The organism is Brevundimonas poindexterae (assembly GCF_020524625.1).
GTDB classification, from domain to species: Bacteria; Pseudomonadota; Alphaproteobacteria; order Caulobacterales; family Caulobacteraceae; genus Brevundimonas; species Brevundimonas poindexterae_A.
On record NZ_JAIVLL010000002.1, the window covers coordinates 56524 to 497593 of the forward strand.

Consider the following 441070-nt stretch of genomic DNA (forward strand, 5'->3'; position numbering starts at 1 on the left):
GCGACCGGCTGGCGGCGGATGTCGAGGAAATGGATGCCCTGATCGCCCAGGCCATGGCCTATGTGCGCGGCGAAACCCGTCAGACCCCGCCCGAGCCGGTAGACCTGACGGCGCTGGTCGAAGACTGCGTGCGGGGCTTTGCCGAGACCGGACATGACGCGACCCTGACACCCGGCCCGGATGTCCGGGTCATGGGCCAGCCGACCGGCTTGCGCCGCGCCCTGACCAATCTGATCGCCAATGCCGTCCATTACGGCGGGCTGGCCGAGGTGACGGTGGAGCAACTGCCTGACCGGGTCGCGATCCACGTTCGCGACACCGGCCCCGGCATTGCGCCGGAGCGCATGGAAGAGGTGTTCCAGCCCTTCGTCCGGCTGGAGGGATCGCGCAATCGCACCACGGGCGGGGTCGGACTGGGCTTGGCCGTGGCGCGCCAGATCGCCCGAGCGCATGGCGGCGATGTGACCCTGTCCAACCGGGCCGGGGGCGGGCTGGCGGCGACCCTCTCCCTGCCCCGCAGCGGCTGAGCGATACAATCCATCACGCCTTGTTACGCGTCGGGGGTTGATCCGGACCGCGCCCGGTTCCATTGAAGCGCCAACCACAACATCGCTTCAGGAGCCCCGCCCATGACCGTCCGCGTCGCCATCAATGGTTTCGGCCGTATCGGCCGTCTCGTCCTGCGCTCGATCGTCGAGCATGGCCGTCGCGACATCGAGGTGGTGGCGATCAACGACCTGGGCCCGGTGGCTACCAACGCCCACCTGCTGCGCTATGACTCGGTCCATGGCCGTTTCCCCGGCACGGTCGAGTCGGGCGACGACTGGATCGACGTGGGTCTGGGCCGGATCAAGGTTACGGCCGAGCGCGACCCCGCCAACCTGCCGCACAAGGATCTGGGCGTCGACATCGCCTTTGAGTGCACCGGCATCTTCGCCTCGAAGGACAAGGCCTCCGCCCACCTGACCGCCGGCGCCAAGCGCGTGCTGGTCTCGGCCCCCGCCGACAATGCCGACAAGACCATCGTCTATGGCGTCAACCACGACACCCTGACCGCCGACGACGTCGTGGTCTCGAACGCCAGCTGCACGACCAACTGCCTGGCCCCCATCGCCAAGGTGCTGCACGACCTGGTCGGCATCGAGCGCGGCTACATGACCACCATCCACGCCTACACGGGCGACCAGCCGACGCTGGATACGATGCACAAGGACCTTTACCGCGCCCGCGCCGCCGGCCTTTCCATGATCCCGACCTCGACCGGCGCCGCCAAGGCCGTCGGCCTGGTCCTGCCGGAGCTGAAGGGCAAGCTGGACGGCTCGTCGATCCGCGTGCCGACCCCGAACGTCTCGGTCGTCGACCTCAAGATCGTCCCCGGTCGCGACACCTCGGTCGATGAGGTCAATGCCGCGCTGAAGGCCGCCGCCGACGGCCCGATGAAGGGCGTTCTCGCCACCACCACCGACCCGGTCGTGTCCATGGACCTGAACCACATCGCCGCCTCTTCGACCGCCGCCCTGCCCCAGACCCAGGTCATCGAGGGCAAGCTGGTGCGCGTGCTCAGCTGGTACGATAACGAGTGGGGCTTCGCGACCCGCATGAGCGACACCGCGCTGGCGATGAGCAAGCTGATCTGATGGAGTGGGGGGCGGGCATTCTCCTGCGGCTGTCCGCCCAGCACGCTCTACTCGGTGCCGTTACACCCAATCTGAGATCTTTCTCGGTTGCGAAAGATGGGGAACTGATCATTTGTCAGGCCGTCTTTGAGAAAGCGCCAGCCGCCGAGGAAGTCGATCTGATCCAGATCGCCGGCACTTTGATTATCGCTGATTTCGGGGACGAGCAGCTCGAAGAGAAGTTGATCGTGAATGCTGATCGGACGATGCCAGAGGCGCTCACCTATCTGATTTATCAGCGGCATGAGCCGCCGGAGACCCCATGACCTTCCGCACCCTCGACGACGCCACTGACCTCGCCGGCAAAACGGCCCTCGTGCGCGTGGACTTCAACGTGCCGATGGAGGGGGGCAAGGTCACCGACGACACGCGGCTGCGCGCCGCCTTGCCGACCATCCAGCGTTTGTGCGATGCAGGAGCGAAGGTCGCGCTGTTGGCCCACTTCGACCGGCCCAAGGGCCAGCGGGTGCCGGAGATGAGCCTTCAGCCCGTCGTCGATGATCTGGAGCGCCTGCTGGGCGCGCCGGTGCGCTTCGCCGATGACTGCGTGGGCCAAGAGGCAAAGGCCGTCGTTGCAGACGTGGGCCCGGGCGGGGTGATCCTGCTGGAGAACGTCCGCTTCCACGCGGGCGAGGAGAAGAACGATCCCGCCTTTGCCGCTCAACTGGCCGCGCTGGGTGACCTTTACGTCAACGACGCCTTTTCCGCCGCGCACCGGGCGCATGCCTCGACCGAGGGGCTGGCGCGCCTGCTGCCCGCCTATGCCGGCGAGGCGATGAAGCGCGAGCTTGAAGCGCTGGATGCGGCGCTGGGCAATCCGGTCAAGCCGGTGCTGGGCATCGTCGGAGGGGCCAAAGTCTCGACCAAGCTGGATCTGCTGAAGAATCTGGTCGGCAAGCTGGACCGGCTGGCCATCGGCGGCGGCATGGCCAACACCTTCCTCTATGCCCAGGGCATCGACATCGGTGGCTCGCTGGCCGAGCGCGACATGGCCGAAACCGCCCGTGAGATCATGGCCGAGGCCGAGGCCAAGGGCTGCGAGCTGCTGCTGCCGCAGGACGTCGTGGTGGCCACCGATGTGAAGCCGGAAGTCGAAACCCGCACGGTTCTGGCCCGTGAAGAGATCGGTGAGGACGAGAAGATCCTGGATGCCGGGCCGCTGACGGTCGAGCGCCTGGTCAAGGCCATGGCCCTGTCGCGCACCCTGATCTGGAATGGCCCGCTGGGCGTGTTCGAGGTGCCGCCCTTCGACGCCGCAACCGTCAAGGCCGCGCAGGCGGCGGGCCAGCTGGCGACCAGCGGCGCGATCACGGCGGTGGCCGGTGGCGGTGACACCGTCTCGGCGCTCAACCATGCTGGCGTGGTCGATCAGATGACCTTCGTCTCCACCGCCGGCGGCGCCTTCCTCGAGTGGATGGAAGGCAAGCCCCTGCCCGGCGTCGAGGCCCTGCGAGGCTGACGAAACCCGACGCAGGCCCGCAATTCCTTGTTCCGGGACCGGCCTTGACGCTACCTTGACCATAAGGGTCAGGGAGTAGGGGCATGAGCGACGAGACGACCGACAACACCGACGTCTTCATCACCGGGCCAGCTGTTCAGGTTCGGCCGGTGGCGAAGGGCCAGGGATGCTTGGCCGCTGCCGGACTGGCGGCCGGGGCCATGGTCGCCTTCTTCCTGCTGATGTTCATCGTGCTGGGCGCCATGGACCTGGTGGTCAGCGAGGACGATCGGCAGTCGATCCGCGGCGTCTTCCTGCTGGTCGCAGGGGTGGCGCTGGTCGTCTGGGCCTCCGGATGGGTGTTTCGCTGGAACACGCGGCGGGGACTGCGCCAACAGGTTGAGGCGCGCCTGCCCGGCTTCACGGGACGCACCATCCCCGTCGGCCAGCTGCTGAATGGACCAGCCGCCGCCGGCAAGCTGGAGGGCAAGTATCTGATGGCGGTGGGGCAGGACCGGTTCCTGCTGATGCGGCACTTCCACAACACCGAGCATCTCGATGCCTTCCGGGCGCTCGTCATCGGCCAGTTCATCAATGCCTACAAGCCCGACGGGCTGGCCCGCGTCATGGATTTCGCCATCCCCTATGGCAACATCCGCTCGGTATCGGTCGATGCCCTGACGCCGGAGCAACTCCGCAAGGGTGCGTTTGGGCGGGCGGTTGTCCATGGCCTCGCGTCGTGGGCGCTGGACGCCGCTTTCGGCACCCGATCGACCCAGGACATCAAGGCCGCCTTCATCCGGATCGAGATGATCGACGGCCAGTCGTTGGTCTTCGCTGTCCCCAGCCGTGTCAGCGAAGGTCTGGTTTCGGCACTGGCCGCCTCTGCGGAGAGCGCCAGCCACGGCACCGGACATGAGGTCAGCCTCGGCGATGCCACCTACGACGGGATCGAGACCCTGCTGACGCGGAGCGGTCTGGTCGATGCGCCCAGCGACGGCTGGGACGACTTCTTCGCCAACCTCAGGCCCGACGGCCAGCGGGCCCGCGGCTTCGCGGGCCTCGCCGCCTGGCGGATTCAGCAGGAGATGGACCGGGCCGCAGGTCGAACGCGTCCGGTGCCGCCCGAGGCAATCCCTGCTTCGCCCGGGCCATCGATCGCCTCCCGGCAGCGAAACCGGACGGCCCTGGCACTGTGGGCGCTCGGCCTTCTGGGGCTCGCCACCCTGTTCATCGCCCTCAGCGAGGCCCTTCGCGACGGAGGTAATGGCGATCTCGAACCGGGTCTGATCGCGATCTTCGCCGGCATCGCGCTGGTGGCGGGGATTAATCTCTGGGCGGCCCGCAGCGGCTGGCTGATGGCCGGCATCAAGAGTGTGCTCAGTCTGGTACTCGCCGCCTTCGTCGCCTTCGCCCTGGGAAGCGAACTGCTGCTGACGCGCGGCCCCCTGGCGCCGATGACCCAATCGATGGCATCGGCGACCGCCAGCCTGTTCGGGCGCGACCACCGCCCCGGCGCCACACCGCAACAGCCTGTCCGACCCGAAGCACCGACTGAGGAAGAGGTCTCTGCCGCGCGGGCAGCCCAGGAGGCGCGCCTGCAGCAGGAGGCCGCCGCAGCCGAACAGGCCAGACAGGAGGCTGAGGCGCGGGAGCGGGCCGAGCGTATCGCGGCCGCCGAAGCCATCATCCGCCGCGTCTACGACGATGAGCTGAGCCTGTTCGGATCGCGGACCGAGCGGTCGGCCTGGCTGACGCCCGACCTGTCCCGCCGCATTGATCAGGTCAACGAGGCGGCCAGCGACTACGGCGGCGCGGGCGCAGTCGTCGGGTTCGATCCCCTGATCGACGGTCAGGACTTCAACCTCGCCAACTTCGACTATGCCTCGCGCGAGACGGATTACGGCGTGGAGGTACGGGTCCGCTTCACCAATTTCGAGACCCCCGTCGATCTCACCTTCGAACTGGTGGAGACGGATGCGGGCTGGCGTGTCCGCCAGATCCGCTCGCGGGGCGAAAGCCAATGGACGGCCACGGGACTTCTGGATCAGGCCGAAGCCGATGCGAGGGATTTCGAATGACGCACCCCACAAGGCCCCTGATTGCCGGCGCCCTCTGCTTCGCCCTCGTGGGCTGTGCCCCTGTCGCCGATTTCTGGCCTCAGCGGTCCGTGGCCGGCGCGCCGGTGTCGCCTCACGGTGCGCCCGAAGACTTCATCCGCAGCCTGTTTGACGCTCCGGACTGGGAGGGGACTGGGGGCTCACGCGAAGCCCGTCTGGCCTGGATGACTCCAGAGCTGGCCGAGGCCTCTTTGCGGCTGGACGCCGTGACCGACAACATCGGCGTCGGCATGGAGCCGTCAGTGGGCAGCCCCTACATCTATGTGACTGACGCCCGCTACAGTACGCGCGCCACGCCCTGGGGAGCCGAGGTTCAGGTCCGTTTCCTCAACACCAATGAGCCACGCGAGACCCGCTTCGAGATGGTCAGGACCGATGCGGGCTGGCGGGTCGCCGACATCGTGGGCCGCGACCCGGAGACCGGCCGCACCTGGCGCTACACGGACCAGATGGCCGAAGTCTTCGCCGCCGTGGCCCGGGGCGAGGGGCCCCGGGATCCGTCCTGACGCCGCGCCTGATTCCTTTGTAACACGGCGTGACTTCGAGCCCGTCCGGCGCTAAAGCGGGGCAAAAGATAAAAGGCTCAGGAGACTACCCCATGGCGCGCATCACGCTGCGACAACTGCTCGATCACGCGGCAGAGGAAGGCTACGGCCTGCCGGCCTACAACATCAACAATATGGAACAGGGTCTGGCGATCATGGAGGCGGCCGAGGCGGTGAACGCCCCCGTCATCATCCAGGCCAGCCGCGGCGCGCGCAGCTATGCCAATGACATCATCCTGGCCAAGCTGATCGACGGCCTGGCCGAGCTTTATCCGCACATCCCGGTCTGCATGCACCAGGACCACGGCAATGGGCCGGCCACCTGCGCCACCGCCATCCAGTACGGTTTTACCTCGGTCATGATGGACGGCTCGCTGGAAGAGGACGCCAAGACCCCCGCCAGCTACGAGTACAATGTCGATGTCACCCGCCGCGTCACCGAAATGGCCCACAGCTGCGGCGTGTCGGTCGAGGGGGAGCTGGGCGTGCTGGGCAGCCTGGAGACGGGCATGGGCGAGGCCGAGGACGGCCACGGCTTCGAGGGCAAGCTGGATCACTCCGCCCTGCTGACTGATCCCGATCAGGCGGTGGACTTCGTCCGCGAGACCAAGGTCGACGCCCTCGCCATCGCCATGGGCACCAGCCACGGCGCCTACAAGTTCACCCGCCAGCCGGATGGCGAGGTGCTGGCCATGAACGTCATTGAGGAAATCCACCGCCGTCTGCCGGACACCCATCTGGTCATGCACGGCTCGTCCTCCGTGCCGCAGGATCTGCAGGACATCATCAACCAGTACGGCGGCAAGATGCCCCAGACTTGGGGCGTGCCGGTCGAGGAAATCCAGCGCGGCATCAAGCACGGCGTGCGCAAGATCAACATCGACACCGACAACCGGATGGCCATCACCGGCGCCATCCGCAAGGTGCTGGCCGAAAAGCCGGGCGAGTTCGACCCGCGCGCCTATCTGAAGCCCGCCAAGGAAGCCATGCGCAAGCTGTGCATCGAGCGCTACCAGCAGTTCGGCTGTGAGGGGCAGGCCTCAAAGATCAAGCCGCTGTCGACCGCCCAGATGGCCAAACGCTACGCCTCGGGCGAGTTGGACCCGCACTTCGGCAAGGCCTCGTCAAAGGCGGCCTGATCTTAGATCAGAAGCCGTAGCGTCCGATCAGATAGTAGCGGACGTCCCGGGCCTCGCGTTCGGCGTAGTCCAGATAGTCCTGGGCGTCCCGCCACTCGCGAAGCGTCTGTTGACGCTCACGGCGCAATTCCTGCACGCGATTGCGCGCCTGTTCGCGGGCCTCGTCGGTCAGGTTGGTGTCGCGCGCCTGTCCCTGGAAGTAGTCGATCTTCTCGTCCAGTTCGGTGGCGCGCGCCCCCAGACTGTCGACCCGGCTACGCGCCTCGGTAACGGCCTGTTCCGCACGGTATAGCGTCTCGCCGTCGCTCCAGGCGGACAGGAAGGCGCCCTCGGCCGCCCCCCGGCAGACCCCGGCATAGCTGTTGCCGCGAGCCGCTTCCGAAAAGGCCCGTTCCGGCACGCAATACTGGCGGAGGCCATCCTCACGCGCCGAGAAATAGGCCGCGGAATTGGGCACGACCCCGTATTTGGCGCAGGCCTTGGCGTGATCTTCCAGTCGGCTCTCGGAGTAGCCTGCATAGCCGTCGGTGTAGCCTTGCTGGCCCCAGTCGCCTGCCAGGCACTGGTCCTCGCTCATGGTCGCGCAGCCGCTGAGTGCCGCCAGCGCCGCCAGCCCGACAGCGCCGATGATGAGATATTTCATGGAGCCCTCTCCCTTGCAGACGGGAAGATGCCCAAGGTCCCCTCGTCGCGCAAATTCCGTCGGAGCGGGTTCTGCTCCCGTGCTAGGCTTCGTCACTCATGAACCACCCGTCCACCGATTCCGACGATGAGGATGATGGCGCCTCCATCATCGAACTCCAGCTCGAGGCCACGCCGGAACGTCTGGACAAGGCCCTCAGCCAAGCGCTGCCCGAGGTCTCGCGCGCCCGCATCCAGGCGCTCCTGTCTGGCGGGTCAATCAGTCGCGACGATCAGCGTCTGAACGCCGGCGCCCGCTCCACCGAGGCCGGTCTTTACCGGATCGTGCTCCCGGCCCCGGTCGCGGCCGAGCCCGAGCCCGAACCTCTTCCCCTGACGATCCTGTTCGAGGACGCCGATCTGGTCGTGGTGGACAAGCCTGCGGGCATGGCGACCCACCCCGCTCCGGGCAGCGAGACCGGCACCCTGGTCAACGCCCTTCTCCATCACTGCGGGGCCAGCCTGTCCGGCATCGGCGGGGTCGCACGCCCCGGGATCGTTCACCGGCTCGACAAGGGGACCTCCGGCGTCATGGTCGCGGCCAAGTCCGACCGTGCGCACCAGGGCCTGTCGGCCCACTTTGCCACCCACGATATCCAGCGCACCTATATCGCCCTGACCCGCGGCACGCTGACGCCGGAGCGGGGCCGGATCGAAAGTCGCTTGGGTCGCTCGACCCATGACCGGAAGAAGATGGCGGTCCTGAAGACCGGCGGGCGCGAGGCCGTGACGGACTACGTCGTCGAGCGCACCTTTGGTCACCCTGCAAAGGTGGGAGGCGCGCCGCTCGCCGCCCGCATTGCCTGCACGCTCCACACCGGTCGCACCCACCAGATCCGGGTGCATATGGCCTCCAAGGGCGCCCCGCTTCTGGGAGATCCGGTCTACGGGTCCGGCCCGCCCGCACAGTCCGTCCGCGACGCGATCTCCGCCTCGGGCCTCGACCGTCAGGCCCTTCATGCAGCGGTGCTCGGCTTTGTTCACCCTGTGTCCGGTGAGGCCCTGCGGTTCGAAACCGAGCCGCCCGCCGACATGCGAGACCTGCAGGACCGGCTGGAGGCCCTGTGAGAAGCTTCGCGGGTCTGGCGTTGTTGGTCGGCCTTTCGGCCTGCGGGTCAGAAGTGGAGGAGAGGGCGCGCCCCGCGGAGCCCACCGCCGCCGGTCTGGTCTCCCTCTCCTGCGATGGCTCACAAGGTCTCAGGCCCCTGTTTGCCCGCTACTGCAGCCAGGGCCGCAACTATATGACACCCGAAGCCCGCGATGCCCTGGTCGACGCGGCGTCCCGCCTGCAGGCGCGTTATCCCGAGGCAATCGTCCGCTTCATGGACGGGTCCGGCCCGGACGGGATTGTCCCCTTCCCACCCCATCTCAGCCATGGCGACGGTCGGCAGGTCGATCTGGCGCTCTATTACACCGACACGGAGGGGCATCCCCTCGCCGACGTGCCCGACACCCGTAACTGGGGCGGCTACTGGCCGGCGGAGCCGCCCCTCCCTGGCGAACGCGTGGCGTGTCCGGAAGGCCGTTCCGGACGCGCCGAAAAGCCGGATCCCCCGGCGGACCGTCCCTGGCGGCTGGACAACGGGCGAACCAAGGCGCTGGTCGAAATTCTGATCGCCGACGACCGGGTGCGACGCGTCTTCATCGAGCCCCACCTGGAGGAACGCTTTGGCCTGTGGGGTCATTCAAAGGTTCGCTTCGCGGGCTGCCAGGCCGCCCGCCACGACGACCACATCCACGTCGACTTCTTCTGAGGCCCCATGACCGACCCGATCCGCCACGATGCTGAGAACCAGCGCTATGAACTCGACCTCGAGGGCGAAACCGCCTTCATCGGCTACAGCCGGGACGGCGATCGACTGACGCTGAACACCACCCAGGTCCCACCTCCGCTGGAGGGACGCGGTATCGCCGCGCGCCTGACCGCCCATGTGCTCGACGAAGCCCGCCGCGAGGGTCTGAAGGTGGTCCCGCTGTGCAGCTATTCGGCGGCCTACATCCGCCGCCACCCGGATCAGGCTGACCTGCTCGCCTGACCCGGAATCGAGACGCTCGCGAGAGAGTATTGAAAAGCAACGGACGTGCTGGTATATCTCCTCGCGGTTGATCGTGGCTTCGGTGTCACGCCCGGATGCGCCTGTGACAAAGCGCCTCTAGGCAAGGACGCAACGGATACCCACGTCGACTGTTGAGGGGTGAGGCGTCGGTGCACATTCGCGTGGCCGTCTCCGCAGGACCCGCTCGTTTCTGAGGTCGGAGGGACCATATGACTGCCAAGCCAAGCCTCGCGATCATGTCGCCGGAACAGGGACTGTCGCGCTATCTCTCGGAAATCCGCAAATTCCCCATGCTCAGCAAGGACGAAGAGTTCATGCTGGCCAAACGTTGGGGTGAGCATCAGGACACCGAGGCCGCCCACAAGCTCGTGACCTCCCACCTGCGCCTCGTGGCCAAGATCGCCATGGGCTATCGCGGCTACGGCCTGCCGATCGGAGAAGTGATCTCCGAAGGTAACGTCGGCCTCATGCAGGCCGTCAAGAAATTCGACCCGGACAAGGGCTTCCGCCTGGCCACCTACGCCATGTGGTGGATTCGCGCCTCGATCCAGGAATACATCCTGCGCAGCTGGTCGCTCGTGAAGATGGGCACGACCGCCGCGCAGAAGAAGCTGTTCTTCAACCTTCGCAAGGCCAAGAGCCAGATCTCGGCCTTCGAGGACGGCGATCTGCATCCCGAGCATCTGTCCGCCATCGCCACCAAGCTCGGCGTGTCGGAGCAGGAGGTGACGGACATGAACCGCCGCCTGTCGGGCGACGCCTCGCTCAATGCCCCGCTTCGCGCCGATGGCGAAAGCGAGTGGCAGGACTGGCTGGCCGACGACACGGCCATCAGCCAGGAGACGCAGCTCGCCGAAAGCGAGGAGCGCGACATCCGCGTGGGCCTCCTTCAGGAAGCCATGGAAGAGCTGACGGATCGCGAGAAGCATATCCTGACGGAACGCCGCCTCAAGGACGATCCGGTCACTTTGGAAGAGCTGGCCGGCCAGTACGGCGTCTCCCGCGAGCGCGTCCGCCAGATCGAGGTCCGCGCTTTTGAGAAGCTGCAGAAAGCCATGCAGGCCGCCGCAACCGAGCGCAATCTCGTCGACGCCTGACCCCTGACGGGTCAGCTGGCCTTTCTGGTGATTTCCCCGGGCTTCGGCAGCGCCAGAAGCTGACCGATCGGTGCGGCCAGCACCGCCTTGGTCATTCCGCCCTGCGCCAGCGTCACTTCCAGTGCGCCCACGGCCACGACCAGTCGGGAATCCGAGACCCTGAGCGCCAGCGCCTTCAGGGTCTCGGCCTGCTGGCGAATGGCGCGAACCGCTTGCGGCGGGTCGTTGTCGAACTGGTCCAGGGCCGCCGCCAGAATCTTCATGGCCTGGTCTCGTACCGCCACAGCCTCGGCCGCGGCGCTCTTGACCGTGTCGCTCTTACGCTTGGTCGGCCCGGAATACTCGCCTGAGTTGAAGCGTCGACGATCCGGCCCGACATAGCTCACGCCCTCGACCCAGTCGCGCGGCTTCAGCGCCACGTTCTCGACCCGCTTGATCAGGTCGGCACTGGTGAAGGGCTTGCGCAGAAACTCATGCACCCCCGAATCCCGCGCGCCCTTGATGGTCGAGGCCGTCGCTTCCGCCGTCACCATGATCACCGGCACACGGCGACAGGCGAGGTGCGAACGCCGAAGCGCCTTGGTAAATCCCTCGCCGTCCAGTTGCGGGCCAGACCGCTCGATGAAGATCAGCCCGGGATCCAGGGCACCAGCCATCTGCAGGCCGCGCGTATCGCTCGCCTCGACCGCCACCTCGCGGGCGCCTAGGCCCTTCATCAGATCGGTGATCAGGCGCGCAGCATGGGCATTGGGGTCAAGGATCAGCACCCGGCCCACAGTGGGCTCCAGACGTGCCAGAAAGCGCCGGTCGGTAATCAACACGCAAAGCCCCCATGGAGTGAACCGCCCACTCCTAACAACCACGCGTTAAAACCGGATTGAAACCGGTTCAGCCGTGAAAGGGGTCCTGCATCAGGATAGTGTCGTCCCGCTCGGGGCTGGTCGACAGGAGGGCCACCGGCGCCCCGATCAGCTCCTCGATCCGCCGCACATATTTGATGGCCGCCGCCGGCAGGTCCTTCCAGGAGCGCGCGCCCTGGGTGCTTTCCGACCAGCCCTCCACCTCTTCATAGATCGGCTCCACCTCGGCCTGGGCCTTGAGACCGGCCGGCAGATAGTCGAGCGTCTCACCCTGCACGCGGTAGCCCACGCAGATCTTCAGGGTTTCAAACCCGTCCAGCACGTCCAGCTTGGTCAGGGCGATGCCATAGATGCCGTTGATGGCGATCGACTGCCGCACCAGCACGGCGTCGAACCAGCCGCAGCGCCGCGCGCGCCCGGTCACCGTGCCGAACTCGCGGCCCCGTTCGGCGATGCGCCGCCCGTCGTCGTCGAACAGTTCGGTCGGGAAGGGCCCCTCGCCCACCCGGGTCGTATAGGCCTTCACAATACCCAGCACATAGCCGACCGAGCGCGGCCCCAGACCCGAGCCCGCCGCCGCCTGTCCCGCCACCGTGTTCGAGCTGGTGACGTAGGGATAGGTGCCGTGGTCAACGTCGAGCAACGAGCCCTGCGCGCCCTCGAACAGGATGCGCTTGCCGTCGCGGTGCGCCTGATCCAGCAGACGCCAGACCGGCTGACCAGCATACTTCAGGACCTCCGGCGCAATGGCCATCAGCTCGGCCTTGAGCGCGGGCACATCGACCTCCGGCAGGTCCAGCCCCTTCCGCAGGGCATTGTGGTGCGCCAGCAGGCGTTCGATCTTGGCATCCAGCGCGTCCGGGTCGGTCAGGTCGCCGACGCGGATCGCCCGGCGCCCGACCTTGTCCTCATACGCCGGGCCGATGCCGCGCCCCGTCGTGCCGATTTTGGTGGTGCCCGCCTGCGCCTCGCGCGCCTGATCCAGGTCCCGGTGCAGCGGCAGGATCAGACAGGCCGTCTCGGCAATGGTCAGCAGGTCGGAGGTGATCTCGACGCCCTGTCCCTCGATCCGGGCGATCTCGTCGCGCAGCGCCCAGGGGTCAATGACCACACCGTTGCCGATCACGGACGGCTTGCCCTGCACCACGCCCGACGGCAGCAGGCTCAGCTTGTACGTGACATCGCCCACGACCAGGGTGTGACCGGCATTGTGCCCCCCCTGGAACCGGACGACCCAGTCGGCCCGGTTCGACAGCCAGTCGACGATCTTGCCTTTGCCTTCGTCGCCCCACTGGGCTCCGACCACGGTCACATTCGCCAAGGGTCACTCTCCGCTTTCGACGCGGGCCGAGCCTATAGCCGGGGAATCGTCCGATGTCGCCTGAAGTCGGCGGATTATTCCGCCATCGCGACCGCAAACGCCCAGTCGAGCCAGGGCGTCAGCGCCCGGACATCCTCGACATCCACCGTACAGCCGCACCAGACGCGCAGACCCGCCGGCGCATTGCGGTGCCCCTCGATGTCAAAGGCCGCGCCTTCGTCCTCAAGCAGGGCCTTCATCCGTGTGACCAGTTCGCGCCGGGCCTCATCATCCATCGCCGCCACACGCGGATGGACGATCTTCAGGCACACCGAGGTCGTCGAACGGGTGGCCGGGTCCTCGGCCAGCCAGTCCACCCAGTCGGTCCGCGCGACCCATTCGTCCAGCGCGGCGGCATTCGCCTCGGTCCGGGTGATCAGGGCACCCAGCCCGCCTTCGGCCTTCGCCCAGACAAGCGCGTCGATCCAGTCCTCCAGCGTCATGACCGAGAAGGTGTTGATCATCGACCCGGTGGCCAGGGCCCGGTCGAAGCCGGTGTCATTCCTCAGCCGCAGCACCTTGGGCACCGGCCGCGGCGGCACGAACTGGTCCAGGCGCTCGATCGCGCGCGGAGACAGGGCCGCCATGCCCAGCCCGGCCTCGCCGCCCAGCGCCTTCTGGAAGCTGAAGGTCACCACATCCAGCCGGTCCCACGGCAGGGCCATGGCAAAGGCCGCCGACGTGGCGTCACAGATCACCAGCCCTTCCCGGTCGGTCGCAAGCCAGTCTCCACCCGGCGCCCGGACACCCGAGGTCGTGCCATTCCACGGAAAGACCAGATCGGCAGCGGGATCGACCCGGGTCACATCGGGGAAGCGACCCCAGGGCGCATCCAGAATCTCGGGCTGCAGGTTCAGGTGATCGCGCGCATCGGTGGCCCAGACCTTGCCGAAATTCTCGAAGGCCATGACCTGCACAGGGCGGGCACCCAGCAAATTCCAGAGCGCGGCTTCCACCGCCCCGGTGTCCGATCCGGGCACATAGACCAGTGCCCAGTCCTCCGGCACCTCCAGAACCTCCCGGCTCAGCGCCAGACCTTCGGCAAACCGGGTCACCACCTCGGGCGCGCGGATTCCTCGACCCAGCAAATCCGTGGGCAAGCCGTCGGCCGACCAGCCGGGCCGCTTGGCGGTTGGCCCCGACGAGAACCACGGCCGTGCAGGCTTCACATCAGGCTTGATCGGTCGGGTCACAGGGCCCGCTTCCGCAGAGCCTCGGCCGCTTTCGTCAGCTCGGGGACATCCTCGCCGGGCAGCTGGATCATCAGCCGGGCCTTCAGGTCCCCCCGGCGACCCCCGGCATAGGCGCCCTTGCCCTTCAGCCGCATGACCTGACCTGAGTTCGACCCCTTGGGCACGGTCAGGTTCACCACTCCGTCAGGCGTTCGCACGGCCACCTTGCCGCCCAGCACCGCATCGGCCAGCGGCACGGCCAGATCCATGGTCAGATCGGCCCCCTCGCGGTGGTACAGGCTGTGCGGCGCGATCTTCAGCTCGATCAGCGCATCCCCGGCCGGACCGCCCCGGGGCGAGGGCACGCCCTGACCCTTCAGCCGGATCACCTGGCCGTCGTCCGCCCCCTTGGGAATGGTCACGTCCAGCGTGCGCCCGTCCGAAAACTGGATGCGCCGCGTCGAGCCCTGGATTGAGTCCTCAAGACTGATTTCCAGACTGGCCCGGACGTCCTGGCCTCGCGTGGGCCCACGCCCGGCCCCGCCGCGTGGCCGGGCACCCCCGCCGCCGAACATGCCGCCCAGGATGTCCTCGAGGTCGATGTCGTCGAAGGTGGTCCTTGCCCCGCCGCCGCCGAAGCCCCCCTGACCGAAGCCGCCCTGCCCACGCGCCCCGCCGCTGAAGCCGCGATACTGCTCACGACCGTCCGCATCGATCTCCCCCCGGTCGAACTTGGCGCGCTTGTCCGCATCGCCCAGCAGGTCAAAGGCCGCCGTGATCCGCTTGAACCGATCCTCGGCCGCCTTATCGCCCGGGTTCTTGTCGGGGTGATAGTCCTTGGCCAGCTTGCGAAAGGCCTTCTTGATCTCGTCGGCGCTCGCGCCTCGTGACACACCCAGTTCCTGATAGGGATCGCCTGCCACGCCTGATCATCGCTCCTGATAGCTCAAGGCCATCAGTTAGGGCATGCCACCGCCTTCGCAAAGGGGCGCGTGCGCTTCCGGCCCCCATCCGCCCCGCCCCCGCGCCTGGGCCACGGCAAACCGCCCTTCGCTGCAGCCCTCCGGAAAATCGACTGCGCGATCCCCGGCCTCATAGATCCACCCTGCCGAGGTCACCTCGACCACGCGGCGCTCGGTCTCGCCATCCAGAATGCGGATGCGGAACCGGGTCGGGTCCACAGCCGCCGGCTCTCCCTCCCAGCTGTCGCCTCCCGAACGGACCCTCGGGATCCAGCTCAACCGCAGGTCGTCTTCCAGTGCCTCGACCTTCAGGTGCACCGGGGACCACGGACGTTCGGCGCGCCCCGTCTGCACATGGGTCAGCTGACTGACGAACGGCCCGGAGGGGGTTGCTCCTCCAGTCCCCGCCCGCCACAGCAGGGGCAGTCCCCATTCGTCTTCCCTCGCGCCGACGACTGCCAGACTGTCGTCCAGAAAGACCACCGCCGCCCCTGCGCCGGCACCGCTTGCGGCTTCCGGCTCGCCGCCGCCCTGACCCCTCAGCAGGCCCGACAGTCGCCAGACATCGTCCCCCAACATTTCGGCATGCCGATACTGCACGATCTCCCACCCGCTCTCCGTCTCCACGGCCAGCGCATTGGCCCCGCCCAGCACCGACAGCGCGTCCCGGCTCTCTGGCGTCCGGCCCTCCACCCTCAGGGTCAGCGCATGGCCTTCATCCCACCGGCCGCAAGGCCCCGGGGCAAGCGGTTCGGTCAAGGTCCCGACACCGGCCGGTGCTCCGACGACCGCCCGTTGCGTCTGGCTCAGGGCATCCGGACCGGCCGTGACGACATGCGGCGACCAGGGCTCGACCGCCACTGCAGCGACCATGCCTCCGCTGTCGCCGCGGCCCACAAGCGGCGGAAGCTCCAGCACCCGGAACCACGGCGCTCCGGCCGGTCCACCGGCATCGGGCGCGATCCAGACGTCCTCCACGTCCTCGAACTCCGGCGTCACCACCGGCGTCAGGACCGCGCGCGCCTCCTCATCCAGGGTCAGGCGTTCGACGCGCCACAGAGACACCTCGTCGCCGATCTGCACCGTATCGCCCGGCTCCAGCATCAGCGCCTGCAGGGGCCCCAGCTTGAGCGTCCGCCGCTCCGGCACCTCCAGCCCCGCGGCGACCCGGGCCGCGCATCGGCGCGCCTGTCGCTCGTCGCAGACAGCCGGCAGATCGATATCCAGCCCCGCAACGGCGTCGCCTCCGGTGTCGCGGCTCAGCGTGACCGACCCCGTCTGGTAATCCCGGGTCGCGCTCAGATAGCGCACCCGCACCCGATCCGGCGTCTCGTCGACAGTCCGGTCGCGCAGGTCCGCCCCACCCTCCTCGGGCAAGGCCAGGTCGGACGGCGCCAGATGCACCACAGGCCCGTCTCCCTCCGCCCTCAACGTCACGCGTCCGTCGGCCTCGGTGATGCCGAGCCCCAGCCCGGCCACCAGCGGCGTCAGCGCCTCGCGCACGCTCATGGGCCAGTCGATCACATAGCCGTCGATCCGGTCCGCAACCGATCCGATCTCCATCTCGTCGAGTAGCCCGGCCCGCCCGAGAAGGTCGCCCAGCAGACCCTCCGTATCGCCCAGCAGCCGCCCGTTCAGCCAGTGTCCTGCCCGCCACGCCCCGGCGTCGGCCCACAGGTCCCGACGCCCCGGAAAGGCCGGCCACGGCCGCGCGTCCCAGCACCAGGCGTCCGCCGCCTCCACCATCGGCCCGCCATAGACGGTCGAGACAGGATTCCTCTCGCCCGCAAAATGGCCCAGCACCGCCTCCAGCACCCGGCGCTGCATCCGGTCGTCCCGCCCGCCGGTCGAGCCGGGCGGCAGCGCATTCTCGGCGCTCTTCGGGTCCTGAAACAGATTGGGTGCATTCCCACCCCGGTCCACAGCGGCACAGCCGAACTCGGTCAGCCGGATCGGCTTCATGCCCGGCTGCCAGGCCGTCGGGGTCGCCGACCTTACTCCCCCGGGCCGGTCGTGGTGCGCATGGCTCCACCAGCCCGCCAGATCCTTGGCCCGGAACACCCAGTCCTCGCCGTGGGCCAGATCGGCAATCGGAGTCCGCAGCTGCGCCGCACGATCGGCCTCGCTGGTATAGTACCAGTCGAAATGCTCGCCCCCCGCCATCTGCATCGCCAGATAGGCAGGGTCGTCCGGCCCGGGATAGGTCGCTGCATCCAGACCGCCGTCACCCGCGCGCCAGTCGCCCAGCGGCGGGTACCAGTCGATGCCCACATAATCGAGCGCGGGGTGCGCCCACAGCGGGTCCAGGTGAAACACCACATCGCCCGAGCCGTCATCCGGTCGATGCCCTGAATACTCTGACCAGTCGGCGGCATAGGACAGCTTCACCGCCGGTCCCACCACGGCCCGGCACTCTTCCAGCAGGTCGCAGAAGGCCGCCACAGCCGGATAGCCCCCGCCAGCATCGCGCGCCGTCGTCAGGCCCCGCATCTCCGACCCGATCAACAGCCCATCGGCGCCGGTCTCGGCCACAAGCGCCGCATAGTGCAGCGCCATCCGCCTCAGCCCCCAGCCGTCGGCGGTTCCGAACATCTGCGCCACCTCGGCGCCCGTCGTCCCCGCACTCTCCACCGTTACCCGCCCCCGCCAGGGATAGGCCGCCTGCTCTCCGCCCCCATGGGGGTCCGGCAAGCCGTTCTCCGGCGGAATATCCATGAAGACGAAGGGATAGAGCGTGACCTCCAGCCCCCTCGCCTTCAGCTCGGCCACTGCCTGCCGGACGCTGTCGTCCGAGGGTGTGCCGCCATAGGCCGGGGTCCCGTCCACCTCGCTCACCAGATGCGCGCTCGCCCGGTCCAGTCCGGCCACCGACCAGACCAGCGGCTCGGTCGGCTTGTCGGTCCGTTCCACGCCCGGCCGGATTGTGCACTGCCCTGCCCTGAGGTCCGTCCCGAACCATCCAACCACCAGGCTCACCCGCTTCAGGTTCGGACAGGCCGCCTGCAGCTGGTCCAGCGACACGATCAGATCCGGCCGCCCCTCGACCGTGCTGACGTTCTCCGCCTCGGTCCGGGTCAGGCCCGCCCGCCGCAGCACCGGCTCGGTCGTCAGCACGAACTCTCCCGCCCCGGGGATCAGGCACACGCCCTCCAGCCGGTCCTCCAGTGTCGGTGCACCGCCTTGCGGCCGCCGGAATACCTCAAAGGACAGGTGCGGCACGCGATTGCCGAATGGCGCCAGAGGCATATCCTCGAACACCACATAGGCCGTCCCGCGACAGGCCGGTGCCGCGCCCGCCCCTTCCACTGCCTCGATCAGCGGGTCCGGCATCTGGTCTTCGGTGCCGCGATGGATGCGAAGCGTCGCGCCCGCCCGGTCCAGTGGCTGGCCGTCAGCCCATATCCGCCCGATGCCGTCGATCGGCCCTTCACAGACGGCCACGGCAAAGCTGAGCGAATAGCTGTAGGACTCGACCCTAGGTCCGCCCTTGCCGGCGCTTTCTTCGTGCCTTTGCTCCAGAAACCGCGCCGCCCAGATGACCTGCCCCGTCACCCTCGCCCGCCCCAGCGCCAGCGCCATGGGCGCGCCCTCGGCCGTTGACTGCAGCCGCAGGGCCTCCAGCCTCGGCCCCTTCTGGCGGACCGGCCCCAGACTGGCCACCAGTCGCTGGTCCAGCATGCTGCCCAGCGCCCGGCCGATCGCCTGCCCTACGCCGCCGCCCAGCGCCTGTCCCAGTCCGCCCAGTACCGCCTGCGCCATCGTCTCTCCTCGATTTCAGTCTGCCCGGACCGGCCAGGTGAAGGCAGCCGCCCGCCGCCTCAGCCACCAGTCGCCCATCCAGCTCTCGATCACCGACCGCCCCCAATAGGCGTGGATCAGCCGCGGCCCGGGCTCGCCGGTCGCGCTCAGGATTCCGCAGTGCTTGATCGGAACATCGGCCCGCATGCGGAACAGCAGCACATCGCCCGGCTGCGCCGCCGCGACCTCAATCTCGACCAGCCACCGCCGCGCCGCATCCCGCAGCGTCTCGGCCCCGCCTGCCTCGGCCCAGTCGGGGGAATAGGGTGGCAGCGTCTCGGGCTCCGGCCCGATCACCTCCCGCCACACGCCCCGCACCAGACCCAGACAGTCCGCGCCCTGTCCCTTCAGACTCGCCTGATGCCGATAAGGTGTGCGCAGCCAGCTGCGCGCGGCCACCAGTGCAGCCGTCCTCATCGACGGCTGCGGCCGTCATGCCGCCCTCCGTCCGCGGGCCGCGCCGCGATGAAGTCGTCGCCCGGAATGTCCGGAAAGCCGCGAAAATTGATCCCGTTCGCGAACGTCCCGGTGCAGGTCTCCCACCGCTTGTCGCACCGGACGCCCGGGTGCTCGGCCGTATCCACACCGCACCGGCTGTCCCCCAGTCGCGCGTCGCACAGCCGCCCATAGGTCCGGCCGATCCGGCGATCGAGGGCGGCCAGCGGCCCCTCCAGTTCAACCGTCAGCCGCCCGCCATCCCGGCGCAGGCCCCGGATGCTCCCGACCCACAGCCGCACCTTCAGCTCCGGCTCTGACCAGTCGACCCGCCACAGTTCCACCCTCGCGCGGTCGAACAGTCCGGCGTCGATGGCGGCGCCCGTCAGGCCCTCCCCCTCCCCGGCCCGAGACCCGCCCAGGGTCAGGCTGCCGGGTTCAAACCCCGCCTCGCCCTCGCGCACGCCCGCCTCGAACCCGTCGACTGGCGAACAGACCGTGCCGTCCACTTCCAGCGCCCGGTCGTGGTCGGTCAATCCCAGATGCACCCCGTCCGCCCGCGTAACTCGCCAGGCATGACACAGCGTCGCCGCGCCGGACTCGATCCGGGCGGCCATCTCCTCGGGAATCTGTCGCATGGCTCAGACCCGGATCTCGATCAGCGGCATGGCCACCATCCGCCCGCTGCCGAAGGTCTCCAGCGTGATCTCCAGCCGGTCGGCGTCGAACCGGACCGGCGTGTCGAACTGAAAACCAGCGGTGATCGGGGCCCCCTCCGCGGGCGCCACGTCAAAGGTGACCTCGCCGGTCGTCAGGTCGACGTCCCAGCCGCCGGCAACCTCCACACCGTCGACCGCCACCCGCACCGTCCCCTCCACCGGCTTGGCAATCGTCCGGACCTGCCCGCCATAGGTCTTGGCCAGCCGAAATCGCGTCTCCACCCCGTCCCCGGTCCCGATCTGCTGATCGCCCGGCCCAGGCTCCGCTCCGGGCGCGCAGGATTTGAAGTCGGCAAAGTCCCGAAAGCGGAAGCCGTACAGTCGCCCCTGTCGCGCTTCGAAAAAGGCCGTCAGCGCCGCCATGTCGTCCAGCGACCTCAGCCCCGCGCCGATCAGATAGCGCCGCCGCCCACTGGCCCACGGTGTCGACCGCCGTTCGTGACCGGACGCCAGCGTCACCACCTCGGTCCGACGCTCCACGCCCCCGGTCGAGCCGAACGCAAGGCGTGCTGGCAGGCTCACCTCATGAAAACTCATCGTGTGTCCCCTCAGTACCGGCGCGTGCCCAGCGCCACGGCGCGGGCGAGGGCCTGGGCGATCTGGGTCTCGGACCGCAACAGTCCCGGCGCCCCGCCTTCCAGCGTCAGATTGACGACCAGCCCGCCGCCCTGGACCGCATCCACAGTCCCGCTCTGGACCGGCCGGAACACCTCGGGCCCGTGTTCGCCGACCAGATAGGCGCCGCCGGGCACCACCGGCCCGCCGCTCGCCCGCGCCCCCGCGAATCCGCTCACCGCCTGCGCCAGCGCCTCGCCCAGGCCGCCCCCGCCCATCAGGGTCCCGACCGCCGCATTGGCCGCCGACAGGACCGCGCGGGCCAGCTCGCTCAGGGTGACTTCGCCGTCCGCCGCCGCCCGGGTGAGGGATGCCGCCAGACTTTCGCCCGCCCGGTCAAACGCCTGCTCGATCGAGCGGGCCGCCCGCTCGGCCGGCGCCTTCAGGCCCTCCAGCGCCGCTGCGGCCTCGGCCGCTTCCAGCGGCACGGTCTCCAGCCCCGACGGGCCAAAGCTGTCCGTCATTGTCTCGCCCCCTCATCCGGCCAGGCCCGGCACAACTGTTCGAATTCCGCCCGTCCGAGCGGCGAGGTCTGCCCCGGCGCCCGTGTCAGCGCCCGCCATTCCGCCACCGACAGACGCCAGAACGCGGCTGGCGTCAGGCCCAGCCGGACTGCGGCTTCCAGCCGCGCCGCCCAGTCCGGCGTCATTCCCCGACTGCCTCAAAGGCCCGGGCCACGGCCTCCGCTGCCGCCTGGGGCGAGACGGAGGCCTGCTCCAGCCGCGCCGCCAACTCGGCTTCACCGCCGCCGTTCAGAAGCGCGGCCAGCACCGCCATCAGATCCCGCGCTGTCGGTCGCCTCAGACGTTCGGCCAGGGCCTCGATGCCCGACACCTCCAGCGCCGTCTCGATCTCGGCCAGCGCTCCCAGCGTCAGGCACAGCCGTCGCGGCGCTCCGTCCAGTTCGACCAGCACCTCGCCGCGCGCGCCATTGGCGGTCCGCATCACAGCGCCTCAAAGGTCAGCTCGCCCGCACTGGCCAGGCTCAGCGCAAAGCTCGCCTCGCCGTCATGCTCCCCCGCATATTCCAGCGCCGACACGACGAACCGGCCCTGCAGACGGCCAAAGTCCGGAACGATCACCTGCCAGCGGTCCGTGCTCTGGGCGAAGAAGGCCTCGCGGATGCGGGCGTCCGCCGCCGAGTCGCGAAACACGCCCTGACCGGAAATAGCGGCGGTCCGCACCCCTGCCCCGGCCAACAGTTCGCGCCAGCGCCCGGCGCTGTCCGCATCCGTCACATCGACGGCCCGCGCATTCAGCGACACCGTCCGCGCCCTCAGCCCCGCCACCGTCAGAAAGGTGTCCGGGTCCGTCTCGATCTTCAGCAACAGGTCCTTGCCGCTCTGGGCTGCCATGAAATTCTCCTTGATTGGGTTGGGATCAGACCGCCTGGGTCACGGCCCTCAGGCGGATCAGCGCCCAGGTCACCGTCCCGTCATCGGCGGCCAGGACGTCGCTTTGCGGCACTTCAAGCGCCAGACTGCGGACGCCATCGGCTTCGATACTCGCGCCGGCCAGGCACAGGCGTACCGCCGCCGCCACGGCCCGCGCCTCTTCCGTGCCGGCAAAGCGCGACACGACGATCAGGCTCAGCTGGTGCTCCATCGCGCCACCGCCGCCGGCCAGCGGGCGCACCGTGCCCCGTCCCAGCCGGATGTGCGGACAGGCGGCCTCGGGCGGCGCAGCATCCCAGACCCGCCCCCCGATCAGGACCGCCAGCGTGGCATCGGCCTTCAGGCGCGCGATCAAACCCTTCTGCAGGGCCAGGTCATCGCTCACGACAGCCGCTCCAGATCCAGTTCGAAATCGGTGCGAACCGTCGCCACCGCGACGATGCGCCAGTTGGCCCCCTCGAAGGCCAGCACCCGCCCCGCCGTCAGACGCGGATCGGGCGCGCTGATGGCCCGCCGCCCCTCAATGCGCCTCTGCCCGTCGGGGCCGGACCTCTGGCGGGCCCGCGCCGGGCCTCGGGCCAGCCACACGGTCCCCAGTGGGTCATAGGACCGGGCCTGGCCGCCATACGGGGTCTCAGACAGGGTGACGGCGAACAGTTCCGCCAACACCCGCCGCGTCGCCGCCGTCACAGCCGCACCGCGCGATAGGGGGCGATCCACGCCTCGACTGCGGCCGACGACACCTCTCCCGGCCCGCGCTCGTACGCGATCAGGGTCAGCATCATTACCGCCAGCCTCAGCGGCGCCGGGCTGGCGGCATCCAGTGCCTTGCCCACCTTCCCTTCCACCCGCGCCTGCGCGGCCTCAATCAGGGTCTGGATCAGACCATCCTCGCCATCATGCCCGACGCGCAGAAAGGCCTTCGCCTCGGCCAGGGTCACCGGTGCGGTCATTGATTTCTCGCTTCGCTTGAAAGTGGCGAGTGTCGAGCCGCGAGTGGCGAGTTCGCCTGCTCACTCCCGACAGCTCGCGTCGCACTCGTTCGGCCAGCGACGAGCGGCTCTCGCCACTCGTCACTCGCCACACGTCACTCCGCGTCTACGACGCGGCGAACTTCATCACCTTGATGGCGTCGAAATTCTGCACCCCGCCGCCCACGCGCTTGGTCGTGTAGAACAGCACATAGGGCTTGGCCGAATAGGGGTCGCGCAGCACCCGCACCCCCGCCCGGTCGACGATCAGATAGCCGCGCTGAAAGTCGCCGAACGCAATCGCCGCGGCGTCCGCGCCAATGTCCGGCATGGTCTCGATCTCGGTCACCGGATAGCCCAGCAGGCTGGCGGTATCCCCCGGCCGCTGGGCCGGCTGCCAGATATAGTTGCCGTCCCCGTCCTTGAATTTGCGCACGGTCGAGACCGTCCGCCGGTTCATGACGAAGCGCGCATTCGGCCGGTACAGCGCCTTGGGCGCATAGACCAGATCGATCAGCCGGTCGGTCGGGTTCGAGGCGGGAAAGGCCCCGGCCGCGCCACTGGCGACGTAGCCGATCTCGCCCCACTCCTGATCGCCGTCGTCGACCAGATCATAGTCGAGGAAACCGCGCGGTTTGTTCACCCCGTCGCCGTTGACGAAGGCCTCGGTCTCCTGGGCGGAAAAGGCATCTTCCACCTCGGCCGCCAGCCATTCGTCCAGATCGATCAGCGCGTCATCCAGCAGGCTCTGGGTCGCAGCCGGACAGGCGTAGAGATCCGCCGACGGGAACTCCAGCAGCGCAAGCGTCGCCGGATCGGTCTCGGGCCGCGCGGCCGTCTCGGCCACCCAGCCGGCCTCAACGCCCGCAGTCGACACGGGCTTGCGGAACACGCCCGAGCCCACCGTTCGCACCGTCGCGATCTCCCGCATCGGCGAGCCGGCCATCAGGCGTCGTTCAATCGCCCGCTCCGTCTCCGGCGGCACCACATAGCCGCCCGAGCTCGGCCCCGACGACAGCCCGGCCTTCAGCTCCAGCCCCAGGGTCGAACCACCCGTCATATAGGCCGCAAACGCCGACTTCCTCTCCTCCGCGACCGTGGATCCTCCCCCGTTCACGGGGGAGGGGGACCGCGAAGCGGTGGAGGGGGCGGCCTCAAGCACCGGTCGCCTCGCATCGCTCAGCGCCCGGTCCAAACGCGCCTGCGCCGAGCCCACCGCCGCGTCGATGCGCGCTACCTTCTCCTCCAGAAGGGTATCGGCCGACGCCTTCTTCTCCAGCTCGGCCAGCCGCGCATCATTGGCGCCCTTGAAGGCTTCGAACGCGGCCATGACTTCATGCATGGCGGCGCGCGTCTCGGGCATGCCCGAGACGGTCTTGGTCTCTCTCATGGTGTCTCCAGTTTCAGAAAACCGCTCGTCGCGGTTAGGGTAGGCGGATGGACGAGCGCCCTCCCGCCACAGTGTCATCCCGGCATGTTGCCAGGCTGGTCGCCTGTCTGTCGGTCGCCTGCCTCTTGGCCGGCGTGCTGACGCCCGCGCCGGTTGCGGCCCAGGTCGCCCCCGACTTCGACATGGTCGAGGAGTTTCAGGACTTCTGTCTCGAGCCGGACGGCAACCTTGAATGGGCCGAGGAGTATGCGGTCGACTACGGCTACGTCCCCGCCCAGGAGCGGGCCGAGGCCTTCAGACCCCTCGGCAACGACAGCCATGCCAGCTACAACTTTGTCTGGGCCCGCGAGGTGGACGGCCATGACGTCCAGCTTCTTGTCCGCCCTGCCGCCTTCATTGGTGCAGGCCCGGTCACAGCCTTCTTCAACATGTGTTCGATCGCGGCTCGCGGTGAAAGCCGGTCGGCGATTCAACGACGCATGGCCCGCCTGCTCGGCATGGACTCCTTCCGTCAGAAGGACACCTCGGTGTTCGCCTGGATACCCGAGGGTGAGGACCGCCGACCAATCCGCCGCAATGCGTTTGAGAATGCCGGATCCGTGGCGCACTTCGAGCGCGGCATGCGGATGGTCACTCTCGCCCAGAACGACGACCAGATAATTCTGACCTACTTCGCCCCCGGCCGGGACTGCCGTGTCCTCACGGTCTACAGCCCCGACGAACCCAACATCTACTGCGACCGGGTCGAAGACCGTCGAACATTCCGCCGGCGACAGTAGGGCATCTCCTGTCTTCCCATCCGCCGCCCGGTGCGGCAGTCTCGCCCCTCCTGAGGGAGGGAAATCTCATGCGTGCATCCACACTCGCCGCCGCGCTCTTGCTCGCGCTGGCTTCACCTGTCGTCGTTCACGCCCAGGAGGCCACCCCCGCGGTCGCCCCGGCCCCCGCCGCCGATCCCGCCGACGTGGCCTCGCCCGAGGCCATCATCGACGCCGTCTATGAGGTCATCTCCGGCGACGCCGGCGTGGCCCGCGACTGGGACCGTTTCCGCTCCCTCTTCCACCCGACAGCGCGGCTGGTGCCGTCCGGATTCAATCCCGCCGGCGACATGGTCGTGCGCGTCTGGACACCCGAGGAATACATCACCATCGCCGGCCCCCAACTGGAACGCGGCGGTTTCCACGAGCGCGAGATCGCCAGCCGCACCGAGCGGTTCGGCTCCATGGCGCACGTCTTCTCGACCTACGACAGCCGGCGCTCGGCCGACGACGCCGAGCCCTTCGCGCGCGGCATCAACAGTTTCCAGCTGGTGTACGATGGCACGCGCTGGTGGATCCTCAGCATCTACTGGACCGGCGAGACCGAGGCTTCGCCGATCCCCGCAGAGTATCTGCCGTAGCGCTGCTCCTTGGCAGGGGGATCAGCTGTCACGCATTAATCATCGCAAATGTAAGGTGTCGCCAGCTTCCCGTTTTCAACTAGGGCGTGGCACCCAGGTGTGTACCGGCGCGGCTCGCAGCGCCCCTCAGCTTCCGTGCCAATCCGGCCCACCAAGGGCTCCGTCGGGGCTTCCGCGAGGCATCGACCGGTACAATCCGACGCACTGCTGCAGACGTTTCCTGCATCAGCATAGTCGATCTGACAGATAGGAAAGCCGAACGCGGACACACTCTCGTAGCCCCCTGAAGCGCGACACGCGGTCCGCTCAGCGGGGTTTAGGCCACGCTCTCTAGGGTCTGCGCAGCTGGCTGCAGAGAATGCTAAGGCGACAAATGCAACTACGATCAAATGCCTCATGAAGAGACCATTGGCATCAGACCATGACGGGCGCAAACCTCCCACCATTCCGGCGTCCCCCTTGTTTCGTCCTACTCGGGCTCGACCCGAGTATCGGTCCGGGCAGACGGCCAGCCGACCGCAGTGGCACCGATCCCCGGATCAAGTCCGGGGATGACGGCTTTTGCCCTGACGCTCGCGTGCGGCCCGGTCGAACAGGGCCGCCGCGACCAGCCAGCCGGCCATGAAGATCAGGGTCACGCCCAAGGGCAGGTCCTGCTCCGTTGCACGGGCATAGACCGCCAGTCCGCCCTGTCCCGCCGCGAGCGCCAGCATCAGCAGGCTCATACCCCGCGCCCGGAACTGGGCGGCCAGGGTTCCCACGGCGGCCATGACCACCAGCGGCCACACCCAGACATTGGCCGGATTGTCCTCGGCCCCGATCAGGCCGACCGCCAGATTGCCGACAACCAGCACAAAAGTCGTGCCGATCGCGACCGCCGCGCCCATCCGGAACATCAGGCTCTCCGACGCGCGCAGCACCAGTTCCCCGACCCCGCACGCGACGGCCAGCAACACGCCCATCAGGGCAAAATCATACAGGCTCCACTGCACCTCACCGGTGAACTGCATCGCCGCCGCCGGCGCCAGCAACAGGGCCGCGGCCCCGCCCCACATCACCGTCCGCAACAGGTTCGTCTGTCCGTTCACCAGCTTCACCGTCTCTCCACTCATGTCCGTCTCTCCCAGGGCTGAAGTTGAGCCGTCACCGTGCCCCCCTCGTCCCTGAGCGTCCTGAGCGAACCCTGAGCAGACTCTGAAATCAACGCCACACCCGGCCAAACTGGAAACCGGCGGAACCTGCCACTAGTCTCCTGACCGGGCAGCCATTCGTCGGGGGGAGACAATGAACAGCTCGGCACACCTTCTTGTCCTGATGTCGATCATCCTGGGGCTCGGCATCCGCGACCTGCTGGTCGGCGGACGTGCCGCCGCCATTGATCGACCGCGCGAGGATCTGGCCCTCCTGCCGTTTCTCGCCGGTCTCCTCGTCCTGCTCGCGACGGTCCAGTTCTGGTGGTACCTCTTCATCGTCGCCAACCGCGATGTCTGGGGCGCCAACTTCTTCCTCTTCGCGACCGTGCTCCTGCGCCCGGCCCTTCTGTTCCTCAGCGCTGCCTCGGTATTTCCACCTGCGGGCCAGCCCGGCAATCTGGCGGATCACTATTTTCGCAATCGCGGCTTCATCTATCTGCCGCTGGCCGCATTCGAGCTGCACAATCTCGTGGAGTCAGCCACCAACCTCGGCACGCTCCGCCACGCGGCTCACATCTTCCACGTTCTCTTCACCCTCGCCTGCGTGATTCTGGCCTTCTCGTCCAGCCGCAAGTGGCACCGCGTCCTGCTCAGCCTGCTGCTGATTTCGGCCCTCCTCTTCATCGGAGTCTTCAGCCTTCGCCTGACGTGAACCGCGCGCCCGGCAGCATCGGAAAGGTCACCAGCGACACCTCCCACAGATCGACTTCGGCCAGCACCCGCAGCCGCCCGTCGCGTCGCGCTCTCACCGCGCGAAAGCCGATCGACAGGCCGTCGAGACAGCCAGCCCGGACCAGCGCCGCCGCCATCCGGCCTTCGGGCGTCAGACCCAGAATCCGGCCTTCGACCTTCAGCCCACGGTCGTCCTCTTCGATCCGGGTCCACACCCCGACCGGCGTCCGTTCGCCGTGCTGGTACAGCATCCGCACCCCGCCTGGCCCGCGCCGCGCGACGCTGGCGGCAAACGCTCCGGGCACGACGACATCCCCCGCCAGATCCGCGACACCCCACAGCGAGGCATAGCCGGTGATAAAGAGTGACGAGTGACGAGTAGCGAGTGGCGAGGGCAGTGTCGGCTCGTCATCCACCGCCCGGGCGTCAGAAGCCATCGGCCTGCTCCTCGCCGGACGCGCTCGTCACACGCCACTCGCCACTCGTCACTAAAACCCTCTCAATCCGCTCCACCGCCCGCCGCGTCGCCAGGCTCTGCTCCTCCAACCGGGCCAGCCGTTCGGCCACCAGACGCTGCTCGCCGACCTGCATCTCCAGCGTCTCGATCCGGGCCGCCGCCCCGCCCGCCCAGATCAGACCGCCGACGGTCTGCAGGATCAGCATGCTCCCCAGTGCCAGCGCCGCGCGTTTCAGCTCACTGTTCACAGGCCCACTCCCGCCATCTGCCGACGTTCGTCCTCGGTCAGGAAGCTCGCCGCATTCAGCCGCGCCCACAGCGCATCGCGCTCGGGCGACAGCGCCGGCACAGCCTCCAGGTCCGGTTCGATCCGGCATCCAGGCAGGCGCGGCGACAGCCAGGCGGTCAGGGCCCCGGCGGCCTTGCGCACCAGCGGCACCACCGTCTGCCGCCAGAAGGCGACATTGGCCTCGCGATAGTTGGCATAGGTCGCATCCCCCGGAATCCCCAGCAGCTGCGGCGGAATCCCGAACGCCAGGGCGATCTCGCGTGCCGCCGCATGCTTGCCGGCGATGAAGTCCATCTCGGCGGGCGTCAGGCTCATGGGCTTCCAGTCCAGCCCGCCTTCCAGCAACAGCGGCCGACCGGCATTGGCCGGCCCCGCATGCGCCTCGCCCAGCTCCGCCTTCAGCCGCTCGAACTGTTCGGTGGTCAGCCGCTCACCGTCCCGGCTGGCATACACCAGCGCCCCGCTCGGCCGCGCGGCATTGTCCAGCAGCGCCTTGTTCCAGGCCCCCGACGCATTGTGCACATCGATGGCAAAGGCCGCGGCCTCCAGCGGCGAAAAGCCGTAGTGGTCGTCCGTCGGATGAAACAGCTTCAGATGCATCACCGGCATCCAGCCGTCGGCCTCGCGTCCGATCCGGACCGACCGCCCGCCCAGCCCATAGTCATAGGCCTCGGGCCAGCCATGCCGTCCCGGTACCACCTTCACCCGGTCAGGCCGCAGCGACCACAGCTCCTCCGGCAGACCCGCGTCGCCGCCGCCGGCCCCCTCGACATAGGCATTGCCCGCCGCCTGCAGGGCCCCGTACAGCCCTTCCAGAAACTCCGGCCCCGACTGCTCGGGATTCGGCCGGGCCAGCAGCTGCGCCAGACCGTGGTCGCGGCACTTCACCTCGCCGTCGAACACCGCCAGCGGCACTGACGCCGCCGCCTCGGCGATCATGCGGATGGCGCGATAGGCCACCGGATTCTTGCCGAACCCCTCGCGCGCCAGGGCGGCATAGTCGCGCGGCGTCCAGCGCGGACGCCCGCCTCCGGTCAGGGCGATCAGCGGCCCCGTCCGGCTCTCCTTGGTTTCGGGCACGACTGTCGTACCCCGGCGCAGGCGCCAGCGGGACCAGACCATCTCCGTCTCCTTGATCGTGAAAATCAGGCGCTCAGCGCCACAAGCGCGGCATCGACGCGCGCGACCGGCCGGACCTCCAGCCGCTGCAAACAGCCCCCCAGCTGGCCGGTCCCGCCCGCGCCCGCCCCCAGCGTCAGCCGGGACAGCCCTTCCGGAGCCGTGCCCGAGGTATCCGCTGTCGACAGCACCCCGTTCCGCGCCAGTCGAAAATCGTTCAAGCGCGAGCGCAGGGCCACGCCCTGCCCCACACCGCTCGCCGCTGCTCCGGCCACGGTCAGCCGCGCCTGCTCGACACCGCTGCTCAGAACACGGCCCCCGATCAGTCCATCCGGATTGCCGATCTCAAGCGCACCCGTCCCGGTTCCATCGTCCAGACAGGCCGCCCGACGGCCATTCGCCAGCACGCCGCTCCCCCCGCCGTTCAGGGTGAAGTCCGCCACCAGGGTCGCCTCGGCCATCGGCACCATATCCGTCAGCCGCGCCACGTCCGCACTCCGCCCGGCGACTGCGCCGGTCGTGACGATTGGACTGGTGGCCAAGGCCCCGACCTCAAGCTGAAAGCCACAGAATTTCAGGCTCCGTGTGCTCTGACCGCCATAGCGGATCACACCCCCGTGGGCGGCGGGCGAGGCGCCGGTCACTGTCGTCCCCCACACCCGCCAGACGTGGCCAGACAGGGCCTCCATACCGAACACGCCGCTCACAATGCCGCCGCCCAGGACCAGACAGAAGTCACCCGTGGCGCTGCTCGCGCTCACCACCGGCGGCGACCCGTCGGGCGTCTCCACCCACATCTGGATCGTGCAGGTCGTCGCGGCCGGCACACTGGCGCCTTGATAGGCATAGGCCGCCCCGCCGCTGTTGCTCAGCGCCAGCCAGCTCAGCCCGGCGAGGGGCGGCACTGACGGCTCGGTCGCCAACGAGACATTGGTATTGCTCGCCAACTGCCCCACCGTGGGACCGAACCGGGCGAACAGATTGGTCGAGGCCGGCTCGCACCACAGGCCCATATCGGTCCGACGCGGCGTGTGCGCCGGGAAGCTGGCATAGGTCCCGTCAACCCGTCGCCCCCACGCCGTGCCCGCCCGGCTGTAGCTCCAGCCCGGCAGGGCCGTCAGTCCTTCCAGCGGCGTCCCGTCCCACACATGCTGGTCGGTTCGCAGATCCAGCACAAAGCCGGGCTCCGGCCCCACGCTCGCGCCCGGCGCCTGCCGCAGGGCCAGGCCCGCCGGCGTCAGATCGACCCCCAGCCTCATTCCGACAGCGCCACAATGTCGTCGGCGGTCGTCCCGCTCTGCAGGACCCGGCGCACCTGCACGGCGACGTAGCCGACCGGGTGGTTCTTCAGCATCACGGCCAACGTCCCGCCCGCCGGGATCACCGTCAGGTCGCCCGCCGTCCCGACATAGAGCGCCTTGGCCCAAGGGGTCAGATCGGCGCCGTCGTCGGGCGTCACGGTCGCGGCCATCCGGGCCGGGGCCGCGGCCGTGGGCGCATGGGTGCGATAGGCGTCGGGGCTCGACGTCATGGCGGTCTCCTTCAGGGTCGATGAGGGGCTACAGCGCGCGCAGTCGCGGCTCGGCCCGGGTTTCCAGCATCAGATGGGTGATCGCCCACACCAGGGCGTCGGCGCGGTCCGGACTGGCGCCCGCCTCCCCGCTGCCGAGAGCCATCATGTCTTCTTCCAGCGCAGGGAGGGGCGCGCAGTGCACCACCCGCCCCTGTTCATAGAGGGCCGCGACCGGCTCGGCCCGCGCCCGCTTCGAGCGCGTCGCATGCACCGACAGGACCGGACATCGGCATCCGCCCTGTACCAGCAGGGTCCGCACCATATCCCCGCCCTGATTGACCTCGGCGATCACGGCCGCGGCCTGCTCGCGCCGCACCACCTCGGCCACGATCCGGGCCCAGGCGGCGGGCGACCGACCCCGAACCGTCTCGTCGGCCAGCACATAGGCCCGGCGATCCCGCCGCCCGGCCACCACGATTCCACAGGCATCGCCATGGGCGGTCGCCGGCGGGTCCACCGCCACTACCACCCGGTCCAGCGTCACAGGACGACTGCCCCTCGCTCGCGCCAGATCCTCGGCCCGGAACAGCGCCCCGTCGGTCTCGATGATCCGGCCGTCCAGCTCCTGTGCCTCCAGCCGGGTTCCCGCATAGAGCGCCTTCAGATGGTCCAGAAACCCCGGCGCCAGATTGCCCGCATTCACGGCCGTGCCGGCCCGGCTGACCTCCAGACCCGGCTCGGCCAGCAGCCGCCTCAAGGCAGGCATGGGACGGGGCGTTGTCGTCACCACCAGTTGCGGGGCCTCGCCCAGCCGCAGCGCAAATCTCAATGTGTTCAGCGTCCGCTCCGGCGTCCGCCAGGCGCAGAATTCGTCCACCCAGGCCGCATGAAACTGTGGCCCCCTCAGCGCGTCGGGGTCTTCGGCCGAATAGGCATAGGCCACCGATCCGTTCTTCCACTTCAGCCGCCGTCGACTGGCCTCCCACACGGGCCTCTGGTCAGCGGGTCCGAGGTTCCGTAGCCCCGAAGCCCCTTCGATCATCACCTCGCGCACGTCGTGAAGCGCCGGCCCCACGAGGGCCAGAACCCGCTTTTCACCCAGCGCCACCCGGTTCAGCCACCACGCGCCGGCATAGGTCTTCCCCGATCCCCGCCCGCCCAGCAGCACCCAGGTTCGCCAGTCCACCGGCGGTCCGACCTGGTGATCGTGAAGCCGCGGCAGGCTCGCAATCGCCCGCTTCAGTTCCTTCCGGGTCAAGTCCTCGGGCCGCACGGAGTCGTCCCACGGCAGCCCGATGGTGCTCCATGCGGGATCGCAGCTCGGCCCGCAGGGCGTCCATTGCGGCGGGGTCGTCGGTGTCACCGGTCTCGTCATCCCCCTCCCCGCCCGGGCTCGCCCCGTCCCGCGCCACCGCCGTCGTCAGACTGCCGACCAGTTTTGCCGCCCGCGCCACGCTGGCAATCGCCCGCGCATGGCGGTCCAGCCCGGCCACATCCTCATGTGACAGGGGCACCTGCGGCAGCAGGTCTGCGATCCGCTCGATTTCCGAGTTGAGTATGGCGGTCAGGGCCGGGGCCCCGTCGTTTCCGCCGTCGTCGCTTTTTCCGGCCATGGATGAACCCTAGCCGACCAGCGTCCTCAGCCGCGCAAGTCGTCGCGACAAATATTCAAGCGGCTGTCTTCGCACCACTTTAGGGCGCCAGTCCGCATAGCTGCCGCTCTCAGCCCACCCGCGATACGGCCTCATCGGTCTGTGCGGCATCCATCAGGGCGCCGATGGTCTCCATCAGCTCGGCCACATGGATCGGCTTGCCGACATGGGCATCCATCCCCGCAGCCTGGCACACGGCCACCTGCTCCGGCTGCACATTGGCCGTCAGGGCGATGATCGGAACCTGCCCGGCAGGCCCGCTCATCGCGCGGATTTCGCGGGTCGCCGTCAGTCCGTCCATGACCGGCATATGGACGTCCATCAGCACGAGATCATAGGCACCGCTCCGGACCGCCTCGACCGCTTCGGCGCCGTTCTCGACCACATCCAGTGACAGGCCGAGGCCCCCCATGATGGCCGACACCAGCTCGCGGTTGGCCGGCGCGTCGTCGGCCATCAGGATGCGCAGGGCCCCGTCAACCTCCATCACCGCCGCCCGGTCGCCCGCTTGCACGCCTTCGTCCACGGCCTTCAGCGGCACCTCGAACCAGAAGGTCGAGCCCTCGCCCGGTCGGCTGTCGACACCGATCTCGCCGCCCATCATCTCGATCAGTCGGCGGGAGATCGCCAGACCCAGCCCGGTCCCCCCGAACGTGCGGGTGGTCGAGGCGTCGGCCTGGACAAAGCGTCGGAACAGCTTGGCGGCCTTTTCCGGACTGATCCCGATTCCGGTGTCCGAGACCGCCACCCTTAGCCACCCGTCATCATAACGCGCCGAAACCCGGACCTCGCCTTGCGAGGTGAACTTGACGGCATTGGACAGGAAGTTCAGCGCCACCTGTCTCAGGCGGCCTTCATCGCCGACCACACCCGGTGGCAGGCTGTCATCCAGCTCGTGGACCAGCCTCAGCCCCTTGGCCTCACACTGGCTTTCGACAATTCCTGCGGCGGCCTCGACCAGCCCCCTCGGATCGAACGGCGTCGGGTCCAGCCCCACCGCATCCGCCTCCAGCTTGGAATAGTCCAGAATATCGTTGATCACGCCCAGCAGGGCATCCGACGACGTGGCGATCCGGTCGACGTAGCGGCGCTCATCCGCCCCCAGCGCCTCAGACTTTTGCAGCAGGCCGGCAAAGCCGATGACGCTCGTCAGCGGGGTCCGCAGTTCGTGGCTCATATTGGCCAGGAATTCCGTCTTGGTGCGTGCCGCGGCCTCGGCCCGGTCGCGCTCGGCCTTCAGGTCGTCCTCAAGCGCCTTGGTCGCTGTGGCGTCGCGGATATTGTCCTGGATCTCGACGGGTCGGCCGTCCTCGTCCCACAGGATGCTGGGGTGGGCATCCATCCACTTGTAGCTACCGTCCTTGGCAATCGCGCGGTAGCGAAGCTGCGGCGACACGCCTCCCGGCCCCGCAGCGATGAATTCGGCATAGGCCGCCGCAATCCGCGCATGGTCTTCCGGGTGCATCACGTCCCAGGTCCGGCGCCCGACAAGGTCCTCGGGCGTCCAGCCCATGAGGCGCTCGATCGCCGGCGACAGATAGCTGAGCGTGCCGTCCATTCCGAAGACGGCGATCACATCATGGGTCCGCTCGGCCAGGGTCCGGAAGGCGCGCTCGCTCTCGGCCACGGCACGGTGACTGCGCTCCTGTTCCGTGACGTCCTGAAACACGCCGAACAGGGCTGCGACGGAGCCATCGGCATTCCTCAGGGTATCCGCATGGCTCATGACCCAGCGGATCTCGCCGTCCGCGCGACGCAGGCGAAGTCGCAACCTGAAGCCCTCGCCCGTCTCAAGGGCGTGCGCGACCGCCGCCTTCAGTACCGGCTGGTCGTCGGGGTGGTAAAAGGCCACCGCGTCACCATAGGTGGGATCAAAGGTCTCCCGGCTCACGCCATAGATGCGATAGACCTCGTCGGACCAGGTGACCTCCCGGGTCTCGCCGTCGAGGCGCCACTGCCCCACCCCCGCCATCTCCTCGGCCAGCCGCAGCAGATCCAGTCGCTCGGTCATGCGCCGCGACTCTTCGGCCCGCTCGAGGAAGTCGACCGCCAGGGCACCGGCCTGCGCCAGCCCGTCCATCTGGCTCTCGTCGAATTCGGGATGAGGGCGAACATCCATCACGCCGACCGCCCCGATGGCTTCCCCCGCCGCATTGCTGATGGTCGCTCCGGCAAAGAAGCGTAGATAAGGCTCCCCCACCACCATGGGGTGATGTTTCAAGGTCGGGTGTTCGCGCGCGTCGGGCACGATCAGGCTCGCCCCCGGCCCCTGCGCGACGAGGATGTCCGTCGCCGTCAGATCGCGCTGCATCTCTGCCGGACCCAGCGCGTCGGCCGGGCGCAGCCCGACGTTCGACCGGAACACGGTCTGGTGGCCGTCGATCACGGCAATCATCGCATGCGGCATGTCGTACAGCCGACAGACCATGGCGGTCAGCCGGTCGAGCGGAGAGTCCAGCTCGCGCGAGCCGGACATGATCGAGGCGCTCTTGCGGCGTTTTTCTCCCATCCGACAAGTGTCGGACAAAAAGCCGAAATTTTGGTTAGCGGCGACCGCCGGTATCCGGACCGCGTTCCGCCATCCACTCCGGCGCCTCATACGCCAGGGCGTCCTCCGGCTCGTCGAGGGTCAGTTCCGATACCGTCTGCCCGCGGATCGAAACCCCGGCCGTATGAACCGTTTCCGGATCGCCCGAGACCAGCGGATGCCAGTCCGCCAGACTCCGCCCCTCGGCCAGCCGCCGGTAGGCACAGGACAGCGGCATCCACTTCAGCTGCGCCACATTGCCCGGCGTCAGCTTGATACAGTCCGGCACATGCTGCTCCCGCTCCGCATAGTTGGAACAGGCGCAGGTCCCGGAATCGAACAGCTTGCAGTGCACCCTGGTCGGCACGACCTCGCCCGTGTCCTCGTCCTCGAACCGCACCAGACAGCACAGCCCGCACCCGTCACACAGCGCCTCCCATTCCTCGGGCGACATCTGTTCCAGGGTCTTCGTTTCCCAGAAGGGCTTCATCAGATCCTCCCCCGTGCAACGGGGGAGGGGGACCACGGAGTGGTGGAGGGGGCGAAAGCGTGCACTAACTGATCCATGAGAGCCCCGGTTCTTACCCAGAAACGTGCACGACGTCTCCGTCGGAAAATGTCGCTGCCGGAAGTTCTCCTCTGGCAGAGCCTACGGGGACGCGGCTTTCGTCGCCAGCACCCGGTCGTTCCCTTCATTCTCGACTACTTCTGCTCCAGCGCCCGCCTCGCCATCGAGGTCGATGGCCTCCAGCACGAGGCCCGAGCGGATCAGGATGCCAGGCGCGACGCACATCTTCTGGGTTTGGGCATCCAGACGCTTCGCATTCCCGCATCTGAAGTCCTGCGTGACCCTGACGGGGCGGCGGAGCGCATTCTGGGACATCTCAACACAGACTAGGGTGGAAACTCTCGACCGAACCCCTTAAGTCAGCCCTCGTTTCCGCCCCCTCCACCACGCCTTGCGTGGTCCCCCTCCCCCGCTGCGCAGGGGAGGATTCAGGTATAACCATGGCCGCGCGCCCTCCTCTTGTCGCCCTCAAGGACGTCCGTCTCCAGGACGGCCCCCGTCCCCTGTTCGAGGGGGTCGACATCGCCATCGAGCCGCGCACCCGCGCCTGCCTCGTCGGCCGCAACGGTGCCGGCAAATCGACCCTGATGAAGATCATCATGGGCCAGGTCGAACCCGACTCGGGCGAGCGGGCGGTCCAGTCCGGCATCCGCTTCGCCAATGTGCCCCAGGAACCCGTCATCACGGGCGACACCCTGCTCGACTATGCCACGTCTGGCGAAGCCGAGCCGTGGACGGCCGAGGCCTGGCTGGACACCTTCGGGCTCGATCCGGCCAAGCCGGCGGTCAATCTGTCGGGGGGCGAGATCCGCCGCGCCGCCCTGGCCAAGGCCTTCGCCGAAGAGCCCGACCTCATGCTCCTCGACGAGCCGACCAACCACCTCGACATCCTCGCCATCGAAAAGCTGGAAGAAGAGCTGATCTCGGCCCGCTGCGCCGTACTGGTCGTCAGCCACGACCGCGCCTTCCTCAACCGCGTCACCCAGACCTGCCACTGGCTGGAGGGCCGCCGCGTCCGCAGCCTCAACAAGAGTTTCAACGCCTTCGACGAATGGGCCACCAAGGTCACCGAGGGAGAGGCCGAGTCGCTGCGCCGCCTGTCGAAGACGATCGAGCGCGAGACCGAGACCTTCTACCGCTCTATCACCGCCCGTCGTACCCGCAACGAGGGCCGGGCCCGGTCGCTGGCGGCTCTGCGGGCCGAGCGCGCCGAACGGCTGAAGGATGTGCCGCGCGACCTGCAGCTCGGCGTCGACTCCGGCGCCCTGTCGGGCAAGCTGGTCGCCGACCTCAAGGGCGTCTCCAAGACCTTCGGCGACCGTACTGTCATCAAGCCCTTCACCACCCGCATCGTCCGCGGCGACCGGCTCGCCATCGTCGGCCCCAACGGCGCGGGCAAGACCACCCTGGTCAAGATCCTGCTCGGTGAGCTCGCTCCCGACCAGGGCACGGTCAAGCTCGGCGCCAACCTCGAGCCGGTCTATCTCGACCAGTCCCGCGAGGGGCTGCGCTCTGACACGACCCTGTGGGACGCGCTCACCCCCGGCGGCGGCGACTCCATCCTCGTGCGCGGCGTGTCCAAACACGTCGCCGCCTATGCCAAGGACTTCCTGTTCCAGGAGGGCCAGCTGCGCCAGCCGATCTCCACCCTGTCGGGCGGCGAGCGTAACCGGCTGCTTCTGGCCCGGGCGCTGGCCAAGCCGGCCAACATGCTGGTGCTCGACGAACCGACCAACGACCTCGACATGGACACGCTCGACAAGCTGGAAGAGCTGCTCGAGTCCTATGACGGCACCTTGATCCTCGTCAGCCACGACCGCGATTTCGTCGACCGCCTCGCCACCTCGACCATCGCTATGAACGGCCGCGGCGACATCGTCGAGACGCCCGGTGGCTGGACCGACTTCATCCGCCAGAACCCCGGCTTCCTGCAGGCCGGCGTCAACCCGCGCCCCCAGGACGCCGAGGCCGCCCGGCGCGCGGCCGCAAACCCCGCCCCCGCCAGCGGGACGGCCCCTGCGGCGCCGAAGAAGCCTGCCAAACTTTCGTTCAAGGACGCGCATCGGCTCAAGGAGATCGAGGGCCTGATGGAAACCCTGCCCGCCGACATCGCCCGCCACGACGCCACATTGGCCGATCCCGACCTCTACGCCCGCGATCCCAAGGCCTTCGACCGTGCCATGACCAACGCCGCCCGCGCCCGGGCCCAGCTTGAGGCAATCGAGGCCGAATGGCTGGAACTGGAAGAAAAGAAGGCCGCGCTCGAAGGCTGATCTGGATTCTGTGGACGGATCAAATCGCTGAATTTTCGTAGCTTCGGGACACTGTCCCCAGACTGTCCCCGACTTATGCACCGGACGGGGCGGAAATCCCCACAGGGCGGGCATTTCGGGCGCTTGCCGAATAGCGGATTTCGTCGGAACGTCAACGGGCCGAGGGACACGGCAGCGCGGAAAACCGGGGAGACCCGGGGCTCAAGGCGAACCGGTCCGGCTCTCGGATCCCGCGTAACGGGCGATCTCCGGATCGTAACGGACGCGGGACCGGATCAAGGCTTCGAGGCAGGGTTTCGGCCCGCACCCCGGGGAACCGGATCGGGATCGGAAGACGGCGCAGGCCAGACCTGCGGGACGCTACCGGACCAGAGCCGCAGGATACAGCCGACCGTCACCGGGGTTCGCTCCGCTGACGCCCAGGCCAGGGTCCCGACCTCAATGGCCAAGTCCAACCCGGACTTGGCGAGGGCACGAAGCGCAACGGTTCGACCGGGCGGTTCGTGCCCTCGCTCAATTCCGGCCCAGGCTTTCCGGCCCTTCCCCCGTGCTGCTTGCGATGACAGACTGCCGTTCGACCAGAACGGGAGACCTTCATGCGCCTGACCCTCGCGCTCGCCGCCGCCCTCGCCATCCCGGCCCTGATGCCGGACGCGGCTCAGGCCCAGGAACGCCCCCCGGCCTACACCAATGCCGAGGCCTGCCTCCGGGACCGCGCCGCCGACGCCGTGGCCGCCGGCAGCGGAGCCGCCGACGCTGCGAATTTCCTGCTCAACTATCTCTGTGCCGAACAGGTCAGCTATGCGACGGCCTATGAGAACAATTCCCTGATCATGACGGCCTTCGACGGCATGTCCTCCCTGATCGCTTCAGAGGAAGAAGAACAGTTCGCCCACGCTGATGAAACATATGTGGCCGTCGACCTTTCGGGTGCGCCCGTACAGGAAGAGGCGGGTCATATCGACGAGTTTTCCATCAACCCGTTCGAGAATATGTACGTCGACCCGGTGACCGGAGAGATGAAGACGTCGGACCCTGACATGGCGATGTCAACCATGATGCCTGTAATGAGCCAGTTCATGGGCAGCCAGATGGGTGGATTGAATGGCCAGCCCCCGCTGTTCCTCCGCGTCTTTGCCGGCGAACTCGTTCTCCAGCAGCGGCGCTGACCCGTCCCTTTCCTTCGCGGGATTCCCCCCCTAAACCATGGCCATGCGCCGCCCGCCCGTCCGCCCTGTCCTGCTGAACCGTCGTGCCGTGCTGGCCGGCGGCGTGGCGATCGGAACGGCGGCCGGTCTCGCGGCCTGTGGCAACTCCGAACCCCCGGTGGACGAGAATGGCCGCGTGCGCCTGCGCCTCGTGGTCGACGGTCCCGCCACGGTGGATCTGGGCGGCTTCTACCAGGCGCTTGCGACCGGCCTCTATGAGGCCCGGGATCTCAACGTCCAGCTGGTCCGCCCCGGCTTCGGGCAGGACGTGCCCCGCGCGCTCGCGACCGGCCGGGCCGAGCTGGGCCTTGTCGACGACGGCTTCATCCCGCTTCGCCTTGTCGAGGAGGGCGCGCCCGTAAAGGCCGTCGCCGCCTTCTTCCAGACCTCGCCGCGGGCCCTGATCTCCCACGCCCCGGTCGACAGTGCGGGTCCCCCTCCTCCCCCTTCAGCGGTTCAGGTGGCCAATGCCGACCGCGACACCCTCTGGCCCTGGATGCAGGCCCGTCTCGGGTATTCCGACGACGAGCTTGCCGACCATGACCTCGACGCCTTCCTCGCCGATCCCCGGGCCGTCATGCTCGGCCACGTCGCCCGCGAACCCGTCCACATCGCCGCAGCTGAAGGGCCCGCGACCACCGTCCGCTTGCTGGCCGAGGACGGCTTTGCCTCGTACGGCGACCTGCTGCTCGCTCCCACGGCGTTCGCCCGCGACAATGAGGCGGCGCTCCGGGCGTTCATCGCGGCCTCGATTGAAGGATGGAAGGACTACGTCAACGGCGATCCGGAACCGGCCCACGCCCTGATCCGCAAGGCTCTTCGCGGTCGGGGAGACGAGACTCTCGGCGCCGCACACGACGCGCTTCGCGCGGCTGCCATCGTCACCGGGGGCGATCCCTCTGCCGGCATCGGCACCATGTCCGAAGCGCGCTGGCAGGCCTTCTTCGACGGCGCCGTCGAGGCCGGTCTGGCACAGCCCGAGCTGGCGTGGCGCGACGCCTGGACCCCGCTCTATATACCGGCCTGATCAGCTTCAGGTTTCGGTCGGCTGTTAGCGGGCGATTAAACCTGGGCCGCCTAGGGTTGTCGCATGCCAGACCTGCCGGAGTGCGGAATGCCACGCGACCCAGCCATTTTCCCGACGGCGCATGCCTGTCACGGGCTCGGCGCGACCGCGGCCCTGCTGCTCGGTGTGCTGGTCGGACCGGCCATGGTTCAGGCCCAGGATGCCCCGGCGCTCCGATATCTCGACTGGAACGGTCGCCCGGCGCCGGTCGCCATGGCCCGCGCCGAAACGCCGGCCGCGCGGGGCGATATCCCGGCCCTGCGCCCGGTCTCGCCCGTCATTCCCCATGCGGGGACCCAGTCCTACGCCTCGGTGCCCGAGCTGCGACCGGCCACGCCCAGCCTGCCCCTGCGCACCATTCGCGCCGACGGTCGCCCCGGCCTGACCCCGGCCGACGCCTTCTTCGCAGCCCCGCAGAGCGTGCCGGTGTCGGCACCGCGTCCCCCTGCGCCACAGCCTGTGCGCACCCCGGTTGTTGAGGCTCGCCCGGTCGCCTCGTCCGCGCCGCCAGTGCGACAGGCTCCGCCCCCCGCACCGGTCGAGCGCCCGGCTCCGCAGCCGGTGCCGCAGACTGTGCCGACGCCCGCCCCCACCCCTGCCCCGACGCGTCCGGCAGAATGGGCGGATGACCCCATGGCCCCCCGTGCGGATGCGCCCATCTGGTCGGTCGGCCAGTCCCGACAGGCCCCGGCTGCCGCCGCCGCGCCCGCCCCGGCCCCGGCCGCGTCGCCACCGGTCGCCCCGGGGACCCAGCCGCAGCCCACCTACCCGACCGAGCGCACGCCGCAGGCTGCCTCCCAGGGGGCCCGCTACTACTCCGTCCACCGCCAGAATGGCCGTCAGCCCGACCGGACGCCCATGCCGGAGCAGGTCTATCTCGACGCCCTGCCGATCGAGATGGAGGAAACGCCCGTCTCGCCGTCCATGGCCCGCCCGCCCGAGCCGCCCCAGCTGGTCCGCAATCCGGACGGCACGGTGCGCCGCACCACGGGGGAATCGGCCCGCAGCGCCGGGGCACGCCAATGACGGCCATGGAGTCCGAGGGCGCCGTCCAGTCGCGCCTGCCCGATCTGATCGCCATGGCGCGCGAGCCGTCCAGCGAGAAGCGCCGCGCCCTGCTGCGTGAGCTGACCGACGTCTTCTTTGGTACCGACACCCACAGCTCGACCGAGACGGATCTGTACGGCACCGTCCTCGCCGAACTTTCGGCCGAAATGGAAACCGCCGTCCGGGCGGAGCTGGCCCAGCGCTTCGCCGCGACTGCCGCGGCCCCTCGCGCCCTGATCCGCCGCCTCGCCAACGACGAGGCCGAGGTGGCGACGCCGGTCCTGACCAGTTCCCCGGTCCTGACCGACGGCGACCTGATCGAGGTCGCCCGCACCCGGGGCCAGGATCACCTGCGCGCCGTCTCTGCCCGCAAGGATGTGTCCGAGGCCGTGTCGGATGCCATCGTCGACCACGGCGATGACGAGACGCTCGAGCGCCTGCTGTCGAACGAAGGGGCCCAGCTGTCCCGTGCCGCCAGCGAAAAGGCTGTGGAGCGCGCCCGCGCCAATCCGGCGCTGCATGCCGCCACAGTCGAGCGCAAGGCCCTGCCGCCGGACCTGCTGAACGAGATGTATTTCATCGTCGAGGCGCGCCTCCGGCACACCATCCTCGAGCGCAACGCCCGGCTCGACCCGGCTGTCCTCGAAAGCGCGCTGGAGGCCGGGCGGACCCGCCTCGCCACCCAGGACGGGGCCCTGCCGGCCGACTATGCCGAGAGCCTCGCCTATGTCGAGGAACTCCACGCGGCCAATCAGCTGACGCCCCAGATGCTGGCGCGCTTCCTGCGCTCGGGCGGCCGGACCTGCTTCCTGATCGCCCTGGCCCAGCTGGCCGAGATTGATTTCCACACCGCCCGCCAGATCATCGAGCGGTGCGACCTCGATGCCCTGGCCGTGGTCTGCCGCTCCGCCGGTCTGGATCGAGCCCTGTTCCTGACCTACGCCGTGGTCCTGTTGAACAACGACGGCTCGGCCATGGCCAAGGCCCACAGCTACGGACGGATGTACGAGGAGCTGGCGCCCGACGCCGCCCGCCGCACCCTCCGCTTCTGGCGCATGCGCCGAGAGGCCCGCGCCGCCTGACCCCACACAGCAAAAGGCCCGCCGGATCGCTCCGGCGGGCCGATTTGTCTCTTGAGGCTCTGCCTTACTTCTTGGCGCGGGCAGTACGGGCCGGCTTACGGCCGCCCTGGCCCAGTCCCATCTGCTTGGCCAGTTCCGAACGGGCCTTGGCATAGTTGGGTGCGACCATCGGGTAGTCCTTGGGCAGGCCCCACTTCGACCGGTATTCCTCCGGGCTCATGTCGTATTTGGTGCGCAGGTGACGCTTCAGCGACTTGAACTTGCGACCGTCTTCCAGACAGATCAGATAGTCCGGCGTGATCGACTTGCGGATCGGCACGGCCGGATCCTTGACTTCCGGCTCCGGCTCGGGACCGTCACCCGACAGCTGCGACAGGGTCGAATGGATCGACCCGATCAGGGCAGGAACGGCTTCCGGCGGCAGAATGTTGTTGCTGACATAGGCGGAAATGATGTCCGCCGTCATTTCAAGCAGCTCGGCTTTTTCTTCCATCGATCATCCAGACGTTTACAGAGCGAGGCGATACAACCTTGCAGGAATCGCCCCTGATGGCGCGCTGATAGAACAATCGGCGTGATCGCGCAATTGTCAGGACCGCTTTTCTGAATTGAAGCGACGCTATTAAGCTCAATCAAGACGCGTGGCGCGAAACTAGCGCCCGAAATCTTGGGCCAGCGCCATCATCGCCGTGCGTTCCGGCATGGAGTATTCATCGACCTCGTCGGTCTCTCCGTCCCGGATGGCTTTCAGCAGGGCGGGCGTCATGGCCGAGGTCAGCGACCAGTTCCAGTACCGCAGTACCGTTTGCGCCCGGTCGACCGCCAGCATTTCAAAGGTCGTCTGCACCCGCTCCCAGGTCGGATCCACGCGCCCGTCCGGCAAGGTCTCGGGCCGTTTCATCGAACGCCACAGCGCCGTCAGATACTGCCGGTCCAGCCCCGTCGCCTTGCACAGGATAGCCACCGGTTCGCCGCCGGGATCACCCAGGATCTTGGCGCCGGTCAGCGGTTTCACCCCGGAGAGGTAAGCGATCTCGGCCGCCGACTCGCGGCCCATGCCCGCGCGCTCGATCTGCACGATGGCGTCTTCCAGGCTGTCGTACGGGCTCTTGTCGATGGCACCGCGGTTGCGCTGCCGCCGCTCGATGAACTGCAGCGCCTTGCGCGACACCGGGTCCTGCCAGCCTTCCGCGGCGGCGAGGGCGAAGATGTCCTCGGACACCTCCTGCATCACCTCCCGCGACACGGCAAAGCGCTGCAGGATGGTGCGCCGGTCCTGCGCATTGCACCACCAGAACATCACATAGGCGCCCGATGGTCTCAGCTCCGGCCGCCGCAACAGGTGTTCGCACAGCTTCGGCTGGTTGCGGCTCAGCGCCACCGCCATCTCGATCGCCGTCTGGGACAGGCGCGCGGTCGTGTTGCGCAGCAGCGCCTCGACCACATCGGCATGCGCACCCTCAATCAGCACCTCGGACACCACCTCCGAGACCCCGCGCCGGGCGGCGATCAGGATGTGGTGGTCATGGCTGGTATCGCGGGCACACGACAACAGGTCCGCGTCCGTCAGACCCGCGCAATTCTCGATCAGCACCCCGGCCACGGCCGGCTCATCCCGGAGCAGCAACCGCATCAGGCCGTTCGGCAGCTCCGACAGCGGCGCCAGCCGATGGGCCATCTTCATCCGGTCGGACGGGGTCGCCAGACGCGCCATCTCGACCAGCAGATCGCCGGTCACAGCCCGCTCGAATGCATTGATCCGGCTGGTCGGCAGGGACACCACATCCGCCAGCCGCTTCAGCAGGGCATGGCGCGCCTTCCAGGTCGAGTCCGACCCGGCCTCGGGCGCACCATCCTGCGGGCTGGTAAGGGGCTGGGTCATGTCGATCCAATCCTCGCCGGGTTCGGTTAACCGCCGGTCAAGACGCCCCGCGTCATGGCTCTTGCACCCTTCGGCCCGCTGGGCTTTGAAGAGGCGGGGGGCACGTCATGAACGACCGGGGACTGCATGAGCTGAGCGAGGACGCCACTGGCTTCGGCCGCGCGGAATGGCGAACCCTGCGCGACAGCCTGATCCGCCCGCGCGCCCTGCTTGAAACCTATATGGTCGAGGGCCCCGATGGCGGCGGCCACTATGCCCGGCCGCTCCGGCTGTATCTGACCCTGTGCGGCCTGCTGATGCTGGTGCTGTTCCTGAAGGGAGGAACCGGCATCTATCTCGAGGCCTTCCCGGCAGAGGCGATCGAGCCGGTGATCGAGGCCTCGGGCAAGTCTCGCGAGGGCTTCATTGCCGACGCCGACAACTGGATGAGCCTGACCATGGTGCCCATCCTCCTGACCGTCTACGCCCTGGTCTGCGCGCCGCTGCTTCGCTGGTGGGACCCTGACGACCTCGGCTGGCGCCGGGCCTTTCGGGCCACATTCGCCTTTCTGAACGCCCTCACCATCCTGAGCCTGCCGCTCAGCCCGTTCGCCTTTGATCCGGCTTTCAGCGGCTACTGGCTGCTGTTCCTGCTGGTCGCCAGCGTCATCACCTTCCTGCGGATGGGGGGCGGACGCTGGTACCAGTCCTGGGGTCCGGGCGTGGCCAAGGGGGTAGCCCTGACCCTCGCCATCCAGATTTTCGCCTCCCTCGGCATCCTGCCCATCATCGGCATCGGCCTTCTGGCCGGGCTCTACGCGCCCTAGAACCCCGGCCAAGGCTCAGACCTGGTCGCGGACCAGAGTCAGAACGCGGCCCAGCAGGTTTCTGCCCTTCCAGGCTCCGGGATCGTGATTCCCGGGGTCGTCGAGCGCCAGGCCGTTTCCCCAGTTCCAGTCGCGCGGATTGGCCTCGACCAGCATGGCCGGAGCCGTGGCCTTCAACTGGCGGCCGGCTCCTTCGTTCTGGCTGAACTTGGCCAGATTGCCCTGATGCACGATGCGCACCCTGTGAACGCGCCAGACGTCGTCGTCGAAGCCCGAGACGGTCTGACCCAGTCGCTTCTGCACGGCCGGGTCGTCCGTGGCCATAATGGCAGATGCAACCCCGTGGTCCGCAAACAGTCGCGCCTTCTGCACCATCATCCACTGCTCGGCATTGACGAAGGTCTCGTCCCCGAGAGTGAAGCGCGTGGGATGCCACTGGCTGAACACCCCCTTGATGAAGGGATGGAACTGACTGAACGCCTCAGGGTCGGGCAGATCCTCTTCCCTCATAGGACGCCCTACAGCCCCTCGAACAACGCCGTGGACAGATAGCGTTCGGCAAAGCTCGGGATGATGACGACGATCGTCTTGCCGGCATTCTCGTCGCGGGCAGCCTGGCGGAAGGCGGCTGTCAGGGCGGCGCCCGAGCTGATGCCGACGGTCAGTCCCTCGGTGCGGGCCGCGCGCCGGGCCATGTCGAAGGCCTCGTCATTGCTGACCTGTTCCACGGAATCGATCACGTCCCGGTCGACGATGGAGGGCACAAAGCCGGCGCCGATACCCTGGATCTTGTGCGGCCCGGGTTCGCCTCCGGACAGGACCGGCGAGTCGTTGGGCTCAACCGCCACCATCTGCACCGACGGCTTCTTCGCCTTCAGCACCTGGCCCACGCCCGTGATCGTGCCTCCGGTCCCGACCCCGGCGATCACCATGTCCACGGCCCCGTCGGTGTCCGCCCAGATCTCCTCGGCGGTCGAGACCCGGTGGATGGCGGGATTGGCGGGATTGTCGAACTGGGCCGGCGAGACCGCGCCGGGGGTGCGCTCCAGCAGATCCTGGGCCATGGCGATGGCGCCCTTCATCCCCTTGTCCGCCGGCGTCAGCACCAGTTCCGCGCCCAGCAGCGCCAGCATCTTGCGGCGCTCCATCGACATGCTCTCGGGCATTACCAGGATCAGGCGATAGCCCTTGGCCGCCGCCACGAAGGCCAGGGCGATGCCGGTATTGCCGCTGGTCGGCTCGATCAGCACCGCACCGGGCTTGAGCTTGCCGGCCTGTTCCAGCGCCTCGATCATCGCCAGTCCGATGCGGTCCTTCACCGAGCTCAGCGGATTGAAGAACTCCAGCTTGGCCAGCACCCGGGCTTTCGGGGACAGCTCGGCCGACAGCCGCGGCAGTTCGACCAGCGGCGTGTCCCCGATGGTCTCGAGGATCGAGCCATAGACCTTGCCGCGACCGGCGCGGGCGTGGCGGGACATGTCGGGCGAAGCGGGGATGGAACCGGTCATGGGGGAGGTCTCCGGACTCGAAAAAGGCCTCTTCAGATCGGCACGATCCGCCGTCATGCAAGGGCTACGGGCGATCTGTAAGCCGACCTCAGGGCGAGATACAGGAAAGGGCAGCACCGACCCACAGCCCACTCCTGCTGCGGGCCGGAAATTAGTCAATCGTTAACCACGTTGGCCGATGGCTGGAGGCCAGCTTCCGGGGCCCGCCTTGCAATCTCTCGTCGCCGCAGTCCAGGCCGTCGATCCCCTTGTCGTTACCGGCAAGGTTGCTGGGGTGAGCGGCCTGCTGATCGAGTCGCGCGGCGGACTGACGCGACTGGCGGTCGGCGCCCGGGCCGAGATCGAGCGCCATGGCCTGCCCCCCCTGCCCGCCGAGGTCGTCGGCTTTCGCGAGGCCAAGGCCCTGCTGATGCCCTTCGGCCCGGTCGAGGGCGTGGCCCCCGGCGCCGACATCCGGATCGTGGAGACCGCCGGCGTGGTCCGCCCCACCGCCGCCTGGCTGGGCCGCATCGTCAATGCCTTCGGCCAGCCGATCGACGGCAAGGGCCCGCTGGAACAGGGGTCGCGCTCCTATGCACTCAGGGCCGGACCACCCCCGGCCCACACCCGGGGCCGCGTCGGTCATCGCCTCGACACCGGGGTGCGCGCGCTGGACGTCTTCGCCACCACCTGCCGCGGCCAGCGGATGGGCATCTTCGCGGGCTCCGGCGTCGGCAAGTCGGTGCTGCTGTCCATGCTGGCCCGCCGCGCCGAGTGCGATGCCGTGGTGGTCGGCCTGATCGGTGAGCGGGGCCGCGAGGTCCGCGAGTTCATTGAGGAGACCCTGGGGCCCGAGGGTCTGGCCCGCGCCATCGTGGTCGTGGCGACCTCGGACGAGCCCGCCCTCACCCGGCGCCAGGCCGCCTATATGACCCTGGCCTGCGCGGAATATCTGCGCGATCAGGGCAAGCAGGTCCTGTGCCTGATGGACTCGGTCACCCGGTTCGCCATGGCCCAGCGCGAGATCGGCCTCGCCGCCGGTGAACCCCCGACCACCAAGGGCTACACCCCCACGGTCTTCTCCGAACTGCCCAAGCTGCTGGAGCGGGCCGGCCCCGGGCCCGTCCATGCCGACGGGCGGCCCACGGGCGCCATCACCGCCCTGTTCACTGTGCTGGTGGACGGCGGCGATCACGACGAGCCCATCGCCGACGCGGTGCGCGGGATCCTGGACGGCCACATCGTCATGGACCGCAAGATCGCCGAGCGTGGCCGTTTCCCCGCCATCGATGTGCTGAAATCCGTCAGCCGGACCCTGCCGGGGTGCCAGACGCCGCCCGAGCAGGAACTGAACCGCCGGGCCCGCCAGTGCCTGAGCGCCTATGCCAATATGGAAGAGCTGATCAAGATCGGGGCCTATCGCGCCGGCGCCGATCCGATCACCGACCGGGCCATCGCCCTCAATCCGGCGCTGGAAGCCTTCCTGTCCCAGAAACCTGAGGAGGTCTGCGATCTTGCGACCGCCTTTAGTCATCTGGAAAGCATTCTGAACCAAGGTCTGGCAGAGCGAGTGGAGTGACGTCATGACCACCTGGGCCCGGTCCCTGATCCGCATCTCGACCTATGAGGTCGAAACCCTTCAGAAGCGCCTGGCCGAGATCGGTTCTCGCCGCGCCTCCGCTGAAATGCGACTGGCCGTTCTGGATGCCGAGGTCGAGCTCGAGCGCGAGCGGGCCCGCAGCGATACCGATGCCAACATGCTGCTGCAGGCCTATCTGGACGGCTGGAAGCACCGCAAATCCACCGCCCAGGCCGACCTGGGCCAGCTCGAGGCCGAGGAAGAAGGCGCCCGCGACGCCCTGACCGGCGCCTTCGAGGAACTCAAGAAATTCGAGCACGTGGCCGAGATCTCCCGGCTGGAGCGCCTGGCTGCCGCCGAGCGCCGCGAAGCCGCCGCCTTCGACGCCCTCGGCCTCAGGCGCCGTGCCTGATTTCCGGCTGACCCGCAGGCATCTGCTGGCATCCCCGCTGGCCCTCGCCGCCTGTGGCAGCGCCCCCTCCACCCCACCGCTCGGCCCCGTCAGTCCCCTGAAGGATCTGGCGCCCTGCCCCGTCGGCGTCTGCGGCATGTCGGGACAGTTCGACGACGCCGGCTGGCGCGACGTGGTGCTGACCCATTTCTCCCAGTTCACGCCCGAGTGGGAAATGAAGATGGAGGCGATCCTCAGGCCGGATCGCAGCCTCGACTTCACCCTCGCCGACCGGTGCGCGGACTTCGCCACCGATAGCGGCCTGCGCCTGCACGGCCATGCCCTGATCTGGTACTCGCAAGGGGCCGAGGCTTTCGCCGGCCTCGACCGCAAGACCCTTGCCGCCGACTACGACCGCTACATCCGCGAGGTCGTCACCCGCTATCGCGGCCGGACCGTGGGCTGGGACGTGGTCAATGAGGCGGTGGCCGAGGACGGCGACGGCCTGCGAAGCCACCACTGGTCCGAGGGGCTGGGGGACATCGACCACATCCGCCGGGCCTTCGACGTCGCACACGAGGCGGATCCCGACGCGGTCCTGTTCCTCAACGACTACAATCTGGAAAACCTGCCCCGGAAGGGCGCGACCTTCCTTGGACTGGTCGATAAGCTGTTGAAGGCTGGCACGCCGCTGGGCGGCATCGGCAGCCAGTCCCATCTGGATATCGACATCCCTGACGGACAGATCACGGCCTTCCTGCGCGAGGCGGGAGCCTTCGGCCTGCCCGTCCATGTGTCGGAACTGGATGCCTCGCTCCGCTCCGACAGCCGCATCGACCTCCGCAGCGCGGGCGAACGCCAGGCCCGCCAGATCGCCCGGGTCACCGAACTGGCCGAGGCCTTCATGGCCCTGCCGCCGGGCCAGCGCTATGCCTTCACCGTCTGGGGCGCGCGCGATACCGACAGCTGGCTCCGCCGCGACGAACGCGACGACGGGCGCGACAGTCCGCTGCTGTTCGATGCCTCCGGCACCGCGACCCCGCTCTATGACGCGGTCGCCGGGGCCCTGGCCTCAGGCTGAGGCGGCGTCGCCGGCCAGCAGTTCGAACGTGCCTTCCAGGCCGCTTTCGGCATTCGGCCCGATCCAGACCGTGAACCGGCCCGGTTCGACCGTCCATGACAGCTCACGCCCGATGAACATAAGGTCGCGCCGCGTCAGGGTGAAGCGCACCCGTGCGCTCTGCCCCGGCTCCAGCCGCACGCGCTGGAAGCCCTTCAGCTGCCGGATCGGCCGGGTCACACTGGCCGCCCGGTCGTGGATGTACAGCTGCGCCAGCTCCTCGGCTGCCCGGTCGCCCCGGTTGGTAATCGTGGCCGACACCTCCAGCTCGCCGTCCCACGCCAGGGTGCCGTCGCCGACGTCCAGTCCTTCATAGACCGGATCGCCATAGGTCAGGCCGTGGCCGAACGGCCATTCGGCGACGTTCAGCGTCTCGCGGTAGCGCGCCTTGAACTCCTCGCCGTGCTCCAGCGACAACGGCGGCCGCCCGGTGACCTTGCGGTCATAGTGGAAGGGCGACTGGCCGGTATGGCGCGGAAAGCTGATCGGCAGGCGGCCGCTGGGCGCGTGCGCGCCGAACAGCACATCGGCCAGGGCATGGCCGGTTTCAACGCCCAGGAACCAGCCGACGACCAGAGCCTGTGCCTGCTTCGCGGTCTCGTCCAGCACCAGGGCCCGGCCGCACTTCAGCACCAGAACCACGGGCTTGCCGACCGCCATCACCGCCGCGATCAGATCACGCTGGGGCTCGGGAATGCAGATGTCGATGCGCGACTGGGCCTCGCCCGACATGCGCTCACCCTCGCCGACCACCATGACGACGACATCGGCGCCCCGGGCTGCTTCGACCGCCGCCTCGATCCCGCCCTCCAGCGGGGCTTCGGCCTCGGAGCCCCGCACGACCGTCAGGTTCGCAGGGTCGTCCATGGCGGCGCGGAAGCCTTCGTCGACCGGCACCGCATAAGCCGGGTCCCCGAACAGCACCCACGGCCCGTTCAGATGGTCGCGGCCCTCGGCGAAGGGACCGATCAGGGCGATCTTGCGGTCGCGCCGGAGCGGCAGCACCCCGCCCTCATTCTTCAGCATCACGATCGACTTGCGACCGGCCTCGCGCGCCAGGTCCCGATAGCGGGGCTGGTCATTGGCCTCGACCCGCTCGGGCGACAGCCGTCCGTAGGGATCGTCGAACAGGCCCAGCTGCGCCTTGAGTGTCAGCACCCGGCGCACCGCCACATCGACGTCGGCCTCGGCGATCACGCCCGAGCGCACCAAGTCCGGCAGATGCTCGGCATAGAGGTTGCTGCTCATGCTCATGTCGACGCCGCCCTGGAAGGCCAGCCGCGCCGCGTCGCGCTCGTCCTCGGCCAGGCCGTGGGCGATCAGCTCGAAGTCACCGGTGTAGTCCGAGACGACAAAGCCCTCGAAGCCCCACTCGCTCCGCAGCACATCCTTCATCAGCCAGGCATTGGCGTGGGCCGGAACCCCGGCCACATCATTGAAGGCCGCCATGGTCGAAAGGGCGCCGGCCTCGAAGGCCGCCTGGAACGGCGGGAAGTGGATTTCGCGGAGCGTGCGCTCGGAAACATCAACGCTGTTGTAGTCGAGGCCGCCTGTTCCGGCGCCATAGCCCGCCAGATGCTTGGGCGTGGCCAGCATGGCGCCGGCATCCGCCAGACCCCTGTCCCCCTGGAATCCCTCTACCCGGGCGACCGCGAGGGTGCAGCCCAGCAGCACATCCTCGCCACCACCCTCGACGCCCCGGCCCCAGCGGGCGTCGCGCGAGATGTCGACCATTGGCGCGAAATTCCAGGCGATCCCGGTGGCGGTCGCCTCTTCCGCAGCGGCCCGGGCCGTCCGACGGGCGAGATCGGCGTCAAAGGCGGCGGCTTCGGCCAGCGGCACGGGGAAGATGGTGCGGAAGCCATGGATGACGTCGGCGGCGAGCAGCAGGGGGATCCCCAGACGGGACTCCTCGACCGCCACGGTCTGCATGCGGCGGTGCCAGTCGGCCGAGTCGCCATTGAACACCGCGCCGAGACGGCCCTCGCGCACAGCCTGGGCCTGTTCCTCGATCGACCCGGGCACGGCGGCGGGGTTGGCGGCATTGGCCGGAGCCGGTGCCAGCGCCGCCGGCATGATGGTCAGCTGCCCGGCCTTTTCCTCCAGCGTCATGGCCGAGATCAGGCTCTCGATCCGCTCCGCATGGGGCGCCGCCTTGCCTGCCGTTCCGGGCCGGGTCGCTTCCGACGACAGGCGGGCTTCGGACGTGCGGGAGGCGGGAAATGACATCAGGCAGGCACTCGCGTGTAATCGGTTACACCGTCATAGCCGAGACCGTTCCGCACGGGAACCTCAACCACGACCCGCTCTGGGGAAAAGGCACAACCCGCCTGTCGCGTGCCGGCCTTGCGTCCATCTACTTTGTATATTAAAGTGCTTGGCGAGTTACCCAACCGGAGATTTCCATGCGCCTGCCCCTCTTGTCCTCCCTCGCGGTCGCGGCCGCCTGCCTGGCCCTGCCGGCCACCGCCCTTGCCCAGTCCGCCGATGTGCGCGTCACCCTGACCGGTGTCGAGGCCCGCGGCGGTCATATGCTGGCGACCCTGTCCAGCCAGCAGACCTTCATGGTCGCCCACGGCGAGTACACCGCCAAAACCGAAGTGAACGAGGCCGGAGAGGTCTATCTGGTCTTCACCGACGTCGCGCCGGGGACCTACGCCCTGATGGTCATGCATGACGCCAACGACAATGAGCAGTTCGATATGAGCCCGTCCGGCATGCCGGCCGAAGGTTTCGCCTTCTCCAGCGGCGGCACCCCCATCATGGGGATTCCCAGCTTCGACGCCCTGAAGTTCACGGTGGGGTCGGAGGACATCCTGATGACCGAGGCCATGACCTACTTCTGATCGGCCCGGCCCGGAATGACAAAGGCCCGCCCCGGGAAACCGGAGCGGGCCTTTTTGCTGTCTTGTCAGGCGAGGATCAGGCCGCGGCGCTGACCGAGCCCGAGCCTTCCTGCGGATCGCGCAGCACATAGCCACGGCCCCAGACGGTTTCGATGTAGTGCTTGCCGCCCGCAGCCGTCGCCAGCTTCTTGCGCAGCTTGCAGATGAAGACGTCGATGATCTTCAGCTCGGGTTCGTCCATGCCGCCGTACAGGTGGTTCAGGAACATTTCCTTGGTCAGGGTCGTGCCCTTGCGGAGCGAGAGCAGCTCCAGCATCTGGTATTCCTTGCCGGTCAGGTGCACGCGGTGCCCGTCGACCTCGACCGTCTTGGCGTCCAGGTTCACGGCGATCTCGCCGGTGTGGATGATGGCCTGGGCGTGACCCTTGGAGCGACGCACCACGGCGTGCACCCGGGCGACCAGTTCGTCCTTGTGGAAGGGCTTGGTCATATAGTCGTCGGCGCCGCCGCCGAACGTCTTGACCTTGGTTTCGATCTCGCTGGTGCCCGACAGGATCATGACCGGGGTGTTGACCTTGCCCACGCGCAGCTGACGCAGAACCTCGATGCCGTTCATGTCGGGCAGGTTGAGGTCCAGAAGGATCAGGTCGTAGTCATAGATCTTGCCCAGATCGATGCCTTCCTCACCGAGATCGGTGGTGTAGACATTGAAGCCTTCGGACTTGAGCATCAGCTCGATGCTCTGGGCCGTGGCGTGATCGTCTTCAATCAACAGGACGCGCATGATTGCCCTCCGCGGCAAAGCTTGACTGTGGTCCTGTCGCAGCACGCACAGGTAACCTTGTTCCGACGTTAACGGTCCAAAACCTTAAGAACAGTTAACGTCACCCCCCAAAGCCTGATCCGGAAAAGTGTGAAGCGGTTTTCCGGTCGGATCAGGCTTCAGGAGAAACCCGGCCCTTGATTCACGGTGTCGGAGACCGCTTGCGCGCTCCCCTCGACCGATCAAGGGCTAGAGGCGAATCGTAGGCTGATTTGCGAATCGGCGTCGAGAGTCCGCGAGTCAAGCGCGTGAAATTTTTGCGGGAGCCCCCGCCTGGTCCGCCTGGCCGGGCCGACATGCCCGCGAAATCGCGGGCCGGCACCGTCGGTCGCAGCGGCCCCTGCGACCCAATCTGACGTATGTTAGGTATTATTTCCTATCTCGACCGGGCGCGGCCTCATCCTTCCGGTCTGAACCCCTGAGAGAAAGGAAAGGGCCATGAGCCAGACCTACCGCGTTCCCGTGACCGAAGCCGACCGTATCCGTGCAGGGCTGGCCCTTCATCTGATTGCGGCCTGCACCGGCGTCAGTGCCGAGCAGATGCGCGGACCGGACCGCCTCAACCCCCGCGCCTGCCGCGCCCGATGGCTGGCGCTATACCTCGCCTATGTCGCCTATGGCTGGCCGCTGGAGCGGGTCGGTCACGCCTTCGGCGTCAACCGGGCCACGGTATCCAGCGCCTGCCGCTGGGCGGAGGACGCCCGCGACCGCCCCGCCCTCGACACTCTGCTCGACCGGCTGGAGGCCTTCGCCCAAGGCCTGCTGGGCGACGCCCCCGTGGCCCTGCCCCGATGAGCGGTACGGTCGACAGCGCCCGTCTGGCGCGGGCCCGGCGCCTCCTGGCCGACAAGGCGGCGTGGATCGAGCAGCAGCCCACTGGCTCCTACGCCATGCGTCTCGTCCCCGACCGGCGATCGCGCGTGGTGATGCGGCTCACCGAGGCCGAGTTCGTGGCGCTGACCCACAGCCCCGGATTGGCGGTTCGTACCGGGGGCGGCTGGCAGGTCCGGCGCGCCGTGCGACCCGACACGTCGGGCACACCCGGCGGTGCACCGGGCCGGATCGAGGCGCTGGAGCCCCGGCTGCTGCCCGACGGCACCCGGCTTCCCGTGCGGGTCAATCAGGGCGACAGCGCCATCGCCTGGCTGGCCCGGCGCCGCGATGCGGCCGGCCGGCCCTGGCTGAGCCCTCAGGAGGTGGCCGCAGGTCTCCGCCTGACCCGCGATGCGGAACTGGCCCTCAAGGGACCCTCGCTGACCCAGCGCTGGGATGCCCTGCCCCGGTCGGGCGGTGGTACGGCCGCCCGGGTCGAGCCGGGTCACGCCGCCCTGGCCGCCGGTCGCCGCGTCGCCGCAGCGCTCGAAGCGGCCGGCCCGCGCCTGTCGCCCATGCTGGACGCCGTCTGTATCCGGGGATCGGCGCTTCAGGCCGCCGAGGGCCAGCTGGGTCTCCGGCGCAGACAGGGCAAGACGGTGCTGAAGCAGGCGCTGCAGGCCCTGGTCGATCACTATGCCGGGTGACCGGCAGGGTGTCGTTCCAGACTATTCAGACGGTTCAGACCATTCAGACTGTAGTTTTTCACCGTCTGAATTCGCCGAACCGCCAAGACACGGGTTCAACCGGCGGGCGCCAGCGCCGCCTCGCGGATCCGGCCGACCATCTGGTTCAGGCCATTAGCGCGCTGGCGGGTCAGGGCCTGCGGCAGGCCCAGCGCGTCGAGCGCCGCGCGCGCGTCAAAGTCGAGGATCTCGGCCCGCGTCCGCCCGGAATAGAGGCTGAGCAGCAGGGCAATATTGCCCTTGGAGATGGCGCTGTCGGAATCGGCCCGAAACCACAGGCGCTCGCCCCCGTCCTCGACCGCCAGCCAGACGCGCGCCGCGCAGCCCGGCACCAGATTGGCCTCCAGCCGATCCGCATCGGGCAGCGGATCCAGCCCCTGCCCCAGTTCGATCACATAGGCGAGGCGCTGCTCCCAGTCGCCGAGCAGGTCAAAGGAGTCCTTGAGATCGGCGAGGACTTCGTCGAGTGATTCGGTGGGAACGGGCGGCGACATGGCTCTGGAATAGGTCTGTCCACCCCTCATCGCAATCAGGGGCTGTCCGTTAATCGTTAACGGATCGTTGTTCCCCAGAATTCGACGCCCGTCCCCGGTCCGGCAATCCCCTGAGACGGGAGCGTCCTCGCAGCGACTCGCGCCGCCCGGTAGGCTGGAGGTGCCGGACCCCGGCCTGTTCTGTTCACCCTGTCGGACCTCCCTTGCAACCCATCCCCGCCCCGACCCGGACCGATCGCCGCCCGCGCGATCTGCCCGCCCTGACCGCCTCGCACGCGGCCTGGGCGGTAGGTACGGCGCTGGCCGCGCTGGCGCTCCGGGCGATCGAGCCGGGCCCGGGGCTGAGCGGCCCGGCCTTTTTCGGCATGCTGGCCATGGCGGTTCCCGGACTGGCCGGCCTGACCCTGCTGTGGCGCGATGGGGCGCGGGCGCGTCTGGCCACCCTCGGCATCTGGAGTCTGGCCTCGGCCATTACCGCCCTGTTGTCGGGGGGCGTGGGCGGCAGCCTGTCCGGCTATCTGCTGATGCCGGTCGCGGCCGGCCTGTTGCTGGGCGCGGGACACCGCGGCGGCCTGCGTCTGGCCTTGCTGGGCACGGCCGCCTCGGGGCTGACGGCCCTGATCGGCATGGCCGCCGCCCTGATGGGGGACGCCGGCGTCGCCCTGCCCTTCACCGCTGCCTTCACGGCGCTGTCGGCCGCAGGCGCCATGGCGGTCGCCCTGAAGCTGGCATGGGAACGGCGCGAGGAGGCTCTGGTCGAGGCGCAGGCCGCGGTTGACCGGGTCGAGGCCGTCCTGTCGTCCCAGCCGGGCCTGACGCTGATCCTCGACCCCAACGCCCGCATCCTCGCGGCCTATGGAGTGCCGCCGATCTCCCTGCCCGTCGCGCCCCTGCTGGCGGACGGGCTGATCGCCGCCATCCACGCGCCCGATCGCCAGAGCCTGACCACCGCCCTTCAGTCGGCCGCCAACGGGGGCGAGGTTCAAGTCCGGCTGACACCCCGCACCGCGCTGGACCGCCGGGTCGCCCTGCTGGTTCGCCGGATGGACAGCCCCGACGGCGAGCCACGCCTGATCGCCCAGGCCTTTGACGCGACCGAGGCCCATGTGCGCGAGGTCGCCCTCGACACCGCCCGGGCCGAGGCCGAGGCGACCAGCCGGTCCAAGTCGCGCTTCCTTGCCACCATGAGCCATGAGCTGCGCACGCCGCTGAACGCCGTGCTCGGGTTCGCCGACATCATGCGCCAGAAGCTGTTCGGGCCCCTGCCGGATCGCTACGCCGACTATGCCGAGTCGATCCATTCGGCGGGCGGGCACCTGCTGGACCTGATCAATGACGTCCTCGACGTCTCCAAGATCGAGGCCGAGCGCTATCAGCTCAGCCTTGAGCGGTTCGACGCGCGCGAAGTGCTGTCGGACGCCATGGCCCTGGTGCGACCTCAGGCGGACGAGGGTGCCGTGCACCTGTCGGCCGTGCTGCCTGCCGTGCCCCTGCCGGTCGATGCGGACCGCCGCGCGCTCAAGCAGATCGCGCTGAACCTGCTGTCGAATGCGGTGAAGTTCACGCCGGCCGAAGGCTCGGTGACCGTGACCGTCGAGGGCGTAGGCCCCTATCTGGAGCTGATCGTGGCCGACACCGGCACCGGTATCGCACCCGAGGACCTGAAGCGTCTGGGCCGCCCGTTCGAGCAGGCCGGCGGCGGCGAGCAGCGCGCGCAAGGTACGGGTCTGGGCCTGTCGCTGGCGCGGGCGCTCAGCGAACTGCATGGCGGGCGTCTGTCGATCGAGAGCACCCTTGGCGAGGGCACGGCCGTCACCGTGCGCCTGCCGGTCCACCGGATCGGGGCGACCGAGGCCGAGCATGCGGGGGCCGAGATCATCGCCTTTGCGCCCGCGGCGTCGCAGACGCTGGACAGCTAGAGCGGCCCCATCTCCAGGAAGGCGCGCCCGGCGGCGATGTCGCCGACCTCGAACGGAACGCGGGCGACGCTGCCGTCACGGAACAGGAATTCGACCCAGAAGCTCTCGCGCGGGTCCAGGGCTTCCAGCTCAAGACCCAGCCGCGCCGGGAACAGCCAGGCTTCTCCCGCCTTGCGGTCGGGTGCCAGCAGCATGCGGGACGCCGGCGCCTGCGACATGGCCATAACCGCCCGGCGGGAGGGCGTGGGCGGCAAGGCGCCAGCCTGACCCAGCCAGGGGCGCGCCAGCACGCCGGTGTCGCGCATCACGACCCGCGCGGCATAGGGGCGCGACCGTCCGACAAAGGACACCACCGCCTTCATCGGCATGCCGGTACCGGTCTGGCCGAAGGTGACGGGCGAGGCCCCGATCCGCGAAGCCTGGCTCAGCGCCCAGGTCTCCTGCGAATAGGCGCGCCGGTCGGCCAGCCAGGGCTGTTCCAGCCCCGGGAAGGTCAGGGCCGGCATGCGCCGCCAGCCGTCAAAGGCCATTTCAACCCGGTCGGCCACCATGGTCAGTTCGGGGTCGTCGCAGGCAACGTTTGCGGCGCGGGCCTCGGCGCGACGGGCTGTGGCCGTGACCTGGGAGGGATCCTCTCCGGCGCGCAGCGCGGCACTTCGGGCCTGACGCGTCGATACGGTCAGGGCCGCGCCCAGCTCATCGCTGAACAGACCGCACCGCTCGTGGGCTGCGAGCACGAAGCTGCGCTCGTAATAGGGCACGGTCCCCCCGGCCAGGGCGGGCCCGGCGGCGGTCAGCAGGGCACCGGCCACAGCCAGGGCTGTGCTCAGGCGACCAGTCTTTCCTTCCCTCGACATGATGCACAGCCTAAGGACCAGACCTTCCCGCCGCGTTTCAAAGCAGGGTTATCGAATTGCTTCTCGCCACCGATGTCTGGGTCGGAGCCCTGATCCGCCGGGCCCAGCTGGGTGGCGCCTTCGCCACCGTTGCGCGCAAGGGCGACGAGCGCGCGGGGGCGGTGCTGGTCAAGGTCTATGAAAGCGCCACCCGCACGGCCCGCCTCTATTCCGAGGCCACCGGCCCGGAGGGCGATCGCCTGTGGATGCAGCCGCTCGACACCCAGGTCGAGAGCGAAATCGACGCCTATATCGAACGACAGGCGCGCTTCGACAGCGACCTCTGGGTGGTCGAGATCGAGGATCGCGACGGCCGCCACTTCCTGACCGAAAAGGTCGCCTGACCGCGTTCGTCTGGTCGTAAATGCTTAACCGCGTTCGGGAACGGAACCTCAAACGCTGGTCGCTAGGGTGCACTCAACGGGGCGATCATGACCCTGGTGATGGTGGGTGTGCCTATGCTGTTTCTTCTGAACGACGTGGTTTTCGATCTGGACGAGGCCTGCCCGGTCACGCCCGCCGATGCGCGCCGTTTCGAGAAGCTGGGCTTTGACTATCTGCTGGAACTGGGCTGCGAACTGTTCGCCGAAGACCCGCTTCTGCATCGCAACGATCCGTCGCGGGCGCGCCGTCTGGCCTGGCTGATCCATGACCGGGGTCCGGACATCAACGCCGCCCTGTTCGCCGCCCCCGAGGCCGGCTGCGACCCGGCGCTGGTCGAGCCGCAGTTCTGCGCCCTGCCCGGCGAGGTTCTGGCCCAGCTCAAGGCCAAATGCGGCAAGGGCCGTGCCGACACCGTGGCCGTCGACCGCGCTGTCTGGGGCCGAATGGCGGCCTGACGGCCTACACCTGCGCTTGCCTGACCCGGTCCCTGCCCGCTAGCGTGGCATGATCCGTTCGGGGGAGCGCCGCTTCATGACCTTTTTCAATCGCCTGGGCCTGGCCCTGTTCGCCGCCCTGCTGCTGGCCGTCAGCGCCGGAGCGGCACCGGCGCGGGCCGACTGGCTCAAGGCCGAGAGCCCGAACTTCATCATCTATTCGGACGGGGGCGAGCGCCCCTTGCGCGAATACGCCATGAAGCTCGAGGTCTATGATCGCTTCCTGCGCATGCGGTTCGGGGTGCCGCTGGACCGACCCGTGGCCCGCAAACTGCCCATCTATCTGGTGCGCCGTCAGCGTGACCTTGAGCAGGTGCGTCCCGGCCTGGGGAATACGATCGCCGGCTTCTACTACCCGGGCGAGGAAGACATCTTTGCCGTGGCGGTGCGGGGCGACGGGGAATTCACCCTGCTGCACGAATACGCGCACCACTTCTTCTTCCAGCATTTCTCGACCTACTACCCCGGCTGGCTGGTCGAAGGTCTGGCCGAATACGTCATGACCGCCCGCATCTGGCCCGACCGCATACAGGTCGGCGCCCATAGCGAAAACCGCGCTTCGTGGCTGATGAACGGCTCCTGGCTGCCACTGGAGGAGTTGCTGACCAATCGCTTCGGCGAGATTGAACACGGTCCGCATCGGCTGACCTACTATCCGGTGGCCTGGCTGCTGACCCACTGGTTCATGAGCTCGCCCGACCGGGTCGTTCAGCTGGAGGCCTACCTCGGCATGATCCGCCAGGGCGTGGACCCCGTCACCGCCATGCAGCAGGCCACCGGCCTCTCGCTGGGCCAGCTTCGCGACACGCTGCGTAGCCATATGTATGGCCGGATCGAGCTGAACACCTACGACATCGACATGCCCGATCTTGAGATCGAGATCACCCGCCTGCCGGCCTCGGCCGACGATCTTCTGCTGCTGGGCCAGCGGCTGAAGATGCCAATGTCGGAGGAGAACCGCGAGGTCGCCCTGCAGGAGGCCCGGCGTCTGGACGGCCGCTATCCCGACGATCCGCTGGCCCTGCTGGTGCTGGGCCATGCGGAACTGCACATCGGCGACCGGGCTGCAGGCGAGGCCGCCTTCACCCGCCTGCTGGAAAGGGACCCCGAGAACGTCGAGGCCCTGCAATTCATGGCCATGGCCCGTTTCGCGGACGCCGAGGACACGCCCGACGACCGCCCCATGCTGATGAACCTTGCGCGCGGCTATCTGGCGACTGCCTACCGAGTCGATCCGGACAACTATCTGACCCTGTTGCTGATTGCCCGGTCGCGGAGCGGGGCGCCGGGCTATCCAAACGCCAATGACCTTGCGACCTGGGAGATGGCCTTCATCGCCGCGCCCCAGCTGTCCGACATTCGACTGGGTGCCGGTCACGCCTTCCTCGCCGCCGGGGACAAGGCAACCGCCATTGCCCTGCTCGAGCCCCTCGCCAATGCCCCGCACGGGGGCGACGGCGCCGAGGCCGCGCAAAAGCTGATCGACGAGGCCAATGGCGTGGTTCGCGCAGAGGAAGAGGAAGGCGATCCGGAGGCCGAGGCCGCGGCAGAATGATCCCGGCGTGACTTCACGGGCGGGACACGCTAACCCCCCGCGCCATGTCGCAAGCCTCCCTCGCCCAGGAAGCGTCCCGCCGCCGGACCTTCGCCATCATCGCCCACCCCGATGCGGGCAAGACCACCCTGACCGAGCATATCCTGCTGGCGGGTGGGGCCATTCGTGCGGCCGGCGCCGTGCGGGCGCGCGGCGAAAACCGCCGGACCCGCTCGGACTGGATGAAGATCGAGAAGGAGCGCGGCATCTCGGTGTCGGCCTCGGTCATGACGTTCGAGCACGACGGCAAGCGGTTCAACCTGCTGGACACGCCGGGCCACGAGGACTTCTCGGAAGACACCTACCGCACCCTGACCGCCGCCGACTGTGCCATCATGGTGCTGGACGCCGCCAAGGGCATCGAGCCGCAGACGCTGAAGCTGTTCGAGGTCTGCCGCCTGCGCGACATTCCGATCATCACCTTCATCAACAAGCTGGACCGTGAGGCCCAGGACCCCATGGCCCTGCTGGACGAGATCGCCAGCCGGTTGCAGCTGGACCCCGCGCCCATCTGGTGGCCGGCCGAGAGCGGCAACCGCTTGCGCGGCATGGTCGAGGTCGCGACCGGCACCTTCCAGCCCTATGCGAGGAAGCCCGCCGGGTCGGCCGATGAGCCGGACCACCCCGAGGCCCTGCCGCTGGATCAGGCCGACCGCTATTTCGAGGGCGTCGAGCACGCCGACCTGAACGACGCGCTGGAACTGGTGCGTGAGGGTTATCCGACCTTTGACGTGAACGCCTTCCTCGAGGGCCATATGACCCCCGTGCTGTGGGGCTCGGCGCTGCGCCACTTCGGTATCGAGGCCCTGCTCAAGGCCATTGGCGACTGGGCGCCGTCGCCCAAGCCGCTCAAGGCCGAAAAGGCCGCCCCGCCCGAGACCCGCAACGCCCCGGCGCCGGAGGACATCACCGTCCTCCCCGGTGACGACCAGGTGACCGGCTTCGTGTTCAAGGTCCAGGCCAATATGGACCCGAACCACCGCGACCGGATCGCCATGTTCCGCATGGCCTCGGGCAGCTTCAAGCGCGGCATGAAGCTGAAGGTGCAGAACACCGGCAAGTCGCTGTCGGTCAATGCGCCCATCATGTTCTTCGCCTCCGACCGGGAACTGGCCGAGGAGGCCCACGCCGGCGACGTCATGGGCATTCCGAACCACGGCGTCCTGCGGGTCGGCGACAGCCTGTCAGAGAGCGGCATGGTCCGCTTCCAGGGCCTGCCCAACTTCGCCCCGGAAATCCTGCAGCGCGTGCGGGTCAAGGATCCGCTCAAGGCCAAGCACCTCAAGAAGGCGCTGGAGGGGCTGGCCGAGGAAGGCGTGACCCAGCTGTTTCGGCCTGAACTTGGCGCGGACTTCATCGTCGGCGCCGTCGGCCAACTGCAGTTCGAGGTGATGGCCGACCGTCTGGGCGAGGAATACGGCCTCGACGTGATTTTCGAGCCCAGCCCTTACGCCGAGGCCCGCTGGATCGCCCCGGCCGAGGGCGGGACAAAGGCCGACATCGAGGACTTCATGGGCAAGTACCGCCCCCAGATGGCCAGCGATATCGACGCCGACCCGGTCTTTCTGGCCAAGTCCAGCTGGGAAACCGGCTATGTCGGCGAGCGCTTCCCCAAGGTCCGCTTCCTGAAGACCAAGGAACGGGGCTAGGGCTCCTGCTGGCTTCCCGCCTCGAACCATCGGAAGGCCTGATCCACGCCGAAGGTCCGGGGCCCGGTCAGGTTGAGACCCGTCGGGATGTCGGCCACGCGGACCTGTCCCTCCGGTGATACCAGGACCGGCATCAATACGCTGCCCACGGCATATGCCGGCTCCGGCTCCAGGTACATGGCGCGGTACTCCGGCTGCAGGGTATCAAGCCAACCCGGATAGGTCTGGTCGAACCAGCCGGAATCCATGGAGCCGGTCACCGGGAAGCGGGTCCGGTAGATCAGGATGGTCGCACCGACCGGGCAAGCCTCGCCCTTGAGTTCGTAGAAATCGGGCAGATCGTTGAAGGCGAAAGTCGTCGAACCGGGAGGGCCATACTGGTAGTAGGGCCCGGCGTCCCCTGCCGCTTCGACAGCGGCATTATAGGCCTCACCTGCGGCGTTCCGGGCGTCATTCGCCTCCACCTCTTCAGGGGGGACCTCCGGGTCCACAGCGAGGTCTGATGCAGAAGTGGCATCGTGTCCAACACCGGAGTCACCCTCGTAACTGAACTGTCCCTCGAAGATGAACCCGGGGTCCCCCCGCAGCACAGTGACCTGTGCCCCTTGCGAAAATCCTCGCACGTCGGGAGCGGTACATTCGTCAATCCGGGCCATGATCAGGCCTTGAAGAGTGGCAAGGAAGTCCTCCACCGGCAGCGTCCGGCGGATATCGAAGGCGGGGTCTTCCCGTCGGGCTCGCAGACGCGCAAGAAGTTCATCGTCTGCAAAGGCCGGTTCCATGGCCATTACGCCGCCTTTGGCATCGCGAAAAACGATATAGGGCAACGCCGGGTGAAACGTGGGCTGGCCGCCGCAGCTGTCGGTACCATCGTGGATATAGAAGGACGCCGGATTGTCCCAGAAGCCCATGCCTCGGTGGCCGCCGGAGGCCACTCCCTGAAGGTAAAACCGGATCCGGATTTCATCCGATAGCGAAAGCAGGGAGACATCGCTGAACCGCTGCCAGCGTTCAGGGTAGTGGTAGTCGTTGACCTCTGAGTACCCGGCGGGATGGCGCATGATCAGGGGAAATGTGCGCTCGGATCGCCCTTTCAGATGCTCCTCCACAAGGGCAGTGAATTCGGTCTGGTTCTCCCGGTCCGGACCGACGCAGCCCTCAATGGCGCCCCAGGCCACCTCGGCCTGGTCAAACCCCAGGACTGCGTAGTCGGGCTCTCTCGCGCAGTCGGGCCGGCCCGACACGTCAACCCGAACCCAGTCGATCGTGGCCGCCGTGTCGACAAGGTCCACAATGGAGGGTCGGAGCATCTCCTCATAGACATTCCAGTCGGCCAAGGTGCAGGCCGCCGCCGGACTTGCAAAGGCACTGAGGGCAGCGCCGGTAGCCAAAATCCAGGACTTCATCGAGAGAGACTCCTGCGCATCGACAGGACAGCATCCTGCCCGCCTATGCACGTGTGCGAAAGCCACCTCTCCAGTCGCAGAGGCGAGAGAGCTGCACCCGCAGCGCATCCTCTTGCATCAAGGGGCGTCACGAACCCCTAGCGCGGGCGGATGTGGAGGGCGTCGGTGAAGAGTTGGCAGCCTGCGGCGACCGCGGTTGCCGCGAGGGCCATCAGCCAGAAAAACAGCGGGTCGCGAAGCGCATCGTCGCAGCCAAGGGCAACCCCCCGGTGATTTTCCGGCAGGGCGAACGCAAGGATCGCCAGGACCAGGAAGACGACAAAGGTGTAGGCCGGGCGCCTGCCGATCCCCACCCTGGTGGGGACTCCAGCGGCGCCCGCGCGCCATATCCTGATGAGGTAGTAGATGGCGCCTCCCGTCACGGAGAGGGCCGCCACGCTCCTCGAAATCATCATACCGGCCTGCTGGCCGTCCGGTACGCAGCTGGCCATAGATCCCGGATACAGCGCAGCCATGCCGGGCCAGACCCAGGACGGGGCCGCGGCCAGCTGCGCGATGATTGACACCGCGAACACGGCTCCCACGACGCAGAGGAACCCGGTCCACTGACCATCCGGACGATAGGTCTGGCGAAGCGCGCGCCCCCTGTTGAAGACCTCTCTGTCGAACATTTCTGGGCCGCCGCCGGGTGACAAAGCTGGGAGCCCGACACTCGCAGTCATCCGTTCACGGGATGCGTGTTTTCTGGGTTAATCGAGCGTTCCGGTGAACGAGCGGGGCTGACGTCGTCAGCCTTCGTCATCTGGTCACCGCCGCCGTCCTCGGTTTAGGATCGCTTCGAACAACGGAGGGATCATCATGCGTTTCGTCATCGCGGTCGTGCTGGCCACCCTGGGCCTGGGACTGGCCTTGCCCGCAGAGGCCCAGAGCCGGCGCGGCACTGAACAGGTCTATTACGCCCTGACGGCCGCGGACGTGCAGACCCTGCTGGACGGCCAGGACTATGAGCAGGTCAAGCAGACCGAGCCGGGCGTCTTCACCATCACGGTCAGCGACGGATTCCTGATGACCGTCGAACAGCGGGTCTGCGAGACGGAGTCCATGCCAGACGGCTGCCTCGGCCTCGCGATGACCGCCAGCTGGAGCTACTCGCCCGAGCAACGCCCGACGCTGGAGACGCTCGCCAACACCTTCAACCGGGAATACAGCATCGCCAAGGTGGTGCTGTACGACAACGGCATCGCCATCGAGCGCTACGTCATCACGGACGGCGGCGTGACCCGCGCCCACATCGAACGCGAGCTATCCGAGTTCCTGGCGATCAGCGACGTTCTGATTGATCGGATGATCGAAGAACTCGGCCTCTGATTTCCTGTCCGGACGCAGCGAACCGCCGCCGCGGCCCCGCGTTTGCTTTGACAGGGTCTACGGCGGGCACTGCGTCCCGCGTCGGGACGATTTGGAGCGTGGCCCATGTTCGAGTTCGGGCGGGATCTCAGGCGGTTGTTCGACGGTCATCAGGCCGATCAGGATCTCGGCTGGCTGGAACTGATCGACGTCGAGGTGCTCCGCGGCGAGGCGCGGCGCCAGACCATCGACGCCGGCCGCACCACCTGTTCGCGTCCCCACCAGGCCTGGCTGCTGGCCGCCGCCCTCTGGCGCGAGCACGCGCGGCGGTCGGGCGCCCCCGACAGCCTGCAGCAGGCGCGGCTGACGGCGCTGGATGCGCGTAAGGCGGCCCGCAACAATGGCGAGCGCGCCGAGGCCGTGATGGCGTTGGCCGAGACCATGGTGCTGAGCTTCGATCTCTATGGCGGGCCTGAGTCCCTGACGCGGGCCCGTTCGCTGATCCAGGACCTGAAGGGCCAGACGGCGCAGGGCGCCTCCTCGGCCCGGCTGGCCGGCATCCATGCCCAGGTCATGGCGCGACTGGCCCGAACCGATCAGGGCGACGGCCTGCAGGCCATGGCCTTCCTCGATCAGGCGGTCCACGAACTGTCACGCCGATCCGGTCCGCTGCTCGACGCCGTCAAGCTGGACCGGGCCTCCCTCACCCTCATGACCGGCATCGAGCAGCGCGACGCGCGTCTGCTGGATCAGGCCGGCCGCGAACTCCGCGATCTTGTCGAGGCCTGTCCGTCCGAGCGGCGCCCCCTGACGCGGGCCCGGGCCCTGGCGATGTGCGGGGCCGGCCTGTCGGCCCTCGCCACCCTTGCAGACAGTGCCGAGGCGCTGGAGCAGGGTCGCGCCCTGTTCGATGCCGCCTGTGACCAGTTCACCGCCGACCACAGCCCGATGGACTGGGCCACCGTCACCCTCGCGCGCTCGATGTCGGTCCCCGGCGCCGCCTGTCTGACGCCCGAGGCCAATCAGGGGCTGGTGCTGGACCAGCTGGTCGCCACCCGCACCCAGCTGGGTCTGGCGTTGGCGGACGAGCGGCTGGACGGCGAAGTGCGTGAGGCCGAGGCGAACGGCGACCTGCTGGCGCTCGACCGGCTGGCGGCGCGGCTGCGCTCGCGACTGGCCATGGACCGCCCGCGTCCGACGGCCTGGGCCGTGGACCAGATCGGCCTTGCGCGGATCGCCCTGGCGCGGGCCCGCCTGCTGGACCGGTCACCCGGTCCGGTACGTCTGGTGCTGGTTGAGGCTTCCGCCGCCGCTCGCGACGAAGGCGCCCTGCTGATCGCGGATCGGGCCGAGCACCTGCTGGGTCACGTGCCCGACGCGGTCTAGCCGCCCATGGCCACGAACGGCCCGTTCATGAAGCCCGGCTTGCCATAGGCGAGGGTCTGGCTATCCGGCCCCAGCACCCTACCGCCTGCGGCCTCCAGAACCGCCTGACCGGCGGCCGTGTCCCATTCCGACGTCGGGCCCGTGCGCGGATAGACGTCGAAACGGCCCTCGGCGATCAGACAGAATTTCAGCGAGGAATCCATGCCGGTCCAGGCCGCGCATCCGTGCCGGGCCGACAGGGCCTCGGCCTCCTCGTCCTTGAGGCTGTGGCTCAAAAGCGCCTGGGCTGCGTCGGGCCGGTTGCGCACCTGAATGGTCTGCCACGCCTCGCCGAAGCGGCGACGGCGGGCTCCCGAGGCATCGCCGACCCAGGTCAGGCCCGTGGCAGGGGCGGACACGACACCCGCCACCACCCGACCGGCCTCGACCAGGGCGATGTTGACGCTGAAGCTCTCGCCGCCCCGGACGAACCCCTTGGTCCCGTCGAGGGGATCGATCAGCCAGAAGCAGTCTGCCGCCGCCTCGGGCCGACCCCCGGCCTCGCAGGCCTCCTCGGCCACCGCCGGCACGCCGGGGTACAGGTCGGCTAGCCGGGCCAGGATCAGGGCCTCGGCCTCACGGTCGGCCAGGGTGACGGGGCTGTCGTCCGCCTTGGTCATCACCTCGGCATCGGCGCGCCAGTAGGGCAGGATCACAGCCGAGGCCGCCTCGGCCAGGTCAGAGAGGGTGGCGATCAGGCGCCCGCTGTCGAAATCAGCCTTGAGGGAATCGTGCATGGGGCGGGTGATAGACGATCCGGGCGGTTTCCCGAACCGGCAAATCAGGTCAGCCTGTCGCGCGACCTGATCCGGAGTTTGCGCAGCCCATGACGACCCCCGCCTTCGCCACCCCGTCCGCGGATCCCTCCGGGGCGGTCACCGACCGGGACGAGACCGAACTGGCCACCCAGATCGTCGCCAAGCTGTGCCACGACTTCATCAGCCCGGCGGGGGCCATGAGCTCGGCGCTGGACCTGATGACCGATCCCGACTCGGCCGACATGCACGCCGATGCGCTGGACCTGATGCAACAGAGCGCGGCCAAGCTGGTGGCGCTGGTCCGCTACGCCCGCGTGGCCTATGGCGCGGCCACGTCGAACCAGAATTTCTCCGCCGCTGAACTGCAGTCCACGGTCACGGACCTGCTGTCCGGCGGTCGGGCGACCATCGACTGGCAGGTGCCAGACGGTGACTATGCCAAGCCGCACGCCCGCATCCTCGTCAATCTGGCCTATGTTGCGGTCGGCGCCCTGCCGACGGGCGGCACGGCCACGATCTCCGCCCGGCAGGAGGGGGGAGCCCTGATCCTGTCCACGGTCTCGGAAGGGTCGCGCGCCCGCCTGAAACCCGAAGCCATCGAAGGCCTGTCCGGGGCCGAACTGAGCGACGGCCTGCCCGGTCAGTGGATTCAGCCGCACTGGCTGTGGCGTTCGGTTCGGGGCCAGGGCGGTACCCTGAAGGTCACGACCGACGAGGGACGCGTCGAGCTGGTGGTCACCCTGCCGCTGGCAACATCTGGTTAAGAGGTCTTAAGCCCCCTCGCCAACGCCTCGTTAACCGCCGATTTGCGATCATAAGGCCCCCATCCGCCCCGAATCCGAACGGAATCCGATCTTGAGCTCCAGACTGTGTCTGATCGTCGATGACAGCCGCATCATCCGCAAGGTGTCGCGTCGCATCGTCGAGGCTCTGGGCTTCGACGTCGACGAGGCGGCCGACGGGGCCGAGGCCCTGACCTTTTGCACGGGCGCCATGCCCGACGTCATCCTGCTGGACTGGAACATGCCGGTCATGGACGGGCTGACCTTCCTGCGGCGCCTGCGCGCCATGCCGGACGGCGGCAGTCCCAAGGTGCTGTTCTGCACCATCGAGACGGCTGTGGACAGGATCACCGAGGCGCTGGCCGCGGGCGCGGATGACTATGTGATGAAGCCGTTCGACGGCGAGATCCTGCACGCCAAGTTTGCCGAGGTGGGGGCTGTCTGACATGCGCCACCTCCCCCGTCCCCCGGCTCCGACATGAGCCCCGAGGACTTCGACAGACTCCAGACCCTGGTCGCCACGCGCACCGGCAACCGGCTTCGGCGGGACCGGATGAATCTGGCCGAGCACCGGCTGGGCCCTGTGGCGCGCCGGGCCGGGTTCGACAGCGTCGACACCATGCTGGCCACCCTGTGGAGCAAGCCGGTCGCGGGCCTGGCGTGGGATGTGATCGAAAGCCAGCTGAACGGCGAGACCTGGTTCCGGCGCGACCGCGAAGCCTTCCTGACCATGAGCCAGGAACTGTTGCCCGCCCTCTCGCAGGCCCGCCGTGGCCAGACGCTTCGCATCTGGTCGGCGGGCTGTTCGACCGGACAGGAAGCCTGGTCGCTGGCCATGTGCGCGCTCGACCTGAACCTCGACGTCGAGGTGGTCGGCAGCGACCTGAACCGCATCGCCCTGCAGAAGGCCCACAAGGGCGCCTACACCGGCTTCGAGATCCAGCGCGGGCTGGCCGCCGGCACCATGGTGCGCTGGTTCCGGCCGGAGGGCGAGTTGTGGACCGCCGACGACACCCTGAAGCAGGTCGTCCGCTTCGAGCGGCTCAATCTGCTCGATACGCCCTCGGCCGACGATGAAGCGCCCCGCTTCGACGTCATCTTCTGTCGTCATGTATTGATCGGCATGGAGCCGGCGGCCCGGGCCCTGGTGCTGCAGGGACTGGAGCGGCGGCTGGTCGACGACGGCTGCCTTTTCCTGGCGCCCAGCGAAAATCTGAACGGCGAGAGCCTGGCGTTCCGGCCGGTCAGCGGCCGCCGGGGCCTTCATGTGAAATCCCCGACCTTCCTGCAGGACGCGGCCTGATCCGGCTTACACCCGCCCGGAGGCTGCGTTAGGGTCGACCGACAGGCTTCGCTTGGGGGACGACAATGACGGCATGGCATCCGAAATCCCGGGCCTCGGTTCAGCGGGGTCGCCCGGCGCTGGGCCTGCTGATGCTGGCCTGCCTGCTGGTCGGACTGGGGCTGGCAGCCCTGCTGACCCGGACGCCGGCCCCCCGACCCGCAACGGCGGAGGCGACGGCCTTTTCCGCCGGGCGCGCCTTTGCCGATGTCGAGCAACTGGCCCGGTCGCCCCGTCCGCTGGGGACGCCCGCCCACGCCGAGGCGCGGGCGTATCTGCTGACCCGTATGCAGGCGCTGGGCCTCGACCCGGTGGTCATGGAGGGGCCGCTGTCGCCCGGCTCGATCCGGCGTATGGAGCGCTGGGAGCTGTCGCCCGCCGAGGCCGGTTATCAGGCGCGCAATCTGGTCGGTGTCCTGCCTGGCCGCGATCCGGCGGCCGCGCCCATCGTGCTGATGGCCCACTATGACAGTGTGCCGGGATCGCCCGGGGCCGCCGACGATGCCACGGGTGTCGCGGCCGTTCTCGAAGCCGTTCGCGCGATCAAGGCCCGGGGCCAGACCGAACGGCCGCTGATCGTCCTGATCACCGATGCCGAGGAGCTGGGCCTCGACGGCGCCCGCATCTTCTTTGGCGACTATCCCGATCGGGCCCGTATCGGCTTTGTCGTCAACCTTGAGGCGCGGGGCGGGGGTGGGCGCGCCATGATGTTCGAGACCGGCCCCGGCAATGCCGGCAGTGTGGGCCTGCTGGCCGAGGCCGCGCCCGACATCGACGGAGGGGTGACCAGCAATTCGCTGGCGGTGGCGGTCTATCGGCTGATGTCGAACGACACCGACTTTTCGGTGCCGCGTGACCGGGGGCTGGCGGGCCTGAACTTTGCCTTCATCGGTCGGGCGGACCAGTACCACAGCGCCACCTCGACGCCCGAAGCGCTCGACCGCGGCAGCCTGCAGCACATCGGCTCGCAGGCGCTGGAGGTGACCGACCGGCTGCTGAGGGCCGACACCCTGCCCGCCCCCGGCCCCGACCGGGTCTATGCGGACCTGTTCGGGCGGACGATGATCGTCATGGCCGCGCCCTGGGGATGGCTGTTCGTGGTGCTGGCCCATGTGTTTCTGGGCATCGCCATCTTCCGCAGCCGGACCGCGCTGGCGAGCCTGTTGCGCGGGGTGGCCGATGCCCTCGCCTTTCTGGCAGGGGCCTTCGTGCTGGCCCAGGCGGTGCGCCTGCTGGCCGGCCCGATGACCGGGCGGGTGCAGTCGGCGGACGTCTACTACACCCTGCTGGAGCGGCTGCCGTGGATGGAGGTCGCGACGGGTCTGGCGCTGGTGGGGGCCGCGCTGATCACGCTGGCCGGTACGGTCGGGCGGGGGCGTCTGGCGTGGATGGCCGTCGTCGGCCTGATGGGCCTGTTGATCCAGTTGATGTCCGGGTGGCAGCCCGTGAGCGCTGCGATGACGGTCGTGGCCATCGTGGCCGCCATTCCGGTGGCGCCGCCGGCGACCAGTGTCTGGCCGCGCTGGCTGGGCCTGATCACCCTGGTCATGCTGATGGGGACGCTGGCGCAGTTCGTGCTGCCCGAGGCGGCCTTCCTGCTGCTGTGGCCGAGCACCATCGCGGTCGGTGTCGCGGCCCTGGTCGCGGTCATCGACCCGGATCTAAGCCGGGCGCGCATCGCCCTGCTGCCCGCGCTGGCGACCGTGATTGTCGGGCCGTGGCTGCTGGCCATGGCCCACCCGGTGTTCCTCGGCATCGGCATGGACCTGCCAGGCATTCTGGCACTGATCGCCCTCCTCTGGCTCAGCCTTGCGGCGCCGCTGGCGCTGATGACCCCGAACAGTCCGGGCGCCGGCCCGTGGCGCGGGCTGACGGTCGCAGGAGCGGTCCTGATCGTCGCGGCCCTTGCCGTGTCGGGCGCCGGCACAGTGTTCGTGCCGGGCGTCTGAGGTCAGCCGCCGTCGGTCCAGACGGTCTTGTAGAGGTCAAAGCGCCGGTCACGCAGGTTGCGGACCGTGCCCTGCGCCTTGGCCCAGGCCAGGTCGGACAGGTCGAGGTCGGCGACCGTAATGGTCTCGACATTCTCTGACGCCTCGGCGGCGATGCCGTCGCGCGCGAAGGGGAAGTCGCAGGGCGTGAGGATGCAGGACTGGGCGTACTGGACGTCCATGTTCTCGACGTTCGGTAGATTGCCGACATTGCCGGACAGGGCGACGTAGCACTGGTTCTCGATGGCGCGCGCCGCCGAGCAGTAGCGCACCCGCAGATAGCCCTGACGGTTGTCGGTGCAGAAGGGCACGAACAGCATGCGCGCGCCCTCGTCGACCAGCCGCCGGGCCAGTTCGGGAAATTCGGAGTCGTAGCAGATCAGCACCCCGATCGGCCCGCAGTCGGTGTCGATGGCGTGCACCATGTCGCCACCCTTGATGTTCCACCAGTGACGCTCATTCGGGGTCGGGTGGATCTTTTCCTGGGCGTGGACCGAGCCGTCGCGCAGGAAGACATAGGCGACGTTCTGGATGTCGCCGTCGTCGGTCTGGGTCGGGTGCGAACCACCGATGATGTTGATGTTGTATTCGACCGCCATCTTGCGGAGCGCCTCGACGAAGCGCGGCGTGTAGCGGGTCAGGGCCTCGATCGATTCCGCCGGCGTCAGCTTCTTCTTCTCCAGCGACAGCAGCTGGAGGGTGAACAGCTCGGGGAAGACGACGAAGTCGGTGCGATAGTCCGAGGTCACATCGACGAAGTATTCGACGTTCGAGATGAACTCGTCGAAGCTGGAGACCTTGCGGGCCTGCAGCTGGACGGTCGCGATGCGGACGTTCTCCTTGACCGCAAAGGCCGAGCCCTTGCCGCGCTCCTCGACGTAATAGGGGTTGCGCCAGACCATGTGCGCCGCGTGGCCCATGGAGGCGGTGTCCGACGCCAGATAGCCTTTCAGCACGCCGATCGGCTCAAAGCCCGAGCGCAGGTGGAAGCCGATCACCGGATCGTTGGCCTTCCGCGCCGAGACGGCGTCCAGATAGGCTTCTGGCTCGGCATAGGTGGCCTTCTTCCGTGACAGGCCGGGCATGCGCCCGCCGAACACAATGCCCTTCAGATTCTTGGCCTCGCAGAAGTCGCGGCGCGCATCGTACAGGCGCTGGCCGATGCGCAGGCGGCGCCGGTCGGGATCGACGCAGACCTCCATGCCGTAGAACCATTCGCCATGCGGATCGTGACGCGAGGCATAGCCCCCGCCGGTGATCTGCGACCAGGTGTGCTGGCCCATGGCGGTCTTCTCGTCGATGCGGAAGCCGGCGGCATAGCCGACGATGTCGCCCTCGTACTCGACCACGAACTGGCCATCGGGGAAGACGGAGATCTGGCCCCGCAGCATGCCGGTCGTATAGGGCGGCATGGATTTGTAGACCTTGGAAACAAGGGCGGCGATGGCCTCCACGTCAGAGGCACGGGCGTTACGGATATTGAGGACGGCGGGCTTGTTGGTCTTTGTCATGCCCCTTCCAACGCAAAGCTTGGCCATGGGATCACCCGCGCGGCGACTTTTTTCTCGCGGGTGCAGCATCGGGCCGCTGTCCAACCGGCAAGGCCAAATTACCGGAACGACGCCGACGGGGTGGCGTTGCGGTGCTGTTCAGACCTTTTGAAAGGGGCTTTCCATGCTCAAGTGGGCCATCATCTTCGCCGTCGCCGCACTGATCCTCGCCGTTCTGGGATTTGGCGGTCTTGCCGGCGCTTTCGTCGACATCGCCGTCATCCTGTTCTGGCTGGCCGTGATCGTCACCGTCGCCTTCGCCATCCTCGGCATGACGATTTACAAGAAGGCCAAATAGGCACGCCCTGCCGCCTCTCGCCGAAGACGGCGAGAGGTGGAGGGCAGGCGGAGCGCCGGGCCTTCGCCCGGATGAGTTAGCGTTTTTACCGTTTCGACGAAGACCGACGCTCCGCGCGGTGGTTTTCCGGAAGCTTGCGTCGGGTGGCGGTGTTATCGCCTTACCGCAGCGCCCCCGGCGGGCGGGCTGAACCTGCATTCAGTCCCGGAACGGCCGAGTATCCCCCTCGACCCTTGCCCCGATCCCGCACCCGGAGGCGGAGATAGGGGGTGCTCAGGCCCTGAAGCCTGATCCCGCTCCATCGCTCCCGCCGCTCACAAGGTCGCAGGCCTTACGAGCCCTCCGTGCGACGGGACCCGGGGAGGTTTGCACAGGCCCGGGCTGAGGCGGGGAAGTCGGGGTGAGAAACGGTGGGGGCTTTGAACGGGCGGGGGAATTCCGGGGCTCCTGTGATGGCTGAGGGCATCGGGTCAGCGATCCTTCTCCCCTCGGGGGAGAAGGTGGGCCGCGAGAGCGGCCCGGATGAGGGGGCGGTTGAGAGCAAACGCCCACGCTTTCGGTACCGTGTCAGGCATCCCCTTCATCCGTCAGGCTCCGCCTGACACCTTCTCCCCCGGTGGGGAGAAGGACAAGGGGGCGGCTGCCCGAGCCATTTAACTCCCTACGTCAATCCCGGTCGCACCTGCCAAAAAGAACATATTGGCAACCGGAACAAAACATGCACATATGCCGGTCACCGGGAGCGGGCCGGGGGCGGACATCTGCCCCTGTGGCGGGTCTCTCCCGAAGTCGGATGGGAATCATGGCAAGGGAGTCGAAGGCAATGGCACAGGCGGCATTGAAATTGGTGGGTAAGGACGACGGCGACAAGGCGCGGGCTCTGGAAGCCGCGCTGGCCCAGATTGACCGGGCCTTCGGCAAGGGCTCGGTGATGAAGCTGGGCAAGGGTGGCGTGGTGACTGAGATCGAGTCGATCTCGACCGGTTCGCTGGGCCTCGACATGGCGCTGGGCATCGGCGGCCTGCCGAAGGGCCGCGTGATCGAGGTGTTCGGGCCGGAAAGCTCGGGCAAGACCACCCTGGCCCTGCATACGGTCGCGGAAATCCAGAAAGCCGGCGGCGTCGCCGCCTTCGTCGATGCGGAACATGCGCTGGACCCGGTCTATGCCCAGAAGCTGGGTGTGAACCTGGACGATCTGCTGGTCAGCCAGCCGGACGCCGGCGAACAGGCCCTGGAGATCACCGACACCCTGGTGCGCTCGGGCGCGGTGGACATTGTGGTGGTCGACTCGGTCGCCGCCCTGACGCCCCGGGCCGAGATCGAGGGCGAGATGGGCGACAGCCTGCCGGGCCTTCAGGCGCGCCTGATGAGCCAGGCGCTGCGCAAGCTGACGGCCTCGATCAACAAGTCGAAATGCATCGTGCTGTTCATCAACCAGATCCGTCACAAGATCGGGGTGATGTATGGCTCGCCCGAGACGACCACGGGCGGCAATGCGCTGAAATTCTACGCCTCCGTACGGCTGGACATCCGCCGGACCGGCGCCATCAAGAACCGCGACGAAGTGGTCGGCAACACCACCCGGGTGAAGGTGGTCAAGAACAAGGTGGCCCCGCCGTTCCGCGAGGTGATCTTCGACATCATGTATGGCGAGGGCATCTCGAAGCTGGGCGAGATCATCGATCTGGGCGTCAAGGCCGGGGTGATCGAGAAGGCCGGCAGCTGGTTCTCCTATGACAGCCAGCGCATCGGTCAGGGCCGCGAGAATGTGCGCGAGTTCCTGAAGGCCAACCCCGATGTGGCCGACGCCATCGAAAAGGCCGTGCGGCAGTCGACCCAGAAGATCGAGGAAAAACTGCTGGGCACGCCCGAACCCGACGAGGGGCAGGACCTGGAGGGCTGATCGCCCTCCCCGCCCCAGGCCTCGCTACAGACTTCCCCGGTCGGGTCCCTCGCGACCCGCCACCGACCCCGCGACCCCGTCCGGGGAAAAGAGGCCGCTCGACCCCCCGGTCGGGCGGCTTCGTCGCGTGTTGTGAACAGGGATCGAAGGCCGCAATATCCGGCCATGTGTCCCAGGTCCCGCTACGATGCCCTGATGAACGAACTCCGCGTTGGCCTCGGCTGGTGCGGAGGGACGGTGAACGGCGAACCGCGCCACCTTAAGGACTACATCCCTGATCACGGCCCGGTCACCGCCGAGCAATTCGTCGACTGGCTGCTGGAGGCCGAGGGCTTGAACGACGCCTCAGTCTATCCTGAGCGATACAGGAAATGGCATCGCGAACTGACGGAGGTTTTCATCCGCCACATGGGAGCCTCAACCGTCGACGCCACCGAACTCAGGTCCGGGACGGGGGCGCCCTGAACCACTGCTGCAACCTTGGGCGGACCTTGAGGAAGCGCGCATACAGGGCCTCAAGCAGGGCCAGAACGTTCCGGTTCCGGGCCATCAGGCCAAGGGGCCTGAGGAGCGGGATGGCGCGCCACATGGCAGCAAAGGCCGCGGCGCCGGACAGGATCTGACCATCCTCACGCACATGAAAGCGGGACAGCAGCTCGGCCGGATCGAGCGGACAGGCCTCGGCCGCGCCCGGTTCAGCGACATCGATAAAGGTCAGGGCCCCGCGCCGGTCCAGACGGCGCATCAGGCCGATCTCGCGCCGACACAGGGGACAGGCCCCGTCATACCAGACCACCACCTCGTTCATGGCCTGACCCTAGCCCTCTCCCGGCCGGGCGTCGCCCGCCGCAATGTCGCGCCCGCACCGCCGATCACGGGCAGGTGATGCAATCGGGCGCGATCCCCTATATGACGGCTGCCTCCCCTTTTTCGCCCTGATCGAGCCAGCCGCCTGATGTCCAGCCTCAAAGAGATCCGTTCGACCTTCCTCGACTATTTCGCCGCCGATGGTCACACCAAGGTGCAGTCCGCACCGCTGGTCCCGCAGAACGATCCGACACTGCTGTTCGTCAACGCCGGCATGGTGCCGTTCAAGAACGTCTTCACCGGTCAGGAGAAGCGCCCTTACAGTCGCGCGGCCAGCGCCCAGAAATGCGTGCGCGCCGGGGGCAAGCACAACGACCTGGACAATGTCGGCTATACGGCGCGCCACCACACCTTCTTCGAGATGATGGGGAATTTCTCGTTCGGCGACTACTTCAAGGAGCACGCCATCGAGGCGGCGTGGAAGCTGGTCACGAGCGACTTCGGCATTCCGAAGGACCGGCTGATGGCCACCGTCTATGTCGACGACGATGAGGCCTTCGACCTGTGGAAGAAGATCGCCGGCCTGCCGGAAAGCCGCATCGCGCGCATCGCCGGTTCGGACAATTTCTGGTCGATGGGCGACACCGGTCCGTGCGGACCGTGCACCGAAATCTTCTATGACCACGGCGACCACATCTGGGGTGGACCTCCGGGCACGCCGGAAGAGGACGGCGACCGCTGGGTCGAGATCTGGAACCTGGTGTTCATGCAGTTCGAGCAGCAGGAAGACGGCACCCGCCTGAACCTGCCCAAGCCGTCGATCGACACCGGCATGGGTCTGGAGCGGGTCGCGGCCGTGCTGCAGGGCGTGCACTCCAACTATGAAACCGACCTGTTCCGCACCCTGATCGCGGCGTCCGAGCAGGCGACGGGCGTGGCCGCCGAGGGCGACCGCGCGCCCAGCCACCGGGTGATCGCCGACCACCTGCGCAGCTCGTCCTTCCTGATCGCCGATGGCGTGACGCCGTCGAACGAGGGCCGCGGCTATGTGCTCCGCCGCATCATGCGCCGCGCCATGCGCCACGCCCACCTGCTGGGCGCGGCCGATCCGCTGATGCACCGTCTGGTGCCGATGCTGGTGGCCGAGATGGGCGAGGCCTATCCCGAGCTGGTCCGCGCCCAGGCCTTCATTGAGGACACGCTGAAGCAGGAGGAGATCCGCTTCCGCACCACGCTGGGCCGCGGCATGACCCTGTTCGAGGAGGCCACGCGCGACCTGGCCGAGGGCGGCACCCTGCCGGGCGGCACGGCCTTTACCCTCTATGACACCTATGGCTTCCCGCTGGACCTGACCCAGGACGAGGCGCGCCGCCGCGGCTTTGCCGTCGACACCGAGGGCTTTGAGGCCGCCATGGCCGAGCAGCGCGACCGCTCGCGTGAACACTGGAAGGGCTCGGGCCAGACCGCCTCGGCGGCCGAATGGCTGGCCGTGCGCGACCGGCTGGGGCCGACCGACTTCACCGGCTACGACAGCGTGGACGGTACCGGCGAGGTGCTGGCGCTCGTGGTCGACGGCGAGGCTGCCGAGGCAGCGCATGAGGGCGTCGAGGCCGAACTGGTGCTGGACCGCACCCCCTTCTACGGCGAAGGCGGCGGACAGGCGGGCGACCGCGGGACCCTGAGCTGGGACGGCGGCCGGGCCGAGGTGCTGGACGTGCAAAAGCCCGCGGCCGACCTGCATGTGCACCGGGTGCGCATCCTGTCGGGCACGCTGAAGAGCGGCGACCGGGTCGAGGCCTCGGTGACGGCGCCCGCGCGCCAGACGACCCGGGCTAACCACTCGGCCGCGCACCTGCTGCACGCGGCGCTCAAGAATGTGCTGGGCCCGCACGTGGCCCAGAAGGGCCAGATGGTGGACGCCGAGCGCATGCGCTTCGACTTCAGCCACAACGCCCCGGTGACCGAGGAGGAACTGGCCCGGATCGAGGATGAGGTGAACGCCGTCATCCGCCAGAACCTGCCGGCCGAGACCAAGCTGATGGCGCCCGAGGCGGCGATCGAGGCCGGGGCCGTGGCCCTGTTCGGCGAGAAATACGGCGAGGAGGTCCGCGTGCTGACGCTGGGCCGCAGCCTGACCGGCGACACGCCCTACTCCGTCGAACTGTGCGGCGGCACCCACGTCGCGCGCACCGGCGACATCGCCCTGTTCAAGATCGTGTCGGAGAGCGGCATCGCCGCCGGCGTGCGCCGCATCGAGGCCCTGACCGGCGAGCCCGCCCGCCAGTATCTGGAGGCCCAGGCCCGGGTCGCGCGCGGTCTGGCCCGCGACTTCAAGATCCAGCCGGCGGATGTGCCGGCTCGCGTCGAGAGCCTGCAAGGCTCGGTCAAGGCGCTGGAGAAACAGGTCGCCGAGCTGAAGAAGCAGCTGGCCCTGGGCGGCGGTTCCGGCGGCAATGCGGCGCCGGAGGAGGTCAACGGCATCAAGCTGATCGCGCGCATCCTGGACGGCGTGGACGGCAAGGGCCTGCGCGGCGTGGCCGAGGATTTCCGCAAACAGGTCGGCTCGGGCGTCGTCGCCCTGATCGGCACGACCGACGGCAAGGCGGCCGTGACCGTGGCCGTGACCAGCGACAGCACCGACCGGGTGAATGCCGCCGATCTGGCGCGTGAAGCTGTTCTGGCCATGGATGGCAAGGGCGCCGGCGGAAAGCCGGATTTCGCACAGGGCGGCGCGCCCGACGCCAGCAAGGCCGAGGCCGGGCTTCAGGCTATCCGCGACACACTCGAGAAACTCTGATCGGCCAGAACTTGATCTGACCTGTCAGTCCGTTACGTTTGTCCCTGTGTACGGGGGCGAACATACAGACGCCCCCTTTGATGATCTGGGGGACTAGTCAGATGACGGACAAGAAGAGCTTGCTGCAGAACAAGGGACTGCTGGCCGGGGTTGCGGTCGTGGCCCTGCTGGGCGTGGGCGCAGCGGCCTGGTCGATGGGGGCGTTCGGCGGTAAGGGCGGGGGTGGCATGGCCACGGAGATCGACCTGGGCCTGATGCCGGTGGCCTATGGCGAGAACTGCGGCTTCGTGGACGAGGACGGCAAGATCGTCATCAATCCCCAGTTCGACGGCGCGGGCTTCTTCACCAAGGACGGCGTCGCCCCGGTCAGCAACGGCGGCAAATGGGGCCTGATCGACCGCAAGGGCAGCTATGTGGTCAATCCGCAGTTCGACTCGATCCTGATGCTGGACGGCGGCGACACCCTGCTGGTCGAGGTCGGCGGTCAATGGGGCACGGCGGACCGCAAGGGCGCCTACATCATCAATCCGCAGTTCGACGAGATGGGCCCGTTCGACGAGAAGGGCCGCGCCCTGGTCCAGTCGGGCGACCAGTACGGCTTCATCGATCGCAAGGGTGCCTACATCATCAATCCCCAGTTCGACTCGGTGGCCATGTCAGGCGACGATGACATGACCGAGATCGTCTATTTCACCAAGGGGATGGCGGCGGCCTCGACCGACCGGAAGTGGGGCTTCATCGACGAAAGCGGCAAATGGGTGATCAATCCCCAGTACACCGCCGTCGGCCAGTTCGGGGAAAACGGTCTGGCGCCGGTTCTGGTGACCACGGTCGAGACCACCGAGAACACCCGCGCCGCCGAGGCCTGGGAGCAGCGCCAGCAGAGCGCCGAACAGCGCGCCGCCGCCTGGGGCTACAGCTATGAGCGGCCCGAGCGCCCGGACTTCAGTCAGGAAACCGAGACCCATCGCTGGGGGTACATCAACACCTCGGGCGAAATGGTCATCCAGCCCCAGTGGGAGCAGGCGGGCGGGTTCGGCCCCGGCGGTCTGGCCCCCGTGCTGGTCGGCGAGGACTGGGGCTTCATCGATTCCGAGGGCAATCTGAAGATCAATCCGCAGTTCGACATGGTCGGCGAGTTCGCCGACGGTCCGGGCGGCGTGGTGGCCACGGTCGCCGTGCAGGGGGACCGCAACAGCTATCGCTGGGGCGTGATCGACGCGTCGGGCACCTACAAGATCAATCCGCAGTTCCGGGCGATTTCCAACTTTGACCGCAACGGCCGGGCGGTGGTCTCGTCCGGCGAGAAGTTCGGCATGATCGATGCCTCGGGCACCTATGTGATCAACCCGATGTACGACGATCTGCGCCCCATCACCGGCAGCCGCGACTATTTCTTCGTGCGCGGCACCGGCGGCGCGGTCGAGATGGGCCGCGTGTCGCGCGACGGCAAGGAACTGGCCTCGGTCAACGGCCAGCAGTGCGACAGCCCCTACTGACGGGGCTCGGTGTCCGCCGTCCCGGAAATGCCCGATCGCGGCATTTCCGGGTGAGGGCCAAGGATACTTTATCGACGGGCTGTCCGGGCGTCCTGCGGAACCGGGAAGCGGACGGCGCCGATGTCCGCTTTCGGTCGGGAGCGGACTGTCGCCCGAGGGGTGGGACGCTGACCTGAGCGCCTGATACGGTTGGTCGTCTGAGGTTTCAGTTTTAGGGATGGGCGATGAGGGCTCTCGCGATAGTCGTCGGGTCACTATGGGTGTCGGCATGCCAACCCGCTCCAGTCTCGCGTTCGGGCGAGTTGAGTCCGCCGCCGGCCGAAATCTCCGGCCCTTGCCTCGGCACCTCTGAACCGAGATGCGTCGTCTATTCATCGGGGCGTGTCATCGATCACACCATCGATTGGGACAGGGGCCTCTTCTACCAGTTGCAGGGAACAGGCCTTCCGCGCTCGGGCGCGGACGAATATTGCAAGGGCGGCTACTGTGCTGTTGCCCTGATCAAGCGTGACGAGAACGGCCAGCTGCACCTGGTCGCCCACGAGGAAAGTACGGACGCGCAGTGGTACGAGGTTCCAGAGATTGTGGCCAGCGGTCTGGTTGTCTTCCAGAGCAACAGTCTCGGGACGGGCCTCTACAATGACGATGTCGTCCTACGCGCAGACGAGACCGGAAAGATGCGTCGAATCGACGTGAACTCATGGAAGCAGGAGGCTAGGCAGCTCGCGCCCGATGCCAATTCGTACTTCGACTGGAGGACCGACTATGGCGCACTCGTCGGGAGCAACGGGCTGGCTTCGAAGGATCCGGACGACAGCGCCCGCACGTCCGTCGGCCTCATCAAGGTTTTTCTCCGTCTCGATGGAGATACGCTCAGGATCGCCTCCCCCATGGTTCGATTCCCGGACCCGAGCGTCCCCTGAGGGTCGAAAGCCAACCGTCGCCTGAGGGTGGAAAGCGGACATTGACACCGGGAGCGGGCCCAGGTTGTCTGACCCAATGTTGCTGCCCTTCATCTTCCTTGTATGCGGCTTGGTGGTGGCGATTGCGCCGCGCTTCCTTGTCGCCCCAGCCGAGGCGGCTCGTCTCCGGAGGCTGGAGGAGATCGAACAGGGGGGGCCGGAGGACTACTTTGAGGAGCGGCGCGAGTTGACCGCCTACACCTTCTCCCGACGGTCCGTGATGGTCTGGCGAATTCTGGGCGCAGTCACTGCTGTTGGGTCAGCCGCACTGTTGCTACGCTCCGGCCTCACGGGATAGCGGCGCAAATACGCCACTGCGAAGGTCCGCAATGGGTCGGGAGGGCCACCGTCGCCTGGGGGTTGGAAGCGGACGCTGCTTCTCCTAGCCTCCGAGATTGGGAGAGGTCGAATGTTCGTTGTCGAGGATGATCTGCACGCCGAACAAGTCGGGCAGTTCGGCACCCGAGAGGAGGCGATGGCCGAGGTTCGGCGGCTCGCCAACATACCCTGGGACAAGCCTCCGAACGTGTCCCCCTGCACTGATTGGAAGACGTGCGGACGAAGCTACGAAATCATCGAATACGACACATCTCGCAAGCCTTGGCGTGAGCTTGGACGAGAAGCGACACTGGATGTTTCTGCGGCGGGCGTTCGCTGGCTGAAGGAGATGGACTAGGTCCCCAACAGGTCGATAGCGGCCGTCGTGTCGGCACCTCGGCGCAGACCTTCAATGAACAGTGGGAAGCGGCTTGGTCGGTATTTGCGGGTGCGACTTCAGGTCAGTTCCCCGCCAGACCTCCACGACCAATCGAAACACATGCCGCAGTCCCTCGATCCGGCCGCGGAGCCCTCCGTAGCCATGAACGAGCGCCCGAGCCAACGCGTGTCTTGCCTTCTGGTGACCCCATGTCGCGCCCTCTCTCCAGAGCGTCACCGCGTGCTGCCGATCCAGCGGAACACCCTCTCCGAACCAGTAGAGGTTCGCGAGGCCGTTGTAGGCCGGGGCAAAGCCGATTGACGCGGCCTGCTCGTAAGCAGCAAAGGCGTCCGTGAAGCGGCCCATGCGATAATAGGTTACGCCCAGTCCGAAGAAGGCTGCGGCGTAACCGGCTTCCGCCGCAACCCGGTACCAGGCTTCGGCACCAGGCAGGTCTTCGTGGTCGTACCAGCCCTCCAACATGCAGCCCGCCACGCAAATCGTACTGAGCATCGAACCGGCGTAGGCCAGCGTCTCGAGCTGATCGAGGCCCTGTTCCCATTCCGGTCCATCGAGCAGGGCGCGGGCGCGTTCAAACTCCGGGCGAAACGGATCGTCCAGGGCTTGCTCGCCATAGATTTCGACAGCGTCGATCATCTGGCCTTCAGATCATGATCGCATTGGACTTCCAAGTCCCGAACCGGCGGTGGCCGCCATGGGTCGAACGCCGACATCGGCCCTGCACCGGAAAGCCGGCCCTAGGCGTCCGGCAGGTCGATCTCGACGAGGCGCCAGCCAAACAGGCCCTGGCGATCCATATTGAGGATCAGCGGCTGGTCCGGGCGGTCGGTGGTGGTCAGGCGCACCTCGACGCGGTTGGCGCCGCGATAGGTCCAGGACTTGCGCACATCGTCCTCGGTCTTGCCGGGACTGGCCTCAGGCCGGTTGAGGACGTCTTCGGGCTCGGGGGCCTCGGCGGTGCGGACCATGGTGGCGACGCCCTGGGGCGTGACGACGGCGTCGATGGCGCCCGAGACAATGGCCGGGCCCAGCAGCATGCCAAGCCCCGCCCAGGCGGGATCCACGCCCGAGTCGCCGGCCCGCATCTCGGCCATCATGCGGGCGTTCAGCTCGTCCTTGAGGCTCTGGCGTACGGCCGGAAAGTCCACCAGCCGCTCGAGGGCTTGCTCGTCCCCCTGTTCGGCGGCACGGGTCAGCGCCTGCATGGCGAAGACGGGCGACAGGGCCCAGGCCCCGGCGAAGGCGACGAGCGCCAGTCCGGCCAGGCCGGTCACAAGTTTACGCATGGTCCCCTCAAACTCCCACTGGTCCGGTCCCCACCGGCACCCTCGCCCTAACGCTCCCCTGCGGTCAGGGTTGCCGTGAGTCGCCGCCCGGGGCCACGGGTCAGCCGCCCTTGCGTCCGCTCTGGCCGACCATGGGAACGGTCTGTTCCGGCAGGCTGACGTGCACCAGCTGCCAGCTGAAGAAGCCGGTCCGGACAAAGGTGAAGACGGTTTCGCCGCCGCTTTCGCCGGTCACGGCCATCCGGGCGCGGTCCATGCCCCAGTAGACCGGGCGCGGCAGCGGCCCGCCGGAGGGTGCATCGGCCTCGACCGTGCCGGTATCCTCCGAGCGGCGCGCGGCCTCGCGGCCCTCGCCCCGCGTCAGGGCGCCCAGCGCCGCCGGCGTCAGATAGGCGTCGGCGCGCGGCCCCTCGGCCGCCGGCCCGCGCTGGAACTGGCGCTGAACGGCGCCGATCGGATCCTCGAGGATGGAGGGCGGCGGCGGGGTGGTCTCGACCCGTCCGGTCAGCTGCGGGCCCAGCGCCTTGCGCATGGCGCCATAGTCGACCAGCCGGTCGAGCTCGGCCACATCGCCGCTGTCAGCCGCGCCGCGCAGGGCGAAGAAGGCCACGCCCGGGGCTGCAAAGAAGCTGATGACCAGCAGCACCACCGCCGCCAGGATCAGATTGCCGATGATTTTCACGTGCCTCTCCTTGGCTGTGTCGATCCCAGAATGCACGAACCCGGCCGGGCCACAAACAAAAGCCCCGCCGACGCGAGTCGGACGGGGCTGATGGGAAGAGGCCTTCGTCATCCCCAGACTTGATCTGGGGATCGGTGCAGGGCGCAGCGGTCAGCCGCCTGCCCGCTCCGATCCTCGGGTCGAGCCCGAGGATGACGGGGTCTGGCTTCAGGCGGCCATGGCCTTGTCGAGGTTCTCGGCGACCTTGTCGAGGAAGCCCTCGGTGGTCAGCCAGGACTGCTGGTCGCCGACCAGCAGGGCCAGGTCCTTGGTCATGAAGCCCGACTCGACGGTATCGACGACGACCTTCTCGAGGGTGTCGGCGAAGCGGTCCAGCTCGGCGTTGTTGTCCAGCTTGGCGCGGTGCTTGAAGCCGCGGGTCCAGGCGAAGATCGAGGCGATGGAGTTGGTCGAGGTGGCCTCGCCCTTCTGGTGCTGGCGATAGTGGCGGGTGACGGTGCCGTGGGCGGCCTCGGTCTCCATGACCTTGCCGTCCGGCGTCATCAGGACCGAGGTCATCAGGCCCAGCGAGCCGAAGCCCTGGGCGACGATGTCGGACTGGACGTCGCCGTCGTAGTTCTTGCACGCCCAGACGAAGCCGCCCGACCACTTGATGGCCGCGGCCACCATGTCGTCGATCAGGCGGTGCTCATAGGTCAGGCCGCGCTTCTTGAACTCTTCGGCGTATTCGGCGTCGAACACCTCCTGGAAGATGTCCTTGAAGCGGCCGTCATAGGCCTTGAGGATGGTGTTCTTGGTCGACAGATAGACGGGGTAGTTGCGCGCCAGGCCATAGCCGAACGAGGCATGGGCGAAGTCGCGGATCGAGGCATCGAGGTTGTACATGCCCATGGCGACGCCCGAGCCCGGCGACTTGAACACCTCGTGCTCGATCACCTTGCCGTCGTCGCCGACGAACTTGATCGACAGGGTGCCGGCGCCCGGCATCAGGAAGTCGGTCGCCTTGTACTGGTCGCCGAAGGCGTGACGGCCGACGACGATCGGCTGGGTCCAGCCGGGCACCAGACGCGGCACGTTCGAGCAGATGATCGGCTCGCGGAAGACCACGCCGCCCAGGATGTTGCGGATGGTGCCGTTCGGCGACTTCCACATCTTCTTCAGGCCGAATTCCTCGACCCGGGCCTCGTCCGGCGTGATGGTGGCGCACTTCACGCCGACGCCGTGCTTCTGGATGGCGTGGGCCGCGTCGATCGTCACCTGGTCGTCGGTGGCGTCGCGGTGTTCCATGCCCAGATCGTAATAGTCGAGCTCGAGGTCGAGGTAGGGGAAGACCAGCTTGTCCTTGATCATCTGCCAGATGATCCGGGTCATCTCGTCGCCGTCGATGTCCACGATGGGGTTGTCGACCTTGATCTTGGCCATGTGCGCTCTCTGTCTTTGCGGGAAGGAAATTTGTGGGGGCGGTATAGCGAGCCCCGCGCCCGCGCGAAACCCCGCCCTTGTGCCCGCGTTGTCGCTGCCTCACGGTGAAACCGCCGGATTGAAGGAGACCCCCATGCGCCGAACACTGCTTGCGAGCCTGGGGGTCAGCCTGATCGCCCTGCTGGGGGCCTGTCAGGGCGAGCCGGAGGGACAGACCGCCACCGGAGCCGAAGCCCCGGCGGACGGCGCGGCGACGCCCTCGCCTGCCCCCGCCGCGGCGACAGCCCGTCCGGAGACGAAGACGTTTCGCGACTGGACCGTGACCTGCGGCAACAATGGAGACTGCACCGCCTTTGGCGCCGGGGCCGATGCGAACGGCTGGCTGCGCATCTTCATGCCGGCGGGGCCGGACGGACAGCCGGTGATCGACATGGGGATATGGATGTCGGACGGCAGTGTGGTGCCGACCCTGACCATCGACAGCCAGCGCTTCGCTGCACGCCTGCAGGACGGTGTGGCCCGCCTTCGCGCCGACCGGACGCGCGCCGCCATCGACGCCCTGGCCATGGGGCGCTCGGCGAGCCTCAGCACGGCGGACGGGTCGCTCGACGTGTCGGTGTCGGGTGTGTCCGCCGCCCTGCTCTGGATCGACGAGCGGCAGGGACGGCTGGATACGGTCACGGCCCTGATCCGCAAGGGCGATGCCCCGGCATCCCGCGTGCCCGCCGCGCCGGCCCTGCCAGTCGTGACGCCTGCCCCCGCCGTCGCCCAGACCGGCATGAAAGAGGGCACGGCCCTGCCCGATGCGGTCGAGGCGATGGGCAAGGTGCGGGAATGCCGGGGCGAGACGGACTTCAGCCCCGACTTCCAGTCGTCCACCCAGCAGTACCGGCTGGATGCCGACACCGTGCTGTGGGGGGTGCCCTGCTTCATGGGGGCCTATAACACCGGCTATCTCTATGTGCTGACGGACAGTGCCGGAGCGTCGCCCCGCATCGTCAGCCTGCCGACCACGGGCGAGGCGATGGAGACGCCGATCAACCCCGACTACGACCCGGCCACGCGACGGCTGTCGGCCTTTGGCAAGGGGCGCGGCATCGGCGATTGCGGCACGGTGCACGAGTGGGTCTGGACCGCGCGCGGCTTTGTGCTGGCGCGGGAAAGCGAGATGGAGCGCTGCTTCGGCGTGACCCCCGACCTGTGGCCCCTGACCTGGGACAGCCGCACGACCGGATAGCGCCGGTATCAGATTCCGTCACAGCCCTTGTGTCCGGTGGCGGACTAAACTCGGGTCATGGGAGGCTTGACCATGACACCGACACCGATGCGTTTTGTGCGATCCAGGGCCGCCGCGGCGGTGGCCGCCTGTGGCCTGCTGGCGTCCGCCTGTGCGAGCGACGATCCCCTGTCCGATCCGCTGTTCTGGCAGGGGGTGTCGATCGGCGCCGATCTGGTGGCGCTGGCGCTGATCCTCGACTCGGACTGCTATACCCGCATCGATGCATGGGGGTATCCGTACCAGGTCTGCCAAGACGACCGGGATTACCGGGATCGCCCTCACCGGCCCCATCGCCCGCATCGTCCGCACCCGCCCCGACAGTGAACGGGAAACGACCATGGTTGCCAGACGCCTGATGATCCTGCTGGCCGCAAGCGCAGCCCTCGGCACCTCGGCCTGTTCGGACCCGGACATCATGGAGGGCATCCTGATGGGGCTCGAGGACGTCAACGCCCAGCTCGAGTGGGAAAACCGGAACTGCTACTACGCCAAACCGCCGGGCAATCCCTATGGCATCGAGCAGCGCTACTGCCCCGGCGACCTGAACTACTATCCGCCGGTCTATGTAGCCCCGGATTATGACCGCGATCATGACCGGCAGGATCGCCGAGACCGCCGCCGTCACCGGGACCACGACCGCGACCGGGACCGGGACCACGATCGGGACCGTGATCGCGATCGCGATCGCGACGATTGAGGCCGGTCAGGCCTTCCGGGCGGCCACCCAGTCGGTGATGACCTCGTCCAGCACGGTCAGGGGCACGCCGCCGACGGCGAGGCCTGTATCGTGGAAGCCCTTGATATCGAACCGGTCGCCCAGAGTGGCCTTGGCGTTTTCGCGCAGGCGCACCCATTCGGTGTGGCCGATCTTGTAGGATGAGGCCTGGCCCGGCCAGACGGCGTAGCGTTCGACCTCGGTGGTCACGGCGCTTTCCTGATCGCCCAGGGTATCGACCATGTAGCGGATCGCCTGTTCGCGGCTCCAGCGCTTGTGGTGGAGGCCGGAGTCGACCACCAGCCGGGTCGCGCGGAACATCAGCGACTGCAGATAGCCGATCTGGCCCCAGGGATCGTCGGCATAGACGCCCATCTCGTCGGCCAGCTGCTCGGCATACAGGCCCCAGCCCTCGGAATAGGCCGAGAAGCCGAGGATCTTGAGCAGCATCGGCGCGTCGTCGTTTTCCTGCTGCAGGGCGATCTGGTGGTGATGGCCCGGCGACGCCTCGTGATAGGTCAGGGTCGGCAGGGTCCACTTCGGCCATTCGGCCGTGTCGCGCAGGTTGATGTAGTAGGCGCCGGGGCGAGAGCCATCCAGCGCCGGCCCCTGATAGTAGCCACCGGGCGCGCCCGCCTCGGTGAAGACCGGCACGCGGCGAACCTCGACCGGGCTCTTGGGAATGCGGCCGAAATAGTCGGGCAGCCGCGCCTGCATGTCCTGCATCTGCAGGTTCAGGTCGGCCAGCAGCTGTTCCTTGCCCGCATCGGTGTTGGGATAGATGAAGCGCTGGTCCTGGCTCATGGCGGCAATGCGCTGGCCGACCGTGCCCTCGGTCATGCCCTCGGCACGCAGCAGGGCGTCGGCCCGGGCGGTGAGCTCGGCCACCTGCTCAAGGCCCATCTGGTGGACCTCCTCGCCGGTCATGGTGGTGGTGGTCGAATTGCGCAGGCCATAGCTGTACCAGGCCTCGCCGTCGGGCAGGCGCCACACGCCCGCATCGTGCACGGCTTCGGCCCGACGTGCCTTGAAGGCGTCGGCCTGGCGCAACAGGGCGGGATAGATCTCTCCGGCGACGATCCGTTCCGCGCGGGCAGCCCAGTCGCCGGCAATGCCCTTCTCGGACGTGCGGCGCTCGACCGAAGTGGTCATGATCGACTCAGCCGCCGGCGTGTCGTGCAGATTGGCCAGCTGCAGCAGGGTCTTGTCGATGACAAAGTCCGGCGGGACGGCCCCGGCGGCAAAGTCGGCCAGCATGCGCTCGGTTTCCTGGTCCAGCGCCGTCGGGAAGGCCGCAAGGCGCGCCAGATAGGCCTCGGCATCCTCGGCCGTCTCGATCTGGTGCTGGCTGTCGAGAAAGTCGGGGATGTTCTGATAGGCGCCGCCCAGTTGGTAGACGGTGTAGGGCGAATTGCCGGTCCCGTAGGCGAACTCCTGGGCGATCTTCTGGGTGTCCCCGAAGAACTTCACGGTGTCGTAGTTGACCGCGTCGCGGCCCGAGAGCGCGCTGCGATCGATGGCGTTCAGCTCATCCATGAAGCCGTTGAACTTGATCTCGTCGGCGTCGATCTTCGCCTGCGAGCGGTCATCGAGCTGGCTCTTGGCGGCGGCCATGGCGCCCTTGTCGAGGCCCAGCGCGGTCAGGAACTCCGGAGAGGTCATGACCAGATCCTGGAAGACCCGATCCATCCAGCCGTTCAGCTCGGCGACGGGATCGGCGCCCGGCAGGGCGCGGGCCAGGGCCTGACCCGAGGCGGCGAGGCCGGCGCCGGCAGCGGCGGCGGTCATGAGAAGGCGGCGACGGTCGATCATGGCGGGCTCCCTTTGGTCAGGCCGGGGCGCATAAGGGCACCGCACCCGCGATCCGGCAAGGGGGCGGCGCTATTCCGCGTGCAGGTGCTGTTTGACGCGCTCGGCCAGGGTCTTGATGTCGAGCGGCTTGGGCAGGAAGGAGACGCCCGCCTCGTCCTGCAACAGGTCGGAGAAGTCGCTTTCGGCATAGCCGGAGATGAACATGACCGGGATGTCGCCCAGATAGGGGCGGGCCTTCTTGAGCAGGTTCGGCCCGTCCAGACCCGGCATGATGACGTCCGAGATCATCATGTCGATCTGGCCGGCATTCTGCTCGGCCAGCACCAGGGCCTCCTCGCCGTCGCCGGCCTCGATCACCTCATAGCCGCGCTGGCGCAGCAGGCGGGCGGCGATGCCGCGCACGGCGGCCTCGTCCTCGACGAACAGGATGCGACCGGCTCCGGACAGGTCGCGCGGCGCCTTGACCTTGACTTCGACCGGGGCGACGGCCTCCAGCTCGGCCGGAGCCGCGGCCGGCAGGAAGATGCGGAAGGCCGCGCCCGCGCCGTCGAGGTTGGTGACATTGATGTGGCCGCCCGCCTGTTCGACGATGCCGTAGACGGTCGCCAGGCCCATGCCCGTGCCCTCATTGACCGCCTTGGTCGTGAAGAAGGGCTCGAAGATCTTGTCGAGGATTTCGGGCGGGACGCCGGGGCCGGTGTCGGAGACCTCGATCAGGGCCACGTCGCTGTCCGGGGCCTCGTGCCAGCCCATGCTGCGGGCCGCGTCGGCGGTCAGGCGGCGGGTGGTGATGGTAACCACGCCCGCGCCCGGCTCGACCACGCCGCGCATGGCGTCGCGCGCATTGACGGCCAGGTTCATGACGGCGGTTTCCAGCTGGCTCTTGTCGGCCAGCACCACCGGCAGGTCGCGGCCGTGGTCGGTTTCCAGCCGCACATCCTCGCGCAGCAGGCGCCTGAGCAGGACCGCGAACTCTCCGACCAGCTCGCCCAGGTCGAGGCGCTCGCGCCGGACGGTCGACTTGCGCGAGAAGGCCAGCAGCTTGCGCACCAGATCGGCGGCCCGGATGGCCGTCTGGCGGATCTCGTTCAGTCCGTCATACGAGGGATCGCCCACGGGGTGACGTTCCAGCAGACCCGACAGCTGCAGCTGGATGGCGGTCAGCAGGTTGTTGAAGTCGTGCGCGACCCCGCCCGCGAGCTGACCCACGGCCTGCATCTTCTGGGCCTGCGACAGCTGCAGCTCCATCGACTTCTGAGCCGAGGCGTCGAACAGCCAGACGCGCCGGGCGTCATCCTCGGGCGCGACATAGAGGTGCAGGATGCGGTCGGGGTGGGCGCGGGCCACCAGTTCGATCGGCCCTGCCGAGCCGGCGGCCAGACGCGTACGGGCCTCGGCCACGCCCGCGGGATCGAACAGGTGCCCGAAGGCGGCGTCGCGCGCCGACGCCGGTCCCGTGAGAAGGGCGAGCGCCGCATTGGGCTGCTCGACCCGACCGGCGAACAGGTCGTCGTGGCGGATGATGGCCGAGCCGAACGGCGCACCGGCCGCCATGGCGTGACCCTCACGCAGGGTGCCGGTGGTGCGGGGGCGGGCAGCTTCGGTGGTTTCCTGGACAGGGGATGGCGCCAGCAGGGTCTCGGGCGCCGAGCGGACCAGAAAACGGCCCGGCCCGGCGTAACCGATCAGGGCCTCGACGTCGCGACTGCCCAGCGGGATCAGGGCGCGGCCCTGTTCGCCCGAGCGGGCCTGGGCGAAGGCGGTATAGAGGGCCTGGGCCGCCTTGCCGCCCCGACGCGGCAGGCTGGAGGTGGCGCCATCGGCCTCGCTCCAGGCGGCGTTGTAGGCCAGCACACGTCCGTCCGACCATACGAGGGCGGCGGGCTCGGCCAGGGCGTCCAGCATTTCGACGGCCGTGTCGCCGGTCGGCTTGCGCGCTTCACTGCGGGTGAAGACCATCAGCCCGATCAGGGCTACGCCTCCCGCCGCCAGGATCAGGATCAGGCCGGGCGCGCTCAGCGGATTGGTACGAAAGGCCGGATAGGCCATGGCCCCGACCACCAGCGCGCAGCCGATCGCCATCAGCACAAGGGTCAGATCGATGGGCGCGCGTTGGGCCTGCGGCCGGGCCGGGGTGGTCATCCCGCTCTCTCCTGCGAGGCGAATCGCCTGTCCCCTTATGCCATATCCACCGCGTACGGACGTCACCCGCCTAGCGCCGCCGCTTCTGGAAGACGAAGCCGATGACCTGGGCGGCGGCTTCGAAATGCTCGCGCGGGATGGTCTCGTCGACATCGACCGAGGCGTAGAGGGCGCGGGCGAGCGGCACATTCTCGACGATCGGCACATCGTGCTCGCGTGCGACCTCCCGGATCTTCATGGCCAGGGTGTCGACGCCCTTGGCCACACAGACGGGGGCGGCGTCGCCCTGGTCCGGCTCGTAGCGCAGGGCCACGGAATAGTGGGTCGGGTTGGTGACGATGACCGTGGCCTTGGGCACATTCTGCATCATGCGCTGACGGCTGCGCTGGGCCCGGATCTGTTTCAGGCGCGCCTTGACGTGCGGGTCCCCCTCGGTCTGCTTGTAGTCTTCCTTCAGTTCCTCGCGGCTCATCCGCATGCGTTTGGCAAAGCGCATCTTCTGCCAGAGGAAGTCGGCGCCCGCCGTCACCGCGAGAAACAGCAGGGTCGCCACCATCAGCCACAGGGCCAGGTCGCGGGCGAAGGGCAGGATGCTGGCCGGCGACATGGCGGCCATGTTTTCCAGCTCGCGCAGGTGCGGCTTCAGCACCATCCAGCAGATGCCGATGACGGCCAGCAGCTTGATGAACGTCTTGACGAAATTCATCAGGCCGTCGGGGCCGAAGATGCGCTTCATCCCCTCGATCGGGCTGAGCTTGCTCCACTTCGGCTTCAGCTTCTCGGCGCTGAACACCAGTCCCGACTGGGCCAGATTGCCGCCGACGCCACCCAGGATGACCGCCATCATCAGGGCACCAAGGAAGGGGGCGGCGGCCCACAGGGCGCGGCTGCCGATCTCGACCCCGGCCCCGGCATCCAGCCCGCCCATCAGGGTGTGGGGCGAGGCGATAAAGGGCACCAGACTTTCGGCCAGCTGTCCGGCGAAATGTCCGCCCGCCATCAGCAGGACGGTAGCAGCGCCCAGCAGGGAGAGGGCCGAGGCGACGTCAGGCGATTTGGCGACGTCCCCCTTTTTTCGCGCGTCCTCTAACTTTCGCGGGGTGGCTTCTTCTGTTTTGGACTCGGGATCCTGATCTTCAGCCACCGGCCCCTCCGGCGAAGATCTGGGCGAGGCTGCGATAGCGGTCGATGAAGACGGTACCGACCACGCCGAGCGACAGGGTGAAGATGGACAGCCCCAGCAGGATGCTGAGCGGGGCTGTGGCGAAGAAGACCTGGAACTGAGGCATCACCCGCCCGACCAGACCCGAGGCCAGGTTGAAGATGATGGCGAAGACAATGACGGGGGCCGCCAGCTGGACGCCCAGCATGAAGCTGTCGCCCAGGGTGCGGACCGCAAGCGTCGTGAAGTCGGCGGTCATCAGGGGACGGACCGGCGCGATCAGCTCATAGGACCCCGCCAGCCCGGCGAGGAACAGGTGGTGGGTGTTGGTGGCGAACAGCAGGGTCACCCCGACCAGCGTCAGGAAGGCGGCGATGGTCGAGCCGGGCTGGGCCTGCAGCGGATTGGCGCTCTGGGAAAAGCTCAGCGTGGTCTGGAGCGAGACCACCTCGCCCGCCGTGGCCAGGGCCGTCATGAAGGCGCGCAGGATGGCCCCGATCATCAGCCCCGTGGCGACCTCGCGGATGACCCAGCCGGCCATGCCGCCGACGCTTTCGGGCAGGGCCGGCAGGACCGGCGCCACCACCGGCCAGACGACCAGGGTGATGACCAGCGCCAGCGACAGGCGGATGCGCGGCGGCACATAGGTCTCGCCTATGCCCGGCAGCAGCATGAGCACGGCGCCGAGGCGCGCGAAGACAAGGGCCGCGCCCCAGACCTGATCGGCGGTGGCGTAGCCGTCCACCCGGCTACATGCCTGCGATGCGGGCGGCGATCGTCTGCATGAAGCTGCCCAGCAGCGCCCCCATCATCGGCAGGAACAGCAGCAGGGCCACGAAGATGGCAAGGATCTTGGGCGCATAGACCAGGGTCTGTTCCTGGATCTGGGTCAGGGCCTGGAACAGACCGATGCCAACACCGACCAGCAGGGCGACGATCAGCGCCGGCGCACACAGCTGGATGGTCAGCCACAGGGCGTCACGCCCCACGTCCATGACCTCGGCACCATTCATGATTCAGACTCTCCGTACCGGTACGCGCACCCGGCAGAAAGTGCCGGGAGCGTGGTTAACACCGCCCTAACGAAGACGCCGCTCCGGCTGGCCCCGCCCTTGCGTGAACGGGGACAAAGGAGCCACGACCATGCTGGAACGCTGGATTTCGACCCGAAACGAGACAACTCCGATCGCGCGCGGCGGGTGGCTGGACGCAATCCGTTTCATCGTGGCCTTCCTGATCATCCTGCATCACTTCCAGGGGGCCGGGCCGATCGCGCTGGCCGAGAGCCTGCACCCGGCGTTCGAGCACACCGGTTTCCTGCTGACCAACCTGTTCCTGATCGACAGCGGCTATGTGCTGATGCGGCTGTATTCGCGCAGCGTCGCCTCGGGCGATGTCAGCCCGGCCGACTTCCTGACGCGGCGGGTACTGCGGGTCGTGCCCGCGCACCTGATGATGGGGCTGGCGCTGGTCGCGCTGGTGGTCGGCAGCGGTCTGGTCGGACTGGCGCCGCGCAATCCGGAATGGTTCCTGTGGAGCCAGCTGCCCGCCCAGCTGGGACTGGTGCAGGCGTTCGGCATTCCCGGCGGTCTGGGCTGGAACGCGCCCACCTGGTCGATCTCGGCCCTGATCGGCTGCTATCTGGCGTTTCCGTGGATCGTGCGGGGCTGCGCGCGACTGGGGCCCTGGACCTGGCTGGTGCTGGGCATTTCCGCCTATCTGGTCGCCAACCAGTTGGCGCACGCCCTGCTGGGCTATCCGGTGTATCAGATGCCGATGAAGTTCGGCTTCTTCCGGGCCCTGCCGCTGTTCTTCCTCGGCATGGCGCTGGCGGCCTTTGCGCACCGGGTCTGGATCAATCCGAAGTTGGCGGGCTGGGTCGGCATCCTGGCCACCGTCGGTCTGGTGACCCTGCAGTTCTACGGCAAGAACGCCCTGCCCAGTCTGGTGATGATCTCGCTGATCATCCTCGCGGCCGGCGCTATGCCGGTGCGGCGGCCGTCGCGGCTGGTCGAGCGGGCCGCGCTGGTGTCGTTCTCGATGTTCATAAGCAATGAGGTGGTGCGCATCGCCTGGTTCGGCGTGGCCAATGTCGCCATTGCGCGCCTGAACCTGTCAGAGCCGGTGCAGTGGGTGATCTGGGCCGTGGGGGTGGCGCTGGCGGTCGCCTTCGCCTTTGCCTTCCATCACATGGTCGACGGCCCGCTGCAGGACTGGCTGAAGGCGCGTACCCGCGGACGGCGCAAGGCGGCGCCCGCCCCCGTCAGATCGGCATACGCATGATTTCCTGATAGGCTTGGATCATCTGGTCGCGCACCGCCATGGCGGTTTCCAGAGAGGCCTCGGCCGAGCTGATCGCGGTGACCACATCGATCAGGCTGCCCTGCCCCTGGACCGCCTGGGTCATCTGGGTCTCGGCGGCGCGGGTCTGGGTCGTCGCGCTGGCGATCACGTTCTGGACCAGATCGGAAAAGCCGGGCGCGTCGGTCGGACCGGCCGCCCCGCCGGGATTGACCGAACCGGCGCCCTGGATGGCCTGATAGGCGCGTGCGGCGGCAAGCGGGTTCATCGCGGCCTATCCCCTATTTCTTCAGGATCTCGAGCAGGCGGCTCTCCATGGCGCGCGCCGTCTCGATGATGTTGAGGTTGGCCTCATAGGCGCGCTGGGCCTCGCGCATGTCCATGGCCTCGACCAGGGTGTTGACGTTCGGTCGCAGCACATAGCCCTCGGCATTGGCCGCCGGATGGGAGGGGTCGTACTCCATCTTGAAGTCGCTCTGGTCCGGCCGCACCTCGGCCAGTACCACGCCGGTCGCACCATCGACCGTGCGCGACTGGAAGACCGGCACCTGACGACGATAGGGCTGCCCGCCCGCGACGGGCGAGGTCGAGTCGGCGTTGGCGATGTTCTCGGCGATCACCCGCATGCGCGACTGCTGGGCCTTCATGGCGCCGGCGGCGACGGCCATGGCGGGGTTTCTGGGGGGAACGGGATCGGGCATGGCTCAATCGTCCTTCAGCACGGGATCAGCGGCCCGGCGGCCGCGCGGCCATCCGCAGCATCGTCATGGACTTCTGGTAGAAGCCGATGGCCGCCTCATAGGCCATGCGGCTCTCGGTCATCTTCAGCATCTGCTCCTCGACCACCACGGCATTGCCGTCGAGCGTGGTCTCCGAGTCGGGCGCCTCGACCGCGGCATAGCGGGCGGCCGGCGACGGCGGAGCAATGTGTCCGGCCTGGGTGCGCGCCACGGTCAGCGGGCCGGCGCTCATGGCGGCCGAGAAATCCCTGGGCAGGGCCAGGTCGCGCGCCACATAGCCCGGCGTGTCCGAGTTGGCGACGTTCTGGGCGATGACGCGCTGGCGCTCGTCCAGCCAGGTCAGTCGCCCCTTGATCTGGTTCAGCAGGGGCAGGTCGGCCACACCCATGTCGGCCTCCTTGAAGGTCAGGGCCCGCGAGACTGCGGGCTGGGCATAAACTGCCGCCTGCATGGTTAATCACGGGTTATCTAAACGCGACGTTAACCCTCACGGTTAACCTTTGGCGCCGACCCGCGAGTGCGGGCGTGTCAATTCGAGCCGCCATGTCCTTCCTTGATCTTGCCCGGGCGATCTTCGGCCTGGCCTTCACCCTGGGGCTGATCGGCCTGGCTGCCTGGGCCGGGCGCCGCTATGCGCCGCAGCTGTTGGCCCGCTTCGGGGCCGAGCGGGGCGAACGCCGTCTGAAGGTGGTCGAGACCCTGGTGCTGGACCCCGCCCGGCGGCTGGTGCTGGTCCGCGTGGACCAGGAAGAGCGGCTGATCCTGCTGGGCGAAGGGCGCGAACTGATCGAGCCGCGCCAGAGCAGCCCCTATTCCCCGGGACCGCAGGCGTGAGCCGCGCCCCCGCCCGCCCGGCCCTGTTCGCCCTGCCGACCCGGCAGGAGCTGAAGCGCGCGGCCCTGCTGTCGCTGCTGGCGACCCTGGCCTCGCTGGTCTGGCCGATCGCGGCGCTGGCCCAGGAAGTGGCCTCTGGCAGTGCCATCAACATCGATCTGGGCACCGGCGCGGGGCTGACCGAACGGGTCGTGCAACTGGTCGGTCTGATGACCGTGCTGTCGCTGGCGCCGTCGATCGTCATCATGACGACCAGCTTCGTGCGGATCGTCGTGGTGCTGTCGCTGCTACGCACGGCGCTGGGCATGCAGCAGTCGCCGCCCAATGCCGTGCTGGTCTCCCTGGCCCTGTTTCTGAGCGCCATCGTCATGGCTCCGACCTGGCAGGCAGCCTATGATTCGGGCATCCGACCCTTGCTGGATCAGGAAATGGAGCTGCCGCAGGCCTTCGATGCGGCCTCCGAGCCCGTAAAAATTTTCATGCTCTCCCAGGTCGATGAAGGGGACCTCGCGCTGTTCACCCGCCTGTCGGACATCGAACGCCCGGAGACCGCCGCCGACATCCCGCTCCGGGTGGTCACCCCCGCCTTTATGATCAGTGAGCTGAAGCGGGCCTTCGAAATCGGATTTCTCCTTTTCGTTCCGTTCCTTGTGATCGATCTGGTGGTCGCCAGCGTGCTCATGTCCATGGGTATGATGATGCTGCCACCCGTGGTGATTTCGCTGCCGTTCAAGCTGATCTTTTTCGTGCTGGTGGACGGCTGGCGGCTGGTCGCGGGCAGTCTGGTGGAGAGCTTCCAGAGGGCCTCCGGCGCGGGCTGACGGGCTTTCATCCACAGGCGATGAAGGCCCCCCTGACTTGCAAAGTCTCCGGAAACGCGCGTTGATCGGCCCGTCATCGCCCGCAGCGGGCGAAAAAGATGGAAACGACCCGAATGACCACTCAAGCTGAACTGATCGCCGCCGTCGCAAAGGATGCCGGTGTTTCCCAGGCCGATGCCGGCCGTGTCCTGTCCGCCATCGTGGACAACATTCACAAGAGCCTGAAGGGTGGCGGCGACGTCCGCATCTCGAACCTGGGCGTGTTCGACACCGCGGCCCGCGCCGCGCGTGAAGGCCGTAACCCGGCCACCGGCGCCACCATCAAGATCCCGGCTTCCAAGGCGGTGCGCTTCCGCGTGTCCAAGCCGCTCAAGGATGCGGTGAACGGCTAAGTCCGACCTTCGGACCTGTTAACCGGCGGCGGCGGGGGCAACCTCGCCGCCGTCTTCGTTTCTGAAACGACCCTTCATGCGCTCGACCCAGCCGGTGAAGGTGTCGGTGCGGGCGGCCAGAGCGGCGATCTCACGCACGGTGGCAGCGTCCTCGATGCCGTTCAGCCCAGCCAGCGCGACGCGCAGGGCGTCCGGCGAGCGGGCCTTTTCGATGAAGGGCGACCAGTTGGCCGACAGGCGCGAGAGGGCAGCATCGTCCTCGGCCAGCGAATAGGCAACGGCCGCGCGCAGCAGGCGGTTTTCCTCGTCGCGGGTCAGCGGGGTGTCCGTGTCGGCATGGCGGGTGCCCAGACCCTGCTCATAGAGGGCACCGGCCTCGCCCCATTTTTCCTGTTTCCAGTAGATCTCGGCCCGGGTGGCATTGGCCTCGGCGCTGGTGTCCTTGCCCAGCACCTCCAGCGCGTGATCGAACCGGCCGAGCCCCAGCAGGGCGCGCGCCTCCAGCACCCGGCGCTCGGAGGCGAGTTGCGTGGGCAACAGGGTCGTGCGGGTGGCCCACAGGGTCTGGAGCGCGGCCTCGGGCTGGCGATCCATCAGATAGACGGCGGCCAGGTCGGCGGCGACCGAAGCCTGGGCCACACCCTCCAGCCGGTTCTCGACCTGGTGCTTCAGCAGTTCGGCGGCCTGATCCAGCAGGTCGACGTCGATCAGGCGGCGGGCCAGACGCCGCACCATCTCGTCGCCGTCGGCCCCGATCGGGGTCAGTTCGCGGAAGTCATAGAACAGGCCCAGCGCCTGGATCGGCGGCATGCCATCGGCGCCGCCCTCAAGGAACAGGGCCCGGAAGACCTTGGCCAGATCGGCCTGCAGGGCCGCGGCACCGGGCAGGCGCGACAGGCGTGACCCGGCGCTGCGCAGCGCGGTCAGCGCCTCGCGGTACATGCCCTGCGACATATAGAGTTCGCTGAGGGTGCGGATGACTTCCAGCTCGGTGGCATCGCCGCGCCAGCGCCAGCGCAGGCCTTCCAGCTGTTTGGCGGCCTCGACGGGCGAGAGGGTCTTGCGAGCCAGTTCGATGCGGACCGCCTTGAGACGGGCGGGCACGGCGACCTTGTCCAGCGGGGCGCGGCCGACGGCCTTGTAGACCGCGAGCGCCCGGTCGGTCTGACCTTGCAGCTGGAACAGATGGGCCTGGACCAGCCGCACCGACAGCTGCTCGCTGGCGGGCAGGTCCTGGCTGAGGGCATAGGCAACGAGGGCGCGGGCGGCCTCGATGTCGCCGGTCTGGAGCGCCGCCTCGGCGTGGGCGGCGGCAAACCGGGCCCGCCAGACCGGGGGGAAGTCGTCGATGACGCGTGAGGCCTTGGCGAAGGACTCGCGGGCGCCGGTCCAGTCGCCCTGCTGCACCGCCAGGTAGCCGCGCCAGGCATGGGCCGATGGGTCGTTGGCAAGGGCCGCCCCGGCCAGATCCACGGCAGCATCATCGGTGCGGTCGATGGAAACCCGGGCGGCGGCCCGCAGGCCCCGGACCTCGGCCTCGCCCAGCATGCCGGGGGACGCGTCGACAATGGCGTTCAGGACGCCGATCGCCTCATAGTGCAGGCCCGAGCCGACCAGGAAGCGGGCCAGCGCCAGCCGCGCCTCGACCGGGGCGCGGGGGTTGTCGCCGGCGGCCTGGGCCTCCTCGGCGGCGGCCTGTTGCAGGCGCCGGTGGGTGCCGATGAAGCCGTCCTCGCCCGTCTGGGCCCATTCGTCGAGGATCAGGGCCGGGAAGTCGGCCTTCTTCGGGGTGTCCTCGGCGAGGGTCGCGGTCTCGAGCGCGGCCGAGGGGGGCGACAGGGTCAGGCCGCCCGGGCGGCTGATGCGCACGCGGTCGCCCGACGCCTCGATCGTCAGATCGTCGGTCGGAGTCTCGATGCCCAGCCCCTGGGCCGAGGGCAGCACGGTAAGGTCGACCGTCTGGCGCCGCCCGCCATAGCCCTTGCCCGGGGCCAGGGCGGTGACGGCGGCAAAGCGATCCCCGACCAGCGGGTCGGTCAGCCAGATGGCCTGGGTGGCGCCCGCCATGGTCAGGACGAGAGCGGGGCGTCCCTCCTCGTCGCGATCCACACGCACACCGCCGGCCGGCACGGCGCGGGTGCCAAGGGTGACAGTCCAGACGCTGCCCTGCCCCGAGGCCCCGACCTGCAGATTGCGCGGCGCGTCGATACGGATGGAGGTGTAGTCCGGGCCGCGTGCCCAGCGGGCCTCGCCCGCAGGCCCCAGATCCTTGGCGCCCGGCATGTCCAGACTGGCGGCCTGGTCGAAGACGATCCAGACGGCCTCGCCCCGACGGAAGACGGCGGCGCCGACGGGCCGGTCCCAGGTGAAGGTCAGGGTCACGGAATCGGCCGAGGGCGCGGCCCGCACGCCGACCGTGGCCGTGCCCTGCTGAGTGCTGGGCGGCGGGGTCTGGCCGGGTCGGTAAAGATTGACCCAGACGGCGCCGTCGGCCTGGCCTTGGGTGGCGGTCGCCCCCTCGGCCAGCGTCAGGACCAGTTCGGTACCGTTCTGGACAGCGCGGGTCTCGACCGAGCTGAGGCCTGCGGGCGGATCCACCTTGAGGCGGGAAATGTCCGGCGCCGCCGTGGTGCCGACCCGCACCACGACCGTGCGGCCGTCGATGCTGACGCGCGAGCGGGCCCCGACCACGCCGGCGAATTCGATACGGGTATAGGCCTCGGTGGTGCCGATCCGGATGGCCAGCGGCTCGGTGACCGCTGAGGCGGGCGCTTCCTGGGCCACCCCCATCAACGGGGCAAGCGCAACCGATCCCGCGGCGGCAAGCGCCACGGTCGACCGCAGGACGCCCTTGGTGGCCTTGGTTCCGGACATGGTACGCCACACTCGCAACAAGGCGTTGCTTCACGGTTAACGGTTCCTGACCCGGACCCCGCCCCGACGTGCGACACCGCGCCGGGGTTGCCGCCCCCGCTGAGGCGGCGCAAGTAGCCCGCAGAGAGGACCCGCCATGACCCCGACCGAAGCCACCGCAGAAGAACCCGAACGGGCCGATATGTGGAAGGTGGTGCTGCGCTGCCGCTGCCCCCGCTGCGGGGACGGCCCGCTGCTGAAGGGGTATCTGGCTGTGCGGGAGTCCTGCCCCGCCTGCGGACTGGACTTTGGCTTTGCCGATCCGGCGGACGGCCCGGCCTTCTTCGTCATGTCGATCGTCGGCGTGCTGGGCATGATTGCCCTGATGGCGCTGGAGTTGGGCGTGCACCCGCCCATCTGGGTGCACCTGCTGGTCACCCTGCCGCTGATCCTGGTGTTGAGCCTGGGCAGTCTGAGGCCGTTCAAGGCCTGGCTGGTCGCCGAACAATATGCCCGCAAGGCCGCCCCGCCCGAGTTTTCGAGTATCGGCGGGCATGGCGAAGGGTCGCGCTGGCGCGAGCGTCGCCGCTAGATCTGCGATCGGGGGATCGCGATGGAGGCCTGACCCGGAATCGAACCGGGGTGCACGGATTTGCAGTCCGCTGCGTAACCACTCCGCCATCAGGCCATGATGCGGACAGGCCGCACCACAAGATCGCGAGGCGCGTTCGCTATCAGATCGGATTGTCCCCCGCAACGCACACTCCTATAAGCGGCCCAAGTTTTCTTCAGGCTTCTCTTCGGGATCGACGCAGGCATGGACTTCCAGACGGCACGCAAGGCGATGGTGGACAGTCAGGTCCGCGTGAATGACGTCACGGACCGCAGTCTTCAGGCGGCCCTGATGACGGTGCCGCGCGAGACGCTGTGCGCCCCGGACCGGGCCTTTGCCGCCTATGCCGACGCCGAGGTTCCGGTCACCGCCACCCGCCGGCTGATGCTGCCGCGCGACCTGTCGAAACTGCTGATGGCCGCCGCGCCCAGGCCGCTGGAACGGGCGCTGGTCATGGCCGGTGGCTATGCCGCCGCCGTGCTGGCGGAAATGGGCCTCGACGTGACCCTGCAGGACTCGGACGCGGAAGCTCTGGCCCTGTCGAAGGCCACGCTGGAGACGGCGGGCGTGACGCTGGTCGAGGCCGCGCTGGACCGTCCGCAGGGCGAGGGCTGGGACCTGATCGTGTCGGAAGCCGCCGTGCCGGTCCGCCCCGACGCCTGGCTGGACGCGCTGAAGGTCGGCGGCCGCGCCGTTCTGGTGGAGCGCACTGGACCGGTCGGCAAGGCCATGCTGCACCTCCGCACGGAGGACGGCTGGTCGCGGCGTCAGCTGTTCGACGCCACCCCGCCGGTTCTGGAGGAACTGCGGCCCGAACCGGCCTTCAGCCTCTGACATCCCGCGCGGCGACGGAATGCGCCGGGTGCCGCGTGAAAAAAACTTAACTGGCGTCGGGCACAACGATCTCGCACTACGCTCGTCACCGAGAATGACACGATGCGGCCCAACCGCGTCAGGCAGGATATGAAGATGCTCAATCGCACCCGTGCGCTGATTTCGCTTGCGGCCCTGGCCCTGGGTTCGGGTCTGGCCATGCCGGCCTTCGCCCAGGACACCCTGCCCGACGCCCTTCGCATGGCCTATCGCACCAACCCAACCCTGCTGGGCCAGCGGGCCAACCAGCGCGCGCTGGACGAATCGATCGTCCAGGCCCGGGCCGGCCTGCGCCCCTCGGTCGATATCAGCGCCTCGGCCGGTTACACCCAGAGCCGGACCGCCGGTGGGCCGCAGGAAGTCGACACCAATAACGACGGCATCCCGGACACCACGATCAATATCCCGTCAAACACCAACGACAGCACCTCGGGCAGCGCCAGCGTGGGCCTGTCGCAGACGCTCTATTCGGGCGGCCGCATCTCGCTGGGCATTTCCGCGACCGAGGCCAACATCCTGGCCGGCCGCGAGGACCTGCGCTCGGTCGAGCAACAGGTGCTGGCCACCGTCATCCAGGTCTATGCCGATGTGCTGCGCGACGAGGAGATCGTCCGTATCCGTCAGGAGAACCTGACCGTCCTGCAGCGTCAGCTGGACGAGGCCTCGGCCCGTTTCGAGGTCGGCGAGATCACCCGCACCGACGTTGCCCAGGCCGAAGCGCGCCTGGCCCAGTCCGAGGCCGATCTGGCCAATTCCCAGGCCCAGCTGTCGGTCAGCCGCGCCTCCTATGCCGCCATCGTGGGCGAGCAGCCGGGCCGTCTGGCGCCCCTGCCGCCCCTGCCGGGCGTGCCCAACGACTTTGACGCCGCGCTCGACATCGCGCTCGACGAAAACCCCAACATCCGCGCGGCCGAATATGCCCTGGCCGCCGCCGAGGCCAATGTGGCGCTGGCACGGGCCGAATATATGCCGTCGGTGCGGGTCAATGCCTCCTACGGCGGGTCGACCAATGAGCTGTCCAGCTTCGACCTGGCCGATCGCACGACCTTCCAGGCCGGCGCCACCCTGTCGGTGCCGCTGTTCACCGGTGGCCTGAACCGCTCGCGGGTGGCCCAGGCGCTGGAGCGCGCCAATGCCGCCCAGATCAGCATCGAGGGCCAGCGCCGCAGCGTGCTGCAGTCGATCAGCTCGGCCTATGCGCAGCTGATCTCGGCCCGTTCGACGCTGCGCGCCGGTGAGGAAGCCGTCCGCGCCGCCACCGTCGCCGCCGAGGGCGTGCGTCAGGAGGCCCAGGTCGGCCTGCGGACCACGCTGGACGTGCTGAACGGCGAACTGGAGCTGCGCTCGGCCCAGGTCGCGCTGGTGACCGCCCGTCGCAACGAATATGTCGCCATGACCCAGCTGCTGCTGGCCATGGGCCGTCTGGATGTGAGCCTGCTGCTGCCCGGCGAGGACGTCTATGATCCGTCGGACAACTATGAGCGCGTGCGCAATCGCGGCGGCCTGCCGTGGGATGGCGTGATCGAGGCCATCGATCGCTTCGCCGCCCCGGGCATTCGCCCCGCAAACGACGCCGAGGATGCGCCCATCGACGCCCGTCTGAAGGGTGACACCATCCAGACGTCGCCGCGAAACTAGGTCCGGAATTTAACCCAACAGGCGAAAAAGGTCCGTTGATTCCGCGCCGCGTTGATGCGACGACAGGACACACGGGGACTGTTGCGGTCCCGTCCGCTGCCGCGCCTGCGCGACACAGCGACCATGCCAGGGGTTAAGACACATGACTGATCCGACCGCCCAGGAACCGACGATGGAGGAGATCCTGGCGTCGATCCGCCGGATCATCTCGGAAGACGACGCGCCGGCCGAGACCGCGGCCGCTGCGCCTGAACCGGCGCCCGAACCGACCCCGGCGCCTGAACCCGCGCCCCAACCTGCCCCGGTGGCCGAGGCCGCTCCGGAACCTGAGCCCGAGCCGGCGCCCGGGCCTTCCGACGACGACGACGACGTGCTGGAGCTGACCCAGCGCTATGAGCCGCCGGCCGAGAGCCCGGCCCAGGACACGCCCCCTGCGGAAGAGACGCTGGGCGATCTGGACATCGGCTCGGCCGACCCCTTCCCCGTCGACGAGGCCGCGCCCGAGCCGGCCCCGCAACCCGCGCCCGCCGCCCAGGCCCCGCAACCTGCGGCCCCGGATGACGACGCGCTGGTCAGCGACGCGACGGCCGCCTCGGCCGCCGGTGCCTTTGCCGGTCTGGCCGCCGCCCTGCGTCCGGCGCCCGCCGCGGCGTCCAGGGGGGCGAGCAGCGCCGGCAGCAGCGCGACCATCGACGAACTGGTCCGCAGCCTGCTGAGCCCCATGCTGCGCGAAATGCTCAAGGAGTGGCTGGACGCCAACCTGCAGGGCATCGTCGAGGCCGAGGTACGCAAGGAAGTCGACCGCGTATCGCGGCTGAACGGTGCGCCCCGCTAGCCTCTGACCCTGACTTCGTCCTAAAGACTGAAGGGGGCGGCTCCGGCGGGGCCGCCCCCTTTCGTTTGCCTCCTGCCCCGCACGACATGTCCACACCGGTGATTGTCGAGACCAGATAACCCTTGGCCCTCAAGTAGCGAGGCTCCGCGAGCCGAGCGATAGGGCAAAAGAAGACCGTCATGCTTGAGAAGAATTTCGAACCGCAAAGCGCCGAGCCCCGCCTGTACCAGGCGTGGGAGGAGAGCGGCCTGTTCGCCCCGAAGACAGGGGGCGCGGCCGAGGCCTATTCCATCGTCATTCCGCCGCCGAACGTGACGGGCAGCCTGCACATCGGCCATGCGCTGAACAACACCCTGCAGGATATCCTGGCCCGCTATCACCGGATGAAGGGCAAGGCGGTGCTGTGGCTGCCGGGCACGGACCACGCGGGCATCGCGACGCAGATGGTGGTCGAGCGCAAACTGGCCGCCGAGGGCAATCAGGGGCGGCGCGACATGGGCCGCGAGGCCTTCATCGACAAGGTCTGGGAATGGAAGGCCGAGTCGGGCGGCACCATCGTGCGCCAGCTGCGCCGGCTGGGCGCCTCGTGCGACTGGTCCCGCGAGCGCTTCACCCTGGACGAAGGGCTGAACGCCGCCGTCCGCAAGGTGTTCGTCCAGCTGTATCGCGACGGCCTGATCTATCGCGACAAGCGGCTGGTGAACTGGGACCCGCATTTCCAGACCGCCATCTCGGACCTCGAGGTCGAGCAGAAGGAGGTCGACGGCGCCTATTGGCATTTCGCCTATCCGCTCGCGGACGGCGTGACCTATGAGCACCCGGTCGCCTTCGACGACGACGGCAAGGCGACGGAGTGGGAGACGCGCGACCATATCGTCGTCGCCACCACCCGGCCCGAGACCATGCTGGGCGACACCGGCGTGGCCGTGCACCCGGACGATGACCGCTATGCCGGGCTGGTGGGCAAGGCCGTGATCCTGCCGATCACGGATCGCCGCGTGCCGATCGTCGCCGATGACTATGCCGATCCGACCAAGGGCTCGGGCGCGGTCAAGATCACGCCGGCGCATGACTTCAACGACTTCCAGGTCGGCAAGCGGGCGGGCCTCGCCACGCTCAACATCATGGACTCGCTGGCCCGGATCACGGCGGCGGACTGTCCCGATGTGCCCGCCGACTATGAAGGCATGGACCGCTTCGCGGCGCGGAAGGCCATCGTCGCCCGCGCGGAGGAAGAGGGCTGGCTGAAGGCCATCGAGAAGACGAAGCATATGGTCCCGCACGGCGACCGCTCGGGCGTGGTCATCGAACCGTGGCTGACGGACCAGTGGTACGTTGATGCGAAGACGTTGGCCCAGCCGGCCATTGCGGCGGTCGAGACGGGCAAGACCACCTTCGAACCCGCCAGCTATTCCAAGATCTATTTCGAGTGGCTGCGGAACATCGAGCCCTGGTGCATTTCGCGTCAGCTGTGGTGGGGACACCGGATTCCCGCCTGGTACGACGCCGACGGTACCATCATCGTCGCCGAGACCGAGGAGGAGGCCCTCGCCCAGGCGGGCGGCAAGACCCTGACGCAGGACGAGGACGTCCTCGACACCTGGTTCAGCTCGGCCCTGTGGCCCTTCTCGACCATGGGCTGGCCTGAGAAGACCGAGGATCTGGCGCGCTTCTATCCAACCAGCGACCTCGTGACCGCCGCCGACATCATCTTCTTCTGGGTGGCCCGGATGATGATGATGGGGCTGCACTTCATGGACGAGGTGCCCTTCCACCGCGTGATCATCAACGGTCTGGTCCGTGACGAGAAGGGCCAGAAGATGAGCAAGTCCAAGGGCAACGTCATCGACCCGCTGGAGATCATCGACGATCTGGGCGCCGACCCGCTGCGCTTCACCATGGCCATCCTGTCGGGCACGCGTGACATCAAGCTGAGCCGTCAGCGGATCGAGGGCTATCGCAACTTCGGCACCAAGCTGTGGAATGCGGCGCGCTTCAGCCAGATGAACGGCTGCGCCCGCGTGGAAGGCTTTGACCCGGCGTCGGCCGAGGCCACCATCAACCGCTGGATCCGCGGCGAACTGGTCAAGGCCGAGCGCGAGGTGGCGTCGGCCATTGAGGGCGGCCGCTTCGACGATGCGGCGGGCGCGCTCTACCGCTTTGTCTGGAACGTGTTCTGCGACTGGTATCTGGAACTGGCCAAGCCGGTGTTCCAGGGAGCGGATGCAGCGGCACGCGACGAGACGCGGGCCATGACCGCCTGGGTGCTGGACCAGACTATCAAGCTGATGCATCCGGTCATGCCCTTCATCACCGAAGAGCTGTGGGCCCAGACCGCCGACAATGGCGCCGCGCGCAGCGAGCCCCTGCTGATCGGCGCGGCCTGGCCCGATCTGGCCGACAGCCTGATCGATGCGGAGGCTGCGGCCGAGGTCAGCTGGCTGATCGAGACGGTCGAGGCGATCCGCTCGCTGAAGGGCGAGATGAATGTCGCCACCGCCCGCCCGCCGCTCAGCTTCATCGCGCCGGATGCCGCGACAGCCGCCCGGGTCGAGCGCTATCGCGATATCCTGATGACGCTGGCGCGCGTGTCCGAGGTTTCGGTCGCCGAGGCCGCGCCCGAGGGGGCCGTGACCTTCGTCGCCGGGGGGGCCACCGCGGCCCTGACGCTGGCCGGTCTGGTCGACATCGCCGCCGAGCGCGCCCGCCTGACCAAGGAAATCGCCGCCTTTGACAGCGACATCGGCCACTTCGGCAAGAAGCTGAACAACCCGAACTTTGTCTCGCGCGCCGCGCCGGAGGTGGTTCAGGAGCAGCGCGACAAGCTGGCCGAGGCCGAAGCCGGCAAGGCGCGGCTGAACGAGGCGCTCGAGCGTCTGAGCCGTCTGGGGTGAGGCTGGACCAGACCCTGGTCGCACGGGGCCTGTTCGACAGCCGGGCCCGCGCCCGCGCCGCCATCGAGGCGGGGGGTGTGACGGTCGACGGCCGGGTGGCGACCAAGGCCTCCCTGGCCGTGGCCGACGACGCCGTGATCACCGCCGAGGCGGCGCATCCCTTTGTCGGGCGCGGGGCGCTGAAGCTGGATCATGCCCTGACCCTGTGGCCGGTCGCGGTCGAGGGGCGGACGGTTCTGGATGTCGGCGCCTCAACCGGGGGATTCACCGAAGTCTGCCTGCTGCGGGGCGCGGCCCGGGTGCTGGCGGTCGATGTCGGTCAGGGGCAGTTGCACCCCCGGCTGGCCGCCGACCCGCGCGTGGTCAATCTGGAGCAGACCGATGCCCGGGCCCTGACTGCTGAACAGGTCAACCCCGCGCCGGAGCTGGTGGTCTGTGATGCCAGCTTCATCAGCCTGCTGAAGGTGCTGCCCGTGCCCCTGTCGCTGGCGGCGCCGGGCGCCGATCTGGTGGCGCTGGTCAAACCGCAGTTCGAGGCGGTAGACCGCAAGTCGGTCGGGCGCGGCGGCGTGGTGCGCGATCCCGACGTTCGCGAGGCGGCGCTGGCGCGCGTCACCGCAGGCCTTGAGGCGCTGGGCTGGACCCTTCAGGCGACCGCCGAAAGTCCCGTCACCGGCGGCGACGGCAATGTCGAATATCTGCTGTGGGCGAAAGGGCCCGCCTGAATAGGCCTGGGCTGAATTGAGGAGACGCCGCCGGTGGATTGCTCCTCCGGCGGCGTCCCTCCACGTCGTCGACAGACAGGGGGGCTGAAATTAGTCGACGACGCGATACTGTCCCCAGGCGTCGCGGCAGGCGCGGACGTAGCGCACCTCCTGACGGCCATCGGGAAGACGGATGACACTCTCGCTCAGGCGGCAGTCCTCGCCCCGGGCACGGGTGTCGTAGCGACGATCGTCATAGCCGCGATCGTCGTAGCGGCGGTCTGAGTAGCCGCGATCCTCATAGCCATAGCGGTTGTCCGCATAGCCATAGTTCCGGTCATAGGCGCGGCTGTCATAGCTGCGACTGTCGTAGGCCCGGTTGTCGTAGCCATAGCCGTTGCCATAGCCGTCCGACGGATACGCGCGGCGCGGATCGCGGGCGGGGGCGCAGTCGACGCTTCCGCCTCCCACACCGGCGCCGATCATGGCGCCGACGACACCGCCCAGAACACTGCCTTCGGTGCGGCGGCCCCGGGCCCCCATCTGGGAGCCGGCGACGGCGCCGATCACGGCCCCGAAGGTGGCCCCGGCGGCCTGGCGCTGCTGGCGATCGGACTCACAGTACGCTTGCTGCGAATAGGGCTGGTCGTAACCGTACGACCGGTCATAGCCGTAGCTCTGGGCCAGGGTCGGCGTGGCGGCCAGCAGGCCCCCGGCGGCCATGGCCGAGGCCAGAATGCCGGCGCGGAAAGATGTCTTGCGCATGGTCGGCTCCTTGAAGTTCCCGGAGCCGTCTGGCCCCTGTCACCCTCCTTGTAGGGGAGCGCGACTGAACGGCATTTGAGCGGGCTGTTCATCTTCGTTCAGGTTTGGGCGCGTTGCCCTCACGCCCGAAAGCTGCTTGGAGGCGGCATGCGCGAACGGCTGACGATTTCCCATGTGGGCGCCCAGGGCGACGGGGTGGCCCCCGGCCCGGTGTTTGTGCCCCTGACCCTCGCCGGCGAGGTCGTCGAGGCCGAGGTGCGCGACGGGCGCGCGGGCGACGTCACGGTGATCACGCCCTCGCCCGAGCGGCAGGAGGCCCCCTGCCCCCATTTCGGTACCTGTGGCGGCTGCGCCCTGCAGCACTGGCAGACCGAACCCTATCTGGCGTGGAAGGGCGAACAGGTACGACTGGCGCTGGGTCGGCAGGGTCTGGAGACTGAGCTCCGCCCCACAGTCGGCATTCCCCCGGCCACGCGTCGTCGGCTGGCGCTGCATGCCCGGCGGATGGGCGACGGCGCGGTCGTGCTGGGGTTCAAGGCGAGGAAATCCTGGTCGCTGGTGCCTATAGAGACCTGCGTGGTGTCCGACCCGCGTCTGGTCGAGGCCCTGCCCCGGCTGCGGCGGATCGCGTCGGCGGTGCTGGACCACCCCAAGTCGGCCCCCACCCTGCATGTCACCCTGACCGAGACCGGTCTGGACGTCGACATCACCGGCGTCGAGCGCCGCTCGGGCGGACTGTCGGGTGACCGGCGGATGGAGGCCATCCGCGCCGCCGAGGCCGCCGATCTGGCACGGCTGAGCCTTGCGGGCGAGGTGCTCGCCATGCGCCGCGCGCCCCGGGTGCGTTTCGGCGGCGCCGAGGTGACCCTGCCGCCCGGCGGCTTCCTGCAGGCCGTGCCCGAGGCCGAGTCCGCCATGGTCGAGCGGGTCTTGGACGGGGTGAAGGGGGCAAAACGCATCGCCGACCTGTTCTGCGGCGCCGGCACCTTCACCTTTCCGCTGGCGTCGGTCGCCCCGGTGCTGGCCGCCGATGCGGCTGAAGGCGGCATTGTCGCACTGAAAGCCGGGCGCGCGGGGCTGAAGGGCCTCTCGCCCATCGAGGCCGTGGCCCGCGACCTGTTCCGCCGCCCGCTGACGCCGCATGACCTGAAGGGCATCGACACTGTGGTGTTCGACCCGCCCCGCGCAGGCGCCCAGGCCCAGGTCGAGCAGATCGCGGCCTCAAAGGCGACAACCGTGGTCGGCGTGTCCTGCAATCCGGTGACCTTTGCGCGCGACGCCCGGGTGCTGGTTGACGCGGGCTTCCGGCTCGAAGAAGTCACGCCCGTGGACCAGTTCCTGTGGTCCGCCCACGTCGAACTGGTCGGCACCTTCCGGCGATAGGCCTCAGGCCACGTCGAACAGGTCCATCTGGGGCCGGAATTCGGGCGGGACCCTGAACCGGCCGAGGTCCAGCAGGGGATAGGGCTGGTCGAGGCCATAGCGCTTGGCCGCCGCGCGATAGCGGGTGGCGATCAGCTGGGCGACGGGGCCGGTGCCCTTCATCCGCTGGGACCAGTCGGCGTCATAGTCCTTGCCGCCGCGCATCTGGCGGACCAGCGACATGACGCGTTTTGCTCGGTCCGGCCGGGCATCCTCCAGCCATTCGCGGAACAGGTCCTTGATCTCCAGCGGCAGGCGCAGGGTGACATACATGGCGCGGGTCGCACCGGCCTTCGCCGCCGCCTTCAGCACATCCTCAAGCTCATGGTCGTTGAGGCCCGGGATGACGGGGGCAAAGCCGACGCCAACAGGCACGCCGGCATCGGCCAGGCGTTTGATCGCCTCCAGCCGCTTTTCGGGGGTCGAGGCGCGCGGCTCCATCGCCCGGGCGAGCGACCGGTCGAGGGTGGTAATTGAGACGAAGACCTGGGCCAGGTTCTCGCGCCCCATGGGGCCGAGGATGTCGATGTCGCGCGTAACCCGAAACGACTTGGTGATCAGGCTGAAGGGCTGGTTGAAGCGCTGCATGACCTGCAAAAGGCTACGGGTCGTCTGGCGCTCGTCCTCGACGGGCTGATAGGGGTCAGTGTTGCCGCCCACATGGATGCGCTTGCAGACATATTTCGGATGGGCCAGCTCCTGCTCCAGCAGGCGGGCGGCGTCCGGCTTGACGAAGATCCGGCTCTCGAAATCCAGCCCCGGCGACATCCCCATCCAGGCGTGCGACGGTCGGGCATAGCAATAGATGCAGCCGTGCTCGCAGCCCTTGTAGGGATTGATCGAGCGGTCAAAGCCAACGTCCGGGCTGGTGTTCTTCGAGATGATGGTTCTGGGCCGCTCGACCAGCTGTTCGGTTCGCAGCGGAGCGACCTCTGCGTCATCATCGGTCCAGCCGTCGTCCATAGCCTCGGTCGTATTGGCCTCATACCGACCGGTGGCATTGGAACGCGCGCCCCTGCCCCTGGGCGCCTTGCGGGCTGTCGCTTCGACCATGGCTGAAGCCTAGCCGAAGAACGAGAACAAAACAAGAACTGGCGACCCCGGCAGGACTCCAACCTGCGACCTCGGCTTTAGGAAAGCCTTGCTCTATGCAGCTGAGCTACGGGGCCGTCGGGCGAGGACCTAGCGGGTCGCGCGAAACAGGGGAAGCGCCCGGACGGTGTCGGCACTGAAAAACCTGCGGGACGGGCGGCTGACCCGCTTTCCGATTGTGGTTAATCGGCATTAAGATACAATATGTTGCGGTGAACAAACCCCGAATCGCGGGGTGTCAGTGATTCGGTCCTGATTCGTTTCGCGCTTGTTCCACCGGCCCTGTCCCGCGCGTTAATCGCCCGCCTTGGCGGCCCTGCCGCGATTATCCGGTTGAGTCCGGTCGCGACCCGCCCCACCTTTATCCGGTCATGAGTGATCGCCCCACAGGTCAGTCGGCGGCCCGGGTCGTGGCGGTGCTGGGCCCGACCAATACCGGCAAGACCCATCTGGCGGTCGAGCGGATGCTGGGCCATGCCTCGGGCATGATCGGACTACCGCTGCGGCTGCTGGCGCGCGAGGTCTATGAGCGGATCGCGAAACAGAGGGGCGCGGCCTCGGTCGCCCTGATCACGGGCGAGGAGAAGATCGTCCCCGAGCGGCCGCGCTATTTCGTCTCGACCGTCGAGGCCATGCCCATGGACCGGGCGGTGGACTTTGTCGCGGTGGACGAGATCCAGCTGGTGGCCGACCCCGAGCGGGGGCATCTGTTCACCCACCGGCTGCTGCATGCCCGGGGCCGGTTCGAAACCATGTTCCTGGGCGCCGGAACCATGGCGCCCCTGATCCGGCGGCTGGTGGACGATGTCGAGATCCGCGAGCGGGAGCGTCTGTCAGAGCTGAGCTATGCCGGGCCGTCCAAGCTGACGCGCCTGCCCAAACGATCAGCCGTCGTCGCCTTCTCGGCCGAGCAGGTCTATGCGATCGCCGAACTGTTGCGGCGCCAGAGGGGCGGGGCGGCGGTGGTCATGGGCGCGCTCAGCCCCCGCACGCGCAACGCCCAGGTCGCCCTGTTCCAGTCGGGCGAGGTCGACTTTCTGGTGGCGACGGATGCCATCGGCATGGGGCTGAACATGGATGTCGACCATGTGGCCTTTGCCGGGCTGAAGAAGTTCGACGGGCGGCGGACTAGGCACCTGCACGCCCACGAGATCGGCCAGATCGCCGGGCGGGCCGGGCGCCATATGCGGAACGGCACCTTTGGCGTGACGGCCCAGGCCCAGGACCTCGACCCTGACCTGGTCGAGCAGGTGGTCGAGCACCGGTTCGACCCGGTGCGGGCGGCGGAATGGCGGAATGCCCGGCTGGACTTCGACAGCCTGCCCGGCCTGATCCGCTCGCTGGAGACCCGGCCTGACCATCCGGGGCTGGTCCTGTCGGCGCCGGCGCTGGACGAGGTGCTGCTGAGGCGGGTGGCGCGCGAGGAGGATGTGCAGCGCATCGCCCGGTCGCGCGGCAGTCTGATGCGGCTGTGGGACTGCTGCCAGATGCCCGACTTCCAGAAGACCACGCCGGAGCAGCATTTCCAGCTGGTCATGCATCTGTTCGAGGCCCTGACCGGGCCGGGTGGGCGGGTGACCGAAGACTGGTTCGCGGGGCGCTTTGCTGGCCTTGATCGCGATGACGGCCAGATCGACCGGATTTCCGCGCGCCTCGCCGGGGTGCGGACGCTCAGCTACATCGCCAACCGGCCGGGCTGGCTGGAGGCCTCGGCTCACTGGCGCGAGCGCACCCGGGCGCTGGAAGACCGGCTGTCGGATGTGCTGCACGAGCGGCTGACCGCGCGCTTCGTCGACCGGCGCACCACGGTCCTGATGCAGGCGCTGAAGGACTATGGGCAGGCCGACACCCAGGTTTCTGACGACGGGCAGGTGGCCGTCGAGGGCCAGACCGTCGGGCGGCTGACCGGCATCACCTTTGAGGCCGAGGCCGGAGCCAGCGCGCTGGAGACGCGGGCGCTGGGCCGGGCGGCGCGGCAGGCCGTGGCACCGGAGATCGAGCGACGCCTGGGCCAGCTGGCGGCCGAACCGGACGAGGCCTTTGGCCTGCTCCCTGACGGGGCCGTGCTGTGGCGCGGCGCCTGGACAGGGCAGATTGATCCCGGTGGGGACTGGTTCGCCCCGCGGGTGCGGCTGTTGGGTGAACTGGGTTCAGCACCGGCACGTGAACGGGCGCAGCGGCGGCTGGAGGCCTGGTTGGCGGGTGAGACAGGCCGGGCGCTGAAACCCCTGAAACGGCTGAAGACGGCGGTCGAGAGTGGCGCCCTGAAGGGACTGCCGCGCGGGCTGGCCTTCCGTCTGCTGGAGGCCGGCGGCGTCATCGACAGGGCCGAGGTGGAACGCGATCTGGCCGCGCTCAGTCAGGCTGAACGCCGCACGCTGCGGACCTTCGGCGTGCGCATGGGTGCCCATTCCGTCTGGCTGCCGGCCCTATTGAAGGCCCGCCCCCGCGCGGTCGCGCAGGCGTTCACCGGCGGCTGGGCGTTCCGGGGGCGCAGCCAGGGCCTGACGCTGTTGCCGTCTCCTCCTCCGCCGCCGCGCAGGTTATCGGCCTTCGGTCTGCGCGCGGTGGGTCGCTACGTAGCCCCGGTCGAATTGCTGGAGACGATGGCCGAACGGCGGGCGGCGGGAAAGGGCACGCTGTCCGAGGAAGACCTGCAGGCCCTTGGAATGACCATCGGCGAGGCCAATGGCCTGACTGCAGCCCTGAAGACGACCCGCAAGCGTCAGCCCGACCGACCGGGAAAGACACCGAAGCCGGTGAAGGACTCCCCGTTCGCGGTCCTGCGGACGCTGGCCGCGCCGCTGGACCCGGCCGCCCGCACCAAACGCCGCCGCCCGCGCAAGGCGCGCAAGGCCTAGTCCCTTTGCGGTGAGACAGCGATCGGAGGGGGACCGGGCTCGGGGGACGGCGGTAGCGGGGCGCCGCCGGGGCAAAGTTCCTGATAGAGGCTCTCATGGCCGCCCTCGCCCTGATAGATCGGCTCGGCCTTGCGCCGGTCTTCGGGTGCCTCGACGCTTTGCACGACGACGCCCGTCGCGTCATAGGCGCGGGCGGCGGTCAGCGTCAGGGTCTGGCCATGACAGTCCAGAAGGGCATCGGCCTCCATGGCGGCGACCTCCCCCTCTTCAGGCAGGGTGATGCGATAGGTCAGTTGCACTGTGTCACCCGCGCGCTGGACGGACCCGTCGTCGAGCGCAAAATCATAGGTCCCGTCTGAATAAAGGACCCGCCAGTCCCGTGCGTCCTGCGCCATGGCGGCACCCGACCCCAGGACGATGAGGGCCGCCGTGCAAATGGCCAGACGCATGATAATCTCCCTTGCGATACACCCCAGTTGAGACATCGCGTGCCTCCTTTGTCCATGCCCGGCCCCGCTCCGTCAGCTCCCGACAGCCGGAGCCCCTGCGCTTGAGCGGCACGGAAGAGGCCTGCCGTCTCGACGTCTGGCTGTGGCGGGCCCGGTTCGCCCCGACCCGGTCGGAGGCGGCGGCCCGGATCGAGGCAGGTCGGGTGCGCCTGACCCGGGCGGGCGCCCAGACCCGCATGTCCAAGCCGGGCTTTCGCGTGCGACAGGGCGATGTGCTGTTGCTGATGCGGGGGGCGGATCTGGTCGAGGTCCGGATCGTGGCCTTCGGCAAAAGACGAGGCCCGCCGGCAGAGGCCGCGGGCCTTTACGAGGCGGTATGAGCCGGACGGGGTGCGCGCCCCGACCCCGGCGGTGGTTGACTTGTGGCCCGCTTGGGGCCATCTGCCGCGTCCGGCCCCGCCCGATATCCGACCCCGGTTTCATCCATGACCTACATCGTCACCGACGCCTGCGTCCGCTGCAAATTCATGGACTGCGTCGAGGTGTGCCCGGTCGACTGCTTCTATGAAGGCGAGAACTTCCTGGTCATCGCGCCGGACGAATGCATCGACTGCGGCGTGTGCGAGCCCGAGTGCCCGGTCGACGCCATCAAGCCGGACACCGAAGACGAGCCGGACGGCAAGTGGCTGCAGGTCAATGCCGAATACGCAAAGGTCTGGCCGAACATTACGGTGAAGGGCGCGCCGCCCGCCGACGCTGAAGAGTTCGAGCGAGAGACCGGAAAGTTCGAAAAATACTTCTCGGAAAAGCCCGGCAAGGGCTCCTGAGCGGCCTTTTGCGCACGACGCAGCCGGGGTTCGGCCCCATTGCGGTCACAATATGCCCCGCGCCCATGGTCATGCTTGGGGATATTTTGAAATTACCGCTTTTTGTGATAGATTGATCTCATTCGGTCGGATGGCCCGCGAGGGTTCTCGCACCATCCGGATTGACGACAGAACCCCGACATAAACCGGGGCGGCCAGAGGTTTGGTGATCCATTTCCGCATCTGAGATCGAGAGCGCGCCGGCGCCTGCCCTGCCGGTCCGATCCGTCGTCTTCGATGCCGAGGTGAATTGCGACGTCTGCGTCCGTGAAAGGAAATGACATGACGAGCAAGAGTGGTCTTGAATTCAAGGTTGGCGACGCGGTCGTCTATCCGGCTCACGGTGTCGGCAAGGTGGCCGCTGTCGAGACCCAGGAAGTCGCCGGCATGACGCTGGAAGTCTATGTCGTGACCTTCGACCACGAGAAAATGACCCTGCGCGTTCCGACCAACAAGGCCAAGACCGCCGGCCTGCGCTCGCTGGCCGCCGAGGATGTGGTGACCCGCGCCCTGACCACGCTGAAGGGCCGCGCCCGCATCAAGCGCACCATGTGGTCGCGCCGCGCCCAGGAGTATGAGGCCAAGATCAACTCGGGCGACCTGATCTCGATCGCCGAAGTGGTGCGCGACCTGCACCGCGCCGACACCCAGCCGGAACAGTCCTATTCGGAGCGCCAGCTGTACGAATCGGCCCTCGACCGCATGGCCCGCGAAGTCGCCGCCGCCAACCGCATCGACAAGGACGCCGCGGTTGAGCTGCTGGCCAAGTCGCTGAGCGCCAAGAAGGCCCCGCCGGCCCCGGCCGCCGAAGCGGCCTGAGCCCGCTGGCAGGCTGACCAGACAAGAGGCCCCGGAGCGATCCGGGGCCTTTTTTCGTGCGCGCCTCAGCCGGTCTCGAGCGATTCCAGCCAGGCGATCAGGTCGCGGATCTCGTCCGGCGACAGTTCGACGGCGGGCATGGCCGGGTGGCTGGTGACCAGCCCCTCCGCCAGCGATTCCTGCAGGAAGGCCACGGGATAACGCTTGTGCAGGGTGCGGAAGGGCGGCGCCTCGGCCATCGGGCTGGCCCCGGTGAGGCCCACCGCATGGCAGGCCGCGCAGCGCTCGCGGGCCAGGACCTCTCCCCGCAGGGCCGCAGCCGGGTCTGCGCGGGGGGCCTCCGGTTCAGTGTCGGGGGCGGTCGAGCAGCCGAACAGCAGCAGGGACGCGGCCAGGCCGGCGGTGAGGGTCATGCGCATGTCGGACATCCTTCGAGGCGTTTGACATAGGACCACACCAGCGTCGCCCTGCCCTTGACGTGGATCAAGGTCGGATGCGGGACGTTCGGCAAGATAACCCTCAATCGCGAATACGACCTGCCCCGCCGGGGCGGGCATCCTGCAGGAGAATGCCATGACCTCGACCCTGACCCACATCCGCCTCGAACTGGCGCGCGAGCCGGGCGCCCCGGCGGGCAATCCGCAGGACGGCTGGGACATTGTGGCAGTGCTGGATTCGGAGGGACGGCTGGACGGCGAGGGCTGTCGCGCCCAGGCCGACCGCCTGCATGTACGCCGCTTCGAGGACGATCAGACCGTCGCCACCGGCACCCTGCGTCACGGGGCCGGTGGCCGGTGGATCCTGGATCTGGCACCCGAGGACGAGCCCGACGCCACGGGCTTCCGCTTCGGCGAGGAGCGGTTCGTGGCCGGGGAGTACGTCAGCCTGATCGATGCTGACGGCGAGACCCACCCCTATGTGGTGGCGAAGGCCTCGCCGCTCTGATCAGAAGTATTCGGCGCCCGCCGGGCAGGTGCCGCTGATGCGGCGCGCCGTGATGCTGGCGGGAATATAGGGAGTGCCGCGCGCAAGCTGGGCGCCCCCGCTGAAGCGGAAGCTCTCGGAATCATACGGTCCGTTCAGGCGCACGCGGACCGTGCGGTCCTTGTGATCTCGGCAGGTGCCCTCGAAGCGCGCCTGGCCGTTGCCGACTTCCTTGACCGGATAGGTGCAGGACCAGCGGCGCGTCGACAGTCCGCCGAAGAAGCGGTTGATCTCGCTCTGCCGCACGCATTTGGTCTCGGTTTCGCCGACACCCAGCACGCGGGTGCTGTACTCCCAATAGCCCGGCAGCGGGGTGCCGGACGCCTGAGGCGAGGTCGCGGACGACGGCACCGTCATCAGCATGCCCAGCGCCAGCGCTCCACCCGCGACGGGGAGTGCGCGGGTGAGGAAACGGGTGCGGCCTTGTCTGTTCGTCATGTCAGCCCTCTCTGAAAGCTCAGGGATCGATATATGCCCTGATTATGTGGCGGCAATTGAACCGGGGCTGAACGGTCTGTAATTGTATCGTCAGTCTTGGCCGGAAGACAGTCCGACGGGCCGGTCGGATCGGCCTCTGCCTGGCCTTGACGCGCGGCCCCCTCCTCCTCTATACGACCGCCTCTCGCGCGGGACAGGGTTTCGCGTGCACCCGTTTTTCGTGCCTGACGTCGTTGATGTCGGGTACCCATGAGGATCAGTCCATGTCGCGTCGTTGCGAACTTACCGGGATCGGCCCGATGGTCGGCAATTCGGTCAGCCACTCGAACATCAAGACCAAGCGTCGCTTCCTGCCGTCGCTGAAGACCGTCAAGGTTGCCTCGGAGGCCCTGGGCCAGACCTTCAGCCTGCGTATCTCGAACGCCGCCCTGCGCACCCTGGACTACAAGGGTGGCCTGGACGCCTTCATCGTGAAGGCCCGCGACGAAAAGCTGTCGACCGCCGCCCAGCGCATCAAGCGTCAGGTGAAGGCCAAGCTGGCGGAACAGCAAGCGTCCTGATCCCGACGGATCAACCCGATTTCGGAAAGGCCGGTGGAAACACCGGCCTTTTCTTTTGTGGTTCGCCCTCTAAGGTTCCGGCCTTCCTGTGACAGGCCTGCCGGAGACGTCCCTTGAGCAAAACCTTCCGTCCGCTTCTGGTCTCGATGGCCGCCTTTGGTCTGAGCCTCGCGGCCAGTGCCCCGGCTCTGGCGCAGGAGGGGGCCGAGCAGCGGACCTCGACCGAGTTCACCATGGACACCGGCGGGCCGCGCACGCCCGAGCAGCTGGCCATGCAGTTCGACGTGGCCGATCTGGCGATCAAGGTCATGCCGGACGAAAAGGCGATCGATGCGGTCGCCACCCTGACCTTTACCGCCACCGCCCCGCTGGACCGGCTGGTGGTCGAGCTGGACACGGTGTTCGACGTCTCGGAAGTGGCCGTTGACGGGCGGGTGCTGTCGTCCCGCGACTGGGTCAATCCCGAAGGCCGCATGACCATCAGCCTGCCGCGCCGCCTGCGCGCGGGCCAGAGCGTGGACCTGCGCATCGCCTATTCCGGCAAGCCGCACGTGGCGCGCAATGCCCCCTGGGACGGAGGCTTCGTCTGGTCGACCGCACCGGGCGGAGAGCCGTGGATCGCCACCGCCATCCAGGGCGACGGCTGTGACCTGTTCTGGCCCTGTATCGACCATCCGATGGCCGAGCCGGGCCGCGTGGACCTGCACATCACCATTCCGTCAAACCTGTCGGCGCCGGCCAACGGGCGCTTCCTCGGCAAGGAAGACCACGGCGACGGCTGGACCACCTGGAACTGGACCGCACGCCAGCCCAACAACTATGCCATTTCGCTGACCGTCGGCCCCTATGTCGAGCTGTCGGGCACCTATGAGAGCCGCTTCGGCAACACGGTGCCGATGCATTTCTGGCACCTGAACAGCACTGATCCGGCCAAGGCCGCAGCGCTGTTTGCCGAGTTCCCGCAGCAGCTGGACTTCTTCGAGGCCACCGTCGGCCCCTTCCCCTTCGGCGACGAGAAGATGGGCGTGGTCGAGACCCCGCACCTGGGCATGGAGCACCAGACCATCAACGCCTATGGCAACAATTACCGCAAGGACCACAACGGCTATGACTGGCTGTTGCAGCATGAGCTGGCGCACGAATGGTTCGGCAACCAGCTGACCAACGTCAACTGGGACGACATGTGGCTGCACGAGGGGCTGGGCACCTATATGCAGCCGCTCTATACCCGCTGGCTGAACGGCGAGCAGTACTATCAGGCCGCCCTGCTGGAACAGCGGCTGGGTCTGGCCAACCGCTTCCCGATTGTCTCGGGCCGACCGCTGACCGAAGAACAGGTCTATGAGGGCGACCAGGGCCCGGGCAATGACATCTATTACAAGGGCTCGCTGATCATGCATTCGCTGCGGATGCTGATCGGGGACGAGGCCTTCTTCGAATCCGTGACCCGGCTGGTCTATGGCCGCCCCGATCCGCGCCCGGGCAATTTCGAGCCGCGCTATGCCTCGACGCCTGACTTCCTCGCCATCGTCAATGAGGTGACAGGTCAGGACCTGGGCTGGTTCTTCAACGGCTATCTCTATCAGGCAGCCCTGCCCGATCTGGTCACGCGCCAGCAGGGCGACCGGCTGATCATGGAATGGGTGGTGGGCGACGGCAGCGTCTTCCCCATGCCGATCGAGGTCTCGGTCGATGGCCGCGTCCAGACCGTGCCGATGACGGGCGGCCGGGGCGAGATCCGGGGTGTCGGACCGCACAGCCATGTGCTGATCGACCCGCAGAACAAGGTGCTGCGCCGCCTCGACAACATCGATACCTTCCAGGCATGGCGGGCGGGGCAGCGGCGGCGCTAGGCCGCGGCCTCAGGCCCGCTCGACCCGCACGGACTGGGACAGCATCTCGCACCCCCCGCTGGTGGACAGAAAGGCGATGTCGACGGCATCACGCCCGCTGGCGATCCGCACCAGTCCCTCGACCGGGGCCAGACCCGTGGGATCGACCAGCCACCAGCCGCCCGACAGATAGACCTCGAACACGGCGTGGAAGTCGGGCGGGTCGAGGTCCAGCGCATAGGCGCTTACGGCGCGCGCCGGTATGCCCGAGGCCCGGCACAGCGACAGGCCCAGATGGGTAAAGTCGCGGCACACCCCCGCGCGGTCGACAAAGGTGTCCGCCGCCGTGGTCTGGGGCGTCGAGACGCCATGGACATAGGCGATATGGCTGCGCAGCCAGTCGAGGATGGCCAGCACCCGCGCGCCGCCCCGCAGATCGGACCACCGCCCCTCCACGAACCGCTCGAAACCGTCTGACGGGCAATAGCGACTGGGCCACAGATAGGTCAGGGTCTCGCCCGGAAGGTCGGTCCAGTCATGCTGGTGCGCCGTTTCCGGCAGCGGGGACAGGGCGCCGTTGTCGACCACGGCCTCATAGGTCAGGCGGACATCGCCCTTCAGGCGGGCCCGCAGGGTACGGGCGCCATAGTCGCGGGTGGTATGGGCCACCCACTCGACCGCGGGCGTGGTCTCGAGCCGCTCCTGCAGCAGCACCTGCCCCGGCCAGCGCGCGGCCTCGATCAGATAGATGGCATCGGTCGGCGCGGGAAAGCGATAGGTCAGCTCGGCGTGGACGCGCAGCTTCATGGGATATCCGCGGGGAGGATCCGGCCCGGCCGGTTATTTCCTGCACTAGGCCATCCCGGGTCGGGCCGCCAGCCTGCCTCAGGGTTCCAGTTCGATGTCCCAGTAGAGGTAGTCGAGCCAGCTGTTGTGCAGATAGTCGGGCGGGAAGCGGCGGCCGGCGTCCTGCAGCTGCCAGGCGTTCGGCCGGTGCGGGGCGTGCAACATGGGCATGCCCGCCTGGGCCGGGGTGCGGCCACCTTTGCGGAGGTTACAGGGCGGGCAGGCCGCGACGATATTGTCCCAGGTCGTACGCCCGCCGTGCGAGCGCGGCACGACGTGGTCGAACGTCAGCTCTCCGCCTGTGCCGCAGTACTGGCAGGTGAAGCCGTCGCGCAGAAAGACGTTGAAGCGGGTGAAGGCGGGCGAGCGGTCCTGATCGATGTAGGTCTTGAGCGAGACCACGCTGGGCAGCTGGATCTCCATCGAGGGGCTGCGGACCACCTTGTCATAGACCGAGACGACATCGACCCGGTCCTGCCAGACGGCCTTGATCACGTCCTGCCAGGGCCAGATCGACAGGGGATAGTAGGAGAGCGGCCGGAAGTCCGCATTGAGCACCAGGGCGGGCCAGCCCGAAGGCGTACGCGGCGCCGTCATGCGACCGGGGTGAACCTCGGCCAGGGCGGCACCGGAAAGAGCGGCCCCCGACAATGAGGAAAGTGAGCGGGACATCATCCCCCTCCGTTCCGCACGGCATATGGACAAGCGACCGGACTGAAGACGACTTCCTCCCCGCTGATGGGGAAACCTTATCGTCGATTCGAAGCCACCGCCATGACGAAGACGTGTCGGTTGCGTGAAGTCGCAGGCCGGTGCTCAGGGTGTGCGGACACGGGCGGGGAAGGACGGCAGGCTCCAGCCCCAGGCGAGCGCGCCCGCGCGCAGGGCAAAGCCCAGCGGCATGGCCAGCACGGCGGCCGTGACATTGCCGAGCCCCAGCAGCTTGAACACGACATAGGCGACCGCCGCCAGAATGGCCGCTGTCACTGTGATCTCACGCCGGAGCAGGATCGAAGGCTGGCCGGCCAACAGGTCCCGGACGATACCCCCGAAACAGGCGGTAACCGTCCCCATGACGATGCAGATCAGGGGGCTGGCCCCCAGAGCCTCGGCCTTGGCCGCGCCCATGACGCCATAGGCCGCCAGACCGATGGCATCCAGCCACAGCAGGGCGCGGAAGCGCCACTCGGGCCGGCCGATGACCCAGACCGCCAGCGCCGCGAGCAGGCAGACGGCGATATATTTCCAGTCGACGACCCAGAAGACCGGCACGTCCAGCATCACATCACGCAGGGTGCCGCCGCCGACCCCGGTGATGGCCGCAAAGAAGCCCAGGGTGACCAGATCATGCTTCTCGCGCGCGGCGGCCAGCGCACCTGTCGCGGCAAAAACGGCCACGCCCGCATAGTCCACCAGATAGAGGTTGGGCAGGATCGGCTGGCTGAGGGTGGCAAGGATCGGCGCCTCGATCATGCGGCGGCCTCCAGCGAAATCTCACCGCGTTTCACAGCCCCGTACCAGCTCCACAGCAGGTGGGCGGCGACCGAGCGGTGCGGGCGCCAGGCCTCGGCCCGGGCATAGGCCTGTTTCTGGGTCGGGCGGTCGTCCAGCCGGTCGGCCCAGCGCATGGCCTCCTGCAGGGCGACATCGCCGCCCGGAAAGACGTCGGTCCGGCCCTCGCAGAACATCAGGAAGGTCTCGGCGGTCCACAGGCCCACGCCCTTGATGGCAGTCAGGGCGGCGATGGCCTCGGCATCGTCCAGACGCTCAAGGTGGTCAAAGTCGATGTGACCCTCGACATGGGCGCGGGCGATCTCGTGCCCGTAGCGGGCCTTCTGGCCCGACAGGCCAAGGGTCCGCAGGTCCTCGACCGGCCGGGCAAGGACGGCCTCGGGGGTGACCTCTCCCAGGCCTTCGACCACGCGGCGCCAGATGGAGGCGGCTGCGGCCACCGACACCTGCTGTTCGACGATCATGCGAAACAGGCCCTCGAAGCCCCCGGTCCGCAGCCGCCATTCGAACGGCGGGACCGCGTCCACGATCCGGACAAGCGCGGGATCGGCGGCCGTCAGGGCCTGCCGGGCAGTCAGGATGTGATCGGCGGTGGGGGCGGTCGGCATGGCGGGCCTTGATGACAGGGTCGGGACCGCCCACTAGGGTCGGCCCATGCGCAGTCTGGCTGAACTTTGCCATACGATCACCCCCCAATCCGGAGCCGGGGGCCGGAAACCGCTGATCGCACGCCCATGACGCTGGTGACGCGTTTCGCCCCGTCGCCGACCGGGCGTCTGCACAAGGGCCATGCCTTCTCGGCGCTTACGGCCTGGACCGCCGCGCGGGAGGCTGGCGGGCGGTTCCTGCTGCGCATTGAGGATACGGACTTCACCCGCTGCCGGCCCGAATATGAGGCCGGGGTGCTCGAGGACCTGGCCTGGCTGGGGCTGGACTGGGAGACCCCGGTGCGGCGCCAGTCCGACCACCGCGCGGCGTACGACGACGCCCTGGAGCAGTTGCGCGCGAAAGGCCTGCTGTATCGCTGCTTCCGGACACGCAAGGAACGGCTGGCGCTCGCCGGAGTGGCGCCGCATGCCGACGATCCGGCGGACCCGGCGGCCTTTACCGGGGGCCCGCATGCGCCGGAGGAAGAGGCCCGGCGGCTGGCGGCCGGGGAGCCCTTTGCCTGGCGGTTGTCCCTCGAGCAGGCCCGCCGGAAGCTGGGCGACCTGTCGCGGCTGAGCTGGATCGAGGAAGGCGTCGATCCCGGCCTCCATCACGCCCGGCCCGAGGCGCTGGGCGATATGGTCATGGGCCGCAAGGATATCGGCGCGGGCTATGTCATCGCCTCGGTGATCGACGATGCCGCCCAGGGCATCACCCATGTGATCCGGGGCGAGGATCTGGTCCCCATGACCTCGATCCAGAGAGTGCTGCAGGCGCTGCTGGACCTGCCCACCCCCATTTATCGTCATCATCCGCTCCTACTGGACGATCAGGGGAAGCGGTTTGCCAAACGCGACGGGGCCGTCACACTGGCGCAAATCCGGGCGGACGGCACATCGCCGCGCGCCCTGAGGGAGCAGTTGGGCTTCCGCGAACCGACAGGGAGCGAACCATGATGCTGAACCGACGTCTGGCTCTGGCCGGAATGGGCACTGTTCCTGCCCTCGGGCTCGTCGTGCCGGCACGGGCCCGGGATGCGGCCTCGGTCGTCGAGGCGGCGCTCGACTCGGCCTTTGCCGCGACCCAGGCCGTGGGTCTGGGCGCCGCCCTGGTCTCGCGCGAGGGTGTGGTAGCCCGGGGCGTGCGGGGCGTGCGCCGCCGGGGCCAGACCGATCCGGTCACGGTCGACGACCGCTGGCATCTGGGCTCCAACACCAAGGCCATGACCGCGACCCTGTTCGCGCGGCTGGTCGAACAGGGCCGCGCGAGCTGGGACCTGAAGGTCGTCGACGCCCTGCCCGGCGATCACGATCCGGCCTGGGCCGGTGTGCGGGTTGTCGATCTCATGCAGCATCGCGCGGGGTTGAAGGACGACGATGTGCTGGGGCAGGCCTGGTTCATGACGGCCCGGGGCGATCCCGCGAGCCTGCCCGAGCAGCGGCTGGCCGTGGCGCGAAAGGCACTGGCCTCGGCGCCCGGCGGCACCCCCGGTCAGTTCCAGTACGGCAATGCCAACTACATGGTCGCGGCCGCAGCCATGGAGGCGATCACCGGTCAGGACTGGCAGGCGCTGATGATGGCGCAGGTGTTCGAACCGCTGGGCATCACCTCGGCGGGGTTCGGGGCACCGCGTGAGCCCGCGCCCTGGGGCCACCGGGAAATGGGCGGAACGAGCGTCTCGCTGCCACCCTCGCATCCCGGCTCGGACAATCCGGCGGCGCTGGGTCCGGCGGGGACGGTGCATATGACGATGGAGGACTACGGCCGTTTCCTCGCCGTCTTCCTGAGCGACGGGGGCGATTTGCTGGCGTCGGACTCGATCACGCGGCTGACGACGCCCGTCACCACACCCCCGCCGGCCTATGCCTGTGGCTGGATCGTGCTGAACCAGCCGTGGGCCGGTGCGGACGGGACGACACCGGGGCCGGTACTGGCGCACGACGGCTCCAACACAATGTGGTACGCCTCGGCCGCCGTCGCCCCGGCGCGGGACCTGGCGCTGATCGCCGTCAGCAATGACGGCACCGCCGGCGCGCAGGCCTGCCCGGCCCTGCTGCGCGCGCTTATTGCCGGACTCGCGGTCGCCGAAGACGGCGGGGTCGTCTAGTAGACCCTGATGAAGCGCGATCTGGCCGACTTCTGGAATCTGTTGTGGGAGGCGGCGCTGGGTCTGTGCGCGGCCTTTGCCATGCTGAACCTGTTTGCCCCGCCGCAGGACCTTCCGTGGAAACCGCTCGATCTGGACCGGCCGATCGGTCAGGCGACGGCGGCCAAGGTCGACGATTTCGAAATCTCGCGCCTCGCCTCGCAGGAGGAGGTACGCGGCGTGACCGAGGCCTGCATGCAGGTGCTGCGTGAGGCTGGCGTTCAGGTCGAGCGCGCGCCGGACCGCGACGACGGCGGCTTCTGCGTGGTGCGGGGCGCCGTGCGGATCACCGGGGGCGATGTGACGCCGCTCCGGCCCGGCGGACTGGTGATGCAGTGCCCGCTGGCGGTCCGCTATGTCATCTGGGACCGGCAGGTCCTGCGCCCGGCGGCCCGCGAGACCTTCGGCAGCGAGGTCGCCAGCGTCGAGAACTACGGCTCCTATTCCTGTCGCCGGATCTACGGGAAAGACGACCCCAAGGCCCGCCCCAGCGAGCACGCCCGGGCCAATGCGCTGGACGTTTCGGGCGTCCGGCTGGAGGACGGGCGGGTGGTCAGCGTCGCCTCGGACTGGGAGGGGCGCGGACGCTCGGGCGCCGAAGGCCGGGGTTTCCTGAAGCGTGTCCGCGACGGCGCCTGCCGGGTTTTCTCGACCGTTCTGACGCCGGATTACAATGAGGCGCACGCCGATCACCTGCATCTGGACGGGGCGCCACGCGGGCTGTGTGCCTGATCCGGCTCCCCTCGGGCGCGAATCAATTCCGGTTGACCAAAAGCCCCCGACGCGAGACAACCCCTACGCAGCCCGGATTTGCGCGGTGTCCAAAGCCGCGGGTCGCTCCTTCGCCTGAACGAGCTTTATCCAGACGGGTTGACGGACACCCATCAGGGTGTTCGCCTGGAAAGCGCGTTTACGGAGACGCATTATGGCGACCGGTACGGTCAAATGGTTCAACCCCACCAAGGGGTACGGTTTCATCCAGCCGGATGGCGGTGGGTCGGACGTGTTCGTCCACATCACGGCCGTTCAGCAAGCCGGCCTGGCCGGTCTGGATGACAACGCCAAGGTCGAATACGAGCTGGAAACCCAGCGCGGCAAGACCTCGGCCGTGGGCCTCAAGCTCCTCTAGGAGCGACTGAGGTTTCAGACCTTTGCGGGCGCGGACTCTTCGGGGTCCGCGCCCGTTTCAATTCCGCAGCGCCCCGCCCGAGCCCGGCGGTGTCATGACAGGGCCGGCCGGCGGGGTCAGGCGACTGGCGCGCTGGGCCAGCACCACCCCGGCCAGCACCAGCAGGCCGCCGATCGCCTGGACCGGGGTCAGGGCCTCGGCAAAGATCCACCAGCCCAGCAGGGCCGCGACCACCGGCTGGATCAGGATGGTGACGGCTGTCACCGAGGTCGGCAGCCGCCCCAGCGCCCAGGCCACGCCGCCCTGCCCCACCACATGCATCAGGCCCAGCCCCGCACAGGCCCACCAGCCCGACGGCCCTGCGGGCAGGATGTCCTCGCCCAGCAGCCAAGCCACCAGCCACAGCAACGGCACCCCGGCGAGGGTAGCCCAGAAGGTCACACGCAGCGCGCCGGCCGTGCGCCGCGCGGCCTTCACCGCGAGGAAATAGCCCGCGTACCAGACCGCCACCGACAGCGAAAACAGGTCGCCCAGCAGCGGGTCGGTGCCCTGACCGCCATCGGCCCCTGCGGCCATGGCAAAGGCCCCGGCCAGGGCGAGCGCCAGCGCCACCACAAACCCCCGGCCCGGCCGCTCGCGCCACATCACCCAGGCGAACAGGGTCACGACCACGGGCGTCAGGTTGCAGAGCACCGTCGCATTGGCGACCGAGGTCATGACGATGCCGTAGTGCCAGAAGGCCAGATCCAGGACGAAGAACAGCCCGGCCAGCAGCATCCAGCGCGACGGGGCTCCGGGGCCCCGTTCCTCACCCCCTCGGGTGGCGGTCAGCAGCGTCAGCAAGGGCAGGGCGAACACGAACCGCCAGAAGCCGGCGGCCGCCGGCCCCGTCTCGGTCAGGCGCACGAGGATCGGGGCGAGACCCAGCACCATGGCCGCCAGCACCAGCACGGCTAGCGGAAAGGCTCCATGGCGGGTGGCCGAGCGGAAAGGGGCGAAAAGCCGGGTCATGATCGCCTCTATCTCTTCTCCCCGAGGCCGGGAAGGCGCTATCAGGGGGCATGACCGCTCCCCTTCCCGACGCTGGCCAGAACTGGGTCGATCGCCATGCGCCCGAGGGGCTGAAGCCGTGGCTGAAGCTGGGGCGGTTCGACCGGCCCGTCGGCATCTGGCTGCTGCTGCTGCCCGGCTGGCAAGGGATCATGCTGGCGGTCGCGTCGCTGGAGCCGGACGCGCCGCCGCTGGTGCTGGTCTGGCTGGTGATCGCCTTTGCCATCGGCGCCTGTCTGATGCGGGCAGCGGGCTGTGCCTTCAATGACATCGTCGACCGGGACATCGATGCGAAGGTGGCCCGCACGGCGGCCCGGCCGGTCGCCTCGGGACAGATATCGGTCAAAGGCGCATGGGCCTTTGTCATCGGCTGCTGCCTGATCAGCCTCTTGATCCTGCTGACGCTGAACCTGACCGCGGTGATGCTGGGTGTGGCGTCGCTGGCGCTGGTCGCGGCCTATCCCTTCATGAAGCGCATCACCTGGTGGCCCCAGGCGTGGCTGGGCCTGACCTTCAACTGGGGGGCGCTGATGGGGTTTGCGGCAGCACTGTCGGGCTCGTTCCTGCTCGCATGGTACCGTGAGGCGACCACGCTGGAGATCTGCGGCACCAACTGGACCATCCACCCGTGCACGATCGCTTACAGTGCCAGGCTGATCGATCTGTGGCCGACGGCCCTGCTGCTCTACTTCGGCGGGGTGTTCTGGACGCTGGGCTATGACACCATTTACGCCCTTCAGGACATCGAGGACGATGCGCTGGCGGGGGTGAAGTCCTCGGCCCGGCGGCTGGGTGGCAAGGTGCGCGACGGCGTGGCCTTCTTCTATCTGATCGCGGCGATCCTTGCGGCGGGTGCGGCCCTCGTCGGGGGTCTGTCGCCGCTGTTCTGGATCGGCTGGCTGGCCTATGGGACGCATCTGGTCTGGCAGGTGCGAAAGGTCCGCGCCGACGATCCGCAGGGCGCGCTTCGCCTGTTCAAATCCAACCGCGACGCCGGTGTGCTGTTGTTGATCGCGCTTGGCCTTGGGGCGGTCCCGATCGGGGTCTAGAGTGGCGCGAACACAGGAGTTTTCCATGCGTCCCTCCCCGACCCACAGACTGCGCCTGCCGATGATGGCGCTGGGACTGGCCCTGCCGCTGGCGCTCGCCGCCTGCAATCGCGACCGGGAAGAGCCCGCCCCCGCCGAGGCCCCCGCCGAAGCCCCGGCGCCGGGCATGGAAACGCCGGCGGCCTCGCCGTCCAACCTGACCTTTGCCGACAAGACGCCGCACGCCACCGTGTCGCTGACCCTGCCCGAGGGCATCAAGGCCGAGCCCGACCTGCACGCCCGCATCTATGCCGAGGAGGTCCGCAACCTTCGCCAGTTCGAGGAGGGCGCCTTTGGCGCCCGCACCGAGGCCGAGGGCGACGAGGGCATGCCGCCGTTCGAGAAGACCGTGACCCTTTCGATGGCGGGCCAGACCGAGCGGCTGTTCAGCCTGAAGCGCGTCGACTTTGACTATTCCGGTGGGGCCCACCCCAACACCCTGTCGACCGGCCTGCTCTGGGACCGCTCGGCCAAGCGGCTGATCGGCGCCGCCGAGCTGTTCCGCAAGGACGCCGATCTGACCGCGCTGGACCAGGCCCTGTGCACCGCCATCAATGCCGCCCGACGCCAGCGGGTGCCCGACGCCCGCACCGTGACGCTGACGGCGCGCGACGGCTGGGCCTGCCCCCGGGCGCGCAACACCGCCTTCGTGCTGGCCCCGGGCGATCAACCGGGCAAGGCCGGGGGGCTGATCTTCCTGATCGGCCCGTATCAGGTCGGCCCCTATGTTGAAGGCGCCTACGAGATCGCCATCCCGCAGAACGCCTTCAGAAGCCAGATTTCCCCGACCTATGCGTCGGAGTTCGCCGGCCAGCTGCGGCGGACGGGGGACGTCACGCCGCGCTGACCCTGTCGCCTAGTCCGCGAGGAAGCGGTCGACGATTTCGCTGAACCGCTCGGGCTGGTCCGCCATGATGAAGTGGCGGCTGTCATCGACCCGGATCAGGGTGACGCCCGGCAGGGTGGCGTACTCGCGCTGCCACATCGCATCGGCCATGGCGGGCGGGGCGCCGCCGTTCGCATCCGCGGCATAGACAGCCCAGACCGGCGTGGTCATGTCGGCCAGTCCCGGACGCAGGTCGGTCAGCATGACCTCCTTGATGGCGGTGGCCAGAGCCTGACGGTCCGAGTCCATGCTCCAGACGACCATGGCGGCCTGGGTGACGGGGTCGTTGGCATAGCCGGCCGCGCCTTGCTGCTGGCCCGCGCGGAAGCTGGCGTCATCGGCCGAAAGGGTCGCGGCGGCGGCCTGTTCGGCGAAGGGGCGCGCCGTATCGACCGTCACCTGCGGTCCGAACAGGGCCGAGAAGAAGGGCAGGCTGTCGACACTCATCACCTTGCCGACGAGGGCGGGGTGCTGCTGGGCCAGCATCAGGGCGCTCATGCCGCCCATGGAGTGGCCGATGACCGCGGGCGATTGCAGGCCCGTCTCAGTGATATAGCGGGCCAGTTCGTCGATCACCGGCTGGACGAAGGGGCCGTCGCCATGGACCCAGGGCTCACCCGCAAACCCGGCCAGCTGGACCATATGCACCCGGTGGGTGGCGGACAGGCGCTCGGCCTCGGCCCGCCAGACCTCGCGCGAGGAGGCGTATCCGGGGATGAAGATGACGTCGGGCCCGGTGCCCAGCACCTCGACCGACAGCCGGTCGGAGGTGAAGGCGGGCGCGCTCTGGGCAAAAGCCATACGCGGCACGATCAGGCTGACGATGCCGCCGGCCAGCAGCAGGGCCGAGGCGAGGAACAGGGCGCGCAGAACCGAGCGCCCCAGGAAGGGACGAAGATGCAACATGGGAAATGTCCTTGGATTGGGCCTGAGGGATCAGGCGTGCGGGTTTTCGAAGATGTCTTCCACCGGGCGGTCGAACACCACGGCGATGCGATAGGCGAGGTCGAGCGAGGGGTCGTGTTTCTCGGTCTCGAGGGCGTTCACGGCCTGGCGCGAGACCCCCAGTTCCTGGCCCAGTTGTTCCTGGGTCCAGCCGCGCTCGACGCGCAGCAGTTTGAGGCGGTTCTTCATCAGCGGCTGCTCCGGATGAACACCGGCATGAAGCCCATCAAACCCCAGAAGACGACATAGACCCACCAGCCCTGGATGTGCGGAGCCTCGGCGAACTTCTCGGCGAACCCCCAGAAGACGCTCAGGGCGAAGGTCATGCCGGCGGCGAGAATGAACCGCTTGGCCGTGACGCCGGCGACGAACTCGTCGCTGTCGCGGATGAAGGCCAGGGTCGCCCAGATCTGTCCGGCGACCGGCGCGGCGACGGCCGCCGCAAGGACCCAGCCGCTGACGCCGCCGATGGTGTCCAGCGCGCCCCCGACGGCCAGCACCAGGGCGACGACATAGCCGAGCATGAAGAATACGGTTCGAAAGGTGTAAGCCTTGGCTGCGGATGTCATGTCATGTCCTCCTGACTGAATGTAAGGATGACCTTACACTGTCTTCATGTCATGTCAACCTGACTTTTCGTCAGGATCGCCTGACTAGCAGCCGCCCTTTTGTCCGTTGCCGAAAAGGACGGTAGAGTGGGCCATGCCTGCCGCTCCCCGCATTGCTCCCGGCCAGTTGTTCGCGCCCGAAGAGTGGGCGCCGTTCCAGTCGCGCAGTGCGGTGGCCGGGCCGCTGCTGGTGCTGCATTGCTGGGGGGTGATCGCGCTGGCGGTGGCGCTGGGGATCTGGATCCCCTGGCTGATCCCGCTCAGCATCATGATCGTCGGCACGCGCCAGCTGGGGCTGGCGATCCTGATGCATGAGGCGGCGCACGGGGCGCTGTCGCGCAATCTGAAGCTCAACGACTTTCTCGGCCACTGGCTGTGCGCTGTGCCGATTGGCGCGTCGCTCAACAACTATCGCCCCTATCATCTGTCGCACCACCGCTTTGCCCAGCAGGCCGAGGACCCGGACCTGGTCCTGTCGGCCCCCTTCCCCGTCAGCCCCGCCTCGCTGCGGCGGAAGCTGATCCGAGACCTGACCGGCCAGACCTTTTTCAAGCAGAGGGTGCTGTTGCCGCTGGCGGCCATGAAGGGGTCGCGCGCTCAGGCAGCGAGGCTCCGCGAGCCGAGCGATAGCGCGCCCAGAAGGCCAACTGACGATCATGCCTATGAGGCGCTGGTGACCGGCCGGTCGATCTTGCCGTTCCTGCTGGTCAATGCGGGCATGCTGGCGGCGTTCAGCCTGGCCGGGGTCTGGTGGGCGTATTTCGCCCTGTGGCTGCTTCCGATGGCGACCTGGTTTCCGATGGTCACCCGCATCCGCAACATCGCCGAGCATGCCTGTGTCGAGGGCTCGGCCGAGGATGCCTTCCGCGCCGCGCGCACCACCCGCGCCAACTGGCTGGAGCGGGCCTTCATCGCCCCCTACTGGGTCAATTTCCATGCCGAGCATCACCTGTTCATGCATGTGCCCTGCTGGAAGCTGCCTACCCTGCACCGCGCCCTCCACACCCGGCCCGAGGGCGAGCGGATGGAGGTCGCCGGCGGCTATGCCGAGGTGCTGAAGCGGGCGACGACCAGGCCGAAGGCGGAGACCGCAGCGGCCGGCTAGGGGAGATCCGCCCTTGCTCCCGTGGCTGTGTTTTCTGTTGCGCCATCCGGTGGGGCGGGCGAGAAACGCGACGGGTTTGCAAATGAGCGGAGGCGGGAACTGTGGGTGCTTTTGGACTGCTTGCCCTTGCTCTGGCGATACAGGATCCCGGGGAGCGCGCGACCTCATTCGCCTTTGCGCATACGGAGCATGGTGCGATGGCGTGGAATATCGGGGCAATGGAACGCCTCGAAGGGCGCAATGCCGTAAACCTCCCGCGATTCCACTACTTCGCCGAACTGGATGCCGCCGCCGGGCGCCCCTACCCCTTCGTGATCGAGAGCGTCGACATCGACTGCGACAGCCGGCGCTACACCTCGAACTTCCGGCTGTTCCTCGAGCCCGGACAGGAGGCTGGGCAAAGGGAGAGTCTCTACCTCGCCGAAAACGACCCTGAGGAAAAGAGCGCCCCGATCAGGGTGGGGACGGCAGAGTATTCGGTCTTTCAGGCGGCGTGCCTCAACGAGGATGTCGAGGGCTATTTCATTGCCCGCATGACCACGACCGAAGCCCTGGTCGAGCTGGTGCGGTTTAGCGAAGACCACCCGGTCAGCGGCGACGTCCTCCCGGGGGAAGAGGTGCCTTCATCTCCTGCTGAAGACACCCGCCAGCCCTAGTGGAAGCGGCCCGGAAAACTGGGCGCCGACGCCCGCGTTTGACCGACGGCCCTCTCGCTGTACCGTGCCGGGACTGAGGTCAGGGGGGCGATCACTATGGAGAAGCTGGGGTCCCGGCTGCTCGCCAGTCGCAAGAGACGGTATCCGAAGTCGTGGGTCGGCTGGCTCGTCACCGGCCTTCTCGGGATCCCGGTCGCTGTGCTGTTTCTGGGTGCCCTGGCCACTCTCACGGCAGACGCATCCTACCTCGGCTATCTCGCGTCCAAGGCCACGGTATTTAATACCTGGGGCGCTCTGAACATCGTCTCGGCTGTCCTGACGCTGATCGCCATCGTCGGAACGGTGCTGTCGGTATGGCGCCTGAGGATGGTCACGGCGCTTCTCTTTGCGGCTCTCTCCCTGCCCGCCTCTGTCGTTATCGAGGGCAGCCGTTGTGACACGACTGCGGCGTGCCGGATGCTGGGCTGGGCCGCCCTGCCTCGAACCGCCTTCGACTGGCACGTCCGTATCCGGCCTGTCACGGATCCAAACGAGGCCAGTGCCATCGCGTCCAACGCGCTTTCAGACGCGAACGTGGACGACGCCCCGTTCCTGGAGAAGCGGTTTGGTGATCACTGGATTGTCTCCACGATTGATGACGACGGCTGGCCGGGCGCGCACGCTGTCACGATCAACACGCGGACGGCCGAAACGGCGCTGATCCCCTGCCCACAGGACAGGATCCGATGCGGTATGGAGAGACCAACCGTCTCGGACGGCAAGCGAGTCTATCGAAACACCCGACTTGGGCTGAGTGCGGTTTTTCCTGAGTCCCGCCCGGTCTGCACCATAAGAGACGATGACGACGAGTCGCTCGGCTTCCATGCCATGGCGCGCGGGCCGGACATACCGTGCGACACGATCGATCAATCCCGCGAATTGGGCATCGAAGTCGTGCGCTGGCGCCGGGAGGGATGCATGAGTCTGACTGCGCCTTCTGTACCGTGGCGTCCGCTGTCACCCGAAACGTCAAAGCTGTTCCGAGGCCGAGGGCTCACGTTGGGGGGCCTTCCGGCATCGGTGTGCGAAGTCCGCGAGGGAGATCACATCTCGATCGTCGCCTATGCTTCCACCGGATCAGGCTCCGATGCCGGAGAGGACTATGCGGGATACGTGATCACCACGACCGAGCACCTGAGCGATGACATTCGAACGTTCGAGACCTTCCTCCAGACCGTGCGCCTCGGGGCCGCGGCTCGCGAGCAGGTCGACTGACGGTCAGCACCGGGCGGGCAGCGGACCGTCCCCCTCACCCCGCCCGCCGGTAGTGGACGGCGATCGCGCCATTGGTCAGCGGGATTGTCGAGACCCGCTCCAGCCGTCGGGTGGCGCCCAGCCCTGCCTGGTAGAGGGTCGGGCCGTGGCCGGCGATGCGGGGGTGGACAAGGAAGCGGTAGTCGTCGATCAGGTCCAGCCGGTCCAGCGCGACCGCCAGCTGGCCGCTGCCCAGCAGCACACCGTCGGGGGTGGCGTCCTTCAGCTCCTGCACCGCCGAGCGCAGGTCGCCGGTCAGGGCGTGGCTGTGCGTCCAGGGAAAGTCGGTGCGCGTGGTCGAGACCACGTATTTCGGCTTGGCTTCAAGCTTGGTCGCCCATTCGCGAATGGCCGGGGGCGCATCGACCTCGCCGCGCGCCACCGCGGGCCAGTAGCCCTCCATCATCTCATAGGTGACGCGACCCCACAGCATGGCGCCAGCATCGTCCATCAGGCGGGTGAAGAAGGCGTGGGTCTCGTCATCGGCGATCCCCTCCTGATGGTCGACGCACCCGTCGAGGGTCAGGTTCAGGCTGAAGGTCAGGGTTCCCATGGCGGGGAGCCTAACTCCAACCTTTGGCCGGCGCATCCATCGATTGACGGTCATGAAATGGCACCCTTTCCATGTCATGATGCCCCCATGACCCGCACCCTGATCCTGTCCGGTCTTGCCGCTGGCCTGGCCCTGGCCGGCGCCACGGCGGCTGAGGCGCAGAGTCTTCCGCCGCCTTATATCGCGCCGCCGCCGCGCGTGGGGACCCTGCCTCCGCCCGGGGGGTATGCGGTCGAGCAGCACCGCTATGAGATCGACCGGCTGCGCACCGGGGCCGACCTGCGTCAGGCCGAGGCCGAGCGGGGCCGGGCGCAAGCCGCGCGCGCGGTCGCCGATCTGGAACGCCAGCGCCAGACACCTGTGCTGGTGCCGCCGCCGGCCATTCCTCCCGGCACGCCGGCGCAGGCCCGCGCCCGCCGCGAGGAGGTCGAGGCCCGTACCGGCGAGATCGACCGCTGGCTGGACCGGGACGACTGATCGCCTGATCCGCGCATCCCTTTCGCTTCCCCGGCGTTCGCCGTTAAGCTTCAAACGGGACGAACAGGGAGGGCATCATGCGCTGGAGAGGTGGACAACGCGGCGGCGGTGGAATCGAGGACCGGCGCGGCATGGGCGTGGGCGGAATCGCCGGGGGTGGCCTGGGCGTCACCGTGCTGGCGCTGCTCGGCTATTTCATCTTTGGCATCTCCCCCGAGACCACCACCCAGGTGGCGACCCAGCTGGGCGCTGCCGGCAGTCAGGCCGAGGGCGAGCGCGGCACCCCCGAGGACGATGCCGGCCTGTTCGTCGATGTCATCGGCGGCAATGTGAATGCCGTCTGGTCGGACCTGCTGATGGGCTACCGGGCGCCGACGGTGGTGCTCTACGAAACGGGCACGGGGACGGGCTGCGGCTTTGGCCAGTCGGCCATGGGGCCCTTCTATTGCCCGACGGACCAGACCGTCTATCTGGACCTCGGCTTCTGGCAGCAGATGCAGACCCAGTTGGGCGCATCGGGTGCGGACTTCGCCAAGGCCTATGTGATCGCGCACGAATTCGGGCACCACGTCCAGACCCTGACCGGCGCCTCGGACGATGTGCGACAGGCTCAGGCTCGCGCCACCAGCCAGGCCGAGGCCAACCGGTTCTCGGTGGCGCTGGAACTGCAGGCCGACTGCTATGCCGGGGTCTGGGCGGCCAATGCGGCGCGCGTCTCGGGCGGCGAGGTGGCGCTGACGACCGGCGATCTGGAAGAGGGGCTGAAGACCGCCTCCGCCATCGGGGACGACACCCTGCAACAGCGCAGCGGCGGTCGTGTCTCGCCTGACGGCTTCACCCACGGCACCTCGGCCCAGCGGGTCGAGTGGCTGCGGCGCGGCTATCAGTCGGGTGACCCGGCGTCCTGCGACACCTTCCGCGGCTACTGAACGATGGTGAGGTCCAGCTGGGCGGTGCGGTAAAGGGCGCCGCCGCCCACATCGACCAGCAGGCCCTGATCGCGAAACGCCTGCATGCCCAGCAAGGCCGTCGGCAGCCCCGGCAGGCCCACGGCGCCATAGATGGGCACCGGCACATTGGTGAAGGTCTGGCCGGCGGCGGCCAGATGGTCGACCTGCACCACATCGGCGCGCACCGATCCGCCCAGCACCAGACTGTCGCCGGCCGTGACGGTGCGTCCGTCGCGCAGGCCGGCATCCTCGGCCGCCCTCCCGCTGAGGCTGAGGATGGAGGTGGCGCCGGTGTCGACCACGGCCTCGAGCGGATGCCCCTCGACCTGCACCGGCGCGACCAGACTGGTCCCCCGCCTCCGGACCGGCAGCCGCGTCCACTGTCCCGCCGGCGCGACCTGCCCTGCCGCGTGCAGCCGCAGACGACGGTCGTTCAGATCCAGTTCCAGCTGCATCAGCTTCAGCACGTCCTGACCCAGGATCAGGGGGGCCGACAGGCCCCGCTCGTCAGCCAGCGGGCCGAGGTCGAGGATGGCGCAGCGCAGGCCGGTGAGGCTGAGCCCCTCCATCGCCACGTCCAGCCGGACCCCCTGCCCCATCTGGGGCTGTCCCCCGACGCCATAGGCGACCAGCGGAATGTCGAACAGCGGGCGCGGCCCAAGGTCAGCGGCAATCGCCTCGTGGAAGGTCTTGTCGATCACGGAATACTGGGCGCCGCTGTCGACCAGGGCGGTCACCTCGCGCCCGGCCAGCCGGAGGCTGACGGTGGGGCTCAGCACGCGCGAGACATAGGGCATCCAGGGGGTGCGACCGTCTGCGGCAAAGGCGACGCCCGGCGCGCGCCACAGCACATGATCCTTCAGCCACCAGCCACCGCCGACGGCCCCGGCGATCACGCCCGTTCGGATGAGGAAGCTGCGGCGGTCCATGGCGTCCTGTTTGGCCCGAAGCCGGGACGATGACCAGAGGGCGTCAGCCGCCCGAGGCTGCGCCCTGGGGTCGCGGCCGGTTCTGCATGGCGCCGGTCATGGGAATGAAGAAGACGCCCACGTCGCGGCGCGACCGCACCCGGCCATCCTCGTCCTTGGTATAGACGTACAGCACCTGGCCCCTGCGGAAGGGCTGGCCGATCGGGATGATCAGCTTGCCGCCGGGCTTCAGCTGGCGGAACAGCTCGGGCGGGGCGTACTGGGCCACACAGGTCAGCATGATGGTGTCGAACCCGCCCTCGACCTCGGGCCAGCCGAAGTAGCCGTCGCCGACCCGGGAATGGACGTTGTCATAGCCCAGCGGCCTGAAGATCTTGCTGACCGCCCGGCCCACCGGCTCGATGATCTCGATGGTGTAGGAATCGCGCACGATCCGCGACAGCAGCGAAGACTGGAAGCCCGAGCCGGTCCCGATTTCGAGCGTGACGTCGGTCGGCTTCGGCTCGGCCAGCTGGGTCATATAGGCCTGACCCAGATAGTCACTGAGCACCGAGCCGTGGCCGATGGCCCAGGGCTTGGGATTGTCCTCATAGGCCTGGTACGCCGTCGAGGCTCGGGCGGCATAGGCATAGTGATAGAAGTCGCGCGGCACGCTCTCGAAAGCCTGCACCACGCGCGGGTCGGCGGCGCCGAACTTGCCGTCCAGATAGGTCTTGATGCGCTGGATGGCGGCGGGCTTGCGCGCCTGGATCTGGTCGAACTGGGCCTCGGTCAGGGCGCTGGGCCGTTCGGACGCCGCCATGGCGGTGACAAAGGCCTGATAGGTCCAGGGCTGCGACGGCATGCGCACCGTCTCGGATACGGCGCTGTCGGCCGCTTCCGGAGCTGCCGCCGGTGTGGCCGGACCGGCGGGGGCGCTGCCTCCGCCGGCGGTGCGGGTGGGGTTCAGCCGGGCCTGCAGGCGGTCGCGGGTCGCCTCGTCACAGGCCGCCAGGCTGCCGGCCCCGGCCAGGGCGGCGCCTCCGGCGAGCAGACGTCTACGGTCGATGGTCATGACAGGTCTCCATTCTACGCGGGGGACGCGGCAGGAAAGGGATCGGGCTCACCCTCGGGCGGGGCGGTCTCCGGCGCGGGCTGAGGGTCGTCAAGCAGCACGGGATGCCGCGTCCGGCCGGCGACGCGCCCCACAGGCAGGGCCAGAAAGGCCAGGACGTACAGGCCGGCTCCAACCATCAGCAGGGAGGAGAAGCCGACCTCGCGCGACATCAGATTGGCCAACGGCGTGGCCACCACGGAAAAGGCCCCGTTCAGTCCCCAGGCCCAGGGCAGCATCCGGCCCTCACCCACTTGAATCAGGCCCAGCGGGAACGGCAGGCCCAGCGCCAGCGAGACCGGCGCGGCGGTCGCCAGCACGATCAGACCCCGCACCCAGACGGGCTGGTCGAGGGTGGTCATCAGGATATCTTCAGCCCCGGTCAGCATCAGGCCGATCCAGCCCAGCACTACAATCAGAGAGATGAAGGCGGCGACCTTGGGCATGGCCCCCATCCGCCCGGCGATCAGACTGCCGAGACCGGAGAAGACCAGCATTGACGTCAGGACCAGGGCGAAGGCCGAGGAATAGTCGTTGAGATAGAAGGCGGCCTTGTCGATCAGGAAGATCTCGATCAGCAGGAAGCCGAGGCCGAGGCTGGGGAAGTAGAAGACCGGCCACAGGCGGCGCGGCTCGGGCGGTCCGGTGCGGCGCCGGCGGAACAGCAGCGGGGCGGCCAGCACCAGCAGGGCGATCACCGCCGCCTGGCCCAGCACCACCAGATTGACCAGGGCGCCGATCTCGGCCTGCGGCAGGACCTCCAGCCGGTGGATCAGGGTGGCGGGGCGGTCCAGCCGCAGCGAGGCGTAGTAGGCCGGGCGATCCAGTGTCTGGGGCCGGATGTTGAAGGCGCGGCTAGAGGGGCTGTCGCGTCCTTGCAGGATAGCCTCGGCCTCGCGGGCGATGGCGTCATCTGTGCCCTGCGAGACCACTGTGCCGCTCTCGAACGAGACCACGGGCAGGTCGTTGAACAGGCCGGCACGCGCGGCGTCGACATCAAGGCCGGGCCGCCACGACACATCGAAGGAGCGGGCCGAGGCAAAGGCCTCAAGCGCTGCGACGTCCGCCTCGCTCCACGGCGTCGGCGAGATGAGGATGCGGGCGTTCCAGGCCGACCGATAGACCATGACATGAGCCTCGGCATGCTCGATCCCGGAGCGCAGCAGGGCCTCGCGCGCCGTGCTCATCACGCGGAAGGCATAGACCGGGAAGTCGCGGATCGAGACCGGCACAGAGATCATGCCGTCGGGCTTCACCGCCGCAAGATAGGCCTGCATGGCCTCGACCGTCAGGGCCGTGGCATTGGCCGGGGCCGCGTCGATGAAGTCGGATGAGACGTCGATCACGTCAAAGCCCTGGTCCGGACCGCCCGCGCTGTGCGCCCAGGCGACCGCCAGCGGTCCGCCCTCTGAAAGCTGGATGTCATCGCCGAGCGCCAGACCGCGCGCGGGGCCGAGACCGTGGATCAGGGCCTGACGCAGGACCGGCTCGCTCTCCACCACTTGCTGGCGGCTGGCGCCGAGCGCCCGCGCCTCGGCCAGACGGAAGCCGCCGGACGCCCCGAGGATCAGCACTTCTGCCCCCGGTCGCAGGCGGTAGGGCGCCGCCGAAAGGGCGCTGTCGGCATAGGTGCCGGTCAGCCCGCCCGCCTTGGGCAAGGCCGCGACCCGGCTGCCGTCGCGATAGAGGCCATAGGTGGCGGGCGGCCCGTCGACCCCCATCATCGAGGCATTGTTCGAGACGTCGGCGTCGACCCGCTCGGTGAAGTTGTCGAGCATCAGATAGTGGCCGCGCGGGCGTCGTACCTCGGCCACCACCTCGGCGCCCTGGGTGTTCATCGGGGCATAGACGGCCTTGAATTCGGAATAGGCGGGCGGCGTGCCCAGCAGCAGGATGGCCTCGCCCAGCACCAGCGCGCCCCCGGCGATCGCTCCACCGAGGGCACTGTGGCGGCCCGGCTGGAACAGTGGCGCCAGTGCCAGCGGCACCAGCAGCAACGGCGCCAGCAGGAAGGGGTGGACGAGGAACATCAGGCCCAGCGCCACGGCCGACCCCAGACCGGCGCCGATCAGGTCATAGGCATAGACCCGCCCGATCTCCCGCGGGTTCAGGATGAAGATCAGGGCGATATAGAGCCCGGCCAGAAAGAAGAACGGCAGCAGCGCCCCGTAGTAGCCGGCGATATTGGTCAGCTGGTCGGCCCAGGTGGCGGGGTTCTGCAGCTGAAGCGGGTTGAAGGGGTTGCGCGCGATCCGCTCGTAGCCGAGCGCGGCGGCCAGAACCATGGCACCGGGCAGGATGGCGCGCAGCCACGTCCCGTGCCGCTCGACCGTATCGCGGAACAGGGCGACCACGACGCCGGACAGGGCAAAGCCCGCCATGACGATCGAGATGATCCAGTAGCCGTACTCGGACCACTTCGCGACGGCGAAGTAGCGGGTCAGGGCGTTCTCGATGCCCACCACCCCCAGCGCCACAAGGAACAGGGGGATGAGCGCCGCGCGCGCGCCGGCCCGCGCCCCGGTCACGTCGCCATGCCCCGGATCAGGCCCTGATCCGGGAGGTCCGTTGCGTGCACGGAAGATTTCAAGGTTAACAGCCCCTTAACCCGCATGGGACCATCTGGCGCGACGCGGACTGGGAGTCGACCCCCTTCCCCGCTGGGGCGAGCCCGCGGCCCGATCTTGGCCCGATTTTCCCGTCAGCGCGGCCCGAAAGGCACGATCTTGTTGGCCGCGTCGTGGCCGATGTCCGCCGCGCCCAGGTACGGAATGCCGGATCGCCGGCACCAGTAGCGGACGATTTCCTCGGGTGTCAGGCCGAACTCGGGCTCATTCGGCGTGACGTCGCTGACCCGGCCGAGGCGGAAGCCCGCGATGCGGCGGATCGAGGCCTGACCGGTCAGGTGGAACATCATCCGGTCGATCCGGTAGAGGGCCTCGGACACCTCCTCGATCATGACAACATGACCGGTCAGGTCGGGCTCGATGGCCGTGCCGACCAGTTGATCCAGAATGGTCAGGTTGAAGGCGACGGTGGGCCGTCCGTCGAGGCTGGGTTCCAGCCCCGAGGTCGCGCCCTTGATCATCCAGTCCAGCGCGCGGTCTACGGCCGCAGCCCCCTCACGCCGGCCGATATCGGCGACCATCGGCCCGTGGGCGACCTCGGCGAACCCCTCCTTGTACAGGGTCGCCAGCAGGCTTCCGGCATCGGAATAGCCCAGATAGCGCTTCTCGCGCGCCGCGGGCTTCAGGCCATCGCGCACGGCCTCGGCCACCCGGCACGAGCCATAGCCGCCGCGCGCGAACCACAGGGCATCGAAGCGCGGATCATTGGCGATCTCGAGAAAGGCGCGGGCGCGCAGGGCGTCGTCCCCGGCGAAATGGCCATGGTTGGCGAAGCAGGCCGGATGGAAGACCACCTTGACGTCCCCGCCCGGAAAGCGCGCCTCGACATGGGCCTCCAGCCGCTCGGCCGTCGCCTTGCTGAAGCGCGACGAGGCCGCCACCACGCCGATCCGCGTCACCGATCCCATACTGTGTATCCCCTGTTCGGCAGGCGGTCGGACAAATCGCGCTCCCGGCTCTGGCGTGCGGTGCGCCCCGTGCTAGTCAGGGCCTTCCTCGGACACTCCCCGGTTTCGCCTCCATGAATCAAGACGCCAATCCAGCCGGCTCCTATTTCTTCTGCGGCATCGGCGGGTCGGGCATGCTGCCGCTGGCGCTGATCCTGGCTGCACGCGGGGCCCGGGTATCGGGATCGGACCGGTCGCGCGATCAGGGCCGCAGCCCCGAAAAGTTTGCCTGGCTGGAGGGTCAGGGCATCGCCCTTTATCCGCAGGACGGATCCGGCGTCACCGATCCGGCGACCACGGTGGTGGCCTCGGGCGCAATCGAGGACACGGTCCCGGACATTGCGGCTGCGCGCAGCGCGGGGGCAACCGTGGTCACTCGCCCAGGAATGCTATCCGACCTGTTCAACAGCGCTGCGCGGCGCGTGGGCATCGCCGGGACCAGCGGCAAGTCGACCATCACCGGCATGGTCGCCTGGATTCTCGATCAGGCGGGGCTCGACCCCACGGTCATGAACGGCGCGGTCATGGGCAATTTCGTGCGCGAGGACACGCCCTTTGCCGCGGCCCGTATCGGCGACCCCGACCTGTTCGTCTCGGAAGTCGATGAATCGGACGGCTCGATCCAGCTCTACCGGCCCACGGTCGCCGTGGTCTCGAACATCTCGCTGGACCACAAGTCGATGGAGGAGCTGCGCGCCCTGTTCGGCGGGTTTGCCGGTCATGCGGACGTCGCTGTCCTGAACCTCGACAATGACGAGACACGGACGCTGGCGGACAGCCTGCCCGCCGACCGGCGGCTGACCTTTTCGCTGGGCGATCCGGCGGCCGATCTGTGCGCCACCGGGGTCGAGGCGACGGCCACCGGCATGCGGTTCCGGCTGGACGGGGCCGAGGTCGTCCTGCAGGTGCCCGGCGCGCACAATGTCGCCAACGCGCTGGCGGCGCTGGGCGTAGCTGAGGCGCTGAAGGTGGACCGGGTCGTGGCCATTGCGGCGCTGGGCAGCTTCCGCGGAATCCGCCGACGGCTGGAGGTCGTCGGGCAGGCGGGGGGCGTGACGGTCATCGACGACTTTGCCCACAACCCCGACAAGATCACTGCGACGCTTCAGACCCTGCATGCCTTTCCCGGGCGACTGCTGATCCTGTTTCAGCCGCATGGCTTTGGCCCGCTGAAACTGATGCGGCGCGAGTTCATTGAGACCTTTGCCCGGCTGATGGCCGCAGAGGATCACCTGATCATGCCCGAACCGGTCTATTACGGCGGCACTACCGACCGCAGCGTCTCAAGCCCGCAGATCGTTGAGGGCGTGGTCGCCGCGGGGCGTCAGGCCGAGGCCCATGCCACGCGGGCCGAGTGCAGCGACCGGTTGGTCGAACTGGCGCAGCCCGGCGACCGTATTCTGGTGATGGGCGCCCGCGACGACACCCTGACAACCTTTGCCCGCGAGCTTCTGACGCGCCTTTCCGCATGATGCAGGACCCGCCCGTCGTCCTCGACGAGGTTGTGGTGACAGCCCCCCGCCTGCCCGCCGCCGAGGGTGAGGCCGCCTTTTCGGTGATCCGTCTGGACGGCGCCACGCTCGACCGCGCGACGCGGCTCGACGAAGCCCTCGGCCAGGTTCCCGCCGTCGGCCTGTTCCGGCGCACGTCCGGCCTGACCGCCAATCCGACCACCCAGGGTCTGTCGCTGCGGGCCATGGCCCCGACGGGGGCGGGGCGGGCGCTGGTGACCCTGGACGGCGTGCCGCTCAACGATCCGTTCGGGGGCTGGGTCATCTGGGCGCAGGTGCCGCCCGAGGGCCTGTCGGGGGTCGATGTGGTGCGCGCCGGCGGGACCGGCCCCTATGGCGCGGGCGCCCTGACCGGCTCGGTGCTGCTGCGGGAACGCGATACGGGTGGGGCCTGGACAGCTGCGATCGGTGAGCGCGGATCGGCCCGGCTGGCGGGCTCGGGCACCGGCGACCTCGGCCCCCTGCGCTGGGTGGTGACCGCCGGCCTCGAACAGACGGACGGCCATGTCCCGGTGCGCCCGCCCGATGCCGGAGCAGCGGACCGACCCCTCGACCTCGAGGCCGGGTCGGCCTCCCTGCGGCTGGACCTGCCGATGGGCGGTGCCCTGCTGTCGGCGCGGGGGGCTGTCTTTCAGGAAATGCGCGGGTCGGGCGTGGAAGGGTCGGATGCCGAGGCCTCGGGCACGGCCCTGTCCCTGACCGCCACGCGCCAGCCGGACGCCGGTCAGCCGGGCTGGCGGGTGCAGGTCTGGCGACGGACCAGTGACCTGCAGAACCGCTTTGTCGCGACCGCGCCCGACCGATCCTCGACCAGTCCGGCCAATCATCAGTTCCACACCCCGGCGACGGCCTGGGGGCTGAACGCGGCCTGGCGCATGAAGCGGGACGGCCTCGAGACCGAGCTGGGTGTCGACGCCCGCCGCGCCGAGGGCGAGACCAACGAGCGCTACCGCTTCATGGGTGGGACATTCACCCGCTCCCGACAGGCGGGCGGGGAGACATCGGTGGCCGGAGTCTATGCCGAGGCGAGCGCCACGCGCGGACCTTGGCTGATGGCCGGAGGACTTCGCCTCGACCACTGGAGCGCCCATGACGGCCTGCGGGTGGAGCGGGACCTGCAGTCCGACGCCCTCATGCTGGACGACCGACCTGCGGATCAGTCGGGCGAGGTGGTGTCGGCCCGGCTGGGCGTGCGCCGCGCCCTGTCGCCGGAATGGTCGGTGCGCGCGGCCGCCTACAGTGCGTTCCGACCCGCGACGCTGAACGAACTGCACCGCCCGTTCCGGGTCGGCAATGACATCACCGAGGCCAATGCCGCACTGGTGCCCGAGCAACTGACCGGCATCGAGGTCGGCCTGGCCCGCGAGACGAAACGGCTGGACCTGAGAGCGACGCTCTTCGCCAACCGGATCGAGGACGCCATCGTCAATGTCACCATCGGCCAGGGCCCCGGTGTCTTTCCCCGTGCGGGCTTTGTTCCGGCCGGGGGCGTGCTGCGCGAACGTCAGAACGCCGGGACTATCGAGGCGGTCGGGCTGGAGCTTGAGGTCGAGGCACGACCGCGCGAGGGGCTGACGCTGCGGACGGCCCTTTCGGCGACCGACGCCCGGGTGGATGGCGGGTTGCAGGCACCGCAACTGACCGGCCTGCGCCCGGCCCAGGCCCCGATCTGGAGCGCCACCGCCAGCGTGGACTGGACCCCCGCGCCGGACTGGACCGTCAGCGCCGACGCCCGGTGGGAAAGTCGCCGGTTCGATGACGATCTGAACAGCCGGGTCCTCGATCCGGCCCTCACTGTTTCGATGCGGGCGGAACGCCGGCTGTCGCCCGATCTGGCGGCCTGGGTCGAGGCCGTGAACCTTTTCGACGCGGACGTCGAGACGGCAGAAACAGGAACCGGCGTGGTGTCGTTCGGCCCGCCCCGCACGCTGTGGATCGGACTATCCCGTCGCTGGTAACTCGTGGTTACTTGCAAACGGTTCGCATTTTTGGCACAGGCGCAGGGTGTCCTCCTCACCCACCCCCTCTCCCCGGCCGCAAGCTGCCCGTCTGAGCTCGGCGCGGGCCTTCTGGCTCAAGCAGCTGCACCAGTGGCACTGGATCTCGGCGTCGGTCAGTCTGATCGGCCTGATCCTGTTCGCGGTGACCGGATTCACCCTCAATCACGCAGCCCAGATCCCCGCCGAGCCGGTGGTGGTCGAACGCACGGCCACCCTGCCCGCCCCGCTGCTGGCGCGCCTGGCCGAGATGCCGGGGGAGACCACCGACCCCGTGCCCGACGCGGTGGCCCGGTGGGCCGAGGAAGCGCTGGATCTGTCCATTGCCGGTCGTCCGACCGAAACGACGGATGCCGAAATCTACGTCGCCCTGCCCCGCCCGGGCGGGGACGGCTGGATGACGCTGGACCGCCAGACCGGTGAGGCCTTTGCCGAGGTTACCTCCCGCGGGCCGATCGCCTATCTGAACGACCTGCACAAGGGCCGCGACGCGGGACCGGCCTGGGCCCTCTTTATCGATGTGTTTGCGGTGGCCTGTCTGGTGTTCGCGCTGACGGGTCTGGCGCTGCTGGTCCTGCATGCCCGTAACCGCCGCATGACCTGGCCCCTGGTCTCCCTGGGGCTGCTGATCCCGCTGATCCTCGCCCTGATCTTTATTCACTGACTGTATCCGAGTGCCGATGAAACCGCTGACGCTTGCCGCCACCCTGCCGCTGACCGCCCTCGCGCTGACTGGCGCCGCCCCGCTACCGTCGGGCGATCTGACGGTCAGCATCACCCTGCCGCGCATCAACAGCGCCTCGTATCACCGGCCCTATGTGGCCGTTTGGATCGAGCGTCCCGACCAGACCGCCGTGCGCACCCTGTCGATCTGGTACGACACCGGCCTGCCCGCCGGTGAAGGCAAGGACTGGCTGAAGGACATCCGCACCTGGTGGCGCAAGGACGGGCGGGGCCTGACCCTGCCGGCTGACGGTGTCTCGGGGCCGACGCGCGCGCCCGGCACCCAGACGGTGACCATTCCGGCCTCTCGTCTGCGGGACCTGCCCGCGGGCAACTATGTGCTGGCGGTCGAGGCCGCCCGCGAACTGGGCGGGCGCGAGCTGGTGCGCGTGCCGTTCCGCCTGGGTGCCGCGAACACCGCCTCGGGCACCGGTGAGACTGAACTGGGTGCCGTACGCGTCAGCGTCGCCCGCTAGGATCGTCAGAAGGACACTGCCATGAGCCGCTATCGCTTCTCTCCCCTGCTGGCCGCTGCCGCCGGTGTGATCGCCCTGATGGCGGCCCCCCTGGTCGCCGAGGCCCACCGCGCCTGGATGGCGCCCAGCTCGACCGTGCTGTCGGGCAGTGACGCCTGGGTCGGCGTGGATGCCGGCATGTCGAACGGCGTCTTCATTGCCGATCACGCCGCCATGCGGCTGGACGGCCTGACCATCCTCGGCCCGGACGGTCAGCTGCTGGAGCCCGAGAACATGATGCGCGGGCGCTATCGCTCGACCTTCGACGTGCATCTGACCAAGCAGGGCACCTACCGGATCGCCAATGTCATGGGCGGCGTGGTGGCCAGCTATACGCTGAACGGCGAGCGCCAGCGCTGGCGCGGCACCCCGGCCGAGTATCCGCAGGGCCTGCCCGAAGGCGCCACCGAGGTCGAGGCCAGCCTGTCGGCCATGAGGGTCGAGACCTTCGTCACCCTGGGCGACCTGTCCGACGACGTCTTCACCCCGACCGGCCACGGGCTGGAGATGGTGCCCCTGACCCATCCGAATGATCTGGTTCTGGACGAGCCGGGGCGCTTCCGTCTGCTGGTCGACGGCGAACCGGCCGCCGGTCTCGAGGTCACGATCGCCCGCGGTGGCACCCGCTACCGGACCTCGCCTGAGGAAATCACCGTGACCACCGACGCGGATGGCATCTATTCGGTCGAATGGCCCCAGGCGGGCATGTACTGGATGCATGCCGCCGTGCAGGTGCCCGGCGCGGATGGCAAACTGCCCCTGTCGGCCCAGTACAACGGCGTCGTCGAAGTCCTGCCCTAGGCGATAAAGGACACCATGTCGGATCCGGCCAAGCCCCTTTCCAGCCGTTCAGCCCCGCCGGTCCTCGACCTGACGGGCGGGCAGGACGAGCTGCGGCCGGCGACCGGCAACCGGGTCCTGATCCCGGAGCTGCGCGGCGCGCCCGAGCGTCCGCCGGGCGAGCAGATCGCCACACTCGGCGGCGAGACCATGGGCACCGTCTGGACGGCACGCATCGTGGTCGGGGACGAGGCTGCAGCCGCCCGCTGGCAGGGGCTGATCGAGGAAGAGCTGGAGCGCATCATCGCCCTGTTCAGCCCCTGGGATCGCCGGAGCGAGATTTCGCGCTTTAACGCGGCCCCGGCGGGGACTTGGGCGCTTTCCGACGCCTTCTGGACCGTGCTGACCCGGGCCATGGATCTGGCCGATGAGACCAATGGCGCGGTCGATCCGACCCTCGGCACCCTGGTCGACCTGTGGGGCTTCGGCCCCCCCGGTCCGCGCTCGCCCCTGCTGCCGGTTCCGTCGGACGATGAGGTCGAGGCCGCGCGGGCGCTCAGCGGCTGGATGCAGCTACGTCTGCACACCGAGGCCCACGCGGCGGTCCAGCCCGGTGGGCTGAAGCTCGACCTGTCGGGGATTGCCAAGGGTCACGCCGTGGACCGCATCTCGCAGCGGCTGGCGCGCGAGGGGGCGACCTCTCACCTGTTCGAAATCGGCGGGGAGCTGAAGGGCATTGGCGTCAAGCCGGACGGCCGCCCCTGGTGGGTCGAGCTGGAGACCCCCGAGGGGCTGGACGCCCCGCGCACCATCGCCGCCCTCTACGGCCTGGCCGTCGCCACCTCGGGCGAGGCGCGGCGCCAGTTCGTTCATGGCAACACCGTCTATTCGCACACGATCGACGGACGCTCCGGGCGGCCTGTCGCCAATGGCGTGGTGTCGGCCTCTGTTTTCCACGAGTCTGCCATGGTCGCCGACGCGCTCGCCTCGGCCCTGACCGTCATGGGTCCCGGGGACGGTATGGCGCATGCCGAAATGTCCGGTATCGCCGCCCTGATGGTGCACCGGACGGAAGCCGGGCTGGTCGAACACCTCAGTCCTACCTGCCGCGCCATGCTGGACGTCGGGCGCTGATCATGACGACGGGTGCGGACTTTCTGGCCGCCTCCGCCGTCGTGGCCTGGGCGGGTCTGACGGCCTGGTCCCTGCGGCCGCGTCGACGCCGCGGGGTGAATGCCGATGCGGACACCCTGGTGGTCCATGCCAGCCAGACGGGCAGCGCGGAGGCCCTGGCCATCGAGACCGAGCTGGCACTGGCTGGGGCGGGCCAGGGGGTCGAACGTCTGGGCCTGTCGGACCTGACCCCCGAACGGCTGGCCGCCGCGCGGCGGCTGTTCCTCGTGGCGGCCACGACCGGCGAAGGGGATGCGCCCGACGAGGCCACCGGCTTCCTGCGGCGGCTGATGTCCAGCCCACCCGATCTGTCCCATCTCGAGGTCGCCGTGCTGGCCCTCGGCGACAGTACCTACAGCCACTACTGTGACTTCGGGCGTCGGATGGACCAGTGGCTGGTTTCCGCCGGAGCGACGCCGCTGTTCGACCGTGTCGAGGTCGACCGGCTGGATCCCGGCGCGCTGGACCACTGGCGCCATCAGGTGACGGCCCTGACCGGTGCCGTCTTCGCCCCCGACGGCCGGAGCGGCGCCCACCAACCCTGGACGCTGATCAGCCGCACCCTGGTCAATCCCGGCAGCGTGGGTCGCCCCGTCTACCATTTGCGGCTCAGGCCGGTCGGGGATCTGCCGCTCTGGCGGGCGGGCGACATCGCCGAGATCGAACTGCCGGCGTCGGCCACCGGCGGCCTGCGCCAGTTGCGCGACTATTCGATCGCCAGTGTTCCGGCCGACGGCCATATCGACCTCCTGATCCGCAGCACGCTCAGGCCGGACGGCACGCCCGGACTGGCCTCGGCCTGGTTGCTGGAGGCCTGTCGGGTCGGGGACACTGTGCCGGTCCGCGTGCGGATTAACCGGGGTTTCCACGGCCCCGATCCGTCCATCCCCCTCATCCTGATCGGGAACGGAACGGGCATCGCCGGTCTGGCCGGTCACCTGTCGGAGCGCTCGCGTGCCGAAAAGCGGGGGCCCGCCTGGCTGATCGTCGGCGAGCGGAACGAGGCGCATGACGCCCTGCTGCGCAATCGCATCCTTGGCTGGCGAACGGGAGGTGCGCTCACCCGGGTGGACCGGGCCTTCTCGCGCGATCCCGGCGGCGCCCGCTACGTCCAGGACATTGTGAGGACGGAAGCCGAGGCCATGCGCGACTGGATCGATCGCGGGGCGACCATCATGGTCTGCGGCAGTCTGAAGGGGATGGCCCCCGGTGTGGATGCCGCCCTGCGGGATATTCTGGGCGAGGAGCGCATGCTGGATCTGCGCGAGACCGGGCGCTACCGCCGCGACGTCTATTAGTCGCCTTTCGCGACCGCCTTCATCGACACAGTCGGGTCGGCCAGCTTGTCCGGATCCACCGGCGTCGCCTTGCCGATCAGCAGACGCCCGCCCATGAACTCGGCCGGGGCATTGATCGCCTCGACGCACAGAAGCCGCTCCCCCGCCAGATGGAAGACGGCCAGCCCGGCGCCATCGGCCACGGTGCGGACGACCTTGCGATCCGCCCCGTCGGCCAGACCCGCCATCTGCAGCTTCAGATCGTACTGATCCGACCAGAACCACGGCACTTCGGGCACGGGCGGGTTGCGACCCGTGATCGCCGCCGCGGCCTGTTTGGCCTGCTCCAGCGCATTGGGCACGCTTTCCAGACGCACCACGCGGCCGTCGTGGACCGGCACCGGGCGCCGGGTCATGTCGCCGAGCGCATAGATGTCGGGGTCCGAGGTGCGGGCGGCCTCATCCACCACCACCCCGCCGTCGCAGGTCAGGCCGGCCGCCGCGCCCAGCCCCTCGCAGGCCACGCCACCGACGCCGACAATGACCAGATCGGCCGGCAGGCTCTGGCCGTCGTCCAGGGTCACGCCGCCGACCGCGCCGTCCTCGCCCGGCTGGAAGGCCGTCACCGTGCGCCCGGTCAGCAGGGTCACGCCGTGCCGCGTATGGGCCGCGTGCATGAAGTCGGCCAGCACATCCGACGCCACCCGGGCCAGCAGGCGGGCCTCGCGCTCGACGACCACGACCTCGGCGCCCAGCGCCCGGGCCGAGGCCGCGACCTCCAACCCCACATAGCCGCCGCCGACGACCACAAGCCTCGTCCCCGGCCGGATCGCCGCCCTGAGCTTTCGCCCGTCCGCGAGGGTCCGCAGCTCCAGCACATTCGCCAGTTCCGCCCCCGGCACCGCCAGCTTCCGCGCGGTGGACCCGGTCGCGAGGATCAGGGTGTCATAGGAAACGGTCCCGCCGTCCGCGAGCACCACCGTCTTGCCGGCCCGGTCGATGGCCGTGACCGTCTGGCCCAGCCGCAGCTCGATGTTCTGTTCGACATAGAAGTCGGCGGGCCGCAGCAGCAGGTCCTCCTCCTCGCCCTCACCCTTCAGCAGGGCCTTGGACAGGGGCGGACGCTGATAGGGGGCGACCGGCTCCTCGCCGATCAGCACCACCTCGCCCTCGAACCCGTACTGCCTGAGAAGGGCGGCGGCACTGCCTCCGGCGTGACCCGCGCCCACGATGACGATCCTGCTCATGCCCCGCACATAGGCTGCGATCGCCGGTCGCACCATAGGCAGGGCGATACCGCTTGACCGTTCCACTGTTACAGCATAGTGGAACGCGCCATGACCGATGCCCTTCCCCCCAATGCCGCCGCCGCGGCCCGCAGCCGGCTGGACCTGTACGACGCCCTGTTGAGCCTGAAGTCACGCGAGGAGGTCGATGCCTTCCTCGCCGACCTGTGCACGCCCGCAGAGGTGCGCGCCTTCGCCGAGCGCTGGCAGGTGGCGCGCCTGCTGGACGCGGGCGGCAAGTCCTATCGCGAGATCGCCGCCGAGGCCCAGGCCAGCCCGACCACGGTCGTGCGGGTGGCCCGCTTCCTCAAGGAAATGCCGCACCAGGGCTACCGCCTGGTGCTTGACCGACAGTCCGGAGTATCCGCGTGAGCAAGGTTCAGGGGCGACTTCGCATCGCCGTACAGAAATCCGGTCGTCTGGCCGAGCGCAGCCTCGACCTGATCCGCAATGCGGGCCTCCGTGTCATCAAGGGCAACAATGACCTGCTCTACAAGGTCGAGAATGCGCCGGTCGACCTGCTGCGCGTGCGCGACGACGACATCCCGACCTTTGTCGCCGACGGCGTCTGCGACCTCGGCATCGTGGGCGAGAATGTGCTGGAAGAGGCCCGCAACGGCGGTCCGCTGGCCGAGGTGGTCATGCCGCTGGGCTTTGGCCGCTGCACGCTGAAGATCGCGGCGCCCGAGAGCCTGCCCTATGTCGGTCCCGTGTCCCTGAACGGCCTCAGGCTGGCGACCAGCTATCCGCGCATTCTCGGCCGCTGGCTGACGGCGCACGGGATCGACGCCGGGGTGGTCACCATGCGCGGCGCGGTCGAGGTCGCCCCGCGCCTGAAGCTGGCCTCGGCCATCTGTGACCTGGTGTCGACCGGCGCCACGCTGGAGGCCAATGGTCTGGTGCCGCTCGACACGGTGTTCGAGAGCCAGGCGGTCCTGATCCGTTCGCCCCAGCCGGTCGAGGACACGCTGGAGCCGCTGCTCGAAAACCTGATCACGCGCATCGGCGGGGTGGTGGCCTCGCAGGACGCCAAATACGTCATGCTGAACGCCCCGCGCGCCGCGCTGGACCGGATCACCGCCCTGCTCCCGGGTTCGGAGTCGCCAACCGTCATGCCGTTGTCGGGCCGCGATGATGCGGTCGCCGTCCACGCCGTCTGTCAGGAGGCCGTCTTCTGGGAGACGCTGGAGCGGCTCAAGGCCGAGGGCGCTTCGTCCATTCTGGTCCTGCCCATCGAGAAGATGATGTGATGCGTCAGATCGACTGGACGACCCTCTCCGTCGAGGAGCAACGCGATGCGCTTGCCCGCCCGGCGCAACGCACCGAAATGCGTGTCAGCGATACGGTGCGCGCAATCTTTGAGGATGTGCAGGCGCGCGGCGCGGCGGCCGTCACCGACTGGAGCCTGAAGCTGGACGGGGCCGCCCCCCGGCGCATCGCCCTCACGCCCGATGTCGTGCGCGAGGCCCGCGCGTCCCTGCCGCCGGCCGACACCCGCGCGCTGCGCATCGCCGCCGAGAACGTCCGCATCTTCCATCAGGCCACCCGGCCCGAGGACACCGGCTGGGTCGAGACCACGCCGGGGGTGCGATCCAGGCTGGTGTGGCGGCCCATCGCCTCGGCGGGCCTCTATGTCCCGGGCGGCAGCGCGCCGCTGTTTTCCTCCCTGCTGATGCAGGCCATTCCGGCGGGCGTCGCCGGTGTCGCGCGCCGGGTGGCCGTGACGCCTCCTGCCAAGGACGGCGGAGTCCACCCGGCCATGATTGTGGCGGCGGATGAGGCCGGGCTGGACGCCCTGTGGCTGATCGGCGGGGCCCAGGCCATCGCCGCCCTGACCTTTGGCGCGACCTTTGACGATGGCGAGATCACGCCCGTCGACAAGCTGTTCGGACCGGGCAACGCCTGGGTCGCCGAGGCCAAGAAGCAGGCGAACGCCCTGCCCGGCGGACCTGCGGTCGACATGCCCGCCGGACCGTCCGAGCTGATGGTCATCGCCGATTCCAGTGCTGATCCGGAGATCGCCGCCGCCGACCTGCTCAGCCAGGCCGAGCACGATGCCGACGCCCAGGTGCTGCTGGTGTCGAACAGCCGGGGCGCCATCGGCGCCATTCTGGAGGCGGTCGAGGACCAGTTGCAGACCCTGCCGCGCGCGGACATCGCCCGTCGCTCGCTGGCCGAGGGCCGCGCCATTCGCGTCGCCGATCTGGAGCAGGCTCGCGCCGTCGCCAACCTGTACGGCCCCGAACACCTGGCGCTGCAGACGCTGGATGCGGAAAAGCTGGTCGACCGTATCACCGCCGCAGGCGCCATCTTCGTCGGCACTTATGCGGCCGAGACGCTCGGCGACTATGCCGCCGGGCCCAGCCACGTCCTGCCGACCGACGGCGGGGCGCGGACGCTGGGCGGCATCACCACCGCCAGCTTCATGACGTCCATGTCGGTGCAGTCGGTGTCCGAAGCGGGCGCCGCCGCGCTTGCCCCGATCGCCGCGCGCCTCGCCCGGCTGGAGGGTCTGGAGGCCCACGCCCGCGCGGCGGATCTGAGGACCGGCGCATGAAGAACCTGCCCGCCCCCTTCGCCCCGCTGGTCAGCGGCGGCGACGGACTGGACCGCTATCCCGTCCGTCCCGGCGCCCTCGCCGCGCGCATGGCCGCGCTTTACGGCGTCGCCCCCGATCAGGTCCTGCCCGTCCGGGGCGTGACCCACGGGCTGGAGCTGGCCTTCCGGCTGGCTGCCCGCGCCGGACAATCCGTCGAAGCCCCGCAGGCCGAGCCCTTCCGGACCCTGGCCGACCTCTATGCGCGCCCGGGTTCCGGGGCCCGTCCCGGCGTGGTGATCGTGCGCGCCCTCGGCTCGCCCGAGGCCGTGGCCGAGATGGCGGCCCGTGTGGCCCCGGCTCTGCTGGTGGTCGACGAGGGCCTGGCCGAGTTCGCCGAGACCCCCTCCGCCGCCACCGTCATCGCCGATCAGGCCAATCTGGTCGTGCTGCGAAGCCTGTCGCTCGCCTATGGACTGGCGGGCGCCCGCGTCGGCGCCGCACTGGGACAGGCCGCGACACTGCAACGGCTGGCCTCCGTGCTCGAACCCTATGCCCTGCCCGAAATGTGCGTGCGACTGGCGCTGCAGGCGATTGACCCGTCGCGCCTGATCGAGACCCGCGAGCGCATCGCGGCCACGGTCCGGGAGCGGGCGCGGCTGACGAAGGCGCTCGGCCGCGACATGCCGGTCGAGCCCGGTGTAGGCCCCGTACTGATGGTGCGCCCGGCCGATCCCGCCGACGTGCGGGCGGCGCTCGCCCGGTTCGGTATTCCGGCGGAGACGGCCGGCGAGCGGCTGCGCCTGCCGGTGTCGGCGCGCGCGGACATCAACGACCGCCTGCTGGCTGCCCTGGATCTGGCCCCGGCGCAGGCCCGGCCGAACCGGACCGGACAGGCCGTGCGCGATACAAAGGAGACCCGCATCGTGTGCGCCGTCGATCTGGACGCGACCGGCCCGGTCTCGATCACCACCGGCGTCGGCTTCTTCGATCACATGCTGGAACAGGTGGCGGCCCACGGCGGCTTTTCGCTGCGTCTCGCCTGTGAGGGCGACCTGCACACCGACCCGCATCACACGATCGAGGACTCGGCCATCGCCCTGGGGCAGGCCCTGAAACAGGCGCTGGGCGAACGGCGCGGCATCGCCCGGTACGGCTTCGTCCTGCCGATGGACGAGGCCAATGCGACGGTCTCGATCGACCTGTCGGGCCGCCCCTATCCGGTGTTCGAGGGGACGTTCGCGACCCCCTTCATCGGCGACTACCGCACCGATCTGACGGCCCATGTGTTCCGCTCACTGGCCGAGCATCTGGGGGCCGCCATCCATGTCTCGGTGACCGGCGACGACGACCACCACAAGACCGAGGCCGTCTACAAGGCTTTCGGGCGGGCGCTCCGTCAGGCGATCCGCATCGAGGGCGACGCCGTCCCCTCGACCAAGGGTGTGCTGTGACCGAGGTTGCGCTTCTGGATTACGGCGCGGGCAATCTGGCCTCGGTGCAGTTCGCCTTCGAACGGCTGGGGGCACGGGTGCGCCGCGTGTCGGACGCCGCCGGCATCAACGAGGCCGAGCGACTGGTGCTGCCCGGTGTGGGGGCGGCCGCCTGGGCCATGCGCCGGCTGGATGCGCGGGGCCTCAGCGATCCGATCCGCGCCTTTCCCCGCCCGCTGATCGGCCTGTGCCTCGGCCAGCAGCTGCTGTTCGAAAGCAGCGCCGAGGGGGACGTGCCCCTGCTGGGCCTGATCCCCGGACAGGTGATCCCGCTCACGCCCGGGCCGGGTCTGACGGTGCCGCACATGGGCTGGTCGGCCCTGTCCGATCTGGCCGACGATCCGCTGACCGAGGGTGTCGAGGACGGGGCCTACGTCTATTTCGTGCACGGCTTTGCCTGTCCCGACGGTCCGGCGACGCTCGCCCGCGCCCGCCACGGCACCCCCTTCCCGGCCATGGTGCGGCAGGGCAACCGCTGGGGCTGCCAGTTCCACCCCGAGCGGTCGTCGACGACCGGCGCCCGCATCCTCTCGAACTTTCTGGCGATCGACGCATGATCCTCTATCCCGCCATCGACCTGAAGGACGGCGTCTGCGTGCGGCTGATGCACGGCCGCTTTGACCAGGTGACCCGCTATGACGCCGATCCGGTCGCGCGCCTGAATGCCTTTGCCGAGGCCGGGGCCGACTGGGTGCACATCGTCGATCTGGACGGGGCCGAGGCCGGTCGCGCGGTCCAGCACGAGACCCTGTCGCGACTGGCCGGGACCGGACGCGCCCGCATCCAGTCCGGCGGCGGGGTGCGCACACGCGAGGATGTCGTGCGCCTGCGGGATGCGGGCGTGGCCCGGGTGGTGGTCGGCTCGCTGGCCGTCACCGCACCCGACACCGTGCGCGGCTGGCTGGAGGATCTGGGGCCCGAGGCCCTGACGCTGGCGCTGGACGTGCGCGTCACCGACACGGGGATTGTGCCCGCACTCAAGGGCTGGACCGAGGCCGCGCCGCTCGACCTGTGGGCCGTGCTTGACCTCTATCCCGAAGGAGTCTTCCGCCACCTGCTGGTCACCGACATCGGTCGAGACGGCGCCCTGACCGGGCCCAATATCGACCTGCTGGCCGAGATCGTCCGGCGCCGTCCGGACCTGAAGGTGCAGGCCTCGGGCGGGGTGGCCGCAACCGCCGACCTGACGGCCGCGCGCGACGCCGGCTGCGACGGGGCCATCATCGGCCGCGCCCTCTATGAGGGCCGTTTCACTGTCGAACAGGCGCTTGAGGCCGTGCGATGACCGCGCGGCGCATCATCCCCTGCCTCGACGTCAAGGACGGCCGGGTGGTCAAGGGCGTGCGCTTCGAGGGCCATGTCGACATGGGCGATGCGGTCGAACTCGCCCTGCGCTATCGCGATCAGGGGGCCGATGAGCTGGTCTTCTACGACATCACCGCCAGCCCGGAGGGCCGCACCCTCGACTATGGCTGGATCGCCGACATCGCGCGCGATCTGGACATCCCCTTCTGTGTGGCCGGAGGCATCGCCGACGCCGATCAGGCCGCCCGCTGTCTCGACCACGGCGCCGACAAGGTCTCGGTCAACTCGCGGGCGCTGGCGCGGCCCGGACTGATCACCCAGATGGCCGAGCGGCTGGGGCGCCAGTGTGTGGTGGTCGGCGTCGACAGCCGCATCATCGACGGCGAGTGGCAGGTGCACCAGTTCACGGGCGATCCGTCGGCCACGAAGCGCACGGGCCGCCGCACCCTCGACTGGATCCTCGAGGCCGAGGCGCTGGGCGCGGGCGAGATCGTGCTGAACGTCATGGACCAGGACGGCGTCCGGAAGGGCTATGACATCGCCCAGCTGAAGGCCGCGCGCGAGCGACTGACCATTCCGCTGGTCGCCTCGGGCGGGGCCGGGGCGACCGACCACTTCCGCGAGGTGTTTGAACAGGCCGATGTCTCGGGCGCGCTGGCGGCCAGCGTGTTCCACACGGGGGCCATCGCCATCCCGGACCTCAAACGCTATCTCGCCGACGCCGGACAGGAGATCAGGCTGTGACCCTCACCCCCGACATGCTTGATTTCGACAAGGGCGGCGGCCTGATTCCGGTGGTGGTGCAGGACGCCGCGACGCTTCAGGTGCTCACACTCGCCTATATGGACCCAGCCGCCCTGGAGGAGACGCAGGCGAGCGGCGAGGCGACCTTCTTCTCGCGGTCGCGCGGCGGGCGGTGGCGCAAGGGCGAGACCTCGGGCGACCGGCTGCATGTCGTCTCGATCACCCCCGACTGCGACGGCGACGCCCTGGTGCTGAAGGTCCGGCCGGTCGGCAATGCCTGTCACCTGAACCGCATCAGTTGCTTCGGCGAGGAGGACGCCCCGGGGCTGGGCCGCCTCGGCCGGCTGGAAGCCACCATCGACCAGCGCGCGTCCGCCGATCCCGAGACCAGCTGGACCGCCCGCCTGATGGCCGAGGGTCCCAAACGCGCCGCGCAAAAGGTCGGCGAAGAGGGCGTGGAAGTGGCGCTGGCCGGGGCCGTAGGCGACACCGAAGAGCTTGCGAATGAGGCGGCGGACCTCATCTATCACCTGTTCGTTCTGCTCAAGACGCGTCACATGGTGTTTCAGGACGTGCTCGACGTGTTGGCCCGGCGGGCCGAAGCGGCCAAGAACCCTGTCTGACGGCGCGCCCCTTTCGGCCGGTGCGCCCGGACGAAGAGACGGAGAGGCGAATGTCGGCCCTGATACTGTTCGGCGGAGGTGGAGACCTGGCGCTCCGCATGCTGCTGCCGTCCCTGTACTTCCTGGACCACGACGGCCTGCTCGACCCGGACCTGAAGATCATCGCCGCCGCCCGGTCGGACGAGACCCGCGACGCCTACATCGAGCGCGTGCGGGCCTCGGTCGAGCCCCGCGCCAAGTCTGACGACGTCTGGTCCGACGACACCTGGACCCGGCTGGCCGCCCGGCTGGATTATGTGGCACTGGACGCCACCAGCGCAGATGAGCTGAAGGCGCTGAAGGCGAAAACCGGGGACGGCTCTGTAACCGCTTTCATGGCTGTTTCGCCCTCGCTCTACGGTCGGATCGTGCCGGCCATGCACGCCGCAGGGCTGGCCGGTCCGGACACCCGGATCGTGCTGGAAAAGCCCGTCGGCCGCGATCTGGAGAGCTTCCGCGAGATCGACGACGCTGTCTCGGCCGTGTTCGACGAGCGGCAGGTGTTCCGCATCGACCACTATCTGGGCAAGGAGACGGTCCAGAACCTGATCGCCCTGCGCTTCGGCAACACCATCTTTGAGCCGCTGTGGAACAATCTGACCATCGACCATGTGCAGATCACCGTGGCCGAGACCGTCGCTGTGGGGGACCGCTGGCCCTACTATGACGAGTACGGCGCCTTGCGCGACATGCTGCAGAATCACATGCTGCAGCTGCTGTGTCTCGTGGCCATGGAGCCGCCGTCCAACATCGACGCGGACTCGGTGCGCAACGAGAAGGTCAAGGTGCTGCGCTCGCTTCGGCCGATCACGGTCGAGGAGGCCGGTCGCGTCACCACCCGGGGGCAGTACACGGATTACGTCAGCGAGCGGGGTGCCCCGACCGACACCGAGACCTTTGTCGCCATCCGCGCCGACATCGACAACTGGCGCTGGGCGGGCGTGCCCTTCTTCATGCGCACCGGCAAATGCATGGCCGAGAAGCGCACCGAGATCGTCATCCAGTTCAAGCCGGTGCCCCATTCGATCTTCGGTCGTGACGGATCCAGCTATCGCGGCGCGATCCAGCCGAACCGGATGATCATTGAACTCCAGCCGGACGAGGACATTTCCCTCGAGGTGATGAACAAGCAGCCCGGCCTCGATCAACGCATGCAGCTTCAGCCCATCACCATGAGCCTGTCGTGGGGGCACAACGACCGCAAGGCCAGTCCGCCGCGCCGTCGCATCGCCTATGAGCGGCTGCTGCTGGACGCCATGGCCGGGGACTCCACCCTGTTCGTGCGGCGGGACGAAGCGGAAGAGGCCTGGAAATGGGTCGACGAGGTCTCCGATGCCTGGGACGGCGCGGCAATGAAGGTCGAGCCCTACGAAGGCGGCAGCTGGGGCCCCGAGGCCGCCGACCTGCTGCTGTCCCGCACGGGCCGTCGCTGGAGCAGTCATGAGCGTTGAGATCGAAACCTTTGCCTCGCCCGCGAAATGGGCCACGGCCTGCGCCGAGCGGATGACCGGCGCGCTGGCCAATGCCCTGACCGAGCGCCCGCGCGCGATCTTCGCCGGATCGGGCGGCTCCACCCCCGGACCGGTCTATGCCGCGATGCGCGAGGCCGATCTGGACTGGAGCCGCGTCACCGTGACCCTGGTCGATGAGCGCCATGTGCCCGAGAGTTCGCCCGAGTCGAACGCAACCCTGCTCAAGACCAGCCTGCCGGTCGGCCCCGGCAAAGCGGACTTCATCCCGCTGCACAGCGCCGCCCTGACGGTCGATCGTGCCGCCGCCGTCGCCACCCGGGCGCTCAACGCCGCTACCGACCGGCTGGATGCGGCCCTCTTGGGCATGGGCGAGGACGGGCACATCCTGTCGATGTTCCCCGAGAGCCCGACGCTGAAAACCCTCCTGACCCCGACCCTGTCGCCTGCCGTCCTCGGCGTGCCGGCGGGACGCGACGGCATGGCCCCCAGTCGCGAACGGCTGTCGATGAACCTGCCGTGGCTGATGCGCTGCGACACGGTCGTCATGGCCCTGACCGGATCGGCCAAGCGCCGCGTGTTCGAGGACCAGGTCATGGGTGACCCCGCCATCGTCCCTGTCGCGGCCCTCGCCGCCCACATTCCCCACCTGCAAATCCTATGGACGGAGGAGTCCGCATGACCGACCTCCACCCCACCCTGCGTGCGGTCACCGATCGCATCATTGCCCGCAGCCGTGACACCCGCGCCGACTATCTGCGCCGCATGGACGACGCCGCGACCAACCGGCCCGGCCGCGCCAAGCTGAGCTGCGCCAACTGGGCCCACGCCTTTGCCGGAGCGCCGGTCAAGGACAAGCTGAATGCCATGTCGGGCAGCCAGCCGAACCTGGGCATCGTCACCGCCTACAACGACATGCTGTCGGCCCATCAGCCGTTCGAGCGCTTCCCCGACATCGTCCGTCAGGCCGTGCGCGAGGTGAATGCCACCGCCCAGGTCGCGGGCGGCACCCCCGCCATGTGCGACGGCGTGACCCAGGGCCGGCCGGGCATGGAGCTGTCGCTGTTCAGCCGCGACGTGATCGCCATGTCGACCGCTGTGGCCCTGACGCACGATGCCTTTGACGCCGCCCTCTGCCTCGGCGTGTGCGACAAGATCGTGCCGGGCCTGTTCATGGGCTCGCTGGCCTTTGGCCACCTGCCGGTCGTCTTCGCGCCCGCCGGCCCCATGCCCAGCGGCATTCCCAATGCGGAAAAGGCCCGGGTGCGCGCCCTTTACGCCCAGAACAAGGTGGATCGCCCCACCCTGCTGGAAAGCGAGGTCGCCAGCTATCACTCGCCGGGCACCTGCACCTTCTACGGCACGGCCAACTCCAACCAGATGATGATGGAGGTGATCGGCCTGCACCTGCCCTCGACCGCCTTCGTCCACCCGGACACCGGCCTCAGGGACGCCCTGACCGCGGCGGCGGCGAAGCGGGCCGTCGAACTGGCCCGCTCGGGCGAGGGCCGCATGAGCCGGGTGGTCGACGAGAAGTCGATCATCAACGCCATCATCGCCCTGCTGGCCACCGGCGGCTCGACCAACCACGCCATCCACCTCGTCGCCATGGCCCGGTCGGCGGGCGTGCTTATCGACTGGACCGATCTGGACGAGCTGAGCAGCTGCACGCCGCTGCTGGCGCGCGTCTATCCGAACGGATCGGCCGATGTGAACGCCTTCCAGGCCGCCGGCGGCGTCGCCTTCGTGGTGCGCGAACTGGCCGAGAGCGGGCATCTGCACACCGATGTCACCACCGTCATGGGCGAGGGCCTCAAGGCCTATTATCAGGAGCCGGTTCTGGACGAGGACGGCCAGCTGGTCTGGCGCGACGGCGTCAGCGAGAGCCTCGACCCCGACATCCTCCGCCCTGTCTCCGATCCCTTCCAGAAGGACGGCGGACTGCGACTCGTGCAGGGCGCGCTGGGCCGGGCCGTCATCAAGGTCTCGGCCGTCAAGCCCGAGCACCGGGTGGTCGAGGCCCCCGCCGCCGTGTTCGACAGCCAGGAGGCGGCGCTGGAGGCCTTCAAACAGGGCCAGCTGGATCGCGACGTCGTGGTGGTCCTGCGCTTCCAGGGCCCCAAGGCGAACGGCATGCCCGAACTGCACAGCCTGTCGCCCGCGTTGAGCGTGATCCAGGACCGGGGCTTCAAGGTCGCCTTCGTCACCGACGGTCGCATGTCCGGCGCGTCGGGCAAGACACCGGCCGCCATCCACCTGAGCCCCGAAGCCCTGGCCGGTGGGCCGATCGCCCGCGTGCGGGACGGCGACATCATCCGCCTCGACCCTGACAAGGGTGAACTGACCGTCGTGGGCTGTCCGGACTTTGGCGAGCGCCCCTGCGCTCCGCGGACCGAGGCCAGCCTGCAGACCGCGTCCTGGGGCTACGGTCGTGAACTGTTCGGCGCCTTCCGCCATGTGGTCGGATCCGCCGAGGAAGGCGCATCCGTGGTGTTCGCCCAGCCGCCCGCCGGACCGCCCGGCACCGACACCCCTCCCGACCCCAATGTGGTCGACCGCACGGTGGACGCCTGAATGCCGGCCTCGGAAGATCATCTGCATCTCGTCGGCGACGTCGGCGGCACCAATGCGCGCTTTGCCCTGACCCGCATGGTCGACGGTCGCCCCCGGGTCGAGCATCACGAGAGCTTTCCCGCCGAAACCCACCCCACCTTTCTGGACGGCGTACGCGCGTTTCTGGACGGCTGCGACGCGCGACCGAACGGCGGGGTGATCGCCGTCGCGGGGCCGGTGACCGACGGCTTCATCGACCTGACCAACTCCCCCTGGCGTGTGTCCGAGGCGGAACTGGCCAGCCTGGGTGTCGGCCCGATCCGGCTGATCAATGACTTCGAGGCCCTCGCCTGGGCGGCCCCCCTGATCGAGGGGCCGGAGCTGGCGCATCTGGGTGGCCCCGGGACGGGTGACCCGCAGCAGACCCTGGCGGTGCTCGGCCCGGGCACCGGCTTCGGAGTCTCGGCCCTGGCACGGGATCGCTGGGGCTCTTCCGTCGCGATGGCCTCCGAGGGCGGTCACGTCGACTTCGCGCCCTCCGACGCGCTGGAGGACGAGGTGCTGCGTCTGCTCCGCCGGCGGTACAGCCGCGTCTCGATCGAGCGGCTGATCTGCGGACCGGGCCTGGTCAATCTGCACCGGGCGCTGGCCGAGATCGACGACCGCCCCACCTCCATCGACGATCCGGCCGAGATCACCCGGTCGGCGCTAGAAGATCCGCGCGGACCGTGCGGCGCCACCCTGGCCCGTTTCTGCGCCATCCTGGGCTCGGTCGCCGGGGACATCGCCCTGACCACCGGGGCACGCGGCGGGGTCTATGTTGCCGGCGGGATCGCGCCGCGCATCCTCGACTTCCTCGAGGCCAGTCCCTTCCGCGAACGATTCGAGCAGAAGGGCCGGTTCACCCCCTATATGAAGGCCATCCCGACATGGGTGATCCTGCACAAACAGGCCGCCCTTCTGGGGGCCGCTCATGTGGCCTGCCGGGCCGACGGATAAAATTCTCATCACGGCGGCGTGAACCGATTGCCACATTGTGACGTTTGGGTGGTCTCAACTGAGGAAGGAAAACTCCCATGCGTAAGATGATTTTGGCCTCGCTGTCCGCCGTTGCCCTGCTGGGCGTTGCTGCTTGCGGCGAAAGCGCCGAGGACGCCGCTGCCGAGCGTCAAGCCGACGCCCTGGAAGAACAGGCTGCGGCCGCTCCGACCGAAGAGCAGGAAACCGCTCTGAACGCCGAAGCCGACCGTATCGAGCAGGAAGCCGGCAATGCTGACGGTGGCATGACCACCGAGAACACGCCGAACACCTCGCCGAGCATGGCTCAGCAGGACGGCAACTAAGCCTCCGGATCGGCGGGGGAGTCATGCCCCCCGCCTCATCCTTCGGAGAAGGCCCCGCCATCCCCCCCGGCGGGGCCTTTTCCATGAGCGAAGGGTCAGGCGTGAAGGGTCAGGATGATTTCGGCGGCCAGGGGATGAAGGCACTGGTCCGGCGCACATAGTCGGCATAGCCGGGCCGTGAGCTGTGGATGCTCTTTTCGGTGATGCCTATCCCGGACCATTTGGTCAGGGTGAAGGTCAGGAAGATCGGCCCCAGTATGGCGGCCAGCCCCGGCCCTGTCTCGGCCGCGATCAGATACAGACCCCACCAGACGCAGGCGTCGCCGAAGTAGTTCGGATGCCGGGTGTAGCGCCACAGGCCGGTGTCCAGCACCTGTCCCGTGGTCGACGGATCCCGGCGGAAGGCCGCCAGCTGCGCATCCCCGATCGTCTCGAACGCCAGCCCAACGACGAACAGGGCCACCCCGGCCCAGCCAAGCCAGCCGACGGCAGGCGTGTCGGCCACCTGCCCCAGCTGCACCGGAAGCGACGTCAGCCAGGCCAGCACCGCCTGCGGCAGGAAGACGAACAGCAGGGCGACCAGCGGCCAACTCTTGCCGGTCTTCATCTGGCGGCCGATCAGATCGGTATAGCGCCGGTCCTCGCCATGGGCGCGCCAGCGCAGGAACAGGTGAACCCCCAGACGGAGCGCCCAGGCGGCGCACAGTCCGACCAGCAGGGCCGAACGCAGCGCATCGCCCTCTGTCCGGGGCCAGGTGACCAGCGCCAGGAACAGCATGGCCATCGGCCAGACCGCGTCGATGAAGCTGACATCGCGGATGCGGACCGCCACCCCCCACAGCAGGGTCATGGCCGCGACCACCATCAACAGGTTTCCGGCCAGCAGCCAGGCTGTGTCGGACAGGCTCATGAGGTGTGCTCCGTACTGCGGTGACGGCTTCTATACGCCTCGATCACCGCATCGGATGCCCTCACCCCTCGCGCTGGCCGCCGAATGTCCGTTCCAGAACTCGCTCCAGCCGCGTCTTCACACCATCGATCAGGCTGAAGGCCGCCGGAATGAAGATCAGCGACAGACCGGTCGAGGTGATCAGACCCCCGATTACCGCGATCGCCATCGGGCTGCGGAACTCGGTGCCTTCGCCGAACGCCAGCGCGATCGGCAACATACCCAGCCCCATGGCGAGGGTGGTCATGATGATCGGTCGCGCCCGCTTGTGGGCCGCGTCGATAATGGCCTCGCGCCGGTTCAGCCCGTTCTTCATGGCAATGATGGCGTAGTCGACCAGCAGGATGGAGTTCTTGGCCGCAATGCCGGTCAGCATGATGATGCCGATCAGGGCGGGCATCGACAGGGACTTGCCGGTGATCAGCAGCAGGAAGAAGGCGCCGCCGAACGATACGGGCAGGGCCGCCAGAATGGTGATCGGGTGGAAGAAGCTGCGGAACAGCAGCACCAGCACGACATACATCAACAGGATGCCGGTCACGATGGCGAACATGAAGCCGATGCCGGTTTCCTGAAGATTCTCCAGCTCGCCCGACACCGCCTGGGTTACGCCCGCGGGCAGGTTCTTCATGGCCGGCAGTTCGTTCACCCGCGTCGAGGCCTGTCCCAGGGTGATCCCGTTCAGCTCGGCCGTCAGGGTGGCCACGCGCTTGCGGTCCAGACGGTCGATCTGGTTGGGCCCCGCCCCGAACGAGATGTCGGCTACCGACGTCAGGGGCACCGAGGCGCCGGACGCGGTCGGCACCCGCAGATTCTCCAGAATGCCCAGATCGCTCCGGGCCTCCTCGCGCAGCATGACGCGGATGGGGATCTGGCGGTCGCCCAGATTGAATTTGGGCAGCAGCTGGTCGGCATCGCCCAGGGTCGCGACGCGCGCGACCGAGCTGATGTCCGACGAGGCCACGCCCTGCAGGGCGGCGACATCGCCCTTGGGCGTGATCAGGATCTCAGGACGCACCAGCGCCGCCGAGGAAATGACGTTGGTCAGGCCGTCGATTTCGCGCATCTGGCGTTCGACCGCCGACGCGGCTTCTTCCAGTGTCTCGCCATCGTCGCCGACCAGCTGGATCGAGACCTGGCTGCCCTGACCGTCGGCACCGAACTGGACGCGCGCGCCGGGAATGGAGCGCAGCACCGGCCCCATCTCCTGCTCGAAGGCCTGCTGGCGCAGCGAGCGCTCGCTGCGCTTGACCAGATTGACGGTGATGTTGGCCTTGCGGACCTCACCGGCCGAGCCGCCGCCGCCGGGGCCGAAGCTGACCGAGGCCGAACCGACCGAGGAATAGACGGACTTCACCTCGGGCCGTTCCAGCAGGGCGTCATTGACGCGCTGCGCCACAGCATCGGTCTCGGCCAGGGTCGAGCCCGGCGGCAGCTGGATGGTGATGCTGGAGCGCGAGACATCCTCGGCCGGGATGAATTCGAACGGCAGCCGGGTTGCGAGAAAAATTGAGGCAATAAGGAACAGCAGGCCGCCGCCCATCACCCACAGTCGGTGGTCGCCGAAGCGGCGCAGGACGCGGTGGGTGAAGCGTCCCTTCGGATCCTCGCCCTTCTTGCGGAAGTCATTCAGCACCCAGTCGACCATGACCAGATACTGCCTCATCCAGGCCGGGTCACCGTGCTCCTTGCCCTGGTCGCGCTTGAGCATATAGGCGCCCATCAGCGGCGTGAGCGTTCGCGCCACCACCAGAGAGAAGAAGACGCTGACGCAGGCGGCGATGGCGAAACTCTTGAAGAACTGGCCCACCACGCCGGGCATGAAGCCGGTCGGGGCAAACACCGCCAGCAGGGTTGCCGTGGTCGCGATCACCGCCAGACCGATCTCGTCAGCGGCCTCGATGGCCGCCGGATAGGGCGCCTTGCCGTCCCGTATGTGCCGGACGATGTTCTCGATCTCCACGATCGCGTCATCGACCAGAATGCCGATGGTCAGCGACAGGGCCAGCAGGGTCACCACGTTCAGCGACTGACCGGTCAGGTCCATGATCCAGAAGGTCGGAATCAGCGACATGGGCATGGCCACCGCCGCGATCAGCGTCGCCCGCCAGTCGCGCAGGAAGACAAACACCACCAGCACCGCCAGGCCCGCGCCCAGCAGCAGCGCCTCGACCGAGGCGTGGAAGTTGTTGATCACGTCCGAGGTGGTGTTGGTCACCTCCTCGATGGTGACATTGTCGAGTTCCTCATCGAGCGCCGCGATCGCCTTCTGGGTTGTGCGATAGACGTCCAGCTCCGACGAGCCCTTGGACCGGCTGAGGCTGAAGCCCACCACCTCGGCGCCGTTGTAGCGCGCGCGACCGCGGGGTTCGGACCATTCGTCCACCACCTCGCCCAGATCGCCCAGCCGCACCGAGCGGTTGCCGACCGGGATCAGGGTTTCGCGCAGGGCCTCGACCGACTGGGCCGAGCCCACGGTACGGATCGCCTGTTCCTCGCCGCCGATCTCGCCGCGTCCGCCGGGCAGATTGATGTTGGACCCGCGAAGCTGGTTCGACACCGCCGCCGCCGTCACGCCTTGGGCCGCCAGCTTGGCCGGGTCCAGCTTGATGCGGATCTCGCGGCTGACGCCGCCGTCCCGACTGACCTGGCTGACGCCCTCGATCGACAGCAGTCGCTTGGCCACGGTGTTGTCGACGAACCAGCTCAGCTCTTCAGGGTTCATGCCCGGCGCGCGCACCACATAGGTCGCGATCGGAATCTGGGTGAACTCGATCCTCTGGACGATCGGCTCCTGCACATCCGCCGGCAGGTTTTGGCGGATACCGGCGATGGCGTTGCGCACATCATTGGTCGCCTTTTCCAGATCGACGCCCAGCTGGAAGGTGATGGCCGTGGTCGAGACCGAGTCATTGACCGTCGAGGTGATGTCGTCCACCTCGCCCAGTCCGGCCACCGCGTCCTCGACCAGACGCGTGACCTGGGTTTCCAGCTCGGTCGGCGCCGCGCCCGACTGGACCACGGTGACCGCCACGACCGGCAGGTCGACGTTCGGGAAATTGTTCACCGGCAGCTTGAAGTAGCTCAGCACCCCGGCAATCGTCAGGATGATGAACAGCAGCACGACCGGAATCGGGTTCCGGATCGACGCCGCCGAGATGTTGTTGAAGTTCATCGACCGGGCCTCAGCGTGCCGCCGGGGCGTCAGCCGCCGCCGCCCGGGCCGGGGCCGTTGCGGGAGCCACCGTCACCTGGTCTCCGTCGGCGAGGAAGCCCGCGCCCTTGACCACAATCCGCTGGCCGGCCTCGAGGCCACTTTCGATGACGACATTGTCGCCCTCGCGCGCGCCGGTCCGCACCTGCACAAAGCGCACGGTGGAATTATTGCCCAGCACGTACACACCCGCCTGACCCTCGCGATAGATCACGGCCTCCGACGGCACCACGAGCGCCGGCAGCTGACCGAGGGCGATCTCGGCCCGGGCGAACATGCCGCTCTTCAGCGAGGTCCCGCTGTTCAGCGCGATCCGGGCCACGCCCAGACGGGTCTGGGGGTCGACCTCGGGCGTCACGATGCGCACGCGACCGCCGGTCGGGCCGCTCGCCTGATCCGCCGTCACGACAGCCGTCATGCCAGGGCGCACCAGCGCCAGATCGGCCTCCGGCACCTGGGCATCCAGCTCAAGCCGCCCGTCCCGAACCAGCCGGAACAGCTCGGTACCCGGCTGGACGATCTGGCCACGCGTCACATTGCGGCTGATGACGCGGCCGGCGACCGGCGCGCGGATATTGGTCTGGTCCAGACGGGTCGCGGTTTCCGAACGCGCCGCCCGGGCGGCCGCCAGCTGGGCCGCGGCCGTACGCTGGTTGGCCTGGGCCGTGTCCAGCGCCGCCTGGCTCAGATAGCCGCGCTCGCGCAGTTCGCGGGCGCGCTCCAGCGCGGCATCCTGCTGCGCGACCAGCGCCTCGGCCGAGGCGACAGAGGCATCCTGTTGCGCCAGCTGGGCGCGCAGGACGTCGTCGTTCAGCTTGACCAGCACCTGGCCTTGGCGGACATAGCTGCCCTCGTCGACATAGACGGCCGTGGCGACCAGCCCGCCGGTCTCGGCGCCGACCGGCACCTCTTCCCAGGCCGAGACCGTGCCCGACACCGAGAGCGTCCGCGGCAGATCGACCTGATTGACCGTGGTCACAGTGACGGTCTGACCGGCCACGGGCGTGGCGCCGTCCTTGCCCTTCTCGTCCTCGCCATGGCCCCCGCAGGCCGCCAGCGTCGCCAGTCCCAGCATGGCAAGGGCGGCAACCACCGGCTTCAGCATTGATCTCACGTCCATATCCCCTGTGCGTGGCTCCCTGACCCTATGGCGACGATGCGTGACAGACGCATGGCACAAGGCCGCAAGCCGGAGGGCGGCTATACCCTGTTCCCGGCTCGTTCTCAAACGCAACCTTGACCTTTACGAGGATGTAATCCTGCCCGGCGCCGGGCGCGTGCGGCCCCGGCGTGTTGGCGTCCGCATGCCCTCGTGCTAACCGCGCCGCAGCATGAGCACCCAGCCCCCGACTCCGCCGATCGACCGCATCCGCAACTTCTCCGTCGTTGCGCACATTGATCATGGAAAATCAACGCTTTCCGACCGGTTGATCCAGTTCACCGGGGGGCTGACCGCGCGCGAAATGCGGGAACAGGTGCTTGATAATATGGAGATCGAGCAGGAGCGCGGGATCACCATCAAGGCCCAGACCGTGCGCCTGCACTACAAGGCGAAGGACGGGCTGGATTACGTCCTGAACCTGATGGACACGCCCGGCCACGTCGACTTCGCCTATGAGGTCTCCCGCTCGCTGGCCGCCTGTGAAGGTTCGATCCTGGTGGTCGATGCGTCGCAGGGGGTCGAGGCCCAGACCCTCGCGAACGTCTATCAGGCCATCGATAACGACCACGAGATCGTCCCGGTCCTGAACAAGATCGACCTGCCGGCGGCCGAGCCCGAGCGGGTCCGCGAACAGATCGAGGATGTGATCGGCATCGACGCCTCGGACGCCGTCCTCTGTTCGGCCAAGTCCGGCATCGGCATCGAGGACGTGCTGGAGGCCATCGTCACCCGCCTGCCGGCCCCCAAGGGCGACCCCGACGCCCCGCTCAAGGCCATGCTGGTCGACGCCTGGTACGACCCCTACCTCGGCGTGATCCTGCTGGTCCGGGTCTTCGACGGACACCTGCGCGCCGGCCAGCGCGTCAAATTCATGCAGAACGGCTCGACCCATCTGGTCGACCGCGTCGGCGTCTTCCTGCCCAAGAACACCCCGGTCGAGAGCCTCGGCCCGGGCGAGGTCGGCTTCATCACCGCCCAGATCAAGGAAGTCGCCCACGCCGCCGTCGGCGACACCATCACGGACGAAAAGCGCCCCACCGACACCCCGCTCAAGGGCTTCAAGGAAGTCCAGTCGGTGGTCTTTTGCGGTCTGTTCCCGGTCGATGCGGCCGACTTCGAGGACCTGCGCGCCGCCATCGCCCGCCTGCGCCTGAACGACGCCAGCTTCACCTATGAGATGGAATCCAGTGCCGCCCTCGGCTTCGGCTTCCGCTGCGGCTTCCTCGGCCTTTTGCACCTCGAGATCATCCAGGAGCGCCTCAGCCGCGAGTTCAACCTCGACCTGATCGCGACCGCCCCGTCGGTGGTCTACAAGATCGGCCTGCGCGACGGCACCGAGATCGACCTGCACAACCCGGCCGACCTGCCCGACGTCATGCAGATCGAGACCATCTCGGAGCCGTGGATCAAGGCCACCATCCTGACCCCCGACGAGTACCTCGGTGGCGTCATCAAACTCTGCCAGGACCGCCGCGGCCAGCAGGTCGAGCTGTCCTATGTCGGCGCCCGCGCCCTGGTGGTCTATGAGCTGCCGCTGAACGAGGTCGTCTTCGACTTCTACGACCGGCTGAAGTCGATCTCGAAAGGCTATGCCAGCTTCGATTACGAGCTGACCGACTACAAGGTCGGCGATCTGGTCAAGATGAACATCCTGGTCAATGCCGAGCCGGTCGACGCCCTGTCGATGCTGGTGCACCGCGCCCGCGCCGAGACCCGCGGCCGCGGCATGGTGGAAAAGATGAAGGAGCTGATCCCGCCCCATCTGTTCCAGATCCCGATCCAGGCCGCCATCGGCGGCAAGATCATCGCCCGCGAAACCGTCCGCGCGCTCCGCAAGGACGTGACCTCGAAATGCTACGGCGGCGACGCCACCCGCAAGAAGAAGCTGCTGGAGAAGCAAAAGGCCGGCAAGAAGCGCATGCGCCAGTTCGGCAAGGTCGAAATCCCGCAGGAAGCCTTCATCGCCGCGCTCAAGATGGACGAGGATTGAGGAAGCGTGGGATAGCCCGCGCTACAATCAAAATACGTAGGAAGCGGCGGCGTCATCGTGCCCTTGTGGAGGGGGCCGATGCTTCTGGCAGAAGCGCCGCTTCCTACGCCTGATCGCGCTGCTATGGACCACAGCGCAAGTCGTCAGACCGTCCCGCGACGGTGCTTCGGTTGAGCCACCGCCCTCCGTCGCTTCTGGATTTCCTGCTTCATGTCGGTGAACTCGGGCTCCAAGGCACGGAGCCTCTTCACCAGACCGGACAGGTCGTACTCGTTGCTGGTTTTTCCCCGTCCAGGCCTGGTTCGCCCGATACGCGTCACCAAGCCTGCATCTTCCAGTTCGGCGATCTGGCGTTGAACCTGGCGCTCGCTCATACCCATCCGCTCGGCTAGCAATTGCTTCTTTGGCCAAGGCCGGTGGGCCGCGTCCCACCAAATGTCGGCTAGATGCATGATAATGTTGAACTGAACCGGATTGATGCCGAGCCGCGCCTGCGCCTGCATGAGAAGCGATGGTACGATGCAAAAACCCAGATCCATAACGGGCTTGCCATACTTCTTCTCGGATGCCTTACGCGTGTCTGCCTTAGGCTTTAGGGCTATTATCTCCGCCGGCTCGTCAGTCGTGATTTTGTCGGTCATGTCGTCACCTCGTGCACCGGATATGAGCCGGAGCCCCCGGTGTTTCAAGGAGTGACGACTAGACGCTCATGACTGGTCGCGTCAGGACACTCCTGACCAGTCGCACCAGTCGCCTGTGTCCACTGAATAAGGACAGCCCGTTAAGCTGCACCTCGGCATAACGGCATACCGACATAGCACTATTGACCGACCAGACGCTGACGTCTCGTCGGTTCAGAATTTCTGCAGGGAGGCGTGCGTTTAGCAGCGATAGTCAGTGCCGGCGCTCCCTCATGCTAAATCCCCACAAACCCCCGCCGGCTATTCCAGTCCATCTTTCCGCCGAGGCGCTCCACCACTGCCAGCGCCTCCGTCCGCTCCAGCGCGAGGGACGCGATGGCCTGGCGTGAGACTTTCACGGTCAGAACCGGCTTCGGCTCTATGTGACCGGTGGCGGGATCCAGCAGATCGGTTTCCATCACCACCTCGACCATCGGGATCGGGACCACCTGAAGCAGTTCGATGGCGACACGGAGGGCCGAGGCGCAGATGTTGGCGCGGTGCAGGTCGTGAATCTTTGCCGGGGACAGCGGCTTGACCGAGGCCTTGCCTGACTGGAGCAGGGTGACCGACTGCGTCGGCATATCGTCGAGGTCGAGGCCATCGACGCGGGCGGTCATCTCGCCGTCCGTACTGAAATAGAGATCAAGCGCCTCGACGCAGAACGGTAGCTTGCCCAATCCGCTCTGCTCGTTCACGACTGTGGCGACGGCATCCCGATCAAGGGCTACCAGTTTCCGAGCAAATTCCTGCTCGTCATCGGCAGCTTTCGCCTTCCAGCACGCAGCGCGATGCGAGGCATCGTCTTGAAGGGCGGCGTCCGCCACCGCCTGCTCCAGCGCCCTCACCTTGCCCGTGGCGAGCCCCAGAGTGCGCTCGAACCAGTTGGGCCGATAGTCGGCGAGCGCCCGTCGCGCCGCATCTTCATGGGCGGAGCTGCGCTCGGGCGAGGGCAGGGACGGGCGCTTCGCGATGGCGGCCCAATCAATGGGACGGAAAGCAACACGGTGGGCGCCGACCAGTTGTTCGATCAGCTGCTGATACTCGTCCGCCGCGTCCGCCGCCTGTTCCAGCAAGGCGACCTTTTGGGCGGACCGCTCGTAGGCGATGCGGCGCGCCTGCGACCGCTTCGCCTCGCGGTCGATCGCCCGCATGGCCCGCCCCGCGCCCCGAAAGACCTGTCGTGTCGTCACCATCTGCAATGCCCCCGGCGATGAAGTGACAACCTAGCGGTGAGCCCGGGACCGGCCAAGGGGCACATGGGTCGCCGTCTCAGGTGCCGCGCTGAAGATGGACGAGGATTGAGGGGGTCCGACCGGCTTCCGCTTACAGCGACTCGGCATACCAGCGGCGGTATTCCGGCAGGAACGGGCAGGTCGGGTCCACCCGCGACAGGACTTCGGGCATGGCTGCCAGCGCCCTGGCGTTGGGGGCATTGAGGAAGACAACAAGGCCCGAACGCGCGTTGCAGGCGCCATAGACCAGGGCGAGTTCCGACCAGTCCGCCCCCCCATGGCCGAGGACTACCTCGCTGCCATAGTCGAGCACGTTGAAGCCCAGCCCGTAACCCTGCCGGACAGGGCAGGTCAGCTCGGGGTTGGCCGCACAGTCGAGGACGGCCTGATCGCCCTTGTCGATCTGGACCCGGTTCCGGTCCGCCGTCACCGCCGGGCCATAGCCGGTGCTGTCCATTACGCCGCGCAGGAACCGCGCATAGTCCCGGACCGTGGTCACCATGTCGTCGGCCGCCGCCCAGCTGCCCTGCGGGCTGCATCCGCCCTCGTTCTCCACGCGGCACCACGGCTCATAGACCTGTCCCGCCGAGTCCCGGGACCGCGCGATGGTCTCCATGCGCGTGCGATCCACGACAATGGCCGTATCGTCCATCCCGAGCGGGGCGAGCGTCGTCTCGCGCACCAGATCGGGAAAGGGTCGGCCCAGCTTCGCCGCCGCGTAGCGGGCGACATACTGCATGCCCTCGCCGGAGTAGGTGTAGGTCTGGCCGGGGTCGGCCACGAACGCCAGTCGGCCGCCCGGCAGGAAGAAGCGCCAGTTGGGGAGGCCGGTCGAATGGTTGAGCGCCATGCGGGGCGTCAGCAGGGCGTGGCGGGGGTCATCGGCGATTTGGGGGTCCGTCCACCACGGGGCCATGGGCTCATTGAGGTCAAGGCGCCCCTGCCCCACCAGTCTGAGCACCGTTTCGGCCGTGACGGTCTTGGTGACCGAGGCGACATTGAACCGGGTCTGCGGCCCGGCGGCGACGCCCGGCTGTTGCTCGCCGAAATAGTGCTCCCCGACCAGATCGCCGTTGCGGATGACCCCGATCCCGGCCGTGACGATGGCGTGGCGCGACAGGACGGCGTCGATCCCCCCTCGGACATCTTCAGAAAGCGGCCCGCCCCCCGCAAGGCGCCCGCCCACGCAGCCCCCCAGTGACAGGAGGGGCGCGGCGGTCAGGGTCTGCAGCAGGCGGCGGCGGTCCGTTGTCATCAGAGGCTCCCGGCAGGGTTGGACCGACGCTAGGCGCCATGCCCGGCCCCGCCCAGTTAATCTCCTGTCATGCAGCCGTCCGCACGTCGGGATCGCTGTTTTTTAACGGGTTCGCGTGAAGGTAGAGGCTGTATTAGTCGGGATTGCCCCATGGCCTGTCATGCCTGCCGCAATGGTGCCGCGTTCGAGGTGCCCATCACCATGGCGTTCCAGCCCATCGTCGATGTGGCCACCCGCACGGTCTTTGCCCAGGAGGCGCTGGTGCGCGGCGCGGACGGCGCGGGCGCCGAGGCGGTGCTGGCGCAGGTGTCCGACACCAACCGCTATGGGTTTGACCAGCTGTGCCGCACCACGGCCATCGAACAGGCCGCAGCCCTCGACCTGACCGCCGACGGGGCCAGCCTGTCGATCAACTTCCTGCCCAATGCCGTCTATGAGCCGAGGGCCTGTATCCGCCTGACGCTGGACGCCGCGATGCGGACCGGCCTGCCGACCCGCAGCATCATCTTCGAGTTCACCGAGAGCGAGGCGATCGACACCGATCACCTGCTGAACATCCTGCGGTCCTATAGGGCCATGGGGTTCCGCACCGCCATCGACGACTTTGGCGCCGGCTATGCCGGGCTGGGCCTGCTGACCCGGTTCCAGCCCGACATCGTCAAGCTGGACATGAATCTGGTGCGCGGCATCGACACCGACCCGGTCCGGCGGATCATCGTGCGCAACACCCTCGCCACCCTGACCGAGCTGGGCATCCAGCCGGTGTGCGAGGGCATCGAGACCCCCGGGGAATACGTCGCGCTGCGCGACCTGGGCGTCACCCTGATGCAGGGCTATCTGTTCGCCCGCCCCACCGTCGGCCGCCTCGCCGAGGTCGTCTGGCCGGAAGAGGCGGCTATACAGGTGGACGGGATGCGCGCGGCGGGGTGAGGGGTTGGGCGCGGCGTCGCCTGCTTCAAGGCTACTCGAGCGGTGACCGCTCGGCGCAACGAGCGTGCTCCGACAGTGCCTGCTTCCTTGTTTTCAAGATGCAAGGGCACAGAGGTGCTCACCTCTGGTTGGTTGCAGACGATGCCAAGCGCCAGCAGACTCTCCGAATGGGCCCGCATGAAGAAGTTGCTCCCGAACTGGAAGCGTGGGTGGCAGACGTCGATCGCATCATGAAGCGCGACTGGTGCATCGGTACGGCTGATGCTGGCTCGAGCGAGGAAGAGTTGGCGCGGCACTGGCGTGACCTCGAACCGCCGGAGGCCTTCGTGGCGTGGTTCGCGGAGAAGTATGACTTGATCCGCTTCGACTGGCCTCACTATTCCAATCGATACTCGTAGGCCGTGGGATGCAATCGGTCGTCATCGACCTTCCATGGGCAGATCGCCCGAAGTTTCCCACCCGTAGCTGAACGGCCATCAGCGCTCAGTTCGATGCTATGCACAATCAGCAGCGCATTCTTTGGGTGGCATGCCTTGTGAAGGGCCACCTCATTGCGGGTGACGAGAACACTTCCCGCTGAGCCCGTCGTGCCCTTCACTTCGATCACCCATTGCTCGCCATCGCGCGAGGCACGGAAATCACAACTATCGGTGGAAGACACATCCTGATAGGCGAACATCTGCTCGGCAAGCCACGTTTCGGCGATCTTCATTGCCTGATGTTCAACTGCGATCCTGCCTGCGTGATCTAAGCCCCATCCTTGACCGCGACCAGCAAACTTAAAGGGGGCAGCGAGACCCTCAGAGACCTGCAAAACCTCGGTTACGGCGGGGCTGGACGCACCGGGCGTAAGGCCTGCATCCTGCGCCGCATAGAGCCGCGCCAACATCGCTGCAAACGCAACGATGTCGTCCAGTAGTACGTCGTCCTTGGGAATAGCAAAGCGAGGGTAGAACCTTGATAACAAGGTGGTCCGCTCATAGGCGGCAGCGAGCCTTTGGCTGCCCAGCTCCACGCCTCGTCGAACTTCCATGTCAGACGCGAAGTCGGCACCTACGACTGCAGAGGCCCACTCCATCAGGTGTTCGGCTTCTGCCCTACTCCGCGATTTGAAGTTGCCATCCTTCGGGATTGTCGAACCGTGGCTCAAACACAGAGACACACCGTCCCCATCTGGGTGGAACAGAAAGACGAGATACCAGCCGACGGTGGCGCTGGGGGACATATGCTTAGAGAAGATGCGTGTCCACGGCACGATGGCCTTTCGGCCAGCGCCGTCACTGCCTTGAACCGCGAGATCGGTCCCGTATTGGCCTAGGGCATTCCCGATGTTTGATGCGACGCGCGTGATTTCGCTGCAGAGTCGGTCTCGCACGAGCTTGCCCCTGAGACGCATCTCCAGCGTATCCGCCGAACTGTAGTGCCTCTGGAGATCCAGAATTTCCTGCAGCGTTTCCTGCAACCTCGCCCCTCCCGTCTCCGGCACACGAGATCGGTACAAATCGCATCGAACCACGAGGCAATTGCCTATCCACGATAGGCATTGACGTCAGGTGTACCAACGAAAGTTAGCGCCCAGCGAAGCGAGTTGCGAGACTTGGATGGCGCTGGTTCCACCTCGGACCGTGGTCCGGTGCACGATTCATCGCTCTGCAAGCGCCGAGGATAATATTTAATTGAGCACGTCGATTCGGCTCTGCAGGGCTCTTTCACGCCCAATTTTGGCGCCAAGTCCGACGACCGTCTGAGCGCCGTTAGACTAGGGACATGAAACGTTGTCCTGAGGCGCCCTCGACCCACTACCGCTTGTCCGAAGAGACTTGGGCAATGGTCATTGAGGACTATAAAAATGGTGCGACAGCCAAGGATGTCGCCGCCAAGTGGAAGACCTCTCCTGGAAGCGTCTACCGCCACGCCGCGCTCGCTTGCGGCGGAAAGAGGGCTGTAGGAGACGCTCGCTCTCGCGCCCACGCACGAATGGTTGAGGAAGAAGTTAGCGCTTCGAATGGCCTGCACCCGGTTGGATCACGGGCACTAAAGAACTTGTTCTCGCCGACTAAGGTCGATGACCCCGAAGGTGGCAGCCCAGCCGCGCTGGCGCGAATGGCGACGGTGGCCTCGGGGCGGGCGATGCGCGGGCGGCTGTGGGCCGAGGCGCGGGCGCTGGCGGCGCTGGCCGAGACCTATCAGCGGCTGGCGGCGCGCGAGGGCGAGGGCGGTATCGGCGGACCCGGCCGGGCTGGAGCCGGTCTGACGCCCGGGACGGCACCCCTGTCGCTGATTGCCGGGATTCTGGAGATGGATGGAGCGGCCCTGAATGATCGGTTTGCCGTGGACCCGGATGCGGGCGAGGCCCAGCCGGACTATGCGCTGAAGCGGGCCTTTTGGCAGAGGCGGGCGGGCCAGAACCGGTGGCTGGAAGCGGTGCATTTCCGGCGGCAGGCGCTGGAGCGGCGGGTGGAGGCGCTGGAGGCGGCGCTGGTGGCCGCGGACCTGCCCCTGCCGGAGGAACATGCGGCGCGGCGGGCGGCGCGGCTGGCGCCGGACTAGGGGGCTGGCCCCCTGCCCTCTCGCCATTCGCGGGCGGGCGCGCTAGGTCACGGGCCGTGTTGTACCTGCCGGGACCGATCCATGACTGACTCTGCCACGCCTGTGCCCCAACCGGCCTTTTCCCCGCTGAACGACCTCGAGACGCTGCTGATGGCGGCCGGATCGGGCGGGGCCGAGGCGCGGGCGGCGTTCGAGGCGGCGGTGCCGGGGGCAACCCTGTGGGCCGTGCTGGCCGAGGGAGAGGCGGGCGGCGGCGAGACCCTGCGCCTGCGGACCGTGACGCCGCGGGGCGGCCGGCCGGCGACGGCGATCTTTACGGCCCGGGAGCGGGCGCTGGCGACCTTTGGCGAGGGGGCGACGGTCGAGGGCTTTGACGGGCGGGCGCTGATCGAGACCATCCGGGTCAATCCGGCGGTGCTGAACCCGGGGCATCCGTACGGTGTGGCCTGGCCGCCCGCGGCGCTGTCGGCCCTGATCGGGGCGGAGCTACCCGACGAGGACGCGCGCTGGCCGACCCATCTGGCCCTGCCGAAGGACACGCCCGAGGGGCTGGTCGAGGGACTGACCCGGGCGTTCGCCGCCGAGCCCGAGATCAAGGCGGCGTGGCTGGCGCTGGCGCGCTGGAAGGACAGCGACCAGACGGGCTTTTATCTGGATGTGCGGATGCCGGCCGGCTCGGCCCAGCTGCCGGGGGTGATGGAGCGGGCGCTGGCGGAGGTGACGCTGGATGCCCGTCTGGACGTGGGCGTGCGCACCCCCGAGGCGCCGGCCGGGATCGGCCTGGAGATCGTGGCCCCGCGGGATTGAGCGCCGGCCTCGCGGATTTTCGTCAGATGCCCGTTGACCGGACAAAAAGCCTGCCTTAAGGGTCCGCGCCTTCCCGGACGATATGTCAGTGACGTGTCGGCCCGAGAGCCCAGGTGGCGGAATTGGTAGACGCGCTGGCTTCAGGTGCCAGTGATCGAAAGGTCGTGGAGGTTCGAGTCCTCTCCTGGGCACCAGTTCTTCGAAACGGCGCTGCATCCTGACGATGCGGCGCCGTTCGTTTATGGTCCATTCGCAAGTAACCGAGCGGGACGCATGACAGTACATCTGCACAGGGGCGATCTGCCCGATGGTCTGGACCTCGGCGCCGTGGTGGCGGTCGATTCCGAGACGATGGGCCTGCGCTATCGCCGCGATCCGCTGTGCGTGGTGCAGCTGTCGGCCGGCGACGGCGACGCCCATCTGGTCCAGCTGGACCGGGAAACCTATGACTGTCCGAACCTGAAGCGGCTGCTGGCCGATCCGCAGGTGCTCAAGATCTTCCACTTCGGCCGGTTCGACATCGCCATGTTCCAGCTGTGGCTGGGGGTCGAGACGCGGCCGGTCTATTGCACCAAGATCGCCTCCAAGCTGGCGCGCACCTATACCGACCGGCACGGTCTGAAGGATGTGGTGCGCGAACTGGCAGGCGTGGACCTGTCGAAGGCGCAGCAGAGCTCGGACTGGGGCGCGGAGACGCTCAGCCAGGCGCAACAGGACTATGCAGCCTCGGACGTCCTGTACCTGCATCAGGTGCGCGAGCGGCTGGACGCCATGCTGGCGCGCGAGGGCCGGACGGCGCTGGCCGCGCAACTGTTTGACTTCCTGCCCGTGCGGGCCCGGCTGGATCTGGACGGCTGGGAAGACACCGACATCTTCGCCCACAGCTGATGACCGACGCGCCCCCGCCCGTGGATCCGACGTCGCCGACGGCCGAGAAGGCCCGGCACTGGCGCGCGCATTCGCGGCGGGTAATGCTGTTCCGGCGGGTACTGCCGATCGTGATCCTGTTGCTGGCCGGGGGCACGGTCGCCTGGATCGTGCTGCGGTCGGCCATTTCGGATGCCGAACGCCGGGCCGAGCAGCGCAGCGACGTGGCGCTGGATAATGCCCTTTACTACGGACAGGACGATCAGGGCCGCTCGTTCGTGATTGGCGCCAAGGGCGTGGTGCGGGTGCCCGAGACCGGCCATCTGCGTCTGGTCGGGCCGGTGCTGCGCCTCAATCTGGGCGGGGCCAAGGTCACGGAAATGACGGCAGACGGCGGCACCTATGACGAGGCCTCGCGCCGGGTGATCATCGGCCCCAATGTGCGGATCTCCGACGGCGGATCGGGCTTTGTCCTGACGACGCCCGAGGCCGTGGTCGATACGCGCACCGGCGTCGTGACCGGCGACAAGGGGGTGCAGGGCACCGGGCCGCTTGGCACCCTGACCGCTTCGTCCTATGTCATCCGCGACCAGGGCGAGAGCGTCGAGTTTCACGGCACTGGCGAAAACAAGGTGCGGGGCACCATCAATCCCGCAGCGTCCCGGAGATAAGGTCGACCATGGCCCGTTCCAGCAAGCTTCCCCTGACCGCAGCGGTCGCCCTCGCGCTCAGCCTTGCCCTGCCCGGCACCGGCGTGACCCAGGACCCGACCTCGGCGCCGGTCATGTATGGCGGCAACACCTTCAGCTACACGCCGAACGGCTTCTCGCTGGTGGGGGACGCCGAGATCATGCAGGGCGACAACCGTCTGCGCGCCGGCCGGATCGAAGCCTTTACCAACGCCAGCTCCAACCTGACCCGCGTCGAGGCGACCGGCGAGGTGTTCTTCGTCACGCCGACCCAGACCCTGCGCGGCGACCGGGCGGTCTATAATCTGGCCGAAGGCGAGATCGTCCTGACGGGCGATGTCATCGTCACCCAGGGCCGCAACGTCATGACCGGCAGCCGGCTGGTCTATAACGTCCGCACCGAGAGCGCCCGGATGGAGGGCGCCCCCACCCCGGCCGGCAATCGCGTGCAGGGGGTCTTCTATCCCAACGGCACCCCGGCCCAGGGCAACTGATCCCCGGTGGCGCGCAAGGAGCTGTCCGCGCTCAATCTGGATGAACGGCCCAAAGCGGCCGCCAAGCCGGCTGCGCCCGAGGCGGCCGCGCCGGACCGGGGGCTGAAGGCCCGCAATCTGGCCCGGTCGTTCGGCAAGCGTCAGGTGGTGCGCGACGTGTCCCTGACCGTGCAGCGCGGCGAGGTCGCGGGCCTGCTGGGGCCGAACGGCGCCGGCAAGACCACCTGTTTCTACATGATCACCGGCCTGATCCCGGCCGATTCCGGCACCATCACCATCGACGGCGAGGACATCACCGGCCAGCCCATGTACCAGCGCGCGCGCATGGGTCTGGGCTATCTGGCGCAGGAGGCCTCGATCTTTCGCGGCATGACGGTCGAGGAGAACGTCCGCGCCGTGGTCGAACTGCACAAGACCGGCAAGACCGCTATCCGCGAGGAAACCGACCGCCTGCTGGAAGAGCTGAGCGTCAGCCATCTGAAGGATGCGCCCGCAGCGGCCCTGTCGGGCGGAGAGCGGCGCCGGGTCGAGATCGCCCGGGCGCTGGCGGGCGACCCCGCCTTCATGCTGCTGGACGAGCCCTTCGCCGGCATCGACCCGCTGGCCATCGCCGACATCCGCCAGGTGATCCGCTATCTGGCCGAGCGCGGCATCGGCGTGCTGATCACCGACCACAATGTCCGCGAGACGCTGGATATCATCGACCGCGCCGCGATCATCTCGGCGGGCGAGGTGCTGTTCGAGGGCACCGCCGCCGAAATCGTCGCCAACCCCGACGTCCGCCGGGTGTATCTGGGCGATATGTATGGCTAGGGTGTGGGTCTGGCTGATCCTGTCTTTCGGCGCATCGATGGTGTCCGGATGCGGTGTGGCCCCCGGCCCTGCTCAGCAGACTCTCCCGGCGAGCGCTGCGGCGGCGGCCGGCAGTGGCCTCAATTGGGAAAGTTGCGGCGGCCCCCCTTATCCCTATTTGTCCGGAGATCCCCCCTCGGCGGAACTCGCGGCATGCGTAGCGGCGTCAGGACCACAGGCGAAGGAAACGCTCGTCGTTGAGATCGGCGGTGATACCCCATCCCCGCTTCAGGCTCCGGAGGAGATCGGGGACAATTCCCCACTCATTACTTCCGCACCGGTGAGCCTGGAATGGCGCACCGAAAAGCGCTCATTCCTGTTCGACAATGTCGGGGGCATGGGCCAGACGATTTTGATCATCCACTTCGACAGTGAAACACGATCGGTGGAGTCGGCCAGTTTCGCTTGGCAGAACCGTCCCCTGACTCTCCGGGAGGCCCTTGAGAAGGCTCGCCGCCTGGAAAACTGGCTGATGATGTCGGGGTTTGAATTAGACAGGTCGTCGAGCCACAGGCGTTTCGCCCTTGTAGACGACTATCAGTCGACACCGTCGGGGGCGTCGGATTGGTCTGCAGCGGAGGCGCGGCTGAGCGAGGATGAACAGGTCTCGGAAATGATCCTGTACCGCATGGAGTCGGCTGGCGCCGATATTCAGGTCTCGATCCAGAATTCCCGCCGCAAAGCTCGGGATTTCGGTAGCCGTACAGCCTCAACCCTGCCGGAGGGGTACCCGCGTTCCATTTATGATGGAAACGGCGGCTATGAATGGCAGATCCATATCTGGATTTCAGGCCCGCGATAGCCGCGATGCCCTCGGTTAGGAGACGGCAGGCCGCTTCAACCCCCGTTAACCGCTTCGCGTCAGTCTGTGCCAGCAAGTTTCGGGCCAGTGTCCCGTGACGGTGTTCGGCGGAGACGGGTTCGGTGCTGGGACAGAGACTGGAGGTCAGGCAGGGTCAGGGGCTGGTCATCACGCCCCAGCTGCAGCAGGCCATCAAGCTGTTGCAACTGTCGAACCAGGAGCTGGAGGCCTTTGTCGAGGCCGAGCTGGAACGCAATCCCCTGCTGAAGCGCGACGAAGAGGGCGACGGCCCCGGCGACTCTGCGGGCGACGGCCCGGCGGAGGCGGCGTCCGACCCCCATGCCGAACTGAGCTTTGACGACGCGCGCCCTGACGCGGCCGAGGAGGCCATGGATACACGCGCCGACGATGTCTATGACGCCAGCCCCGGCGAACGGGCGACCGACGGCGGCGATGCCGCAGGCGAGGCCCAGCCGGGCCTTTCGGACTGGTCCCGGACCGGCAAGGGTGGATCGGCCCCCGAGGGTGAGGGGCTGGAGGCGATGGACAGCCGCGAGGCGACCCTGTGGGAGCACCTTCAGGCCCAGCTGTCGGCGACGGCGCTGAACGCGGCCGATCGCGCCATCGGCCTGGCCCTGATCGATATGGTCGATGACCATGGCTATCTGCGCGGCGAGCTGGCCGAGGTGGCCGAGCGACTGGGCTGCGACGTGCCGCGGGTCGAGGCTGTGCTGGCCATTTGTCACGGCTTCGAGCCGACCGGCATCATGGCGCGCTCGGTGCCCGAATGCCTGAAGCTGCAGCTGATCGAGCGCAACCGCTTCGATCCGGCCATGGCGGCCCTGCTGGACAATCTGGAACTGCTGGCGCGGCACAATCTGTCGGCCCTGCGCAGCGCCTGTGGCGTGGATGCCGAGGACCTGTCGGAGATGATCGCCGAGCTGAAGGCCCTGACGCCCCGCCCGGGCGCCGGCTTTGGCGGCGAACCGGCCCAGACCGTCATTCCCGACGTTATGGTGCGCCCCGATCCGGCCGGCGGATGGCGGGTCGAGCTGAACTCCGACACCCTGCCCCGGCTGCTGGTCGACAAGCGCTATCACGGGGTGGTGTCGGCGGGCGCCCGCTCGGACACCGAAAAGACCTTCGTCGCGGACTGTGCGGCCCAGGCCAACTGGCTGGTCAAATCGCTGGACCAGCGGGCCCGGACGATCCTCAAGGTCTCGTCGGAGATCGTGCGCCAGCAGGACGCCTTCTTTGCCTTCGGCGTCGAATTCCTGCGGCCGCTGAACCTCAAGACCGTGGCCGATGCGATCGGCATGCATGAGTCGACCGTCAGCCGCGTGACCTCGAACAAATACATGGCCACCCCGCGCGGTGTGTTCGAGCTGAAATTCTTCTTCACCTCGGCGATCCAGTCGGTCGACGGCCAGTCCAGCCACTCGGCCGAAGCCGTCCGTCACCGGATCAAGACGATGATCGATCACGAGGTGCGGGACGGCGACATTTTGTCCGACGACCGGATCGTCGAATTGCTTAACCAGGCGGGCATCGACATCGCCCGGCGCACGGTGGCGAAATACCGGGAAGCCCTGCGAATTCCGTCATCTGTCGAGCGGAAGCGGCGGCTGAAGGCGGGTTAACCCTGCCCGTCTCGAAGACCACAAAAATGTGAAGTCCGTTGACACCGAACGGCTTCGGTCGCGTTCTGTGTCTTATGCAAGTCCAAGTCAGCGGTAAGCACGTGGATGTCGGCGAAGCGTTAGGCTCGCGCATCTCTCAGGAACTCAATGAGGGGGTCGGCAAATACTTTGAACGCGGCGGGCAGGATGCCGAGGTTACGGTGTCCAAGGACGGCCCCGGCTTCAAGGTCGACTGCTGGGTCCGGCTGGCCTCGGGGCAGAGCCTCGTCACCACCGGCCACGGCATGGATGCCCACGGCGCCTTCTCGGATTCGCTCGACAAGCTGGAAAAGCGGGTCCGTCGCTACAAGCGTCGCCTGAAGGATCACCACTCCGGGCCCAAGGGCCTGTCCCCCGAGAAGCAGGAAATGGCCGCCGCCGAAGTGGCGCGTATGACCGTCTTCCGGAACCTCGACGATGCCGATGACGACATCTTTGCCGATGTCGGCAAGCCGGAGGGCGACGCGCCTGCCGGTCTGGTGATCGCCGAGACCGAGTCGGAACTTCGCACCCTGACCGTCGGTCAGGCCGTGCTGGAGCTGGATATGACCGGCTATCCCGTGGTGGTGTTCAAGAACGCCGCCCACGGCGGTGTGGCGGTGGTCTATCGCCGCCCCGATGGCAACATCGGCTGGGTCGATCCGGCCCGGACTTCACGGAATGGACACGGTTCGGTAAACGGATCGACGGTATAAGGCCCTTAAGAGGCCGCAAGTCGGGTGCAGAGGGCAGAGACCCTCTCACCCTCAGTTGCGTAGTTCGGGGACAAGAATGGAAATCGGAGATCTGGTCCGCCGGGACGGCATAGTCCTGCGCGGAAGCGTCTCGTCCAAACGCCAGGCCCTGCACGCGGTGGCAGAGGCGGCGGCCCATGTGCTGGGCCACGACGATTCATCGGTCCTGATGGACGCGCTGATGGAGCGCGAGGCGCTGGGCTCGACCGGGCTGGGCTCGGGCGTGGCCGTGCCGCATGCGCGCCTGCACGATATCGACCAGCTGTTTGCCGTTCTGGTGCGTCTGGAGACCCCGGTCGCCTTCGACGCGGTCGATGACCGGCCCGTGGACCTGCTGCTGGGCCTGTTCGCGCCGTCGAGCGATGGAGCCGGGCACCTGCGCGCGCTGGCGGCGGCCTCGCGCGCCCTGCGCTCGCCCGAACTGCGCCAGCGCCTGCGTCAGGCCGACAGCGTCGACACCATCCAGGCGCTTCTGGTGCGACAGATCGAGTCGACCGCCGCCTGAGGCCTCCAGGCCCCTTCTAGTGAACCGAGACGGGCTCGAGCTCGTGGGCGACGGCGGCCGCAAAGGCGCTCTCGCGGTCGGCCAGCACGGCCAAACGTTCGCCGTCCGCGCTGTGCACCGCATAGAGGGTGCTGCGCGGATCGATCTGGATGGTCTGGTCGGCGTCGGACGCGGCCACCTCTGCCATCACCTCGGCCGCCGCGACCTCGCGCACATAGACGAGATCCGGCGCGCCCAGATCGGCAAAGGCCTGTTCCGTCATGTCGGTCGAAATGATCACGGGTCGTTTGGCTCCTGAACAGCAGGGATTACCGGGTCAACGTCTGACCCGGGCGGGTGGCTCCGGACGATCCGGAGATTGAAGACTATCAGCGGGTCGTGATGGGAATGCGGCGGGTCTCGGCGACCTGTTCCGGGCGGCGCAGATCGACGTGGAGCAAGCCGTGCTCCAGTGAGGCCTCATCGACCTCAAGCCCGTCGGCGAGCACGAAGGTCCTGAGGAAGCCCCGGGCGGCGATGCCCCGGTGAAGGAAGGCGTTGTCGGCGCTCTGGCCCGCGCCTTCGCGCTTGCCCGAGATGGTCAGCTGACGGCCTTCCAGGGTGATGGTCAGATCGTCGGGCGAAAAACCGGCCACGGCCAGGGTGATGCGCACGGAGGACTCGCCGCGCTGCTCCACATTATAAGGCGGATAGGCCTCGGAGGCCGCGCGCGCGGCCCGGTCGATCAGGCTGCGCGTATGGTCGAAGCCCAGCAAGAAGGGGCTGTCGAACAGAACGGTACGCGTGGTCATGTGGCCCTCCTGGAAGCGACCGGAACAGGGGCCCCCGACATCGGCAGGCCCGCAGGCTCCTATCTGGGAGGGCGGCGCATCGCTTTCAAGACCGCAGGCCGGCGGACACGTGCGGCGATCAGATCACCCAGGTGCGCGGATTGTCGATCGGCTGGCGGGACTTGAGCTTCCAGCTGCCCCAGGCCCCGCGCACCAGCACCCAGGCGACCAGCAGGAACAGCACGAACACGCCGGCATTGACCACGATCAGGATCACGCCCAGCACCGCCACCACCGCCGCCGTCCACAGGGTGCGCACCTGGAAGATGTGGTGGCTGGCCGCCAGCGCCTGGGTCGGCACATCGCGCACCATCACTGCCAGAAGACCGATCACGGCCGAGACGCCGAAGGTCGGGATGGCGAACAGGATCAGGGCATAGACGGTGTAGAGGCCCATCATCCCCTCGGGCTCCACCTCGGCCTCGACCGGCTCGCGGCGCGGCGGCGGGGCGCTGTGGGTCGGGGCCGCCAGCGGCGCGACCAGCGGGGCGTTCATCGGATCGTCGACGGGGTCCGGCTCGGGCTCGGCCTCGGCCTCGGGCTCGGACGCCATGGCAGGCTCAGGCTCGACCTCGGGCTCGGCCTGCGGGGTGCGCGGATGGGCCGCCAGCGATTCGGGCGAGCAGAATCCGACCTCGGCATCCGGGTCGGCCTCGGGCCGGGGGGCGGGCTTGTCCTTGAACAGGTCGGGATCGCCGGTTTCGGCCATCGGGCTCCTCATGGTTCGCGGCGACAATGCCGGGGCGCGGCCCCCGGCGCAACCACTGTCAGCCGCGCGACAGCCGTATCTCGCAGCCCGCCTCGGCCGCATCGGCCAGACAGCCCGGCTTGCCCACGCGCACGCTGAGCGCCCGGACCAGCGGATCGTCCATCAGGCGCATACCCAGACGCTGGGCGAAGGTCTCGACCAGGCCGACATGGCCCTCGGCCGCCAGTTCGCGCGCCAGCCGGGCCACGACCTCATAATTGAGCGTATCGGCCAGTGCCTCGACCGGGCCGGGCGCCAGCTCCAGCGCCACATCCAGCACCAGGGTCTGCAGGCGACCCTGTTCATGGGCGTGCACACCGATGCCCGCCTCGACCCTCAGATCGCGCACGAAGACGGTCAGACCGTCGTGGCGCAGGCCCTCAGCCATGGATCAGTCCTCTTCGATATCGGGGGTGCGCCAGGCCAGATGCTGGCCCGAGTCGACGGCAATCATCTGGCCGGTCACGCCGGGCGCCCGCGCCAGCCACAGCACAGCGTCGGCGATCTCCTCGGGGCGGTTGGCGCGTTGCAGCGGCGTGCCCTCGACCTCGGCCCGGAAGTCGGCCTCGCTCTGGTGCACCGAGGCAAGCGTCGGGCCGGGGCCCACGCCATTGACCCGCACCGTCGGGGCCAGCGCCTGGGCCAGCGTGCGCGTCGCCCACCACAGGCCGGCCCGCGACAGGGCATAGGAAAAGAACCGCGGGTCGGGCTTCTTCACCCGCTGGTCCAGCAGGTTGACGATCCAGCCACCGCCATCCGGTGCCTGACCCGCCAGCGCCTCGGCCAGCACGACGGGGGCGCGCAGATTGGTTTCGAGATGCAGGTCCCACAGGTCGCGCGACAACTCGCCCACGCGATCGTCCTGAAAGGCCGAGGCATTGTTGACCAGACCGGTCAGGGGGCCCAGCGCGGCGCTCGCCTCGGGTACCAGCCGGCGGACCTGATCTTCCTTCGACAGGTCGGCGACGACGACGGTGGCGCGGCGGCCTTTGGCACGCACTTCGTCCGCCAGCGCCTCGGCCGCGTCCTTCGATGTCCGGCAATGGATGGCGACGTCGTGGCCGGCGGCGGCCAGCGCCAGTACGATGGCGCGACCGATCCGCTTGGCCCCGCCGGTGACCAGGACCGCCCCGTGCATGTCAGACAGACCCGTGCGGGTCTCAGTCAACCCGGCCGAACTCGAAGACGTTGAGCGCGCCCAGAACGATGATGAAGCCGAAGATGATCGCCAGAGCGGTCATGGGAAATCTCCTGTCGGAAAGCTGGCTCCGGCCTTAAAGCGCGCCCGGCCTCTGTTCAAGGGGCGCGGGGCGGGCCATCAAGCCGCATGACCTCCTCCCCGCCCCGCAACTGGCGCGAACGCATCGAACCCTTCACCCGCCCGGCCTTCCAGACGCTGGCCCGGATGACGCGCGGCATGACGCTGGGGGTGCGCGGTCTGGCGGTCGATGGCGAGGGGCGCATCCTGCTGCTGCGGCACACCTATCTGCCCGACTGGTGGCTGCCCGGCGGCGGGGTCGACCGTGGCGAGAGCCTGCATGAGGCCCTCGCCCGCGAGATGCGCGAGGAGACCGGACTGGTCCTGACCGGTCCGGCCACCCTGGTGTCGATCCACTCGAACGAGGCCCATTTCCGGGGCGATCACGTCGCCGTCTATCTGATCCGCGACTTCACCACCGGCCCCGCCAGCCAGCATGGCGAGATCGCCGAGACCGGCTGGTTCGCCCCCGACGCCCTGCCCGCCAACCTCAGCCGCGGCACGCGCGCGCGCCTGACGGAGTATCTGGACGGGGTGCCGGCCGATCTGCGGTGGTGAGGACAGCGTTCCCATTCGCCCCCGCCGGTGCTAGCCAGCGCGGATGAATCCTGCACTGCTTGCCATGCTGGCCGTCGTTCTGGCGGGAGGGGCCACCGCCCTTCAGGCGCCGACCAATGCGCGGCTGGCCGAGGCCGTGGCCTCGCCGGTCAATGCGGCCTTCATCTCGTTTGCCGTCGGCACCATGGCGCTGGGCCTGGTGGCCATGGTCCTGCAGACCCGCCCGGACATGGTGGCGACCCGGGCCCTGCCCTGGTGGGTGTGGATCGGCGGGCTTTACGGCTCGGTGTTCGTGGTCGCGGCCGCCTGGGCCGTGCCCCGGCTGGGCGTGGCGGTGACCATCACCCTGATGGTCGCGGGCCAGCTGATCATCAGCCTGGTGCTGGACCATTTCGGCGCGCTCGGCGTGCCGAAGCAGCCGATGAACCTGATGCGGGTGGCCGGTATCCTGATGGTGATCGGCGGCGTGGTTCTGGTCCGCAGGGGCTAAGCAAGAACGGGGGCTAGCCCTATATTGGGGCGGATGACCGCCCTGCCCCCTGATTCCTCGACGGAAAAGCCGCCACTGATCGGCGCGGACCTGATCCGCGACGAGGCCCGGCGCGCGCCCGACAAGCCGGGCGTCTATCGCATGTATGGCGAGGACGGATCGTGCCTGTACGTCGGCAAGGCCAAGTCGCTGAAGAAGCGGGTCCTGCAATATGCGCAAGGGCGGGTGCACAGCCAGCGCACGGCCCTGATGGTCAACCAGACCCGGTCGATGGAGCTGGTACTGACGGCGTCGGAGACCGAGGCCCTGCTGCTGGAGGCGACCTACATCAAGTCGCTGAAGCCGCGCTACAATGTGCTGCTGCGCGACGACAAGAGCTTCTCCCAGCTGATGATCCGGCGGGATCACCCGGCGCCCCAGATCCGCAAGCACCGGGGCGGGCGCACCATCAAGGGCGACTATTACGGCCCCTTCGCCTCGACCTGGGCGGTCAACCGGACCCTGACGACCCTGCAGAAGGCTTTCCTGCTGCGGTCGTGTTCGGACAGCGTCTATGAGGGGCGCACCCGGCCCTGCATGCTGCACCAGATCAAGCGCTGCTCGGCGCCGTGCACCGGCCTGATCTCGCTGGAGGACTACAACCGGCTGGTGGGCGAGGCGGCGGCCTTTCTGAACGGCAAGTCGGACGCTGTGGTCGGGCGGCTGTCGCGCGACATGCAGGCGGCGTCCGAGGCCATGGACTATGAGCGCGCGGCGCGGCTGCGCGACCGCATACGGGCGCTCTCGGCCATCTCGATGGAATATTCGCGGCTGGCCGGCGGCGTGTCCGAGGCCGATGTGTTTGCCCTGCACACCGATGCCGGCCAGGCCTGTGTGCAGGTGTTCTTCTATCGCGCGGGCCAGAACTGGGGCGGGCGGGCCTATTTCCCGCGCATCGACGCCAGCGACAGCGATACCGAGATCCTGTCGGCCTTCCTTGCCCAATTCTATGAGGACAAGCCGGTCCCGCGCCTGATCCTGACCAATCAGCGCCCGCTGGAGCTGGAGCTGCTGCAGGAGGCCTTCAGCCTCAAGGTCGGGCACAAGGTCGAGATCGCCATCCCGAAGCGCGGCGACAAGCTGACCCTGGTCGAGCACGCGACCACCAATGCGCGCGAGGCGCTGGGTCGGCGGCTGGCCGAGACCTCGGCCCAGGGCAAGATTCTGGACGAGGTCACCGAGGCCTTTGGCCTGGAGGCTCGGCCCGAGCGCATCGAGGTCTATGACAATGCCCACATCTCGGGCTCGAACGCGGTCGGCGGCATGATCGTCGCCGGCCCCGAGGGCTACCGGAAGAACCAGTACCGCAAGTTCAACATCCGCAGCGAGGAGCTCAGTCCGGGCGATGACTACGGCATGATGCGCGAGGTGCTGGGCCGGCGCTTTGCCCGTCTGGTCAAGGACGAGGAGGCCGGTCAGGCGCCCGAGCGGCCCGACCTGATCCTGATCGACGGCGGGGCGGGCCAGCTGGCCGAGGCCGTGCGCGTGATGGAAGAACTGGAAATCGACGATGTGGCCGTCGTCGGCGTGGCCAAGGGTCCCGACCGCGATGCCGGGCGCGAGCGCTTCTTCATGCCCGGCAAGCCGCCCTTCATGCTGCCGCAGAAGTCACCCGCCCTCTACTATCTGCAAAGGCTGCGCGACGAGGCCCACCGCTTTGCCAACGGGGCCCATGCGACGCGACGCTCGATGGACATCAAGAAGAACCCGCTGGACCAGATCGAGGGCATCGGGCCGGGTCGGAAAAAGGCCCTGCTGCACGCCTTCGGCTCGGCCAAGGGCGTCTCGCGCGCCGCCGTGGTCGATCTGGTCAAGGTCGACGGCATCAGCCAGGCCACCGCCGAACGCATCCACGCCTTCTTCCAGAAAAGCTGAGCTGCGGCTTTCTGTTGGCGGCTCCAGCGGCTGACGCTAGAAGCGTCCCATGACCGATCTTTCGACCGATCCGCTGATCCAGGGCTATCGCCGCTTTCGCGCCCACCAGTGGCCCGAGGCCCGGCAGGCCTATGAACGGCTGGCCTCCGTGGGCCAGACCCCGCACACCCTGTTCCTGGCCTGTTCGGACAGCCGGGCCGACCCGGCCCTGATCTTCGACGCGGCCCCGGGCGATCTGTTCGTAGTCCGCAACGTCGCCAATCTGGTGCCGCCCTACCAGCCCGACGGCGGCCTGCACGGCGTGTCCTCGGCGCTGGAGTTCGGGGTCAAGGCGCTCAATGTGTCGCGCATCGTGGTCATGGGTCACGCCCTGTGCGGCGGGGTCCAGGCCATGCGCTCGGAAAGCGGCGCCGCCGGTCTGGACTTCGTCGAGGCCTGGGTCGACCAGGGCCGGCCCACCGTGAAGCGCGCCCTTGAGGGCTGTGGCCATGACCACAATGAGGTGCAGGTCAGCGAGGAGGCGATCGTCAAGCTGTCGCTGGACAATCTGCGCACCTTCCCGTGGATCGCCGAGCGCGAGGCGGCGGGTGAGCTGACGCTGACGGGGCTGCACTTCGGGATCGCCGACGGCGCCCTGCGCGTTCTGGGTCCGGACGGGGAATTCCACCCCGTCTAGACCGCTCGCCAGCGCCCGCGAAGCATGGCACACCCGGTCAAGGACCGGAGACGACCATGCCTGAGACCGCCCCTCATCACGCCAATCCCATCCCCAACATCCTGACGGGCATCCGCCTGGCGGCCGGGGTGGTGATGTTCCTGATCCTGGCCGGGGCGACCGGCGGCATCCCGGTGCTGTCGTCCTACCTCAGCCCCGAGGACCAGTTCGGCCTGTATCGCGCGGCCTTCTTCATCTTCGTGGTGGCGGCCTCGACCGACTGGGTCGACGGCTATCTGGCGCGGCGCTGGCACGCGACCACCCGCTGGGGCGCCATTCTCGATCCGATCGCGGACAAGGTGCTGGTGACCGGCGCCATTCTCGGTGTGCTCACCTCGGGCTCGGTGCCGCAGATCGCCATTCCCTGCGGCCTGATCCTGTTCCGCGAGTTCGCCGTGTCGGCCCTGCGCGAGACCGTGGCCGGCAAGGTCAAGCTGCCGGTTACCCTGCTGGCCAAGTGGAAGACCACCCTGCAACTGGTGGCGCTGGGCGCCCAGCTGTTCGCGCGCAACTGGGACGGCTTCGGCCTGGAGTTCGAATATTATCCGTACTTCCAGATGTTCGCCGACATCCTGATCTGGGCCGCCGCCGTGATCACCCTGTGGACCGGCTGGCAGTATTTCTCCAAGGCCCGGCAGAAGATGGCGCACCTGTGAAGTTCAGGCAGTAGGACACCCCTACTGCCTACTGCCTACTGCCTACTGCCTACTGCCTATTCCCTACCGCCTTATTCGACGCCCAGCTCTGCCAGCAGGCCGTCCATGCCATAGACGTCCCGCAGTGCCACGGTGATGGCACCGGTGGTGACGATCACGCTGCGGTTGACCTTGGGGTCATAGCCATAGGCGTTGCGCTGGGTCAGGACGGTCGAGTCAAAATTCGCCCCGATGATCTCACCCCGCGCATTGATGGCGGGCGACCCCGACGAGCCGCCGATGGTGTCGGTCGAGACCGACATGTTCAGCACAGCATTCGGGTCGATCCGCTCGCGCGCGGCCAGCAGCTTGGGCGCCACATCGAACGGCGGGGCGCCGGTCGCCCGGTCCCACAGTCCGCCGAAGGTGGTGAAGGGCTCGACCGTCGTACCCTGATACGTCCAGCCCTCGATCCGGCCCCAGGTCAGGCGCAGGGTGCCGGTCGCGTCCGGATAGACGCTGTCGCCATAGGCAGCAAAGCGGGCGGCGGCCAGATCCTCGGACGCCTGGGCGGTCGGGGCCTCGACGGTGTCCTCCCATTCGGCGCGGACGGCGCGGGTGACGCCCTGGATCGACAGCACATAGCGGATCAGCGGATCGTCCGAGGCCATGATGGCCGGCAGACCGCCCTCCCACAGGGCCTTGCGCACCGCCGGATCAGCCAGGGTGGTGCCAGAGATCAGACGCTCGGAGAGCCCCTCGGGCGACTCGCGGCCCAGCAGCTCGCGCACGCGCGGATCATCGACCGTCAGCCACTCGCGCGTCTTGGACAGCCACCATTCCATCCGCACCTGTTCAAGGTCGGCATAGACAGGCCGGTCGGCCAGCAGGCGGGATTCCAGACCGGCCAGACGCCCGTCGCCATATTCGGGCAGGCGTTCGGCCGACGGTTTCTCGCGTTCCTGCGCCGCGCGCACCAGCGCCTCGGCCCAGGCATAGAGGGTCGAACCACCGCCCGAGCGGGCGACCACGAGGGTGTAGGCCGGATAGAGGCGCCGCACGTCCTCCTGTACCGCCGACAGGGTCGCCCAGGGGTCTGCACCCCCGGCCGCCGTATGGGCCGCCAGCCAGTCGGTCGAGCGTGCGCGGAAGTCGGCTTCCTGCTCGGCCTTGGAGGCCATGAAGTCGGCGTCGATCAGCGCCTTCATCCGGCCGATGCCGCGCTTGTAGCTGTTCTCGAGGCCCACCAGCGGGTCCATGACGATGAAGGCGTTCTCGTCGCTCTCGGCCCCGAAGCGGATCATCCGCCCGCGCAGCTCGGACATGATCAGCTGGTCCAGAGGCAGCATGACGTCGCGCACGGTCAGCAGTTGGTCCATGGTCAGCAGGCGCTGGGTCGAGCCCGGGCTGCCCGAGACGAACACCGGCTCGCCGGCCGTCGGGCGGTTCGGGTTCCAGGTGAAGTGGGTGGGCGTCTCAACCGGCTTGCCGTCCTCGTACAGGCGGATGAAGGCCGCATCGATGGCAAAACGCGGGAAGTTGAAGTTGTCGAGGTCGCCGCCGAAGGTCGCGGCGCGATCCTCGGGCGCGAAGGCCAGCCGCACATCGGTGTAGCGGCGATAGCTGTACAGCTTGAACTGGCCGCCCCGGTACAGCGACACCACCTGGCAGCGGCGCTCGGGCTGGTCGGCGCAATATTCGGCCTCGATGGCAGCGGCCTCGGCGTCGCGGGCCCGGTTGAAGGCCTGACCGGTCAGGCCGCGCCCGGCCGCATGCATGCGCTCGGTGACATCCGTGATGTCCATCAGGATTTCGGCCGAGGCGCCAGGGCAGCGCAGCTCGTCCTCGCGCGTGGCGGGGGTGAAGCCGGTCTCGGCATAGTTGATGGCCGGCGTCGACAGCTGGGCGACGCAGCTGGCCACGCAGTGGTTATTGGTCAGGACCAGCCCCTCGCCCGACACCACGCCGGCCGAGCATCCGCCGAACTTGACCGAACTGCGCTGCACGCGGTCCAGCCAGGCCTGGTCGATGGCCGTGCCGAGGGCGGCATTCACCCGGGCGATGGGGAAGTTGTCGAAGGTCCACATCCCCTCGCCCGCCTGGGCGGACGAGGGAAGGGCGGCGAGAGCCAGGACAGCCGCGGACGCGGCGAGCGCAAGGTGACGCATGAGAGGTCCTCCGGTCCGGATCAGCTGACGCCCAGCTCGCGCAGCAGCGCAGGCTGGTTGTAGACGACCCGCAGGGCCTCGGTGATGGCGGCGGTCGAGACCGTCACCGTCCGGTTCAGGTTTCCGTCATAGCCGAACGACCCGCCCAGCGAGTGGATGTTGCCGTCGAAGGCGGCGCCGATCACCTCGCCCCGGGCGTTGATCACGGGCGAGCCCGAGTTGCCGCCGATGATGTCGTTGGTCGAGACGAAGTCATAGACGGTGTTCGGGTCGATCCGGTCGCGGGCCGCGAGGAAGCGCGGGGCCGCATTGAACGGCTCGGAGCCGGTCGCCCGGTCGAACAGTCCGCCCATATAGGTGAACGGCGGGATGTCCACGCCGCGATAGCTCCAGCCCTTCACCTGGCCGTAGCTGAGGCGGAGCGAGAAGGTCGCGTCGGGATACTGGTTTGTGCCATAGACGGCGAAGCGGGCCTGGGCGATGCGCTCGGCCGCCTGGGCGGTCGGCACGGTCACCTGCTCCTCCCAGGCCGCGGCCGCTGCCTGGGCCATGTCGTTGTTGGCGATGATCAGGGCCAGCAGCGGATCGGCAGCGGCCATTTCCTCGGGCGTCATCATCACGGCCTGACGACGGAACTCCGGATCGGTCAGGCGGGTGTTGGCAATCAGCCGCTCGGCCAGCGCCTCGGGGCTTTCCTTGCCCAGCAGCGCCTTCACGGCCGGGCTGTCGACCGTCAGATACTCGCGCGTCTTGGACAGCCAGAAGGTCAGCTGGATCTGCTCGATGCCTTCATAGATCGGCATTTCGGCCCCGACCCGGTCGGCAAAGCCGGCCAGCTGGGCCTCGGTGATGGTGCTGCCGGGGGCGGTGCGTGAGATACCGGCCCGGGCGATGGCGCGACCGATCGCATAAAGGGTCGAGCCCCCGCCGGCGCGGGCTTCCAGCTGATAGTAGGGCAGGAACAGGTCGCGGGCCGCGACATTCACGGCCTCCAGCTCGGCCCAGGGGTCACCGATGCGCTGGGCCAGCGCCGGGTCGGCGGCCACGGCGGCGCGCAGCTCGGCTTCTTCCTCGCGCTTGGTGGCCATGAAGGCCGGGTCCAGCAGGGCCTGCTGCTGGCCGAACCAGACCTTGAAGCTGTTTTCCAGGCCGAAGATGGTGTCGACCGAGACGCGCTTGGCCTCCTCGTCGGTCATCGAATAGTTCAGCAGACGGCCGCGCAGTTCCGACCCCTGGATCAGTTGCAGCGGCAGCTGCTGATCGCGCAGGCGCTCCAGCTGGGCGACGGTGAGCAGGCGCTGGGTCGAGCCGGGGTTGCCCGAGACGAAGGTCACCTCGCCTTCCTTGGGCGCGTTCGGATTCCAGGTCAGGTGGTTGGGCGTGACGGCCGGCTTGCCGTCCTCGTAGGCGCGCAGGAATCCGGCATCCAGCGCATAGCGGGGGAAGTTGAAGTTGTCCGGGTCGCCGCCGAAGAAGGCCGCCTGGAACTCGGGCGCGAATACCAGACGCACATCGTCATAGCGGCGGAATTTGTAGAGGGCGTACTGGCCCCCGCGATAGAAGCTGATGACCTGGCAGTTCAGCTTCTCGTCCCCGGCGCAGGCCTCGCGCTGGATGGCCTGGATCTCGGCGGTGCGCGCCTGGCTGAAGGCCTGACCGGTCAGGCCGACACCCGCGCCCAGCACGCGGTCGGTCACATCGATGATCTCGATCAGCACATCGGCGGTCTGGCCGGGGCAGGTCTTTTCTTCCTCGCGGTTGGCCGTGGTCCAGCCCTTCTGGACATAGTCGTTCTCGGCGGTCGACAGCTCCTGCACGCACGAGACCACGCAGTGGTGGTTGGTCAGGATCAGCCCCTCGTCCGACACGAACGAGGCCGAGCAGCCCTGCAGGCGCACAGACGCCAGACGCACCCGGTCCAGCCAAGCCTGGTCGATATTGGTGCCGTATTGGGCGTTGACCTTGTCGATCGGGAAGTTGTCGAACGTCCACATCCCCTCTTCGGCCTGCACGGGCGTACCGGGCGCAAACGTCAGGGCGGCGCCCAGTCCAAGGGCGGCAAGCGAGGCGGTCACCGTGGCGGCGAGGCGAAGCGAACGGAGTTTCATGGGATATCTTCCTGGATCGAGTGCGGCCCGGCAGGCCGTTCTGGCGGCAGAGTTAAACCCCCGGAGGGCCTGTCGTCCATGCCATTCGCAGGTCCGTGATCGCCGCACCGCGTTATCGACCCTTACCCCGATTTAACTTGGCCCCGCGACGGATGGCCTTCAGAACCGGCTCAACGTCAGGGGTTTGGCACCACATATGTCGCTTGCACTTTCCACACTGCTTTTTGAATGGCGCCGCTATATGGCCGCCGTGATGGCGCTCGCGCTGTCGGGCCTGCTGGTGCTGGCCATGACCGGGGTGTTCATCGGTATCGGCAAGGGCTTCACGGCCCAGATCGAGCGCTCGAACGCTGACATCATGGTCCTGCGCCCGGGCGCCACCAGCCTGATCAGCGGACCGTCGGGCGTGCCGCGCCGCTTCATCCCGCTGGTCTACAACCACGCCGAAGTGGTCGAGGTTCAGCCGCTGGACGGCGCCGGCGGCAGCTTCCAGTCGGTCAAGGACGTGGACCCCACGGCCAGCCAGGCCGACCGGGCCCGTCAGGGCGCGCCGCGCCAGCAGTTCGTCTCGGCCCGCATCATCGATACCGCACCCGGCTCGGTGACCATTCCGACCGACTATTCGCAGGCGCTCGTGGATGCCCTGCGCCAGCCCTATACCGTCGCGGTCGACGAGACGGCGCTCAAGACTCTCGGGGTCAAGCTGGGCGACAAGGCCCTCTATAACGGCCAGACCGTGACCGTGATCGCCGTGACGCGCGGCTACCCCAATATGATGCAGCCGACCATCATCATGAGCCGCGACACCCTGCGCATGCTGGGTCAGGCCGACACCGGCCCGCGCGTCGGCCCGCTGATGGTCAAGATCAAGGACCCCTCGCGCGCCGCCATCGTCGCCGCCCAGTTGAACGCCGCCGGCAACGGCCAGTGGCAGGCCTGGACGCGTCAGGAACTGGCCGATGCCAATGCCGGCGCCATGTTCGAGGAAGGTATTCTGGTCATCATCATCGGCGGCTGTGTGGTGCTGGGCACCATCATCGGCGTGGCCATCACCTGGCAGACCCTGCGCGGCGCCATCATGGCCAACATCAAGGAGTTCGCCTCGCTGCGCGCCCTCGGCGTCGGCATGGGATCGCTGCGCCGTATCGTCATGGAGTTGAGCTTCTGGGTCGGCCTGGTCGGTGTGGGGGCGGCCATCTTCCTCACCTGGCTGGTCCAGATGCTGGCCATGGCCAATGCCGTCATCATCGCCCTGCCCCCCAGCCTGCTGATCGTGGTGGGTGGCGGACTGGTCGTCATCGCCATGCTGTCGGGCCTGCTCTCGATGGGCGTCCTCAAGAACAGCCAACCCGCGGACCTGCTGCGATGAACGCCACCAAGACACACGGCAAGCACGGCGACTTCGCGATCGAGGCCAAGGGCCTGGTCAAGCGGTTCAAGTCCGGCAAGTCCTTCATCGAAGTGCTCAAGAACGTCGATTTCGACGCCCGCCACGGCGACCTGACCATGGTCATGGGGCCGTCGGGTTCGGGCAAGTCGACCCTGATCGCCGCCCTGTCGGGCCTGCTGCGCCCCGAAGAGGGCCGGGTGGACGCGCTGGACGTCGACAATCTGTGGAAAATGTCCTCGGGCAAGATCGACAAGTTCCGGCTGGATCACTGCGGCTTCATCTTCCAGGGCTTCAACCTGTTCCCGGCCCTGTCGGCCCTGCAGCAGGTCGAGATCGTGCTGAAGTTCCAGGGCCTGTCCAAGTCGCAGGCGCGGAAACAGGCGCGGATCAGCCTGGAGGAAGTGGGCCTGGGTCACCGTCTGAACCAGCGTCCCGCCATCCTGTCGGGCGGTGAGAAGCAGCGCGTCGCCATCGCCCGCGCTCTCGCCAAGAATCCCAAGATCCTGTTCGCCGACGAACCGACCTCGGCCCTCGACGGCGAGAACGGACAGCTGGTCATCCAGCTGCTGCGTCGCGCCGCCACCCAGCACGGGGCCGCCGTGATCTGCGTGACCCACGACCCGCGCCTCGAGGCCTGGGCCGACCGGGTCATCAAGATCGAGGACGGCATCATCATCTCCGATGAGCGCCGGATTCCGGACCCCAACGCCGCCCTGGCCCACCACTAACCTTCTCTCAGAGACCGAAAGACCGTCATGCCCGCCTTCCTCAAGAATAAATGGCTCTGGATCGGCCTTGTCGTCATCGTCGTGGTCATCGTCGGCTTCATGATGATGCAGGGCGCCAACAAGGCCAAAAAGGCCGAGCTCGAACAGGCCGCCGCCAGTGCGCCTGAAAGCCCCTATGCCGCCGTCGCCAACGGCAAGGCCGACGTCGAGGGCGGCATCATCCAGGTCGCGGCCCGTCGCGGCGGCGTGGTCAAGGCCGTCTATGTCGAGGAGGGCGATCGCGTCACCGCCGGCCAGATCCTGGCCCGTCAGGAAGACGACGAACCGCGCTTGGCCGTTCAACGCGCCCAGGCCGAGGTCGCCCAGGCCCGCAGCCAGCTGGCGACCCTCCAGGTCGATGTGAATGCCGCCCGCCGCGAATATGCGCGCATGCAGCAGCTGGCCGACAGCAACTATATCGCCGCGCAGCGTCTGGATCAGGCGCGCGATGAGGTCGCCGCCGCCGAGGCCCGACTGGCCAGCCAGCAGGCCACGGTGCGCACCGTGCAGGCCCGTCTGGCCGAGGCCGAGTACAATCTCGAACTGACCGTCATCCGCGCCCCGATGAGCGGCCGGATCGTGCGTCGCTATGCCAACCCGGGCGCCGGTGCCTCGACCCTGAACGTCTCGACCATGTTCGACCTCGAGCCCGACGCCCCGCGCATCATCCGCGCCGAGATCGTCGAGGCCGACATCCCCAATATCTCGATCGGTCAGGCCGTCGAGATCAGCCCCGAGGGCGACCCGTCCAAGGTCTATGTCGGTCGGGTGCTGCGGCGCGCCGCCGTCTTCGGTGCCCGCAAGCTGGCCTCGGACGACCCCTCGCAGCGGTCGGACGAGCGGGTGGTCGAGGTGGTCGTCGCCTATGACGAGGCCCCGCTGCTGATCGGTCAGCGCGTGCTGGTCAAATTCATGAAGCCGGGTGAGACCGCCGGCGCCCCGCGTGACACCCAGGTCGGCGTCGGCCCCAACCGCGCCATGCAGCAGCCGACCAAGGCGGGCTGATCCCCTATGCCCCGGTGAAGGTGCCGGGGCGCTTTTCCAGTGCGGCGGCCACGCCCTCGGCGTGGTCGTCCGTCATATGGGCCAGGGCCTGCATGGCGGCCGTCATCTCGAGGATCTGGTCGAAGGTCAGGTCCCGTCCCTGACGGAGCAGGCTCTTGGTCATGCGCAGGGCCTGCGGCGGTTGGGCGGCGATCTCTCCAGCCAGCGCCATCGCCGCCTCCATCAGGGTGTCGGCGGGCACCACGCGGTTCACCAGCCCCCATTCCAGCGCCGTCGCCGCATCGATCGAGCGCGCCGTGAACAGCAACTCGGCGGCCCGCGCATAGCCGACGTTGCGCGGCAGCAGCCAGGCCCCGCCGTCGCCCGGCAGGATCCCCAGCTTCAGGAAGGGCGCGCCAAAGCTGGCCGCCTCGGACGCGATGCGGATGTCGCCCAGACCGGCGATGTCGCCGCCCAGCCCCATGGCGGGGCCGTTGACGGCGGTCACCAGCGGGACCTCCAGATTGTAGAGGCTGCGCACGATGCGGTGGACCACCCGGCGATAGCGTTCGCGGATAGCGGTGCCCGGCCCCTCGAACAGGTCGCGCCGGTCGCGCATGGCCTTGAGGTCCCCGCCGGCCGAAAAGGCGCGTCCGGCCCCCGTCAGCACCACGACCCGCACGGCCGGGTCGGCATTGACCGCCTCGCACGCCTCGGCAAAGGCCTCGCCGTCGCCCAGATCCGGCAGGGCGTTCAGCCGCTCGGGCCGGTTCAGCGTCCAGACCTCGATCGCGCCCTCGCGTCGCCGCTCGATCAGTCCCGTCATGATCCGTTCCCTGCGCCGGAATTGAAAAACCCCGGCCCTTTTCGGGTCCGGGGTCTTCAGATGCAAGCCGGCGGAGGCCGCCGGGCGCGGGCCTGATGGATCAGGCGCGCTTCTTGATCGGATAGGGCACGAAGTTCGACGGGTGGCTGACCACACGGTCGCCCGCGCCGTTCGTGTTGCGCGTGTTCACCAGAAGCCCGCCCCACAGGGCAAAGGACATCATGGCGTGCTGGAGGTTTTTCTCTTTCCTGTTCATGGTGGCGTCTCCTTTCGCTGAACGATGAAAAGAGACACGTCGTGCTCGCAGGGGTTTTCACCCTCTCAGTCGTTTCGCGTCGTAAACATGAAACGACAGTTTTATGACGAACGCAAGTTTTTTCGTCTGCTAGCGGAGTATATTTTCGGCATATGTCACATTCAGCTCCGCCGCCTGATGGCCCGCCCCGGCCGATCCGCACGCCCTGCATCCAGGTCTGTACGGTCGATGGCGCCTCGGGCCTGTGCCTCGGCTGCCTGCGGACCTTGCAGGAGATCGCCACATGGAGCCGGATGGACGAGGCTGCGCGCGAGGCGATCCTGAAGGACCTGCCCGGTCGCGTGTCGCAGCTGGACCCCGCCTTTCGCGACATCGTCCCGCGCTAACCTTTCGTCAGCCATGACGATTCACCGCATCCCAAGTTCCATGCCCTAGACCGGTCTCCTGACAGCCGCAGAAGCGGCGAGTAACGACGGGTGTCCGAGTGAGTATCGACATGTCCGGCAGCGTGTCCGGAAGCGCCGTTCTGGCAGCAGCGGTGGGAACCTCCCTTCTGGCGGCCTGGGGCTTCGGGGCCTTCAGCGACCGTTCGGCCCAGGCGGCCCAGCCGGTGCCGGTGGTCCGCTCCACCGAAGCTGCAACCCCCATTCCCCGAGGATCCGACGGCCACTACTGGGCGCGCGCCCAGGTCGGTGGCCAGCCGGTCGCCCTGCTGGTCGATACCGGCGCGGCCGCCATCGTCCTGCGCTCGGCCGATGCACGGGTGCTGGGCCTGAACCCCGAGAGCCTCGACTACAGTATGGCGATCCGCACCGCCTCGGGCATGGCCCAGGCGGCCGAGATCACCCTGTCCAGCGTGACGGTGGCGGGTGTGGAGATGCGCGATGTCGCCGCCCTGGTCGTTCAGGGGGACCTGCCCCACTCCCTGCTGGGCATGAGCTTCCTCGGTCGCCTGTCCGGGTTTGAGGCCACGCCCGAGGGTCTGGTCCTCAAGCCCTAAAGGGCCTTGATGAGCACCGACAGGGCCGTCGCCATCAGATAGAGGGCGAACAGCCGCCGCAGCAGTCGCCGGTCCAGCCGGTGCGCCAGCCGCGCCCCATACGGCGCGACCAACGCCGTCAGTCCGCCGATCAGCAGGGCTGCGGGCACATTCACATAGCCGAGCGACAGGGGCGGCCGCCCCTCCGCCGACCAGCCGAACACGACGAAGCCGACGGTCGCCGCCGCTCCGATCGCCATGCCGAAGCCCGAGGCGGTCGCCACCGCCTGATGGATGGGCCGACCGCACAGGGTCAGCATCAGGCCCCCGAAACTGCCCCCGCCAATCCCCATCAGGGCCGACAGTCCGCCGATGGCGCTGCCCCAGATGCGCCGCGGCCAGCCCGTCGGCACCTCGGCCGCCAGCCGGAAGCGCTCTGGCAGCAGGCCCAGCTGGGCCGCGATCAGGGCGAGGAAGACGGCATAGATCCACGCCAGCCCCTGCATGGACACCAGACCGGCCAGAAAGGCGCCGACCAGCGCGCCCCCTCCGACCCAGGGCGTCCAGGTCTTCAGCACCTCCTCATCGACGGCTCCATGGCTCCGGTGCGCGGTCAGCGACCGCCATGAGGTCAGCACGATGCTGAGAAGGGAACTGCCGATGGCCACATGCAGGTTGGCCTCGCCGCCCAGACCCAGCAGGGCGAAGGCCCAGAACAGCACCGGCACGATGACCGTGCCGCCACCGACCCCGAACAGGCCTGCGATCAGGCCGGCGAACACCCCCGCTGCGGCCAGCCCGGCGATCAGGCTGACAATCTCGAGGGGGGTCAGGTCCACTAGGCGGCGGACTCCAGCCGGGCGGCCGCACGGGCCTCGGCCTCATGAACCGCTTCCAGCGCCCGGTCCAGAACTTCAAGCCCGGCGCCCGGCGCAAGGCTGTCAACGGTCAGGATGCGACGCCAGGTGCGCGCGCCCGGCCGCCCGTGCATCAGGCCCAGCATGTGTCGCGCCATGGCCGGCAGATGCACGCCCTCTTCCAGACGCGCGGCCATATAGGGGCGATAGGCTTCAAGGGCCGCCTCGGCCGAGGTGTCGCCGTCCGCGCCAAAGATCAGCGGGTCGACGCGGCCCAGCCCGGCCGGCTCGTGATAGGCCGTCCGGCCCAGCATGACCCCGTCCAGCGCCACGCCGTCCTCAGGCACCAGCAGGTCCCTGGCCGCCTCGACCGAGGGGACGCCGCCGTTCAGAACGACGGTCAACTCGGGCCGCTCGCGCTTCAGCCGCCGCACCAGCGCATAGTCCAGCGGCGGGATGTCCCGGTTCTCCTTGGGCGACAGTCCCTTCAGCCACGCCATGCGCGCATGCACCACGAAATGGCTGACCCCGGCGGCCACGCAGGCGTCGACAAGGGCGAACAGCGCCTGTTCCGGAACCTGGTCGTCCACGCCGATCCGGCATTTGACCGTAACGGGAAGCGGCACGGCTTCGGCCATGGCCGCCATACAGTCGGCCACCAGTTGCGGTTCGCGCATCAGGCAGGCGCCAAAGCGTCCCGACTGAACCCGGTCGGACGGACAACCGACATTGAGGTTGATCTCGTCATAGCCGAACGGCAGCGCGGCCTGTGCCGCCGCAGCCAGGGCCGACGGGTCGGATCCGCCCAGTTGCAGGGCCACCGGCCCGACCTCCGGATCGTGGGCCAGCAGGCGCGACCGGTCGCCGTGGATCACCGCATCGGCGGTCACCATCTCGGTATAGAGCATGGCCCGGCGGGTCAGGGACCGGTGAAACGCCCGGCAGTGCCGGTCCGTCCAGTCCATCATCGGGGCCACGCTCAGCCTGTGGGCGGGGTAGGTCATGGCGGGGGCGAATACACGAAAAGCGCGGCCTGCGGAATCGCAGGGGCCTGCCTTGTTGTCGCCCTGTCACCGCCGCCGGCTCGCCTCCTGTTCGGCAAGACGCCGGGGCGCTGGGCCCCGCAACACGGGAGCCGCGCGCGGTTTTGGTCCCCTCCCCGCCTTAGTTGCATCGCCCGCCCGATGCCGCTACCTTGTCCTGTGAGACCACTAGCCTTTGTTTTTCAAGGGCTTTGGTGAACCGGTTTTCGAAACCGGATCCGGGTTTCGCTCGTTAAGACAGTATGTCCAACCTCCCCGGAAGGAGCCTTTTTATGCGTATGTCCATTTTTGCAGCCGTATCCGCCGTCGCCCTCATGGCTGGCGCGGCCCACGCCGCCCCTGTCGTCGACACCCCTGCCATCGTCGCCCAGGACCCCGCCTTCACGGACGCGGAACTGAAGCAGTTCGGCATGGCGATGGATCAGCTGACCGCCATCACCCAGCAGGTGCAGGGTACGCCCACAGACGAGCAACAGGCCCAGATGGCCGCCGCCGTTCAGAACTCCGGCCTGACCATCGAACGCTTTAACGAGATTTCCAATGCCGTGAGCGCGGATCCCGTGCTTCAGGCCCGCGTCGCGGTCGCCATGGCACCGGCCTCGCCGGCCGGGTCGATCGGTGCAGAGGTGTCCGATGAAGAACTGGCCGGATTCTCCGCGGCCATGGTTGAGCTGCGCGAGATCAGCGCGGGCATCGAGGGCGGTACGCCGACCCCCGAGCAGCAAACGGCCATGGCCGAGGCTGTCGCCAACTCGGGCCTGACCATCGAGCGCTTCAACGCCATCTCGAACGCCGTGCCCTCGGACGACGCGCTTCGCGCCCGCGTCCGTCTGGCAGACGCTCGCCGCGAGGCGGAAACCTCGGGCGCCCAATAAGCCCGACGATCCTGACGGATTGAAAGCGGCGGTCCCTTACGGGGCCGCCGTTTTTTCATCCGCGGCCAGCTCTTCCTCGTTGAGCAACCGTCCCTCGCGCCGAGGAGTGACATAGGGCGCGGGCTGGGGCGTCGGCATATTGCCCCGCATCAGGGACCGCCCGGCCTGCAGGCCGTCCGCCAGCTGCAGGGTCAGGCGCGCATCATCCCGCCGTCGCACGTCCAGAATGGTCTCGCGAGCCTCCGCGTCCGATACGCCGAGGTCCTTCAGCACCTGCTCACCGAACGCCAGGGCGGATTCGAAGGTCTCGCGGATCTGATAGTCGACCCCCGCCTGGATCAGGCGCATCGAATGGCCCCGGTCATAGGCCCGCACAAACAGCTTCGTCAGCGGGAATTCGGACCGGATCAGCTCGACGATCCGGTCGGCCTGTTCCGGCTTGTCGATACAGACCAGCACCGCCTCGGCCTTGTCGACGCCCGAGGCCCGCAGCACGTCCAGCCGGGTGCCGTCGCCGTAATAGACCTTGAAGCCGAACTGGCCCGCCGCCTGGATCATCTCGACGTCGTTCTCGATGATCGACACATCGACGTCGCGCGCCAGCAGCGGCTGCGACACCACCTGGGCAAAGCGGCCAAAGCCAATGATCAGCACCCGCTCGCGCAGGTTCTCGGCGCGCTCCACTCCGTCGGCCGCATCCGGGTCCAGTGTCTCGGCGGGCATGAACCGGCCCAGCAGCATGGTTGTCACCGGCGTCAGCACCATCGACAGGATGACGATCGCCGTCAGCGCCGCGCCGATCCGCACATCGAACAGTCCGACCGATCCTGCGGCGGCATAGAGGACGAAGGCGAACTCGCCCCCTTGCGCGAACAGCACCGCCCGCTCGACCGACTCGCGCTCACGCGCCCGGAACAGCCGCGCCACGCCATAGATGGCCACCGCCTTGACCGCCATGAAGGCGATCACCCCGCCGACCACCAGCTGCCAGTCGGCGATCACCACCCCGATATCCAGCGCCATGCCGACGCTCAGGAAGAACAGGCCCAGCAGGATGGCGCGGAACGGTTCGACGTCGGCCTCCAGCTGGTGGCGGAAGGTGGACTCGGACAGCAGCACGCCCGCGAGGAACGCGCCCATGGCCATCGACAGCCCGCCCAGATTCATCACCCAGGCCGCGCCGACCACGACCAGCAGGGCAGCTGCCGTCATCACCTCGCGCCCGCCCCACCGCGCCAGCAGGCGGAACACCGGGTTCATGACGAACCGCCCGGCCACCAGCACCGCCGTGATCGCCCCGACCGCCAGTCCGATGGTCTGCCACAGGGGCGGCCCCTCGACCGTCGAGGTACCGGTCACCGAGGCCAGCACCGCAACCACCGCCAGCAGCGGCACAATGGCCAGATCTTCCAGCAGCAGGATCGACACCGCCCTTTGGCCGGACGGCGCGGCCAGCTCACCCCGCTCTTCCAGCATCTGCATGATCACGGCGGTCGAGCTCAGCACAAAGCCCATGGCGCCGACGAAGGCGACCGCGGGGGCCAATCCCAGCGCCAGACCGGTCAGGGTCAGCAACAGGCCGCAGGCCGCGACCTGGGCCGCGCCCAGTCCGAAGATCTCCTTCCGCAGCGACCACAATCGTGAAGGTCGCATCTCGAGGCCGATGATGAACAGGAAGATCACCACCCCGAATTCGGCGACGTGCAGGATGGTTTCGGGCTCTGAAAACAGGCCGAGGCCAAAAGGGCCGATCGCCAGACCGGCGGCCAGATAGCCCAGCACCGAGCCCAGCCCCAGCTTGCGAAACACCGGCACGGCGATGACGCCCGCCGCCAGCAGGGCCGCCGCGTGGCCCAGATCCAATCCACTCGCTGCGTCTGCCATGCCCGCCCCCTGACTGATCCTAACTCCCTAGCAGAGCGAGCGGCGTCGTCACAATCTGGCCCCATAACCCACGGCTGAATGGCCCCCACAATCCGGGAGGGAGTCGTCATGAAGCCGAACCGTATCGCCGCCGTGGTCGTCAGCGGATCGCTGATCCTGTCGCTGTCGGGGCCGCCCGCCGTGGCCGTCCCCGCACAGGATCGCGTGGTGGATGGCGAGCCGACTGCCGCAGCTTGTGCGCCGTTCGGTTTCGGCCCGCCGTCAAGGCCGGACCGGGGCTATGTCACCTCGGCGCCGCCCCCTCCCCCGCCGCCTCCGGTGCCTCGACCACCTGTCGTCGGTGAAGCGGCTGCTGCCGACGAGATCGTCGTCAGCGGGTCGCGTATACGGGGCAACACGGCCAACGCCCCGACGCCCTTGGTCCAGGTCGAGCGTCAGAACTACTCCGGCTCCTCCATGGTGACCCCGGGCCCGGCGGTCACCCCGCCGTCCACCGAGCGCTACCCCGACGCCACGCCCAATCCGGTCAAGCGCGTTGCGGATGAACCCGTTTCGACCTTCTCGATTGACGTGGACACGGCCTCCTATTCCAATGTCCGACGCTTTCTCCGCGACGGTCAGCGGCCACCGCGCGACGCCGTCCGGGTCGAGGAGATGGTCAACTATTTCGACTATGACCTCACCGGTCCGACCTCGCCGGAAGAGCCCTTTGCCGTCACCACCGCCGTGATCGACTCGCCCTGGAGCCCGGGGCGCAAGCTGATGCATGTGGCGCTCAAGGGCTATGAGCTGCCCGCCGGCCAGCGTCTGCCGCTCAACCTGACCTTCATGGTCGATGTGTCGGGCTCGATGCAGAATCCCGACAAGCTGGGACTGGCCCAGCGTTCCATGAACCTGATCATCGACCGGTTGCGGCCGCAGGATTCCCTTGCCGTCACCACCTATGCCTCGGGGGCGCGCATCCTGGTCGGGCCGACGCCCGGGACCGAGAAACTGAAGCTGCGCTGCGCGGTCGCCTCGCTGTCCGCAGGCGGATCGACCGCCGGGGCCGCGGGCATGGTCAATGCCTATGAGCAGGCCGAGGCCGCCTTTGGCGAGGGCAAGGTCAACCGCATCCTGATGTTCACGGACGGCGACTTCAACGTCGGCGTGACCGAGGACAAGCGGCTTGAGGACTATGTCGCCGAGAAGCGTGAAACCGGCATCTATCTGTCGGTCTACGGCTTCGGGCGCGGCAACTATCAGGACGCCCGCATGCAGGCCATCGCCCAGGCCGGCAATGGTACCGCCGCCTATGTCGATGATCTGGACGAGGCCCGCCGCCTGTTCGGCCCGGCATTTGACCGGGGCGCCTTCCCCATCGCCGACGACGTCAAGATCCAGGTCGAGTTCAATCCGGCCCGGGTCAGCGAATACCGGCTGATCGGCTATGAGACGCGCCTGCTGTCCGAGGCGGATTTCTCCAACGACCGGATCGATGCAGGCGAGGTGGGATCGGGGACCACGGTCGTCGCCCTCTATGAGATTACCCCCGTGGGCGGCCCCAGCCAGCTGCCGGATCGCCGCTACGAGCAGACAACCGCCCCGACCGGGGACCCGTCCGGCGAATGGGCCTTTGTCCAGGTCCGGTTCAAGCCGCCGGGCGCCGACACCTCGCAACTGATGCAGCACCCCGTCACCGGTCAGCACGCCCGTCCCGGCACCGAGGTGCGCTGGGCCGTGGCCGTCGCCGGTGCCGCCCAGTTGCTGCGCGGCGATCCGTGGCTGGCCGACGAATACGGCTGGGATGACGTCATCGCCCTGGCCCAGGGCGCGCGCGGCGACGATCCCTGGGGTCAGCGCGCCGAATTCGTCAATCTGGCCCGCTCCGCATCCGAACTGGGACCGATCCGCCAGCCCTGACCACAGGGTCGCATCGTCGAAAGCATGGGGCATTTCATGGGGAGACGCGCATGAGGCGGCTGGGAGTTCTCCTGCTGCTCGGCCTGCTGACGCCAGGCTGTGCGGCGATCAGCGACTGGCGCGATCACCGTCGGGCCTCGACCGCGTCCTGCGTATGGAGCGCCGACGGATCGCAGGTATCGATCACCGGGCCGACCGATGCGCGCATGCTGAACTGCCTGCTCAGGCGCGAGACCGCGCCCGACACGCTTCAGATCAACAGTCTGGGCGGCAATGTGGAATATGCCCTGGCGATCGCCGAGCGACTGGCGCCAGCCGCGCCGCGCGTGGTCGTTGACGGCAACTGCAGTTCGTCCTGTGCCAACTATTTCCTGCCGATCGCCCGCCAGATCGTTCTGCTCCCCGACGCGCTCATCCTGCTGCACGGATCGGCGGACCCGGCCCTGCTGGCCCGCTTCGAGCGGGATGGAACGCGCTCCGAGGGCTTTCGCCGGCTCGCCGACCGACAGGCCCGTTTTGTCGCTGCCGAGGGAATCGCCCCGGGATGGCTGCTGTATCGGACCGGCGAAGAGGGCGATCCTGCGTGGGGGGCATATGTCAGTGGCTCGCCCGATGGCGACGGGACGACGGGGCGTTACCTTCTGGTCGGCGAGGAGTTCCTGCGAACTTGCCTGCCGACCATCCCGGTAGACGGCTTCGCCGACTCGGTGGCCGGCAAGGTCGCGCGCGATCCCGCGCTGAAGGCCCGACTGGCGCGGCAGGGCGTGATGCCCACCGGGACCATGCAGTGCATCGAGGGACCCCTGCCATGAGCGGGAGCCGAAAGGCTCTGGATCGCGTTGTTCGGTTAACCTGGAGCCGAGCCTTGGAGGAACCGCATGCCTGACATGATTTCTGCCCTTCCAGCGACCGGCATCCTCGAGACCTGGGTGTTGCCGGTGCTGCTGGCGGTGGGCCTTGCGGCCGCCTCGGGCCTGCGCATCTTCGTGCCCCTGTTCATGGCGGCGCTGGCGGCGCGGTTCCAGCTGTTCGGCATTGAGCTGAACGACGGCATGATCTGGATGACCTCCAACACCGCCATCGCCGCGCTGGGCCTCGCCACAGTCATCGAGGTGGTGTCCGACAAGGTGCCGGTACTCGACAATGCCTTGCATGCCGTGGGCCTGATCGCGCGGCCGGTGGCCGGGGCCATTGTAGCGGGGTCCATGTTCGCCGGTCTGGACCCCACGGCCGCCGCCATCGCCGGGATCATAGTCGGTGCGCCCACGGCCCTGGCCTTCGGTGCGGCGCAGGGGGGCACGCGCGCGGCCTCGACCCTGTCGACCGCCGGCGCGGCCAATCCCGTGCTCAGCGTCGTCGACGACATCCTCAGCGTCGGCACCGTACTGGTCGCCTTCCTGATGCCGATCCTGATCCCGGTCGTGGTGCTGATCGGCTTCCTGATCGTGCGGGCCCTGTACCGCAGCTGGCGCAAGGGCCGTCAGCCGACCACCATGCCGACGCTCTCGGCTACACGTCGAACCTGACGCCCTGGGCCAGCGGCAGGGCGGTCGAGAAATTCACCGTCTGGGTCTGGCGCCGCATATAGGCCTTCCACGCATCCGAGCCGCTCTCGCGACCGCCGCCGGTGTCCTTCTCTCCGCCAAACGCCCCGCCGATCTCGGCGCCCGACGGGCCAATGTTCACATTGGCGATCCCGCAGTCCGAGCCCCAGGCCGACAGGAAGGTCTCGGCCTGACGGACACTGTCGGTGAAGATGCAGCTGGACAGGCCCTGCGGCACCGCATTCTGCATCGCGATGGCCTGATCCAGCTCCCGCCAGGTCATGACATAGAGGATCGGCGCGAAGGTCTCGTGCCGAACGATGGCGCTCTGCTCCGGCATCCGCACGATGGCGGGCCGCACATAGGCGCCGTCCCGCTCCAGCCGCTGACCGCCGGTGACGACCTCGCCGCCCTCGGCCACCGCCTGGTCCAGCGCCGCCGCCATCGCATCGGCCGAGGCCTCGTCGATCAGCGGGCCGATCAGGGTGCCGTCGTCGCGCGGATCACCGACCGGCAGGGTCTCATAGGCCGCCTTCAGCCGCGCGATCAGCCCCTCGGCCAGATCTTCATGGACCAGCAGGCGCCGCAGGCTGGTGCACCGCTGGCCACAGGTGCCGACGGCGGAAAAGGCGATGGCCCGCACCGCCAGATCCAGATCGGCGCCCGGCGCCACGATCATGGCGTTGTTGCCGCCCAGCTCCAGCAGCGACCGCCCCAAGCGCCCGGCCACATCGACCGCCACGGCCTTGCCCATCCGGGTCGAGCCAGTGGCCGACACCAGCGGAATACGTGGGTCGCGGGCCAGCGCCTGTCCAACCTCCGCCCCGCCGACCAACACTTGGTTCAGCCCGTCGGGCGCATCCGCGCCAAAGCGGGCCACCGCGCGCTCGAACACCGCCTGCACCGCCAGCGCCACCAGCGAGGTCTTGTCCGAGGGCTTCCAGATCACCGGATCGCCGCACACCAGCGCGAGCGCCGCATTCCATGCCCAGACCGCCACCGGAAAGTTGAAGGCCGTGATCACCGCGACCGGCCCCAGCGGCTGCCAGGTCTCGCGCATGTGGTGGCCGGGGCGTTCGCTCGGCAGGGTCAGGCCGTACAGCTGGCGCGACAGGCCGACGGCAAAGTCGCAGACGTCGATCATCTCCTGAACCTCGCCCAGACCCTCCGAAGTGATCTTGCCCGCTTCCAGGGTCACCAGCCGGGCCAGATCGTCCTTCGCGACGCGCAACTCCTCACCCAGCAGCCGCACCAGCTCGCCCCGGCGCGGCGCTGGCACCCGCCGCCACGCGTCAAAGGCCGAGGCCGCGCGCGCGATCGCCGCCTCGACCTCGCCGGTCGTCGCCCCGGCCAGTCGGCCCGCCGACGTGCCGTCGATCGGCGAGCGCGTGGCCATGCCCCCGTCCTGCCAGACCGGGCTCACGCCCAGCCGCTTCAGGGTGTCGCCAAGGTCGTGTGCCGCCGTCGTCATGCTGAACCTCTCATCGCAGTGGCGGACCGCTTAGCCCGTTTTCCCGTCATCTTCACCCTTGCTTCACCGCGTTTCCCAACCCGTCGCTAACAGGCGCTACCTACAGTGGAGCCACCGAAGGAGGGTTCAATGGCGCGTGCACAGTTCCAGAAGGGACAAAGGGTCTGGGTCGAATGCGTGGGCGTCTGGGCCCGCATCGAACAGGTTCAGCCCGTCTGGGCCAAGGGCTTCGATGAGCCGGTGCGCGTCACCTATGACGTCGGCCTCGGTCGCGAATTCATGGCCCAGGAACTGGCCCCGGCCGTCTCTGACCCTGCGGCCAGTGATACCGCCTCCAGCTGGCGGATGCTGCGCGCCCGCAACAAGTGGCAGACGGCCGAGGACTGCCCCCACCACCCCTTCCCCGGCACCTATCCCGTCGTGGTCACCGATCCTCAGGACTGGGGCGGCTGGCGCGTGCCGGGCGCCGAATATGACCGCGATCCCGAACGGATCGAATATCAGGCCCGTCTGATTGCCACCGCGCCGCGCCTGTTCGCCCTTGCCATGGCCATGATCGAGTCCGTCTCCGACCTGCCCGAGGATGCCCCGCCCGAAATGCGACGGCTGGCGGAACGGGCGCGCGACCTGACCCGCGAGGTGACCGAAGTTCCGGGTAGCGCGCCCACCACCGAACAGGTCACCACGCCCATTTCCGGTCGGGCTCGCCCCCTGCCGGACGCCCCAACCGAGTCCCGCGCGCCACACGCGGCCTGACACCGGTATTCCGAGCCTCGACACCGGAACGCGACGCAGCTTAGATTCCGCTCTCGACGACAGTTCGGGCCGGGAGAAGACGCTTTGCGCGCCAGCGAGCGACGCATAAACCCCACGGGGCGCCGCAAGAGCGACCGGGGTCGCGCCTCACCCGCGTGGGTGCGGGTGGTGATCCTGGCCGTCGCGCTGGGCGTCGCCAGCTATGTCCTGCTGTTCGGGCGGGAAATGGCCCAGCCCGTCCGTGAATCCGACCAGCTTCGCGATCAGGCCATGGTGGCCGAGGCGGGACGTCTGGCCACCGACACCCTGCTGCGCATCCGCACGGGCGAACTGGCCCTCGCCGGCCCTTCGCGGGAGCTGCCCGCCGACCTGCCGGTCGCCTTCCTCGACGCCTCGGGGCAGATCGAGGTCGCGCGCGGGGCCCCCATCGCCGCCTTCCGCCCCCTGCCGGACCTCGCGGGCCCGCCGGTCGCGGACAGCGAGGGGAGTGCCCTGCTGATCCGTCGCACCACCGCCGACGGCCGTCAGGCGGTCGCGCGCATCGCCCTGCCCCCGGCGGCGGTAGCGCCCGAAAACGGCATCCTGGGTCTTCGCATCGGCCAGAAGGTGATCGGGGCAGCCTCGGCATCCACGGAACAGACCGCAACCTGGATGGGGCTGGACGGCCCGGCGCCCGAGACGGACGGAGCCCTGCATGGCGTCCTGCCTGAGGACGGCCCCAGCTTCCGCCGCGTGGCCGTACCCGTCGGCGATACCGGCATCATGGTGATCGGCGCCCGCCCGGACGCGGTGGGCGCCACCGCCCTGCTGGATGACGCCTGGGTGCTGATGGCGCCCCTGCTGGTCGGCGTCCTGGTGCTGTTGGCGGTGCTGCTGCAGCAGGCCCGCTCGGCCCGCGCCGGACGCGAATGGGCCGAGACCGAGCGCCGCTTCCGCAGCGCCGTCGAGGGCGCGCGCTGTGGCGTCTGGGAATGGGATCTCGAGCGCCAGGAAGTCATCCTTTCGGACTATATGGCCGTGTTGATGGGGGTCGAGGGCGCGGGGATCATTCCGGCCGAGACCTTCATGGAACGCGTCCACCCCGAGTTCCGCGAGGCTCTCCATCACGCCCTGCGCCAGGCCGAAACCTTCGGCACCTTCGAGGCCAGCTTCCCGGTGCCTGATGCGAACGGCCGCCCGCGCTGGATCGACGCCCGTGGCCAGTCGCGGGGCGGGCGCGCCGAGACCGGCTTTACCGCCATCCTCGGCGTCGCGCTCGACATCACCGAGGAGCGTCGCGCCAAGGCCCAGGCCCAGGCCGCCGAAGGTCGCCTGCGCGACGGCATCGAGAGCGTCTCGGACGCCTTCGTCCTGTTCGACCGCAACGACCGGCTGACCCTCTGGAACCAGGCCTTCATCGACACCTTCGATTTTGAGCCGGGGCTGGTGCGCAAGGGCGCGAAGAAGGACGACCTCAACCGGATCGCGGCCCTCGCCATCCGCGCCGAGCATCCCGCCGCCGGGGGACGCAGCGGCGCCCGCGAGGTCGAACTGAACGACGGCCGCTGGCTGCAGCTGGTCGAGCGCTACACCACCGACAGCGGCACCGTCGTCACCGCCGCCGACATCACGGCGATCAAGCGTCAGGAAGCCGAGCGCCAGCGCGCCGCCGACTCTCTCCGCGCCATGGTCGAGAAGCTGGAGTCCAGCCAGGAGAAGCTCAGCCAGCTGGCCCGCAAATATGAGGTCGCCATGACGCGGGCCGAAGCCGCCAACCAGGCCAAGTCCGAGTTCCTCGCCAATATGAGCCACGAGCTGCGCACGCCGCTCAACGCCATCAACGGCTTCTCGGAAATCATGACGGCCGAGATGTTCGGCCCGCTCGGTGACCCGCGCTACAAGGGCTATGCCGCCGACATCCTCAAGTCGGGCCAGCATCTGCTCAGCCTGATCAACGACATTCTCGACATGGCCAAGATCGAGTCGGGCAAGATGACCCTCTATTACGAGGCCGTCTCGGTTCACGACATCTGCGAGGATGCCGCCCGGCTGATGCGCGGCAAGGTGGACGAGGCCGGCCTGCGCCTCAAGGTCGATGCGCCCGACACCCTGCCGGAGCTCCAGGCCGATCACCGGGGCCTGAAACAGGTCATGCTGAACCTGATCTCCAATGCGGTGAAGTTCACGCCTGAGGGCGGCGAGATCACGATCCGGGCCCAGCCGGCCGAAGAGGGGATGATCCAGATCGCCGTCACCGACACCGGCATCGGCATTGCCGCCGAGGACGTCGCGCGTCTGGCCCGGCCGTTCGAACAGGTCGAGGGCCAGCATTCCAAGACCACCCAGGGCACCGGGCTGGGCCTGGCCCTGACCAAGTCGCTGATCGAGCTGCACGGCGGCCAGATGTGGATCGAAAGCGAACCCGGCGAGGGCACCACCGTCGCCTTCACCCTGCCACTGGTGCCGCCCGCCGAAGCCGGTCAGGGCGGGCAGGAAGACGACCGTCAGGCCGCCTGAGCCCTAGTCCTCCGGAGGACGGTCGTCGCGGTCGCTCCGCCGCCCGTCCCGGCCTCCCCGGCCGCGCGGCCCGTGACGCGACAGCAGGGGCGCCACCGCCGCCCGTTCCTCGACCGTCAGCGTGTCCAGCAGGGCCGTGGTGTCGTCCTCGATCCGGGAGCGCCCGCGCATTTCCGCCTCGCGCGAGCTGGCCAGCAGGGCGCGCACCGCAGCTCCGTCATAGGGGGTTTCCAGCGCGCGGCTCAGCGCTGCCTTGCGGGCCGTGCGCGCCTCCTCGAAGTCGGGCCGGGCCGCGAGCGCCGACTCGCGCAGCGTCGTCTTCACCCGGTCGCGCGTCTCGGGCGAGAGCGCGCCAATGGCCGTCCATGTGCTGCCCCCGCCGCCCCGGCCGGGCCGGCGCTGCTCCTCGACCCGGCTCTCGATCCGGTTCAGCGACACCGCCATGGTGGCGACCGCCGCCAGGGCAAAGACATTGATCACGGCCAGGACAATCAGGCCGATCTTCATAGCGCGGGCGGTCATCCCAGCACCTCCGTGTCATCCAGACCGTTCAGGGTCGCCTGATACAGCACCGCATCCGCCTGCACATCGGCGGTCAAATGGTCCGTCAGGGTGACGCCGAACACCACACCGGCACAGGCGGCCGCCATCAGGCCCGCACCCGACGCCAGCCGGAACCGGTCCATCCGCCAGACCGGCAGGCGGAAGCGCGGGCTGCCGCGCACGGGGGCCCGCGCGGCCTCCGCCGCCTTCAGCGCCCGGGCAAAGGCCGCCGCGTCCGGCAGGGGGGCCACATGGCCGGCCAGGGCCAGATCCAGCGCCCGCGCCCCGTCCAGCACCGCCTGCCCCTCGGGTGTGCGGGCATGCTCCAGGGCGGCCTCGCGCTCGGCCTCGGGCCAGCGGGCGGGATCGACGCCATAGGCGTCCACAATGCTGTGAAAGCGTTCGGCCTTCATCGTCTCTCTCCTTCAGCCGCCGGACCCAGGTCGGCCAGCGCCGCTCTCAGCGCCCGCCGCCCGCGCGACAGCAAACTCTCCAGCGCCTCGACGCTGACCCCCATCAACCCGGCGGCCTCGATATTGCCGAGCTCCTGATAGTGACACAGCACGATCGCCTCGCGCTGGCGCTCGGGCAGGGCCATCAGCGCCGCCTCGACACGCCGGCCCACATCCTGCGCCATCAGCCCGCGATCGGGCCCGGGGCTGTCGTCCACCTGCTCGGGCACGGCGTCCGTGGCAATCTCGCGCCGCCGCCGCAGCCGGTCGTAGCAGAGGTTCAGCGCCACCCGGTGCAGCCAGGTGTCGAACTTCGCCTTGCCCGGCGTCCAGCGCGGCGCCTGTTTCCAGGCCCTCAGCAGGGTCTCCTGCGCCACGTCCTCGGCCTCGACCGGGTCGCCCAGCAGGCGACCGGCCAGCGCCATCATGCGCGGCAGCTTGGCGGAGACCAGGGCCTGGATGGCATCCGGGTCGCCCCGGGCCACCCGGGCCACCAGTTCCTGATCGGGGTCGGCGATCGCGGCCAATCGGTCGTCCTGTCTCGCAAAAGACTGAGGGCCGTCGATCGCGGATCGCCTCGCCCGTCATCCACCCTACTCCGATGCGGTCGCCGCTTGCGAGCGCCGTTGCTGACGGCGTTCCTGACGCTGCTCGCGCATCGCCTGGCGGGCGCCCTGACGTTCCTCGGCGGTGACATAGCCGTCGCCGTTCGCGTCCATGCGGGCAAAGCCTTCGGCCATGCGCGCCTCGGCCTCGGCGATCACCACCGGACCACGCTCGCCCCGCATGCCGTCGCCGCCCATACGGGGACCGCGATGACCGCCCCGCATGGCCCGGCGCGGGCCGCGATCGCCGCGTTCGGCCCGGCGTTCCTCGCGTCGGTCGGCCCGCGATTCACGGGCCGCGTCGAACTCGCTGCGCGAGACGGCGCCGTCGCCGTTGGCGTCCATTCGGGCAAAGTGCTGATCGGCGCGCTCATCCTTGCGGACCTCGCGGACGGCCTGCATTTCCTCGCGGGTGACCGTGCCATCGCCATTGGCGTCGGCGGCGCGCAGGCGGTCGAGGCGACCGGCCGTGAACTCGGCGCGGCTGATGCGACCATCGCCGTCGGCGTCGGCACGGGCCATGCCGCGATCCTGGCGGACCGGGTCCTGGGCGGGCGCCTGCTGGGCCACGACAATACCGGCCGAGGCGGCCAGTGCGACGGCGGCGACGCCGCCGATCCAGATGGAAGTCTTCATGGGTCTTGCTCCTTGATCGTCAGATCGGACGTCCCCTTGTCCACCCGGTCTAACGGAGCTGCCCTCAGGATTCCGTCGCGACCGGCGGAAGCACCGCTTGGAACCGCGCGCGGGCCTCGCTGCGAAGGGCCTCCAGATGCGCCTTCAGCCCGGCCATATCGGCCTGGCCGACCGCCCGGGCCACCCGCGCCTGAAGCCCTTCGGGCTCGTCCTCCGGTCGCGGCATCTCGTTGAAGGCACAGGCGAAGATCTGCGCCAGCCCCTGCTGGGTCTTCCACGCCGTGGCCAGCTCCGGATCGTCCGCCAGCCCCTCAAGCGTCGAGACGGTCAGCGGGCCACCGTCCGGCGCGCCGGTCAGCTGCCGGTACTGGGCGACGAACTCGGCATCGATCAACCCTCCCGCGACCCGCTTCAGATCCCAGAAGCCGCCGGGGGGCCGGTCGCGCATCATCCGGTCGCGCATGGTCCGCACGTCGCGGGCCAGGGTCTCCGCCGTCCGGCCGTGGGCGCGGATCACCGCCTCGATGGCCGCCCCCACCCGCTCGCCAAAGGCCGGATCGCTGGCCCAGACCACACGCGCCCGCGTGAGCACCATGAACTCCCAGGTGTCGGCCTCGTCCCCGTAATAGGTGTCCAGCCGCGCCAGCTTGACCGACAGCGGCCCCTTGGCGCCCCAGGGCCTCAGCCGCATGTCGACCTCATAGAGGCCACCCTGGCTGGTGTGGGCCGACAGGGCCGCGATCAGCCGCTGGGTGAAGCGCCCGTACCAGGTTTCGGGTGGCAGGCCGCGCCCCTCGGACAGGGCCTCGGCCGGCGCCTCGTGCACCGTCATCAGGTCGAGGTCGGAGGCGGCCGTCATCTCGCGCGAGCCGGCCTTGCCCAGCGCCACCACGGCCACCGCCCCGTCGATCCGGCCCGACTGGCGCGTCACCTCGTCCAGCGCCGCCTGCGCCAGCGCCTGGATCGAGGCATCGGCCAGCACCGTATAGGCCCGCCCCGCCGCCTCGACATCCGCCCGCCCGGTCAGGGTCTGCAGGCCGATGCGGAACCGCTGGTCGCGGTGCAGGCGCCGCACCGCATCCATGGCCGCCTCGAAATCCCCGGCCGCCGCGGCCTCGGCCCGCATCTGGTCGGCGACCCCCGTGTCGGCGTCCAGCGGGGTCTGGAAGCGCGCGTCCAGCATACTGTCCAGCGCCGCCGGATCGCGGCCCAGCGCCCGCGCCAGCCGGGGGGCCCAGGCCATCACCCGCACCACCAGTTCAAACAGCGCCGGCTGGTTCAGGAACAGCGCCTGGATCTGCACCCCGGCCGACAGGCCCGAGAAGAAGACGGCGAACCGGCGAAAGGCCTGATCGGGCGCGCCGGTCGCTGCCAGGGCCTCCAGCAGGCGCGGGGCCAGCCGGGTGAACAACTCGCGCCCGCGCGCGCTGCGGGTGGCGGGGATGCGTCCGTGGTGCCAGCTGCGTATGGTATCAGAGACCGGAGCGGGCTCCTCAAAGCCCATCCGCTCCAGCGTCGCCAGGGTCTCGGGGTCGTTCTCGACGCCCGTGAAGACCAGACTGCCATAGTCCGACGACAGCGCTTCCTCGCCCTCAAACAGCTCGCCATACAGGATGTTGACCCGGGTCAGCAGGGCCTCGACCCCGGCATCGAAGGCGGCCAGATCGGCCTCGCCCGCCAGCGCCGCGACCGCCCGGCGGCGGTCATCCTCGACCGGCAGGGCATGGGTCTGCTCGTCGGCCAGCATCTGCACCCGGTGCTCCAGCCCGCGCAGGCGCACATAGGCCTCGTCCAGCGCCGCCCGGGTCGCTTCCGGCACATGCCCGGCCCGGGTCAGGGCCGCCAGCGCCGCCCGGGTGGCGGGCAGCCGCAGGGCCGGATCGCGTCCGCCCAGGATCAGCTGCTGGGTCTGGGCATAGAATTCGATCTCGCGGATGCCGCCCCGGCCCAGTTTCAGATTGGCGCCGGCGGCCTCCAGCCCCTCGCCCGTCTTGTGAACATGGATCTGCCGCTTGATCGACTGCACATCGAGGATCGCCTGATAGTCGAGGCTGCGGCGCCAGACGAACGGCACCAGCGCCTGCAGGAAATCACGGCCCGCCGCGCGGTCGCCCAGTACCACCCGCGCCTTGATGAAGGCTGCGCGCTCCCAGTTCTGGCCGACGCCCTCATAGTAATCCAGCGCCATGGGCACGGCCACGACCGGCGGGGTCGAGGACGGGTCGGGCCTGAGCCGCAGGTCGACGCGAAACACATAGCCGTCGCCGGTCCGCTCGGTCAGCAGGGCGGCAAAGGCCTGGGCCGCGCGGTCCACGGTGCGCTGCATCTCCACACCCTCGGCCAGGGCGCCCGCCAGCTTGGCCGGGTCGTAGAAGAGCGAAATGTCGATATCGCTGGAATAGTTCAGCTCCAGCGCGCCATGCTTGCCCATGGCCAGACCGAACAGGCCTGGCAGCGGGTTGTCGGGATCGGCCGGCGCGACCAGCTTGCCCCGTTCGCGCAGGTCGTGGGCCACGGCCCGGAGCGCCGCCTCGGCCGTCGCATCGGCGAACCGCGACAGGGCCGCCGTCACCGCCTCCAGATCCCAGACCCCGCCCAGATCGGCCAGCGCCGTCAGCAGGTGAAGGTCGGCCTTCAACTGCCGCAGCGGGCGCTTCATCGCCTCGGCCCCGCCGTCCAGCGCCCGCGTCTGCATCAGGATGTCGGCCAGGGTGTCTTCGGGCCGGGCGGCCAGCATCCGCTCCAGCGCTTCGGGCCGTCGCCGCGCCAGCAAGGCCAGATAGGGGCTGGCGGCAAACACGGGTTCCAGCGCCGGCCAGCTGGCGTCAAGCAACGTCGCGGGCATCGTCTCGGCCAGTTGCGACTTCAGCGTCTCCAGGCCCGGCGCGGCCAGCGTCGGGCCGCAGGGCGTCATGCATTGGCCGAGGGCGTCCGGTGCCGTCACGGCGCCGCGGCCAGAACCAGCGCCACCCTCAGGCCGGGGCCGGAGCCATTGAACACGCCCGGGCCTTCATCCAGCTGGATGCGCCCGCCGTGCGCTTCCATGACCGCCCCGACCAGCGCCAGCCCCAGTCCCGATCCCGGCTCGGTCCGGCTGTTGTCCAGACGCACGAAGCGCTCGATCACCCGGCCCCGGTCCGCCTCGGGCACGCCCGGCCCGGTGTCGGTCACGGAAAACTCGATCTCGCCCGACGACCGCCGGCGCGCCCGCAGTTTCACCGCCCCGCCCTCGGGCGTGTATTTGATGGCATTGTCGATGATGTTGGCCAGCGCCTGGGTCAGGAAGGGCCGGTTGCCGACGATGTTCAGCCCGCGCTCGATCTCGGCCGAGAACTCCAGCCCCTTGTCCTCACCCGCCGGCTCGTACAGCTCGGCCAGGTCGGCGGCCAGGTCGGCCGCATCGAACAGCTTGGCGTCGGGGATGTTGCCCGATCCGGCCGCGGCCTGCAGGCGGGCGATGGCCAGCACGGTGTTGAACGTCTTGAGCAGGTCGTCGGCCTCGGACAGGGCCAGCTCCAGCGCCTCGGTGCCGCTGACCTTGCCGGCCTCGGCGTCGATCAGCGCCACTTCCAGCTTGGCCCGCATGCGGGTCAGCGGCGAGCGCAGGTCGTGGGCGATGGCGTCACCCGCATGCCGGATCGAGGCCATGGAGGCTTCCAGCCGGTCCAGCATGCCGTTCATCCCTTGGCCCAGTTCGTCCAGTTCGTCGCCCGATCCGCGCACCGGCACCCGCGCCTTCAGATCGCCGCCCTGCACCGCCAGCACGACCCGGTTCAGCCGGCCCATGGCCCGCTCCAGATTGCGGCTGACCAGCAGCCCGCCGATCAGGCCCAGCATCACGACGATGCCCATCGCCCCCCACAGGGCCTGGGTCAGCCGCCCCAGATAGGCTTCGGTATCGCCCAGCGACTGGCCGACGAACAGCTGCTCGCCGCCGCGCAGGGTCATCTGCACACCGCGTGACTGCGGCCGCACCACCCGCCCGTCGGGCAAAGTGTCGGTCATGGGAAAGGTGTGCCAGACAGTGCCGCCCTCATAGTCCTGGATGGGCGAGACATTGAGGCTGCCGGTCACCCGGTTCCCCTCGGCGTCGATCAGCAGATACAGGAAGTTGTCGCGGCTCAGCGTCCGGTCGATGACCGCCATGTTCAGGGCGTCAAAGCCCCGCGCATCATAGATGCCGGTCAGGGTGGTGACCTCGGCGCGCACCGCCTCCTCGGCCCTCAGTCGCGCCTCATTGGCCGAGGCGACATAGACCCACGCCAGCACCGCCGCCGCCGCCGTCGCGAACAGGGCCAGAAACAGCAGCGTCAACCGGAAGGGCGTCCGCCGGAAGAGGGAGGGGAGACGCATCCTAGGCTCCTCCCCCGTTCTTCACGGGGGAGGGGGACCACGAAGTGGTGGAGGGGGCGGCCATGGCGTCGGCGTCTGGGGTCACCCCCTCCACCGCCGTGCCGGCGGTCCCCCTCCCCCGCCTTGCGGGGGAGGAGCTCACGTCACGCCTCCAGCCGGTATCCCGCGCCGCGCACGGTCTGCAGCATGGCCTTGTCAAAGCCCTTGTCGATCTTGGAGCGCAGGCGGCTGATGTGCACGTCGATGACGTTCGTCTGGGGGTCGAAATGATACTCCCAGACCTTCTCCAGCAGCATGGTGCGGGTCACCGACTGGCCGGCGTGGCGCATCATGAACTCCAGCAGCTGGAACTCGCGCGGCTGCAGGTCGATCTCCTGGCCAGCGCGGTGCACCTCGCGGCTGATCAGGTTCATCTCCAGATCACCGACCTTGAGCACGGTCGCCACCGAGCCGGTCTCGCGACGGCGCGACAGGGCCTCGACCCGCGCGATCAGTTCGGCAAAGGCATAGGGTTTGACCAGATAGTCGTCGGCCCCGGCCTGCAGGCCCGTCACCCGGTCCTCGACCTCGCCCAGCGCCGACAGGAACAGCACAGGGGTCTGGTCGCCGTTCTTGCGCACCGTCTCGACCATGCCCACGCCGTCGAGGCGCGGCATCATCCGGTCGACCACATAGACGTCATAGCCGCCCTTCTGGGCCTCCAGCAGGCCAAAGGCACCGTCCACGGCGTGGACCACCTCATGGCCGGCCTCGGTCAGGCCCCGGACCATGGCCGTCGCCGCTTCGGCGTCGTCCTCGACCACCAGAATGCGCATCGCCCTCTCCCTTCCTTCCCGCCCCTGCGGGATTCGTCCTCGATGATAGCCGATCCCGGCCGGTTTCCTTACTGCGTTGTGGCCGGAGCCCGCGGTCGCGCCGCCGACGCCCGCGCCGGGACGTCCATCAGCAGCGCCCCGTTTCCGCCCGCCGACCAGACCAGCAGGAAGATTTCGTCCCGCCTGGCCTCGCGCGCCCGGGCCAGTTCCGCCTCGACGTCAGCCAGGGCGCGGGCCGGCTTCAGACCGCTCTGCATGACGACCATGCCGGGCACCAGCAAGCTGTCCCCGATCCGGCCGTTCGCCACGATCACCAGTCCGTCGACGCCGGCCGGGATATCGTACTTGCGCCGCAGGTCCGGGGACATGGGGGCCAGCGTCAGGGCCCCGATCCGCACGCCCTCGCTGGGGGCACCCGCCGGGCGCTGCGGAGCCGGCGCATTCAGTTCCTCAAGCGACGGACGCTTGGCCGCCTTCACCCGGGCAACCAGACGCCGCTCGCCGCGCAGGACCACGACCTCCAGCATATCATTGACCGCCGCGGCGCCGACCCGACGGGTCAGATCGGTCGCGTCGACCACGGGCAGCTCGTCCATCTCGATGACGATGTCGCCGGGGCGCAGGCCTCCGCGCGCCGCAGGACCGCCGGGGGTCACCTCGATGACCATGGCGCCCTGCATGCCCGCGTCCAGGCCCAGGGCCTCGCGATAGGGTTCCAGATCGGCGATCTGGACGCCCAGATAGCCGCGCTCGATCTGCTCGCCGCGCATGAGCCGGTCGGTGATGGCCTTGGCGGTCTCGGCGGGAATGGCAAAGCCGATGCCGATCGACCCGCCGGTCGGCGAGAAGATGGCCGTGTTCACGCCGATCACCCGCCCGTAGATGTCAAAGGTCGGCCCGCCGGAATTGCCCCGGTTGATGGCCGCGTCGATCTGGATGTAGTCGATATAGTTGCTGGAGGCATCGCGCAGGTCGCGCGACTTGGCCGAGACGATGCCCGCCGTGGCCGTCCCGCCCAGTCCGAACGGATTGCCGACCGCGATCACCCAGTCGCCGACGCGCGGCTCGGCCGATTCCTCGAAGCTGACATAGGGATAGTTGCCGCCCTCGACCTTGATCACGGCCAGGTCGGTGCTCTCGTCGCGCCCCACCAGACGCGCGGGCAGGACCCGGTTGTTGGCCAGCCGGACGGTGATCTCCTCGGCATTGGCGATCACATGGTTGTTGGTGACGATGTAGCCGTCGGGCGAGATGAAGAAGCCCGAGCCCGCGCCCATGGCGGTCTCGCCCTCCTCGTCGCCCCCCTCGCCCTCGGGCACCTGGAAGTCGAACGGCAGGCCGGGAATCTGCATCCCGTTGGTGGCGGGCCGGGCGATGCGCGTCTTCACATCGATCTGCACCACTGCGGGCGCCACCTGGTTGAAGATGTCGGCGAAGCTGACCGGGGCGCCGGGCGGCGGACCGAAGGCGGCACCGGGCGCACCGGCGGACGGCGTGATCGGTCCGTTGACCGACAGCAGGCTGCCTTCCATGCCGGGCCAGCGAATCAGCCCGCCCGCCGTGGCGATGACCGCCACCAGCAGGCCGGCAGCCGCACCGATGATGAACTCCTTGCGCTTCAACGTCCGCTTCCTGTTCGATCTTGCGCCGCGCCCGAAGGGGACCGGCATGTCCTTGACGATATAGGGCCTTGGGCCGGATCACCAATCGCTGCGACGCAACAGGGACAGGTGGTGTCGGCTATCCTTGGGTTTTCGGCGGCGAAGTTGCGTCATCTTCGGGGCCGGACGTTGCAGCCTTGAGAAGGTCCTGCACCGCAAGACGTTCAGACTCCGTCAATTCCGCCGGCCCCTCGGCCACCGGCCTGCGGCGCCCGATCCAGACCAGCACTACCCCGCCGCCCAGCACCAGAACCAGCGGCAGCCCCCACAGCAGCAGGGTCCCGGCCCGCAGCGGCGGCGTGAACAGCACATAGTCGCCGTATCGCGCCACCAGCCCCTCGCGGATCTCGGCATCGCTCTCGCCCGCAGCAATCCGGTCGCGCACCCAGCGGCGCATGTCCGAGGCCACGCCCGCGGGCGAGTCGGCGATCGACTCGTGCTGGCAGACCACGCACCGGATCTCGTTGAACAGGGCCTGGGCGCGGGCCTCCTGCTCCGGGCGGGCCAGCGGCTGGTCCGGCGTCGGCGGGGGCTCCTGCGCGAGCGCCCCCCCGGACAGGCCGACCATCATCAGCAGCGTCAGGATCAGGCGCCTCATGCCACCCCCCGGCGCCGCGCCACATCCGCGGTCCGCAGGCGGCGATCCATCAGTGACAGTAGCCCGCCCAGCGCCATCAGCGCCGGTCCGAGGAAGATCAGCCGCGCCCACGGATTCCAGTGCATGCGCACCGTCCACGCCCGGCCCCCGCTCTCACCGGCCCGCCGTTCGCCCAGCACCAGATAGACATCGTCCAGACCGTGGAAGCTCAGCCCCACCTCGGTCGTGGTCTGCCCGCCCGCGGGGAAGAAGCGTCGCTCGGCCCGCACCATTTCCGGGCGTCCGCCACCCAGCGGCTCGACATCCAGCGTGGCGCGCTCGGCCAGATAGTTCGGCCCCTCGACGATCTCGACCGCCCGCAGCGTGGCCTGATACGGACCGGCCGCCACCATCTGGCCGATCTCGAGTGGACGGGCCGCCTCGACCTTCAGCCCGGTCTCAACCACCGCGCCCAGCACAAACAGCCCCAGCCCCGCATGGGCCGCCGTCATGCCCCAGGCCGCCAGCGGCAGGGCCTGCACCCTCCGGCCCAGCTCGCCCGCCGTTCGCTTGCCGAACAGGCGCACACGCTCGGCCAGCTCGGCCAGCGCCCCCAGCACCAGCCACGCCCCCAGCGCCAGACCGGCCCCGGTCAGCGCCTGACGGGGCTGGAACAGGGCCCAGATCACGACCGCGAACACCAGCGACAGACCCGCTGCCCAGGCCAGCCTCTGCAGCGCCCCGACCGCGTCCCCCCGCTTCCACGCCAAGAGCGGCCCCATGGGCAGGATCAGCAGGGCTACGGCCATCAGCGGGGTGAAGGTCACGGCGAAATAGGGAGGGCCGACCGAGATGGTCGCCCCGCCCGCCGCCTCGAGGATCAGCGGATAGAGCGTCCCGACCAGCACGGTCGCGGCGGCCACCGACAGGAACAGATTGTTGAGCACCAGCGCGCCCTCGCGGCTGATCGGGGCAAACAGGGCCTTGCCCGTCAGCTGCCCGGCCCGGAGCGCGAACAGGGCAAAGGCCGCCCCCGCCGTCAGGCCAAGGATGCCCAGCAGCATCAGCCCCCGCTCGGGGTCGACGGCAAAGGCATGCACGCTGGTCAACACGCCCGAGCGCACCAGGAAAGCCCCCAGCATCGACAGGGTGAAGGCCACCAGCGCCAGAAAGACTGTCCAGCCGATCAGCGCCCCGCGCCGCTCGGTCACGACCGCGCTGTGCAACAGGGCCGCGGCGGCCAGCCAGGGCATGAAGCTGGCGTTCTCGACAGGGTCCCAGAACCACCAGCCGCCCCAGCCCAGTTCGTAATAGGCCCAGAAACTGCCCAGCGTGATGCCGGCGGTCAGCAGGGCCCAGCTGGCCAGCGCCCACGGCCGGATCCAGCGTCCCCAGGCGGGCCAGAACCCCGCCCCCGGCCGCCCCTCGATCAGGGCCGCAACCGCCAGCGAGAAACACACCGACAGGCCGACATAGCCGCCGTAGAGCAGCGGCGGGTGGAAGGCGAGCGCCGGGTCCTGCAACAGCGGGTTCAGCGACGCCCCCTCGACCGGCACCGGATCCATGCGACCGAACGGGCTGGAGGTGAACAGCACAAAGGCCAGGAACAGGGCGCCCAGCCCGCCCTGCACGGCCACGGCCACGGCCTTGAGCCCGAACGGCAGCCCCCCGGCCCCCGTGCGGGCCCGCGCCAGCATCGCGCCGAAGCCCGTCAGCACCAGACACCACAGCAGCAGCGAGCCCTCGTGGCTGCCCCAAGCGCCGGCCACCTTGTAGAGCATCGGCTTGTCCGTGTGGCTGTTGGAGGCCACGTTCGACACCGAGAAGTCCGAGACCACAAAGGCCCAGATCAGCACCAGAAAGGCCAGCACCACGGCCAGACAGGCGGCCAGCGCGGCGCCCTCTCCGGCCCCCGCCAGAACGGGGCTGGCGCGCATCCGTCCGGCAACCGACAGACCGGCCTGCAGCACGCTGAGCGCCAGGGCGAGGCACAGGGCAAAGGCCCCCAGTTCGACGATCACGGCTGGGCCTCGCCGCTCTCGGGGCGCCACTCGCCGCGTTCCTTCAGCCGTTCGGCGACCTCGCGCGGCATATAGGTCTCGTCATGCTTGGCCAGCACCTGCCGGGCGACAAAGGTCCGGTCCGCGCGGAACTCACCCTCGACCACCACGCCCTGCTCTTCCTTGAACAGGTCGGGCAGGTCGCCCTGATAGACGACGGGCGTCGAGGCGGCATTGTCGGTCACGCGAAAGCGCACCCGGCCGCCGTCCTCGCGGACCACACTGCCGGCCTCGACCAGTCCGCCCAGACGCATGGCCCGGCCGGGGGGCGCAGCCTCGACCGTGGCCTCGGACGGCGAGACGAAAAAGGTCACCGTGTCCTGCATGGCCCACAGGCTCAGACCCACGGCCAGCGCCAGCACGGGCGCCACGGCCATCAGCACCCACATGCGGCGGCGCGCCTTCGGCGATTTCGGCATCCAGCCCATCAGCCAGCCCCTCCGGCCCGGGCCGGCAGTCGCGACTCCAGATCGACGCGGCGCGGATCGGCGGGCGACAGGGCCGCGATCAGCGGGCCCCACATCTCATGCACCCGGGCGGCGTCCCCGCGCTCAAGCGCCAGCTCGCCGAGGAAATAGCGGGCGCCCAGCTGGTTCGGGTCCAGCTCCAGTGCCCGGGTAAAGGCCATCTCCGCGTCCTCGCCGACCTCGCCGTCCTGGGTCCGCACCAGCGCCTCGCCCAGCCGGGCCCAGGTCTGGGCATCCTCGGGCTTGAGGGCCGCGGCCCGACGCAGGGCCTGGGCCGCGCCAATCGAATCCCCGGCCTCGAACCGGGCCGCGCCCAGCAGGGCCTGGGCCTCGAAACTGTCGGGGCGGGCCTCGGCCTCGCGCCCCATCACGGCGGCCAGACGCGGGGCGTCCAGCATGCCGGGCGTCTCCGCCCACTCGGCCACCCGCCGGGCATAGGGTTGATCGGGCACGCCGGGATTGCCTTGCCACACATAGAGGCCCAGCGCCCCCAGCACGCCCGCGGCCACCCCGCCCAGCACCCAGCCGGCATGGCGGGCCTGGGCCCGGTCATCCAGCGGCTCCGCCTGTCCGACGGCCACGGGGTCCAGATGCCGGCGCGCCACCTCGGCCCGCGCGGTCTCCAGCGCCTCCCCGGCCAGCACCCCCCGTCCCGCCATCCGGTCCAGTTCGGCCAGATCACGGGCCAGGGCGCGGCCTCGCACTGCATCCGTCGCGACGGGCAGGCCCTGCCGGCCACCGCTTCGCGCAGCGCTCAGGATCAGCAGCCCCGCCAGCGCGCAGGCCAGTCCCGTCAGGGTCCAGAAGATCAGCATGCCCGGCGTTTAGCCGATCAGGCGGCCTCGGGCGAGGCCCTGTGCGGCGGCATGGCGTGAATCGTCGCAGTGGCGCGGCGTCGCACCGTCCGGGCCGCCTCGGTCGCCTGAAGATGCGTCAGGAAGCGGGCCACGATTTCCATCAGGGCCAGGGCGCGGTCCACATCCTCGACCTCGTCCCCGTGGATCATGTCAAAGGCCTCATCGGCATGGCGGCCCAGCATCTCGATCAGGGCATCGGCCTGTCGCTTGCGATCGGACTCACAGCCGAACACCGCCGCCGCCGAGTGGACCGACCCCAGCATCCGCACCAGAACCTCGGCGGTCGCCAGCGCCTCCGAGGTCGGATCGACGGTCAGGTCCGGCACCTTGCGGGTCATCCGCCCGGCCAGGGTCGCGCGCGTCATCGGCAGGGCCGCCTCCACCGCCCGGCCGGTGCCCCGGATGGTGTCGCTCAGCCGTCTGGCCACCTTGGTGCGCGCCTCGCGCACACTCTGGCCCCAGGCGCTTCCGGGCTGCATCTCAAGCGTGACGTCCAGCTCATTGAGCGTGGCCGCGCACCAGCTGATATCCTCCAGCCGTGCGCCCGCCTCGGCACCCGCGTCGGGTCCGGGCCGGAAGGCCGCTATCCGGTCCGCGCGCACGCTGATCCCGTCGATCAGGCGTTGAATGAAGACGGCCATTTCCGTGCCGCTCAGGAAATCATCCCGACCCGCCGAGCCGTTGGTCTGGGTCACCAGTCGCAGCACCAGCGCCGCATCCCGCAGATGGGCGAACAGTATATCGATCAGGCGCGGCGCCCCGTCCTCGTGGATCTCGGCGGCATCGCGCACGGCCAGGCGCAGTTCTGCCAGACTGTCGCCGTCGGGACGCCCCAGCCAGGTCTCCAGATGATTGAGCGCCTTGCGCGCCAGATGCGCCAGATCCAGACAGCGGGCCAGCAGTGCCAGCCCCTCCTCGCGCTGGTCGGCGGCCAACCCCTCCGGCCAGACGGCCGCGGGGCGATCCCGGACGGCGGCAGCCGCGGCCAGGCACAGCCGATCGGCCACCACTGTGGCATCGGGCGCATAGCGATCCAGCCGTCCCAGAAGGTCCAGTTCGCTCTCGCGCGCCACCGCCCAGAGGCGCGGCAGGACGGAGGCCGGGAAGGTCAGGGCCTCGATACCATCCGGACGCGGACGAAACATCGGAATGAGCGGCTGCAGCGCCAGATCCCGGCGCTTCTGTTCCTGCCCGGCCTCGACCAGCATCCGCCCCAGCTCGCGCGCCTTTTCGCCCGGCCAGCTGCCGACAGCACGGCGCAGGCCGTCCAGAAGGGGCGGCGGGCACAGGGTGATCAGATGCGCCAGGGCGGCACGATGGGCGACCGACAGACCGGCCATGGGCACTCCACGCGAACAGCACGTCGCCGCACACTGGCCGGGCCAGGGTTAATAATCCGTCCACCCTGTTTCAGAGTTACAGGCGGCGTCAGCCTTCGGCGGCGGGCAGGTCCAGCACAGCCTTCAACCCGCCCATCTCGCTGCGCGACAGGGCCACCCGGCCGTTGTAGGCCCTGGTCAGATCATCGACGATCGACAGGCCCAGACCCGATCCGGGCGCATCCTCGTCCATGCGGGTGCCGCGCTTGAGGGCCGCTTCCCACTGGTCCTCGGCCAGACCCGGCCCGTCGTCCTCGACCACCACCACCATCTGGCCGAGACCCGTCCCTCCGGCGCTGACCCGCACCCGGCGCTTCGCCCATTTGCAGGCGTTCTCGATCAGATTGCCGAGAATCTCCTGCAAATCCTGACGCTCGCCCCGGAACATCAGGTCGTCGGGCGCGCGCCAGTCGATCTCGACGTCCTTCGAGGCGAACACCCGCTCCAGCATCACGGCCATCTCATCCAGCACCTCGGCCACCGGGGTACGCTCGCCCAGCCCCTGCGCCCGGGCGGCGGCGCGCGCGCGGCGCAGGTGGTGATCGACCTGGTCCTTCATGACCCGGCTCTGGCGAGTGACCACTTCGGCCAGGGGGTCGGACCTGCCCTCGGCCTCGGCCAGCATGACCGACAGGGGCGTCTTCAGCGCATGCGCCAGATTGCCGACGTGGGTCCGCTGGCGCTCCACCACCTCGGTATTGTGGTCCAGCAGGCGGTTGACCTGCTCGGCCAGCGGCTGGATTTCCAGCGGATAGGTGCGCTCGATCCGGCCCGAGCGGCCCTTCCGCACATCGGCGATTTCATTTCTCAGCAGGAACAGCGGGCGCAGGCCGATTTGCACCTGCATGAACACCGCCGCGACCAGCCCCAACCCCAGGATCAGCAGGGCGATCCAGGTGAAGGTGGCAAAGGCCCGCGTGTCCGCGTCGATGTCCGACCGGTCCATGCCTGCCATGAACACCAGCGGCCGCTCGCGCCCCGGCAGCACCTTGACGCTGGCCGCGATCCTGAGCGGCCGGTCGACCGGGCCGATGGCCGTATAGCTGAGGGTGCGCCCGCGCTCGAGGCGGGCCGGCATGTCGCGCGGGATCAGCAGGTCCTCGCCCGCCAGCGACGGCGAGCGTTCCAGGATACGCATCCCCCCCTGCCCGTCGAATTCAGCCACCACCCAGTATTTGCCCGACAGGGGGCGAAGCGTGCGCGAATCCTGAATTTCGGCGACCGACACCTGGCCGCCGACCACGGTCGTGGCCAGCACCACCTCGTCGATGGTTTCCGCCAGGGCATAGCCCATGCGGCGCAGCGCCGATTCCTGATACTGGCTGGTCAGCATCCAGCCCGTCAGCACCAGCGCCACCGCCATCCAGGCCGAGGCCAGCCAGATCAGACGCCGGGTCAGCGAGCGACCGGGGCGTCCAAACGCCCGTCCGGCCCAGACCTGCCAGTTCACGCGGCCTCGGACTCGCCCGGCAGGGCCGTCAGCCGATAGCCCAGCCCGCGCACCGTCTCGATCCGGTCGGCGCCGATCTTCTTGCGCAGCCGTCCGACGAACACCTCGATGGTGTTGGAGTCGCGGTCAAAGTCCTGGTCGTACAGGTGCTCGACCAGTTCGGTGCGGCTGATCACCCGGCCCTGATGCATCATCAGATAGTGCAGCAGCCGGTATTCCAGACTGGTCAGGCGCAGCGGCTCGCCGTTCACATTGGCCCGCGCCGCGCGCGGATCCAGCCGCAGCCCGCCGCACGACAGGGTCGCCGACGCAATGCCCGCCGACCGGCGCAGCAGCGCCCGCAGACGCGCCAGCAGCTCTTCGGTGTGGAAGGGCTTGGTCAGATAGTCATCGGCGCCTGCATCGAACCCGGCCACCTTGTCGGACCAGGCCCCGCGCGCCGTCAGGATCAGCACCGGCGTGGTCTTGCCCTCGCGGCGCCAGCGCTCCAGCACCGACACGCCGTCGACCTTGGGCAGGCCCAGGTCCAGCACGATCACATCATAGGGCTCGGTGTCGCCGAGGAAGTGCGCCTCCTCGCCGTCGGGCGCGTGGTCGACCGCATAGCCGGCATCGCCCAGCGCGGCCTTCAGCTGGCGCGACAGGTCGGCGTCATCCTCGACAAGCAGTACACGCATGGAATTCCTCTTATCTTTCGGCGTCGACGCCGATGTCGATCACGCGGCCGTCGCGCTGTTCAAAGCGGAACACGTGCTGGCCGCCGCGCATGCCCATATAGCCGACATAGCGCGCGCCGCCCGCCCGCGACTGGGCAATCCGCTGGGCCTCGGCCTCGCTGACCCGGCGCGAGCGCTGCTCACGGGGATCACCCCGGCTGTCGCGGCGCGGATCCTGGCGGCCTCGCGGGTCCTGGTCCTGCCAGATCCAGTCGGGATCTGCCGCAGCGGTGCCGGCAGGCACATCCCCGACCGGCGCCGCCATGGCGGAACCGGCCAGCATCATCACCCCCAGCACAAGGCCGGTGGCGGCACAGGTCATCAGACGGTGGGTCAGGGTGCGGGTCATGGAAGGCGTTTTGGGCCCGGGGCTCTGAACGGAGGCTGAACGGTCAGTCTAGACTTATTTCACCGTCGCGACAGCCGCCTCTCGTGAAAGTCGCCCCTTATCCCCTCGCGCGCGAGGGGCGGACGGTCATGGAGGGGAATTCATCCGCATGAACCGAACCTGAAACGGCCTGTTCAGATTGGGCTCAGCCGCGACCTGCTTTTCTGCAGTCAACGTCGCCTCACCCCGGACGACGCGTGTTGAAAGGATACGACCATGATCAAGAAGATTCTCATCCCCGCCCTGGCCCTCGCCGCCACCTCGGTCGCCCTGCCGGCCGCCGCCCAGAGCTTCAGCGTCACCGTCGGCACGCGCGCTCCGGCCTATGCCCCCGGTTACGGCTACGACCGCCACGACCGGTATGACCGCTACGAGCGTGACTGGGTGTCGATCAACCAGCGCCAGCGCCAGCTGGACCGCCGCATCGACCAGGGCATCCGCAACGGCCAGCTGACCCGCCGTGAGGCCCAGGGCCTGCGCCGCGACTTCAACCAGCTGGCCCGCCTCGAGGCGAACTATCGCCGCAACGGCCTCAGCCGCTGGGAACGCCAGGACCTCGATCGTCGTTTCGATGCCCTGGAAGCCCGCATCCGCTACGAGCGTCGCGATCGCGATCGCAACCGCGGCCGCTGGTAAGACATAAGGCGGCGCCCGCAAGGACCCGCCTCCGCAGGCCCCACCCCTCCCCTCGCACGGGGCCTGCCCCCGGGGCGCGATCCGCAAGGATCGCGCCCCTTCTTTTTGGGTAACCGGGTGCGGGATCCGAGAAGGTGGTGCGCCGGTTAGACTAATGCGACGCGCCAACCTCTTCATAGCAGAACGGCGGCCCCAGTCGCTCGATGTCCAGGGTGCGCTCGACCGTCACCTTCGACCTCCACAAACCCAGGTGGCCGGTGCCCAGCGGGTGCCGTGTCCGGCGCCCGGCGAAGCGGACGCGGAAGGCCTGTACCGGCTGACACTCAAGGCCCTCGGCCGCCAACCCCGCCTGCATGTCGCGGAGGGCGCCCGGCGGCACGGAGGGGTACTCCAGCCAGTCTGTCGTCTCGTAGTCGGGACGAACCGTCGGCACTGCGGTGGCGCCCACGACGAAGCTTGAGCCTTCGAACTCGTAAAGCCAGACGCCCGAGAACTCCCGCTGGCCTTCCGGGAGGCCGATGCCGGAACACCCCGACAGCGTGATCATCACCGCGACCCCAACGATCCGGCGGACGAACGTGCGTGAGCTCACCATGATTGCACCTCCTCGACGATCCGGCGCACCGCTCAGCGCATCAGCGTCCGCGCCAGCCAGAATAGCAGGATGGCGGTCACGAGACCCAGCGACCAGAACTTGTAGACACGACCTGACAGCTCCACGTCTTCGGGCATCCTTGCACGATCATCTTCCCTCACCGCCCAGGAGGGCGCCGCCAGCGGGTCCATCGCCAGGTCCCCCTCGAGCACCGTCAGCGAAGACACCGCATATTGCTGGACCCAGGGCGCGTCCTTCGGCTGTCCCGGCGGGATCGCGTCGCCGAACAAGGCGACGTAGCAGTCATAGCCCTCGATCTCGTGATCCCACCAGCAGTGGACCACCACCCCGTCGTCGTAGGCTGGTTCCCCTTCAGAACCCGCATCCGCTTCATAGGTCAGCCGCACCCGCGTGCCGGGTTTCAGGTACCGATCCCCTGGTGCTCGCTCGCTCATTCCAGCCCCTGCCTCAGACCCGTCGATCACCCGCCCTGACGAATCCACAGTGCCAGCAGCCCCATGCAGAACAGTCCGGCAAGACAGGCCAGATTTTTCAGCCATGATCCATTCTTGCGAAGATTGAAGGCGTACAGGCCTGCCCACACCATGATGGACTGGAATCCGACAACGAACGCGCCGAGCCAGAACGGTGGCTCCTCAAGGTCCGAACCCATCAAAACCCAGATGGAAACAAGGACTGCGGCAATGAGAAAGCCGGGCCACGTCGGTCGTTTCCGATAAGGTCGTTGCCCATAGGTCAGTTGTTTCTCCGCCATTTTACCCCTCCCGCAAACAGCGCCTGAACTTTATCCGAGCCCGGCCGCAAATCTACTGCCCTCCTAAACCCTCAACCGGCTCTCCACCGTCGTCACCGCCTGTCCCGTCAGGATCACCCGGTCGCCGCGCATCTCGGTGGTGATGGCGCCGCCGCGGGTGGGGAAGGCCTGGAAGAAGTCGACGCGGGCGCGGCCCAGCCGGTCGGTCCAGAGGGGGGCCAGGATGCAGTGGGCCGAGCCGGTGGCGGGGTCTTCGGGCACGCCACAGCCGGGGGCAAAGAACCGGTCGACCACGTCGTACGGGTCGCCGTCATCGGCGGGGGCGCACACGATCACCTCGCCGGGTTCTCCGGCCGGGGTGTCCAGCGCGTTGAGCGCCGCGATGTCGGGCGTCAGGCTCCGGACGGTGTCCGCATCCTTCAGCATCACCACCAGATAGCGGGCGGCCCAGACCTCGACCGGCTCGGCGCCCAGCGCCTCGGCGAGGCCCGCGACCGGCCCCGCGCGGCGCGGCGCGTCGGCGGGAAAGTCCATTTCGTAGGCGTCCTTGCCCAGCCCCCGCTTCACGATCAGCGGGCCGGATCGGGTGTCGAACGTCACCGCCTCGACGTCCAGCCCCAGTTCACCCAGCAGCACATGGGCGCTGGCGAGGGTGGCGTGGCCGCACAGATCGACCTCGCGCCCCGGGGTGAACCAGCGCAGGCCGAACCGGTCAGGCCGGTCCGTGCGCGTCAGGAAGGCCGTCTCCGACAGATTGTTCTCGCGCGCCAGCGCCTGCATCCAGGCCTCGTCGCGCCACTCCAGCTGGGGTTCGACCACACAGGCGCCGTTGCCCATGAAGGGGCGCGCGGCAAAGGCATCCACCGTCCACTGTCTCATCACCCCTGCTCCACCTTCAGTTCCGGCCAGCGGGCCACAAGCTTGTCGACCACCCGGTCCCAGTCCGCGGCCAGCGGCCGGGTCGGATTGGGGCGCAGCACCATGGCGAACATGTCGTCGAGGCCAAAGGGCGCCTCGACCGTCAGCCGGTCGTCGGGCTCCAGCCGCACACCGACGGCAAAGGCCGGGGCCACGAACCGCGACAGCGCCTCGGCGGTCGCGCTGACCGGCGGCCAGGGCTGGCCGAACTTGGCCGGAAACCATTCCGAGACGCGGCGCTGATTGCGCACCTCGACGCGGCTTCTCAGCGGCTCGTCAAAGCGCGCCGCGACCCGGCGGATCACCGCATCCTCGGCGTCCCAGCTGTAGTCCGGGTCGAAATAGCCGACGTCGAAATCCTTGATCCCGTGACCGGCCGGCCGCCCCGTCAGGTGGTTCCAGACGCTCTGATAGACCGCTCCGGAAAAGATCAGCCAGTCGTTCAACCCTTCCGCCCGCACCCCCTCCAGCACCGTCATCAGATCGGGATCGGCCCGGACGATGGCCTCAAGGCGGGTGGCCGGATCGCTCATCGGCCGCGCACCGGCCAGCCGTGGTCCAGCGGCCCGTGCCCCTGCCCCAGCCCCGGCGCCCGGCGGATCGCCTCGGCCACATAGGCCCAGGCGTTGGCGACCGCCGCCTCCATCGTCTGCCCCTGCGCCAGCCCCGCCGCGCAGGCGCTGGCCAGGGTACAGCCCGTGCCGTGGGTGTGGCGCGTCTCGACCCGCTCGCCTTCCAGCACCGTCTCGCCGTCCCGGGTCAGCAGCAGGTCCAGGACCCGCTCGCCCGGCACATGGCCGCCCTTCATCAGCACGGCGCCCGCGCCCATCGCCAGCAGGGCCTCGCCCGCCCGGCGCTGGCCGTCGAGATCGGTGACCGCGATCCCGGTCAGGGCCTCGGCTTCGGGCGCATTGGGGGTCAGGAGCTCCGCGCGCGGCACCATCCGGGTGCGCACCGCGTCGATCGCCGCATCGGCCAGCAGGGACGCCCCGCCCTTGGCCACCATCACCGGGTCAACCACGGCGGGCACGCCCGCCCCGTCCAGAATGTCGGCCACCGCCTCGACCACTTCGACACTGCCCAGCATGCCGGTCTTGATGACGTCGGTGCCGATGTCGTCCAGCACCGCCCGGGCCTGATCGCGGATCAGGCCGACCGGCAGCGGGTGGACGCCATGAACGCCCAGGGTGTTCTGCACCGTGATGGCCGTCACCGCCGTCGCGGCAAAGCCGCCCAGCATCGTCACCGCCTTGATGTCGGCCTGGATGCCCGCGCCCCCGCCCGAGTCCGACCCGGCAACTATAAGCACCCTACCGCTCGCGACGCGGTCGCTCGCTGCTTGAGGGGAGGTCATACCGTGGCTCCCGAGAACAGCTTCAGCCCGACAATGCCCGCCACGATCAGGACGATGCACACCAGCCGGATCGCGGTGGCCGGCTCGCCATAGGCCAGGATACCGATGCTGGCCGCCCCGACCGCCCCGATCCCGGTCCAGACCGCATAGGCCGTGCCGATCGGCAGCTTCTGCGTCGCCAGCCACAGGAAGGCGAAACTGGCCAGCATGGCGATCCCGACCAGCAGGCTGATGCCCGGCCGCTGCGGTCCCACATATTTGAAGCCAGAGGCCCAGCCCACTTCCAGCAGGCCCGCGATCGTCAGCGCCAGCCACGGGTTCATCTGGGTCAGCAGTCTGAGCGTCTCGGTCATGGCTCGTGAATGGCGACGACCGGGCCCGGGGGCAAGTCCTACCTTCCCACGAACAGCGTCTTGAGCGCACCCAGCAGAGCGAACACCTCACCCAGGATGGCCGCCGCGACGATCAGCATCAGGATGGTGTCGACGCCGTCATGCGTGCGGACCAGCGTCTCGGTCCGTTCGACGAAGGCCCCGACACTGTCCACCCGGATCAGCGACGAGAACGGCGAATACAGCCAGATCCAGCCCAGCAGGGTCAGGGAGGCGCCGCGGAACACCACATCGCCGAACGCTGTCAGCCGCGCGGGCGAGCCGGTCAGCGCCCGCAGCACATGGAAAAGCCCCTGCGCCGCCGCGAACACCAGCACCGGCCAGTACAGCAGCGTCACCGTCTCGGCGAATAGCAGGCCATAGTCGATCTCGCCGCGCACCAGCTCCCCGCCCAGGTCCTCGGGTCGGAAGCCCAGACCCAGCAGGCCCGACCACCACAGCAGGAAGATGCCCCAGCCCGTGGCGCTGCCCAGCGCACCCGCCGTCGGCGACATCTTCGGCAGGGATGCGTCCAGCGCCTTGTCGGTTTCGGCCAGCGTCCCGCCGCCGCTCTTCTCGTGGAGGGCGTCCCACCACCGGCGGCTGAACACCCCCACCTCGAACAGGCCCAGGTCCTTCGCCCGCCAGTCGGTCAGGAAGGCCGGCTTCTTCGCCTGCCGCTCGATGATGAAGCCGGCCAGCGTCGCCAGCCCCACCACCGTCAGTCCGCTCTCGAACAGGCCGGCAAACGCCTGGCCGATGGCCTGCCCTACCTCGACCTGGCCGAACAGAATGCGCGCCACCGCGCCCACCGCCGTGATCAGCACCAGCACCGTCAGCGCCGTCTTCACCCCGAACATCCACCAGGGATAGAGCTCGGGCCCCACCACATGCTGCGGCCCGGCGCCATAGCGGGCGGCCACCGTCAGTGGGTGGCCCACCTCGCGCAGCAGCGCCTCGACCTCGGCCTCGGTCAGCGGCCGGCCCAGTTCGGCCTCGCGCTCCTCGACCCGGCTCATCAAGAGGTCGCGCAGCTCCGCCAGAATGTCCTCGCGGCCGGCGGCGGGCAGCTGCGCCCCCACGGCCTTCAGATAGCGTTCGATCAGGTCCATCGTCCCCTCCGTGATCACAGAATTCGGTCCAGCGAGGCCGACAGCCTGCGCCATTCGGCCTCAAGCCGGCCCAGCATGGCCTCGCCCGCGGGCGACAGCCGGTAAAAGCGTTTCTTGCGGCGCTCTTCCTCGCGCCATTCGCTGGTCAGCAGCCCCTGGCTCTCCAGCCGGCGCAGCAGCGGATAGAGGGTCGATTCCTCCATCTCCAGCCCGTCCTCGCCCAGCGCCACGCGCAGGGAATAGCCGTATTGCTCGGTCTTCAGCCGCGCCAGCACCGCCAGCACCAGCGAGCCCCGCCTGAGCTCCAGCCGCATCGCCTCATAAAGATCGGTCTCGCCCAAGCGCCCGCTCCGCTCGCGTCACATAGTGTGTGACACACAGTGTATGCGACATACTGTATGAGCGAGTCAAGCGGTCGGCGTCATTGCGATGTGGGGCTCAGTTCCCCTCGCGCACCCAGACGCTGCAGCGGGCGATCCAGTGCTGCAGGTCGGCGATCAGCGCGGCGTAATCTTCCGTGGCCAGCTCATGCACGACCTCGCCGTCGAGAAAGGCCAGCGGCTGGTCGGCGATCCGCCGCCCGCGCTCCGTCCTCGGCCAGGGGGCATAGGTGACCCTGAGATGAAAGCCGCCGGTCACCTCGATCTCGAACCGCGTGGCGGCATTCGTGGCGCTGAACAGCACCGAATCCGGATCGCACAGTCCGGGGTCAAGCTGGTCGGACAGGGCGTTCAGCGCGATGCGCCAGCCCGCCGGCACGCGCAGGGCCGGCAGTTCCAGAAAGGCCTTCGAGCCCGGATAGGCGTCCTCGAACCGGACGGTCATGATCGGTCCTGCTGTCGCGTGGAAGAGCTGCGATCCTTGCCGAAACCCGCGCCCCGACACAATCAGAAGCCAAGCCTGACTTGTCGCGCCCCGGCGGTCGCGCTCATCTTCCGCCATGCGCCTCTTCACCGGTCTGTCCGCCTTTCCGATCACGCCGATGACCCCGTCGGGGCAGGTCATTGCCGACAACCTCGCGACCCTCGTGCGCCGGATCGAGGCGGGCGGCGCCGACAGCATCGGCCTGCTCGGAAGCACCGGCACCTATATGTTCCTCGACCGCGCGCAGCGCCGGCGCGCTGTCGCCACGGCCCTCGCCACGGTCACCTCGACCCCGGTGATCGTCGGTGTGGGCGCCCTGCGCACGGACACGGCCTGTGACCTCGCGCGCGACGCCGCGGCCGAGGGCGCCTCCGGCCTGCTCCTCGCCCCGGTGAGCTATACGCCCCTGACCGAGGCCGAGGTCTATGACCATTTCCAGGCCGTCTCGTCGGCGACCGACCTGCCGCTCTGCATCTACAGCAACCCCGGCACGACCCGGTTCACCTTCAGCCCCGCGCTCGTGGGCCGGCTGGCAGCCCTGCCGACTGTGGCGGCCATCAAGCTGCCGCTGCCCGCCGGTCCGCTGGCCCCGGACCTTGCGGCCTTCCGGGCTGCGGCGCCCGGCCTGTCGATCGGCTACAGCGGCGACTGGGGATGCAAGGACGCCCTGCTGGCCGGGTGCGACGCATGGTTCAGCGTCGCGGGTGGCCTGTGGCCCGAGGCGGTCGTCCGTCTCGCAAGAACCGCCATGGCCGGCGACCGCGCCGAAGCGGACCGACAGGACGCGGCCTTCGCCCCGCTCTGGGACCTGTTCCAGACCCACGGCGGTCTCAGGATCGTCTATGCGGCCGCCGCCCTCATGGGCCTGACCACAGCCGACCCGCCCCGGCCCCTGCTGCCTGTCGATGAGACGGTGCGCGCCCAGGTCAAGGCAGCGCTTCCCTGAGGCGCAGCCCCCCGCCGAGGGGCCTCAGTCCTTCAGATAGAACAGCGCCTCGACCGTCACCCCCAGCGCCCGCGCCAGGTCCAGCGCCAGCAGGGTCGAGGGGATGAAGACCCCGTTCTCGACGGTGTTGATGGTCTTCCTCGACACGCCCGCCCGCTCGGCCAGCTCGGCCTGGGTCAGGCCGGCGGCGGTGCGGATGGCCTTCAGGTGCGACCCCAGCCGCGGGTCACCCATCCCCGCGCTCCGGCAGGCCCGCCTCGCGATCCAGCCAGGCAAAGCGCAGCCCGGCCGCCGCCCCGCCCAGCGTCAGCGCCGTGATGATCGCCAGCGGGCTCCACTCCGGCCGCCACAGGCTGACTCCGGCGGCCACCGTGCCGCTCGCCATCAGCACCACGAACGCCGCCCCCAGCGCCCGCGCCCGCAGGGCCCCGGTCAGCTCGTCATCCAGATATTTGCGCTGGGTGCGTGACTGGAAGTCCCAGCCCAGCACCACCATGCTGACCACCCAGGAATACAGCACCGGCATGCCCAGCTGCAAATAGTCGACCACGCCGTCGTCACCCGCCTCGATCCCGCCCCAGGCCTGATACGACACCGCCAGAAAGAACAGGCTGGCCACCGGAAACGCCCACAGGATCCCGTTGCGTCGCGCCTGCAGCCGGTCGCGCCGCACCTGCACCGGCTCGGTCTGCCACCGGCGGTTCCAGGGCCGGAGCCCCCACGCCTTGAACGCCCCCACGATCGCCAGACCGACGCCACAGCCGATCACCCCGGCCACGGCCCCGCCGACGCTGACCCCGGCCCGGACATAGGCCGCCCCCACCGCCGCCATCGCCACCCCGATGACCAGCGCGCTCAGCGCCGCCATCAGCTTCCACCGGCGCGCCCGGCCTTCCTGCGCGCGTTCCTGGTCGGTCATCGTCATCATGGGGCAATCTCCTCAGGCTCAATGTCACCCGTGGGTTACATATCACCTCAAGGTTACACGCCGTCAAGCCCCCTTGGGCGGCAAGGCCCGGGTCGTTGACGCGTCGGGCAGCGCGAGAGAGGGTAGCGCATGGCAGACACCCGCAAACGCAAGCCCGTCATGGATGCGATCTTCGGAGCCCCTCTCACGGGAGATGAGCTTGCCCGGCATATGGCTGCGCGCCCTCCCAAATGGGTCTACTACGCGAAACAGACCACCCGACTTGTCATTGTTGTCGTCCTGATCGCGGCAGCGCTTGATCGGGAAGATCAACTGCCCCTGATCGGGCCCTGGCTTGGGCAGTCCGGGTGGGGTGTGTACCTGATTTGGGGGGGAGGCCTGGCCATTCTCGGACTGTCCGAATGGTATTTCGAGAGGCGCGCCCGCGCGCTCCGTCGAGCGGAACCCTAGGCGGTCCGGACCAGGCGGCGTCGGCGCGCCCTCAAGCAGCGAGGCTCCGCGAGCCGAGCGTCAGGGCGAAAATCCCTTCAACCCCTCTCTGCTCCGGGCCGGGCATCGACGTCCAGGAACCGGTGCCGGTGCCGGGGCTCCACGACGATACAGGACGGTCGCCGGCCGAACCACCGGTACCGGTGCCGCGCGACCAGATCATAGACCTCGTCGCGGATGGGCCTTGGCACGACTGTCAGACCCGCCAGCCAGCACCACGGCTGCCGGAGCATCCCTGCGAGGGCGAGCCCCGCGTCGGATCGTGTCAGCGCCCGCCCGTCCCGGATGACCAGAAAGGTATCGTTGAGGTCCGCCTGCGTGAATCCGTGGCGCTCTGCCAGCGCCAGCCCCGTCGCCGACCACGCGCCCACAAAGTGCAGGTCCGGCCCGCGCTCATGCGCCAGAACAAACCGCACCATCCCGCTGCAGAGCACGCAGTCGGTGTCGAACACGACGATCGGGTGGGGGTCGGTTCCGGAGGGCATCCGCATCCTGTACAGCCATTCGCCGCCCGTCGGGCATGACGACACCCCCCATGTCAGGATGGGTGGTTAGAGGACATCGCCTGTGCCAGCTTGGTGAACCGGCTCGGAGCCGGGGGGCATTACGGCGATGCGATGGATAATTTTGTGGAATACGAGCGGCTTAAAGAATCGGGACGATCTCCACTAGAGGCGTGCCAAGAAGCTCTGCTGGCAAGTGAACACTTCTTCTTTGCGATCCGGATGCTTCGTAGGGTCTATGGCCTAGAATTGGCTGAAGCGAGAGACGTCGCACAAACCGCGGAAGCGTCTAAAGCAGGGAAATGCGGCTAAGTCCGCAACGGCTCGAAAGCGGCCACCACCGGCACTCATCTGCAAAACGCCCGGCCCCCCGGTTCCAGATGCAGATGGTCCTGGTGCGGGGCGTCATAGTCGGGGCTCAGCACCGTGCCGAACACCTGACAGCCCTCGTCGCGGATGCGCTTCAGGAACCGCGCCTCCGGTCCGTCGCCGTACCAGTCCTGCTTGACCATCACCCGCGTGCCGTCGCGCAGCACCACCCCCGCGACATCGATGGCCGCCGCGCGCGAATGGGCGCTGGGCCGCGCGCCCGGCCGGTTCGAGACCGAGCGACACGAATAGGTCCCGTAGTGGACGATATCGACCACGTCCTGGCCGAAGATCTCGCGCGCCGCCGGCTCGACCACCTGCCGCCGCCACACCGACAGGGCCAGCGCCGTCTGGCAGGTCATCACCGGCCCCCCGGGCGACAGGCGCGCCACCGTGCCCCGGTCGATGTCCAGCGTGCCCGCCCCCGCCAGGCCACAGGTCTCGGAATCCACCCGGTCGGGCACGGGGGTAAAGGTCACCCGCGCCGCCTCCAGCTCGGCGCGACAGACCGCCAGGTCCGCCCCCGCCGCATCCACCCGCTCGCGCATGCCGCGATCCGGCCGCTGATCGATCAGCCCGGACGCCAGCGCCACACTGACCGGCGCATTCACCGGCGGCTGGCTGACCGGCCCGCGATCCCCCCACCCCGGCGGCGGCGGATTGGCCCGCCCGCACGACACCAGCACCAGCAGGCCCCCAAGAAAGCTCAAGCCAAGGATCAGTCGGGAGTGTTTCATGGCGCAGGAGGGTAGCGGGATTCGGGAGCTAGCGCCCCGCCGCCGCCCGTTCCTGATTCAGCGCGAACAGCCGCTCCAGAACCTCATCGTCCGACAGGTCGGCGGGCCAGCCATAGGCAGCGGCGACCGCCTCATCCAGCCGCTTGTGGGCCATTTCCAGCCAGGCCGGACGCTGGTTGTAGAGGTTGGTCAGGGTACGGGTCTTCAGCACCTTGGCCGCCTCGTCGCTGACCGGCAGGATGCGGTCGGGATAGCCGGGCACGACCTCGGGCTCGATCCGCACCAGATCGGCCGGATTCAGCCACGCCTCGCGCAGGTCGTTCAGTTCCTTGGCCGCTTCCGCGATGGCAACCGCGCGCGGATCGTCGGCGTAGTCGGCAGCCGGGATGTTGGGCGTTAGCCTCTCGGGGAAGGGGAAGGTCGCGAACACGCTAGTGTGAGTATAGCGCGGGCGGTCTTGGAGATCAGACCCCTTCCGCAAAGCCCAAAGCGCATGGGGGCGACTATGGAGAATTCCGAACGTCACGTCGTCTTCTCTAGGAATGACGATCAGGTTCTTGTCGGGAAGCACCGGCGGCCTAAGCCAAACGAATAGGCGGTGCACCGCCGTCTCCGGCGTGGCGATGTACCTATAGAGATCCCTGATGCGCGCTCGCATTTCGGGACGCGGCCAATGCGGTTCCCACCAACGGGGGCCGGCGCGTTCGCCTAAGTCGTGACGGAGCTCGCGAACGTGCTTTCCGTCCTCGTCGGGAGTGGATTCGATATACTGGAATGGCTTCTCGAACTGCGCCGCAGTTCCTTCAGCGAGGCCCAACGGGAGATCGATGAACCAGACATCCCGAGGCCGCCCTGTAACGTCGTCGCCATTCCAATATGGCCGCAAAATCTCAGCATTCGCTTGGCCGTTCGGATTCGTCGGTGCGGCCATCCAGGAGCGGGCCAGCCCTCCATTAATGTCGAATGGTCCGCTCTTTTGAATGCCAAGGAACGCAGCGTCCCGGTTCTCCGAAAGTGGCAGTGTTTGCGTCAAGTCCAAACCCGAAGTCAGGTCCGAGTTGATGCTGGCGACCACCGTTCCGTCAAGGTAGGTTGCGGACTGTGAGCGACCAAAGCAGACAAGGGAAACGTCTACGGCGGCACCCTCAATCGTCCACTTTTCTTCGCTCCACGCATCGAAGATTCGCGTCGTTGAGACAATATTCCGCATCACGGGAAGGTTGGTGTTCTTCCGGATCGAGTTTGTCGCCACATATCCTGCCGCTTGAACACGCCCGTCCTCAATCATCTCACGGGCCTTTTCGAACCAGTAACAGACTAGGTCGGTGAACCCTGGCAGCTGGTCGTAAACGGCACGAATGGCCTCTGTCGTGTCCGCGCCGAGCTTTCGCTTCATGAGTTTCGCGCCGACATACGGCGGGTTCCCGATGATCGCATCCGCCGCCGGCCACGCCGCCTCCGTCCCGTCCGGGTTCAGCAGCGCATCCCGGTTCTCGATCTGCTCCAGCTTCGTCAGGATCGGTTCGGCATAGGCCGAATAGCCGTTCTTGCGCATCCACTGCAGGTCGCCGATCCACAGCGTCACCCGGGCCAGTTCGGCGGCATAGGCCTCGATCTCGATGCCGCGCACACAGTCCAGCCCCACACGCGGCGCCGGGGGCGGGACGCCCGCCGCCCGCTCGGCGTCGATGATGGCCCGAAGCTCCAGGTCCTTCAGGGCGTGCAGCGCCACATAGAGAAAGTTGCCCGAGCCGCAGGCCGGGTCCAGCACCCGATAGGCAGCCAGCCGCGACAGGAAAGCTTCCAGCCGATCCTTCGCCGCGCCAAAGGCCGCACTCCGGCGGCGGGCGATGGCGCTCAGCTTCTTGCGCCGCCCCGCCTCCCCGGCCTTCGCCGCCTGCGGGTCGACCTTCATGGCCTCGCCTGCTGCATCCATGATGGCGCGGCGTTCTGCATCGGCGGCCTTCATGGCCTGGCCGTGCGCCTTGATCTCGGCCAGAGCCGTTTCCCACTCTGCCGTCAGCGGACGGACAATCACCGGATCGACGATCTTCAGAATCTTCTCACGATCGGTGTAGTGCGCGCCCAGCGCCGCGCGCTGGCGTGTGGCCTTCAGCGCCTCCTCGAACAGAGTGCCGAACACCGCCGGGTCGATCTCGGACCAGTCGTGCTCATCGGACGTGTCGCCGATCAACTTCAGATCGCCCGCTTCCAGCGGCAGGGCGGGCGCTTCGTCGAACAGGCCCCCGTTGAACCAGTGGATGGTGTCGACCCCGAAAAAGCCCCCCGTGCGCATTGTGGAAAACAGCTGTTCCAGCTGAACGCGCGCCTGCTCGGGTCGTCGCTCCGTGTTGCGGATCAGCCGGGTGAACAGCTTGGCGGGCAACAGTTTGGCGTCTTCCGCAAACATGCAGAAGACCAAGCGATTCAGGAAGTGGGCCACGTCACGTGGCGGATGTCCCCGGTCTTGCAACCGCCGCCCCAACTCGCCGAACCTCTGCGCGACCTTGGCCGTCAGCTCTTGCGGGCTGACCGAGGGTTTCAGTCGCTCCGACCCTTCGAACACCTGTCGCAGCAGATCCAGTTTTGCCGGCTCGCGCAGGTCCTCCAGCGACAGTTCGATCACCCGGCTGACGGTGTTGGTCCAGTTCGTGTGGATCACGATCCGGGCCATGTCCGACACGACCAGATAGGGCGGACTCTCCAGATTGGAGGCGTAGATGGTCAGCTGGCGATAGGCGGCGTTCAGGTCCTTGTGCGGGCCCTTGTACTCCCAGCCGAAACAGCCGCGACGCCACACGTCGGCCCAGCCGTCGCCTCCACCCGCCTTGGTCGCGCCCCGCTCGAAACAATAGCGCTCGCCATGCGGATCGTCCTCGGCGGGAGTCGGCTGCCTCAGCAGCCGGCACAGGTCGATGAAATGCTCCTGCGACCCCTGACGCTCGCGAAGCGTCGCGTCACTCCACTTGTCGATGAATTCCGCTGGCGTCACGCCGTCCCCGATTCTCTTGGTCCGCACACTCGCCCGCTGCGTCGGCGAAGCCAAGAGGCGACGGGGGTTGATCGTGGGCGAATCGCGGTAATGTTCCGCCTCTGTTCACGGAGGACCCTCATGGCCAAGAATACCGGTTCAGGTTATCGCCGCGGTGCCGTCACAGGCCGCACCCAGTTTCAACAACCCAATGGCGACTGGCAGAAGCGCAACGAAGTCGGCGGACAGTTCATGGAGCGCAAGTCCAGTCCCGGCCCCTTCAAGGGCGTCGCCAAGGAACCGGATGGGCGCGACGGCAAGGACTGACAACTTCGCGTCCGAAACGGCCCGGCTGGCCGCCGCCGCCTGACCTCGCCCTCCTGACCCCCTAGCCGCGGGCCGGTCGGCGCACTACCTTTCCGTTCATGGCCCGTTCTCCCCGATCGTCGCGTTCCGTCACCGGTGTGTCCGAGGCGTCCGTCGCCTTTGCAGGCGCCTCTGCCGCCCCCGGAAACCTGCCCATGTTCGCGCCGGTCACCGGGCCGCGCCTGACGCCCGAGGAGGCGCCGGGCGCCCCGGCCGACTGGGTGCCGCACAGGCCCTCGCGCCCGACGGACAAGGTCTCGCGGCCCTTCCGGCTGGAGACCAAATACACCCCCGCCGGCGACCAGCCCGCCGCCATCGCCGAACTGGTGGTCCAGGCGGCCGAGGGCGAGCGCGATCAGGTGCTGCTGGGCGTGACCGGCTCGGGCAAGACCTTCACCATGGCCAAGGTCATCGAGCAGACCCAGCGCCCGGCCCTGATCCTGGCCCCGAACAAGACCCTCGCCGCCCAGCTGTACAGCGAGTTCAAGGCCTTCTTCCCCGACAACGCCGTCGAGTATTTCGTCTCGTACTACGACTACTATCAACCGGAAGCTTATGTCCCGAGAACAGACACTTACATTGAAAAAGACTCGTCCATAAACGAGCAGATCGACCGGATGCGGCACGCGGCGACGCGCGCCATCCTGGAGCGGGACGATGTGATCGTGGTGGCCTCGGTGTCGTGCATCTACGGCATCGGCTCGGTCGAGACCTATACGGCCATGACCTTCACCCTGAACGTCGGCGACCAGATCGACGAGGCCAAGCTGCGCGCCGACCTGATCGCCCTGCAGTACAAGCGCAACGACCTGACGTTCGAGCGCGGCATGTTCAGGAAGCGCGGCGACACCATCGAGATCTTCCCCGTCCACCTCGAGGACCGCGCCTGGCGCCTCAGCCTGTTCGGCGACGAGATCGAGGCCATCCACGAGTTCGACCCCCTGACCGGCAAGAAGACCGCCGACCTCGACACCATCACCGTCTATGCCGCCAGCCACTACGTCACCCCGCGCCCGACGCTGAAACAGGCCATCGACGGCATCAAGGCCGAGCTGAAGGAGACGCTCGACTGGATGAACGAGAACGGCAAGCTGCTGGAGGCCCAGCGGCTGGAGCAGCGTACCCGCTTCGACCTCGAGATGATGGAGGCCACCGGCGCCTGTGCCGGCATCGAGAACTACAGCCGCTGGCTGACCGGCCGCGCGCCCGGCGAGCCCCCGCCCACCTTCTTCGAATACATCCCCGACAACGCCCTGCTGTTCGTCGACGAAAGCCACGTCACCATCGGCCAGATCAACGGCATGTTCCGCGGCGACTACAAGCGGAAGTCCACCCTGGCCGAATACGGCTTCCGCCTGCCCTCCTGCATCGACAACCGCCCGCTGAAGTTCGAGGAGTGGGACGCCATGCGCCCCCAGACGGTCCATGTCTCGGCCACCCCCGGCCCGTGGGAGATGGCCCAGACCGGCGGCGTCTTCACCGAACAGGTCATCCGCCCCACCGGCCTGATCGACCCGCCGGTCGAGATCCGCCCTGTCAGCGACCCCACCCGCAACCAGGTCGATGACGTCATCGATGAGGTGAAGGCCACCGCCCGCGCCGGCTACCGCTCGCTGGTCACCGTCCTCACCAAGAAGATGGCCGAGGACCTGACGGAGTACATGCACGAGCAGGGCGTCCGCGTCCGCTATATGCACTCCGACGTCGACACCCTTGAGCGGATCGAGATCCTGCGCGACCTCCGCCTCGGCAGCTTCGACGTGCTGATCGGCATCAACCTGCTGCGTGAGGGGCTCGACATCCCCGAATGCGGCCTGGTCGCCATCCTCGACGCCGACAAGGAGGGCTTCCTGCGCTCCGAGACCTCGCTGATCCAGACCATCGGCCGCGCGGCCCGCAACGTCGACGGCCGCGTCATCCTCTATGCCGACAAGACCACCGGCTCGATGGAGCGCGCCATCGCCGAGACCAACCGCCGCCGCGAGAAACAGGTCGCCTACAACACCGAACACGGCATCACGCCCGAGTCCGTCCGCCGCGACATCAAGGAGATCCTCGCCAGCCCCTATGAGAGCCGCGCGATGGACCGCCTGACCGCCCCCGGCCTCAAGGAAGAGGCCAAACCCTTCACCGGCTCCAACTTCCAGGCCGCCCTCAAGGACATGGAGTCAAAGATGCGCGAGGCCGCCGCCAACCTCGAGTTCGAGGAGGCCGCCCGCCTTCGGGATGAAATCAAACGCATGAAACTCCTCGATCTGGAGTTCGCGCAGGACATGATTTCATCCTGAGGCGACGCGCAGCGGCGCCCCTGCGCGACGACCCGGAGCGAAGCGGAGGGCGGTGGAGCGCGCAGCGCGGAACCAGATCAAGAAGATGAAGGCCCTCGACCTGGAATTCGCCAACGAAATGCTGACCGGCGCCGGCGAAGAGGTCGACAAGTCCGCCCCGAAGCGCTGGCGCGCCGAAGCGGCGGCCGAGAAGGCGGAGGCGTTCCGGAAGGGGCGGTAGGGGGGCTCGGATTCCGCTAGACTAATAGAAAGTGGGAGGTCCGATCATATCTGCAGCTGTCAAAACGAATTCTTTTTCCTGCAGCTTGGCTGCAGATTTGATATCCATAGATAGCCCTACGAGTTTGTAGCAGTATTCGTTGCAAACGATTAGTGCGTCTCGTCCGCTCTTGCTGTATTCTACGTAGCTTTTAAGCGATGCTTTTATACCTTCTTCATCGCGGTACGCGATGAGTTTTTTGGGTGGGCTCCGAACCGAGCCGTCCGCCGCCAGCAAGGGAAGGTGAATGGTCGGAAGGAGCTTCCCCCCCGGTCCTTTCAGGCCTTTCAGTTCTGCAAAATGGTGTTCTTGGCTTTGAGATACAGGCGCCACATGCACGACATGGTTTCTGAGATCGCTCAGCTCCCGAAGCCACCCTTCTGTGGTGCTTTTCAAAACTGCCACGACAAGTGGATGATCTACTGTTTTTGCGTGTTTTCTAAGCCCCGCAATGCTGGTAATATCGGGAGTCTCGCGCTTCAGTAATACCCGCCAAATTGTCTCTGCCAATACGTCTCGAAATGCTGAGGCATCAGAGAGAAATGCATGGACGGCTGCGTCGATATAGGTGGTCCACCCGTTGTCGAAGTGGTTTCCGATTTCTGTTGGAGAAGGCCTCGAAACCGCAGAATGCAGACTTTGATTGTACGCCTCGCTAAGCTGCCTAAGTCGTATTGGGAGCAACTTTAGATAGGTTCTGATCTTCCCAGCCAGCAGTGTCAGAACGTAATCTGAACTCCCATTCGCGGCGTGCTTAACATTGCTCCATGATCGCTCGGCATGCAGGTCGTAGAATCCAAAGCCGGATCGGTATGCACGCCAGTCGGGTGGCTCTACCTCCGCGAAAGCGTGGTTTTGGATAAAGTCGACACCCAGCACCTCAAAGCCAAAATTTTGAAGCGCACCGTAAAGATTCGCATACGGGGGCGTCTTGAAATGCCCAAGCCGGTGGTCTGGGCCTACTTCAATCCAGACCTTTTCATCGTTTAAGTCGACTGCTCTGAGGCCTCCGCTTAGGTGTATTATCCTTAGAGCAGGAACCCTTTTTGTTGGGGGGCTATCGGGGGTAGTCAATGGCCGCTCACATCATTCCGCCGCCACTGCCGAGTTGTACGCATACGTCTTCCATGTCGGCGCATAGGTCTCGTCCGCCTGATTGCCCCAGACGGCCCAGCCGGGCCGTTCGCCGCGCGCGAACAGTTCAAGGTATGGGCCGGGGCTGCACCGTTCGACCAGATCGTACTGCTCGTCCGGTTTGCGGCTGTGTTCGCGCTTGCGGGTCTGGATCATATTGACCTGGCTGCGACCGGGGGCCTCGGTGCGGGCGTTCTTGCCGCGCGTTCCGAACAGGATCAGCTCGGTCACATTGCGAAAATAGAAGCCCACACCGCGGCCGTCTGAGCCGCCGTCCTTGCGGATTTTGTGCCAGACCAGATTGGATTTGTACTGGAACCCCCAGGCCTCCATGACCCTCAACCCTTCGGGCAGGAGGGCGTTGGGCACCCACATGTAAAGGTGGGCCGTATCCTGCGAGACCTCAGCCACCGGCAGGGCGCAGATATCGTCCAGCGTCATAGTCGGATAACGGTTCAGCCGCTTGTGCTCAGGCGCGACCTTGCCGGTGCGGTTCTGAAACTGCCAAGGCGGGTCGGCGAGGATGGTGCGGAACCGACGATCTCCTGCGAACCGCCGCAGATCGCATGCGGCATCCGAAAGCTGTGAATCATAAGCCATAGGCGACCCCGCATTGCGAAGGAATCAGTCCTGCGCGTTACCCACGGTAACGTTGATGTAGGCCGAGAGCCTACAGGGTTCTTACTTTGTTCCGGAAAAAATGTCTACGCACTGGATACGCGATTGATACGGAACTGAGCCGGTCAGTCTGCGACGCAGCGCGGAGTGATACCGAATACCAGCACCGGGCAGGCGCCATTTCGCCCTGCGTTCAGGCGGTACAACAGCTTGCCCATCCATGTGGTGCTGGCGCCGTACTTGCCGGCTGTAGGGCGCGGCTTGCCATCCTTGGTTTCTACTTTTCCGCTCTTGGTCAGGGCTGGGCCCAAGCCCCGAATGAAGTCGGTCATCTCAGTGCCCCGAGTCACCAGAACGCCTACGTCGATCACACCGGTCTGGGCAAAGGCACTGAAGGCGTACAGGTCGCGGTCGAAGGTCTGATCCTTGCTATTCCACTCGAGATCGAACGCAACCTTGCCCTTCACGTAATCGACCTTGTGGCCATCCAGGTATTTTTCTCGCTTGATGATTTCCGGATCTGTCTTCTCGAACCGGGGCTTGGCCAATGGTCTTCCCGATTTGCCAACAGTCACAAACCTCTTGGAAATTTTCTGGACGTGAAGATCGCCACGAATGATTGTCTCGCGCCAGTCCTTGGGCCGAAGGGCCGCTGACAACAGCTTTGGGATTTCGGACTCATTGCCGCCAGCCGTGCGGATCATTGTTTCGGTGATCTCGAAAGCCCTGAGTGCGTCGCAAAGCTCCGCAAACTCCCCCGGGTGGCTCTCGGCGAGGATGGTCGCCGCGCTGCGGTAGCTATAGACCTCGTACTTCTGCAGTAGGTCTGGCGGGATCTTGGCGTCCACCAGCCGCTGAGGGTCAGCGGCTTCGCTCGGCTTCATTGCGACTTCGTCGCGGGAAACCTCGTCCTCGAAATCGTCTTCTTCGGCCATCGTAGGAAGGTGCGCCGGATTCCATCCAAAGTTCAAGCAAGGGCAGTTGCACGCCCACCCAACACCCCCAACCATCCGCACCGCCCCCCATTTCCCCCGCCCTTTCAACACCCCTCCCGCTTCTCGCACCGTTTTGCTCGCCCGGGTCGGGGGGTGTGGCAGGCTGCTCGGGTCCCGTCGCGGGGGAGGGCGCTCGGCCGGCGTTCGATGCGGCGGCGGGAGCGGATGGAGCGGGGCTTGTTTGCTTGGCCTATCGCTCGCGCCGCGGGCGCTCGCTGCTTGAGGCCGTTTGGTCGCGGGCTACGGGTAAACCTCGCGGATGCGAGCCGGGTCAGAGCCAGCAAGGCCGACACCACCCCGCCTCCGGGTGCGGGTGACGTCGAAGGGTCGGGGGGGATACCCGGCCGGTCCAGGGAAGGCGCCGCCGGCGCCTCCTGCCCGCCGGGGGCGCTGCGGTAAGGCCCGAACACGGCCACCCGACGCAAGCTCCCGGAAAACCGTCTGCGCGGGGCGTCAGTCTTCGTCGAAACGGTATTCCATAGAAACTCCGGGCGAAGGCCCGGCGTCCCGCCGCCCTCCCCACCGCTGCCGGAAACGGCAGGGGCGTAGAGGCATGTCCGTTCCCGAACTCCTCCCCCCTCGGGGGAGGGGGACCGTCCGCAGCCCGCAGGGCGAAGGAGGGTGAAGGGGGCAGCGCCGCCGTCTGCCACTCGGGCGCCGATGCCCCGCGTCGGCCCCCTCCACCGCTTCGCGGTTCCCCTCCCCCGAGGGGGGAGGAATGACCGCCCTGCCCTCCTTCCCGAAAAGGATCCCCGCCCATGCCGCATCCCCGACCGGCCCGTCCGGCCCCTGACCCGGAAGACGACGGCTCCCCGGAGGAGCTGGAAGCCCTGCGCGCCGAGCTGCGCGACCGGATGGCGCATCATCAGGCCGCGGTCGCGCGCCTGCTGGCCCACCGCGCCGCCGGCACAGATCCCTGGCGTTCCCCTCCCCCACCCGCCGCTTGACCTGAGGCCGCAACGGTTGCACCCCGGTCGCCCGATCTGACGGAGGCGACCCCATGCGCGCGACCATCCTTCCTTGTGCCCTTTCGGCCCTGCTGCTGGCGGTGCCCGGCGGGGCGCTGGCCCAGGACATGCTGATCCGGGGCGGGCCGGTTTACACGGGCGTCGAGGCAGCGCCCTCGGCCGAGGTGGTGCTGGTGCGGGACGGGCGGATCGCCTTTGTCGGGGCGGCGGCGGACCTGCCCGATCACGCCGGGGTGCCGGTCGTGGACCTGAAGGGCGCGGCCCTCTTTCCCGGCTTTACCGACGGCCATGCGCATCTGGACGGCATCGGCGCGCGCGAGATGACGCTGAACCTCGAGGGCGCGGCCTCGGTGGCCGAGGCCATGGCGCGGCTGGAGGCCTGGGCGGTAGCGCACCCCGAGGGGCCGATCATCGGCCGGGGCTGGATCGAGACCCACTGGCCCGAGGGGCGGTTCCTGACGGCGGCCGATCTGGATGCGGCGGCGCCGGGCCGGTTCGTGATGCTGAGGCGCGCCGACGGCCATGCGGCCGTGGTTTCGACCCCGGTGCTGGACCTGTCGGGCATCGATGCCGGGACGGTGGCCCCGGAGGGCGGCGAGATCCTGAAGGGGCCGGACGGGCAGCCGACCGGCCTGCTGGTCGATGCGGCCATGGGCCTGCTGCGCGCGCCCGAGGGCTATCGGGACTCGCCCGCTGCCCCGCGCGAGGTCTATCGCGCCGGCTTTGCCGTCTATGCCCGCTATGGCTGGACCGGCCTCCATTTCATGAGCGCGCCCTGGGGGGATGTGCCGCTGCTGGAGGAGATGGCCGAGGCGGGCGAGGCGCCGATCCGCGTCTACAACAGCGTGACGCCCGACGGGGCGGCCGCCCTGTTCGCCTCGGGCCCGCGCTCGGTCGCCGACGGGCGGGTCATCACGCGGGCGGTCAAGATGTACGCCGACGGGGCGCTGGGCTCGCGCGGGGCGGCGCTGTTCGCCCCCTACTCCGACCGGCCCGACACCACGGGCCTGATGCAGATGACGCGCGAGGAGGCCGTGCCGGTCTATGAGGCGGCGCTGCGCTCGGGCATCCAGGTCGCGACCCACGCCATCGGCGATCGCGGCAATGCCTCGGTGGCCGAATGGTACGCCGAGGCGCTGGAGGCCGTGCCGGCGTCGGAGCGTCCGAACGGCGCGGATGTGCGCTGGCGGATCGAGCATGCGCAGATCCTGCGGCCCTCGGATTACCGCTGGTTCGTGGACCTGCCGACCATCGCCTCCATGCAGCCCAGCCACGCGATCGGCGATCTGCATTTCGCCCCGGCCCGGCTGGGCGATGCGCGCCTCGACGGCGCCTATGCCTGGCACAGCCTCGTGGACCTCGGCGTGATCGTGGTCGGCGGCTCGGACGCCCCCGTCGAGCGCGGCGATCCGGCCATCGAATTTTATGCCGCCGTGGCGCGCCGCGACCTGTCGGGCTTTCAGGGCCCCGACTGGCGGCCGGACGAGGCCGTGGACCGGATGACGGCCCTGCACATGTTCACCCTGTGGCCGGCCTATGCGTCCTTCCGCGAGGACGAGCTGGGCACCATCGAGGTCGGCAAGCGCGCCGACTTCACCGCCTTTGACATCGACCTGATGACCGCGCCCGAGGCCGAGCTGCCGAACGCGAAGGCCGTGCTGACCATCGTCGACGGCGAGGTCGTCTACCGCGCGGAAGACGACACCAGCAGGCCCTGAGCCTGCAGGGTCGCATCGGCGTTTTCGGTGACGCTGATGGCGACCGCCTCGATACCGTGCTGGTCTTCCAGGGCGGCCAGCCAGCTGAACAGGGCCGCCGTCGGCGCCTGTTGGGCGCTGAACGCCAGACCGCCGTCCTCGCCGGGGGACAGTTCGACGGTCAGGCCCTCGGCCTCGGCCAGCGGACCGGCCACCTCGGCCAGCCGGGCCGGGTCCGAGGTGGCACCGGGCTGGAGGCGAGCCTCCGCCGCCGCGATCAGCCGGGTGGCCTCGGCGGCGTCGGCGCGTCGCTCCGCTGCCGCCTCGCGCCAGCCGTACAGCGGCTGGATGAGGCCATAGAAGACCAGAATACCCCCGGCGATCAGCGCCAGCCCGATCAGCATCCAGCGCTCGCGCGGCGTCCGCCCCGCCAGCCAGTCCGTCACCGCCCTCATGCCTTCGCTCCCACCAAGATGTCGCTGGCGATGCGGTTGCCCTCCTCCAGCGTGGCTTCCTCGACCATGGACAGGCCGCGCGCCTCGATCGCCTCGCGGATGGCCTGCAGGTCCTGGAACGCCGCATAGCTGACCGTGGCCCGGACCCCGGCGACGGGATCGGCGGTCAGGCTGTCCAGCTCGGCCCCGGGCACGCCCTCCAGCGCCTGGAACAGGACCGAGGCGGCCACCGCCACCCCGCCCGGGGGCGGCGTCAGGGCCAGACGCCGCTGTGCCTCGTCCAGCGGATCGGCATCGGCGGCCATGTCGGGGAACAGGGCGCGGGCCCGCTCCGCCGCCGCGGCGTTCAGGCGGCTGGCGGCCATGTCGTCGCGGATGGCGGCCGCTGCGGCCAGCACCAGCGGCGAGAGCAACAGGGCCAGCGCCAGACCGGCGGCCAGCCGCCAGGCCTTCCACCCCTCGCCGGACACCGGACGGGACTGGCCGCCGCCGAGGTCGACCGGCGGGGCAAGAGCCGTCGCGATCAGTCGGGCCTCGACCGCGGCCTCGCTGTCGATCGGCTCGACGGTGCGACCGGCGGCGATCACCGGCACCAGATCGGGCTGGACGGAAACGGCCAGCCCCTGCCCCCGCACGGCGACCGCCGGACCGAAGACGAGACTGCGCAGACGGTCAGCCTCCTCCGGTGCGTCCGGCACCAGACAGTCGGGCACGAGCGTCGCGCCCTCGACACCGAGCGTCGCCAGACGGCCGGTCCACTCGCCAAGACGGGCGTCGTCGACCGCCGCCACCAGACGCGGCGAGCCTACGGCGTCAGGCCCGAGCGCGACCCGCATCGAGGCGGGATCGACCGCCAGATCCTCGCGCAGGGCCCAGAGCGCCGCAGCCCTCTGCTGGACCGCGCGTCCGGCGGGCAGGGTCAGCCAGCGCACCAGCACCTCGGTGCCCGGGACGATGGCCACCGTGCGCACGCGGGCGCCCGACAGGACCGGGCCGTCCACGGACAGGTGCCCGCGCTCCAGCACCCGCCCGTCGTCGTCGAGCATCAGGAAGGGGGCGGCAGCCCCCGGGTCGGCAGGCAGCAGCACAAGGCGGGTTCGGCTCATCGGTCGGCAGTCCAGCGATGGGCGACCGTTTCGACACGGCCGTCGGGAAGGGTTCGGAACAGGGCGGTGCGCGTGACCCGCGCCCCTGCGAATTCGACGTCGCTGCGGAAGGCAAAATAGCGCGTCGTCAGGGTCAGCTGGTCATAGACCTCGGAGGTCGGGGTCGCCTCGGCCAGGGCGGGCTGGCTCCAGAAGGCGCCGATGTCGCGCCAGCCGCCGCGTGGGCGGGCGGCGATGGCGGCGCGGGCCCGGGCGGGGTTCAGTCGGCCTTCGCTCAACATCACCAGCAGGGGCGCGTCATCGACCGAAAGCGTGTTCGGATTGATCGGCGACAGGTCGGGGGTCGGCAGGGCGCAGACGAAGGGCCGGAGCCGGCCATAGACCTCGGCATCCACGCCCCGGATCAGACGCAGCTCGCCGGCTTCGAGCAACAGGGTACCGGGGGTCCTCAGCGGCTGTTCGCGCCCGGCGTAGGCGGCGGTCTCGGCCCCGCGCGGCAAGGGGGTCTGGTCGCTGTCGATCCAGTCGGTCAGGGCATCGGCCACGGCCCGCATCCGACCTTCATCGACGCCGAGCGCCCGGCCCAGCGCCACCAGCTGTTCGGCCCCGCGCGGACGGGCGATGTACGCCCCCTCGATCCCGGAGACGACGCTGTTCAGATTGAAGCAGGCCTGGCCGTCGCGGACCACGGCGGTGATCTGACCGGCCTCGACCGGGAAGGCGAAGGGCGTCCCGTTCCAGGCGGGCTCAACGGGGGTGACCGGCCCGGCCTGGCGCAGAAGGCGCTGGATCCGGGTGCGGGCCAGCGCCTCGGCCCCGAGGGCGTACCACTGGGCCTGACCGACCGAGGACAGGTTGGAGGCGCGCCGCGTGCCAAACCGCACATCGTCCAGCAGGGCCACGGCGATGGCGGCCATGACGGTCACCATCAGCAGCACGGTCAGCAGGGCCATGCCCTTGCGGTCTCGCCGGTCGCGCCTCATCGGCCGCTTCCGATCAGCAGCCACTGGTCGAGCGCGCCATAATCCTCGAGCGTCAGCTCCAGATGCACGGCGTCGGGCATGGGCAGACGCAGGCGCGGCTCGAACACCGGCACCTCGGCGCCATAGACGACAAAGCGCGCCTCGGCCCGGCTGACCCCCGTGGCCAGAACCTGGACCACACCCGGTCCGGGCGCGTCCGGATGCGGGCGAACCCGGCGCTCCAGCCGGTCGCCGACCAGATGGTATTCGATGCCGATCAGGCCCGAGCCGTCCTCGTCCAGACCGACACCGGCGCCCGTGCGGGTCAGGGCCAGGACGAGGGTGGGGTCAGCCCCCGGCACCGCCCGGGTACGCAGGGGGGTACCGCCATCGCCGCCGGGCAGCGGACGGGCCACGGCCTGACTGACATCGGCCTTCAGCAGGGCGCGCATCCGCTGGACCGCGGCCAGCCGGTCGGAGGCCGCCTTGACCGTAAAGCGGCTGTCGATCGACACGCCCATCACGGCGGTGCCCGCCGCCGCGATCAGGGCGAAGATGGTCAGGGCGATCAGCACCTCGGTGAGGGTGAAGCCCGCGCGGGTCCGTCTGCGCATCACGACACCGCCCGGAACAGGACGGCCTCGGCCGCGGTCCAGACCCCGTCATCAGAGACGCGCACCTCGATCCGCGTCAGCGACGGATCGCCCGTGCCGCTGACGATGCGGCGCCACATCCAGCGGCGTCCGCCCAGCTCGGTTTCGCCGGCCGTTTCGCCGGGGGCCGGAGGGTCGACCGCCACCAGCGCCTGAACCGCCAGATTGTCGGCGACAATGCCGGCGAGGGTGCGGGTCTCCAGCTCGGCCGCCGTGCGGGTGTTCTCGGTCGTCATGCGCAGCAGGGCGAGCGCCGCCAGGCTGAAGACCGCCAGCGCCACCATCATCTCGATCAGGGTGAAGCCCCCGCGTCCGGCCCGGCGTCGCATCATTCGACCCGCACCTCCCCGGCGAGGTCGATATGGACGGTGGCGCGCGCGCCGTCCCGGCTGAGCGTCAGGGTGGCCGGCTCAGCCAGTCCCACAGGATCGAAAAGCACGGTCGTGTCCGGCGCGGCGCGCGTGCCGTCTTCCCACGCGACGCGGTCGAACGGGCCGACGGTCAGCGGCGTCCAGCCGCCCTCGGCCCGGACCCGAAAGCCATAGCCGGCCGGGCCGATGTCAACGGCCACCGGGCGATTGGTCAGCAGGGATTCCTCGCGGGCCCGCACCAGATGGGCAGCCAGTCGCTCCGCCTCGACCGGCAGGCGCGGCACCGGATCGGGCGCGGCCAGCACCACGGCACTGGCGGCCAGGCCTAGGATGGCCACCGTCACCATCATCTCGACCAGGGTGAAGCCCATCCTCCCCCGTCCTCTACGGGGGAGGGGGACCGCCCGAAGGGGGGTGGTGGGGGCGACCGTCAGGCGTCGGTGTCCGGGTTTTGCCCCCTCCACCACTCCGTGGTCCCCCTCCCCCGCTTCGCAGGGGAGGATCTCAGCCCTGCCAGTTGCCGATGTCGGCGTCATTGCCCTCGCCTCCCGGCTTGCCGTCGGCGCCGTATGAGAAGACGTCGAAGGTCTGACCGTGCTCGCTCTCGCGGCGGTATTGATAGGCATTGCCCCACGGGTCTTCCGGCAGGCGGCGGATGTAGCCGCCGGGCCGATAGCGGTCGGCGCGGGTCGAACCGGACGGCACGGTCGTCAGGGCCGACAGCCCCTCGCCCGTCGTCGGGAAGGCCAGCATGTCCAGCCGGTACTGCTCCAGCGCATTCTCGAGCGTGGCGAGGTCAGCGCGCGCCTTGCCGATCATCGCCTTGTCCTGGCTGGGCAGCACATTGATGATCACCACCGTGGCCAGCAGGCCGATGATGACGATGGTCACCATCATCTCGACGAGGGTGAAGCCGCTCCTCCCCCGACGCGCAGCTTCGGGGGAGGGGGACGGCGGAGCGGTGGAGGGGGCGGAACCCGGGCGCCGGCGTGCGAAGGTCGCCCCCTCCACCCCCCTTCGGGCGGTCCCCCTCCCCCGTGAAGGACGGGGGAGGATCGTGTTCATACGGAGGGTCTTCATGGCGGGCCTCATACGGCGGCGAGGGTGTTGATCTGGAGGATGGGCAGCAGGATCGACAGGACGATCAGGGCCACCACACCGCCCATGACGATGATGATGCCGGGCTCCAGCAAGCTGAGCATGACGGCGGTGAAGGTGGCGAATTCGCGGTCCATATAGTCGGCGGCGCGGTCCAGCAGGGGCTCCAGCCGGCCCGAGCCCTCGCCCGAGGCGGTCATGTGAACCAGCAGCGGCGGAAACACATCGGCGCGGCGCATGGCCCCGGACAGGGAGCCCCCCTCGCGCACCACCTCGGCCATGGTGCGGGTGGCGGCGGCCAGACGGGTGTTCGAGACCGTGCGGGCCGTGAGGTTCAGTCCCTCCAGCACCGGCAGGCCCGAGGCGATCATGGTCGACAGGGTGCGGGCCATGCGCGCGGCGTGCAGATCGCGGATCAGCCGTCCGATGACCGGCAGGCGCAGCAGGGCGGTGTCGGCCTTCAGCCTGAGCGCCGGGCGCCGCAGGGCAAGGCCGGCCAGCGCCCCCGCGCAGACCAGCCCGAGGGCCGCCACCCAGCCCCAGTCGCGCATGGCGTGGGAGATGCCGATGATGATCCGCGTCAGCAGGGGCAGCTGCTGGTTCATGCTGGTGAACTGGTCGACGACCTTCGGCACGACAAAGGTCATCAGGGCGGTGATGACGGCCAGCGCCACGACCGCCAGGGCGGCGGGATAGACCAGGGCGGTGATGACCTTGCCGCGCACTTCCTGCTCGCGCTCCAGCCCGTCGGCCAGCCGCTCGAGGATCGGCTGGAGCGCGCCCGAGGACTCGCCCGCCGCGATCATGGCGCGGTAGAGTGGCGGAAAGGCCCGGCCCTGTTCGCCCATCGCTTCGGACAGGCGGCGGCCCTCAACCACCCCCTTGTGCACGGCCTCGAGACAGCGTCGGACCTTCGGTTTTTCGGCCTGGAGCGCAAGGGTGCGAACCGCCTCCTCGACCGGCACGACCGCGATCAGGGTGGCGAGCTGGCGGGTGGCGAGCGCCAGCGCCCGGGCATCCAGCCGGGTGCCGCGCGCCGGGCCGGTGGTCCCGGTACGCGAAACGCCACGGCCAAGCTGGACCTCGAGCGGCATAAGCTGCTTTCGGCCCAGCTGATCGCGGGCCAGGGCGAGGTCGCGGGCCTCGACACTGCCGGTCACCGTGCGCCCGGCGCCGTCCACGGCCACATAGTCGAAGCGGGGCATCAGGCCACGGCCTCGATCGGCGGCAGGTCCTCGGACCGGGTGCGGGTGACGCGCAGCGCCTCCTCGACCGAGGTCGTGCCGTCCAGCACCAGCGCCCGCGCCTGACCGGCCAGCGTCCGCCCGTCCCCGAGCGCCTCGGCATTGATGGCGGCCTCGTCGGCGCCGGTGGTGATCAGCCGACGCAGGGTGTCGGTGACGCGGATCGTCTCGTAGAGGCCCACCCGTCCGACATAGCCGGTCTGGCCGCAGGCGTCGCAACCCGTCGGCCGCCAGACCGTCTGGCCTGGCGCAATGCCGACCAGCCGCGCGGTCGCCGCATCGGCGACCTCGGGCGTATGGCAATGGGGGCAGAGACGCCGCACCAGCCTCTGGGCCATGATCAGGCGCAGGGTCGAGGCCAGCAGGAAGGGCTCTACCCCCATGTCGCGCAGGCGTGTGACGGCCCCGGCGGCGTCATTGGTGTGCACGGTCGACAGGACCAGGTGACCGGTCAGGGCGGCCTGCACCGCGATCGAGGCGGTCTCGACGTCGCGGATCTCGCCAACCATGACCACGTCGGGGTCCTGACGCAGGATGGCGCGCAGCCCGGCGGCGAAGGTCATGCCGACCTTGGCATTCACCTGGGTCTGGCCGACGCCCTCGACCGCATATTCGACCGGGTCCTCGACCGTCAGGATGTTGCGCGTGCCGGTGTTGAGCAGCGACAGGCCCGCATAGAGGGTCGTGGTCTTGCCAGAGCCGGTCGGGCCGGTGACCAGAAGGATGCCGTTCGGTTCGGCCAGGGCCGCCTCATAGGCGCCGAGCGTGGCCTCATCCATACCGAGGTCGCGCAGGCCGAGGCCCGCCTGATCCTTGTCGAGGATCCGCAGCACGACCCGTTCGCCCGCCCGCGACGGCAGGGTCGAGACGCGCACGTCAAGCGTCTTGCCGCCCAGCGCCAGCGGAATACGGCCGTCCTGCGGGATGCGCTTTTCAGCGATGTCGAGGCGCGCCATGACCTTGATCCGCGACACCACGACGGGCGTCAGGCGGGGGTTGAGGGTCACGGCTTCCTTCAGCACCCCGTCGACGCGCATGCGCACGATCAGCGCCTGCTCATAGGGCTCGAGGTGGATGTCCGAGGCGCCGGCGCGCACGGCCTCGGCGATCAGGCCGTTGATCAGCCGGATGACCGGGGCGTCGTCGGTGGTGTCCAGCAGGTCGGCGGCGGCCGGCATCTCGTCGACCAGACTGTCGAGGCCGCCGGGCAGGGCCAGGTCGTCACCGGCGTCCGGGCCCGCCAGCGGATCGCCCGCATAGGCCTCGGACAGCAGACGATCAAAGGCGCTGCGGCTGACCGGCTCGACCTTCAGCGGCCGGCCCAGCACGCGCCGGGCCTCGACCAGCGCCAGGGGATCGGCCCCCTCGCGCAGGGCCACCTCGGCCACATCGCCGAGCGCGATCACCGCCACACCGTGGCGCTTGGCAAAGGCATAGCTGAGGGAAGGAACGGCCGGCGCGGTCATGGGATCAGGGCTGCACCGGCGGCAGGGTCTCGCCGGCCACCGGGGCGACCGGGGCGGCCTCAAGGTACTGCGGGGGCACGGGCGGCTGGGTGCGGATGTAGTCGCGCAGCAGTTCGTCGAGGCTGGGCTCCTGATCCGGGGCCACGCGCAGCTGTTCCTGACGCATATAACCCCAGCGGTCGGCGGTCAGGCGCTGGGCGTCGGCCGGGCTGCGGATGATGGTCGGGCGGATGAAGATCATCAGATTGGTGCGGCCACGCTGGCGGCTCTCCGAGCGGAACAGGCCACCGATCAGCGGCACGTCGGACAGCACGGGGACGCGGTCGACCGACAGCCGGTCGTTCTGGTCCAGCAGGCCCCCGGCCACGGCGATGTCACCGTCGTCGACCACGAGGGTGGTCTCCAGCTCGCGCTTGTCGAGGATCAGGTCGTTGGCGTTGCTGCTGAGGATGCCGTTGATGCTCGACACCTCCTGGCGGATGAACAGGGTCACCGAGCCGCCGGCGTTGATCTGGGGCCGGACGATCAGCTTGACGCCGATGTCCTGACGCTGGGTCGTGCGGAAGGGATTGTCATTGCCGTTCAGCAGGGTCTCGCCGGTGGTGATCGGCACTTCCTGACCGACGAGGATGGTGGCCTCCTCATTGTCGAGGGTCATCAGCGAGGGGGTCTGCAGCAGGTTCGAGCCCGAGTCGGTCTTGGCCGCATTGATGATGAAGCCGAACAGGGCATCGCCGATCCGCCCGCCGCCGCCGCCGATGAAGCCGTTGGCGCCCAGCAGGCCATTGACCGCCGCGGTCGCCAGCTGGTCGCGCAGGGGATCGTCTGCATCCAGATCGCGACCGGCCAGCGCCCCGCCGACCGACAGCAGCGGCGCGGCCCGGTCGGTGTAGTTGGTCGCCAGGATCGGATTGCCGTCCTCGCCCGCCAGCAGCCACTGGACGCCCAGTTCGCGCACGGCATTGTCCGACAACTCGACGACAATGGCCTCGATCAGGACCTGCTGGCGGCGGCGGTCCAGCTGGGCGATCACATCGCCCAGCATGCGCTGGGTCTCGGGCGGGGCCGAGATCACCAGGGCGTTGGCACCGGGATAGCGGGCGATGGTGGCGCGCTGGCCGGGCGCGGGCGGGGCCGCTGCACTGTCGGCTCCCTCGCCCCCCGCCGAAGCCGCCTCGGTCGAGACCGCCTGTCCGACGATCTGTTGCAGCACGGGCAGCAGTTGTTCGGCGTCGATGTGTTCGAGGAAGACCACGCGGACGTCGTCTGAGGTCAGGGCCCGCTGGTCGAGGTCGAAGATCAGCGACTGGACCCGGGTCAGGGCCGCGGGCTCGCCGCGCAGGACGATGGAGTTGGAACTCTCGACCGCCGTCACCTTGACCAGTCCCTGCCCCGCCTGACCCCCGACCGGGGCCAGCACCTCGTCCAGCACGGCGGCAATCTCGCGCGCCGAGGAGTTTTCGAGCGTGACGACGACGATGTCGGTGCGGTCCACGTCGATGCGCGCGATCAGGGCGCGCACGCGCGCCAGATTGTCGACGAAGTCCGCCACCACCACCGTATTGCTGTTGGGGTTGGCCAGCACCTGGCCCTGCGGCCCGACCAGCGGGCGAATGGTCTCGGCCGCCGAGGCCGCGTCGATGTGGTGCAGCTGGAAGACTTCGGTCGAGAAGCGCTCGGTCCCCACGGTCGCCGGCCCTTGCGCCGCACCCTGGGCTGGGGCGATGCGATAGGCGCCCGATCCGGTCGGGATGACCACCAGACCATTGGCGCGCAGGGTCGAGAGGAACACCTCATAGGTCTCGGCCGGCGTCAGGGGCCGGTCGCTGGTGACCGTCACCGTGCCGGTCACCGCCGGATCGACGATGAAGGTCCGGCCGGTCGAGCGGGCGATGTCCTGGATGAAGGCGCGGATGTCGGCACCCTGCACATTCAGGATCTGGCGCTCCTGGGCCCTGGCGGCGGTAAAGGGCAGCCCCGCCTGCACGACCAGGGCCGCAAGCATCAGGGCGGCCAGGCGGCCGAAAAGTCGGGAAGACGACCGGATCACGGGCGGGTCCTTACGGTGGTGGTCTGGGGGGTGCCGTCCCGCTCGAAGCGGATGACGGCTTCCGGCGCCTGGGCCAGATCGGTGCGCAGGCGATTGAGGGCAGAGGGGCCGTCCAGGGCGATGCCGTTGACCGACAGGATGACGTCGCCGGCCCGCAGTCCGGCGGCGGCCAGCTGGGGACTGTCGCCCCGGGCCGTGACGGTCAGGCCGTTGACCGACAGGCCCTGCATGCGGGGGCGCAGGCCGGCCTCGGCCATCAGACGCTCTGGGTCGACAACTGCGGCCGCGGTCGCCGCCGGAGCGGTCGGCGCCGGGCGCGGCGGAGCCACAACCTGCGGCGTGGTCGGCGGTGGGGGCACGGACGCCGCCCCGACCGGCAATTCGCCAAAGTCGATGCGGCTGACCGAGGTGCCGCGCGCGACCGTCACATGGTCTTCGGCCACGGCGCGCAGGATCAGACCCGGCTGGATCTCCTCGCCGACCCCGACCGACAGCTGGGTGCCGTCGGGCAGACCGAGGATGGCCGAGCCGCCCCCGCCGGCACCGGCCCGCACGCCGAACAGGCGCAGTTGCTCGCTGCCCGCCTGGGTGATGCCCGCCAGACTGCTGGGCTCGCCCGTGTGGAAGAAGGCATCGAAGCGCGACAGGACCCCGGCGTCTGCGACCGGCGCCTCACCGGGTAAAGCGGTTGGAGCCGGCGCCACCAGCAGGGCACCCAGCCGCACCAGCTGGATGAGGATCAGGAGGGCGAGCGCGATCTCGGCCCAGCGACGTGGCGCGGGCAGACGCAGGCCCGTCCCGGCCGCCGTCTCACGACGGGCGGGCCAGGCGATCGGCCAGACCTGGGAGATGGATACGCTGCGGATCACCGACACTTGCCCCGCCGACCCGAACCGGGCCCCTGAAATCTTCAGGAGACGGACAAGTGACGTCCGCTCCGATTGCGGACGGTCTTACCCCGGACCCGATCACCCGAGCCCGCGCGGCTTGATGACATTGCGGCGTCTGAATCGCGAAGATTGCTCCGAACGCGGAGCCAGTTTCGCGGCGGCGTCACCGTCGCGCTGATCGCGGCACAGCAGACGCTGGAGCGGGTGAAGGGAATCGAACCCTCGTCGTCAGCTTGGGAAGCTGCTGCTCTACCATTGAGCTACACCCGCGTGACCGTGCGGTCGGGGCGAGCATAGTGTGGCGGCGGGCGGCGCGCTAGACTGTCGGGATGATCCGTATCGGCGAGGACGAGCTTGAATTCCGGTTCTTTCGGGCCGGGGGCCCGGGGGGCCAGAACGTCAACAAGGTGGCGACGGCGGTCGAGCTGCGCTTTGACGCCCGGGGCTCGCCCAGCCTGCCGGAGGGCGTGCGCGCGCGGCTGCTGAAGGCGGCGGGGCGGCGGCTGACCCTGGAGGGGATTCTGGTGCTGACGGCGACGCGCTTTCGCACGCAGGAGCGCAATCGTCAGGACGCCATCGACCGGCTGCATGCCCTGATCGATTCGGTGACGGCACCGCCGCGGCCGCGGATTGCGACCCGGCCCACGCGGGCGTCAAAGGAACGGCGGCTCAAGGCCAAGACGCGCCGGTCGCAGATCAAGAGCGCCCGGGGCCGCCCGGACGCGGACTAGTTGGCGGTCGGGGCGGCTTCAGCGGCGGCTTCGGCCGGGGCCTCGCGGAACAGCAGCACGGCGATGTGGTCGTCGGCATCGAAGCCGATCACCCATTGGGTCACCAGTTCCGAGAAGCGCACCTCGAACATGTCGGCCCCGTTCTGGCGCCCGACATAGGTGATGTCCTCGAGGTCGCCGAAGCTCTGGATGGCGCCGGTCAGATCGGCCTCGACCGGGCGCAGGCGACCGGCCACATCCTCGCTGAAGGCGGTGAAGTCGAGCGCGCCGTCCTGGGCGTCCTCGATGACGGCCATCAGGGTCTCGCGGCCACGGGCGACGTCGGGGGCCTCGTCCGTCGGAGCGGCCTGGACCGGCGCGGGGGCCGCCGCGCGGGGCGAATTGTCAAAGGCGTTCGGCAGGCTGGCCGCAGCCGCGTCCTGGGCGAAGGCGGTGCCGGACGTCAGGCCGAGGACGAGGCCGCAGGCCAGTGCGGCACCCGCGACGGTGAACGGCTTTCCAGTGATACGCATGCCTTGCCTCCGGCTGTGGCGGTACGGAACTGCCCTACATTTGCGCTGTCAAAGCGACAGAACAAGGGCAGCCGTTGCGGCACCCAGCGCCACAATTGACAGAACCGTGGGCCACCAGGAGGGGCGCGGCACCACGACCACCGGGGCGACCGGGGCGCCGTCGGTCTCGCGGTGCAGGCGCTGGGACAGGGCGCGGAGGCCGGTGACGACCTCCTCGAGCGCATCGCGCACCTGGGCCTGCGGCCCCAGCTCGCGGCGGATCCAGCGCTCGACCACCGGGCGGGCGGCCGCCCACAGGTCGTGGTCGGGGTTCAGGCGGCGGGCCACGCCCTCGACCGAGACCATGGTCTTTTGCAGCAGGATCAGCTCGGGCCGCAGCCGCATGTCGAACAGGGCGGTGATCTCGAACAGCTGGCCCAGCAGACGGCCCATGGAGACCTGACTGGCCTGTTTGCCGATCACGGGCTCGCCCACGGCGCGCAGGGCCTGGGCGAAGGCCTCGACCGAATGGCTGGGCGGCACATAGCCGGCCTCGAAATGGACGCGGGCGATGCGGTCATAGTCGCGGCTGAGGAAGCCCCAGAGGATTTCGGCGAGGTAGCGGCGCTCTTCCTTGCCCAGCCGGCCGACAATGCCGAAGTCGACCGCCACCAGCCGCGCGGGCGGGTAGGCGAACAGGTTTCCCTCGTGCAGGTCGGCGTGGAAGGTGCCGTGGTCCAGCGCCTGGATCAGGAAGGCGCGCACCACATTGTCGGCCAGGGCGTCGGTATCCAGCCCCGGCTGTTCGCGACAGGCGGGATCGGTCATGGGCAGGCCCTCGGCCCATTCCAGTGTCAGCACCCGCTTGCCGACCCCGTCCCAGACGACGCCGGGCGCGGTCATCAGGGCGCCGTCCCCGGCCTCGCCCTTCTGCATGACCTCGCCCATTTCCGAGGCGGCGGCGGCCTCGAGCCGCATGTCCAGCTCCAGCTCCATCGAGCGGGCGATGGTCTCGACAAAGGCGCGGGGCTCCAGACGGCGGGCCGGGGCGACGAAACGCTCGGCCCATCCGGCCGCGAGGCGCAGGGCGTCCAGCCCCTCGGCCACGCGCCCCTCGACGCCGGGGCGCAACACCTTGACCGCCACCTTGCGGCCGTCCTGCAGATGGGCGGCGTGGGCCTGGGCCAGGGAGGCGGCGGCGATCGCGGGCTGCAGGTCGACGAACAGACTCTCGACCGGGCGGCCGAGGGCGCGCTCGATCTCGATGCGGGCCTGCTCCAGCGGGAAGGGCGGAAGGCGATCCTTGAGACGGCCGAGATCGAGCGCGAATTGGGTGCCGAAGATGTCGGCCCGGGTCGCCAGCACCTGACCCAGTTTGATGGCGGCCGGACCCAGCTTTTCAAGCGCGCGCCCGACCCGCTCGCCGGGGCGGCCGGTCCGGGCCTCGCGCCCCGAGAACAGGTGCAGCAGGGCCGCCACGGGGCGCAGCCAGGCGGGCAGCAGCGGAGTGATCTCGCGCGGCAACAGGGCGTCGTGGCGGATCAGGATCCAGCCCCAGCCGATCAGGCGCAGGGCCGCGGCCACCGGGTGGCGCACCGGCAGGGTCCGGGGCGGAGGCGGAGGCTGTCGGAACAGACGGGCCAGGGTCAGATCGCCCAGGCGTGGTGCAGCGCGGCAATGCCGCCGGACAGATTGGTCACGCTGACATTCGAGAAGCCGGCCTGCTCGATCATGGCCTTGAAGGTCTGCTGGTCGGGGAAGCGGCGGATGCTCTCGACCAGATACTGGTAGCTGTCGCGATCGCCGGCGACCCAGCCGCCGATGCGGGGGATCATCCGGAACGACCAGGCGTCATACGCCTTGGCCAGCGCCTCGCTGGTGGGATGGGAGAATTCGAGGCAGAGGAAACGACCGCCGGGCTTGAGCACGCGCCGGGCCTCGGCGAGGGCTTCCTCGATCCGGGCCACATTGCGGATGCCGAAGCCGATCGAATAGGCGTCGACCGAGGCATCGGGCAGCGGCAGGGACAGGGCGTCGCCCACCATCCAGGTCACCTCGGGCGAGGCCTCGCGGGCGCCGGCCTCGCGCGCCCGGCCAGCGGCGATCATCTCGGCATTGTAGTCGAGCACCAGCACGGTGGCCGGTTCGCCCCCGCTGCGGGCAGCAGCCTTGCGGGCCAGTTTCGCATAGCGCAGGGCCAGATCGCCCGTGCCGCCGGCGACGTCCAGTATGACCTCGCCCGGACGGGGGTTGAGACGGGCGGCCGCGGCGTCCTTCCACAGGCGGTGCACGCCGCCGCTCATCAGGTCGTTCATCCGGTCATAGGACGGGGCGACGCTGTCGAACACGCCGCGCACCCGGCGCACCTTCTCGTCGCGCGGCATGTCGCGGTAGCCGAAGGGCGAGAGGGACGGATCGGGGGAGGAAGCGCTCATGGCGGGCGGTTTAGCCTGTCGGTGCGGCGGCGTCACCGGTCCGTGTGGTCGCGGGCGTCAGGCACATACTCCGGATCAGGCGGCCACGCGTCGCGGCTGGCCCAGATCGGCCATCACCCCGCGCACCAGACCGTAACAGCCGCAGGCCGCCCCCTCGAGCGCGTCGCGGTCCAGAACCTCGACCCAGCCGCGGCCCCGCCGGATCAGGCCGCGGCCCTCCAGCTCGGCGCCAACCTCGCTGACGGTCGCCCGACGCACGCCGAGCATGCCGGCCACATCGGCCTGGGTCAGCTCGAGCCGGGCGCTGTCGGTGCGATCCTGGGTCGCCAGCAGCCAGCGGGCGAGGCGCTGGTCCAGCCGGTGCTGGGCGTTGCAGGCGGCGGACTGCTGGACCTGGGCCATCAGCCCCTCGGTGAAGCGGGACAGGGCGGCGCGCATGGGCGCGCTCTCGGCCAGCAGTTCGGCAAAGGTATCGGCGTCGCAGCAGGCGGCCACGCCCTCGATCTGGCAGATGGCGCGGGTCGCGGCGCGCCCGTTCAGCGGACCGCAGGTGACGCCGACCAGACCCTCGCGACCGATGGCGGCGGTCTCCACGGCATGGCCCTCGTCCAGCACGGTCATCAGGGAGACCACCCCGTGCAGGGGGAACCAGATGCAGTCCACGGCCTCGCCGATGTCGTACAGCATCAGGCCCGTGTCGAACGGGCGCTCGGTCAGATGCGGAGCCAGCCGCTTGCGATCCACGGGACGAAGCGTCGCCAGCCACAGATTGTCGGTGAACGCATCCATGCGAAACCTCCCTCGAACTGAGCAAGCAACGACAAGCTTGACCATTCGGTTCCCGCCTTTCGGAAGCGACGAAGGGCGGTCTATAGAGGGCGGAACAACAAGGGAGTGACGCCATGGGCGAGACGATCGGGGCCGAAAAGGCCGTCCAGACCCTCACGGACTGGTCGGTCGATGCGGGCGAGGGCGACGCCATCCAGCGGACCTTCCGCTTTGCTGACTTCAACGCCGCCTTCGGCTTCATGACCCGCGTGGCCCTGATGGCGGACAAGCGCGACCACCACCCGGAATGGTTCAATGTGTACGACTGCGTCGAGGTGAGGCTGACCACCCACGATGCCGGGGGCGTGACCGACAAGGATGTCGAGCTGGCCCGCTTCATGGACACCGTCGCCGCCGCCATGGGAGCCCGCGCATGACCGATCGCGTCAAGGACAAGACCATCCTGATCACCGGGGCCGCCGGCGGACTGGGCCAGGCCATGGCCCTGCGCCTGCTGGAGGAAGGCGCCAGCGTTGCCCTGACGGATCTGGACCTCGGTACGGTCGAGGCCCTGCGGGACCGGCTGGCGGCAGATCACCCGGGGCGGGTGTTTGCCTTCGCCCAGGACGTCACCCGCGAGGACGACTGGGTGCGGGTGGTGGCCGATGCGGTCGCGGCCATGGGCGGCCTGTCGGTGCTGATCAACAATGCCGGGATCGGCGGCGAGCTGCGCTATGCCGAGGCCGACAGCCTTGAGAACTGGCGCAAGGTCCAGGCCGTCAACATCGAGAGCATCATGCTGGGCTGCAAGCACGCCATGCCGCACCTCAGGGCCTCCGCGCCGGCGTCGATCATCAACCTGTCGTCGGTGGCGGGACTGGCCGCCGCCCCGGGGATGGGGGCCTATAACGCCACCAAGGCCGCCGTCTGGATGTACACCAAGACCATCGCGCTGGAGGCCGCCAAGCAGGACTGGAACGTGCGCTGCAACTCGGTGCACCCGGTCTTCATCAAGACGCCGATCCTCGATCCCTTCATCGCCATGGCCGGCGGCGACGAGGCCAAGGCCCACGAGCGGCTGACGCGCGGCATTCCGATGAAGCGCATCGGCGAGCCCGACGATGTGGCCTGGTGCGTGGTCTATCTGGCCTCGGACGAGTCCAAATTCGTGACCGGCAGCGAGTTCAAGATCGACGGCGGCATGCTGGCGCAGTGACGCTTTCACGGTTCTCCTGACGAGCCTGAGCGCCTCTCGCCGCGCGCGACGGAGGGTGGAGGGCAGGCGGAGCGCCGGGCCTTCGCCCGGAGAAGATGAGTATTACCGTTTCGACGAAGACCGACGCTCCGCGCGGTGGTTTTCCGGAAGCTTGCGTCGGGTGGCCGTATTCGGGCCTTACCGCAGCGCCTCCGACGGGCGGGCTGAACCTGCGTTCAGTCCCGGAACGGCCGAGTATCCCCCTCGACCCTTGCCTCGATCACGCACCCGGAGGCGGAGATCGAGGGTGTTTGAAGGTGGGCCTATCGCTCGGCTCGCGGAGCCTCGCTGCTTGAGGCCCGAAAGCCGGGTGTGGGCGTCCTCCAACCCCGCTCCATCGCTCCCGCCACTCACAAGGTCGCAGGCCTTACGAGCCCTCCGCGCGACGGGACGGGAGGAGGTTTGCACAGGCCCGGAGTGAGGCGAGGAAGTCGGGGCGGGAAATGGTGGGGGTGTTGAAAGGGTTGGGGAATTTCGACGCTGCTTTCATAGCTGTGCCCTTTAGCCCATCGTCATCCTCCGACTTGATCGGAGGATCGGTCCATCCAGACCGTCTCCCGTCGCGGGCGGCACCGATCCTCGGGTCAAGCCCGAGGATGACGGGCTTTCTGTCTCCTCCCTAACGAAGTTGGGGAGGTGGATCGGGGGCGATAGCCACCGAGACGGAGGGGCTCTGGAGGGGTGTGCATCCGGTGAAGAGCCCCTCCACCGCTACGCGGTCCCCCTCCCCATCAAGATGGGGAGGAGACGGTTAGTCAGAGCAGATCAGTCGGCAGGATCTGGCTGCCCAGCAGGCGTTCCATGGTCGACCAGTGGTCGGGGCCCTGGGACTCCACCCAGTCCTGCACCATGTCCCGGCCGAGGCCGTAGTTGATGATGTAGCTGCGGTAGGTGTCGATGAAGCGGATGCGGCGTTCCGCCGAGCCGCGGCTGTGCAGGCCGTATTTGATCAGGTGCTGGATGGTGGTCTCGCGGTCCGCGCGGCCGGACAGATAGTCGTCGGCGATGGTGTATTCGGCGCGGGCCAGTTCGCGGGTGATGTCGAGGATGGCGGTCTGGAGCTCGACCTTCTGGGGGTTGAGGCCGGCCAGCGGATAGAGGACCGCGCGCTCCCAGTCGCCGCGCGTCTCGCCCGGGAAGGCCAGGTCGATGCCGTAGTTGGCGCTGCCCTCGGCGATCAGGCTCATCGGGCTGTAGAGCGGATAGACGCTCATCTCGACCCAGCCCTTTTCGCGGACGAAGGTCTTCTCCAGCAGCATGTTGTAGACGTGGTGGCCGGGATAGCCCTCGTGGCAGCCGAGATCGATGGCGCGCTCGATCGAGATCGGCTGGTCGACATTGATCTGGATCAGGCTCTGCGACTGGCCCTGGTACCAGTTGTAGCCCGACCAGGGTTTGTCGGTGACGAACTCGAGGGTGAAGTTCTCGCCTGCGGGCAGGTCGATATGGGCCTCGGTGCGGGCCTTGCACTCGGCGATGGCGGCCTCGATCACGGCCTGCTGACGGTCGCGCGGAATGGCGGTGCCGCCCCGGAAGGCGCCGAGGCGGGCGTTGATCGACCCCTCGCCCGGCAGCAGGGCGTCCAGCCGCGCCAGCACGGGATCGAAGCTTTCCAGCGGGCGCAGTTCGGGGCGGATGCCGAACAGGGCCTCGGCCTCATCGGCAAAGCCCATTGTCTCCCCGGCGATCATGCGAAGCCGCGCGTGGGCCGCCGAGACGTGGGCGCGCAGATAGGCGCGACGCTGGCGCAGCTCGGGGGTCAGGCCCGCCTCGGGCACCGCCTCGATCTCGGCCAGCAGGGTGGTGGCCGCAGCGGTCAGCTCAGGGACGGAGCGCAGTTCGGCCTTGGCCTCCGCCGGCCATTCCTCCGGACCGTAATAGGCGTCGACATAGCCGGGCTCATGCTCGCCGATCTCGAGGATCAGGTGGACATAGTCCTCGGCGATCACGTTCAGCGCGGCCTCGCGATCCGCAGCGGGCGGCGCGACACTGGCACAGGCCGCGACCAGCAGGACGACGACGGCGGCCAAAAGACCGGGGAACGGTGAACGCATGAGACTGAACCTCCCGTAGCAGAGACCCAAGGCTTAAGGCCCGGACGGCGTGGCGCCAAGGCCGGACTTTCGGGCCGGACAATCGGGCCGCACCTTTTGCGCTTTGGGATTGAGGCCCGCCCCGCGATACGATAAGCACCGCCTCCTTGACCCGCACCCGTAGCTCAGCTGGATAGAGTGTTGCCCTCCGAAGGCAAAGGTCACAGGTTCGAATCCTGTCGGGTGCGCCAGTCAATCCGGGTTTCCAGACCCGCCCTTCCAGACGGACATTCCAGATGAACGATGAGGCCGAACTGCCCGCGGGGATGCCCGTTGGCCGGGTGATCGCCATGCCGGCGGACACCAACCCCGAGGGTGACATCTTCGGCGGCTGGTTGCTGGCCCACATGGACCTGTCGGGGGCGACCCCGGCGTTCGAGCGGGCGCAGGGGCGCTGTGTGACCATCGCCCTGGACGGGATGGTGTTCCACAAGCCGGTGTCGGTGGGCGACGAAGTTTCCATCTATGCCGAGATCGTCTCGACCGGACGCAGCTCGATCCGGGTGCGGGTCGAGGCGTGGAAACGGCCCCGCAACCAGGCCCACGCCCGGTCCGAACGGGTGACCGAGGGCGTCTTCACCTATGTCGCCATCGGCGACGACCTGCGGCCGCGGCCCTTGCCGGACCTGTCTGTCTAGACTGCGACCGCCTCAGGAGAAGCTGTGGCCTGCAGCGCCGGGTTCGCGCCATCAAAAAGCGCCCCCAACAGGACGGCTCCGTCGAAGCCGGTCTCAAGACGCCGCCCGTCACGCATGACGAGCGGTCCAAGATCCGCACCCCGGAAATCCGCGAACCCCAGACGGCAGTTCCGGAAATTGGCGCCCCGCAAATCGCAGTTGCGGAAGTCGGCGCCGCGCAGATCAGCGTCGCGGAAATTCGCGCCCGCCAGCAGGCTGCCCGTGAAACGGACGTCGATGGCCCGCGCGCCCGACGCGGACAGACCCGCCAGTTTTCGGCCGGACAGGGCGTCCCCCAGAGGACGGAGGTCCTCGTGGGAAAAGTCTTCATCGGCCCCGGTGCGCTTGCTCCCCTGGACCCAGGCCTCAAATCGGTCGACCGCTTCCCTGAGCGGGGCTGACCGGGCGAGAGCAGCGGCATCCGGGTCCCGCACACAGCGGGCGAGCGCGGCCGGATCGAGGTGGACCCGCTCCAGATTGACGCCGGTCAGGATGGTGTCATTGAAGGTCGCTCCCTCAAGCACGGCAGCGTCGAGCGAAGCCCCTGTCAGATTGGCGCCGCTAAAGTCCGCGCCCTGAAGCCGGGCCCCGCCCAGCCGTGCACGTTTCATGGACGCGTGGCGAAAATCGACGCCCAGCCGCACCTCTCCGTCCGGGCCGAAGCGCTGGTGCTCGCGCTCGGGATCGGCGCTCCACACCCGGAACAGGCCGTCTGCATGGACCTTGGCGAGGCGCGCATCACGAAAATCGGTCCCGTCAAGACAGGCACCGTACAGGTTGGCCGCCTTCAGGCTGACGCCGCGCAGGTCGGCATTGGTCAGGTTGGCCGCCCGCAGATCAGCCCTCCTGAGGTCGCAGCAGTAGAGAGTGGCCTCGTCCAGACGGGCGGCAGCCAGACGACCGCTCTCGAGATTGCACCCGGTCAGGTCGGCTCCGCGCAGGTCCCGCTGCTGCAACATGACGCCGCAAAGACTGCCGAAACGGAGGATCAGCCGCAGGCCGCCGGGTCGACCGGATGCGAACCGCTCGTGGGACGCTACGGCGTCATAAAACCGGAAGGGCAGGGCCGTAGCGCTCATGCCCCGGAGTGTCGCGCGAAATCGTTACAACAGCCTCTACAGCGACGCTGCGACCCTCGGAAATCTTGACCTTTGGGGGTATCGAGCCTACCTCGACCCCATGGCCATCCGACGTATCCTGACCATCGACAATGCTGCCGATCTGGCGGTTCTGAAGCGCGTGTCCGAGCCGGTCGAGGGGCCGGTCACCGATGAGCTGCGCACCCTGATGGATGACATGCTCGAGACCATGTACGCCGCGCCGGGCATCGGCCTGGCCGCCGTGCAGATCGGCGACCTGCGCCGGGTGATCGTCATGGATCTGGCCGACAAGGCGGACGTGGCCGAGGACGCCGAGGACGCGGACCGCAAGAATCCCCGCTACTTCGTCAATCCGGAGATCCTGTGGACCTCTGACGAGACGGCTCCGTACGAGGAGGGCTGCCTGTCGGTGCCGGAGTATTTCGACGAGGTCCAGCGCCCGGCCCGCGCCCGTATCCGGTATCTCGACTACAATGGCGAGACCGTCGAGGAAGAGGTCGACGGCCTCTATGCCGTCTGCATCCAGCACGAGATGGACCACCTGAACGGGGTGCTGTTCATCGACCATCTGTCACGGCTGAAGCGCGAGCGGGCCGTGGCCAAGGTCAAGAAGCTCGCCCGGATGGCTGCCTGATGACCCGACGCGCCCCGAAACGCACCCCCCTGAAGCGCTCGCGGGACCGGATCGTCGATCCCAGTGGACGGCGCCGCCTGACCCGGTCGGAGAAGATCGGCATCGGCAGTGTGGCGACCCTGCTGGCCGTGGGCGCGCTGGGCGTGATTGCCGGGGTCATCATCGACCGGCTGCTGGACTTTGACGACACGCTCGACACCGGTGGCGAGTGGGACGAAGGCGGCGGCGTCTTCACGCGCTGGGATTGATCACACTCCCCGGTCTGCCGCTCCCGTCGGCTCCCCGTCTGGCTTACCCGAGGTAATTTTTCATGCGTCTGGCCTTCATGGGAACGCCTGCGTTCGCCGTGCCCTCGCTGGCTGAACTGGTGGCCTCGGGCCATGAGGTGGTGGCCGTCTATTCGCAGCCGCCCAGGCCACGCGGGCGGGGCATGAAGCTGACCCCCTCCCCCGTCCAGGCGTTCGCCGAGACCCTGGGCCTGCCGGTCTTTAAGCCGGAAAGCATGAAGGCGGCCGAGGCGATCGAGACGTTCCGCAGCCTCGATCTGGATGCCGCCTGCGTGGTGGCCTATGGCCAGATCCTGAAGCCCGAGGTGCTGGAGGCCCCGCGGATGGGCTGCCTGAACCTGCACGGGTCGCTGCTGCCGCGCTGGCGCGGGGCGGCGCCGATCCAGCGGGCCATCATGGCGGGCGACGCCCAGACGGGCGTGCAGATCATGCAGATGTCCGAGGGGCTGGACGAGGGGCCGGTGCTGCTCTCCGAGACGGTGGCCATCAGCCCGCGCGACACGGCGGCCAGCCTGTCGGAGCGGATGGCGCACATCGGGGCGGGCCTGTGGCCCCGGGCGCTGGCGGCGCTGGAGCGCGGCGGCGACCGGCCTGTGGAGCAGGTCGGCGAGCCCACCTATGCGAAGAAGATCAGCCCGGCGGAGGCGCGCATCGACTGGACCCGGCCGGCCCGCGAAGTGGATGCCCATATCCGCGGCCTGTCGCCCTTTCCAGGGGCCTGGTTCGAGGTCGAGAGCGACGAGGGGCCGGTGCGCATCAAGGCGCTCATGTCCGGTCTGGCCGAAGGGTCGGGCCCGGCAGGCACGGTGCTGGATGACGCCCTGACGATCGCCTGCGGGGATGGCGCGGTGCGACTGGAGCGGGTGCAGCGCCCGGGCAAGGCGGCACAGGGCGCGGAGGACATGCTGCGCGGATTCGCCATTCCGGCAGGAACGGTCCTCCCCTCTAGTAGCGAGCCGCCGCGCGGCGAGCGGTAGGGGAGAAACGCCATGCCGCGCTACCGGCTGACGGTGGAATATGACGGGTCGGGCTATTGCGGCTTTCAGGCCCAGGCCGATCTGCCGACCGTGCAGGGGACGCTGGAGCGCGCCATCCTGGCCTTCAGTGGAGAGGCGGTGCGGATCGCGGCGGCCGGGCGGACGGACACCGGCGTGCATGCCACGGCCCAGACGGTGCATGTCGACCTGACCCGCGACTGGCCCGCCCAGACGGTCATGAACGCCATGAACGCCCATATGGCGGACGAGCCGGTTTCGGTGCTGGCATGCCGACCTGTGTCGGACGACTGGCATGCGCGGTTCTCGGCGACCGGGCGGGGCTATCTGTACCGGATCCTGAACCGCCCGGCCCCGCCGGCGCTGGACCGGGGGCGGGTCTGGCATGTGCGCAAGCCCCTCGATGCAGAGGCCATGCAAGCGGCGGCGCAGGCGCTGGTCGGCCTGCACGACTTTACGACCTTTCGCGATGTGAACTGCCAGTCGGCCTCGCCGCTCAAGACACTGGACGTGGCGACCGTCACGCGGGTCGGCGAGGAGGTGCATCTGGTGTTTGCGGCGCGCAGTTTCCTGCACCGGCAGGTGCGCTCCATGACCGGGACGCTGGTCCAAGTCGGGCTGGGCCGCTGGGCCGTGGAGGATGTGGCGCGCGTGCTGGAAGCGCGCGACAGGGCCGCCTGCGGGCCCGTGGCCCCGGCCGAGGGATTGTACCTCGACCGGGTCGACTATGAGGTCGAGGCCTAGTTCCTGGCGTCTTCGGCGCTGTTGGTCACAGCGTCGCCGACGGCTTCCACGTCGCGGCCAAAACCGGAGATGGTGTTGCAGGCCGAAACGGCCAGGGCCGAGGCGATGAGGGCGAGGGTGATGATCTTGCGCATGGTCAAGCTCCTTTATGGCCAAGCTCAAACGCCGATCTGCACGGCGGGTTGCACGCCCGGGCGATGGTCAAGACAGGCTGTGATCTGCTAGCAGCAGGGGCATGAGCCACACCGCCCACACCGCCCGTACAAGCGCCGCCCACCGGCTGGTCCAGACCCTGGTCGCCAACGGCATCGACACCGTCTTCTGCGTACCCGGCGAAAGCTATCTGGCGGTGCTGGATGCCCTGGCCGATGTGCGCGACCAGATCCGGGTCATCACCTGCCGGCACGAGGCGGGCGCCGCCAATATGGCCGAGGCCTACGGCAAGCTGACCGGAAAGCCCGGCGTCTGCATGGTTACGCGCGGGCCGGGCGCGACCCACGCCTCGATCGGCGTGCACACGGCGCATCAGGACTCCACGCCGATGATCCTGTTCGTCGGCCAGATCGCCCTGACCGACCGGGGCCGGGGCGCGTTTCAGGAGGTCGACTATCGCGAGGTGTTCGGCGGACTGGCCAAATGGGCGACCGAGATCGAGAGCCCGGAACGCACCGTCGAGATCGTCGAGCGCGGCATCGCCACGGCGCTGCAGGGGCGGATGGGGCCGGTGGTCATCGCCCTGCCCGAGGACATCCTGCACGACGACGGCGGACCGGCGCCGGTCCGGCCCGTCACCCCGGCGCGCGCGGCGCTGGACCCTGCCACCCTGCGCGAGATCGAGAGCCGGCTGGCCAAGGCGGAGCGGCCGCTGCTGATCGTCGGGGGCTCGGGCTGGACCGATGAGGCGGCCCATGCGCTGGCGGCCTGGTCCGAGGCGCTGGGCCTGCCGATCTCCGGCTCGTTCCGGCGGAAGGACATCATCGCCAATGACCGCCCCAACTATGCGGGCGATCTGGGGCTGGGCTGCAATCCGAAGCTGATGGCGCGGGCGCGCGAGGCCGACCTGATCATCGCCATCGGCGCGCGGCTGGGAGAGAATCCGACGCAGGGCTACACCCTGTTCGACCGCGACCATACCGCCCGGGTGCTGGTGCATATCCATCCCGGACCCGAGGAGCTGGGCCGCGTCTGGCCGACGCTGACGTCCGCCGTGGCCGACAACAGTCTGGCGGCGCTGGCCCTGTCGCAGCTGGAGCCGGGCCGCACCTGGCACGATCAGGGCGAGACCGCCCACAGCGACTTCGAGGCCTTCTCGACCCCGGTCGAGGTGACCGGCGCTGTCAATATGAGCCTGTGCATGAAGCATCTGGGCGAGGTCATGCCCGCCGATGCCATCGTCACCAACGGGGCCGGAAACTTCGCCGCCTGGCTGCATCGCTTCTATCGCCACCGGGCGTGCCGGACCCAGCTGGCGCCGACGTCAGGCGCCATGGGCTATGGCTGGCCAGCGGCCCTGGCGGCCAAGGCCGTCCATCCCGACCGCGAGGTGGTCTGCGTGGCCGGCGACGGCGACTTCATGATGACCGGTCAGGAGATGGCCACCGCCGTCCAGCACGGGCTGAACCCCGTGGTGATCGTGGTCGACAATTCGACCTATGGCACCATCCGCATGCACCAGGAGGGCCATTATCCGGGAGCAGAACGGGTGATCGCCACCGACCTGAAGAACCCCGACTTCGTCAAATGGGCCGAGGCCTTCGGCGCCTTTGGCATTCGCTGCGAGACCACGGCGGATTTCGCCGGCGCCCTGCAGACCGCCCGCGAGACCGCGCAGGCCCGTCAGGTTCCGGCACTGGTCCACCTGATCACCTCGGCCGAGGATATCGCCCCGAACCGCACCATCAGCGGGATGCGAAAGGGATAGGCGGATGAAAGCTGTGCTGGCCCTGTGTGCCGCCGTCGCCCTGTCGGGCTGCGCGACTACTCTTGCCCCCGACGGCCCGTCGAACGGTGGGACCGGCGATGACTGTGCCGTGATCGCGGCGGTGGCGAAGGAGCACTATGGGTTCAACACCACCGACCGGCTGCCGCCTCCGGTGAAGTTCGATCCGGGTTTTGATCCGCAGTGCGACTGGAGCCACTTTGGTCTGGCGTTCGAGCCCTATGACGAACAGGCTGGCGGCGATCCGCGCGAGCGGCAGAAATGGGTCAGCTTTGGCCGGCCGATCTATGACGGACGCGGCGCGTCGATCCGGAGCGGGATCATGCATGGCCCGCTGGCCGGCATGGGCGTGCGCTGCCGGGTGATCTCGGGCTTTGCCGGCTGGACCGTCGGCGAATGCGAACAGACCTGGGTGTCGTGAGCGTCATGCCTTGGCCCGTCACCGTTCTGACCATGTTTCCGGAAGCGTTTCCGGGGCCGCTCGGCGTGTCGCTGATCGGCACGGCGTGGCGCGAGCGCGGGCTGTGGAGCCTCGAAACGGTTGACATCCGGGCCTTTAGCGACGATAGGCGCGGCTTCCTGGACGACACCCCTGCGGGTGGCGGCCCCGGAGCTGTGCTGAAGGCCGATGTGGTCGCCCGGGCTCTCGACAGTCTGGATGGCCCCAAACGACCCCTTCTGTACATGAGCGCCCGGGGGCGGCCCCTGACCCAGGCGCGGGTGAAGGACTGGGCCACGGCCGACGGTCTCGTCGTGCTGTGCGGCCGGTTCGAGGGGGTGGACCAGCGGGTGCTCGACGCGCGCGGGTTCGAGGAGGTCGCGGTCGGCGACGCGGTCCTCGCCGGTGGCGAGGCGGCGGCGATGGTGGCGATCGAGGCCTGCGTAAGACTGTTGCCCGGCGTCCTCGGCCAGGCGGCCAGTCTGGAGAGTGAGAGTTTCGAGGACGGGCTTCTGGAGCATCCGCAGTACACGCGACCGCGGACGTTTGAGGGGCACGACATTCCCGAGGTCCTGCTGTCGGGTGACCATCAAAAGGTCGCACGGTGGCGCCAGGAACAGCGGGAGCAGACCACCCGCGAGCGACGGCCCGACCTGTGGGCGGCGTTTGCGGACAAGACCACCCCGCGAGGCTGATCGCCTCGCCAACTGACAGCTAAAGGGCGCAAAAGCCCGACGGAGAGTGACATGAACATCGTCCAGCAGCTTGCTGCCGAAGAAAAAGCCCGCCTGCTCGAAGCCCGCGAGATCCCGGTTTTCCAGCCCGGCGATACCCTGCGCGTCAATGTGCGGATCAAGGAAGGCGAGCGCGAGCGCGTCCAGGCCTTTGAAGGCGTCTGCATCGCCCGCTCGGGTGGCGGCGTGAACGAGACCTTCACGGTCCGCAAGATCAGCTTCGGCGAGGGCGTGGAGCGGAAATTCCCGATCCTGTCCCCGAACATCGAATCCATCGAGGTCAAGCGCCGCGGTATCGTGCGCCGGGCCAAGCTCTATTATCTGCGCGACCGTCGCGGCAAGTCGGCCCGGATCGCCGAGCGCCAGACCGTCCGCCCGACCAAGGGCGTCGCCGTCCCGGAAACCGGCAAGGCCGAGACCCCGGACACCGAAGCGTAAGATCGACGTCCGCAAGGACAGGAAAGGCCCCGGAGCGATCCGGGGCCTTTTTGCTGTCTGAGGGCCGCGCATGACTGAACCTGACGCCGGGCGCCCGCCCCCTGTCGGATTTCAAAAAGCCGGGTTATGAATTCAAGCAGACGCCTGTTCAGGAGATCATCATGCGCCTCGCCCTTGCCCTCGCCGCCGGTACGCTGGCCGCCACCACCTTCGGGATCGCGGGCGCGCACGCCCAGTCGGCCCCGCCGGTTTCCGCCCCGTACTACATCATCGATGCCAGCGACGACGCCCTGACGATCGCCTCGGGCGGCTCGGTCCGCAAGTCGGGCAATATGGCCAGCATCACCATCATCATGGGCGCCCATCCGGATGAGGTGGCCAAGAGCGGCATCGCCCGTCTGGATATGGCCTATGAGTTCAACTGCTCGAACTCGACCTACCGCACGCCCGGCGCTGCCGGCTATGACGTCAGCGGCGGCTTCATGGGCGCGATCGACGACGATTCGCCGTGGGAAGCGGTCGCTGAAAACAGCAACAACGCCACCTTCATGGGCATCGCCTGCAACGGTGTCATCCCCGAGGACAGCGAAGTGGGCGGCGACCCGAACGACGTGATCGCCGTTTATCGCGATTGGGTCTTGGAAGAGTAGGTCCAACGACTGTCCTGACTGGGGGCTCCGGCGGCCGCCGGAGCCCTTTGTCGTGCCCGCAAGCGGTGGCTAGCCCGCCATCGGCTGATCGTTCGGTGGGATCAGATGGTCCTTGCGGTCGCCCGGATGCGGGTCAATGACCTCAAAACCGCTGCGGATCACCTCGCGCACCGGCTCGCTGAGGTCGGGATCGTTGAGGGCGGCCTCCCAGGTGTCGACCAGCCAGGCCTCGCCATTACGGATCGAGCCGTCGAGGGTGTCGTCATCGCGAAGCAGGGCATGTTTGACGTCCATGAGGGCCCGGTGGGCCTTGCCCAGCAGGGTTCCGCCTTCGGCCGGCGCGCCGCCGAGCTCCTGCACAGCGGCCTTGAGCCGTTCGACCAGTTGTTCGCGATGATCGGCACGTCGGGCGTAGCGCTCTGCCCGGGCGGTATCGCGGCTATCGCGCGCCGCGTCGCGATACCCGGCGGCGCTGTCGCGGGTCACGTCGATCAGGCGGCTGAGCACATCGATATCGTGCGAGCGGGCCTGTGAGATATCCAGTCGGGCCATGGTGACCTCCTGTTCCTGCATCTCTCCCCGCAGGAGAAATGCCGGGACGGCCCCGAGGGTTGCCGGGCTGCGGAAGGATCCGGGCGCGGGGCGGCAACGCCGCTTCAGCGTTTCGATCAAACAGCCGAGCCCTCGGTGCTCCCCGTACCGGTCTTGCGGACTGCTTGAAGGCCATGGAAGGTATGGCCCTCCATGAGGGGCTGGTCCGTACGAGGGGTACCTATGCGCGTCGTTTCAGGGATGCTTGCCGGCATGGTCGCTGCGCTGGCGCTTACGCCGCCAGCGCTGGCACAAGACAATCCCTCAAGCGCTCAACCGCCCCCCTTGCTGATCCCGGTCCTGCGGAGGCCATGGGCAGAGCCGCCTTACTACGTTGTCCAAATGGACTATGAGAGCGTCGTCATTCTCTCAGGAGGATCCGCCGATAGATACGGCGATATAGCCCATCTGACGATGATCTTCGCGGCTGCAGAGATCACTGGGGACTACAGGATCGCGCGTTTTGACAGCGCAATTGAGTTTGACTGTGACAAATCCCTGAGCCGAACCACTCATGTGGCGGCCTATGACGAGGACGGAAACATACTGACGCGTCAGCGATGGGAAGACGATTCCTGGGAACCGGTTTCGCCTCGATCACCCAATGGTACGGCCTTGGCATATGCGTGCAGGGGCTTGGTTCCTTCCCGGGGTGCGAGCTTCGACACTGACCTGACAGAATACCTGCGGGCGTACCGGCAGCAGGTCATAGGGGGCTGACGAATGCCCTCACAGCCCTGACTCAGAGCTGCGTCCGAAGCGACCAGAGTTCGGGGAAGCAGCGACGCTTCAGCGTTTCGGTCAGATAGCCGACGCCATCGGTGCCGCCGGTGCCGGTCTTGCGACCGATGATGCGCTCGACGGTCACGACGTGCTTGTGCCGCCAGGTGAGCAGGGCGTCGTCGATGTCGACCAGCTTTTCGGCCAGCTGGTAGAGCGGCCAGTAGCGTTCGGGCTCACGATAGACCGCCAGCCAGGCGGCCTCGACCGCCGGATGGGGCGCGTAAGGGGCGCTGATGTCACGCTCCAGCACCTCGGACGGCAGGTCGAAGCCGGCGCGGGCCAGCTGGTGCAGGGCGTCGTCATAGAGGCTGGGGGCCTCGATCGCCGCCTTGAGCGCCGCATGGGCTTCGGGCCGGTCCTCGTGCCAGGCCAGAAAGCGCGCGTCCTTGAGGCCCAGCATGGCCTCCACCCGGCGGAACTGATCGCTCTGGAAGCCCGAACTGGTGCCCAGCACGCCGCGGAAACGCAGATAGTCGGCCGGGGTCAGGGTGGCCAGGATGTCCCAGCTCTGGGTCATGACCGCCTGGATGCGGCTGATCCGGGCCATGCTCTTGTAGGCGGGGACCAGATCGCCGGCGCGCACCAGAAGCTGGGCCAGCGCCAGCTCGCGCAGGATCTGCTTGAGCCACAGTTCCTTGGTCTGGTGGATGATGACGAACAGCATTTCGTCATGCTGGTCCGACAGCGGGTGCTGGCACGCCAGGAGGTCATCCAGCGCCAGATAGCCGGCATAGGTGATGGGGCGGGTCATGCCGCCCTCACGGCTGGCCGAAGCCGAACTCCGAGGCAGTCTCCGGCAGGGCCGCCTGACGCAGCGGGGTCGCGCTGGAGAGGGGCTCCTTGTAGACGAATCCGTAGATCGGATAGACGCTCGAGCCGAGGTCGTTGATCGGGGCGTACCAGACCTTGACCGCGCTCCAGTCCCCGTTGGCCGAGACGTCGACGACGGTGACGTTCTCCTCGATCTTGCCGCGGCTGCCGCCCCAATTGGCGTGGGTGACGCGGATGACGCGATCGGTCAGCACTTCGGAGACCATGGCGACGTGACCGCGGGTCATGCGGCCGTGGGGCTGGAACACCAGAACCGCGCCGGTCTCAGGCTGATTGCCGGTGCGGAAACGCTCGGTCCCCTGACGCCACCAGGTCCAGGCGTCACCGTAGATATCGATGCCGGACGCGAGCCGCGCAAAGGTTACACACTGCCAGTAGACATCCTGGGCCCGTCCGGGAGTGACGGTGATCAGGCTGGTTCCAAGAACAATGGCAACCAAGAGGGCGGAGACGCGTTTCAGCATGCGGATTGCTCTGCGCTGTTGAGACTGCTTCGGCCTATACGATAGTTTTCGAGCCCTGAAACCCCTCGACAGGGGAATTTGCTGTGGGCGGAAGGACGCGCTTGCGACCCGGGCGCCGGGCCCGCAGCCAGCCGCGCGCCGGCTTTTCCACCAGATGGTAGGTGACGGCGGCCACGACGGGCACGCTCAGGACCAGCGCGATCCAGATCGGAAAGGCCAGCCCGGCATCACCGCTGCCGGTCAGGCGGGCGGCCAGATTGACGGTCACCAGCTTGACCGGAATGCAGACCATATAGACCGAATAGCTGATCTCGCCGAGGTAGACGGCCGGGGCCGAGGCCATGACCCCTGCGCGGCTGTTCGGAAGGGCGGCGAGGCCGAGGATCATCAGGCCGGCCGCCAGAACGATCACGGCGTCGGGTGCACCGAGGGCGGCGGCTGCCATGAGGCCGAGGGCCGCGACGCCAGCCAGAAGGCCCGGCCGGGTGATCGGGCCGCGACGGTAGATCAGGTACAGGGCGCAGCCATAGGCGAAGCAGGGCACGATCCGGAGCGCGCCCCAGCGGATGGTGGCCTGGGTCAGGGGGAAGCCCGCGAGGGCCTCGAACACCAGATAGATGGCCGGGATGAAGGCGGCGGTCGCGGCCAGCGCGATCCACGGGCGGTTGCGCATACGCCAGGCGGCCGCGGCAAAGACCGGGAAGGCCAGATAGGCGAACCACTCGGCCGAGATCGACCAGGAGGGGTGGTTGAAGGCGGCCTCGGGCGCGAGACCCCAGGCGTGGACCATGGCCAGATTGGCCGGAAGCGAGGCCCAGTCGAGCATATTGGCGTCGAGCGACATGCCGGCGACCGTGGCCGCCAGCCCCAGGGCGATCACGCCGAACAGGGTGAAGAGATGCAGCGGATAGACCCTCGCCAGCCGCGCCCAGAGGAAGCCGCCATAGTCCGAGCGCTTGGTGCCGAACGCCTCAAGATAGACGTGGCACAGGATGAAGCCCGACAGGACGAAGAACACCTCGACGCCCAGATAGCCCTTGGCCACGGCATGGGGCAGGACGCCGACATTGAGGTCAGGCCAGAAGGCATAGACGACCACCCAGGCCGCCGCGAGGAATCGCAGCGCCGTGAGCGGGCGGATGTCGGCCGGGGCATGGAGAACAGGCGGGGTCGCGGTCATGACCGCAACCCTGCCATACCGTCGATGTGGGAACCGTTAAGAGGCGGGATCGACGACCCGTCCGGACTCGCCGACCGTCTCGATCGCCGAGGTCGAGGCCGCGCAGCCGTTCAGGGTTTCATCCCCGACCTGCAGGCGGGCGGTCAGGGGATAGGTGCGGTCGCTCATGCCGTCCGAACATTCGGTGGCCATCAGCGTCAGGGTCATCGCACCCCCGTCCGGCGTCGTGCCCTGCCAGGTGGCGACCGTACCCATCACTTCGGGGCCGTCGTGGGTGGCCCGGCGCTCGGGCCGGTCGACGCCCGAATAGAGAAGCTCATTGGCGGTGACGTCGACGCCCCAGAAAGGCTCGGTGCCCAGCGCGCGGAGCGGCTGATCCAGATTGACGCCGCCCAGTTCCACGGGAGGGGGAGGCTCCGCCGGGGCCGGCGCCTCGGTCTCGGACGAGCAGGCGGCGAGGGCCAGAACGGCCAACGAGGACAGGATCAGACGCATCAGACAACTCCCGGACGGATTTGGTCGCCATGCCAACGCCATCCGGTCGCCCGGGTCAAGCACGGCCGCACACTCTCGGTAATCCGAGATTTCCGGTGTAGGGTTAACGCCGTCATGCGAAAGGACCGGTCATGAAGTTCCTGCGTATTCTGCTCGTTCTGGCGGTGTTGGCCTATGCGGGCTGGCTGGCCTGGCCTTTCCTGTCGCCCTTCTTCGAGGGCGCCGGTCTGGATACGGCCGCGACCCGGGCCGGGGCTGAGGCCCAGGTCGGTCTGGACCTGCCGGTGATCGCCCTGTGGGTCGGCGCGGTCGTCCTCTACCTGGTGGCGGCGGGCCTGCTGGGCTCCGGAAATCCCCGGGCGGCGGTCGCCTATTTCCTCGGTTTCATCGCCGATGCTGTCCTGCGCCTCGCCATCGACCGCGGCGGCTTCGGCAGCGGCAGCGATATGGGCGGCAAGGTCGATCCGAATTCGCCGATGGCCCAGTCGACCATCACCGAGGGCGGCCCGGCGGCAGCCCCCGGCGGGCTGGGCGCTGATCTGGGCGTCGACCCGACCTGGCTGGTGCTGGGTGCGCTGGTGCTGCTGGGCATACTGATCGTCGTGGTCAGCCGGGCACGACGGCGCAAACGTGTGCCGGGACAGCTTTCGGTCTGACCCGACCATCCCCACATCGGTCTTGATGGTTGATTCCCGCGACAGGCGCGCTAGAGCGGGGGCCGACCGATCCGGCGCGGCCCTCCCCTGTTCCGCGCCGCGCCCCTGACCCGACCGAGGAACCCCATGGCCCAGGCATCCCAATCCGACACCGCCTATGACGTCGTCATCATCGGTGGAGGCCCGGGGGGCTATAATGCCGCCATCCGCGCCGGGCAGCTGGGGCTGAAGGCTGCCTGCGTCGAGATGCGTGACACCCTGGGCGGGACCTGTCTGAATGTGGGCTGCATGCCCTCCAAGGCCCTGCTGCACGCCTCGGAACTGTATGAAGCGGCCGGGCGCGAGTTTGCCGGTCTGGGCATCGAGGTCTCACCCAGGCTGAACCTCGACCAGATGATGAAGCAGAAGCAGGAGAGCGTGACCGCCCTGACCAAGGGCATCGAATTCCTGTTCAAGAAGAACAAGGTCGACTGGATCAAGGGCCGCGGCCGGCTGAAGGGCAAGGGCGTGGTCGAGGTCGAGGCCGCCGACGGCACGACCACCACGCTGAACACCGCCAATGTCGTGATCGCCACGGGTTCGGAACCCACCCCCCTGCCCGGCGTGGCCTTCGAAGCCGGGAAGGTGATCGACTCCACCGGGGCGCTGGCGCTCGACAAGGTGCCCGAGAAGCTGATCGTGGTCGGCGCCGGCATCATCGGCCTGGAGCTCGGCTCGGTCTGGCGGCGTCTGGGCGCCGAGGTAACCGTGGTGGAATATCTGGACCGCATCACCCCGGGCGTGGACAGCGATGTCGCCACCGCCTTCCAGCGCGTGCTGGCCAAGCAGGGCATGAAGTTCAAGCTGGGCGCCAAGGTCACCGGCGCCAAGACCTCGAAATCCGGCGTCGAACTGACGGTCGAGCCCGCCAAGGGCGGCGAGGCCGAGACCCTGAAGGGCGATGTGGTACTGGTCGCCATCGGGCGGCGCCCCTACACCGAAGGCCTGGGTCTGGAGACGGTCGGCCTGTCGACCGACAAGCGCGGCTTCCTCGACAACAACCACTTCAGGACCGGCACGGACGGTATCTGGGTGATCGGCGATGTGACCCACGGCCCGATGCTGGCCCACAAGGCCGAGGAAGACGCGGTCGCGGCCATCGAGACCATTGCCGGCAAGGCCGGGCACGTGGACTACAATCTGGTGCCGGGCGTGGTCTACACCAGCCCGGAAGTGGCCTGGATCGGCCAGACCGAGGACCAGCTGAAGGCGGCCGGTGTCGCCTACAAGGTCGGGAAATTCCCGTTCACCGCCAACAGTCGCGCCAAGATCAATCACGAGACCGACGGCTATGCCAAGGTGCTGGCGGACGCCGAGACCGACAAGGTGCTGGGCGTCCACATCCTGGGCCCGCAGGCCGGTGAGATGATCCACGAGGCCGCCATGTGCATGGCGTTCGGCGGATCGTCGGAGGACATCGCCCGCACCTGTCACGCCCACCCGACCCGCTCGGAAGCCGTCCGACAGGCGGCCATGGGCGTGGAAGGCTGGACGATGCAGTCCTAGCGGACGGACAGTGGCGGCCTGAGCCCGCTCAGGGTCATGCGTCTGCGCCCATAGTCCAGTTCGACCCGCCGGAAACGGTAAAGGATGTCGGCCCCGATCAGCAGGGCCGGAGCGGCGATCAGGTCCAGCGCCTGAAAGGCGTGCAGGTCGGCGAACAGCAGGGTTGTGGGGCCGAGGTCGCGATTGGCGATCTCCAGTCCCTGCACCTCGCGTTCGCGGGCGGTCAGAACCTGACCGGTGACCCCATATACCTCGATGTCGCGGCCGGGCTGGTCCGCGCGCCCGGCGCTGAGGGCGTTCAGCAGGGCCAGATTGCCGATCGAATACTGGGCGCCGGTGTCGATGAAGGCTGACAGGGTAACGCCCCCGGCCCGGGCTGTGGGCAGGATCAGCTGGCCGAAGCGGCCGATCTCGGCGCGCACCCCCTCGCGGGTCAGGCGGGACGGAGAGGTGAAGGCGGGGCTGCCCTCGAACACATCGGTGCCGGACGGCCGCATCGAGACCCGCCGGCGGGCCAGATCGAGGCTGATCCGGTAGCGCGACAGGACATCCAGCCCCAGCAGCCCGTCTGCGGCCAGCAGCTCGCGGCTGACCACCGGGCAGATCAGGTCATTGATCCTGCGGCCTGCGAAATCCAGTTGGGCCAGCCGCACGGTCGGCAGGACCTCGGCCGAGGTGATGGCGTGGACCAGAACCGGCGGCCCTTCCGGCAGGGCGAGCTCGCGCGCGACTGTATCGGCCAGCACGGTCCGGCCCGCGCCGGTGTCGAGCACCAGCGGATAGCGGCCGCGCCCGTTCAGCTCGACCTCGGCCGCCACCCGCGTCAGGATATTGGTCAACAGCCGGGGTTCGGGATCCTGGGCCGCCCGTGCGGGGCCCGCCAACGCCAGTCCCGCCGCCGACACGATCAGGGTCCGCCGATCCAGACCGGTCACCCTTGCCTCCCTGTGCTCGCCCGATCTGACGCCGGACCGGCCGGAACCCTAACCCCTCGGGTGGGCGGATGAATAGACACCCATCAGGCGGGCGGCGTCGACGGCGGTGTATTTCTGGGTGGTCGACAGGCTGGCGTGACCCAGCAGGTCCTGCAGGCTGCGCAGGTCCGCTCCTGCGCCCAGCAGATGGGTGGCGAAGCTGTGGCGGAGCGCATGGGGCGTGGTGCTCTCGGGCAGGCCGAGGCGGCGGCGCAGCGTCTGGACGGCCGCCTGCACCTGACGGGGGCTGAGCTTGCCGCCGCGTCTGGCGAGGAAGAGGGCGCGGTCGGGGCCCTCGGTCCACGGCCGGAGGTCGCGATAGGCGGCGACGGCCTCGGCTACCGGGGGCAGGACGGGCACGATGCGGGTCTTGGAGCCCTTGCCGGTGATGCGCAGGGTCTCGCCCAGAGGGACATCGGCATCGGTCAGGCCGAGGGCCTCGGAAATCCGCAGGCCACATCCATACAGCAGCATCAGCACAGCCCGGTCGCGGGCGGCCTCCCACGGCGGTGTTTCGGGATCGTCGCCGGTCGCCGTCATCAGGTCGAGCGCCTGATCGACCTTGAGCGCGCGCGGCAGGGTGGCCTTGATGCGGGGTCCCCGGACGAGGGCCAGCTCGGGCGCCTCGACCCCCAGGCGCCGCTCCAGAAAGCCGTGAAAGGCGCGGATGGCCGACAGGGCCTGGCTGAGCGAGCGGCCGGACAGGGGGTGCGGACCCGATCGGCGCTCGGCCAGATGGGCGCGCAGGTCCGAGGCACGGACTCGCCCCAGATCCTCAATGCGAACCTCTCCACCGAAATGGCCGGACAGGAAGGCCAGATAGCGCCGGCCGGCATGGCCATAGGCCTCCAGCGTGCGGGGCGACAGGCGTCGCTCGTGCGCGAGATGGTGCAGCCAGGCGTCGAGGGCCGCCCCGGCGGGCGCGGTCAGTTGAGGATCGGCCATCGCTCGGCCATGCGCTCGATCACCCGCGTCAGGAAGGCCGCCAGTTCGCAGCCCATGTCAGGGGTGAAGCCCTCCGGATCGGGCGAGCCGAAGGCGCAGAGCGCCGGACGCGCCCCCCCGTTCGGTCCGACGTGCGGAGCCATACGGACAAGGGCGATCGAGCGGACCTCGTCCTCGGCGGCCCCGAACAGGCCCAGTCCCTGCCCGCCCATGCCCAACCGGTGCAGGCCATTGCGGCCCAGCAGGCCGTCGACGCCGCCGGGCTCAAGCGCGCGCCAGCCGAAGGGAATGCCGCCGGGCTTTTCCAGAACGATCGAGGCGCCGGCCAGTCCGAAACGGGCCTGGGCCGCGGCGTCCAGACGGCGCGCCAGATCGGAGGGGTTGCGGGCCTCCATCAGGTCGAGGACGGCGACGTGGGTCTGGGCCTGGGCGGCGAAATTGGCGCGGGCGACGGCCTCGATGGCCTTGCGGGCCCCGGCCTCGCGCGCGGCGACGGCCTCGACCCGCGACAGGGCGGCCGCGCCGAAATCCACGACATTGGGACCATGCGGGCGCAGACCCAGTTCCTGCAGCAGGGCGCGATCGCCCGCCACGGTTTCGGCATGCCCCTGCAGCCAGGCGCGGACCTCGGGCCAGCGCAGGCCCTCGTCCTCAGCGGCGTCGTCGAACAGGTCGGCGGTCTCGGTCACGGTCGGCCCCGGTTGGCGCGCCGGCCGGGCAAGGCGACGCGCCGTCTTACAGAATGCTCTGGCCGGTCTTGCCCCAGTCGGCCAGGAAGGCATCAAGCCCCTTGTCGGTTAACGGGTGCTTGACCAGCGCCTTGAAGGTGTCGGCCGGCAGGGTCGCCGCATCGGCCCCCGCAAGCGCCGCCGCCGAGACGTGGCCGGGATTGCGCAGCGAGGCGGCCAGAACCTCGGTCTCGAATCCGTGGATGTCATAGAGGGTGCGGATTTCTTCCAGCAGGCCGATGCCGTCGGCGCCGTGGTCCTCGAGGCGACCCACGAAGGGCGAGATGAAGCTGGCGCCGGCCTTGGCCGCCAGCATGGCCTGGGCCGCCGAGAAGCAGAGGGTCACATTGGTGCGGATGCCCTTGTCCGAAAAGGCCCGCGTGGCGCGGAGGCCATCCCAGGTCAGCGGCAGTTTGACCACCACATTGGGGGCGATGCCGGCCAGCTTCTCACCCTCCTTGACCATGGTCTCGAAGTCGGTCGCGACGGCCTCGGCCGAAATGGGCCCCTCGACGAGGGCGCAAATCTCGGCAATGACCTCAGCGATGTTGCGACCCGACTTTGCGATCAGGGATGGATTGGTGGTGACGCCATCGACCATGCCCGTGGGCAGCATGTCCTTGATGACGGCGACGTCGGCGGTATCGAGAAACAGTTTCATGTGGGCGGTTCTAGACCAGTGGGTCGGGCGGTGAAAGTCGCCTCGGTCCTGATTCCCCTGCCGGTCGAAGAGGCCTTCGACTATGTCGTGCCCGACGACATGGCCGTGGCGCGTGGCCAGTTGGTCACCGTGCCGCTGGGGCCGCGCCGGATCACGGGTGTGGTGTCCGAGGTTCGCGAGGTTCCCGCCACCAACCGGCGGCTGAAGCCGGTGGCGGGTGTGCTGGACCTGTCGCCCCTGCCCCTGGCAACACTGGACTTTCTGGAGTGGGCCGCGCGCTGGACGCTGTCGCCGCCCGGCGAGATGGCGGCCCTGGCGCTGAAGGCCCTGCGGCATGCGCCGCCCAAGCCGCCCATGCAGCTGATCCGCGTGGCCGGAAAGGCGCCCGTGCGCCTGACACCCTCGCGGGCGGCCGTACTGCAGGCGCTCGAGGGCGGGCCGGCGGTGTCCAGCGCGGCGGAACTGGGCCGCGCGGCCGGCGTATCGGCCGGGGTGGTCAAGGGACTGGTGGACGAAGGGGTGATCACGGCCCGGCCGGCGGACCGCGCCGCCCCCTTCCCCGCCCCCGACCCGCACCATGCCCCGGTCAGCCTGAATCCCGATCAGGCCGAGGCCGCGCGCCAGATCGGCGAGGCGGCGGTGGCCGGACAGTTCGCCGCCTTCCTGCTGGACGGGGTGACGGGCTCGGGCAAGACCGAGGCCTATCTGGAGGCCGTGGGGCAGTTGCTTGAGGTCCAGTCCGACGCCCAGGTGCTGATCCTGTTGCCCGAGATCGCCCTGACCCAGGCGGTGATTTCGCGGATCGCCGCGCGGTTCGGGGCGGCGCCGGCGGAATGGCATTCGGGGCTGACGGGACCGCGACGGCGACAGGTCTGGGATGCAGTGGCCGCAGGCGATTGCCGGATCGTGGTGGGCGCGCGCTCGGCCCTGTTCCTGCCGTTTCCAAACCTCAGGCTGCTGGTCGTCGATGAGGAGCACGACGCCTCGTACAAGCAGGAAGACGGCCTGATCTATCAGGGCCGGGATCTGGCCGTGGCGCGGGCCCGGTTCGAGAGCGCCGCCGTGGTGCTGGCCTCGGCAACGCCGTCGCTGGAGACGCTCGGCAATGCCCGGCAGGGCCGGTACCGGGAGCTGAGGCTGACGGCGCGACACGGGACGGCGGTGCTGCCCGACATCGCGCTCGTTGACCTGCGGGCCGATCCGCCCGAGCCGCAGACGTGGCTGAGCCCTCCCTTACGCACCGCCATGGCCGAGACGCTGGAGCGGGGCGAGCAGACCCTGCTGTTCCTGAACCGGCGCGGCTATGCGCCCGTGGTGCTGTGCCGGGCCTGCGGTCACCGGATGACGGCGCCGGACACCGATTCCTGGCTGGTCGAGCATCGCTATACCGGGCGGCTGGTGTGTCACCTGACCGGCTTTTCCATGCCGAAGCCCGAGACCTGCCCGTCGTGTGGTGCGAAGGACAGTCTGGTGCCGGTCGGCCCCGGGGTCGAACGGGTCGAGGAGGAGGTCCGCAGCCTGTTCCCCGACGCGCGCACGGCGATCTTCTCGTCCGATACCACGCCGGACGGGCGTTCGGCGCGGGAACTGGTCGAGGCGATGGAGCGGGGCGAGATCGACATTCTGGTGGCGACCCAGGCGGCGGCCAAGGGCCACAACTTTCCCAACCTCACCCTCGTCGGTGTGGTCGATGCCGATCTGGGGCTGAGGGGCGGTGACCTGCGCGCGGCCGAGCGCACCTTCCAGCTGCTCATGCAGGCCACGGGTCGGGCGGGCCGGGCCGAGCGGCCGGGCCGCGCCCTGCTGCAGACCTGGACGCCCGAGCATCCGGTGCTCCAGGCGCTGGCGGCAGGCGACCGCGACAGCTTCCTCGCGACCGAATCCGAAGAGCGCAGGATGGCCGCCCTGCCCCCGTTTGGACGGCTGGCGGCGCTGATCCTGTCGGGCGACAAGGCGGATGCCGTCGAAAAGGCCGCCCAGCTGCTGGCCGGGGCGATCCCCAATGCCGAGCGGCTGGAGGTCTATGGCCCGGCCGATGCGCCGCTGGCGCTGGTGCGGGGTCGGCGCCGGAAACGCCTGCTGGTTCGGGCCGACCGGGATGTCGATATCCAGGCGTTCCTGAGGGCGTGGCTGTCGCGCGTGAAACTGCCGTCCTCGGTGAGGCTGGCGGTCGACGTCGACCCCTACAGCTTCCTCTAGCTCTTGCGGTCCACCTCGGCGGCGGCACGGGCCTCGGCAACGACGGCGCGCTGTTCGGCAGCGGTCGCCTCGGCCCGGGCGCGGGCGGCATCCTCGGCCGCAGACCGTTTGGCCTCCGAGCCCCGCGACAGCATGTTCAGCGCCTCAACCCCGGCCGAGAAGGCCATGGCCGCATAGATGTAACCCTTGGGCACATGGAAGCCGAAGCCGTCGGCGATCAGCACCATGCCGATCATCAGCAGGAAGCCCAGCGCCAGCATGACGACCGTCGGGTTCTTGTTGATGAAGTTGGCCAGCGGATCGGCGGCCAGCAGCATGACGGTGACCGCGACCAGCACCGCCACGACCATGATGGGCAGGTGCTCGGTCATGCCGACCGCGGTCAGGATGGAGTCGATCGAGAAGACCAGGTCCAGCAGGATGATCTGGAAGATGGCGGCGCCCGCGTTGGAAATGACCACGTCCTTGGCGTTGCCCTTCTTGTCCAGCATGTCGTGGCTGGGGGCCGGGTCGACCGTGTGGTGGATTTCCTTGGTCGCCTTCCACACCAGGAACAGGCCCCCCGCGATCAGGATCAGGTCCTTCCACGAGAACTCATTGCCGAACACCGTGAGGACCGGCTGAACCAGACCGACCAGCCAGGCGATGATCGACAGCAGACCCAGCCGCATGACCAGGGCCAGACCGATGCCGATCCGGCGCACGCGCGAGCGCTGATGCTCCGGCAGTTTGTTCGACAGGATCGAGATGAAGATCAGATTGTCGATCCCCAGCACCACCTCCATCACCACAAGGGTGACCAGGGCGGCCCAGGCCGCAGGGTCGGAGAGAAGGGGCGTGATGCTGTCGAGCATGAAGGGGGTTCCGGTTCCGGTGATTTACGCTGTGGTAGCGGGGGGCCTGCCGCCCATCAAGCGGCAGGAATGTCACCCCCCAGACCGTCCGGCACATCGCGGACAAGGGAGGCAGGACCACCTGCGGCCAGGACGGCCGCGTGGACGGCGGCATGGTTGGCGGCGCTCTGCGCCTCGATGTAGATGCGGCCGGCCTGGGGGAAGGCCGCACGGATACGGTGCTCCAGCCGGGCGACGGTGTTCTCGACCTGGGCGGCGGACAGGGCGTCGTCGAAATCGAGGCTGAGCACGACCAGCACCTCGTTCGGGCCGAAATGCATGGTACGGGCGTCGTTGATACCGATGACGCCGGGCTCGACCCGGGCCAGCGCCACAATCCCCTCGCGGGTTTCGGGATCGGCGGCCTCTCCGGTCAGCAGGCTCTGGCTCTCGAAGGCAAGGAAACCGGCGGTGATCGCGAGGATCAGGCCGATAACGACCGAGGCGACGCCGTCCAGAACCGGCATGTCGAGCATCTGGCTGGCGGCCAGCCCGATCAGGGCCACGACCAGGCCCGACAGGGCCGCCGTGTCCTCGAACAGGACGGTGAAGACGGTGGGGTCCTTGCTGTTGCGCACCGTGCCCAGCCAAGGGCGGCCGGCCCGCTCGCGATTGAAGGCGCGCAGGGCGACCCACCAGGAGGCGCCCTCGAACAGAATGGCCAGGCCCAGCACCAGATAGTTGACCCAGGGCGACGCGATCGCCTCGGGATGCTGGATCCGCTCGATGCCGTGCTGGATCGAGATCACCGCCCCGACGCCGAAGATCAGCACCGCGACGACAAAGGTATAGAAGTAGAGCTGCAGGCCGTGGCCGAACGGATGGGCCTCGGTCGCCGGGCGCGCGGCCCGCCGCAGGCCGATCAGCAGCAGGATCTGGTTGCCCGTATCGACCGCGGAGTGGATCGCCTCGCTCATCATGGCCGCACTGCCGGTGAACAGCGCCGCCACCAGCTTGGTGATGGCGATGGCCGTATTGCCGGCGAGGGCAGCGAAGATGACGTTTCGGGAGGTGGAGGCGGCCATCGTCCGTGCGCAGGTCCTGACAGATCAAGGGATGTGGGACGGGAGCGCGGGTGCGACCGTAACGTTCCTTCGGCCTCGGTTGCGAGGGGGAAAGGCCCGTGCTATCAGGCGCCCGGCTGAACCGGGACCTCTATCGAAAGACGGGGGACCGTTGTGCTTTCTTCAAGCATTTCAAGCCTTTGATCGGGGTGATCCGTCACCGCCGGTTGCGACCCAAACGCTTTTTGATCGCGGACCTTGACGAGTGGCTGACGATTTCAGGACTACGACTGTCGGCGCACGCTACGCGCAGGCCCTTTTTGACCTCGCTGACGAAGGTCAGGCGCTGGATGCCGTTCGCGCCGACCTGAAGTCGCTGCGCAAGGCCTGGGGCGAGAGCGCGGACCTGCGCCGCCTGGCCACCTCGCCGGTGATCAGCGACGAGGACCAGGTCAAGGGCCTGACCGCGATCGCCGACAAGGCCGGCTTCAACGGCCTGACCCGCAAATTCCTCGGCCTGCTGGCCCAGAACGGCCGCTCGGCTGACCTGACGGCCGTGATCGCGGGCTTCGACAAACTGTATGCCATCCGCACCGGGCTGGTGTCGGCCGAGGTCGTTTCGGCCGCGCCGCTGGACACGGCCCAGATGAACGCCATCAAGGCCTCGCTGCGCAAGGCGCTCGGCAAGGACCCCGAACTTGAAGCCCGCGTCGATCCGTCGCTGCTGGGCGGACTGAAGGTCAAGGTGGGCTCGCGTCTGTACGACGCCTCGCTGAAGACCAAGCTGGACCAGATGAAATTCGCCCTCAAGCGGGCCGGATAGGCCGAACCGCCCACCGCCCCGCCTACTGATTGCCCGCCCCTCACGACTGAACGCTAAGCCAAGAAGAGCCCCCCAATGGACATCCGCGCCGCCGAGATTTCGGCCATCCTCAAGTCGCAGATCGCCGCTTTCGGCGTGGAAGCCGATGTTTCGGACGTCGGCCAGGTGCTGTCGGTCGGTGACGGCATCGCCCGCATCCACGGTCTGGACAACGTCCAGGCCGGCGAGATGATCGAATTCCCCAAGGCCGGCGTGAAGGGCATGGCCCTGAACCTGGAAGTCGACAACGTCGGCGCCGTGATCTTCGGCCAGGACAATGAAATCGCCGAGGGCGACGAGGTCCGCCGCCTGGGCGAGATCGTGGACGTGCCGGTGGGCAAGGGCCTGCTGGGCCGCGTCGTGAACCCGCTGGGCGAGCCGATCGACGGCAAGGGCCCGATCCAATTCACCGAGCGTCGCCGCGTGGACGTGAAGGCCCCGGGCATCATCCCCCGCAAGTCGGTGCACGAGCCGATGCAGACCGGCCTGAAGGCCATCGACACCCTGATCCCGGTCGGACGTGGCCAGCGTGAGCTGATCATCGGTGACCGTCAGGTCGGCAAGACCGCCGTGGCCGTCGACACCATCCTCAACCAGAAGAACGTCAACGCCAATGCGGCGTCGGAAGGCGAGAAGCTCTACTGCATCTACGTCGCCATCGGCCAGAAGCGCTCGACCGTCGCCCAGATCGTGAAGACGCTCGAAGAGCGCGGCGCCCTGGACTACACCATCGTCGTGGCCGCCACCGCCTCGGAGCCCGCCCCGCTGCAGTTCCTGGCGCCGTTCGCCGGCACCGCCATGGGCGAGTTCTTCCGCGACAACGGCATGCATGCCCTGATCGTGTACGATGACCTGTCGAAGCAGGCCGTCGCCTATCGCCAGATGTCGCTGCTGCTGCGCCGTCCGCCGGGCCGTGAAGCCTATCCGGGCGACGTCTTCTATCTGCACAGCCGCCTGCTGGAGCGTTCGGCCAAGCTGAACGGCGACTACGGCTCGGGCTCGATGACCGCCCTGCCGATCATCGAAACCCAGGCGAACGACGTGTCGGCCTACATCCCGACGAACGTCATCTCGATCACCGACGGCCAGATCTTCCTGGAATCGGACCTGTTCTACCAGGGCATCCGCCCGGCCGTGAACGTCGGCATCTCGGTGTCGCGCGTGGGCTCCTCGGCCCAGATCAAGGCGATGAAGCAGGTGGCCGGCTCCATCAAGGGCGAGCTGGCCCAGTACCGGGAAATGGCCGCCTTCGCCAAGTTCGGTTCGGACCTCGACGCCTCGACCCAGAAGCTGCTGGCCCGCGGCGAGCGCCTGACCGAGCTGCTGAAGCAGCCGCAATATTCGCCGCTGGCGGTCGAGGAGCAGGTTGTCTCCATCTATGCCGGTACGCGCGGCTATCTGGACGGTATCGCCACCTCGGACGTCGGTCGCTTCGAGCGCGAGCTGCTGGCCCGCATGCACTCCAAGCACGCCGGCATTCTGGACGCCATCCGCACCAAGAAGGCCCTGTCGCCGGAGCTGGAAGCCGAACTGAAGGACGCCATCGAATCCTTCGCCAAGACCTTCGCCTGATCGCCGCCACAGCTAGGAGCTAGAGGAACGCCGAATGGCCAGCCTCAAGGAAATGCGCAATCGGATCGGAAGCGTGAAGTCCACGCAGAAGATCACGAAAGCCCTGAACATGGTCGCGGCGGCCAAGCTGAAGCGTGCCCAGGACCAGGCCGAAAGCGCCCGTCCCTATGCGCAGAAGATGGCCTCGGTGATCGCCAATCTGGCGGCCGGCGTGTCGGGTGACGACGCGCCGAAGCTGCTGGCCGGCACCGGCGCCGAGCAAAAGCACCTGATCGTCGTCGCCACCGGCGACAAGGGTCTGGCCGGCGGGTTCAACTCGAACGTCATCCGGGCGGCCCGCGAGCGTATCAACACCCTGATCAAGGGTGGCAAGGATGTGCGCATCATCGCCGTGGGCAAGAAGTCGCGGGACGGCCTGGCACGTCTGTATGGCGACAAGCTGGTCCACACCTTCGAGATGAGCGACCACAAGGTGATCGGCCTGCCCGCCGCCGAGCCCATCGCCGACATGATCGCCGAGGAGTTCGAGGCCGGACGCGCCGACGTCGTGACCCTGTTCTACAGCCGCTTCCAGTCGGTGATCAGCCAGGTGCCGACGCCGAAGAAGCTGATCCCGGCCGAGGTTGCCGGGGACGCGCCGCCGGTCAATCTGAACGGCGCCGTCTATGAGTATGAGCCGTCCGAGGAGGAAATCCTCGAGACCCTCCTGCCGCGCAACATCACCACCCAGATCCTGGCCGCGCTGTACGAGAACCAGGCCAGCTTCTTCGGGGCCCAGATGGGCGCCATGGACAATGCCACGCGCAACGCCGGCGACCTGATCAACAGCCTGACCCTGCAGTACAACCGCAAACGCCAGGCCCAGATCACCACCGAACTGATCGAGATCATCGCGGGCGCGGAAGCCCTCTGATCCGCCCCTGAACGCCCCTTCCGACACGGACCGACCCATGACCGACACCACCGCCCCCAAGAAGCCCGCCGCCAAGAAGGCCCCCGCCGCGAAGAAGCCGGCCGCCCCGCGCGCCGCTGCCGCCAAGGCTGCTCCGAAGACCGTTGCCGGAACCGGCACGGGCAAGATCGCCCAGGTCATCGGCGCCGTCGTCGACGTGGAGTTCGAAGGCCAGCTGCCGGCCATCCTGAACGCGCTGGAAACCCAGAACGTCGACCAGAAGACGGGCGAGCCCTTCACCCTGGTCCTGGAAGTCGCCCAGCACCTGGGTGAGAACATGGTCCGCACCATCGCCATGGACACCACCGAGGGCCTGACCCGCGGTCAGCCGGTGAGCGACACGGGCGCCTCCATCCAGGCCCCGGTCGGCCCGGGCACGCTCGGCCGCATCATGAACGTGGTCGGCGCGCCGATCGACGAGCAGGGCCCGATCCAGACCACCATGTACCGCCCGATCCACCGCGAGGCCCCGAGCTTCGAGGATCAGTCGACCAGCTCGGAAATCCTGGTCACGGGCATCAAGGTCATCGACCTGATGTGCCCCTACACCAAGGGCGGCAAGATTGGCCTGTTCGGCGGCGCCGGCGTCGGCAAGACCGTGACCATGCAGGAGCTGATCAACAACATCGCCAAGGCGTACGGCGGTTATTCGGTTCTGGCCGGCGTGGGTGAGCGTACCCGCGAAGGCAACGACCTGTACCACGAGATGATCGAGTCGAACGTGAACGTCGACCCGACCAAGAACAACGGCTCGACCGAAGGCTCCAAGTGCGCCCTGGTCTACGGCCAGATGAACGAGCCCCCCGGCGCCCGCGCCCGCGTCGCCCTGACCGGTCTGGCCCAGGCCGAGTACTTCCGCGACGAGGAAGGCAAGGACGTGCTGCTGTTCGTCGACAACATCTTCCGCTTCACGCAAGCCGGTTCGGAAGTGTCCGCCCTGCTGGGCCGCATCCCGTCGGCCGTGGGCTATCAGCCGACGCTGGCCACCGAGATGGGCAACCTGCAGGAGCGCATCACCTCGACCAAGAAGGGCTCGATCACCTCGGTGCAGGCCATCTACGTGCCCGCCGACGACCTGACCGACCCGGCGCCCGCCACCTCCTTCGCCCACCTGGACGCGACCACCGTGCTGTCGCGCGACATCGCCGCCCAAGCCATCTTCCCGGCCGTGGACCCGCTGGACTCGACCAGCCGGATCATGGACCCGCTGGTGATCGGCGAGGAGCACTATCAGGTCGCGCGTTCGGTTCAGGAAGTCCTGCAGCAGTACAAGGCCCTGAAGGACATCATCGCCATCCTGGGCATGGACGAGCTGTCGGAAGAGGACAAGCTGGTCGTGGCCCGCGCCCGCAAGATCCAGCGCTTCCTGTCGCAGCCCTTCTTCGTGGCCGAACAGTTCACCGGCGCGCCCGGCAAGTTCGTGTCGCTGGAAGACACCATCCGCAGCTTCAAGGGCATCGTCGCCGGTGAATACGATCACCTGCCCGAAGCCGCCTTCTACATGGTCGGCAACATCGAGGAAGCCGTCGAGAAGGCCCAGAAGCTGGCCGCGGAAGCCGCGTAATCATGGCCGGCAAGCTCTCCTTCTCCCTCGTCTCGCCGGAACGCGAGGTCTTTTCGGGCCTCGTGGACCAGGTGGACGCGCCCGGCGTCGAGGGTGACTTCGGCGTGCTGGCCGACCACGCGCCCTTCATGACGGCCCTGCGCGAAGGCACCGTCACCGTTCTGGACGGCGGTAACCGTCGCCAGTTCGAGGTCGAGGGCGGTTTTGCCGACGTGACCCCGGCCGGCCTGACCATCCTGGCCGAGCGCGCCTCGGAAGTGGCGGCGGGCTGATTCCCGCTTGACGCGTTTCATCTGAAGAAGCCTTATGGCCGCTTCCGGAAGGAGGCGGCCATTGCGCATTTCAGGTGCCCTGATCCTTGCTCTCATGACGGTCCTGCCGGTTCCGGCGGCTGCCGGACAGGACGCGCCACGCTGCGTCGCAGAACCGCCACAGCCGCCCGCACCTGTCGACTGGTTCCTTCTGTCGTGGGACGGTCAGCCGGACTTGAGACTGCATGTGCAATCCGAACGCTTCTGCGGCCAGGTCGCGGACGCGATCAAGGCGGCCCTTTCCGGGTCTACGTCGCGCCGGGATCGGCGGGCCAGGACTCAGGGCGAGAGCCTGCTGGCCAGGCTTCCTGCGTCGGGAGACCTTTATCTGGACCGTTTCGGCCGCGCGCACCACTTCGTCCGCTCGGAGGACCCCACCCTGACCAGTGCGGAAATCAGCCTCGGGCCGGACGTGTCCGGAGAAATCTATGCGCGGGTGCGCTATCCTCGCTCGTACGAGGGTGTGCGCAATCTGTACGCCACGCCCACCTCCTCGGTCGCCTTTTTCGACGATCCCAGCGCGTCCGAGGGCATGCGGGCGGTGACCTACGGGCCTGAGACGCCATGAGCCGGATTTTGGCTGGAGTCGCCGGCCTCTGCCTGCTCGCCGCGCTTGGCGGCTGCACCGCGGTGGGAGAACCGGCTCTGGATGCCCAAGGGTGCCGCCCGGCAACGACGATCTATCAGCCCGGCGTGGGGCCCGGCGGCGGGGGCCAAGTAATCCACATTCCCCGATCCTGCCCCCGGGCCGCCCTCGTGACACCCGAAGAGGCGGTCGCTGCCGCCGTCATCGCCGGGGCGGAAGATGCCTTGCGCGACCGAAGCCAGGACGCCCGGCCACCGGTCGAGCGCCCCGACCCGCCGCCGCCCGTCAGCGTCGAAGCGGCCATCCGTAACGGGATCGAGGACTTCTGCGGCTGGTTTTTCAGCGACGCACCCTATTCTATGGATGGGCTGAGGCAGGCTGCGTTTGACGCTGGCTATGCGCCCGGATCGCCGGCGCAGTTCTTTCCTCTGCCCGAGATGCTGCGGGCGCCGTCGTTCAGCTCCCTGGGCTTCACCGCCATCATCGCGGACCGTCTGAGTGACCGTCATGGCGTCGTTGCCTTTGTCAGCTTCCACCATCCGACTTGCCAGATTCAGCTTTATGGCCACGGACCGGAGGGCGATGCGGTGATTGCGCAGCTTGAGGCCGAGGGCTGGCACAAGGCAGGCGCGCCCGTGGAGGGGGGCGGGCTCTCGGCGCAACGCTATTATGGCGGAGATCCGGATCAGCGGCTGACCATGGTGGTGAGCCGGGTGATCGGCGAAGATCCCGACCGGGACGGGGCGTGGCTCGATATGATCATCAATGTCGTACCGGGTGAGGACCCCCAGCGGGGCCTGATGGTCGATCCCGACACTTGATGCTCACGCCCGCTCCCCCACGAGGAGAGGATTGAAAATCACGTGCTCCAGCTCAGACCCAACTGTGAATGCTGCGACCGGGACTTGCCGTTTGACAGTTCGGCGGCCCGCATCTGCACCTTCGAATGCACGTTTTGCGCAGATTGCGTGGATGGACCGCTGAAGGGCGTGTGCCCGAACTGCGGCGGCGGCTTCGTCCCACGCCCGATCCGGCCAGCACGGCTGATGGCCAAATATCCGGCGTCGACAAAACGCGTGCTCCAGCCGCAGGGCTGTCAGGCGGCGAACCGGGCGAACGCGGCACAGACCTCTTCATAGACGGCGCGCTTGAAGGGCACGATCAGGCCGGGCGCTTCGGACAGGTCGGCCCAGCGCCAGGTGTCGAACTCCTGCTCGCCGTGCGCGGTCAGGTCGACCTCCTCGTCGCGCCCCGTGAACCGGTAGGCGAACCACATCTGCTTCTGGCCGATGTTGCCCCGGCGCTTCATGGGGCCGTTCAGGATTTCGGGCGGGAAGTCATAGGTCAGCCAGTCGTCGGTCTGGCCCAGCCACTCAACCGAGCGGACTCCGGTTTCCTCGAACAGTTCGCGGCGCGCGGCGGCCTCGAGGTCCTCGCCCTTGTCGACACCCCCTTGCGGGAACTGCCAGTTCCAGGGATCGGGCGTCCCGATGCGGCGGCCAAGCCAGACAAGGCCTTCCGCGTTGAACAGGACGACACCGACATTGGGCCGATAGAGGGACAGATCGCGCACGCGCATCCCCCCCTAGCGCCCCGGGCGACGGGTCATGGCACTGGCGGGCGCCAGTTGCAGACCACGGGCCTCAAGCCCGGCCGCCCAGCGGGCCACGGCCTCGACCGTCACGGGATAGCTGAATCCGGTGCCGAGCGCATCGCCGCGCTGCTTGGCCATGGCCTCGACCGCATTCAGCTGACCCATGATGGCGACCGGGGTCTGGGTCTCGTCAATCACCCGGTCGGCACTGGCGCGCGACCAGGCACCGGGTCGGCGGCGCGCTTGGCCGTCGTCGATGAAGGCCAGACCGTGGGTGCGCAGCGTGCCCAGCATGCTGCCGAACGCCGCGTCTGACGTCATGAAGCGGTCGCCCAGATAGTTGGTCACGCCGAAATAGCCGGTCGCCCGGCCCAGCAGCCAGGGCAGCTTGCTGGCGACATCGTCGGGGCCGCCGTCCGCCAGCAGGGTGTAGGGGCCCGGATCGTTGTCGGGATAGCCGGTCGGCTCCATCGGGATTTCGATCATCACCTCATGGCCGTGCGCGCGGGCGAGGTCGATCCAGGCCTGCAGGTCGTCAGCATAGGGGACGAAGCTGAGGGTGATTTCCGGGGGCAGGCGTTCGATCGCGGCGCGGGTGGTCGTGGCGTTCAGGCCGAGGCCACCGACGATCAGGGCCACGCGCGGCTTGCCGTTCGCCCGGAACGGACGGGCATAGGCTTCGGCCGGGGTGCGTCCGTCGGCCGAGATGACCGGCAGCGGGCCGGCGGGTCCCGGGCGGCTCAGGCCCTCGATCGGCGCGCGCGGCAGGGGCGAGGTGGCGGCCAGACGCGGGGCGGTGATGCCCTCGCCCGAGCCCGAGACGCTGGCGCCGTCGGGCAGGGTGATGACGGCCTCGGTCCCGAGGGCGTCGGGGTCGGCGCCCAGATCCAGCCAGGCCGCGTCGGCACCGACGGTAAAGGCCTCCATGCCGGTCGGCACGCGCTCCACGGCCGCCTCGCGCTTGAGGTCGACACGGGCGGACGGCAGGCCCGCGCGAGGGTCGCCCAGAACCGCGACGAACAGCCCGGCGCTCAGCAGGACCAGCAGCCCGGCCGAGGCGACGGCTACCGGCGGGCGACGGAAGAAGGCGACGGCCCGCCTGGCCAGGGCAGCGAAATCCATCCGCGGCGGCGGAGTGCCGGCCCGGCGGGCAAGACGCGACTGGCGTTTGGCGAAACTGGACTCAGACATCGGACCCGGTCGGCATCACGGCCCGGCCCGCAGACGCGGTTCAGGCTACCTTGCCCCATGATGCCGGGCGCCGGTTAAGAAAGCCTAACGCCCGATTCACCATGACGGGGTCGCGGCCCCCTGCCCTATTCCGGAGTGGCGGTCGCCGCCATCTGGGCGGGTTCGGTGCCCGGCGGCGTGACGACGATGCCCTCGGGGGCCGCGGCCAGTTCGGTCAGGTCCCCGCCCGCGCGCAGCACGTCAAAGGCGCGCTCCAGCTGATAGTCCTTGTCGTCGGGATAGTCCTCGCCCGGGGCCTCGAACGGCACGTGGGGGCCCTTGCGCTCGGCCCCGATCGAGGCGTCCAGCGCGGTCGCATAGGCCGCCTCGGAGTAGATAAAGTTCGACCGGGCGACGATGCCCGCCTCGGCGAAGGAGCGCGAGACCTCCAGATCCGGCTCGATGCCGATCTTCTGGATGGAGGCGCCCGACGGGGTGTAATAGCGCGCCGTGGTGATCGACACGGCCCCATCCTGTCCGCCGCGCATCGGGATGACGGTCTGGACCGATCCCTTGCCGAAGCTGGTCAGGCCGACGATGGTCGCGCGCTGGTGGTCCTTGAGCGCGCCGGCCACGATTTCGGACGCCGAGGCCGAGCCATAGTTGACCAGCACGACGACCGGCAGGCCGTTGGCCAGATCACCCGGACGGGCCGAATAGCGCTCGAACTGCTCGGGCCGCCGGCCACGCTGGCTGACGATCTCGCCGCGTTCGAGGAAGGCGTCCGACACGGCGATGGCCGCGGTCAGCAAGCCCCCGCCATTGTTGCGCAGGTCCAGCACATAGCCCTTGATGTTCGGGTTCTCGCCCTGCAGGCGGGCCATGACCTCGTTCAGCTCGCGGCCGGTGTTCTCGTTGAAGGTCGAGATGCGGACATAGCCGAAGTCGCCCTCGACCCGGCCCGTCACGGACTCGATCTTGATGATCTCGCGCGTCAGGGTGACCTCGAGCGGCTCGGAGCCGTCACGCAGGAAGGTGACGCGCACGTCCGTACCCGCCGCCCCGCGCAGCTTCTCGGACACTTCCGACACCGACAGGCCCGCCGCGGTCATGCCCTCGATCGACGAGATCACATCGCCCGCCTGGACCCCGGCCCGGGCAGCGGGACCGCCGTCCATCGGCGAGATGACCTTCACGAAGCCGCCCTCGGCCGAAATGGTCAGGCCGACGCCGGAATACTGTCCTTCGGTGCGCTCGCGCAGCTCGCCAAAGCCCGCCGGCGCCAGATAGCTGGAGTGGGGGTCGAGCGCGGTCATCATGCCGCTCAGGGCCGCCTCGACCAGCTTCTTGTCGTCGACCGGGACCACATAGGCCTGCTTGACCACCGCCATGACGTCGCCGAACAGCTGGATGGCCTCGAAGGTCGAGTTGTTGCGGGCGTTCTGGGCCATGGCCGCAGCGCCGCCACCCAGAGCCAGGGCCGCACATCCGACAAGCAGCAGTTTACGCATACGTTCGTCTTTCCTTTGGCGGTGACGACGGGAGAGGACCCGAGCGTCCGACATGGGCCTTATCAAATAGTGGAACCCGGGACCAAATCGAGGCGAAACCCCAGCCGGGATATAAAATCTGTGTCACCGGGCCGGGCCTAGTCCAGCCAGGGCGAGGGATCGACCGGCAGTTCCTCGCGGCGCAGCTCCAGCAGGACCGGCAGGGCCTCGCTGCCCTGCCCCAGCCGCTGGCCCGTCTCGACGCGCTGACCGGTGGCGACGTCCAGCGCACCCAGACCCGACAGGACGACCCGCCAGCCGGGCCCGGCATCCAGAATGACCACCTGACCCCAGCCTTCGAGCGAACCCGCGTGGATGACCTCGGCCGACAGGGGCGCGACCACGGGCTGGCCCGCGGCCCGCCATTGCCAGCCCGTCGATCCGCTGCCGAACCGCTCGACCGGCGCCCCCTCGACCGGTGCCATCAGGCTGTCGCGGCCGGCGGGCAGGCGCAGGGCCGGTGTCTGGTTGACGGCGACGGTCGGGACGTTGGCGCCCGAGGACCGCAGGCGGGCTTCCAGCGCGCGGGCCTCGCGACCGGCCCGCGCCGCCTCGGCCCGAAGACTGGCCCGACGGGCACGATCCGCGGACAGGCGGGCATCCAGACTGGCGCGACGGTCGCCCGTCTGGCTTTCGCTGACGAACAGCCGCTCGCTTTTCAGGGCCAGGGCCCGACGCTCCGCGACCACGGCATCCCGGCGCCGGTCGGCCTTTTCCACCTGGGCCTCGAGCGGCGCGACCAGCGCCTGCATCAGGACGGCGGCGCGCACCGTGTCGACCGCCTCGTCCGACGAGACCAGCAGCGGCGGCGGCGGATGCCGGGTCAGGGTCTGGAGCGCGCCCAGCACCCGGGCCAGCGGCCCCCGGGCAAGGGCCAGGTCCTCAAGCGCCCGCGCCTCGAGCCGACCGGCCGCATCCAGCTGGCGGCGCTGGAGCTGGACGGTCAGATCGCCCTCGACCGGCTGGCGGGCCAGGGCGGCTTCGGTCGAGGCGATGCGACGATCGAGGGCAGAGACATCCGCCTCCAGCCGCCGCGAGCGGATGACCGCGTCGCGATAGCGGGCCTGAAGCTGGGCGACGGCTTCCGGATCGGCACGGGTCGGGGTCTGGCCCGAGACGGGCCCGACCAGACCGCAGGCCAGCAGGACGATAAGGAGGGCACGCCACATCGCCCTCAGTCCCGATGATAGGGGGTGCCGGCCAGCAGGGAGGTCGCCCGGTAGATCTGTTCGGCCAGCATGGCGCGGGCCAGGGCGTGGGGCCAGGTCTGTGGCCCGAAGGCCAGTGTCATCGAGGCCGCGTCCCGCACGCTGGCGTCCAGACCGTCGGCGCCGCCGATGACAAAGGCCAGATGGCGCTCTCCGCCGTCGCGGATGTCGCGGATCAACTCGGCGAAGGCGCGCGACGAGAAGGTCCGCCCGCGCTCGTCACAGGCGATCAGGCGCGCCCCGGCCGTGGCCGCCAGCAACGCTGCGGCCTCGGGTGCCGGACCCGACTTTTTCGGTTCTAGATCCACCAGATCACAGGGGCCCAGGCCGATCGCCCGGCCGGTGCGGCCCACGCGTTCGGCATAGTCGCTGGCGAGTTCAGCTTCGGGACCCCGCCCCGCGCGGCCGATGGCGACGATCGAGAGTTTCACGAAGGCCGTCCCCGGACCGGCAAGGGATCAGACGCGGGCCGTGCGGTGGGCGGCATCGACCGCCCAGATCTTTTCAATGTTGTAGAAGGTCCGCACCTCGGGCCGGAACAGGTGGACGATGACGTCACCGGCATCGATCAGCACCCAGTCGCAGTGCGGCAGGCCCTCGACCTTGACCCGGCCGAGGCCGTGATCCTTGAGCGTCCGCAGCAGGTGGTCGGCAAGCGCGCTGACGTGGCGATGCGAGCGGCCCGAAGCCACGATCATGGTGTCGGACATCGGGCTTTTGCCCTTGAGGTCGATCAGGACGATGTCCTGCGCCTTGTCCTCGTCCAGCTTGGCCAGGAGGGCGTTTTCGAGCGGGGTGCTTCCGGTCGGAAGTTCCGCAGAGTGGGCGCCGGGACTGTCCGGGCCGTCGGTCTCGGCGGAAGGCGTGTCGTCAGCGTGCACGTCGTGCGCGGGCGAGGGGGTCAGCGGAATACTCCAGTCGGTGACAGATCAGGCGCCAGCCTAGCACATCCCGCCGGGGCGGTCACGAGCGGCCCGCCGCCGCACGAATCTCGGTCGAGGAGGCCCGGTTGAGCGGCGCCGTCAGATAGACCCAGGCCGGGGCCTCGCGGTCGGCGAGGGTCAGCGCCTCGTGGGCGTGGATGCGGTAGCGGCGATAGCGGAGGGCCGCAGGCGCCGAGCGGCTCTCCAGCAGGCTGCCGGGGCGGGCGACGACGGCCATGGGCATCAGGGACAGCAGGTCGGTCCAGCCGCGCCAACGATGGAAGCTGGCCAGATTGTCCGACCCCATAAGCCAGACGAACTTCACACCCGGATAACGGGCCGTGAGCGCCCGCAATGTGTCGATGGTGCGGGTGGTGCCGACCCGGGACTCAAAGTCGGAAATGACCATGTGGCGGGCGCCGTCGCCCCGGTCGGCCCAGTGACGGGCCGAGGCCATCCGCTCGGCGAGCGGGGCGGTTTCGGTCGAGGACTTCAGCGGATTCTGGGGCGAGACCAGCCAGATGACCCGGTCCAGGCCCAGACGACGCAGGGCCGTTTCGGCCACATGGACATGGCCCTCATGCGCGGGATTGAACGAGCCGCCGAACAGGCCGACCCGCATGCCCGGATAGAGCAGCAGCCCGTCGTTCAGGCCGCCGGGGCGGGGCCCGGAGGTCCGGGGGGCAGGGCCGGCGTGAAAGAAGCTCAAGGACGGGTCTCGGCGGGGCTTATGCTCAGCGCTGCCCTAACATTCCCGTCCCGGCTTGTCTCGACCTGATTGCGGGGCCCTGATTGTGGGGCTCAGGGCCGGGCGTGGCCCTTGCCGCGTACCACATATTTGAAGCTGGTCAGCTGTTCGGCGCCCACCGGGCCGCGCGCGTGCAGTCGGTCGGTGGAAATGCCGATCTCGCCGCCAAATCCAAACTCGCCGCCGTCGGCATACTGGGTCGACGCATTGGCCAGCACGATGCCGGCGTCCGCCTGGGACAGGAAGCGCTCGATCACCGCATCGTCGGAGGCGACGATCGCCTCTGTGTGACCCGAGCCGTAGCGGGCAATGTGCTCCAGCGCGCCGCCGATGCCGTCGACCAGTTTCACGGCCATGATGGCGGCCAGATATTCGGTGGGCCAGTCGGCGTCGGTGGCCTCGGTCGCGTCGGGGATGATCTTGCGGGCCGCAGGATCGGCGCGCAGCTCACAGCCGGCCTTGGTCAGGGCCTCGGCGATGCCCGGCAACAGTTTCTCGGCCCCGGCCTTGTCGACCAGCAGGGTCTCGGCGGCCCCGCAGACCGACACGCGGCGCATCTTGGCGTTCAGCACCACCTCGCGCGCCATGTCCGGATCGGCGCTGGCGTCGACATAGACATGATTGACGCCCTCGAGATGGCCGAGGACGGCGACGCGCGCCTCGGTCTGCACGCGCTCGACCAGCGAGCGGCCGCCGCGCGGGATGAGCAGGTCGATGGACCCGTCCAGGCCTTGCAGGATGTGACCGACCGCCGCCCGATCGCGGGTGGTGACGATCTGCACGCACTCCTGCGGCAGGCCGGCATGCTTCAGCCCTTCGGCAAGGGCGGCGTGAATGGCGAGGTTCGAGCGCAGGCATTCCGAGCCTCCGCGCAGGATCACCGCATTGCCGGCGCGCACGGCCAGGGCCGCGGCATCGGCCGTCACATTGGGGCGGCTTTCATAGATGATGGCCAGCACGCCGATCGGCGTACGCACCCGGGCGATGTCGAGGCCGTTGTCGGGGGTCCAGCGCGCCGTTTCGATGCCGACGGGGTCGGGAATGGCCGCGATCTTCTCCAGAGCCTCGATCACCCCGCCCAGACGTTTTTCGTCGAGCGCCAGCCGGTCCATCATGGCCGACGCCATGCCCTTGGCCTTCGCGGCCTCGAGGTCCGCAGCATTGGCCTCCAGCACCTCGGCCGAGCGGGCCTTGAGCGCCTTGGCCATGCTGGCGATGGCGCGTGTCCGCGTCTCGGCCGAGGCAAGGCCCAGCTCTCGTGCTGCAGCGCGGGCCTTTCGGCCCAGAGCCAGCATCTCGGCTTCGAGGGTGGATCCGGTGGATGTGTCGGGTGCGATCTCCGCAGTCTGGGTCATGGTCATTCCTTTAAGGTCGGTCCGTCTCCGTCAGTTTCAACCCCCGAGGGGCGGTTCGGGCTTCGTCAGCGCAAGGCCAGGTCGTCGGCGTGGATCACCACCGGACCGCCGGGATAGCCCAGCGCGGCCTTGATTTCCGGGGATCTGAGGCCGGCAATCTTCGTCACATCGGAGGCGTCGTAGCGCACGAGGCCACGACCGATCTCGGCGCCCGTGTCGTCGAACACCTCGACCGGATCGCCCTTGCCGAAATTGCCGTCGACCGCGACGACGCCGGCAGCCAGCAGGGACTTGCCGCGCCCCAGCGCCTTCAGGCAGCCGCTGTCGACCACGATCTGGCCGCGCGTGGCCAGCGAGCCGCCGATCCATTGCTTGTAGGCCGCGCGCACCGTGGTCGAGGGCGCGATGAGGGTGCAACGACGGCCTTCCTCGATGTGCTGCGAGCCGCGCTTCTTCGAGCGGCCGGCGGCGATCAGGGTGGCGCACCCGGCCTCGCCCGCGATCCGGGCGGCCATCAGCTTGGTCGCCATGCCACCGGTGCCGACACCGGCGGCGGCGTTGGCGCCGGTCGCCATGGCCTCGATCTCGGGGGTAAGCTCGGCGATGAAAGGAATATGTTCCGCATCCGGATTCTGGCGCGGGTCGGCGGTATAGACCCCGTCCACGTCGGACAGCAGGATCAACAGGTCCGCGCCGATCAGCTGGGCCACGCGGGCCGCCAGCCGGTCATTGTCGCCATAGCGGATCTGTTCGGTGACGATGGTATCGTTCTCGTTGACGATCGGTACCGCGCCCATGTCCAGCAGGGCGCCGACGGTGGCGCGCGCGTTCAGCCAGCGGCGGCGGACCTCGGTGTCGTCGCGGGTCAGCAGGATCTGGGCGGTGACGATGTCATAGGGGTCGAACACCGACTCCCAGGCGTGCATCAGCATGGATTGGCCGGCAGCGGCCGAGGCCTGCTTCTTCTCCAGACCCCCGCCCCTAGCCCGCGAGCCGAGGCGTCGACGCCCCAGCGCGACGGCACCGGACGAGACCACCAGAACCTGCTTGCCCTCTTCGCGCCAGTCGGCGATGTCGGCGGCCAGGCCCTTCAGACGCGCCATGTCCACCGTATTGGACTTGCGGTCCACCAGCAGGGCAGAGCCGATCTTCAGAACAATGCGGTCAGCGGCGGCAATCGTCTTGGCGGCCTGGAGCGGCCGTTTGCGGGTCAAGGTGTCCATTCCTCCGTCGTGGGCGACACCCCGTCGTCCGACAGGGCGTCCTCGTCCTCGATCTCGCCACGCGTCCGGCGGACTTCAGCCCAGGCCGCGCGCAGCAGTTCAGGCACGCCCTCTCCGGACACGCCCGACACGAGGAACGGCTCGTATCCCAGAACGGTTGCAAGCTCTGCCGTTTTCTCGGCGCGCAGCTCTTCGGACAGGGCGTCAATCTTGTTCAGGGCCACCAGTTCGGTCTTGTCCGCCAGCCCTTCGCCGTAAGCTTCCAGCTCGTTGCGGATGGTGCGGTAGGCGCCCGCCACATCGTCCTGGGTGCCGTCGATCAGGTGAATCAGGCTGGCCGAGCGCTCGACGTGGCCGAGGAAGCGCGTGCCCAGCCCCGCCCCTTCGCTCGCCCCCTCGATCAGGCCCGGGATGTCGGCGATGACGAACCGCTCGCTGGGGCTGAGATCGACCACGCCCAGATTGGGCGTCAGGGTCGTGAACGGATAGTCGGCGATCTTGGGTTTGGCCGCCGACGCCGCCGACAGGAAGGTCGACTTGCCGGCATTGGGCAGGCCCGCCAGACCGACATCGGCGATCAGTTTCAGCCGCAGCCAGATCCAGCGCTCGCCGCCCTCCTGGCCCGGATTGGCATGGCGCGGGGCCTGGTTGACGGGGCCCTTGAAGCGCACATTGCCCCAGCCGCCATTGCCGCCGCGCAGCAGGCGCTCGCGCATGCCGACCGTATCCATGTCGAGCAGGACGGTTTCCTTGTCCTCGTCCAGCACCTGGGTGCCGACAGGCACCTTGAGCACCACATCCTCGCCCTTGCCACCGTGCATCTGGCGGCCCTGGCCGTGGTGGCCGGTCTGCGCCTTGAAATGCTGCTGGTAGCGATAGTCGATCAGGGTATTGAGCCCCTCGACCGCCTCGATCCAGACGTCGCCGCCGCGCCCGCCGTCTCCGCCGTCGGGGCCGCCGTTCGGGATGAATTTCTCGCGGCGGAACGAGACGGAACCCGCCCCGCCGTTGCCCGCGCGGATGTAGATCTTGGCCTGATCGAGGAACTTCATGCCCGGCTTATGGCCCATGAGGGCGGCAAATTACAGGCGTCTTTAAGCGGATCGAAAGCCGCAGCCTGCAGGATGGGCGGCGAAATCACGGGGGATCAGAATGATCTCGACCATCACAGGCCTGCTCCCGGCACCGCCGAGGCTGACGCCGACGCCGAAGGCGGAAGCGCCCGCGCGCGCGCCGAAGACACCCGACAAGACGGAGGAGGCCGGGGACGCCCCTGCCCTTCAACCCGCCTCGCAGAAGGCCCAGGCCCGCGACCTGGCCTGGAAGCGGCTGGAGCGGGTCAAGGCACGCATGGACGCGCTGAAGCTGATGATCAAGATCGATCCGCGCACCGCCCTGAAGCTGGCGGGCGAAATTGCGCGCGAGATGAAGGCGGCGGTCAAGGCCTATGCCGAGGCCGGCGGACGCAATGTCTCGGCCGGGGACCTGGCCCTCATACGCCGACAGGCCGCCGATGCCATCGCGGCCCGCGACGCGTCCGCCGAAGCAGGCCTCGATACGACCGGCATGGATTCACAGATCAAGGCGCTGGAGGCCCGCGAGGCCGACGCCTTCTCGGATTATGCCTTCTTCGATGAGGTCCGGCAGATCGTGCGCGGCCTGAAGAAGGCCCGCGAGGATGTGCGCAGCGAGTCCCTCCAGTCCATCCATCCCCCGAGCGAGGAGGACTGGAAGCGCGCCGATCGCGATCAGGCCGAGCTGGAGCGAGAGATCGACAGGGCCGCGTCCGGCCCCGCCGTCTCGATCCGGGTCTAGGCCCTATTTGCCCCAGACGCCGTAGGGGTCGGACCACTCCATGCCCATGGCCTCGGCCACGGCGGGATAGGTGATCTGGCCGCCCAGCACATTGAGGCCGCGCGCCAGGTGCGGGTCCTTCTTCAGCGCGTCGAGGCCATGATCGGCCAGCGCCAGGCCGAACGGCAGGGTCGCGTTGTTCAGGGCTTCCGAAGAGGTGCGCGGCGCGGCGCCCGGCATATTGGCCACGCAGTAGTGGACCACGCCGTCGATCTCATAGGTCGGGTCCTCGTGGGTGGTCGGCTTGGAGGTCTCGAAGCAGCCGCCCTGGTCGATGGCGACGTCGACCAGCACCGAGCCGTTCTTCATCTGCTTCAGGTGCTCGCGCTTGACCAGCTTGGGCGCGGCGGCGCCGTGCACCAGAACCGCGCCGATCACGACGTCGGCCTTCATGATCTCTTCCTCGATGGCGTTGATCGAGGAGTAGCGGGTGATGACCCGGCCGTCGGTCAGTTCGTCGATTTCGCGCATGCGGGGGATGGAGCGTTCCAGCACCACGACCTCGGCACCCAGACCCAGCGCCATGCGGGCCGAGTTAAAGCCCACCACGCCGCCACCCAGCACCGCCACGCGGGCCGGGGCCACGCCGGGCACGCCGCAGAACAGCAGGCCCATGCCGCCGTTGTGCTTCAGCAGGGTCTCGGCCGCCGAGAAGACGGCGATCCGGCCGGCCACTTCCGACATCGGCGCCAGCAGCGGCAGGCCGCCGTTGCGGTCGGTGACGGTCTCATAGGCGATGGCCGCGCACTTGGAGGCCAGCAGGCCCTTGGTCTGCTCGGGATCGGGCGCCAGGTGGAGATAGGTGTAGAGGATCTGGTCCTCGCGCAGCATCTCCCATTCGACCTTCTGGGGCTCCTTGACCTTCACGATCATGTCGCTGTCGGCAAAGACGGTCCTGGCGTCGGGGGCGATCTTTGCGCCCGCCAGCTTGTACTCGGCATCGGGGAAGCCCGCGCCCTCGCCGGCCCCGGTCTGGACCAGAACCGAGTGGCCGTGGGCCACATATTCGCGCACCGCCGTCGGCGTCAGGCCGATCCGGTGCTCGTTCTTCTTGATCTCCTTGGGGACGCCTACGCGCATGACGGTTTCCTCTGCTGGGCGGCGATGGCCGGACCGGTGTCGGGTCGCAATCTAGCGAGGGGCGCGGCGCAGGTTCCTGTTCATTTTGCGAAGTGAACAGCGTAAAGTCGCAGAAGCTTGCGCGAGGAGCGACCTTGAAGACTGTTTCTGCCGTCACCCTGGATGCGATCGATCGCAAGATGCTGCGCGCCCTGCAGGAGAATGGACGCATCTCGAATGCCGATCTGGCCCGCGCGGTGAACCTGTCGGAGAGCGCCTGCCTCAGGCGCCTGCGGGCGCTCGAGACCGCCGGTGTCATCAGCCGCTATGCCGCCATCATCAATGAGCGGGCCGTGGGCCTGCCGATCAGTGTGTTCGTCACCGTCACCCTGTCATCCCAGGCCGAAAGCGCCCTGACCGCCTTCGAGACGGCCGTCGCCACCGTGCCCGAGGTGGTCGAATGCTATCTGATGACCGGCGGCTCGGACTACCTGCTGCGACTGGTGGTGCGCGACGTCGACGATCTGGAGCGGGTCCATTCGCACGAGCTGACCCGCATCCCCGGCGTCACCCGCGTCTCGTCCAGCGTCGCCATGCGCACCGTGGTCAAGCGCGGCGCGCTGCCGGTGTAAGACGTTAGCGATAGGCGAGCCGCTCCAACGCTGTCTGGTAGCGAGAGATAAGTGCTGCCGCAGGGTCTGCGGCTTGAAAAAACGCGGCAGAATCAAACCCATCCCGATAAGTCAGTCCGGTCGCCACCCTTACCTCGTCGACCACATCCTTATTCACTTCACGAGTCCAGCCGGGAAAGCCGATTTGCTTGACTTTTTGGTCCACAACCTCACGGGGCCCCCAGCCAAGCCACTTCCTTCGAGGGACCCTCCTAACGACGTCGATATAGTTCTTGTCCGGATTCGACAGCTCATAGCCAAAACGTTTTAATATCTGATTCAGCTCTCTATAGTTTACCAAATACCTCCTTTTATCCACTTTGCGAAAGTTATCTGACAAATACTCCGCGATAAAGTATACTGCTGCGTCAGATTCGCCATATCTATCTTTTAACGACTTAAATCTCGCCTTCGTCTTATAGTTATTGCTGGCAATATTAACGGTAAAATCTTCTATTTCTTTTTCTGATATTTTCGGAGTGTACTTTTCTACGTGTAGCGCATACAGCATTATCAAAAATGCGGTGCGCTTATTCGCATCATGAAAAGGGTGATCTTTTATTAGCCCAAAAAATAGAGACGCAATCTTTTCGATTTCATTGTGCCACTTTACTGAATTAAAGTGGACCGACTGCTGTCGCGAAACCGCCGACTCCAGTAAAGATAGGTCTCTTGGGCCCGCCTGAAAAAGACCTTCGCCTTTCTCAGAAAAAAAGTCGCATATTAAGTAATGCGCTCTCAGAACGTCAAACAGTCCAATAACACAATGGCTGGAAAATGGGTCATCATGGTCGTACTTCGAGAATAAGGAATCGAGCGCCTTTTGAGCATCAGGGCTCAGCGTCTCAAACTGCCATTGCCTATCTTTCGCCATTCTCAACTTGTGCCGCGATTCGCGTACCGTTCAATGCGAACGGCATAGCTAAGGAGAGCACCTGCTCGTGCCGCGCCTAGCCCAGCTTCAGCGTCAGGGTCTTGATGTCCAGATAGTCGTCGATGCCGTGGGTCGAGCCCTCTCGGCCATAGCCGGACTGTTTGACGCCGCCGAAGGGGGCGACCGGCGTCGACATCAGGCCGGTGTTGATGCCGCACATGCCGGCCTCGATCCGCCGGCCGATGCGGATGGCGCGGTCCAGGTTCGAGGTGAACAGATAGGAGGCCAGACCCAGGTCGCTGTCGTTCGCCTTGTCCAGCACCTCGTCCTCGCTGTCGAAGGCGAACACCGGCACCAGCGGGCCAAAGGTCTCCTCCTCGCGGAACAGAGCGTCATCGCCGCCGAAGGTCACGGTCGGCGTATAGAACCGCCCGCCCAGTGCGTGACGTTCGCCTCCGGTCAGCACCTCACCGCCTGCGGCCTTCACCTTGTTCAGATGATCCTCGACCTTGTCGACGCCCTTGTCCTCGATCAGCGGACCGACCTTGACGCCATCGTCAAAGGCATTGCCGACCTTGAGCTTTGACACCTCGGCCGCCAGCCTGTCGGCATAGTCCCGCGCCACGGATCGTTCGACATAGACCCGGTTCGGACAGACGCAGGTCTGGCCGGAATTGCGGAACTTGCCCTTGATGGTCTCGGCCACGGCCTGATCCAGATCGGCGTCGGCGAAGACGATCAGGGGGGCGGCGCCGCCCAGCTCCATCGACACGCGCTTCAGGGTGGGCGCGCACTGCTCGGCCAGCTTGCGGCCGACGGGGGTCGAGCCGGTGAAGCTGAGCTTGCGGATCACGGGCGAGGCCGTGAGCACCCCGCCGACCGTCGCGGCATCGCCGGTGACGAGGTTCAGCACGCCATCGGGCAGGCTGGCTTTCTGTGCCAGTTCGACCAGGGCGATGGCGGTAAAGGGCGTCTGGCTGGCCGGCTTGACCACGGCGGTGCAGCCGGCGGCAAAGGCTGGGCCCAGCTTGCGCGTCAGCATGGCCGCCGGGAAATTCCACGGGGTGATGAGGGCACAGGGACCCACGGCCTTGCGGAAGGTCAGGATGACATGGCCCAGCGGGCTGTCCTGGGTCTCGCCGATCATGCGCTCGGCCTCGCCCGCGAACCACTTCAGAAAGCCGTTGGCGTACGCGACCTCGCCCTTCGCCTCTTCCAGCGGCTTGCCGTTTTCCAGCGCCATCAGCCCCGCCAGCCCCTCGGCGTTCTCGTCGATCAGCCGGGCCCATTCGCGCAGGAAGGCTGCGCGTTCGTCCGTGCGCTTGCCGGACCAGCCCTCGAAGGCGCGGTCGGCGGCGTCGATGGCCTGCTGCGTTTCGGCCTCGCCGAGGTCGGGCACGGAGCCCAGAACCTCACCGGTCGCCGGATCATCCACCGCAATGGTCTTGCCGCCCGTCACCGCCTTGCCGTCGATCAGGGCATGCTCACGCAGCAGTTTCAGACCGGCGTCGCGGGCGGAATGGGACATGACAGGACCTTTCAGGCGGGGAGAAATATGGGCAGGGAACGCGTCAGTCGCCGATGGTATCCAGATCGCGCCCCCGCGTTTCCGGCAGCCAGATGAGGCTGACGATCACCGCGATCAGGGTGAAGGCGACCGAATACCACAGACCGAAATAGATATTCCCCGACCAGGCCACCAAAGCAAAGCTGGCCGCCGGCAGAAGCCCCCCGACCCAGCCGGTGCCGATATTGTAGGGCAGGCTCATGGCCGTATAGCGCACCCGGGTCGGGAACAGCTCGACCAGGGCCGCAGCCTGCGGCCCGTAGAGTGCCGTCGCCGCCACCATGAAGATCATCAGGATTCCGAATACGGCCGGAAGATTGACGCGTGCCGGATCGGCCCGCTCGGGATAACCCGCCTCGAGCAGGGCCGCCTTGATGCGGGCCTCAACTTCCGTCCGGGCGGCCTTGAGCGCCGCGTCGTCCAGCTGGCCACCCTCGACCGAGGCGACCCGCGTCCCGCCGACCTGCACGACAGCCGACGTTCCGGCGGGCGCCGCGACATTGTCATAGCTGACCCCGGCGTTCGACAGCACAGCCTTGGCGATGTCGCAGCTGCTGGAGAAGGCCGCCTTGCCTACGGGGTCGAACTGGACCGCGCATGTGGACGGGTCCGCCACCACCGTGACCGGCGCCCGGGCCTGTGCCTCGGCCAGTGCCGGATTGGCCGCTCGCGTCAGGGCGTGGAAACCGGGGAAGAAGGCGACGAGCGCCAGGATCATGCCGAACAGCATGACCGGCTTGCGCCCCACCCGGTCCGACAGCCAGGCGAAGAACACATACATCAATGCCGACGCCACGGTGATCGCCAGCACCAGCTGATCGACGGTCGCTACATCGACCCGCAGGACCCGCTCCATGAAGAAGCGCGTGTAGAAATAGCCGCAGTACCAGACCGCCCCCTGGGCGATCATGATGCCGAACAGGGCGATGAGCACGAAGCGCCCGTTCTTCCATGTGGCGAACGCTTCGCGATAGGGCGCGCGATGCGCAGCCCCCTCTGCCTCCATGCGGACATAGGCGGGGCTCTCGTTCAGCTTCATGCGGATCCACAGGGACACCGCCAGCAACAGGGCCGACAGGAGGAACGGAATACGCCAGCCCCAGGCGTCGAAGGCCTCACTACCGACGACCGCGCGTGTAATCAGGATCACGCTGAGGGCGCCGATCAGGCCGAGGGCGGCGGTGGTCTGGATCCAGCCCGTCATCAGGCCGCGCCGCTCGCGCGGGGCATGCTCGGCCACATAGATGGCCGCCCCGCCGTACTCTCCGCCCAGGGCAAACCCCTGCAGCACGCGCATCAGGATCAGCAGGATCGGCGCGGCGACATTGATCTGGCCATAGTCCGGCAACAGGCCGATGGTCACGGTCGCCCCGCCCATGAGGGTGATGGTCACGAGGAAGGTCGTCTTGCGACCGGTCCTGTCGCCGAACCAGCCGAACACCAGCGCGCCCAGCGGCCGGACGACAAAGCCGACCCCGAAGGTCAGCAGGGCGAGGATATAGCCCGTCGTCTCGCCCACCTCGGCATAGAAGTGACGGGCGATGATCGTCGCCAGCGAGCCGAAGATGAAGAAGTCATACCATTCGAAGGCCGTGCCCGCCGCCGAGGCGGTCACCACGGTCCTGAGGCCCGGCCCGCCGTTCGGCTGGTCCGAAGCCTGAATCCGGTCGGCCCCCATGCCGCCCTCCCCTGTTGCCGGGCCTTCTGGCGAGGCCCTCCCCACGGCCATGCTTAAACCGTCAGACGGCGTCCGCAAGCGGGTGCCGGACATGACAGACCCCACCGGTGGGGGGAAACCGGTGGGGTCCGACCTTCACGCCATAGCCTGGGGGGAGGCAAACGCGGCGTGGCTGTACTGTGGGGTCGCCTTAGTTGGCGGCGTCTTCGGCCGCTTCCTCGACGGCACCGCCGACGGCCTGGGTGTCACGGCCGGCGCCGGCGATGGTGTTGCAGGCGGCGGTGGTCAGGGCGGCGGCAGCGGCGACCAGAATGAAGATCTTGCGCATGGTGTGTATCCTTCTCTCGGGGCGCCGGAGCGCGGGGTGTCTCGCCGGAAATAACACCGGACCGGCCCCCGGGTTCCCGGGCAGGTGATGGATTTGGCGACTACACGCGGGGCGTGACGAAGGTCATGCGCACACAGGTGCCGTGGGGCGACGCCCCCAACACTTCGGTCTGGCCCCGCAGCTGGCGCCCGAAGGCTGTCATCAGGGTCCGGCCCACGCCCACGGGGTCGGTTTCCGACAGGCCGGGGCCGTCGTCCTCGACCTCGAGCACACTGGTCTCGCCATCCACCTTGAACCGCACGGTCAGCGTCCCGCCCTTTTCGGCCAGGGCGTGCTTGAGCGCATTGGAGATCGCCTCGACCAGCCAAAGAGCCATGGGCGCCAGCTTGTCGGGGTCCATGATCAGGCTGTCGGCCTCGACGCGGCTGCTGACGGCCGGGCCACGCCCCACCTCGCTGGCGACCAGTTGGCCCGCCAGATCATTCAGGAAGACCTTGGCGTCCGCGTGCCGGATGTCCTCGCTCTGGTAGAGGGTCCGGTAGATCAGGGCGAGCGCCGAAATCCGGTGGCGGGTGTCGCCCAGGGCCACCTTGGCCGCATCGTCGTTCAGGGCCCGCTGCTGCAGGCTGAGCAGCGAGGAGATGATCTGCAGATTGTTCTTCACCCGGTGGTGGATCTCGCGCATCAGCACGTCCTTCTCCGCCAGGCTGTCCAGCAGGGACTGGTCGCGGGCAGAGACGGCTTCGGCCAGACCGTCGAGGGTCTCGGCCAGCACGCGGATTTCGGTCGGGGCGTTCACCGCGGCCACGGGGCGAACGGTGAAGCGACCCCGGGTGTAGAGCGCGGCCACCCGCTCCAGATAATCCAGCCAGCGCACAACGACGCGCTCGGACACCAGAATGACGGCCGCGAACACCGTGAACCACACGGCCATGGGCAACAGGATCGATCCGATCGGATTCAGCCGGGCCCAGGACAGGATGCCCGGAGAGGGCGCCGCCAGCAGGACATAGACATCCTGACCCGACAGGCTGGCCCCCGCATAGGCGCGCCGGTGGCCGTCGGCATCCCTCAGCTCGACGACGGGGTTTGTGCCGGCCGCCACGCCCGAAAACCAGCTGGCGAGGCGGCTGTTCGGGCCGCTCATGTCGAACGCTTCGGGATCGGTGGCCACCAGGATCTGTCCCTGCGAGTCGACGAGCGCGGCCTCCGTCCCCTCTGGCAGGGCCCGGTCGGCGGTATCGGGCTGCAGGCCTTCCAGCGGGATGGCGGCCGCCATGGCGCCGTCAAACCGCCCCATGGGCCGCTCCAGTCTCAGCCCTGCTACCAGCGCCGGCCGGTCGCGGATCGAGCGCGCCACCACCCATTTCTCGCCGGATTTCAGACGCTCGAACCAGGGACGCCCCCGGACATCGGTCAGGGCCGCGGCTCCGGCACTGCACGTCACCGTGCCCTGGGCGCTGACCCGGACCAGATTCGCATAGCCTTCCAGACGCCCCAGCAGGGCGCCGAGGCGTTCCTCGCAGAAGGGAGACTCGCCTTCCAGCCGCAGGGCCTGCAGCAGGGTGGTCGCCCCTTCCAGCCGCGTGCGGGCCGAGGTCGCGCTGCGTTCAGCGGCGAGCTGGAGGTCCAGACGGCGCTCGCGGGCCTGGTCGCGGAAGTCGGCATCGACCTGAAAGGCGCTGAGCACCAGAAACGGCACCAGCGCCCAGGCCATGGCGACGCCCAGCCGGAAGCGGATTCCCTGGAATTTCTGGCGGGAGAGGCCCTTGCCCCAGCGCCGACCGAACCGCCGACCGAAGGCGCGACCCAGCCTGCGCATCCTACTGGCTGTACCCGCCGCTCAGACGGTCAGCTGCACCCAGAATCGAGGCCATGGCGTCACCGGCGGCCTTGCCATCCCGGTCGTAGCCGCCGCTTTCGAGCACGCCCAGCAGGGCCTTGCGGGCGCGGCTGACGCGGCTTTTCACTGTGCCGACGGCACAGTCACAGATGGCGGCCGCTTCTTCATAGGCAAAGCCGCCGGCGCCGACGAGGATCAGGGCTTCCCGCTGTTCTTCGGGCAGGGAGGCCAGGGCCAGCCGCAGCTCATCCAGCGCCACCGGTGCTTCAGGGTTGTCGACGGCGACCAGGGTACGCTCGGCTGCTTCCTGATCCAGCTGCGACTGGCGCCAGGAGCGGCGCTTGTCGGAGTAGAACTGGTTGCGCAGGATCATGAAGGTCCAGGCCTTCATGTTCGTGCCCATCTGGAAGCTGGCGCGGGCGTCCCACGCCTTGACCATGGCATCCTGGGCAAGATCGTCCGCAGCCGTCGCATCGCCCGTCAGGGTGCGCGCAAAGGCCCGCAGATGCGGGATCAGGGTCACCAGCTCGGCCTTGAAGGCGTTGTCGTCAGAGGAGGGCGGTTTGGGTGCAGGACTGCTCATTCGCCACCTTCACCGGCAGCGCGACTGTCGGCCCGGCGCAGGATGTCGAGAAACTCATCGGGAACCGGCTCGTTCACGACCTCGTCGAAGATGTGACGCAGCTTGACCCCGATCGCCTGCTGGCGAAGCCGGGCCTCCTCGAGATCTTCGGAACTGGCGTCATCAATCGGATGGCCGGTTTTGGATTTTTCAGTCATGAACGGCTGTCTGCCCCTTGAATGCCGGTCGTCATTAACGCCACCTTGGGCGGCGGGTTCCGCAGGATGCCGCCATTTTTTGCGTCGCAGCGAAAGGCCTGCGGAACCTTGGCTGTTAAGCCGCGTTTTGCCTGCTTGTCACCACCTGACGTAAGGCGTCGGGGGTGAAGAACCATCAGTCGGGAATGTCATATCCATGAGTCTGCTTGCCAGGTTGGCCCCTCACCTTCCGTACGTCCGCCGCTACGCCCGTGCCCTGACCGGCGACCAGACCACAGGTGACAACTACGTCCGCGTGGCGCTGGAGGCGCTCGCGGCCGGCGAGCGCCAGCTGTCGCAGGACATGACCCCGCGGGTGGCCCTCTATCACGTGTTCCACGCCATCTGGACGACGACCGGGGCGCAGCTGGAGGGTCGCGGCGGCAGCGGCGACGAAGCCTCGCGTCGCCTGATGCGGATTTCGCCGCGTTCGCGGCAGGCCTTCCTGCTCACCGCCCTCGAAGGGTTCACCCCGTCCGAGACCGCCCAGATCCTCGGATCGGACGTCCCCTCGGTCGAAGCCCTGATCAGCGAGGCCCAGGCCGACATCGACGCCGAACTGGCGACCGACGTGCTGATCATCGAGGACGAGGCCATCATCTCGGCCGATATCGAGAGCCTGGTGAAGGATCTGGGTCACCGCGTGACCGCCACCGCCACCACCCATGACGAGGCGGTCGACGCCGTGTCGCGCCACAAGCCGGGTCTGGTTCTGGCCGATATCCAGCTGGCCGACGGCTCGTCCGGCATCGATGCGGTCAAGGACATCCTGAAGGCGATCGACGTGCCGGTGATCTTCATCACCGCCTTCCCGGAGCGCCTGCTGACCGGCGAACGCCCCGAGCCGACCTTCCTGATCACCAAGCCCTTCCAGCCCGAAACCGTGAAGGCCGCCATCAGCCAGGCGCTGTTCTTCCACCCGGGCCGGAAAGAGCTGGCCTGATTTTTTTTCGCTCTGTGCGGGAACCGGAGTTTTCGGTCCGCATTCTCAAATGTGCGGAGGCGGCGACGCCCCCCCGACAGAGACCGGTTCACTCCGGTCAGTCGCCTCCGCGCCTCATTCTCGATGATACCCCCTGAAGGCGGATCCTGGCGATCCGCCTTCTTTTTTGCCTTCGGGCCTCGACATGTGGCGCAGGGCCGCCATGATCCCGTTCGCAAAGAAAACGCAGGAGACGTTCATGACCCGCACGAACCGCCAATGGGTGCTTCGCCGCCGGCCGCAGGGCCTGATTCAGGATGGCGACCTTGAGCTGGTCGAGAGCCCCGTCGGAGAACCCGGCGAAGGCGAGGTGCTGGTCCGCACCATCTATCTGTCGCTGGACCCGACCAACCGGACCTGGATGAATGACTCCGAAGGGTATCTGCCGCCCGTGGGTCTGGGCGATGTCATGCGCGGCCTGACGCTGGGCGTGGTCGAGGCGACCCGCTCGGAGCGGTTCAAGGAGGGCGATCTGGTCATGCCCCAGTCGGGCGGCTGGGCCGACTATGCCATCGTGCCTGACAGCCAGCTGCGCCCCGTTCACCGCTTCCCGGGCCTGCCGCTGACGGCCAATCTGTCGGTGCTGGGCATGACCGGCCTGACCGCCTGGGCCGGGGTGACGGACGTGCTGCGCCCCGAGCCGGGCCAGACCATGGTGATCTCGGCCGCCGCCGGGGCCGTGGGCTCGATCGCCGGCCAGATCGCCAAACAGAAGGGTGCCCGCGTGATCGGCATCGCCGGGGGCGCTGACAAGGGCCGCTGGCTGACGGAGGAGCTCGGCTTCGATGCCTCGATCGACTACAAGAACGAGGATGTCGGCGAGGCGCTGGACCGTCTGGCCCCGGACGGCATCGACCTGAATTTCGAGAACGTCGGCGGCGACATCATGATCGCCGTCTGGAACCGGCTGAACACCCACGCGCGGATGGCCGTCTGCGGCCTGATCTCGGCCTATAACGCGACGCGCATGCCGCCCTCGCCGAACTTCTCGCGGATCATCACCCACCGGCTGGAGGTGCGTGGCTTCCTCGTGCTCGACTATGCCCACCGCGCGAAGGAGATGGTCAGCGAGGTCGGTCCCTGGCTGGCGGACGGCAGCGTGAAGTGGAAGGTCCACGTCGACCACGGGCTGGAAGGCGCCGTTACCTCGCTGAACCGCTTGTTCACGGGCGACCACGACGGCAAACTGCTGGTCCGCGTCTCCGAGGAGCCGTAACGCCGCACGCACGAAAGGCAGGGGCCGATGAGCGAAACCGGATCGGAGGACCCCTTCCGGGTCTGTTTCGAGGATCTGTCGGTCGGACAGGTCGTGCCACTCGGCGCGTGCAGTGTGGATGCCGAGGCCCTGTCCACGTTCGTCTCGACCTTTGCGCCGCGCTGGCCGGTCGAGGCGGGGGCGCCGCCGGCCATGGTCTATGCCCTGTGGACGCGCCTGTTCACCGAGAAGTCCAGCCACTGGGCCCAGACCAAGGTGCTGGCCGTCGACGGCCTGCGCTATATGCGCGATCCCCCGGCCGGCGAGCTGCTGCGCGGGCGGATGACGGTGATGGGCAAGGACCCCGTCGGCGACGACAAGGGCATCGTTATCGCCCAGCATGACCTGCTGGACGAAGGCGGGCGGCTGGTCTTCTCGTGCCTGACCCGCGCCCTGTTCACCCGCCGCACCTGACACGGAAACGCCCGACCCGGAGACCGGATCGGGCGTTCGTCTGTCCGCAGGCCTGAGGCTTACTGGACGCGTTCGACGGTGTAGCCGCGCTGTTCCAGCAGGGCCTGGACGCTGTCGTCACCGGCGAGGTGGGCCGAGCCGACGGCGATGAAGATCACGCCTTCACCCTCCATCATGGTGTCGATCTGGCCCGCCCAGTTGGCATTCCGCCGGACCAGCAGGGTCTGGTAGAACGGCTCGCTCTCCTCGCGCATCGGGGTCACGCCGATCGCCTCAAGGGCCTCGACATCGCCGGCGGCCCAGGCCGCGACCAGACGATCCAGTTCGACCGTCGCGGATTCATAGTCGTCCAGAACCGAGCGCAGGAAGCCCATCTGGCCCTCCTCCGGCATGCCGGCCAGGATCTGGATCTGCTCTTCCATGGTCTCAAGACCATCGACGGGCTTGCCGGCTTCCAGGGCGCGGGCCCGCAGCACCAGTTCGACGCCGGACTGCGGGTCGTAGCCGGCCTTGGCCAGCGGGGCCATCGACAGCGTCAGGCCCGCCAGCCAGGGGCGCATCGGCTCCAGCATGGCGCCGGTCATGCCCATGTCGCCGGCGGCCGTGTTGAGCTTGGCCTGCTCCTCGGCCGTGAGACGGCTGGAGAGCGGGGTCTCCATATCGATGCCATAGCGCTGGATGAGCGGCATGGCGGCGGCCTGGTCGTCCGGATTGCTGATCTCGAACAGGACCCGGTCAGCGCTGGCAAAGGCCTTATCGACCGCATCGGAGTGCCAGGCCGTTTCGGGCCGCAGGATGTGGACCGTGCCGAACAGATAGATGGTGGAGTCTTCATCGCGCAGCACCCACAGCGCCGGGCTTCCGTCCGGGGCGGAGGTCAGGGCGACGTCCTGGGCATAGGCGGCTTCGGGGGCGCCGCCGATGACGGCGAGGCCGAGGCCGAGGCCGAGCGCAGCGGCCGTGGCGGTGGTCATCAGGCGACGGCCGAGCCCGAGGGTCGAGGCGGTGAAGGATTGAACGAGGGTCATGGGTGATCCTTTCAAGATCAAGGGGAAGTCGGAAGGTTGGAAAAGGTCAGTGGATGCCGCGTCGGGCGGCGGTGAGAGCCGAGGCCACCATGTAGACGGCCAGCAGGATGCCGATCATGCCCCAGGCGGTCATGCCCTCGACCAGCTCCAGCCGTTCGGCGGCGGCATAGACGAACAGAGCCAGTTGCAGGGTCCAGAAGGACAAGGCCCCGGTCTCGACGATGATCCGCCGCAGCATTTCGTCGGCCTGGCGCCAGAGCATCACATTGGCGACAGTCTGGATGACCAGCAGCACCAGCACACCGGCCATGGCCACCTCGGCCGACACCCAGTCGGCGCCATAGATGGGCAGGATCAGCATCAACCCTGCCAGCCCCATGACCGAGGTCTGCAGAAGGCCGCAGCCCTTGGCCACGATGGTCGGCCGCGCCACGACGATGACGGTCATGACGACCGACAGTGCGATCAATACCACCCCGATAAACAGGTTCAGGGCATCATCCTCGGGCATGGCCGAGACATCGATGTAGCGGGCGGTTGCAGAGCCCACGGCAGCCCCGAGAAGGGCGAGCCCCACCATGCCGGCGATCTTGAGGGCCTTGTTCGGGCCGGTTTGTTCGGACGTCACGGATCAGTCCTCCAGAAAGATGGATTCAATGGGTTGTTCAAAGACGCGGGCGATCTTGAAGGCCAGCGGCAGCGACGGGTCATAGCGGCCGGTTTCGAGCGCATTGACGGTCTGGCGGGAGACCCCCAGCCTGTCGGCCAGCTCGGCCTGGCTCCAGTTGCGTTCGGCGCGCAGCACCTTGAGACGATTGTTCATGACGCCCTCACCGGTGCCTTAGCCACCAGAAGGCCCAGGCGACGAGATAGCCGGTGAACTGGGCCCCGAGCGTCAGGCCGATGCCCGTCACAATCAGGTCCGCAGGGTCTCCGGGCATTTCCGACGGGACGAGGTCGATGACGTTCCAGGTGGTCAGGATCAGCAGACCCATGACGACACCGATGCCGGCCGACCCACCCCAGTACCACGCCCATTTGTGGGCCTCGCGCACCGCCTCGTCCGCGCCCCGCCACCAGGCGACGCAGATCCAGATGAGGGCCACGCTACACAGGACCATCAGGCCGATCTGAAGCTCGTCCGCGACCGCGCCCCCGAAGCTGTCAATCAGGGCGGACGCCAGTCCGACCACCATCCCCAGACCTCCACAGAGGCCCAGCATGCCGAGGTAGCCAAGGCGGCGGCGCTTTCGGATGGGTTGGTCGTTCATGGGAAACCCCTTATCAATCTGACAAGGGTGTTTTACATCAGCGCGCCGCCATGTCAAGCGACCTTGTCAAAAAGTCTGCAAGCCTTGTCTTAACCCTCTGAAGCGCCGGTTTCCGGGGATTTCAGCAGCTCCGGCCGGCTGAGCGTGCGGGGCGCGCTTTCGACCGGCGACAGGTCCGGCAGGTCCTTGCCCTCGTGGTCGACCTTGAGATCCTCGAACCGTCGTGCCGACACCATGACCTGGCTTTCCAGCGAGCCGACGAACTGGTTGTAGCGACCGACGGCCGCGTCCAGCGCCTTGCCGACCGAGGCGGCGTGACCGCCCATCACCGACAGGCGCTTGTACAGCTCCTTGCCCAGCCGGGCGACGTCTTCGGCATTTCGGGTCTGCTCCTCGGCGCGCCAGCCATAGGCCACGGCCTTGCATAGGGCGAACAGCGTGGTCGGGGTCACGATCACCACGCGCGAGGCCATGGCCTGGGTCATCAGATCGGGCTCATGATCCAGCGCAGCGGACAGGAAGGCATCGCCGGGCACGAACATGGCGACGAAGTCGGGGCTGGGCTGGAACTGGTCCTGATAGGCCTTGGACGCCAGCTGGCGCACATGGGTCTTCATGCTGGCCGCCGTACGGACCGAGGCAGCGTGCTGGCGCTGCTCCTCGTCGCCCTCCCCCTCATCGGCAAAGGCCAGCGGCACCTTGGCGTCGATCACGAACATGCCGCCGCCCGGCAGGCGCACGATGAAGTCGGGCCGCTGCTGGCGCCCGGCGTCGTCCGCGCTGGACGTCTGTTCCTCGAAGTCGAAACGGCCGGCCATGCCGGCGGCCTCCAGCACATTGCGACAGGTCTGCTCGCCCCAGCGTCCGCGTCGCCCCGTGTTGCCGCGCAGGGCCTCGGTCAGCTTGCGCGCCTCGTCGCGCGTGGCCGAGGACGCCGACATCAGCGCGGCCAGCTCGCTCTTCAGTCCGCCCATGTCGCGGGCGCGGACCTGTTCCAGCTGGGCCACCTGGGCCTCGAACTTCCTGAGTGTATCGGCGACAGGCTTCAGCTGGGCCTCGATACGGGTCTGGCTGACCCGGCCCTCGGCGCGGAAGGTTTCGGTCGCCCGGCTGACCAGACGCTCCGCGACCGTCTCGGCCGAGGCCGCCGCCTGGGCCTTCAGCAGGTCGGTCAGGGTCTCGCGACTCTCCTGCATCAACGCCAGCCGCTCTTCCGCCGCCACAAGGGACGACCGGCTCTTCTGCCAGCCCGCATAGGCCCACAGGAAACCGCTGCCCGACAGGACGGCGACCGCGATCAGGATCATCTCAAGCGTGTTCATGCTCCGTTCCTAACCTGAGTCAGGAAGCGGGGAAAGGCGCAGCCCTACGTCGGACGCCTTGCGCGCATGGCCTGGATGATGGTGCCGTCGTCCAGCCAGTCGAGGTCGCCACCGACCGGCACGCCGCGCGCCAGAGAGGTCACGCTGACCCCGGCATCGGCCAGCCGTTCGGCGATATAGTGGGCGGTCGTCTGGCCATCGACCGTGGCCGGCAGGGCCAGCACCACCTCGCGCACGCCGCCCTCACCCACACGCGCGACCAGCTCACCGAGGCGGAGCGCATCGGGTCCCACCCCGTCCAGCGCCGACAGCAGGCCACCCAGCACATGATAGCGACCCCGGAACGCGCCCGACCGCTCCATGGCCCACAGGGCGCCGGCCTCCTCGACCACGCAGATCAGGCCGGCGTCGCGCGCGGGATCGGAGCACAGGGTGCAGGGGTCGCGGGTATCGGGTGCGCCGCAGATCGAACAGGATTTCACCTTGTCCGCCGTCTCGGCCAGCGAGGCCGCCAGCGGCAGCAGCAGCTGTTCGCGCCGCTTGAGCAGCGCCAGCGCCGCGCGCCGGGCCGAGCGCGGCCCCAGCCCGGGCAGTTTCGACAGCAGACCGATCAGCCGCTCGATCTCGGGTCCGGCAGACGCGGCCACAGGCGGATCAGGACAGCTTGGGCATGCCGGGGATATTCATCCCGGCCATGGGGCCGGCGGCCTCGCGCATCAGCTCGCCATTGGCCTCGTCCAGCTTGCGCTTGGCATCCGCATGGGCGGCGACGATCAGGTCGGCCAGGATGTCCTGTTCGCCGGCCACCATCAGGCTCTCGTCGATCTGCACGCGGGTGACTTCGCCGGGGCCCTTCAGGCTGACGGTCACCAGTCCGCCGCCCGAGGTGCCCTCGGCGGTGGTTTCGGCCATCTTCGCCTGGGCGTCCTGCAGCTTTTGCTGCATCGCCTGGGCCTGTTGCATCAGTTGGGTCAGGTCTTTCATGACCCCTATCTAGGACGAAGCGGACCGTTCCGACAGGGGGTCCTGCTCAGGGGGCCGGGTCTGTCGCGGGCTCGCCGCCGAGGTAGGCGTCGATGGCGAGGGATTCGATCTCGGCCGCCATGGCATTCAGGGCGTCGAGCCGCTCAAGGCCGATCCGGCTGGACAGGGCGTAGCCGTCCTCCTCGCTCGCCACGGCGCCGCCGGTCGTGACCTCGAGATAGGCGTCGGGCCCCTCCAGCACCAGCCAGGAGGCATAGACCCAGGCATCCTCGAAATCAGGGCTCTGCCCGGCGATGATGCAGCGGTGCCCCGAAAGTCCATTCACCTCAAGTCGCTCGAAGCGGATCACGGGGATGTTCCGGTTGGCGGAGGCGCACGCCTGGGCGTCGGCGTGGACCGGGCGCCGCTTGCGCGCGTCTTCGTCCGCCTCACCCGAGTCCAGACCTTCAGGGTCCTTCACGCCATACATCTCGAAGTCGACGGTGAACCCGTAGTTGCCCTCGTCCGGCAGGTCCTTGAAGACGTCGCCCAGCAGCGCCTGCATCATCGGCCGGATCGAAAAACTCTCGACGTCAAACTGCTCTGCGAGCGCCGCAAACGACTCATCGAGCTGGCGCGCGAGATCATCGATCACCGCCCGTTCGTCATCGGAGATGCTGTTCGAGGACGGGGCAGCCTCGACCGGATCCGTCTCCTGCGCCGCTGCGGCCCCGGCCGCCCCCATCAGCATGAGGGCCGATAGCCCTCCCAACAGCCAGCCCCGCATGTCCGCCTCCCGGATTGAATGTCCGGCGAGACTAGATCAGCGATCAGGGTTCGCCCATGGGCGCAGGCCGTCCTGACAGGTTCCGTCAGGTGTCGTCGGTGCCCGCCTCGTCATCGCCTTCATCGGGGATGGACGGCAGCGACACGGCGGGCGCGAGGTCGCGGATTTCGCCCAGTTCGGCACCGGGGAAAGCCTCCAGCACCGAGCGGATGAAGGGATCGGCCTCGACGTCGGCGCGACGCTTCTCGCGGGCGCGGCGCTCCTGCTCTATCAGGGTCTCGCCCCCGCCCTGGCCATTGGCGGCGACCAGCCAGGTACGACCGGTCCAGTCCTTGAGCCGGCTGGCCAGCTTGCGCGCCAGATCGGGCGGCGTGCCCTGCACCGGCTCGAACGTCAGGGCGCCGGGGCGAAAGGCCACGGGCCGGACATAGCGTTCGACGTCCAGCTTGAGCGCGATCTCGCGCTTTTCATCGATCAGGGCGACCACCGCCTCGAAGGTCTGGGGATCGGGCAGGGCCGGCTGGGCCACGGTCATCGGCCGGGCCAGGGTCGCCTGGCTCCCGCCGCCGGAACCGCCGCCACCCCCACCGCGAGGCGCGGGGCCGCCGTCCAGTCCCTCGCCGGACTTCAGGGCCTTGAGCGCCTCTTCCGGGCCCGGCAGATCGGCGGCATAGGCCAGCCGGATCAGGGCCATCTCCACCGCCTCGGCGGGATTGGGGGCGCGGCGGGTTTCTTCCAGCCCGCGCAGAAGCATCTGCCAGACCCGCGACAGGGTGCCGGCCGACAGGCCCGCCCCCAGCGCCGCCAGAATAGCCGCCTGATCGCCCGGCAGACGGGTCGCCTCAGGGCCCAGCATCTTGGCGACCGAGGCCGCGTGGCAGTGCTCCAGCAGATCGCCCATGACCTGCACCGGATCGGCGCCATAGCCATAGAGGTCGCGAAACATCTCCAGCGCCTCGGGCGTGCGCCCGCCCATGACGGTTTCAAACAGGGCGATGGTCCGGGTGCGGTCGGCGAGACCCAGCATGTCCCGCACAACCTCGGCCTTGACCGCCTCACCCTCCCCACCCTGGACGAGGGCCTGGTCCAGCAGCGACAGGCCGTCGCGCACCGAGCCTTCCGCTGCGCGCGCGATCAGGGCCAGCGCATCGCGCTCGATCGCCATGCCCTCCTTCTGGGCCACGCGTCCCAGATGTTCGATCAGGATTTCCGGCTCCACCCGTCGCAGGTCGAACCGCTGGCAGCGGCTGAGGATGGTGACGGGCACCTTGCGGATCTCGGTGGTCGCAAAGATGAATTTGGCGTGGGGCGGGGGCTCTTCCAGCGTTTTCAGCAGGGCGTTGAAGGCCTGGTTCGAGAGCATGTGCACTTCGTCGAGCACATAGACCTTGTAGCGCGCCTCGACCGGGGCATAGCGCACACTGTCCAGGATCTCGCGGATGTCGCCCACGCCGGTGTGGCTGGCGGCGTCCATCTCCATGACGTCCATGTGCTGGCCCGCCATGATCGCCGCATCGTGCCGCCCATCCGGCGTCAGGGCCAGCGACGGCCTGTCGATGCCGGGGGCCTGGTTGTTGAGCGCCCGGGCCAGCAGGCGCGCCGTCGTGGTCTTTCCGACCCCCCGCACCCCGGTCAGCATGAAGGCGTGGGCGATCCGGCCGGTCTCGAAGGCGTGGGTCAGGGTGCGGACCATGGCCTCCTGGCCGATCAGGTCCTCGAAGGTGGTCGGGCGGTATTTGCGCGCCAGCACCTGATAGGCGGCCGACGGCGCCTCCCGGGCTGGCGCGGGCTCGGGCAGGGCCGCCAGCGCGGGTTCGGGCGCGGGGGCCGGCTCCGGCGCGGGCGGCGCGCCGAACATGTCATCGGTATTCGGGTCGCGTTCGACGATCTCCGCGTCCGGGGCGTCGTCTTCATCCAACGGCGGAATCGGGTCCATCTCGCTCATGGCCTTGTCATAGCCCGTGACACGATGCCGGGCGAGGCCGGATGACGGTTTTGCTGAGAGAGAAGGTTGGAGACCGCGACCCGAAGGGGAATTCGTTGTGGCTGCTGCCTTCCGGCCCTGACCAGGTTGGCGAAGCCTTCGCCCGCGATCTCCACCCCCGATATGCGCGTTCAGGGGCGTGAGATCAAGATGCCTTACGGCGCGAATGCCGACGGGGTATGGAGGGCGCCATGTCCCGGCCGCTCATTACCGCCTTTTCCGCTTCCCCTCTCGACCGGGGCGGCGACAGTCGCAACGATCCCGACTGGATGGCCGCACGCCGGGCCGATCCTGCGGCTCTGGCCATGGTGATGATCGACGGTCGCCCCCGGCTGGAACCCGTCGGGGATCAAGAGCGACTGGCCTGGGCGCCGCTGGCCCGCCTGTCATCGCTGTGCACCGACGAGCCGGTCTTCCTCGGCCTGTGGAAGGAGGCCCCGGTATTTGCCTGTTCGGTGCCGGAGGGCCGTCTCGCCGACCTCGAGACCCTCATGGGGCCGGGCGACCATCCGGACATGCGGGCAGCCGCCCCGCGTCTGCCCGCCGGAGATCTGGCCATGGCGGGGGCGGCCAAGGGGCTGTTCGACTGGCATGGTCGAAACCGGTTCTGCCCCGGCTGCGGCCGCGAGACCGGGATGGCCTCGGGCGGCTGGCGCCGCGCCTGCGAAGCCTGCGGCGCGGAGCATTATCCGCGGGTGGACCCGGTCTGCATCATGCTGCCGGTCTATAACGGGGGCGCCGAGCCGATATGCCTGCTGGGACGCCAGGCCGCCTGGCCGGCCGGGCGGATGTCGGCGCTGGCCGGTTTCATGGAGCCCGGCGAAAGCCTTGAGGAGGCCTGCGCCCGTGAGGTGAAGGAAGAAGCCGGGCTGACCGTCACCAACGTCCGCTACCTCGCCAGTCAGCCCTGGCCGTTTCCGCACCAACTGATGATCGGCCTGATCGCCGAGGTCAGCGACAATGACGCCCAGCCGGACCTGACAGAACTGGAAGCCGTGCGCTGGCTGACCCGCGACGAGGCCCGTCAGGTACTGGAAGGGCGCCACCCCGATGTGGTGGCGCCCTATCCCTTTGCGATCGCCCACAGCCTGCTCAAGGCCTGGGTCGACGATGTCTGAACTCGGCGGGCGTCAGTTGTAGACGCCGACGCCCCAGTTGCAGGTGCCGTTGCAGCCCGGCATCTGGACCTCGACGGTGTAGCGACCGGCGGTCGCCGCCTCGAACACGACCAGCGGCACATCGTCGTCCTCGAAGTCGCGGCCCACCTCGCGACCCGACGAATCGCGCACGATCAGGTCGACGTCGCTGCAGTTTTCATCGCAGACACCGATGAAAGCCACAGGGCCGGCCGGGGCCTGGAGAGTGGCAGTGGCCGAAGCCCCCTGGCTGAGGCGGCCCGCCACCTTCCCCTGCATCGTCAGGTCGGCCTCGCTGGAGACCCTGTCCAGCAGGAGATCCACCAGCCCGGCACCGGAGGGGTCCTGGGCCTGGGCCGAAACGCCCGGCGCCATGACGGCGAAAGAGAGGGCCGCCGCGGCGGCAAGGGACTTCAGCATGGTGTTCTCCATAAATGATGCATCTTTGTGCCACTGTCCCGGTCCGGCGACAAATGACGAAACCCTTCCGGATCAGCCTGAAATCGCCGCCTGGGCGCGGGCGGCGGCCAGGTCATCCGGATTGTCCACCGACAGGGGCGCATCGGCGATCACGGCGGCATGGATCTGCAGGCCCATTTCAAGCGCCCTCAGCTGCTCCAGCTTTTCGCGGCGCTCCAGCGGCGACGGCGGTGCAGCGCAGAAGGCTTCCAGCGCTGCGCGGCGATAACCGTAGAGGCCGATATGCCGCCATACCGGCCCGTCGCCGTAGAGGGTAGAGCGGGTGAAATAGAGGGCCCGGCCCTCGGTGCCTTCGGGCGCCATGGCCAGCACCGCCTTGACCACATCGGGATTCGCCCGGTCCGCCGCGCTGCTCTCGGGGGCCACGAGGGTGGCGATATCGCAGTCGGGATGACGGGCCAGAAGATCCACACAGGCCCCGGACAGCCCCGGATCGGCGAACGGCATGTCGCCCTGGAGGTTGACCACCACATCATGCCGCCCTGCCGGGTCGATGGCATCCAGCGCCGCGCGGATGCGGTCCGAGCCGGACGGCAGGTCCGGGTCGGTCAGCACGGCCTGCCCCCCGTCGGCCTTCACGGCCTCGACGATTTCAGGGTCGCCCGCCGCCACGGCTACGGCCAGCCCCGAGGCCCTCGCCTGACGGCTGGCGCGCACGATCATGGGCACGCCGCCGATGTCGGCCAGCGGCTTGCCGGGCAGTCGCGTCGCGGCCATGCGCGCAGGGATGAGGATCAGCGGAGTCATGAGGGATCGTAAGGGCTCTGGAGGAGGGGCGCGGCAGGCGGGGTCTTTGGTCGCAGCCGGGCGGGAAACCCAACCGGACAGTTGCGAAGGCCGTCTTACCGTGTCAGAGACGCGCACGCGAAACAATGCCTGCCACCCTGCCACCGGCCGGGGATGCGGGCCCTTCAGATACGGGACTGACGACCGGATGAGCGGCGACCTCGAGTTGAACAAGATTTTCGGTGCGGGCCTGGCGACGGTCTTCACGATCCTGGTGGTCCAGCAGGCTTCGGGCTTTGTCTACAAATCCGAGCCCGCCCACGAGATGGGCTACAAGGTCGACATCCCGGAAGGCGGCGCTGAAGGCGGCGCCGAAGCCGAGCTGCCGCCGGATTGGGGCACGCTGATTCCGGTCGCCGATCTGGCCGCCGGTGAAGCCGCCTTCGCGCGCTGCACGGCCTGTCACACGATCGAATCGGGCGGCGCCAACAAGATCGGCCCGAACCTGTACGGCATCGTCGGCCGTCCGGTCGCCAGCCACGCCGGCTTCGCCTATTCGGACGCCATGGTCGCGCACAAGGCCGTCGACCCCACCTGGACGCTGGACGCCCTGGACCACTTCATCACCGCCCCGGCGCGCTATGTGTCGGGCACCAAGATGTCGTTCGCCGGCCTGCGCGACACCGAAACCCGCGTGAACCTGATCGCCTGGCTGATGAGCCAGGGCTCCAGCGGCTATGCGGTCCCGGCACCCGATCCCGCGCGTCAGCCCGGTGCTGCAGCCGGTGAGCCGGGTGAAGCCGGCGAAGGCGTGGAGGCGGCCCCGATCGAGGGTGCGGCCGGTCAACCCGCTGTTGAGGACAGCCCGGCGGCCCCGCCGGCTGCGGACAGCGCCCCGACGGGCGGCTGATACCGAATCTCTTCTAGAGTCGTCTGATGATCAGCGCGTCGAAGCCCTCGGCGCGCTGATTCGTATCCGCTTCGTCCAGCGACTGTCGGCACACCGATCCCGCGCGTCCGCTGGCGTGGATGACGGTCGCGGCATCGAGGGCGATGGCGGAATGTCCGGTCCAGCCCGGGCCCCCTTCGGCGTGCCGCCAGAGGATCAGGTCGCCCCGCTGAACATCGTCCCGCGCAACCGCCCGGCCCAGCTCGGCCTGGCCTTCGGTATAGCGGGGCGCCGCCCGGCCACAGGCCATCAGGCAGGCCTGCACCAGAGCCGCGCAATCCATGCCGTCTTCAGTTCGACCGCCCAGACTGTGCGGCACATCGATCATCGATTCGGCCACGGCAGCGAGGTCGGCCTCGAACTCTCCCAGCGGCATGAGGACCACATCCCCGGCCGCATCCCGGGTCGGATCGACCAGACTGTTGAACGGCAGGACTCCGCCGGGGGCCGCCACGCGGTGGCTGGGCGTCCCTATGCCGGCCGTCAGATCCGCTTCGGCAATCCAGCCGATCACGCCATCCCGGCGCGAGCGTCCCCAGTGGCGTCCGCTTTCGACCAGAAGGCTGTCGAACGCTTCTCCGAACAGAAGCTGCGAAATACGGTGGCCGTCGTCGTCCAGAATGTCCGCCACGGGGCCGGAGGTGCGGAAGACCTCGGTCGCGCGGTAGGCCTTCGCGCGCACCAGCCCTTCCACCGCCGCTTCGGCGAGGTCGGGTCGGGTCAGCAGGGCGGAGGGTTCGGCGTGGATCATTCCGGCGGGACAAGGACAGCTGTGACGCTGCACCCTGACTCACAAGGCCGAAGGTCACGTTAACGCGCGGCCCCTCAGGCCGGATAGCGGGCCGCCAGCATGTCGAAACAGGCGCGGATGGCCTGGACCTCGCTGCCCTGTGGCCATCCGGGCCGACCCCGCGGGTTCCAGGCGAAGATGTCCATATGCGCCCAGGCCCCGGTCCCGGGGGCGAAGTTCTTGAGGAACAGGGCCGCCGTCACCGATCCGGCCTGGGCCCAGGCGGCCGAGTCATTCCTGAGATCGGCGATGTCGCTATCCAGCGAGTCGGCATAGGGCGCCCACAGGGGCATGCGCCACACGGGATCGCGGACCCGGGCCGAGGCCGCAAGGAGGTCGGCGGCCAGCGCCTCGTCATCCGTATAGAGCGGCGGCAGGTCGGGCCCCAGGGCCACGCGCGCCGCGCCGGTCAGGGTGGCAAAGTCGAGGGTCAGGTCGGGCTCCAGCTCACCGGCCCGGGCCAGGGCGTCGGCCAGGATCAGCCGTCCCTCGGCATCGGTATTGCCGATCTCGATCGACAGGCCCTTGCGGCTGGACAGGACATCGCCGGGGCGGAAGGCGTCGCCCGACACGGCATTCTCGACCGCGGGCACCAGCAGCGCCAGCCGCACGGACAGCCCCGCCCGCATGACCATCCGGGCCAGACCCAGCGCATGGGCCGCGCCGCCCATGTCCTTCTTCATGAAGCGCATGCCGGCGCCAGCCTTGAGGTTCAGGCCGCCGGTGTCGAACACCACACCCTTTCCGACCAGCGCCACGAGGGGAAGGTCCGTGCGCGACCGGTTCCAGTGCATCTCGATCATGCGCGGCGCGCGGGCGGCCACGGCGGCGCGGCCGACGGCGTGGACGGCGGGATAGTTGGCCTCGAGCAGGGCCTCACCCTCAATGACCGAGATTTCAGCGCCGGATTCCTCGGCGATTTCCCGCGCCAGGGTCTCGATCTGTAGCGGCCCCATGTCGGCGGCCGGGGTATCGACCATCTCGCGCACCAGATCGCAGCTGCGCGCCGTATCCTGCACCCGGTCCACATCCACGCCGTCCGGCGCGACCAGACGGGCGCCGTCGTCCTGCGCCGGCTTGGTGTAGCGATCAAAGGCGTAGCGGCCGAGGCAGAAGGCCAGCGTGGCCAGGTCCGCATCGCCGTCCGGCAGGCCGTCCAGCCGCCACAACCCTTCCGGCAGCCGGGCCGCCAGCCCGCGCAGGGCGATCGGGTCAAAGGTCTCGCCGGTGCCGAACAGGGCCTCCGTCAGTTCGCCAGAGCTGTCGGCACAGAGCAGCAACCGCCCGGCCTGGCCCTTGAACCCGTTGGCCTTCGCCCAGACACCGGCCGGTCCCTCAAGAGCCGTATCGCGGGGCACCAGACGCACGGGCCGCGCCGATGCGGCTTCCGGACTGTCGGCGGCGATCACGAGAGGCGGGCGACGGGACATGATTTCTCCACGGTATCGGCGGGGTTAACGAAGGATTGACCGAAGCGGCCCACCCTCATGGTGACCTGAACCCTATCGCCGGGAACGCTCCATGTCGCGCCCACTTCTGCTGATCGCCGCCCTCGCCGCTCTCGCCACGCCCACCGCCCTGATGGCCCAGGACCGCCAGCCCGCCTCGGCCGAGACGCGGGCCACCTATGAGCGGATGGATCCGCTCAGCCGGTCGCTGTTCTGGCAGCAGGAGTTCGAGATCAACCCGGCCGATCCCATCGCCGGAGTGCGGCTGGCACAGGCGCTCAGGGAACTGGGTCAGTATGATCAGGCCGTCGAGGCCGCCGACAAGGTGCTGATCGTCCAGCCCGACAATACCGAGGCCATGATCGAGCTGGGCCGGGCCCACATTGCACGCGGTCAGGCCTTCTACGGCATTGCCGCGCTGGAGCGGGCCCGGGACCTGCTGCCGGGAGACTGGCGGCCGTGGTCGCTGCTGGGGGTCGCCTATCAGCAGGTGCGCCGCGAGGCCGATGCCCAGGCGGCCTGGGCCGAGGGGCTGCGCCTGTCGCCCGACAATCCGTCCATCCTGTCGAACATGGCCATGGTGCACCTGACGGCCGGGGACCTCCCGGGTGCGGAAACCTTGCTGCGGCGTGCTGCCGCCCAACCCGGCGCGGGCCTGCAGGTCAAGCAGAACCTGGCGCTGGTCGTGGGCCTGTCCGGCAATATCGGCGAGGCCGAGGCCATCCTGCGCCGTGAACTGCCGCCCGCCCAGGCCGACCAGAACCTGGCCTGGATTCGCGAGCGCGCTGCAGGCCCGGTCGCCGCCGGCGGGGCACGCACCTGGCAGTCGCTGCAGTAGGCGGTTTCGCCCGCCCGGCCCCGGTCCTATATTCGGCTCATGATCGACGACCTCTACAGTGCCCGCATTCTGGGGCTGGCGGCCAATCTGCCGCATGCCGGGCGTCTAGCCGCGCCCGAGGGCACGGGCGAGCGCGTCGCCCGCCTGTGCGGATCGCGCGCCGTCGTCGATGTCGTTCTGGATGACGCGGGTCGGGTCGCCGACTTCGCCCAGGACATCAAGGCCTGCGCTCTCGGTCAGGCGGCCGCCGGCGTGATCGGCGAGGCCGCGATCGGCGCCACGGCCGACGAGATCACGGCCGCTGCGGCGGCCCTCACCGATATGCTGAAGGCCGGCGGCGAGGGTCCGGAGGGCCGGTTCGAGGGCCTGCGGGTGCTGAAGCCCGTTGCCGACTATCCCCAGCGTCACGCCTCCACCCAGGTGGCCATGGGCGCCTTGCTGGATGCCGTCGACATGGCCTTGGCCACCCGCGACACGCCCGAGGCCGAGCGAACTCGCCGCGCCGGAGCGGCCTGATCCGCCCGGCTCTCCCCGACCTTGCCCGCGGTGCTTGCCCGGGCGGACGATGCGGGGGATAAGCGCGGCGACATGGCATCCGGCGAAACCCTTTACGAACGCGGCGTCCGCGCGGCCCACCGGGGCTACAAGCTGACCCTGTCGCCCCTGATCGGGCAGTCGTGCCGGTTCCTGCCCACCTGCTCCGACTATGCCCGCGACGCCCTGATCACCCATGGGCCGGTCCGGGGCGGGTGGCTGACCGTACGGCGCCTGTGCAAATGCCATCCTTTCGGAAGTTCGGGCTACGACCCGGTTCCGGCGCGGGATCCCTCCCCTCCCGCGATCCAGACAACGAAGACAGACAGATGATTGACCTGAAATTCCCCGACGGTGCCGTCCGCCAGTTCCCGTCCTCGACGACGGGGCGCCAGGTGGCCGCCTCCATCTCGTCCTCGCTGGCCAAGAAGGCCGCCCTGGTCGAGATCAATGGCGAGCAGCGCGACCTTGACCGTCCGATCGAGTCGGGCGGCGACTTCCGCCTGATCATGCGCGACGATCCCGCGGCGCTGGAAACCATCCGCCACGACGCCGCCCACGTGCTGGCCCAGGCGGTGCAGGAGCTGTTCCCCGGCACCCAGGTCACCATCGGCCCGGCCATCGAGGACGGCTTCTATTACGATTTCCACCGGGAAGAGCCCTTCTCGACCGACGACTTCGCCGCGATCGAGAAGCGCATGGGCGAGATCGTCGACCGCGACGAGAAGCTGGTGCGCGAGGTCTGGGACCGCGACGAGGCCATCATCTACTTCGACAGCATCGGCGAACGCTTCAAGGCCGAGCTGATCCGCGACCTGCCCGAGAACGAGGTCATCACCGTCTATCGCACGGGCAAGTGGCTGGACCTGTGCCGCGGCCCGCACTTCCCCTCGACGAAGTTCGTGGGCAAGGCCTTCAAGCTGACCAAGCTGGCCGGGGCCTACTGGCGGGGCGACCATCGCAATCCGCAGCTGCAGCGAATCTATGCGACGGCCTGGGCCTCCAAGGAGGACCTCGAGGCCCATCTGAAGCGTCTGGAAGAGGCCGAGAAGCGCGACCACCGCAAGCTGGGCCGCGCCATGGACCTGTTCCACATGCAGGAAGAGGGCCGCGGCATGGTCTTCTGGCACCCGAAGGGCTGGGTGCTTTGGCGGGTGATCGAGGCCTATATGCGCCGCCGGCTGGACGCGGCCGGCTATGTCGAGGTCAAGACGCCCCAGGTTCTGGATCGCAAATTCTGGGAGGCCTCGGGCCACTGGGACAAGTACCGGCCGAACATGTTCGTCTGCGAGACGGTCGAGGGCGAGGAACTCAGCCTCAAGCCTATGAACTGCCCGGGCCACGTGCAGATCTTCGATCAGGGCCTGCGGTCCTATCGCGAACTGCCGCTGCGCATGGCCGAGTTCGGCGCCTGTCACCGGTATGAGCCGTCGGGCGCCCTGCACGGTCTGATGCGGGTGCGCGGCTTCGTCCAGGACGACGCCCACATCTTCTGCCGCGAGGACCAGATCGTCGACGAGACCGCCCGGTTCATCGATCTGGCACGCAGTGTCCACGCCGACCTCGGCATGGAGACGGCCTACATTAGCCTGGGCACCCGCCCCGAGGTCCGTGCGGGTACGGACGAGTTCTGGGACAAGGCCGAGGCCCAGATGGCCGAGGCCGCCCGGGCCGCCGGCACCGAGCCGGTCGTGACCGAGGGCGACGGCGCCTTCTATGCGCCCAAGCTGGATTTCGTCGTCAAGGACGCCATCGGCCGCGAGTGGACCTGCGGCACCATCCAGCTGGACTATGTGCTGCCTGAACGTCTGGGTGCGGAATATGTGGGCGAAGACGGCGCCAAGCACCGGCCGGTCATGCTGCACCGGGCGATCCTGGGCTCGTTCGAACGCTTCATCGGCATCATGATCGAGAACTATGCCGGGGCCTTCCCCCTGTGGCTGGCCCCGGTCCAGGCCGTGGTCGCCACCATCGTCTCGGACGCCGACGACTATGCGAAGGAGGTCGCGGCGAAGTTCAAGGCGGCAGGCCTGCGCGTCGAGACCGATCTGCGCAACGAGAAGGTCGGCTACAAGGTGCGCGAACACTCGGTCGGCAAGGTTCCGGTCATCGCCGTGGTCGGCAAGAACGAGGCCGAGGAGGGCAAGGTCGCCCTCCGCCGCCTGGGCTCGCAAGGCCAGGAGATTGTGTCGGTCGAGGAAGCCATCCGCATCCTGACCGAAGAGGCCACGCCGCCCGACCTGCGTCGCAAGGCCGGCTGATCAGCCGGGCCTGACCTCAGGGGATCGCGTCGCCCGCACCGTGCCGATACGCATGTCGTCGCACAGGACATGGGCCGCGATCCCGCTGGCATGGGTGCGCAGCAGGGCCTCGGCCTCCTTCAGCGCCTCGTCGTCGGTCGCGGCGTTGAGGGGCTCGACATGGGGGGTGCCCATGATGTCCCTCTCGATGAAGCAGAAATAGGTCTTCACGCGGCCTCCCGGTCTGCGTGTGGAATATCACGGTGTGGTCGCCCGGAAAGTTCGGTCGGTGACACTGGCACTCAAGCGTGGCGTTGAGCGTTGCCATTGCATGACCCAGCCGCATGAGCCCCGCCCCGAGAACCGCTTCATCGCCACCCTGTCGCCCGAGGAAGCCGCCGCCCTGCGGCCGCTGCTGCGGCGGGTCGAGGTGACCTTCGACCAGATCGTGGTCGATCAGGGGGCGCCCATCACCGAAGTGCATTTCCCGATCGACGCGCAGTTCGCCAATCTGATCCGGTTTCCGGACGGCAGCGCGGTCGAAACCGCCGTGGTCGGCCATGAGGGCCTGACGGGACTGGCACCCTTCATGGCCAACCGCCCCAGTTCCTGGGAGATCGTATGCCGGGCGACGGGCACCGCCTGGGTCGCCAGCGCATCGGCCCTGAGGGCGCTGGCGCTTGAGCGGCCCCGCCTGATGAACCGGCTGCTGATCCTGACCGATCTGTACCAGGCGCAGGCCGCGCTGAACGGCGCCTGCAATGCGCTCCACCCCATCCCCGACCGGATCGCCCGCTGGCTGCTGACGGCATGGGACCTGTCCCCCCACGAGAGCCTTGCCTTCCGGCAGGAAGAACTGGCGCGACTGATCGGCACGCGCCGGTCGACCATCAGCGAGGCTGCCTCCGAGCTGAAGCGGCGCAAACTGATCGCCTATGGCCGGGGCGTGATCCGGATCACGGACCGGGCCGGCCTCGAGGCCGCGGCCTGCGATTGCTACCGCATGCTGCGTCCCCGTATGGACGCCGTGCTGGGGGTGGACGGTCAGGCCTGAGCCCGGTTTCCGACATAGGAACCGGCTGTGCGCGGCAAGGTTGTTGTGGTCTGCCTCACAGGAGAACACCCATGGCCGACAAGACCCTAGAGAACCTGTTCCACGACACCCTGCGCGACATCTATTACGCCGAGCGCAAGATCCTGAAATCGCTGCCCAAGATGAAGCGGGCGGCGCAGTCTGAAACCCTGAAGGCCGCGTTTGAGAAGCACGAGGGCCAGACCGAAGGCCAGATCGAGCGCCTGGAAAAGGTGTTCGAAATCATCGGCAAGACCCCGCGCGGCAAGACCTGCGACGCGATCAACGGCATCCTCGATGAGGGCGACGAGATCGCCGAGGAATACAAGGACAGCCCGGCGCTGGACGCCGGCCTGCTGGCCGCCGCCCAGGCCGTCGAACACTATGAGATCACGCGCTACGGCACACTGAAGCGCTGGGCGACCGTTCTGGGGCTCGACGACGCCGTCAAGCTGCTCGACGAGACGCTGGAAGAGGAGTCGCAGACCGACGAGGATCTGACCTCTATCGCCGACGCCAGCATCAATGAGGCCGCTCTCAAGGACGCGGCCTGAGCCAGGGATCGGGACCGGCCGTCAGGGCCGGTCCCGTCTCCATCATGCGACAGGATCAGCCGCTGACGTAGGCGATGGTGAATTTGCCGTCGACATAGCCGCCGATGCCCCAGGTCAGCATCTGGCCGCTCTCGAAGAAGACGTCATAGGTCTCGACGCGGCTTTCGCCCTCGCCCTCGGCGCTGACGAAGCTCATGTCCTTGACCGGGCCCAGGGACTGCAGGGCCGGACCGATCTGATCGATCTGGTCGTTGCAGGCATTCAGCAGGTCAGCCGCCATCACGTCGGCCGGGCATTCGCCGTCGGCGGTCGAGGCGATCATTCGCCCCAGCGAGGCGCGATACTCGCCGTCCGTGGCGGCATCCTGGGCCTGGGCGGCGCCCGCGAGCGCCAGACCGGCCACCACGGTCGCCATCATCATCTTCAAACGCATAGCTATCTCCTTGAAGCTGGAGGCCACGATGCGGCAGGCAGCCCGCCCACTCAAGTGAAAGCGCGGTAATGGGAGGCTAGTCTGAACCCGAAGTCGCCATGTCGCGCACGCTCACGGCAAACTCCCGCGTACTGACGTGCGGCTCCGGCTGGAGGCGGGAATTCCGCTCGCAGACCCGTGGCGCCACGACGGTGATGGGGCCGAAGTTCGGGTACCAGTCCTCGTCAACCTCCTCCGAGGCGACCAGATTGCCCGACCGGTCGTATTTGGAGAAGCGGTCAGCTGTGAATCGATTGCGGGCGCAGTCGATCACCAGTGCGGCGATTTCGTAGTCGTATTCGACGAGCGGCTCATTCGGGACGATGATGCTGGCGGGTATGCCGTTTTCAATCGGGCGCAAGGGCAAATCCGACCGGATAGTCCTGACGCGGACGATATCTCCGTCGCGGCTCCGGGAAGCATGATCCCAGCCAAAGGCGGCAATGCCGTCCTGCCCCGCGTAGCGCCAGTCGCCCGTGTCCTCCTGGGCTCTGGCCGGTTCCGCCATCGACATGATGGCAAGCCCGACCGTGGCCGTGGCCACTACATACCGCGCCATTATCCCCTCCCTTTCATGACCGACGGGCAGAGCCCACGGCGAAACCCCTTGAAGCTCGCAGGCCTTGCATGGACGCGCGCCCCCTAGATGTGGATGGCGTGGCCCAGCGCCCGCAGGCTGGCCTCGTGGAAGGCTTCGCCCAGCGTCGGGTGGACGTGGATCACGCCGGCCACGTCTTCCAGCACGGCGCCCATCTCCAGCATCTGGGCAAAGCTGTTCGACAGCTCCGACACATGCTGGCCGACGGCCTGGATGCCGAGGATGCGGTGGTCGGTCTTTGACGCGATCACCCGGACAAACCCGCCGTCGTCGCCCGCCTCGATGGCCAGGGCCCGGCCGATGGCCATGAAGGGGAAGACCGAGGTGATGACGTCATCGCGGCCCTCGACCTCCTGCGGACCCAGCCCGGCCGAGACGATTTCCGGCTCGGTGAAGCAGACGGCGGCGATGGTCACCGGATCGAAGGTCCGGTCGTGGCCGGCCAGGATTTCCGCGACCACCTCGCCCTGGGCCGAGCCCTTGTGCGCCAGCATGGGTTCGCCGGTCAGGTCGCCGATAGCCCAGACATTCCGCATCGAGGTGGCGCAGCGGTGGTCGATCTTCACAAACGGACCGGCCATGGCCACGCCCATATTCTCGAGGCCCCAGCCCTTTGTGCGCGGCCGACGGCCGACGGTGACCAGCACCTTGTCGGCCTTGAGCTTCAGCGCCTCGCCGTCCTTGTCGGTGACATTCAGGGCGCCCTTCTCGAACGACCCGGCCCTGGCCCCCAGCAGCAGCTTCACGCCGTGTTTCTCCAGCCATTTGGTGACCGGATCGGTCAGGGCCTTGTCGTAGAGTGGCAGGATGCGGTCGGCCATTTCGACCACCGTCACCTCGGCGCCCAGCTTGCGGAAGGCTATGCCCAGCTCCAGGCCGATATAGCCCCCGCCGACGACCACCAGCTTGCCGGGCACCTTGTCCAGCGACAGGGCTTCGGTCGAGGAGATCACATCGCCGCCGAACGGCAGGAAGGGCAGCTCGACCGGCTCGGACCCCGTGGCCAGAATGACGTGCTCGGCGCTGATCGTGACATCGCCGTCGGCGGTCTTCACCGTGCAGGTCTTGGCATCGGAAAACTCGGCCCAGCCCTTGATGACCTTGACCTTGGCCTTCTTCAGCAGGGCCGCGACCCCGCCATTCAGTTTACGGACGATGCCGTCCTTCCACTCGACCGTCTTCGACAGGTCAACGGCGGGCTTCGACGCCGTGATGCCCAGCGTACCGCCGTCCGCCGCCCTGGCCACGGTCTCGAACTTGTTGGCCGCGTGGATGATCGCCTTGGACGGAATGCAGCCGACGTTCAGGCAGGTGCCGCCCAGCCCGTCGCCGCCGTCGACGAGGATGGTGTCGAGGCCCAGCTGGCCACAGCGGATCCCCGCGACATAGCCGCCGGTGCCGGCCCCGATGATGAGGACTTTGGTGGAGAGGGTCTGGGTCATTGGTTGCCCTGCGTAATAATGGCTATCAGGTCGCCTGCTCGGGCGCTGCCGATGGGCTCTGCATGAAAGACGGTGCGATCAACGACGAACAGCAGGACCCGATCTCCTACGGCGATATTCGGGTAGGTCCCAAGATTGCCGACTACGTCGCACATGGAAATATGCCACCGCGGATCGATTTCGATCGGCCAGGTACCCTGCACCGGGGAAACAGGATTGAATGACGGATACACCGCCCCCGGGGCTTCGATGCGGACCTCCGAGACCTCGGCGATCACAATGGAGTCGGCAACGCGAACCAGGCCCTCGTCAGCGCGTCGTTTCAGTTCCGCTTCGCTGGCCGGCGGCTGACCACGTGGAATGCGGCAGGCCATGGCTGGCGCGGCGGCGGTCATCACCGCCAACACCATAGCGCTGCCAAGAACAAGCTTTGAAGCGAGGGTTCGGTTCATCGGATCCGCCGCGCCATTCCTCACCCCATCCACAGCGTCGCCGGGTGTTCCAGCAGGCCCTTGATGCGCTGGACGAAGACTGCCGCGTCGTGGCCGTCGACGATGCGGTGATCGAAGCTGGAGGACAGGTTCATCATCTTGCGCACGACCATCTGGCCGTCCTTCACCACCACGCGCTCGGCGATCTTGTTGGGGCCGATGATGGCGACCTCGGGGTGGTTGATGATGGGCGTGTGAACCACCCCGCCCAGCGTGCCCAGCGAGGTAATGGTGATGGTCGAGCCCGACAGTTCCTCGCGTTTGGCGGTGCCGGCCTTGGCTGCGCCCGAGACGCGGGCGATTTCCTCGGCCGTGTCGTACGGATCGCGCGCCTCGGCATGGCGGACCACCGGCACCATCAGGCCGTTCGGCGTCTGGGCGGCGATGCCCAGATGGACGGCGTTGTGCGTCGTCAGCACCCCGCCCTCGTCGTCATAGTGGCTGTTGATGGTCGGCTGGTCGCGCAGGGCCACCACGATGGCGCGCGCGATGAAGGGCAGGACGTTCAGCTTGGGCTGGTCCTTCCTCCGCGCGGCGTTCAGGTGGGCGCGCAGCTCCTCGACCGCCGTCATGTCGATTTCCTCGACATAGGTGATGTGGGGGATGCGGCGCACGCTCTCGGCCATCTTCTCCGCGATCTTGCGGCGCAGGCCGATGATCTTGGTCTCGGTCGTGCCTTCGGCTTTCGTATAGGTCGAGCCGGATGATCCGGAGGCGGACGATCCGTGGCTGCTAGAAGCGACATAAGCGTCGAGATCGCCATGCTCAATGCGACCGGCCGGCCCGGAGCCCGGCACGAACTGCAGTTCGACGCCCAGGTCGCGGGCACGCTGGCGCACGGCGGGCGAGGCCAGAGGGCGCTCACCCCGGGTGGACAGGGTGCGGACGGGGTCAGAGCCCCTCCCCCTGGATGGGGGAGGGGTTGGGGTGGGGGTGGAGGTGGTGGCGGGTTTAGCGCTGGAGGCGGCGGAACCCGCGGCGGGCCGTTTGATGGCACCGTCACCCCCATCCCCAGCCCTTCCCCCATCAAGGGGGAAGGGAGCAGAGGCGGTGGACGCCGCCACATTGCCCTTGCCCTCGACCTTGAAGGACACCAGCGGCCCACCGACGGCCAGCTGCTGGCCGGGTTCGCCGTGCAGGGCGACAACCGTGCCCGCCACCGGGCTGGTCAGTTCGACGGTCGCCTTGTCGGTCATGATGTCGGCGATGATCTGGTCTTCCTCGACCGCGTCGCCGACCTTGATGTGCCAACCGGCCAGCTCGGCTTCGGCCGTGCCCTCGCCCACGTCCGGCAGTTTGAAGACATAGTTGGCGCCGGATGCGGGAGAGCCCGAGCCCCCCTCCCCGGCTGCGCCGGTACTCCCCCCGGTGGGGGGAGATTGAACCGCAGATCCTCCCCCATCGGGGGAGGGGGACCGCGAAGCGGTGGAGGGGGCATCGCTGCCATGAGACGCTGCCGCCGCATTCCCCGCACCCTCGACCTCGAACTCGACCAGCGGGCCGCGCACGGCCAGCATCTGGCCGGGCTCGCCGTGCAGGATGGTGACCTTGCCGGCCACCGGGCTGGTGATCTCGACGGTCGCCTTGTCGGTCATGACGTCGGCGACGATCTGGTCCTCGGCAACCATGTCGCCGACCTTGACGTGCCAGCCGACCAGTTCGGCCTCGGCGGTGCCTTCGCCCACGTCGGGCAGTTTGAACACATAGCGTCCCATGATCAGCGCCCTCCGTTCATGGTCGATTTCAGGGCCTCGGCCACCCGCTCGGGGCCGGGGAAATATTCCCACTCGAAGGCGTGCGGATAGGGCGTGTCCCAGCCGCAGACGCGCGCGATCGGCGCCTCAAGGTGATAGAAGCAGCGCTCCTGCACCAGGGCCGACAGCTCTGCTCCGTACCCGGAGGTTTTCGGCGCCTCGTGCACGATCACGCAGCGGCCCGTCTTTTTGACCGAGGCCTCGATGGCCTCGATGTCGAGCGGTACCAGCGAGCGCAGGTCGATCACCTCGGCGTCGACACCCGCATGCTCGCCCCCGGCCAGCGACACCCAGACCATGGTGCCCCAGGCCAGGATGGTGACGTCGGCGCCCTCCTTCATGATGCGCGCCTTGCCCAGCGGCACGGTGTATTTCTCGGTCGGAACCTGGGCCAGCTCCTGGGCCTTCCACGGCGAGACCGGCTTTTCGTGCCAGCCGTCGAACGGGCCGTTGTAGAGGCGCTTGGGCTCGAAGAAGATCGTCGGATCGTCGTCCTCGATACAGGCGGTCAGCAGGCCCTTGGCGTCATAGGGGTTGCTGGGCACGACGACCTTGAGGCCGGCGATGTGGGTGAACAGGCTCTCGGGGCTCTGGCTGTGCGTCTGGCCGCCAAAGATGCCCCCGCCATAGGGCGAGCGCACCGTGATCGGGCTGGTGAACATGCCGGCCGAGCGGTAGCGCAGCTTGGCCGCCTCACTGACGATCTGGTCATAGGCCGGGTAGATGTAGTCGGCGAACTGGATCTCGACGACCGGGCGCAGGCCATAGGCGCCCATGCCGATGGCGGTGGCGACGATGCCGCATTCGCTGATCGGGGCATCGAAGCTGCGGGTCAGGCCGTGCTTTTCCTGCAGCTTGTCGGTGACCCGGAAGACGCCACCGAAATAGCCCGCGTCCTCGCCGAACGAGAGCACGTTCGGGTCCTCGGCCATCTTGGTGTCGAGCGCAGAGTTCAGCGCCTGAATCATGTTCATCGGCACGGTGCCGCTGCCTGCGGCGGTCGATTTCGGCGCATGATCCTGATCGACCATGTCGGGCTCGATGCCGTCGTTGCGGTCGGCTTCGGTGAAGGTTTGCTCGCTCATCTTCAGACCCCCACTTCGCGGCGCTGTTCGACCAGACGCCAGTCCTCGGTCGCGAACACATCCTCGAACATCGTCTTCACGCTGGGCCGCGACTGGCCGAGCGTGCCGATGGCCTCGGACTCCTTGCCCGCCGCGCGGACCTGTTCGGCGGCGTCCTTCTCGGCGGCCTCCTGCTGTTCATCCGACCATTCGCCGAGCGCGATCAGGTGCTGTTTCAGGCGGGCGATCGGATCGCCCAGCGGCCATTTCTCGTGCTCGTCGCCGGGGCGATAGCGGCTGGGATCGTCCGAGGTCGAGTGCGGGGCGCCGCGATAGGTGAACAGCTCGATGACCGTGGCGCCGCGATTGGCGCGGGCGCGCTCCTCGGCCCACTGTGTCGCCGCCCAGACGGCCAGGAAGTCATTGCCGTCGACGCGCAGCGCCGGCAGGCCATAGCCGATCGCCTTGGAGGCAAAGGTGGTCTCCAGACCGCCCGCAATGCCCTGGAAAGAGCTGATGGCCCACTGGTTGTTGACGATGTTGAGGATCACCGGCGCGCGATAGACGGCGGCGAACGTCAGGGCGTTGTGGAAGTCGCCCTCGGCGGTGGCGCCGTCACCGATCCAGCTGATCGCCAGCCGGTCATCGCCCTTGTAGGCCGAGGCCATGGCCCAGCCGACGGCCTGCGGCACCTGGGTGCCGAGATTGCCCGAGATGGTGAAGAAGCCATAGTCGCGGCTGGAGTACATGATCGGCAGCTGACGGCCCTTGATGGGGTCCGAGGCGTTCGAATAGATCTGGTTCATCATGTCGACCAGCGGATAGCCGCGCGCGATCAGCAGCCCCTGCTGGCGATAGGTCGGAAAGCCCATGTCCTCGGCCGGCAGGATCATCCCTTGGGCGACCGCAATGGCCTCCTCGCCGGTGCACTTCATGTAGAAGCTGGTCTTTCCCTGGCGGTGGGCGCGGTGCATCCGGTCGTCGAAGGCGCGGGTCAGGACCATGGCCTTCAGGCCCCGGCGCAGGGTCTCGGGGTCCAGCTTCGGATCCCACGGGCCGACGGCCTTGCCGGAATCGTCCAGCACCCGGACCAGCCGGAAGGCCATGTCGCGCATCTCGTGCGGATCGGCCAGGGCGTCGGGCCGGGCCACGGCGCCGGCGGCATCCAGTTTCAGATGGCTGAAGTCGGGGGTGTCACCCGGACGGCCGGAGGGCTCCGGCACCCGCAGGGACAGGGGCTTGGTGTTCTTTTTCATCGTGGTTGCCGTCCGTTGATCCGTCAGCGTTTCCTCATCCCGCGATCTACCACGGGCGAACCGTGATTGCTCGCTCAAATCCGACCTTGATTTCCGCCCGATTGAGGTATTTTATTCCACCGAACAAAGATCGGGAGAAACGCATTGGCCGAAGAACTGGACGCGATCGACGCCCGCATCCTCGACATTCTCCAACACGATGCCGGGCTTTCGGTTGCGGATGTGGCCGAAAGGGTCGGTCTGTCGGCGTCTCCGTGCTGGCGACGCATCAAGAGACTGGAGGATACGGGCTACATCCGCAAGCGGGTGACCCTGCTCGATGCCGACAAGCTGGGCCTGGACTTCGAGGTCTATGCCATCGTCAAGCTCAACCTGCCGTCCACGGAAAATCTCGAGGTGTTCGAGAGCGCCGTCGCCAACTGGGCCGAGGTCGTCCAGTGCGCGACCATCACGGGCCGCGAGGACTATGTGCTGCGGATCGTCACCTCCGACATGCACGCCTTCGACAAATTCCTGCGCGAGAAGCTGCTGGCGCTGGGCATCGTCTCCGACTGCGAGAGCCACATCGTCACGCGCGGCGTGAAGAACGTCACGGCCCTGCCGCTCGGTATCGTCAGTCCGCATGTGAACTAGGGACACGACCATGGGGCGATCGGGGGGAGTGGCCTTCGGGCTGGCGGTGCTGGCGCTGACCGCGGGCGTGGCGAACGCGCAGACGCCGGAGGGCGAGGTCGCCGCCTTCCGCCACCACCGCGCCGCAGCCGTGACGGCACTCCGCGCCGAGAATCTGGACACCGCCGCCCGCGAACTGGCCGAGGCCGAGACCTTCATCCCCAACCATCCGGGCGTCATGATCCTGCAAGCCCGCGTGGCCGCCGCTCGTGGCGACGGTCTCGGGGCCCTGATCCACTACGGACGCTATGGCGGCGCGGGTCTGGTGTTCGATGTGGATGGCGAAGAGGCCCTCGCGGACCTGCGGACACAGCCGGACCATGCCGCGGCGGTCGAGGTCATCGCCGAGCTGATCCGCTCAAACAAGGCGCCGGTCGGGGCCGGAAGCCTCGAGCCGCTGTTCCGGATCGACGGCGCCGTTCTGGCCGAGAGCGTGGTGCGCGACCCGCGCCAGGATCGCTGGCTGGTGTCGCTGGTGGCGGGACGCACCATTGTGGCGGTCGCCGACGACGGCACGGTCACGCCCTGGCTTCAGCCGGATCCAGCGGCGTCCGGCATGGTCGGTCTGGCGGTTGACGAGGCGCGCGGCATCCTGTGGGCGACGACCGCACCCCTGCCCCCGGCTATCCATGGCCTCGCGGCGGACGACGTGCCGGCCACGGCCCTGCTGCAGATCGATCTGGAGACCGGCCGGGTGATGCGCGTGTATCCAGTGCCTGCCGATGACCGCGAGCACGGTCTGGGCGATCTGGTTCTGATGCCCGACGGGGCCGTGATCGTTTCGGATGGCCAGTCCGGCGATCTCTACAGACTGGCGGGGCCGGATCAGGCGCTGACCCCCTTCGTGACCGGCGTGTTCGGCTCCCCTCAGGGCCTGGCCGTCGTGCGCAACACCCTTTTTGTTGGCGATTACAGCTCGGGCCTGTGGCGCATGCCGCTGGACGGTGGAACGCCCGTGCCGGTCGCCCTGCCCCCGGACCAGACCTTGGTCGGGATCGACGGCCTGACCACGGACGGCACGCGGCTGTTCGCCATTCAGAACGGCGTAAACCCCCAGCGGGTGCTGCGACTGGTGCTCTATCCGAACCACGAAGAGGTCGGCATCGTCGTCGTGCTGGCCGCCAACCTGCCGGAGATCGAGGAGCCGACGACCGTGACCTTGGTCGACGGACAGCTTGTCTTCGTCTCGCGTTCGCAGTGGAATGGCTTTGACGACGATGGCGCCCCGCGCCAGACCGACCTGCCGCCCGCCCTGATTTCCCGACTGCCCCCGACCCCGGAGCCCTGACGATGATCGAAATGGTGATTGAGGCCCGCAAGAAGGACCTCGGCGGGTTCGAGGTCGGCCGTATCCTGCCCTTCCATGCCCGGCGCATGGTCGGCCCCTTCATCTTTCTCGACCATATGGGCCCGGCCGAGTTCGCGCCCGGCGCCGAGGGCGTCAATGTGCGCCCCCACCCCCATATCGGCCTGTCGACCCTGACCTACCTGTTCGAGGGTGAGATCCATCACCGGGACAATCTGGGCTACACCCAGCCGATCCGCCCGGGCGAGGTCAACTGGATGACCGCCGGCAAGGGCATCGTCCACTCCGAGCGCACCGATCCGCTGAAGCGGTCCACCGGTGGCCCGATGCACGGCATGCAGGCCTGGATCGCCCTGCCCGACGACTTGGAAGAGACCGACCCCGCCTTCCATCACCATGGCGAGGACGATCAGCCGACCTATGACAACGGCGGCCTCTACGCCCGCCTCGTGGCCGGTGAAGCCTATGGCGCCAAGGCGGCCGTGCCGATCTCGTCCCCGCTCTTCTACGTGCACTGGGAGCTGGCCGAGGGCGTCCGCACCGCACCTCCCCCCGGCAAGGGCGCCGGTGGCATGAGCGAGCGCGCCCTCTATGTCGTGAAGGGCGAGATAGAGGTGGGCGACCGCACCTTCGGCGAAGGTCAGCTGGTCGTGCTGGAGCCGACGGCCGAGCCGACCATCAAGGCGATCCGCCCGTCGACCGTCATGGTGCTGGGCGGCGAGCCGATCGGCCAGCGCCTGATCTGGTGGAATTTCGTGGCCTCCAGCCAGGCGCGCCTCGATCAGGCCAAGGCGGACTGGAAGGCCGGTCGCATGACCCTGCCGAAAGACGACGATGCGGAGTTCATTCCGCTCCCGGAAACCCCGTCCATTTCGGAAACCGACACGCCCGCTAAGCCGGGACCGACGCATCCGGTCTGACGGCCTCGGGCACCGGGGCTTCCTGAACCCGCTCGTCCAGCTCCGTCACATGACTGATGCCGGCACGGCGGAGTGACGCCTCGTCCAGCCCGCGCGGCGGATTGACCAGCAGGATGTTGCGCGTGCTCTTGCGCACCGCGCGGATCAGCCGCCCCAGCAGGGCGGGCGCCGCCATACGGTCCCCGTCGATCACCACCCCGCTGAAGGGGTGCTCGGACAGCGCCTTTTCCGCCGCCTGCACATCGTCAATTTCGACCATCAGTCCGCGGAAGAACGGGGAGAGCATGGCTGCGGTATCCCCGGACCGTCCGGTCGGCACGCCCGCGTCCACATCCTGGATCTCGAGGATTACGGCCTGCCGCATCAGGTCGGCGACCGAGGCCCACTGCTGGATCAGCGACAGACGCGGGCGCCCCATGGCCAGGGTCGGGAAGGACAGGGGGGCGATCATGGCGAACACCCCGCCCTCGCGACGATATTCCTCGAGCAGCGGGATCAGGAACTCGATTGTTGCGCGGTCCACCACCTCGACTTGGGCCGAAGACAGTCTCGCCACGTCGCGCACATCCCGGGCGATACGGAAGGCCCCGACGGCGCCCGTATCAAGCCGCCAGACCGGCACAATCTCGAATTCGACCTCGACCGGCTCATCCGTGGAGGTGAAGATCGAGGCCGTATGCCGGCGTCCGGCCAGCGGCGGCGTCCAGTCCTCCGGCCCGCGGGTCGGCTCAGGCTCAGCGGTCGAGGGCGTCGCGGGGCGGGTCGCAAAGGGGTCGATGCGCACGCATTGCAGCGCGCCGCCGTCCAGCGAGGCCACGCGCTTGAGCACCATGTCATCGTCGGCGTTGCGACCGAGGAAGAAGGACAGCAGCCCCCTGAGGATGTCGGCGCACAGGACCTGACCGTCATAGGAATCGCGCGAGGCCACGGCGGCGACAAAGGTCACCTCGTCCACACGCATGAAGACGTCGGGCGGCGGCAGGCGCCGTTCCAGCGTTCGCTCGGCCGCGTCCCAGATATGGTCCCGCCTGGCTTGCCACCGGTCGCCCAGCGATTGCCGGACCGGTTCAAGCGACAGGGCAAAGACACGGCCCTGCGCTGCCAGACCCGCCTCGATCACGCGGTCCAGCTGGTCCCTGCGAGAGGACCCGAGTTGGGTCAGGGGTACGGTGATCGGCAAGGGGGTCCCGTGAGGTTAACTGACCCCGCCATTCTGCCCCCGGCGCCTTGCCCAAGGCTTTATGATCACGCTGAACAGTCAGGGTTATCGGGACCTTTCCGGGGGGATTTCCGCAGGCCTCCCCGCCGGGCCTTGAACCCTGTCCGGGGATACCGATCTGAAGGCCATGCCCGTATTGTCCGTTCTTGATCTGTCGCCCGTTGTCGAGGGCGGCGACGCCGCCCGTGCCCTGTCCGAGTCCGCCCGGCTGGCGCAGACTGCCGAGCAGGCGGGATACCGCCGCTTCTGGCTAGCCGAGCACCACAACATGCCCGGCATCGCCTCGGCGGCCACGGCGGTGGCCATCGGGCATGTGGCCGGGCAGACAAGGACGATCCGCGTTGGCGCCGGCGGCATCATGCTGCCCAACCACGCGCCGCTGATGGTGGCCGAGGCATTCGGCACCTTGGCCGCCCTCTATCCCGACCGGATTGACCTGGGCCTTGGTCGGGCACCGGGCACGGACGGCCCGACCGCGCGGGCCCTGCGCCGCTATTTCGACGGCGCCGACCGGTTCCCGCAGGATGTGCTGGAGCTTCAGGGCTATCTGGCCCCGGCCGTCGAGGGCCAGCGGGTCGCCGCCTGGCCGGGTCAGGGCTCGAATGTGCCGCTCTGGCTGCTGGGCTCCAGCCTGTTCAGCGCGGAACTGGCGGCCCAGCTGGGCCTGCCCTTTGCCTTCGCCAGCCATTTCGCACCTGAACTCCTATTGCAGGCGCTCCGCATCTACCGCGAGGGTTTCCGCCCGTCCGCGGCGCTGGCCGAGCCCTATGCCATGGCGGTCATCAATGTCTTTGCCGCCGATACGACGGCCGAGGCCCAGCGTCTCGCCACCTCGATGCAGATGGCCTTTGCCAATGTGGTGCGGGGCACCCCGGGCCGTCTGAAGCCGCCGGTCGACGACATCACCGCCGTGCTGAATGATGCCGAGCGGGCGGCTGTCGCCAGCCGCCTGACCTATGCCGCCATCGGCGACGGCGAGACCGTCGGCCGGTCCCTGCGGGACTTCCAGGCCCTGACCGGCGTCGAGGAAATCATGGTCACCGGCATGATCCACGATGTGGAGGCCCGGTTGCGCAGTCTGGAAATCACGGCCGACGCTGTTCGCTAGAGTCCGGCCAGAAAGTCCAGCAGAAGGCGGTTCACCGCCTCCGGGCGTTCCTGCTGAATCCAGTGCCCGGCACCCTCGATCTCATACTGGCCGCGCAGGTCCGTCAGCCAGTCGCCCAGCCCCTTCTCATGCGCCCCGGCATAGTGGCGGACGGGGTCATTCTGGCCGACGATGAACAGGGACGGCACAGTGATGCGCCGGTCCTGCAGCCAGGCCGTCAGCGACCAGTTCAGGTCCAGCGCCCGATACCAGTCCAGTGGACCCTCGAACCCGCCGGCGGCAAAGGCCGAGACATACTGACGGAAATGGTCTTCATCCATCCAGGGGGGCAGAACCGCCTGGTCGCTGATGCTGTCCAGCATGTCGACGCCGGGGGTCAGAAAGCCGGTGTGACGGTCGGCGGCGTCCGTCGCCCCGTCATATGCCCAGAACATCCTGCGCAGCGCGGTCGCTGGGTCGGCCTCCATGGGCCGGTGCGCGTCCGGCTCCTGGAACCGCACGATATAGAGATCGCCCAGACCCGCCCGTTTCGAGATGGCCTTCATCGCCGGGATCGGCGGGCCGTTCGGCCGGCGCGGCTGAAACGGCACGCTCAGGCCCGCGACGGCCCGGAACATGTCGGGCCGCATCAGGGCACAGTGCCAGGCGACCGGCGCCCCCCAGTCGTGGCCGACGACCACGCAGGTCTCGTGCCCCAGGGCCCTCACCAGATCGACCATGTCGCCGACCAGATGCAGCAGGGTGTGCTGCGCCACACCCTTTGGCTTGTCCGTGCCGCCATAGCCGCGCATGTCGGGCGCGACCGCATGCCAGCCGGCCCCGGCCAGCGCCTCGACCTGGGCCTGCCAGCTGATCCGCAGCTCGGGAAAGCCGTGGATCAGCAGGACCAGCGGACCGTCGCCCGCCTCCAGCACGGACTGGGTCAGGCCATCGGTGGCGACGCGCCGGGTCTGCACGCCCCTAGTGGACCGTGGGCTGGGCCGGGCGCGGCGCGTCCGTGACCGGCACCTCGGTGACCGGCGTCACCGGCACCGACACCGACGGACCCGGCGTCGGGTCGTTGGACTCGTCCCGATCCGGGCGCTTGCCTTCCTTGAGCAGGGCGATGATCTCGTCCCCGGACAGGGTCTCGAACTCGAGCAGGGCCTGCGACAGCAGTTCGTGGTCCTTGGCCTTGGTCTTGAGGATCTTGCGGGCCGTGTTCCAGCCCTCGGTCACGATCCGCTTGACCTCCTCGTCGATGATGCGCGCCGTCTCTTCCGAGACGTTCTGGCTGCGCGCCACCGAATGGCCGAGGAAGACCTCTTCCTGATTCTCGCCATAGGCCACCGTGCCCAGCTTGTCCGAGAAGCCCCAGCGCGTGACCATGGCGCGCGCCAGCTTGGTCGCCTGCTGGATGTCGGAACTGGCGCCTGAGGTGATGTTGTCCTTGCCGAAGATCAGTTCCTCGGCCACCCGGCCACCGGCCATGATGGCGATCCGGTCGATCATCTGCTGGTGCTTCATGGAATAGCGGTCGCCTTCCGGCAGCTGCATCACCATGCCGAGGGCCCGGCCGCGCGGTACGATGGTGGCCTTGTGCACCGGGTCGGCCATCTTGACGTTCAGGGCGACGATGGCGTGACCGGCCTCGTGATAGGCGGTCAGGCGCTTCTCTTCCTCGTTCATGGCCATGGACTTGCGCTCGGCGCCCATCATGACCTTGTCCTTGGCGTCCTCGAAGTCGCGATGGATGACCATCTTGCGGTTCTTGCGCGCCGCCAGCAGGGCCGCCTCATTGACCAGATTGGCCAGATCGGCGCCCGAGAAGCCGGGCGTTCCCCTCGCCAGCGTCTTGACGTTGACGTCAGCGGCCAGCGGCACATCCTTCATGTGGACGCGCAGGATCTTCTCGCGGCCCGAGACATCGGGGTTCGGCACCACCACCTGGCGGTCGAACCGGCCCGGACGCAGCAGGGCCGGATCCAGAACGTCGGGACGGTTGGTCGCGGCGATCAGGATGATGCCCTCATTGGACTCAAAGCCGTCCATCTCGACCAGCAGCTGGTTCAGGGTCTGCTCGCGCTCGTCATTGCCGCCGCCGAGGCCTGCGCCCCGGTGACGACCGACGGCGTCGATCTCGTCGATGAAGATGATGCAGGGGGCATTCTTCTTGGCCTGTTCGAACATGTCGCGCACGCGGCTGGCGCCGACGCCCACGAACATTTCGACGAAGTCCGAGCCCGAGATGGAGAAGAAGGGCACGCCCGCCTCGCCCGCGACCGCGCGCGCCAGCAAGGTCTTGCCGGTACCCGGAGGGCCGACCAGCAGCGCGCCCTTCGGAATCTTGCCGCCCAGACGCTGGAACTTGCCCGGATCCTTCAGGAAGTCGACGACCTCCTGAAGCTCGTCCTTGGCCTCATCGACGCCGGCGACATCCTCAAAGGTCTTGCGACCCTTGTGTTCGGTCAGCAGCTTGGCCTTGGACTTGCCAAAGCCCATGGCGCCGCGCGCGCCGCCCTGCATCTGGCGGGTGATCAGCAGGAACAGACCGACCAGCACGAAGATCGGCAGCAGGCCCAGCAGGATGCTCATCCACAGGGGCTGGCGCATCGGCTTGACCTTCACGTCCGCGCCCGTCTCCTGGATCTGGCTGACCAGTTCGGCATTCGGCATCGGCGTGATGGTCTCGAACTTGGTGCCGTCCGCAAACTCGCCGGTCAGGTCCTCTCCGTGGACCTCGACGCCCTTTATGCGCTTCTGCTCGATCGCCGTCAGAAGCTGGGAATAGGTGATGGGTTCCGGGCGGCCGGTGGCGGCCTCGCCCTTCTTGCCGGTCAGGGCGCCGCCGCCCTGGCTCATGCCGGCATAGATGGCCAGCATTGCCAGGATAATCATGCCGACGACGGCGAATCTGCGAAGGTTCATGGGGTCCTCAGTCTGTGGTGCCAATGCCGTCCGGCGTCGCCGGCTCGGGTCATTCGCGACCGTGTCACGTCACAAGATAGAGACTCGATCTCTCGTGCGCCATTCCCTGCGACACTTGAGGTCCGCCTCATGCACAACCTGTCCCAGACCCAGCGCCAGCCTTTCACCGGCCAGCGCCTCAACCCGGACCCGGGACTGTGCAAGAACCGGCCCAGTTCCATCGTCCCGAACGAGGACAGGCAGACCCGGCCGCATGGCCGCCGGAAGGGCGCGCACCTCGGCCCGGTCAGAGGGCCCCAGTCGTGCGGCCCGGCCCGCCAGCGGCACGACGGTCCAGCCGGCCTCGTCCGACATCAGCGCGAACCGGCCGTCCCAGACGGTGTCCCGCCCGGGGATCAGCGGGACGCGCGGTTCTCCGGTGCGCCGGTAATTGCCCGTCTCGCGCACGATCGTGATGCCGTCGGCCCCGGCCATCAGGCGGGCGCCGACCAGACCGGCCTCGAAATTCTGTCCGCTGCCGAGACGGTCCTGCAAGGCGGCCAGCCGTCGGCCCCGGGGCAGGCGATCTCCCCCACCGGCCACCACGAGGGCAAAAGCCAGCGCTTCGCCGGACAGGCTGCGCGGCCCCCGGATCACACCGTGCGGACCGACAGCCAGCGGGGCGGGCGGGCTGCGGACGACCCGGGACGGGATGTCAGGCGGCCGGTCGGCCAGCGCGGCTCTCGCCCGGCTACGCAGGAAGCGCGGATCGGCATTAGCCGGATCGTCCGTCCAGTCCTCGCCCCGCGCCTGCAACAGCTGCCGGAGGTCCGCCCGCCGCTCGCCGAGCAGGGGACGCAGCATCATCAGCCCCCGCCCCTCGGGCCAGGCGGGTGACGGGCTCCAGTCGCGCAGTGTGCCGAGGGTCGCCCCCTCGCCCTTCATCCACTGCCCTTCGGCCACATCGTCCGTCGTATGACCGGTCAGGATGACGCGCGCCCCCGCCTCGCGGGCCATGTCTGCCAGATGCGTGTGCCGCGCCGCCCGGGCAGCGGCGGGCAAACCGGTCCGGGGGAAGGGGCCGTCCCACCGGGCGCTCCGAAAGCCGGCACCCAGCCTTGCGGCCAGCCCCTCCACCCGATCGCGCCAAAGTGGGCTGTCGGGATTGAGGGCATGGTCAACGTGCAGCACGACGAGAGGCCGCGTGCGCGCGCGGGCCCAGTCTGCGGTCAAATGAAGAAGTGCGACCGAGTCGCCCCCGCCCGAAACCGCCAGGGCGACGGGCGCGGGATCGTCGGCCAGCAGGCGCGCATCCAGCGTCTCAGTCACCCGCGACGCCAGAGCGGTCAGCGCCGGGGTCAGCGGCAGCCGGCCTCGGTCCGGACCGAGGCGGCGCGGGTCTTGAGCGCCGCCGGCGCCGTCTCGCCATAGCGACGACCAAAGTCGGTCAGGGCCGCGCAAGCCTGGGTATCGCGATCGGTCGCCACGAGCGCCTGGGCCAGATCGACCGTGGCCTTGGCCGCCCAGGGCTCGGCCGGCCAGCCGCGCAGGGCCTGGGCATAGAGGGGCACGGCCGCTGCCGCATCGTTCGCCAGATACAGATCGGCCAGGCGCACGGCCGCCAGACGGGCTTCCGGCTCGTCCGGCCAGGTGACCAGCAGGACCTCATAGGCGCGGGCGCCCCGGCGGCTGTCCTGGTTCATCAGACGGTCGGCGGCGCGCAGGTCACCCGAGGCCGTCCCGCTGGGCGAGTTCGGCTCGATCGGCGCATTCAGTTCGGCCTCAAGCCGGGCCGCGGACTCCAGCTCCTCGATCCGGGCTTCCGCCTCGGTCAGCTGGCTCCGCAGAAGGGTGTTCTCGCGCTCGGTCTCGTCGAGCGCGAAGGTCAGGCGCTCAATGTCGCCGTTCATGCGCTGGATGGTGCGTTCCACATCGGCCAGGCGCGTATCGACGCTGCCCATCTGGCCCTGCAGGGCGACCACTTCCGGATCCGGCTCCATGATGAAGGGCTGGCCCGAGGAGTTGCGCTGGAACAGGGCGCGCTCGATCCGGCGGACATTGCGCTCAAGCGTGCTCAGGCGACGCGCGTCCCAGATGATCGGCTCGCCCTCATTCGACTGGGCGGCCGTCGGCCCGGCCAGCATCGTCGCTCCGACGAAAGCCAGCACAGCCAGCGAAATTCCGCGACCCCGGGTCAGGGTCACAAGGGTGATCGGGCGCGAAAAAAACTTGAACATGGTGATCTCGTTCCACGGATTTGCGGCCTCGGCAAGGCAGGGGCCGCACGACGGAATCTGACTCGGGAGGGGGGCAGACAAAAGGGGCGCATCGACCGACGCGCCCCTCTGTCATGTCCGGATGGCTGCTCCGCGGATCAGCGGGCGCCCGACACGATCGCCGTGTGGGCATTCCGGTTACGGGCCCAGGCTTCCTCGTTGGAGCCCTGCGCGATCGGACGCTCCTTGCCGAAGCTGATGGTGTCGATGCGCGAGGCCGGCACGCCCTGCTGCACCAGATAGGTGCGGACCGCCTCGGCGCGGCGGGCGCCCAGGGCCAGGTTGTACTCGGCCGTGCCGCGCTCGTCGGCATTGCCCTCGATGCGGATGGTGACCTGCGGATACTGACGCAGCCAGGCCGCCTGCTGGTTCAGGCGCGGATAGGCCTCCGGACGGATCACATAGCTGTCGAGATCGAAGTAGACGCGGTCGCCGACATTGTTGGCGAAGTCGGCGGCCGAACCGGGCACGGCGGCGCCAATGTCCCCGCCCTGCACGGGACGGTCCGGATAGGTCGGGTTGGTGGTGCCCGGCTGGCTTCCACCGTTGTCGACGATGGGGCCGGTGTTTTCGGCGGGACGGGCGCAGGCGGCCATGGCCGACACGGCGACGCCCACCAGGGCCAGGCGAAGGATACGGGACTTGATCATGTGGCTCTCCTTGACGTTGCCGCCAGAACGCCTGGCAAGCTTGACGGTTCTCGAAGCGCTATCCGAACACATTGGAACGGGATAGCAGCGATAACGCACAGTTTATCCGATGGGTGCGTGGATTCTCCTCAGGCGCGCATCGGTCCTCAGCTCGGGCAGCTGTCCGGGGCCTGGCCATAGCCGAGATTGGCCGGCGGGGCGTCCAGCAGGGGTGACCAGGCGGGGCTGGTCCCGCGGCCGTCATAGCCGGCCTGGGCGATCACCCGGCCCGACAGGTCCACGGTCCACAGACGGGTATCCCCGCCCCGCGTCTGGCGGGCGAACATGATGTAGCGACCGTTGGGCGCCCAGGACGGGCCTTCCTCGAAATAGCTGGACGACAGGATGCGCTCACCCGTGCCGTCGGTGCCCATGACGCCGATGTGGAATTGGCCGCCCTGCTGTTTGGTGAAAGCGATCAGGTCGCCGCGCGGGCTCCACGACGGCGCTGTGTACGCCCCGCCGCCGCGCGAGATCGGGCGCTGGCCCGAGCCGTCCGCATTCATCACATACAGGCGCGCCGATCCCGACCGGTCCGAGGTGAACACCAGCCGGCGATTGTCGGGCGAGAAGCTGGGCGAGGTGTCGATGCCCGGATCACTGGTCAGGCGGCGCAGCTCGCGCGAGCGCAGGTCGATCGTATAGACGTCGGTGTTTCCCGACCGGATGATCGAGAAGGCGATCTTGGACCCGTCGTTCGAATAGCGCGGCGCCAGCACCTGGCCGTCGAACTCGCCGAGCGACTCGGTGCGGCCGGTCGTCAGGTTCTTCAGATAGATGCGGCTGTAGTCCTGCCCCAGCGCCACATAGGTGACCTCGTCCGGGTTCGAGGTCGAAAAGCGCGGCGACATGATCACTTCGTCGCCCTGGGTCAGGAAGACCGGGTTGTAGCCGTCCTGGTCCACGATCGCGAGGCGGCTCAACCGGTTCAGCTGGGTGCCGCTCTCGGCCACATAGATGACGCGGGTGTCGAAGAAGCCGCTCTCGCCCGTCATGCGCTGATAGACGACGTCGGAGATCTTGTGCGCGATGCGCCGCCATTGCTCGGGCGTGGCCGTGAATTGATAGCTGACCAGCTGGCACTCCCGATAGGTGTCGTACAGGCGAAAGCCAACGTCATTGCGGCCATCGGGGCGCGGGGTGACCGAGCCGTACAGCACCACCTCGGCGCCGATGGACGTCCACTGCGGGAAGGTGGGCTGGTTGGCCAGCGACAGGCCGGTCTCGATGAAGGTCCCCGGGCTCAGCGGGTCGAAGAAGCCCGAGCGGCGCAGATTGCCACGGATGACGCCGGAGATGTCCTCGCCGTACTGGCCCGTGAACCCGACCACGGCGATCGGCAGGGGTCGCAGGACGCCCTCGCTGACGATCACTTCCTGAAGGGGCGCAGGTTCCTGCGCCAGGGCCAGCTGGGGCGCACCCAGGGCAAGCATCAGTCCAAGGCCCAGTGTCGCCCCGATCCCCGTTGCCGATTGCAGCCGCCGCTTCAGACCCATTCGTAACCTCCCGAACGCCTGTTCGTGTGTGCGGACACGTACGCTGACGCATCCTGTCCCTGTTCGCCACCTTGTGCGCGATTGAGGCGACTTTCAGGCCGCCCGCCCGGCACACGCCGGAATGTCACCTTTGGTCATGACATGCTGACGAAGGCTGAACGGCATCAGGCCAACGGCCCACAGGCTCAGCGGTTGCGACAGGCCTGCTCGAGCGGGAAGGTGATGATGAAGCTCTGCTCCTCATACCCGGCCGGCATGCGGTAGCGCGACGGTATGGTGATGGCCCGCAGGATGCTGTCGGACGCCGCGCGCCAGGTCGCGTCGCTCCGCGTGTTCCGCATGCGCGGAGAGCCGACCAGCCGCCCGTCCTCGGACATGCGCACTTCCACGCTCAGAGATACTTCATCGATGCCGGGCAGGTGGCAGGGCGGGTTCCAGTGCGGGGTGATCTGCCCCGCGATGGACTGCAGGTCCGCCCGCCCCATGGCGCGGGGGGCGTTGCCCGCACCGCTGTCACCGGTGGAGGGACGACCGCGCGTATTGCCGCGCTGGGGCCGTTCGGCGAGGTCGTCCAGGTTCAGACCCGGATCCTCGCGCGGCGGGGGCGGGCGCTGGGGCGGTGTCGAGGGCTGGCGAGGCGGAGTCCGGGGCGGAGTCGGCCGGGGGGTCGGTGTCGTGCGCGGCGCCGGATCGGGCCGGGGCACCGGCGGTGTCGCATCGGGCACCGGCTCGGGCGGAATCTCGGCCGGCGGCTCGGGCGAGGCAGACCCATCCTCGGTGATGACTTCGTCGGCCGGATTGTCGGGCGCGGCCGCCAGCACGGTGATGTCCGACACGATCGAAACCGGCACGGTGGCCATCATTTCACGCGGCGCACGGACTTCCTTCGGCCAGGCGATCAGGGCCAGGCCGATCACTCCCGCATGCAGCAGGACCGATCCGAGAAAGGAAGGCAGGCGGTTCGCCATCAATCAGCCGCCGTCCGGGCTTTCGACCGGGGTGGCGCGCGCCGCAGGGGAGCCCGCTGTGTCGGTGATCAGGTTCAGCTTGACGAAGCCATTGGTCGACAGGCGCGCCATCACCCGGGCCACGGACTCATAGGGGACCTTGGCATCGGCCCGCAGGAACAGGGGACGGTCGCGGGCATCCTCGCCCCCGTCGTCCAGCACCGCCCCGATCAGGCTCTCGAAGGCCACTTCGCGTTCGCCGACGAAGATGGTCCCGGCCGAGTTGAGCGATACGGTCACGGGTTCCTGCGAGGCCTCGACCGCGCTGGCCTCGGTCTCGGGCAGGTCGACCGGCACGGCCACCGTCAGCAGGGGCGCCGAGATCATGAAGATGATCAGCAGCACCAGCATGACGTCGACCAGCGGGGTGACGTTGATCTCGCTTAGCGGGCGCCTGCGGGCGCGTCGGCGTCCGCGCACATGGCCGCCTCCGCCGGGTCCTCCCATGGCCATGCTCAGAGCTCCCGGGGCGTCGACGACGGCGGCGGAGTGGCCGGGCCGGTGCCCAGTCGACGCGCGATGGCGGCCTGCAGGTCGTCGGCGAAGCTCTCCAGGCGGGCGGCGAACTTGCCAGCCTCGATCGAGAAGGCGTTGTAGGCGATGTAGGCGGGGATGGCGGCGGCCAGGCCGATGGCCGTGGCGAACAGGGCCTCAGCAATGGCCGGGGCAACCGTGGTCAGATTGGTGTTGCCGGCCGTCGCGATGGCGTCAAAGGCGTTCATGATGCCCCAGACCGTGCCGAACAGACCGATGAAGGGGCTGGCCGTGGCCACGACCGACAGCACGCCCAAGCCGGTCTCGACGCGCTGGCTCTCGCGCGCGATCAGGCTGTCGAGGGCGCGGTCGATCCGCGAGATCAGCAGATGGCTCTGGGCCTCGCTCATCGTCTGGCGGGCGCGGGCCTCGCGCCAGTCGGTGATCGCCGCCACCAGCATGCGCGGCAGGATGGGATCGGGGTTCGGCCCGGCCTGATGGGCGATGTCCTCCAGCGAGCGGCCGGACGAGATGGCCTTTTCGAACTGGTCGGCCTGGCGGTTCAGTGCCGCGAACCGGAAGAATTTGTCGAGGATGATGGCCCAGGACCAGAGCGAGGCGATGACCAGTCCGATCATCACCACCTTGACCACCCAGTCGGCGGCCATGAACAGCTCCACGGGATTGAGCATCGAGGCTTCGGCGGGCACGGTCATGAATCGATCCTGAGAACAGCGTCCCGCCTTTGCAGCGCCAAGGCGTGACCATTTGATGGCGGATTAGCGGGCCGGGCGCACCGCGTCATCCCCTTGCACGCAAGAGGCGCGGCCCCGCGCGTCAAATCCCTTCAGCCGGAGCCAGCCACGGCCGCACAGCCTCGATCAGACGCGGGGTCGGGCGGGCCGGGCGGCCGTCGGGGCGGATGCACACCGCCTCGACCGAGGCCCGGCACAGCAGCTCGCCGTCGCGCACGATCCGCTGATCGATCTGCATGCGCGGCCCCTTCATCGTCTCATAGGTGGTGAGCACCTGGAGCGCGTCGTCGATCCGGGCGGGCCTGAGGAATTCCAGCGCCATTTTCGACACGACAAAGGCCAGCGGCCGGTCCCCGTCCAGCAGGTCAGCGTGACCGATCCCCGCCGCCCTCAGAAAGTCCGACCGCCCGCGCTCGAAGAAGCGGACATAGTTGCCGTGATAGACCAGACCGGTGAAGTCGGTGTCCTCGTAATAGATCCGGACGGGCAGGATGTGGGTGCGCCCGTCGAAGCGGCCCGCGGTCGGCTGGTCGGTCATCGCCCGCCCCTCGCATCCGGCACTGCGACGAAATAGTCGGGACATTCGCGGGCGATCTGTTCCCGGAACTCGCTCGACAGGGGATCGGCGCTGGTCATCAGCCGGGTGGGCCGGGCCACGAAGGTCACGGTCGCCTCCCGACGGCCCGGTACCCCGGCGTGGCCACAGACAACGCCCGGCGTCTGCGCGTCGGTCATGTCGAACAGCGAAAGGGCGGGGTCATAGGCCTTCAGCTGGCCGCGCACCCGCTCGACGAGCGGCTCGCGCGCAAAGCTGCCCGTATCGGCCACGCGCCACAGGACGACCGCGCCGAGCACCAGAACGGCCGCGCCCAGTACAGTGATGATCCGGTTTGCACTGATGCGCCGCGCCATGCCGCCTCCCTGAAGGCCCAGCATGCCGGGGTTCGGCCTGAGGGTGAAGGGGGCAGCCGGAACGGAGGCCTATTTCCCGCCGAACAGACCGCCCTGCTCTGGCGCTCGAGGCGGCTCCGCCAGACCCAGGTGGGCATAGGCCTTGGCACAGGCCATGCGACCGCGCGGCGTGCGCTGGATGAACCCCTGCTGCAGCAGATAGGGCTCGATCACATCCTCAACCGCATCGCGGGCCTCGGCGATGGCCGCGGCCAAGGTGTCCATGCCCACGGGGCCGCCGCCATAGTTTTCGATCAGCGCCTTCAGGAAGCGCCGGTCCAGACTGTCCAGCCCGGCCTCGTCGACCTCCAGCCGCGACAGGGCCCGGGCCGCGACCAGCCGGTCGATGGTCGCCGCGCCCTCGGCATCGGCAAAGTCCCGTACGCGGCGCAGCAGGCGCCCGGCCACGCGCGGCGTGCCCCGTGCCCGGGTGGCGATCTCGCGCGCGCCGTCCTCGGCCATGGCGGCGCCCATCTTGCGCGCAGCGCCCAGAATGACCTTCACCAGTTCGTCGGGACTGTAGAATTCAAGCCTCAGCGGAATGCCGAACCGGTCGCGCAGGGGCGTGGCCAGCAGACCCGCCCGCGTCGTCGCCCCCACCAGGGTGAAGGGCGCCAGATCGATCCGCACCGAGCGCGCCGACGGCCCCTCGCCGATGATCAGGTCCAGCACGTGGTCCTCCATGGCCGGATACAGGATCTCCTCGACTGCGGGGTTCAGGCGGTGGATCTCGTCGATGAACAGCACATCGCGCGGTTCCAGATTGGTCAGGATGGCCGCCAGATCCCCGGCCTTGGCCAAAATCGGCCCCGAGGTCGCCCGGAAGCCCACGCCCAGCTCGCGCGCCACGATCTGGGCCAGCGTCGTCTTGCCCAGACCGGGCGGTCCGAACAGCAGCACATGGTCCAGCGACTCGCCCCGCCCGCGCGCGGCGTCGATAAAGACCTTCAGATTGCCCTTGGCCTGGGCCTGCCCAACGAACTCGTCCAGCGTCTGCGGTCGCAACGCACGGTCATAGGTTTCGCCGGGCGTGGCATCGGCCGAGATGATCCGCTCGTCGGTCACCGTCCCAACTCCTGCAACGCCGCCCGGATGACGGCCGACAGGTCCGCGTCCTCACCCAGCCGGATCAGGGCCTGATCCACGGCGCGGCGGGCATTGACCTCGACCACGCCCAGCCCCAGCAGGGCCGCCACGGCCTCACCGGTCAGGGAAGGCGCCGCCGGCGTCGCGGCAACGGGTCCGGCGCCCGCACCGACCGTCAGACCTCCGGCGCCCAGCGGCTTGCCCTTCAGTTCGGTGACGATCCGCAGGGCAAGCTTCGGCCCCACCCCATTGGCGCGCGCCACGGCGGCCTTGTCCTCGCGGGCCACGGCGGCCGCCAGCTCACCGGGCGGCAGCACATCCAGCACCGACAGGGCTGCCTTGGGCCCCACGCCCTGGATTCCGGTCAGGGTGCGAAAGGCCTCCCGCTCATCCCGGGCCAGAAAGCCGTACAGGCGCGGACCGTTCTCGGCCGACCAGCTGCTCTCGATGTGCAGGGTCACCTCATCGCCCGGCGCCGGCATCCGCCCCAGCGTCCGCGCCCCGCAGGTCACGCCATAACCCACCCCCATACAGTCGATCAGGCAGTGGTCGGTCTCGACCTCGGCCAGCACACCCCGCAGCCGTCCGATCATGCCGCCCCCGCCAGCAGGGCCCGCTTGCGCAGCTGGGCATGGGTGATGGCGACCGCCAGGGCGTCGGCGGCGTCCGCCGTCACATCCCCCGCCGCCGGCAACAGGCGTTTGACCATGAAGGCGATCTGGCTCTTGTCCGCATGGCCGGCCCCGACCACCGCCTTCTTGATCAAATTCGGCGCATATTCGGCGACGCTCAGTCCGCACCGCGCCGGGGCCAGCATGACCGCAGCCCGGGCATGGCCCAGTTTCAGCGTCGAGGCCGGGTTCATATTGACGAACACCTCCTCGATGGCCGCCTCGTCGCAGCCATGGGCCGCACAGATCTCGCCCACCGCCTCCAGCAGATGCAGCAGCCGCTCGCTGAACGGCGCCCGCTCGGGCGGCGCGACCACCCCGTGCGCGATCCAGCGCAGGCGCGACCCCTCGGCCACCACCACGCCCCATCCGGTGCGCCGCAGGCCCGGGTCCAGCCCCAGAATGCGAGTCGGTTCGTTCGCCATCCGTTCTATGTGCCCGAAAGAGGGTTAGCGGGCAATGAACCTGGCCGCCGATCAGCGTCCCGTCCGCGTCACATTGAGGTAGGGCCTTCCCTCATGAACCTTGATCTGCACCAGGGCGATAGGGCGTCGCTGGGTGGTGGTCGCAAGCGCAACCTCATCCTCGATCCAGACACGCTCTTCGCTCACGTACGGGCCGGTTCCGGAATAGGACCAGATCGGCCCCAACGCGGTTTGCCTCGGCTCAATCCCAAGCCGACGCGTGACCATGGCCTCTAACGTAGCGGCGTCCATCCGGGGCAGGTTACCCGGGTCGAATACGCAGGTGTGGGCGACAAGGCCCGACTCCACGGGTGGTCCTGTGGCTGAGAAAAAGAAAATCGGCGCCCCGCTGGGGATCAGCGACGGCCCGTAGCGTCCACTGACGATTGGAGCATCGGGTGTCGTAACCTGCGCAATAATTTCTTCCGGAACAGAGGGCCACCCCGCCTCGGCAGCGGCGGCCTGCGCCGCTTCGGGCGCACCGAGCGTCGCCAGACAAAACTGGTCGAACCAATCAAAATAGCGTTGCTCAGTTCGCGAGGGCGCGATTTCCTGAGCCTGGGCAACCGTGACGGAGAACCAGAAGGCGGCAATGACCAGGCATCTGAACATGCCTCTACTCTTAGCCCTCAGCCAGCCAGCATCAAGTGTGCAGCGCATGGGCCTGCCGGCAGTCTCAGTCGTCCCGCGGCGCCAGATCGTAGCCGATCACCCCCGGCACCGACTGGATGCGTCCCGCCAGCGCCGCGAGGTCGCGCGAGCGGACCGTCAGCCGCCAGCTCTGGCGGCACAGCTGTCCGTTCTCGATCAGCTCCAGCCGGACCCGCTTCAGCCCCGCATCCCCGGCGGTGAGCGCTTCCTCGACCGCCTGCGCCGTGTCCGCAGCCGTGCCGGGCCAGCGGACCTCGACATCCACCACGGTGCGTTCCGGCACCTTGCGGCTGATCAGCTTCAGGGCGGCCAGGATCGCCAGCGTTGCCAGCGCACCGGCCCAGCCCAGCCAGAACAGGCCGGCGCCGAACAGGATACCGAGCGCCGACACTGTCCAGAGCGACGCCGCCGTCGTCAGGCCGTGGATGGAGAAGCCAGCCCGGAAGATCACCCCGGCGCAGAGGAAACCGATCCCGGTCAGCACCCCGTGCGCCATGCGCGTCGGGTCGGCGATCACCTGCTGGTCCGGAAGGACCGAGAACATCCACGCCCCCTGTGAGGTCGACGCCAGCATCAGCAGGGTCGAGGACAGGCAGACCAGAATGTGGGTGCGAAAGCCTGCGGCCCGCCCGCGCCATTCCCGCTCAAGACCGATCAGGGCGCCCGCGACAAGGGCGCTGAGGAGCGGCAGGCCATAGGTGAACAGCAGGGTCGTCATCGGGCGAGGCCGGCCCTAGCTGTGCTTCTCGATATAGCCGTCGACGTCCTTGTTGACCGGCTTAACCCCGGTGATGTGCCGGGCCTGGAAGGCGGCATATTTCACGCCCAGATCGTGGCGGTCCTTCAGCGACACATTCCGGCGGAAGTCGGTCAGGCCCTGACGTTCCTCCTCGCCCATATGCTTGGAGTTGACGACATTGGCCTCGCCCACGGCGTCGATCCAGGCCTTGGTGCCGACCTTGTGCCTTTCGACGGCCTTGACCGCATCGCGCAGCTTGTTGTGGTCCTTGATGGCGTCCTCGGTCTCGCCTTCGACCGTCCCGTCGTCGGCGTCGTTGGCGCCTTCGCCCTTCTTCAGCAGGTCGGGATAGAAGTGGCGTTCCTCGGCCTCGGCGTGGGCATCGAGGAAGGCGGCCAGCCGGGTCCAGACCGCCGACAGCGCGTCGGTGTTGTCCGGGTCGATCTGCTCGATCAGGCCGAACAGGCGGCGTTGTTCGGCGTGGTCATCCAGAATCAGCTGGCAGATATCCATGGGGCCCTCGGGTCAAAGCGTTGCGGTTCGCCCTGACCAACCCTTGAGGTCGCCCGGATGTTCCGGTCAGCCCGCGTACTGCGCCGCGTCCTCGTCCGAGATGTCCTCGTTCGAATAGACGCTCGACACGTCGTCCTCGGCGTCCAGCGCGTCCAGCAGCTTCATCAGCGTGCCGACGGCCTCGCCGGTGACCGGCACCAGCGACTGGGGCTTCCAGACGATGGCCGTCGATTTCGGATCGCCGAGGATCTTCGACATGGCCTCGGCCACCTCGTTCAGGTCCTCGAAGGCGGTCCAGATGGTGTGGCCCGGAGCGTCCTCATAGATGTCGGGCTTTTCCAGATCGCTCTCGACGTCCTGGGCGCCGGCCTCGATGGCGGCTTCCATGACGGCATCCTCGCTGCCCGCCTCGGCCGCATAGGTGATCTTGCCGACCCGGTCCCACATGAAGGCGACCGAATTCATCTCGCCCAAGGCGCCGCCGTTCTTCTTGAACGCCGTGCCGATGTTAGAGGCGGCGCGGTTGCGGTTATCGGTCAGGGCCTCGACGATGATGCCGACGCCGCCGGGGCCGCGGCCCTCGTAGCGGACCTCTTCCATCGTATCGACGTCGCCGGACGAGGCCTTGTTGATGGCCCGCTGGATCACGTCCTTGGGCAGGCTCTCGGCCTTGGCGTTGTTGACCGCCAGGCGCAGACGCGGGTTCATGGCCGGATCCGGCAGGCCCGACTTGGCCGCCACGGTGATGTCGCGCGACAGCTTGGAGAACAGCTTGGACCGCTGCGCATCGGCGCGGCCCTTGCGGTGCATGATGTTCTTGAATTTGGAATGGCCGGCCATGGTCGTCGTCTCGGCAGTCGCGGGAGGGAATGTGAGGCGCGCCGCATAGCCCGGCGCGACGCGCTTGTCACCCATGGCCGCGCGGTGGGCCAGGGCGCGTACCCATAAACCGCCACTGCCAGGGGCCCGCTTGCAAGCGACAGGTCAATGTCGGCTGCCGACCCTTGGCGGGCGCTACAGTTGACCAAACCAAGCCAATCGCCAACGATTGGTTTTGAAGGTCTCAGAGGTGATGTTCGCCTCCGCGACACGCCATGTCCCGGATTGTCGGGACCACCGATACGAGCCTCGCCGTTGGAGGACGATGTCTCGGCGCACGACGCCGAAAGCGTTCAGCGTGACTTCCGATGTTTGCGTGAGAGTTTCGATGACCTGCTCCCCGTCGAGGGAGACGGCCTCCCGCTCATACGAGGTCGCCGTTCTCTTGATCCCTCGCTCAAACTGGCCCCGAACCTGTTGGCGAAGCGCAGCGAAATCGATGGTCCGCCCGTCGATGCCCGTCCAGACTAGTTCAGGCGCGAAGAAGTCCATGTAAGCATCAAGGTCTTGGGCATCGAAGGCGTCCCAACTGACCCGATGCCTCCGGTCGAGTGCGTCGAGAGTGTCTGATGCAACTAGCTGGCCGTCGTCATCGCCCATTCGGTCAGGCTGTCATGGTCGCCTTGTGGAGGCAATGCTGCCTATGCTGCTAGAGGGTCTGCTTTCCGCGTAAAGCCGCGTGCCGGCGGTCGACCCATTGCGGACCTACCACAGGGCCGGAGGCAGGTCGGTCCCATAGATGTCTCTATGAATGTCGTTCGCTAACCATTGCGCCCCACGCCGTTCGCGCGTCCGGGTCAGCCTGGAGCAAGCCGCCTCGGCCTGCCGCCCGTCCAGTTCGGAATTCTGGTTCTCTGGGTGAGCGGCCACCACGAGATTCCAAGCGCAAACCTGGATCGGACGCTGGATGACATCAGGTTCTTCGAACATCGTGATCAGGCGACGCTGGGCGGCTAAATCCCCCGCCAAAGCGGCACCTCGAACCGTTGCCCCGTCAGCCTCGACTGCTTGGCACTCCACACCCGCCTTCCGGGGACAGATGGGAGTTTCTGCCGCTGAGTATCCGAGGTTTATCCCCCACTCAGCGCGATGGTCCGGAGCGGTGTAGTTTCCAGCGGCGGCGGAAAAACGTTCAGCATCATATTCAGCGTCGTTCTCCGTGCAGCCTACGATGATAGCCAAACCTGCTAGCAAGCCATGCTTGAGTACTCGCATCTGGCCCTCCCTCTCCTGCGCCCAAACCTTCTACATTGCTGCCTACAGGATGTCCGCTACCCACCCATTGGCGACAGTCTGCTCCCGACCCATTGCGGAACTCTGATCGCTAGAACGGTTTCCAATAGTAGGGACCAAATCTGCACCCGATCACGATAGCCGCCATCAGATGAAGGGGTACTGTGACCACTATGTAGCCAACTCCTAAGGCGACGCGGTAATCGCGGCTTGAGTTCATCTGGCTGATACCAAAAAGCCCGGTTGCAACAGCAGCAACGAGAGCGACACGGTCGATCTCGACGCGGCTGAAATCGAGGGCATGTGAGACCCACACGTAAGCCGGTAGTGCGACTAGAGGAGCAATCAACAGTCCGGCGATTAGAAGTGAACGAAAGCGCATCGAGAACTCCTAAGGGGCCAGCTTGGCTACACGCGACAAGGTCCACTACCCACCCATAGCTGACCTTCCGCGAGTCCCCTTTTTGGAGGCTTCGCGGATCGCTACTGAGCACGCGACCTAGGCGCGGAGGCCTTCAAGGAATCCCCGCATCTTGTCGTCGACCGGCACCGGCCGCTTGGTCTCGCGGTCGACATAGACGTGGACGAAGTGGCCGACGGCCGCCGCCTCGTCTTCCTTGTTGCGAAACAGGCCGATCTCATAGCGCACCGAACTGGTCCCGACATGGGCCACGCGCACGCCCGCCTGGATCTCGTCAGGGAAGGCGGTTGGCGAGAAGTAGCGACAGCCCGTCTCGGCCACCAGGCCGATGACCGAGCCCTCGTGGATATCCAGCAGGCCGTTGACCACCAGCAGCCGGTTCACCGCCGTGTCGAACCACGAATAATAGACGACATTGTTCACATGGCCGTAGACGTCATTGTCCATCCACCGCGTGGAGATGGCCTGGAACCGCTTGTAGTCCTCGCGCCGAGTCCGCTCGATCGTACCTGTCACGTTTAGCCTCCCGTTTTTTTCCAGTCGTAGGCGATAACGCGGGTTTGCTCCAGAGCCGGACGGGATCGGCGTCCGACCGCTTCTGACGGAGCGGCATGCCAGAGTGGGATGGATCAATGCCGTCACAGGAGGTGTTGCAGTTGGAGAAAGTGGAGTCTGTTTTTCGGGACTCCACTCCACCCCGGCCCCCGACCCGGGCTTGACGGACGCCGCGTCAAGGCGTCTCGCATGGGCGCATGAAAACCCGCGCCGCCGTTCTCCGCAGCATGGGGGCCGCCCGCCCCTATGCCGACAGCCGTCCGCTCTTGATCGAGACGGTGACCCTGGATCCTCCCGGCCCGGGCGAGGTGCAGGTGCGCATCCGCGCGGCCGGCCTGTGCCATTCGGACCTCAGCGTCATCAACGGTGACCGCCCCCGCCCCCTGCCCATGGCCTTGGGTCATGAGGCGGCAGGCGAGGTCGAGGCGCTGGGCGAAGGCGTCGAGGATCTGGCCGTCGGCGACCATGTGGTCATGGTCTTCATGCCCTCGTGTGGCCACTGCGCCCCCTGCGCCGAGGGCCGACCGGCCTTGTGCGAGCCGGGGGCCGCCGCCAATGGGCGCGGCGAACTGCTGACCGGCGCCCATCGCCTCCATGCGGAGGGTGAGACGCTGAACCACCACCTCGGCTGTTCCGCCTTTGCCGAGCGGGCCGTGGTCTCGCGGCGGTCGCTCGTGCGTATCGACCCGGCCCTGCCGTTCGATCAGGCGGCCCTGTTCGGCTGTGCCGTCCTGACGGGCGTTGGCGCGGTCGTGAACACCGCAGGCGTCCGGCCGGGTCAATCGGTGGTCGTGGTGGGTCTGGGCGGCGTGGGGTTGGCTTCGGTGCTGGGGGCTCTGGCGTGCGGCGCCTCGCCGGTCGTGGCGGTCGATCTTAGCGAGGACAAGCTGGCCCTCGCCCGCACCCTCGGCCCGGTGCACACCGTCAACGCCGCCGACGCCGATGCCGTCGACCAAGTCCGCACCCTGACCCGGGGCGGAGCCGAGGTCGCCATCGAAATGGCCGGCTCGGCGAGGGCGCTTGAGGCCGCCTGGAAGATGACCCGCCGGGGTGGCACCACCGTCACGGCCGGCCTCCCCCCGCCCGACGCCACCCTGCCGGTCAATATCGTTGGGCTTGTGGGCGAGGAACGTACCCTGAAGGGCAGCTATATCGGCACCTGCGTGCCTTCACGCGATCTGCCCCGCTATGTCGCCCTGTTCCGCGAGGGCCGCCTGCCGGTCGACCGGCTGATGAGCGGCACCCTCTCGCTTGATCAGATCAATGAAGGCTTCGACCGTCTGGCCGAAGGCTCGGTCGCCCGGCTGGTCGTCAACCTCTGACGCCTATTCCCAGGTCGCGGGATTGGGCGAATAGGCGTCCATGGCCTCCAGCAAGGTCGCGACCAGGTGGCGCTCCTCCTCCGACAACGCCGGATGCCAGATGTCGAAGATCAGGATGACCCGGTCGGAGGCGCTGTCATTGGCGGCTTCATGCTCGATGGTGTCGTCGAACACCCACGCTTCGCCCCGCTTCCATGACCGGGTCTCGTTGCCGACCCGGAACCAGCAGCCCTCCGGCACGATCAGCGGCACATGGCAGACCAGCCGCGTGTTCACATAGCCGTGGTGCGGCGGAATGCGCGCCCCGGCCTTCAGCTGCGAGAACATCACCTGCGGCGACCGGCCCTGGATCCGGCATAGCGGCGCATCGGCCAAGGCTGCCATCGTCTGCGGGCAGCGCCCGGCGTAGGCGGTTTCCTGGCCGTCCCGCCAGAGAAAGCAGGCGCTCCAGTCCATGCTGTCGATCAGCAGGTCACCGGGTCGCTTGGGCATGTTCGGCATGGTCTGGACGTAGGGGGCGAAGGACTCGTTCTCCTGTCCCAGCACGCCGTTCAGTTCGGCCAGCATCTGATCGGTTGCCGCCTCCACCCCGTCCAGCCACGGAAACTCCGTGCGCGGATAGAACTGCGAGGCCGGTAGCTCCGGATAGTAGAATGCCTTGGGCTGGGGCATGTACAGGGCCTTGCGACCCAGCGCGAGGTCGAGCGCGTGCCGGAATCTGGGGTGGGAACGCTCCTCGCTGAATCCCGCCCCCTGCAATTCCCCCTGCAGGGTCTGCAGCATGTCCCCTGTCAGCTTTTGTCGGAGCGCGCGGGCGCGCCCCAGGCCCTCTGCGAGGTCCGGATCTGGCGAGGCAGCCCCCTCCAGCAGCCGCATCAGTCCACCGTAATAGGCGTTGGCGTCGCGCAACTCGCCGCGACCGCTCAATACATCCCCCTTCACGCACAGGGCGCGGGCCTCGCGCACGTCCAGCGACAGGGCGCGGTCCGCCGCCTGCTCGGCTGCGCCAACGTCGCCGGTCCTCAACAGGGCCTGGGCCAGAAGGCCTTGTGCCAAGGGGGTCTCGTGACCCAGGTCGATCAAGGGAGCGATCCGCTCGATCACCTCCGTGGCGCGCCCTTCAGCCAGCAGTTGCCGTGCTTCGGCCAAAGACCGATCGTAATCCTCAACTGTCATACCGGGTCTCTAGCGGCCTCACCGGGCTGCGCCAAATTAAGGTCCGGTCATCTGACCTTGTGCGAGCGCTCCAGAACCGGCCGGTGGCCTTCGGCATCCAGCGCCCCCATCGGGGCGCCGCTGGTCTCGGTCGGCTGCATGCCCTCGTTGGCGGTCTGGCCGGATTCGGGGTGCTCGGGCGGGGTGGCCTCGGCCTTGAGCTTCATGGCCTTGTCGGCCTCGGCCTTTTGCGCAGCTTCGGTCATGGGGACCTCCTTCATTGCGGGCGACGCCATGCCGCTCCTGTCAGGAGAACAACCCCTCAGGCCGCCAGCCGTTCACCAGACCATCTGCAGCTTCAGCAGGGCCTCGACCTGATCGCGGGTCGGCAGCGAAGGCTGGGCCCCTGCGCCCGTGGCCGCAAAGCCTCCGGCCGCACAGGCGAAGCGCAGGGCGTGTTCCACCGCCTGACCTTCCAGCAGGGCGACCGTGATGGCGGCGACAAAGGCATCGCCCGCTCCGGTCGCATCCACCGCCTCGACCAGCGGCGCCCCGACCTCGGCGGCCACCGCCCCGCGCCTGTAGAGGCTCGCCCCCTCCGCCCCCCGGGTGATGACCACCTGCCCGCCTCCGGAGTGCAGGGCGTCACCATAGAATTCCGCCTCGGTCTGATTGACCACGATCAGGTCGCAGCGCCGCAACAGGGCCTCCGACACCGGCGCGGCCGGCGCCAGATTGGCGCAGACAAATCCGGTCGCGCGGCCGACGGCGGCCTCGACCGTCTCGACCGGCAGCTCCAGCTGCACGATCAGTGGATCCTCGATCCGCGCCGGAAGATGCTCGGGCCGCACCTGACCATTGGCACCCGAGGCCACGACGATCTGGTTCTCACCCGACGGGTCGACGGCGATCAGGGCGACGCCGGTCGGCGTCCCTTCGGCACTGCCGACGCCCTTAAGGTCCACGCCGGCGTCTTCCAGCAGGACCAGGGCCTCGTCCGAGAGCGGGCCTTCGCCCACGGCCCCGATCAGGGCGACCTCGGCCCCCAGCCGCCGCGCGGCCAGCGCCTGGTTGGCGCCCTTGCCGCCCGGGTGGCGCGCCAGCACGGCCCCCGTCACCGTCTCGCCCGCGCGTGGCAGGGACGGCGCGGTGGCCACCATGTCGACATTGATCGACCCGACCACGGTGATCCTCATCGTGTCGCTCCCTTCAGCAGGTCAAAGACGCCGTCGGCATCGGCTGCGGTCGCCCACCGATGACGGAGCGGCCCGGCGACGCCGTCGCGGAACTCGACCGCCGTATGCCCCCGCGTCAGGTCGCTGCCGGTCTCGACCGCAATATGGCACGGCCGAAGGGTGAACAGATCGGGCCGGAGCATCCAGGCCACCGGGCACAGGTCGTGGACGGGGGGCGCATCCCAGCCGACGATCTCGCGCTCGATCCGCTGGGAGAAGCGCATCATCGACGCCGCGGCCCGGGCCGAAGGGGTGTCGAGGGCTTCGACTCCGGCGATCCGCGCCTCGGTCGCGCGCACCTGATGGGTGACGTCCAGACCGAACAGCACCACGTCGCAGGCGCTGTCCAGCACCTCGGCCGCAGCCTCCGGGTCGGCCCAGATATTGAACTCGGCCGAGGCCGTGATGTTGCCGCCCTCGGCCCGCGCGCCGCCCATGACGGCGACCGGGCCCAGTTGCTCCGCCAGCCGTGGCTCGGCCCGCAGCGCCAGCGCCAGATTGGTCAGCGGGCCCAGCACCGCCATCGAAACGGTCCCCGCCGGCCGCGCCATGACCCGCTCCACGATGGCCTCGACCGCGCCGCCGGGCTCACAGCCCTTTGCCGGATCGAAGGGCGCCATATCGCCCAGGCCTTCGGCGCCATGGAATTCTCCGGCCCCGGCGGGCTCGCGCACCAGCGGGCGTTCCGCGCCGCGATAGACCGGCACATCCTCGCGCGCGGCAATCTGGCGCAGGATGCAGGCGTTCCGGGCCGTCCTATCGACCGGGACATTGCCGCCCACGGTGGTCACGGCCAGCAGGTCCAGAGCCGGGCTGCCAAAGGCGGTCAGCAGGGCCACGGCATCGTCCACGCCGGGATCGCAATCGATGATCAGGGAAGTCACCCCCTCTCCCTGCCGCGCGCCGCCGCCGGATGCAACGGCCTGTCACGGCTTGCCAAATCGCACCCCGGTTGCCCTTATGCCCCCAACCAAGGGGAGACACCTTCATGCCGACCGAAGAGGCCGCCACCACAGCCCTGATCACCAATGACGCCGTGGTGCTCGGCCTGCTGGCCGTGATCCTGGGCGCCGTCTTCTGGGTCTCGAGCCGCGACAATGTCTGGGTGAAGCGGTTCTTCACCGTCATCCCGGCCCTGCTGCTCTGCTATTTCCTGCCGTCCCTGCTGACGACTTTCGGCGTCGTCGACCCCGAGGAATCCCGGCTCTATTACATCGCCTCGCGCTATCTGCTGCCGGCGGCGCTCGTCCTGCTGACCGTGTCGGCCGACCTGCCTGCCGTCGTGGGCCTCGGGCCCAAGGCGCTGATCATGTTCTTTACCGGCACCATCGGCGTGATGATCGGCGGGCCCGTGGCCTTGCTGCTGACCAGCTGGTTCGCGCCCGAGCTGATGGGGGCAGGACCAGAAGCCATCTGGCGCGGCATGGCGACCGTGGCCGGCAGCTGGATCGGCGGGTCCGCCAACCAGACCGCCCTCTACGAAATCTATGGCGCGGGGCCGGACACCTTCTCGATCTGGATCGCCGTCGATGTGATCGTCGCCAATGTCTGGATGGCTGTGGTCCTCTGGATGGCCGCCAACCAGCGCCGCGTCGACAAGCTGTTCCGGGCCGACGCCTCGGCCGTGGACCGCGTCCGCGACAAGGCCGAGGCCTATGAAGCCGAGCACGCCCGCATCCCGATGCTCAAGGATCTGATCTTCATCCTCGCGGTCGGCTTCGGCGCAGTGGGCCTGTCGCATGCGATCGCGGACCCGCTGTCCACCTGGTTCGGCGAGACCTGGCCCTGGGCCCAGCGCCTGTCGCTGGACTCGGCCTTCTTCTGGCTGGTGCTGATCGCCACAGTGATCGGCGTGGTCCTGTCCTTCACCCCGGCCCGCAAGCTGCAGGGGCCGGGCGCGGCCAAGGTCGGCTCGGTGTTCGTCTATGTGCTGGTGGCCACCGTCGGGCTGAACATGAACATCGGGGCCATCCTCGACAGCCCGGTCTACTTCCTGATCGGAGCCGTCTGGATGCTGGTGCATGTGGCGCTGATGGTTCTGGTCGCCTTCCTGATCCGGGCGCCCAGCTTCTTCCTCGGCGTCGGCTCAATGGCCAATATCGGCGGGGCGGCCTCGGCCCCCGTGGCCGCCGCGGCCTTCCACCCCTCCCTCGCCCCGGTTGGCGTGCTTCTGGCCGTGGTCGGCTACATCGTCGGCACGGCCGCCGCCTGGTTCACCGGTCTTGTCATGATGCAGATCGCCGCCGGGGCGGGCTGAGCATGACCCATCGGGTCTACCGGATGAGTTTCGCCAGCGTGTACCCCCACTATCTCGCCAAGGCAGAGAAGAAGGGGCGCACCAAGGCCGAAGTCGACCAGATCATCTGTTGGCTGACCGGCTACGATCAGCCGGGGCTCGAGCAGCAGATCGAAGAGAAGACCGACTTCGAGACCTTCTTCGCCGATGCCCCGGCGATGAATCCGGCGCGCGAGGCCATCACCGGGGTCATCTGCGGCATCCGCGTCGAGGAAGTCGCCGAGCCGCTGATGCGCGAGATCCGCTACCTCGACAAACTCATCGATGAACTGGCCCGGGGCAAGGCGATGGACAAGATCCTGCGCACCTGAGGGAAGCGCCTGTCTCAGGGCACCAGGTATTTGACGACCCCCAGACCCTTCTTCTCCTCGTCGTCTTCGAGGGGAATGGCCCGGTCGGGGCGATCCATGGCCTCAGCGTCGTGTTCGACCTGCTCGAGTTGTTCTTCCACGGTTTCCTTCGGGCTCTCGGGGGATTTGCCTTTGAGGTCGGACATTCCAGGCTCCTTTTGACTGTCAGCACTATAATCGTCCGGGACAGCATCACGTTCCCCTGCGGCCAAAGGCCATTGCCGCACTGCGAAGAGGGTCGGAGCCATGACCGATACACTGCCTGAAATCGATCCGGCGACGGCTGCCGCGCTGGGTTGGCCCAAGTCCAAATACGCCTGGATCGAGCGCGAACGCCGGTGGCTGTGCCGCGCGGTCCCGCATGACCGGGTCATCCGCGTCGAACACTTCACCGACCTCTATGTCGAGGGCACCCGGCTGCGCCTGCGCGAGGCCATTCCGGATGACGGCGGTCCGGCCATGCTGAGACTGGGGCGAAAGGCGGACGTCAGCCCGGCGGTCCGCCTGCTGACCTCCATCTACCTGTCGCCCGAGGAGTTCCGCCTGCTGTCCACCCTGCCCGGCCGCCGGCTGACCAAGACCCGTCACTATCTCGGCAACGTCGACGGCGCGGACATCTCGGTCGACGTCTTCTCCGGAGCCCTCGAAGGCCTGATCATGGCCGAGGCCGAGTTCCCAAACCCGGAAGCCATGGCCCTCTACCCAACCCCGGACTTCGCCACGCGCGAGGTCACCGACGACAGTCGCTACACCGGCGGCCGGCTGGTGATTGACGGTCTGCCGACAGAAGGAGCCGACCGCTAAAGTTAAACATCCGTAATTACAGCATTGTAAGCTGTGCCATTGCGGACCCGATGGCAAAGAAGTGGGGATTTCGTGTCACGAGGCCCCCATGAAACTGACCCTCCTTGCCGCCGCCGCATCCTGCTTCGCTGCTCTGTCCGCGCCCCTTGCAGCCATGGCCCAGCAGGCGCCGATAGAGGTATCGATCCCTTCCGGCGGCGAGACCGTTTCGGCCCGGCTTCTGGTTGGCGAGGGTGAAGGAGATCGCCCGGCCATCGCCCTGTTCAACGGCTTCCCGTCAGGATCGAATGTACCGCGTGTCGCGGGCGAACTGCAGGCCGCCGGCTACACGGTCCTCGTGCCGAGCTACCGTGGGACCGGAGCGTCCGGGGGCGAGTTCAGCCTCGACAATGCGCGGGTGGATGGCCAGGTCGTCGTCGACTGGCTGCGCCATCATGACGGGATCGATCCGGATCAGGTTGCGGTGTTCGGGGTCAGCTTCGGTGGCTGGCTGGCGCTGCATACAGCGGCCTCGGACGCCGACATCCGCTGCGTGGTCGCCCTCGTTCCTGCAGACATGGGCGTGATCGCGGATCGGTGGGGTCGGGATCCCGAATACGCGGCCCTTTGGCGATCCGAGCTGGACAGCTTTGCCGCCGATCCCGAGCTCGCCCGCTTCGGCGCCGGAGGTCCCGGGGTCTTCATGCAGGCTTCCATCGCCGGGGCAGAGGAGGCGCGGTTCTCTCCGAAGGCGGCGGCGCTGGCGGACCGGCCCGTCTTCGTGGCCGGTGGCCGAACGGACCCCGCGGCCCCTTTCACGGACCACTATGGGCCGCTGGTCGCGGCCTTGCGCGCGGCGGAGGTACCCTTCGCGGCCCTCGAATTTCCCGGAGGCCACAACCCGAACGAGGCCAAGGCCGCAGCGGTCAGCTTCATCGAGCGAAGCTGCTTCGCCGATTGACGCCTCAGGCCCGACCGCCGGTGCCGGACAGGCGGGCGGCATCCACGCCGATGGCGGCCAGGGCCCGGGCCCATTTGGTGGGGTGATCGTCGTCGAACACCATTTCGGTGTCGGCATCGGCGGTGAGCCAGATGTTCTCGGTCAGCTCGGCCTCAAGCTGGCCCTCGTCCCAGCCCGCATAGCCCAGCATCAGGCGCGACCGGCGCGGGCCGGTGACGGGGTCGGACATGGCCACCAGCACATCGCGGGTGCCCGTCAGGGCCAGACCGTCCCCGAAGGCCAGGCTGGTCCCGTCCGAGATCCAGTCGTCGGTGTGAAGCACGAAACCCCGCTCGCGCTCGACCGGGCCGCCGACCAGCACGGGGGCCTCATAGCCCTCGGCCGGGGGCGGCATGTCCAGCTTTTCAAGCACGGTCGACAGATCGATCCCCTCGAGCGGCTGGTCGATGCGCACGCCCATGGCGTGATCCGGCCCGTGGGCGCAGATCAGGATGACAGCCTGTCGAAACCGGTCATCGTCGATACCGGGCATGGCGATGAGCAGACGACCGGCGAGGGAGGAAAAGCCGTTCATGGGGGGATCATCGGGTCTGGCCCGGTCCGGCGCAAGGGGCCGGGGCGCGCTTTGGCCCCCAAGCCCCTTGGTGGAGGCGCGGCGGATGTCTATCTGGGCAGGACCGGCCCCGACGGCCCCAGCCCCAACGGAGACATTCCATGACCATCTCGATCGGCGACCGCCTGCCCGAAGCCACCCTGATGAAGGCCACCTCCGAGGGGCCCAAGCCGGTGAATGTCTCGGAAATCTTCAACGGCAAGACGGTGGCCCTGTTCGCCGTGCCGGGCGCCTTCACCCCGACGTGTTCGGCGCGTCACCTGCCGGGCTTTGCCGAGAACCTCGAAACCCTGAAGGACAAGGGCGTCGACACCGTCGCCTGCGTCTCGGTCAATGATGCCTTCGTCATGGGCGCCTGGGCCAAGTCCCAGGACGGCGCCGACAAGATCCTCATGCTCGCCGACGGCAATGGCGAGTTCACCCGCGCGGTCGGCCTGACCATGGATGCCAAGGGCTTTGGCATGGGCGAGCGCTCGCAGCGCTATTCCATGCTGGTCAAGGACGGCGTGGTCGAGCAGTTGAACATCGAGCAGGGCGGCGAGTTCAAGGTGTCCTCGGCCGAACACCTCCTGGGCCAGCTCTAGGTCAGGCCACGGCCTCGATCCGGTTCTCTTGCGGGGGCCGGATCGTGGCGCCGTTCACGACGTGGGTCACCGCACCCAGCAGCGACGCGGGCGTGATCGGTTTCGGCACGAAATAGGTCATGCCGGCCTCGCCACAGGCGGTGATGTCCTCCGGGCTGGTGTCGGCCGTGACGGCAATGACTGGCACTTCGGCATTGGCGTTGTCCGAGGCCCGCAGGCGTCGGGTCGCCTCACGACCGTCCAGCTCCGGCATCCGCACATCCATGAAGATCAGGTCGAAGGTCTGGGCGTCGCAGGCCTTGAGCGCCAGCAAGCCGTCAGCGGCCGTGGTGACCTCGCATCCGAGAGGTTGCAGGATCAGCTGGATGGCCCGCCGGTTGATGTCGTGATCGTCGACGACCAGCACCCGCATGGGGGCGTCATCCTCCGCGACCTCTTCCACAGCGACTTCCGGTTCGGCGACGGGAGACGTCTCGACCGGTTCGGCGGCAACCGGCCCGGCCTCGACCGCCGGCGCAGGCGTGGGTGCGGGCGCGGCAGGCGGGGCCACCGGTGCCTTGTCCGGCAGACCGCCGAGGGCGCGGGCCACCACTTCCCGCCCGGCCCGTTCCGGTGCCGGCAGGCTGCTGGTCTCCGAATTGGCGCGGGGGAAACTCAGGGCGACGGTGAAGCTGGATCCCTCGCCGAGGCGGCTGTGGGCCGTCAGGCGCCCGCCCATCAGTTCGCTCAAGTGACGGCTGATCGCCAGTCCGAGTCCCGTTCCGCCGTGGCGTGCGCTGACGCCCGAGGTGGTCTGATCGAACGGGCTGAACAGGCGCTGGATCTGGGCTGGCGTCATACCCGGCCCGGTGTCCTGAATCTCGATCAGCACGGAATAGCCGGAGGGTTCCTCCTCCCAGGCCTTGAGTTTCAGGGTGATGCTGCCCGTGTCCGTGAACTTGACCGCATTCGAGATCAGGTTGTTCAGGATCTGGCGCAGGCGCATGGAGTCGCCGCGCACATGGGCCGGCACCTGGGAGGCGCCTTCGATGCGCAGCTTCAGCCCCTTGGACGCCACCGGCCCCTGCCACAGTCGGGCCGTCTGGGCGATCAGGGAGCGCAGGTTGAAGTCGTCGACCTCGACCGTCATGCGCCCCGCCTCGATCTTGGCGTGGTCCAGCAGGTCGTCCAGCAGGGCCTTCATCATCAGGCCGGCGTCGGTGATCAGGCGGGCCTGATTTCGGGTGTGGTAGTCGTCGGTGCTGTCCTGGATGACACCCGCACCGGCCATGATGGCGCTGATGGGGGTCCGAAGATCGTGTCCGACGGCGGCCAGAAAGGCCTGTCGGCTCTCCATCACCTCTTCGGCATGAAGACGGCGGCTCTCGGCATCCAGCCGGGCGGCCTCCTCGGACTTGCGGGCCATTTCCATGCGCTGCCAGGTGCTGAGGCAGTAGGTCATGAAGACGGCGATGGCGATGGCGAAGGCCGTCGCAAAGGCGGCGGACGCCCCGTGGGTCACCATGAACACCGGCGTGACCGCAAGATACAGGAACTGCGGGGCAATTGTCAGCGCCAGTACTGTCCTCGACCGGGGCGCGTTCACCACGGCGTAGATGGCACCTGACGACAGCAGGATGGCGGCGCAGACCCCGCCCATCGGCCCGCCGACCAGCCACAGCGGCACGGACAGACTGCCGAAATAGGCAGCATTCGCCACCAGCATGACGCAGGCGGCCGCAAAGCGCGGCAGGCCGAAGGACTGGGACTTGCCGGCGTTGACCGGGCCGAACACCCACAGGTCCAAAATCTGGACCAAGAAGTAGCCGGCCACCCATGCGATCGAGAAGTCCCAGCCCAGGATCGGGCTGAACACCAGGGCGCTGGCGGCGCCCATGCCCAGTCGCTGCAGCAGTGCCTTGCGGCGCTGCCGGATTGCCTCAACCCAGCCTGACGACAAGTCGGCCGTTGCCATGGTCATTCGCATCCCTGTGGGTGGGCCTTTCAGCCCTTTCCACCACTATGGCGCGTCAGGCCTAACGCTCCGTCAACGCGCGGTGCCGACAGCCTCGGCCACTGTGGAAAAGCCGTCCGCCTTCAGGCGGGCGACCAGATCGGCCTTGATCCGCCGGACCAGACCCGGCCCCTCGAAGACGAGCGCCGAATAGAGCTGGACGGCGCTGGCCCCTGCGCGGATGCGGGCATAGGCCTCGGCCCCGTCGGCGATCCCGCCCACCGCGATCAGCGGCAGGCGCCCGTCGGCCGCTTCGACGGCCGCCGTCAGGGCCCGCCGCGCCCGATCCTTCAAAGGGGCTCCCGACAGCCCGCCCGCCTCGGCGGCATGGGCCGATCTGAGGGTCTCGGGTCGATCGAGGGTCGTGTTGGACACGATCAGTCCGTCCAGCCCGTATTGCAGGCTGGCCTCGACGATCCGACCGATGTCGGCGTCCGACAGGTCGGGGGCAATCTTCAGGAAGACCGGCCGGTCCTTGGGCCGGGCGGCCTGAATGCGGGCCAGCAAGGGCTCAAGCGCCTCGACCGTCTGCAGGCCGCGCAGGCCCGGCGTATTGGGCGAGGACACGTTAACGGTCAGATAGTCGGCGAGGCCGCCCAGTCGCCGCAGGCCGGTTTCATAGTCCGCGATCCGGTCGTCGGCATCCTTGTTCGCGCCCAGATTGGCCCCGACCACCACGCCGGGGGGACGATGGGCCAGCCGGTCGGCAAAGGCTTCCAGCCCGTCGTTGTTGAACCCCATCCGGTTGATCACCGCCCGGTCCTCTTCCAGCCGGAACAGGCGCGGGCGCGGATTGCCGGTCTGGGGCCGGGGGGTGACCGAGCCGCATTCGACAAAGCCGAAGCCCAGCCCCGCCAGACCCCGGATGGCGACCGCATTCTTGTCCAGGCCTGCGGCCAGTCCGACGGGATTGGGCAGGTCCAGTCCCGCGACGCGGGTAGGCAGGATCGGGTCGTCCTTGGGCACGCCCAGGGGCAGGTAGCGCAGGCCGGCAATGGCCATCTCGTGCGCGCGCTCGGCGTCCATCTGCCGGAGCAGGGCCGTGCCCATGTCGAGCGGGCTCATGCCGGCTCTCCGGCGTCGATGTGCAGCGTCCCCGCCGCGTCGACATGGCAGGCCTCGACCGCACGGACCGCACCCAGGGGCAGGGGTCGGTACAGGTGCGGAAACAGCGCCCCCCCGCGGGAGGGCTCCCACACCAGGTCGTCCAGCGCGGCCGTCTCGAGGGTCACCAGCACAAGGTTCGTCCGGCCCGCATAGTGTTTGCTGGCCGTGCCCGGCAGCTGCTCAGCGGTCGACATGTGGATGTAGCCGTCCAGCCGGTCGACCTCGGAGCCCGGATAGTGGCCGTCGGCGGTCGCCGCCTCCCACTCCTCCGCATCCACCAGCTTGAAGATGGTCCCGCTCACGTGTCGCTGTCCTCGGGCCGCACCAGACCTTCCAGCGCATAGCGCCCGGCCGCGTCGACGGAGAAGACCACCGCCTGACCCGTCGGGAAACCCGCCGCCAGCCGGTCCAGCACCGAGGGCGCCGCCGCCCCCTCCATCAGCAGCTCCATGGCCAGCTGATGGATACCCGGGTTGTGACCCACCAGGATCAGACAGCCCGCCAGCTCAGACTCGTCCTCGACATGGGTGCGCAGGGTCCCCGGCTCGGCCTCGTACAGCGCATCGACCTGCCGAACCTCGACGTCCCCCAGGCTCTCATGCACGAGCTCCCAGGTCTGCAGCGTACGCTCGGCCGACGAGACGAGGGCGCGGTCGGGCTTCAGGCCCCGGTCGGCCAAAATCCGGCCGACGCGCAGGGCATCGGCCTCGCCGCGGGGGGACAGCGGACGGTCGCGATCGCGGCCCGAGGGAGAGCCGCGTTCCGCCTTGGCATGACGCATCAGGATCAGTCGGTGCATGCCGACGCTCTAGGCGTGTTCGACCGGCTCGACCAGAGCCCGGCGACTGTCCCGGCTGGCCGACGCGGGTTCCAGCCCGGCTTCCAGCAGGGGGACACGCTCGGTCTGCGCCGCAGTCCGGGCGAGGGCGTAGGCCTGACGCGTCGCCTCCAGCAGGATCAGCCCGGCCGCGCCCGGTACAAGGCGGCGTCCCACCTGCTCGAAGCCGTCCGCCATCCCGTACAGCACGGGCCAGGGCGGCACATAAAGCGTCTGCGACCAGGCAGCCGGTTCCAGACCCACTTCACGGACCAGCCGTTCCAGCTGGCGCCGCGTGAAAGGCCGGCCGTGGCCGAACGGGGTGCTCTCGGCGCGCGCCCACAGACCGCCGCGCGCGGCGGCCACCAGAATGATCCGTCCCGCAGGGCTGAGTACCCGGATCGCCTCGGCCATCAGGGCGCGCACATCGTCGGCCTCCTCGAGCGCATGGACCACCAGCACGCGGTCGAAACTACCCGCAGCAAACGGCAAGGCCCGGTCATCGACCAGCACCGCGCGGTTGCGGGCGCCGCGCGGCCAGACCTCGACGCCCTGCCCCGACGGCATGGCCGCGATCAGCCGGCGGGCGCCGACGAAGGCGCCCAGCCAGGGCGTCGCATAGCCCAGCCCCAGAACGTCACAGCCGTCGGCCTCGCCCCACGCGCCCTCCAGCCGGTCAGCCAGCAGGCGACGGACCAGCCGACCGGACGGCTCGCCGTAGAACTGCCTGAGCTCCTCGATGGGCATGCGCATGGGCTGAGGATAGCCCCGGACGCCCACCCCCTGCTAGGGTCATGGCCATGACGCTGGATGTGCACCTCTTCCCCTGCCTGTCGGACAACTACGGCCTGCTGGTCCGCGACCGCGCCACCGGGGCCGTGGCGGCCATCGACACTCCGGATGCCGATCGCATTCTCGAGGAATTGGCGGCCCTCGGCTGGGGCCCGCTGGGCCAGGTGCTGAACACCCACTGGCATCCCGACCACACCGGCGGGAACGAGGCCCTGAAGGCAGCGACCGGTTGCGCCATCCATGGCCCGGAAGAGGTCCGGCGTGCCGCACCCCTCGACCACGAGATCCGGGACGGCGACAGTGTGCAGGTCGGAGACACCCGCCTCGATGTGATCGCCGCCCCCGGGCACACCCTCGGCCATGTGGTGTTCCACGATCCCGAGGGCCGGACCGCTTTTGTCGGAGACGTCCTGTTCACCCTCGGCTGCGGGCGACTGTTCGAGGGTACGCCGGAGCAGATGTGGGCAAGCCTGTCGACCCTGATGACCTGGCCCGACGAGACGGTGATCTGGTGCGCCCATGAATATACCGCCGCCAATGCCCGGTTTGCGCTGAGCGTCGATGACCGGCCGGAGTTGCGCGCCCATGTCGAGGCCCTGCGGGTCCGGATCGACGCAGGTCAGCCGACCGTGCCGACGACTCTGGGGGATGAGCGGCGCTTCAATCCGTTCCTGACGGCGGGCGATGCGGCGACCTTTGCCCACCGGCGCGCCGCCAAGGATGATTTTCGCGGCTGACTATTCGACGCCGGCGATCACGCGCACGATCCGCGCCGACGATGGCCGACCGGCGAAACCGGCGTCCGGATCAATGACGATCCGCAAGGTGCCGCGCGAGAAGCTGACCTGGCGCGGGCCGATGTCGGTGATGATGATCTCCTGCACACGGGCCACGTCGCGCCGGAGGCTGGGCGAGCGGGCCATGCGCACGATGGCGTCGACGGCGGTCGACAGGGCGTCGGTGGCCACCGGCTCTGACCCCGGCTCAATGTCCATATCCACGACCACGATACGGCCGACAGCACGGGTCGCCCGGTCGCTCTGACGAAGGATGAAATCCATCAGCTGGAAGGCGGTGAGCGTCGGCGCCAGAAGCTCAGGCGCCGGACCCGCCGCCGACACGGGCGAGCCCTGGGGCGCGGCGGTCGTATAAAGGGTCATGCCCCCGTCGGGCGTGACCCGCAGCACCTGATCCCCGGCATCGTTGCGAAAGATGATGTCGCCGCGCGGGGCGGGCGAGGGGCGCAGGACCCACACCTCGGTCGAGCGGTCGAACCGCATCAGGGTGGCGGGGCTGGACCGGTCGAGAATGAAGCCCTGCCCTGTCTCCGAGACGTAGCGGCCACTGCCGGGCAGATTGGTCGACGGGCTGCGGTCGCGCTGGCTGCGCGAGGACTCGCTCTGAAAGTTTGCGCTGGACTGGGCGTGAGCCATCGAGGCGAGCGACAGACACGCAAGGACGAACACCCCTGCCAGCACGGCCAGGGGCGCCGGTCGCCATGTCGATCCGACCTGTCTTCCGCGCGTCATGTCAAAATGTGTGACTCTGCACCCCGGCAGATTTTGGGCAGCCGCCCGTCAGCCGACCAGATACTGACCGCCGTTCAGCGATAGCGTACATCCTGTGACATATCCGGCACGTTCGCCGGCCAGCCAGGACACCATGTCCGCGATTTCCTCGCCCTTGCCCAGCCGTCCGACGGGGATCTGGGCGATGATCGAGTCCAGCACCTTCTGGTCCATGGCACCCACCATTTCGGTGTCGATATAGCCGGGGGCGATGCAGTTGACGGTCACGCCCTTGCGCGCATTCTCGAGCGCCAGTGCCTTGGTGAAGCCGATCATGCCGGCCTTGGCGGCGGAATAGTTGGTCTGGCCGATCTGGCCCTTCTGACCGTTGATCGAACTGATGTTGACGATACGGCCAAAGCCCCGGTCGCGCATGCCGCCGATCACCTGGCGGGTCATGTTGAACACCGAGTCCATGTTCACGCGGATCACGTCCGACCACTGGTCCGCGGTCATCTTGTGAAAGAAGCCGTCGCGCGTGATGCCCGCATTGTTGATCAGCACATCGATCGGGCCCAGTTCGGCCTCGACCTCCTGCACGGCGCGGGCGCAATCCTCGAACGAGCCGACATTGCCCTTCACCACCATGACGTCCAGCTCGGCGGCCGTCGCCTCGGCCGCCTGGGCATTGCCGGAATAGCCGGCCGCGACCGACAGGCCGTCTTCCTTCAGCCGCTGAACAATCGCCTTGCCGATGCCCCGGGTTCCCCCGGTGACCAGTGCCACCCGTGCCATATGCAGTCCCTTGCGTTTCCGGTGCGGGGGGCGTCTCAGCGCGCCCCTCCGTCATCCAAGTCTTAACGAAACGCGGGGTTCCCGGCTAGGTGGTCAACTTCACAGCTGTGCCATATCCAGCACGAAGCGATAGCGGACGTCCGACTTCAGCATCCGCTCATAGGCTTCGTTGATGCGGTCGGGCGCAATCACCTCGATATCGCAGGCGATGCCGTGCTCGGCGCAGAAGTCGAGCATTTCCTGCGTCTCCCGAATGCCCCCGATCAGCGAGCCGGCCACCCGGCGGCGGCGCATCAGCAGCGGAATGGCGAACACCGGCATGCCCTCGGTCGTCAGGCCAAGCATGACCATGGTGCCGTCCCGCGCCAGCAGGTTCAGGTGACTGGCGATCTCATGGGTGGCCGAGACCGTATTGATGATCAGGTCGAACTTTTCGGCCGCCGCCTTCATGGCGTCGGCGTCCGAGTTGATCAGGAAGTGCTTGGCCCCCATGCGTTCGGCATCGGCCTTCTTGCGGTCTGAGGTCGACAGCACCGTCACTTCGGCACCCATGGCCGCGGCCAGTTTGACGGCCATGTGGCCAAGTCCGCCCAGCCCTACGACGGCCACCTTCGAACCCGGTCCCACGCCCCAGGTCTTCAGCGGCGAGTATGTCGTGATCCCGGCGCACAGCAGCGGCGCGGCGGCATCCAGCGGAATGGAATCCGGAATGCTGAGCACATAGTTCTGATCGACCGTGATCCGGTCGGAATAGCCGCCCTGGGTGATCTTCTGGCCGACCTCGGCCCCCTTGCGGTCAGCGGAGCCATAGGTCTGGGTCATGCCGGGCTCGCAATACTGCTCCAGCCCCTCCTGACAGGCGGCGCAGGTCCGGCAGCTGTCGACCATGCAGCCGACGCCGACGCGATCGCCTTCCTTGAAGCGCGTCACGTTCGATCCGACCGCAGTCACCACACCGGCGATCTCGTGGCCCGGCACGATCGGATAGCGGGTGCCGCCCAGATCATTCTTCGCCACATGCAGGTCCGAGTGACAGACGCCGCAGTATTTGATCTCGATCGCCACGTCGTCCGGGCCGGGATCGCGCCGGTCGAAGCTCCAGGGCTCCAGCGGCTGGTCGGCGGCGACGGCGGCAAAGGCGCGGGTGGCGATGGGCATGAAACGATCCTTCAGGGGCTATCGGGTTCAGGTGCGCACGACCGGGGCCCTGCGCAAGCCTACCAGTCGTTTCGGCCGTCCACGTGACGGGTGGGCACGGCGGCCAGATCCAGCCCCTCGAACAGACGGGCGTTCAGGACGACCCGGGCGGACCGGGCCTCGCCCTCGTCGGTCGTCCAGGCCGGGGCCTCGGCATACACGGCGCAGCCACAGGTCGCGCAGTGGAAGAAGGTCATCATCCGGTCGCCCCATTCGTAGGCGGTCAGGGCGTCGTGCGTAAGGGTCAGCTCGACCGCCACGGGCGCATAGTAGGCCGCCAGCGTCCCCCGCTTGGTACAGGTCGTACAGGTGCAGTCTGTGACCGACTCCGGCGCGGGGGCCACGAAGCGCTGCGCCCCGCAATGGCAGCGGCCCTGAAGGGCCCGGGCTGTCATCCAACCCGCTCGATCAAGGCCATGGCGGCCGCCGGGTTCCGGACCTTGGCGCCCGCGATCATATAGGCGAACACATCGCCACGCTTCGCCCAGCCCCGCAGGCGGTCGGCCGCAGCGTCCAGTTCATCGGAGGACATGCCGGTCGGCTCATCCTCCCGACTGGACATCAGGCGGGCATAGGAGAAGTCGGCGGTCGGCTGGTCGATGCGGGGCCATTCCGGCGCCTCCTCGTCTTCGGCATAGACGATGGCGCAGCCGTACTTCGCCGCCAGATCATAGAAGTCGCGGGTGTCGAAGCTGGCGTGCCGGACCTCCAGCGCGTGACGCAGGCGTACGCCGTCCTTCTCCTTGGGCAGCAGTTTCAGGAAACCCTCGAAGTCGGCCGGATCGAACTTCTTGGTGGCCATGAACTGCCAGTTGATCGGACCCAGCTTGTCGCCCAGCGCGGTCAGGCCCTGGTCGAGGAACCGGTCAAAGCTCTCCTTGCCCTCAGACAGCACCTTGCGATTGGTGCAGTAGCGGCTGGCCTTCACGGCAAAGACAAAGCCATCGGGCGTCTCGTCGCGCCACTTCATCCAGCTGTCGGGCTTGAAGGTCGAATAATAGGTGCCGTTGATCTCGATCGAGGTCAGCTTGCTGGCCGCATATTCCAGCTCGCGCTTTTGCACGAGGCCCTCCGGATAGAAGACCCCGCGCCACGGCTCATAGGTCCAGCCGCCGATGCCGATGTGGATATTGCCGCTCATGCCGCGCCCCTGTGCCGTCGATCCGCGGATCGTCCGGCACTGGTCGGCACAAGTCCAGAGCTTGCCGGGTCTATTGCGTGACCGGCGGCGGGCTCGAGTCGGAGGTCATGGCTCCGGCTTCGGAGTCGGTGGCCGCAGGCGATCCGGCCGGCGAGGCTTCGGGCACGGGTTGCAGCTCCTCCGGTACCGGCAGCGCCTGACGCTCATCCTCGGCGGCATCCAGACCCGGCTGGCTGGCCATGAGGATGATGGCATAGACGATCAGGATCAGCGCGATCGACACCACCAGAACGACCACGATGCGCAGCCCGCTGCGGCCCTGTTTGGTCTGCTGGGCGTCCACGACGGGGCCGTCGGCCTCGCGCGCGTCGACATCGGCAGGCTGCTGGCCGGGAGGAATGTCACCGGGGCGATCGGGGGTCGGATTGTCTGTGGTCATGCTCACCTAACCCGCAAGCGCCACCGTAGTTCCGGCCTGCGTCCGCTTGACCCGGACCGCGCCTCAGTAGGCGAAGTCGGAATAGAGCCGGCGCACGTCCCCGCCCCAGGGGCCGTGGTACAGGTCCAGCAGGCGCTCGGCCGGAGTCACCCCGCTGTCGGCCGTGTCCTCCAGTTCGGACAGATAGCCGCGCTCGTCGACCATGCCGCCCGAGAAGCGCGCCCGGTTCTTCAGGCCCTGGCGGGCGATGGCGACCATATCCACCGCCACATCGCGCAGCGACCGGCTGCCGATCTCGGCGCGCAGGCCCAGCCGCGTCACCTCTCGGCGCAGGCGCTCGTGATCCTCGATCTGCCAGTCCTTGCAGAGGTCCCAGGCCGCCGCCAGCGAGGGTGCGTCATAGAAGATGCCGGCCCACAGCGCGGGCAGGGCACAGATGCGGCTCCACGGGCCGCCGTCGGCGCCGCGCATCTCCAGATACTGTTTCAGACGCACTTCGGGAAACAGGGTCGTCAGGTGGTCGGCCCAGTCCTTGGCATTGGCCCGGTCCCCCGGCAGGACGTCCAGCTTTCCGTCCATGAAGGCGCGGAACGACTGACCCGACAGATCGACATAGCGCCCGTCGCGCTTGGCGAAATACATGGGTACATTGAGCGCATAGTCGACATAGGCCTCAAAGCCGAAGCCGTCCGCGAAGACGAAATCGAGCATGCCGGTGCGGTCCGGGTCGGTGTCGGTCCAGACGTTGGCGCGGGCAGTCAGGAAGCCGTTCGGGCGACCGTCCGTAAACGGAGAATTGGCGAACAGGGCTGTGGCCACCGGCTGCAAGGCCAGCGAGGTGCGGAACTTCATCACCATGTCGGCTTCGGAGTCGAAGTCCAGATTGGCCTGGATGGTGCAGGTGCGCAGCATCATGTCGAGGCCCAGCCCGCCGCGTTTGGGCATATAGGCGCGCATGATGTCGTAGCGACCCTTGGGCATGACGGGCACGTCCTCGCGGCTCCACAGGGGGTCGAAGCCGACCCCGAGGAAGCCCAGGCCCAGCTCGTCGGCCACCATCTTGACCTCGACCAGGTGCTGGCCGGTCTCGGAGCAGATGTCGTGGATGTCCTTGAGGGGTGCGCCTGACAGCTCGAACTGGCCGCCCGGCTCCAGACTGATGGAGGCGGTCATCCCTTCGGCGTTCCTGCGCTCGAGCGCGATGACGTGGCCGCCTTCCTCGACCGGGCTCCAGCCGAAGCGCTGCAGGCCCTCCAGCATGGCGCGGATGCCGGCGGGGCCGTCATAGGCCGGGCGCCTCAGGGTCGCCTTGTCGAAGCCGAACTTCTCGTGCTCGGCCCCGATCCGCCACTGATCCTTGGGCTTGATCCCCTTCGACAGGGTCCCGATCAGGGCCTCGCGGCTCAGGGGTTCGGCGTCAGACATCAAAGGGGTCCCTCGTTCGTCTGGCCAATTGGGCAGTCCGGACGACGGGCACAAGTGGCCTCATCGCTCCCAGTCGCCCAGGTTCGCCTGCCACAGGGCGAGCGCCACGGTCGCCGCCGTGTCGGCGCGCAGGACACGCGGCCCCAGCGACACGGGCGTGGTGAATGGCAGCTCTAGAAGCCGCTGCCGCTCCGACGGAGAAAAGCCGCCCTCGGGCCCGATCACTATGCCCCAGGCCGTGCCGCCTGCTTGCGGTAGCGCCACGCGCGCCGGAGGGCCGCCTGTCTCGTCGCAGAACATCAGGCGCCGGTCGGGATCCCAGCCGTCCAGTACAGCCTCGAGCGGCTCCGGCGCGAGGATGTCCGGCACATCCATCCGGCCCGTCTGTTCAGCGGATTCCACCGCTATGGTCTCCAGCCGGTCGAGGCGCAGATTCTGCGGCTGGGTGCGTTCGGTGCGCACCAGCCGGATGCGGCGCACCCCCAGTTCGGTAGCCTTTTCGACCGCGAACTCGAGCGGGCTCTTCTTCACGGCGGCCATGAGCAGCTCGACATCCGGCGGCAGAATCTGGTCCCGCGCCCGCTCTTCAGCCCGCAGGACGACGCCCCGCTTCAGCACCTCGGCCACCGAGCAGCGCCACTCGCCATCCTGCCCGTTGAAGACCAGCAGGTCGTCGCCCGCCTTGAGCCGCATAACCTGGGTCAGATAGCGCGACTGTTCGAGGCTGGGCGCCAAGGCCGCGCCGGGCGACAGGGGCTGGGGGATACAGAGGCGGATCATGGACAGGCGATCGGGAGCTGCGGCGGGTTTCCCTTGCATCTATCGACCGCCTTGGCTCCAGTGTCAGCCATGGGAAAGAAAAAACAGGCCTATGAGGCCGAGCTGCGTACCCTCCAGATTGCCCTGGTCGAGAGCCAGGCCCGCCTGATCGCCGAGGGCCGCAAGGTGCTGATCCTGTTCGAGGGGCGCGACACCGCCGGCAAGGACGGCGCCATCAAGCGCGTGACCGAGTACATGGCCCCGCGCCAGACCCGGGTCGTCTCCCTGCCCAAGCCGAGCGACCGCGAGCGGACCCAGTGGTATTTCCAGCGCTATGTCGCCCACCTGCCGGCGGCGGGCGAGATCGTGATCTTCAACCGCTCCTGGTACAACCGCGCCGGGGTCGAGGTGGTGATGGGGTTCTCGACGCCTGAGGAACAGTCCGACTTCATCCGCGACGTGCCCGCCTTCGAGGCCATGCTGACCGAGGCCAATATCGTCCCGATCAAGATCTGGCTGGACATCACCAAGGGCGAGCAGAAGCGGCGTCTCGAGGCCCGGGTCGAGGACCCGCTCAAACACTTCAAGACCTCACCGCTGGACGCCCAGGCCCAGAAGCGCTGGCACGCCTATTCCGAGGCCCGCGACACCATGCTGCTGCGCAGCCATACGCCGCTCGCGCCCTGGCTGATTGTGGCCACCGACGACAAGAAGCAGGCTCGTCTGAACGTCATGCGCCATCTGGTCGAGCGCCTCGGCGTGCACGGCCTCAGCGTCACGACACGGCCGGTCGACCCGGCGATCGCCTTCCCGTTCGAGCCCGAGGCCCTGAACGACGGCCGCATGGCGCGGTAAGGGCGGCCCCTAAAGCGTCCGGGCGATCAGCAGCTTCATGATCTCGTTCGTGCCGCCATAGATGCGCTGGACGCGGGCGTCCTTGTACAGCTGGGCGATCGGATATTCGTTCATATAGCCATAGCCGCCGTGCAGCTGGAGCATCTCATCGATGGTCTCGCCCTGGATGTCGGTCACCCAGTATTTAGCCATCGATGCCGTCGCCGCATCCAGCTTGCCCTGCAGGTGCAGGCCCATGCAGTGGTCGACGAACACCTTGGCCACCGTCAGCTTGGTCTTGACCTCGGCCAGCTTGAACTGGGTGTTCTGGAAGTCGATGACCCGCTTGCCGAACGCCTTGCGTTCCTTGACGTAGGCGATGGTCTCGGACAGGCCCCGCTCGGCGGCGGCCACGCCCTGGACGGCGATGTTCAGGCGCTCCTGCGGCAGCTGCTGCATCAGCTGGACGAAGCCCTGGCCCTCGACGCCGCCGATGATGTTCTCGCCCGGTACCTTCACATCGTTGAAGAACAGCTCGGAGGTGTCGTTGCCCTCCATGCCGATCTTGTGGAGGTTCCGCCCGCGCTCGAAGCCTTCGGCCCCGTCGGTCTCGACCACGATCAGGCTGGTGCCCCTGGCGCCTTCCGACGGATCGGTCTTGGCCACCACAATGATGAAGTTCGCCAGCTGACCGTTGGTGATGAAGGTCTTGGACCCGTTTACCACATACTGGTTGCCCTGTTTGATGGCAGTCGTCTTGACGCCCTGAAGATCGGATCCGGCGCCCGGCTCGGTCATGGCAATGGCGCCGACCAGTTCGCCCGAGGCCAGCTTCGGCAGCCAGCGGGCCTTCTGTTCGTCGGTGCCATAGTGCCAGATGTAGGGGGCGACGATGGCGTTGTGCAGCGAGATGCCGAAATGGTCCGCACCCTTCCAGCCCAGCTGACGCATCAGCACGACCTCGTGGCGATAGTCGCCGCCCATGCCGCCGTCTTCCTCGGGCATCGACAGGCCCAGCAGGCCCGCTTCACCCGCCTGGGTCCACAGCTCGCGCGGGACCGAAGAATTGGCGATCCATTCCTGCACCTTTTCCGGAGGCGCATGCTCGTCGATCCACTTGCCGACGGAGTCGGAGAAGAGGGTGATCTCTTCTTCCTGCATGAAATCGGGGTCGGGGGCGTTGAGGATGTTCATGATCAGAACGCCTCCGCCGGCATCTGCATCAGGACCTCGGCTCCGGTCTTCAGCTTGGCCAGGTGCGAGCCGGCGTCGGGCAGGATGCGCTCGACGAAGTAGCGGCCGGTCTGCAGCTTGGTGGCGTAGAAGGGATCGTCCGATCCGCCGTCGATGGCCTTCTGCGCGGTGATCGCCATCTGGGCCCAGACATAGGCCATGGCCGTCAGTCCGAAGATGTGCAGATAGTCGGTCGAGGCGGCACCCGCGTTGTCCGGGTTCTGCATGCCGTTCTGCATCAGCCACATGGTGGCTTCCTGCAGCTTCTTCTTGGCGTCGGCCAGTCCGTCGATGAAGGGTTTGACGGCCTCGTTGCCGGCATTGTCCGACACGAAGGCGTCGATCTCGCCGAACCAGGTCATGACCGCACGGCCGCCGTTGGCCGGCAGCTTGCGGCCCACGAGGTCGAGGGCCTGCACGCCGTTGGTGCCCTCGTAGATCATGGTGATGCGCGCATCGCGCAGATACTGGCTGGCGGGGAAGTGTTCCGTATAGCCCGAGCCGCCATGCACCTGCATGGCCAGCGAGGCCACGTGGAAACCGCGGTCGGTCAGGAAGGCCTTCACCACCGGCGTGATCAGGCCCATGTAGTCGCGGGCCTTTTGCGCGGTCGCCTCATCGTCCGACTTCTGCAGGTCGGCCTGCAGCGCGGTCCACAGGATGAAGGCCTGGCCGCCTTCGACATAGGCCTTGGCTTCCAGCAGCATGCGCCGCACGTCGGGGTGGACGATGATCGGATCGGCCGGACCGTCGGCATTCTTCGGCCCGGTCAGCGACCGGCCCTGCAGGCGGTCGCGGGCGAATTCGACGGCGGCCTGATAGGCGGCGGTGCCGATCGAGTGACCCTGCAGGCCGGTGCCCAGACGCGCCTCATTCATCATGACGAACATGGCCGCCATGCCCTTGTTCTCGGTGCCGACCAGCCAGCCCTTCGCGTTCTCGTAAGACATCACGCAGGTGGCGTTGCCGTGGATGCCCATCTTGTGCTCGAGGCCGGCGCACTGGACGCCCTCGTTGCGGTCACCGACCGAGCCGTCCTCATTGACGAAGAATTTCGGCACGACGAACAGGCTGATGCCCTTGATGCCCGCCGGCGCGCCCTCGATGCGGGCCAGCACCAGATGGATGATGTTGTCGGTAAAATCGTGCTCGCCCGACGAGATCCAGATCTTCTGGCCGGTGATGTTGTAGCTGCCGTCGCCGTTCGGCACCGCCTTGGTGCGGATCAGGCCGAGGTCCGTGCCGCACTGCGGCTCGGTCAGGTTCATGGTGCCGCCCCATTCGCCGGTCGCCAGCTTGGGCAGATAGGTGGCCTTCTGTGCGTCCGAGCCGTTGGCGTGCAGCGCCTCGTAGCAGCCGTGGGTCAGGCCCGGATACATCGAGAACGCCGGCGAGGCCGCCGCCGTGAACTGACCGAACGCCATGCCCACGATGGCCGGCATGCCCTGACCGCCGAACTCCGGATCGGAGGACAGGCCGGGCCAGCCGGCCTCGACCATCTGCTGATAGGCTTCCTTCCAGCCCGTCGGGCCGGTGACCTTGCCGTTATCCCACTTGCAGCCTTCCTGATCGCCGACCTTGTTCAGCGGGGCGATGACCTCCTCGGCGAATTTGGCGCCTTCCTCGAGGATCTGCTGGACGAGATCGGAGCTGACCTCGGCAAATCCGGTCTGGTTGGAATAGCGGTCGATCTCGAGCACTTCGTTCAGCACAAAGGTCAGGTCGCGGACAGGCGCCTTGTAGGCCATGGGTCAGACTCTCGGCTTCTGGGAATGGGCAAGGGGGGTGTGAAGACTGTGCGCGGGCGGCACAGCTCCGTGGTCGGGGTTAAGGCGGGCCTTCAGCAGGCTGGCGTATTCGTCGGCGCCGGGCAACAGGTCGGGCCGATACTGGCCCAGCCGCTGCTCCATCACCCGGCAGGCTTCCTCGGCCGTGGCGATGGCCTCGTCGAGATCCATCCGCTGCTGCTTCAGGGCCTCGATCTGGGCGCGATGGCGCCGCAGGGCGACCGCCATCTGGTGCACGTTGTGGTCGTTGTGGTCATACAGATCCAGCATCTCCTGGATCTCCTGCAGCGAGAAGCCGATGCGGCGTCCCCGCAGGATCAGCTTCAGCCGCGCCCGGTCGCGCGCCGAATAGACGCGGGTCTGGCCCTTGCGCGCCGGCGTAAGCAGGCCCTTGTCCTCATAGAAACGCAGGGCCCGCGCGGTCGCGCCGAATTCACGGCACAGCTGGCGGATGGAATAGGTGCGATGATCGTCGGCACTGGCCATGCCCGCGTCATAACTTGACGCGCACGTAAAGGGAAGCTTTTTGATGACGCGACGTCATGTCAATGACCGGGGCACGGCAAAGGCAGACCTTCCGGAAAAGGTCTGCCCGGCCTGTGGCCGTCCGTTCAGCTGGCGCCGCAAATGGGCGCGCGACTGGGATCAGGTGAAATTCTGCTCGGACCGTTGCCGGGCGAAGGGCGCCTAGCGGAGCGGGCAAGCCTCGCGCATCCGGAACCACAGCACCGGCGCAGTCGCCAGGATCAGGGCCAGATTGACGACCGTATGGCTGACGTCACCCATCACGATGTGCACGCTCATCATGACCGTCTGGAGGACGAGCAGGCCCGCCGCCGCGACGACCAGCAGGGGACGTCCGATCTTCCAGCTGATCAGAGGCGTCAGCACCATGAGCGCCAGAACGACCTCGGCCAGACCCACGCCCCGCACGAGGTCGAACGGCACATACTGCGGCCAGCCCATCAGGGCGGTCAGGGTGGTGAGCGGTTCGGTCAGCTTGGCGTAGCCGGCCGCGATGAAGAACATCGCGACCCAGCCCTGCAGGGTCCACAGGGTCAGGTTCAGATAGCTGGCGTTCAGGCGCGCCTGCGCCGTGGGATAGGTCCGAGAGTGCATTGTCTTTGGCCCGGGGAGGGGCTTCGCTTTATTGGTAACAGTGTCGATGTCGGAACGGCGAGCCTGTCCCGCAAGGGTGCGAAGCGTGAGCGTAACCATCCGTGATCGCCTTCTGCGCCGGGTCCACGGCCAAAGCGTGGCCGTATCCATACAGATGTGTAATCCCGACGGGCTTTCCGGGCGGTTAACCTTGCCGGGCCGCGCGGGCCGCCCTCAGCCTGTCGATCCTGGCGTGGAACGGCGACCAGTCGTCGCCCTGGTCGATCGCGGTCCACAGGGTCTCGACCTCGTCGATCAGCATTTCCTCGGGCTCGGCCGCCGCAAAGACGGGATGCGCCAGGCGCTCGGGTCGGTCCGGTTCGTGTTCGAACAGGGCAAAGCGGAACGCGTCGAAGGCCTCGCCCTGATACAGGCGCGCCCGCGGCCCCCGCAGCGCCCGTTCGGATGAGGAGAAGCCACAGAACCAGTCGTGGAACAGCGGCTCCCACCGCAGGGCCTCACCGCCCTCGCGCAGGAGGGCAAGAGTGGTGTCGACCAGCCGCTGGTCGGCCGCCTCGCCCAAAGACTTCACCCCCAGCCGCTCGAGGAAGGCGACCCGCAGTTCGGCGATGTAGCGGGGCCCGAAGGTGTTGAGCGCCGCCGTCAGGGGCTCGACCTCGGCAATCGGCTTCAGCGCGCCGCCCAGTTGGGTCAGAGCCCAGAACACTGCCTCGGGCTGTCGGGCAAAGGCGTAGAGGCCGAACCGGTCGAAATAGGCGGCGGTGAAACCGGGCTCATAGTGGGGCAGGAACCGCCAGGGCCCGTAGTCGAAGCTCTCGCCCGTGACGTTCAGATTGTCGGTGTTAAGCACGCCATGGACAAAGCCCGCCGCCACCCAGCGGGCCGTCAGGCGGGCCGAGGCCGCGACCACGGCCTCCATCAGGGCCGGCACATCGCCCTCGGCGACGGTCGGATGATAGTTCGCCCGCGCGTGCTCGGCCAGGGCCGCCGTCAGATCGGGGCGCTCCAGATAGGCGGTCCGCTGGAAGGTGCCGAAGCGAATATGGCTGTGCGACAGCCGCACCAGCACGGCGGCCCGCGTCGGCGAGGGCTCGTCGCCGCGTTCCAGCGCCTCCTCCGTCTCGATCAGCGACAGGGCGCGGCTGGTCGGCACGCCGAGTGACTCCAGCATTTCGGCGGCCAGCACCTCGCGCATCCCGCCCTTCAGCGTCAGTCGCCCGTCGGCGCCGCGTGACCATGGGGTCTGGCCCGAGCCCTTGGTGCCCAGGTCCATGAGCCGCCCCTGATCGTCTATCAGTTGGGCCGCCAGAAAGCCCCGCCCGTCGCCCAGGTCGGGGTTGTAGGTGCGGAACTGGTGGCCGTGGTAGCGCATGGCCAGCGGGCCCGGCTGTCCCGGCAGGGGCTCGAACCGTCCGAAATGCGCCCGCCATTCGGCTTCACTCAGACCCGGCAGACCGACAGTCGCGGCCGCCGCATCATTGCGGAAACGCACAGCCTTCAACGGCAGGTCGGCGGCGCGCACGGGATCAAAGAATTCGTCGCCCAGGGCATGGAAACGGGGAGCGGGCTGGTACGCAGGATCGACGGGCATGCCCCGCAGATGCGCCGCCCCCTGCCCTCAAACAAGCCCAAATGGCTTGAACGCGGCTCCTCGGACCGTATAGGTAGGGTCACGCATCAGGCTCCACCCGGTCGCGGCCGAAGGAGTCTGGCCGGCGCCTGCCCCTCGCGGTCAGGTGAACCCGGTCCGGCAACCGTCGACAACCGGTCGCCACGCAAAGATCTGTAGCGAGAAGCGGAGAGCCTGATGGCGCGTAAGAACACGCTCGACTTCCTGAGAACCGAGACCGCGTCGGGGGCCGTGCTCGGCATCGCGGCGCTGGCGGCCCTGATCGTGGCCAATTCCTGGTGGTCGGCGGACTATTTCGCCTGGCTCAAGAGCTATCACGTCGTCCAGATCGGCCCGATCCGGCTGGAAGAGCAGATTTCGACCTGGATCAAGGAAGGCCTGATGGCGGTCTTCTTCCTCGTCGTCGGACTCGAGATCAAATACGAAATCCTGCGCGGTGAACTCAGCGATCCCAGGAAATTGGCGACGCCCATCATTGCGGCGCTGGGCGGCATGGTCGGCCCGGCCCTCGTCTATATGGCAGTCGTGGGTGTGCTGGGCGCCCCCACGGGCGGATGGCCCATCCCGCTGGCCACCGACATCGCCTTTGCGCTCGCAGTCTTCGCCATGGTGGCGCGGGGACTGCCGCCGTCGCTCCGCATTTTCCTGCTGACGCTGGCCATCGTGGACGACCTGGGCGCCATCGCCCTGATCGCCATCCTGTTCAGCCGCGAGATCGTGGTCATGCCGCTGCTGTGGGCCGCCGGCCTGCTGGCGATCGGCGCGGTCTGGGCACAGAGGATGAAGATCGCTGCGCCGTTTTGGGTCCTCGGCTTCCTTGCCGTCTGGTACCTGACGGTCGAGTCCGGCCTGTCGACCTCGCTGACGGCCGTGGCCTTTGCCATGATCGTGCCCGTCCGCCCGCGCCGCGAGGACAACCAGAGCCCGCTTAAGGAGGCCATGCATGACCTCCACCCCTATGTGGCCTTCCTCGTCCTGCCCCTGTTCGCCTTCGCCAAGGCGGGCGTCTCCTTCCAGGGCCTGTCGCTGGAACAGGCGTTCGCCCCTCTGGTGGTCGGCATTGCATTGGGCCTGTTCATCGGCAAGCAGATCGGCGTGTTCGGCGCCGCCCGCCTGGCGGCCTGGCTCAAGATCGGCGCCAAGCCCACGCGGTCGACCTGGCTTGAGCTCTATGGCGTCGCCCTGTTGTGCGGCCTGGGCTTCACCATGAGCCTGTTCATCGGGATTCTGGCCTTCCCCGGGGATATCGACTCCGTCGCCCAGACCGAGGTGAAGCTGGGCGTTCTGGGTGGTTCCATCCTGTCAGCTCTCGCCGGCTGTCTGGTGCTGAATGCGGCGGCCCGCATCCGGAAACGCAAGGAATTGGCCGAAGCCACCCCGGATACTGTCAATCATTAGACGAATATTGACGTAGGGTCACCGGTTTCTGTCGCTTTTGCGTCACAGTCAGGTCCACCACACGGCCAAAACCCGGCAGCGACAGGGCGTTTGCCTTGTCGCTGGCTCCGGCTTGGATTACCCCAAGGGTCGGAGGATCCTCGCCCCGCAGAAGGGCAGATCCACGGGATCAGGAAACGGCTCGGCGGCCAAAGCCCCGTCGGGCATCAAGCCGGGAGCCAGCATGCGCCTCACTACCCTTCTTCGTACCACCGCGTCCGCCGCCGTCGTCGGTGCCGTGACGTTCGGTTTCGCCGGGATCGCCTCGGCACAGGAAACCACCGTCGACGACATCATCGTCACCGCCCAGAAGCGTGAGCAGAACCTGCAGGACGTGCCGATCGTGGTCACGACCCTGTCGCAGGAAACCCTGCAGGACGCGGGCGTCAGCGACATCAAGGATCTGCAGATCCTCACCCCCGGCATGACGGTCACCTCGACCTCGTCGGAAACCTCAACCACCGCCCGTATCCGCGGCGTCGGCACCGTGGGTGACAACCCCGGCCTCGAAAGCTCGGTCGGCGTGGTGATCGACGGCGTCTACCGCTCGCGGAACTCGGTCGGCTTCGGCGACCTGGGCGAACTGCAGCGCATCGAGGTGCTGAAGGGCCCGCAAGGCACCCTGTTCGGCAAGAACACCTCGGCCGGCGTCATCAACATCATCACCGAGCAGCCCTCGTTCACCCCGGGCTACAATGCCGATATCACCGTCGGCAACTACGGCGCCCGGTCGCTCAGCGGCTCGGTCACCGGCCCGCTGAGCGACACCCTGGCCATGCGCCTCTATGCCGGCGTCAGCGAGCGTGACGGCTTCTATGAAGTCGACACCGGCGACGGCCCGCGCACCCAGACCGACGACGCCAACAAGGATTTCTGGACCGTCCGTGGCCAGCTGCTGTGGCTGCCGTCTGATACGGCCTCGTTCCGCTTCATCGCTGACTATTCGTCGCGCGACGAATACTGCTGCGTGGGCGTCCAGACCCGGGTCGGCCCGACCTATCCGTTTGTCGACCTGCTCTCGACCGGAACGGGCCAGACCCCGCCGGCCACCGGCTTCGGCCCGGTGCCCTTCTCGCGTCTGGCCTATGCCAACCGCGGCACCGGCCAGCGCATCGAGGATCGCGGCGTCTCGCTGGAAGCCAACTTCGACATGCCGTCGATGAACGCCACCCTGACGTCGCTGACGTCGTGGCGGAAGTGGACCGGCGACCAGGGCCAGGACATCGACTACACCGGTGCCGACATCGCCTATCGCTTCGATGACGGCGAGTACGGCTATGGCGTCGAAAACCTGACCCAGGAGTTCCGCCTGGCCGGTTCGACCGACCGTCTGGACTGGCTGGTCGGCTTCTTCGCCACCCAGGAAGACATCACGCGGGCCGACGCCTGGAACTATGGCGCCGACTACACGCCGTTCCTGTCGCTGCTGCTCAGCGCCAGCCTCAATCGCGCCAACCCGCTGATCCCGGTCAGCCCGTCGATCATCCCCTGCTTCACCGCGACGGCGCAGACGGCCCTTGGCCTGCAATCCTGCCTCGGCACCGGCGGAGCCGTGGGCAATACGGGCGGCATCGGCTTCACGGTCGGCGCCGGCTATGCCGACACCTATGAGCAGGAATCGACCTCGATCGCCCTGTTCACCAACAACACCTTCCGGGTGACCGACCAGTTCGATATCACCCTGGGCCTGCGCTACACGATGGACGAAAAGTCCGTCGACGGTCAGCAGATGAACGTCAATGGCAACGGCACCACCTGCGCCCGTGCCCTGGCCAATGCCGGTGCCATCGGCACTGTTCTGGGCGCCGGCGCCTCGACCATCCTCGGGAACTTCTGCCTGCCCTGGTCGAACGCCGCCTTCAACAACCGCACGGTGTCGGAATCCTTCGACGACAGCGAACTGAGCGGCACCATCAAGGCCTCGTACCGTCTCAACGACTCGGTCATGGCCTATGTGTCGTACGCCCGCGGCTACAAGAGCTTCGGCTACAACCTGGACCGCGTGCAATCGGGCATCACCCCGACCGCCAGCCTGCTGTTCCCGTCGGAAGTGGTCGACAGCTATGAGGCGGGGGTCAAGATGACCCTGCTGAACCGCACCCTGCTGCTGAACGCCACCTACTTCGACCAGACCTTCGAGGACTTCCAGCTCAACACCTTCCTGGGCACCGCCTTCGTGGTGGAATCCATCCCCGAGCTGACCTCGCGCGGTGTCGACGCCGACTTCCTGTGGTTCTCGCCCATCGAGGGCCTGACCTTCTCGGGCGGCGTGACCTACACCGAGTCGCAGTACGGTGACTTCGTCGCGGCGGACCTGGCCAATCCGGCGAACTTCCCGCAGCTGTCGCTGCTGCCGGGCGCCACGGCCTCGTTCGCTCCGGAATGGTCGGGTTCGGCCTCGCTAAACTTCGACCGTAGCCTCGGTGGCGGTCTGCGCGGCGGCTTCGCCCTGTCGGCCAAATATATGAGCGACTACAACACCGGCTCCGACCTGCTGCCCACCAAGCAGCAGGACGCCTTCACCATGGTGAACGGCCGGATCTCGATCGGCACGGAAGACGAGCGCTGGATGCTGGACATCTGGGCCCAGAACCTGACGGACGAGGAATACATCCAGGTCGCCTATAACGCCCCGCTGCAAGGCTCGGCGTTCCAGTCGACCGTCCAGCCGAACGGGACCTTCTACAACCCGGCGCTGGACACCCAGACCATCGATGCCTTCCTGGGTGCCCCGCGCACCTACGGCATGACCCTGCGGATCCGCTACTGATCCGGTCGCGGGGCCTCTCCGGAGGCCCTGTCACAGGCTGACATGACAAACCGGCCGGAGAGCGATCTCCGGCCGGTTTTCATTCGTGCGTGCCGGCTGTCAGTCAACGCAGATGGCGGCCGTCGCCCGCCCGTTCTCGACCCGGGTGTAGCAACCGAAGCGGTTGGAATCGGCCGTGCACTGGCCGTCCACCGCGCGGCCGTCGTCCACAATCACATTGCCCGGCACCCGACAATCGCCCTGACAGTCCGCCGCATCCCGACAGGTCTTGCCCGCGTCGGAATACTGGATCACGCACTGCAGGCTCTGCAGGCGACCGACGCGCTGCATCTTGCCTCCGCGGGCGGAACAGTCGGCCTCGGCCCGCTGCTCCGGCGTCATCGGTTGCCCCATGCATGAGGCCAGTCCGGGCCCTGCCAGCAGAACCACCCCGGCCAGCACTCCGGCCATGCGCGTCATCCGGCTCATCGTTGTCACTCCCTGAGGCGTCAGACCCGGCCCTTTTCGAAGCCGGACCAGCAGTCATCATAGTCCAGCTGCATCAGGGGACTGGATTCCGCCCATTTCGTGACGCGGATCGGGGCCCGGGTCTCGAACATGAAGGCGAGAGTGCCGTCAATCTTGTGGGGCTTCAGGTCGGCGGCCACCGCGGCCTCATAGGTCGCCTGATCCGGCCCGTGCCCGCTCATCCGGTTGTGCAGCGACGCGCCGCCCGGGGCAAAGCCGTCGGCCTTGGCGTCATAGGCCCCGGTCACCAGCCCCATGAATTCGCTCATGACGTTCCGGTGGAACCACGGCGGGCGGAAGGTGCCCTCGGCCACCATCCAGCGCGGCGGGAAGATAACAAAGTCACAGTTGGCCGTCCCGGGGGTATCCGAAGGGCTGGTCAGCACCGTGAAGATCGACGGGTCCGGATGGTCGTAGCTGACCGTGTTGATGGTGTTGAACCGCGCCGTGTCATAGCGACAGGGGGCATAGTTGCCGTGCCAGGCCACCACATCCAGCGGACTGTGGTCGAAGGTCGTGGTCCACAGCTCGCCGCCATATTTCTGAATGCACTCGGTCGGGCGATCCACATCCTCGAAGGCCGCGACCGGCGTCTCGAAGTCACGCGGATTGGCCAGACCGTTGGCGCCGATCGGGCCGAGGTCCGGAATGCGGAACGCCGCCCCGTAGTTCTCGCAGATATAGCCCCGGGACGCGCCGTCCAGCTCGACCCGGAACCGCACCCCGCGCGGGATCAGCACGACATGGCCCGGCCCGGCCTCGACAATGCCGAACTCGGTCACGAACCGGTGTGCCCCCTGCTGGGGCACGATCAGCAGCTCGCCGTCGGCCGAATAAAAGACGCGGTCGGTCATCGACCGATTGGCGGCATACAGATGGATGCCGATCCCGGCGTCGGTGTCCGGATCCCCGTTGCCGGCATAGGTCACCAGTCCCTCGACCCAGTCGGTCGGCGCTTCAGGGACCGGAAGCGGGTTCCAGCGCATGCGGTTGGGATTGGGCGGCACCTCGTCGAACGGTCCGGACCGGATCAGGCCCCGGTCGATCTTCTGATAGGCAGGATGCTGGGCCGACGGCCGCAGGCGATACAGCCAGCTGCGGCGGTTCTCGGTGCGCGGGGCGGTAAAGGCCGTGCCCGACAGCTGCTCGGCATAGAGCCCCAGCGGCGTCTTCTGCGGCGAGTTCTGCCCGACCGGCAGGGCGCCCGGCACCGCCTCGGTCGAGAAGTGATTGCCAAAGCCCGGCATATAGGTGGGCGCGTTGGATCGCGTCATGGTGCGTTTCTCCCTTGCCGGGAGATGTAGCGTCGCCGGGCGCCCGGCACTACCCCCGCTCAGTCCGCAGGCAGGGACCAGCGAAAGCTGACGACCACGGGCATGCCGGCAGACGGGGCTCCATTTTCGAGCCGGTCAGCATGTCTGAGGGACCGGACGGCGCCAAGGGCGATGGCACCGAGCTCGGGATACTGTGTCGGTTGCGCGATGATCACGCAGTCGTCGACACGACCTTCCGCGACCACGACGCACCCCAGGCGAACTTCGCCGACCGGCGTGTAGTCGGTTCGGGGATCGCGACCGCGGTCCGGCGTCAGCTGCTCGACCGTGGGCCCCTCGACCCATTGCGGTCGGACGATGACACCATCGACGACCTGCGGGTCCTGAAGTGCAGCAAGGGTCAGGGCGACACTGAGCATGTCTTCAGGGTGTCAGAACCCCTGGCTGCGCGCCACCGCTTCCTGATGGAAGCCGGAATCGCCCAGCAGCTCGTTCAGCACCCGCACCCGCTTCATGAACAGGCCGACGTCGAACTCATCCGTCATGCCGACGCCGCCGTGCATCTGCACGGCTTCCTGCACTGCCAGCTCGGCGACGCGGCCGGCCTTGGCCTTGGCGACGGCCACCGCCAGCGGCGCGGCCTCATCTCCGGCATCCAGCTTCTGCAGGGCTCCCAGCGCGGCCGCGCGGGCGATCTCCAGCTCGCTGAACAGGTGGGCGGCCCGGTGCTGCAGGGCCTGGAACTCGCCGATGGCGCGGCCGAACTGTTTGCGGGTCTTCAGATACTCCATGGTGATCTGAAAGGCCTGATCCCCGGCCCCCGTCAGGCTGGACGCCGCGCAGGCCCGGCCGAGGTTGAGCGCCCCCTCCAGCAGACCCTCGCCGCCGTCGACCTCGCCGATCACCGCATCGGCATCGACCTCGACATCCGTCAGCGTCAGGCGCGCGGCATTGTGGGCGTCGACCATGACGGTCCGCTCGACCTCAAGCCCCGCAGCCCCGGGATCGACCAGGAACAGGGTCAGACCGTTTTCGGTCAGGGCCGCGACGATCAGGGCGTCGGCGACGTGGCCGTCCAGCACCATGGCCTTGGCGCCATTCAGGCGGAAACCGTTGCCCGAGCGCTCGGCCGTGGTGGTGATCCGGGACGGCGCATGTTTGGCCCCCTCGTCGACGGCCAGCGACACGATCGCCTCACCTGCCGCGATCCGGGGCAGCCAGGCGGCCTGCTGGGCGTCCGATCCGCCGTCGACCAGCACCCGCGCCGACAGCACGGCCGAGCCCATGAAGGGCGAAGGTGTCAGGGTACGCCCCAGGCTTTCGGCCACGACGCCCGCCTCGACGGCCCCCAGCCCGGCGCCACCGTGCGCCTCGGGAATGATGACGCCGGCCAGGCCCATTTCGCCAAAAGCGCGCCACAGCTCGCGCGACACCCCGTCCGCATCGCGGCTGTCGCGCAGCTTGCGCAGGTGGGACAGCGGGGCATTCTCGCGGAGGAAGCCGTCCGCAGCCTCCTTCAGCATGGCCTGTTCTTCGGTCAGGATCAGCGGCATGGCGTCAGGCTCCCGGCAGCTGAAGCAGGTGTTTGGCGATGATGTTCAGCTGAATCTCGCTGGTGCCGCCTTCGATGGAATTGGCCTTGGTGCGCAGCCAGTCGCGGGCCATGGCGCCGTCGTGCGAACGCTCTCCCTCCCACTCCAGCGCGTCGATCCCGCCCGCCGCCATCAGCAGTTCGTGGCGGCGCTTGTTCAGCTCTGACCCGTAGTATTTCAGCATGGAGGCGATGGCCGGATGGGCCTGCCCGGCCTTCATCTGGTCTCCGGTCCGCTCCAGCGCGAGCCGGAAAGCGGCGGCGTCGACTTCCAGTTCCGCGATCCGCGCCCGCAGCATGGGATCGTCCAGCCGGCCTTCGTCGTCGGTGCCGATGGAGCTGGTCGCCACCTGGCCCAGGGGGCGCCCGCCGCCGACCTCGCCCATGGCGCCGATCATGGTGCGCTCGTGCGCCAGCAGGTATTTGGCCACGTCCCAGCCGCGGTTCAGCGTCCCGACAAGGTTCTCCTTCTCGACCCGCACGTCGTCGAAGAAGGTCTCGCAGAAGGGGCTCTTGCCCGAGATCAGGGTGATCGGCCGGGTCGAGACGCCGGGCGTGTCCATGTCGAAGAGCACGAAGGAAATGCCCAGATGCTTGGGCGCATCCGGATCGGTCCGCACCAGACAGAAGATCCAGTCGGCCTTGTCCGCATAGGAGGTCCAGACCTTCTGGCCATTGACGATCCAGTGATCGCCGCGGTCCTCGGCCCGTGTCTGGAGACCGGCGAGGTCAGAGCCGGCCCCCGGCTCTGAATAGCCCTGGCACCAGCGGATTTCGCCGCGCACGATCTCGGGCAGGAAGCGCTTCTTCTGCTCTTCGGTGCCGAACTTCAGCAGGGCCGGCCCCAGCATCCAGATGCCGAAGCTCATCAAGGCGGGCTGGGCGTCGATGCGGCGCAGCTCGGACGCCAGCACCTTGGCCTCCTCGCGCGACAGACCGCCGCCGCCGTATTCAGCGGGCCACTCCGGCGCGGTCCAGCCCTTGTCGCCCATGGCCTTCAGCCAGGCCTTGTGGGCCGGTGTGGCAAAGACCGCCTTGCGCCCGCCCCAGATGGCCGCGCTCTCGGATTCGATGGGTCCGCGCACCTCGGGCGGGCAGTTGGCCTCCAGCCAGGTCCTGACTTCGGCCCGAAAAGTCTCCAGATCGCGCATCGGCTCCCCGTTCGTTTCGTTTTGCCGAAACCTATCAGGCTTTCTTGCGTGACGCTGCGTCAGCCCGGCGGGGATTTTCGCCATCTCCATACGAAAACGCCCGGCCTGCGAACCGCAGGCCGGGCGTCGGGTCATTCGTCAGAAGGACGATCAGGCGTTGGCGGCAGCCGGTTGCTGGGCCGCGCGCTGGAAGGTCAGGGCGATCAGACGATCCCAGCCCAGCAGCGAGGTCAGGTGGCTGTAGATCTGGCCGAGAGCGCCGTTGTCGCGCAGCTCGACCAGCTTGTCGGCCGGCAGGGCCTTCAGCTTGTCTTCCGACACGGCATAGTATTCGGCGATCTTCTGGGGCTGGCCGGGCTCACCGTTCGGGCCGCGCGGCGTGAAGGTCGCCTCGCGCACGTCCAGCAGGTCCAGATCCTGCAGCAGCTTGACGAACGATTCGGTGCGCACGCGCTCCTGCTCGAAATTGTTGCAGAACTCCATGGCCTGCTGGGTGAACTCGCTCGGCTGGCCGTCCTTGAACAGCGGCTGCTGGCCGCCTTCGGCCAGGAACGGAGCCTGGCGGTCGACGCACAGGATCAGGCGCTTCTGGGCCTCGTCATTGGCGAAGACGAAGGGATAGCGGCGCACATAGGCGGGGATGTAGGCGTCGGGACGGAAGGCGCCGTCCTCGACAAACATGTTCTCACCCTGACGCAGGCCCAGCACGGCCACCGGCTGGCGGTTGTCGCCGACGAAGATGACCGGGAAGGACAGGGCCGCCGGCGCGAACTCGGTGACCGTCAGCGGCACGATGTTCGACTGCGCCACGAAGGCATAGGGCTTGTCCGACGGATTGATGCCCAGGTTGCCATGCGTCTCGGCCGACAGGGGCTCGGGCTTGCCGTAGAACAGGACGGTACCGGCAAGTTCGCCGGACATGGTGCCGGTTTGCGGAGAGGTTGTGTCGGTCATGAAGGCTCTGGGATTGGAACGAAGGAAAGAAGGTCGCGCCTTCTAGCCCATGCCGGGGCGAGCGGCAAACCGGCCCGCCCCCGACGGGAATTCTGCCCGTGTCAGAACCGCCAGGCCATGCCCGCGCGCAGGTTGCGGCCCGGCAGAGGCGTCAGGTCCTTCAGGAACGAGGTGTGCTCGCGCACCTCCTCGTCCGTCAGGTTCCGCCCCTCGACGTAGAGGGTCAGGCCCTGCTCGCGATCCGGGCTCCAGCCCAGATAGAGATCGGCCGTCGTATAGCCATCGGTCGGCAGCTCGAAGTCGGTCACCCGGTCCTGATCGCCGACCTTGCGTACGCTGAGACGCGTGGTCCACGGCCCGAGATCCAGCTCGGCCCGGGCGTTCAGGGCCCACGGCGGGATGCGGGCCGGGGCGCCAAGGTCCGTGTCGCCCCGCACATAGTCATAGCCCAGCCCGAGGGTCAGGCCGTCCTCGCCCGACTCCCAGGCCCGATAGTCCAGCTTGCTCTCCAGCCCGTGGAATTCGGCGTCCGTCTGGACATAGGCGAAGACCGGCAGCCCGTCTTCTTCGGCGCCGGTCGGGCGCAGGTCGATGAAGCCGTCGTAGTCGGCCCGGAACAGGTGCATGTCGGCGGTCCAGGGGCCCTGTTCCCAGTGCACGGTCGCCTCGATCGAGGTGACCTTCTCGGAGTCCAGATCGCCATCGCCGACCTCAAAGGCGCGCGTGGCCACGTGCGGGCCCTCGGCGAACAGTTCCGCCTCGGTCGGCGCCCGGCCGTTGCGGGCCAGCGACAGGCCCAGGAACAGCGAGTCGACCGGCTTGAAATAGGCGCCCGCCGAGGCTGACACATTAGAGAAGTCCCGTTGTCCGCCGACCGGGCTGTCCAGATCCCGGGTGTCGAACCGCAGGCCGCCTTCCAGCCCCCAGTCGTCCCGGTCGTAGCGATGCAGGGTGTAAACGCCGAGTTCGGTGATCGCGACCGGCGGCACATAGGCCTCGTCCCCGGCGGCATCGAAGTCGCGGCTCAGCCCCTGCACACCATAGGCGGCGTTCCAGCCGCCCCGGCGCGGCATGACCACTTCCAGCCGGCCCTCAAGACCCTCGGAGGTAAAGACCGTGCCGATCTCCTCTCCCTCGAACTCGGTGTGGGTGTAGTCGGCATAGCCGACCGAGAGGCGCACGCGGTCGACCGGAGCATCGACGAACCGCCACTCGCCGCGCAGGTCGTAACGGGTCTGTTCCAGCCCGATGGTGACCTCTTCCTCTTCTTCCGGAGGGGTGGCGCCGCCCCCGTGATCCTCGTGCGCGTGGCCCGGCACGCCATAGTCGCTCTCGGTCCGCTTGACCGACACCCCGAGGAAGCCCTGATCGGCGATGTAGCTCAGGCCGGTACCAAAGGCGCGCACATGCGAGGCGCTGTTCTCGACCGTGGTGCCGCCGGTGTCCTCATAGACCTCGCCCTCGTCCTCGACCTGGCGGCGCGATTCGGCCGGGACGGGGATGTCATAGTCGCGGCTTCGGTGATCCATGCCGTCGAACGTCATCACCCAGGGGCCCTGCCCGATGGTCACGCCGGCCCCGATGGAGCGGCCGTCGTCGACGCTGGAGGCCTGGGCCGTCACCCGGCCGTCGAAGCCATCGAGAGGCGCCTCTTCCGGGATACGGCCGTCGATCACATTAACCACGCCCCCGATGGCCGACCCGCCAAAGGCCAGGGTCTGGGGTCCCCGCAGGACCTCGATCCGCACGGCCTCGCCCGGATCGGCGGCGACCTGGTGATCGGGCGACAGGGAACTGGCGTCGATCAGGCCCATGCCATTGGTCAGCACCTGCACCCGCGGTCCGGCGAGGCCCCGGATCACCGGTCGGCTGGCGCCCGGAGAGAAGGCCGTCGACCGCACGCCCGGCAGACCGCTCAGCACATCGCCCAAGGTGCCCGACGGCGCCGTCACCAGCGCCTCCTCGTCCAGAACATCGACGGCAATCAGGCTGGCTTCGGCGCTGATGCCGAACGGGGCGCCCGTGACGATGATGTCATCCAGTTGCGTCGTGCGCCCGGTCGCCTCCGGGTCCTGTCCGGCCGCCTGGGCGAGCACAGGCGTCGCCACCGGCAGGATGAGGGCGGTCAGCAGGGCGGCGCGGGCAGCGCCGGCCAGGCGGGACGAACGGATGGACATGGATACCTCGGGGAAGACGCAAGCTACTCGGTTGCCAAAGTGTTATGAGATAACATCACATACCGTCAAGCCCGGTTGCGACCGGGCCCTCGCATCGCTAGCTGTGGGAGACCATGGGACACGCCTGCGACCACGATCACGACACGGCCCCGCCCGACGCGGCCTCGGTGCAGCAGCGCATCGCCGTGGCCGATGCTCGCTGTCAGGCCGACGGCGAGCGTCTGACCGCCCCCCGGCGGCGCGTCCTGGAACTGCTGGTCGAATCCGGCGAGCCGATGAAGGCCTATGATCTGATCGCCCGTTTCCGCGAGGACGGGCAGGCCGCCAAGCCGCCCACTGTCTATCGGGCGCTGGAGTTTCTGGAGCGCCGGGGCCTCGCCCACCGTATCGCCTCCATCAGTGCCTATGTCGCCTGCGCCGAGCCCGAAGCTGACGGCGACCCCGTACACGCCGCCGCCTTCCTCATCTGCGACTGTTGCGGCGCTACCCAGGAGGTGACCGGCGAACAGGCAGTCAGTCTGAACCGCGCCGCCGCCGCGGCCGGCTATGTGATCGACCACACCACCATTGAGGCCCACGGCCGCTGCCCGGCCTGCCGCGCGTGACGCCGGCGGAACGCCGCCTCTCCCTGCCCGTCGGGACGGAGGGGGCCCTGTCCGTGCTGGAGCTGGGACGGGCCGAGGGGCCGGTCGATCTGATCTTCCTGCATGCCAACGGCTTCAACGCCTCGACCTATCGCCCCCTGCTGGCGCCTCTGGCCGGGGGCCGAAGGATATGGCTGGTCGACCAGCGTGGTCACGGCCTGACCGACCTGCCCGCCGATCCGGCCGGACGACGGGGCTGGCAGGATTTGCGCGGTGACCTGATCGCCCTGCTCGACCAGACTGAAGGACATCCGGTTCTGGCCGGCCATTCCATGGGTGGTACCGTCAGCCTGCTGGCCGCCGCCCACCGGCCTGAACGGGTCCGCAGCCTGCTGCTGCTCGATCCCGTCATCTGGCTGCCGCTGACCACGCTTGCTTTCAATCTCCCCGGCGTGGGCCGCATGGCAGAACGCATCCCACTGGTCCGCAATGCCCTGAAACGGCGTGCCGACTTTCCGGATCGCGAGACGGCGCGAAAGGCCTATCGGGGGCGGGGCGCCTTTGCCGGCTGGCCGGATGCGTTGCTCGACGCCTGGCTGGAAACCGGCCTCAAGCCCTCCGGCGAGGGGCTGACCCTGTCCTGTCGTCCGGAATGGGAAGCCTCCAACTATGCCGCCCAAGGGCACAACCCCTGGGGCGCCCTGACGCGGTTCCGGGGACCGGTGCATATCCTGAGGGCCCAGACCCGCTCGACCTGTCACGTGCCGGACCGGCCGCCCGGCCTGTCCCATGTGCGCAGCGAGCGCCTCACCGGGGCCACGCATTTCCTGCCCATGCTGAACCCCGACGCCGTCCGCGCCGCCTTGCTGAAACAGCTTGATGCGGACGGGGTGGCCTCGCCCGGTTCCGCACGGTAAACCGCCCGCAATCACAAGAACGCCCGCCTTCCAGGAGAGAGACGCCCATGCGCGACATCCACCACTTCATCAACGGCCAGAGCGTCACCGGTACCTCGGGCCGGTTCGGCGACGTCTTCAACCCGAACACCGGCGAGGTCCAGGCCCGCGTGCAGCTGGCCACCGAGTCGGAAATGGACCGCGCTGTCCAGGCCGCCCAGGCCGCCTTCGAGGGCTGGTCCAGCGTCAATCCGCAGCGCCGCGCCCGCGTGATGTTCGAGTTCAAACGCCTGGTCGAGGCCAATATGGGCGAGCTGGCCGAGCTGCTGTCCAGCGAGCACGGCAAGGTGATCGCCGACTCGAAGGGTGACGTCCAGCGCGGGCTTGAGGTCATCGAATTCGCCTGCGGCATCCCGCATGCGGTCAAGGGCGAATACACCTGGGGCGCGGGCCCCGGCATCGACGTCTATTCCATGCGCCAGCCGCTGGGCGTGGTGGCCGGCATCACCCCGTTCAACTTCCCCGCCATGATCCCGATGTGGATGTTCGGTGTGGCCATCGCCGTCGGCAACACCTTCATCCTCAAGCCGTCCGAGCGCGATCCGTCCGTGCCGGTCCGTCTGGCCGAACTGATGATGGAGGCGGGCGCCCCCGCCGGTGTGCTGAATGTGGTGCATGGCGACAAGACGGCGGTCGACGCCATCCTGACCCACCCCCAGGTCCACGCCGTCAGCTTCGTCGGCAGCTCGGACATCGCCAACTATGTCTACCAGACCGGCGCGGCCCACGGGAAACGCGTCCAGGCCATGGGTGGCGCCAAGAACCACGGCATCGTCCTGCCCGACGCCGACATGGACCAGGTGGTCAAGGATCTGTCCGGCGCCGCCTTTGGCTCGGCCGGCGAACGCTGCATGGCCCTGCCGGTCGTGGTGCCGGTCGGCGACAAGACGGCCGATATTCTCCGGGAACGGATGATCGCCGAGATCGAGACCCTCAAGGTCGGCATCTCGACCGACGACGGCGCCCACTACGGCCCCGTGGTCACCGCCCAGCACAAGGCGCGCGTCGAGGGCTGGATCGACCAGGGCGTCAAGGACGGCGCCGAACTGGTCGTCGACGGCCGGGGCTTCACCCTGCAGGGTCACGAGAACGGCTATTTCGTCGGCCCGTCGCTGTTCGACCACGTCAAGCCCGAGATGGACTCCTACAAGGAAGAGATCTTCGGCCCGGTCCTGCAGATCGTCCGGGCCCAGAGCTTCGAGGAGGCCCTGGCCCTGCCGTCGAAGCACCAGTATGGCAACGGCGTCGCCATTTTCACCCAGAACGGCCGCGCGGCCCGCGACTTCGCCGCCCGGGTCAACGTCGGCATGGTCGGTATCAATGTGCCGATTCCGGTGCCGGTCGCCTATCACACCTTCGGCGGGTGGAAGCGTTCCGCGTTCGGCGACACCAACCAGCACGGCATGGAAGGCGTGAAGTTCTGGACCAAGGTCAAGACCGTCACCGCCCGCTGGCCCGACAGCGAGCTGGAACACGCCGACAGCTCCTTCGTCATCCCGACGATGGGATAGGCGAACGGACTTGACGACCCCGTCCCATGCCGCTTCGGTGGCATGGGTTCTGGGGGAGACATCATGATCCGGATTCTTGCTGCACTGGCCTTTTTCCTGCTGGCCTTGGGCCTCGCTGCGCCAGCGTCCGCGCAGATCACAGTCGTGCCGCCGGATCAGCAACGTGCTGCGGTGGCCCACGCCGGGGTGGCAGTGGCGGCAGGTCAGCGGATTACCGCCATCCTCATGCCGCTGATGGAAAATCCTGAACTGGCTGCGGCCCGAACGCCGGAGCAGCTTCTTGACGTCCTCACCCGCATGCTCCCCCAAATCGCTGCAGGCAGGCAGGAACTCCAGGCCATAGAGCAGGAGTTGTCGGCCCTTCCCACACTCGCGGGGCCGGATGTCCACCCAGAGATCGCGATGGTCGACAATGCCGTGGCGAACATGATTCGCGTGGCCAGCCATGCTGACGGGGTCCTCGCAGACCATGCAGAGTTGGCCGACGCCCTGCGCAAGCGGGACTACGAGCGGGTCGAGGCGCTCGTCCAGTCGCTCGTCAAGGCCTCTGTTGTCATCATGGAGTCCCAGGCCGTGTCGATGAGGGGCCAGTTGCCTCTCATGGGATCCGACTCCTCGCAGTACGCAATCCTATCCGGAATGGCCTGCTTCTATGAGGGTGCAGCCGCCCTCCAGCGCGGCGCCTACGGCATGGTCAGTCGTGCGGAGGCCACGAGACAGCTTGCCACCGCGCAACAATGTATTGAAGAGCAGATCGAGACGGGGCGACGGAATCTTGCGATCGAGGCTGCCACCCCGCCGCCCCACCCGGCGCTCCGGCAGATGCACAGCCAGATCATTCCGGCGATGGAAGCATTCCTGGATCACTTGGTCAGCGCGGCAGACATCATGGCGGACGCTCGTATCTCGATGATGGAGGGTTGGAGCCAGGAAAGACTGTTCGCGGTCTACAACCCCCGCGTTCTCGAGTTCCAACTTGGCCTTCAACCGCTCCAGCGGCGGATACTTGAGGTGAACCAGACCCAGGGCCGCTGACGGGCGAAACCGCTTGATCGTCTTCGTAATGCCGACAGAACGGTGCTAGGGTTAACCTCCAACCACTGAGGAGCAGTTCCGGGGATGCGTCGGTTTCTCGTCTGGTCGGCCCTGGCCGCGCTGGTGGGCCTGTTGATCGCCGGTGGCGGCTACTGGGCCTACTGGACCTATTACGCCCGGTTCCAGCCGGTCACAGTCTCGCGCGATCAGGCGGCCATCCAGTCCCTGCTGGACGAGGCGGGCTGGATCTCGGCCGGGGGCGGGGGTGCGCCGGTCTATATCGTTGGTTACCGCGACAGCGCCGCCATGCAGCGCTACGAGCGTGAGGAAGTGCCCAAGCTTCGGGCCGCCGGCGCCGAGGTGCGGATCATCGTCTTCGCCCGTTCCGATCGCGAGGGCATGCAGCAGTCGACCGAGGCCGAGCGCGCCACGGTCGCGGAACTGTGGCTGTCCCGCGACTGGCCCCTCTATGAGCGCTGGACCGCAACCCCGACCGCCAGTTGGACCGCCGCGGGCATTCCCTCGGCCGACGACAATCTAGCCCGCAGCGCCGTGGTCGACGCCGGCCAGAAATTCGTGACCGATCTGACCGGCTATCTGCGCAATTCGGGCCTGCAGCCGGGTTATCCGCTGATCCTGTGGCGCGACGAGCAGGGCTATCTGCGCGCCTGCGCCTGTACCGATCCGCGTTCCTGGGTGTTCATCCGCGACGATCTGGGCGCGCCGGACCGCATCGATGCAGACGCCCCGGTTGAGCTGGGGCTGGAGCCTGAACAGCCGCCCGAAGGATCTCTGCCGCCGCTGGAATATCCCGACCTGCCGCCAATCCCGGACAGCGACACGCCGCCCGCCGACACCGGCCCGGATACGCCGACGTCGTCCGAGGCCCGTCCGGCGCCGCGTCAGCCGTCCACCCCGCGCCCGGCGCCCAAGGCCCAGCGTCAGGACGACACCACCTTCTACTAGGTCAGTCGGCCAGCACCCGGGCGCAGCCCTCGATCAGGCGGGCGACGTCGTCCTCGTCCTGATAGAGGCCGAAGCCGAACCGGATGATGTCGTCGCGCACATCGGTGACGATGTCGGCCTCCAGCAGGCGCGCGCGCCAGGCCTGGGCATCGGGGTGGCGGATCGCAAGGAACCGCGCCCGCGCCGGCAGGTCATTGGCCGGCGCCCCCGCGATCGGATTGACGATCTCGGCCGTGCCCAGGAGGCCGCATTGTCCGTCCCGCACAGCGCCCTGGAACTGGGCCAGCCGGCTGAGCGCATGGTGGGTGATGACGGGCGTGCTCAGGCCTTCGGCCGCCAGCATCCGGCGCACCGCGTTGAAGCGATAGAGCGGCGTGGGATCGAAGGTCGCGCCCCAGAAACGGCCGGCATCGCCCCGATAGCGCACACCCTCGGGCGGGCCCATCAGATTGCCGAACTCGGCGAACCAGCCCGTAATCTCGGGCCGCTCGCAATAGCCGTGGGGCGCATGAAGGATACCGGCCCCCTCGCCCGCCATGACGTATTTGTAGCCGCCGGTCACATAGAACAGTCGGTCCGCCACCGCGGACAGATCGGTCGGGGTCGCCATGAAGCCGTGATAGCCGTCGACGATGCCCCACGGTCCTTCCGGGCGGCACAGGTCGGCCAGACCCTCCAGTCCCTCGAACACTTGTCCGGTGCGGAAGAACACCTGGCTGATAACGAACAGATCAAAGTCGCCCGAGCGGGCCGCGTCCAGATAGCGTTCGGTCAGGGTTTCGGCCGGATCGGGCGCAACGCGGGTCACCACGGCCTGACCCGACTCCTCCCAGCGCTCGGCCTGCCGCCGGAAGGCGTGGAATTCGCCGCCCGTCGTCAGGATGCGCACGGGACGCTTCTGCATTCCCGACACGATGCGGATCAGGAAGTCGTGGGTGTTCTGGGCGAAGACGACCGTCTCGGGATCGGGCAGCGACAGCTCGCCCGCCACATGGCCCTGGGCCTCGGGCACCACCTCGCCAAACACCCGGTCCCACTTTTTGTCTGCCAGCCGGACGCCGTCATTCCAGGCCTCGACCTGGCCATCGAGGCTGGCATCCGGCCACAGGTGGTGGCTGTGGGCCGCGAAATGCAGCCGCCCCGGCGCCGCCGCCAGCGCCCGTTTGAACAGATCCTTGCGCGCCGTGGTCATGCGTCAGCCTCCCAAGCTGTCATCCGTCTGCCCGTCCTCGCTCAAGCAGCGAGCGACCGCGTCGCGAGCGTTAGCGCGGCGCAACGCGTCTTAAACGAGCGCCCCGTGGCAGTGCTTGAATTTGCGGCCCGAACCACAGGGGCACAGCGCATTGCGGCCCGTGCGCTGCCAGCCTTCCGGCAGCATCTCGACCGGCATACGCGAGCGGTCGTCCCCGTCCAGCCGGCCTTCCGGCAGCTGGGCGTTCGGATTGGCCATTTCGTTCTCGCCGGTGCCGGGATTGAGGTGGATTTCCTCGAACTCGGGCATGGGCGGCGGGGCCTCGAAGCGGAACTCGACCGTCATCAGCCAGCGCGTCACATCGTGGCGCAGCTCATAGAGCAGGGTCTCGAACAGGGCGAAGGCCTCGGTCTTGTATTCGTTCAGCGGATCCCGCTGGCCGTAACCACGCAGACCAATCACGCCGCGCAGATGGTCCAGATGGACCAGGTGCTCGCGCCACTTCATGTCGATCATCTGCATCAGGAACTGCTTCTCCAGCCCCCGCATGCGATCGTCCCCGATCAGCTTCAGCCGCTCCTCGGCCCGGGCATCGGCGGCGGCCAGCAGGCGCTCCTCGAACTCCTCGTTCGACACGCCTTCCTCGGCGGCCCACTCCTTGAGCGGCAGCTCCAGACCCAGGGTGGTGCGGACCTTCTCGTCCAGCCCGTCGATGTCCCACTGTTCGGCATAGGCCTTGGGCGGCATGAAGCGCTCGACCAGGTCGGTGATCACATCGTGGCGGAATTCGCCGACCAGCTCCGACATGTCGTCGGCGTCCATGAACTCCTGACGCTGCTCGAACACGGCCTTGCGCTGGTCGTTGACGACGTCGTCGTACTTCAGGAGGTTCTTGCGGATGTCGTAGTTGCGCTGCTCGACCTTCTTCTGGGCCTGCTCAATGGCCTTGTTCAGCCACGGGTGGGTGATGGCCTCGCCCTCGGCCACGCCGAAGGTCTTCATGATCGAGTCCAGACGGTCGCCGGCAAAGATGCGCAGCAGGTCGTCCTCACACGACAGATAGAATTTCGAGGTGCCGGGGTCGCCCTGACGGCCGGTCCGGCCGCGCAGCTGGTTGTCGATCCGGCGGCTCTCGTGACGCTCGGTGCCCAGAACGAACAGGCCGCCGGCCTCGAGGGCGATCTTCTTCTGCTCGGCGATCTCGGCCTTCAGTTCGGCCTCGCGTGCGGCCTCGGCCTCGGGCGTGACCTCGATGGCCATGTTGCGCTGTTCCTGGCGCCAGCGCTGCAGGCGCATTTCCAGGTTACCACCCAGCTGGATGTCGGTGCCGCGACCGGCCATGTTGGTGGCGATGGTGACCGCGCCCGGCAGGCCCGCGTCGGCGACGATATAGGCTTCCTGCTCGTGTTGGCGGGCGTTCAGCACATTGTGCGGGATGCCGCGCAGCTTGGTCTCATACCGGATGTCATAGGCGGCATCGCCGGCCTTCTGGGCCTCCTTCTCGCGGCCCTTGAACTCGGCCTTGAGCGTGCGGTCCACCTCGACCTTGTACTCATAGGTCTGCAGCAGCTTCGACAGGGTCTCGGACTTCTCGATCGAGACCGTACCGACCAGGATCGGCTGGCCCGCCAGATGGCGCTCGGCGATCAGTTTGGCGATGGCCTCGTTCTTCTCGCGCGCGGTGCGATAGACCTCGTCGTCATAGTCGATGCGCTGGACCGGCCGGTTGGTCGGCACCTCCAGCACGTCCATCTTGTAGATGTCGAGGAATTCCTGGGCCTCGGTCGCGGCCGTGCCGGTCATGCCCGACAGCTTGGTGTACAGGCGGAAATAGTTCTGGATGGTCACCGAGGCCAGGGTCTGGTTCTCGGGCTGGATCTTGACGCCTTCCTTGGCCTCCAGCGCCTGGTGCAGGCCTTCCGACAGACGGCGGCCCTGCATCATCCGGCCGGTGAACTCGTCGATCAGCATCACCTCGTCCCCGCGGATGATGTAATCCTTGTCGCGCAGGTAGAGGGTGTTGGCCCGCAGCGCCTGGTTCATGTGGTGGACCAGGGTGATGTTGGCGGCGTCGTACAGGCCGGTGGTGTCCTCGGCGAACAGGCCGCGTTCCTCAAGGATGGCCTCGATCGCTTCCGAGCCCTCCTCGGTCAGCAGGACCTGACGCTGCTTCTCGTCGACCTCGAAATACGACGGCTCCTGGATCAGCTCCTTCATGATGCCGTCCAGCGTCACGTAGAGGTCCGAGCGGTCTTCGGTCGGGCCCGAGATGATCAGCGGCGTGCGCGCCTCGTCGATCAGGATCGAGTCCACTTCGTCGACGATGACGAAGTGGTGGCCGCGCTGCACCATCTCGCGCCGGTCATAGACCAGATTGTCGCGCAGATAGTCGAAGCCGAACTCGTTGTTGGTGCCGTAGGTGATGTCGGCGGCATAGGCGGCCTGGCGCTGGCCGCTCGACAGGCCGTTGACGATCACGCCCACTTCCATGCCCAGGAAGCGATAGACCCGGCCCATCCATTCGGCGTCGCGGCGGGCCAGATAGTCATTGACGGTAATGACGTGGACGCCCTTGCCCTCGAGCGCATTCAGATAGACCGGCGCCACGGCGACCAGCGTCTTCCCTTCACCGGTCCGCATTTCAGCGATGCCGCCTTCGTGCAGGATCATGCCCCCGGCCAGCTGCACATCGTACTGACGCTGTCCCAGCACCCGCTTGGAGGCCTCGCGCACCACGGCAAAGGCCTCGTTGAGCAGCTTGTCCAGCGTCTCGCCCTTGGCCAGCCGGTCGCGGAAGGCGTCCGTCATCATGCGAAGCTCGCCATCGGACAGGGCGGCGTACTTCTGCTCCATGGCGTTGATCTTCTGGACCTGGGCCATGAAGCCCTTGACCTTGCGATCGTTCGAGGAACCGAGGAATTTCTTGGCAAAGCCGAGCATGGGGGATCCGGGAAAGGTACGGTGAGCCGGCGGGCTCAGTCTGTGGGGCCCTGTCTTCGGGGCGGCGGCGAACAGCGATACACGCCATCGCGGCGCGGGCCTTCGCGCCATCCGGCGCCGGCGGGGGCAAAAACCCCGGAACCCGGCCACGCGAACGGTGGAAACCCCTCGACTTGGGCGCAGGCGGGACTTAAGCACCGGCCTTATCCCTGTCAACGCGAGGGGCATTCCGTCAGGCTTTCCCCGGCCTCCGGGGCGCCCCCTCGCCCGGGTCGAGGAGCGCACCATGCGACTGTCGTCCAACCCGATTGCCGGCCTGCTGACGGCCTTGTTGCTGGCATTTGCCCTGTCCGCCTGTACCGGCGACCGCGGCGGCAACAGCCCGCCCCAGCCGGGCGATCAGGCCGTGGCCAGGGTCGCGGGCGAGACCATCTGGGCCTCTGACGTCAAGCGCGAGGCCGTGGCCCAGGGCCTGATCGGCGAGGGCGAGCCCCTCGACGTCACCTCCATCCTGTTCCGGCGGGTGCTGGACGAGGTCATCGACCAGAAGCTGCTGGCCCGCGAGGCCGAGCGCCGGGGCCTCGACAAGAGTCCGCTGGTCCAGCGCCGTCTGGAAATCACCCGCGACCGTATTCTGGGAGACGTCCTGGTCGAGGCCGTCGTCAACGGAACCATCACCGACCAGTCGGTCGAGGCCCTCTATCAGGAACAGCTGCAGCTGGCCCGCTCGTCCGAGGAGGTCCGCATCCGGCTGATCCTGTCGCGCACGCGGCAGGAGGCCGAGACCGTCATGGGCGTGCTGGGCACCGGTGCCGCCTTCGAAGCCGTGGCCGCCGAAAGCTCGATCGACGAAGCGACCCGCTTCTCGGGCGGTGATCTGGGCTATCGCACCCTCGACGTCCTGCCCGAAGCCTTCGCCAACGCCCTGCGCGACAAGCCGGCCGGCTCGACCGTCGGCCCGTTCGAGACCGAGGGCGGCTGGGCCGTGGTGCGGGTCGAGGACCGTCGCCGCGAGACCCCCCCGACCCTCGAGCAAGCCCGGCCCCAAATCGTCCGCTATCTGACCTATGAGGGGGTGCGCCAGCTTCTGGAACAGTTGCGCGGTCGCGCCGACGTCGAACTTCTGCTCGGTGCCGAGGCCGAGTCCCCGGCCGAGGAACCTGCCTCGGCGCCCGTCTCCGCAGGAACCGGCGAATGAAGACTCCGAAGACCCGCCCCGCCGGCCGCAATGCGCTCGAAAAGGCCTTCGACCCCATCACCACCGCCCTGAAGCGGGGCGGAAAGCCGGCCGCTGCCCCCGAGGCGCCCGCGGCGCCGGGCAAGCCCGGGCTCGAAGTCTCCCCCCTGGCCGTGCCGTTTCCGGCCTTCGGTCATGTCGGCGGGGTCGAGATCGCCACGGCCCGCGCGGGCTTTTACAAGCACCAGCGCGACGATCTGGTGGTGTTCCGCTTTGCCCGGGGCACCAGCTGCGCGGGGGTCTTCACGCGGCACAAGGTGGGATCGGCACCGGTCGACTGGTGCCGGCGCCATCTCGATTCCGATGAAGGCGGCAAGGATGTGCGGGCCCTCGTGGTCAATGCGGGCTGCGCCAATGCCTTTACCGGCAAGCCGGGGGCCGATGCCGCGCGCCGCACCGCCTCCGAGGTGGCCAAGCGCTTCGGCTGTCGCCAGCGCGACGTCATGCTCGCCTCGACCGGCGTGATCGGCGTCACCCTCGACGACCGCAAGATCGCCGCCCGCCTGTCCGAGATCGAGACGCGCCTCGACGCCGACACCCCGCCTGCCGAGCAATGGACGCGCGCCGGTCAGGGCATCATGACCACGGACACCTTCCCCAAGGGGTCCTACGTCGAGACCGAAATCGAGGGGTTCAAGGTCCGCATCGCCGGCATTGCCAAGGGGTCGGGCATGATCGCGCCCGACATGGCGACCATGCTGGCCTTCATCGTCACCGATGCCGACATCCACCCCAATGTGCTGCGGGCCATGCTGGGCCTGCATGTCCGGACGACCTTCAACTCGGTGACGGTCGACGGCGATACCTCGACCAATGACACCTGCCTGCTGTTCGCCACCGGTGCCTCGGGCGCGCCGCGCATCGGCCGGGTCGGGGATCGGCGGCTGAAGGCCTTCACCCGCGCGCTCGACGGCGTGATGCTGGACCTCGCCCACCAGCTGGTCCGCGACGGCGAGGGGGCGACCAAATTCGTCAAGGTCACGGTGGACGGCGCCTCCAGCCCCGCCTCGGCCCGCAAGCTGGCCAAGTCGATCGCCGACAGCCCGCTGGTCAAGACCGCCATCGCCGGCGAGGACGCCAACTGGGGCCGGATCGTCATGGCCGTCGGCAAGACCGAGGAAGCCGTCGACCGCGACCGTCTGGCCGTGCGCTTCGGGCCCCATGTGGCCGCGATCGATGGCGCCCCCTCGCCCACCTACGACGAGGCGAAGATGAGCACCTATATGAAGAATGCCGAGATCGACATCACCGTCGAGGTCGGCGCGGGCCGGGCCTCGGCCACCGTCTGGACCTGCGATCTGACGAAACGCTACATCGAGATCAACGGCGACTACCGCAGCTGATGAAAGTCCTCGAGTCTTTCGACAATACGGCAGGCTTGTTTAGGCTGGTCCTCGAACCGCAAGCGGAAGGGGTCTACATATTCGTGTTCGAGACTGAGGCATCGACCTTCCCTGAACGCGACTACCTTGAGAACACGCTGATCGACGCCTTCGAACTCTGTGATGAGGATTTCGGAGTGCCGAGAGGTTCTTGGCGCGCAGTCGAGACCCGATGACTGAATCTCTCCCCACCGTTCTCGTCGTCGCCGTCGCCCTGATCGATACGGACGGGCGGGTGCTGATCGCCCAGCGCCCCGAGGGCAAGCAGCTGGCCGGCCTGTGGGAATTCCCGGGCGGCAAGGTCGAACCGGGCGAGCGGCCGGAAGCTGCCCTGATCCGCGAACTGCGCGAGGAGCTGGGTATCGAGACGAAGGAGTCCTGCCTCGCGCCCTTCGTCTTCGCCAGCCACGCCTATGACAGCTTTCACCTGCTGATGCCGCTCTACCTGTGCCGCCGGTGGGAGGGCACGGTGGTGGCGCGCGAGCATGCGGCGCTCAAATGGGTGCGGCCGAACCAGCTGTCGGACTGGCCCATGCCGCCCGCCGACGCACCCCTGGTCGCCTGGCTTCGCGACCTTCTGTGACGATCAACGCGGTTTCTTAACCGGCGGTCGGCCACAGTGCTGGTCAGGCGCCCGGGCATCACAGGAGGAGCCGTGACCAGACTTCACCGCTTCCTCGACGACGACTCCGGGGCCACCTCGCTCGAATACGGCCTGATCATCTCGCTGATCTTTCTGGTCATCCTGTCGGCGCTGACGGCATTCGGGGGCACCAGTTCGGGCATCTTCAACACCGCCATGAACACCCTGCGGAGCGCGATGGGCGGCTAGGCCGTCCGCGGCGCCACCCGGAAGCCGGTCGCCACCGAGCCGGGCTTCAGGGGCTTTGGCTGATCCGGCGCCGGCGCCCACCCCGTCAGGAACAGGGTCTCGAAGGTCGCCACGACCCGCGGCCGTGCATCGTCGCCCGTCACCGAATGGCGGGCGTCATAGAGGGCCGAGGCCCGCGCCATCACCCGGCGATTGAGGGGCGGCTTTGGCCCCTCCGGCGCGCCCGCCTCGCCCATCCCCCGCAGGTCCCGGACCAGCGCACCCATGTCGCGGTAGCGCACCGCCACCGTGTCGCCATCGACCACCGGCAGGGCGAACCCGGCCCGCTGCATCAGGCCGGCCGCATCAAGGGCGTCGGCAAAGGGCGAGACCCGGGGCGCCGCGCCGCCCGTCTCCTCCAGCTCGGCCCTTGTCAGGACATCACGCAGCTCGGTCAGCGTCCCGGCCCCGAACATCGCCCCGAGGAACAGGCCGTCCGGCTTCAATGCCCGCCGGATCTGGGCCAGCGCCCCCGGCAGGTCATTGGCCCAGTGCAGGCCCAGCACCGAGACGATCAGATCGACCGATCCGTCCTCGATCCCCAGCGGGCCCTCGCCCGGCACGGCCCGACCGGAATCCGCGACGGGCGTAGTCACAGGCCCCAGCCGCGCGGCGGCGTCATGGTCAGCCAGCACCCCGGCGAAAATTCCGGCACGGGGCGACAGATCGACCACGACGGGAAAGTCACGCGGAATGGCGTCCAGACTGTCGGCCAGTCCCTCAGCGGCGCGGCGGTGCAGAAAGTCGACCGGCGTCCCCGCGCCCTCCGCCCGTTGCACGCGCGCCATCCTGCGGGCAGGGTCGAACAGTCGGGGCGGTGCGGATGAGGTCATGCGGATCGATATGGGGGCTGAGGGCGACTTCTGGAAAGCCGGTCCGGGCGCGCGTGTCCAGTCCCTCGCGCGGTCGGTGGGGCGTGGACTGGCCGATCTGATCCTGCCCCCGCCCGAGGCGCCGGGCCCCGCCGGCCGCATCGGGGCCGCCCTGTCGCCGCTGGAATGGTCGCGCATCACCTTTCTGGAGGACCCTGTCTGCGACGGCTGCGGGGCCCCCTTCACCGTCGATTCCGGCGACTTTGCCGAAGGCCGGTGCGCGCCCTGCTTATCGCATCCCATGGCCTTCGGACGGGCGCGGGCCGCCTGCCTCTATGATGACGGGTCGCGTCCGCTGATCCTGCGCTTCAAACATGCCGACGATCAGCCGCTGGCGCCGCTGTTCGCCCGCTGGCTGTCTCGCGCCGCCCGCCCCCTGCTGGAGCAGGCGGATGCCGTGGTGCCCGTGCCGCTCCACCCTTCGCGCCTGCTGGCCCGGCGCTTCAACCAGGCCGCCGAGATCGCCCGCCCGCTGGCCCGGGCCGAACGCCTCGACTATCTGCCCGACGCCCTCGTGCGGCGCGCCCGCACCGCCTCCCAGGGCGGACTGGGCTTTCGCAGGCGCCACCAGAATGTGAAGGGCGTGTTCTCGGTGCCGGACGCCCGGCGCGCGCGCCTGAAAGGCCGGCATATCCTGCTGGTCGATGATGTGTTGACCACCGGCGCCACTGCCGAGGCCTGTGCCAGGGCCTTGCTGGACGCCGGGGCGCGCGCCGTCGATCTTGCGGTGGTCGCCCGGGTGCAGAGTGCGCGCACCATGCCTAGATAGGGAACGAACCGCCCGTCCGGGGGCTCATCCCCCATCTGCAACCAACGGAGTAATCCCCAGTGTCCGACGTCGTCCTCTATACCAAGCCGGGCTGCCCCTACTGCATCTCGGCCATGATGCTGCTGAAGAAGAAGGGCGTGGACTATCAGGAGATCGTCGCCTCCAACGACCCCCAGCTGAAGGCCGAAATGACAGCGAAGTCGGGCGGCCGCGCGACCTTCCCGCAGATATTCATCGGCGAGCGCCACATCGGCGGCTCGGACGACCTGCACGCCCTCGACGCCCGGGGCGAGCTGGACCCCCTGCTGGAAGCCTGACGCCCCTCCATGGCCAACGCGCTCGACATCGCCCTGGTCCAGACCCGGACGCCGGCCACCAGCGCGGCCGGTCTGGAGCATGTCGCCCCTCTGATCCGGCAGGCCGCGTCCGGCGGGGCGCAACTGGTGCTGACACCCGAGGCCACCAACCGGCTGGAGCGTCGCCCCGAGGGGCGGGCCTCCCTTGCCCCCGAGGACGCGGACGTCGCTGTCTCGGGCCTGCGTGCCCTCACCCGCGAGTTGGGCGTCTGGCTCCAGCTTGGATCGGTCATGGTCCGGGCGGAAGACGATGACGCCGGTCGCGCCGCCAACCGCGCCCTGCTGATCGACCCCGAGGGCTGCATCACGGCTCGCTATGACAAGCTGCACGTCTTCGACGTCGACCTCGACACCGGGGAAAGCTGGCGGGAGAGCAAGGCCGTACGCCCCGGCGAGCGCGCCGTCGTGGCCGACACCCCGTGGGGCGGGCTGGGCCTCTCTATCTGTTACGATGTGCGCTTCCCCCAGCTCTATCGCGACCTGGCCAAGGCCCGGCCCGACGCCCGCCTGATCGCCATTCCCGCCGCCTTCACCGTGCCGACCGGCGAGGCCCACTGGCAGACCCTGCTTCGGGCCCGGGCCATCGAGACCGGCGCCTTTGTGCTGGCGGCGGCCCAGGGCGGCACCCATGAGGACGGCCGCGCCACCTGGGGCCGGTCCACTGTCGTCGACCCGTGGGGCAAGGTGATCGCCGCCCTCGATCATGACCAGCCCGGCGTGCTGCATGCCCGGCTTGACCTCGACGCCGTGGATCGGGCAAGGCGCGCCATCCCGTCCCTGACCCACGATCGACCCTTCCGCTCCGCATCCGACGCATGATCCGCTACGCCCTCACCTGTGCGGCCGACCATCCGTTCGAGGCCTGGTTCTCGAGCTCCTCGGACTATGACGATCAGGCCGCCCGTGGCCTCGTGGAATGCCCCTTCTGCGGATCGCGCGAGGTGACGAAGCAGATCATGGCGCCCGCCGTCGCCGGCACGAAGAAGCGCGACACGACCAGCGCCCCCCTCCAGACCCTGATGTCCGACATGGCCCGCAAGGTGCGCGCCCATGTCGAGGCCAATTTCGACTATGTCGGCGACACCTTCGCCCGCGAGGCCCGCGCCATCCACGAGGGCACCTCCGAGCAGCGCGAAATCTATGGCGAGGCCACCGCCGACGAGGTCCGCGCGCTCAAGGAGGACGGCGTCCCCTGCGCGCCCCTGCCGGCCGCGCCGCCCGACCCGTCAAAGGCGCACTAGGCCATGGACGGGGCCTGACCGAAAAGGGCGAGGACTATGTCGTCTTCTCGAATGCCGAAAACGACTTCCCCACCCATATTCGCTACGAGCGCGACGGCGACGGGCTCAGGGCCCGCATCGACGGCGAGATTTCAGGGGCACCGCGCAGCGTTGAGTGGCGCTTCGACGCCGCGCCCCTCAACGCCCGATGCCCGACCTAGTCGCGGGTCCAGCCGTGCCCGGCCATGCAGGTCTCGAAGGCGCGGCTGTTCACATCGGCGGTCTGGCGGCACTGGTCGCGCGCCTCGTCGAACGGGGTGGCGGCCGTGGCCTTCCAGCCGTCCTCATGGGTGGCGTCGATGATGGTCACACAGGCCGAGGTGGCCAGGCCGGCGGCGATCAGGGTGGCGGTCAGGAACAGGCGTTTCATGGGGCATCTCCGGTAAAGCTTGGACCTCACCTGTAGCCCCCGCTCCCGGCGCATTCCCGTTACAAGTCTGAAATCTGGATGAATTCGCGGTAAGCTTCAGGCCCGCTCGGCGATCATCATATAGTTGATGTCGACATCGTTGCTTTCCGAGAAGCGGCCGGTCAGCGGATCATAGGTCACGCCATAGGGCCCACGGGCGACGATGCCGGGCGCGGCCTCCAGCCAGTCCCGCAGCATTTCCGGCTTGAGGAACTGGCGCCAGTCGTGGGTGCCCGGCGGCACCCAGCGCAGCACATATTCCGCCGCCACCTTGCCGAGGGCCAGAGACTTCAGCGTCTTGTTGAGCGTCGCCACGATCATCATCCCGCCCGGCGCGACCAGGGCGGCGGTGTCACGCAGATAGGCGGCCGGATCGGCGACGTGCTCGACGACCTCCATGTTCAGCACCACGTCGAACGGGGGCTCGCCTTCGGCCATCAGCCCCTCGGCGGTGCCGTGCCGGAAGTCGATCTCCAGCCCCTGCGCCTCGGCATGCATGCGGGCCGTGCCGATGTTGCGCTCCGAGGCATCGACCGCGGTGACCTGAAAGCCCAGCCGTGTCATCGGCTCGGACAGCAGTCCGCCGCCGCAACCGATATCCAGAAGCCTCAGCCCCTCGAACGGGCGTCGCGCCGCGCTGTCGCGACCGAACCGTGCCAAGGCCTCGCGCCGGATGAAGCCCAGCCGGACCGGATTGAAGCGATGCAGCGGTGCAAACGGCCCTCTCGGGTCCCACCATTCCTCGGCAAGCGCCGAAAATCGCGCCACATCCGCCGGATCGACGCTTGAGGTCCGCTCCGGACCGGTTTTCGGTTTGCGCGGCTCGGCCGTGTCGTTAGAAGCGCCCATAGGCTATGGCATGAACGCCCCCGACATCGGTTGCAAGAGAGGATCCCGGTCAGAATGACGCGCCTGGTGCTGAAGTTCGGCGGGACCTCCATGGGCGACCTCGACCGGATCCGGCGCGCCGCGCGGATCGTGGCCGCAGAGTACCATGCCGGCCGGCGCGTGGCCGTGGTCGTCTCGGCCATGGCGGGCAAGACCAATGAGCTGGTGGCCTGGACCGACGGCGCCGGCCGCCCCGCCCAGGGCATCGATCCCTCCGATGACGAATACGACGCCGTGGTCGCCTCGGGCGAACAGGTGACGGCCGGCCTTCTGGCCCTGACGCTCCGCAACATGGGCCTGCGCGCCCGCAGCTGGATGGGCTGGCAGATTCCCATACTGACCGACGACCAGCACGGCAAGGCCCGCATCGTGGACATCCCCGGCGAGACGCTCGGCGCCGCGGTCGACAGCGGCGAGATCGCCGTCGTCCCGGGCTTCCAGGGCATGACCCGCGACGGGCGGATCACCACCCTGGGCCGGGGCGGGTCGGACACCTCGGCGGTGGCCGTGGCAGCCGCCCTCGACTGTCCGTGCGACATCTACACCGACGTGGACGGCGTCTATACGACCGACCCCCGGATCGAGAGCCGCGCACGCCGGATCGAGCGCATCTCCTATGAGGAAATGCTGGAGATGGCCTCCCTGGGTGCCAAGGTGCTCCAGACCCGCTCGGTTGAACTGGCCATGGCCAAACGGGTGCCCGTGCGGGTGCTCTCCAGCTTTATTGAACCCGATGACCACGGTGTCCTGCCCGACAAGGGCGGCACCCTGATCTGCGACGAGGAAGAGATCGTGGAAAAACGTATCGTGTCCGGCGTCACCATGAGCCGCGACGAGGCCCGCATCACCCTGCTCGGACTGGGCGACCGGACCGACGCCCCCGCCGACGTCTTCACCCGGCTGGCCGACGCCGGGGTCAATGTCGACATGATCGTCCAGAGCCAGTCGCGCACCGAGGGCGCGGTCAATCTGACCTTCACCACCGGTAGACGTGACGCCACCCGCGCCGCCGAGCTGATGCGCGCCGCGCAAGGCGACATCGGCTTTCAGGAAATCCGCCTCGACGAGGACGTGGCCAAGGTCTCCGTCGTCGGCGTCGGCATGCGTAGCCACGCGGGTGTGGCCCAGACCATGTTCCGCGCCCTCGCCGACAAGGGCATCAAATTCCAGGCTATCTCGACCTCGGAAATCAAGATCAGCGTGCTGATCGATGCCGCCTATGCCGAGCTGGCCGTCCGCGCCCTGCATGCCGCCTATGGCCTTGAGTCGGTCTAGGATGGGAAAATCGCCCGGACCCCCTATCTTTCGGGTCTGACGGAGGGGCCATGCCGACTGCTAGCGGATTGACGACACGGGGACCGAGGAACCTGCTGCGCCAGATCCGCGAGGCTATGGCCGGCGGAGGGCCCGCCCAGGAACGCCTTGATCTGGTCGTGCGGATCATCGCCCAGACCATGGTGGCCGAGGTCTGCTCCATCTACCTGCGGCGTGCGTCGGGCGAGCTGGAGCTGTTCGCCACCCAGGGCCTCAATCCCGAGGCCGTGCACACGACCCGCCTGCGTCCCGGCGAGGGTCTGGTGGGCGAGGTGGCCCGCGTGGCCGAACCCATCAGCCTGTCCAACGCCCCCGCCCACCCCAGCTTCTCCTACCGCCCGGAGACGGGCGAAGACCCCTATCACGCCTTCCTTGGCGCCCCCCTGCTGCGCGGCGGCCGGGCCATCGGCGTGCTGGTCGTCCAGAACCAGTCCGAGCGTCGCTATGACGAGGACGAGATCGAGGACATCCAGACGATCGCCATGGTGCTGGCCGAGACGGTCGCCTCGGGCGAACTCATGGGCCTCGACGAACTGCGCGACGTCGAGGTGGCGCCCCACCGGCCCGAGCGCTTCAAGGGCCAGAAATTCTCGGACGGCCTCGCCTTCGGCCATGTGGTGCTGCACGAGGCGCCCCTGCCCCCCGAAAAGCTGCTGGCCGACGACACGGCGCTGGAAGAGATCCGCCTGGCCAAGGGGCTGGAGGCCCTCAAGGCCAATATCGACTCCATGCTCGACGGCAGCCAGGGCCTGTCCGGCCCGTCGTTCGAGGTGCTGGAAACCTACCGGATGTTTGCCGTCGACCGGGGGTGGAACCGCTCGCTGGAAGAGGCCGTCCGGTCGGGCCTGACGGCCGAGGGCGCCGTCGACCGCGTCCGGAACGAGCACCGCGCCCGCTTTGCCAAGGCCCGCGACCCCTATATCCGCGAACGCCTTCATGACCTCGAGGATTTGGCCAACCGCCTGCTGCGCCTCCTCGCGGGGGACCGGCCGGGCGAGCGCGACCTGCCCGAGGACACCATTCTGGTGGCCCGGAACCTCGGCCCCGCCGATCTGCTCGAATACCCGCGCGAGCGGCTGAAGGGCCTGTTGCTGGAAGAGGGCTCTGCCGCCAGCCACGCTGCCATCGTTGCCCGCGCCCTGCAGATCCCCTGCGTCGGGCGCATGGCCGGTCTGCGCGACCGCCTCAGCGAAGGCGATCTGGTCATCGCCGACGGCGAGACGGGCGAGGCCTATCTGCGCCCTCGCCCCGATGTGCTGGAAGCCGTTCAGGCGCGTCTCGACCTGCGCAGCAAACGCCAGGCCGAGTTCGCCCGCCTGCGCGACACCCCGGCCATCACCCTCGACGGCAAGCGTATCCAGCTGCTGACCAATGCCGGACTCGCCGTCGATCTCGACAACCTTGACCAGACCGGGGCCGAGGGCATCGGCCTGTTCCGTACCGAATTCCAGTTCATGGTGTCCGAGGAACTGCCCCGGCTGGACGCGCAGACCAATCTCTACCGCAAGGTGCTGGACACCGCCGGCGACCGTCCCGTTGTGTTCCGCACCCTCGACATCGGCGGCGACAAGGTGCTGCCCTACCTCGAGGCCGAGCGGGAGGAGAACCCGGCCCTCGGGCGTCGCGCCATCCGTCTGGGCCTGGACCGTCCCGGACTGTTGCGGCTGCAGCTGCGCGCCCTGCTGTCGGCCGCCGAGGGGCGCGAGCTGCGGGTCATGTTCCCGATGATCGCCACTGTCGACGAGTTCCGCGCCGCGCGTGAACTGGTCGATGTCGAGTGTGCCTGGGCCCGCCGGCGGGGGCGCAGCCTGCCCGGCCTGCTCCGGGTCGGCGCCATGATCGAATGCCCGTCCCTGCTGTGGCATCTCGATGCCCTGCTGCCCCTGACCGACTTCGTCTCGGTCGGCAGCAATGACCTGTTGCAGTACATGTTCGCCGCGGACCGGACCAACCCCATGGTCTCCGATCGTTACGACCCGCTGTCGCCCCCTGCGCTCCGGGCGCTCGCAGAGATCCAGAAGAAGTGTGCCGAGACCGGAACGCCCGTGTCCGTATGCGGAGAACTGGCCGGCAAGCCGCTCGAGGCCTTTGCCCTTCTGACCCTCGGCTTCACCCGCCTGTCGGCCCCGGCCGCTGGCGTCGGCCCGGTCAAGCGCATGTGTTTGTCCACCGACCTCGGCCAGGCCCAGCGCGCCATGGCCAGCCTGCTCGGCTCATCGGCCGGCTCGATCCGCAACGAGATCGAGTCCCTGGCCCGGAAGTTGAACGTCGCCCTCTGAAGCGTCCCGCCCTGAAACGGTCCGGAATGCTTAACGGGACGTTGATCGGAGGGCGCCGATGGGTTATCCACAAGAGGATCGCAGACGACCTCCGGGGGGAGGCACCAGCCGTCACCCGGGTCTGCTAGGCGCTGCGTCTTGGTTGAGTACGACATCATCGATGTCGGTTGTGGGGTCGGGCCACATGGCACTGGATACGGGGAATGTCCCCGACGAGTTTCGGGCGCATCCCGACTGGAGGGAGCCTGTGCCGCCCATCACGGACGCACCGACCCTCGGTGACGGGCTCCGCGCGGCGCGCAAGGCCTCGGGCCGCTCGCTCGAAGACATGTCTGCCGTCACCCGCGTCCACGTCCGCTATCTGCGCGCCCTGGAACAGAACGACACCTCCATCCTGCCCTCGCGCGTCTTCTCCATCGGCTATGTGCGCGCCTATGCCGGCGCCCTCGGCCTCGACGAGCAGCTGGCGGTCGAGCGCTTCAAGCGCGATGTGCCGGATCCCTCGGTTCCCTTGCAGGCCCCCGTCGGCGTGGCCTTCGAGGAGGTCCGCCGCTATTCACCCCGCATTATCGGCGTGCTGGTCCTCGTGGGCCTGGCCGTCCTCGGATGGAACGTCTTCCAGCGCGTCAGCCTGATGACCCCCGCCAAGCCGTCGGACCTCGTGGCCGTGCCGGAAAGCTGGTCGGTCGGCGCCGTTCCGGGCACGGACGGTGCGGTGGTCCTCGACGTGCCGCGCGCGGCCCCGCCGGACCAGACCATCCCGACCCTCTACGTTACCCCGGGCCTTGAGGCCGAACTGACCGGCCTCAACGCCGCCGAGGGCGAGGCTGCCGCGGCTGCTGCCGCCGAAGCCGTCCCGGTGCAGAAGGCCTTCAATCCGCGCGGCGCCGTCTATGGCGCGGCGGCCACCGCCTCCAATGTCGTGCTTCAGGCGCGCAAGGCGACCATTCTGGTCGTGCGCATGTCGGACGGCCGGGTGCTGTTCGCCCGCCAGCTGGCCGCCGGTGAGGCCTGGCGCGCGCCGATCGGCGTTCAGGCCATCATTGATGTGGCCGATCCCGCCGCCTTCGACGTGTATCTGAACGGTGAGCACGGCGGCCGTCTGGAACAGGCCCTCACCCCCCTGTCGCAGCTGAACCGCCGCGCCGAGGCCCTGGCCCGTCAGGCCAGCGAGGAAATCGCCCGTCGCACGCGCGCCGCCGTCGCCTCGGCCCAGGGTCTGGCCACCGGGGGCTGAGAGCCAACCCCGGTCACATCGGGGCCGTGACATCGGGGCCGTGGCAATCGGCATCGATAGGGACTATCTGAACCTCGCCATGTCCGAGCTCGCCCACGTCCGTCCCTGGCGCCATATCGAGCGCCGCCCCAGCCGCCAGATCATGGTCGGCAATGTCCCCGTGGGCGGCGGCGCGCCGATCACGGTCCAGTCGATGACCAATACGCCGACCTCGGACGCGGCCGCCACAATCGACCAGATCCGTCAGCTGGAGGCCGCCGGGGCCGACATCGTCCGCGTCTCCTGCCCGGATGAGGAGTCGACCGCCGCCTTCAAAACGATCGCGCGCGAGGCCCGCGTCCCACTCGTGGCCGACATCCATTTTCACTACAAGCGCGGCATCGAGGCGGCCCAGGCCGGTGCCGCCTGCCTGCGCATCAATCCCGGCAATATCGGCTCGGCCGACCGGGTGCGCGAAGTGGTCCAGGCCGCCCGCGACCACGGTTGCTCCATGCGCATCGGGGTCAACGCCGGCTCGCTGGAACGCGAGCTGCTTGAGAAATACGGGGAGCCCTGCCCCGAGGCGATGGTCGAGTCCGCCCTCAACCATGCCCGCATCCTGCAGGACCACGACTTCCACGAGTTCAAGATTTCGGTGAAGGCGTCCGACCCGTTCCTGACGGTCGCCGCCTACCAGCAGCTGGCCGATGCCATCGACTGCCCGCTGCACCTTGGCGTGACCGAGGCCGGGCCGCTGCGTTCCGGCACGATCAAGTCGTCGATCGGGCTGGGCACCATGCTGTGGTCGGGCATCGGCGACACCATTCGCGTCAGCCTGGCCGCTGATCCGGTCGAGGAGATCAAGGTCGGGTTCGACATCCTGAAGTCGCTGGGCCTGCGCCACCGGGGCGTCAACATCATCGCCTGCCCGTCGTGCGCCCGTCAGGGCTTCAACGTTATCGAGACGGTCGGCATCCTCGAGGAAAAGCTGGCCCACATCACCACCCCCATGTCGCTGTCGATCATCGGCTGCGTCGTCAACGGCCCGGGCGAAGCCCTCTATACTGACGTCGGCTTCACCGGCGGCGGCAAGGGCGCGGGCATGGTCTATCTGAACGGCAAGATCGCCCACAAACAGGCCAATGAGGGCATGATCGACGAAATCGTCGCCCGGGTGGAGGACAAGGCCGCCGAGCTGGAGGCCGCCCGTCAGGCGACCCGCACCGCAGCGGAGTGACCATGAAGCTCTACATCTCCACCGCCTCCCCCTATGCCCGCCTGTGCCGGATCGTGGCGCGCGAGCGCGGCCTGGCTGACGGCATCGAGGAGGTCGTCGCCGATCCCTATGCGGACGACCCCGGCCTGATGGCCTCCAACCCGCTGGTCCAGGTCCCGGCCCTGATCGCGGGCGACGGCCTGCCGCTGACCGACAGCCCGGTCATCTGCGAATGGTTGGACGCGCACGGAACCACCGGCCCCCGGCTGCTGCCTGCCGAAGGACCGGGGCGCTGGCGGGTCCGCCGCCTCCAGACCCTCGCCCATGGCGCACTGGAGATGGGGGTTAAACGCGTGCTGGAGCGGCGCCGCCCCGAGAGCGAGCAGTCCCCCTCATGGATCGAGCGCTGGACCCGCAACATGCACCGGTCGTTCGACGCCCTCGAACACACCCTGCCCGACGACGCCGCGCAGGATCTCGGCGTCATCGCCACCGCCGTCGCCACCACCTGGACCGGCTTTCGTCACCCGGACATCGACTGGCGCACCGGCCACCCGCGTCTGGTGGCCCTGACGGAGCGGCTGGAAGCCCGCGACAGCTTCGTCCAGACCTATCCCCGCTAGGACGACTGCGCTAAACCGCGCGCTCGGTTCACGGCAGGACACCCCTTCCCTTGCGACTTCCCCAGGCCCGTCTCGATCAGGTGATTGACCGCTTTCAGGAGGTCGAGGCCCGCATGGGCGCGGCCACCGACGGTCAGGAGATCGTCCGCCTGTCCAAGGAGCATGCCGAGCTGAAGCCGGTCGCCGAGGCTGTCAGCGCCCTGGCCCGCGCCCGTTCCGAGCTGGAGGACCTGGAGGCGCTCGCCGACGACCCGGAAATGGCGGCCATGGCCGAGGCCGAGCGCGAGACCCTGTCCGAACATCTGCCCGAGCTGGAGCGTCAGGTGGCCCTGCTGCTGGCGCCCCGCGATGCCGATGAACAGGCCTCCGCCGTCCTGGAAGTCCGCGCCGGCACCGGCGGCGACGAGGCCGCCCTGTTCGCGGGCGACCTGTTCCGTATGTACTCCCGCTATGCCCAGACGCGCGGCTGGCGGGTCGAGCTGGATTCGGCGACCGAGGGCGAGGCCGGCGGCTACAAGGAGATCATCGCCACCGTCTCTGGCGACGGCGTGTTCGGGCGGCTGAAGTTCGAGTCGGGCGTCCACCGCGTGCAGCGCGTGCCGGTCACCGAGGCGGGCGGTCGCATCCACACCTCGGCCGCCACCGTCGCCGTCCTGCCCGAGGTCGAGGACGTCGAGATCGAGATCCAGGACAAGGACATCCGCATCGACACCTTCCGGGCCTCCGGCTCGGGCGGCCAGCACGTCAACAAGACCGACTCGGCCGTGCGTATCACCCACCTGCCGACCGGTATCGTCGTGACCAGTTCGGAAAAGTCGCAGCATGTGAACCGCGACAAGGCGATGAAAAACCTGCGCATCCGCCTGTACGACCAGCAGCGTCAGGCCAAGGACGCAGCGCGCTCGGACGCCCGCAAGTCCCAGGTCGGCTCGGGCGACCGGTCCGAGCGCATCCGCACCTACAACTTCCCGCAGGGGCGCGTGACCGACCACCGTATCGGCCTGACCCTGCACAGCCTGCCCCAGATCCTCGAGGGCGACATCGATCCCCTGCTCGACGCCCTGATCGCCGAGGACCAGGCCGCCCGCCTCGCCGATCTCGAGGCCGAATTCAGCTGACGGGGCCTGACGGGTACAGGGCCGGCGGTTGACCCTCCGGCCCGGCGCGGCTCCTATAGCACCCGCCCGGCAGGAGGACCGCCCCATGGCGAAACAGCAGTTCGTATTCTCGCGGAACCTGACCCACGACATCGACTGCCCCCACTGTTCGACCCGCTACCAGTTCACCCGCACGGTCGAGGTCAAGCGCGACGCCGGCGGCCTCAGCCAGCCTGATGACGGCACGGTCGAGGCGGCCCACGCCGAGCTGGACCGCCTGTCCGAGGGCATGGGCGGCGAGGCGGTGCGCTGCCCGTCGTGTCGCAAGCTGGGGCCCGGCATGCTGACCAACCACCTGCTCATGGGTGTCTTTATCGTCGTCTGGATCGTCGCCTGCCTCGGCGCGGCCCTGCTGATCCTGTGGCTGGCGGCGGCCTCGGGCGCCCTGTTCTGGATGCTGGGCCTGCTGGCGCTGGCGGGCGCGGGCATCGGCGCCGTCACCCTGCTGATCTGGCTGTTCGGCGGGACCGTGATCAAGGGCCAGCTGCCCCCCGCCTGACGCGGAGCCGTCCGGCCGGTTGGTGCGTTCCGGGGCCATGATCCAGGCGTTCCGCATCGACCGGTCACAGGAGGCCGCCTACGGGCGCGATCTGGCGCGGGCCTTCGGCGGCGCCCTGCTGTTCACCGTGCCCCTGCTGATGACCATGGAGATGTGGCAGCTGGGGCTCTACCTCGACGGGCGGCACCTGACGGTCTTCCTGCTGGCGGCCCTGCCCCTGCTGTTCGGTCTGGCGCGCTATGCGGGCTTCAGCGAGGACCGGGGCCTGCTGGCGGATGTGTTCGACATGCTGGCCGCCCTGGCCGTCGGCTTCATCACCGCTGCGGGCCTGCTGGTCGTGTTGAATGCCCTGCAGATCGGCGCGACCGGCGGCCAGATGCTGGCCCAGATCACGCTTCAGGCCGTGCCCGGGGCGCTGGGCGCCCTTTTGGCCCGGCGGCAGCTGGGTGAGACCACCGACGCGGATCGCGACGCCCGCGCCACCTATCCCGGCGAGTTGTTCCTGATGGTGGCCGGCGCGCTGTTCCTCGGCCTCAACGTCGCCCCGACCGAAGAGGTGATCCTGATCGCCTTTCGCGCCACGCCCTGGCACACGGTCGCCCTGGTCCTGCTGTCTCTCGGCCTGATGCACATCATCGTCTATCAGGCGGGCTTTGCCGGTCAGGAGGAACAGGGCCGGCCCCTGACCGCCTTCTTCCACTTCACCCTCGCGGGCTACGGCCTGGTGCTGCTGGTCTGCGCCCTGCTGCTGTGGATCTTCGGCCGGGCCGAGGGTCAGGCCCAGGCGCAGCTGGTGTCGACCACTGTCGTCCTGGCCTTTCCCGCCTCCATAGGGGCCGCCGCCGCGCGGCTGCTGGTCTGATCCATGGCAAAGACCTCCGCAAGGACTGCTGACAAGCCCCGCTGGAAGCACCCCCGCCTCGAATGGGCCATGGCGGCGCTGGGGCTGGTGCTGACGCTGGCCACCCTGATCATCGTGCTGAAGGCGGCCGGGGCCACCGCGCCGCCCGACCTGTCCGTGCGTCTGGTCGAGGCCCGGCCCATGGGCGATCAGTGGGTGGCCGAGGTCGAGGTCAGCAATCGCGGTGACGCCACCGCCGCCTCGGTCGAGGTCGAGGGGGGCACGGCCCCCGATGTGGCCTCGGCCACGCTCGACTATGCCCCCGGCCACGGCCGCGAGCGGCTCAGCCTGGTCCTGCCCGCCCGTCCGGGCCCCGACACGCCATTTCGCATCCGGGGCTGGTCCGAGCCCTGAGATCGGCCTATCGTGCTTCTGTTCTCCGGGGGGTCGCGCAAGGCGGCTGAGATAGGACCGCGTCCTGACCCGTCGAACCTGATCCGGGTCATGCCGGCGAAGGGATGAGACACAGGTCCACGCGACAGGACCCTCGCTCCGTTCGTCGGCGCCCTCACACGCAGAGGCTGCCATGAATATCCACGTCCCCAAAAGCGCTGAATCGGCCGAGACTCCTGCTGAACCCTCGTCCGATCTGGCGCTGAAAGACGCGCGGGAAGCGGTGATGAAGGAAACGGGCACCATCCCGACCGGCGAGCGGGCGGGCAGTCGCAAGGTCTATGTGGCGGGCGAGCTCTACCCCGACATCCGCGTCCCTTTCCGCGAGGTCGCGGTCCACCCCAGCGCCAATGAGCCGCCGGTCACCATCTATGACTCCTCGGGCCCCTATACCGACCCGACCGTCACCATCGACATCAGGAAGGGCCTGCCGCCCGTCAAATCCAGCTGGCAGCTCGACCGCGGCGACATCGCCCCCGTGGCCAACCCGCGCGAGGTCAAGCCGGAAGACAACGGCCATGCCTCGGGCCGCCACCTCGCCCCGCGCTTCGACACCTCGAACCACAAGGTGTTCAAGGGCGTCCCCGGCCGTCCGGTGACCCAGCTGGAATACGCCCGCGCCGGCATCATCACGCCCGAGATGGAATATGTCGCCATCCGCGAGAACCTGCGCCGCGAGCAGACCGCGCCCTGCGTCCGCGACGGCGAGGACTTCGGCGCCGCCATCCCCGACTTCGTCACGCCCGAGTTCGTGCGTCAGGAGATCGCCCGCGGCCGGGCCATCATCCCGCACAACATCAACCACCCCGAGGTCGAGCCGATGATCATCGGCCGCAACTTCCTGGTGAAGATCAATGCGAACATCGGCAATTCGGCGGTCCTGTCCTCGGTGGATGACGAGGTCGACAAACTGGTCTGGGCCACCCGCTGGGGCGCCGACAACGTCATGGACCTGTCGACCGGCCGCAACATCCACAACATCCGCGACTGGATCATCCGCAACTCCAGCGTCCCCATCGGCACCGTGCCCATCTATCAGGCGCTGGAGAAGGTGAACGGCATCGCCGAGGACCTGACCTGGGAGGTCTATCGCGACACCCTGATCGAACAGGCCGAACAGGGCGTGGACTATTTCACCATCCACGCGGGCGTCCGCCTGCCCTTCGTGCCCATGACCGCCAAACGCGTCACCGGCATCGTCTCGCGCGGCGGCTCGATTATGGCCAAGTGGTGCCTCAGCCACCACCGGGAGTCCTTCCTCTACGAGAATTTCGCCGAGATCTGCGAGATCATGCGCGCCTATGACGTCAGCTTCAGCCTCGGCGACGGCCTGCGCCCCGGCTCGATCGCCGACGCCAATGACGAGGCCCAGTTCGCCGAGCTGCGCACGTTGGGGGAGCTCACTAAAATTGCTTGGGAAAATGGCTGTCAGGTCATGATCGAGGGCCCCGGCCATGTGCCCATGCACAAGATCAAGGCGAATATGGATGAGCAGCTGAAGCACTGCCACGAGGCGCCCTTCTATACGCTCGGGCCGCTGACCACCGACATCGCCCCCGGCTATGACCACATCACCAGCGCCATCGGGGCGGCCATGATCGGCTGGTTCGGCACGGCCATGCTCTGCTACGTCACGCCCAAGGAGCACCTGGGCCTGCCCGACCGTCAGGACGTCAAGGACGGCGTCATCACCTACAAGATCGCCGCCCACGCCGCCGATCTGGCCAAGGGCCACCCCGCCGCCCGCCTGCATGACGACGCGCTAAGCCGCGCCCGGTTCGAGTTCCGCTGGGAAGACCAGTTCAACCTCGGCCTCGACCCCGAAACCGCACGCAAATACCACGACGAGACCCTGCCGAAAGAGGCCCACAAGACCGCCCACTTCTGCAGCATGTGCGGCCCGAAATTCTGCAGCATGAAGATCAGCCAGGACATCCGCGACGCCGCCAAGGCCGACGAAGCCGAAAAGGGCATGGCCGAGATGAGCGCGAAATTCCGCGCGGGGGGCGGTGTGGTGGAGGTGAAGGTCTAGGACGTAGGAGTCGGCTGCACTGGTGCGGGGGACGAAACCTTTGTTTCTCCTGAACTGAGTTCTCACCCTCTCGGCCGTCGAGTGCGCCGTCGTGGGCTGCTTCAGTGATCGAATTTAAGGTGCCGCGAGCTAGTTCGGGCGCCTTCGGAACTCGGCATAGAAGCCAGCTTTCTGAATATTCTCCAGCGCAGAACGAGCAGCGTCTCGAGCCGTCCGAAGTCTTTCTCGCTCAGCCCGAAGGCGAGCTAGCCGGAAGTCGTCGCTATCTGTTCTAGGCTTGCTTCTGAACACCGCATACGCGGCAGCACCGGCAGCGGCTAAAGTGGCGACGCCACCGACTAGAGCGGTCGATACAGCCCACGACTCCAACCCGAAGTTAGTCGTTAGACCTTGCCCAGTCTCGAGAAATGAGACGGCAATCGCTGCGGCCAAGGCAAACGAGGCGGTTCCGACGTTGGTTGCAGCCTGCGTCCAAACACGCTTCCTTTTTGCCTTAGCCATAAGATGATCGATCTCGGCTGAGAGATAATCAATGCTTGAGCTAATAGGATGAACCGTGTTTGCAAGAACTCTATCTCGCCATTCCTCGATTTTGCTCCCAATTTCGTCCGGGTAAATCTCATTCGCGATCGATGCAATCGCTAGCGTATATCCGTTCGGCTCTTTCATATCGAGCGCCAGATCCCGCCTAGCCAGCGCGCGAACAACGTCCGCATCCCAAGGAATCGGCGGCAGATATCGGGCTATCGACAGTCCGTCGCCCACCAATGTTGCGAATTCAGGCAGCACTTTGTTGAAAAGCGTCCATGTACTGGAGGGGTCCATTACTTGCCCCATTAGTATTTTTAACCTTTCCGTGCCCTGAGCAGAGAGTGGGTCATACTCACTAACCACCACCACTTCATCCGCCATTCCTGCCGTTATTCTTGCGTAAACGTCAGTACCAGCCTGAGCATCCATGATTACGAAATCATGCTCGTCCTCCCAGGCAGACAAGACCGATAAAAGGCTGGAATGGAATGTTTCCGGATTTACGGAGTCGGTATCGGACATATGAAAAGACGCAGGTGCGAAGTTTAACTTCGGAGTAATAGATACCAGATCGACAGTCGCTCCCTCATATTCGAAAAGCCCTCTCTGAGTACGCTGACTAGCCTTCTTGGTCCCGATAAGCTGGTTTAGATACAACAACGTCATGCCATTTGTTGCAGCATCTGTATCGATAAGCAGAACACGCTTTCCCAACAATGATAGGAACGTGCCAAGCGCACCCGCTGTTGTCGTTTTGCCAGACCCACCCTTCGAGCTCAAAAAGCAAAGCTTCCTTGCCATCAGAGCCTCCACTCAGCAGATTTGTCTTCGATAGAAGACATCTCGTTTACGAGAATCTGACCGCTCGGAGGATCTCCAAGAAAATCCAATGCCTTCGCTAGGTTATCGCCGAGCTTCGCAATAACCGACTCAGCGCTTCTTTCGCCGCGACGGAATGCTTCTATCGCAGAGACTATCATTCGGACTGTCGCATCTGCTCGCCTCAACGCGTCCTCCCGATCCCGAATCGTATCGAGTGCGCGAGCAAGATAGTCGATATGTGTACACGGGCTTGCTGCGTAAACCGTGTACGCAGCTCTTAGTTGTGACTGGGTGGATGCGTTATATTCGTCTATCCGGAACATCAGTTCCGATATTTTATCCTCGTACTGCCCCGCAACTTCACCCCCGAGTTCTTGTGCTGCGTTGACGTTCGCTTTCGCCTTTACGGTCACGGCCTTGAAGGAAAGAGGGAATGCGTCATCGAGTTTTTTGAAGACCTCCCGTGTAGTGCCGTCTGGGCACCTGACTGTCCGAGATTTCTCCCATGGTAAACTGAAAACCAATTTTCCCTCCCCGTCCCCAACCAGTGATGGCATGAAACGACCCTCAACGGGAAGCTATAGTTTAGCTTGGCTTAGAGGCTAGGCCTCTCTCGCCATCCCCCGCAACGCCTCTTCAAACACCCCCGCCGGCTGCCCCCCTGAGATCAACCACTT

The 441070-nt window shown here is 68.2% G+C and carries 464 protein-coding genes, 5 tRNA genes, 1 other RNA gene, 1 pseudogene and 1 riboswitch (2 of these 472 running past the window's edge); of the genes and pseudogenes, 212 read left to right on the top strand and 259 right to left on the bottom strand.

Annotation, left to right across the window (positions count from 1 at the left end; all coding sequences use genetic code 11):
* The 7 genes from LC068_RS06450 to fba form a co-directional block, all read left to right on the top strand.
* Positions 1-527, top strand: partial view of an ATP-binding protein gene (locus tag LC068_RS06450; protein WP_226635588.1) — the 3' portion only. It extends 1003 nt beyond the left edge of the window; 527 of the gene's 1530 nt are visible here — the last part of the coding sequence; the start codon falls outside the window, past its left edge; its stop codon occupies positions 525-527.
* 102 nt (positions 528-629) lie between these two features.
* On the top strand, positions 630-1637 hold the full coding sequence (gene gap, locus LC068_RS06455; RefSeq protein ID WP_226635590.1) for a type I glyceraldehyde-3-phosphate dehydrogenase: 1008 nt from the start codon (positions 630-632) through the stop codon (positions 1635-1637).
* Positions 1637-1942, top strand: a complete 306-nt coding sequence (locus LC068_RS06460) for a hypothetical protein (RefSeq protein WP_226635592.1) — start codon at positions 1637-1639, stop codon at positions 1940-1942. The genes gap and LC068_RS06460 overlap by 1 nt, the downstream gene beginning before the upstream one ends.
* On the top strand, positions 1939-3135 hold the full coding sequence (locus tag LC068_RS06465) for a phosphoglycerate kinase (protein ID WP_226635594.1): 1197 nt from the start codon (positions 1939-1941) through the stop codon (positions 3133-3135). The genes LC068_RS06460 and LC068_RS06465 overlap by 4 nt, the downstream gene beginning before the upstream one ends.
* Before the next feature lie 83 nt (positions 3136-3218).
* Complete coding sequence (locus LC068_RS06470) at positions 3219-5195, top strand: hypothetical protein (protein ID WP_226635596.1); 1977 nt, start codon at positions 3219-3221, stop codon at positions 5193-5195.
* Positions 5192-5740: a hypothetical protein gene (locus tag LC068_RS06475; protein WP_226635598.1), complete on the top strand. Its 549-nt coding sequence runs from the start codon at positions 5192-5194 to the stop codon at positions 5738-5740. The genes LC068_RS06470 and LC068_RS06475 overlap by 4 nt, the downstream gene beginning before the upstream one ends.
* Before the next feature lie 92 nt (positions 5741-5832).
* Complete coding sequence (gene fba / locus LC068_RS06480) at positions 5833-6918, top strand: class II fructose-bisphosphate aldolase (protein ID WP_226635599.1); 1086 nt, start codon at positions 5833-5835, stop codon at positions 6916-6918.
* 7 nt (positions 6919-6925) lie between these two features.
* Here fba and LC068_RS06485 read toward each other — a convergent pair whose 3' ends face one another.
* Positions 6926-7561, bottom strand: a complete 636-nt coding sequence (locus tag LC068_RS06485) for a DUF2799 domain-containing protein (protein WP_226635600.1) — start codon at positions 7559-7561, stop codon at positions 6926-6928.
* Between the two features lie 98 nt (positions 7562-7659).
* On the opposite strand from LC068_RS06485, the gene LC068_RS06490 reads away from it, so the two are divergent.
* The 4 genes from LC068_RS06490 (at position 7660) to rpoH (ending at position 10753) form a co-directional block, all read left to right on the top strand.
* A complete protein-coding gene (locus LC068_RS06490; RefSeq protein ID WP_226635601.1) occupies positions 7660-8667 on the top strand; it encodes an RluA family pseudouridine synthase in 1008 nt (335 codons plus the stop codon).
* Positions 8668-8840: 173 nt separating this feature from the next.
* A complete protein-coding gene (locus LC068_RS06495) occupies positions 8841-9353 on the top strand; it encodes a hypothetical protein (RefSeq protein WP_226635602.1) in 513 nt (170 codons plus the stop codon).
* 6 nt (positions 9354-9359) lie between these two features.
* Complete coding sequence (locus tag LC068_RS06500; RefSeq protein ID WP_209118472.1) at positions 9360-9635, top strand: GNAT family N-acetyltransferase; 276 nt, start codon at positions 9360-9362, stop codon at positions 9633-9635.
* Positions 9636-9865: 230 nt separating this feature from the next.
* On the top strand, positions 9866-10753 hold the full coding sequence (gene rpoH / locus LC068_RS06505) for an RNA polymerase sigma factor RpoH (protein WP_226635605.1): 888 nt from the start codon (positions 9866-9868) through the stop codon (positions 10751-10753).
* 11 nt (positions 10754-10764) lie between these two features.
* Here rpoH and LC068_RS06510 read toward each other — a convergent pair whose 3' ends face one another.
* From LC068_RS06510 to LC068_RS06590, 16 genes are all read right to left on the bottom strand, one after another.
* Positions 10765-11574 carry a response regulator gene (locus LC068_RS06510; RefSeq protein ID WP_226635607.1) on the bottom strand — a complete coding sequence of 270 codons (810 nt, stop codon included), beginning with the start codon at positions 11572-11574 and terminating at the stop codon, positions 10765-10767.
* Positions 11575-11641: 67 nt separating this feature from the next.
* Positions 11642-12934, bottom strand: a complete 1293-nt coding sequence (locus LC068_RS06515) for an adenylosuccinate synthase (RefSeq protein WP_226635609.1) — start codon at positions 12932-12934, stop codon at positions 11642-11644.
* 74 nt (positions 12935-13008) lie between these two features.
* Entirely contained in the window at positions 13009-14166 is a 1158-nt protein-coding gene (locus LC068_RS06520; protein WP_226635611.1) for a phosphoserine transaminase, read from the bottom strand.
* Entirely contained in the window at positions 14163-15068 is a 906-nt protein-coding gene (locus LC068_RS06525) for a DnaJ C-terminal domain-containing protein (RefSeq protein ID WP_226635613.1), read from the bottom strand. The genes LC068_RS06520 and LC068_RS06525 overlap by 4 nt, the downstream gene beginning before the upstream one ends.
* A gap of 36 nt (positions 15069-15104) precedes the next feature.
* Complete coding sequence (locus tag LC068_RS06530) at positions 15105-18866, bottom strand: baseplate multidomain protein megatron (RefSeq protein ID WP_264182210.1); 3762 nt, start codon at positions 18864-18866, stop codon at positions 15105-15107.
* Positions 18867-18881: 15 nt separating this feature from the next.
* Positions 18882-19322, bottom strand: coding sequence for an NlpC/P60 family protein (locus tag LC068_RS06540; RefSeq protein ID WP_226635616.1), 441 nt, complete (start codon positions 19320-19322; stop codon positions 18882-18884).
* Entirely contained in the window at positions 19319-19978 is a 660-nt protein-coding gene (locus LC068_RS06545; RefSeq protein ID WP_226635618.1) for a DUF2163 domain-containing protein, read from the bottom strand. Before LC068_RS06545 ends, LC068_RS06540 begins: the two co-directional genes overlap by 4 nt.
* A gap of 3 nt (positions 19979-19981) precedes the next feature.
* A complete protein-coding gene (locus LC068_RS06550; protein ID WP_226635620.1) occupies positions 19982-20596 on the bottom strand; it encodes a DUF2460 domain-containing protein in 615 nt (204 codons plus the stop codon).
* An 11-nt stretch (positions 20597-20607) separates the two neighbouring features.
* Positions 20608-21138 (bottom strand): phage tail tape measure protein, encoded by a 531-nt coding sequence (locus tag LC068_RS06555; RefSeq protein ID WP_226635622.1) that lies wholly within the window; start codon positions 21136-21138, stop codon positions 20608-20610.
* Entirely contained in the window at positions 21135-21323 is a 189-nt protein-coding gene (locus LC068_RS06560; protein WP_226635624.1) for a phage tail assembly chaperone, read from the bottom strand. The genes LC068_RS06555 and LC068_RS06560 overlap by 4 nt, the downstream gene beginning before the upstream one ends.
* A complete protein-coding gene (locus LC068_RS06565; protein ID WP_226635626.1) occupies positions 21320-21619 on the bottom strand; it encodes a GTA-gp10 family protein in 300 nt (99 codons plus the stop codon). Before LC068_RS06565 ends, LC068_RS06560 begins: the two co-directional genes overlap by 4 nt.
* On the bottom strand, positions 21619-22029 hold the full coding sequence (locus LC068_RS06570; RefSeq protein ID WP_209118446.1) for a phage major tail protein, TP901-1 family: 411 nt from the start codon (positions 22027-22029) through the stop codon (positions 21619-21621). Before LC068_RS06570 ends, LC068_RS06565 begins: the two co-directional genes overlap by 1 nt.
* Before the next feature lie 25 nt (positions 22030-22054).
* Positions 22055-22453, bottom strand: coding sequence for a DUF3168 domain-containing protein (locus LC068_RS06575; protein WP_226635628.1), 399 nt, complete (start codon positions 22451-22453; stop codon positions 22055-22057).
* Complete coding sequence (locus LC068_RS06580) at positions 22450-22737, bottom strand: phage head-tail adapter protein (RefSeq protein WP_226635631.1); 288 nt, start codon at positions 22735-22737, stop codon at positions 22450-22452. The genes LC068_RS06575 and LC068_RS06580 overlap by 4 nt, the downstream gene beginning before the upstream one ends.
* Before the next feature lie 17 nt (positions 22738-22754).
* Positions 22755-23021, bottom strand: a complete 267-nt coding sequence (locus LC068_RS06585; RefSeq protein ID WP_226635634.1) for a head-tail connector protein — start codon at positions 23019-23021, stop codon at positions 22755-22757.
* Between the two features lie 145 nt (positions 23022-23166).
* Entirely contained in the window at positions 23167-24429 is a 1263-nt protein-coding gene (locus LC068_RS06590) for a phage major capsid protein (protein ID WP_226635636.1), read from the bottom strand.
* Between the two features lie 47 nt (positions 24430-24476).
* Here LC068_RS06590 and LC068_RS06595 point away from each other — a divergent pair, with 47 nt between their 5' ends.
* A complete protein-coding gene (locus LC068_RS06595; protein ID WP_226635639.1) occupies positions 24477-25208 on the top strand; it encodes a hypothetical protein in 732 nt (243 codons plus the stop codon).
* Positions 25209-25276: 68 nt separating this feature from the next.
* The gene (locus tag LC068_RS06600; RefSeq protein ID WP_226635641.1) at positions 25277-25828 is read left to right on the top strand and encodes a nuclear transport factor 2 family protein; all 552 of its coding nucleotides are present in this window, start codon (positions 25277-25279) and stop codon (positions 25826-25828) included.
* Positions 25829-26367: 539 nt separating this feature from the next.
* Here LC068_RS06600 and LC068_RS06605 read toward each other — a convergent pair.
* A complete protein-coding gene (locus LC068_RS06605; RefSeq protein WP_226635643.1) occupies positions 26368-26940 on the bottom strand; it encodes a hypothetical protein in 573 nt (190 codons plus the stop codon).
* Between the two features lie 172 nt (positions 26941-27112).
* Here LC068_RS06605 and LC068_RS06610 point away from each other — a divergent pair, with 172 nt between their 5' ends.
* Positions 27113-27673 carry a hypothetical protein gene (locus LC068_RS06610; RefSeq protein WP_226635645.1) on the top strand — a complete coding sequence of 187 codons (561 nt, stop codon included), beginning with the start codon at positions 27113-27115 and terminating at the stop codon, positions 27671-27673.
* Here LC068_RS06610 and LC068_RS06615 read toward each other — a convergent pair.
* The 8 genes from LC068_RS06615 to LC068_RS06650 all read right to left on the bottom strand — a co-directional run bounded on the left by LC068_RS06615 (position 27654) and on the right by LC068_RS06650 (position 35740).
* Entirely contained in the window at positions 27654-28130 is a 477-nt protein-coding gene (locus tag LC068_RS06615) for an HK97 family phage prohead protease (protein ID WP_226635647.1), read from the bottom strand. The genes LC068_RS06610 and LC068_RS06615 overlap by 20 nt on opposite strands.
* Positions 28120-28398 (bottom strand): hypothetical protein, encoded by a 279-nt coding sequence (locus LC068_RS06620; protein WP_226635650.1) that lies wholly within the window; start codon positions 28396-28398, stop codon positions 28120-28122. Before LC068_RS06620 ends, LC068_RS06615 begins: the two co-directional genes overlap by 11 nt.
* Entirely contained in the window at positions 28395-29561 is a 1167-nt protein-coding gene (locus LC068_RS06625) for a phage portal protein (protein WP_226635652.1), read from the bottom strand. The genes LC068_RS06620 and LC068_RS06625 overlap by 4 nt, the downstream gene beginning before the upstream one ends.
* A 23-nt stretch (positions 29562-29584) precedes the next feature.
* Entirely contained in the window at positions 29585-30817 is a 1233-nt protein-coding gene (locus LC068_RS06630; protein ID WP_226635654.1) for a phage head spike fiber domain-containing protein, read from the bottom strand.
* Positions 30814-31089, bottom strand: coding sequence for a spike base protein, RCAP_Rcc01079 family (locus LC068_RS06635; protein WP_226635656.1), 276 nt, complete (start codon positions 31087-31089; stop codon positions 30814-30816). The genes LC068_RS06630 and LC068_RS06635 overlap by 4 nt, the downstream gene beginning before the upstream one ends.
* 28 nt (positions 31090-31117) lie before the next feature.
* A complete protein-coding gene (locus tag LC068_RS06640) occupies positions 31118-32446 on the bottom strand; it encodes a DNA-packaging protein (RefSeq protein WP_226635658.1) in 1329 nt (442 codons plus the stop codon).
* Positions 32447-32793: 347 nt separating this feature from the next.
* On the bottom strand, positions 32794-35199 hold the full coding sequence (locus tag LC068_RS06645; protein WP_226635661.1) for a PAS domain-containing protein: 2406 nt from the start codon (positions 35197-35199) through the stop codon (positions 32794-32796).
* Between the two features lie 67 nt (positions 35200-35266).
* The gene (locus tag LC068_RS06650) at positions 35267-35740 is read right to left on the bottom strand and encodes a YcgN family cysteine cluster protein (RefSeq protein WP_226635663.1); all 474 of its coding nucleotides are present in this window, start codon (positions 35738-35740) and stop codon (positions 35267-35269) included.
* 126 nt (positions 35741-35866) lie between these two features.
* Here LC068_RS06650 and LC068_RS06655 point away from each other — a divergent pair, with 126 nt between their 5' ends.
* The 6 genes from LC068_RS06655 (at position 35867) to LC068_RS06680 (ending at position 42494) form a co-directional block, all read left to right on the top strand.
* Entirely contained in the window at positions 35867-36148 is a 282-nt protein-coding gene (locus tag LC068_RS06655) for an endonuclease domain-containing protein (RefSeq protein ID WP_264182211.1), read from the top strand.
* A 104-nt stretch (positions 36149-36252) separates the two neighbouring features.
* Positions 36253-38091: an ABC-F family ATP-binding cassette domain-containing protein gene (locus tag LC068_RS06660; protein ID WP_226637039.1), complete on the top strand. Its 1839-nt coding sequence runs from the start codon at positions 36253-36255 to the stop codon at positions 38089-38091.
* A gap of 596 nt (positions 38092-38687) precedes the next feature.
* Positions 38688-39260, top strand: coding sequence for a hypothetical protein (locus tag LC068_RS06665; protein WP_226635667.1), 573 nt, complete (start codon positions 38688-38690; stop codon positions 39258-39260).
* Positions 39261-39303: 43 nt separating this feature from the next.
* Positions 39304-40326 (top strand): ABC transporter substrate-binding protein, encoded by a 1023-nt coding sequence (locus LC068_RS06670; RefSeq protein WP_226635668.1) that lies wholly within the window; start codon positions 39304-39306, stop codon positions 40324-40326.
* A gap of 87 nt (positions 40327-40413) precedes the next feature.
* Positions 40414-41391, top strand: coding sequence for a hypothetical protein (locus LC068_RS06675; RefSeq protein ID WP_226635669.1), 978 nt, complete (start codon positions 40414-40416; stop codon positions 41389-41391).
* Positions 41388-42494, top strand: a complete 1107-nt coding sequence (locus LC068_RS06680) for a DUF2336 domain-containing protein (RefSeq protein ID WP_226635670.1) — start codon at positions 41388-41390, stop codon at positions 42492-42494. Before LC068_RS06675 ends, LC068_RS06680 begins: the two co-directional genes overlap by 4 nt.
* Positions 42495-42558: 64 nt before the next feature.
* Here the strand turns inward: LC068_RS06680 and LC068_RS06685 are convergent, their stop codons facing one another.
* Together LC068_RS06685 and LC068_RS06690 are read right to left on the bottom strand one after the other, a co-directional pair.
* Positions 42559-42987 (bottom strand): MucR family transcriptional regulator, encoded by a 429-nt coding sequence (locus LC068_RS06685; protein WP_209118399.1) that lies wholly within the window; start codon positions 42985-42987, stop codon positions 42559-42561.
* Positions 42988-43146: 159 nt separating this feature from the next.
* Positions 43147-44376, bottom strand: coding sequence for a DUF2336 domain-containing protein (locus LC068_RS06690; protein WP_226635671.1), 1230 nt, complete (start codon positions 44374-44376; stop codon positions 43147-43149).
* 107 nt (positions 44377-44483) lie between these two features.
* Between LC068_RS06690 and LC068_RS06695 the strand changes: the two genes are divergently transcribed.
* The gene (locus LC068_RS06695) at positions 44484-45182 is read left to right on the top strand and encodes a hypothetical protein (RefSeq protein ID WP_226635672.1); all 699 of its coding nucleotides are present in this window, start codon (positions 44484-44486) and stop codon (positions 45180-45182) included.
* A gap of 15 nt (positions 45183-45197) precedes the next feature.
* On the opposite strand, the gene LC068_RS06700 is transcribed toward LC068_RS06695, so the two are convergent.
* Entirely contained in the window at positions 45198-45692 is a 495-nt protein-coding gene (locus LC068_RS06700) for an NADAR family protein (protein WP_226635674.1), read from the bottom strand.
* Positions 45693-45700: 8 nt separating this feature from the next.
* Positions 45701-46690, bottom strand: coding sequence for a cysteine synthase A (cysK, locus tag LC068_RS06705; protein WP_404825200.1), 990 nt, complete (start codon positions 46688-46690; stop codon positions 45701-45703).
* A 208-nt stretch (positions 46691-46898) separates the two neighbouring features.
* Between cysK and fliI the strand changes: the two genes are divergently transcribed.
* From fliI to LC068_RS06720, 3 genes are read left to right on the top strand one after another with little or no spacing between them, the layout of a single operon-like run.
* Positions 46899-48248, top strand: a complete 1350-nt coding sequence (fliI, locus tag LC068_RS06710) for a flagellar protein export ATPase FliI (protein ID WP_209118391.1) — start codon at positions 46899-46901, stop codon at positions 48246-48248.
* A gap of 4 nt (positions 48249-48252) precedes the next feature.
* Entirely contained in the window at positions 48253-48660 is a 408-nt protein-coding gene (locus tag LC068_RS06715) for a flagellar FliJ family protein (RefSeq protein ID WP_209118389.1), read from the top strand.
* The gene (locus LC068_RS06720; RefSeq protein ID WP_226635676.1) at positions 48653-49720 is read left to right on the top strand and encodes an endo-1,4-beta-xylanase; all 1068 of its coding nucleotides are present in this window, start codon (positions 48653-48655) and stop codon (positions 49718-49720) included. The genes LC068_RS06715 and LC068_RS06720 overlap by 8 nt, the downstream gene beginning before the upstream one ends.
* Here the strand turns inward: LC068_RS06720 and LC068_RS06725 are convergent.
* Positions 49712-51988: a glycoside hydrolase family 3 N-terminal domain-containing protein gene (locus tag LC068_RS06725; RefSeq protein WP_226635678.1), complete on the bottom strand. Its 2277-nt coding sequence runs from the start codon at positions 51986-51988 to the stop codon at positions 49712-49714. The two genes, LC068_RS06720 and LC068_RS06725, sit on opposite strands and share 9 nt — an antisense overlap.
* Before the next feature lie 176 nt (positions 51989-52164).
* On the opposite strand from LC068_RS06725, the gene LC068_RS06730 reads away from it, so the two are divergent.
* Positions 52165-52605, top strand: a complete 441-nt coding sequence (locus tag LC068_RS06730; RefSeq protein WP_226635680.1) for a DUF2141 domain-containing protein — start codon at positions 52165-52167, stop codon at positions 52603-52605.
* Positions 52606-52681: 76 nt separating this feature from the next.
* Here LC068_RS06730 and ctrA read toward each other — a convergent pair whose 3' ends face one another.
* On the bottom strand, positions 52682-53389 hold the full coding sequence (ctrA, locus tag LC068_RS06735; protein WP_226635682.1) for a response regulator transcription factor CtrA: 708 nt from the start codon (positions 53387-53389) through the stop codon (positions 52682-52684).
* Positions 53390-53866: 477 nt separating this feature from the next.
* Between ctrA and LC068_RS06740 the strand changes: the two genes are divergently transcribed.
* Together LC068_RS06740 and LC068_RS06745 are read left to right on the top strand one after the other, a co-directional pair.
* A complete protein-coding gene (locus LC068_RS06740) occupies positions 53867-54223 on the top strand; it encodes a chromosomal replication initiator DnaA (protein ID WP_226635684.1) in 357 nt (118 codons plus the stop codon).
* On the top strand, positions 54220-54948 hold the full coding sequence (locus LC068_RS06745) for a DUF6456 domain-containing protein (RefSeq protein WP_226635687.1): 729 nt from the start codon (positions 54220-54222) through the stop codon (positions 54946-54948). The genes LC068_RS06740 and LC068_RS06745 overlap by 4 nt, the downstream gene beginning before the upstream one ends.
* A gap of 95 nt (positions 54949-55043) precedes the next feature.
* Here the strand turns inward: LC068_RS06745 and LC068_RS06750 are convergent, their stop codons facing one another.
* Entirely contained in the window at positions 55044-55481 is a 438-nt protein-coding gene (locus LC068_RS06750) for a SufE family protein (RefSeq protein WP_226635689.1), read from the bottom strand.
* A gap of 203 nt (positions 55482-55684) precedes the next feature.
* Here LC068_RS06750 and LC068_RS06755 point away from each other — a divergent pair, with 203 nt between their 5' ends.
* Positions 55685-57400: a sensor histidine kinase gene (locus LC068_RS06755; protein ID WP_226635691.1), complete on the top strand. Its 1716-nt coding sequence runs from the start codon at positions 55685-55687 to the stop codon at positions 57398-57400.
* On the opposite strand, the gene LC068_RS06760 is transcribed toward LC068_RS06755, so the two are convergent.
* Positions 57397-58257, bottom strand: coding sequence for a hypothetical protein (locus LC068_RS06760; protein WP_226635693.1), 861 nt, complete (start codon positions 58255-58257; stop codon positions 57397-57399). The genes LC068_RS06755 and LC068_RS06760 overlap by 4 nt on opposite strands.
* Before the next feature lie 56 nt (positions 58258-58313).
* Here LC068_RS06760 and LC068_RS06765 point away from each other — a divergent pair, with 56 nt between their 5' ends.
* The 4 genes from LC068_RS06765 (at position 58314) to LC068_RS06780 (ending at position 62417) form a co-directional block, all read left to right on the top strand.
* The gene (locus LC068_RS06765) at positions 58314-58640 is read left to right on the top strand and encodes a DUF1491 family protein (RefSeq protein ID WP_226635695.1); all 327 of its coding nucleotides are present in this window, start codon (positions 58314-58316) and stop codon (positions 58638-58640) included.
* 87 nt (positions 58641-58727) lie between these two features.
* Positions 58728-59135 carry a hypothetical protein gene (locus LC068_RS06770; protein WP_226635697.1) on the top strand — a complete coding sequence of 136 codons (408 nt, stop codon included), beginning with the start codon at positions 58728-58730 and terminating at the stop codon, positions 59133-59135.
* Positions 59136-59211: 76 nt separating this feature from the next.
* Positions 59212-60729, top strand: coding sequence for a tetratricopeptide repeat protein (locus tag LC068_RS06775; RefSeq protein ID WP_226635699.1), 1518 nt, complete (start codon positions 59212-59214; stop codon positions 60727-60729).
* 44 nt (positions 60730-60773) lie between these two features.
* On the top strand, positions 60774-62417 hold the full coding sequence (locus LC068_RS06780; RefSeq protein ID WP_226635701.1) for a peptide chain release factor 3: 1644 nt from the start codon (positions 60774-60776) through the stop codon (positions 62415-62417).
* Here the strand turns inward: LC068_RS06780 and LC068_RS06785 are convergent.
* Positions 62414-63823 (bottom strand): hypothetical protein, encoded by a 1410-nt coding sequence (locus LC068_RS06785; RefSeq protein WP_226635703.1) that lies wholly within the window; start codon positions 63821-63823, stop codon positions 62414-62416. The two genes, LC068_RS06780 and LC068_RS06785, sit on opposite strands and share 4 nt — an antisense overlap.
* A 137-nt stretch (positions 63824-63960) precedes the next feature.
* Positions 63961-64494, bottom strand: a complete 534-nt coding sequence (locus LC068_RS06790) for a hypothetical protein (protein ID WP_226635705.1) — start codon at positions 64492-64494, stop codon at positions 63961-63963.
* Positions 64495-64681: 187 nt separating this feature from the next.
* Between LC068_RS06790 and LC068_RS06795 the strand changes: the two genes are divergently transcribed.
* Together LC068_RS06795 and LC068_RS06800 are read left to right on the top strand one after the other, a co-directional pair.
* Complete coding sequence (locus tag LC068_RS06795; protein ID WP_226635707.1) at positions 64682-65191, top strand: YbjN domain-containing protein; 510 nt, start codon at positions 64682-64684, stop codon at positions 65189-65191.
* A gap of 105 nt (positions 65192-65296) precedes the next feature.
* The gene (locus tag LC068_RS06800) at positions 65297-66556 is read left to right on the top strand and encodes a hypothetical protein (protein WP_226635709.1); all 1260 of its coding nucleotides are present in this window, start codon (positions 65297-65299) and stop codon (positions 66554-66556) included.
* Here the strand turns inward: LC068_RS06800 and cysQ are convergent.
* Positions 66553-67332, bottom strand: coding sequence for a 3'(2'),5'-bisphosphate nucleotidase CysQ (gene cysQ / locus LC068_RS06805; protein WP_226635711.1), 780 nt, complete (start codon positions 67330-67332; stop codon positions 66553-66555). The two genes, LC068_RS06800 and cysQ, sit on opposite strands and share 4 nt — an antisense overlap.
* Before the next feature lie 89 nt (positions 67333-67421).
* On the opposite strand from cysQ, the gene chpT reads away from it, so the two are divergent.
* The 4 genes from chpT to LC068_RS06825 all read left to right on the top strand — a co-directional run bounded on the left by chpT (position 67422) and on the right by LC068_RS06825 (position 71426).
* A complete protein-coding gene (gene chpT, locus LC068_RS06810) occupies positions 67422-68117 on the top strand; it encodes a histidine phosphotransferase ChpT (protein ID WP_226635713.1) in 696 nt (231 codons plus the stop codon).
* A 91-nt stretch (positions 68118-68208) separates the two neighbouring features.
* Positions 68209-68580: a response regulator gene (locus tag LC068_RS06815; RefSeq protein ID WP_209118359.1), complete on the top strand. Its 372-nt coding sequence runs from the start codon at positions 68209-68211 to the stop codon at positions 68578-68580.
* Between the two features lie 33 nt (positions 68581-68613).
* Positions 68614-69438 (top strand): CheR family methyltransferase, encoded by an 825-nt coding sequence (locus tag LC068_RS06820; protein WP_209118357.1) that lies wholly within the window; start codon positions 68614-68616, stop codon positions 69436-69438.
* 65 nt (positions 69439-69503) lie between these two features.
* Complete coding sequence (locus LC068_RS06825; protein WP_226635714.1) at positions 69504-71426, top strand: M20/M25/M40 family metallo-hydrolase; 1923 nt, start codon at positions 69504-69506, stop codon at positions 71424-71426.
* Between the two features lie 2 nt (positions 71427-71428).
* Here the strand turns inward: LC068_RS06825 and LC068_RS06830 are convergent, their stop codons facing one another.
* Positions 71429-72976: a bifunctional GNAT family N-acetyltransferase/carbon-nitrogen hydrolase family protein gene (locus tag LC068_RS06830; protein WP_226635715.1), complete on the bottom strand. Its 1548-nt coding sequence runs from the start codon at positions 72974-72976 to the stop codon at positions 71429-71431.
* Positions 72977-73139: 163 nt separating this feature from the next.
* Between LC068_RS06830 and LC068_RS06835 the strand changes: the two genes are divergently transcribed.
* The 3 genes from LC068_RS06835 to LC068_RS06845 all read left to right on the top strand — a co-directional run bounded on the left by LC068_RS06835 (position 73140) and on the right by LC068_RS06845 (position 75681).
* The gene (locus LC068_RS06835; protein WP_209118351.1) at positions 73140-73313 is read left to right on the top strand and encodes a DUF1328 domain-containing protein; all 174 of its coding nucleotides are present in this window, start codon (positions 73140-73142) and stop codon (positions 73311-73313) included.
* Positions 73314-74136: 823 nt separating this feature from the next.
* Positions 74137-75216, top strand: coding sequence for a recombinase RecA (recA, locus tag LC068_RS06840; protein ID WP_226635716.1), 1080 nt, complete (start codon positions 74137-74139; stop codon positions 75214-75216).
* Between the two features lie 195 nt (positions 75217-75411).
* Entirely contained in the window at positions 75412-75681 is a 270-nt protein-coding gene (locus LC068_RS06845; protein ID WP_226635717.1) for a hypothetical protein, read from the top strand.
* On the opposite strand, the gene LC068_RS06850 is transcribed toward LC068_RS06845, so the two are convergent.
* The gene (locus LC068_RS06850; RefSeq protein WP_226635718.1) at positions 75656-76024 is read right to left on the bottom strand and encodes a thiol-disulfide oxidoreductase DCC family protein; all 369 of its coding nucleotides are present in this window, start codon (positions 76022-76024) and stop codon (positions 75656-75658) included. The genes LC068_RS06845 and LC068_RS06850 overlap by 26 nt on opposite strands.
* A 147-nt stretch (positions 76025-76171) precedes the next feature.
* Here LC068_RS06850 and alaS point away from each other — a divergent pair, with 147 nt between their 5' ends.
* From alaS to LC068_RS06870, 4 genes are all read left to right on the top strand, one after another.
* Positions 76172-78820, top strand: coding sequence for an alanine--tRNA ligase (gene alaS, locus LC068_RS06855; protein WP_226635719.1), 2649 nt, complete (start codon positions 76172-76174; stop codon positions 78818-78820).
* A 101-nt stretch (positions 78821-78921) separates the two neighbouring features.
* Entirely contained in the window at positions 78922-80319 is a 1398-nt protein-coding gene (locus tag LC068_RS06860) for a WG repeat-containing protein (protein ID WP_226635721.1), read from the top strand.
* A gap of 302 nt (positions 80320-80621) precedes the next feature.
* On the top strand, positions 80622-81242 hold the full coding sequence (locus tag LC068_RS06865; protein WP_226635723.1) for a hypothetical protein: 621 nt from the start codon (positions 80622-80624) through the stop codon (positions 81240-81242).
* A 448-nt stretch (positions 81243-81690) separates the two neighbouring features.
* Complete coding sequence (locus LC068_RS06870) at positions 81691-81957, top strand: hypothetical protein (protein ID WP_226635725.1); 267 nt, start codon at positions 81691-81693, stop codon at positions 81955-81957.
* Positions 81958-82008: 51 nt separating this feature from the next.
* On the opposite strand, the gene LC068_RS06875 is transcribed toward LC068_RS06870, so the two are convergent.
* From LC068_RS06875 to LC068_RS06890, 4 genes are all read right to left on the bottom strand, one after another.
* Positions 82009-82635: a tetratricopeptide repeat protein gene (locus tag LC068_RS06875; RefSeq protein WP_226635727.1), complete on the bottom strand. Its 627-nt coding sequence runs from the start codon at positions 82633-82635 to the stop codon at positions 82009-82011.
* Positions 82636-82736: 101 nt separating this feature from the next.
* Positions 82737-83285 carry a DUF2939 domain-containing protein gene (locus LC068_RS06880; protein ID WP_226635729.1) on the bottom strand — a complete coding sequence of 183 codons (549 nt, stop codon included), beginning with the start codon at positions 83283-83285 and terminating at the stop codon, positions 82737-82739.
* A gap of 100 nt (positions 83286-83385) precedes the next feature.
* Positions 83386-83967 carry a DUF2939 domain-containing protein gene (locus LC068_RS06885; RefSeq protein ID WP_226635731.1) on the bottom strand — a complete coding sequence of 194 codons (582 nt, stop codon included), beginning with the start codon at positions 83965-83967 and terminating at the stop codon, positions 83386-83388.
* A 207-nt stretch (positions 83968-84174) separates the two neighbouring features.
* A complete protein-coding gene (locus tag LC068_RS06890; RefSeq protein WP_226635734.1) occupies positions 84175-85389 on the bottom strand; it encodes an NADP-dependent isocitrate dehydrogenase in 1215 nt (404 codons plus the stop codon).
* 133 nt (positions 85390-85522) lie between these two features.
* On the opposite strand from LC068_RS06890, the gene LC068_RS06895 reads away from it, so the two are divergent.
* From LC068_RS06895 to LC068_RS06905, 3 genes are all read left to right on the top strand, one after another.
* The gene (locus LC068_RS06895) at positions 85523-86626 is read left to right on the top strand and encodes a DUF1176 domain-containing protein (RefSeq protein ID WP_226635736.1); all 1104 of its coding nucleotides are present in this window, start codon (positions 85523-85525) and stop codon (positions 86624-86626) included.
* A 72-nt stretch (positions 86627-86698) separates the two neighbouring features.
* Positions 86699-86992, top strand: coding sequence for a hypothetical protein (locus LC068_RS06900; RefSeq protein ID WP_226635738.1), 294 nt, complete (start codon positions 86699-86701; stop codon positions 86990-86992).
* A gap of 13 nt (positions 86993-87005) precedes the next feature.
* The gene (locus LC068_RS06905; protein ID WP_226635740.1) at positions 87006-87365 is read left to right on the top strand and encodes a hypothetical protein; all 360 of its coding nucleotides are present in this window, start codon (positions 87006-87008) and stop codon (positions 87363-87365) included.
* A gap of 6 nt (positions 87366-87371) precedes the next feature.
* Here LC068_RS06905 and LC068_RS06910 read toward each other — a convergent pair whose 3' ends face one another.
* The 5 genes from LC068_RS06910 to fliQ form a co-directional block, all read right to left on the bottom strand.
* Positions 87372-89195 (bottom strand): DUF885 domain-containing protein, encoded by a 1824-nt coding sequence (locus LC068_RS06910; RefSeq protein ID WP_226635742.1) that lies wholly within the window; start codon positions 89193-89195, stop codon positions 87372-87374.
* Positions 89196-89264: 69 nt separating this feature from the next.
* The gene (gene cckA / locus LC068_RS06915) at positions 89265-91337 is read right to left on the bottom strand and encodes a cell cycle histidine kinase CckA (RefSeq protein ID WP_319002477.1); all 2073 of its coding nucleotides are present in this window, start codon (positions 91335-91337) and stop codon (positions 89265-89267) included.
* A 70-nt stretch (positions 91338-91407) separates the two neighbouring features.
* Complete coding sequence (flhB, locus tag LC068_RS06920; protein WP_226635744.1) at positions 91408-92481, bottom strand: flagellar biosynthesis protein FlhB; 1074 nt, start codon at positions 92479-92481, stop codon at positions 91408-91410.
* Positions 92474-93244, bottom strand: coding sequence for a flagellar biosynthetic protein FliR (fliR, locus tag LC068_RS06925; protein ID WP_209118319.1), 771 nt, complete (start codon positions 93242-93244; stop codon positions 92474-92476). Before fliR ends, flhB begins: the two co-directional genes overlap by 8 nt.
* A gap of 4 nt (positions 93245-93248) precedes the next feature.
* Positions 93249-93515, bottom strand: coding sequence for a flagellar biosynthesis protein FliQ (gene fliQ, locus LC068_RS06930; protein ID WP_226637041.1), 267 nt, complete (start codon positions 93513-93515; stop codon positions 93249-93251).
* A 127-nt stretch (positions 93516-93642) separates the two neighbouring features.
* Between fliQ and LC068_RS06935 the strand changes: the two genes are divergently transcribed.
* Positions 93643-94782 carry an acyltransferase family protein gene (locus tag LC068_RS06935; RefSeq protein ID WP_226635747.1) on the top strand — a complete coding sequence of 380 codons (1140 nt, stop codon included), beginning with the start codon at positions 93643-93645 and terminating at the stop codon, positions 94780-94782.
* On the opposite strand, the gene fliE is transcribed toward LC068_RS06935, so the two are convergent.
* Genes fliE through LC068_RS06950 form a run of 3 tightly spaced genes read right to left on the bottom strand, consistent with a single transcriptional unit; the run spans position 94763 to position 95928 of the window.
* Positions 94763-95068, bottom strand: coding sequence for a flagellar hook-basal body complex protein FliE (fliE, locus tag LC068_RS06940; protein WP_226635749.1), 306 nt, complete (start codon positions 95066-95068; stop codon positions 94763-94765). The genes LC068_RS06935 and fliE overlap by 20 nt on opposite strands.
* Positions 95069-95081: 13 nt before the next feature.
* Positions 95082-95468, bottom strand: a complete 387-nt coding sequence (flgC, locus tag LC068_RS06945) for a flagellar basal body rod protein FlgC (protein WP_226635751.1) — start codon at positions 95466-95468, stop codon at positions 95082-95084.
* A gap of 58 nt (positions 95469-95526) precedes the next feature.
* Positions 95527-95928, bottom strand: coding sequence for a flagellar basal body protein (locus LC068_RS06950; protein ID WP_226637042.1), 402 nt, complete (start codon positions 95926-95928; stop codon positions 95527-95529).
* A 155-nt stretch (positions 95929-96083) separates the two neighbouring features.
* Here LC068_RS06950 and LC068_RS06955 point away from each other — a divergent pair, with 155 nt between their 5' ends.
* The 3 genes from LC068_RS06955 to LC068_RS06965 all read left to right on the top strand — a co-directional run bounded on the left by LC068_RS06955 (position 96084) and on the right by LC068_RS06965 (position 97587).
* On the top strand, positions 96084-96374 hold the full coding sequence (locus tag LC068_RS06955; RefSeq protein WP_226635753.1) for a FliO/MopB family protein: 291 nt from the start codon (positions 96084-96086) through the stop codon (positions 96372-96374).
* 23 nt (positions 96375-96397) lie between these two features.
* On the top strand, positions 96398-97195 hold the full coding sequence (gene fliP, locus LC068_RS06960) for a flagellar type III secretion system pore protein FliP (RefSeq protein WP_226637043.1): 798 nt from the start codon (positions 96398-96400) through the stop codon (positions 97193-97195).
* 98 nt (positions 97196-97293) lie between these two features.
* Positions 97294-97587, top strand: coding sequence for an HU family DNA-binding protein (locus LC068_RS06965; RefSeq protein ID WP_226635755.1), 294 nt, complete (start codon positions 97294-97296; stop codon positions 97585-97587).
* An 18-nt stretch (positions 97588-97605) separates the two neighbouring features.
* On the opposite strand, the gene LC068_RS06970 is transcribed toward LC068_RS06965, so the two are convergent.
* The gene (locus LC068_RS06970) at positions 97606-100461 is read right to left on the bottom strand and encodes a tetratricopeptide repeat protein (protein ID WP_226635757.1); all 2856 of its coding nucleotides are present in this window, start codon (positions 100459-100461) and stop codon (positions 97606-97608) included.
* Between the two features lie 136 nt (positions 100462-100597).
* On the opposite strand from LC068_RS06970, the gene LC068_RS06975 reads away from it, so the two are divergent.
* Positions 100598-101032 carry a DUF983 domain-containing protein gene (locus tag LC068_RS06975; RefSeq protein WP_319002478.1) on the top strand — a complete coding sequence of 145 codons (435 nt, stop codon included), beginning with the start codon at positions 100598-100600 and terminating at the stop codon, positions 101030-101032.
* Between the two features lie 22 nt (positions 101033-101054).
* Here LC068_RS06975 and LC068_RS06980 read toward each other — a convergent pair.
* Positions 101055-101128 (bottom strand) — tRNA-Cys (locus LC068_RS06980).
* Positions 101129-101257: 129 nt separating this feature from the next.
* Between LC068_RS06980 and LC068_RS06985 the strand changes: the two genes are divergently transcribed.
* The 5 genes from LC068_RS06985 (at position 101258) to LC068_RS07005 (ending at position 108018) form a co-directional block, all read left to right on the top strand.
* A complete protein-coding gene (locus tag LC068_RS06985) occupies positions 101258-101887 on the top strand; it encodes a protein-L-isoaspartate O-methyltransferase family protein (RefSeq protein ID WP_226635760.1) in 630 nt (209 codons plus the stop codon).
* Between the two features lie 135 nt (positions 101888-102022).
* A complete protein-coding gene (locus tag LC068_RS06990) occupies positions 102023-103564 on the top strand; it encodes a TolC family outer membrane protein (protein ID WP_226635762.1) in 1542 nt (513 codons plus the stop codon).
* A 142-nt stretch (positions 103565-103706) separates the two neighbouring features.
* Positions 103707-104399 (top strand): DUF2497 domain-containing protein, encoded by a 693-nt coding sequence (locus tag LC068_RS06995; protein WP_226635764.1) that lies wholly within the window; start codon positions 103707-103709, stop codon positions 104397-104399.
* 179 nt (positions 104400-104578) lie between these two features.
* The gene (locus LC068_RS07000) at positions 104579-107293 is read left to right on the top strand and encodes a valine--tRNA ligase (RefSeq protein ID WP_226635767.1); all 2715 of its coding nucleotides are present in this window, start codon (positions 104579-104581) and stop codon (positions 107291-107293) included.
* Positions 107290-108018 (top strand): TlyA family RNA methyltransferase, encoded by a 729-nt coding sequence (locus LC068_RS07005; protein WP_226635770.1) that lies wholly within the window; start codon positions 107290-107292, stop codon positions 108016-108018. Before LC068_RS07000 ends, LC068_RS07005 begins: the two co-directional genes overlap by 4 nt.
* Positions 108019-108108: 90 nt before the next feature.
* Here LC068_RS07005 and LC068_RS07010 read toward each other — a convergent pair whose 3' ends face one another.
* Positions 108109-108762 carry a hypothetical protein gene (locus tag LC068_RS07010; RefSeq protein ID WP_226635772.1) on the bottom strand — a complete coding sequence of 218 codons (654 nt, stop codon included), beginning with the start codon at positions 108760-108762 and terminating at the stop codon, positions 108109-108111.
* A 147-nt stretch (positions 108763-108909) separates the two neighbouring features.
* Between LC068_RS07010 and LC068_RS07015 the strand changes: the two genes are divergently transcribed.
* Entirely contained in the window at positions 108910-110145 is a 1236-nt protein-coding gene (locus tag LC068_RS07015; protein WP_226635775.1) for a class I SAM-dependent RNA methyltransferase, read from the top strand.
* Between the two features lie 3 nt (positions 110146-110148).
* On the opposite strand, the gene LC068_RS07020 is transcribed toward LC068_RS07015, so the two are convergent.
* Together LC068_RS07020 and LC068_RS07025 are read right to left on the bottom strand one after the other, a co-directional pair.
* A complete protein-coding gene (locus tag LC068_RS07020; protein WP_226635777.1) occupies positions 110149-111237 on the bottom strand; it encodes a PA0069 family radical SAM protein in 1089 nt (362 codons plus the stop codon).
* 39 nt (positions 111238-111276) lie between these two features.
* Positions 111277-111353 (bottom strand) — tRNA-Arg (locus LC068_RS07025).
* A 294-nt stretch (positions 111354-111647) separates the two neighbouring features.
* Here LC068_RS07025 and LC068_RS07030 point away from each other — a divergent pair.
* Positions 111648-114137, top strand: coding sequence for a helicase-related protein (locus LC068_RS07030; RefSeq protein ID WP_226635780.1), 2490 nt, complete (start codon positions 111648-111650; stop codon positions 114135-114137).
* On the opposite strand, the gene LC068_RS07035 is transcribed toward LC068_RS07030, so the two are convergent.
* The gene (locus LC068_RS07035; RefSeq protein WP_226635783.1) at positions 114134-114586 is read right to left on the bottom strand and encodes a hypothetical protein; all 453 of its coding nucleotides are present in this window, start codon (positions 114584-114586) and stop codon (positions 114134-114136) included. The two genes, LC068_RS07030 and LC068_RS07035, sit on opposite strands and share 4 nt — an antisense overlap.
* 101 nt (positions 114587-114687) lie before the next feature.
* Between LC068_RS07035 and LC068_RS07040 the strand changes: the two genes are divergently transcribed.
* From LC068_RS07040 to LC068_RS07050, 3 genes are all read left to right on the top strand, one after another.
* Complete coding sequence (locus LC068_RS07040) at positions 114688-114966, top strand: S4 domain-containing protein (RefSeq protein ID WP_226635787.1); 279 nt, start codon at positions 114688-114690, stop codon at positions 114964-114966.
* 105 nt (positions 114967-115071) lie between these two features.
* Positions 115072-115413 carry a ferredoxin FdxA gene (gene fdxA / locus LC068_RS07045; RefSeq protein ID WP_209118280.1) on the top strand — a complete coding sequence of 114 codons (342 nt, stop codon included), beginning with the start codon at positions 115072-115074 and terminating at the stop codon, positions 115411-115413.
* 321 nt (positions 115414-115734) lie between these two features.
* Positions 115735-116271: a CarD family transcriptional regulator gene (locus LC068_RS07050; protein ID WP_226635791.1), complete on the top strand. Its 537-nt coding sequence runs from the start codon at positions 115735-115737 to the stop codon at positions 116269-116271.
* Between the two features lie 65 nt (positions 116272-116336).
* On the opposite strand, the gene LC068_RS07055 is transcribed toward LC068_RS07050, so the two are convergent.
* Positions 116337-116690, bottom strand: a complete 354-nt coding sequence (locus tag LC068_RS07055; RefSeq protein ID WP_226635793.1) for a c-type cytochrome — start codon at positions 116688-116690, stop codon at positions 116337-116339.
* A gap of 154 nt (positions 116691-116844) precedes the next feature.
* On the opposite strand from LC068_RS07055, the gene LC068_RS07060 reads away from it, so the two are divergent.
* Entirely contained in the window at positions 116845-117216 is a 372-nt protein-coding gene (locus LC068_RS07060; protein WP_226635795.1) for a hypothetical protein, read from the top strand.
* Here LC068_RS07060 and LC068_RS07065 read toward each other — a convergent pair whose 3' ends face one another.
* A complete protein-coding gene (locus LC068_RS07065) occupies positions 117217-117693 on the bottom strand; it encodes a DUF3617 domain-containing protein (RefSeq protein ID WP_226635796.1) in 477 nt (158 codons plus the stop codon).
* A 263-nt stretch (positions 117694-117956) separates the two neighbouring features.
* Here LC068_RS07065 and rpmB point away from each other — a divergent pair, with 263 nt between their 5' ends.
* Both rpmB and LC068_RS07075 read left to right on the top strand, forming a co-directional pair.
* Positions 117957-118253, top strand: a complete 297-nt coding sequence (gene rpmB / locus LC068_RS07070) for a 50S ribosomal protein L28 (protein WP_226637047.1) — start codon at positions 117957-117959, stop codon at positions 118251-118253.
* Positions 118254-118366: 113 nt separating this feature from the next.
* Positions 118367-120106 carry a M1 family metallopeptidase gene (locus LC068_RS07075; protein ID WP_226635798.1) on the top strand — a complete coding sequence of 580 codons (1740 nt, stop codon included), beginning with the start codon at positions 118367-118369 and terminating at the stop codon, positions 120104-120106.
* A gap of 9 nt (positions 120107-120115) precedes the next feature.
* On the opposite strand, the gene LC068_RS07080 is transcribed toward LC068_RS07075, so the two are convergent.
* The 4 genes from LC068_RS07080 to LC068_RS07095 all read right to left on the bottom strand — a co-directional run bounded on the left by LC068_RS07080 (position 120116) and on the right by LC068_RS07095 (position 123051).
* Positions 120116-120892 (bottom strand): transglutaminase-like domain-containing protein, encoded by a 777-nt coding sequence (locus LC068_RS07080; RefSeq protein ID WP_209118272.1) that lies wholly within the window; start codon positions 120890-120892, stop codon positions 120116-120118.
* A 78-nt stretch (positions 120893-120970) separates the two neighbouring features.
* On the bottom strand, positions 120971-121528 hold the full coding sequence (locus LC068_RS07085) for an HNH endonuclease (RefSeq protein ID WP_209118596.1): 558 nt from the start codon (positions 121526-121528) through the stop codon (positions 120971-120973).
* Between the two features lie 219 nt (positions 121529-121747).
* The gene (locus LC068_RS07090) at positions 121748-122404 is read right to left on the bottom strand and encodes a trimeric intracellular cation channel family protein (RefSeq protein WP_226635800.1); all 657 of its coding nucleotides are present in this window, start codon (positions 122402-122404) and stop codon (positions 121748-121750) included.
* Positions 122401-123051, bottom strand: a complete 651-nt coding sequence (locus LC068_RS07095) for a DNA-3-methyladenine glycosylase family protein (protein WP_226635802.1) — start codon at positions 123049-123051, stop codon at positions 122401-122403. Before LC068_RS07095 ends, LC068_RS07090 begins: the two co-directional genes overlap by 4 nt.
* Before the next feature lie 126 nt (positions 123052-123177).
* Here LC068_RS07095 and gluQRS point away from each other — a divergent pair, with 126 nt between their 5' ends.
* From gluQRS to LC068_RS07115, 4 genes are all read left to right on the top strand, one after another.
* Positions 123178-124047 carry a tRNA glutamyl-Q(34) synthetase GluQRS gene (gene gluQRS, locus LC068_RS07100; protein ID WP_226635804.1) on the top strand — a complete coding sequence of 290 codons (870 nt, stop codon included), beginning with the start codon at positions 123178-123180 and terminating at the stop codon, positions 124045-124047.
* Positions 124044-125198 (top strand): serine hydrolase domain-containing protein, encoded by a 1155-nt coding sequence (locus LC068_RS07105; RefSeq protein ID WP_226635807.1) that lies wholly within the window; start codon positions 124044-124046, stop codon positions 125196-125198. Before gluQRS ends, LC068_RS07105 begins: the two co-directional genes overlap by 4 nt.
* 9 nt (positions 125199-125207) lie before the next feature.
* Entirely contained in the window at positions 125208-125969 is a 762-nt protein-coding gene (locus LC068_RS07110; protein WP_226635809.1) for an extensin-like domain-containing protein, read from the top strand.
* 193 nt (positions 125970-126162) lie between these two features.
* Positions 126163-126366: a cold-shock protein gene (locus tag LC068_RS07115; protein WP_209118261.1), complete on the top strand. Its 204-nt coding sequence runs from the start codon at positions 126163-126165 to the stop codon at positions 126364-126366.
* Positions 126367-126423: 57 nt separating this feature from the next.
* On the opposite strand, the gene LC068_RS07120 is transcribed toward LC068_RS07115, so the two are convergent.
* Positions 126424-127377 carry a DMT family transporter gene (locus LC068_RS07120; RefSeq protein ID WP_226635810.1) on the bottom strand — a complete coding sequence of 318 codons (954 nt, stop codon included), beginning with the start codon at positions 127375-127377 and terminating at the stop codon, positions 126424-126426.
* Positions 127378-127427: 50 nt separating this feature from the next.
* On the opposite strand from LC068_RS07120, the gene LC068_RS07125 reads away from it, so the two are divergent.
* Positions 127428-128465 (top strand): UbiA family prenyltransferase, encoded by a 1038-nt coding sequence (locus LC068_RS07125; protein WP_226635811.1) that lies wholly within the window; start codon positions 127428-127430, stop codon positions 128463-128465.
* Positions 128466-128490: 25 nt separating this feature from the next.
* Positions 128491-129351: a DUF3298 and DUF4163 domain-containing protein gene (locus LC068_RS07130; protein WP_226635812.1), complete on the top strand. Its 861-nt coding sequence runs from the start codon at positions 128491-128493 to the stop codon at positions 129349-129351.
* 9 nt (positions 129352-129360) lie between these two features.
* On the opposite strand, the gene LC068_RS07135 is transcribed toward LC068_RS07130, so the two are convergent.
* Genes LC068_RS07135 through LC068_RS07145 form a run of 3 tightly spaced genes read right to left on the bottom strand, consistent with a single transcriptional unit; the run spans position 129361 to position 130904 of the window.
* Complete coding sequence (locus tag LC068_RS07135) at positions 129361-130296, bottom strand: alpha/beta fold hydrolase (RefSeq protein WP_226635813.1); 936 nt, start codon at positions 130294-130296, stop codon at positions 129361-129363.
* Between the two features lie 30 nt (positions 130297-130326).
* Positions 130327-130524 (bottom strand): helix-turn-helix transcriptional regulator, encoded by a 198-nt coding sequence (locus LC068_RS07140; protein ID WP_123287885.1) that lies wholly within the window; start codon positions 130522-130524, stop codon positions 130327-130329.
* Positions 130524-130904, bottom strand: coding sequence for a hypothetical protein (locus LC068_RS07145; RefSeq protein WP_226635814.1), 381 nt, complete (start codon positions 130902-130904; stop codon positions 130524-130526). The genes LC068_RS07140 and LC068_RS07145 overlap by 1 nt, the downstream gene beginning before the upstream one ends.
* 133 nt (positions 130905-131037) lie before the next feature.
* On the opposite strand from LC068_RS07145, the gene LC068_RS07150 reads away from it, so the two are divergent.
* From LC068_RS07150 to LC068_RS07160, 3 genes are all read left to right on the top strand, one after another.
* Positions 131038-132048: a fatty acid desaturase family protein gene (locus LC068_RS07150; protein ID WP_226635816.1), complete on the top strand. Its 1011-nt coding sequence runs from the start codon at positions 131038-131040 to the stop codon at positions 132046-132048.
* A gap of 101 nt (positions 132049-132149) precedes the next feature.
* Complete coding sequence (locus tag LC068_RS07155; RefSeq protein ID WP_226635818.1) at positions 132150-132704, top strand: hypothetical protein; 555 nt, start codon at positions 132150-132152, stop codon at positions 132702-132704.
* Positions 132705-132800: 96 nt separating this feature from the next.
* A complete protein-coding gene (locus LC068_RS07160; RefSeq protein ID WP_226635820.1) occupies positions 132801-133958 on the top strand; it encodes a hypothetical protein in 1158 nt (385 codons plus the stop codon).
* Positions 133959-133992: 34 nt separating this feature from the next.
* Here LC068_RS07160 and LC068_RS07165 read toward each other — a convergent pair whose 3' ends face one another.
* A complete protein-coding gene (locus tag LC068_RS07165) occupies positions 133993-134550 on the bottom strand; it encodes a dihydrofolate reductase family protein (protein ID WP_226635822.1) in 558 nt (185 codons plus the stop codon).
* An 87-nt stretch (positions 134551-134637) separates the two neighbouring features.
* Between LC068_RS07165 and LC068_RS07170 the strand changes: the two genes are divergently transcribed.
* Both LC068_RS07170 and ypfJ read left to right on the top strand, forming a co-directional pair.
* On the top strand, positions 134638-135027 hold the full coding sequence (locus tag LC068_RS07170) for a hypothetical protein (protein ID WP_226635824.1): 390 nt from the start codon (positions 134638-134640) through the stop codon (positions 135025-135027).
* A gap of 77 nt (positions 135028-135104) precedes the next feature.
* A complete protein-coding gene (gene ypfJ, locus LC068_RS07175; RefSeq protein WP_226635825.1) occupies positions 135105-135956 on the top strand; it encodes a KPN_02809 family neutral zinc metallopeptidase in 852 nt (283 codons plus the stop codon).
* Here the strand turns inward: ypfJ and LC068_RS07180 are convergent.
* From LC068_RS07180 to LC068_RS07195, 4 genes are all read right to left on the bottom strand, one after another.
* On the bottom strand, positions 135950-136906 hold the full coding sequence (locus LC068_RS07180) for an aspartyl protease family protein (RefSeq protein ID WP_226635827.1): 957 nt from the start codon (positions 136904-136906) through the stop codon (positions 135950-135952). The genes ypfJ and LC068_RS07180 overlap by 7 nt on opposite strands.
* A gap of 43 nt (positions 136907-136949) precedes the next feature.
* Positions 136950-137960, bottom strand: a complete 1011-nt coding sequence (locus LC068_RS07185) for a protein-L-isoaspartate O-methyltransferase family protein (RefSeq protein WP_226635829.1) — start codon at positions 137958-137960, stop codon at positions 136950-136952.
* Positions 137961-137974: 14 nt separating this feature from the next.
* Positions 137975-140527 carry a hypothetical protein gene (locus LC068_RS07190; protein ID WP_226635831.1) on the bottom strand — a complete coding sequence of 851 codons (2553 nt, stop codon included), beginning with the start codon at positions 140525-140527 and terminating at the stop codon, positions 137975-137977.
* A gap of 173 nt (positions 140528-140700) precedes the next feature.
* Positions 140701-141534 carry an LD-carboxypeptidase gene (locus LC068_RS07195; RefSeq protein ID WP_226635833.1) on the bottom strand — a complete coding sequence of 278 codons (834 nt, stop codon included), beginning with the start codon at positions 141532-141534 and terminating at the stop codon, positions 140701-140703.
* A gap of 113 nt (positions 141535-141647) precedes the next feature.
* Between LC068_RS07195 and LC068_RS07200 the strand changes: the two genes are divergently transcribed.
* Genes LC068_RS07200 through LC068_RS07230 form a run of 7 tightly spaced genes read left to right on the top strand, consistent with a single transcriptional unit; the run spans position 141648 to position 149570 of the window.
* Positions 141648-143045 carry a UDP-N-acetylmuramate--L-alanine ligase gene (locus LC068_RS07200; RefSeq protein WP_226635835.1) on the top strand — a complete coding sequence of 466 codons (1398 nt, stop codon included), beginning with the start codon at positions 141648-141650 and terminating at the stop codon, positions 143043-143045.
* A gap of 35 nt (positions 143046-143080) precedes the next feature.
* Positions 143081-145042, top strand: coding sequence for a TonB-dependent receptor (locus LC068_RS07205; RefSeq protein WP_319002479.1), 1962 nt, complete (start codon positions 143081-143083; stop codon positions 145040-145042).
* A 46-nt stretch (positions 145043-145088) separates the two neighbouring features.
* Positions 145089-145745 (top strand): PepSY-associated TM helix domain-containing protein, encoded by a 657-nt coding sequence (locus tag LC068_RS07210; protein ID WP_226635840.1) that lies wholly within the window; start codon positions 145089-145091, stop codon positions 145743-145745.
* Between the two features lie 16 nt (positions 145746-145761).
* Complete coding sequence (locus LC068_RS07215; protein ID WP_226635842.1) at positions 145762-146280, top strand: DUF2271 domain-containing protein; 519 nt, start codon at positions 145762-145764, stop codon at positions 146278-146280.
* A 21-nt stretch (positions 146281-146301) separates the two neighbouring features.
* The gene (locus LC068_RS07220; RefSeq protein ID WP_226635844.1) at positions 146302-147120 is read left to right on the top strand and encodes a DUF4198 domain-containing protein; all 819 of its coding nucleotides are present in this window, start codon (positions 146302-146304) and stop codon (positions 147118-147120) included.
* Positions 147121-147135: 15 nt separating this feature from the next.
* Positions 147136-148233, top strand: coding sequence for an FAD:protein FMN transferase (locus tag LC068_RS07225; RefSeq protein WP_226635846.1), 1098 nt, complete (start codon positions 147136-147138; stop codon positions 148231-148233).
* 2 nt (positions 148234-148235) lie between these two features.
* A complete protein-coding gene (locus tag LC068_RS07230) occupies positions 148236-149570 on the top strand; it encodes a sulfite reductase subunit alpha (RefSeq protein WP_226635848.1) in 1335 nt (444 codons plus the stop codon).
* On the opposite strand, the gene LC068_RS07235 is transcribed toward LC068_RS07230, so the two are convergent.
* Positions 149567-150796: an NAD(P)/FAD-dependent oxidoreductase gene (locus tag LC068_RS07235; protein ID WP_226635851.1), complete on the bottom strand. Its 1230-nt coding sequence runs from the start codon at positions 150794-150796 to the stop codon at positions 149567-149569. The genes LC068_RS07230 and LC068_RS07235 overlap by 4 nt on opposite strands.
* Positions 150797-150886: 90 nt before the next feature.
* On the opposite strand from LC068_RS07235, the gene LC068_RS07240 reads away from it, so the two are divergent.
* From LC068_RS07240 to LC068_RS07300, 13 genes are all read left to right on the top strand, one after another.
* Positions 150887-151207, top strand: coding sequence for a YerC/YecD family TrpR-related protein (locus tag LC068_RS07240; RefSeq protein ID WP_226635853.1), 321 nt, complete (start codon positions 150887-150889; stop codon positions 151205-151207).
* Positions 151204-152085, top strand: coding sequence for an ATP phosphoribosyltransferase (gene hisG, locus LC068_RS07245; RefSeq protein WP_226635855.1), 882 nt, complete (start codon positions 151204-151206; stop codon positions 152083-152085). The genes LC068_RS07240 and hisG overlap by 4 nt, the downstream gene beginning before the upstream one ends.
* Entirely contained in the window at positions 152085-153392 is a 1308-nt protein-coding gene (gene hisD, locus LC068_RS07250; protein WP_226635857.1) for a histidinol dehydrogenase, read from the top strand. Before hisG ends, hisD begins: the two co-directional genes overlap by 1 nt.
* Positions 153389-154825: an imidazoleglycerol-phosphate dehydratase HisB gene (hisB, locus tag LC068_RS07255; protein ID WP_226635859.1), complete on the top strand. Its 1437-nt coding sequence runs from the start codon at positions 153389-153391 to the stop codon at positions 154823-154825. The genes hisD and hisB overlap by 4 nt, the downstream gene beginning before the upstream one ends.
* On the top strand, positions 154822-155421 hold the full coding sequence (hisH, locus tag LC068_RS07260; RefSeq protein WP_226635861.1) for an imidazole glycerol phosphate synthase subunit HisH: 600 nt from the start codon (positions 154822-154824) through the stop codon (positions 155419-155421). The genes hisB and hisH overlap by 4 nt, the downstream gene beginning before the upstream one ends.
* Positions 155418-156149, top strand: a complete 732-nt coding sequence (locus tag LC068_RS07265; protein WP_226635863.1) for a 1-(5-phosphoribosyl)-5-[(5-phosphoribosylamino)methylideneamino] imidazole-4-carboxamide isomerase — start codon at positions 155418-155420, stop codon at positions 156147-156149. Before hisH ends, LC068_RS07265 begins: the two co-directional genes overlap by 4 nt.
* The gene (gene hisF, locus LC068_RS07270) at positions 156146-156913 is read left to right on the top strand and encodes an imidazole glycerol phosphate synthase subunit HisF (RefSeq protein WP_226635865.1); all 768 of its coding nucleotides are present in this window, start codon (positions 156146-156148) and stop codon (positions 156911-156913) included. The genes LC068_RS07265 and hisF overlap by 4 nt, the downstream gene beginning before the upstream one ends.
* 14 nt (positions 156914-156927) lie before the next feature.
* Positions 156928-157536 carry a bifunctional phosphoribosyl-AMP cyclohydrolase/phosphoribosyl-ATP diphosphatase HisIE gene (gene hisIE, locus LC068_RS07275; RefSeq protein ID WP_226637050.1) on the top strand — a complete coding sequence of 203 codons (609 nt, stop codon included), beginning with the start codon at positions 156928-156930 and terminating at the stop codon, positions 157534-157536.
* A 50-nt stretch (positions 157537-157586) separates the two neighbouring features.
* Positions 157587-159026: a glucose-6-phosphate dehydrogenase gene (zwf, locus tag LC068_RS07280; protein ID WP_226635866.1), complete on the top strand. Its 1440-nt coding sequence runs from the start codon at positions 157587-157589 to the stop codon at positions 159024-159026.
* Positions 159016-159726 (top strand): 6-phosphogluconolactonase, encoded by a 711-nt coding sequence (gene pgl / locus LC068_RS07285; protein ID WP_226635867.1) that lies wholly within the window; start codon positions 159016-159018, stop codon positions 159724-159726. Before zwf ends, pgl begins: the two co-directional genes overlap by 11 nt.
* Positions 159723-161618, top strand: coding sequence for a phosphogluconate dehydratase (edd, locus tag LC068_RS07290; protein ID WP_226635868.1), 1896 nt, complete (start codon positions 159723-159725; stop codon positions 161616-161618). Before pgl ends, edd begins: the two co-directional genes overlap by 4 nt.
* Positions 161619-162596, top strand: coding sequence for a glucokinase (glk, locus tag LC068_RS07295; RefSeq protein WP_226635869.1), 978 nt, complete (start codon positions 161619-161621; stop codon positions 162594-162596).
* Between the two features lie 77 nt (positions 162597-162673).
* On the top strand, positions 162674-162940 hold the full coding sequence (locus LC068_RS07300) for a hypothetical protein (RefSeq protein ID WP_226635870.1): 267 nt from the start codon (positions 162674-162676) through the stop codon (positions 162938-162940).
* A gap of 109 nt (positions 162941-163049) precedes the next feature.
* Here LC068_RS07300 and LC068_RS07305 read toward each other — a convergent pair whose 3' ends face one another.
* From LC068_RS07305 to LC068_RS07315, 3 genes are all read right to left on the bottom strand, one after another.
* A complete protein-coding gene (locus tag LC068_RS07305) occupies positions 163050-163850 on the bottom strand; it encodes a DUF1295 domain-containing protein (protein WP_226635871.1) in 801 nt (266 codons plus the stop codon).
* A gap of 61 nt (positions 163851-163911) precedes the next feature.
* On the bottom strand, positions 163912-167064 hold the full coding sequence (locus tag LC068_RS07310) for an efflux RND transporter permease subunit (RefSeq protein ID WP_226635873.1): 3153 nt from the start codon (positions 167062-167064) through the stop codon (positions 163912-163914).
* Positions 167065-167074: 10 nt separating this feature from the next.
* Entirely contained in the window at positions 167075-168223 is a 1149-nt protein-coding gene (locus LC068_RS07315; RefSeq protein ID WP_226635875.1) for an efflux RND transporter periplasmic adaptor subunit, read from the bottom strand.
* Positions 168224-168434: 211 nt separating this feature from the next.
* Here LC068_RS07315 and lepA point away from each other — a divergent pair, with 211 nt between their 5' ends.
* Positions 168435-170255 carry a translation elongation factor 4 gene (lepA, locus tag LC068_RS07320; RefSeq protein WP_226635877.1) on the top strand — a complete coding sequence of 607 codons (1821 nt, stop codon included), beginning with the start codon at positions 168435-168437 and terminating at the stop codon, positions 170253-170255.
* 143 nt (positions 170256-170398) lie between these two features.
* On the opposite strand, the gene LC068_RS07325 is transcribed toward lepA, so the two are convergent.
* The 3 genes from LC068_RS07325 to LC068_RS07335 all read right to left on the bottom strand — a co-directional run bounded on the left by LC068_RS07325 (position 170399) and on the right by LC068_RS07335 (position 173425).
* Complete coding sequence (locus tag LC068_RS07325; RefSeq protein ID WP_226635879.1) at positions 170399-170896, bottom strand: helix-turn-helix domain-containing protein; 498 nt, start codon at positions 170894-170896, stop codon at positions 170399-170401.
* Between the two features lie 275 nt (positions 170897-171171).
* Positions 171172-172089: a hypothetical protein gene (locus LC068_RS07330; protein WP_226635881.1), complete on the bottom strand. Its 918-nt coding sequence runs from the start codon at positions 172087-172089 to the stop codon at positions 171172-171174.
* A 172-nt stretch (positions 172090-172261) separates the two neighbouring features.
* Positions 172262-173425: a serine hydrolase domain-containing protein gene (locus tag LC068_RS07335; protein WP_226635883.1), complete on the bottom strand. Its 1164-nt coding sequence runs from the start codon at positions 173423-173425 to the stop codon at positions 172262-172264.
* Between the two features lie 150 nt (positions 173426-173575).
* On the opposite strand from LC068_RS07335, the gene LC068_RS07340 reads away from it, so the two are divergent.
* Together LC068_RS07340 and LC068_RS07345 are read left to right on the top strand one after the other, a co-directional pair.
* Entirely contained in the window at positions 173576-174355 is a 780-nt protein-coding gene (locus LC068_RS07340; RefSeq protein WP_226635885.1) for an EAL domain-containing protein, read from the top strand.
* Between the two features lie 167 nt (positions 174356-174522).
* The gene (locus LC068_RS07345) at positions 174523-174753 is read left to right on the top strand and encodes a hypothetical protein (protein WP_226635887.1); all 231 of its coding nucleotides are present in this window, start codon (positions 174523-174525) and stop codon (positions 174751-174753) included.
* Here the strand turns inward: LC068_RS07345 and LC068_RS07350 are convergent.
* A complete protein-coding gene (locus tag LC068_RS07350) occupies positions 174732-175817 on the bottom strand; it encodes an MrcB family domain-containing protein (protein WP_226635889.1) in 1086 nt (361 codons plus the stop codon). The genes LC068_RS07345 and LC068_RS07350 overlap by 22 nt on opposite strands.
* A 641-nt stretch (positions 175818-176458) precedes the next feature.
* On the opposite strand from LC068_RS07350, the gene LC068_RS07355 reads away from it, so the two are divergent.
* The 11 genes from LC068_RS07355 to LC068_RS07405 all read left to right on the top strand — a co-directional run bounded on the left by LC068_RS07355 (position 176459) and on the right by LC068_RS07405 (position 184334).
* Entirely contained in the window at positions 176459-176905 is a 447-nt protein-coding gene (locus tag LC068_RS07355) for a hypothetical protein (RefSeq protein WP_226635891.1), read from the top strand.
* Between the two features lie 81 nt (positions 176906-176986).
* Complete coding sequence (locus LC068_RS07360) at positions 176987-177712, top strand: enhanced serine sensitivity protein SseB C-terminal domain-containing protein (RefSeq protein ID WP_226635893.1); 726 nt, start codon at positions 176987-176989, stop codon at positions 177710-177712.
* A 107-nt stretch (positions 177713-177819) separates the two neighbouring features.
* Positions 177820-177906 (top strand) — tRNA-Leu (locus LC068_RS07365).
* Between the two features lie 79 nt (positions 177907-177985).
* Positions 177986-178600 carry a ribonuclease D gene (locus LC068_RS07370; protein WP_226635895.1) on the top strand — a complete coding sequence of 205 codons (615 nt, stop codon included), beginning with the start codon at positions 177986-177988 and terminating at the stop codon, positions 178598-178600.
* Positions 178600-179250 carry an LPS export ABC transporter periplasmic protein LptC gene (lptC, locus tag LC068_RS07375; protein ID WP_226635897.1) on the top strand — a complete coding sequence of 217 codons (651 nt, stop codon included), beginning with the start codon at positions 178600-178602 and terminating at the stop codon, positions 179248-179250. The genes LC068_RS07370 and lptC overlap by 1 nt, the downstream gene beginning before the upstream one ends.
* A gap of 8 nt (positions 179251-179258) precedes the next feature.
* A complete protein-coding gene (locus LC068_RS07380) occupies positions 179259-179762 on the top strand; it encodes an LptA/OstA family protein (protein ID WP_226635900.1) in 504 nt (167 codons plus the stop codon).
* A gap of 6 nt (positions 179763-179768) precedes the next feature.
* Positions 179769-180575: an LPS export ABC transporter ATP-binding protein gene (gene lptB, locus LC068_RS07385; protein WP_226635902.1), complete on the top strand. Its 807-nt coding sequence runs from the start codon at positions 179769-179771 to the stop codon at positions 180573-180575.
* A 1-nt stretch (position 180576) separates the two neighbouring features.
* Positions 180577-181416 (top strand): hypothetical protein, encoded by an 840-nt coding sequence (locus LC068_RS07390; protein ID WP_226635904.1) that lies wholly within the window; start codon positions 180577-180579, stop codon positions 181414-181416.
* A 122-nt stretch (positions 181417-181538) separates the two neighbouring features.
* Complete coding sequence (gene rpoN, locus LC068_RS07395) at positions 181539-183056, top strand: RNA polymerase factor sigma-54 (RefSeq protein ID WP_226635906.1); 1518 nt, start codon at positions 181539-181541, stop codon at positions 183054-183056.
* A 74-nt stretch (positions 183057-183130) separates the two neighbouring features.
* On the top strand, positions 183131-183790 hold the full coding sequence (gene hpf / locus LC068_RS07400) for a ribosome hibernation-promoting factor, HPF/YfiA family (RefSeq protein WP_209118134.1): 660 nt from the start codon (positions 183131-183133) through the stop codon (positions 183788-183790).
* A 76-nt stretch (positions 183791-183866) separates the two neighbouring features.
* Positions 183867-184334, top strand: a complete 468-nt coding sequence (locus LC068_RS07405; RefSeq protein ID WP_226635908.1) for a PTS sugar transporter subunit IIA — start codon at positions 183867-183869, stop codon at positions 184332-184334.
* Between the two features lie 16 nt (positions 184335-184350).
* Here LC068_RS07405 and LC068_RS07410 read toward each other — a convergent pair whose 3' ends face one another.
* From LC068_RS07410 to LC068_RS07430, 5 genes are all read right to left on the bottom strand, one after another.
* Complete coding sequence (locus LC068_RS07410) at positions 184351-184596, bottom strand: DUF1150 family protein (protein WP_209118592.1); 246 nt, start codon at positions 184594-184596, stop codon at positions 184351-184353.
* 106 nt (positions 184597-184702) lie between these two features.
* Complete coding sequence (locus LC068_RS07415) at positions 184703-185125, bottom strand: Hsp20 family protein (RefSeq protein WP_226635911.1); 423 nt, start codon at positions 185123-185125, stop codon at positions 184703-184705.
* Between the two features lie 118 nt (positions 185126-185243).
* The gene (locus tag LC068_RS07420) at positions 185244-185873 is read right to left on the bottom strand and encodes a DUF4870 family protein (protein WP_226635913.1); all 630 of its coding nucleotides are present in this window, start codon (positions 185871-185873) and stop codon (positions 185244-185246) included.
* Positions 185874-185931: 58 nt separating this feature from the next.
* Complete coding sequence (locus LC068_RS07425; protein WP_226635916.1) at positions 185932-186300, bottom strand: dihydroneopterin aldolase; 369 nt, start codon at positions 186298-186300, stop codon at positions 185932-185934.
* A gap of 3 nt (positions 186301-186303) precedes the next feature.
* Positions 186304-187050, bottom strand: a complete 747-nt coding sequence (locus LC068_RS07430; protein ID WP_226637053.1) for an SDR family oxidoreductase — start codon at positions 187048-187050, stop codon at positions 186304-186306.
* Positions 187051-187239: 189 nt separating this feature from the next.
* Between LC068_RS07430 and LC068_RS07435 the strand changes: the two genes are divergently transcribed.
* From LC068_RS07435 to pgsA, 5 genes are read left to right on the top strand one after another with little or no spacing between them, the layout of a single operon-like run.
* Complete coding sequence (locus LC068_RS07435) at positions 187240-187728, top strand: NUDIX domain-containing protein (protein ID WP_226635918.1); 489 nt, start codon at positions 187240-187242, stop codon at positions 187726-187728.
* Positions 187729-187771: 43 nt separating this feature from the next.
* A complete protein-coding gene (locus tag LC068_RS07440; protein ID WP_209118117.1) occupies positions 187772-188218 on the top strand; it encodes a DMT family transporter in 447 nt (148 codons plus the stop codon).
* A gap of 33 nt (positions 188219-188251) precedes the next feature.
* On the top strand, positions 188252-190132 hold the full coding sequence (gene uvrC / locus LC068_RS07445; RefSeq protein ID WP_226635929.1) for an excinuclease ABC subunit UvrC: 1881 nt from the start codon (positions 188252-188254) through the stop codon (positions 190130-190132).
* Positions 190133-190181: 49 nt separating this feature from the next.
* Complete coding sequence (locus LC068_RS07450; RefSeq protein ID WP_226635932.1) at positions 190182-190808, top strand: carbonic anhydrase; 627 nt, start codon at positions 190182-190184, stop codon at positions 190806-190808.
* Positions 190809-190864: 56 nt separating this feature from the next.
* On the top strand, positions 190865-191503 hold the full coding sequence (gene pgsA / locus LC068_RS07455; RefSeq protein WP_226635934.1) for a CDP-diacylglycerol--glycerol-3-phosphate 3-phosphatidyltransferase: 639 nt from the start codon (positions 190865-190867) through the stop codon (positions 191501-191503).
* Between the two features lie 71 nt (positions 191504-191574).
* Here pgsA and LC068_RS07460 read toward each other — a convergent pair whose 3' ends face one another.
* Both LC068_RS07460 and LC068_RS07465 read right to left on the bottom strand, forming a co-directional pair.
* Positions 191575-193650, bottom strand: a complete 2076-nt coding sequence (locus LC068_RS07460) for a S46 family peptidase (RefSeq protein ID WP_226635937.1) — start codon at positions 193648-193650, stop codon at positions 191575-191577.
* 20 nt (positions 193651-193670) lie between these two features.
* Positions 193671-195758 (bottom strand): S46 family peptidase, encoded by a 2088-nt coding sequence (locus LC068_RS07465; RefSeq protein ID WP_226635939.1) that lies wholly within the window; start codon positions 195756-195758, stop codon positions 193671-193673.
* Between the two features lie 196 nt (positions 195759-195954).
* Between LC068_RS07465 and LC068_RS07470 the strand changes: the two genes are divergently transcribed.
* Genes LC068_RS07470 through LC068_RS07480 form a run of 3 tightly spaced genes read left to right on the top strand, consistent with a single transcriptional unit; the run spans position 195955 to position 198920 of the window.
* Complete coding sequence (locus LC068_RS07470; RefSeq protein ID WP_209118102.1) at positions 195955-197127, top strand: ABC transporter permease; 1173 nt, start codon at positions 195955-195957, stop codon at positions 197125-197127.
* Positions 197124-197876, top strand: coding sequence for an ABC transporter ATP-binding protein (locus LC068_RS07475; RefSeq protein WP_226635942.1), 753 nt, complete (start codon positions 197124-197126; stop codon positions 197874-197876). Before LC068_RS07470 ends, LC068_RS07475 begins: the two co-directional genes overlap by 4 nt.
* Before the next feature lie 27 nt (positions 197877-197903).
* Positions 197904-198920, top strand: a complete 1017-nt coding sequence (locus tag LC068_RS07480; protein WP_226635944.1) for an HlyD family secretion protein — start codon at positions 197904-197906, stop codon at positions 198918-198920.
* 4 nt (positions 198921-198924) lie between these two features.
* Here the strand turns inward: LC068_RS07480 and LC068_RS07485 are convergent, their stop codons facing one another.
* Both LC068_RS07485 and LC068_RS07490 read right to left on the bottom strand, forming a co-directional pair.
* Positions 198925-199725: a crotonase/enoyl-CoA hydratase family protein gene (locus LC068_RS07485; protein WP_226635947.1), complete on the bottom strand. Its 801-nt coding sequence runs from the start codon at positions 199723-199725 to the stop codon at positions 198925-198927.
* A 100-nt stretch (positions 199726-199825) separates the two neighbouring features.
* Positions 199826-199981 carry a hypothetical protein gene (locus tag LC068_RS07490; protein WP_209118094.1) on the bottom strand — a complete coding sequence of 52 codons (156 nt, stop codon included), beginning with the start codon at positions 199979-199981 and terminating at the stop codon, positions 199826-199828.
* Between the two features lie 152 nt (positions 199982-200133).
* Here LC068_RS07490 and LC068_RS07495 point away from each other — a divergent pair, with 152 nt between their 5' ends.
* Positions 200134-200367, top strand: coding sequence for a DUF1289 domain-containing protein (locus LC068_RS07495; RefSeq protein WP_226635949.1), 234 nt, complete (start codon positions 200134-200136; stop codon positions 200365-200367).
* A 98-nt stretch (positions 200368-200465) separates the two neighbouring features.
* Positions 200466-200981 (top strand): retropepsin-like aspartic protease family protein, encoded by a 516-nt coding sequence (locus tag LC068_RS07500; RefSeq protein ID WP_226635952.1) that lies wholly within the window; start codon positions 200466-200468, stop codon positions 200979-200981.
* On the opposite strand, the gene LC068_RS07505 is transcribed toward LC068_RS07500, so the two are convergent.
* Together LC068_RS07505 and dusA are read right to left on the bottom strand one after the other, a co-directional pair.
* Positions 200978-201799, bottom strand: a complete 822-nt coding sequence (locus tag LC068_RS07505) for a sulfite exporter TauE/SafE family protein (RefSeq protein WP_226635955.1) — start codon at positions 201797-201799, stop codon at positions 200978-200980. The two genes, LC068_RS07500 and LC068_RS07505, sit on opposite strands and share 4 nt — an antisense overlap.
* Complete coding sequence (dusA, locus tag LC068_RS07510; RefSeq protein WP_226635957.1) at positions 201799-202821, bottom strand: tRNA dihydrouridine(20/20a) synthase DusA; 1023 nt, start codon at positions 202819-202821, stop codon at positions 201799-201801. The genes LC068_RS07505 and dusA overlap by 1 nt, the downstream gene beginning before the upstream one ends.
* 311 nt (positions 202822-203132) lie before the next feature.
* Here dusA and LC068_RS07515 point away from each other — a divergent pair, with 311 nt between their 5' ends.
* Positions 203133-203735 (top strand): DUF4168 domain-containing protein, encoded by a 603-nt coding sequence (locus LC068_RS07515; RefSeq protein WP_226635959.1) that lies wholly within the window; start codon positions 203133-203135, stop codon positions 203733-203735.
* 36 nt (positions 203736-203771) lie between these two features.
* Here the strand turns inward: LC068_RS07515 and LC068_RS07520 are convergent, their stop codons facing one another.
* Positions 203772-205619: a monovalent cation:proton antiporter-2 (CPA2) family protein gene (locus LC068_RS07520; protein ID WP_226635962.1), complete on the bottom strand. Its 1848-nt coding sequence runs from the start codon at positions 205617-205619 to the stop codon at positions 203772-203774.
* A gap of 108 nt (positions 205620-205727) precedes the next feature.
* On the opposite strand from LC068_RS07520, the gene LC068_RS07525 reads away from it, so the two are divergent.
* From LC068_RS07525 to LC068_RS07535, 3 genes are all read left to right on the top strand, one after another.
* Complete coding sequence (locus LC068_RS07525) at positions 205728-207521, top strand: vWA domain-containing protein (RefSeq protein WP_226635964.1); 1794 nt, start codon at positions 205728-205730, stop codon at positions 207519-207521.
* 50 nt (positions 207522-207571) lie between these two features.
* Positions 207572-208333, top strand: coding sequence for a hypothetical protein (locus LC068_RS07530; protein WP_226635967.1), 762 nt, complete (start codon positions 207572-207574; stop codon positions 208331-208333).
* Between the two features lie 66 nt (positions 208334-208399).
* Entirely contained in the window at positions 208400-209047 is a 648-nt protein-coding gene (locus tag LC068_RS07535; protein ID WP_226635970.1) for a DUF4126 domain-containing protein, read from the top strand.
* Here LC068_RS07535 and amaB read toward each other — a convergent pair.
* The gene (gene amaB, locus LC068_RS07540) at positions 209031-210536 is read right to left on the bottom strand and encodes an L-piperidine-6-carboxylate dehydrogenase (protein WP_226635972.1); all 1506 of its coding nucleotides are present in this window, start codon (positions 210534-210536) and stop codon (positions 209031-209033) included. The two genes, LC068_RS07535 and amaB, sit on opposite strands and share 17 nt — an antisense overlap.
* Positions 210537-210665: 129 nt before the next feature.
* Between amaB and LC068_RS07545 the strand changes: the two genes are divergently transcribed.
* Positions 210666-211292, top strand: coding sequence for a hypothetical protein (locus LC068_RS07545; RefSeq protein ID WP_226635975.1), 627 nt, complete (start codon positions 210666-210668; stop codon positions 211290-211292).
* 84 nt (positions 211293-211376) lie between these two features.
* Positions 211377-213788, top strand: a complete 2412-nt coding sequence (locus LC068_RS07550) for a sensor histidine kinase (RefSeq protein WP_226635977.1) — start codon at positions 211377-211379, stop codon at positions 213786-213788.
* 3 nt (positions 213789-213791) lie between these two features.
* On the opposite strand, the gene LC068_RS07555 is transcribed toward LC068_RS07550, so the two are convergent.
* The 16 genes from LC068_RS07555 to LC068_RS07630 all read right to left on the bottom strand — a co-directional run bounded on the left by LC068_RS07555 (position 213792) and on the right by LC068_RS07630 (position 230708).
* Entirely contained in the window at positions 213792-214310 is a 519-nt protein-coding gene (locus tag LC068_RS07555) for a periplasmic heavy metal sensor (protein WP_226635979.1), read from the bottom strand.
* The gene (locus LC068_RS07560) at positions 214307-214744 is read right to left on the bottom strand and encodes a hypothetical protein (RefSeq protein WP_226635982.1); all 438 of its coding nucleotides are present in this window, start codon (positions 214742-214744) and stop codon (positions 214307-214309) included. Before LC068_RS07560 ends, LC068_RS07555 begins: the two co-directional genes overlap by 4 nt.
* Entirely contained in the window at positions 214741-215349 is a 609-nt protein-coding gene (locus LC068_RS07565) for an RNA polymerase sigma factor (protein ID WP_226637056.1), read from the bottom strand. Before LC068_RS07565 ends, LC068_RS07560 begins: the two co-directional genes overlap by 4 nt.
* Positions 215350-215376: 27 nt before the next feature.
* Entirely contained in the window at positions 215377-216024 is a 648-nt protein-coding gene (locus LC068_RS07570; protein WP_226635985.1) for an EF-hand domain-containing protein, read from the bottom strand.
* Between the two features lie 64 nt (positions 216025-216088).
* The gene (locus LC068_RS07575) at positions 216089-218938 is read right to left on the bottom strand and encodes a bifunctional [glutamine synthetase] adenylyltransferase/[glutamine synthetase]-adenylyl-L-tyrosine phosphorylase (protein WP_264182335.1); all 2850 of its coding nucleotides are present in this window, start codon (positions 218936-218938) and stop codon (positions 216089-216091) included.
* A 26-nt stretch (positions 218939-218964) separates the two neighbouring features.
* Positions 218965-220377: a sensor histidine kinase gene (locus LC068_RS07580; RefSeq protein WP_226635990.1), complete on the bottom strand. Its 1413-nt coding sequence runs from the start codon at positions 220375-220377 to the stop codon at positions 218965-218967.
* A gap of 143 nt (positions 220378-220520) precedes the next feature.
* A complete protein-coding gene (locus LC068_RS07585) occupies positions 220521-221192 on the bottom strand; it encodes a response regulator transcription factor (protein WP_209120542.1) in 672 nt (223 codons plus the stop codon).
* A 68-nt stretch (positions 221193-221260) separates the two neighbouring features.
* The gene (locus LC068_RS07590; RefSeq protein WP_226635993.1) at positions 221261-222814 is read right to left on the bottom strand and encodes a S1C family serine protease; all 1554 of its coding nucleotides are present in this window, start codon (positions 222812-222814) and stop codon (positions 221261-221263) included.
* A 118-nt stretch (positions 222815-222932) separates the two neighbouring features.
* Complete coding sequence (locus tag LC068_RS07595) at positions 222933-223451, bottom strand: cytochrome c-type biogenesis protein (RefSeq protein WP_226635995.1); 519 nt, start codon at positions 223449-223451, stop codon at positions 222933-222935.
* A complete protein-coding gene (locus LC068_RS07600; protein WP_226635998.1) occupies positions 223448-225451 on the bottom strand; it encodes a heme lyase CcmF/NrfE family subunit in 2004 nt (667 codons plus the stop codon). Before LC068_RS07600 ends, LC068_RS07595 begins: the two co-directional genes overlap by 4 nt.
* Positions 225448-225918: a cytochrome c maturation protein CcmE gene (ccmE, locus tag LC068_RS07605; RefSeq protein WP_226636000.1), complete on the bottom strand. Its 471-nt coding sequence runs from the start codon at positions 225916-225918 to the stop codon at positions 225448-225450. The genes LC068_RS07600 and ccmE overlap by 4 nt, the downstream gene beginning before the upstream one ends.
* Positions 225918-226772, bottom strand: a complete 855-nt coding sequence (gene ccmI, locus LC068_RS07610; protein ID WP_226636003.1) for a c-type cytochrome biogenesis protein CcmI — start codon at positions 226770-226772, stop codon at positions 225918-225920. The genes ccmE and ccmI overlap by 1 nt, the downstream gene beginning before the upstream one ends.
* A 17-nt stretch (positions 226773-226789) precedes the next feature.
* Positions 226790-228154, bottom strand: a complete 1365-nt coding sequence (locus tag LC068_RS07615) for a hypothetical protein (protein ID WP_226636004.1) — start codon at positions 228152-228154, stop codon at positions 226790-226792.
* Positions 228155-228242: 88 nt separating this feature from the next.
* Positions 228243-229556 (bottom strand): sensor histidine kinase, encoded by a 1314-nt coding sequence (locus LC068_RS07620; RefSeq protein ID WP_264182337.1) that lies wholly within the window; start codon positions 229554-229556, stop codon positions 228243-228245.
* Between the two features lie 83 nt (positions 229557-229639).
* Complete coding sequence (locus LC068_RS07625) at positions 229640-230320, bottom strand: response regulator transcription factor (protein ID WP_209120549.1); 681 nt, start codon at positions 230318-230320, stop codon at positions 229640-229642.
* Between the two features lie 10 nt (positions 230321-230330).
* Positions 230331-230708 carry a hypothetical protein gene (locus LC068_RS07630; protein WP_226636008.1) on the bottom strand — a complete coding sequence of 126 codons (378 nt, stop codon included), beginning with the start codon at positions 230706-230708 and terminating at the stop codon, positions 230331-230333.
* A gap of 258 nt (positions 230709-230966) precedes the next feature.
* Here LC068_RS07630 and LC068_RS07635 point away from each other — a divergent pair, with 258 nt between their 5' ends.
* Entirely contained in the window at positions 230967-231383 is a 417-nt protein-coding gene (locus tag LC068_RS07635; protein WP_226637058.1) for a hypothetical protein, read from the top strand.
* Positions 231384-231534: 151 nt separating this feature from the next.
* On the opposite strand, the gene LC068_RS07640 is transcribed toward LC068_RS07635, so the two are convergent.
* The 10 genes from LC068_RS07640 to LC068_RS07685 all read right to left on the bottom strand — a co-directional run bounded on the left by LC068_RS07640 (position 231535) and on the right by LC068_RS07685 (position 237333).
* The gene (locus LC068_RS07640; protein ID WP_226636010.1) at positions 231535-231978 is read right to left on the bottom strand and encodes a hypothetical protein; all 444 of its coding nucleotides are present in this window, start codon (positions 231976-231978) and stop codon (positions 231535-231537) included.
* 32 nt (positions 231979-232010) lie between these two features.
* Positions 232011-232433, bottom strand: coding sequence for a hypothetical protein (locus LC068_RS07645; RefSeq protein WP_226636012.1), 423 nt, complete (start codon positions 232431-232433; stop codon positions 232011-232013).
* A gap of 26 nt (positions 232434-232459) precedes the next feature.
* Positions 232460-232753: a hypothetical protein gene (locus tag LC068_RS07650; protein ID WP_226636014.1), complete on the bottom strand. Its 294-nt coding sequence runs from the start codon at positions 232751-232753 to the stop codon at positions 232460-232462.
* Between the two features lie 63 nt (positions 232754-232816).
* A complete protein-coding gene (locus LC068_RS07655; RefSeq protein ID WP_226636016.1) occupies positions 232817-233632 on the bottom strand; it encodes a PhzF family phenazine biosynthesis protein in 816 nt (271 codons plus the stop codon).
* Positions 233632-234204: a nucleotidyltransferase family protein gene (locus LC068_RS07660; RefSeq protein ID WP_226636018.1), complete on the bottom strand. Its 573-nt coding sequence runs from the start codon at positions 234202-234204 to the stop codon at positions 233632-233634. The genes LC068_RS07655 and LC068_RS07660 overlap by 1 nt, the downstream gene beginning before the upstream one ends.
* Positions 234201-235025 (bottom strand): bifunctional hydroxymethylpyrimidine kinase/phosphomethylpyrimidine kinase, encoded by an 825-nt coding sequence (gene thiD, locus LC068_RS07665; protein ID WP_226636020.1) that lies wholly within the window; start codon positions 235023-235025, stop codon positions 234201-234203. The genes LC068_RS07660 and thiD overlap by 4 nt, the downstream gene beginning before the upstream one ends.
* A complete protein-coding gene (locus tag LC068_RS07670) occupies positions 235022-235378 on the bottom strand; it encodes a DMT family transporter (RefSeq protein ID WP_319002481.1) in 357 nt (118 codons plus the stop codon). The genes thiD and LC068_RS07670 overlap by 4 nt, the downstream gene beginning before the upstream one ends.
* A gap of 38 nt (positions 235379-235416) precedes the next feature.
* A complete protein-coding gene (locus LC068_RS07675; protein ID WP_226636022.1) occupies positions 235417-236508 on the bottom strand; it encodes a hypothetical protein in 1092 nt (363 codons plus the stop codon).
* 14 nt (positions 236509-236522) lie between these two features.
* The gene (locus LC068_RS07680) at positions 236523-236822 is read right to left on the bottom strand and encodes a PadR family transcriptional regulator (protein ID WP_209120614.1); all 300 of its coding nucleotides are present in this window, start codon (positions 236820-236822) and stop codon (positions 236523-236525) included.
* A 124-nt stretch (positions 236823-236946) separates the two neighbouring features.
* Positions 236947-237333, bottom strand: a complete 387-nt coding sequence (locus LC068_RS07685; protein WP_226636024.1) for a hypothetical protein — start codon at positions 237331-237333, stop codon at positions 236947-236949.
* A gap of 115 nt (positions 237334-237448) precedes the next feature.
* Between LC068_RS07685 and LC068_RS07690 the strand changes: the two genes are divergently transcribed.
* A complete protein-coding gene (locus tag LC068_RS07690; RefSeq protein WP_226636026.1) occupies positions 237449-238318 on the top strand; it encodes a dihydrodipicolinate synthase family protein in 870 nt (289 codons plus the stop codon).
* A gap of 24 nt (positions 238319-238342) precedes the next feature.
* Here the strand turns inward: LC068_RS07690 and LC068_RS07695 are convergent, their stop codons facing one another.
* Positions 238343-238552: a helix-turn-helix transcriptional regulator gene (locus LC068_RS07695; protein WP_209120602.1), complete on the bottom strand. Its 210-nt coding sequence runs from the start codon at positions 238550-238552 to the stop codon at positions 238343-238345.
* Entirely contained in the window at positions 238545-239246 is a 702-nt protein-coding gene (locus tag LC068_RS07700) for a hypothetical protein (RefSeq protein WP_226636028.1), read from the bottom strand. Before LC068_RS07700 ends, LC068_RS07695 begins: the two co-directional genes overlap by 8 nt.
* A gap of 129 nt (positions 239247-239375) precedes the next feature.
* Between LC068_RS07700 and LC068_RS07705 the strand changes: the two genes are divergently transcribed.
* Positions 239376-239696, top strand: a complete 321-nt coding sequence (locus LC068_RS07705) for a hypothetical protein (RefSeq protein WP_226636029.1) — start codon at positions 239376-239378, stop codon at positions 239694-239696.
* A 77-nt stretch (positions 239697-239773) separates the two neighbouring features.
* Here the strand turns inward: LC068_RS07705 and LC068_RS07710 are convergent, their stop codons facing one another.
* From LC068_RS07710 to LC068_RS07720, 3 genes are all read right to left on the bottom strand, one after another.
* Positions 239774-240220, bottom strand: a complete 447-nt coding sequence (locus LC068_RS07710; RefSeq protein WP_226636031.1) for a thiol-disulfide oxidoreductase DCC family protein — start codon at positions 240218-240220, stop codon at positions 239774-239776.
* A 365-nt stretch (positions 240221-240585) separates the two neighbouring features.
* The gene (locus tag LC068_RS07715) at positions 240586-241317 is read right to left on the bottom strand and encodes an extensin family protein (RefSeq protein ID WP_226636032.1); all 732 of its coding nucleotides are present in this window, start codon (positions 241315-241317) and stop codon (positions 240586-240588) included.
* Between the two features lie 55 nt (positions 241318-241372).
* Entirely contained in the window at positions 241373-244363 is a 2991-nt protein-coding gene (locus LC068_RS07720; protein WP_319002482.1) for a class I SAM-dependent DNA methyltransferase, read from the bottom strand.
* 93 nt (positions 244364-244456) lie between these two features.
* On the opposite strand from LC068_RS07720, the gene LC068_RS07725 reads away from it, so the two are divergent.
* The 3 genes and pseudogenes from LC068_RS07725 to LC068_RS13800 form a co-directional block, all read left to right on the top strand.
* Positions 244457-244642 carry a hypothetical protein gene (locus LC068_RS07725; RefSeq protein ID WP_226636034.1) on the top strand — a complete coding sequence of 62 codons (186 nt, stop codon included), beginning with the start codon at positions 244457-244459 and terminating at the stop codon, positions 244640-244642.
* A 194-nt stretch (positions 244643-244836) separates the two neighbouring features.
* Positions 244837-246969 (top strand): excinuclease ABC subunit UvrB, encoded by a 2133-nt coding sequence (uvrB, locus tag LC068_RS07730; RefSeq protein WP_226636035.1) that lies wholly within the window; start codon positions 244837-244839, stop codon positions 246967-246969.
* Between the two features lie 121 nt (positions 246970-247090).
* Positions 247091-247189: pseudogene (locus tag LC068_RS13800) on the top strand (hypothetical protein); the annotation flags it as partial.
* Positions 247190-247210: 21 nt separating this feature from the next.
* On the opposite strand, the gene LC068_RS07735 reads toward LC068_RS13800, so the two are convergent.
* The 3 genes from LC068_RS07735 to LC068_RS07745 form a co-directional block, all read right to left on the bottom strand.
* Positions 247211-248302 carry a hypothetical protein gene (locus tag LC068_RS07735; protein WP_226636036.1) on the bottom strand — a complete coding sequence of 364 codons (1092 nt, stop codon included), beginning with the start codon at positions 248300-248302 and terminating at the stop codon, positions 247211-247213.
* A 12-nt stretch (positions 248303-248314) separates the two neighbouring features.
* Positions 248315-248962, bottom strand: a complete 648-nt coding sequence (locus tag LC068_RS07740) for an MT-A70 family methyltransferase (RefSeq protein ID WP_226636037.1) — start codon at positions 248960-248962, stop codon at positions 248315-248317.
* A 143-nt stretch (positions 248963-249105) separates the two neighbouring features.
* On the bottom strand, positions 249106-249915 hold the full coding sequence (locus tag LC068_RS07745) for a BglII/BstYI family type II restriction endonuclease (protein WP_226636038.1): 810 nt from the start codon (positions 249913-249915) through the stop codon (positions 249106-249108).
* Between the two features lie 818 nt (positions 249916-250733).
* Between LC068_RS07745 and LC068_RS07750 the strand changes: the two genes are divergently transcribed.
* Both LC068_RS07750 and LC068_RS07755 read left to right on the top strand, forming a co-directional pair.
* Positions 250734-250922 (top strand): hypothetical protein, encoded by a 189-nt coding sequence (locus tag LC068_RS07750; protein ID WP_226636040.1) that lies wholly within the window; start codon positions 250734-250736, stop codon positions 250920-250922.
* A 53-nt stretch (positions 250923-250975) separates the two neighbouring features.
* The gene (locus LC068_RS07755) at positions 250976-252661 is read left to right on the top strand and encodes an amidohydrolase (protein ID WP_226636042.1); all 1686 of its coding nucleotides are present in this window, start codon (positions 250976-250978) and stop codon (positions 252659-252661) included.
* Here LC068_RS07755 and gspM read toward each other — a convergent pair.
* The 12 genes from gspM to LC068_RS07815 all read right to left on the bottom strand — a co-directional run bounded on the left by gspM (position 252628) and on the right by LC068_RS07815 (position 263205).
* Complete coding sequence (gene gspM, locus LC068_RS07760) at positions 252628-253095, bottom strand: type II secretion system protein GspM (RefSeq protein WP_226636044.1); 468 nt, start codon at positions 253093-253095, stop codon at positions 252628-252630. The two genes, LC068_RS07755 and gspM, sit on opposite strands and share 34 nt — an antisense overlap.
* The gene (gene gspL, locus LC068_RS07765) at positions 253092-254201 is read right to left on the bottom strand and encodes a type II secretion system protein GspL (protein WP_226636046.1); all 1110 of its coding nucleotides are present in this window, start codon (positions 254199-254201) and stop codon (positions 253092-253094) included. Before gspL ends, gspM begins: the two co-directional genes overlap by 4 nt.
* Positions 254198-255184: a type II secretion system minor pseudopilin GspK gene (gene gspK / locus LC068_RS07770; protein WP_226636048.1), complete on the bottom strand. Its 987-nt coding sequence runs from the start codon at positions 255182-255184 to the stop codon at positions 254198-254200. The genes gspL and gspK overlap by 4 nt, the downstream gene beginning before the upstream one ends.
* Positions 255181-255777 (bottom strand): type II secretion system minor pseudopilin GspJ, encoded by a 597-nt coding sequence (gspJ, locus tag LC068_RS07775; protein WP_226636050.1) that lies wholly within the window; start codon positions 255775-255777, stop codon positions 255181-255183. Before gspJ ends, gspK begins: the two co-directional genes overlap by 4 nt.
* The gene (gspI, locus tag LC068_RS07780) at positions 255777-256148 is read right to left on the bottom strand and encodes a type II secretion system minor pseudopilin GspI (RefSeq protein WP_226636052.1); all 372 of its coding nucleotides are present in this window, start codon (positions 256146-256148) and stop codon (positions 255777-255779) included. The genes gspJ and gspI overlap by 1 nt, the downstream gene beginning before the upstream one ends.
* Entirely contained in the window at positions 256145-256558 is a 414-nt protein-coding gene (locus LC068_RS07785; RefSeq protein WP_226636055.1) for a GspH/FimT family pseudopilin, read from the bottom strand. Before LC068_RS07785 ends, gspI begins: the two co-directional genes overlap by 4 nt.
* Positions 256559-256691: 133 nt before the next feature.
* Positions 256692-257198 carry a type II secretion system major pseudopilin GspG gene (gene gspG / locus LC068_RS07790; RefSeq protein WP_404825208.1) on the bottom strand — a complete coding sequence of 169 codons (507 nt, stop codon included), beginning with the start codon at positions 257196-257198 and terminating at the stop codon, positions 256692-256694.
* Positions 257199-257275: 77 nt separating this feature from the next.
* Entirely contained in the window at positions 257276-258490 is a 1215-nt protein-coding gene (gene gspF / locus LC068_RS07795) for a type II secretion system inner membrane protein GspF (protein ID WP_226636059.1), read from the bottom strand.
* The gene (gene gspE, locus LC068_RS07800) at positions 258490-259995 is read right to left on the bottom strand and encodes a type II secretion system ATPase GspE (RefSeq protein ID WP_226636061.1); all 1506 of its coding nucleotides are present in this window, start codon (positions 259993-259995) and stop codon (positions 258490-258492) included. The genes gspF and gspE overlap by 1 nt, the downstream gene beginning before the upstream one ends.
* A 4-nt stretch (positions 259996-259999) precedes the next feature.
* Positions 260000-262045, bottom strand: coding sequence for a type II secretion system secretin GspD (gene gspD / locus LC068_RS07805; RefSeq protein ID WP_226636063.1), 2046 nt, complete (start codon positions 262043-262045; stop codon positions 260000-260002).
* Positions 262042-262914 (bottom strand): type II secretion system protein N, encoded by an 873-nt coding sequence (locus tag LC068_RS07810; protein ID WP_226636065.1) that lies wholly within the window; start codon positions 262912-262914, stop codon positions 262042-262044. Before LC068_RS07810 ends, gspD begins: the two co-directional genes overlap by 4 nt.
* Positions 262915-263131: 217 nt before the next feature.
* Positions 263132-263205, bottom strand: a tRNA-Gly gene (locus LC068_RS07815).
* 59 nt (positions 263206-263264) lie between these two features.
* Here LC068_RS07815 and arfB point away from each other — a divergent pair.
* Entirely contained in the window at positions 263265-263666 is a 402-nt protein-coding gene (gene arfB, locus LC068_RS07820; protein ID WP_226636067.1) for an alternative ribosome rescue aminoacyl-tRNA hydrolase ArfB, read from the top strand.
* Here the strand turns inward: arfB and LC068_RS07825 are convergent.
* The 4 genes from LC068_RS07825 to LC068_RS07840 form a co-directional block, all read right to left on the bottom strand.
* Entirely contained in the window at positions 263663-264178 is a 516-nt protein-coding gene (locus tag LC068_RS07825; protein ID WP_226636070.1) for a hypothetical protein, read from the bottom strand. The genes arfB and LC068_RS07825 overlap by 4 nt on opposite strands.
* A gap of 48 nt (positions 264179-264226) precedes the next feature.
* Positions 264227-265759, bottom strand: a complete 1533-nt coding sequence (gene ubiB / locus LC068_RS07830) for a 2-polyprenylphenol 6-hydroxylase (RefSeq protein WP_226637062.1) — start codon at positions 265757-265759, stop codon at positions 264227-264229.
* Positions 265760-265803: 44 nt separating this feature from the next.
* Positions 265804-266592: a bifunctional demethylmenaquinone methyltransferase/2-methoxy-6-polyprenyl-1,4-benzoquinol methylase UbiE gene (gene ubiE, locus LC068_RS07835; RefSeq protein WP_226636072.1), complete on the bottom strand. Its 789-nt coding sequence runs from the start codon at positions 266590-266592 to the stop codon at positions 265804-265806.
* 75 nt (positions 266593-266667) lie between these two features.
* Complete coding sequence (locus tag LC068_RS07840; protein WP_226636074.1) at positions 266668-267381, bottom strand: Crp/Fnr family transcriptional regulator; 714 nt, start codon at positions 267379-267381, stop codon at positions 266668-266670.
* Positions 267382-267494: 113 nt separating this feature from the next.
* On the opposite strand from LC068_RS07840, the gene LC068_RS07845 reads away from it, so the two are divergent.
* Together LC068_RS07845 and LC068_RS07850 are read left to right on the top strand one after the other, a co-directional pair.
* Positions 267495-267797, top strand: a complete 303-nt coding sequence (locus LC068_RS07845) for a 4a-hydroxytetrahydrobiopterin dehydratase (protein WP_226636076.1) — start codon at positions 267495-267497, stop codon at positions 267795-267797.
* A complete protein-coding gene (locus LC068_RS07850) occupies positions 267794-268576 on the top strand; it encodes an SDR family oxidoreductase (protein WP_226636078.1) in 783 nt (260 codons plus the stop codon). Before LC068_RS07845 ends, LC068_RS07850 begins: the two co-directional genes overlap by 4 nt.
* A 794-nt stretch (positions 268577-269370) precedes the next feature.
* Here the strand turns inward: LC068_RS07850 and LC068_RS07855 are convergent.
* Positions 269371-270669: a hypothetical protein gene (locus tag LC068_RS07855; protein ID WP_226636080.1), complete on the bottom strand. Its 1299-nt coding sequence runs from the start codon at positions 270667-270669 to the stop codon at positions 269371-269373.
* 153 nt (positions 270670-270822) lie between these two features.
* Between LC068_RS07855 and LC068_RS07860 the strand changes: the two genes are divergently transcribed.
* Both LC068_RS07860 and LC068_RS07865 read left to right on the top strand, forming a co-directional pair.
* Positions 270823-270899 (top strand) — tRNA-Arg (locus tag LC068_RS07860).
* Between the two features lie 45 nt (positions 270900-270944).
* Positions 270945-271346: an acyl-CoA thioesterase gene (locus LC068_RS07865; protein WP_226636082.1), complete on the top strand. Its 402-nt coding sequence runs from the start codon at positions 270945-270947 to the stop codon at positions 271344-271346.
* Here LC068_RS07865 and LC068_RS07870 read toward each other — a convergent pair.
* Positions 271343-272464 carry a pentapeptide repeat-containing protein gene (locus tag LC068_RS07870; RefSeq protein ID WP_226636085.1) on the bottom strand — a complete coding sequence of 374 codons (1122 nt, stop codon included), beginning with the start codon at positions 272462-272464 and terminating at the stop codon, positions 271343-271345. The genes LC068_RS07865 and LC068_RS07870 overlap by 4 nt on opposite strands.
* Before the next feature lie 100 nt (positions 272465-272564).
* Between LC068_RS07870 and def the strand changes: the two genes are divergently transcribed.
* The 4 genes from def to truA all read left to right on the top strand — a co-directional run bounded on the left by def (position 272565) and on the right by truA (position 275145).
* Positions 272565-273119 (top strand): peptide deformylase, encoded by a 555-nt coding sequence (def, locus tag LC068_RS07875; protein ID WP_226636087.1) that lies wholly within the window; start codon positions 272565-272567, stop codon positions 273117-273119.
* Positions 273119-273367 carry a hypothetical protein gene (locus LC068_RS07880; protein WP_226636090.1) on the top strand — a complete coding sequence of 83 codons (249 nt, stop codon included), beginning with the start codon at positions 273119-273121 and terminating at the stop codon, positions 273365-273367. Before def ends, LC068_RS07880 begins: the two co-directional genes overlap by 1 nt.
* Positions 273368-273429: 62 nt before the next feature.
* Positions 273430-274383, top strand: coding sequence for a methionyl-tRNA formyltransferase (gene fmt, locus LC068_RS07885; RefSeq protein ID WP_226636093.1), 954 nt, complete (start codon positions 273430-273432; stop codon positions 274381-274383).
* Between the two features lie 12 nt (positions 274384-274395).
* Entirely contained in the window at positions 274396-275145 is a 750-nt protein-coding gene (gene truA, locus LC068_RS07890; RefSeq protein WP_226636094.1) for a tRNA pseudouridine(38-40) synthase TruA, read from the top strand.
* On the opposite strand, the gene LC068_RS07895 is transcribed toward truA, so the two are convergent.
* Positions 275142-275279 carry an entericidin A/B family lipoprotein gene (locus LC068_RS07895; protein ID WP_226636096.1) on the bottom strand — a complete coding sequence of 46 codons (138 nt, stop codon included), beginning with the start codon at positions 275277-275279 and terminating at the stop codon, positions 275142-275144. The genes truA and LC068_RS07895 overlap by 4 nt on opposite strands.
* Before the next feature lie 101 nt (positions 275280-275380).
* Here LC068_RS07895 and LC068_RS07900 point away from each other — a divergent pair, with 101 nt between their 5' ends.
* The 5 genes from LC068_RS07900 to LC068_RS07920 all read left to right on the top strand — a co-directional run bounded on the left by LC068_RS07900 (position 275381) and on the right by LC068_RS07920 (position 279345).
* Positions 275381-277066 carry a thiamine pyrophosphate-binding protein gene (locus LC068_RS07900; RefSeq protein ID WP_226636098.1) on the top strand — a complete coding sequence of 562 codons (1686 nt, stop codon included), beginning with the start codon at positions 275381-275383 and terminating at the stop codon, positions 277064-277066.
* A gap of 4 nt (positions 277067-277070) precedes the next feature.
* A complete protein-coding gene (locus LC068_RS07905; protein WP_226636100.1) occupies positions 277071-277505 on the top strand; it encodes a hypothetical protein in 435 nt (144 codons plus the stop codon).
* 5 nt (positions 277506-277510) lie between these two features.
* Positions 277511-278218 carry a tRNA (guanosine(37)-N1)-methyltransferase TrmD gene (gene trmD, locus LC068_RS07910; RefSeq protein ID WP_226637065.1) on the top strand — a complete coding sequence of 236 codons (708 nt, stop codon included), beginning with the start codon at positions 277511-277513 and terminating at the stop codon, positions 278216-278218.
* A gap of 51 nt (positions 278219-278269) precedes the next feature.
* On the top strand, positions 278270-278695 hold the full coding sequence (gene rplS / locus LC068_RS07915; protein WP_226636102.1) for a 50S ribosomal protein L19: 426 nt from the start codon (positions 278270-278272) through the stop codon (positions 278693-278695).
* Positions 278696-278856: 161 nt separating this feature from the next.
* Entirely contained in the window at positions 278857-279345 is a 489-nt protein-coding gene (locus LC068_RS07920) for a surface-adhesin E family protein (RefSeq protein ID WP_226636104.1), read from the top strand.
* 69 nt (positions 279346-279414) lie between these two features.
* Here the strand turns inward: LC068_RS07920 and LC068_RS07925 are convergent, their stop codons facing one another.
* Positions 279415-279897, bottom strand: coding sequence for a PA2169 family four-helix-bundle protein (locus LC068_RS07925; RefSeq protein WP_226636106.1), 483 nt, complete (start codon positions 279895-279897; stop codon positions 279415-279417).
* A gap of 453 nt (positions 279898-280350) precedes the next feature.
* Between LC068_RS07925 and LC068_RS13910 the strand changes: the two genes are divergently transcribed.
* Positions 280351-280656 (top strand): surface-adhesin E family protein, encoded by a 306-nt coding sequence (locus tag LC068_RS13910; RefSeq protein ID WP_404825209.1) that lies wholly within the window; start codon positions 280351-280353, stop codon positions 280654-280656.
* Positions 280657-280678: 22 nt separating this feature from the next.
* Here LC068_RS13910 and LC068_RS07930 read toward each other — a convergent pair whose 3' ends face one another.
* From LC068_RS07930 to LC068_RS07945, 4 genes are read right to left on the bottom strand one after another with little or no spacing between them, the layout of a single operon-like run.
* A complete protein-coding gene (locus LC068_RS07930; protein WP_226636108.1) occupies positions 280679-281470 on the bottom strand; it encodes a tryptophan 2,3-dioxygenase in 792 nt (263 codons plus the stop codon).
* Positions 281471-281477: 7 nt separating this feature from the next.
* Complete coding sequence (locus LC068_RS07935; RefSeq protein ID WP_226636110.1) at positions 281478-282014, bottom strand: CHAP domain-containing protein; 537 nt, start codon at positions 282012-282014, stop codon at positions 281478-281480.
* A 34-nt stretch (positions 282015-282048) separates the two neighbouring features.
* Positions 282049-283194 (bottom strand): acyltransferase family protein, encoded by a 1146-nt coding sequence (locus tag LC068_RS07940; protein WP_226636112.1) that lies wholly within the window; start codon positions 283192-283194, stop codon positions 282049-282051.
* Between the two features lie 36 nt (positions 283195-283230).
* On the bottom strand, positions 283231-283689 hold the full coding sequence (locus LC068_RS07945; RefSeq protein ID WP_226636114.1) for a COG3650 family protein: 459 nt from the start codon (positions 283687-283689) through the stop codon (positions 283231-283233).
* 131 nt (positions 283690-283820) lie between these two features.
* Between LC068_RS07945 and LC068_RS07950 the strand changes: the two genes are divergently transcribed.
* A complete protein-coding gene (locus LC068_RS07950; protein WP_226636116.1) occupies positions 283821-284345 on the top strand; it encodes a hypothetical protein in 525 nt (174 codons plus the stop codon).
* A 126-nt stretch (positions 284346-284471) separates the two neighbouring features.
* Complete coding sequence (lpdA, locus tag LC068_RS07955; protein ID WP_226636118.1) at positions 284472-285890, top strand: dihydrolipoyl dehydrogenase; 1419 nt, start codon at positions 284472-284474, stop codon at positions 285888-285890.
* Here lpdA (LC068_RS07955) and LC068_RS07960 read toward each other — a convergent pair.
* From LC068_RS07960 to fsa, 4 genes are read right to left on the bottom strand one after another with little or no spacing between them, the layout of a single operon-like run.
* The gene (locus LC068_RS07960) at positions 285887-286825 is read right to left on the bottom strand and encodes a retroviral-like aspartic protease family protein (RefSeq protein ID WP_226636120.1); all 939 of its coding nucleotides are present in this window, start codon (positions 286823-286825) and stop codon (positions 285887-285889) included. The genes lpdA (LC068_RS07955) and LC068_RS07960 overlap by 4 nt on opposite strands.
* A 48-nt stretch (positions 286826-286873) precedes the next feature.
* Positions 286874-287809 carry a tyrosine recombinase XerC gene (locus LC068_RS07965; RefSeq protein WP_226636122.1) on the bottom strand — a complete coding sequence of 312 codons (936 nt, stop codon included), beginning with the start codon at positions 287807-287809 and terminating at the stop codon, positions 286874-286876.
* On the bottom strand, positions 287791-288498 hold the full coding sequence (locus LC068_RS07970; protein ID WP_226636124.1) for a DUF484 family protein: 708 nt from the start codon (positions 288496-288498) through the stop codon (positions 287791-287793). Before LC068_RS07970 ends, LC068_RS07965 begins: the two co-directional genes overlap by 19 nt.
* A 46-nt stretch (positions 288499-288544) precedes the next feature.
* A complete protein-coding gene (gene fsa, locus LC068_RS07975) occupies positions 288545-289198 on the bottom strand; it encodes a fructose-6-phosphate aldolase (RefSeq protein ID WP_226636126.1) in 654 nt (217 codons plus the stop codon).
* 30 nt (positions 289199-289228) lie between these two features.
* Here fsa and LC068_RS07980 point away from each other — a divergent pair, with 30 nt between their 5' ends.
* Positions 289229-291397 carry a primosomal protein N' gene (locus LC068_RS07980; RefSeq protein ID WP_226636129.1) on the top strand — a complete coding sequence of 723 codons (2169 nt, stop codon included), beginning with the start codon at positions 289229-289231 and terminating at the stop codon, positions 291395-291397.
* Here LC068_RS07980 and LC068_RS07985 read toward each other — a convergent pair.
* Positions 291394-292251 (bottom strand): TerC family protein, encoded by an 858-nt coding sequence (locus LC068_RS07985; protein WP_226636131.1) that lies wholly within the window; start codon positions 292249-292251, stop codon positions 291394-291396. The genes LC068_RS07980 and LC068_RS07985 overlap by 4 nt on opposite strands.
* A 56-nt stretch (positions 292252-292307) precedes the next feature.
* Complete coding sequence (locus tag LC068_RS07990) at positions 292308-293315, bottom strand: cation diffusion facilitator family transporter (RefSeq protein ID WP_226636132.1); 1008 nt, start codon at positions 293313-293315, stop codon at positions 292308-292310.
* Positions 293316-293559: 244 nt separating this feature from the next.
* Between LC068_RS07990 and LC068_RS07995 the strand changes: the two genes are divergently transcribed.
* The 8 genes from LC068_RS07995 (at position 293560) to LC068_RS08030 (ending at position 300280) form a co-directional block, all read left to right on the top strand.
* Positions 293560-294117, top strand: a complete 558-nt coding sequence (locus LC068_RS07995; protein ID WP_226636134.1) for a F0F1 ATP synthase subunit delta — start codon at positions 293560-293562, stop codon at positions 294115-294117.
* Between the two features lie 75 nt (positions 294118-294192).
* Complete coding sequence (gene atpA / locus LC068_RS08000) at positions 294193-295728, top strand: F0F1 ATP synthase subunit alpha (protein WP_226636136.1); 1536 nt, start codon at positions 294193-294195, stop codon at positions 295726-295728.
* Positions 295729-295762: 34 nt separating this feature from the next.
* Positions 295763-296641: a F0F1 ATP synthase subunit gamma gene (locus tag LC068_RS08005; RefSeq protein WP_226636138.1), complete on the top strand. Its 879-nt coding sequence runs from the start codon at positions 295763-295765 to the stop codon at positions 296639-296641.
* Between the two features lie 37 nt (positions 296642-296678).
* Complete coding sequence (atpD, locus tag LC068_RS08010; protein WP_226636140.1) at positions 296679-298244, top strand: F0F1 ATP synthase subunit beta; 1566 nt, start codon at positions 296679-296681, stop codon at positions 298242-298244.
* A 2-nt stretch (positions 298245-298246) separates the two neighbouring features.
* A complete protein-coding gene (locus LC068_RS08015; protein WP_226636142.1) occupies positions 298247-298516 on the top strand; it encodes an ATP synthase F1 subunit epsilon in 270 nt (89 codons plus the stop codon).
* A 34-nt stretch (positions 298517-298550) separates the two neighbouring features.
* Positions 298551-299123 carry a hypothetical protein gene (locus LC068_RS08020; RefSeq protein ID WP_226636144.1) on the top strand — a complete coding sequence of 191 codons (573 nt, stop codon included), beginning with the start codon at positions 298551-298553 and terminating at the stop codon, positions 299121-299123.
* Positions 299120-299962 (top strand): hypothetical protein, encoded by an 843-nt coding sequence (locus tag LC068_RS08025; protein WP_226636146.1) that lies wholly within the window; start codon positions 299120-299122, stop codon positions 299960-299962. Before LC068_RS08020 ends, LC068_RS08025 begins: the two co-directional genes overlap by 4 nt.
* Positions 299963-300004: 42 nt before the next feature.
* Positions 300005-300280: a DUF1272 domain-containing protein gene (locus LC068_RS08030; protein WP_226636148.1), complete on the top strand. Its 276-nt coding sequence runs from the start codon at positions 300005-300007 to the stop codon at positions 300278-300280.
* Here LC068_RS08030 and LC068_RS08035 read toward each other — a convergent pair.
* From LC068_RS08035 to obgE, 10 genes are all read right to left on the bottom strand, one after another.
* The gene (locus LC068_RS08035) at positions 300238-300720 is read right to left on the bottom strand and encodes an RNA pyrophosphohydrolase (protein ID WP_226636150.1); all 483 of its coding nucleotides are present in this window, start codon (positions 300718-300720) and stop codon (positions 300238-300240) included. The genes LC068_RS08030 and LC068_RS08035 overlap by 43 nt on opposite strands.
* 6 nt (positions 300721-300726) lie before the next feature.
* Complete coding sequence (locus LC068_RS08040) at positions 300727-301926, bottom strand: divergent polysaccharide deacetylase family protein (protein WP_226636152.1); 1200 nt, start codon at positions 301924-301926, stop codon at positions 300727-300729.
* 125 nt (positions 301927-302051) lie between these two features.
* The gene (locus LC068_RS08045) at positions 302052-303416 is read right to left on the bottom strand and encodes a S41 family peptidase (RefSeq protein WP_226636154.1); all 1365 of its coding nucleotides are present in this window, start codon (positions 303414-303416) and stop codon (positions 302052-302054) included.
* A gap of 137 nt (positions 303417-303553) precedes the next feature.
* Positions 303554-304624, bottom strand: a complete 1071-nt coding sequence (locus LC068_RS08050) for a murein hydrolase activator EnvC family protein (RefSeq protein WP_226636156.1) — start codon at positions 304622-304624, stop codon at positions 303554-303556.
* A 5-nt stretch (positions 304625-304629) separates the two neighbouring features.
* Entirely contained in the window at positions 304630-305094 is a 465-nt protein-coding gene (rlmH, locus tag LC068_RS08055) for a 23S rRNA (pseudouridine(1915)-N(3))-methyltransferase RlmH (RefSeq protein WP_226636159.1), read from the bottom strand.
* A 27-nt stretch (positions 305095-305121) separates the two neighbouring features.
* Positions 305122-305544 carry a ribosome silencing factor gene (gene rsfS / locus LC068_RS08060; RefSeq protein ID WP_209119144.1) on the bottom strand — a complete coding sequence of 141 codons (423 nt, stop codon included), beginning with the start codon at positions 305542-305544 and terminating at the stop codon, positions 305122-305124.
* Between the two features lie 82 nt (positions 305545-305626).
* Positions 305627-306295 (bottom strand): nicotinate-nucleotide adenylyltransferase, encoded by a 669-nt coding sequence (locus tag LC068_RS08065; RefSeq protein WP_226636161.1) that lies wholly within the window; start codon positions 306293-306295, stop codon positions 305627-305629.
* A gap of 92 nt (positions 306296-306387) precedes the next feature.
* Positions 306388-307689 carry a glutamate-5-semialdehyde dehydrogenase gene (locus tag LC068_RS08070; protein ID WP_226636164.1) on the bottom strand — a complete coding sequence of 434 codons (1302 nt, stop codon included), beginning with the start codon at positions 307687-307689 and terminating at the stop codon, positions 306388-306390.
* A gap of 65 nt (positions 307690-307754) precedes the next feature.
* Positions 307755-308912: a glutamate 5-kinase gene (gene proB, locus LC068_RS08075; RefSeq protein ID WP_226636166.1), complete on the bottom strand. Its 1158-nt coding sequence runs from the start codon at positions 308910-308912 to the stop codon at positions 307755-307757.
* Positions 308900-309964 (bottom strand): GTPase ObgE, encoded by a 1065-nt coding sequence (obgE, locus tag LC068_RS08080; protein ID WP_226636168.1) that lies wholly within the window; start codon positions 309962-309964, stop codon positions 308900-308902. The genes proB and obgE overlap by 13 nt, the downstream gene beginning before the upstream one ends.
* Before the next feature lie 100 nt (positions 309965-310064).
* Between obgE and LC068_RS08085 the strand changes: the two genes are divergently transcribed.
* Entirely contained in the window at positions 310065-310727 is a 663-nt protein-coding gene (locus LC068_RS08085) for a hypothetical protein (RefSeq protein WP_226636170.1), read from the top strand.
* A gap of 3 nt (positions 310728-310730) precedes the next feature.
* Here LC068_RS08085 and ald read toward each other — a convergent pair whose 3' ends face one another.
* Positions 310731-311846 (bottom strand): alanine dehydrogenase, encoded by a 1116-nt coding sequence (ald, locus tag LC068_RS08090; protein ID WP_226636173.1) that lies wholly within the window; start codon positions 311844-311846, stop codon positions 310731-310733.
* A 134-nt stretch (positions 311847-311980) separates the two neighbouring features.
* Here ald and LC068_RS08095 point away from each other — a divergent pair, with 134 nt between their 5' ends.
* Complete coding sequence (locus LC068_RS08095; RefSeq protein WP_226636174.1) at positions 311981-312457, top strand: Lrp/AsnC family transcriptional regulator; 477 nt, start codon at positions 311981-311983, stop codon at positions 312455-312457.
* 4 nt (positions 312458-312461) lie between these two features.
* Here LC068_RS08095 and LC068_RS08100 read toward each other — a convergent pair whose 3' ends face one another.
* The 7 genes from LC068_RS08100 to nepR form a co-directional block, all read right to left on the bottom strand.
* Positions 312462-313370, bottom strand: coding sequence for a type II toxin-antitoxin system death-on-curing family toxin (locus LC068_RS08100; RefSeq protein ID WP_226636175.1), 909 nt, complete (start codon positions 313368-313370; stop codon positions 312462-312464).
* 76 nt (positions 313371-313446) lie between these two features.
* Positions 313447-314898, bottom strand: a complete 1452-nt coding sequence (locus LC068_RS08105) for an NAD-dependent succinate-semialdehyde dehydrogenase (protein WP_226636176.1) — start codon at positions 314896-314898, stop codon at positions 313447-313449.
* A 43-nt stretch (positions 314899-314941) separates the two neighbouring features.
* Positions 314942-316615, bottom strand: a complete 1674-nt coding sequence (locus tag LC068_RS08110) for an MFS transporter (RefSeq protein WP_226636177.1) — start codon at positions 316613-316615, stop codon at positions 314942-314944.
* 190 nt (positions 316616-316805) lie between these two features.
* Positions 316806-316943, bottom strand: a complete 138-nt coding sequence (locus LC068_RS08115; protein WP_209119128.1) for an entericidin A/B family lipoprotein — start codon at positions 316941-316943, stop codon at positions 316806-316808.
* Between the two features lie 100 nt (positions 316944-317043).
* Complete coding sequence (gene phyK / locus LC068_RS08120; protein WP_226636178.1) at positions 317044-318765, bottom strand: sensor histidine kinase PhyK; 1722 nt, start codon at positions 318763-318765, stop codon at positions 317044-317046.
* A gap of 1 nt (position 318766) precedes the next feature.
* A complete protein-coding gene (locus tag LC068_RS08125) occupies positions 318767-319369 on the bottom strand; it encodes a sigma-70 family RNA polymerase sigma factor (protein ID WP_226636179.1) in 603 nt (200 codons plus the stop codon).
* The gene (nepR, locus tag LC068_RS08130; RefSeq protein WP_209119122.1) at positions 319366-319566 is read right to left on the bottom strand and encodes an anti-sigma T factor NepR; all 201 of its coding nucleotides are present in this window, start codon (positions 319564-319566) and stop codon (positions 319366-319368) included. Before nepR ends, LC068_RS08125 begins: the two co-directional genes overlap by 4 nt.
* 196 nt (positions 319567-319762) lie before the next feature.
* Between nepR and phyR the strand changes: the two genes are divergently transcribed.
* The 3 genes from phyR to LC068_RS08145 all read left to right on the top strand — a co-directional run bounded on the left by phyR (position 319763) and on the right by LC068_RS08145 (position 322256).
* Complete coding sequence (phyR, locus tag LC068_RS08135) at positions 319763-320548, top strand: anti-anti sigma factor/receiver protein PhyR (protein ID WP_209119121.1); 786 nt, start codon at positions 319763-319765, stop codon at positions 320546-320548.
* A gap of 238 nt (positions 320549-320786) precedes the next feature.
* Complete coding sequence (locus LC068_RS08140) at positions 320787-321803, top strand: NADP-dependent oxidoreductase (RefSeq protein WP_209119119.1); 1017 nt, start codon at positions 320787-320789, stop codon at positions 321801-321803.
* A 27-nt stretch (positions 321804-321830) separates the two neighbouring features.
* On the top strand, positions 321831-322256 hold the full coding sequence (locus LC068_RS08145) for a hotdog family protein (protein WP_226636180.1): 426 nt from the start codon (positions 321831-321833) through the stop codon (positions 322254-322256).
* 59 nt (positions 322257-322315) lie between these two features.
* Here the strand turns inward: LC068_RS08145 and LC068_RS08150 are convergent, their stop codons facing one another.
* From LC068_RS08150 to ffs, 10 genes are all read right to left on the bottom strand, one after another.
* Entirely contained in the window at positions 322316-323284 is a 969-nt protein-coding gene (locus LC068_RS08150) for a TraB/GumN family protein (RefSeq protein WP_226636182.1), read from the bottom strand.
* A 46-nt stretch (positions 323285-323330) separates the two neighbouring features.
* A complete protein-coding gene (locus tag LC068_RS08155) occupies positions 323331-323912 on the bottom strand; it encodes a hypothetical protein (protein WP_226636184.1) in 582 nt (193 codons plus the stop codon).
* A gap of 3 nt (positions 323913-323915) precedes the next feature.
* Entirely contained in the window at positions 323916-324107 is a 192-nt protein-coding gene (locus tag LC068_RS08160; protein ID WP_209119112.1) for a helix-turn-helix transcriptional regulator, read from the bottom strand.
* Between the two features lie 7 nt (positions 324108-324114).
* Complete coding sequence (locus LC068_RS08165; RefSeq protein ID WP_226636186.1) at positions 324115-324555, bottom strand: hypothetical protein; 441 nt, start codon at positions 324553-324555, stop codon at positions 324115-324117.
* Between the two features lie 89 nt (positions 324556-324644).
* On the bottom strand, positions 324645-325877 hold the full coding sequence (locus LC068_RS08170) for a DNA recombination protein RmuC (RefSeq protein WP_226636188.1): 1233 nt from the start codon (positions 325875-325877) through the stop codon (positions 324645-324647).
* 44 nt (positions 325878-325921) lie between these two features.
* Complete coding sequence (gene recR / locus LC068_RS08175; protein ID WP_226636190.1) at positions 325922-326524, bottom strand: recombination mediator RecR; 603 nt, start codon at positions 326522-326524, stop codon at positions 325922-325924.
* Between the two features lie 7 nt (positions 326525-326531).
* Positions 326532-326861 (bottom strand): YbaB/EbfC family nucleoid-associated protein, encoded by a 330-nt coding sequence (locus LC068_RS08180; protein ID WP_226636192.1) that lies wholly within the window; start codon positions 326859-326861, stop codon positions 326532-326534.
* Between the two features lie 46 nt (positions 326862-326907).
* Positions 326908-327627 (bottom strand): hypothetical protein, encoded by a 720-nt coding sequence (locus LC068_RS08185; protein ID WP_226636195.1) that lies wholly within the window; start codon positions 327625-327627, stop codon positions 326908-326910.
* Between the two features lie 85 nt (positions 327628-327712).
* Entirely contained in the window at positions 327713-329572 is a 1860-nt protein-coding gene (locus tag LC068_RS08190; RefSeq protein ID WP_226636197.1) for a DNA polymerase III subunit gamma/tau, read from the bottom strand.
* Positions 329573-329633: 61 nt separating this feature from the next.
* Positions 329634-329729: signal recognition particle sRNA small type (gene ffs, locus LC068_RS08195), an RNA gene on the bottom strand.
* Positions 329730-329802: 73 nt separating this feature from the next.
* On the opposite strand from ffs, the gene nudC reads away from it, so the two are divergent.
* Complete coding sequence (gene nudC / locus LC068_RS08200; RefSeq protein WP_226636199.1) at positions 329803-330729, top strand: NAD(+) diphosphatase; 927 nt, start codon at positions 329803-329805, stop codon at positions 330727-330729.
* 12 nt (positions 330730-330741) lie between these two features.
* Here nudC and LC068_RS08205 read toward each other — a convergent pair whose 3' ends face one another.
* Positions 330742-331167: a hypothetical protein gene (locus LC068_RS08205; RefSeq protein WP_226636201.1), complete on the bottom strand. Its 426-nt coding sequence runs from the start codon at positions 331165-331167 to the stop codon at positions 330742-330744.
* 72 nt (positions 331168-331239) lie between these two features.
* Positions 331240-331974 (bottom strand): 3-deoxy-manno-octulosonate cytidylyltransferase, encoded by a 735-nt coding sequence (locus LC068_RS08210; RefSeq protein ID WP_226636203.1) that lies wholly within the window; start codon positions 331972-331974, stop codon positions 331240-331242.
* 187 nt (positions 331975-332161) lie between these two features.
* Here LC068_RS08210 and LC068_RS08215 point away from each other — a divergent pair, with 187 nt between their 5' ends.
* The gene (locus LC068_RS08215; protein ID WP_226636205.1) at positions 332162-332863 is read left to right on the top strand and encodes a c-type cytochrome; all 702 of its coding nucleotides are present in this window, start codon (positions 332162-332164) and stop codon (positions 332861-332863) included.
* 13 nt (positions 332864-332876) lie between these two features.
* Here LC068_RS08215 and LC068_RS08220 read toward each other — a convergent pair whose 3' ends face one another.
* The gene (locus LC068_RS08220) at positions 332877-333653 is read right to left on the bottom strand and encodes a C40 family peptidase (protein ID WP_226636207.1); all 777 of its coding nucleotides are present in this window, start codon (positions 333651-333653) and stop codon (positions 332877-332879) included.
* 74 nt (positions 333654-333727) lie between these two features.
* Positions 333728-335122, bottom strand: coding sequence for a leucyl aminopeptidase family protein (locus LC068_RS08225; RefSeq protein ID WP_226636210.1), 1395 nt, complete (start codon positions 335120-335122; stop codon positions 333728-333730).
* A 91-nt stretch (positions 335123-335213) separates the two neighbouring features.
* On the opposite strand from LC068_RS08225, the gene LC068_RS08230 reads away from it, so the two are divergent.
* The 4 genes from LC068_RS08230 to thrS all read left to right on the top strand — a co-directional run bounded on the left by LC068_RS08230 (position 335214) and on the right by thrS (position 338773).
* The gene (locus tag LC068_RS08230) at positions 335214-335978 is read left to right on the top strand and encodes a tetratricopeptide repeat protein (protein ID WP_226636212.1); all 765 of its coding nucleotides are present in this window, start codon (positions 335214-335216) and stop codon (positions 335976-335978) included.
* Between the two features lie 39 nt (positions 335979-336017).
* Positions 336018-336494: an iron-sulfur cluster assembly scaffold protein gene (locus LC068_RS08235; RefSeq protein ID WP_226636214.1), complete on the top strand. Its 477-nt coding sequence runs from the start codon at positions 336018-336020 to the stop codon at positions 336492-336494.
* A 72-nt stretch (positions 336495-336566) separates the two neighbouring features.
* Entirely contained in the window at positions 336567-336845 is a 279-nt protein-coding gene (gene yidD / locus LC068_RS08240; protein WP_226636217.1) for a membrane protein insertion efficiency factor YidD, read from the top strand.
* The gene (gene thrS, locus LC068_RS08245; protein WP_226636218.1) at positions 336842-338773 is read left to right on the top strand and encodes a threonine--tRNA ligase; all 1932 of its coding nucleotides are present in this window, start codon (positions 336842-336844) and stop codon (positions 338771-338773) included. The genes yidD and thrS overlap by 4 nt, the downstream gene beginning before the upstream one ends.
* Here the strand turns inward: thrS and LC068_RS08250 are convergent, their stop codons facing one another.
* On the bottom strand, positions 338774-338983 hold the full coding sequence (locus LC068_RS08250; protein ID WP_226636220.1) for a hypothetical protein: 210 nt from the start codon (positions 338981-338983) through the stop codon (positions 338774-338776). It lies immediately after the preceding gene.
* 100 nt (positions 338984-339083) lie between these two features.
* Between LC068_RS08250 and LC068_RS08255 the strand changes: the two genes are divergently transcribed.
* Positions 339084-339806: a Crp/Fnr family transcriptional regulator gene (locus LC068_RS08255; protein ID WP_226636222.1), complete on the top strand. Its 723-nt coding sequence runs from the start codon at positions 339084-339086 to the stop codon at positions 339804-339806.
* A gap of 71 nt (positions 339807-339877) precedes the next feature.
* Entirely contained in the window at positions 339878-340378 is a 501-nt protein-coding gene (locus tag LC068_RS08260) for a YciE/YciF ferroxidase family protein (RefSeq protein WP_226636224.1), read from the top strand.
* 55 nt (positions 340379-340433) lie between these two features.
* On the opposite strand, the gene LC068_RS08265 is transcribed toward LC068_RS08260, so the two are convergent.
* From LC068_RS08265 to LC068_RS08295, 7 genes are all read right to left on the bottom strand, one after another.
* Complete coding sequence (locus LC068_RS08265) at positions 340434-340811, bottom strand: hypothetical protein (RefSeq protein WP_226636225.1); 378 nt, start codon at positions 340809-340811, stop codon at positions 340434-340436.
* A gap of 76 nt (positions 340812-340887) precedes the next feature.
* Complete coding sequence (locus LC068_RS08270) at positions 340888-341409, bottom strand: hypothetical protein (RefSeq protein ID WP_226636226.1); 522 nt, start codon at positions 341407-341409, stop codon at positions 340888-340890.
* Between the two features lie 83 nt (positions 341410-341492).
* A complete protein-coding gene (gene lpdA / locus LC068_RS08275; RefSeq protein WP_226636227.1) occupies positions 341493-342890 on the bottom strand; it encodes a dihydrolipoyl dehydrogenase in 1398 nt (465 codons plus the stop codon).
* Positions 342887-343342: a hypothetical protein gene (locus LC068_RS08280; protein ID WP_226636228.1), complete on the bottom strand. Its 456-nt coding sequence runs from the start codon at positions 343340-343342 to the stop codon at positions 342887-342889. The genes lpdA (LC068_RS08275) and LC068_RS08280 overlap by 4 nt, the downstream gene beginning before the upstream one ends.
* Before the next feature lie 20 nt (positions 343343-343362).
* On the bottom strand, positions 343363-345096 hold the full coding sequence (locus LC068_RS08285; RefSeq protein ID WP_226636229.1) for a 2-oxo acid dehydrogenase subunit E2: 1734 nt from the start codon (positions 345094-345096) through the stop codon (positions 343363-343365).
* 2 nt (positions 345097-345098) lie between these two features.
* Positions 345099-346220 carry an alpha-ketoacid dehydrogenase subunit beta gene (locus LC068_RS08290; protein ID WP_226636230.1) on the bottom strand — a complete coding sequence of 374 codons (1122 nt, stop codon included), beginning with the start codon at positions 346218-346220 and terminating at the stop codon, positions 345099-345101.
* Positions 346221-346222: 2 nt separating this feature from the next.
* Positions 346223-347455, bottom strand: a complete 1233-nt coding sequence (locus LC068_RS08295) for a 3-methyl-2-oxobutanoate dehydrogenase (2-methylpropanoyl-transferring) subunit alpha (protein ID WP_226636232.1) — start codon at positions 347453-347455, stop codon at positions 346223-346225.
* A gap of 144 nt (positions 347456-347599) precedes the next feature.
* Here LC068_RS08295 and LC068_RS08300 point away from each other — a divergent pair, with 144 nt between their 5' ends.
* From LC068_RS08300 to LC068_RS08310, 3 genes are read left to right on the top strand one after another with little or no spacing between them, the layout of a single operon-like run.
* Positions 347600-348088 (top strand): Lrp/AsnC family transcriptional regulator, encoded by a 489-nt coding sequence (locus LC068_RS08300; protein ID WP_209119065.1) that lies wholly within the window; start codon positions 347600-347602, stop codon positions 348086-348088.
* A gap of 10 nt (positions 348089-348098) precedes the next feature.
* Positions 348099-349415 carry an SMP-30/gluconolactonase/LRE family protein gene (locus LC068_RS08305; protein WP_226636234.1) on the top strand — a complete coding sequence of 439 codons (1317 nt, stop codon included), beginning with the start codon at positions 348099-348101 and terminating at the stop codon, positions 349413-349415.
* 2 nt (positions 349416-349417) lie between these two features.
* A complete protein-coding gene (locus LC068_RS08310; RefSeq protein WP_226636236.1) occupies positions 349418-350353 on the top strand; it encodes a pirin family protein in 936 nt (311 codons plus the stop codon).
* Here the strand turns inward: LC068_RS08310 and LC068_RS08315 are convergent.
* Entirely contained in the window at positions 350325-351533 is a 1209-nt protein-coding gene (locus tag LC068_RS08315; protein WP_226636238.1) for a hypothetical protein, read from the bottom strand. The two genes, LC068_RS08310 and LC068_RS08315, sit on opposite strands and share 29 nt — an antisense overlap.
* A 166-nt stretch (positions 351534-351699) precedes the next feature.
* Here LC068_RS08315 and LC068_RS08320 point away from each other — a divergent pair, with 166 nt between their 5' ends.
* Positions 351700-352680, top strand: a complete 981-nt coding sequence (locus LC068_RS08320) for an LLM class flavin-dependent oxidoreductase (protein WP_226636240.1) — start codon at positions 351700-351702, stop codon at positions 352678-352680.
* Here LC068_RS08320 and LC068_RS08325 read toward each other — a convergent pair.
* From LC068_RS08325 to LC068_RS08430, 22 genes are all read right to left on the bottom strand, one after another.
* Positions 352677-353636 carry an alpha/beta fold hydrolase gene (locus tag LC068_RS08325; RefSeq protein ID WP_226636242.1) on the bottom strand — a complete coding sequence of 320 codons (960 nt, stop codon included), beginning with the start codon at positions 353634-353636 and terminating at the stop codon, positions 352677-352679. The two genes, LC068_RS08320 and LC068_RS08325, sit on opposite strands and share 4 nt — an antisense overlap.
* Before the next feature lie 4 nt (positions 353637-353640).
* The gene (gene ftsH / locus LC068_RS08330) at positions 353641-355587 is read right to left on the bottom strand and encodes an ATP-dependent zinc metalloprotease FtsH (protein ID WP_226636244.1); all 1947 of its coding nucleotides are present in this window, start codon (positions 355585-355587) and stop codon (positions 353641-353643) included.
* A 69-nt stretch (positions 355588-355656) separates the two neighbouring features.
* Positions 355657-356895 carry a tRNA lysidine(34) synthetase TilS gene (gene tilS / locus LC068_RS08335; RefSeq protein WP_226636246.1) on the bottom strand — a complete coding sequence of 413 codons (1239 nt, stop codon included), beginning with the start codon at positions 356893-356895 and terminating at the stop codon, positions 355657-355659.
* A gap of 29 nt (positions 356896-356924) precedes the next feature.
* The gene (locus LC068_RS08340) at positions 356925-357803 is read right to left on the bottom strand and encodes a tol-pal system YbgF family protein (protein ID WP_226636248.1); all 879 of its coding nucleotides are present in this window, start codon (positions 357801-357803) and stop codon (positions 356925-356927) included.
* A gap of 137 nt (positions 357804-357940) precedes the next feature.
* Complete coding sequence (pal, locus tag LC068_RS08345; RefSeq protein WP_226636250.1) at positions 357941-358492, bottom strand: peptidoglycan-associated lipoprotein Pal; 552 nt, start codon at positions 358490-358492, stop codon at positions 357941-357943.
* A 146-nt stretch (positions 358493-358638) separates the two neighbouring features.
* Positions 358639-360027: a Tol-Pal system beta propeller repeat protein TolB gene (tolB, locus tag LC068_RS08350; RefSeq protein ID WP_319002485.1), complete on the bottom strand. Its 1389-nt coding sequence runs from the start codon at positions 360025-360027 to the stop codon at positions 358639-358641.
* A 185-nt stretch (positions 360028-360212) separates the two neighbouring features.
* Positions 360213-360995 (bottom strand): hypothetical protein, encoded by a 783-nt coding sequence (locus tag LC068_RS08355; RefSeq protein WP_226636252.1) that lies wholly within the window; start codon positions 360993-360995, stop codon positions 360213-360215.
* A 3-nt stretch (positions 360996-360998) separates the two neighbouring features.
* On the bottom strand, positions 360999-361487 hold the full coding sequence (locus LC068_RS08360) for an ExbD/TolR family protein (RefSeq protein ID WP_226636254.1): 489 nt from the start codon (positions 361485-361487) through the stop codon (positions 360999-361001).
* 2 nt (positions 361488-361489) lie between these two features.
* A complete protein-coding gene (gene tolQ / locus LC068_RS08365; protein WP_226636257.1) occupies positions 361490-362224 on the bottom strand; it encodes a protein TolQ in 735 nt (244 codons plus the stop codon).
* 121 nt (positions 362225-362345) lie between these two features.
* Positions 362346-362801: a YbgC/FadM family acyl-CoA thioesterase gene (locus LC068_RS08370; RefSeq protein ID WP_226636258.1), complete on the bottom strand. Its 456-nt coding sequence runs from the start codon at positions 362799-362801 to the stop codon at positions 362346-362348.
* On the bottom strand, positions 362798-363199 hold the full coding sequence (locus LC068_RS08375) for a hypothetical protein (RefSeq protein WP_226636259.1): 402 nt from the start codon (positions 363197-363199) through the stop codon (positions 362798-362800). Before LC068_RS08375 ends, LC068_RS08370 begins: the two co-directional genes overlap by 4 nt.
* A gap of 45 nt (positions 363200-363244) precedes the next feature.
* Entirely contained in the window at positions 363245-364279 is a 1035-nt protein-coding gene (gene ruvB, locus LC068_RS08380; RefSeq protein WP_226636260.1) for a Holliday junction branch migration DNA helicase RuvB, read from the bottom strand.
* Positions 364276-364893, bottom strand: a complete 618-nt coding sequence (ruvA, locus tag LC068_RS08385) for a Holliday junction branch migration protein RuvA (RefSeq protein WP_226636261.1) — start codon at positions 364891-364893, stop codon at positions 364276-364278. Before ruvA ends, ruvB begins: the two co-directional genes overlap by 4 nt.
* Positions 364890-365396 (bottom strand): crossover junction endodeoxyribonuclease RuvC, encoded by a 507-nt coding sequence (gene ruvC / locus LC068_RS08390; RefSeq protein ID WP_226636262.1) that lies wholly within the window; start codon positions 365394-365396, stop codon positions 364890-364892. Before ruvC ends, ruvA begins: the two co-directional genes overlap by 4 nt.
* A gap of 51 nt (positions 365397-365447) precedes the next feature.
* Positions 365448-366047: a hypothetical protein gene (locus LC068_RS08395; protein ID WP_226636263.1), complete on the bottom strand. Its 600-nt coding sequence runs from the start codon at positions 366045-366047 to the stop codon at positions 365448-365450.
* A gap of 64 nt (positions 366048-366111) precedes the next feature.
* On the bottom strand, positions 366112-366804 hold the full coding sequence (locus tag LC068_RS08400; RefSeq protein WP_226636264.1) for an MgtC/SapB family protein: 693 nt from the start codon (positions 366802-366804) through the stop codon (positions 366112-366114).
* A gap of 15 nt (positions 366805-366819) precedes the next feature.
* A complete protein-coding gene (locus LC068_RS08405; protein WP_226636266.1) occupies positions 366820-367338 on the bottom strand; it encodes a hemerythrin domain-containing protein in 519 nt (172 codons plus the stop codon).
* 66 nt (positions 367339-367404) lie between these two features.
* Positions 367405-368178 carry a YebC/PmpR family DNA-binding transcriptional regulator gene (locus LC068_RS08410; RefSeq protein ID WP_209119286.1) on the bottom strand — a complete coding sequence of 258 codons (774 nt, stop codon included), beginning with the start codon at positions 368176-368178 and terminating at the stop codon, positions 367405-367407.
* Positions 368179-368352: 174 nt separating this feature from the next.
* A complete protein-coding gene (locus LC068_RS08415) occupies positions 368353-368817 on the bottom strand; it encodes a nuclear transport factor 2 family protein (RefSeq protein ID WP_226636268.1) in 465 nt (154 codons plus the stop codon).
* A gap of 105 nt (positions 368818-368922) precedes the next feature.
* Positions 368923-369432 (bottom strand): hypothetical protein, encoded by a 510-nt coding sequence (locus LC068_RS08420; protein ID WP_226636271.1) that lies wholly within the window; start codon positions 369430-369432, stop codon positions 368923-368925.
* Between the two features lie 109 nt (positions 369433-369541).
* The gene (locus LC068_RS08425) at positions 369542-369832 is read right to left on the bottom strand and encodes a hypothetical protein (RefSeq protein ID WP_226636273.1); all 291 of its coding nucleotides are present in this window, start codon (positions 369830-369832) and stop codon (positions 369542-369544) included.
* Positions 369833-369949: 117 nt separating this feature from the next.
* Positions 369950-370387: an acyl-CoA thioesterase gene (locus LC068_RS08430; protein WP_404825205.1), complete on the bottom strand. Its 438-nt coding sequence runs from the start codon at positions 370385-370387 to the stop codon at positions 369950-369952.
* A 236-nt stretch (positions 370388-370623) separates the two neighbouring features.
* Between LC068_RS08430 and LC068_RS08435 the strand changes: the two genes are divergently transcribed.
* Entirely contained in the window at positions 370624-371748 is a 1125-nt protein-coding gene (locus tag LC068_RS08435; RefSeq protein WP_226636277.1) for a zinc-dependent alcohol dehydrogenase family protein, read from the top strand.
* Between the two features lie 3 nt (positions 371749-371751).
* Here the strand turns inward: LC068_RS08435 and LC068_RS08440 are convergent, their stop codons facing one another.
* From LC068_RS08440 to LC068_RS08455, 4 genes are all read right to left on the bottom strand, one after another.
* A complete protein-coding gene (locus LC068_RS08440) occupies positions 371752-372924 on the bottom strand; it encodes an aspartyl/asparaginyl beta-hydroxylase domain-containing protein (protein WP_226636279.1) in 1173 nt (390 codons plus the stop codon).
* A gap of 47 nt (positions 372925-372971) precedes the next feature.
* The gene (locus tag LC068_RS08445) at positions 372972-373169 is read right to left on the bottom strand and encodes a hypothetical protein (RefSeq protein ID WP_226636281.1); all 198 of its coding nucleotides are present in this window, start codon (positions 373167-373169) and stop codon (positions 372972-372974) included.
* Between the two features lie 72 nt (positions 373170-373241).
* Positions 373242-374099 (bottom strand): ribokinase, encoded by an 858-nt coding sequence (locus LC068_RS08450; protein ID WP_226636283.1) that lies wholly within the window; start codon positions 374097-374099, stop codon positions 373242-373244.
* On the bottom strand, positions 374096-375022 hold the full coding sequence (locus LC068_RS08455) for a nucleoside hydrolase (protein WP_226636287.1): 927 nt from the start codon (positions 375020-375022) through the stop codon (positions 374096-374098). The genes LC068_RS08450 and LC068_RS08455 overlap by 4 nt, the downstream gene beginning before the upstream one ends.
* Before the next feature lie 104 nt (positions 375023-375126).
* Between LC068_RS08455 and LC068_RS08460 the strand changes: the two genes are divergently transcribed.
* Positions 375127-376395 (top strand): DUF819 family protein, encoded by a 1269-nt coding sequence (locus LC068_RS08460; protein ID WP_226636289.1) that lies wholly within the window; start codon positions 375127-375129, stop codon positions 376393-376395.
* A gap of 2 nt (positions 376396-376397) precedes the next feature.
* A complete protein-coding gene (locus tag LC068_RS08465) occupies positions 376398-376745 on the top strand; it encodes a DUF2200 domain-containing protein (protein ID WP_226636291.1) in 348 nt (115 codons plus the stop codon).
* Between the two features lie 14 nt (positions 376746-376759).
* On the opposite strand, the gene LC068_RS08470 is transcribed toward LC068_RS08465, so the two are convergent.
* Positions 376760-376930: a hypothetical protein gene (locus LC068_RS08470; protein ID WP_226636294.1), complete on the bottom strand. Its 171-nt coding sequence runs from the start codon at positions 376928-376930 to the stop codon at positions 376760-376762.
* A gap of 100 nt (positions 376931-377030) precedes the next feature.
* On the opposite strand from LC068_RS08470, the gene LC068_RS08475 reads away from it, so the two are divergent.
* Together LC068_RS08475 and LC068_RS08480 are read left to right on the top strand one after the other, a co-directional pair.
* Entirely contained in the window at positions 377031-377588 is a 558-nt protein-coding gene (locus LC068_RS08475; protein ID WP_226636296.1) for a CYTH domain-containing protein, read from the top strand.
* Positions 377589-377676: 88 nt separating this feature from the next.
* Positions 377677-378528, top strand: a complete 852-nt coding sequence (locus tag LC068_RS08480; RefSeq protein WP_226636298.1) for an alpha/beta hydrolase family protein — start codon at positions 377677-377679, stop codon at positions 378526-378528.
* 4 nt (positions 378529-378532) lie between these two features.
* On the opposite strand, the gene LC068_RS08485 is transcribed toward LC068_RS08480, so the two are convergent.
* Entirely contained in the window at positions 378533-379102 is a 570-nt protein-coding gene (locus tag LC068_RS08485; protein ID WP_209119673.1) for a YqgE/AlgH family protein, read from the bottom strand.
* A 140-nt stretch (positions 379103-379242) separates the two neighbouring features.
* Here LC068_RS08485 and LC068_RS08490 point away from each other — a divergent pair, with 140 nt between their 5' ends.
* On the top strand, positions 379243-379725 hold the full coding sequence (locus LC068_RS08490; RefSeq protein ID WP_226636300.1) for a peroxiredoxin: 483 nt from the start codon (positions 379243-379245) through the stop codon (positions 379723-379725).
* Between the two features lies 1 nt (position 379726).
* Here the strand turns inward: LC068_RS08490 and LC068_RS08495 are convergent, their stop codons facing one another.
* From LC068_RS08495 to LC068_RS08515, 5 genes are all read right to left on the bottom strand, one after another.
* Complete coding sequence (locus LC068_RS08495; RefSeq protein WP_226636302.1) at positions 379727-381679, bottom strand: ATP-binding protein; 1953 nt, start codon at positions 381677-381679, stop codon at positions 379727-379729.
* Positions 381680-381751: 72 nt separating this feature from the next.
* Entirely contained in the window at positions 381752-382783 is a 1032-nt protein-coding gene (locus LC068_RS08500; RefSeq protein WP_226636304.1) for a quinone-dependent dihydroorotate dehydrogenase, read from the bottom strand.
* Complete coding sequence (locus tag LC068_RS08505; protein ID WP_226636306.1) at positions 382780-383127, bottom strand: DUF952 domain-containing protein; 348 nt, start codon at positions 383125-383127, stop codon at positions 382780-382782. The genes LC068_RS08500 and LC068_RS08505 overlap by 4 nt, the downstream gene beginning before the upstream one ends.
* The gene (locus tag LC068_RS08510; protein WP_226636308.1) at positions 383124-383624 is read right to left on the bottom strand and encodes a SixA phosphatase family protein; all 501 of its coding nucleotides are present in this window, start codon (positions 383622-383624) and stop codon (positions 383124-383126) included. Before LC068_RS08510 ends, LC068_RS08505 begins: the two co-directional genes overlap by 4 nt.
* Before the next feature lie 9 nt (positions 383625-383633).
* Entirely contained in the window at positions 383634-384395 is a 762-nt protein-coding gene (locus LC068_RS08515; RefSeq protein ID WP_226636310.1) for a class I SAM-dependent methyltransferase, read from the bottom strand.
* Positions 384396-384442: 47 nt separating this feature from the next.
* Between LC068_RS08515 and gloB the strand changes: the two genes are divergently transcribed.
* Entirely contained in the window at positions 384443-385171 is a 729-nt protein-coding gene (gene gloB / locus LC068_RS08520; RefSeq protein ID WP_226637072.1) for a hydroxyacylglutathione hydrolase, read from the top strand.
* Here the strand turns inward: gloB and LC068_RS08525 are convergent, their stop codons facing one another.
* From LC068_RS08525 to LC068_RS08560, 8 genes are all read right to left on the bottom strand, one after another.
* Entirely contained in the window at positions 385172-385963 is a 792-nt protein-coding gene (locus LC068_RS08525) for a DUF4908 domain-containing protein (RefSeq protein WP_226636312.1), read from the bottom strand.
* Between the two features lie 48 nt (positions 385964-386011).
* Complete coding sequence (phbB, locus tag LC068_RS08530) at positions 386012-386737, bottom strand: acetoacetyl-CoA reductase (RefSeq protein WP_209119681.1); 726 nt, start codon at positions 386735-386737, stop codon at positions 386012-386014.
* A 99-nt stretch (positions 386738-386836) separates the two neighbouring features.
* Positions 386837-387895, bottom strand: coding sequence for an NAD(P)-dependent alcohol dehydrogenase (locus LC068_RS08535; RefSeq protein ID WP_226636314.1), 1059 nt, complete (start codon positions 387893-387895; stop codon positions 386837-386839).
* Positions 387896-387954: 59 nt separating this feature from the next.
* Positions 387955-388329, bottom strand: coding sequence for a GFA family protein (locus LC068_RS08540; RefSeq protein ID WP_226636316.1), 375 nt, complete (start codon positions 388327-388329; stop codon positions 387955-387957).
* On the bottom strand, positions 388326-389075 hold the full coding sequence (locus LC068_RS08545) for a DUF72 domain-containing protein (RefSeq protein ID WP_226636318.1): 750 nt from the start codon (positions 389073-389075) through the stop codon (positions 388326-388328). The genes LC068_RS08540 and LC068_RS08545 overlap by 4 nt, the downstream gene beginning before the upstream one ends.
* A 70-nt stretch (positions 389076-389145) precedes the next feature.
* Entirely contained in the window at positions 389146-389514 is a 369-nt protein-coding gene (locus tag LC068_RS08550; protein WP_226636320.1) for a hypothetical protein, read from the bottom strand.
* A 63-nt stretch (positions 389515-389577) separates the two neighbouring features.
* Positions 389578-390939, bottom strand: coding sequence for a glutamate--cysteine ligase (locus tag LC068_RS08555; protein ID WP_226636322.1), 1362 nt, complete (start codon positions 390937-390939; stop codon positions 389578-389580).
* A gap of 60 nt (positions 390940-390999) precedes the next feature.
* Positions 391000-391719 carry a 16S rRNA (uracil(1498)-N(3))-methyltransferase gene (locus LC068_RS08560; RefSeq protein WP_226636324.1) on the bottom strand — a complete coding sequence of 240 codons (720 nt, stop codon included), beginning with the start codon at positions 391717-391719 and terminating at the stop codon, positions 391000-391002.
* Positions 391720-391788: 69 nt separating this feature from the next.
* Between LC068_RS08560 and ppk2 the strand changes: the two genes are divergently transcribed.
* The gene (gene ppk2 / locus LC068_RS08565; protein ID WP_226636326.1) at positions 391789-392553 is read left to right on the top strand and encodes a polyphosphate kinase 2; all 765 of its coding nucleotides are present in this window, start codon (positions 391789-391791) and stop codon (positions 392551-392553) included.
* Between the two features lie 9 nt (positions 392554-392562).
* Here the strand turns inward: ppk2 and LC068_RS08570 are convergent, their stop codons facing one another.
* Genes LC068_RS08570 through LC068_RS08580 form a run of 3 tightly spaced genes read right to left on the bottom strand, consistent with a single transcriptional unit; the run spans position 392563 to position 396038 of the window.
* On the bottom strand, positions 392563-393726 hold the full coding sequence (locus LC068_RS08570) for an acyl-CoA dehydrogenase family protein (RefSeq protein WP_226636329.1): 1164 nt from the start codon (positions 393724-393726) through the stop codon (positions 392563-392565).
* A gap of 2 nt (positions 393727-393728) precedes the next feature.
* On the bottom strand, positions 393729-395513 hold the full coding sequence (locus LC068_RS08575) for an acyl-CoA dehydrogenase C-terminal domain-containing protein (protein WP_226636331.1): 1785 nt from the start codon (positions 395511-395513) through the stop codon (positions 393729-393731).
* 3 nt (positions 395514-395516) lie between these two features.
* The gene (locus LC068_RS08580; RefSeq protein WP_226636333.1) at positions 395517-396038 is read right to left on the bottom strand and encodes a MerR family transcriptional regulator; all 522 of its coding nucleotides are present in this window, start codon (positions 396036-396038) and stop codon (positions 395517-395519) included.
* Positions 396039-396081: 43 nt separating this feature from the next.
* On the opposite strand from LC068_RS08580, the gene LC068_RS08585 reads away from it, so the two are divergent.
* Positions 396082-396243: a DUF2256 domain-containing protein gene (locus tag LC068_RS08585; RefSeq protein WP_209119689.1), complete on the top strand. Its 162-nt coding sequence runs from the start codon at positions 396082-396084 to the stop codon at positions 396241-396243.
* On the opposite strand, the gene LC068_RS08590 is transcribed toward LC068_RS08585, so the two are convergent.
* Positions 396240-396671: a DoxX family protein gene (locus tag LC068_RS08590; protein ID WP_226636335.1), complete on the bottom strand. Its 432-nt coding sequence runs from the start codon at positions 396669-396671 to the stop codon at positions 396240-396242. The two genes, LC068_RS08585 and LC068_RS08590, sit on opposite strands and share 4 nt — an antisense overlap.
* A 184-nt stretch (positions 396672-396855) precedes the next feature.
* Positions 396856-398262: a protein adenylyltransferase SelO family protein gene (locus tag LC068_RS08595; RefSeq protein WP_226636337.1), complete on the bottom strand. Its 1407-nt coding sequence runs from the start codon at positions 398260-398262 to the stop codon at positions 396856-396858.
* 216 nt (positions 398263-398478) lie between these two features.
* Here LC068_RS08595 and nhaA point away from each other — a divergent pair, with 216 nt between their 5' ends.
* Together nhaA and LC068_RS08605 are read left to right on the top strand one after the other, a co-directional pair.
* Complete coding sequence (gene nhaA / locus LC068_RS08600) at positions 398479-399699, top strand: Na+/H+ antiporter NhaA (protein ID WP_226636339.1); 1221 nt, start codon at positions 398479-398481, stop codon at positions 399697-399699.
* Between the two features lie 223 nt (positions 399700-399922).
* On the top strand, positions 399923-402508 hold the full coding sequence (locus tag LC068_RS08605) for a TonB-dependent receptor (protein ID WP_226636341.1): 2586 nt from the start codon (positions 399923-399925) through the stop codon (positions 402506-402508).
* A gap of 99 nt (positions 402509-402607) precedes the next feature.
* On the opposite strand, the gene LC068_RS08610 is transcribed toward LC068_RS08605, so the two are convergent.
* From LC068_RS08610 to LC068_RS08640, 7 genes are all read right to left on the bottom strand, one after another.
* Entirely contained in the window at positions 402608-402976 is a 369-nt protein-coding gene (locus LC068_RS08610) for a hypothetical protein (protein ID WP_226636343.1), read from the bottom strand.
* Positions 402977-402996: 20 nt separating this feature from the next.
* Positions 402997-404289: a homogentisate 1,2-dioxygenase gene (hmgA, locus tag LC068_RS08615; protein WP_226636345.1), complete on the bottom strand. Its 1293-nt coding sequence runs from the start codon at positions 404287-404289 to the stop codon at positions 402997-402999.
* 59 nt (positions 404290-404348) lie between these two features.
* Positions 404349-404708 (bottom strand): energy transducer TonB, encoded by a 360-nt coding sequence (locus LC068_RS08620; RefSeq protein WP_226636347.1) that lies wholly within the window; start codon positions 404706-404708, stop codon positions 404349-404351.
* Positions 404709-404720: 12 nt separating this feature from the next.
* The gene (locus tag LC068_RS08625; protein WP_226636349.1) at positions 404721-405842 is read right to left on the bottom strand and encodes an acyl-CoA dehydrogenase family protein; all 1122 of its coding nucleotides are present in this window, start codon (positions 405840-405842) and stop codon (positions 404721-404723) included.
* 4 nt (positions 405843-405846) lie between these two features.
* On the bottom strand, positions 405847-407031 hold the full coding sequence (locus LC068_RS08630; protein WP_226636351.1) for an acyl-CoA dehydrogenase family protein: 1185 nt from the start codon (positions 407029-407031) through the stop codon (positions 405847-405849).
* Between the two features lie 150 nt (positions 407032-407181).
* Complete coding sequence (locus LC068_RS08635) at positions 407182-407985, bottom strand: SapC family protein (protein WP_226636354.1); 804 nt, start codon at positions 407983-407985, stop codon at positions 407182-407184.
* Positions 407986-408086: 101 nt separating this feature from the next.
* Complete coding sequence (locus tag LC068_RS08640; RefSeq protein ID WP_226636356.1) at positions 408087-410162, bottom strand: TonB-dependent receptor; 2076 nt, start codon at positions 410160-410162, stop codon at positions 408087-408089.
* 113 nt (positions 410163-410275) lie between these two features.
* Between LC068_RS08640 and LC068_RS08645 the strand changes: the two genes are divergently transcribed.
* The 5 genes from LC068_RS08645 (at position 410276) to LC068_RS08665 (ending at position 415214) form a co-directional block, all read left to right on the top strand.
* Positions 410276-410767, top strand: a complete 492-nt coding sequence (locus LC068_RS08645; protein WP_226636357.1) for a Fur family transcriptional regulator — start codon at positions 410276-410278, stop codon at positions 410765-410767.
* Positions 410768-410820: 53 nt separating this feature from the next.
* On the top strand, positions 410821-411663 hold the full coding sequence (locus LC068_RS08650) for an alpha/beta fold hydrolase (RefSeq protein WP_226636359.1): 843 nt from the start codon (positions 410821-410823) through the stop codon (positions 411661-411663).
* Positions 411664-411710: 47 nt separating this feature from the next.
* Positions 411711-413213, top strand: coding sequence for a CoA-acylating methylmalonate-semialdehyde dehydrogenase (locus LC068_RS08655; RefSeq protein ID WP_226636361.1), 1503 nt, complete (start codon positions 411711-411713; stop codon positions 413211-413213).
* 63 nt (positions 413214-413276) lie between these two features.
* Positions 413277-414248 carry a hypothetical protein gene (locus LC068_RS08660; protein WP_226636362.1) on the top strand — a complete coding sequence of 324 codons (972 nt, stop codon included), beginning with the start codon at positions 413277-413279 and terminating at the stop codon, positions 414246-414248.
* Positions 414249-414332: 84 nt separating this feature from the next.
* The gene (locus LC068_RS08665) at positions 414333-415214 is read left to right on the top strand and encodes a hypothetical protein (RefSeq protein ID WP_226636365.1); all 882 of its coding nucleotides are present in this window, start codon (positions 414333-414335) and stop codon (positions 415212-415214) included.
* Between the two features lies 1 nt (position 415215).
* On the opposite strand, the gene LC068_RS08670 is transcribed toward LC068_RS08665, so the two are convergent.
* Both LC068_RS08670 and secA read right to left on the bottom strand, forming a co-directional pair.
* Positions 415216-416406, bottom strand: a complete 1191-nt coding sequence (locus LC068_RS08670; protein WP_226636367.1) for an aminotransferase class V-fold PLP-dependent enzyme — start codon at positions 416404-416406, stop codon at positions 415216-415218.
* A 90-nt stretch (positions 416407-416496) separates the two neighbouring features.
* Positions 416497-419346 carry a preprotein translocase subunit SecA gene (gene secA, locus LC068_RS08675; RefSeq protein WP_226636369.1) on the bottom strand — a complete coding sequence of 950 codons (2850 nt, stop codon included), beginning with the start codon at positions 419344-419346 and terminating at the stop codon, positions 416497-416499.
* Between the two features lie 286 nt (positions 419347-419632).
* Between secA and LC068_RS08680 the strand changes: the two genes are divergently transcribed.
* From LC068_RS08680 to LC068_RS08695, 4 genes are all read left to right on the top strand, one after another.
* Positions 419633-420544: a peptidylprolyl isomerase gene (locus tag LC068_RS08680; protein WP_226636371.1), complete on the top strand. Its 912-nt coding sequence runs from the start codon at positions 419633-419635 to the stop codon at positions 420542-420544.
* A complete protein-coding gene (gene argJ, locus LC068_RS08685; RefSeq protein ID WP_226636372.1) occupies positions 420541-421926 on the top strand; it encodes a bifunctional glutamate N-acetyltransferase/amino-acid acetyltransferase ArgJ in 1386 nt (461 codons plus the stop codon). The genes LC068_RS08680 and argJ overlap by 4 nt, the downstream gene beginning before the upstream one ends.
* 211 nt (positions 421927-422137) lie before the next feature.
* The gene (locus LC068_RS08690) at positions 422138-422548 is read left to right on the top strand and encodes a (deoxy)nucleoside triphosphate pyrophosphohydrolase (RefSeq protein WP_226636373.1); all 411 of its coding nucleotides are present in this window, start codon (positions 422138-422140) and stop codon (positions 422546-422548) included.
* A gap of 72 nt (positions 422549-422620) precedes the next feature.
* The gene (locus LC068_RS08695) at positions 422621-422797 is read left to right on the top strand and encodes a Flp family type IVb pilin (protein ID WP_226636374.1); all 177 of its coding nucleotides are present in this window, start codon (positions 422621-422623) and stop codon (positions 422795-422797) included.
* Here the strand turns inward: LC068_RS08695 and LC068_RS08700 are convergent.
* Positions 422794-423669, bottom strand: a complete 876-nt coding sequence (locus tag LC068_RS08700; protein ID WP_226636375.1) for a methyltransferase domain-containing protein — start codon at positions 423667-423669, stop codon at positions 422794-422796. The two genes, LC068_RS08695 and LC068_RS08700, sit on opposite strands and share 4 nt — an antisense overlap.
* Between LC068_RS08700 and LC068_RS08705 the strand changes: the two genes are divergently transcribed.
* Genes LC068_RS08705 through LC068_RS08720 form a run of 4 tightly spaced genes read left to right on the top strand, consistent with a single transcriptional unit; the run spans position 423668 to position 426074 of the window.
* Positions 423668-424477: a ComF family protein gene (locus LC068_RS08705; RefSeq protein WP_226636376.1), complete on the top strand. Its 810-nt coding sequence runs from the start codon at positions 423668-423670 to the stop codon at positions 424475-424477. The two genes, LC068_RS08700 and LC068_RS08705, sit on opposite strands and share 2 nt — an antisense overlap.
* Positions 424478-424536: 59 nt before the next feature.
* Positions 424537-424794, top strand: a complete 258-nt coding sequence (gene grxC, locus LC068_RS08710) for a glutaredoxin 3 (RefSeq protein ID WP_226636378.1) — start codon at positions 424537-424539, stop codon at positions 424792-424794.
* A gap of 9 nt (positions 424795-424803) precedes the next feature.
* The gene (locus tag LC068_RS08715) at positions 424804-425652 is read left to right on the top strand and encodes a carbon-nitrogen hydrolase family protein (RefSeq protein ID WP_226636380.1); all 849 of its coding nucleotides are present in this window, start codon (positions 424804-424806) and stop codon (positions 425650-425652) included.
* Positions 425649-426074, top strand: coding sequence for a DUF1178 family protein (locus LC068_RS08720; RefSeq protein WP_226636382.1), 426 nt, complete (start codon positions 425649-425651; stop codon positions 426072-426074). Before LC068_RS08715 ends, LC068_RS08720 begins: the two co-directional genes overlap by 4 nt.
* Positions 426075-426270: 196 nt before the next feature.
* Here LC068_RS08720 and LC068_RS08725 read toward each other — a convergent pair whose 3' ends face one another.
* Positions 426271-426483: a hypothetical protein gene (locus tag LC068_RS08725; protein ID WP_209119715.1), complete on the bottom strand. Its 213-nt coding sequence runs from the start codon at positions 426481-426483 to the stop codon at positions 426271-426273.
* A 96-nt stretch (positions 426484-426579) separates the two neighbouring features.
* The gene (ubiG, locus tag LC068_RS08730; RefSeq protein ID WP_226636384.1) at positions 426580-427371 is read right to left on the bottom strand and encodes a bifunctional 2-polyprenyl-6-hydroxyphenol methylase/3-demethylubiquinol 3-O-methyltransferase UbiG; all 792 of its coding nucleotides are present in this window, start codon (positions 427369-427371) and stop codon (positions 426580-426582) included.
* A 54-nt stretch (positions 427372-427425) separates the two neighbouring features.
* Between ubiG and LC068_RS08735 the strand changes: the two genes are divergently transcribed.
* The 10 genes from LC068_RS08735 (at position 427426) to thiC (ending at position 439040) form a co-directional block, all read left to right on the top strand.
* The gene (locus LC068_RS08735; protein ID WP_226636385.1) at positions 427426-428685 is read left to right on the top strand and encodes an aspartate kinase; all 1260 of its coding nucleotides are present in this window, start codon (positions 427426-427428) and stop codon (positions 428683-428685) included.
* A 50-nt stretch (positions 428686-428735) separates the two neighbouring features.
* Positions 428736-431003, top strand: a complete 2268-nt coding sequence (ptsP, locus tag LC068_RS08740; RefSeq protein ID WP_226636386.1) for a phosphoenolpyruvate--protein phosphotransferase — start codon at positions 428736-428738, stop codon at positions 431001-431003.
* 184 nt (positions 431004-431187) lie between these two features.
* The gene (locus LC068_RS08745; protein ID WP_226636387.1) at positions 431188-432240 is read left to right on the top strand and encodes a helix-turn-helix domain-containing protein; all 1053 of its coding nucleotides are present in this window, start codon (positions 431188-431190) and stop codon (positions 432238-432240) included.
* Between the two features lie 79 nt (positions 432241-432319).
* Positions 432320-433456 (top strand): flavodoxin-dependent (E)-4-hydroxy-3-methylbut-2-enyl-diphosphate synthase, encoded by a 1137-nt coding sequence (ispG, locus tag LC068_RS08750; RefSeq protein WP_226637074.1) that lies wholly within the window; start codon positions 432320-432322, stop codon positions 433454-433456.
* 2 nt (positions 433457-433458) lie between these two features.
* A complete protein-coding gene (locus LC068_RS08755) occupies positions 433459-434058 on the top strand; it encodes a glutathione S-transferase N-terminal domain-containing protein (RefSeq protein ID WP_226636388.1) in 600 nt (199 codons plus the stop codon).
* 50 nt (positions 434059-434108) lie between these two features.
* On the top strand, positions 434109-435176 hold the full coding sequence (gene prfA, locus LC068_RS08760) for a peptide chain release factor 1 (protein WP_226636389.1): 1068 nt from the start codon (positions 434109-434111) through the stop codon (positions 435174-435176).
* A gap of 85 nt (positions 435177-435261) precedes the next feature.
* The gene (locus tag LC068_RS08765) at positions 435262-435714 is read left to right on the top strand and encodes a hypothetical protein (RefSeq protein ID WP_209119724.1); all 453 of its coding nucleotides are present in this window, start codon (positions 435262-435264) and stop codon (positions 435712-435714) included.
* Positions 435715-435751: 37 nt separating this feature from the next.
* The gene (locus LC068_RS08770) at positions 435752-436576 is read left to right on the top strand and encodes a TIGR02587 family membrane protein (protein ID WP_226636390.1); all 825 of its coding nucleotides are present in this window, start codon (positions 435752-435754) and stop codon (positions 436574-436576) included.
* Positions 436577-436579: 3 nt separating this feature from the next.
* A complete protein-coding gene (locus LC068_RS08775; protein WP_226636392.1) occupies positions 436580-436969 on the top strand; it encodes a hypothetical protein in 390 nt (129 codons plus the stop codon).
* A gap of 16 nt (positions 436970-436985) precedes the next feature.
* Positions 436986-437092, top strand: a riboswitch (TPP riboswitch).
* A 142-nt stretch (positions 437093-437234) separates the two neighbouring features.
* Positions 437235-439040, top strand: a complete 1806-nt coding sequence (thiC, locus tag LC068_RS08780) for a phosphomethylpyrimidine synthase ThiC (protein WP_226637076.1) — start codon at positions 437235-437237, stop codon at positions 439038-439040.
* A gap of 129 nt (positions 439041-439169) precedes the next feature.
* Here thiC and LC068_RS08785 read toward each other — a convergent pair whose 3' ends face one another.
* The 3 genes in view from LC068_RS08785 to LC068_RS08795 are tightly spaced (at most 45 nt apart) and all read right to left on the bottom strand, a layout consistent with a single transcriptional unit that may run on beyond the window.
* A complete protein-coding gene (locus LC068_RS08785) occupies positions 439170-440372 on the bottom strand; it encodes a ParA family protein (protein ID WP_226636394.1) in 1203 nt (400 codons plus the stop codon).
* Positions 440372-440950, bottom strand: coding sequence for a hypothetical protein (locus tag LC068_RS08790; RefSeq protein WP_226636396.1), 579 nt, complete (start codon positions 440948-440950; stop codon positions 440372-440374). Before LC068_RS08790 ends, LC068_RS08785 begins: the two co-directional genes overlap by 1 nt.
* Positions 440951-440995: 45 nt before the next feature.
* Positions 440996-441070 carry the 3' end of a DsbA family oxidoreductase gene (locus tag LC068_RS08795; RefSeq protein ID WP_226636398.1) on the bottom strand. The gene runs 162 nt beyond the window's last position, so 75 of the gene's 237 nt are visible here — the last part of the coding sequence; its start codon lies off the right edge, out of view — the gene reads right to left on this strand; the stop codon is at positions 440996-440998.

Bases quoted from the DNA above. Each gene is read 5' to 3' on its own strand.
- LC068_RS06695 (WP_226635672.1), top strand. From the start codon at position 44,484: ATGAACGACCGGGGACTGCATGAGCTGAGCGAGGACGCCACTGGCTTC.
- LC068_RS07710 (WP_226636031.1), bottom strand. From the start codon at position 240,220: ATGCCCTCCGGAACCGACCCCCACCCGATCGTCGTGTTCGACACCGAC.
- LC068_RS07440 (WP_209118117.1), top strand. From the start codon at position 187,772: ATGAATCCTGCACTGCTTGCCATGCTGGCCGTCGTTCTGGCGGGAGGG.
- LC068_RS07465 (WP_226635939.1), bottom strand. From the start codon at position 195,758: ATGAAACTCCGTTCGCTTCGCCTCGCCGCCACGGTGACCGCCTCGCTT.
- LC068_RS08570 (WP_226636329.1), bottom strand. From the start codon at position 393,726: ATGAACATCCTCAACGCCCCCGACCCCGATTTCATGCAGGAAGAAGAG.
- LC068_RS08070 (WP_226636164.1), bottom strand. From the start codon at position 307,689: ATGACCCAGACTGCGGAGATCGCACCCGACACATCCACCGGATCCACC.
- argJ (WP_226636372.1), top strand. From the start codon at position 420,541: ATGAAGACTCCGAAGACCCGCCCCGCCGGCCGCAATGCGCTCGAAAAG.
- LC068_RS07985 (WP_226636131.1), bottom strand. From the start codon at position 292,251: ATGCTCGACAGCATCACGCCCCTTCTCTCCGACCCTGCGGCCTGGGCC.
- LC068_RS07580 (WP_226635990.1), bottom strand. From the start codon at position 220,377: ATGCGTCTCCCCTCCCTCTTCCGGCGGACGCCCTTCCGGTTGACGCTG.
- phyR (WP_209119121.1), top strand. From the start codon at position 319,763: ATGAGTCTGCTTGCCAGGTTGGCCCCTCACCTTCCGTACGTCCGCCGC.
- cysQ (WP_226635711.1), bottom strand. From the start codon at position 67,332: ATGCACGATTCCCTCAAGGCTGATTTCGACAGCGGGCGCCTGATCGCC.
- LC068_RS07125 (WP_226635811.1), top strand. From the start codon at position 127,428: ATGACCGCTCCCCTTCCCGACGCTGGCCAGAACTGGGTCGATCGCCAT.
- LC068_RS07140 (WP_123287885.1), bottom strand. From the start codon at position 130,524: ATGAAGAACCGCCTCAAACTGCTGCGCGTCGAGCGCGGCTGGACCCAG.
- LC068_RS06690 (WP_226635671.1), bottom strand. From the start codon at position 44,376: ATGACCCAGCCCCTTACCAGCCCGCAGGATGGTGCGCCCGAGGCCGGG.
- LC068_RS07080 (WP_209118272.1), bottom strand. From the start codon at position 120,892: ATGAAGCTGCGCGTCCACGCCGAGCTGACCTATCGCTTTCCCGCGCCG.
- phyK (WP_226636178.1), bottom strand. From the start codon at position 318,765: ATGCGCAGGCTGGGTCGCGCCTTCGGTCGGCGGTTCGGTCGGCGCTGG.
- LC068_RS06560 (WP_226635624.1), bottom strand. From the start codon at position 21,323: ATGACGCCGGACTGGGCGGCGCGGCTGGAAGCCGCAGTCCGGCTGGGC.
- LC068_RS06860 (WP_226635721.1), top strand. From the start codon at position 78,922: ATGACGGACAAGAAGAGCTTGCTGCAGAACAAGGGACTGCTGGCCGGG.
- LC068_RS06730 (WP_226635680.1), top strand. From the start codon at position 52,165: ATGCGCCTGCCCCTCTTGTCCTCCCTCGCGGTCGCGGCCGCCTGCCTG.
- LC068_RS08550 (WP_226636320.1), bottom strand. From the start codon at position 389,514: ATGACCACAGACAATCCGACCCCCGATCGCCCCGGTGACATTCCTCCC.
- hisF (WP_226635865.1), top strand. From the start codon at position 156,146: ATGACCGCGCGGCGCATCATCCCCTGCCTCGACGTCAAGGACGGCCGG.
- nepR (WP_209119122.1), bottom strand. From the start codon at position 319,566: ATGACTGAAAAATCCAAAACCGGCCATCCGATTGATGACGCCAGTTCC.
- LC068_RS07230 (WP_226635848.1), top strand. From the start codon at position 148,236: ATGACGACGGGTGCGGACTTTCTGGCCGCCTCCGCCGTCGTGGCCTGG.
- LC068_RS07515 (WP_226635959.1), top strand. From the start codon at position 203,133: ATGCGTATGTCCATTTTTGCAGCCGTATCCGCCGTCGCCCTCATGGCT.
- arfB (WP_226636067.1), top strand. From the start codon at position 263,265: ATGATCCGTATCGGCGAGGACGAGCTTGAATTCCGGTTCTTTCGGGCC.
- pal (WP_226636250.1), bottom strand. From the start codon at position 358,492: ATGATCAAGTCCCGTATCCTTCGCCTGGCCCTGGTGGGCGTCGCCGTG.
- LC068_RS06645 (WP_226635661.1), bottom strand. From the start codon at position 35,199: ATGTCCGGCTCGCGCGAGCTGGACTCTCCGCTCGACCGGCTGACCGCC.
- LC068_RS07225 (WP_226635846.1), top strand. From the start codon at position 147,136: ATGTCGGATCCGGCCAAGCCCCTTTCCAGCCGTTCAGCCCCGCCGGTC.
- LC068_RS06460 (WP_226635592.1), top strand. From the start codon at position 1,637: ATGGAGTGGGGGGCGGGCATTCTCCTGCGGCTGTCCGCCCAGCACGCT.
- LC068_RS07380 (WP_226635900.1), top strand. From the start codon at position 179,259: ATGGCCCGTTCCAGCAAGCTTCCCCTGACCGCAGCGGTCGCCCTCGCG.
- LC068_RS08255 (WP_226636222.1), top strand. From the start codon at position 339,084: ATGACCCAGCCGCATGAGCCCCGCCCCGAGAACCGCTTCATCGCCACC.
- tolQ (WP_226636257.1), bottom strand. From the start codon at position 362,224: ATGACCGTGCCCGCCGAAGCCTCGATGCTCAATCCCGTGGAGCTGTTC.
- LC068_RS08035 (WP_226636150.1), bottom strand. From the start codon at position 300,720: ATGCGCGTGCGCGATCTGTCCCTCTATCGGCCCAATGTCGGTGTCGTC.
- gap (WP_226635590.1), top strand. From the start codon at position 630: ATGACCGTCCGCGTCGCCATCAATGGTTTCGGCCGTATCGGCCGTCTC.
- LC068_RS08475 (WP_226636296.1), top strand. From the start codon at position 377,031: ATGACCGATACACTGCCTGAAATCGATCCGGCGACGGCTGCCGCGCTG.
- lpdA (WP_226636118.1), top strand. From the start codon at position 284,472: ATGGCCCAGGCATCCCAATCCGACACCGCCTATGACGTCGTCATCATC.
- LC068_RS07530 (WP_226635967.1), top strand. From the start codon at position 207,572: ATGAGGCGGCTGGGAGTTCTCCTGCTGCTCGGCCTGCTGACGCCAGGC.
- alaS (WP_226635719.1), top strand. From the start codon at position 76,172: ATGTCCAGCCTCAAAGAGATCCGTTCGACCTTCCTCGACTATTTCGCC.
- LC068_RS07725 (WP_226636034.1), top strand. From the start codon at position 244,457: ATGGCCAAGAATACCGGTTCAGGTTATCGCCGCGGTGCCGTCACAGGC.
- zwf (WP_226635866.1), top strand. From the start codon at position 157,587: ATGTCGGCCCTGATACTGTTCGGCGGAGGTGGAGACCTGGCGCTCCGC.
- LC068_RS08420 (WP_226636271.1), bottom strand. From the start codon at position 369,432: ATGCGAGTACTCAAGCATGGCTTGCTAGCAGGTTTGGCTATCATCGTA.
- LC068_RS07990 (WP_226636132.1), bottom strand. From the start codon at position 293,315: ATGGCCGCCTCCACCTCCCGAAACGTCATCTTCGCTGCCCTCGCCGGC.
- LC068_RS07880 (WP_226636090.1), top strand. From the start codon at position 273,119: ATGACCCGACGCGCCCCGAAACGCACCCCCCTGAAGCGCTCGCGGGAC.
- LC068_RS07330 (WP_226635881.1), bottom strand. From the start codon at position 172,089: ATGCGGGCGATCGACCGCGAGGCGAAGCGGTCGCAGGCGCGCCGCATC.
- LC068_RS07905 (WP_226636100.1), top strand. From the start codon at position 277,071: ATGAAAGCTGTGCTGGCCCTGTGTGCCGCCGTCGCCCTGTCGGGCTGC.
- LC068_RS08510 (WP_226636308.1), bottom strand. From the start codon at position 383,624: ATGCACCGACTGATCCTGATGCGTCATGCCAAGGCGGAACGCGGCTCT.
- LC068_RS07595 (WP_226635995.1), bottom strand. From the start codon at position 223,451: ATGAGGCGCCTGATCCTGACGCTGCTGATGATGGTCGGCCTGTCCGGG.
- LC068_RS07315 (WP_226635875.1), bottom strand. From the start codon at position 168,223: ATGGACGTGAGATCAATGCTGAAGCCGGTGGTTGCCGCCCTTGCCATG.
- LC068_RS07900 (WP_226636098.1), top strand. From the start codon at position 275,381: ATGAGCCACACCGCCCACACCGCCCGTACAAGCGCCGCCCACCGGCTG.
- fmt (WP_226636093.1), top strand. From the start codon at position 273,430: ATGCGTCTGGCCTTCATGGGAACGCCTGCGTTCGCCGTGCCCTCGCTG.
- LC068_RS06565 (WP_226635626.1), bottom strand. From the start codon at position 21,619: ATGCGGACCGCCAATGGCGCGCGCGGCGAGGTGCTGGTCGAACTGGAC.
- LC068_RS06550 (WP_226635620.1), bottom strand. From the start codon at position 20,596: ATGAGTTTTCATGAGGTGAGCCTGCCAGCACGCCTTGCGTTCGGCTCG.
- LC068_RS08720 (WP_226636382.1), top strand. From the start codon at position 425,649: ATGATCCGCTACGCCCTCACCTGTGCGGCCGACCATCCGTTCGAGGCC.
- LC068_RS08295 (WP_226636232.1), bottom strand. From the start codon at position 347,455: ATGAAAAAGAACACCAAGCCCCTGTCCCTGCGGGTGCCGGAGCCCTCC.
- rpoH (WP_226635605.1), top strand. From the start codon at position 9,866: ATGACTGCCAAGCCAAGCCTCGCGATCATGTCGCCGGAACAGGGACTG.
- LC068_RS07925 (WP_226636106.1), bottom strand. From the start codon at position 279,897: ATGGCCCGACTGGATATCTCACAGGCCCGCTCGCACGATATCGATGTG.
- LC068_RS06485 (WP_226635600.1), bottom strand. From the start codon at position 7,561: ATGAAATATCTCATCATCGGCGCTGTCGGGCTGGCGGCGCTGGCGGCA.
- LC068_RS08145 (WP_226636180.1), top strand. From the start codon at position 321,831: ATGAGCGAAACCGGATCGGAGGACCCCTTCCGGGTCTGTTTCGAGGAT.
- LC068_RS07090 (WP_226635800.1), bottom strand. From the start codon at position 122,404: ATGATCGAGGCGCCGATCCTTGCCACCCTCAGCCAGCCGATCCTGCCC.
- LC068_RS07640 (WP_226636010.1), bottom strand. From the start codon at position 231,978: ATGGTGAGCTCACGCACGTTCGTCCGCCGGATCGTTGGGGTCGCGGTG.
- LC068_RS07950 (WP_226636116.1), top strand. From the start codon at position 283,821: ATGAAGTTCCTGCGTATTCTGCTCGTTCTGGCGGTGTTGGCCTATGCG.
- thiD (WP_226636020.1), bottom strand. From the start codon at position 235,025: ATGACCTCCCCTCAAGCAGCGAGCGACCGCGTCGCGAGCGGTAGGGTG.
- LC068_RS08220 (WP_226636207.1), bottom strand. From the start codon at position 333,653: ATGATCCACGCCGAACCCTCCGCCCTGCTGACCCGACCCGACCTCGCC.
- LC068_RS08160 (WP_209119112.1), bottom strand. From the start codon at position 324,107: ATGAACAATCGTCTCAAGGTGCTGCGCGCCGAACGCAACTGGAGCCAG.
- LC068_RS08260 (WP_226636224.1), top strand. From the start codon at position 339,878: ATGGCCGACAAGACCCTAGAGAACCTGTTCCACGACACCCTGCGCGAC.
- LC068_RS08005 (WP_226636138.1), top strand. From the start codon at position 295,763: ATGGCCAGCCTCAAGGAAATGCGCAATCGGATCGGAAGCGTGAAGTCC.
- LC068_RS06910 (WP_226635742.1), bottom strand. From the start codon at position 89,195: ATGATCGACCGTCGCCGCCTTCTCATGACCGCCGCCGCTGCCGGCGCC.
- LC068_RS06555 (WP_226635622.1), bottom strand. From the start codon at position 21,138: ATGACGGACAGCTTTGGCCCGTCGGGGCTGGAGACCGTGCCGCTGGAA.
- LC068_RS06775 (WP_226635699.1), top strand. From the start codon at position 59,212: ATGACCTTTTTCAATCGCCTGGGCCTGGCCCTGTTCGCCGCCCTGCTG.
- LC068_RS07895 (WP_226636096.1), bottom strand. From the start codon at position 275,279: ATGCGCAAGATCATCACCCTCGCCCTCATCGCCTCGGCCCTGGCCGTT.
- LC068_RS07480 (WP_226635944.1), top strand. From the start codon at position 197,904: ATGCCCGCCTTCCTCAAGAATAAATGGCTCTGGATCGGCCTTGTCGTC.
- LC068_RS08665 (WP_226636365.1), top strand. From the start codon at position 414,333: ATGCGTCGGTTTCTCGTCTGGTCGGCCCTGGCCGCGCTGGTGGGCCTG.
- LC068_RS07160 (WP_226635820.1), top strand. From the start codon at position 132,801: ATGGAGAAGCTGGGGTCCCGGCTGCTCGCCAGTCGCAAGAGACGGTAT.
- LC068_RS08400 (WP_226636264.1), bottom strand. From the start codon at position 366,804: ATGACGACCCTGCTGTTCACCTATGGCCTGCCGCTCCTCAGCGCCCTT.
- pgsA (WP_226635934.1), top strand. From the start codon at position 190,865: ATGCCTGAGACCGCCCCTCATCACGCCAATCCCATCCCCAACATCCTG.
- LC068_RS08210 (WP_226636203.1), bottom strand. From the start codon at position 331,974: ATGACTCCGCTGATCCTCATCCCTGCGCGCATGGCCGCGACGCGACTG.
- LC068_RS08535 (WP_226636314.1), bottom strand. From the start codon at position 387,895: ATGCCCATCGCCACCCGCGCCTTTGCCGCCGTCGCCGCCGACCAGCCG.
- LC068_RS07940 (WP_226636112.1), bottom strand. From the start codon at position 283,194: ATGACCGCGACCCCGCCTGTTCTCCATGCCCCGGCCGACATCCGCCCG.
- lpdA (WP_226636227.1), bottom strand. From the start codon at position 342,890: ATGACCCAGACCCTCTCCACCAAAGTCCTCATCATCGGGGCCGGCACC.
- LC068_RS07630 (WP_226636008.1), bottom strand. From the start codon at position 230,708: ATGACCCGCACCCTGACCCACCGTCTGATGACCTGTGCCGCCACCGGC.
- LC068_RS08310 (WP_226636236.1), top strand. From the start codon at position 349,418: ATGATCGAAATGGTGATTGAGGCCCGCAAGAAGGACCTCGGCGGGTTC.
- LC068_RS07300 (WP_226635870.1), top strand. From the start codon at position 162,674: ATGCGTAAGATGATTTTGGCCTCGCTGTCCGCCGTTGCCCTGCTGGGC.
- secA (WP_226636369.1), bottom strand. From the start codon at position 419,346: ATGCTCGGCTTTGCCAAGAAATTCCTCGGTTCCTCGAACGATCGCAAG.
- LC068_RS08785 (WP_226636394.1), bottom strand. From the start codon at position 440,372: ATGGCAAGGAAGCTTTGCTTTTTGAGCTCGAAGGGTGGGTCTGGCAAA.
- LC068_RS08020 (WP_226636144.1), top strand. From the start codon at position 298,551: ATGGCCGCTTCCGGAAGGAGGCGGCCATTGCGCATTTCAGGTGCCCTG.
- phbB (WP_209119681.1), bottom strand. From the start codon at position 386,737: ATGGCACGGGTGGCACTGGTCACCGGGGGAACCCGGGGCATCGGCAAG.
- LC068_RS07625 (WP_209120549.1), bottom strand. From the start codon at position 230,320: ATGCGTGTACTGCTTGTCGAGGATGACGCCGACCTGTCGCGCCAGCTG.
- LC068_RS08620 (WP_226636347.1), bottom strand. From the start codon at position 404,708: ATGCTCAGTGTCGCCCTGACCCTTGCTGCACTTCAGGACCCGCAGGTC.
- ald (WP_226636173.1), bottom strand. From the start codon at position 311,846: ATGCGCGTAGGCGTCCCCAAGGAGATCAAGAAGAACGAGCACCGGATC.
- proB (WP_226636166.1), bottom strand. From the start codon at position 308,912: ATGGACACCTTGACCCGCAAACGGCCGCTCCAGGCCGCCAAGACGATT.
- LC068_RS07525 (WP_226635964.1), top strand. From the start codon at position 205,728: ATGAAGCCGAACCGTATCGCCGCCGTGGTCGTCAGCGGATCGCTGATC.
- hisD (WP_226635857.1), top strand. From the start codon at position 152,085: ATGCGTCAGATCGACTGGACGACCCTCTCCGTCGAGGAGCAACGCGAT.
- LC068_RS07415 (WP_226635911.1), bottom strand. From the start codon at position 185,125: ATGACCACGCGTACCGTTCTGTTCGACAGCCCCTTCTTGCTGGGCTTC.
- LC068_RS07420 (WP_226635913.1), bottom strand. From the start codon at position 185,873: ATGGCCGAAACCGGCGATCCCGACCTGTTCAAGGACAAGCCCGCCCCC.
- LC068_RS07435 (WP_226635918.1), top strand. From the start codon at position 187,240: ATGACCTCCTCCCCGCCCCGCAACTGGCGCGAACGCATCGAACCCTTC.
- LC068_RS06770 (WP_226635697.1), top strand. From the start codon at position 58,728: ATGACCCTGGTGATGGTGGGTGTGCCTATGCTGTTTCTTCTGAACGAC.
- LC068_RS08125 (WP_226636179.1), bottom strand. From the start codon at position 319,369: ATGAGCAGTCCTGCACCCAAACCGCCCTCCTCTGACGACAACGCCTTC.
- LC068_RS08410 (WP_209119286.1), bottom strand. From the start codon at position 368,178: ATGGCCGGCCATTCCAAATTCAAGAACATCATGCACCGCAAGGGCCGC.
- LC068_RS07495 (WP_226635949.1), top strand. From the start codon at position 200,134: ATGTCACATTCAGCTCCGCCGCCTGATGGCCCGCCCCGGCCGATCCGC.
- LC068_RS06615 (WP_226635647.1), bottom strand. From the start codon at position 28,130: ATGGCTTCTGACGCCCGGGCGGTGGATGACGAGCCGACACTGCCCTCG.
- LC068_RS06870 (WP_226635725.1), top strand. From the start codon at position 81,691: ATGTTCGTTGTCGAGGATGATCTGCACGCCGAACAAGTCGGGCAGTTC.
- fliE (WP_226635749.1), bottom strand. From the start codon at position 95,068: ATGAACCCGCTTGCCGCCGCACGCGCCTATCAGGCCATCCAGGGCGCC.
- LC068_RS07120 (WP_226635810.1), bottom strand. From the start codon at position 127,377: ATGACCCGGCTTTTCGCCCCTTTCCGCTCGGCCACCCGCCATGGAGCC.
- LC068_RS08040 (WP_226636152.1), bottom strand. From the start codon at position 301,926: ATGTCTGAGTCCAGTTTCGCCAAACGCCAGTCGCGTCTTGCCCGCCGG.
- LC068_RS07165 (WP_226635822.1), bottom strand. From the start codon at position 134,550: ATGGGAACCCTGACCTTCAGCCTGAACCTGACCCTCGACGGGTGCGTC.
- LC068_RS07520 (WP_226635962.1), bottom strand. From the start codon at position 205,619: ATGGCAGACGCAGCGAGTGGATTGGATCTGGGCCACGCGGCGGCCCTG.
- LC068_RS07470 (WP_209118102.1), top strand. From the start codon at position 195,955: ATGTCGCTTGCACTTTCCACACTGCTTTTTGAATGGCGCCGCTATATG.
- uvrB (WP_226636035.1), top strand. From the start codon at position 244,837: ATGTTCGCGCCGGTCACCGGGCCGCGCCTGACGCCCGAGGAGGCGCCG.
- glk (WP_226635869.1), top strand. From the start codon at position 161,619: ATGCCGGCCTCGGAAGATCATCTGCATCTCGTCGGCGACGTCGGCGGC.
- LC068_RS07460 (WP_226635937.1), bottom strand. From the start codon at position 193,650: ATGCGTCACCTTGCGCTCGCCGCGTCCGCGGCTGTCCTGGCTCTCGCC.
- LC068_RS08575 (WP_226636331.1), bottom strand. From the start codon at position 395,513: ATGGCCTACAAGGCGCCTGTCCGCGACCTGACCTTTGTGCTGAACGAA.
- LC068_RS07405 (WP_226635908.1), top strand. From the start codon at position 183,867: ATGGAAATCGGAGATCTGGTCCGCCGGGACGGCATAGTCCTGCGCGGA.
- LC068_RS08355 (WP_226636252.1), bottom strand. From the start codon at position 360,995: ATGGCGAACCGCCTGCCTTCCTTTCTCGGATCGGTCCTGCTGCATGCG.
- dusA (WP_226635957.1), bottom strand. From the start codon at position 202,821: ATGACCTACCCCGCCCACAGGCTGAGCGTGGCCCCGATGATGGACTGG.
- LC068_RS07010 (WP_226635772.1), bottom strand. From the start codon at position 108,762: ATGCGCAAGACATCTTTCCGCGCCGGCATTCTGGCCTCGGCCATGGCC.
- LC068_RS07355 (WP_226635891.1), top strand. From the start codon at position 176,459: ATGGCGACGGTGGCCTCGGGGCGGGCGATGCGCGGGCGGCTGTGGGCC.
- LC068_RS08230 (WP_226636212.1), top strand. From the start codon at position 335,214: ATGTCGCGCCCACTTCTGCTGATCGCCGCCCTCGCCGCTCTCGCCACG.
- LC068_RS08340 (WP_226636248.1), bottom strand. From the start codon at position 357,803: ATGTTCAAGTTTTTTTCGCGCCCGATCACCCTTGTGACCCTGACCCGG.
- LC068_RS08305 (WP_226636234.1), top strand. From the start codon at position 348,099: ATGGGGCGATCGGGGGGAGTGGCCTTCGGGCTGGCGGTGCTGGCGCTG.
- LC068_RS08085 (WP_226636170.1), top strand. From the start codon at position 310,065: ATGATCTCGACCATCACAGGCCTGCTCCCGGCACCGCCGAGGCTGACG.
- LC068_RS08440 (WP_226636279.1), bottom strand. From the start codon at position 372,924: ATGACAGTTGAGGATTACGATCGGTCTTTGGCCGAAGCACGGCAACTG.
- LC068_RS07065 (WP_226635796.1), bottom strand. From the start codon at position 117,693: ATGACGAACAGACAAGGCCGCACCCGTTTCCTCACCCGCGCACTCCCC.
- LC068_RS06590 (WP_226635636.1), bottom strand. From the start codon at position 24,429: ATGAGAGAGACCAAGACCGTCTCGGGCATGCCCGAGACGCGCGCCGCC.
- gspK (WP_226636048.1), bottom strand. From the start codon at position 255,184: ATGAGGCGCGACCGGCGAGACCGCAAGGGCATGGCCCTGCTGACCGTG.
- LC068_RS06795 (WP_226635707.1), top strand. From the start codon at position 64,682: ATGCGTTTCGTCATCGCGGTCGTGCTGGCCACCCTGGGCCTGGGACTG.
- atpA (WP_226636136.1), top strand. From the start codon at position 294,193: ATGGACATCCGCGCCGCCGAGATTTCGGCCATCCTCAAGTCGCAGATC.
- LC068_RS08415 (WP_226636268.1), bottom strand. From the start codon at position 368,817: ATGGGCGATGACGACGGCCAGCTAGTTGCATCAGACACTCTCGACGCA.
- LC068_RS07105 (WP_226635807.1), top strand. From the start codon at position 124,044: ATGATGCTGAACCGACGTCTGGCTCTGGCCGGAATGGGCACTGTTCCT.
- LC068_RS08605 (WP_226636341.1), top strand. From the start codon at position 399,923: ATGCGCCTCACTACCCTTCTTCGTACCACCGCGTCCGCCGCCGTCGTC.
- gloB (WP_226637072.1), top strand. From the start codon at position 384,443: ATGACGCTGGATGTGCACCTCTTCCCCTGCCTGTCGGACAACTACGGC.
- fba (WP_226635599.1), top strand. From the start codon at position 5,833: ATGGCGCGCATCACGCTGCGACAACTGCTCGATCACGCGGCAGAGGAA.
- LC068_RS06790 (WP_226635705.1), bottom strand. From the start codon at position 64,494: ATGTTCGACAGAGAGGTCTTCAACAGGGGGCGCGCGCTTCGCCAGACC.
- LC068_RS08100 (WP_226636175.1), bottom strand. From the start codon at position 313,370: ATGGCGAAAGATAGGCAATGGCAGTTTGAGACGCTGAGCCCTGATGCT.
- ruvC (WP_226636262.1), bottom strand. From the start codon at position 365,396: ATGGCGAACGAACCGACTCGCATTCTGGGGCTGGACCCGGGCCTGCGG.
- LC068_RS07615 (WP_226636004.1), bottom strand. From the start codon at position 228,154: ATGGCCGGTCTGTCGGTCGCCCATCGTGCCGCCCTGGCGCATCTGATC.
- gspE (WP_226636061.1), bottom strand. From the start codon at position 259,995: ATGACCGCGCCGGCCGTTCCTTCCCTCAGCTATGCCTTTGCCAAGCGC.
- LC068_RS08015 (WP_226636142.1), top strand. From the start codon at position 298,247: ATGGCCGGCAAGCTCTCCTTCTCCCTCGTCTCGCCGGAACGCGAGGTC.
- LC068_RS07310 (WP_226635873.1), bottom strand. From the start codon at position 167,064: ATGAACTTCAACAACATCTCGGCGGCGTCGATCCGGAACCCGATTCCG.
- LC068_RS06650 (WP_226635663.1), bottom strand. From the start codon at position 35,740: ATGAAGCCCTTCTGGGAAACGAAGACCCTGGAACAGATGTCGCCCGAG.
- pgl (WP_226635867.1), top strand. From the start codon at position 159,016: ATGAGCGTTGAGATCGAAACCTTTGCCTCGCCCGCGAAATGGGCCACG.
- LC068_RS06905 (WP_226635740.1), top strand. From the start codon at position 87,006: ATGGTTGCCAGACGCCTGATGATCCTGCTGGCCGCAAGCGCAGCCCTC.
- LC068_RS08290 (WP_226636230.1), bottom strand. From the start codon at position 346,220: ATGAGCGAGCAAACCTTCACCGAAGCCGACCGCAACGACGGCATCGAG.
- LC068_RS07410 (WP_209118592.1), bottom strand. From the start codon at position 184,596: ATGACGGAACAGGCCTTTGCCGATCTGGGCGCGCCGGATCTCGTCTAT.
- recA (WP_226635716.1), top strand. From the start codon at position 74,137: ATGGCACAGGCGGCATTGAAATTGGTGGGTAAGGACGACGGCGACAAG.
- LC068_RS08435 (WP_226636277.1), top strand. From the start codon at position 370,624: ATGAAAACCCGCGCCGCCGTTCTCCGCAGCATGGGGGCCGCCCGCCCC.
- LC068_RS07965 (WP_226636122.1), bottom strand. From the start codon at position 287,809: ATGGCCGATCCTCAACTGACCGCGCCCGCCGGGGCGGCCCTCGACGCC.
- LC068_RS06470 (WP_226635596.1), top strand. From the start codon at position 3,219: ATGAGCGACGAGACGACCGACAACACCGACGTCTTCATCACCGGGCCA.
- LC068_RS08590 (WP_226636335.1), bottom strand. From the start codon at position 396,671: ATGCACTCTCGGACCTATCCCACGGCGCAGGCGCGCCTGAACGCCAGC.
- LC068_RS07000 (WP_226635767.1), top strand. From the start codon at position 104,579: ATGCTTGAGAAGAATTTCGAACCGCAAAGCGCCGAGCCCCGCCTGTAC.
- LC068_RS07475 (WP_226635942.1), top strand. From the start codon at position 197,124: ATGAACGCCACCAAGACACACGGCAAGCACGGCGACTTCGCGATCGAG.
- LC068_RS13910 (WP_404825209.1), top strand. From the start codon at position 280,351: ATGATCTTCGCGGCTGCAGAGATCACTGGGGACTACAGGATCGCGCGT.
- LC068_RS08635 (WP_226636354.1), bottom strand. From the start codon at position 407,985: ATGACCGACACAACCTCTCCGCAAACCGGCACCATGTCCGGCGAACTT.
- LC068_RS06985 (WP_226635760.1), top strand. From the start codon at position 101,258: ATGGACTTCCAGACGGCACGCAAGGCGATGGTGGACAGTCAGGTCCGC.
- obgE (WP_226636168.1), bottom strand. From the start codon at position 309,964: ATGAAGTTCCTCGATCAGGCCAAGATCTACATCCGCGCGGGCAACGGC.
- LC068_RS08185 (WP_226636195.1), bottom strand. From the start codon at position 327,627: ATGCGGGGCTGGCTGTTGGGAGGGCTATCGGCCCTCATGCTGATGGGG.
- LC068_RS07215 (WP_226635842.1), top strand. From the start codon at position 145,762: ATGAAACCGCTGACGCTTGCCGCCACCCTGCCGCTGACCGCCCTCGCG.
- LC068_RS07450 (WP_226635932.1), top strand. From the start codon at position 190,182: ATGACCGATCTTTCGACCGATCCGCTGATCCAGGGCTATCGCCGCTTT.
- hmgA (WP_226636345.1), bottom strand. From the start codon at position 404,289: ATGACGCGATCCAACGCGCCCACCTATATGCCGGGCTTTGGCAATCAC.
- LC068_RS08465 (WP_226636291.1), top strand. From the start codon at position 376,398: ATGACCCATCGGGTCTACCGGATGAGTTTCGCCAGCGTGTACCCCCAC.
- LC068_RS06475 (WP_226635598.1), top strand. From the start codon at position 5,192: ATGACGCACCCCACAAGGCCCCTGATTGCCGGCGCCCTCTGCTTCGCC.
- LC068_RS07235 (WP_226635851.1), bottom strand. From the start codon at position 150,796: ATGAGCAGGATCGTCATCGTGGGCGCGGGTCACGCCGGAGGCAGTGCC.
- LC068_RS07195 (WP_226635833.1), bottom strand. From the start codon at position 141,534: ATGGGATCGGTGACGCGGATCGGCGTGGTGGCGGCCTCGTCGCGCTTC.
- LC068_RS08460 (WP_226636289.1), top strand. From the start codon at position 375,127: ATGCCGACCGAAGAGGCCGCCACCACAGCCCTGATCACCAATGACGCC.
- LC068_RS08755 (WP_226636388.1), top strand. From the start codon at position 433,459: ATGAAGCTCTACATCTCCACCGCCTCCCCCTATGCCCGCCTGTGCCGG.
- LC068_RS07695 (WP_209120602.1), bottom strand. From the start codon at position 238,552: ATGGGTGACCCGCGGCTGGGGTCGCACCTGAAGGCCATCCGCACCGCC.
- trmD (WP_226637065.1), top strand. From the start codon at position 277,511: ATGCCTTGGCCCGTCACCGTTCTGACCATGTTTCCGGAAGCGTTTCCG.
- LC068_RS06800 (WP_226635709.1), top strand. From the start codon at position 65,297: ATGTTCGAGTTCGGGCGGGATCTCAGGCGGTTGTTCGACGGTCATCAG.
- rplS (WP_226636102.1), top strand. From the start codon at position 278,270: ATGAACATCGTCCAGCAGCTTGCTGCCGAAGAAAAAGCCCGCCTGCTC.
- LC068_RS06630 (WP_226635654.1), bottom strand. From the start codon at position 30,817: ATGAGGCTGGGGGTCGATCTGACGCCGGCGGGCCTGGCCCTGCGGCAG.
- LC068_RS08495 (WP_226636302.1), bottom strand. From the start codon at position 381,679: ATGGCAACGGCCGACTTGTCGTCAGGCTGGGTTGAGGCAATCCGGCAG.
- LC068_RS08375 (WP_226636259.1), bottom strand. From the start codon at position 363,199: ATGCTGGGCCTTCAGGGAGGCGGCATGGCGCGGCGCATCAGTGCAAAC.
- LC068_RS08515 (WP_226636310.1), bottom strand. From the start codon at position 384,395: ATGCGCATGCCCATCGAGGAGCTCAGGCAGTTCTACGGCGAGCCGTCC.
- LC068_RS08580 (WP_226636333.1), bottom strand. From the start codon at position 396,038: ATGGCCAGTGCCGACGATCATCGCACCTATTCCATCCGCCAGCTGTGC.
- LC068_RS08555 (WP_226636322.1), bottom strand. From the start codon at position 390,939: ATGTCTGACGCCGAACCCCTGAGCCGCGAGGCCCTGATCGGGACCCTG.
- LC068_RS08370 (WP_226636258.1), bottom strand. From the start codon at position 362,801: ATGACCGACCAGCCGACCGCGGGCCGCTTCGACGGGCGCACCCACATC.
- LC068_RS06675 (WP_226635669.1), top strand. From the start codon at position 40,414: ATGCCACGCGACCCAGCCATTTTCCCGACGGCGCATGCCTGTCACGGG.
- LC068_RS08165 (WP_226636186.1), bottom strand. From the start codon at position 324,555: ATGAACGACCAACCCATCCGAAAGCGCCGCCGCCTTGGCTACCTCGGC.
- LC068_RS06595 (WP_226635639.1), top strand. From the start codon at position 24,477: ATGGACGAGCGCCCTCCCGCCACAGTGTCATCCCGGCATGTTGCCAGG.
- LC068_RS07705 (WP_226636029.1), top strand. From the start codon at position 239,376: ATGGCAGACACCCGCAAACGCAAGCCCGTCATGGATGCGATCTTCGGA.
- ubiE (WP_226636072.1), bottom strand. From the start codon at position 266,592: ATGAGCGCTTCCTCCCCCGATCCGTCCCTCTCGCCCTTCGGCTACCGC.
- LC068_RS07145 (WP_226635814.1), bottom strand. From the start codon at position 130,904: ATGACATCCGCAGCCAAGGCTTACACCTTTCGAACCGTATTCTTCATG.
- LC068_RS08025 (WP_226636146.1), top strand. From the start codon at position 299,120: ATGAGCCGGATTTTGGCTGGAGTCGCCGGCCTCTGCCTGCTCGCCGCG.
- LC068_RS08150 (WP_226636182.1), bottom strand. From the start codon at position 323,284: ATGACCCTCGTTCAATCCTTCACCGCCTCGACCCTCGGGCTCGGCCGT.
- LC068_RS06465 (WP_226635594.1), top strand. From the start codon at position 1,939: ATGACCTTCCGCACCCTCGACGACGCCACTGACCTCGCCGGCAAAACG.
- LC068_RS07430 (WP_226637053.1), bottom strand. From the start codon at position 187,050: ATGCACGGGGCGGTCCTGGTCACCGGCGGGGCCAAGCGGATCGGTCGC.
- LC068_RS07095 (WP_226635802.1), bottom strand. From the start codon at position 123,051: ATGCCGACCGCCCCCACCGCCGATCACATCCTGACTGCCCGGCAGGCC.
- LC068_RS06825 (WP_226635714.1), top strand. From the start codon at position 69,504: ATGACGGCATGGCATCCGAAATCCCGGGCCTCGGTTCAGCGGGGTCGC.
- LC068_RS07560 (WP_226635982.1), bottom strand. From the start codon at position 214,744: ATGAAGGCCGAACGCTTTCACAGCATTGTGGACGCCTATGGCGTCGAT.
- LC068_RS06545 (WP_226635618.1), bottom strand. From the start codon at position 19,978: ATGCGACAGATTCCCGAGGAGATGGCCGCCCGGATCGAGTCCGGCGCG.
- LC068_RS06500 (WP_209118472.1), top strand. From the start codon at position 9,360: ATGACCGACCCGATCCGCCACGATGCTGAGAACCAGCGCTATGAACTC.
- LC068_RS07865 (WP_226636082.1), top strand. From the start codon at position 270,945: ATGAACGATGAGGCCGAACTGCCCGCGGGGATGCCCGTTGGCCGGGTG.
- LC068_RS06955 (WP_226635753.1), top strand. From the start codon at position 96,084: ATGTCCTTCCTTGATCTTGCCCGGGCGATCTTCGGCCTGGCCTTCACC.
- ctrA (WP_226635682.1), bottom strand. From the start codon at position 53,389: ATGCGCGTCCTGTTGATTGAAGACGATCACGCCACGGCCCAGAGCATC.
- LC068_RS07110 (WP_226635809.1), top strand. From the start codon at position 125,208: ATGAAGCGCGATCTGGCCGACTTCTGGAATCTGTTGTGGGAGGCGGCG.
- LC068_RS07680 (WP_209120614.1), bottom strand. From the start codon at position 236,822: ATGCGGCTGGAGCTCAGGCGGGGCTCGCTGGTGCTGGCGGTGCTGGCG.
- LC068_RS07660 (WP_226636018.1), bottom strand. From the start codon at position 234,204: ATGAGCGATCCGGCCACCCGCCTTGAGGCCATCGTCCGGGCCGATCCC.
- nhaA (WP_226636339.1), top strand. From the start codon at position 398,479: ATGGCGCGTAAGAACACGCTCGACTTCCTGAGAACCGAGACCGCGTCG.
- ftsH (WP_226636244.1), bottom strand. From the start codon at position 355,587: ATGAACCTTCGCAGATTCGCCGTCGTCGGCATGATTATCCTGGCAATG.
- yidD (WP_226636217.1), top strand. From the start codon at position 336,567: ATGGCATCCGGCGAAACCCTTTACGAACGCGGCGTCCGCGCGGCCCAC.
- LC068_RS08190 (WP_226636197.1), bottom strand. From the start codon at position 329,572: ATGAGCGAGATGGACCCGATTCCGCCGTTGGATGAAGACGACGCCCCG.
- LC068_RS07305 (WP_226635871.1), bottom strand. From the start codon at position 163,850: ATGAGCCTGTCCGACACAGCCTGGCTGCTGGCCGGAAACCTGTTGATG.
- LC068_RS07555 (WP_226635979.1), bottom strand. From the start codon at position 214,310: ATGACCGCCCGCGCTATGAAGATCGGCCTGATTGTCCTGGCCGTGATC.
- LC068_RS07150 (WP_226635816.1), top strand. From the start codon at position 131,038: ATGCCTGCCGCTCCCCGCATTGCTCCCGGCCAGTTGTTCGCGCCCGAA.
- LC068_RS06625 (WP_226635652.1), bottom strand. From the start codon at position 29,561: ATGGTCTGGTCCCGCTGGCGCCTGCGCCGGGGTACGACAGTCGTGCCC.
- LC068_RS06975 (WP_319002478.1), top strand. From the start codon at position 100,598: ATGACCCCGACCGAAGCCACCGCAGAAGAACCCGAACGGGCCGATATG.
- LC068_RS07785 (WP_226636055.1), bottom strand. From the start codon at position 256,558: ATGGGCTTCACCCTGGTCGAGATGATGGTGACGGTGGCCATCCTAGGC.
- LC068_RS07345 (WP_226635887.1), top strand. From the start codon at position 174,523: ATGGGCCCGCATGAAGAAGTTGCTCCCGAACTGGAAGCGTGGGTGGCA.
- cckA (WP_319002477.1), bottom strand. From the start codon at position 91,337: ATGACCACCCCGGCCCGGCCGCAGGCCCAACGCGCGCCCATCGATCTG.
- LC068_RS07870 (WP_226636085.1), bottom strand. From the start codon at position 272,464: ATGAGCGCTACGGCCCTGCCCTTCCGGTTTTATGACGCCGTAGCGTCC.
- LC068_RS08670 (WP_226636367.1), bottom strand. From the start codon at position 416,406: ATGACCACGGCGCGCAAGGATCTGTTCAAACGGGCGCTGGCGGCGGCG.
- LC068_RS08725 (WP_209119715.1), bottom strand. From the start codon at position 426,483: ATGAAACGCCTGTTCCTGACCGCCACCCTGATCGCCGCCGGCCTGGCC.
- LC068_RS07570 (WP_226635985.1), bottom strand. From the start codon at position 216,024: ATGAAGACTTCCATCTGGATCGGCGGCGTCGCCGCCGTCGCACTGGCC.
- LC068_RS08425 (WP_226636273.1), bottom strand. From the start codon at position 369,832: ATGCGCTTTCGTTCACTTCTAATCGCCGGACTGTTGATTGCTCCTCTA.
- LC068_RS08525 (WP_226636312.1), bottom strand. From the start codon at position 385,963: ATGACGCGCGGAAGACAGGTCGGATCGACATGGCGACCGGCGCCCCTG.
- LC068_RS07335 (WP_226635883.1), bottom strand. From the start codon at position 173,425: ATGACAACGGACCGCCGCCGCCTGCTGCAGACCCTGACCGCCGCGCCC.
- LC068_RS07015 (WP_226635775.1), top strand. From the start codon at position 108,910: ATGCGCGAACGGCTGACGATTTCCCATGTGGGCGCCCAGGGCGACGGG.
- LC068_RS06965 (WP_226635755.1), top strand. From the start codon at position 97,294: ATGGAAACGACCCGAATGACCACTCAAGCTGAACTGATCGCCGCCGTC.
- LC068_RS07200 (WP_226635835.1), top strand. From the start codon at position 141,648: ATGAATCAAGACGCCAATCCAGCCGGCTCCTATTTCTTCTGCGGCATC.
- LC068_RS07645 (WP_226636012.1), bottom strand. From the start codon at position 232,433: ATGAGCGAGCGAGCACCAGGGGATCGGTACCTGAAACCCGGCACGCGG.
- LC068_RS08265 (WP_226636225.1), bottom strand. From the start codon at position 340,811: ATGCGTTTGAAGATGATGATGGCGACCGTGGTGGCCGGTCTGGCGCTC.
- LC068_RS06680 (WP_226635670.1), top strand. From the start codon at position 41,388: ATGACGGCCATGGAGTCCGAGGGCGCCGTCCAGTCGCGCCTGCCCGAT.
- LC068_RS07085 (WP_209118596.1), bottom strand. From the start codon at position 121,528: ATGACGGCGCCGCGTACGCCTTCGGGCTGGCCCGCCCTGGTGCTCAAT.
- LC068_RS08050 (WP_226636156.1), bottom strand. From the start codon at position 304,624: ATGTGGCGTGCCCTCCTTATCGTCCTGCTGGCCTGCGGTCTGGTCGGG.
- hisB (WP_226635859.1), top strand. From the start codon at position 153,389: ATGAAGAACCTGCCCGCCCCCTTCGCCCCGCTGGTCAGCGGCGGCGAC.
- LC068_RS06820 (WP_209118357.1), top strand. From the start codon at position 68,614: ATGAGCCCCGAGGACTTCGACAGACTCCAGACCCTGGTCGCCACGCGC.
- LC068_RS06715 (WP_209118389.1), top strand. From the start codon at position 48,253: ATGACCACCTGGGCCCGGTCCCTGATCCGCATCTCGACCTATGAGGTC.
- gluQRS (WP_226635804.1), top strand. From the start codon at position 123,178: ATGACGCTGGTGACGCGTTTCGCCCCGTCGCCGACCGGGCGTCTGCAC.
- LC068_RS07935 (WP_226636110.1), bottom strand. From the start codon at position 282,014: ATGCTGAAACGCGTCTCCGCCCTCTTGGTTGCCATTGTTCTTGGAACC.
- flgC (WP_226635751.1), bottom strand. From the start codon at position 95,468: ATGGCCGTCGCCGCCGGCGCCATGAAGGCCCAGCAGTCGCGCATGCGG.
- LC068_RS06570 (WP_209118446.1), bottom strand. From the start codon at position 22,029: ATGGCAGCCCAGAGCGGCAAGGACCTGTTGCTGAAGATCGAGACGGAC.
- LC068_RS07485 (WP_226635947.1), bottom strand. From the start codon at position 199,725: ATGACGGGACTGATCGAGCGGCGACGCGAGGGCGCGATCGAGGTCTGG.
- LC068_RS07845 (WP_226636076.1), top strand. From the start codon at position 267,495: ATGGGCGAGACGATCGGGGCCGAAAAGGCCGTCCAGACCCTCACGGAC.
- ubiG (WP_226636384.1), bottom strand. From the start codon at position 427,371: ATGGGCGCTTCTAACGACACGGCCGAGCCGCGCAAACCGAAAACCGGT.
- LC068_RS08655 (WP_226636361.1), top strand. From the start codon at position 411,711: ATGCGCGACATCCACCACTTCATCAACGGCCAGAGCGTCACCGGTACC.
- gspM (WP_226636044.1), bottom strand. From the start codon at position 253,095: ATGAGGGCGGTGACGGACTGGCTGGCGGGGCGGACGCCGCGCGAGCGC.
- LC068_RS07850 (WP_226636078.1), top strand. From the start codon at position 267,794: ATGACCGATCGCGTCAAGGACAAGACCATCCTGATCACCGGGGCCGCC.
- tolB (WP_319002485.1), bottom strand. From the start codon at position 360,027: ATGGGTCTGAAGCGGCGGCTGCAATCGGCAACGGGGATCGGGGCGACA.
- ppk2 (WP_226636326.1), top strand. From the start codon at position 391,789: ATGGGAAAGAAAAAACAGGCCTATGAGGCCGAGCTGCGTACCCTCCAG.
- LC068_RS06540 (WP_226635616.1), bottom strand. From the start codon at position 19,322: ATGAGGACGGCTGCACTGGTGGCCGCGCGCAGCTGGCTGCGCACACCT.
- LC068_RS07035 (WP_226635783.1), bottom strand. From the start codon at position 114,586: ATGCGTCTGGCCATTTGCACGGCGGCCCTCATCGTCCTGGGGTCGGGT.
- LC068_RS06725 (WP_226635678.1), bottom strand. From the start codon at position 51,988: ATGTCATTTCCCGCCTCCCGCACGTCCGAAGCCCGCCTGTCGTCGGAA.
- LC068_RS08395 (WP_226636263.1), bottom strand. From the start codon at position 366,047: ATGTTCAGATGCCTGGTCATTGCCGCCTTCTGGTTCTCCGTCACGGTT.
- LC068_RS08270 (WP_226636226.1), bottom strand. From the start codon at position 341,409: ATGGCGCGGTATGTAGTGGCCACGGCCACGGTCGGGCTTGCCATCATG.
- LC068_RS07750 (WP_226636040.1), top strand. From the start codon at position 250,734: ATGCCGCATCCCCGACCGGCCCGTCCGGCCCCTGACCCGGAAGACGAC.
- LC068_RS08405 (WP_226636266.1), bottom strand. From the start codon at position 367,338: ATGGATATCTGCCAGCTGATTCTGGATGACCACGCCGAACAACGCCGC.
- LC068_RS08450 (WP_226636283.1), bottom strand. From the start codon at position 374,099: ATGAGGATCACCGTGGTCGGGTCGATCAATGTCGACATGGTGGCCACC.
- LC068_RS07020 (WP_226635777.1), bottom strand. From the start codon at position 111,237: ATGGTCGAAGCGACAGCCCGCAAGGCGCCCAGGGGCAGGGGCGCGCGT.
- LC068_RS06605 (WP_226635643.1), bottom strand. From the start codon at position 26,940: ATGAGTGGAGAGACGGTGAAGCTGGTGAACGGACAGACGAACCTGTTG.
- LC068_RS07060 (WP_226635795.1), top strand. From the start codon at position 116,845: ATGACCTCGACCCTGACCCACATCCGCCTCGAACTGGCGCGCGAGCCG.
- LC068_RS06655 (WP_264182211.1), top strand. From the start codon at position 35,867: ATGTCGCTGCCGGAAGTTCTCCTCTGGCAGAGCCTACGGGGACGCGGC.
- LC068_RS08115 (WP_209119128.1), bottom strand. From the start codon at position 316,943: ATGCGCAAGATCTTCATTCTGGTCGCCGCTGCCGCCGCCCTGACCACC.
- LC068_RS08775 (WP_226636392.1), top strand. From the start codon at position 436,580: ATGGCAAAGACCTCCGCAAGGACTGCTGACAAGCCCCGCTGGAAGCAC.
- LC068_RS07650 (WP_226636014.1), bottom strand. From the start codon at position 232,753: ATGGCGGAGAAACAACTGACCTATGGGCAACGACCTTATCGGAAACGA.
- amaB (WP_226635972.1), bottom strand. From the start codon at position 210,536: ATGACGACGGCGGCACACGACCTTGGCGACACCCTGAAGCGGCTGGGC.
- ccmI (WP_226636003.1), bottom strand. From the start codon at position 226,772: ATGCTGATCTTCTGGACCCTGACGGGACTGGCCTGCGCGCTGGCGGGG.
- LC068_RS07370 (WP_226635895.1), top strand. From the start codon at position 177,986: ATGACAGTACATCTGCACAGGGGCGATCTGCCCGATGGTCTGGACCTC.
- LC068_RS06880 (WP_226635729.1), bottom strand. From the start codon at position 83,285: ATGCGTAAACTTGTGACCGGCCTGGCCGGACTGGCGCTCGTCGCCTTC.
- LC068_RS08690 (WP_226636373.1), top strand. From the start codon at position 422,138: ATGACTGAATCTCTCCCCACCGTTCTCGTCGTCGCCGTCGCCCTGATC.
- LC068_RS07360 (WP_226635893.1), top strand. From the start codon at position 176,987: ATGACTGACTCTGCCACGCCTGTGCCCCAACCGGCCTTTTCCCCGCTG.
- LC068_RS07135 (WP_226635813.1), bottom strand. From the start codon at position 130,296: ATGTTGCATCTTCGTCCCTTCCTGGGGCGCTCGGTTCTGCGCGCCCTG.
- LC068_RS07425 (WP_226635916.1), bottom strand. From the start codon at position 186,300: ATGGCTGAGGGCCTGCGCCACGACGGTCTGACCGTCTTCGTGCGCGAT.
- LC068_RS07755 (WP_226636042.1), top strand. From the start codon at position 250,976: ATGCGCGCGACCATCCTTCCTTGTGCCCTTTCGGCCCTGCTGCTGGCG.
- LC068_RS07675 (WP_226636022.1), bottom strand. From the start codon at position 236,508: ATGGACCTGATCGAACGCTATCTGAAGGCCGTGGGGGCGCAGCTGCCC.
- hisIE (WP_226637050.1), top strand. From the start codon at position 156,928: ATGCTTGATTTCGACAAGGGCGGCGGCCTGATTCCGGTGGTGGTGCAG.
- fsa (WP_226636126.1), bottom strand. From the start codon at position 289,198: ATGAAACTGTTTCTCGATACCGCCGACGTCGCCGTCATCAAGGACATG.
- nudC (WP_226636199.1), top strand. From the start codon at position 329,803: ATGTCCCGGCCGCTCATTACCGCCTTTTCCGCTTCCCCTCTCGACCGG.
- ypfJ (WP_226635825.1), top strand. From the start codon at position 135,105: ATGCGCTGGAGAGGTGGACAACGCGGCGGCGGTGGAATCGAGGACCGG.
- ptsP (WP_226636386.1), top strand. From the start codon at position 428,736: ATGCCGACTGCTAGCGGATTGACGACACGGGGACCGAGGAACCTGCTG.
- LC068_RS08700 (WP_226636375.1), bottom strand. From the start codon at position 423,669: ATGACCTCATCCGCACCGCCCCGACTGTTCGACCCTGCCCGCAGGATG.
- LC068_RS07265 (WP_226635863.1), top strand. From the start codon at position 155,418: ATGATCCTCTATCCCGCCATCGACCTGAAGGACGGCGTCTGCGTGCGG.
- LC068_RS06760 (WP_226635693.1), bottom strand. From the start codon at position 58,257: ATGTCGAGGGAAGGAAAGACTGGTCGCCTGAGCACAGCCCTGGCTGTG.
- LC068_RS06745 (WP_226635687.1), top strand. From the start codon at position 54,220: ATGAGCGGTACGGTCGACAGCGCCCGTCTGGCGCGGGCCCGGCGCCTC.
- LC068_RS06970 (WP_226635757.1), bottom strand. From the start codon at position 100,461: ATGTCCGGAACCAAGGCCACCAAGGGCGTCCTGCGGTCGACCGTGGCG.
- thrS (WP_226636218.1), top strand. From the start codon at position 336,842: ATGATTGACCTGAAATTCCCCGACGGTGCCGTCCGCCAGTTCCCGTCC.
- gspJ (WP_226636050.1), bottom strand. From the start codon at position 255,777: ATGCGCAGACGGACCCGCGCGGGCTTCACCCTCACCGAGGTGCTGATC.
- def (WP_226636087.1), top strand. From the start codon at position 272,565: ATGGCCATCCGACGTATCCTGACCATCGACAATGCTGCCGATCTGGCG.
- LC068_RS08540 (WP_226636316.1), bottom strand. From the start codon at position 388,329: ATGACAGCCCGGGCCCTTCAGGGCCGCTGCCATTGCGGGGCGCAGCGC.
- LC068_RS07945 (WP_226636114.1), bottom strand. From the start codon at position 283,689: ATGCGTCTGATCCTGTCCTCGTTGGCCGTTCTGGCCCTCGCCGCCTGC.
- LC068_RS07745 (WP_226636038.1), bottom strand. From the start codon at position 249,915: ATGGCCGAAGAAGACGATTTCGAGGACGAGGTTTCCCGCGACGAAGTC.
- thiC (WP_226637076.1), top strand. From the start codon at position 437,235: ATGAAGGAAACGGGCACCATCCCGACCGGCGAGCGGGCGGGCAGTCGC.
- LC068_RS08280 (WP_226636228.1), bottom strand. From the start codon at position 343,342: ATGAACCGAACCCTCGCTTCAAAGCTTGTTCTTGGCAGCGCTATGGTG.
- LC068_RS06670 (WP_226635668.1), top strand. From the start codon at position 39,304: ATGCGCCGCCCGCCCGTCCGCCCTGTCCTGCTGAACCGTCGTGCCGTG.
- LC068_RS08225 (WP_226636210.1), bottom strand. From the start codon at position 335,122: ATGTCCCGTCGCCCGCCTCTCGTGATCGCCGCCGACAGTCCGGAAGCC.
- LC068_RS06635 (WP_226635656.1), bottom strand. From the start codon at position 31,089: ATGACGTCGAGCCCCGACGCCTATCGCACCCATGCGCCCACGGCCGCG.
- gspI (WP_226636052.1), bottom strand. From the start codon at position 256,148: ATGATGCGACGCCGGGCCGGACGCGGGGGCTTCACCCTGATCGAGATG.
- LC068_RS08320 (WP_226636240.1), top strand. From the start codon at position 351,700: ATGCCCGTATTGTCCGTTCTTGATCTGTCGCCCGTTGTCGAGGGCGGC.
- LC068_RS08715 (WP_226636380.1), top strand. From the start codon at position 424,804: ATGGCCAACGCGCTCGACATCGCCCTGGTCCAGACCCGGACGCCGGCC.
- edd (WP_226635868.1), top strand. From the start codon at position 159,723: ATGACCGACCTCCACCCCACCCTGCGTGCGGTCACCGATCGCATCATT.
- LC068_RS07180 (WP_226635827.1), bottom strand. From the start codon at position 136,906: ATGGACCGCCGCAGCTTCCTCATCCGAACGGGCGTGATCGCCGGGGCC.
- LC068_RS08630 (WP_226636351.1), bottom strand. From the start codon at position 407,031: ATGCGCGATCTGGAGACTTTTCGGGCCGAAGTCAGGACCTGGCTGGAG.
- LC068_RS08485 (WP_209119673.1), bottom strand. From the start codon at position 379,102: ATGAACGGCTTTTCCTCCCTCGCCGGTCGTCTGCTCATCGCCATGCCC.
- LC068_RS06600 (WP_226635641.1), top strand. From the start codon at position 25,277: ATGCGTGCATCCACACTCGCCGCCGCGCTCTTGCTCGCGCTGGCTTCA.
- LC068_RS06830 (WP_226635715.1), bottom strand. From the start codon at position 72,976: ATGACAAAGACCAACAAGCCCGCCGTCCTCAATATCCGTAACGCCCGT.
- LC068_RS06740 (WP_226635684.1), top strand. From the start codon at position 53,867: ATGAGCCAGACCTACCGCGTTCCCGTGACCGAAGCCGACCGTATCCGT.
- lepA (WP_226635877.1), top strand. From the start codon at position 168,435: ATGAGCACCCAGCCCCCGACTCCGCCGATCGACCGCATCCGCAACTTC.
- LC068_RS07920 (WP_226636104.1), top strand. From the start codon at position 278,857: ATGCGCCTCGCCCTTGCCCTCGCCGCCGGTACGCTGGCCGCCACCACC.
- LC068_RS07115 (WP_209118261.1), top strand. From the start codon at position 126,163: ATGGCGACCGGTACGGTCAAATGGTTCAACCCCACCAAGGGGTACGGT.
- LC068_RS08765 (WP_209119724.1), top strand. From the start codon at position 435,262: ATGGCGAAACAGCAGTTCGTATTCTCGCGGAACCTGACCCACGACATC.
- LC068_RS06530 (WP_264182210.1), bottom strand. From the start codon at position 18,866: ATGGCGCAGGCGGTACTGGGCGGACTGGGACAGGCGCTGGGCGGCGGC.
- LC068_RS06950 (WP_226637042.1), bottom strand. From the start codon at position 95,928: ATGGGTGTGGCCGACCTGCCCCTGCTGAACCAGATCAAGGGGCGACTG.
- LC068_RS08235 (WP_226636214.1), top strand. From the start codon at position 336,018: ATGATCGACGACCTCTACAGTGCCCGCATTCTGGGGCTGGCGGCCAAT.
- LC068_RS08790 (WP_226636396.1), bottom strand. From the start codon at position 440,950: ATGCCATCACTGGTTGGGGACGGGGAGGGAAAATTGGTTTTCAGTTTA.
- LC068_RS08170 (WP_226636188.1), bottom strand. From the start codon at position 325,877: ATGAACACGCTTGAGATGATCCTGATCGCGGTCGCCGTCCTGTCGGGC.
- fdxA (WP_209118280.1), top strand. From the start codon at position 115,072: ATGACCTACATCGTCACCGACGCCTGCGTCCGCTGCAAATTCATGGAC.
- LC068_RS07130 (WP_226635812.1), top strand. From the start codon at position 128,491: ATGCGTCCCTCCCCGACCCACAGACTGCGCCTGCCGATGATGGCGCTG.
- truA (WP_226636094.1), top strand. From the start codon at position 274,396: ATGCCGCGCTACCGGCTGACGGTGGAATATGACGGGTCGGGCTATTGC.
- LC068_RS07535 (WP_226635970.1), top strand. From the start codon at position 208,400: ATGCCTGACATGATTTCTGCCCTTCCAGCGACCGGCATCCTCGAGACC.
- cysK (WP_404825200.1), bottom strand. From the start codon at position 46,690: ATGACCGGTTCCATCCCCGCTTCGCCCGACATGTCCCGCCACGCCCGC.
- hpf (WP_209118134.1), top strand. From the start codon at position 183,131: ATGCAAGTCCAAGTCAGCGGTAAGCACGTGGATGTCGGCGAAGCGTTA.
- LC068_RS08480 (WP_226636298.1), top strand. From the start codon at position 377,677: ATGAAACTGACCCTCCTTGCCGCCGCCGCATCCTGCTTCGCTGCTCTG.
- LC068_RS08045 (WP_226636154.1), bottom strand. From the start codon at position 303,416: ATGCGTAAACTGCTGCTTGTCGGATGTGCGGCCCTGGCTCTGGGTGGC.
- rpmB (WP_226637047.1), top strand. From the start codon at position 117,957: ATGTCGCGTCGTTGCGAACTTACCGGGATCGGCCCGATGGTCGGCAAT.
- LC068_RS07840 (WP_226636074.1), bottom strand. From the start codon at position 267,381: ATGGATGCGTTCACCGACAATCTGTGGCTGGCGACGCTTCGTCCCGTG.
- LC068_RS08645 (WP_226636357.1), top strand. From the start codon at position 410,276: ATGGGACACGCCTGCGACCACGATCACGACACGGCCCCGCCCGACGCG.
- LC068_RS06490 (WP_226635601.1), top strand. From the start codon at position 7,660: ATGAACCACCCGTCCACCGATTCCGACGATGAGGATGATGGCGCCTCC.
- LC068_RS08625 (WP_226636349.1), bottom strand. From the start codon at position 405,842: ATGCCGCTGATCCTGACCGAAGAACAGGCCATGCTGAAGGAGGCTGCG.
- LC068_RS07545 (WP_226635975.1), top strand. From the start codon at position 210,666: ATGGCGCGTGCACAGTTCCAGAAGGGACAAAGGGTCTGGGTCGAATGC.
- LC068_RS07490 (WP_209118094.1), bottom strand. From the start codon at position 199,981: ATGAACAGGAAAGAGAAAAACCTCCAGCACGCCATGATGTCCTTTGCC.
- LC068_RS06875 (WP_226635727.1), bottom strand. From the start codon at position 82,635: ATGATCGACGCTGTCGAAATCTATGGCGAGCAAGCCCTGGACGATCCG.
- LC068_RS07220 (WP_226635844.1), top strand. From the start codon at position 146,302: ATGAGCCGCTATCGCTTCTCTCCCCTGCTGGCCGCTGCCGCCGGTGTG.
- LC068_RS07030 (WP_226635780.1), top strand. From the start codon at position 111,648: ATGAGTGATCGCCCCACAGGTCAGTCGGCGGCCCGGGTCGTGGCGGTG.
- LC068_RS08500 (WP_226636304.1), bottom strand. From the start codon at position 382,783: ATGAGCCCGCTCGACATGGGCACGGCCCTGCTCCGGCAGATGGACGCC.
- gspL (WP_226636046.1), bottom strand. From the start codon at position 254,201: ATGAGCCGAACCCGCCTTGTGCTGCTGCCTGCCGACCCGGGGGCTGCC.
- atpD (WP_226636140.1), top strand. From the start codon at position 296,679: ATGACCGACACCACCGCCCCCAAGAAGCCCGCCGCCAAGAAGGCCCCC.
- LC068_RS07690 (WP_226636026.1), top strand. From the start codon at position 237,449: ATGCGCCTCTTCACCGGTCTGTCCGCCTTTCCGATCACGCCGATGACC.
- LC068_RS08470 (WP_226636294.1), bottom strand. From the start codon at position 376,930: ATGTCCGACCTCAAAGGCAAATCCCCCGAGAGCCCGAAGGAAACCGTG.
- LC068_RS06850 (WP_226635718.1), bottom strand. From the start codon at position 76,024: ATGAACGAGGTGGTGGTCTGGTATGACGGGGCCTGTCCCCTGTGTCGG.
- lptC (WP_226635897.1), top strand. From the start codon at position 178,600: ATGACCGACGCGCCCCCGCCCGTGGATCCGACGTCGCCGACGGCCGAG.
- LC068_RS08360 (WP_226636254.1), bottom strand. From the start codon at position 361,487: ATGGCCATGGGAGGACCCGGCGGAGGCGGCCATGTGCGCGGACGCCGA.
- LC068_RS08735 (WP_226636385.1), top strand. From the start codon at position 427,426: ATGACGCGCCTGGTGCTGAAGTTCGGCGGGACCTCCATGGGCGACCTC.
- LC068_RS07325 (WP_226635879.1), bottom strand. From the start codon at position 170,896: ATGACCGACAAAATCACGACTGACGAGCCGGCGGAGATAATAGCCCTA.
- LC068_RS08285 (WP_226636229.1), bottom strand. From the start codon at position 345,096: ATGGGACGCTATGTGTTCAAACTGCCCGACGTGGGCGAAGGCACCGCC.
- LC068_RS07740 (WP_226636037.1), bottom strand. From the start codon at position 248,962: ATGGCTTATGATTCACAGCTTTCGGATGCCGCATGCGATCTGCGGCGG.
- LC068_RS08595 (WP_226636337.1), bottom strand. From the start codon at position 398,262: ATGCCCGTCGATCCTGCGTACCAGCCCGCTCCCCGTTTCCATGCCCTG.
- LC068_RS08140 (WP_209119119.1), top strand. From the start codon at position 320,787: ATGACCCGCACGAACCGCCAATGGGTGCTTCGCCGCCGGCCGCAGGGC.
- LC068_RS08585 (WP_209119689.1), top strand. From the start codon at position 396,082: ATGACGCGACGTCATGTCAATGACCGGGGCACGGCAAAGGCAGACCTT.
- LC068_RS07240 (WP_226635853.1), top strand. From the start codon at position 150,887: ATGACCGATGCCCTTCCCCCCAATGCCGCCGCCGCGGCCCGCAGCCGG.
- LC068_RS08180 (WP_226636192.1), bottom strand. From the start codon at position 326,861: ATGAAAGACCTGACCCAACTGATGCAACAGGCCCAGGCGATGCAGCAA.
- LC068_RS07655 (WP_226636016.1), bottom strand. From the start codon at position 233,632: ATGAGACAGTGGACGGTGGATGCCTTTGCCGCGCGCCCCTTCATGGGC.
- LC068_RS08545 (WP_226636318.1), bottom strand. From the start codon at position 389,075: ATGAGCGGCAATATCCACATCGGCATCGGCGGCTGGACCTATGAGCCG.
- LC068_RS08745 (WP_226636387.1), top strand. From the start codon at position 431,188: ATGGCACTGGATACGGGGAATGTCCCCGACGAGTTTCGGGCGCATCCC.
- LC068_RS07050 (WP_226635791.1), top strand. From the start codon at position 115,735: ATGACGAGCAAGAGTGGTCTTGAATTCAAGGTTGGCGACGCGGTCGTC.
- LC068_RS08215 (WP_226636205.1), top strand. From the start codon at position 332,162: ATGAGCGGCGACCTCGAGTTGAACAAGATTTTCGGTGCGGGCCTGGCG.
- LC068_RS08610 (WP_226636343.1), bottom strand. From the start codon at position 402,976: ATGAGCCGGATGACGCGCATGGCCGGAGTGCTGGCCGGGGTGGTTCTG.
- gspF (WP_226636059.1), bottom strand. From the start codon at position 258,490: ATGCCCCGCTTCGACTATGTGGCCGTGGACGGCGCCGGGCGCACGGTG.
- LC068_RS07185 (WP_226635829.1), bottom strand. From the start codon at position 137,960: ATGACCATCGACCGTAGACGTCTGCTCGCCGGAGGCGCCGCCCTGGCC.
- LC068_RS07055 (WP_226635793.1), bottom strand. From the start codon at position 116,690: ATGCGCATGACCCTCACCGCCGGCCTGGCCGCGTCCCTGCTGCTGTTC.
- LC068_RS08560 (WP_226636324.1), bottom strand. From the start codon at position 391,719: ATGATCCGCCTCTGTATCCCCCAGCCCCTGTCGCCCGGCGCGGCCTTG.
- LC068_RS06935 (WP_226635747.1), top strand. From the start codon at position 93,643: ATGCTGGAACGCTGGATTTCGACCCGAAACGAGACAACTCCGATCGCG.
- chpT (WP_226635713.1), top strand. From the start codon at position 67,422: ATGACGACCCCCGCCTTCGCCACCCCGTCCGCGGATCCCTCCGGGGCG.
- LC068_RS06900 (WP_226635738.1), top strand. From the start codon at position 86,699: ATGACACCGACACCGATGCGTTTTGTGCGATCCAGGGCCGCCGCGGCG.
- LC068_RS08640 (WP_226636356.1), bottom strand. From the start codon at position 410,162: ATGTCCATCCGTTCGTCCCGCCTGGCCGGCGCTGCCCGCGCCGCCCTG.
- LC068_RS06895 (WP_226635736.1), top strand. From the start codon at position 85,523: ATGCGCCGAACACTGCTTGCGAGCCTGGGGGTCAGCCTGATCGCCCTG.
- LC068_RS06700 (WP_226635674.1), bottom strand. From the start codon at position 45,692: ATGAGGGAAGAGGATCTGCCCGACCCTGAGGCGTTCAGTCAGTTCCAT.
- LC068_RS07170 (WP_226635824.1), top strand. From the start codon at position 134,638: ATGACCCGCACCCTGATCCTGTCCGGTCTTGCCGCTGGCCTGGCCCTG.
- LC068_RS07620 (WP_264182337.1), bottom strand. From the start codon at position 229,556: ATGGCGGTGGCGCTGGTGCTGACGGGCTGGATGCTGACCAGCCAGTAT.
- LC068_RS07585 (WP_209120542.1), bottom strand. From the start codon at position 221,192: ATGCGCATTCTGGTGGTCGAGGACGACGCCGAAGCGGCGACGGCCATG.
- LC068_RS07670 (WP_319002481.1), bottom strand. From the start codon at position 235,378: ATGACCGAGACGCTCAGACTGCTGACCCAGATGAACCCGTGGCTGGCG.
- uvrC (WP_226635929.1), top strand. From the start codon at position 188,252: ATGACCGCCCTGCCCCCTGATTCCTCGACGGAAAAGCCGCCACTGATC.
- LC068_RS06640 (WP_226635658.1), bottom strand. From the start codon at position 32,446: ATGACGAGACCGGTGACACCGACGACCCCGCCGCAATGGACGCCCTGC.
- LC068_RS06610 (WP_226635645.1), top strand. From the start codon at position 27,113: ATGAACAGCTCGGCACACCTTCTTGTCCTGATGTCGATCATCCTGGGG.
- LC068_RS08680 (WP_226636371.1), top strand. From the start codon at position 419,633: ATGCGACTGTCGTCCAACCCGATTGCCGGCCTGCTGACGGCCTTGTTG.
- LC068_RS06890 (WP_226635734.1), bottom strand. From the start codon at position 85,389: ATGGCCAAGATCAAGGTCGACAACCCCATCGTGGACATCGACGGCGAC.
- LC068_RS07685 (WP_226636024.1), bottom strand. From the start codon at position 237,333: ATGACCGTCCGGTTCGAGGACGCCTATCCGGGCTCGAAGGCCTTTCTG.
- LC068_RS07575 (WP_264182335.1), bottom strand. From the start codon at position 218,938: ATGACGCCCTGCGGCCCGACGCTGGCCGCGCCGGGCCTGGAGACGCTG.
- LC068_RS08490 (WP_226636300.1), top strand. From the start codon at position 379,243: ATGACCATCTCGATCGGCGACCGCCTGCCCGAAGCCACCCTGATGAAG.
- LC068_RS08705 (WP_226636376.1), top strand. From the start codon at position 423,668: ATGCGGATCGATATGGGGGCTGAGGGCGACTTCTGGAAAGCCGGTCCG.
- LC068_RS08770 (WP_226636390.1), top strand. From the start codon at position 435,752: ATGATCCAGGCGTTCCGCATCGACCGGTCACAGGAGGCCGCCTACGGG.
- LC068_RS06750 (WP_226635689.1), bottom strand. From the start codon at position 55,481: ATGTCGCCGCCCGTTCCCACCGAATCACTCGACGAAGTCCTCGCCGAT.
- LC068_RS07930 (WP_226636108.1), bottom strand. From the start codon at position 281,470: ATGACCCGCCCCATCACCTATGCCGGCTATCTGGCGCTGGATGACCTC.
- LC068_RS06685 (WP_209118399.1), bottom strand. From the start codon at position 42,987: ATGGAAGAAAAAGCCGAGCTGCTTGAAATGACGGCGGACATCATTTCC.
- LC068_RS07855 (WP_226636080.1), bottom strand. From the start codon at position 270,669: ATGCGTTCACCGTTCCCCGGTCTTTTGGCCGCCGTCGTCGTCCTGCTG.
- ccmE (WP_226636000.1), bottom strand. From the start codon at position 225,918: ATGGGCTGGATGCCGAAATCGCCGAAGGCGCGCCGCCGCATGTGGGTG.
- LC068_RS06780 (WP_226635701.1), top strand. From the start codon at position 60,774: ATGTCGCAAGCCTCCCTCGCCCAGGAAGCGTCCCGCCGCCGGACCTTC.
- LC068_RS08445 (WP_226636281.1), bottom strand. From the start codon at position 373,169: ATGACCGAAGCTGCGCAAAAGGCCGAGGCCGACAAGGCCATGAAGCTC.
- LC068_RS07340 (WP_226635885.1), top strand. From the start codon at position 173,576: ATGGCCTGTCATGCCTGCCGCAATGGTGCCGCGTTCGAGGTGCCCATC.
- LC068_RS06835 (WP_209118351.1), top strand. From the start codon at position 73,140: ATGCTCAAGTGGGCCATCATCTTCGCCGTCGCCGCACTGATCCTCGCC.
- LC068_RS08105 (WP_226636176.1), bottom strand. From the start codon at position 314,898: ATGTCCCATTCCGCCCGCGACGCCGGTCTGAAACTGCTGCGTGAGCAT.
- LC068_RS07700 (WP_226636028.1), bottom strand. From the start codon at position 239,246: ATGATGACGATGACCGACCAGGAACGCGCGCAGGAAGGCCGGGCGCGC.
- LC068_RS08205 (WP_226636201.1), bottom strand. From the start codon at position 331,167: ATGCTGAAGTCCCTTGCCGCCGCGGCGGCCCTCTCTTTCGCCGTCATG.
- LC068_RS08110 (WP_226636177.1), bottom strand. From the start codon at position 316,615: ATGGGGGCCGACCGGATTCAGGCTTCGGACCAGCCGAACGGCGGGCCG.
- LC068_RS06990 (WP_226635762.1), top strand. From the start codon at position 102,023: ATGCTCAATCGCACCCGTGCGCTGATTTCGCTTGCGGCCCTGGCCCTG.
- LC068_RS07825 (WP_226636070.1), bottom strand. From the start codon at position 264,178: ATGCGTATCACTGGAAAGCCGTTCACCGTCGCGGGTGCCGCACTGGCC.
- LC068_RS06495 (WP_226635602.1), top strand. From the start codon at position 8,841: ATGACACCCGAAGCCCGCGATGCCCTGGTCGACGCGGCGTCCCGCCTG.
- LC068_RS06585 (WP_226635634.1), bottom strand. From the start codon at position 23,021: ATGACCGCACCGGTGACCCTGGCCGAGGCGAAGGCCTTTCTGCGCGTC.
- ispG (WP_226637074.1), top strand. From the start codon at position 432,320: ATGTCCGAGCTCGCCCACGTCCGTCCCTGGCGCCATATCGAGCGCCGC.
- LC068_RS08660 (WP_226636362.1), top strand. From the start codon at position 413,277: ATGATCCGGATTCTTGCTGCACTGGCCTTTTTCCTGCTGGCCTTGGGC.
- LC068_RS06995 (WP_226635764.1), top strand. From the start codon at position 103,707: ATGACTGATCCGACCGCCCAGGAACCGACGATGGAGGAGATCCTGGCG.
- LC068_RS06845 (WP_226635717.1), top strand. From the start codon at position 75,412: ATGAACGAACTCCGCGTTGGCCTCGGCTGGTGCGGAGGGACGGTGAAC.
- LC068_RS06665 (WP_226635667.1), top strand. From the start codon at position 38,688: ATGCGCCTGACCCTCGCGCTCGCCGCCGCCCTCGCCATCCCGGCCCTG.
- ruvA (WP_226636261.1), bottom strand. From the start codon at position 364,893: ATGATCGGACGGCTGCGGGGTGTGCTGGCCGAGGTCGAGACCGACCAC.
- LC068_RS06785 (WP_226635703.1), bottom strand. From the start codon at position 63,823: ATGAAGTCCTGGATTTTGGCTACCGGCGCTGCCCTCAGTGCCTTTGCA.